425 protein-coding genes, 3 tRNA genes, 1 other RNA gene, 4 pseudogenes, 2 riboswitches and 2 other annotated features (1 of these 437 cut by a window edge) are annotated in these 461,373 nt (G+C 41.9%); of the genes and pseudogenes, 95 read left to right on the top strand and 338 right to left on the bottom strand.

The features are described from left to right. The 74 genes and pseudogenes from PV403_RS04740 to PV403_RS04375 all read right to left on the bottom strand — a co-directional run. Positions 1-164, bottom strand: the 5' portion of a protein-coding gene (locus tag PV403_RS04740; RefSeq protein ID WP_213532604.1) for a ribonuclease J. Its footprint begins 1,516 nt before the window's first position; 164 of the gene's 1,680 nt are visible here — the first part of the coding sequence; the start codon lies at positions 162-164; the stop codon falls past the left edge of the window. Between the two features lie 390 nt (positions 165-554). Further along, positions 555-1,439: a 4-hydroxy-tetrahydrodipicolinate synthase gene (gene dapA / locus PV403_RS04735; RefSeq protein ID WP_332083723.1), complete on the bottom strand. Its 885-nt coding sequence runs from the start codon at positions 1,437-1,439 to the stop codon at positions 555-557. 33 nt (positions 1,440-1,472) lie between these two features. Beyond that, complete coding sequence (dapG, locus tag PV403_RS04730) at positions 1,473-2,690, bottom strand: aspartate kinase (protein WP_332083722.1); 1,218 nt, start codon at positions 2,688-2,690, stop codon at positions 1,473-1,475. Positions 2,691-2,984: 294 nt separating this feature from the next. Continuing rightward, positions 2,985-3,563 (bottom strand): dipicolinate synthase subunit B, encoded by a 579-nt coding sequence (locus tag PV403_RS04725; RefSeq protein WP_213532601.1) that lies wholly within the window; start codon positions 3,561-3,563, stop codon positions 2,985-2,987. Then, the gene (gene dpsA, locus PV403_RS04720) at positions 3,560-4,465 is read right to left on the bottom strand and encodes a dipicolinate synthase subunit DpsA (RefSeq protein WP_332083721.1); all 906 of its coding nucleotides are present in this window, start codon (positions 4,463-4,465) and stop codon (positions 3,560-3,562) included. Before dpsA ends, PV403_RS04725 begins: the two co-directional genes overlap by 4 nt. Positions 4,466-4,592: 127 nt before the next feature. After that, positions 4,593-5,039, bottom strand: coding sequence for a dUTP diphosphatase (gene dut, locus PV403_RS04715; RefSeq protein WP_332083720.1), 447 nt, complete (start codon positions 5,037-5,039; stop codon positions 4,593-4,595). After that, positions 5,017-6,276 (bottom strand): M16 family metallopeptidase, encoded by a 1,260-nt coding sequence (locus tag PV403_RS04710; RefSeq protein ID WP_374705806.1) that lies wholly within the window; start codon positions 6,274-6,276, stop codon positions 5,017-5,019. The genes dut and PV403_RS04710 overlap by 23 nt, the downstream gene beginning before the upstream one ends. A gap of 116 nt (positions 6,277-6,392) precedes the next feature. After that, on the bottom strand, positions 6,393-7,382 hold the full coding sequence (locus PV403_RS04705; RefSeq protein ID WP_332083719.1) for a polysaccharide deacetylase family protein: 990 nt from the start codon (positions 7,380-7,382) through the stop codon (positions 6,393-6,395). A gap of 113 nt (positions 7,383-7,495) precedes the next feature. Continuing rightward, positions 7,496-9,592, bottom strand: coding sequence for a polyribonucleotide nucleotidyltransferase (gene pnp / locus PV403_RS04700; protein WP_213532596.1), 2,097 nt, complete (start codon positions 9,590-9,592; stop codon positions 7,496-7,498). A 207-nt stretch (positions 9,593-9,799) separates the two neighbouring features. Beyond that, positions 9,800-10,069, bottom strand: coding sequence for a 30S ribosomal protein S15 (gene rpsO, locus PV403_RS04695; protein WP_213532595.1), 270 nt, complete (start codon positions 10,067-10,069; stop codon positions 9,800-9,802). A 155-nt stretch (positions 10,070-10,224) separates the two neighbouring features. Next, complete coding sequence (locus tag PV403_RS04690) at positions 10,225-11,172, bottom strand: bifunctional riboflavin kinase/FAD synthetase (protein ID WP_332083718.1); 948 nt, start codon at positions 11,170-11,172, stop codon at positions 10,225-10,227. Between the two features lie 59 nt (positions 11,173-11,231). Next, a complete protein-coding gene (gene truB / locus PV403_RS04685) occupies positions 11,232-12,155 on the bottom strand; it encodes a tRNA pseudouridine(55) synthase TruB (RefSeq protein WP_213532593.1) in 924 nt (307 codons plus the stop codon). Beyond that, positions 12,152-13,129 (bottom strand): DHH family phosphoesterase, encoded by a 978-nt coding sequence (locus PV403_RS04680; RefSeq protein WP_332083716.1) that lies wholly within the window; start codon positions 13,127-13,129, stop codon positions 12,152-12,154. Before PV403_RS04680 ends, truB begins: the two co-directional genes overlap by 4 nt. Positions 13,130-13,149: 20 nt before the next feature. Then, positions 13,150-13,503: a 30S ribosome-binding factor RbfA gene (rbfA, locus tag PV403_RS04675; protein ID WP_213532591.1), complete on the bottom strand. Its 354-nt coding sequence runs from the start codon at positions 13,501-13,503 to the stop codon at positions 13,150-13,152. Positions 13,504-13,529: 26 nt separating this feature from the next. After that, on the bottom strand, positions 13,530-16,199 hold the full coding sequence (gene infB / locus PV403_RS04670) for a translation initiation factor IF-2 (RefSeq protein ID WP_213532590.1): 2,670 nt from the start codon (positions 16,197-16,199) through the stop codon (positions 13,530-13,532). Beyond that, complete coding sequence (locus PV403_RS04665) at positions 16,192-16,515, bottom strand: L7Ae/L30e/S12e/Gadd45 family ribosomal protein (protein ID WP_191798454.1); 324 nt, start codon at positions 16,513-16,515, stop codon at positions 16,192-16,194. Before PV403_RS04665 ends, infB begins: the two co-directional genes overlap by 8 nt. Next, the gene (gene rnpM, locus PV403_RS04660) at positions 16,508-16,816 is read right to left on the bottom strand and encodes an RNase P modulator RnpM (protein ID WP_213532589.1); all 309 of its coding nucleotides are present in this window, start codon (positions 16,814-16,816) and stop codon (positions 16,508-16,510) included. The genes PV403_RS04665 and rnpM overlap by 8 nt, the downstream gene beginning before the upstream one ends. Positions 16,817-16,841: 25 nt before the next feature. Further along, positions 16,842-17,939, bottom strand: coding sequence for a transcription termination factor NusA (nusA, locus tag PV403_RS04655; RefSeq protein ID WP_213532588.1), 1,098 nt, complete (start codon positions 17,937-17,939; stop codon positions 16,842-16,844). Between the two features lie 126 nt (positions 17,940-18,065). Further along, positions 18,066-18,527 (bottom strand): ribosome maturation factor RimP, encoded by a 462-nt coding sequence (gene rimP, locus PV403_RS04650; protein ID WP_332083715.1) that lies wholly within the window; start codon positions 18,525-18,527, stop codon positions 18,066-18,068. A gap of 232 nt (positions 18,528-18,759) precedes the next feature. Next, the gene (locus PV403_RS04645) at positions 18,760-23,076 is read right to left on the bottom strand and encodes a PolC-type DNA polymerase III (protein WP_332083714.1); all 4,317 of its coding nucleotides are present in this window, start codon (positions 23,074-23,076) and stop codon (positions 18,760-18,762) included. Between the two features lie 138 nt (positions 23,077-23,214). Continuing rightward, positions 23,215-24,663, bottom strand: a complete 1,449-nt coding sequence (gene proS / locus PV403_RS04640) for a proline--tRNA ligase (protein WP_332083713.1) — start codon at positions 24,661-24,663, stop codon at positions 23,215-23,217. Positions 24,664-24,735: 72 nt separating this feature from the next. Next, complete coding sequence (rseP, locus tag PV403_RS04635; protein WP_332083712.1) at positions 24,736-26,007, bottom strand: RIP metalloprotease RseP; 1,272 nt, start codon at positions 26,005-26,007, stop codon at positions 24,736-24,738. 134 nt (positions 26,008-26,141) lie between these two features. After that, positions 26,142-27,281, bottom strand: a complete 1,140-nt coding sequence (locus tag PV403_RS04630; RefSeq protein ID WP_332083711.1) for a 1-deoxy-D-xylulose-5-phosphate reductoisomerase — start codon at positions 27,279-27,281, stop codon at positions 26,142-26,144. A gap of 42 nt (positions 27,282-27,323) precedes the next feature. Continuing rightward, positions 27,324-28,118, bottom strand: a complete 795-nt coding sequence (locus tag PV403_RS04625; RefSeq protein ID WP_213532582.1) for a phosphatidate cytidylyltransferase — start codon at positions 28,116-28,118, stop codon at positions 27,324-27,326. Positions 28,119-28,134: 16 nt separating this feature from the next. Continuing rightward, on the bottom strand, positions 28,135-28,899 hold the full coding sequence (locus PV403_RS04620; RefSeq protein ID WP_213532581.1) for an isoprenyl transferase: 765 nt from the start codon (positions 28,897-28,899) through the stop codon (positions 28,135-28,137). A gap of 91 nt (positions 28,900-28,990) precedes the next feature. Then, positions 28,991-29,545, bottom strand: a complete 555-nt coding sequence (gene frr, locus PV403_RS04615) for a ribosome recycling factor (RefSeq protein ID WP_213532580.1) — start codon at positions 29,543-29,545, stop codon at positions 28,991-28,993. Beyond that, positions 29,545-30,273 carry a UMP kinase gene (gene pyrH, locus PV403_RS04610; RefSeq protein WP_191798657.1) on the bottom strand — a complete coding sequence of 243 codons (729 nt, stop codon included), beginning with the start codon at positions 30,271-30,273 and terminating at the stop codon, positions 29,545-29,547. Before pyrH ends, frr begins: the two co-directional genes overlap by 1 nt. 249 nt (positions 30,274-30,522) lie before the next feature. Beyond that, complete coding sequence (tsf, locus tag PV403_RS04605; protein WP_213532579.1) at positions 30,523-31,173, bottom strand: translation elongation factor Ts; 651 nt, start codon at positions 31,171-31,173, stop codon at positions 30,523-30,525. 121 nt (positions 31,174-31,294) lie between these two features. Continuing rightward, positions 31,295-31,993, bottom strand: coding sequence for a 30S ribosomal protein S2 (gene rpsB, locus PV403_RS04600; RefSeq protein ID WP_332083709.1), 699 nt, complete (start codon positions 31,991-31,993; stop codon positions 31,295-31,297). Between the two features lie 198 nt (positions 31,994-32,191). Continuing rightward, the gene (locus PV403_RS04595; protein WP_332083708.1) at positions 32,192-32,749 is read right to left on the bottom strand and encodes a hypothetical protein; all 558 of its coding nucleotides are present in this window, start codon (positions 32,747-32,749) and stop codon (positions 32,192-32,194) included. Then, positions 32,746-33,276 carry a DUF6115 domain-containing protein gene (locus PV403_RS04590; protein WP_332083707.1) on the bottom strand — a complete coding sequence of 177 codons (531 nt, stop codon included), beginning with the start codon at positions 33,274-33,276 and terminating at the stop codon, positions 32,746-32,748. The genes PV403_RS04595 and PV403_RS04590 overlap by 4 nt, the downstream gene beginning before the upstream one ends. Positions 33,277-33,306: 30 nt before the next feature. Next, complete coding sequence (locus PV403_RS04585) at positions 33,307-33,627, bottom strand: hypothetical protein (RefSeq protein ID WP_213532575.1); 321 nt, start codon at positions 33,625-33,627, stop codon at positions 33,307-33,309. Between the two features lie 38 nt (positions 33,628-33,665). After that, complete coding sequence (locus PV403_RS04580; RefSeq protein WP_332083706.1) at positions 33,666-35,081, bottom strand: DUF342 domain-containing protein; 1,416 nt, start codon at positions 35,079-35,081, stop codon at positions 33,666-33,668. 41 nt (positions 35,082-35,122) lie between these two features. Further along, entirely contained in the window at positions 35,123-35,911 is a 789-nt protein-coding gene (locus PV403_RS04575) for a FliA/WhiG family RNA polymerase sigma factor (protein WP_213532573.1), read from the bottom strand. Between the two features lie 14 nt (positions 35,912-35,925). Then, on the bottom strand, positions 35,926-36,375 hold the full coding sequence (locus PV403_RS04570) for a hypothetical protein (RefSeq protein WP_332083705.1): 450 nt from the start codon (positions 36,373-36,375) through the stop codon (positions 35,926-35,928). Then, positions 36,372-36,869 (bottom strand): chemotaxis protein CheD, encoded by a 498-nt coding sequence (locus tag PV403_RS04565; protein WP_332083704.1) that lies wholly within the window; start codon positions 36,867-36,869, stop codon positions 36,372-36,374. Before PV403_RS04565 ends, PV403_RS04570 begins: the two co-directional genes overlap by 4 nt. Next, positions 36,862-37,485, bottom strand: a complete 624-nt coding sequence (locus PV403_RS04560; RefSeq protein WP_332083703.1) for a chemotaxis protein CheC — start codon at positions 37,483-37,485, stop codon at positions 36,862-36,864. The genes PV403_RS04565 and PV403_RS04560 overlap by 8 nt, the downstream gene beginning before the upstream one ends. 3 nt (positions 37,486-37,488) lie before the next feature. Beyond that, positions 37,489-37,950: a chemotaxis protein CheW gene (locus PV403_RS04555; protein ID WP_191798417.1), complete on the bottom strand. Its 462-nt coding sequence runs from the start codon at positions 37,948-37,950 to the stop codon at positions 37,489-37,491. Positions 37,951-38,001: 51 nt separating this feature from the next. After that, positions 38,002-40,098 (bottom strand): chemotaxis protein CheA, encoded by a 2,097-nt coding sequence (locus tag PV403_RS04550; RefSeq protein ID WP_332083702.1) that lies wholly within the window; start codon positions 40,096-40,098, stop codon positions 38,002-38,004. Positions 40,099-40,120: 22 nt separating this feature from the next. Then, the gene (gene cheB / locus PV403_RS04545; protein WP_213532571.1) at positions 40,121-41,497 is read right to left on the bottom strand and encodes a chemotaxis-specific protein-glutamate methyltransferase CheB; all 1,377 of its coding nucleotides are present in this window, start codon (positions 41,495-41,497) and stop codon (positions 40,121-40,123) included. Positions 41,498-41,530: 33 nt separating this feature from the next. Next, complete coding sequence (locus PV403_RS04540) at positions 41,531-42,436, bottom strand: MinD/ParA family protein (protein WP_213532570.1); 906 nt, start codon at positions 42,434-42,436, stop codon at positions 41,531-41,533. Then, positions 42,433-43,764 carry a flagellar biosynthesis protein FlhF gene (flhF, locus tag PV403_RS04535; RefSeq protein ID WP_332083701.1) on the bottom strand — a complete coding sequence of 444 codons (1,332 nt, stop codon included), beginning with the start codon at positions 43,762-43,764 and terminating at the stop codon, positions 42,433-42,435. Before flhF ends, PV403_RS04540 begins: the two co-directional genes overlap by 4 nt. After that, on the bottom strand, positions 43,761-45,794 hold the full coding sequence (gene flhA, locus PV403_RS04530) for a flagellar biosynthesis protein FlhA (protein ID WP_213532568.1): 2,034 nt from the start codon (positions 45,792-45,794) through the stop codon (positions 43,761-43,763). Before flhA ends, flhF begins: the two co-directional genes overlap by 4 nt. Beyond that, a complete protein-coding gene (gene flhB / locus PV403_RS04525) occupies positions 45,791-46,903 on the bottom strand; it encodes a flagellar biosynthesis protein FlhB (RefSeq protein WP_332083700.1) in 1,113 nt (370 codons plus the stop codon). Before flhB ends, flhA begins: the two co-directional genes overlap by 4 nt. Before the next feature lie 27 nt (positions 46,904-46,930). Continuing rightward, positions 46,931-47,719 carry a flagellar biosynthetic protein FliR gene (gene fliR / locus PV403_RS04520; protein ID WP_213532566.1) on the bottom strand — a complete coding sequence of 263 codons (789 nt, stop codon included), beginning with the start codon at positions 47,717-47,719 and terminating at the stop codon, positions 46,931-46,933. A gap of 11 nt (positions 47,720-47,730) precedes the next feature. Beyond that, the gene (fliQ, locus tag PV403_RS04515) at positions 47,731-48,000 is read right to left on the bottom strand and encodes a flagellar biosynthesis protein FliQ (RefSeq protein ID WP_213532565.1); all 270 of its coding nucleotides are present in this window, start codon (positions 47,998-48,000) and stop codon (positions 47,731-47,733) included. Positions 48,001-48,035: 35 nt separating this feature from the next. Next, complete coding sequence (gene fliP / locus PV403_RS04510) at positions 48,036-48,791, bottom strand: flagellar type III secretion system pore protein FliP (RefSeq protein WP_191798399.1); 756 nt, start codon at positions 48,789-48,791, stop codon at positions 48,036-48,038. Then, complete coding sequence (locus PV403_RS04505; protein ID WP_213532564.1) at positions 48,788-49,309, bottom strand: flagellar biosynthetic protein FliO; 522 nt, start codon at positions 49,307-49,309, stop codon at positions 48,788-48,790. The genes fliP and PV403_RS04505 overlap by 4 nt, the downstream gene beginning before the upstream one ends. A gap of 5 nt (positions 49,310-49,314) precedes the next feature. Continuing rightward, a complete protein-coding gene (locus tag PV403_RS04500) occupies positions 49,315-49,680 on the bottom strand; it encodes a response regulator (protein WP_191798395.1) in 366 nt (121 codons plus the stop codon). 30 nt (positions 49,681-49,710) lie between these two features. Beyond that, positions 49,711-50,993 (bottom strand): annotated as a pseudogene (fliY, locus tag PV403_RS04495) (flagellar motor switch phosphatase FliY). After that, a complete protein-coding gene (gene fliM, locus PV403_RS04490) occupies positions 50,983-51,981 on the bottom strand; it encodes a flagellar motor switch protein FliM (RefSeq protein ID WP_213532562.1) in 999 nt (332 codons plus the stop codon). Before fliM ends, fliY begins: the two are co-directional and overlap by 11 nt. Before the next feature lie 43 nt (positions 51,982-52,024). Then, a complete protein-coding gene (locus PV403_RS04485; RefSeq protein ID WP_213532561.1) occupies positions 52,025-52,489 on the bottom strand; it encodes a flagellar basal body-associated FliL family protein in 465 nt (154 codons plus the stop codon). Continuing rightward, positions 52,490-52,714: a flagellar FlbD family protein gene (locus PV403_RS04480; protein WP_213532560.1), complete on the bottom strand. Its 225-nt coding sequence runs from the start codon at positions 52,712-52,714 to the stop codon at positions 52,490-52,492. It lies immediately after the preceding gene. A 65-nt stretch (positions 52,715-52,779) separates the two neighbouring features. Next, positions 52,780-53,595 carry a flagellar basal body rod protein FlgG gene (gene flgG / locus PV403_RS04475; RefSeq protein ID WP_213532559.1) on the bottom strand — a complete coding sequence of 272 codons (816 nt, stop codon included), beginning with the start codon at positions 53,593-53,595 and terminating at the stop codon, positions 52,780-52,782. Positions 53,596-53,684: 89 nt separating this feature from the next. After that, positions 53,685-54,062 (bottom strand): TIGR02530 family flagellar biosynthesis protein, encoded by a 378-nt coding sequence (locus PV403_RS04470; protein WP_213532558.1) that lies wholly within the window; start codon positions 54,060-54,062, stop codon positions 53,685-53,687. Then, complete coding sequence (locus PV403_RS04465; protein WP_213532557.1) at positions 54,059-54,583, bottom strand: flagellar hook capping FlgD N-terminal domain-containing protein; 525 nt, start codon at positions 54,581-54,583, stop codon at positions 54,059-54,061. Before PV403_RS04465 ends, PV403_RS04470 begins: the two co-directional genes overlap by 4 nt. A 21-nt stretch (positions 54,584-54,604) precedes the next feature. Beyond that, complete coding sequence (locus PV403_RS04460; RefSeq protein ID WP_213532556.1) at positions 54,605-56,065, bottom strand: flagellar hook-length control protein FliK; 1,461 nt, start codon at positions 56,063-56,065, stop codon at positions 54,605-54,607. A 38-nt stretch (positions 56,066-56,103) separates the two neighbouring features. After that, on the bottom strand, positions 56,104-57,054 hold the full coding sequence (locus tag PV403_RS04455) for a MotE family protein (RefSeq protein ID WP_213532555.1): 951 nt from the start codon (positions 57,052-57,054) through the stop codon (positions 56,104-56,106). A 40-nt stretch (positions 57,055-57,094) separates the two neighbouring features. Then, a complete protein-coding gene (fliJ, locus tag PV403_RS04450; RefSeq protein ID WP_213532554.1) occupies positions 57,095-57,538 on the bottom strand; it encodes a flagellar export protein FliJ in 444 nt (147 codons plus the stop codon). An 11-nt stretch (positions 57,539-57,549) separates the two neighbouring features. Further along, a complete protein-coding gene (gene fliI, locus PV403_RS04445; protein WP_213532553.1) occupies positions 57,550-58,869 on the bottom strand; it encodes a flagellar protein export ATPase FliI in 1,320 nt (439 codons plus the stop codon). Further along, the gene (locus PV403_RS04440) at positions 58,856-59,713 is read right to left on the bottom strand and encodes a FliH/SctL family protein (protein ID WP_213532552.1); all 858 of its coding nucleotides are present in this window, start codon (positions 59,711-59,713) and stop codon (positions 58,856-58,858) included. Before PV403_RS04440 ends, fliI begins: the two co-directional genes overlap by 14 nt. After that, entirely contained in the window at positions 59,706-60,722 is a 1,017-nt protein-coding gene (gene fliG / locus PV403_RS04435) for a flagellar motor switch protein FliG (protein ID WP_213532551.1), read from the bottom strand. The genes PV403_RS04440 and fliG overlap by 8 nt, the downstream gene beginning before the upstream one ends. Before the next feature lie 11 nt (positions 60,723-60,733). Continuing rightward, the gene (gene fliF / locus PV403_RS04430; RefSeq protein ID WP_213532550.1) at positions 60,734-62,311 is read right to left on the bottom strand and encodes a flagellar basal-body MS-ring/collar protein FliF; all 1,578 of its coding nucleotides are present in this window, start codon (positions 62,309-62,311) and stop codon (positions 60,734-60,736) included. A gap of 39 nt (positions 62,312-62,350) precedes the next feature. Beyond that, the gene (fliE, locus tag PV403_RS04425; RefSeq protein ID WP_213532549.1) at positions 62,351-62,656 is read right to left on the bottom strand and encodes a flagellar hook-basal body complex protein FliE; all 306 of its coding nucleotides are present in this window, start codon (positions 62,654-62,656) and stop codon (positions 62,351-62,353) included. A 44-nt stretch (positions 62,657-62,700) separates the two neighbouring features. Continuing rightward, positions 62,701-63,150: a flagellar basal body rod protein FlgC gene (flgC, locus tag PV403_RS04420; protein WP_213532548.1), complete on the bottom strand. Its 450-nt coding sequence runs from the start codon at positions 63,148-63,150 to the stop codon at positions 62,701-62,703. After that, positions 63,150-63,560: a flagellar basal body rod protein FlgB gene (gene flgB / locus PV403_RS04415; RefSeq protein ID WP_213532722.1), complete on the bottom strand. Its 411-nt coding sequence runs from the start codon at positions 63,558-63,560 to the stop codon at positions 63,150-63,152. The genes flgC and flgB overlap by 1 nt, the downstream gene beginning before the upstream one ends. A 497-nt stretch (positions 63,561-64,057) precedes the next feature. Beyond that, complete coding sequence (hslU, locus tag PV403_RS04410; protein WP_213532547.1) at positions 64,058-65,455, bottom strand: ATP-dependent protease ATPase subunit HslU; 1,398 nt, start codon at positions 65,453-65,455, stop codon at positions 64,058-64,060. A gap of 84 nt (positions 65,456-65,539) precedes the next feature. Further along, positions 65,540-66,082, bottom strand: a complete 543-nt coding sequence (hslV, locus tag PV403_RS04405; RefSeq protein WP_213532546.1) for an ATP-dependent protease subunit HslV — start codon at positions 66,080-66,082, stop codon at positions 65,540-65,542. Between the two features lie 82 nt (positions 66,083-66,164). Further along, positions 66,165-67,499, bottom strand: coding sequence for an FADH(2)-oxidizing methylenetetrahydrofolate--tRNA-(uracil(54)-C(5))-methyltransferase TrmFO (gene trmFO, locus PV403_RS04400; RefSeq protein ID WP_213532545.1), 1,335 nt, complete (start codon positions 67,497-67,499; stop codon positions 66,165-66,167). Positions 67,500-67,599: 100 nt separating this feature from the next. Then, entirely contained in the window at positions 67,600-69,702 is a 2,103-nt protein-coding gene (gene topA, locus PV403_RS04395; protein WP_213532544.1) for a type I DNA topoisomerase, read from the bottom strand. 75 nt (positions 69,703-69,777) lie between these two features. Next, positions 69,778-70,908: a DNA-processing protein DprA gene (dprA, locus tag PV403_RS04390; RefSeq protein ID WP_213532721.1), complete on the bottom strand. Its 1,131-nt coding sequence runs from the start codon at positions 70,906-70,908 to the stop codon at positions 69,778-69,780. Positions 70,909-71,102: 194 nt separating this feature from the next. After that, complete coding sequence (gene sucD / locus PV403_RS04385) at positions 71,103-72,032, bottom strand: succinate--CoA ligase subunit alpha (RefSeq protein WP_191798352.1); 930 nt, start codon at positions 72,030-72,032, stop codon at positions 71,103-71,105. 60 nt (positions 72,033-72,092) lie between these two features. Beyond that, positions 72,093-73,253 (bottom strand): ADP-forming succinate--CoA ligase subunit beta, encoded by a 1,161-nt coding sequence (sucC, locus tag PV403_RS04380; protein ID WP_213532543.1) that lies wholly within the window; start codon positions 73,251-73,253, stop codon positions 72,093-72,095. 256 nt (positions 73,254-73,509) lie between these two features. Further along, complete coding sequence (locus tag PV403_RS04375) at positions 73,510-73,974, bottom strand: MarR family winged helix-turn-helix transcriptional regulator (protein WP_213532542.1); 465 nt, start codon at positions 73,972-73,974, stop codon at positions 73,510-73,512. A 459-nt stretch (positions 73,975-74,433) separates the two neighbouring features. Between PV403_RS04375 and PV403_RS04370 the strand changes: the two genes are divergently transcribed. Together PV403_RS04370 and PV403_RS04365 are read left to right on the top strand one after the other, a co-directional pair. Further along, positions 74,434-75,078, top strand: coding sequence for a hypothetical protein (locus PV403_RS04370; RefSeq protein ID WP_249717190.1), 645 nt, complete (start codon positions 74,434-74,436; stop codon positions 75,076-75,078). 569 nt (positions 75,079-75,647) lie between these two features. Then, positions 75,648-77,255 (top strand): YifB family Mg chelatase-like AAA ATPase, encoded by a 1,608-nt coding sequence (locus tag PV403_RS04365; RefSeq protein WP_332083698.1) that lies wholly within the window; start codon positions 75,648-75,650, stop codon positions 77,253-77,255. Positions 77,256-77,491: 236 nt separating this feature from the next. Here PV403_RS04365 and PV403_RS04360 read toward each other — a convergent pair whose 3' ends face one another. The 11 genes from PV403_RS04360 to rplS all read right to left on the bottom strand — a co-directional run bounded on the left by PV403_RS04360 (position 77,492) and on the right by rplS (position 87,026). Further along, positions 77,492-78,091: an acetylglutamate kinase gene (locus PV403_RS04360; RefSeq protein WP_249717188.1), complete on the bottom strand. Its 600-nt coding sequence runs from the start codon at positions 78,089-78,091 to the stop codon at positions 77,492-77,494. 475 nt (positions 78,092-78,566) lie between these two features. Then, a complete protein-coding gene (locus tag PV403_RS04355) occupies positions 78,567-78,818 on the bottom strand; it encodes a YolD-like family protein (RefSeq protein ID WP_160036445.1) in 252 nt (83 codons plus the stop codon). A 179-nt stretch (positions 78,819-78,997) separates the two neighbouring features. Beyond that, positions 78,998-79,885 carry a hypothetical protein gene (locus PV403_RS04350; RefSeq protein ID WP_213532540.1) on the bottom strand — a complete coding sequence of 296 codons (888 nt, stop codon included), beginning with the start codon at positions 79,883-79,885 and terminating at the stop codon, positions 78,998-79,000. Between the two features lie 292 nt (positions 79,886-80,177). Continuing rightward, the gene (locus PV403_RS04345) at positions 80,178-80,741 is read right to left on the bottom strand and encodes a nitroreductase family protein (protein WP_332083697.1); all 564 of its coding nucleotides are present in this window, start codon (positions 80,739-80,741) and stop codon (positions 80,178-80,180) included. A gap of 297 nt (positions 80,742-81,038) precedes the next feature. Further along, positions 81,039-81,461 (bottom strand): YraN family protein, encoded by a 423-nt coding sequence (locus PV403_RS04340; RefSeq protein WP_332083696.1) that lies wholly within the window; start codon positions 81,459-81,461, stop codon positions 81,039-81,041. 12 nt (positions 81,462-81,473) lie between these two features. Beyond that, positions 81,474-81,776 carry an EscU/YscU/HrcU family type III secretion system export apparatus switch protein gene (locus PV403_RS04335; protein ID WP_213532538.1) on the bottom strand — a complete coding sequence of 101 codons (303 nt, stop codon included), beginning with the start codon at positions 81,774-81,776 and terminating at the stop codon, positions 81,474-81,476. Next, positions 81,773-83,878 (bottom strand): hypothetical protein, encoded by a 2,106-nt coding sequence (locus PV403_RS04330; protein WP_332083695.1) that lies wholly within the window; start codon positions 83,876-83,878, stop codon positions 81,773-81,775. Before PV403_RS04330 ends, PV403_RS04335 begins: the two co-directional genes overlap by 4 nt. Positions 83,879-84,047: 169 nt before the next feature. Beyond that, positions 84,048-84,704: a ribonuclease HII gene (locus PV403_RS04325; protein ID WP_332083801.1), complete on the bottom strand. Its 657-nt coding sequence runs from the start codon at positions 84,702-84,704 to the stop codon at positions 84,048-84,050. Positions 84,705-84,903: 199 nt separating this feature from the next. Next, positions 84,904-85,770 (bottom strand): ribosome biogenesis GTPase YlqF, encoded by an 867-nt coding sequence (ylqF, locus tag PV403_RS04320; RefSeq protein WP_213532536.1) that lies wholly within the window; start codon positions 85,768-85,770, stop codon positions 84,904-84,906. A gap of 61 nt (positions 85,771-85,831) precedes the next feature. Further along, complete coding sequence (gene lepB / locus PV403_RS04315; protein ID WP_213532535.1) at positions 85,832-86,452, bottom strand: signal peptidase I; 621 nt, start codon at positions 86,450-86,452, stop codon at positions 85,832-85,834. A 232-nt stretch (positions 86,453-86,684) separates the two neighbouring features. Beyond that, complete coding sequence (gene rplS, locus PV403_RS04310) at positions 86,685-87,026, bottom strand: 50S ribosomal protein L19 (protein ID WP_211745967.1); 342 nt, start codon at positions 87,024-87,026, stop codon at positions 86,685-86,687. Between the two features lie 278 nt (positions 87,027-87,304). Here rplS and PV403_RS04305 point away from each other — a divergent pair, with 278 nt between their 5' ends. Further along, the gene (locus PV403_RS04305) at positions 87,305-88,249 is read left to right on the top strand and encodes a polysaccharide deacetylase family protein (protein WP_332083694.1); all 945 of its coding nucleotides are present in this window, start codon (positions 87,305-87,307) and stop codon (positions 88,247-88,249) included. A 145-nt stretch (positions 88,250-88,394) separates the two neighbouring features. On the opposite strand, the gene trmD is transcribed toward PV403_RS04305, so the two are convergent. From trmD to wecB, 8 genes are all read right to left on the bottom strand, one after another. Continuing rightward, entirely contained in the window at positions 88,395-89,177 is a 783-nt protein-coding gene (gene trmD / locus PV403_RS04300) for a tRNA (guanosine(37)-N1)-methyltransferase TrmD (RefSeq protein WP_332083693.1), read from the bottom strand. After that, the gene (rimM, locus tag PV403_RS04295) at positions 89,177-89,686 is read right to left on the bottom strand and encodes a ribosome maturation factor RimM (protein ID WP_332083692.1); all 510 of its coding nucleotides are present in this window, start codon (positions 89,684-89,686) and stop codon (positions 89,177-89,179) included. Before rimM ends, trmD begins: the two co-directional genes overlap by 1 nt. 87 nt (positions 89,687-89,773) lie before the next feature. Beyond that, entirely contained in the window at positions 89,774-90,004 is a 231-nt protein-coding gene (locus PV403_RS04290) for a KH domain-containing protein (RefSeq protein ID WP_047909748.1), read from the bottom strand. A 23-nt stretch (positions 90,005-90,027) separates the two neighbouring features. Further along, complete coding sequence (gene rpsP, locus PV403_RS04285) at positions 90,028-90,300, bottom strand: 30S ribosomal protein S16 (RefSeq protein WP_160036457.1); 273 nt, start codon at positions 90,298-90,300, stop codon at positions 90,028-90,030. Positions 90,301-90,346: 46 nt separating this feature from the next. After that, the gene (ffh, locus tag PV403_RS04280; RefSeq protein ID WP_213532531.1) at positions 90,347-91,726 is read right to left on the bottom strand and encodes a signal recognition particle protein; all 1,380 of its coding nucleotides are present in this window, start codon (positions 91,724-91,726) and stop codon (positions 90,347-90,349) included. A gap of 41 nt (positions 91,727-91,767) precedes the next feature. Then, on the bottom strand, positions 91,768-92,124 hold the full coding sequence (locus tag PV403_RS04275; protein ID WP_213532530.1) for a putative DNA-binding protein: 357 nt from the start codon (positions 92,122-92,124) through the stop codon (positions 91,768-91,770). Positions 92,125-92,325: 201 nt separating this feature from the next. After that, positions 92,326-92,973 carry a PAQR family membrane homeostasis protein TrhA gene (gene trhA / locus PV403_RS04270; protein ID WP_213532529.1) on the bottom strand — a complete coding sequence of 216 codons (648 nt, stop codon included), beginning with the start codon at positions 92,971-92,973 and terminating at the stop codon, positions 92,326-92,328. 77 nt (positions 92,974-93,050) lie between these two features. Further along, a complete protein-coding gene (gene wecB / locus PV403_RS04265; RefSeq protein ID WP_213532528.1) occupies positions 93,051-94,166 on the bottom strand; it encodes a non-hydrolyzing UDP-N-acetylglucosamine 2-epimerase in 1,116 nt (371 codons plus the stop codon). Positions 94,167-94,399: 233 nt separating this feature from the next. Here wecB and PV403_RS04260 point away from each other — a divergent pair, with 233 nt between their 5' ends. From PV403_RS04260 to PV403_RS04240, 5 genes are all read left to right on the top strand, one after another. Next, the gene (locus PV403_RS04260; protein ID WP_332083691.1) at positions 94,400-95,425 is read left to right on the top strand and encodes a glycosyltransferase; all 1,026 of its coding nucleotides are present in this window, start codon (positions 94,400-94,402) and stop codon (positions 95,423-95,425) included. Further along, on the top strand, positions 95,418-96,677 hold the full coding sequence (locus PV403_RS04255; protein WP_332083800.1) for a glycosyltransferase family 2 protein: 1,260 nt from the start codon (positions 95,418-95,420) through the stop codon (positions 96,675-96,677). Before PV403_RS04260 ends, PV403_RS04255 begins: the two co-directional genes overlap by 8 nt. Continuing rightward, the gene (locus PV403_RS04250) at positions 96,674-97,684 is read left to right on the top strand and encodes a polysaccharide pyruvyl transferase family protein (protein ID WP_332083690.1); all 1,011 of its coding nucleotides are present in this window, start codon (positions 96,674-96,676) and stop codon (positions 97,682-97,684) included. Before PV403_RS04255 ends, PV403_RS04250 begins: the two co-directional genes overlap by 4 nt. Positions 97,685-97,709: 25 nt before the next feature. Further along, positions 97,710-98,033 carry a bZIP transcription factor gene (locus PV403_RS04245; RefSeq protein ID WP_332083689.1) on the top strand — a complete coding sequence of 108 codons (324 nt, stop codon included), beginning with the start codon at positions 97,710-97,712 and terminating at the stop codon, positions 98,031-98,033. A 65-nt stretch (positions 98,034-98,098) separates the two neighbouring features. Then, the gene (locus tag PV403_RS04240; protein ID WP_160036466.1) at positions 98,099-98,302 is read left to right on the top strand and encodes a hypothetical protein; all 204 of its coding nucleotides are present in this window, start codon (positions 98,099-98,101) and stop codon (positions 98,300-98,302) included. Positions 98,303-98,431: 129 nt separating this feature from the next. Here PV403_RS04240 and ftsY read toward each other — a convergent pair whose 3' ends face one another. From ftsY to PV403_RS04180, 12 genes are all read right to left on the bottom strand, one after another. Beyond that, positions 98,432-99,430, bottom strand: coding sequence for a signal recognition particle-docking protein FtsY (gene ftsY, locus PV403_RS04235; RefSeq protein WP_213532524.1), 999 nt, complete (start codon positions 99,428-99,430; stop codon positions 98,432-98,434). Between the two features lie 33 nt (positions 99,431-99,463). Beyond that, entirely contained in the window at positions 99,464-103,033 is a 3,570-nt protein-coding gene (gene smc, locus PV403_RS04230) for a chromosome segregation protein SMC (protein WP_332083688.1), read from the bottom strand. Between the two features lie 279 nt (positions 103,034-103,312). After that, positions 103,313-104,005 carry a ribonuclease III gene (gene rnc / locus PV403_RS04225; protein ID WP_249717184.1) on the bottom strand — a complete coding sequence of 231 codons (693 nt, stop codon included), beginning with the start codon at positions 104,003-104,005 and terminating at the stop codon, positions 103,313-103,315. A gap of 13 nt (positions 104,006-104,018) precedes the next feature. After that, positions 104,019-105,257: a beta-ketoacyl-ACP synthase II gene (gene fabF / locus PV403_RS04220; protein ID WP_332083687.1), complete on the bottom strand. Its 1,239-nt coding sequence runs from the start codon at positions 105,255-105,257 to the stop codon at positions 104,019-104,021. 204 nt (positions 105,258-105,461) lie between these two features. After that, positions 105,462-105,695 (bottom strand): acyl carrier protein, encoded by a 234-nt coding sequence (gene acpP, locus PV403_RS04215; protein WP_160036471.1) that lies wholly within the window; start codon positions 105,693-105,695, stop codon positions 105,462-105,464. Between the two features lie 120 nt (positions 105,696-105,815). Beyond that, positions 105,816-106,565: a 3-oxoacyl-[acyl-carrier-protein] reductase gene (fabG, locus tag PV403_RS04210; protein ID WP_332083686.1), complete on the bottom strand. Its 750-nt coding sequence runs from the start codon at positions 106,563-106,565 to the stop codon at positions 105,816-105,818. 44 nt (positions 106,566-106,609) lie between these two features. After that, on the bottom strand, positions 106,610-107,551 hold the full coding sequence (gene fabD / locus PV403_RS04205) for an ACP S-malonyltransferase (RefSeq protein ID WP_332083685.1): 942 nt from the start codon (positions 107,549-107,551) through the stop codon (positions 106,610-106,612). Between the two features lie 83 nt (positions 107,552-107,634). Next, entirely contained in the window at positions 107,635-108,630 is a 996-nt protein-coding gene (locus tag PV403_RS04200) for a beta-ketoacyl-ACP synthase III (protein WP_374705803.1), read from the bottom strand. Positions 108,631-108,635: 5 nt separating this feature from the next. After that, positions 108,636-109,625, bottom strand: coding sequence for a phosphate acyltransferase PlsX (gene plsX / locus PV403_RS04195; RefSeq protein ID WP_213532518.1), 990 nt, complete (start codon positions 109,623-109,625; stop codon positions 108,636-108,638). Continuing rightward, the gene (gene fapR, locus PV403_RS04190) at positions 109,609-110,205 is read right to left on the bottom strand and encodes a transcription factor FapR (RefSeq protein WP_201450751.1); all 597 of its coding nucleotides are present in this window, start codon (positions 110,203-110,205) and stop codon (positions 109,609-109,611) included. The genes plsX and fapR overlap by 17 nt, the downstream gene beginning before the upstream one ends. Positions 110,206-110,549: 344 nt before the next feature. Further along, positions 110,550-110,723 (bottom strand): 50S ribosomal protein L32, encoded by a 174-nt coding sequence (rpmF, locus tag PV403_RS04185; protein ID WP_160036476.1) that lies wholly within the window; start codon positions 110,721-110,723, stop codon positions 110,550-110,552. A gap of 314 nt (positions 110,724-111,037) precedes the next feature. Further along, positions 111,038-111,544: a YceD family protein gene (locus tag PV403_RS04180; RefSeq protein WP_332083684.1), complete on the bottom strand. Its 507-nt coding sequence runs from the start codon at positions 111,542-111,544 to the stop codon at positions 111,038-111,040. A 450-nt stretch (positions 111,545-111,994) separates the two neighbouring features. Here PV403_RS04180 and PV403_RS04175 point away from each other — a divergent pair, with 450 nt between their 5' ends. Continuing rightward, positions 111,995-113,200 carry a nucleotidyltransferase gene (locus tag PV403_RS04175; RefSeq protein ID WP_332083799.1) on the top strand — a complete coding sequence of 402 codons (1,206 nt, stop codon included), beginning with the start codon at positions 111,995-111,997 and terminating at the stop codon, positions 113,198-113,200. A gap of 153 nt (positions 113,201-113,353) precedes the next feature. Here the strand turns inward: PV403_RS04175 and PV403_RS04170 are convergent, their stop codons facing one another. Continuing rightward, a complete protein-coding gene (locus PV403_RS04170; protein ID WP_332083683.1) occupies positions 113,354-114,391 on the bottom strand; it encodes a SepM family pheromone-processing serine protease in 1,038 nt (345 codons plus the stop codon). A gap of 208 nt (positions 114,392-114,599) precedes the next feature. On the opposite strand from PV403_RS04170, the gene PV403_RS04165 reads away from it, so the two are divergent. Then, entirely contained in the window at positions 114,600-115,850 is a 1,251-nt protein-coding gene (locus PV403_RS04165; RefSeq protein WP_332083682.1) for a nucleoside recognition domain-containing protein, read from the top strand. On the opposite strand, the gene coaD is transcribed toward PV403_RS04165, so the two are convergent. Together coaD and rsmD are read right to left on the bottom strand one after the other, a co-directional pair. Continuing rightward, positions 115,825-116,343, bottom strand: a complete 519-nt coding sequence (gene coaD / locus PV403_RS04160) for a pantetheine-phosphate adenylyltransferase (protein ID WP_213532514.1) — start codon at positions 116,341-116,343, stop codon at positions 115,825-115,827. The genes PV403_RS04165 and coaD overlap by 26 nt on opposite strands. Next, positions 116,336-116,956: a 16S rRNA (guanine(966)-N(2))-methyltransferase RsmD gene (gene rsmD / locus PV403_RS04155; RefSeq protein WP_213532513.1), complete on the bottom strand. Its 621-nt coding sequence runs from the start codon at positions 116,954-116,956 to the stop codon at positions 116,336-116,338. Before rsmD ends, coaD begins: the two co-directional genes overlap by 8 nt. A gap of 795 nt (positions 116,957-117,751) precedes the next feature. On the opposite strand from rsmD, the gene ahpC reads away from it, so the two are divergent. Beyond that, positions 117,752-118,315, top strand: coding sequence for an alkyl hydroperoxide reductase subunit C (gene ahpC, locus PV403_RS04150; protein ID WP_213532512.1), 564 nt, complete (start codon positions 117,752-117,754; stop codon positions 118,313-118,315). 13 nt (positions 118,316-118,328) lie between these two features. Beyond that, entirely contained in the window at positions 118,329-119,858 is a 1,530-nt protein-coding gene (gene ahpF / locus PV403_RS04145; RefSeq protein WP_213532511.1) for an alkyl hydroperoxide reductase subunit F, read from the top strand. Between the two features lie 98 nt (positions 119,859-119,956). Here the strand turns inward: ahpF and PV403_RS04140 are convergent, their stop codons facing one another. From PV403_RS04140 to PV403_RS04125, 4 genes are all read right to left on the bottom strand, one after another. After that, positions 119,957-120,151: a hypothetical protein gene (locus PV403_RS04140; protein WP_213532510.1), complete on the bottom strand. Its 195-nt coding sequence runs from the start codon at positions 120,149-120,151 to the stop codon at positions 119,957-119,959. 220 nt (positions 120,152-120,371) lie between these two features. Beyond that, positions 120,372-121,247 carry an SMP-30/gluconolactonase/LRE family protein gene (locus PV403_RS04135; protein ID WP_332083680.1) on the bottom strand — a complete coding sequence of 292 codons (876 nt, stop codon included), beginning with the start codon at positions 121,245-121,247 and terminating at the stop codon, positions 120,372-120,374. A 235-nt stretch (positions 121,248-121,482) separates the two neighbouring features. Beyond that, a complete protein-coding gene (locus PV403_RS04130; RefSeq protein ID WP_213532714.1) occupies positions 121,483-122,271 on the bottom strand; it encodes an alpha/beta hydrolase in 789 nt (262 codons plus the stop codon). A gap of 154 nt (positions 122,272-122,425) precedes the next feature. Continuing rightward, positions 122,426-123,265, bottom strand: a complete 840-nt coding sequence (locus PV403_RS04125) for an AraC family transcriptional regulator (RefSeq protein WP_213532508.1) — start codon at positions 123,263-123,265, stop codon at positions 122,426-122,428. A gap of 114 nt (positions 123,266-123,379) precedes the next feature. Between PV403_RS04125 and PV403_RS04120 the strand changes: the two genes are divergently transcribed. Next, the gene (locus PV403_RS04120) at positions 123,380-125,407 is read left to right on the top strand and encodes a beta-galactosidase (protein ID WP_213532507.1); all 2,028 of its coding nucleotides are present in this window, start codon (positions 123,380-123,382) and stop codon (positions 125,405-125,407) included. Between the two features lie 169 nt (positions 125,408-125,576). Next, positions 125,577-126,485 (top strand): hypothetical protein, encoded by a 909-nt coding sequence (locus PV403_RS04115; RefSeq protein WP_332083679.1) that lies wholly within the window; start codon positions 125,577-125,579, stop codon positions 126,483-126,485. A 78-nt stretch (positions 126,486-126,563) separates the two neighbouring features. Here the strand turns inward: PV403_RS04115 and PV403_RS04110 are convergent, their stop codons facing one another. Further along, positions 126,564-128,081: a UxaA family hydrolase gene (locus PV403_RS04110; RefSeq protein WP_213532505.1), complete on the bottom strand. Its 1,518-nt coding sequence runs from the start codon at positions 128,079-128,081 to the stop codon at positions 126,564-126,566. After that, complete coding sequence (locus PV403_RS04105; RefSeq protein ID WP_213532504.1) at positions 128,068-129,582, bottom strand: tagaturonate reductase; 1,515 nt, start codon at positions 129,580-129,582, stop codon at positions 128,068-128,070. Before PV403_RS04105 ends, PV403_RS04110 begins: the two co-directional genes overlap by 14 nt. Positions 129,583-129,714: 132 nt before the next feature. Between PV403_RS04105 and PV403_RS04100 the strand changes: the two genes are divergently transcribed. Further along, positions 129,715-130,584 (top strand): AraC family transcriptional regulator, encoded by an 870-nt coding sequence (locus PV403_RS04100; RefSeq protein ID WP_213532503.1) that lies wholly within the window; start codon positions 129,715-129,717, stop codon positions 130,582-130,584. Between the two features lie 97 nt (positions 130,585-130,681). On the opposite strand, the gene PV403_RS04095 is transcribed toward PV403_RS04100, so the two are convergent. After that, complete coding sequence (locus tag PV403_RS04095; RefSeq protein ID WP_213532502.1) at positions 130,682-131,269, bottom strand: HD domain-containing protein; 588 nt, start codon at positions 131,267-131,269, stop codon at positions 130,682-130,684. Between the two features lie 235 nt (positions 131,270-131,504). Here PV403_RS04095 and PV403_RS04090 point away from each other — a divergent pair, with 235 nt between their 5' ends. Then, the gene (locus PV403_RS04090) at positions 131,505-132,176 is read left to right on the top strand and encodes a tetratricopeptide repeat protein (protein WP_332083678.1); all 672 of its coding nucleotides are present in this window, start codon (positions 131,505-131,507) and stop codon (positions 132,174-132,176) included. Between the two features lie 53 nt (positions 132,177-132,229). Here PV403_RS04090 and PV403_RS04085 read toward each other — a convergent pair whose 3' ends face one another. From PV403_RS04085 to PV403_RS04015, 15 genes are all read right to left on the bottom strand, one after another. After that, positions 132,230-133,306, bottom strand: a complete 1,077-nt coding sequence (locus PV403_RS04085; RefSeq protein ID WP_213532500.1) for a phosphotransferase enzyme family protein — start codon at positions 133,304-133,306, stop codon at positions 132,230-132,232. Between the two features lie 89 nt (positions 133,307-133,395). Beyond that, entirely contained in the window at positions 133,396-134,061 is a 666-nt protein-coding gene (locus tag PV403_RS04080) for a GDSL-type esterase/lipase family protein (protein WP_213532499.1), read from the bottom strand. Positions 134,062-134,263: 202 nt separating this feature from the next. Beyond that, positions 134,264-134,464 carry a hypothetical protein gene (locus PV403_RS04075; RefSeq protein WP_213535722.1) on the bottom strand — a complete coding sequence of 67 codons (201 nt, stop codon included), beginning with the start codon at positions 134,462-134,464 and terminating at the stop codon, positions 134,264-134,266. Positions 134,465-134,535: 71 nt separating this feature from the next. Beyond that, positions 134,536-134,961, bottom strand: coding sequence for a GNAT family N-acetyltransferase (locus PV403_RS04070; RefSeq protein ID WP_213535720.1), 426 nt, complete (start codon positions 134,959-134,961; stop codon positions 134,536-134,538). Between the two features lie 99 nt (positions 134,962-135,060). After that, complete coding sequence (locus tag PV403_RS04065) at positions 135,061-135,768, bottom strand: hypothetical protein (protein ID WP_213535718.1); 708 nt, start codon at positions 135,766-135,768, stop codon at positions 135,061-135,063. A 109-nt stretch (positions 135,769-135,877) separates the two neighbouring features. Then, complete coding sequence (locus tag PV403_RS04060; protein ID WP_213535743.1) at positions 135,878-136,393, bottom strand: nucleotidyltransferase family protein; 516 nt, start codon at positions 136,391-136,393, stop codon at positions 135,878-135,880. A 193-nt stretch (positions 136,394-136,586) separates the two neighbouring features. Next, complete coding sequence (locus tag PV403_RS04055) at positions 136,587-137,306, bottom strand: class I SAM-dependent methyltransferase (RefSeq protein WP_332083676.1); 720 nt, start codon at positions 137,304-137,306, stop codon at positions 136,587-136,589. Positions 137,307-137,366: 60 nt separating this feature from the next. Further along, positions 137,367-138,329 carry an alpha/beta hydrolase gene (locus PV403_RS04050; protein ID WP_332083674.1) on the bottom strand — a complete coding sequence of 321 codons (963 nt, stop codon included), beginning with the start codon at positions 138,327-138,329 and terminating at the stop codon, positions 137,367-137,369. 133 nt (positions 138,330-138,462) lie between these two features. After that, positions 138,463-140,211, bottom strand: coding sequence for an ATP-binding protein (locus PV403_RS04045; RefSeq protein ID WP_332083672.1), 1,749 nt, complete (start codon positions 140,209-140,211; stop codon positions 138,463-138,465). Positions 140,212-140,268: 57 nt separating this feature from the next. Further along, the gene (locus PV403_RS04040) at positions 140,269-141,330 is read right to left on the bottom strand and encodes a cobalamin B12-binding domain-containing protein (protein WP_332083671.1); all 1,062 of its coding nucleotides are present in this window, start codon (positions 141,328-141,330) and stop codon (positions 140,269-140,271) included. Between the two features lie 206 nt (positions 141,331-141,536). Next, complete coding sequence (locus tag PV403_RS04035; protein ID WP_213535708.1) at positions 141,537-141,995, bottom strand: MarR family winged helix-turn-helix transcriptional regulator; 459 nt, start codon at positions 141,993-141,995, stop codon at positions 141,537-141,539. Between the two features lie 76 nt (positions 141,996-142,071). Beyond that, entirely contained in the window at positions 142,072-142,599 is a 528-nt protein-coding gene (locus tag PV403_RS04030) for a GNAT family N-acetyltransferase (protein ID WP_306433111.1), read from the bottom strand. Positions 142,600-142,661: 62 nt separating this feature from the next. Continuing rightward, positions 142,662-143,333, bottom strand: coding sequence for a ribose-5-phosphate isomerase RpiA (gene rpiA, locus PV403_RS04025; protein WP_213535707.1), 672 nt, complete (start codon positions 143,331-143,333; stop codon positions 142,662-142,664). A gap of 181 nt (positions 143,334-143,514) precedes the next feature. Continuing rightward, positions 143,515-144,129 carry a TraX family protein gene (locus PV403_RS04020; RefSeq protein ID WP_332083670.1) on the bottom strand — a complete coding sequence of 205 codons (615 nt, stop codon included), beginning with the start codon at positions 144,127-144,129 and terminating at the stop codon, positions 143,515-143,517. A gap of 75 nt (positions 144,130-144,204) precedes the next feature. Continuing rightward, entirely contained in the window at positions 144,205-144,681 is a 477-nt protein-coding gene (locus tag PV403_RS04015; RefSeq protein ID WP_213535706.1) for a GNAT family N-acetyltransferase, read from the bottom strand. A 201-nt stretch (positions 144,682-144,882) separates the two neighbouring features. Between PV403_RS04015 and PV403_RS04010 the strand changes: the two genes are divergently transcribed. Both PV403_RS04010 and PV403_RS04005 read left to right on the top strand, forming a co-directional pair. Beyond that, entirely contained in the window at positions 144,883-145,350 is a 468-nt protein-coding gene (locus PV403_RS04010; RefSeq protein ID WP_332083669.1) for a MarR family winged helix-turn-helix transcriptional regulator, read from the top strand. A gap of 70 nt (positions 145,351-145,420) precedes the next feature. Next, the gene (locus tag PV403_RS04005; protein WP_332083668.1) at positions 145,421-146,617 is read left to right on the top strand and encodes an MFS transporter; all 1,197 of its coding nucleotides are present in this window, start codon (positions 145,421-145,423) and stop codon (positions 146,615-146,617) included. 59 nt (positions 146,618-146,676) lie between these two features. On the opposite strand, the gene PV403_RS04000 is transcribed toward PV403_RS04005, so the two are convergent. Continuing rightward, complete coding sequence (locus tag PV403_RS04000) at positions 146,677-147,957, bottom strand: MFS transporter (RefSeq protein ID WP_332083667.1); 1,281 nt, start codon at positions 147,955-147,957, stop codon at positions 146,677-146,679. A gap of 187 nt (positions 147,958-148,144) precedes the next feature. Further along, positions 148,145-150,463, bottom strand: a complete 2,319-nt coding sequence (gene yicI, locus PV403_RS03995; protein WP_332083666.1) for an alpha-xylosidase — start codon at positions 150,461-150,463, stop codon at positions 148,145-148,147. A gap of 201 nt (positions 150,464-150,664) precedes the next feature. Between yicI and PV403_RS03990 the strand changes: the two genes are divergently transcribed. Next, positions 150,665-151,588, top strand: a complete 924-nt coding sequence (locus PV403_RS03990) for a helix-turn-helix transcriptional regulator (protein ID WP_213535701.1) — start codon at positions 150,665-150,667, stop codon at positions 151,586-151,588. 52 nt (positions 151,589-151,640) lie between these two features. Here the strand turns inward: PV403_RS03990 and PV403_RS03985 are convergent, their stop codons facing one another. From PV403_RS03985 to PV403_RS03965, 5 genes are all read right to left on the bottom strand, one after another. Further along, positions 151,641-152,573, bottom strand: coding sequence for a hypothetical protein (locus PV403_RS03985; RefSeq protein WP_332083665.1), 933 nt, complete (start codon positions 152,571-152,573; stop codon positions 151,641-151,643). A gap of 28 nt (positions 152,574-152,601) precedes the next feature. After that, positions 152,602-152,694: riboswitch (cyclic di-GMP riboswitch) on the bottom strand. 266 nt (positions 152,695-152,960) lie between these two features. Then, on the bottom strand, positions 152,961-154,778 hold the full coding sequence (gene ade, locus PV403_RS03980; protein ID WP_332083664.1) for an adenine deaminase: 1,818 nt from the start codon (positions 154,776-154,778) through the stop codon (positions 152,961-152,963). Positions 154,779-155,042: 264 nt separating this feature from the next. Further along, positions 155,043-157,412 carry an RNA polymerase recycling motor HelD gene (gene helD, locus PV403_RS03975; protein WP_332083663.1) on the bottom strand — a complete coding sequence of 790 codons (2,370 nt, stop codon included), beginning with the start codon at positions 157,410-157,412 and terminating at the stop codon, positions 155,043-155,045. Positions 157,413-157,442: 30 nt separating this feature from the next. Continuing rightward, positions 157,443-157,913, bottom strand: a complete 471-nt coding sequence (locus PV403_RS03970) for a pyridoxamine 5'-phosphate oxidase family protein (RefSeq protein ID WP_332083662.1) — start codon at positions 157,911-157,913, stop codon at positions 157,443-157,445. A gap of 108 nt (positions 157,914-158,021) precedes the next feature. Beyond that, positions 158,022-159,086, bottom strand: a complete 1,065-nt coding sequence (locus PV403_RS03965) for an FUSC family protein (RefSeq protein WP_213535696.1) — start codon at positions 159,084-159,086, stop codon at positions 158,022-158,024. Positions 159,087-159,458: 372 nt separating this feature from the next. Here PV403_RS03965 and PV403_RS03960 point away from each other — a divergent pair, with 372 nt between their 5' ends. Further along, the gene (locus PV403_RS03960) at positions 159,459-160,679 is read left to right on the top strand and encodes a stalk domain-containing protein (protein ID WP_332083661.1); all 1,221 of its coding nucleotides are present in this window, start codon (positions 159,459-159,461) and stop codon (positions 160,677-160,679) included. A gap of 74 nt (positions 160,680-160,753) precedes the next feature. On the opposite strand, the gene PV403_RS03955 is transcribed toward PV403_RS03960, so the two are convergent. From PV403_RS03955 to PV403_RS25285, 9 genes are all read right to left on the bottom strand, one after another. Further along, the gene (locus PV403_RS03955) at positions 160,754-162,187 is read right to left on the bottom strand and encodes an NAD-dependent malic enzyme (protein ID WP_213535692.1); all 1,434 of its coding nucleotides are present in this window, start codon (positions 162,185-162,187) and stop codon (positions 160,754-160,756) included. Between the two features lie 175 nt (positions 162,188-162,362). Beyond that, entirely contained in the window at positions 162,363-164,453 is a 2,091-nt protein-coding gene (locus PV403_RS03950; protein WP_332083660.1) for a beta-galactosidase, read from the bottom strand. A gap of 69 nt (positions 164,454-164,522) precedes the next feature. After that, on the bottom strand, positions 164,523-165,401 hold the full coding sequence (locus PV403_RS03945; protein ID WP_213535689.1) for a carbohydrate ABC transporter permease: 879 nt from the start codon (positions 165,399-165,401) through the stop codon (positions 164,523-164,525). A 28-nt stretch (positions 165,402-165,429) separates the two neighbouring features. After that, positions 165,430-166,320: an ABC transporter permease gene (locus PV403_RS03940; protein ID WP_332083659.1), complete on the bottom strand. Its 891-nt coding sequence runs from the start codon at positions 166,318-166,320 to the stop codon at positions 165,430-165,432. A gap of 122 nt (positions 166,321-166,442) precedes the next feature. After that, entirely contained in the window at positions 166,443-168,125 is a 1,683-nt protein-coding gene (locus tag PV403_RS03935; protein WP_213535687.1) for a sugar ABC transporter, read from the bottom strand. A 101-nt stretch (positions 168,126-168,226) separates the two neighbouring features. Beyond that, entirely contained in the window at positions 168,227-169,861 is a 1,635-nt protein-coding gene (locus tag PV403_RS03930; RefSeq protein WP_332083658.1) for a response regulator, read from the bottom strand. Positions 169,862-169,867: 6 nt separating this feature from the next. Continuing rightward, complete coding sequence (locus tag PV403_RS03925) at positions 169,868-171,601, bottom strand: sensor histidine kinase (RefSeq protein ID WP_332083657.1); 1,734 nt, start codon at positions 171,599-171,601, stop codon at positions 169,868-169,870. A 337-nt stretch (positions 171,602-171,938) separates the two neighbouring features. Next, positions 171,939-173,129 carry an ornithine--oxo-acid transaminase gene (locus PV403_RS03920; RefSeq protein ID WP_332083656.1) on the bottom strand — a complete coding sequence of 397 codons (1,191 nt, stop codon included), beginning with the start codon at positions 173,127-173,129 and terminating at the stop codon, positions 171,939-171,941. A gap of 66 nt (positions 173,130-173,195) precedes the next feature. Then, positions 173,196-173,372: a hypothetical protein gene (locus PV403_RS25285; RefSeq protein WP_442951734.1), complete on the bottom strand. Its 177-nt coding sequence runs from the start codon at positions 173,370-173,372 to the stop codon at positions 173,196-173,198. On the opposite strand from PV403_RS25285, the pseudogene PV403_RS03915 reads away from it, so the two are divergent. Continuing rightward, positions 173,314-173,439 (top strand): annotated as a pseudogene (locus PV403_RS03915) (MFS transporter); the annotation flags it as partial. The gene PV403_RS25285 and the pseudogene PV403_RS03915 sit on opposite strands and share 59 nt — an antisense overlap. 154 nt (positions 173,440-173,593) lie before the next feature. Here the strand turns inward: PV403_RS03915 and PV403_RS03910 are convergent. The 9 genes from PV403_RS03910 to PV403_RS03870 all read right to left on the bottom strand — a co-directional run bounded on the left by PV403_RS03910 (position 173,594) and on the right by PV403_RS03870 (position 188,032). Beyond that, positions 173,594-175,234 carry an extracellular solute-binding protein gene (locus tag PV403_RS03910; protein WP_332083655.1) on the bottom strand — a complete coding sequence of 547 codons (1,641 nt, stop codon included), beginning with the start codon at positions 175,232-175,234 and terminating at the stop codon, positions 173,594-173,596. A 119-nt stretch (positions 175,235-175,353) separates the two neighbouring features. Then, complete coding sequence (locus tag PV403_RS03905) at positions 175,354-177,012, bottom strand: response regulator (protein WP_332083654.1); 1,659 nt, start codon at positions 177,010-177,012, stop codon at positions 175,354-175,356. Further along, complete coding sequence (locus tag PV403_RS03900) at positions 177,013-178,764, bottom strand: sensor histidine kinase (protein ID WP_332083653.1); 1,752 nt, start codon at positions 178,762-178,764, stop codon at positions 177,013-177,015. It abuts the gene before it with no gap. Between the two features lie 77 nt (positions 178,765-178,841). Then, entirely contained in the window at positions 178,842-179,732 is an 891-nt protein-coding gene (locus tag PV403_RS03895) for a carbohydrate ABC transporter permease (protein ID WP_213535678.1), read from the bottom strand. Positions 179,733-179,747: 15 nt separating this feature from the next. Further along, positions 179,748-180,653: an ABC transporter permease gene (locus PV403_RS03890; protein WP_332083651.1), complete on the bottom strand. Its 906-nt coding sequence runs from the start codon at positions 180,651-180,653 to the stop codon at positions 179,748-179,750. A 201-nt stretch (positions 180,654-180,854) separates the two neighbouring features. Then, a complete protein-coding gene (locus PV403_RS03885; RefSeq protein ID WP_332083650.1) occupies positions 180,855-184,607 on the bottom strand; it encodes an alpha-L-arabinofuranosidase C-terminal domain-containing protein in 3,753 nt (1,250 codons plus the stop codon). A gap of 242 nt (positions 184,608-184,849) precedes the next feature. Further along, entirely contained in the window at positions 184,850-185,044 is a 195-nt protein-coding gene (locus PV403_RS03880) for a YwbE family protein (RefSeq protein ID WP_332083648.1), read from the bottom strand. Between the two features lie 39 nt (positions 185,045-185,083). After that, positions 185,084-185,842 (bottom strand): polysaccharide deacetylase family protein, encoded by a 759-nt coding sequence (locus tag PV403_RS03875; protein ID WP_332083647.1) that lies wholly within the window; start codon positions 185,840-185,842, stop codon positions 185,084-185,086. 183 nt (positions 185,843-186,025) lie between these two features. After that, positions 186,026-188,032, bottom strand: a complete 2,007-nt coding sequence (locus PV403_RS03870; protein ID WP_332083645.1) for a Na+/H+ antiporter — start codon at positions 188,030-188,032, stop codon at positions 186,026-186,028. A 156-nt stretch (positions 188,033-188,188) separates the two neighbouring features. Between PV403_RS03870 and PV403_RS03865 the strand changes: the two genes are divergently transcribed. Then, positions 188,189-188,488, top strand: a complete 300-nt coding sequence (locus PV403_RS03865; RefSeq protein WP_332083798.1) for a hypothetical protein — start codon at positions 188,189-188,191, stop codon at positions 188,486-188,488. A 46-nt stretch (positions 188,489-188,534) separates the two neighbouring features. On the opposite strand, the gene PV403_RS03860 is transcribed toward PV403_RS03865, so the two are convergent. Then, a complete protein-coding gene (locus PV403_RS03860; protein WP_332083644.1) occupies positions 188,535-188,801 on the bottom strand; it encodes a MarR family winged helix-turn-helix transcriptional regulator in 267 nt (88 codons plus the stop codon). Positions 188,802-189,097: 296 nt separating this feature from the next. After that, entirely contained in the window at positions 189,098-190,114 is a 1,017-nt protein-coding gene (gene murB, locus PV403_RS03855) for a UDP-N-acetylmuramate dehydrogenase (RefSeq protein WP_213532224.1), read from the bottom strand. A gap of 229 nt (positions 190,115-190,343) precedes the next feature. Between murB and PV403_RS03850 the strand changes: the two genes are divergently transcribed. The 3 genes from PV403_RS03850 (at position 190,344) to PV403_RS03840 (ending at position 194,240) form a co-directional block, all read left to right on the top strand. Continuing rightward, entirely contained in the window at positions 190,344-192,170 is a 1,827-nt protein-coding gene (locus PV403_RS03850) for a DEAD/DEAH box helicase (protein ID WP_249717067.1), read from the top strand. Then, positions 192,167-193,126: a YqhG family protein gene (locus PV403_RS03845; RefSeq protein ID WP_332083642.1), complete on the top strand. Its 960-nt coding sequence runs from the start codon at positions 192,167-192,169 to the stop codon at positions 193,124-193,126. Before PV403_RS03850 ends, PV403_RS03845 begins: the two co-directional genes overlap by 4 nt. Positions 193,127-193,313: 187 nt before the next feature. Beyond that, positions 193,314-194,240 (top strand): hypothetical protein, encoded by a 927-nt coding sequence (locus PV403_RS03840; protein ID WP_332083641.1) that lies wholly within the window; start codon positions 193,314-193,316, stop codon positions 194,238-194,240. 38 nt (positions 194,241-194,278) lie between these two features. Here the strand turns inward: PV403_RS03840 and PV403_RS03835 are convergent, their stop codons facing one another. Beyond that, positions 194,279-194,494 (bottom strand): YqzE family protein, encoded by a 216-nt coding sequence (locus tag PV403_RS03835; RefSeq protein WP_213532220.1) that lies wholly within the window; start codon positions 194,492-194,494, stop codon positions 194,279-194,281. A gap of 166 nt (positions 194,495-194,660) precedes the next feature. Between PV403_RS03835 and PV403_RS03830 the strand changes: the two genes are divergently transcribed. Continuing rightward, on the top strand, positions 194,661-195,371 hold the full coding sequence (locus PV403_RS03830) for an N-acetylmuramoyl-L-alanine amidase family protein (protein ID WP_332083640.1): 711 nt from the start codon (positions 194,661-194,663) through the stop codon (positions 195,369-195,371). Here PV403_RS03830 and PV403_RS03825 read toward each other — a convergent pair. Next, positions 195,346-196,212 (bottom strand): divergent polysaccharide deacetylase family protein, encoded by an 867-nt coding sequence (locus PV403_RS03825; protein WP_213532218.1) that lies wholly within the window; start codon positions 196,210-196,212, stop codon positions 195,346-195,348. The genes PV403_RS03830 and PV403_RS03825 overlap by 26 nt on opposite strands. A gap of 193 nt (positions 196,213-196,405) precedes the next feature. Here PV403_RS03825 and PV403_RS03820 point away from each other — a divergent pair, with 193 nt between their 5' ends. Further along, on the top strand, positions 196,406-196,777 hold the full coding sequence (locus PV403_RS03820; protein WP_332083639.1) for a hypothetical protein: 372 nt from the start codon (positions 196,406-196,408) through the stop codon (positions 196,775-196,777). Positions 196,778-196,849: 72 nt separating this feature from the next. On the opposite strand, the gene PV403_RS03815 is transcribed toward PV403_RS03820, so the two are convergent. From PV403_RS03815 to PV403_RS03805, 3 genes are all read right to left on the bottom strand, one after another. Further along, complete coding sequence (locus PV403_RS03815) at positions 196,850-197,068, bottom strand: hypothetical protein (protein WP_213532216.1); 219 nt, start codon at positions 197,066-197,068, stop codon at positions 196,850-196,852. Between the two features lie 106 nt (positions 197,069-197,174). After that, a complete protein-coding gene (locus PV403_RS03810; protein ID WP_160033066.1) occupies positions 197,175-197,501 on the bottom strand; it encodes a hypothetical protein in 327 nt (108 codons plus the stop codon). A 122-nt stretch (positions 197,502-197,623) separates the two neighbouring features. Continuing rightward, positions 197,624-198,193: a xanthine phosphoribosyltransferase gene (locus tag PV403_RS03805; protein ID WP_213532215.1), complete on the bottom strand. Its 570-nt coding sequence runs from the start codon at positions 198,191-198,193 to the stop codon at positions 197,624-197,626. A gap of 227 nt (positions 198,194-198,420) precedes the next feature. Here PV403_RS03805 and PV403_RS03800 point away from each other — a divergent pair, with 227 nt between their 5' ends. Continuing rightward, a complete protein-coding gene (locus PV403_RS03800) occupies positions 198,421-199,470 on the top strand; it encodes a YkvI family membrane protein (protein WP_213532214.1) in 1,050 nt (349 codons plus the stop codon). Positions 199,471-199,479: 9 nt separating this feature from the next. On the opposite strand, the gene PV403_RS03795 is transcribed toward PV403_RS03800, so the two are convergent. The 4 genes from PV403_RS03795 to PV403_RS03780 all read right to left on the bottom strand — a co-directional run bounded on the left by PV403_RS03795 (position 199,480) and on the right by PV403_RS03780 (position 203,550). Beyond that, positions 199,480-200,610, bottom strand: coding sequence for a glycosyltransferase family 4 protein (locus tag PV403_RS03795; protein WP_332083638.1), 1,131 nt, complete (start codon positions 200,608-200,610; stop codon positions 199,480-199,482). 197 nt (positions 200,611-200,807) lie between these two features. Next, a complete protein-coding gene (locus PV403_RS03790; RefSeq protein ID WP_332083637.1) occupies positions 200,808-201,857 on the bottom strand; it encodes a hypothetical protein in 1,050 nt (349 codons plus the stop codon). Positions 201,858-201,941: 84 nt separating this feature from the next. Beyond that, positions 201,942-202,748 carry a Cof-type HAD-IIB family hydrolase gene (locus PV403_RS03785; protein WP_213532260.1) on the bottom strand — a complete coding sequence of 269 codons (807 nt, stop codon included), beginning with the start codon at positions 202,746-202,748 and terminating at the stop codon, positions 201,942-201,944. Positions 202,749-202,773: 25 nt separating this feature from the next. Further along, positions 202,774-203,550, bottom strand: coding sequence for a pseudouridine synthase (locus tag PV403_RS03780; RefSeq protein ID WP_332083635.1), 777 nt, complete (start codon positions 203,548-203,550; stop codon positions 202,774-202,776). 288 nt (positions 203,551-203,838) lie between these two features. On the opposite strand from PV403_RS03780, the gene PV403_RS03775 reads away from it, so the two are divergent. Beyond that, the gene (locus PV403_RS03775) at positions 203,839-204,408 is read left to right on the top strand and encodes a thioredoxin family protein (RefSeq protein WP_332083634.1); all 570 of its coding nucleotides are present in this window, start codon (positions 203,839-203,841) and stop codon (positions 204,406-204,408) included. Beyond that, positions 204,405-204,893 (top strand): PCYCGC motif-containing (lipo)protein, encoded by a 489-nt coding sequence (locus PV403_RS03770; protein ID WP_332083633.1) that lies wholly within the window; start codon positions 204,405-204,407, stop codon positions 204,891-204,893. The genes PV403_RS03775 and PV403_RS03770 overlap by 4 nt, the downstream gene beginning before the upstream one ends. Positions 204,894-204,974: 81 nt before the next feature. Here PV403_RS03770 and PV403_RS03765 read toward each other — a convergent pair whose 3' ends face one another. Genes PV403_RS03765 through PV403_RS03755 form a run of 3 tightly spaced genes read right to left on the bottom strand, consistent with a single transcriptional unit; the run spans position 204,975 to position 207,422 of the window. After that, positions 204,975-205,466 carry a DUF309 domain-containing protein gene (locus tag PV403_RS03765; RefSeq protein WP_332083632.1) on the bottom strand — a complete coding sequence of 164 codons (492 nt, stop codon included), beginning with the start codon at positions 205,464-205,466 and terminating at the stop codon, positions 204,975-204,977. Further along, positions 205,456-206,268 carry a GTP pyrophosphokinase gene (locus tag PV403_RS03760; RefSeq protein WP_332083631.1) on the bottom strand — a complete coding sequence of 271 codons (813 nt, stop codon included), beginning with the start codon at positions 206,266-206,268 and terminating at the stop codon, positions 205,456-205,458. The genes PV403_RS03765 and PV403_RS03760 overlap by 11 nt, the downstream gene beginning before the upstream one ends. A gap of 59 nt (positions 206,269-206,327) precedes the next feature. After that, positions 206,328-207,422 (bottom strand): quinone-dependent dihydroorotate dehydrogenase, encoded by a 1,095-nt coding sequence (locus PV403_RS03755; RefSeq protein ID WP_332083630.1) that lies wholly within the window; start codon positions 207,420-207,422, stop codon positions 206,328-206,330. A 315-nt stretch (positions 207,423-207,737) separates the two neighbouring features. Between PV403_RS03755 and PV403_RS03750 the strand changes: the two genes are divergently transcribed. Continuing rightward, the gene (locus PV403_RS03750) at positions 207,738-207,884 is read left to right on the top strand and encodes a hypothetical protein (RefSeq protein WP_191798136.1); all 147 of its coding nucleotides are present in this window, start codon (positions 207,738-207,740) and stop codon (positions 207,882-207,884) included. A 168-nt stretch (positions 207,885-208,052) separates the two neighbouring features. Here PV403_RS03750 and PV403_RS03745 read toward each other — a convergent pair whose 3' ends face one another. Both PV403_RS03745 and PV403_RS03740 read right to left on the bottom strand, forming a co-directional pair. After that, the gene (locus PV403_RS03745; RefSeq protein WP_160033042.1) at positions 208,053-208,295 is read right to left on the bottom strand and encodes a ferredoxin; all 243 of its coding nucleotides are present in this window, start codon (positions 208,293-208,295) and stop codon (positions 208,053-208,055) included. 126 nt (positions 208,296-208,421) lie between these two features. Continuing rightward, on the bottom strand, positions 208,422-209,702 hold the full coding sequence (locus tag PV403_RS03740; RefSeq protein WP_332083629.1) for a DNA polymerase IV: 1,281 nt from the start codon (positions 209,700-209,702) through the stop codon (positions 208,422-208,424). A gap of 224 nt (positions 209,703-209,926) precedes the next feature. Between PV403_RS03740 and cimA the strand changes: the two genes are divergently transcribed. Continuing rightward, entirely contained in the window at positions 209,927-211,546 is a 1,620-nt protein-coding gene (gene cimA, locus PV403_RS03735) for a citramalate synthase (RefSeq protein ID WP_332083628.1), read from the top strand. Positions 211,547-211,602: 56 nt separating this feature from the next. Here the strand turns inward: cimA and PV403_RS03730 are convergent, their stop codons facing one another. Beyond that, on the bottom strand, positions 211,603-212,169 hold the full coding sequence (locus PV403_RS03730) for a TlpA family protein disulfide reductase (RefSeq protein WP_332083627.1): 567 nt from the start codon (positions 212,167-212,169) through the stop codon (positions 211,603-211,605). Between the two features lie 175 nt (positions 212,170-212,344). Between PV403_RS03730 and PV403_RS03725 the strand changes: the two genes are divergently transcribed. Beyond that, a complete protein-coding gene (locus tag PV403_RS03725) occupies positions 212,345-212,776 on the top strand; it encodes a Mov34/MPN/PAD-1 family protein (RefSeq protein ID WP_332083626.1) in 432 nt (143 codons plus the stop codon). Here PV403_RS03725 and PV403_RS03720 read toward each other — a convergent pair. Both PV403_RS03720 and PV403_RS03715 read right to left on the bottom strand, forming a co-directional pair. Further along, positions 212,762-213,499: an exonuclease domain-containing protein gene (locus PV403_RS03720; protein ID WP_332083625.1), complete on the bottom strand. Its 738-nt coding sequence runs from the start codon at positions 213,497-213,499 to the stop codon at positions 212,762-212,764. The genes PV403_RS03725 and PV403_RS03720 overlap by 15 nt on opposite strands. Further along, a complete protein-coding gene (locus PV403_RS03715) occupies positions 213,496-214,542 on the bottom strand; it encodes a DUF294 nucleotidyltransferase-like domain-containing protein (protein ID WP_332083624.1) in 1,047 nt (348 codons plus the stop codon). Before PV403_RS03715 ends, PV403_RS03720 begins: the two co-directional genes overlap by 4 nt. A gap of 297 nt (positions 214,543-214,839) precedes the next feature. Here PV403_RS03715 and PV403_RS03710 point away from each other — a divergent pair, with 297 nt between their 5' ends. Continuing rightward, positions 214,840-215,268 (top strand): MerR family transcriptional regulator, encoded by a 429-nt coding sequence (locus tag PV403_RS03710; RefSeq protein ID WP_213532258.1) that lies wholly within the window; start codon positions 214,840-214,842, stop codon positions 215,266-215,268. A 28-nt stretch (positions 215,269-215,296) separates the two neighbouring features. Further along, a complete protein-coding gene (locus PV403_RS03705) occupies positions 215,297-215,971 on the top strand; it encodes a zinc metallopeptidase (RefSeq protein WP_332083623.1) in 675 nt (224 codons plus the stop codon). A gap of 22 nt (positions 215,972-215,993) precedes the next feature. On the opposite strand, the gene PV403_RS03700 is transcribed toward PV403_RS03705, so the two are convergent. Together PV403_RS03700 and PV403_RS03695 are read right to left on the bottom strand one after the other, a co-directional pair. Next, on the bottom strand, positions 215,994-216,905 hold the full coding sequence (locus tag PV403_RS03700) for a LysR family transcriptional regulator (RefSeq protein WP_160033024.1): 912 nt from the start codon (positions 216,903-216,905) through the stop codon (positions 215,994-215,996). A gap of 88 nt (positions 216,906-216,993) precedes the next feature. Beyond that, on the bottom strand, positions 216,994-217,614 hold the full coding sequence (locus PV403_RS03695; RefSeq protein ID WP_332083622.1) for a rhomboid family intramembrane serine protease: 621 nt from the start codon (positions 217,612-217,614) through the stop codon (positions 216,994-216,996). A 101-nt stretch (positions 217,615-217,715) separates the two neighbouring features. Here PV403_RS03695 and tpx point away from each other — a divergent pair, with 101 nt between their 5' ends. After that, positions 217,716-218,234 (top strand): thiol peroxidase, encoded by a 519-nt coding sequence (gene tpx, locus PV403_RS03690; RefSeq protein ID WP_332083621.1) that lies wholly within the window; start codon positions 217,716-217,718, stop codon positions 218,232-218,234. A gap of 53 nt (positions 218,235-218,287) precedes the next feature. On the opposite strand, the gene PV403_RS03685 is transcribed toward tpx, so the two are convergent. The 3 genes from PV403_RS03685 to PV403_RS03675 form a co-directional block, all read right to left on the bottom strand. Next, positions 218,288-218,683: a DUF1499 domain-containing protein gene (locus PV403_RS03685; protein WP_213532196.1), complete on the bottom strand. Its 396-nt coding sequence runs from the start codon at positions 218,681-218,683 to the stop codon at positions 218,288-218,290. Positions 218,684-218,915: 232 nt separating this feature from the next. Continuing rightward, positions 218,916-219,106: non-coding RNA, 6S RNA (ssrS, locus tag PV403_RS03680), on the bottom strand. A 71-nt stretch (positions 219,107-219,177) separates the two neighbouring features. Continuing rightward, on the bottom strand, positions 219,178-219,954 hold the full coding sequence (locus PV403_RS03675) for a YesL family protein (RefSeq protein WP_213532195.1): 777 nt from the start codon (positions 219,952-219,954) through the stop codon (positions 219,178-219,180). 422 nt (positions 219,955-220,376) lie between these two features. Between PV403_RS03675 and PV403_RS03670 the strand changes: the two genes are divergently transcribed. Then, entirely contained in the window at positions 220,377-220,502 is a 126-nt protein-coding gene (locus tag PV403_RS03670) for a hypothetical protein (protein WP_283771257.1), read from the top strand. 50 nt (positions 220,503-220,552) lie between these two features. Here PV403_RS03670 and PV403_RS03665 read toward each other — a convergent pair whose 3' ends face one another. Further along, positions 220,553-222,151, bottom strand: a complete 1,599-nt coding sequence (locus tag PV403_RS03665; RefSeq protein ID WP_332083620.1) for a DEAD/DEAH box helicase — start codon at positions 222,149-222,151, stop codon at positions 220,553-220,555. A 324-nt stretch (positions 222,152-222,475) separates the two neighbouring features. Here PV403_RS03665 and PV403_RS03660 point away from each other — a divergent pair, with 324 nt between their 5' ends. The 3 genes from PV403_RS03660 (at position 222,476) to PV403_RS03650 (ending at position 225,217) form a co-directional block, all read left to right on the top strand. Continuing rightward, positions 222,476-223,297 (top strand): YitT family protein, encoded by an 822-nt coding sequence (locus PV403_RS03660; protein ID WP_213532193.1) that lies wholly within the window; start codon positions 222,476-222,478, stop codon positions 223,295-223,297. Between the two features lie 186 nt (positions 223,298-223,483). Beyond that, on the top strand, positions 223,484-223,672 hold the full coding sequence (locus tag PV403_RS03655; protein WP_201450707.1) for a hypothetical protein: 189 nt from the start codon (positions 223,484-223,486) through the stop codon (positions 223,670-223,672). 183 nt (positions 223,673-223,855) lie between these two features. After that, on the top strand, positions 223,856-225,217 hold the full coding sequence (locus tag PV403_RS03650) for an MATE family efflux transporter (protein WP_332083619.1): 1,362 nt from the start codon (positions 223,856-223,858) through the stop codon (positions 225,215-225,217). Between the two features lie 63 nt (positions 225,218-225,280). On the opposite strand, the gene pfkA is transcribed toward PV403_RS03650, so the two are convergent. The 3 genes from pfkA to PV403_RS03635 form a co-directional block, all read right to left on the bottom strand. Continuing rightward, positions 225,281-226,252: a 6-phosphofructokinase gene (gene pfkA / locus PV403_RS03645; protein WP_213532191.1), complete on the bottom strand. Its 972-nt coding sequence runs from the start codon at positions 226,250-226,252 to the stop codon at positions 225,281-225,283. A gap of 15 nt (positions 226,253-226,267) precedes the next feature. Further along, on the bottom strand, positions 226,268-227,302 hold the full coding sequence (locus PV403_RS03640; protein WP_332083797.1) for a tetraprenyl-beta-curcumene synthase family protein: 1,035 nt from the start codon (positions 227,300-227,302) through the stop codon (positions 226,268-226,270). Between the two features lie 335 nt (positions 227,303-227,637). After that, positions 227,638-227,835, bottom strand: coding sequence for a cold shock domain-containing protein (locus PV403_RS03635; RefSeq protein ID WP_160033010.1), 198 nt, complete (start codon positions 227,833-227,835; stop codon positions 227,638-227,640). Positions 227,836-227,998: 163 nt separating this feature from the next. Here PV403_RS03635 and PV403_RS03630 point away from each other — a divergent pair, with 163 nt between their 5' ends. The 4 genes from PV403_RS03630 to PV403_RS03615 all read left to right on the top strand — a co-directional run bounded on the left by PV403_RS03630 (position 227,999) and on the right by PV403_RS03615 (position 231,580). Next, a complete protein-coding gene (locus tag PV403_RS03630) occupies positions 227,999-228,232 on the top strand; it encodes a hypothetical protein (protein ID WP_160033009.1) in 234 nt (77 codons plus the stop codon). A gap of 5 nt (positions 228,233-228,237) precedes the next feature. Next, positions 228,238-228,420 (top strand): hypothetical protein, encoded by a 183-nt coding sequence (locus PV403_RS03625; protein WP_191798084.1) that lies wholly within the window; start codon positions 228,238-228,240, stop codon positions 228,418-228,420. 225 nt (positions 228,421-228,645) lie between these two features. Then, positions 228,646-230,436, top strand: coding sequence for an oligoendopeptidase F (pepF, locus tag PV403_RS03620; RefSeq protein ID WP_332083796.1), 1,791 nt, complete (start codon positions 228,646-228,648; stop codon positions 230,434-230,436). Positions 230,437-230,542: 106 nt separating this feature from the next. Next, positions 230,543-231,580 (top strand): M42 family metallopeptidase, encoded by a 1,038-nt coding sequence (locus tag PV403_RS03615; protein WP_213532190.1) that lies wholly within the window; start codon positions 230,543-230,545, stop codon positions 231,578-231,580. Between the two features lie 270 nt (positions 231,581-231,850). Here PV403_RS03615 and PV403_RS03610 read toward each other — a convergent pair whose 3' ends face one another. From PV403_RS03610 to hemE, 9 genes are all read right to left on the bottom strand, one after another. Beyond that, positions 231,851-232,792, bottom strand: coding sequence for a hypothetical protein (locus PV403_RS03610; protein ID WP_213532189.1), 942 nt, complete (start codon positions 232,790-232,792; stop codon positions 231,851-231,853). A 45-nt stretch (positions 232,793-232,837) separates the two neighbouring features. Next, complete coding sequence (locus tag PV403_RS03605; RefSeq protein WP_332083618.1) at positions 232,838-234,775, bottom strand: ABC-F family ATP-binding cassette domain-containing protein; 1,938 nt, start codon at positions 234,773-234,775, stop codon at positions 232,838-232,840. Between the two features lie 54 nt (positions 234,776-234,829). Further along, positions 234,830-235,417, bottom strand: a complete 588-nt coding sequence (locus PV403_RS03600) for a TetR/AcrR family transcriptional regulator (RefSeq protein ID WP_332083617.1) — start codon at positions 235,415-235,417, stop codon at positions 234,830-234,832. A gap of 29 nt (positions 235,418-235,446) precedes the next feature. Continuing rightward, positions 235,447-236,256: a DUF92 domain-containing protein gene (locus PV403_RS03595; protein ID WP_332083616.1), complete on the bottom strand. Its 810-nt coding sequence runs from the start codon at positions 236,254-236,256 to the stop codon at positions 235,447-235,449. 175 nt (positions 236,257-236,431) lie between these two features. Next, positions 236,432-237,055: a fumarylacetoacetate hydrolase family protein gene (locus PV403_RS03590; protein ID WP_332083615.1), complete on the bottom strand. Its 624-nt coding sequence runs from the start codon at positions 237,053-237,055 to the stop codon at positions 236,432-236,434. 24 nt (positions 237,056-237,079) lie between these two features. Continuing rightward, positions 237,080-237,844, bottom strand: a complete 765-nt coding sequence (locus PV403_RS03585) for a glycerophosphodiester phosphodiesterase (protein ID WP_332083614.1) — start codon at positions 237,842-237,844, stop codon at positions 237,080-237,082. 28 nt (positions 237,845-237,872) lie between these two features. Continuing rightward, on the bottom strand, positions 237,873-239,321 hold the full coding sequence (locus tag PV403_RS03580; protein WP_332083613.1) for a CapA family protein: 1,449 nt from the start codon (positions 239,319-239,321) through the stop codon (positions 237,873-237,875). Between the two features lie 218 nt (positions 239,322-239,539). Beyond that, a complete protein-coding gene (gene hemH, locus PV403_RS03575) occupies positions 239,540-240,487 on the bottom strand; it encodes a ferrochelatase (RefSeq protein WP_442951729.1) in 948 nt (315 codons plus the stop codon). Between the two features lie 27 nt (positions 240,488-240,514). Further along, positions 240,515-241,576, bottom strand: coding sequence for a uroporphyrinogen decarboxylase (gene hemE / locus PV403_RS03570; RefSeq protein WP_332083612.1), 1,062 nt, complete (start codon positions 241,574-241,576; stop codon positions 240,515-240,517). 251 nt (positions 241,577-241,827) lie between these two features. On the opposite strand from hemE, the gene PV403_RS03565 reads away from it, so the two are divergent. Next, positions 241,828-243,036, top strand: a complete 1,209-nt coding sequence (locus PV403_RS03565; RefSeq protein WP_332083611.1) for an MFS transporter — start codon at positions 241,828-241,830, stop codon at positions 243,034-243,036. Positions 243,037-243,282: 246 nt separating this feature from the next. Beyond that, positions 243,283-244,197, top strand: a complete 915-nt coding sequence (locus PV403_RS03560; RefSeq protein WP_332083610.1) for an ArsR/SmtB family transcription factor — start codon at positions 243,283-243,285, stop codon at positions 244,195-244,197. Between the two features lie 97 nt (positions 244,198-244,294). On the opposite strand, the gene PV403_RS03555 is transcribed toward PV403_RS03560, so the two are convergent. From PV403_RS03555 to PV403_RS03510, 10 genes are all read right to left on the bottom strand, one after another. Next, positions 244,295-245,287, bottom strand: a complete 993-nt coding sequence (locus tag PV403_RS03555) for a carbohydrate ABC transporter permease (RefSeq protein WP_213532179.1) — start codon at positions 245,285-245,287, stop codon at positions 244,295-244,297. Position 245,288: 1 nt separating this feature from the next. Then, entirely contained in the window at positions 245,289-246,164 is an 876-nt protein-coding gene (locus PV403_RS03550) for a carbohydrate ABC transporter permease (protein WP_332083609.1), read from the bottom strand. A 3-nt stretch (positions 246,165-246,167) separates the two neighbouring features. Further along, complete coding sequence (locus tag PV403_RS03545; protein ID WP_332083608.1) at positions 246,168-248,582, bottom strand: DUF5696 domain-containing protein; 2,415 nt, start codon at positions 248,580-248,582, stop codon at positions 246,168-246,170. A 15-nt stretch (positions 248,583-248,597) separates the two neighbouring features. Continuing rightward, complete coding sequence (locus PV403_RS03540) at positions 248,598-249,215, bottom strand: Yip1 family protein (RefSeq protein ID WP_213532176.1); 618 nt, start codon at positions 249,213-249,215, stop codon at positions 248,598-248,600. Continuing rightward, entirely contained in the window at positions 249,212-250,711 is a 1,500-nt protein-coding gene (locus PV403_RS03535; protein WP_332083607.1) for a hypothetical protein, read from the bottom strand. The genes PV403_RS03540 and PV403_RS03535 overlap by 4 nt, the downstream gene beginning before the upstream one ends. Positions 250,712-250,721: 10 nt before the next feature. Next, entirely contained in the window at positions 250,722-251,585 is an 864-nt protein-coding gene (locus PV403_RS03530; protein WP_332083606.1) for a carbohydrate ABC transporter permease, read from the bottom strand. A gap of 6 nt (positions 251,586-251,591) precedes the next feature. Further along, the gene (locus PV403_RS03525; RefSeq protein ID WP_213532173.1) at positions 251,592-252,500 is read right to left on the bottom strand and encodes a carbohydrate ABC transporter permease; all 909 of its coding nucleotides are present in this window, start codon (positions 252,498-252,500) and stop codon (positions 251,592-251,594) included. Further along, positions 252,487-255,441: an extracellular solute-binding protein gene (locus PV403_RS03520; protein ID WP_332083605.1), complete on the bottom strand. Its 2,955-nt coding sequence runs from the start codon at positions 255,439-255,441 to the stop codon at positions 252,487-252,489. Before PV403_RS03520 ends, PV403_RS03525 begins: the two co-directional genes overlap by 14 nt. A gap of 80 nt (positions 255,442-255,521) precedes the next feature. Then, entirely contained in the window at positions 255,522-256,934 is a 1,413-nt protein-coding gene (locus PV403_RS03515; protein WP_332083604.1) for an ABC transporter substrate-binding protein, read from the bottom strand. Positions 256,935-257,403: 469 nt separating this feature from the next. Continuing rightward, on the bottom strand, positions 257,404-258,057 hold the full coding sequence (locus PV403_RS03510; RefSeq protein ID WP_213532170.1) for an O-methyltransferase: 654 nt from the start codon (positions 258,055-258,057) through the stop codon (positions 257,404-257,406). Positions 258,058-258,279: 222 nt separating this feature from the next. On the opposite strand from PV403_RS03510, the gene PV403_RS03505 reads away from it, so the two are divergent. Together PV403_RS03505 and PV403_RS03500 are read left to right on the top strand one after the other, a co-directional pair. Further along, complete coding sequence (locus PV403_RS03505) at positions 258,280-259,425, top strand: THUMP domain-containing class I SAM-dependent RNA methyltransferase (protein WP_213532169.1); 1,146 nt, start codon at positions 258,280-258,282, stop codon at positions 259,423-259,425. 185 nt (positions 259,426-259,610) lie between these two features. Next, a complete protein-coding gene (locus PV403_RS03500; protein WP_332083603.1) occupies positions 259,611-261,608 on the top strand; it encodes an LTA synthase family protein in 1,998 nt (665 codons plus the stop codon). Positions 261,609-261,697: 89 nt separating this feature from the next. Here the strand turns inward: PV403_RS03500 and PV403_RS03495 are convergent, their stop codons facing one another. The 13 genes from PV403_RS03495 to PV403_RS03435 all read right to left on the bottom strand — a co-directional run bounded on the left by PV403_RS03495 (position 261,698) and on the right by PV403_RS03435 (position 268,729). Beyond that, the gene (locus PV403_RS03495) at positions 261,698-261,964 is read right to left on the bottom strand and encodes a hypothetical protein (RefSeq protein WP_213532168.1); all 267 of its coding nucleotides are present in this window, start codon (positions 261,962-261,964) and stop codon (positions 261,698-261,700) included. Positions 261,965-262,045: 81 nt separating this feature from the next. After that, positions 262,046-262,270 carry a DUF1450 domain-containing protein gene (locus tag PV403_RS03490; protein ID WP_191798050.1) on the bottom strand — a complete coding sequence of 75 codons (225 nt, stop codon included), beginning with the start codon at positions 262,268-262,270 and terminating at the stop codon, positions 262,046-262,048. Between the two features lie 28 nt (positions 262,271-262,298). Continuing rightward, positions 262,299-262,601 (bottom strand): iron-sulfur cluster assembly accessory protein, encoded by a 303-nt coding sequence (locus PV403_RS03485; RefSeq protein ID WP_160032985.1) that lies wholly within the window; start codon positions 262,599-262,601, stop codon positions 262,299-262,301. A 137-nt stretch (positions 262,602-262,738) separates the two neighbouring features. Next, the gene (locus tag PV403_RS03480; protein WP_213532167.1) at positions 262,739-263,002 is read right to left on the bottom strand and encodes a hypothetical protein; all 264 of its coding nucleotides are present in this window, start codon (positions 263,000-263,002) and stop codon (positions 262,739-262,741) included. Between the two features lie 97 nt (positions 263,003-263,099). Continuing rightward, complete coding sequence (locus PV403_RS03475) at positions 263,100-263,999, bottom strand: M14 family metallopeptidase (protein WP_213532166.1); 900 nt, start codon at positions 263,997-263,999, stop codon at positions 263,100-263,102. Between the two features lie 179 nt (positions 264,000-264,178). Continuing rightward, positions 264,179-264,988, bottom strand: coding sequence for a glutamate racemase (racE, locus tag PV403_RS03470; protein ID WP_283771258.1), 810 nt, complete (start codon positions 264,986-264,988; stop codon positions 264,179-264,181). Positions 264,989-265,217: 229 nt separating this feature from the next. Further along, complete coding sequence (locus PV403_RS03465) at positions 265,218-265,571, bottom strand: YtxH domain-containing protein (RefSeq protein WP_213532165.1); 354 nt, start codon at positions 265,569-265,571, stop codon at positions 265,218-265,220. Between the two features lie 7 nt (positions 265,572-265,578). Beyond that, the gene (locus PV403_RS03460; RefSeq protein WP_213532164.1) at positions 265,579-266,040 is read right to left on the bottom strand and encodes a DUF948 domain-containing protein; all 462 of its coding nucleotides are present in this window, start codon (positions 266,038-266,040) and stop codon (positions 265,579-265,581) included. Positions 266,041-266,147: 107 nt separating this feature from the next. Next, positions 266,148-267,071, bottom strand: a complete 924-nt coding sequence (locus tag PV403_RS03455; RefSeq protein ID WP_213532163.1) for a DUF4261 domain-containing protein — start codon at positions 267,069-267,071, stop codon at positions 266,148-266,150. Positions 267,072-267,136: 65 nt separating this feature from the next. Beyond that, the gene (locus PV403_RS03450; protein WP_213532162.1) at positions 267,137-267,580 is read right to left on the bottom strand and encodes a DUF86 domain-containing protein; all 444 of its coding nucleotides are present in this window, start codon (positions 267,578-267,580) and stop codon (positions 267,137-267,139) included. A 5-nt stretch (positions 267,581-267,585) separates the two neighbouring features. Beyond that, complete coding sequence (locus tag PV403_RS03445; RefSeq protein ID WP_263621304.1) at positions 267,586-267,714, bottom strand: hypothetical protein; 129 nt, start codon at positions 267,712-267,714, stop codon at positions 267,586-267,588. 37 nt (positions 267,715-267,751) lie between these two features. Continuing rightward, positions 267,752-268,039, bottom strand: a complete 288-nt coding sequence (locus PV403_RS03440) for a Dabb family protein (RefSeq protein WP_191798037.1) — start codon at positions 268,037-268,039, stop codon at positions 267,752-267,754. A 174-nt stretch (positions 268,040-268,213) separates the two neighbouring features. Beyond that, positions 268,214-268,729, bottom strand: coding sequence for a phage holin family protein (locus PV403_RS03435; protein WP_249717047.1), 516 nt, complete (start codon positions 268,727-268,729; stop codon positions 268,214-268,216). A 337-nt stretch (positions 268,730-269,066) separates the two neighbouring features. Between PV403_RS03435 and PV403_RS03430 the strand changes: the two genes are divergently transcribed. Then, a complete protein-coding gene (locus PV403_RS03430) occupies positions 269,067-269,657 on the top strand; it encodes a helix-turn-helix domain-containing protein (protein WP_160032977.1) in 591 nt (196 codons plus the stop codon). Between the two features lie 136 nt (positions 269,658-269,793). On the opposite strand, the gene PV403_RS03425 is transcribed toward PV403_RS03430, so the two are convergent. Next, positions 269,794-270,945, bottom strand: coding sequence for a sn-glycerol-1-phosphate dehydrogenase (locus PV403_RS03425; RefSeq protein WP_213532161.1), 1,152 nt, complete (start codon positions 270,943-270,945; stop codon positions 269,794-269,796). A 148-nt stretch (positions 270,946-271,093) separates the two neighbouring features. Next, a complete protein-coding gene (locus PV403_RS03420) occupies positions 271,094-272,392 on the bottom strand; it encodes an alpha-glucosidase/alpha-galactosidase (RefSeq protein WP_213532160.1) in 1,299 nt (432 codons plus the stop codon). A gap of 252 nt (positions 272,393-272,644) precedes the next feature. On the opposite strand from PV403_RS03420, the gene PV403_RS03415 reads away from it, so the two are divergent. After that, positions 272,645-273,526, top strand: a complete 882-nt coding sequence (locus PV403_RS03415) for an AraC family transcriptional regulator (protein WP_213532159.1) — start codon at positions 272,645-272,647, stop codon at positions 273,524-273,526. A 56-nt stretch (positions 273,527-273,582) separates the two neighbouring features. Here the strand turns inward: PV403_RS03415 and PV403_RS03410 are convergent. The 3 genes from PV403_RS03410 to PV403_RS03400 form a co-directional block, all read right to left on the bottom strand. Next, a tRNA-Leu gene (locus PV403_RS03410) sits at positions 273,583-273,666 on the bottom strand. Positions 273,667-273,810: 144 nt separating this feature from the next. Beyond that, positions 273,811-274,953 carry a 5-methyltetrahydropteroyltriglutamate--homocysteine S-methyltransferase gene (locus PV403_RS03405; protein WP_213532158.1) on the bottom strand — a complete coding sequence of 381 codons (1,143 nt, stop codon included), beginning with the start codon at positions 274,951-274,953 and terminating at the stop codon, positions 273,811-273,813. 103 nt (positions 274,954-275,056) lie between these two features. Further along, positions 275,057-275,974 carry a LysR family transcriptional regulator gene (locus PV403_RS03400; RefSeq protein WP_213532157.1) on the bottom strand — a complete coding sequence of 306 codons (918 nt, stop codon included), beginning with the start codon at positions 275,972-275,974 and terminating at the stop codon, positions 275,057-275,059. Positions 275,975-276,126: 152 nt separating this feature from the next. Between PV403_RS03400 and PV403_RS03395 the strand changes: the two genes are divergently transcribed. Both PV403_RS03395 and PV403_RS03390 read left to right on the top strand, forming a co-directional pair. Continuing rightward, positions 276,127-277,050, top strand: coding sequence for a S66 peptidase family protein (locus tag PV403_RS03395; RefSeq protein ID WP_213532156.1), 924 nt, complete (start codon positions 276,127-276,129; stop codon positions 277,048-277,050). Positions 277,051-277,147: 97 nt separating this feature from the next. Beyond that, positions 277,148-277,507 (top strand): hypothetical protein, encoded by a 360-nt coding sequence (locus tag PV403_RS03390; protein WP_213532155.1) that lies wholly within the window; start codon positions 277,148-277,150, stop codon positions 277,505-277,507. 21 nt (positions 277,508-277,528) lie between these two features. Here the strand turns inward: PV403_RS03390 and PV403_RS03385 are convergent, their stop codons facing one another. The 3 genes from PV403_RS03385 to tyrS form a co-directional block, all read right to left on the bottom strand. Then, a complete protein-coding gene (locus PV403_RS03385) occupies positions 277,529-278,758 on the bottom strand; it encodes an AGE family epimerase/isomerase (RefSeq protein ID WP_332083601.1) in 1,230 nt (409 codons plus the stop codon). 235 nt (positions 278,759-278,993) lie between these two features. Then, positions 278,994-279,066, bottom strand: a tRNA-Lys gene (locus tag PV403_RS03380). 236 nt (positions 279,067-279,302) lie between these two features. Further along, a complete protein-coding gene (gene tyrS / locus PV403_RS03375) occupies positions 279,303-280,562 on the bottom strand; it encodes a tyrosine--tRNA ligase (RefSeq protein WP_213532153.1) in 1,260 nt (419 codons plus the stop codon). A gap of 97 nt (positions 280,563-280,659) precedes the next feature. Continuing rightward, positions 280,660-280,892, bottom strand: a binding site (T-box leader). A gap of 180 nt (positions 280,893-281,072) precedes the next feature. Between tyrS and PV403_RS03370 the strand changes: the two genes are divergently transcribed. Continuing rightward, positions 281,073-282,533 (top strand): MFS transporter, encoded by a 1,461-nt coding sequence (locus PV403_RS03370; protein ID WP_213532152.1) that lies wholly within the window; start codon positions 281,073-281,075, stop codon positions 282,531-282,533. 127 nt (positions 282,534-282,660) lie between these two features. On the opposite strand, the gene PV403_RS03365 is transcribed toward PV403_RS03370, so the two are convergent. Then, positions 282,661-283,761, bottom strand: a complete 1,101-nt coding sequence (locus PV403_RS03365; protein WP_213532151.1) for a glycoside hydrolase family 88/105 protein — start codon at positions 283,759-283,761, stop codon at positions 282,661-282,663. A gap of 12 nt (positions 283,762-283,773) precedes the next feature. Then, positions 283,774-284,688, bottom strand: a complete 915-nt coding sequence (locus tag PV403_RS03360; protein WP_213532150.1) for a pectinesterase family protein — start codon at positions 284,686-284,688, stop codon at positions 283,774-283,776. Between the two features lie 125 nt (positions 284,689-284,813). On the opposite strand from PV403_RS03360, the gene PV403_RS03355 reads away from it, so the two are divergent. Beyond that, positions 284,814-285,665, top strand: a complete 852-nt coding sequence (locus PV403_RS03355; protein ID WP_332083794.1) for a helix-turn-helix transcriptional regulator — start codon at positions 284,814-284,816, stop codon at positions 285,663-285,665. A gap of 5 nt (positions 285,666-285,670) precedes the next feature. Here PV403_RS03355 and PV403_RS03350 read toward each other — a convergent pair whose 3' ends face one another. The 14 genes from PV403_RS03350 to PV403_RS03285 all read right to left on the bottom strand — a co-directional run bounded on the left by PV403_RS03350 (position 285,671) and on the right by PV403_RS03285 (position 306,390). Beyond that, positions 285,671-287,260, bottom strand: coding sequence for a glycoside hydrolase family 28 protein (locus PV403_RS03350; protein WP_332083600.1), 1,590 nt, complete (start codon positions 287,258-287,260; stop codon positions 285,671-285,673). A 51-nt stretch (positions 287,261-287,311) separates the two neighbouring features. After that, complete coding sequence (locus tag PV403_RS03345) at positions 287,312-288,877, bottom strand: glycoside hydrolase family 43 protein (RefSeq protein WP_332083599.1); 1,566 nt, start codon at positions 288,875-288,877, stop codon at positions 287,312-287,314. A 182-nt stretch (positions 288,878-289,059) separates the two neighbouring features. Then, on the bottom strand, positions 289,060-290,655 hold the full coding sequence (locus PV403_RS03340; RefSeq protein ID WP_332083598.1) for a pectate lyase family protein: 1,596 nt from the start codon (positions 290,653-290,655) through the stop codon (positions 289,060-289,062). A 131-nt stretch (positions 290,656-290,786) separates the two neighbouring features. Beyond that, positions 290,787-291,755, bottom strand: a complete 969-nt coding sequence (locus PV403_RS03335) for a carbohydrate ABC transporter permease (RefSeq protein ID WP_332083597.1) — start codon at positions 291,753-291,755, stop codon at positions 290,787-290,789. Positions 291,756-291,828: 73 nt separating this feature from the next. Further along, the gene (locus PV403_RS03330; protein WP_213532146.1) at positions 291,829-292,695 is read right to left on the bottom strand and encodes a carbohydrate ABC transporter permease; all 867 of its coding nucleotides are present in this window, start codon (positions 292,693-292,695) and stop codon (positions 291,829-291,831) included. Beyond that, positions 292,692-294,953 (bottom strand): DUF5696 domain-containing protein, encoded by a 2,262-nt coding sequence (locus tag PV403_RS03325; protein ID WP_332083596.1) that lies wholly within the window; start codon positions 294,951-294,953, stop codon positions 292,692-292,694. The genes PV403_RS03330 and PV403_RS03325 overlap by 4 nt, the downstream gene beginning before the upstream one ends. Further along, positions 294,950-297,082 carry a YIP1 family protein gene (locus tag PV403_RS03320; protein ID WP_332083594.1) on the bottom strand — a complete coding sequence of 711 codons (2,133 nt, stop codon included), beginning with the start codon at positions 297,080-297,082 and terminating at the stop codon, positions 294,950-294,952. The genes PV403_RS03325 and PV403_RS03320 overlap by 4 nt, the downstream gene beginning before the upstream one ends. 30 nt (positions 297,083-297,112) lie before the next feature. Continuing rightward, positions 297,113-297,985 (bottom strand): carbohydrate ABC transporter permease, encoded by an 873-nt coding sequence (locus PV403_RS03315; RefSeq protein WP_332083593.1) that lies wholly within the window; start codon positions 297,983-297,985, stop codon positions 297,113-297,115. Continuing rightward, the gene (locus PV403_RS03310) at positions 297,985-298,959 is read right to left on the bottom strand and encodes a carbohydrate ABC transporter permease (RefSeq protein WP_332083592.1); all 975 of its coding nucleotides are present in this window, start codon (positions 298,957-298,959) and stop codon (positions 297,985-297,987) included. Before PV403_RS03310 ends, PV403_RS03315 begins: the two co-directional genes overlap by 1 nt. Continuing rightward, positions 298,946-301,918, bottom strand: coding sequence for an extracellular solute-binding protein (locus tag PV403_RS03305; protein ID WP_332083591.1), 2,973 nt, complete (start codon positions 301,916-301,918; stop codon positions 298,946-298,948). Before PV403_RS03305 ends, PV403_RS03310 begins: the two co-directional genes overlap by 14 nt. Before the next feature lie 27 nt (positions 301,919-301,945). Next, complete coding sequence (locus PV403_RS03300; protein ID WP_332083590.1) at positions 301,946-303,067, bottom strand: ABC transporter ATP-binding protein; 1,122 nt, start codon at positions 303,065-303,067, stop codon at positions 301,946-301,948. Positions 303,068-303,161: 94 nt separating this feature from the next. Further along, the gene (locus PV403_RS03295) at positions 303,162-304,505 is read right to left on the bottom strand and encodes an ABC transporter substrate-binding protein (protein ID WP_332083589.1); all 1,344 of its coding nucleotides are present in this window, start codon (positions 304,503-304,505) and stop codon (positions 303,162-303,164) included. Positions 304,506-304,946: 441 nt separating this feature from the next. Continuing rightward, positions 304,947-305,999: an alpha/beta hydrolase family protein gene (locus PV403_RS03290; RefSeq protein ID WP_332083588.1), complete on the bottom strand. Its 1,053-nt coding sequence runs from the start codon at positions 305,997-305,999 to the stop codon at positions 304,947-304,949. Positions 306,000-306,024: 25 nt separating this feature from the next. Continuing rightward, positions 306,025-306,390 carry a DUF4180 domain-containing protein gene (locus PV403_RS03285; RefSeq protein ID WP_213532138.1) on the bottom strand — a complete coding sequence of 122 codons (366 nt, stop codon included), beginning with the start codon at positions 306,388-306,390 and terminating at the stop codon, positions 306,025-306,027. Between the two features lie 540 nt (positions 306,391-306,930). On the opposite strand from PV403_RS03285, the gene PV403_RS03280 reads away from it, so the two are divergent. After that, positions 306,931-307,239 carry a hypothetical protein gene (locus PV403_RS03280; RefSeq protein ID WP_213532137.1) on the top strand — a complete coding sequence of 103 codons (309 nt, stop codon included), beginning with the start codon at positions 306,931-306,933 and terminating at the stop codon, positions 307,237-307,239. Between the two features lie 62 nt (positions 307,240-307,301). On the opposite strand, the gene PV403_RS03275 is transcribed toward PV403_RS03280, so the two are convergent. From PV403_RS03275 to nrdR, 9 genes are all read right to left on the bottom strand, one after another. Further along, positions 307,302-307,766: a GNAT family N-acetyltransferase gene (locus PV403_RS03275; protein ID WP_213532136.1), complete on the bottom strand. Its 465-nt coding sequence runs from the start codon at positions 307,764-307,766 to the stop codon at positions 307,302-307,304. Between the two features lie 2 nt (positions 307,767-307,768). Next, on the bottom strand, positions 307,769-312,304 hold the full coding sequence (locus tag PV403_RS03270) for an Ig-like domain-containing protein (RefSeq protein WP_332083587.1): 4,536 nt from the start codon (positions 312,302-312,304) through the stop codon (positions 307,769-307,771). A gap of 66 nt (positions 312,305-312,370) precedes the next feature. Next, a complete protein-coding gene (locus PV403_RS03265; protein WP_213532134.1) occupies positions 312,371-312,901 on the bottom strand; it encodes a phage tail protein in 531 nt (176 codons plus the stop codon). Between the two features lie 15 nt (positions 312,902-312,916). After that, positions 312,917-313,420, bottom strand: a complete 504-nt coding sequence (locus PV403_RS03260) for a phage tail protein (RefSeq protein WP_213532133.1) — start codon at positions 313,418-313,420, stop codon at positions 312,917-312,919. A gap of 29 nt (positions 313,421-313,449) precedes the next feature. Then, on the bottom strand, positions 313,450-313,968 hold the full coding sequence (locus tag PV403_RS03255; RefSeq protein WP_213532132.1) for a phage tail protein: 519 nt from the start codon (positions 313,966-313,968) through the stop codon (positions 313,450-313,452). Between the two features lie 28 nt (positions 313,969-313,996). Next, a complete protein-coding gene (locus PV403_RS03250; protein WP_213532131.1) occupies positions 313,997-317,170 on the bottom strand; it encodes a hypothetical protein in 3,174 nt (1,057 codons plus the stop codon). 316 nt (positions 317,171-317,486) lie between these two features. After that, positions 317,487-317,559, bottom strand: a tRNA-Ala gene (locus tag PV403_RS03245). A 495-nt stretch (positions 317,560-318,054) separates the two neighbouring features. After that, the gene (locus tag PV403_RS03240; protein ID WP_332083586.1) at positions 318,055-319,191 is read right to left on the bottom strand and encodes a DUF2264 domain-containing protein; all 1,137 of its coding nucleotides are present in this window, start codon (positions 319,189-319,191) and stop codon (positions 318,055-318,057) included. A gap of 33 nt (positions 319,192-319,224) precedes the next feature. Next, positions 319,225-319,692: a transcriptional regulator NrdR gene (gene nrdR, locus PV403_RS03235; protein ID WP_213532129.1), complete on the bottom strand. Its 468-nt coding sequence runs from the start codon at positions 319,690-319,692 to the stop codon at positions 319,225-319,227. Between the two features lie 116 nt (positions 319,693-319,808). On the opposite strand from nrdR, the gene PV403_RS03230 reads away from it, so the two are divergent. Next, the gene (locus tag PV403_RS03230; protein ID WP_191797975.1) at positions 319,809-320,033 is read left to right on the top strand and encodes an alpha/beta-type small acid-soluble spore protein; all 225 of its coding nucleotides are present in this window, start codon (positions 319,809-319,811) and stop codon (positions 320,031-320,033) included. Positions 320,034-320,120: 87 nt separating this feature from the next. Here PV403_RS03230 and PV403_RS03225 read toward each other — a convergent pair whose 3' ends face one another. From PV403_RS03225 to PV403_RS03100, 26 genes are all read right to left on the bottom strand, one after another. Next, a complete protein-coding gene (locus tag PV403_RS03225) occupies positions 320,121-320,684 on the bottom strand; it encodes a lytic transglycosylase domain-containing protein (RefSeq protein ID WP_191797974.1) in 564 nt (187 codons plus the stop codon). After that, complete coding sequence (gene coaE, locus PV403_RS03220) at positions 320,681-321,277, bottom strand: dephospho-CoA kinase (RefSeq protein ID WP_332083585.1); 597 nt, start codon at positions 321,275-321,277, stop codon at positions 320,681-320,683. Before coaE ends, PV403_RS03225 begins: the two co-directional genes overlap by 4 nt. Before the next feature lie 14 nt (positions 321,278-321,291). Continuing rightward, positions 321,292-322,029, bottom strand: coding sequence for a manganese efflux pump (locus PV403_RS03215; RefSeq protein ID WP_249717036.1), 738 nt, complete (start codon positions 322,027-322,029; stop codon positions 321,292-321,294). 157 nt (positions 322,030-322,186) lie between these two features. Next, complete coding sequence (mutM, locus tag PV403_RS03210) at positions 322,187-323,017, bottom strand: DNA-formamidopyrimidine glycosylase (protein WP_213532127.1); 831 nt, start codon at positions 323,015-323,017, stop codon at positions 322,187-322,189. Between the two features lie 65 nt (positions 323,018-323,082). Continuing rightward, positions 323,083-325,740 carry a DNA polymerase I gene (polA, locus tag PV403_RS03205; protein ID WP_332083584.1) on the bottom strand — a complete coding sequence of 886 codons (2,658 nt, stop codon included), beginning with the start codon at positions 325,738-325,740 and terminating at the stop codon, positions 323,083-323,085. Positions 325,741-325,888: 148 nt separating this feature from the next. Then, on the bottom strand, positions 325,889-327,487 hold the full coding sequence (locus tag PV403_RS03200) for a glycine betaine ABC transporter substrate-binding protein (RefSeq protein ID WP_332083583.1): 1,599 nt from the start codon (positions 327,485-327,487) through the stop codon (positions 325,889-325,891). 83 nt (positions 327,488-327,570) lie between these two features. After that, positions 327,571-328,239: an ABC transporter permease gene (locus PV403_RS03195; protein WP_225229008.1), complete on the bottom strand. Its 669-nt coding sequence runs from the start codon at positions 328,237-328,239 to the stop codon at positions 327,571-327,573. Continuing rightward, a complete protein-coding gene (locus PV403_RS03190) occupies positions 328,226-329,383 on the bottom strand; it encodes an ABC transporter ATP-binding protein (protein ID WP_213532125.1) in 1,158 nt (385 codons plus the stop codon). Before PV403_RS03190 ends, PV403_RS03195 begins: the two co-directional genes overlap by 14 nt. Before the next feature lie 274 nt (positions 329,384-329,657). Further along, positions 329,658-330,317, bottom strand: a complete 660-nt coding sequence (gene phoU, locus PV403_RS03185) for a phosphate signaling complex protein PhoU (RefSeq protein WP_332083582.1) — start codon at positions 330,315-330,317, stop codon at positions 329,658-329,660. Between the two features lie 55 nt (positions 330,318-330,372). Beyond that, positions 330,373-331,131, bottom strand: coding sequence for a phosphate ABC transporter ATP-binding protein PstB (pstB, locus tag PV403_RS03180; RefSeq protein ID WP_285747605.1), 759 nt, complete (start codon positions 331,129-331,131; stop codon positions 330,373-330,375). Positions 331,132-331,322: 191 nt separating this feature from the next. Next, a complete protein-coding gene (locus PV403_RS03175) occupies positions 331,323-332,054 on the bottom strand; it encodes a response regulator transcription factor (protein WP_213532122.1) in 732 nt (243 codons plus the stop codon). 106 nt (positions 332,055-332,160) lie between these two features. Continuing rightward, complete coding sequence (gene pnpS, locus PV403_RS03170; protein ID WP_213532121.1) at positions 332,161-333,978, bottom strand: two-component system histidine kinase PnpS; 1,818 nt, start codon at positions 333,976-333,978, stop codon at positions 332,161-332,163. A gap of 47 nt (positions 333,979-334,025) precedes the next feature. Beyond that, complete coding sequence (locus tag PV403_RS03165; protein ID WP_213532120.1) at positions 334,026-334,991, bottom strand: bile acid:sodium symporter family protein; 966 nt, start codon at positions 334,989-334,991, stop codon at positions 334,026-334,028. A 158-nt stretch (positions 334,992-335,149) separates the two neighbouring features. After that, the gene (locus PV403_RS03160) at positions 335,150-336,013 is read right to left on the bottom strand and encodes an SDR family oxidoreductase (RefSeq protein ID WP_213532119.1); all 864 of its coding nucleotides are present in this window, start codon (positions 336,011-336,013) and stop codon (positions 335,150-335,152) included. A gap of 326 nt (positions 336,014-336,339) precedes the next feature. Continuing rightward, positions 336,340-336,759: a hypothetical protein gene (locus PV403_RS03155; RefSeq protein ID WP_213532118.1), complete on the bottom strand. Its 420-nt coding sequence runs from the start codon at positions 336,757-336,759 to the stop codon at positions 336,340-336,342. 210 nt (positions 336,760-336,969) lie between these two features. Beyond that, entirely contained in the window at positions 336,970-337,911 is a 942-nt protein-coding gene (gene mdh, locus PV403_RS03150) for a malate dehydrogenase (protein ID WP_213532117.1), read from the bottom strand. A 12-nt stretch (positions 337,912-337,923) separates the two neighbouring features. Beyond that, on the bottom strand, positions 337,924-339,219 hold the full coding sequence (gene icd / locus PV403_RS03145) for an NADP-dependent isocitrate dehydrogenase (protein ID WP_213532116.1): 1,296 nt from the start codon (positions 339,217-339,219) through the stop codon (positions 337,924-337,926). Positions 339,220-339,345: 126 nt separating this feature from the next. Continuing rightward, positions 339,346-340,458: a citrate synthase gene (gene citZ / locus PV403_RS03140; protein WP_160032941.1), complete on the bottom strand. Its 1,113-nt coding sequence runs from the start codon at positions 340,456-340,458 to the stop codon at positions 339,346-339,348. 305 nt (positions 340,459-340,763) lie between these two features. After that, positions 340,764-341,159 (bottom strand): FxsA family protein, encoded by a 396-nt coding sequence (locus tag PV403_RS03135; protein ID WP_213532115.1) that lies wholly within the window; start codon positions 341,157-341,159, stop codon positions 340,764-340,766. A 6-nt stretch (positions 341,160-341,165) separates the two neighbouring features. Continuing rightward, entirely contained in the window at positions 341,166-341,684 is a 519-nt protein-coding gene (locus PV403_RS03130) for an acyl-CoA thioesterase (RefSeq protein WP_374705798.1), read from the bottom strand. 108 nt (positions 341,685-341,792) lie between these two features. Continuing rightward, entirely contained in the window at positions 341,793-343,208 is a 1,416-nt protein-coding gene (gene pyk, locus PV403_RS03125) for a pyruvate kinase (protein WP_213532113.1), read from the bottom strand. Positions 343,209-343,348: 140 nt separating this feature from the next. After that, complete coding sequence (locus PV403_RS03120) at positions 343,349-344,314, bottom strand: acetyl-CoA carboxylase carboxyltransferase subunit alpha (RefSeq protein WP_213532112.1); 966 nt, start codon at positions 344,312-344,314, stop codon at positions 343,349-343,351. A gap of 1 nt (position 344,315) precedes the next feature. Then, positions 344,316-345,206 (bottom strand): acetyl-CoA carboxylase, carboxyltransferase subunit beta, encoded by an 891-nt coding sequence (gene accD, locus PV403_RS03115; RefSeq protein ID WP_332083581.1) that lies wholly within the window; start codon positions 345,204-345,206, stop codon positions 344,316-344,318. Positions 345,207-345,417: 211 nt separating this feature from the next. After that, entirely contained in the window at positions 345,418-345,606 is a 189-nt protein-coding gene (locus tag PV403_RS03110) for a glutamate decarboxylase (protein WP_191797943.1), read from the bottom strand. 168 nt (positions 345,607-345,774) lie between these two features. After that, entirely contained in the window at positions 345,775-346,266 is a 492-nt protein-coding gene (locus PV403_RS03105; RefSeq protein ID WP_213532248.1) for a phosphatidylglycerophosphatase A family protein, read from the bottom strand. Positions 346,267-346,465: 199 nt separating this feature from the next. Beyond that, positions 346,466-350,173 (bottom strand): DNA polymerase III subunit alpha, encoded by a 3,708-nt coding sequence (locus PV403_RS03100; protein WP_332083580.1) that lies wholly within the window; start codon positions 350,171-350,173, stop codon positions 346,466-346,468. A gap of 155 nt (positions 350,174-350,328) precedes the next feature. Between PV403_RS03100 and PV403_RS03095 the strand changes: the two genes are divergently transcribed. From PV403_RS03095 to PV403_RS03085, 3 genes are all read left to right on the top strand, one after another. After that, a complete protein-coding gene (locus tag PV403_RS03095; protein ID WP_191798628.1) occupies positions 350,329-350,655 on the top strand; it encodes a YtrH family sporulation protein in 327 nt (108 codons plus the stop codon). Positions 350,656-350,673: 18 nt separating this feature from the next. After that, positions 350,674-351,159: a hypothetical protein gene (locus PV403_RS03090; RefSeq protein ID WP_213532109.1), complete on the top strand. Its 486-nt coding sequence runs from the start codon at positions 350,674-350,676 to the stop codon at positions 351,157-351,159. A gap of 105 nt (positions 351,160-351,264) precedes the next feature. Further along, positions 351,265-351,576 carry a YtpI family protein gene (locus PV403_RS03085; RefSeq protein WP_332083579.1) on the top strand — a complete coding sequence of 104 codons (312 nt, stop codon included), beginning with the start codon at positions 351,265-351,267 and terminating at the stop codon, positions 351,574-351,576. A gap of 20 nt (positions 351,577-351,596) precedes the next feature. Here PV403_RS03085 and PV403_RS03080 read toward each other — a convergent pair whose 3' ends face one another. From PV403_RS03080 to PV403_RS03070, 3 genes are all read right to left on the bottom strand, one after another. Then, entirely contained in the window at positions 351,597-352,934 is a 1,338-nt protein-coding gene (locus PV403_RS03080) for a DRTGG domain-containing protein (protein ID WP_332083578.1), read from the bottom strand. A gap of 156 nt (positions 352,935-353,090) precedes the next feature. Continuing rightward, entirely contained in the window at positions 353,091-353,360 is a 270-nt protein-coding gene (locus PV403_RS03075; protein WP_332083793.1) for a hypothetical protein, read from the bottom strand. A gap of 148 nt (positions 353,361-353,508) precedes the next feature. After that, a complete protein-coding gene (locus PV403_RS03070; protein WP_285747566.1) occupies positions 353,509-353,859 on the bottom strand; it encodes a YlbF family regulator in 351 nt (116 codons plus the stop codon). Positions 353,860-354,053: 194 nt separating this feature from the next. Between PV403_RS03070 and PV403_RS03065 the strand changes: the two genes are divergently transcribed. The 5 genes from PV403_RS03065 (at position 354,054) to PV403_RS03045 (ending at position 360,279) form a co-directional block, all read left to right on the top strand. Further along, positions 354,054-355,421 carry a YheC/YheD family endospore coat-associated protein gene (locus tag PV403_RS03065; RefSeq protein ID WP_213532105.1) on the top strand — a complete coding sequence of 456 codons (1,368 nt, stop codon included), beginning with the start codon at positions 354,054-354,056 and terminating at the stop codon, positions 355,419-355,421. Positions 355,422-355,452: 31 nt separating this feature from the next. Continuing rightward, complete coding sequence (locus tag PV403_RS03060) at positions 355,453-356,568, top strand: YheC/YheD family endospore coat-associated protein (RefSeq protein WP_332083577.1); 1,116 nt, start codon at positions 355,453-355,455, stop codon at positions 356,566-356,568. 108 nt (positions 356,569-356,676) lie between these two features. Beyond that, complete coding sequence (locus PV403_RS03055) at positions 356,677-358,050, top strand: YheC/YheD family endospore coat-associated protein (protein ID WP_213532103.1); 1,374 nt, start codon at positions 356,677-356,679, stop codon at positions 358,048-358,050. After that, positions 358,047-359,159, top strand: a complete 1,113-nt coding sequence (locus tag PV403_RS03050) for a YheC/YheD family endospore coat-associated protein (protein ID WP_332083576.1) — start codon at positions 358,047-358,049, stop codon at positions 359,157-359,159. The genes PV403_RS03055 and PV403_RS03050 overlap by 4 nt, the downstream gene beginning before the upstream one ends. 16 nt (positions 359,160-359,175) lie before the next feature. Beyond that, on the top strand, positions 359,176-360,279 hold the full coding sequence (locus PV403_RS03045) for a YheC/YheD family endospore coat-associated protein (protein ID WP_332083575.1): 1,104 nt from the start codon (positions 359,176-359,178) through the stop codon (positions 360,277-360,279). Between the two features lie 145 nt (positions 360,280-360,424). On the opposite strand, the gene PV403_RS03040 is transcribed toward PV403_RS03045, so the two are convergent. After that, positions 360,425-361,111, bottom strand: a complete 687-nt coding sequence (locus PV403_RS03040; RefSeq protein WP_332083573.1) for an HAD family hydrolase — start codon at positions 361,109-361,111, stop codon at positions 360,425-360,427. 380 nt (positions 361,112-361,491) lie between these two features. On the opposite strand from PV403_RS03040, the gene PV403_RS03035 reads away from it, so the two are divergent. Further along, complete coding sequence (locus PV403_RS03035; protein ID WP_213532100.1) at positions 361,492-364,152, top strand: cation-translocating P-type ATPase; 2,661 nt, start codon at positions 361,492-361,494, stop codon at positions 364,150-364,152. Positions 364,153-364,258: 106 nt separating this feature from the next. Here the strand turns inward: PV403_RS03035 and yfkAB are convergent, their stop codons facing one another. From yfkAB to PV403_RS03020, 3 genes are all read right to left on the bottom strand, one after another. Further along, positions 364,259-365,401, bottom strand: a complete 1,143-nt coding sequence (yfkAB, locus tag PV403_RS03030; RefSeq protein WP_213532099.1) for a radical SAM/CxCxxxxC motif protein YfkAB — start codon at positions 365,399-365,401, stop codon at positions 364,259-364,261. 101 nt (positions 365,402-365,502) lie between these two features. Further along, positions 365,503-366,618, bottom strand: coding sequence for an HD-GYP domain-containing protein (locus PV403_RS03025; RefSeq protein WP_332083572.1), 1,116 nt, complete (start codon positions 366,616-366,618; stop codon positions 365,503-365,505). 45 nt (positions 366,619-366,663) lie between these two features. After that, the gene (locus tag PV403_RS03020) at positions 366,664-368,112 is read right to left on the bottom strand and encodes a bifunctional metallophosphatase/5'-nucleotidase (RefSeq protein ID WP_332083570.1); all 1,449 of its coding nucleotides are present in this window, start codon (positions 368,110-368,112) and stop codon (positions 366,664-366,666) included. Positions 368,113-368,245: 133 nt separating this feature from the next. Between PV403_RS03020 and moaD the strand changes: the two genes are divergently transcribed. The 4 genes from moaD (at position 368,246) to PV403_RS03000 (ending at position 371,322) form a co-directional block, all read left to right on the top strand. Beyond that, positions 368,246-368,977 carry a molybdopterin converting factor subunit 1 gene (moaD, locus tag PV403_RS03015; protein ID WP_332083568.1) on the top strand — a complete coding sequence of 244 codons (732 nt, stop codon included), beginning with the start codon at positions 368,246-368,248 and terminating at the stop codon, positions 368,975-368,977. Positions 368,978-369,062: 85 nt separating this feature from the next. Next, positions 369,063-370,118, top strand: a complete 1,056-nt coding sequence (locus tag PV403_RS03010) for an HD-GYP domain-containing protein (RefSeq protein WP_332083567.1) — start codon at positions 369,063-369,065, stop codon at positions 370,116-370,118. Between the two features lie 266 nt (positions 370,119-370,384). Further along, positions 370,385-370,642, top strand: a complete 258-nt coding sequence (locus PV403_RS03005) for an autorepressor SdpR family transcription factor (RefSeq protein WP_332083566.1) — start codon at positions 370,385-370,387, stop codon at positions 370,640-370,642. Positions 370,643-370,689: 47 nt separating this feature from the next. Then, positions 370,690-371,322, top strand: coding sequence for a DUF1648 domain-containing protein (locus PV403_RS03000; RefSeq protein WP_332083565.1), 633 nt, complete (start codon positions 370,690-370,692; stop codon positions 371,320-371,322). Between the two features lie 241 nt (positions 371,323-371,563). On the opposite strand, the gene sufB is transcribed toward PV403_RS03000, so the two are convergent. From sufB to PV403_RS02970, 6 genes are all read right to left on the bottom strand, one after another. Next, positions 371,564-372,961, bottom strand: coding sequence for a Fe-S cluster assembly protein SufB (gene sufB / locus PV403_RS02995; RefSeq protein WP_213532095.1), 1,398 nt, complete (start codon positions 372,959-372,961; stop codon positions 371,564-371,566). Between the two features lie 20 nt (positions 372,962-372,981). Next, complete coding sequence (sufU, locus tag PV403_RS02990) at positions 372,982-373,413, bottom strand: Fe-S cluster assembly sulfur transfer protein SufU (protein ID WP_213532094.1); 432 nt, start codon at positions 373,411-373,413, stop codon at positions 372,982-372,984. Continuing rightward, positions 373,403-374,626: a cysteine desulfurase gene (locus tag PV403_RS02985; protein ID WP_285747533.1), complete on the bottom strand. Its 1,224-nt coding sequence runs from the start codon at positions 374,624-374,626 to the stop codon at positions 373,403-373,405. Before PV403_RS02985 ends, sufU begins: the two co-directional genes overlap by 11 nt. Further along, a complete protein-coding gene (gene sufD, locus PV403_RS02980; RefSeq protein ID WP_332083564.1) occupies positions 374,623-375,924 on the bottom strand; it encodes a Fe-S cluster assembly protein SufD in 1,302 nt (433 codons plus the stop codon). Before sufD ends, PV403_RS02985 begins: the two co-directional genes overlap by 4 nt. A gap of 26 nt (positions 375,925-375,950) precedes the next feature. After that, on the bottom strand, positions 375,951-376,733 hold the full coding sequence (gene sufC / locus PV403_RS02975; protein WP_332083563.1) for a Fe-S cluster assembly ATPase SufC: 783 nt from the start codon (positions 376,731-376,733) through the stop codon (positions 375,951-375,953). A 384-nt stretch (positions 376,734-377,117) separates the two neighbouring features. Next, the gene (locus tag PV403_RS02970; RefSeq protein ID WP_160032912.1) at positions 377,118-377,582 is read right to left on the bottom strand and encodes a Dps family protein; all 465 of its coding nucleotides are present in this window, start codon (positions 377,580-377,582) and stop codon (positions 377,118-377,120) included. Between the two features lie 300 nt (positions 377,583-377,882). On the opposite strand from PV403_RS02970, the gene mtnK reads away from it, so the two are divergent. Together mtnK and mtnA are read left to right on the top strand one after the other, a co-directional pair. After that, positions 377,883-379,106, top strand: a complete 1,224-nt coding sequence (gene mtnK / locus PV403_RS02965; RefSeq protein ID WP_332083561.1) for an S-methyl-5-thioribose kinase — start codon at positions 377,883-377,885, stop codon at positions 379,104-379,106. Then, complete coding sequence (mtnA, locus tag PV403_RS02960; RefSeq protein ID WP_332083559.1) at positions 379,103-380,188, top strand: S-methyl-5-thioribose-1-phosphate isomerase; 1,086 nt, start codon at positions 379,103-379,105, stop codon at positions 380,186-380,188. Before mtnK ends, mtnA begins: the two co-directional genes overlap by 4 nt. A gap of 137 nt (positions 380,189-380,325) precedes the next feature. Here the strand turns inward: mtnA and PV403_RS02955 are convergent, their stop codons facing one another. Beyond that, positions 380,326-380,628 carry a YunC family protein gene (locus PV403_RS02955; protein WP_213532088.1) on the bottom strand — a complete coding sequence of 101 codons (303 nt, stop codon included), beginning with the start codon at positions 380,626-380,628 and terminating at the stop codon, positions 380,326-380,328. A 263-nt stretch (positions 380,629-380,891) separates the two neighbouring features. Here PV403_RS02955 and PV403_RS02950 point away from each other — a divergent pair, with 263 nt between their 5' ends. After that, positions 380,892-381,452: a hypothetical protein gene (locus tag PV403_RS02950; RefSeq protein WP_332083557.1), complete on the top strand. Its 561-nt coding sequence runs from the start codon at positions 380,892-380,894 to the stop codon at positions 381,450-381,452. 41 nt (positions 381,453-381,493) lie between these two features. On the opposite strand, the gene PV403_RS02945 is transcribed toward PV403_RS02950, so the two are convergent. Then, the gene (locus PV403_RS02945) at positions 381,494-381,868 is read right to left on the bottom strand and encodes a DUF423 domain-containing protein (protein ID WP_332083556.1); all 375 of its coding nucleotides are present in this window, start codon (positions 381,866-381,868) and stop codon (positions 381,494-381,496) included. 189 nt (positions 381,869-382,057) lie between these two features. Here PV403_RS02945 and PV403_RS02940 point away from each other — a divergent pair, with 189 nt between their 5' ends. Further along, positions 382,058-382,486: a hypothetical protein gene (locus PV403_RS02940; protein ID WP_332083555.1), complete on the top strand. Its 429-nt coding sequence runs from the start codon at positions 382,058-382,060 to the stop codon at positions 382,484-382,486. Positions 382,487-382,578: 92 nt separating this feature from the next. Further along, the gene (locus PV403_RS02935; protein ID WP_332083554.1) at positions 382,579-383,427 is read left to right on the top strand and encodes a DegV family protein; all 849 of its coding nucleotides are present in this window, start codon (positions 382,579-382,581) and stop codon (positions 383,425-383,427) included. Between the two features lie 86 nt (positions 383,428-383,513). On the opposite strand, the gene pdaA is transcribed toward PV403_RS02935, so the two are convergent. Together pdaA and PV403_RS02925 are read right to left on the bottom strand one after the other, a co-directional pair. Further along, positions 383,514-384,254, bottom strand: a complete 741-nt coding sequence (gene pdaA / locus PV403_RS02930; protein WP_249717097.1) for a delta-lactam-biosynthetic de-N-acetylase — start codon at positions 384,252-384,254, stop codon at positions 383,514-383,516. Between the two features lie 136 nt (positions 384,255-384,390). Beyond that, positions 384,391-384,807, bottom strand: coding sequence for a hypothetical protein (locus PV403_RS02925; protein WP_332083553.1), 417 nt, complete (start codon positions 384,805-384,807; stop codon positions 384,391-384,393). A gap of 164 nt (positions 384,808-384,971) precedes the next feature. On the opposite strand from PV403_RS02925, the gene cysC reads away from it, so the two are divergent. Beyond that, positions 384,972-385,517: an adenylyl-sulfate kinase gene (gene cysC, locus PV403_RS02920; protein WP_249717031.1), complete on the top strand. Its 546-nt coding sequence runs from the start codon at positions 384,972-384,974 to the stop codon at positions 385,515-385,517. A 42-nt stretch (positions 385,518-385,559) separates the two neighbouring features. Here the strand turns inward: cysC and PV403_RS02915 are convergent, their stop codons facing one another. The 9 genes from PV403_RS02915 to thrC form a co-directional block, all read right to left on the bottom strand. After that, complete coding sequence (locus PV403_RS02915) at positions 385,560-387,371, bottom strand: ABC transporter ATP-binding protein (protein WP_213532081.1); 1,812 nt, start codon at positions 387,369-387,371, stop codon at positions 385,560-385,562. Positions 387,372-387,387: 16 nt separating this feature from the next. Then, on the bottom strand, positions 387,388-388,536 hold the full coding sequence (locus PV403_RS02910; RefSeq protein WP_332083552.1) for a nucleotidyltransferase domain-containing protein: 1,149 nt from the start codon (positions 388,534-388,536) through the stop codon (positions 387,388-387,390). 28 nt (positions 388,537-388,564) lie between these two features. Beyond that, positions 388,565-389,011 carry a lasso peptide biosynthesis B2 protein gene (locus PV403_RS02905; RefSeq protein WP_332083550.1) on the bottom strand — a complete coding sequence of 149 codons (447 nt, stop codon included), beginning with the start codon at positions 389,009-389,011 and terminating at the stop codon, positions 388,565-388,567. A gap of 10 nt (positions 389,012-389,021) precedes the next feature. Further along, positions 389,022-389,315 carry a lasso peptide biosynthesis PqqD family chaperone gene (locus PV403_RS02900; RefSeq protein WP_332083549.1) on the bottom strand — a complete coding sequence of 98 codons (294 nt, stop codon included), beginning with the start codon at positions 389,313-389,315 and terminating at the stop codon, positions 389,022-389,024. After that, positions 389,312-390,253, bottom strand: coding sequence for an aldolase (locus PV403_RS02895; RefSeq protein WP_332083548.1), 942 nt, complete (start codon positions 390,251-390,253; stop codon positions 389,312-389,314). Before PV403_RS02895 ends, PV403_RS02900 begins: the two co-directional genes overlap by 4 nt. Before the next feature lie 165 nt (positions 390,254-390,418). Next, positions 390,419-390,553: a paeninodin family lasso peptide gene (locus tag PV403_RS02890; protein ID WP_332083547.1), complete on the bottom strand. Its 135-nt coding sequence runs from the start codon at positions 390,551-390,553 to the stop codon at positions 390,419-390,421. A gap of 59 nt (positions 390,554-390,612) precedes the next feature. Continuing rightward, positions 390,613-392,544 (bottom strand): asparagine synthase-related protein, encoded by a 1,932-nt coding sequence (locus PV403_RS02885; RefSeq protein WP_332083546.1) that lies wholly within the window; start codon positions 392,542-392,544, stop codon positions 390,613-390,615. Further along, entirely contained in the window at positions 392,541-393,809 is a 1,269-nt protein-coding gene (locus PV403_RS02880; protein WP_332083545.1) for a sulfotransferase family protein, read from the bottom strand. The genes PV403_RS02885 and PV403_RS02880 overlap by 4 nt, the downstream gene beginning before the upstream one ends. A 308-nt stretch (positions 393,810-394,117) precedes the next feature. Beyond that, positions 394,118-395,533 (bottom strand): threonine synthase, encoded by a 1,416-nt coding sequence (gene thrC, locus PV403_RS02875; protein ID WP_332083544.1) that lies wholly within the window; start codon positions 395,531-395,533, stop codon positions 394,118-394,120. Positions 395,534-395,785: 252 nt separating this feature from the next. Here thrC and yhbH point away from each other — a divergent pair, with 252 nt between their 5' ends. Together yhbH and PV403_RS02865 are read left to right on the top strand one after the other, a co-directional pair. Next, positions 395,786-396,952, top strand: a complete 1,167-nt coding sequence (yhbH, locus tag PV403_RS02870; protein ID WP_213532073.1) for a sporulation protein YhbH — start codon at positions 395,786-395,788, stop codon at positions 396,950-396,952. Further along, positions 396,949-397,776, top strand: a pseudogene (locus PV403_RS02865) (SpoVR family protein); the annotation flags it as partial. The gene yhbH and the pseudogene PV403_RS02865, both read left to right, overlap by 4 nt. 62 nt (positions 397,777-397,838) lie before the next feature. Here PV403_RS02865 and PV403_RS02860 read toward each other — a convergent pair. From PV403_RS02860 to PV403_RS02850, 3 genes are all read right to left on the bottom strand, one after another. After that, on the bottom strand, positions 397,839-398,117 hold the full coding sequence (locus PV403_RS02860) for a type II toxin-antitoxin system RelE/ParE family toxin (RefSeq protein ID WP_332083543.1): 279 nt from the start codon (positions 398,115-398,117) through the stop codon (positions 397,839-397,841). Continuing rightward, complete coding sequence (locus tag PV403_RS02855) at positions 398,118-398,351, bottom strand: hypothetical protein (protein WP_332083542.1); 234 nt, start codon at positions 398,349-398,351, stop codon at positions 398,118-398,120. A 63-nt stretch (positions 398,352-398,414) separates the two neighbouring features. Beyond that, a complete protein-coding gene (locus PV403_RS02850) occupies positions 398,415-398,999 on the bottom strand; it encodes a restriction endonuclease (RefSeq protein ID WP_332083541.1) in 585 nt (194 codons plus the stop codon). Positions 399,000-399,103: 104 nt separating this feature from the next. Here PV403_RS02850 and PV403_RS02845 point away from each other — a divergent pair, with 104 nt between their 5' ends. After that, a complete protein-coding gene (locus tag PV403_RS02845; RefSeq protein WP_332083792.1) occupies positions 399,104-400,537 on the top strand; it encodes a SpoVR family protein in 1,434 nt (477 codons plus the stop codon). Between the two features lie 108 nt (positions 400,538-400,645). Beyond that, positions 400,646-401,371: a M48 family metallopeptidase gene (locus PV403_RS02840; RefSeq protein WP_332083540.1), complete on the top strand. Its 726-nt coding sequence runs from the start codon at positions 400,646-400,648 to the stop codon at positions 401,369-401,371. A 34-nt stretch (positions 401,372-401,405) separates the two neighbouring features. On the opposite strand, the gene PV403_RS02835 is transcribed toward PV403_RS02840, so the two are convergent. From PV403_RS02835 to PV403_RS02825, 3 genes are read right to left on the bottom strand one after another with little or no spacing between them, the layout of a single operon-like run. Continuing rightward, the gene (locus PV403_RS02835) at positions 401,406-404,333 is read right to left on the bottom strand and encodes a type I restriction endonuclease subunit R (RefSeq protein WP_332083539.1); all 2,928 of its coding nucleotides are present in this window, start codon (positions 404,331-404,333) and stop codon (positions 401,406-401,408) included. A 29-nt stretch (positions 404,334-404,362) separates the two neighbouring features. After that, positions 404,363-405,703, bottom strand: coding sequence for a restriction endonuclease subunit S (locus PV403_RS02830; RefSeq protein WP_332083538.1), 1,341 nt, complete (start codon positions 405,701-405,703; stop codon positions 404,363-404,365). Beyond that, positions 405,703-407,196, bottom strand: a complete 1,494-nt coding sequence (locus PV403_RS02825; protein ID WP_332083537.1) for a type I restriction-modification system subunit M — start codon at positions 407,194-407,196, stop codon at positions 405,703-405,705. Before PV403_RS02825 ends, PV403_RS02830 begins: the two co-directional genes overlap by 1 nt. Positions 407,197-407,561: 365 nt before the next feature. Here PV403_RS02825 and PV403_RS02820 point away from each other — a divergent pair, with 365 nt between their 5' ends. Next, positions 407,562-408,470 carry a hypothetical protein gene (locus PV403_RS02820; RefSeq protein ID WP_332083536.1) on the top strand — a complete coding sequence of 303 codons (909 nt, stop codon included), beginning with the start codon at positions 407,562-407,564 and terminating at the stop codon, positions 408,468-408,470. A gap of 51 nt (positions 408,471-408,521) precedes the next feature. Here PV403_RS02820 and PV403_RS02815 read toward each other — a convergent pair whose 3' ends face one another. Further along, positions 408,522-410,000: a recombinase family protein gene (locus PV403_RS02815; RefSeq protein ID WP_332083535.1), complete on the bottom strand. Its 1,479-nt coding sequence runs from the start codon at positions 409,998-410,000 to the stop codon at positions 408,522-408,524. A gap of 103 nt (positions 410,001-410,103) precedes the next feature. Between PV403_RS02815 and PV403_RS02810 the strand changes: the two genes are divergently transcribed. Continuing rightward, positions 410,104-410,364, top strand: a complete 261-nt coding sequence (locus tag PV403_RS02810) for a hypothetical protein (RefSeq protein WP_332083534.1) — start codon at positions 410,104-410,106, stop codon at positions 410,362-410,364. A gap of 147 nt (positions 410,365-410,511) precedes the next feature. On the opposite strand, the gene PV403_RS02805 is transcribed toward PV403_RS02810, so the two are convergent. After that, positions 410,512-411,204, bottom strand: a complete 693-nt coding sequence (locus tag PV403_RS02805) for a hypothetical protein (protein ID WP_332083533.1) — start codon at positions 411,202-411,204, stop codon at positions 410,512-410,514. A 133-nt stretch (positions 411,205-411,337) separates the two neighbouring features. Here PV403_RS02805 and PV403_RS02800 point away from each other — a divergent pair, with 133 nt between their 5' ends. Further along, positions 411,338-411,973, top strand: coding sequence for a hypothetical protein (locus tag PV403_RS02800; RefSeq protein ID WP_332083532.1), 636 nt, complete (start codon positions 411,338-411,340; stop codon positions 411,971-411,973). A gap of 235 nt (positions 411,974-412,208) precedes the next feature. Here PV403_RS02800 and PV403_RS02795 read toward each other — a convergent pair whose 3' ends face one another. Beyond that, positions 412,209-412,601, bottom strand: coding sequence for a helix-turn-helix domain-containing protein (locus PV403_RS02795; protein WP_332083531.1), 393 nt, complete (start codon positions 412,599-412,601; stop codon positions 412,209-412,211). A gap of 178 nt (positions 412,602-412,779) precedes the next feature. Here PV403_RS02795 and PV403_RS02790 point away from each other — a divergent pair, with 178 nt between their 5' ends. The 3 genes from PV403_RS02790 to PV403_RS02780 all read left to right on the top strand — a co-directional run bounded on the left by PV403_RS02790 (position 412,780) and on the right by PV403_RS02780 (position 418,151). Next, positions 412,780-414,363 (top strand): recombinase family protein, encoded by a 1,584-nt coding sequence (locus tag PV403_RS02790; RefSeq protein WP_332083530.1) that lies wholly within the window; start codon positions 412,780-412,782, stop codon positions 414,361-414,363. Next, entirely contained in the window at positions 414,329-415,885 is a 1,557-nt protein-coding gene (locus tag PV403_RS02785; RefSeq protein WP_332083529.1) for a recombinase family protein, read from the top strand. The genes PV403_RS02790 and PV403_RS02785 overlap by 35 nt, the downstream gene beginning before the upstream one ends. 436 nt (positions 415,886-416,321) lie before the next feature. Continuing rightward, positions 416,322-418,151: an ATP-dependent nuclease gene (locus PV403_RS02780; protein WP_332083528.1), complete on the top strand. Its 1,830-nt coding sequence runs from the start codon at positions 416,322-416,324 to the stop codon at positions 418,149-418,151. A 410-nt stretch (positions 418,152-418,561) separates the two neighbouring features. On the opposite strand, the gene PV403_RS02775 is transcribed toward PV403_RS02780, so the two are convergent. Beyond that, the gene (locus tag PV403_RS02775) at positions 418,562-420,301 is read right to left on the bottom strand and encodes an ORC-CDC6 family AAA ATPase (RefSeq protein WP_332083527.1); all 1,740 of its coding nucleotides are present in this window, start codon (positions 420,299-420,301) and stop codon (positions 418,562-418,564) included. Between the two features lie 5 nt (positions 420,302-420,306). After that, positions 420,307-421,011 carry a hypothetical protein gene (locus PV403_RS02770; RefSeq protein ID WP_332083526.1) on the bottom strand — a complete coding sequence of 235 codons (705 nt, stop codon included), beginning with the start codon at positions 421,009-421,011 and terminating at the stop codon, positions 420,307-420,309. A gap of 117 nt (positions 421,012-421,128) precedes the next feature. On the opposite strand from PV403_RS02770, the pseudogene PV403_RS02765 reads away from it, so the two are divergent. Next, positions 421,129-421,773 (top strand): annotated as a pseudogene (locus PV403_RS02765) (SpoVR family protein); the annotation flags it as partial. Between the two features lie 249 nt (positions 421,774-422,022). Next, complete coding sequence (locus PV403_RS02760) at positions 422,023-422,577, top strand: SEC-C metal-binding domain-containing protein (RefSeq protein WP_213532052.1); 555 nt, start codon at positions 422,023-422,025, stop codon at positions 422,575-422,577. A 62-nt stretch (positions 422,578-422,639) separates the two neighbouring features. On the opposite strand, the gene PV403_RS02755 is transcribed toward PV403_RS02760, so the two are convergent. From PV403_RS02755 to PV403_RS02740, 4 genes are all read right to left on the bottom strand, one after another. Next, positions 422,640-423,335, bottom strand: a complete 696-nt coding sequence (locus tag PV403_RS02755; protein ID WP_332083525.1) for a hypothetical protein — start codon at positions 423,333-423,335, stop codon at positions 422,640-422,642. Positions 423,336-423,598: 263 nt separating this feature from the next. Continuing rightward, the gene (locus tag PV403_RS02750) at positions 423,599-424,609 is read right to left on the bottom strand and encodes a LacI family DNA-binding transcriptional regulator (protein ID WP_213532050.1); all 1,011 of its coding nucleotides are present in this window, start codon (positions 424,607-424,609) and stop codon (positions 423,599-423,601) included. 135 nt (positions 424,610-424,744) lie between these two features. Beyond that, complete coding sequence (locus PV403_RS02745; protein ID WP_332083791.1) at positions 424,745-425,755, bottom strand: globin-coupled sensor protein; 1,011 nt, start codon at positions 425,753-425,755, stop codon at positions 424,745-424,747. Positions 425,756-426,010: 255 nt separating this feature from the next. Next, complete coding sequence (locus tag PV403_RS02740) at positions 426,011-427,906, bottom strand: PrkA family serine protein kinase (protein WP_213532049.1); 1,896 nt, start codon at positions 427,904-427,906, stop codon at positions 426,011-426,013. Positions 427,907-428,293: 387 nt separating this feature from the next. On the opposite strand from PV403_RS02740, the gene PV403_RS02735 reads away from it, so the two are divergent. Further along, the gene (locus PV403_RS02735; RefSeq protein ID WP_213532048.1) at positions 428,294-429,055 is read left to right on the top strand and encodes a DUF2161 domain-containing phosphodiesterase; all 762 of its coding nucleotides are present in this window, start codon (positions 428,294-428,296) and stop codon (positions 429,053-429,055) included. A gap of 77 nt (positions 429,056-429,132) precedes the next feature. On the opposite strand, the gene PV403_RS02730 is transcribed toward PV403_RS02735, so the two are convergent. From PV403_RS02730 to PV403_RS02720, 3 genes are all read right to left on the bottom strand, one after another. Continuing rightward, the gene (locus PV403_RS02730) at positions 429,133-429,759 is read right to left on the bottom strand and encodes an FMN-dependent NADH-azoreductase (protein ID WP_160032888.1); all 627 of its coding nucleotides are present in this window, start codon (positions 429,757-429,759) and stop codon (positions 429,133-429,135) included. A gap of 232 nt (positions 429,760-429,991) precedes the next feature. Continuing rightward, positions 429,992-431,218 (bottom strand): aminotransferase-like domain-containing protein, encoded by a 1,227-nt coding sequence (locus PV403_RS02725; protein WP_213532047.1) that lies wholly within the window; start codon positions 431,216-431,218, stop codon positions 429,992-429,994. Between the two features lie 116 nt (positions 431,219-431,334). After that, positions 431,335-431,988 (bottom strand): response regulator transcription factor, encoded by a 654-nt coding sequence (locus PV403_RS02720; protein ID WP_213532046.1) that lies wholly within the window; start codon positions 431,986-431,988, stop codon positions 431,335-431,337. Positions 431,989-432,329: 341 nt separating this feature from the next. Here PV403_RS02720 and PV403_RS02715 point away from each other — a divergent pair, with 341 nt between their 5' ends. Both PV403_RS02715 and PV403_RS02710 read left to right on the top strand, forming a co-directional pair. Further along, entirely contained in the window at positions 432,330-432,740 is a 411-nt protein-coding gene (locus PV403_RS02715) for a hypothetical protein (protein ID WP_213532045.1), read from the top strand. After that, the gene (locus PV403_RS02710) at positions 432,737-433,804 is read left to right on the top strand and encodes a phosphodiester glycosidase family protein (protein ID WP_213532044.1); all 1,068 of its coding nucleotides are present in this window, start codon (positions 432,737-432,739) and stop codon (positions 433,802-433,804) included. Before PV403_RS02715 ends, PV403_RS02710 begins: the two co-directional genes overlap by 4 nt. 306 nt (positions 433,805-434,110) lie before the next feature. On the opposite strand, the gene PV403_RS02705 is transcribed toward PV403_RS02710, so the two are convergent. The 16 genes from PV403_RS02705 to PV403_RS02630 all read right to left on the bottom strand — a co-directional run bounded on the left by PV403_RS02705 (position 434,111) and on the right by PV403_RS02630 (position 451,638). Continuing rightward, positions 434,111-434,365 carry an AbrB/MazE/SpoVT family DNA-binding domain-containing protein gene (locus tag PV403_RS02705; protein WP_160032883.1) on the bottom strand — a complete coding sequence of 85 codons (255 nt, stop codon included), beginning with the start codon at positions 434,363-434,365 and terminating at the stop codon, positions 434,111-434,113. 157 nt (positions 434,366-434,522) lie between these two features. Next, complete coding sequence (gene trmL, locus PV403_RS02700; protein WP_332083524.1) at positions 434,523-434,987, bottom strand: tRNA (uridine(34)/cytosine(34)/5-carboxymethylaminomethyluridine(34)-2'-O)-methyltransferase TrmL; 465 nt, start codon at positions 434,985-434,987, stop codon at positions 434,523-434,525. A 113-nt stretch (positions 434,988-435,100) separates the two neighbouring features. Continuing rightward, positions 435,101-436,189, bottom strand: coding sequence for a 3-phosphoserine/phosphohydroxythreonine transaminase (serC, locus tag PV403_RS02695; protein ID WP_332083790.1), 1,089 nt, complete (start codon positions 436,187-436,189; stop codon positions 435,101-435,103). A gap of 200 nt (positions 436,190-436,389) precedes the next feature. Then, on the bottom strand, positions 436,390-437,814 hold the full coding sequence (gene glnA, locus PV403_RS02690; RefSeq protein WP_213532042.1) for a type I glutamate--ammonia ligase: 1,425 nt from the start codon (positions 437,812-437,814) through the stop codon (positions 436,390-436,392). A 247-nt stretch (positions 437,815-438,061) separates the two neighbouring features. Next, complete coding sequence (gene aroF / locus PV403_RS02685) at positions 438,062-439,111, bottom strand: 3-deoxy-7-phosphoheptulonate synthase (protein WP_213532041.1); 1,050 nt, start codon at positions 439,109-439,111, stop codon at positions 438,062-438,064. A gap of 270 nt (positions 439,112-439,381) precedes the next feature. Beyond that, positions 439,382-440,329 carry a 4-hydroxy-3-methylbut-2-enyl diphosphate reductase gene (locus PV403_RS02680; RefSeq protein WP_332083523.1) on the bottom strand — a complete coding sequence of 316 codons (948 nt, stop codon included), beginning with the start codon at positions 440,327-440,329 and terminating at the stop codon, positions 439,382-439,384. A gap of 40 nt (positions 440,330-440,369) precedes the next feature. Continuing rightward, positions 440,370-441,854, bottom strand: coding sequence for a sensor histidine kinase (locus PV403_RS02675; protein WP_332083522.1), 1,485 nt, complete (start codon positions 441,852-441,854; stop codon positions 440,370-440,372). 1 nt (position 441,855) lies between these two features. Continuing rightward, complete coding sequence (locus PV403_RS02670; RefSeq protein WP_213532038.1) at positions 441,856-442,545, bottom strand: response regulator transcription factor; 690 nt, start codon at positions 442,543-442,545, stop codon at positions 441,856-441,858. Between the two features lie 191 nt (positions 442,546-442,736). Next, entirely contained in the window at positions 442,737-444,371 is a 1,635-nt protein-coding gene (locus PV403_RS02665; RefSeq protein WP_332083521.1) for a S1C family serine protease, read from the bottom strand. 142 nt (positions 444,372-444,513) lie between these two features. Further along, a complete protein-coding gene (locus PV403_RS02660) occupies positions 444,514-445,149 on the bottom strand; it encodes a response regulator (RefSeq protein ID WP_442951731.1) in 636 nt (211 codons plus the stop codon). Positions 445,150-445,214: 65 nt separating this feature from the next. Continuing rightward, positions 445,215-446,240, bottom strand: a complete 1,026-nt coding sequence (locus PV403_RS02655) for a sensor histidine kinase (RefSeq protein WP_213532036.1) — start codon at positions 446,238-446,240, stop codon at positions 445,215-445,217. Between the two features lie 4 nt (positions 446,241-446,244). Further along, a complete protein-coding gene (liaF, locus tag PV403_RS02650) occupies positions 446,245-447,159 on the bottom strand; it encodes a cell wall-active antibiotics response protein LiaF (protein ID WP_332083520.1) in 915 nt (304 codons plus the stop codon). A gap of 194 nt (positions 447,160-447,353) precedes the next feature. Beyond that, on the bottom strand, positions 447,354-447,596 hold the full coding sequence (locus PV403_RS02645) for a hypothetical protein (protein ID WP_332083519.1): 243 nt from the start codon (positions 447,594-447,596) through the stop codon (positions 447,354-447,356). Positions 447,597-447,754: 158 nt separating this feature from the next. Then, entirely contained in the window at positions 447,755-448,327 is a 573-nt protein-coding gene (locus tag PV403_RS02640) for a 3D domain-containing protein (RefSeq protein ID WP_213532034.1), read from the bottom strand. Positions 448,328-448,407: 80 nt separating this feature from the next. Then, positions 448,408-450,345 carry a threonine--tRNA ligase gene (gene thrS / locus PV403_RS02635; protein WP_332083518.1) on the bottom strand — a complete coding sequence of 646 codons (1,938 nt, stop codon included), beginning with the start codon at positions 450,343-450,345 and terminating at the stop codon, positions 448,408-448,410. A 79-nt stretch (positions 450,346-450,424) separates the two neighbouring features. Continuing rightward, positions 450,425-450,693 (bottom strand) — a binding site (T-box leader). 9 nt (positions 450,694-450,702) lie between these two features. Next, positions 450,703-451,638: a putative sporulation protein YtxC gene (locus PV403_RS02630; RefSeq protein WP_332083517.1), complete on the bottom strand. Its 936-nt coding sequence runs from the start codon at positions 451,636-451,638 to the stop codon at positions 450,703-450,705. Positions 451,639-451,812: 174 nt separating this feature from the next. Here PV403_RS02630 and PV403_RS02625 point away from each other — a divergent pair, with 174 nt between their 5' ends. The 4 genes from PV403_RS02625 (at position 451,813) to PV403_RS02610 (ending at position 454,931) form a co-directional block, all read left to right on the top strand. Next, positions 451,813-452,181: a hypothetical protein gene (locus tag PV403_RS02625; protein WP_213532031.1), complete on the top strand. Its 369-nt coding sequence runs from the start codon at positions 451,813-451,815 to the stop codon at positions 452,179-452,181. Between the two features lie 82 nt (positions 452,182-452,263). Further along, positions 452,264-452,761: a cation:proton antiporter regulatory subunit gene (locus PV403_RS02620; protein WP_332083516.1), complete on the top strand. Its 498-nt coding sequence runs from the start codon at positions 452,264-452,266 to the stop codon at positions 452,759-452,761. 4 nt (positions 452,762-452,765) lie between these two features. After that, positions 452,766-454,013 carry a cation:proton antiporter gene (locus tag PV403_RS02615; protein WP_213532238.1) on the top strand — a complete coding sequence of 416 codons (1,248 nt, stop codon included), beginning with the start codon at positions 452,766-452,768 and terminating at the stop codon, positions 454,011-454,013. Between the two features lie 36 nt (positions 454,014-454,049). Further along, entirely contained in the window at positions 454,050-454,931 is an 882-nt protein-coding gene (locus PV403_RS02610) for a YitT family protein (RefSeq protein WP_332083515.1), read from the top strand. A 91-nt stretch (positions 454,932-455,022) separates the two neighbouring features. On the opposite strand, the gene mqnC is transcribed toward PV403_RS02610, so the two are convergent. The 4 genes from mqnC to metA form a co-directional block, all read right to left on the bottom strand. Next, on the bottom strand, positions 455,023-456,162 hold the full coding sequence (mqnC, locus tag PV403_RS02605; RefSeq protein WP_213532028.1) for a cyclic dehypoxanthinyl futalosine synthase: 1,140 nt from the start codon (positions 456,160-456,162) through the stop codon (positions 455,023-455,025). A 130-nt stretch (positions 456,163-456,292) separates the two neighbouring features. Continuing rightward, positions 456,293-457,465, bottom strand: a complete 1,173-nt coding sequence (locus PV403_RS02600) for an aminotransferase class I/II-fold pyridoxal phosphate-dependent enzyme (RefSeq protein ID WP_332083514.1) — start codon at positions 457,463-457,465, stop codon at positions 456,293-456,295. Further along, the gene (locus PV403_RS02595) at positions 457,458-458,642 is read right to left on the bottom strand and encodes an aminotransferase class I/II-fold pyridoxal phosphate-dependent enzyme (RefSeq protein ID WP_332083513.1); all 1,185 of its coding nucleotides are present in this window, start codon (positions 458,640-458,642) and stop codon (positions 457,458-457,460) included. The genes PV403_RS02600 and PV403_RS02595 overlap by 8 nt, the downstream gene beginning before the upstream one ends. 28 nt (positions 458,643-458,670) lie before the next feature. Beyond that, positions 458,671-459,588, bottom strand: a complete 918-nt coding sequence (gene metA, locus PV403_RS02590; protein ID WP_332083512.1) for a homoserine O-acetyltransferase MetA — start codon at positions 459,586-459,588, stop codon at positions 458,671-458,673. Positions 459,589-459,736: 148 nt separating this feature from the next. After that, positions 459,737-459,867: riboswitch (SAM riboswitch) on the bottom strand. Positions 459,868-460,297: 430 nt separating this feature from the next. Between metA and corA the strand changes: the two genes are divergently transcribed. Then, on the top strand, positions 460,298-461,233 hold the full coding sequence (corA, locus tag PV403_RS02585; RefSeq protein WP_213532024.1) for a magnesium/cobalt transporter CorA: 936 nt from the start codon (positions 460,298-460,300) through the stop codon (positions 461,231-461,233). Positions 461,234-461,373: the final 140 nt, after the last annotated feature.

Raw genomic sequence — 461,373 nt, 5'->3', positions numbered from 1 at the left:
ATGACAATATCAATGCCGAGCATATCCTCTTCTGGGAATTTAAGACCCGCATCAACGACTACAATGTCATTACCGTACTGAACAACATACATGTTTTTTCCGATTTCACCGACGCCGCCCAAAGCGAAAATCATCAATTTATCGTTATTATTTTTCTTAGACAAATGAATCTGAACCTCCTATGGTAGTTGGACGTCGTACCTTATAATAGTTAATATTTGTAATTATTGTTTAAGAAACTTGCAGCTTCTCAGCCGAAGTTCCTGCACACTTATCATTAATTAAACATATTTCAAAAATATACCGCACCCAGTCACTTGACATCATTATACATGATTAAAAAGCGAAAAAACAAGTCGAGCATGCTTTGTAAGGTGTAGTTTTCCCGTTTTCTCTAAAAACAATCAAAATAAAATGCAGAAAACAACCTTATTCCACTTATACTTATAGGTTTTTATTCCGCAAAACAACGTAGAAATTAAACTCTAAATATAAAGAAAATCCCCGAAGCTCTAACGAAGAGTTCGAGGATGCTCTATTTTTTATCAAATATGTCAGTCAATCTTAGCAATCAGTTCTGAAATGAACTTAGTTTCTTGTTCAGTAGGTGCAACGAGCGGAAGACGCACGGAACCCACCTCATAGCCTTTACGTGTTAATGCATATTTAACAGCTACAGGATTCGGCAGCGGATGCGGCGCGTCAAACAACCCCTTAAATACAGGGAATAACTTCTGATGCAAGGAAGCTGCCTTTTGTACATCACCGTTCAAGTAAGATTCGATCATTTCTTTCATGGAAGAACCTATGATATGACTCGCAACACTCACGATGCCGTAAGCTCCCACAGAAAGGGCAGGCAAAGTTGATGAGTCATCGCCAGAATAAACAGCAAATCCTTCAGGAGCACCCGCAGCAATCAGCGTCACTTGTTCTAAGGATGCACATTCTTTTGTAGCGACAATGTTCTTGATCTGTGCAAGTCGAAGTGTTGTTTCTACAGAAAGGCTGGCTGCTGTTCTTCCCGGCACATTATACAGCATCACAGGTAAAGAAGTAGACTTCGCAATCGCTTCGAAGTGTCTAAACATTCCCTCTTGATTTGGTCTATTGTAATACGGAACAACCAAAAGAACCCCGTCTACACCCGCTTTTTCAGCCTCTTGCGTAAGCGCAATGGAATGGTGTGTACTGTTGCTGCCAGTACCTGCTATAATTTTGGCTCTTCCAGCAGCATGTTTTACTGCAAAAGAAAACAATTCCACTTTTTCTTGATCTGAAAGAGTAGGTGATTCTCCTGTTGTACCTGATACGACCAGTGCGTCTGATTTTTGTACGTCTATTAAATAATCAATGAGCCTGGAGGTTTCTTCCCAATGAATCTCGCCTTGTTCGTTGAAAGGCGTGACCATGGCCGTTATTAGTCTTCCAAATTCCACGTTTTTATCCTCCTTGAACTATTACAAATTAGATTATAAGTGGAGCTCAAATTTTGTATGAAGAGCGCGAACTGCGCCTACCATATCTTCTTTTTTCACCAATACCCATATTGTTGTGTTCGAGTCGGCTGACTGCAAGATATCAATATTCACCTCTGCAAGCGATTCGACAATACGGGCCATGATTCCTGGGACACCGTTAATCCCTCCGCCAATAACCGAAACCTTCGCACAACCGGACAAACTTTTCGGCTTCAGTCCAAGTTCTTGAAGGACTCGGATCGCTTTTTCGGAATCATAATCAAATACCGTATATACGGCACCCGATGGTGAAACATTAATAAAATCAACACTGATGCCATTCTCTGCCATCGCTTTGAATACCTGGAGCTGCAGTTTACCTACATTCTCTTCGGCTTCAACCGTGATTTGCGTTACGTTACTTACATGTGCAATACCGGTTACATGACGATCTACAACGCCGGATTGAATATCTCGAACTCCTTCTGGGTGAGTAATAAGCGTTCCTTCCCCATCCCCAAAAGTAGAGCGAACACGCACCGGAATATGTGACTGCATCGCGATCTCTACCGCACGCGGATGTATCACCTTTGCACCTTGGTGGGCCATATTACTAATCTCTGCATAACTGACATATAAAAGAGGCTTCGCATCTTCTACAATTCTTGGATCTGCTGTAAGTACTCCCTCGACATCGGTATAGATATCAACCATATCCGCTCCGAGTGCTGCCCCAAGAGCTGTTGCTGATGTGTCGCTGCCTCCGCGTCCTAAAGTAGTAATATCACCTATATCATTAATGCCTTGGAAGCCGGCAACAATAACCACTTGATGAGATTTCAGTTCTTCTAAGATCCGATCTGGCTTCACCTCAACGATTCTAGCATTGCCATATTGACGATCGGTAATAATTCCGGCTTGCCCGCCTGTTAAAACGGTTGCTGTGATTCCTTCACTATGTGCCAAACTGGTTAATGTGGTTGCAGAGATAAACTCGCCACAAGAAAGCAGCAGATCCTTCTCTCTTGCAGGCAGAGCATCTCCGTTACTGCTAATCCAGTCTAAAAGGGTATCTGTTGCATAAGGTTCGCCTCTGCGTCCCATTGCAGATACAACAACAACTAGTGAATGCCCTGCTTTAATTTCACGCTTCATATGCTGAAGAACACGTTCTCTAGCTGCGGGGGTTGAAAGAGAAGTCCCCCCAAATTTTTGCACTAAAATGCCCATGCACGAATTCCTCCATTTGTGTATCAAGAAGACCTAAGCATAAAGGATGTAGAACAAATGGAATGTAAACCTTCTGCGTTGCTTAAGCGTTCAGATGCGATGATTTGATTAACTGCATACTTTGCAGTGCTTGTTAGTAATCTGTTCTACGTTCTACATCATTCATTTTTCAAGAAGAAATATAATATAAAAAAATATGAAGGATCATATACCTAAAATTGCTTAGTATACTCACCTCGAAAAAAGGCATCTTGCGATACCTTTCATTCGTAAAGTTACATGCCATTTGCCGCTTTACATAAGTATAGGTTGCATTTGTCTTCCTTCGAGAGCAGCATAAGCTGCTTCGGGAATCAGATGCATTTTAGCGACAAGTGAATTCGGTTTATTCTCTGGATTATCCTGGCCGAACGGAACGAAATAGATATACTTCGCTACAAGTAACTTCGCAATATTCGCTGCGTTTAGTCCTAGCCCGTCATTCGTCGAAATCGCAAGAACAACAGGTCGTTGATTCCGCATTTGCGATTTTGCAGCCATCAGAACGGGACTATCCGTCATTGCATTTGCTAGTTTACTGGTCGTGTTACCTGTGCAAGGTGCAATAACCAGTACGTCGAGCCTCTTCGATGGTCCGAGTGGTTCAGCCTCTACAATCGAAGAAATAATATCATTCCCCGTTATATCTTTCAACTGTTGCTGCCAACTTTGAGACGTTCCAAACCGAGTATCTGTAGTGAGTACAGTCTGAGATATGATAGGTACAACTTCTGCCCCTTCATCCTTAAACCTTTGCACTACCGGCATCACTTCTTCAAAAGTACAATGAGATCCTGTTATTGCATAACCAACCGTTTTCCCCTGCCAATTCATTGCTTATTCCCCCGATCATTTTGTTCACCTAAAAGCAGCTTAACAATGGAGTTGGCAATAATAACACCCGCTGTTTTGGGAGCAACAATGCCAGGGAGCCCAGGGGCGAGCATCGCTTGAATACCGCGCTTCTCTGCATACCGAAAATCGGTTCCACCAGGTGCTGAGGCAAGATCAATAATAAACGATTTTGACTTCATTTTGGACAGGATTTGTGCTGTGATTATCATAGACGGTATCGTATTAAAAATCAAGTCAGCTTGCCCTGCATGCTTCTCTAAATCCCTCGTCAGGAAAGGCTTTAAGCCCATCACTGATGCTCTAGCAATGTCCTCTTCGCGCCTAACAGCCACCCTCACATCTGCACCCAAACCTTGAAGTGTTTTTGCCATTGTAAAACCAGTACGACCGAGTCCCAGTACGAACGCGACCGAGTTATGAATCGTAAAGTCTGTTTTCTGAATAGCCAGCATGATTGCGCCTTCTGCTGTCGGAATTGAATTATGAATAGCTACATCATCCCGATCAAGAAGTTCAATAAGACGAACTTTATTTTGCTTGCAGATTTCTTTTAGATAAGGTTTTGCCATACCTGTGAATATCGTACAGTGTTTTGGTAGTTCAGCTGCAAGTTTTGCAGTTAAAGTTAACGTTGTGTCGCCATTAGCATATTTAGCTTGGATGTTTCCGCTGTCGTCACATCCCACCACCGGCAGTATTAAAACGTCAGCTGAAGATAGAAGCTTCTCAGACAAGGTTTCTTTGACAGCTCCTTCAGGAAAATGCTCCAAAGTATCAAATCCTACTATACTTACAGATGCATCAAGCTCTACGCAGCGATGGATGACCTCAAGCTGACGTGCATCTCCTCCTAAAACGACGATCCGAACTCCGGTCAACATCAGGATGTCACTCCTTTCAAAAGCTGTATGATATCATCCTATGCCTAACAGATAGCCCTGGTGATTGATAAGCATAAAAAAGCTGCCCTCCCATTTCGGAAGAGCAGCTTCATCGTTAATTTTCCTTTTATTTCCCTGTGTGACCAAAACCACCGGTACCCCGAACCGTTTCAGATAGTTCTTCTACTTCGATCAAGGTAACCGCAGGTACGACTTGAATCACCATTTGTGCGATGCGTTCATTTCGGCTGATTGTGAAAGGTTCTTGTCCTAAATTCACAAGCAGCACCTTCACTTCACCGCGATAATCTGCATCAATGGTTCCCGGCGTATTAAGACAGGTAATTCCGTGTTTATAAGCTAAGCCGCTTCTTGGGCGAATTTGAGCTTCATAACCAGCCGGTAAAGCCATAGCAAATCCCGTAGGAATCAAACTACGTTCCCCTGGATTTAATGTCTTATCAGCCTCTACAGCGGCATACAGGTCAAAACCTGCTGCAAGTTCAGACATTTGAGCTGGAAGTGAAATATCTTCATTACCAGCTAATCTTTTAATTTGTACGGATACTGACAAACTCGTTCCTCCTCATAGATGCAATTGCTTTATCCGAAGCGCCTACCATAGCTAGTGCATAAGGTACAGCGAACATCCGGTCTAAAACAACATTGATGTCGTCCATTGTTACATTTTCGATTTTTTCAATCATTTGGTCAAGGGTTTGGTGTTTCCCTACCATCAGCTCATTTTTACCATTACGGTTCATTCGGCTGCCTGTACCTTCAAGACTCAAGATGAGGCTGCCTTTGAGCTGTTCTTTTCCTTTACGGAGTTCCTCTTCAGACAAACCATTAACAGCAAGATCTTTTAGAAGTGCAATCGTGAGCTCCATTACCTCTTTTGTCTGTTTAGGGGCTGTTCCTGCATAGATCGTAAACAAGCCGCTATCTGCATGTGCGCTATGATAGGAATAGACAGAATAAGCGAGACCGCGTTTTTCTCTTATTTCCTGGAACAGTCTCGAACTCATTCCGCCGCCAATCGCATTATTAATGAGTGCCATTGCATACTGCTTGTTGTCGTGAATAGAGCATCCTGGAAAAGCTAAACATATGTGATTTTGCTCTGTTTTCTTTTTATGAAACAATTGTTCCCCTTTAAATACAGGCTCAGAAACTTCCTGGATTTCTCCATGAAGATCAAAAGAGCCAAAATATTGTTCGAGCAGTTCCATAATATGCTCAGCATCAATATTCCCAGCAAGACTGATCACCGTATTTTCAATCGTATAACGTTCCTTCATAAAATCACGAAGTGTTGTCTGATCCATTGCATTTAGTTTCTCTTCTGTACCGAGAATCGGATAAGCTAATGGATGATCTCCGTAAGCTGCGAGCGAAATTAAATCGTGAACCATATCATCCGGCGTATCTTCATACATTGAGATTTCCTCTAAAATTACATTCTTCTCTTTCGCGAGTTCCTCGCTGTCAAACTTGGAATGAAAGAACATGTCCGACAAGACATCTACCGCAATCGGCAAATGTTCATCAAGAACTTTCGCATAATAACAAGTGTATTCTTTTGAGGTAAAGGCATTCACATTACCGCCAATGGCATCGAATTGTTCTGCTATCGCTTTTGCGTCAAAACGATCGGTGCCTTTAAACAGCATATGCTCTATAAAATGAGATACTCCGTTATTCAGATCATCTTCATTACGTGAACCATTCTTAACCCATATCCCAAAGGAAACCGATCGGCTTGTTGGAATTTCTTCCATGACCACTCTAAGGCCATTTTTCAGTTTCATTTTTTTCACATGCTGGCCTCCCCAAATTTGATAACTAACTTTTAAGAATCATATCTTAAAATGGCTTTGACTTAAGTTCACAACCAAATATCATAATCCTACCAAAAAAAATGGCCTTACTCAACTTTCGTTTGAAGTCTAGCGGGCGACAACGTCTCACTTACCGTCCCAAGCGTGATTCCTTTTTGGGTAATTCCTTGGATCATTCCTTCAAGAGCACCTTCAGAAGCAGCCGTTGGATGCATTAAAATAAGAGATCCTGCCTCCGTACCTTTAGTGATTTTAGCTACCACACTTTCAGAACTAGGTTTCTTCCAATCTACCGTATCAATCGTCCAAAGCACCGTCTTTAGACCTTGCTCAGCAGCGAGATTCACTGTTTCCTGATCATAGTCACCGGAAGGGGGAGCAAACCACTTATTGTCTACACCAAGTGACTCCTTAAGCAGCTGTTTTGTCTTGCTAATCTCAAGAATGGCTCGTTCTGTGCTGAGCTTACTCATATTAGGATGAGAATACGCATGGTTCTCCAGTTCATGTCCGCGTTTTTTAATCTCCAGGGCAAGCTCTTTATTCTTACTCAGCCAGCTGCCATCAAGAAAAAAAGTCGCTTTTACTTTATATTTATCGAGTGTATCGAGCATAGGAGTAAGGTATTCATTGCCCCAAGCCACATTGATCATAAAAGAAGCCATCTTTTTCTCCGGGTTGCCTCGGTAAATCGGATGTGGGCCGATGTCGTCGAGTGAGATTTTGGGCGGGATCTCTTTCATTACATAGGAGATAGACTCTGACTTTGGAGAAGATATCGCTTTTTGATAAGTTGCTTCTATATCTACTTCTAACCCATTATATCCCGGAATTGCTTTCCAGACGCGATCTAGCTTCGCATCAATAGGTTCTATTTTCAGTTCTGTTGCTTTGTGTGTAATCTGTTTTTTTAGTTCATCTTCTGGCGCAGCATCAACATACATATCAAAAGCATCTTCTGTATGAACCACTCTTTGATGTGTAATAAAACTGCTTACATCCGTTACTTGTCCGATCAAAACGACGGCTGCCGCACTAACAAGCACGGCAGCCCATTTTTTTGAGTTTGTTTTCACTGCTTCAGCCCCCCGGTCACGTTTGTCCCATCTTATGTGTACAAGAGGCTGAATATGTATGAAAAAAAGAGCCAGAATAAACTTCTGTCTCTTTTGAAAGTTCTATATTAGAATTAAGCTTTTGTTTCTGCAGTCAAAGTTGCTTTGCGGGAAAGATTGATGCGTCCTTGTTGGTCGATTTCCGTTACTTTTACTGTAATGGAATCTCCAATAGCGACCACGTCTTCCACTTTAGCTACACGTTCTGTAGAAAGCTGGGAGATATGAACAAGTCCTTCTTTATTAGGAAGTACTTCTACAAAGCAGCCAAACTTCTCAATACGTTTTACTTTACCTACATAAATTTCACCTACAGCCACTTCACGAACGATGCCTTCAATAATTTCACGAGCTTTATCATTCATGGATTGATCAGCAGAAGAGATGAACACACGGCCATCTTGTTCGATATCAATCTTAACGCCCGTTTCTTCAATAATCTTGTTAATGATTTTACCGCCTGCTCCAATAACATCACGGATCTTATCCGGGTTAATGTGCATGGTAAGAATTTTAGGTGCATATTGAGATAAGGTTTCTCTTGGTTTTTGGATAGCTTCCATCATTTTACCAAGAATATGCATACGTCCTTCTTTCGCTTGGCTCAGAGCTTCAGAAAGAATATTACGATCAATACCATCGATCTTAATATCCATTTGAATCGCTGTAACCCCTTCAGAAGTACCGGCTACTTTAAAGTCCATATCTCCAAGATGATCTTCCATACCTTGAATATCAGTCAGGATCGATACCTGATCTCCATCTTTAATCAGACCCATTGCCACACCAGCTACAGGTGCTTTAATTGGTACCCCAGCATCCATCATAGCAAGTGTAGAAGCACAGATACTAGCCTGAGATGTGGAACCGTTTGATTCAATAACTTCAGAAACAAGACGGATTGTATAAGGGAATTCAGTCTCAGACGGAATTACTTTAGACAATGCTTTTTCACCGAGTGCACCATGACCGATTTCACGACGACCTGGAGGACGAAGCGGTCTTGCTTCACCGACACTGAACGGCGGGAAGTTGTAATGGTGCATGAAGCGTTTAGTTTCTTCCAGATCAATACCATCTAGAATCTGAACATCACCTAGTGCTCCTAGTGTACATACGCTGAGCGCCTGAGTTTGTCCACGAGTAAACAAGCCAGATCCATGCGTACGCGGCAAGAGATTTGTATCACAATCGATCGGACGAATTTCAGACAATGCTCGTCCATCTGGACGCACTTTATCATGCGTGATCAATCTGCGAACTTCTTCTTTAACGATGTCATGAAGAACTTCCTTCACGTCTTTTAACAATTCAGGAGTTTCTATGTATTTATCACCAAAGAAAGCAACCGTTTCATCGTTAATTACATCAATCGCATCTTGTCTTGCATGCTTTTCTTCAATACGAACTGCTTCAACGAGACGAGCTGCTGCATACTCGCGAACTTCAGCGTTAACGTCCGCATTAACTGCATGCAATTTGACAGCCATTTTCTCTTTACCAGCAACTTGTACCAATTGTTCGATTACAGCAACGATGTTTCTAATCTCTTCATGACCAAACATAATCGCTTCGAGCATTACTTCTTCTGGTACTTCATTCGCTTCTGCTTCTACCATCATGATCGCATCTTTCGTTCCTGCAACCACAACATAGATATCACTCGCTTCTTGAGCGGCAATATCCGGGTTAATTACAAATTCACCATTAACACGGCCAACGGCTACTCCGCCGATAGGTCCATTAAAAGGAACATCTGAAATACTTAGTGCCGCAGAAGTACCGATCATTGCTGCAATTTCTGGTTCGCAGTCTTGATCTACGCTCATTACGATATTTTGGATCTGAACATCATTACGGAAACCTTCCGGGAATAAAGGACGAATCGGTCGATCTGTCAGGCGGCTGGCAAGAATCGCTTTCTCGCTCGGTCTACCTTCTCTTTTAATGAATCCACCCGGAATTTTACCTACTGCATATAGTCTTTCCTCATAGTTAACCGTAAGCGGGAAAAAATCCAAATCTTTAGGTTCAGTTGACGCTGTTACGGTACATAAAATAACGGTATCTCCATAGCGTACAGTTACAGCAGCGTTTGCTTGTTTAGCAAGACGTCCTGTTTCTAGAATTAGTGTTCTGCCGCCAAGTTGCATCTCAACACGTTGTTCCATGAAACCCCTCCTTCTTTTTACATCATTTATTGTTTTTTATTTACTAGTATGACCTAGTATTGACATATTCGCAAAATTTTAGATGGGACTATTCCAGTCCACAAAAAAAAAGAAGCCTAAATCTACAAAACAACCCGGCTGCGAGCCCGTCCCTCTATAATAGAGAGACGGGGACAACCAGGCTGTCGTTGTTAGGATATACGAAGATTAACGGCGCAATCCAAGCTTCTCAATCAAAGCACTATAACGTCTAACATCTTTGTTTTTCAAGTAAGCCAAGAGCTTACGACGTTGACCTACCATTTTCAAAAGCCCGCGACGGGAATGGTGATCTTTCTTGTGCGTACGCAAGTGATCCGTCAAACTCTTGATGTTTTCCGTAAGGATAGCAATTTGCACCTCTGGAGATCCAGTATCGGATTCATGAGTTTTGTGCTCTTCGATCAATTGTTGTTTACGTTCTTGAGTCAAAGCCATCCTGTTCACCTCCTTCATTATAATCGCCTGTAGCCTCGTCGGGGCCGGTGAGAGCCTTCAACTAAAGCTAAGGTTATGGTTGCCTTCCAGCAACGTATCTTAGTATATCATACTTGCCTATTTCATGTAAATCTAAACTTCAATATTTAAGTATTCTAAGATCGATTCTCTAAAATTTGCTTCGCCGTCTCCGAGTCTCTCTGAATCTGGGCAATGAGTTCGTCGATGGACGGAAACCGTTGTTCAGGTCGTAGAAACTCCACCAACTCCACAGTAAGCTCCTGTCCATATAAATCTCCGCTGTAATCGAGCAAATGAACTTCAAAAGAAGGTTTAATCCGATCTTTATGGAAAGTAGGTTTAACGCCAATGTTCATGACACCAGGAAACTTCTGATTACGATGCATTACCCAAACGGCATATACACCTTTCCGTGGTACAACATAGCTTTCTGATGGCTCTACATTTGCTGTAGGAAAACCAATCGTACGTCCTCGTTTTTCACCGTCGATCACAGTCCCTCTTAGAGAATAACGTCTGCCCAGCATGCGCTGAGCTTCCTTTACATCTCCTTCGTGTAAGACAGAACGAATCGAGGTACTGCTCACTTTTTTACCATCCAGCGTAAGCGGAGGAATGGTCACCACGTTCATATGAGGCATTCCGAGTTCACGAAGTTTGTTTTCGTCTCCGGCTCCTTTATGACCAAACCGAAAGTCAAAACCAACCACAGCTACTTTTACTTCGGATTGAATCAAAAACTCAGTTACAAACTGTTCTGGCAGAAGACTAGAAAAAGACTCGTTGAATTCGATAACATATAGGACATCTATACCCATTTTTTCAAGGATTTCTTCTTTATCACGAAGCGGCGTCAGATAACCCTGATAATCACCTTTACGCATTACTTCTTTTGGATGAGGATGAAAAGTCAAGACAGCAGCTTGTATTCCCTGTTCTCTGGATAATTTTACAGCGGATTCAATTACACTTACATGTCCTAAATGCAGTCCATCAAACTGCCCCATCGCAAGTACCTGGGGAACGGCAATCTCTTTACGCACTTCTTCTGTCAGAGGAAATGATAAATTTATTGTTTTCAATCTAATTCACCTGCAATTCCCATGATAATCCTGTTGCCATATCTGTTATTGATTACACTTCAACTAGGTTCCGGTAAAAAAACCTTTTTAGGGGTAATTGTATCTGATTCCGCATCCCACTGATAAATCCCTAAAAATTGTTCTTCTTTAGAGTAAAGGCGGAACAATCCCTCCTCTTTCAAAGCAGGCTGGACATAAGATGCAGACACTTTTTTACCTTGTAGTACAGAGCGCTCTTGTTCCGACTCAATCGTGTGGGAAGGGAAATTCCAAATCGATTGATCTGTAGGGATTAGATATTTAGACAACGTGTCATTCTCAACACATTGCTGTATCTCTTCGATCGTCAAACAGCGCCCTGCCGGAATACCAGCAGACATCGTTCTTTCAAGTTTCACCATTGTAGAGGGATATCCTAGCGCCTCTCCAATATCTACACATAAAGTTCGAATATAAGTCCCTTTGGAACACAGTACACGAAAAGAAATTTCAGGTAATCCGTCCACATCTTCCATTCGTATAAGTTCAAGTTCATGTATGGTTACTTCTCTGCTTTTGCGTTCCACTGTCTTTCCTTCACGCGCAATTTCATAAAGCCTTTTCCCGTTAATTTTTACAGCAGAATACATAGGAGGAACCTGAGAGATAACCCCATTGAACTGCTGCAGCGCTGCCTCTACCTGTTCATACGTTACTTGAACATCATCTACTTGCGCTGTTACTTCACCCGTCATGTCTTCCGTATCTGTCGCAATCCCAAGCCGAAGCGTAGCATGATATTCTTTGGGAAGCTCTTGCAAGTACTCTACAACTCTTGTAGCTTTTCCTAAGCAAAGAGGCAGGACTCCTGTAACCTGAGGATCCAGTGTTCCTGTATGCCCAATTCTTTTCATTTTCAGAATACCTCTGAGTTTAGCAACTACATCATGGGAGGTAAAGCCTGCCGGTTTCAGTACAGGAAGTACTCCTTCGTAACCACTCATAGCTCTTTTTTCACCCGTTCTACAACTTGTTTTACTGTTTCCATCCATGGACCTTCCACTCTAGCACCCGCAGCGCGAATATGCCCGCCGCCTCCAAAATCTTTAGCAAGAGCCGCAACATCGATTCTTCCACTAGATCGGAAGCTAGCTTTTATAACATCATCAGAGATGACCTTGAAGAGAATACCTACTTCTACCCCTTGAATATTACGCGGGTAGTTAACGATGCCTTCTAAATCATCATTTGCTGCACCGCAGTCTTCCATATCCTGAGGCGTTACTATGACCCAAGCTATCTTTCTATCCTCCGTTAATTGAAGAGTAGCCAGCGCTTTAGTAAGTACTTGCAGCTGAGGAAATGTCATTTGTTCCAGTAAAAGTTCAGCTAATTCAGGGCCATTAACTCCGTGTTTTAACAGGGCGGAAGCCATTTCCATTATTTTAGGACTGGTGTTTGAATAACGAAACCCTCCGGTATCTGTAAGAATCCCCGTATAGGCTGCTGTAGCCACATCTTTGTCCCATGTTAAGCCCATTACTTCAATTAAATCGTATAAAATTTCTGCCGTAGCAGCCGCATCATCTTTAATAATATTCACTTTGCCATAACCATTATTTGTTGGATGATGATCTATGTTCAGAATCTGTTTCTCTTCCGCGAACCAATGTTTCACACGCCCCACCCGTTCGTAATCGGCACAGTCTACACAGATAACATGTTGATATGTTTTCGGTGGTTCACTCAGAGTTCCGTTTAAAATTTGAGAAGTTCCCCACATATAATGCATCCGTGGCGGAATGGGTCCTTCATTAATCATTGTGAATTTCTTCCCCAGACATGAGAGAAGCCAGCCCACCATTACGGTGGAGCTGACTGCGTCTCCGTCCGGCTGTACATGCGACACGATCAGGAAGTCATCATGCTCCAAAAGAAATTCCTTCCCTTGTTGAAGCGCCTGTTCATAGGTCTGCATTGCCGTCTCCTCTATTCATCTCATTTGGAATCCTTGGTATCAATCTCGGTAAGCAATTTCTCAATACGACTACCGTACTCAATAGATTCATCAATTTTAAATATCAATTCAGGCACATGACGAAGCTTAATTCTTTTTCCCAATTCGCTGCGCAAAAAGCCGTTTGCTTTATCGAGAGCTTTCAAAGAATTATTTTTCTGTTCATCGTCTCCGAATACACTGAGGTATATTTTAGCTTGGGACAGATCGTTAGTCAGATCGACACCCGTCACTGTAACAAAACCGATTCTAGGATCTTTAAGTTCGGTTTGGATCAGTATGCTAATCTCTTTCTTTATCTGTTCGCTTACACGTCCAGTTCTAATTTTAGCCACTCATGTCACCTCTCTTGCAGTTGACGCTATTTACGTTCCACTGTTTCCATAACGAACGCTTCGATTACGTCGCCTTCTCTAATGTCATTGAAGTTCTCAATAGTGATACCACACTCATAACCTTGAGCAACTTCTTTCACTTCATCCTTAAAGCGTTTCAAGGTATCAAGTTTACCTTCGAAGATAACAATGCCATCACGGATGATACGAGTTTGTGATGCACGAGTAATCTTACCGGAAGTTACCATACAACCTGCGATGGTTCCCACTTTGCTGATTTTGAACGTATTTCTAATCTCAGCATGCCCAATAATTTTCTCTTTAAATTCAGGATCAAGCATACCTTTCATCGCTTGTTCAATCTCTTCAATTACGTTGTAAATAACATTGTAGAGTCGAACATCGACTTTTTCAGCATCTGCTGTTGATTTCGCCTGAACTTCAGGACGAACGTTAAATCCAATGACGATCGCATTAGAAGCTGCTGCGAGAATGATATCCGATTCGGTAATCGCACCTGCACCGCTATGAATAATTTTCACGCGCACGCCTTCTACTTCAATCTTAGCGAGGGAGCCTTTAAGCGCCTCAACGGTACCTTGAACGTCACCTTTGATAATTACGTTCAGAGCCTTCATCTCGCCATCCTTAATGTGCTGGAACAGATCATCAAGGGTAACTCGAGTTTGTGTACCTAGATCTGATTCACGTTGTGTTATCGCACGTTTGTCTGCGATGGAACGAGCTTTACGCTCATCTTCAAACACCATGAACGGATCGCCTGCAAGAGGTACTTCTTGCAAACCAGTGATTTCAACTGGTGTAGAAGGACCGGCTTCTTTAATCTTGCGGCCTTTGTCATTAACCATTGCACGGACACGACCGAAACAGTTACCTGCAACAAAAGCGTCTCCGACTTTCAAAGTACCATTTTGAACCAGCAAACGCATTACAGGTCCACGGCCTTTATCGAGTTCAGCTTCAATTACTGTACCACGTGCACGTTTGGCAGGATTTGCTTTATATTCATTCACTTCTGCTACAAGCAGAATCATTTCAAGAAGTTCTTCGATACCCATTTTTTGTTTCGCAGAAACGTTAACGAAAATGGTATCTCCGCCCCATTCTTCTGGAACAAGTTCATAGTTCGTAAGTTCTTGTTTCACACGATCCGGATCAACGCCCGGTTTATCGATTTTGTTAACTGCTACGATAATTGGAAGATTCGCTGCTTTAGCATGGTTAATTGCTTCAACGGTTTGAGGCATAACACCATCATCAGCTGCAACGACAATAATCGTCATATCCGTTACTTCCGCACCACGAGCACGCATTGCTGTAAATGCTTCGTGACCTGGAGTATCAAGGAATGTGATTTTTTTGTTGTTGATTTCTACTTGGTACGCACCGATATGCTGTGTAATACCGCCAGCTTCACCGCTTGTTACGCTAGTAGAACGAATCGTATCAAGAAGCGTCGTTTTACCATGGTCAACGTGACCCATAATGGTTACAACGGGAGGACGAGCTTGAAGATCTGCTGGATCATCATTTTCTTCCATTGTCTCAAAACGATCATCTTCTACCGGAATCTTCACTTCAACTTCAACACCAAACTCGCCTGCGAGAAGCAAGATGGTATCCAGATCAAGTTCCTGGTTGATGGTTGCCATAACACCCATCGAGATGAGTTTTTTGATAACTTCAGAAGCATCCTTATGAAGCAGTTTTGCTGCGTCACCCACCGTCATATTACCGCGAACGATAATTTTCTTCGGTGTATTGTCGATTTTCTCACGAGGAGGTTGGTTTTGGTTGCGTCCACGGTTGTTCTTACCGCCGCGGTTGTTCCCACGATAGTTACCTCTGCCGTTACCGTCTTCAAAACGGCGGCCAGCGCCTGGACGGTTGCTGCTGTTGCCACGGTTTTGATTACTGTTTCCACCGCGGTTGTTGTTAGAACCTTGCGTGTTACCGCCAGTATTATTCGTGCGGCCTTGACCTGATGATTGTGCTGGGCGACCTGCAGTGCTACCTTGTTGCGGTCTATTCGTGCTTTGGCCAGAAGGTCTGTTCGTATTATTACCTTGGCTAGAAGGTCTATTACTGCTTGAACTGTTACCTTGTCCAGTTGGTCTGCTACCGTTGCTGCCTTGGCCAGCTGGTCTATTGCTTCCTGCATTGCTTGGACGATTACTTTGTCCGCTGCTTGATTGACCTACGCTGCCATTAGTTCTGCGAGAATCTTGCCCGCCTTGTCTTTGTGTTCCGTTGTTAGTGTTTTGATTTGGTCTATTATTCATACCTACCTGCTTTTCCTGTTGTTTTTTTGGTTGAGAGTCACTTGAAGCATTCTGTACATTGCCTGACTCTTGATTTGTTTTGATTTCGTTCTTCAAATTCGAATTGGCACCTCCTTGAAGAGACGGGTTCGAGCGATTAAGCTTATCATCTTTAACCGCTGACGTTGAAACCGCCTGAGCCGAATTCTGTTCGCGTTTGGAAGCAGCATCTGATTTTATGCTATTGAAAAATTGCTCCACTTTTGCGACAGATCCGTTCTCCATTACGCTCATATGATTATTCACGGGAATTTCTAATTTTTTAAGAATGGTAATGATTTCCTTGCTACTCATGTTGATTGATTTTGCATATTCATAAACTCGCAGTTTGTCTTTGCTTTCCTGTTTACTCAATATACTCCACCTCCGACATTGTCAAGGCTTGTTTCGAGATCATACTTACAAATCCGGGATCCGTCACCGCCAGCACAATGCGTTCAGGTTTACCCATGGCACTGCCTAGGGAGTCTCGATCAAAACCAATCACGAGAGGAACGTTGTACGATTTGCACTTATCGCGAAATTTTTTACGTGTATTTTCCGAAGCATTACCCGCAACGATAACCAATTTCGCTTCAGATGACCGAATGGCTTTGAGTACGATCTCATCACCAGAAACAAGCTTGCCTGCTCGCATTGCAAGCCCGATATAAGATAGTGCCTTATTCATTGTCCACTCTTTTCTGTGCTTCTAGAAATTCATCCTCAGCACTAAGAAAATCTTGTGCTAGTTGCTCATATATCCCAGGGACTACCTGAGCTTTAAGTGCCCGATCCAAGGAACGGTTCTTCTGAGCTAACCGAAAACAAGCTTCTTTGCCGCATAGATAAGCTCCGCGGCCTGATTTTTTACCTGACAAGTCGATCTGCACTTCTTCTTCGGGAGTTCTTACAACCCGGATTAGCTGTTTCTTTGGCATCATTTCCTGACACGCTACACACTTTCGCAGCGGCACTTTACGTTGTTTCATCTTGTAGGCCCCCGATCATTCGCCGTTAGTCAACGGTGATGGAATCCTGATGCATTTCTTCAGAAGAATCTTTCTCTCTTCCGTATTCCTGTTCGGCCTGGCTTTCACTCTTGATATCAATTTTCCAACCTGTCAGCTTCGCAGCAAGACGCGCATTTTGCCCTTTGATACCGATCGCAAGAGAAAGTTGATAGTCAGGTACGATAACCCGAGCCATTTTCTCATTCTCGAAAACCTGTACCTCGAGTACCTTGGAAGGACTTAGTGCATTGGCAACGTATTCCTCTACAACATCGGAATATTTCACGATATCAATTTTCTCACCGCGCAGTTCACCCACAATGGTCTGCACGCGTATTCCTCTTGGTCCAACACAGGAACCAACGGGATCTACTTCTTCGTTGCGAGAATGCACCGCAATTTTGGAACGGAATCCCGCTTCACGAGCTACCGAGCGAATTTCAACAACACCATCGAAAATCTCGGGAACTTCTAGTTCAAATAAGCGTTTTAGCAATCCTGGATGCGTACGGGAAAGAATAATTTGAGGACCCTTTGTTGTGTTCTCCACTTTCGTGATATACGCTTTAATACGCTCACCATGCACAAACTTTTCATTTGGCATCAGCTCTGTAAGAGGCAGAACAGCTTCCACTTTGCCAAGGTCGATATAAATGTTGCGAAGATCTTGACGTTGAACCACTCCAGTTACAATGTCTTCTTCTTTGTCTACAAACTTGTTATAAATCAGGCCGCGTTCTGCTTCGCGAATACGCTGGGTAACCACTTGTTTTGCTGTTTGAGCAGCAATACGACCGAAGTCTCTTGGCGTTACTTCAATCTCTGCAATATCTTCGAGCTGGAAGTGCGGATTAATCTCACGTGCAGCAGTCAAAGAAATTTCAGTTCGCGGATCGAGGACCTCTTCCACCACCATTTTCCGGGCATATACTCTTATAACACCGGAATTACGGTTCATATCAACACGAACATTTTGTGCAGCATTAAAATTGCGTTTGTAGCTAGAAATAAGAGCAGCTTCAATCGCTTCAAACAAAACGTCCTTGCTGATCCCCTTATCTCTTTCTAATTCATTCATTGCTTCAATAAAATCCATACTCATGAATGTAAATCCCCCTTTCAAACATCTCATCCATAGCGTAAAACGACGAAATTCTCTTCACTTAGGAAGAGAACCTTGCCGTTACACGCGGAATGAATTTAATTCATAATAGAGTGTAGTTAAACACTATAAAACAATAGCCAATCGTGCACTCGCCACTTTTGAATAAGGAACGGTATGCTGCTTCTTTTTACCAGAAGCTATTACCATTTCCTCATTTTCAAAAGATAACAACTCACCTTCAAATTCCTTCAGTCCGTCAATCGGCTCATATGTAGTCACATATACGTTTTTCCCTACCGCTTTGACGACGTCAGCAGATTTCTTCAGGGGGCGTTCCGCACCGGGAGATGAAACTTCCAGAAAATAAGCGTCAGGAATTGGATCATTCTTATCGAGCTCAGTGCTTACAAATTCACTGATCTGTCCACAATCATCCAAATCGATGCCGCCTTCTTTATCCACGTAAATACGCAGGAAATAGTTATTGCCTTCCTTTACGTATTCTACATCCACGAGCTCAAAAGCGTGCTCTTCCAGATAAGGCTTAATCATTTCTTCCACGGTAGTTTTGATCTTTGTGCTCAAATACAATAACCTCCAAATTAGGTTAGTGCCGAAGGTAATCGGCGAATTTTCTATATACCAAAGAGTAAAGAGTGGGTTTCCCCACTCTTTAAACAACGGTTTTATCAACATGATTACCATTAAAATTATAACATAGACAGTCACTAGTGACAAGTATAGTCACTTGACTAGACTTTTACTCAGGTAATCTGAAAAGTGAGGGATGGAAATTAAATCTACCCTCTTCAAATAGCTAAAAGAGAGATAGTTGGTTACTTTCGGGCAGTCCGCGGAAGCAACCCATTTGCGTGAGTAACTCCACTGCCGTTTTACTTGCTTTCGATTTCTGCTGGAAATCCTCAATGGATAAAAATTCCCCATGATCTCTGGCTGCAGCAATATTACGTGCCGCATTGTCCCCAATTCCTTGCAAAGCAGAGAATGGAGGAATCAAAGAATCTTGGTCTACGATAAAGCGCGTTGCATCAGAACGATACAAATCAATGGATTTGAAGCTAAAACCGCGCGCAGTCATTTCCAGTGCCATCTCTAGAACAGAGAGCATTGATTTTTCCTTCGTAGAAGCCTGAAAACCAAGCTGTTCAATCTCAATAATCTTGCGGCAGATTGCATCATATCCCTGACAAGCCAGTTCAATATCGAAATCCTCAGCACGGACAGAGAAGTACGTCGCATAATATTCAATTGGATAATACAATTTGAAATACGCGGTTCTTACCGCAGAGATTACATAAGCCGACGCGTGGGCTTTCGGGAACATGTACTGAATTTTGAGACAAGAATCGATATACCACTGCGGCACTTTACATTTCTTCATTTCGTCAATCCATTCCTGACTAAGACCCCGACCTTTACGTACACTCTCTGTAATCTTAAACGCAAGAGCAGCATCCATTCCGTGTTTATAAATCAGGAACAACATGATATCATCACGACAACCTATAACGGTCTTAATGTCACATGTTCCATTCTTGATCAGTTCCTGTGCGTTTCCTAGCCATACGCCTGTACCATGAGACAATCCCGATATCTGCAGTAAATCGGCAAAACTCGAAGGCTGTGATTCAATTAGCATCTGACGTACAAATTTAGTCCCCATCTCAGGAACACCATAAGTAGCTACAGGAGTCCGTAACTTCTCAGGTGAAACGCCGAGTGCTTCGGTGGAATTAAACATACTCATTACCTTAGGGTCGTTCATCGGAATGGTGGTCGGATCTACTCCGGTCAAATCCTGAAGCATTCTCATCATCGTAGGATCATCATGTCCTAGAATATCCAGCTTAAGCAGATTATCTTCAAAAGCATGATAGTCAAAATGCGTTGTTTTCCACTCAGCACTTGTATCATCAGCAGGGTACTGCACAGGTGTAACGTCTTCTACTTCAATATAGTCAGGTACAACAACAATCCCCCCGGGATGCTGTCCTGTACTTCTCTTAACCCCTGTACAACCCGATGCCAAGCGATTAAGCTCTGCACCACGCCACGATTTTTGATGCGATTCTTCATATTTTTTAGCAAATCCAAAAGCTGTCTTCTCTGCTACCGTACCAATGGTTCCTGCTCTAAATACACTTTTTTCACCAAATAAATCTTTGGTATATAGATGGGCTTTAGGTTGGTATTCCCCAGAGAAGTTAAGGTCAATATCCGGTACTTTATCCCCTTTAAATCCAAGGAAGGTTTCAAAAGGAATATCTTGGCCTTCCCCTTTTAGCAAGGTTCCGCACTTCGGACATTCTTTAACAGGAAGGTCAAAACCGCTTCGAATGCTTCCATCAAGGAACCACTCGCTATACTTACATTCGTTATTTTCACAGATATAGTGCGGTGGCAGCGGGTTTACTTCCGATATGCCCAAAAATGTTGCTACAACGGACGATCCTACGGAACCCCGTGAGCCAACCAAATAACCATCTTCATTTGATTTTTTTACAAGTTTTTCTGAAATCAGATAGTTGGCCGAAAATCCATATTTAATGATAGGTTCAAGTTCTTTTTCCAGTCGTTTCACTACCACATCGGGCACTTCTTCACCGTAAATACTCTTTGCCGTATCATAACATTTACTGCGGATTTCTTCTTCAGCGCCTTCTAGGATCGGAGTGAACAATTCTTTAGGGAATAACTGAATTTCTTCAAAACGATCAGCAAGATCGCTTGTGTTCGTTACAACCACTTCAAATGCTTTTTCCTTACCAAGAAATTCGAACTCTTCGAGCATTTCATTGGTAGTCCGGAAATGAGCATCTGGTTTCCGAATATCTTTGAGCGGACTATAACCTGTAATCCCGTGAATCGTAATATCTCGATAAATTTTGTCACGCGGCTCCAAGTAATGTACATTCCCTGTTGCTACAACCGGTTTACCCAGTTTCTCTCCGATCTCAACAACTTTCCGAATCGCTGTTTTAATCTCTTCCGGCGTAGCTACAAGCCCTTTATCCACTAGATGCATATACATTGTAATCGGCTGGATTTCTAATACATCATAAAAATGCGCAATTTCCTCGGCTTCTTCCACTGATTTGTTAAGAACCGCCTCGAAAAACTCACCTTTCTCACAACCCGACATAATGAGCAGTCCTTCTCTATGCTGCACCAGCTTAGACTTTGGAATCGTAGCTACTCGTTTGAAATGTTCAGTATGCGAAAGAGAAACCAGCTTGTACAAGTTTTTCTTTCCTACCGCATTGAGCGCATATATACCGCTGTGAAACGGTCTTGAATTGGATAGATCCATTCCTACATAATCATTCAACCGATCCAGCTGCGTAATTCCTTTAATCTGCAGGGCATCATTTAAGAGGCCTGTCAAAATGCCAGCAAGTGCAATCGTATCATCGATCGCACGGTGATGATTCTCAAGCGATATTTTATACTTATCTGCTAGTGTATTCAGCCTGTGATTCTTCATCGATGGATGAAGCATCCGAGCGAGTTCAAGTGTATCAAGTACCGGATTATCAAGCGGAGTCATTCCGAGAGTCTTCAAGTTAGCTTGAATAAAGCCCATGTCAAATCTTGCGTTATGAGCGACTAGAATCCCATCGCCAACAAAATCCACAAAATCTTTTAAGACAGGTTCTAACTCGGGTGCATCTTTTACCATGTCATCATTAATATTTGTCAATTGCTGAATATTATAAGGAATACGCTCATGAGGATTTACAAAAGTTGCAAATCGATCCACTTCCTTATCTTCAACCATTTTAACCGCTGCAATTTCAATGATTTTGTTCTGTGTTACGGATAGACCCGTAGTCTCTATGTCAAAGACGATGTACGTCGATGTTTTCAAATCAAGCGGCTTCGGTTCCAGCACAACAGCTACAGCATCATTTACAATATTTGCTTCTAAGCCATACATCATTTTGACACCATGTTTTTTGGCTGCCTTTGCAGCTTCCGGATAGACCTGCACACCCGCATGATCTGTGACAGCAATTGCCTTATGTCCCCAACTTGCAGCTGTTTTTACGTAGCTGTCGATAGAAGTTACTGCATCCATCGTACTCATCTTCGTGTGAAGATGAAACTCTACCCGTTTTTGTTCAGCATTGTCCTTACGAGAAGGCGGGGCCTGTACTTCTACGAGATCAGATGGGATCATTGCGAGTTCTGGAATTTGCATGAAGCGATCGTACTCTACACGCCCTCTAACTTTGACCCATTTTCCGTTAGCGAGCAGGTTCAGAATTCGCACATCTTCCTTCGACTTAGCAAATACTTTCATCTGCATGGAATCCGTAAAGTCGGTAAGGTAAAAAGTATAAAGCGTATTTCCGTTACGCAACTCTTTTTTATCGAGACCAAATACCGTTCCCTGTAAAGTAACTTTCTTCTCTTCATCCTGGATGTCCTTGATAGGTACCGGTTGTTCTTTGATTTCATAACCCATCTGAAGCCTTACGTCCCCTTCTTCTTCCTCAACAGGGGCCATTTCCGCTTCGATCATGGTCATCATATTCTGAATAACTTCCCGCTCTTCTTCTCGCTTCTTCTGTTCGAACTGCACCATTGCTTCGCGGTTACTCTCACCCACAAGCATTTTCACCTTGAGCGGCAGTTTGAAGAAACGTTCATAATAATTCACGATCGCTTGATCAATCTGTTTCTTTCGAGCAAGTTCCAGCGCCATTCCATCGCTGAGTGTTAACGTGAGCAAGCCGGATTCAACAATTTGGGAAGCGCGATTCATCCAACCGTTTACCGATGGAATCTGCTGATGAACCCACTCGAGAAATAAATTCCAATATTCCGTTACAATATCAGCCTCTGTAACCCCGGATTGATAGTGAAAAGTAAAACTAATTTTGGCAATATGACTCATCTTTTCACGGATATGCAAACAAAAAGCTCGAAAAACTGGCGCAGGAACCAGAGTTTCTTTGGCTATTGTAATATGCCAGTCACGGTTACTACGGCTGATTTCCACATGATCAATATATCCATCAACAAAATGAGGTTCTGCTATACCTGCAGGCAGATCCGCCTGTTTCATTAACAATTCGAACCTTCTTCTTTGTTCCGTTGTATCATTCAAACGATTCTTCCCCCCCGTTCCAAACAAAAAAACATGAAAAGCTTCTGCGCACAAAAATGGGAACCGATCCGTAAAGGGGCACCGTCTCATTTCGGACAGAAGCTTATCATTTGTGTTACTCTGTAAAACTAATCAATATTAATACGCTCTAGCAAATACTACAGTATGTTCCGCTTTCTGTCCACAAACGAGGCAAGTATGTTTTTCCTCGGATGGTTCAAAAGGAATATTCCGGCTTGTTGCTCCCGTTACCTCTTTCACCTTATCTTCGCAAACTTCTGAACCACACCAGCCCGCTAGTGAGAAACCGCGTTTTTCTTCCATTAATGCCTTCATTTCTTCCAGCGTATCTACGGAATAAAAATGTTCCTGCAAGAAAGCTTTCGCACGATCAAACATATCTTTTTGGACCTGTTCAAGCATGGCTTGAATTTCTTCCGTTAGATTATCCTGTTGCACGACTTTCTTTTCTCCCGTAATACGGGAAACGAGAACACATACTCCATTTTCCATATCTCGTGGACCAATTTCAAGACGAACTGGTACACCACGCATTTCGTATTCATTGAATTTCCAACCCGGACGAACATCACTGCGATCATCCATTTTCACTCGGATTCCCGCTTTTTTCAGTTCTGCGAACAATTCATCCGCACGTCCAACCACTTGATCACGTGTTTTTGGTGGTCCAATTGGAATAATAACAACTTGAGTTGGAGCTACTTTCGGTGGCAAAGCAAGACCGCGATCATCACCATGAACCATAATCATGGCACCGATGAGGCGAGTGCTTGTTCCCCAAGAAGTCGTATGAGCGTATTCCAGCACGTTTTCACGGTTCAAATACTGGATTTCAAATGCTTTAGCGAAGTTAGTTCCCATGTAGTGAGAAGTACCTGCTTGCACAGCCCGGCCGTCTTTCATCATTGCTTCAATGGAGAATGTATCAACTGCACCTGCGAATTTCTCGGATTTTGTCTTTTGTCCAGTGATAACTGGAATCGCAAGAATATCCTCTACTACTTCACGGTACACTTCAAGCATCTGCATCGTTTCTTGACGAGCTTCTTCTTCATTCTCGTGAGCAGTATGACCTTCTTGCCATAAAAATTCACTTGTACGCAAGAAAGGCATTGTCCGTTTTTCCCAGCGAACAACGTTAGCCCATTGGTTAATCATCACCGGAAGATCACGATAGGATTGAATCCACTTGGAGTACATATGACCAAAAATCGTTTCGGAAGTTGGACGAATCGCTAAGCGTTCTTCCAGCTTCTCTCCGCCCGCTTCTGTAACCCATGGCAGTTCTGGATTAAAGCCTTCTACGTGTTCTTTTTCTTTTTGGAAAAAGCTTTCTGGAATAAACATAGGAAAATATGCATTACGATGCCCAGTTTCTTTGAAACGGCGATCCATATTTTCTTTGATGTGTTCCCAAATTTCATAACCATCTGGTTTAAACACGATACAGCCCCGAACTGGGGAGTAATCCATTAAATCCGCTTTTTTAATCGTATCAATATACCAGCGAGAAAAATCCTCGGACTGGGGTGTAATTTCAGTAACAAACTGTTTATCGTTTGACATAAGACTTGATTCCGTCCTCCCGTAGTTCCTACAGGGAGCTTCACTAAAAGTGATCACTCCGAGGGAACACCATTATCCTTTAATTAATCGTAAAATATCATTATAAGTTACTGCGATCATAAGAATGAACAACATCGCAAACCCGATGAAATGCACCATACCTTCACGAGCGGGGTCAATGGGCTTGCCACGCAATCCTTCAATCCCGAGGAAAATAAGGCGACTGCCATCTAATGCTGGAATCGGTAGTAAGTTAAAAATACCGAGGTAAAGGCTAAGTATAGCGGTCCACTGGGTTAGCTGCAGTATTCCTTGCTTCGCAATTTGACCCGTTACTTCAAACGTACGTACAGGTCCACCGAGATCATCTATACTAAACTTAGCGATCAGTTGTCTGAAACCTTCAAAAATATTTTGTGTGGTGGTCACCATGTTTTTTCCAGCAACAGCAAAGGATTCAACAAATCCAACTTCTTCACGAGGGAATTCAGCAGTAATCCCGACTTTCCCTCCCACTTGACCTTCCATCGCACGCGGAGTAATCGTTAGATCAAACACTTCGTCTCCTCGCCGCACAGTCCATTCCATTGGTTTATCCTGCGAATCAGCAATGAGGTTAATCATCTTCGTGTAATCTCCACCAATGGTCTCACCATTGATTGTCTCCACAATATCCCCTTTTTGAAGATCCGCTTCAGCTGCAGGCATGCCTTCCGATATCGTACCAATCTTGACATAGGTTGGATTCTCTACAGGAGTCCCTGCAGCCATCGCATAAATCGCAAACAAGATAAAAGCCAGTAAAAAGTTCATAAACGGTCCGGCAAAAATGGCAAGCGCTCTTTGACCGACCGTTTTACTGTTAAACTGACGATCTTTGGGTGCAATCTGTGTTTCTTGGTTTCTTGCAACAAGCATTGCTGCTGGATGAACAGGGAACTTTTGTTGTTCACCATCAACATCAAGTTCAACCATCAATCGTCTTTCCAGGTCTATGGAAATAACTTCTCCTCGAATCACATTTTTTCTGTTATCAAGTTGATCCAAGTAGATCGTTTTGACCTGTCCATCGGCTGTTTTAACCGCAATCGTCTGACCGGGCTGAATTTCTATTAATTCAGGATCTTCTCCAGCCATCCTCGCATAACCGCCAAATGGTAGCAATCGCAGTGTAAACGTGGTCTCTTGGTACTTATAAGAAAACAGCTTCGGACCAAAGCCGATGGCAAATTCTCTTACAAGAATGCCAGCTCGTTTGGCAAAATAATAATGGCCCCATTCATGTACCGTCACAATGACGAAAAACATGAGCACCGTTAAAATTACAATTTGCAAGGTTTCCAATTACTTCTTTCCTCCTTTTGCTTAAGAAGAGCTGATCTTGTCCTACTACATTATCATTATTCAAAGGTACGATACAAGAGAAGCAAATTCGTAAAAACCACTCTCTCTTGCTGCAGGCAGGAAGAAACCTTGTCTTATAAAGAGGTTGCAATATTTCTTACTTGCTGATCAACCTGTTCAATCTGCTCTAGATCAGGACTCGGAATGCTTTGATGATTATCTAGTACTCTTGCAATGATCTCCTCGATCTTCAGAAAAGAAATATCCCCTTTAAGAAAACGAGCAACGGCCACTTCATTCGCAGCATTAAATGCCGTTGTTGCGGTTCCCCCTATTTTACCACATTCATAAGCAAGCTTTAAGCAAGGAAAACGCTCCATGTCCATTTCTCTAAAATGCAGCGCTCCGATCTCAGAAAGTGATAAAGATGAAGCTGGGGAAGGTAATCGCTTAGGATAAGTTAATGCATACTGAATGGGAACACGCATGTCCGGGTTACCCATTTGTGCAATCATACTTGTATCTTGAAACTCTACGAACGAATGAATAATGCTTTCTGGATGAAGAAGAACGTTGATCTTTTCATAAGGAAGATCAAACAACCATCTTGCTTCTATTACCTCTAGTCCTTTATTCACCATCGTTGCCGAGTCTATTGTAATCTTGGAGCCCATCGACCAATTCGGATGTTTGAGTGCATCTGCCACCGTTACGTGCTGAAGCTGCTGTCTGGTTAAATCTCGAAACGACCCACCTGAGGCAGTGAGTGTAATCTGTTTAACCTCACGTAGTTGTTCCCCATTCAGACACTGAAAAATAGCCGAATGTTCGCTGTCTACCGGGATAATCTGTACTTGTTTTTCCTGAGCTAGTGCAGTAACCAGATGACCGGCTGTTACAAGAGTCTCCTTGTTGGCCAGGCCAATCTGTTTTCCTTCTCTAATCGCAGCGAGTGTAGACGATAGTCCCACACTACCCATCACTGCTGTAATGACGGTATCCGCATCTGTTCCAGCAGCAACCTCGATCAGACCTTCGTTGCCATAATAAACCTCTGTGCCTTCAGGCACGTGCATACGTACATGATCTACATCTTCTTTACGACTGACGGACACTTTACGAGGACGATATGCCCTGGCTTGCTCGATGAGCAGCTCCACATTGGTACCCGCTGACAAGCCCTCTACCTGGAACTCTTCCGGATGCATTCGAACGACATCTAGGGTTTGAGTTCCAATGGAACCTGTTGAACCTAAAATTGAAATTTTCTTCACAAATGACACCTCTTGTATTGACATAAAATCGTTTGTCTTTCCTTAGTAAGGGAGGAGCATGAGGATATGTACGAACGGAAACACAAAGATCCAACTATCACATCGATCCAGAATACCACCATGCCCTGGAAGCAGATTCCCCGAATCTTTAATTCCATATACACGTTTATAGGCAGACTGCGCTAAATCTCCTAATTGACCAATAACGGAAGCAGACAAACCGATGAGTACAGCTCTTCCGAAACCTAGGAGGCCCTGAGAGAACCCAGCAAATAAGAGCGCAATTATAATGGCTATAATAATTCCGCCAATAGCACCTTCTATGGTCTTGTTAGGACTAATCATCGGCCAAAGTTTATTTTTACCGAACGACTTGCCTACAAAATAAGCTCCTGCATCACTACCCCAAATACTTGCCAAAAGAAGAAAAGTCCAAAACAATCCTGCCGGTAATTGACGTGTTACTGCAATATAATAAAAACCGATTCCAACATATACGACACCAATAAAAATCAAAGCCGCAGTCTGAACGGTAATCTTGTTTTTTGTCGTTACGGTTGCGATAAGCAGCAGTATCATCAAAATCCACAATATCTGATTTAATGTCAACGTTAACCCCAGCTCTGCAAGCAAATCAGGAAAAATGAGGAAAAGAATGCCGGCATATCCAATGATTGCTGTACCCGAAAAAGCAGAAACACCAATCATCCGTATGAACTCGTATAATCCAATAAGTGCCATTAGAAAAATGAAGAAGTTATACCAGAGTCCACCCAGCATTGCAAACCCCAAAAATAAAGCACCGGCAACAATTCCAGTTATTACTCGCTGTTTCAACTTGGTCCATCCTCCATTACTTCAGACCGCCATACCTTCTTGTTCTGCGTTGGTATTCGGCTACTGCTTCATATAAGTGTTCTCTATTAAAATCCGGCCAGTAAATATCTGTAAACCACATTTCGCTATAAGCAAGCTGCCACAGCATAAAATTACTTATTCTAAGTTCTCCGCTTGTTCGAATTAATAAATCGGGATCAGGCAGGTCTTTAGACAACAAGTGTTTCTCAATCAGGTCAGGCGTAATATCATCAGTTGTCAGGTCACCCGATTCAATTTGCTGAGCAATTGCTTTCATCGCATCTGTGATTTCACTTCTACTGCCATAATTCAAAGCAAAAGTAAGAACCAGTCCGGTATTATCTTTTGTTTTTCGAATTGCTTCTCGAAGTGCTTTTACCGTATGATCAGGTAAATTCTCTTCATACCCCATCATTCGTACACATACGTTTTTTTCGATTAATTCATCTAGCTCCTGTGCAAGAAAATCAACAGGCAGACGCATCAAAAAATCCACTTCATCTTTCGGTCTCGTCCAGTTTTCTGTCGAGAAGGCATACATTGTCAGATACTTGATTCCCAAGTCATCTGCAGCAATCGTTGCCCGTTTAAGAGCTTTCATACCGCTTTGATGTCCAACGATGCGAGGCATACCTTGTTGTTTGGCCCATCTACCATTGCCATCCATAATAATAGCCACGTGTTGCGGAATATTAGCTTTTGACAGTTCAGGCGTCTCTTTGCCGTTCTTATTCCACCACGACCGAGCGCGTTTCATCATTCGACTTCCTCCATAATTCCATGAAGTTTCTTTTCCTTGCTGTGAAAAGAGCAAACCCCACCGAAGGCGGAGGGGCCGTAAGCATATTATATTACACTTCCATGATTTCTTTTTCTTTTGCAGCGAGAACTTTATCTACTTCTGCAACAAATTTATCAGTAGACTTTTGAATATCGTCTTGATGTCTGCGAGATTCATCCTCAGAAATATCGGATTTCTCCAACTTTTTGATATCATCATTTGCATCACGACGGATGTTACGAACCGCTACTTTTGCTTCTTCCCCAAATTTCTTGGTGAATTTCACAAGTTCAATTCTGCGTTCTTCAGTAAGTGCCGGAATGCTCAGACGGATCATAGCACCATCATTTTGCGGTGTAAGACCAAGATCTGACTTCATAATAGCACGTTCGATATCAGCCAAGGAAGATTTATCCCATGGTTGGATCATCAAAGTACGAGAATCCGGAGTCGTAATATTTGCAAGTTGGTTAACCGGCGTAGGTGCGCCATAATATTCAACTTGAATTCGATCAAGTAAAGAAGGGGTTGCACGACCTGCACGAAGTGTTGACAAATCACGTTTAAGTGCGAGGATCGCTTTTTCCATGCGTTCTTCTGCGTTCTTTTTAATTGATTGCGGCATTAATCTACACTTCCTTTCACAATTGTCCCGATTTTTTCACCGAGAAGAACTCGTTTGATATTACCTTGCTCAGTAATAGCAAATACAATGAGAGGAATATTGTTATCCATACAGAGTGAGGAAGCAGTGGAGTCCATAACTCCTAAATTCTTGTTCAACACATCAAGATAAGTCAATTGTTCAAATTTCACAGCCGTTTCATCTTTAAACGGATCTGCAGAATATACACCGTCCACTTTATTCTTCGCCATCAGAATAACTTCAGCCTCAATCTCAGCTGCACGAAGAGCAGCCGTTGTATCTGTTGAGAAGAACGGATTACCTGTTCCTGCTGCAAAGATCACAACTCTACCCTTTTCGAGGTGTCTAATCGCTCTACGGCGGATATATGGTTCAGCAATCTGCTGCATCGCTATTGAAGTTTGAACACGTGTTGGCACTTCAATCTGTTCTAATGCATCTTGCAGCGCAAGCGAGTTCATAACGGTTGCAAGCATACCCATGTAGTCTGCTGTTGCACGGTCAATACCATTCTCGCTACCTGCAATTCCGCGCCAAATATTACCGCCACCGCATACGATCGCAACTTCGACTCCAAGTTCTACTACTTCTTTAACTTGCTGTGCAATGGATGAGATTGTTTCTGCATCAATCCCGTAACCATTTTGCCCAGAAAGGGATTCTCCACTCACTTTAAGCACAACTCTTTTAAATACCGGCTGTTCCAAATGTTCACCCTCCACTTCGAAATGACGCTTCCCCACGTCAATTAAGCACATGTTAACCTTATATTAGTTAAAAAGAAAGGAACACGGATTGTGTTCCACTCTTAGTTAAAGAAAACCTTTTGAGCCGAATCTCGGACAATCCAGTTGTTCTTTCCATATAAAGCTGTCTGTGTAATCTCTAAGATGTAAATCATTACATTATCTTCAAGAATAACATGGGCCGTCTTTTGATTCGATCATTTTCTTTGTTTATTTATTTACTTGGGACATAACTTCTTCAACGAAGTTGTCTTGTTTTTTCTCAAGACCTTCACCAAGCTCGTAACGAGTAAAGCGACGGATTGAGATGTTTTCGCCAATTGTGCTGATTTTTTCGTTCAGCAATTGTTCAATTGTTTTGTCTGGGTCTTTTACGAAAGATTGCTCAAGCAAGCAGAACTCTTCGTAATATTTACCAATACGACCTTCAACCATTTTCTCAACGATTTTTTCTGGTTTACCTTCATTCAGAGCTTGAGCTTTCAAAATTTCTTTTTCTTTCTCAATTTCTTCTTGAGGAACTTCTTCACGGCTCACGTAACGTGGGTTAGAAGCAGCGATTTGCATAGCGATGTCGCGAGCAAATTCCTTGAATTGATCTGTCATAGCAACGAAGTCAGTCTCACAGTTAACTTCAACGAGTACACCAATACGTCCACCAGCGTGGATGTAAGATTGTACTACGCCTTCTGTTGCAGCGCGGCCAGCTTTGTTCGCTGCTGCGGACAAGCCTTTTTCACGAAGAATTTCAATCGCTTTGTTTACATCGTTGTTTCCTTCTTCTAGTGCTTTTTTGCAATCGAGCATACCTGCGCCCGTTTTTTCACGAAGTTCTTTCACCAATTTTGCATCTACTGCCATTGTTAATTCCCTCCAGAGGATAAATTTGCGTATGACCCTAAAAAAAGGGTAGTGAGAGGTTATCCACCTGCCAACCACCCTTTTTCATTTAATTCATATACTTAGGCCTTTGAAAGCAATCTTAAGCGGAAGTTTCTTCGCCTTGATGTGCTTCAATAACAGCATCAGCCATTTTTCCAGTAAGCAATTTAACCGCGCGAATCGCGTCATCGTTACCAGGAATAACATAATCGATTTCGTCCGGATCGCAGTTAGTATCAACGATACCTACGATTGGGATACCCAATTTACGAGCTTCTGCTACTGCAATACGCTCTTTACGAGGGTCGATTATGAACAGGGCACTTGGAAGACCCTTCATGTTCTTGATACCGCCGAGGAATTTCTCAAGACGATCTTTCTCTTTACGGAGAATGATAACTTCTTTTTTAGGAAGAACTTCAAATGTGCCGTCCTCTTCCCATGATTCCAACTTTTTCAAACGATCGATACGTTTTTGAATAGTTTGGAAGTTAGTAAGAGTACCACCCAGCCAACGTTGGTTAATGTAAAATTGACCAGCGCGTTCTGCTTCTTCTTTTACGGAATCTTGAGCTTGTTTTTTAGTACCTACGAAAAGAACAGTACCGTTCTCTCCTGCAATACTTTTAACGAAGTTGTAAGCTTCCTCAACTTTTTTCACTGTCTTTTGCAAGTCAATGATGTAAATACCGTTTCTTTCAGTGAAGATATAACGATCCATCTTTGGATTCCAACGACGAGTCTGATGACCGAAGTGAACCCCAGCTTCGAGAAGCTGTTTCATGGAGATAACTGCCATCTCCACACACCTCCTAATATTTTGGTTTTTGTGTCCTCCGCTAGCATCATTTCCCGACAAGACTTCCCTTAAAGGAAGCACCCTCGACAGAATTAGCGTAGCGTGTGTTTTAACACCGTCAATTAATATATCATAAGTGAAACTGAGATGCAACAATGTTTAGTTCTAAATAACTAACATCATTATAAGAATCCGAAATTAAGGAGCTGCGGTGATTTTCTTAATAATAGAATTGGTAGATTCATTCTGCTTAAATTCATAGGTGCCTGTTTGAATTTTCCTGTTGATTTTTTGACGATTCGCTTCTTTTAAGAAAGCTTCGGGGTCCTGAATCACATGTAAGGAAGTTAAATGATCCGCAACATCATTTAAGGTTGCACCTTGAATCACCTTATATCTCACTACCTCTGTAGAAGGCTCTGCCTTTTTCTCCGAAGTCGGCTGTTTTGGCTCATCAGGCGTTTCGTTCTGCGGAACCTTTGGCTTATCAGGAGATTCTGTAACCGCACCCGATTCCGTTTCTTCTAATCGTGCTCCTTTTTGCTCCGCCCATTCTTCTTCAGTCATTACCTTATCTTTCACATCGTATACCTTAAGATTCATTATTGCGGCCTGTTCTTCCAGTTCCGTACGTGATAAGACATTCTTTGCGTTTTCTTCTGCCGCACCCTGCCCTATAAGTGCAAGCTTTAGAATGAGTGCGCAGGCTGCAATGCCTATTCCAAGTCCCATAAGAAAGAAACGATTTTTCATCATACCATTCTCTCCCGTTCACCGAGCTGTAGAATCAATTGCACTTCTCCCCTGGGCATATCTAGCTTTCTAGCTATATAGTCAGTAGATTTTCCTTCTGACTCTAATTGAAAGACCTCACTATAACGCTTATGAATGGTCGGCTCTTCCTGTATAGCGATTTCTTCTATTGCTGTATCGTCAGTTACTGCATGGTCGGCTTTTTCTACAGCCGCTTCTACATTTGTGCCAGAAAAAGCATTTGCATTCATCAATGCTGAAACTTGCTGCTCGAGATTTAGAATTTGTTGTTTCATATCTTGAATTTCTTTTTCTCTTAGGTTGTTTGTATGTGAAAAGTCCTGCTTCCATTTTTGAATACTCTCTATAACCTTTTCATTCTCCAGTTCAATCTCAGCCAAATATTGCTCTAACGTTGCTTCTACATCTTTAATCACTTTTCCCCCTGTTTGAGGTCTTGCTCTCGGCATAAACCAGGCAAATAGGGTGATACCAACACCCAACACAACGAGGGTACTCCAAGGTTCCATGAGATTATTCTCCTATTCATGTATGCCTACTTATAAACTGTAGTCAATGTGTTTCCCTTTAAAAGGGTGTTCCGCTGGCGTAGCTGCCAGTGTCTCTTCTGAAGTTTCTTCAAGCTCATTCGAATTCTTTATCTCCAAAGTCCCGGACGATGCTGAACGATCTCTGATCCCTGTCTGTTCTGATTCTGATGTTTTTGGACTTTGTTTACTTTCTTTTTTCGTCTTTTTATTCTCGTTTGTTGCTAGTAGGGACTGTTCTGATGATCTCCTGTGGTCGTATTCGCTTTGATACCGTCCCGCCTCCGTCGTACGAGGTATAGCAATTTGAAGTTCAACGTTTTTCAAGCTCACCCTCTTCACTCCTTCACTGCTAACAAGAATAAATACGCTTAACCATTCTTTAGAGGAACCATAGAAATATCACCGTTTTGATAAAAAAATGAAATTTGTGTTGCTGTATCTTTAATAAATTTGGTGTATCTGCCGATAACTATTTTAGAGCCTCCGTAAATCATCTTAGTTATATCGACTCTTGCTTTCGAGGTATCTTCCAACACTTTTTCGATATCCAATATTTGCTCCCTGTTCTCTTTCATTTGTTGCATGCTAGATTCACGAGTCACTTGAAGTTTCATCCGCATATGCATCTTATCATCTGATATATGTCCAGTAGCAGCCATTTGATCTAAAAGATGAAGAGCTTTGGCCGTTTTATCTATACTTTCGCTCAACAACTTTTGCTGCTGGCGAAGGTTCGTAAGTTCATTACGCAGTCTTGGCATTACACCAACTTCAATTGTGGTTACGGTAGACATCGGGTTGCCAACTACTCTAGCGGCTACTCTTTCACCTGCTTGAATGAGACCACCTACAATAAGTCCCTTGGTTCCTGCACAAATACATTCTTTTCCTGCTCTAATCGATGAATGCATGATACTTTGCGAGACATATATACATTGACCTGCTTCAACATTCGCATCTTGGATAAATGAGCTCTTTACATCAACACCTGCTTGAATAAGCCCTTTATTGTACCCTATAATTCCCCCTGTTACTTCAATAGAGCCTTCTGCAAAGACTTCCGCTCCCTCTACACCGCCGATTACACGAATATCTCCAGCCGCTTTCACTTTAAATCCAGAGAGTACATTCCCGCGAATAACAACGGTGCCGACAAAATCAATATTTCCTGTTCGGTAATCCACATCTCCATTCACTTCAAATACAGGAAAGACATTGATTTGATGATTCTCCGTTGTCGTGATCAGTCCATCGATCGAGGCATACATGGCATTTCCTTCGGTGCTAACTACCACATTCTTTCCTATCTTGAATCTCGCTTCTTTACCTGGAGAGAAAGGAATAAGGTCTCCCTTCACACTTTTTCCAGGCTTGCCTGGGCTTGGATCTATTTTTTTAGCAATGACCTGCCCTTTTTTCACATTGTTCAGGCGCGTAATTTCCTTATAATCTACTCTCCCGTTTCCTGTCTCGAGCGGTCTTCGTTCTCCTGTTAAATCCGTGCTCGTAAGGAACTGAATGATTCCATCCTTACCCGCTTCAGGAACATCCCCCTCAGCTATTAATATCTTTTGGCCATAAAAATTCAGGGGACTTGCGGCGATTGCACGAATTGTATCCGTTTTAATTCCATACGCAATACCTTCTGTTAGAAGAAATGTGTTTAGTTCCTGTTCGGTAAAATCCAACTCGGATGTAAGATTTGATAAATCGATCCATGCGCTGCTTTGATCATCCGATAACAGTACTTTCACATGTTGTTTGAGCTCTATTTTTTGGGTCATATACAACTTCCTTCTTTCTCAGGTCATCATCCTACCTTTTATTAGTCCCGATTCATTAACAGTTCACGCTGCTTCTCCAGAGTCCCTCGAAGGCGTAAAATCGCTTTAGAATGCAACTGAGAAATTCGAGATGGTGATAGAGACATCACTTCTGCAATTTCACTAAGAGATAAGTCTTCATAATATAGAAGAGATACGACGATACGTTCTTTTTCCGTGAGTTTATCTAATCCTGTGATCAGTGCTTGTTTGAGATGAATATCACGAACCGTTTGATCAGGAGGATAAGCTCTCTCATCGACCAATAGTGACATTCTTGTCTCGGCGTCTTCTTCTCTCAGCGGATCTTCGAGAGAATATAACGACATTACCGCTACCTCTTGTACCATATGTTGAAAATCTTTGGCCGATAAATCTAAATATTGTCCCATCTCTTCATCACTAACGGTACGGGAATATTTTTGTTCTAAATGTTGATAAGCCTCTTCAATTCGTTTTGCTTTCTCACGAACCGAACGCGGAACCCAGTCTCCTTGGCGAAGACCATCCAGTATCGCTCCTCTTACTCTCCAAGAGGCATAGGTTTCAAATTGGAGTCCTCTTTTATAATCAAATTTATCAAGTGCATCAATTAACCCTAGCGCGCCATTGCTCTCAAGGTCATCTTTCGACACATTTTTAGGCAGCCCTACTGCTAACCGACTGGATACATAATGAACGATATGGAGATGCTTCTCGATCAAGGTTTTTCTAGCATCTAAATCCCCGTGCTCCTTCCACTTTTCCCACAGGTCCATGTCGGCCAGATGGGATGAATTAGGTTCTTTCATATCGTTTCCCTCCTCTATTTGCCTGACAGGTGACGAACGGCTTGTGCTAATTCTTCAGCATCTTTTGTCCGAACAATTTTCGGAGGATTAAGTGGTTCAAAGCCGCTCTCCACTGCAGATTGTGATGGTTTATTTTGATCTTCATTTGGTTCTGCTTGAGCATAATTCAGAATATCCTTCAGCACTTCATCATCATTCGGTGCAATCACATCAAGCTGAGCCCCCTTCGTCTCTTGTCCAACTTCCAGGCTCTCAGTCCCTCCTTTATCAGGTGGAGAAGCAAGTACACTGCCTAATACGTACCTTAGAAGAAAGGCTAGTAAGAACCAGATGATAAAAGCCGCTCCTGCCCGAAAAAGACTTGTAGAAAGTAAGTTACTGCTAAATGAAACGAAAAACGTGATGATCAGTCCGATAATTCCGGCTAAAAAATTAATTCGAACATTCCCAAACATTCTATTCATAGTTCCTTCACACCCATCTGTACACTTCGAATCGTGAGTATTCCAGTGTCCCGATCTATTTCAATGGTTCTTCCATGACTCCCGCCGCAATCTTCCGCCAAAAGAGGAATGCGAAGCTCTTTAATCATTTGTTTACAAACCTCTGTATTACGAGGTCCAATACGTAACGTATCCCCTGCTCCAGCAAATTGAAACATCTGGGATCCCCCGGCTATTTTGGCAATGAGTCTCGTGCTTGATGCACCCGCTCCTACCATTCTTTCTACCAATTCTACGATAGCCGTATCCGCATATTTCGCCTTATTAAGGGTACCTTCTCTCGCAATAGAAGAGGAAGGCAGCATGACATGCGCCATCCCTGCAATTCTAACCAGCGGATCATATAGAGTTACACCCACACAGGATCCGAGCCCTGTTGTACGAATGATACCCGGTTCTGTAATGATGTTTAGATCCGCCATTCCTACCTTTACCATGTTTCTTTGTTCAATCATGATAGAGCGCTCCTAAAGCCTCAAAAATGACATGAAAAGACTCAGGATCAGGTATTAGAAAAAATTGGCCTTGTACTTGGTTTTGGCCTTCCAGAAATTGAGTATCAATTAACAGTGCTTCATCAGCGGTGTGACTCATGTGAAGTAATCCGTAACTTAAAATAGCTCCTGCCATATCTAGTGCAAATCCAGGCACAGTAGGGAACATTTTCAAACGAGTAAAATCAGCAAGAGATGATAAATATGAACCGGCCAGAATATTTCCAATCTCAGAGATTGTCGAACATTCCATTTCCGTAAATTCAAGATGTTCACAGCTTACTTCCGAGTTGAAATGATATAAAAGCTGTTTGGCTGCTTCCGGGGTCATCATAAAAAACATGTTCCCGGGAGCCTCTCCTTCTACCCGAAAATAAACGGCAGCTACAATACTCTCATCACCGCCAACACTTTCCGCTATGGCTTCGAAAGGAACCCTTTGGACAGTCGGCACACCCATATCAACAGGTTTATCGAGCAGGGTAGCAAGCGCTGTAGCCGCATTCCCTGCTCCGATATTTCCGATCTCTTTCAAGATATCCATCTCAAACTCCTGAAATTGATTGAATGTAGCCATCATTTATCCTTCCATACTCTCAAGACTTATAATTTCACTTTTATTCAATACTTCATGGAGATTCAGCATAATGAGAAGTCTTTCTTCTTCTAGTTTCGCTACTCCTCTTAAATATTTGGCTTTAATGCCTCCTACAATTTCAGGAGGAGTTTCAATATCATCTTCATTAAGATCTACAACGTCATTGGCCGAATCAACAATAAAACCAACCTGCATATCCGAAACGGTAACGATAATAATTCGTGTTTGATCGGTATACTCTGCTTCTGGAAGGGAGAAACGTCCTCCTAAATCAATAACCGGAATGACAACTCCGCGAAGGTTAACAACACCTTTTACAAATGAATACGTCTTGGGAACACGGGTAACTGGCAGCATTCTCTCAATCGTCTGAACACGCTCTACTTCAATTCCATATTCTTCTGTCCCAAGCTTAAAAACGATTACTTTCATGTCTTCTGCCATGATTAATGCCTCCTAAGTAAGTAGGTAATAAGTACTTCTGCTTGCAAAGAATTATTTAATTAAACCGTTAGGATCAATGATTAGTGCGACTTGTCCATCTCCGAGAATGGTTGCCCCTGAAATCCCTTGAATATTCGGTAGATATTTGCCCAGTGTTTTAATAACAATTTCGTTCTGTCCGATAAAATCATCGATCGCCAAAGCTGCAAGCTGATCTCCTTTACGAATAACAACAATCTCGATTTCATCCTCTGCTTCATCACTGTAATCTTCCACATTAAAAAATTCAGCAAGTGACACGAAAGGAACTAACGCTTCTCTAAATGAAATCATTTTGGTTCCATGAACAATACGGATTTTTTCTTTTTTCACGATGCCTGTTTCTACGATCGAAGAAAGCGGAATAGCGTATTTCTCACTTCCAAGCTTAATGAGCATTGCTGAGATAATAGAAAGAGTCAGCGGCAGTTGAACCGAAAAGTTTGTTCCTTTTCCCGGGACGGAATGAATGGTCACATTCCCGCCAAGTGAAGTAATTTTTGCCTTTACTACATCAAGGCCCACGCCTCTGCCTGAGATGTCTGAGATGGTTTCTGCTGTACTGAAACCAGGCGCAAACAATAACTGAAAGACTTGCTGATCTGTCATCGCAGCGGATTCAGCTTCCGTTACCACACCGCGTGATATAGCAACTTTAAGCAATTTATCTCGGTATATCCCGGCACCATCGTCTTCAATCTCAATAAATACATGGTTGCCGCTATGGAATGCCCTTAATTGAATGGTACCCGTTTCGGATTTCCCCGACTCCATTCGGGAAGAAATTGATTCCACCCCGTGATCTACTGCGTTACGTAGTAAATGAACGAGCGGGTCCCCAATCTCATCAATAACTGTACGATCCAGCTCTGTATCCGCACCTGTAATAACAAGATCCACTTTTTTATTTAGTGATTTGGCCAAATCACGAATCATTCTTGGGAACCGATTGAATACGGTATCTACGGGAACCATTCGAAGTTTAAGCACGATATTTTGGAGGTCCGAACTAACTCTGCTCATATGAGCAACCGTTTCGATTAAGTCGGTATGCTCCAGTTCATTAGAGAGCTGTTCTAAACGAGAACGATCAATTAATAATTCACTGAATAGATTCATAAGAACGTCTAACCGTTCAATATCTACGCGAATGGTTTTAGAAGCTGCAGGTGCCGTATTTGTTTTGGAAGCAGCTCGAACTGTTTTCTCTTTTTCATCGCTGGGTACTGCTTTAGAAGTCTCAATGTTCTTACTATTTGGATCTGCTTCGGATCTTACTTCGGGTGTTGCTTCAGGCTTTTCCATCACTTCTGTAGCTGCTGCTGCTTCATTAGCCCCAAGTCCAAGCATTTCTTCAGTTAATGGAATAACGTTCACTTCTTCGATCTCTGAAATATTAAGGATTGCTTTCTTTAACTCTTCTGATTGCATCTGTGTTATGTAATATAAAGAAAACTCATATTCAAATTGGTCTTGTTCGATCTGCTCCACGGATGGCTCTGTTTTGATCACATCACCTGAACGTTCCAGCAAATCAAATACCATATAAGCACGAACTGATTTTAACTGGCTTGTTCTATTAATGATCACTCTTATAAACATAACTCCTTGTCCATCGTGGATGGACTGTAAGAGTACCGAGTTTTGAAATTCATCAAGTGCAGGCATTGAAGATGCAGTACCCGTACTTGAAACATTAGATTCTTCTATGGAAGAAGGTGAACTTTCTTCCCCTTTTTCAATGGCTTGTAAAGAAGAAACGATATGAGAAACATCCAGTTTCCCCTCTCCACCTGCCATGATATCCTGTACCATGGACTCGAGTGCATCAAGACTTTGGAACAAAACATCAAAAATTGATTCCTTCATTTGCAACTTTTCATTCCGAACGAGATCGAGCACATTTTCCATTTTATGAGTTAGAGAAGCAAGATCCTCAAACCCCATCGTTGCTGCCATCCCTTTTAAAGTATGTGCAGATCTAAAAATCACCTGAACGATCGATAAATCTTCGGGACTTTGTTCAAGCTCAAGCATTTTTTCGTTCAAAGATTGCAGATGATCGTTAGACTCATCAATAAACATGGACAAATATTGATTCATATCCACTTTGAAATACCCCCTTCGTGAATTAGGTTTGGTTCATAACCGCTTGAATCAGCTTCGAGGTTAATTCTTCTAGAGGCAATACCTGCTGAACACAGGCGAGTTCAACTGCTGCACGCGGCATTCCATACACAACACAGCTTTCTTCATTCTCCGCAAACGTGGAACGAACACCTGTATCGTAAAGACGCTTCATCATCCTAGCTCCATCACTGCCCATCCCTGTAAGAAGAACAATATGTCTCTGCAGTTTAGAATAGGGGATAATCGATTCGAAAAGTGTATCTACGGAAGGACGATGTCCATTTACTATTTCTTCCTGGCTTAAACGAAGTTCATATTTCCCATTTGTCCCTTCGTTCACCCTCATGTGATATCCACCTGGAGCGATATACGCTACTCCTGCTTCCAGCTGCATTCCTTGCTCTGCTTCAACTACCCGAATCTGGCTAAACGAATCAATGCGATTCGCAAGCGATCTAGTAAAGTCAGGCGGCATATGCTGCACAATGACGATAGGAGCAGGAAAATCTTTAGGAATTTGAGATAACAACGATTTAAGCGCCCGCGGTCCACCGGTAGAACATCCAATGGCTACAAGTTGCTGGATCATCGTATTGGTCTTTTGTTGTTCGCTTTGTAGATCTTCCGGCGTACTCGTTACATTTCTGCGGCGAAACCCCTTGGACATATCATGAGTTTCCAAAGACACAGGAAGTTCAGGTGAAGAAACTATTGTTTTTTTCTGAGTGCTATTTTTGACTTTTTTATCGTTCTTATTATTCTTAGTACTCTTATTATTCTTATTTGTGACCGGCTTCGGCGAAAAAATCGGCTTCGATTCTTTCGTTTGTGTCTCTTTTGCAGGACGAGACTTGTACAGATGAGGATGATTCAATTTCTGATTGTTGAGAGATGGAACTTCATGTTGCACTTGTGTTTGCAAGTCTACTTTTTCTGTCAGCGACTCTTCACTCAATTTTCTTTCTGCACGCCTTGCCTTCATTAGCATGGCTTCTTTCATCTGATTCCGAAGCTCTTTCCCCACTTCTTCGATGTCTTGTCCATGGTTGATTGACGGTTTTCGTATAAAATCAAATGCTCCCGCTTCCAGTGACATAATCGTCTCTCGTAAACCCATTTCATTGATACCTGAGAGCATAATAATGGGGATCTCGTCCTCTGCCACGATCACTTTAAGAGCATCAAGACCGTTAAGTACAGGCATCTCTACATCCATTGTTATGAGATCAGGATGGTGTGCTCTTGCTTTTTCTATCGCTTCTTTTCCTGTAGCCGCGGTTTCCATTACTTTAAAAGCTGGATCTTGTTCAATTAAATCGGTAATGATTTTCCTCATAAAAGCTGAATCATCTACAACAAGTACTTGATAGACTGACATGTTTGCCACCTCTGAATTTAAGTGAAACCTGCATTAAATGGTTTTCTTTAACCATTTGTTTATAAATCCTTTGAACCCTTGTGTATTCTGTGTCAAAGGTAAGGCAAGATCCATATATCCCGATGCTATTCTTTCCATGTCTCGGGAAGCAGTACACTGCGGATACATCACCGTAAATGGTGTTTGTTTCTTCACAGCTCGCATCACATGCGGATCGTCTGAAATATGCCCTAGTAAAGGAATGGCAGCATTTAAAAATCGTTTCGCAACAAGTCCAATTTTAGCGCTGACTTGTTCCGCTTCCCTTCTGTTCTCAGCCCGATTCACCACAATGCTAAAAGGTACAGGATCACTAAGATGTCTGTGCATCACTTTTATTAATGCGTATGCATCCGTAATTGAAGTGGGTTCCGGCGTCGTAACTACGATACACTCATCAGCGGCGGCAATAAAACGCCTGTTCTCCAGAGAAAGACCGGCTCCGGTATCAAACAAAATATAATCGTATTCGTCAGAAAGACGATCTAGGTCAGATGTAAAACCATGAATGTCCTCTTCCGTTAGAGTCAAAAGTTCAATGAGCCCTGATCCACCTGCTACAAAAGGCAGTCCATGTGGACCAAATTGAATAATATCTTGAATTCTTTTTTCTCCCTTGAGGACATGATATAGACTGAATCTAGAAGATACGCCCATTAATACATCGATATTGGCCATCCCCAAATCCGCATCAAACACCAGTACCTTTATACCAGCTGCATGAAGTTTTAGAGCCAGATTAAGTGTGAAGTTTGATTTACCTACGCCTCCTTTTCCGCTCGATATCGCAATGAGTCTGGCTTGATTCATTTTCTTACCCTGAACCAAGTTCTCCTCATTCAGCTTCGGGAGGGAATTGTTTAACATCATATCTCTTAGAGTAGCCGCTTGATCTATCATGACGGCTCACTCCCGAGAATAAAATCGGCCAGTTTCTTCGGATCTGGAAGCATGATATCTTCCGGTACGTTTTGCCCCGTTGTAATGTAAGCTAGCTTGCTTGGATACTGTTTTAGGACGTTGAAGAGAGCTCCAAGTGTGTCTGTTTCATCGATTTTTGTAAAAATCAATTTTGGTGTTCCATATTTATGAAAATGATCCAGTATCGTCAGCATGTCTTCTGTTTTGGCTGTCAGGCTGAGTACCACAATAAGTTCGCTATCCGCTTCATCCGGCAGTAAGCTTTTGAGTTCAGAAACAGTAATCTCATTACGATAATTACGGCCCGCTGTGTCCATCAGAATCAAATCACAATCAGAGAGATGATCCAGTGCTCTTATGGTATCCGCAGGTGACTGCACGACTTCAAGTGGGATACCGAGAATTGCAGCATACGTCCGTAACTGTTCAACAGCAGAAATACGATACGTATCGGCAGTAATGAGCCCCACCTTTCGTTTATGCTTGAACATTTGCTCGGCAGCTAGTTTTGCTATCGTTGTTGTTTTGCCGACGCCTGTCGGACCTGCCACGTATACAATTCGAGTGGACTCATTAATCCCATCCGTGATTCGTTCTGATAAAAAACCCTCAATCAGAGGTCTAACGATGCTTTCCCCAGCTTCTTCCTCGGATTCCTGAAGTGTTCCTTTTGCAAATTCCATCCAGTTGCTCCAAATGTCCGTGGCAATTCCCTGATCTTTCAGCTTCGTGCGGATCTCATTCAAATCTCCAGGTAAGCTTGCTTCATTAGATTGACTCTCGGCGATTGTAGCCATAAACGTTTTCATCTGACTGATTTCTTGGAGAAGTTTCTCCGTCAGACTTCCTGCTTCCATTTCGCCTTTCTGCTTCTCCTGTCTTGAAGAAACGGAAAAATCCGCCCCTTCCGGGTGCGGCTGTAACTCTGCAGGAAGACTCGGAGCTTCTTCTGATTCTTGTGTTTTGTATTGCAGAGTCGCCTTTGGCTTTATATCATTCTTTTTTGATAAAGGCTGGGCAGCTGTTTCATTTACATGTAAACTCCCTGCTTTTCGGTATGCTTCAGGAACAGCAGCCCTTGGCATCGTAGGAATAGCAGCAGGAGGAACCTGGGCAGGCTCCTTTTGCTGTTCTTTATCATCTTCAACTGCAGCGATGACTTCGATCTTATGTTTGCGAAGTATCCCTGCTAAACCACTTGCTCGAACGGTTTTGGTAGATAAGATCACCGCATCTTGTCCCAGTTCATTCCGAATGAGTTTCATGGCCTCGGGCATGGTATCCACGATGTATTTTTTCATTTTCATAAGTTCACCACCCCAACGCTTTGAATTTCAACATTTGGTTCTAGCTCACTGTACGACAACACAGGTATATCTTGCATCGTTCTTTCGATAATCTGCCGGAGGTACATCCGGATGGTAGGTGAGGTAAGAACAATAGGTTGTTGACCCGACTGAATCAGACGATTGACTTGTTCAGTCAATTTTTGATACAGTGTTTGACTTGATACAGGATCTAGTGCTAAATAGCTCCCTTGCTCCGACTGCTGGACACTCTCGGCAATTTTTTTCTCAAGATTAGGTCCTACTGTAATCACCCGCATCGTCTCCCCTTTCAGGGTATACTGCTGAGTTATTTGTCTTGATAGAGCTTGTCTTACATATTCCGTGAGAACATCTGGGTCTTTTGTATATGTACCATAGTCGGCTAATGTCTCTACGATCGTCACCATGTCACGTATTGAGATCTTCTCTCTAAGCAGCTTGGCTAGAACTTTCTGAACATCTCCGATCGAAAGTACAGTAGGAATCAGTTCATCTACTAGTGCTGGATAACTTTCTCTTAAATTATCTATAATTGCTTTGGTTTCTTGACGTCCTAACAGTTCATGTGCATGTCTCTTAATCAGTTCTGTCAGATGTGTTGCCACAACGGATGGAGGATCAACAACGGTGTACCCTGATAACTCTGCACGGTCTTTCGTCAACTCATCTATCCATAATGCCGGAAGCCCAAAAGCCGGTTCCATGGTCTCAATACCGCTGATCGAATCGTCATCATACCCTGGGCTCATTGCTAAGTAATGGTTAAGTAACAATTCTCCCCCGCCCACGGTGTTGCCTTTGATCTTGATTACATATTCACTAGGTCTAAGCTGTATATTGTCGCGGATCCGAATCACAGGAACGACTAGACCGAGCTCAAGCGCACACTGTCTGCGGATCATAATGATCCGATCGAGTAGATCTCCACCTTGTCCGGTATCTGCAAGAGGAATGAGTCCATAACCAAACTCAAATTCGATAGGATCCACCTGAAGCAGGTTAATTACACTCTCCGGACTCCGAACTTCCTCAATCTGTTGCTCTTCCTCCATCTGTTCCTCGGAAATCTGCTTACTATTGAGATTCTTCTGCATTTTCCAACCTCCGAAAAATAGCAGACCTGCCAGAGGCAAGGTTGTAATTGGACCGATTGGCGTGAAGATTCCCAGGAAAGTTACCGTAGCTGCAACGATATATATAAGCTTTGGATATGAAAATAACTGACCTGTAATATCATCCGCAAATGAACCATCTGATGCTGCTCTAGTTACAATCAGTCCGGAAGCTGTAGAAATAAGGAGTGCGGGAATCTGGCTTACCAGCCCATCCCCAATAGTTAACAGGGAATACGTAGATATAGAATCGCCAAAGCTCATTCCTAACATTACCATCCCAATAATGAATCCACCTACGAGATTGATCAGCAAGATAACAATACTTGCAATCGCATCTCCTTTAACAAACTTACTTGCACCATCCATCGCCCCGTAAAAGTCAGCTTCTCGTTCAATTTTACTGCGTCTCTCTTTTGCCTGTTGTTCGTTAATAAGACCTGCATTGAGATCTGCATCAATACTCATTTGTTTACCAGGCATCGCATCAAGCGTAAATCTTGCTCCTACCTCAGCGACACGTTCAGACCCCTTCGTTATAACAATAAACTGGACAACAACCAGGATCAGGAAAACGATAAAACCAACAATGGGTTGTCCGCTGGATATCCAGCTTCCGAAAGTCGCAACCACTTTACCGGCATAGGCTTCAGCAAGAATATGTTTGGTCGTTGATATGTTCAAAGATAGTCGAAATAATGTCGTTACAAGCAGTATAGAAGGAAAAATAGAGAAATCCAAAGCTTCCTTCGTATTCATCGCTACCAGTAAGATCATGAGTGCAATTGCAATATTGATGACCAAAAGGACATCCAGTAATCCAACGGGTATAGGTAGAATCATCATGAGCACAACGCCGATAATTCCAACTAGGACTGATAATTCTTTTATTTTCACTGGTTTCTGTGCCTCCGATTCCCCGATGGTTTATTTCTGCCTTTTAAGTTGTACACATATGCTAATACTTCAGCGACCGCTTGAAAAAGATCCGCAGGAATGGAATCGCCAATCTCCGCACGTTGAAACAATGCTCTAGCCAGCGGCTTATTTTCCATAAGCATAATTCCATTATCCTTAGCAATCTCCCTTATTCGAAACGCTACATGATCCGCTCCTTTTGCAATCACCTTTGGAGCATCCATTTCATTTCCATCGTACTTCAGCGCTACAGCAAAATGGGTTGGATTCGTAATGATGACATCCGCATTTGGAATCTCCTGCATCATTCGCTGCATCGCCATACGTCGTTGGCGTTCACGAATCTTCCCTTTAATGAGGGGGTCACCCTCCATCTTTTTATACTCATCTTTAATGTCCTGCTTGGACATTCGGATGTTCTTCTCATATTCATATTTCTGGTACATATAGTCGAGTATAGCAAGGACAAATAATGCGATTCCTATATTAAGACCCAGCTTCTTGGTCATCTCTGCAGCAAAGGTCAGAATCCCCTCTGATGATAAGTGGCTGAGCCTAGCAAACTGATCTTTTGCCCCCCACAAAATGTTATACACAAGAAAACCGATAATGAGCATTTTCAAAACGGATTTGAGAAGCTCTACAATGGATCTCATAGATAGAATATTTTTAAACCCTTTTATAGGATCAAGCTTGTTAAATTTGGGAGTAACCCCTTCTCCTGTGAGCAAAAAGCCGACTTGTAAATAATTCACAAGGATTCCGACAATAACGCCAGCCGCAAAAACAGGAGCAAGAATAATAAGAATCTGCATGCCGAGCTGTCCGAACATAGACATCACATTAGGGATCGTAACATCCATGCTAAGCCTGTTCATAAAGATATCTGTAAAAGCATAGGTTATTCGTTCTTTATAAAAACCCCCAAAAATAACGAAACACATAAAGCAGGTGAGCAAAATGGCCGCTCCGGAAACTTCCATACTTTTTGCAACTTGCCCTTTTTTTCTTGTTTCCTGGCGTTTCTTGGGCGTCGCTTTTTCTGTCTTCTCTCCGGAAAACATCTGCAGGTCCAGTTTAAATCTCATCCTACTCTCCTCCCGCATTTGCCTTACTTAAGGTCTCTGACCAACCACCTCTAAAACTCCTTGCATTGCTTCAAATAATACACCAAACAAATTTTCGAAAATGTATAGAAATCCGGGTACAACGAGCAGCATCATGGCGAGACCTACAATGATTTTCAGTGGAACCCCTATAACAAAGACATTAAACTGCGGTGCCGTTCTCGCAAGAAAACCAAGCCCTACGTCTGTCATAAATAAAGCAACCACTAGCGGTGCAGCCATCTGGAACGCAAGCATAAAAGCTTGTGCAAATGCACGGATCAGAAGTTCTGCCACACTACCGTCTGAAAATGCCTGAAAGATATCGTTTCCAGCAAGAGGAACCCATCTATAACTATATACGATGGCATCCAGCATCCTGTGATGTCCATTCATGGTCAGAAACAACAGGATTGCAAAAGCGTACTTTAGGTTCCCTGTGAGAGGTACTGAGGTACCTGTCATTGGATCAAACACGTTTGCCATACTAAAACCAATCTGGATATCGATGAACGCTCCTGCGGTTTGGATGGCCGTAATCATGAGAAGTGCAACATAACCTAGCAACAGTCCCATTAAGACTTCCTTAAATATAAGCAGTACGTATGCTGCATCCATCGCAATAACCTGGTCCGTACCAAAAGTTAAATAAACAATAATTGTAATAAAAACAGATAATCCTATTTTGAATATTTGAGGTACCCCTGGTGTAGAAAACACGGGCGCTACTACAAAAAAAGCTGTTATTCGACAAAAAATTAGCAAAGCTACAGAAAATCCTTGAAGTATCATCTCCATGATTGATCAACCTACCCGATATAATTGTGAAGATTGTCCAAGATGTTATAAGTGAAATCAACCATCGTTGCGAGAATCCAAGGGCCAAATAACAGTAGTGCCAGAAGAACAGCTACAATCTTGGGAACAAAAGCTAACGTTTGTTCTTGAATCTGCGTTGTTGCTTGAAAAATACTAATGATCAGCCCTACAACAAGTCCAAGGACCAGCATGGGGGCACTTATTTCCAAAGCGACAAAGATCGCTTGCCCTGCTAGCTCAATGATAAAATCCCCTGTCAAGGCGCCACCTCCCAATGTCTAGATGATCCTTGCACTTACGGACTGAAGCTAAGGAGTAAAGATTTAACTACGAGATACCAGCCATCTACCAGTACAAAAAGAAGAATTTTGAAAGGAAGAGATATCATGACCGGCGGCAACATCATCATCCCCATTGCCATAAGGGTACTTGACACAACAATATCAACGACCAAAAATGGAATAAAAATCATAAATCCCATCTGAAAAGCGGTTTTCAGTTCACTGATTGCATACGCGGGAACCATGACAGTGAGCGGAATATCCTCATAAGTTTCCGGCTTCTCCATCCCGTTATAATCCATGAACAGAAGTAAGTCTTTTTCCCTTGTATGTGAAAACATAAATTTCTTCATGGGTTCCGTAGCTTCACTCAGTGCCTCCATTTGTGTTATTTCACCTTTTAAGTAAGGCTGGAGCGCAACATCATTAATAGTAGATATCGTTGGAGACATAATAAATAAGGTAAGGAAAAGGGCTAGTCCAACGAGCACCTGATTGGGCGGCATTTGATTGGTACCCAGTGATGTTCGTACAAAACTTAAAACGATGACGATTCTAGTAAAACTTGTCATCAGTACTAGAATGGCGGGTGCAATACTGATAATGGTTACAAAAAGTATGATGGATAAAGAGCTTGTACTGGGCTCTCCACTATCCCCATTCCCAATTTCAATATTGATATCCGGAATTGGCTGCGCATACGCTTCCGTCCCCATCATGAGATGAAGCACCGCCCAGAGTAAACAGACTATTACCATCTTTTTATTCATGAATCTCTCGACCGCTCTCTTGTTTCTTCTTCTTCAAGCAAGCGTTCCATTTGATCCTTACGATCAGGCATCTCTCGAAGCTTTTTCTCGAATAACGCACTAAATGAAGCTTCTTCCATCTCAAAGGATTCCGCTTTATTTTTACTGAGCTTATTCTTTACATTTGTAATGAGTTTGGCGAAGGAAGGTTCTGATGTCCCTTCCCTTTCAAACTGAGCTACTAGTGCTCTGATTTCCTCAGGGTCAGACAACGTGTCAATCATATGCACATCGTCTCCAATCCCGAGAATATAAAGCTTGCTGCCAACTTCGACGATTTGAAGTGACTTGCTAGGTCCAAGTCCCACTCCACCGATAACTCTCATCGTCCGTTTCTGAAAAAAAGATTGATTTTTTCTTCCCAAAAAGCGAATCAAAAGAACAATACAAATGACTATGATAATAAGTACGAATACGACAGAGAGGATCGAACCAAAGTAACTTGATCTCAAAGAATCCGTTTGACCTGAATCTGTCATTTACATTAAATGCCTAGTGTCTTATTAATTGCTTCGATTACACGATCCGATTGGAAAGGCTTCACAATAAAGTCTTTTGCTCCTGCTTGAATCGCATCAATCACCATTGCTTGTTGTCCCATTGCTGAACACATAATCACTTTAGCGTTAGGATCCACTTTCTTAATTTCTTTAAGTGCAGCAATACCATCCATCTCTGGCATCGTAATATCCATCGTAATCAAGTCAGGGCGAAGTTCTTTAAACTTTTCGATTGCCTGTGCTCCGTCTTGAGCTTCTCCAACAACCTCAAACCCGTTCTTGCTCAAAATATCACGTATCATCATTCTCATAAATGCTGCGTCGTCCACGATTAAAATTCGATTTGCCATGTTAATTAAAATCCTCCTTGAATATGTTGCTTATTGTATTTTCTGCAGTCGGTCCCACTCGCTTACGATATCGGTTACTCGTACTCCAAAATTCTCATCAATGACAACCACTTCGCCCTTAGCAATCAGCTTCTGATTGACAAGTATATCCACCGGTTCACCAGCCAGCTTATCGAGTTCAATGATGGAACCCTGAGAGAATTCCAGAATATCCTTAATTTGCTTTTGGGTCCTTCCTAATTCTACGGTTACTTTTAGTGGTATGTCCATCAATAAATTCAAATTATTGTCGCTTGATTGCCCAAAAGCGCCATTTTGGAAATTTGCGAACTGCACTGGTTGCACATTCACACCACGCGCGTGCATGTTTCCGTAATGTTGCGGCTCTGGATTCGACATTTGCGCAGGCTGCTGCATACCTTGGTTAGGGTAATTTTGATATGGGTTCTGCTGCTGCGGTATAGGTGCTTGCCAAGGACCTGATAAGGAACACTCTCCCCTGCTTGATGCATTGGCTGCTCATAAGCAGGAGATTCATATACTGCGGGTTCTGGCGGCGCACTTACTGCCTCTTCCACTCGTGCAGATGGTTCGGTCACATTACCTGTAGATACTTCGTCCATCTCTTCCGTGCCATGAATCAGCATTCTCACCATATCTTTAGAAAAATCAACTCTCAGCAATTGCATAATTGTAGAATCTATTAAATCTCCAATAAGAAGACGGAATGAAACTTTGATCATCGTTTCATCTACAGGGAAATTATTCAACCCTTCCCCACTAGTTGTGTTTAGAATATCTATACTTGGCGGAGATATATTTACGAATCGATTAAATAGAGTAGACATCGATGTAGCTGATGAACCCATCATTTGATTCATTGCTTCTTGAACGGCACTAATATGAATTTCATTCAGTTCTTCGTCTTTAGGATTTCCTTCACCGCCAAGCATGAGATCAGCGATGACCTGAGCATCTCTTTTCTTGATTACAAGTGAATTAATCCCTTCAAAACCGTCTACATATGTGACATGAACGGTCACATGAGGTTTAGGAAATTCGTGTTCAAACTCTGATCTTTTAATAATAGAAATTTTCGGTGTTGTTATTTCTACCTTATTACCTAACAAGGTAGAAAGTGCCGTAGCCGCGCTGCCAAATGTGATGTTCCCAATCTCACCGAGGGCATCCTGTTCGAGCGGGGTCAAATAATCATCCACTGTTTGCACTACGGGCTCACCGCTGGAAATAGATTCGGTTTGCTTTAATAAAGCATCGATCTCTTCCTGGGACAAAAAGTCTTTACTCGTCAAGTTCTTCAACTCCTTCAATGAGGATCTCATCTATCTGTACTGCTACTCGGTCTCTGAGACTGCCTGGACTTCCTATAAATTTGGCCTTTTCGCCTACTTTAATGGTTAATCCTTCGTTTACCGGCTTACCTAGTGCGATCACATCGCCGACGCCAAGCGATAAAAACTCAGCAATCGATATCTGGGATTCACCGAGCTCGGCGATAATCGGAAGTTTGGCTTTCTTCACTCTTTCTTTCAAAGCTACCATTTCTTCAGGAGCCCGCGATTTTTTCTCCGATATAAACCATTGATGGGTTGAAAGTTTGGACATGATCGGCTCTACAACTACATGTGGAATGCAAAGGTTGATCATGCCTGTCGTATCCCCAATCTTTGTGCTAAGCGAGATCAAAGCAATCGTCTCATTCGGCGATACAATTTGCATAAACTGTGGATTCGTCTCTAATGCCTCCATACGGGGGTTGATATCAAGAACCGTTTTCCATGCTTCTTGCAAACTGTCGAATGCTTTGCTGAAAATGCGCTCCATAATGGTGATTTCAATCTCAGTCATGGTGTTTACTTTCGCAGTAGATGTGCCAGGGCCCCCAAGCAGACGATCGAGCATTGCATAAGCAACATTCGGATTCACCTCAAGAACCATTCTCCCTTGAAGCGGTTCTGCCTCAAATATATTCAAAATGGTCATTTTAGGAATAGAGCGAATAAACTCGTCATAAGGCAATTGTTCTACTTGAACAACATTAATCTGAACAAACGTTCGCAGCTGAGCGGAAAAATAGGTCGTCAGATACCGAGCAAAGTTTTCATGGATTCGGGTTAAACTTCGAATATGATCTTTAGAAAATCGGACTGCTCTTTTAAAGTCGTATGACCTTATTTTCCTCTGACTATCTTCCTTTTTCAGCTCTTCAGCATCCATTTCTCCAGAGGAAAGAGCTGCGAGGAGGGCATCAATTTCATTTTGTGATAATACATCAACCATTTCATTCACCCCCTTGCAGGTTTAAAATTGAGGTAAGGACACATTACATCATTGGCGTCGAAAGAAACTTCGTAATTCGAATATCTTGTAATTGGCCTTCTGTCAGTTCTTTGTTAATTAAAACTTTCAACTCGCTATTGAATTTCTTTCTTCCTGACGTTATATTCAGCGTTTCAGGGCTTGTATCTGCCAGCTTTTGAATAATAATCGGAGTCACAACTAGATCTTTAATTTTCTCAAAATCTTCCTTCGCCTTTACGCTATTCAATTGGAAGGCAAAGTTCATTTGCACAAGATAATTAGGATCAGCCAAATTTGTTTTGATATCGATAATTTCTGAACTTACCTCAACAATTTCATCTGCTGATAAATGTGGTTTGCTTTCGCTCACTTTCGAAGTTGGCTGTTCGTTTCCTGCATTCATCTGCCCCTTCATGATGATAACCACCAGCACGATCAGTGTAACGGCAAGCATAATGGTAGAGATCCAGGGTAACATTTTCTTCATTTACATATCCTCCGTTTGCTGCTGCAATTTAATTGTCGCCGCATGGATACCAATTCCCCGGTTATATTCCTTGATCTTACGAATTACTTCCTCTGCTTTCTCAAGTACAATTAAACGTTTGCCTGTGATCAGGGTGATATATGTATCCGGTGTTTCTTCCACAGTCTCAATGAGCAACGCATTTAAAAACAGGCTTTCTCCGTTTAGCTTTGTAACTGCTATCATCTCTATACCTCCTGCAGTAACCTGCCTCAGGGAGCATCCTTCGCTCCCTGTGCAGATACTAATCATTAACGTTTAAGATTGACGACTTCTTGAAGTATTTCATCAGAAGTGGTAATTATGCGGGAATTGGCCTGAAAACCACGCTGCGCAACGATCATCTCTGTAAACTCTCCGGTTAGGTCAACGTTTGACATCTCAAGCTGACCAGCCACGATTGAACCCGTACCTGCTTCCGCATCATTTGCCGTTACAATTTCAAACTCACCATCGAGATTTGCATTCATCGTCATTCGGTACAAATTGCCTCCGATTTTATCAAGACCGCTTGGATTAGATACTTTACCGATCCCCAGTTGTACACCAGCTTCCATCGTTCCATCCGCCATTTGTTGGTTAATGGTTCCATCCTGACCGATTGAAAAAGCGACTACCTCATCATCAAGCGTAATGGGAGCGCCGCCTGAATCAAGCACGAACAGTCCATCCGAGGTAACCAGTCTGCGATTGGCATCCACATGAAAATCTCCAGCCCGTGTCAGGTAAGGAACTTCCTGATCTTCCGAAAGGCTGACCAGGAAAAATCCGTCTCCTTCCAGACGAAGATCCGTTGGATTATTCGTCGTCTGTGCACTGCCTGCTAAATGCATCGTATCGATCGATCCTACACTAACTCCAAGTCCAACCTGTTTAGAGTTCACACCGCCGGTATCATCTGTAGGAGCGGTTACCCCGGCTGTAGTTTGACTCATGATATCCTTAAACATGACTCGACTTGATTTAAATCCTGTTGTATTCACGTTTGCGATATTATTACCGATGACATCCAGCTTCGTTTGGAACCCTCTCATGCCGGATACTCCGGAGTACATGGATTTAAGCATAATTAATTTTACCTCCGATTGGTTGATTGGCTGCTTCTGTCGATCCGCAACCCTTAGGCTTTCCGTTAGGTCCAGCCTCATATAGATAATTAAGGAATGATAATAGCACTATCAATCTGCGTAAATACGCCTTCTGTTAACGAGGGTCCATTCACCGCAGTTACGATCGTTCGGTTCTTTACATTTACAATAAAAGCGGTATCTTCCATCAGCACAAGTGTTTCTTTAGAACCTTTGGCTGCAGCTTTATCTACAGCCTCAGCAATCTTCTCTAAATGATTTTTACCGAGCTCTATACCTCGCTGCTCTAACCTTTTTGAAGCATGATAACTAAGCTTTATGCACTCATTGTTAAATAACTTGTTAAAAGAAACGGTCTCTTCTGATCCTGACTTATTGGTATCACGGGTGTTGGGAGATTTCACTGTACTTGTATAGAGCTGACCTACTCTTACAACGCCACTCATCCCTCAGCTCCATCGGCTTCTTCGCTTACATCCACTTTCTCTTCAGAAGAGGCACTGGCTTCCAAGACTATTTCTTCTGTTTTTACATCACTGATCTGAGTAATGTCTTTTAGCGCAATTTCCTTATCATTAATAACCGCATACTGCATTTGATCCCGAATAATAATGGATTCCACGACACCGCTTTGAACAGCACCTTCATTTGAACCCTCGCTTGTACCAATCCAGCTTACTTGTTTACCGATCAGTCCAGAAACCGCACCTAAAGATTGCGATAAATTTTGAAGTTGACCCGATATATTCGACAATTGTTCTACAGAAGTAAACTGAGCCATTTGAGCGATAAATTCTTTATCTTCCATCGGCTGCATTGGATTCTGGTTCTGTAACTGAGTAATCAGTATTTTCAAAAATTGATCCTTACCCATCGCATCTGAGGATTCTTTACTCGCTGCTGTAGTTACATTGGAAGCTGAGTAGTTAGGCCAAATATTCGTCGTAGAAATGATATCCGCTGACATTTTCACACCCCGCTTCGCTCATTATATTTTCGCAGTGAATCCGCTTGTCTGATCGCCTTCCGTATATAACTCCAATTCTTGCTGCTCCTGCATCCAAGTACGAAGCTCGTCTTGAATCTCTGCTGTAGTTAGTAGATCTTCATTGTTCCGTTCTCGTTCTTTAGATCTGCGCTGGTTACCAGGCTGTCCGTTTGAACTGCCTCCATCCTGATACATATGTGACGATAATGAGGTGTTCTGAGTCACTTCAAGTCGTTCGACCTGAATCCCTTGAGCCTGAAGTACAGCTCTTAACTGTGTCATTTGCTGTTCGAGCAAATCCTTCGCTCCTGCATGTTCTGTCATAAACTTTGCAACCAAATGACCATTTTGCATCGATAACTGCACGTCCAGTTGACCTAAATGCTGAGGTCTTAAAGAAATAACCGCTTCTGTCATTCCCTGTTGCTTCACAATTTCAAATTTACTGACAACAAATTCGGACATCTCTTTAGAAAATTGTTGAACCGGTATGACCGTTTCTGATCTAGTTAGTGGTGCTGTCCCATTCTTTATAGCTAACTGCCCTGCAGTGATAAGGTTTGTCGCTTGATTATCCTGCGTTTCCTCCGGATTCACTTCCTGAGAAGATTCGGGATCTACCTTCTGCTGTATTGACTCATCAAGAGTCGTTACTTTGATCATTTCTTTTGTTGCTAGCTTGTTACTACCGTTTTGTTCACCGACGTTTTCCAGAATCTCGGCATCCCCCGTAAGGAGTGAAGGTTCTATAGAAAACGTTGTTTTTTCTGCTGAAGCGAATGTGCTTTTTGCCATCAGGCTAAGTTCGGTCATCAGTGAATTTAATTTCGTAACAGAATCTGTTTTTACATCTGATTTTCCTAAAATCTCTTTCAGATTTACGATTAGCTGCTCCTGAGTATGTATAAGATCTTCTAATGGTGCAGCTGTTTCTGAATTTGTTTTACTTGCTTCTATTAATTGATGCAGTACTTCTTGCAGTGCATACTTTACGGTATCCGACTGCTCTGTGAGTGCATTCATGGCTTGAAAAGATACGTTTTGCTCTGCTGATTCTTCATTGTTTGCAGGATAGAGATAATATAAAGCTTGCTGCAGCCACCCCTTCAGATCGGCAATCATTTCTTCATGCTTTTCACTACGATCCAAATCTTTCTCTTGCTCAAGTGTTGTAATGAGTTCATCAATAATCGCTTCTGCTTCCATAAGGAGAGTCGCTTCGTCCAAAGTACTTGTATTCACTTCCGGAGTAACACTTTCATCTGGATTTACCGTAAGAAAAGTAAACATGGCCGGCGTTTCCTTGTTTCCCGCTTGATTCATTCCCTCACTCGTTGTCTGCATGTTCACTTGCAAAGCCACAAGAAACCCAGTTGATTCGTTTCCAGTAGTCTTACTTGCCTCAGATCCAGAATCCATCAAACTAACTGCTTTTCCTACTTGTGAAAAAGAAGATATCATTCGTTTTTCACCTCCTCTCACTTGATATAAAATATCAATTAATTTTTACTCCCCATTAAACGATTTAATATTTTTGCAGAGACAGCAGCATCGGCAGAAGACATTTGGTCTAGTAATTTTGCTCTCGTTGCATCATCTACCGTTTTTAAAATCGTGATCGCTTGGTCTGGACTTAGTTTATAGGTCTCAAGAATTAAGTTTGCACCACTGTCTGCTGACATCGATGAAAAGGTTTGTGTCAGCTCATTTTTATCCAAGTTCCGATTGTTAGATGTAGTCGTTGATGAAGCTTGTTTGTTGTTCATTTTGGATTGTAATGCGGCAATGGCGCGACTTTCAGAAGTCGTTGTATTTTTTAGTGCCTCTGTAACTTCAGCAGCTGCCTGAGGTGTCATTTTTTCAAGAATGCTGCGTTGTGCATCTGATTTCATCTCTGCAAGAAGCTGAACCTGCTCTTCGAGCGTCATACTTTGAATAATAGGAGCTGCCTTACTCGGCTTCATTTGACCGTACATTTTAGCAAGATCTTTCACTTGCTTTAGGTAAGGATCTATGGTTTCTGTTTCATTTGACGCTGTTGCATCACCACTTGAACTCGTTGTTACCTGTAACTCTTTTATTTCATCTTCTAATTTCTGTACATTGCTATCCTGTTTAGCTTTCTCCTGTTGCACCTGCTCAAGCTCCGTTTTTGAATCAGCAAGCTGTGTCTTTAATTTATCGATGACTGCCTTATTACTTTCTATTTGTTTCTCGGCTTGTCTTTCTTTTTGGGTTGCTGGATCTAACGCTTCCTCCGGTATCCATTCTTTCACTACCGGAATTTTGCTTGCAATTTCGATCGCATTTTTTCTGAAATCAACATTCAGAACGACGAGCAGTACAACAACCAGTACGAGACAAAAGACAACAGGGATTCCAATAATCATAAATTTCTCCCAAGCCCCTCCGGACTCTCGCTCCAGTTCCTCTCGATCCTTGTCTACCAACCATCATTCCTCCTTCGGTGCATCACGCCCGCACATTCTTTTAACGTGCTCTTACAGCAAAGCGCACCGTTGCCATTTCATCCAGTTCATTTTGTTCCCTAAGGAGCATCTCCTGTTGATAATGCATTTTTTCTTTTTCTCGCGCCTGGTTCCATACTTTTTCATCCAGCATTTTATCGTTCAAAAAAGCTTGGTTTTGTTTGACGTTCACTTCAGCATGAGCCACATCATTATTTTTGCGGCTGATGCATTCATCTAGATAGTGAACGTAACGATTCATCTCCTGTAAACTAGAAGCCGAAGCGCTTTGCAGTGAGAAAGAAGAAATGCCTTCCATGAGATTTTCTCGATCTCTCACAAGTTCCAGCAAATGATTTTCTTCGGCTTGCAGTTTACCAATAGCAGAAGAAAGAAGCCACTCTGCCTGTGTTTTCTCCTTCGCCTTGAGATCCACAACTTTTTGAAAATGATAAGTAAACCCCATAATGTACTAAGTCATCTCCTTGCAAACTCGGTAATTAGTCTTTGTCTTACTTCATCCAATACTACTTTTTCATCTACCTTCTGCCGTGTGAACCGCCATATATCCTGTATTCGGTCTATCGACTCATCAATCTCTATATTCGATCCTTTTTGATAAGCACCAATATTAATTAGATCTTCTGAGTTCTTATAGACCGACATGAGACGTTTTATATTTTCAGCTGCATCAATCTGTTCCGCAGGAGCAATATCTTTCATCACCCGGCTTATGCTCGCGAGCACATCTATAGCTGGAAAATGTCCTTTATTCGCAATTCCCCGGTTCAGCACAATATGTCCATCGAGAATACCACGGACAGCATCCGCAATCGGCTCATTCATGTCGTCCCCATCCACAAGGACCGTGTAAAAGGCAGTAATCGATCCGACAGGCCCCGTTCCCGCTCGCTCCAATAGTTTAGGTAAACTAGCAAATACGGAAGGAGTGTAACCTCTCATTGCTGGCGGCTCCCCAACCGCAAGACCAACTTCACGCTGTGCCATCGCATACCTTGTCACCGAATCCATCATCAGCATGACATTCATGCCGCGATCTCGGAAATACTCTGCAATGGTAGTTGCAATCAGCGCTCCTTTGATACGCACTAGTGCGGGCTGATCCGATGTAGCCACGATAACAACAGAACGTTCGAGCCCCTCAGGCCCAAGATCTCGTTCAATAAAATCTAATACTTCCCGTCCCCGTTCCCCGATAAGAGCAATCACATTGACATCTGCTGATGTATTACGGGCAATCATCCCCATCAAGGTACTTTTACCAACCCCTGACCCGGCAAAGATCCCCACCCGCTGTCCTTTACCAATCGTAAGCAGTCCGTCGATTGCACGAACACCAATGCTGATAGGCTCAAGTACCCTGGGTCTATTCAGTGGATTAATGGGTGCACTTGAAGTTGAATAGCGCTGCATTCGGGCGGGAATAAGTGAACCATCCAGGGGCTGCCCTAGACCATCAAGTACTTTACCGAGAAGTTCAGATCCGACTTGAATATTCAAAGGTTTCCCCGTTCCCACCACATCACAGCCAGGACCAATCGACTGTAGATCACCAAGCGGCATCAGAAGTACTTTGTTATCTCGAAATCCGACCACTTCTGCTTTCAGCGGAAGGGCCGAATTCGTCGGATAAATGTAACAAACATCTCCTATGCTTGCATCCGGACCTTCTGATTCCACCATCAGTCCGATCACCTGAGTAACTTTTCCATTAATACGGACCGGGTCCAGTTGTTTCAGTTGATCCATATATCGCTGTGAACTAAGAACCTTCATATGAATTCGTCCGCTCCTCGCTATCCAGCGCTACCCGGATCAATTCTTTCTTGATTTCGGTGAGCTGCGTATCTACTCTGGCATCGACACTTCCGAAAGAAGAACGAATAACACATCCTTTATCTCGAACGGAAGCATCCGGCAATATTTTCAGTTCAGCTTGAGAGTCGATCGCGTAAGTCAATTCCTCTCTAGCAGCTTGGACATATGAAAATTCCTTAGGAGATACACATAATGTGATAACACCTTGTTCTCTTTTTCTTGCCAAGTTCTTACGAATCAGTTCAATCATAAGACTCGGTTCTGTTGAAAGCTGATGATCGATTACTTTCTCAGCAATTGCCGTGCTCAGTTCAACTAGAAAAGGTTCTGCTTCCTGTATAATCTGTTCTTTGGCTTCGTAAACTTCACTCAGCACCAGCTGTGCTTCTGCCATTTTTTCTTCCATATAAGTTTGAAGCTCTTCTTTTGCCTTGTCTGCACCCTCATGATAACCCTGTTGATATCCTTCTGAGCGAAGAGCATCCATCAGATGCTCATCTTGAAGTCTTTTTTCTTCCCACCAAGAAGCAATTTGTTCCTTGGCTTCCTGAAGTAATCGCTCTGCTTCTTCTGCTGCTTCACGCACTTGCCTTTCTGCAAAGTCCTTCGCATTCTCGAGCATTTCCTGCTTCATTCGAATCGATTCTTCATCGACCGTTGGCTTTTGTTCTTCTACCACTATTCTTTCATTATGATCAGAATTCGCTTCAACACCTGATTTTTCACCATACTCATGAACCGATTTCACCTGCTTATGGGTATCAACGGGTACATACTCAAAGGATTTAATCAGATTAGACAACGATATCATCTCCTCCGCCGCGAGCAATAATAATCTCACCAGCTTCTTCCAGTCTTCTAATCGTTGCAACGATACGGGTTTGTGCTTCTTCTACATCACGCAGTCTGACAGGTCCCATGAATTCCATTTCTTCTTTAAAAGTCTCTGCCATGCGTTTAGACATATTGTTGAAGATAGAATTCCGAACTTCTTCGCTCGCCACCTTGAGCGCAAGCTGTAGGTCAGCATTATCAATATCTCGAATAATTCGCTGAATCGACCGGTCATCGACATTAACGATATCCTCGAAGACAAACATCCGTTTCTTGATTTCTTCTGCCAGTTCAGGATCCTGTATTTCCAGAGAATCCAGTATCGTTCTCTCGGTTCCGCGGTCAACTCCATTTAGGATTTGAACGATCGATTCAATTCCGCCTGCATTCGTGTAATCATGCGTAACCGTGGCAGATAGTTTCTGTTCAAGTACTCTTTCTACTTGGGCGATTACTTCTGGTGAAGTGCTGTCCATTACTGCAACCCGCCTTGCAACATCCGCTTGTTTCTCTTGCGGAAGAGAGGAAAGGATGACGGCTGCTTGTTCAAATTGCAAGTAAGATAAGACAAGCGCAATCGTCTGCGGGCTTTCATTTTGTATAAAGTTAAGAATCTGATTCGGATCCGCCTTCCGAGCAAAGTCAAAGGGTCTGACCTGAAGGTTAGCGGTTAGTCTATTAATCACTTCCAGTGCTTTTTGAGATCCGAGTGCTTTTTCTAAAATTTCTCGTGCGTAATTAATACCGCCTTGTGAAATGTATTCTTGTGCCAAACAAATTTGGTGGAACTCAGACATAATGAGTTCTTTTTCTCCACCTTCTACTTTTCTTACGTTGGCAATTTCTAAAGTTAGCTGCTCTATTTCTTCATCTCGTAGATGCTTGAAAATTTGGGCTGATACCTCTGGTCCTAACGTTATGAGCAGGATTGCTGCCTTTTGCCTTCCGGTTAATCCGTTTCCTGGTGCCTTAACCAAGTTTCTCACCCCTATTCATCAGCAAGCCACGTTCGAAGCAAATCAACAAATTCATCCGGTTTCTTCTTCGCGAGTGACTCGAGTTGTTTACGTACCTGACTTTCATTTGTGACCGTTTCTAAAGTTACGGAAGGAAATTCGGTTGGAATCTGAAGCGGAAGATCATCTTCCTCATACTCCTCTTCCTTCTTACGGCGATTTCGATAAATCAAGTATCCTCCGCCTGCTAGCAGTAATACAGCACCCGCTACTAAGCCCCCTATCATACCAGAAGACAACTGAATTCCTGTCTGTGTATCTGTGGCCGTTTGCGCTGGTTTAGCTAGTACAGAGACTTTCTTTTCTAGATCTGCGTCGTTATATGTACTTCCTGAATTTGCAAGTGACGCTCTCACAATGTTCACTAAAACTGTTTCTATTGCATCTCTTGTTGGCTCATCTAAAATTTCTTGTCCTTGGGGTGGTTCAACTGCTACATTAATGGTTAAGTCTTTTACAGTGTATGGACTTTGGACAATTTCCTTTGCGATTTGGTTAACCTCGTAATTGATTGTCGTGGAACTCTCTTCTCCGCTTGAAGTCTCAGAACCAGCAGCCGGGTAGTTTACAACATCTCCCTCTCCTGTTCCTGCTACACCGCCATCTTCTGCAGTACCGCCTGTGTAACTGCTCTGAATGTCTTGAACACTGATCTCAATACCTTTCATGTTCTCTTCATCTACCGGAGTAACCAGATTTTGAGTTTCGTTTACTTTGTCAAAATTCAGATTTGATGTCACAAGCACATTAATATCTGTGTTACCGATAATACCCGTTAGAAATTCTTTTACACTCTTTTGAACATCGCTCTCATATTTTTTCTGCAGCGCCATGTTCTCTTGTATTTCACCCAGTCCACTTCCTCCGCCACGCTCGGTTGGTTGAAGTTCTTCACCCTGATTCGTAGAAATGGTGATGTTTTCCAGTGGTAAGTTTGGTACCGCAGTTTTCATTAAGTTAAAATATCCGTCTACTGCCTTCTGTGACATTTGATACCCGGGCTGAAAAGTCAGTACTGCGGAAGCAGAGGCAGTTTCTTGATCCGAGCCGGCAAATAAACTTTTTTCAGGAAGATTAACTAATACTTTTGCATCTTGCACGCCCTGCATAGTCCGGAGCATTTGTTCAATCTCGCCATTAAAAGCGTTAGCGTATTTGACTTCGAATTCTTTATCTGTCGAACCCATCATTGAACCATTTTGCTCAAAGATGTCATAACCGATCGATCCGTTCTGAACTAATCCTTGGGATCCAACATCTACTTTCACCCTTGCCGCTTGCGTACTAGGTACTGAAATGCTTGTCCCATCTTTATTTAACTCAAAAGGAATATTTCCACTCTCAAGATAGCTCATGACCCCAGCTGAATCCTCTGCACTAAGATCAGTAAACGCTACTTCATACTCCGTTTTAGAGAACTGAATTGTAAGTGCAGCGGCGGCAATGATGAGAAACACCACCGTAGAAATCAGTAATACCCTTTGTTTTTTGGTAAATTTGTTCCAATACTGAGATATCTTCTCTCTATACTGGGCGATTCTCTCGTTCACTCCGTCACCTCATCCGAACTTTTGCTAATCATACCTCTATTACATTTGAATCCGCATAATTTCCTGATAGGCTTCGACCACTTTATTTCGAATTTGATTCGTTAACTGCAAACTTAGCAGTGCTTGTTCCGAAGCAATCATCACTTGATCTACATTCACATTACCTTTAACAAATTCTGTTGACATGACATGAGACGTTTTCTCTTGCTCTGCCACTTGCGTAATTGCCTGATCTAAATAGGATGAGAATTGTTTGATCGTATCTGAGGGGGTTGATTTATTTTGTGTTCCGCTCATTGAAGGAGATTGTAAAGCAGATGTTTGCAACATCGTATTTTGTATCATCTTTGGTCCCTCCTAAATTCTAAAATATGTAGTGTCTAATAACTCTATCTGCCGATCTCAAGTGCTTTAGACACCATTGCTTTTGAAGCATTTAGTGCAGTTACATTTGCCTCATAAGATCTTGATGCACTAATTAAATCTACCATTTCTTTCGTTATATCAACGTTAGGCATATATACGTACCCTTCGGCGTTTGCATCCGGATGTGTTGGGTTATATACCGATTTGAGCGGCGCTGTGTCTTCCTTAATAGAAGTTGCGATGACGCCTTGCTGAATGTCTTTGCCTTCCATCTGTGTCTGGAGCATATTCTTAAAGCTTGGCTTGCTAGTTTCTAGTACAACCATTTTTCGTTTATAAGGTACTGCTTCACCGTTCTCCATCTTCGCTCTTGTTGTTTCAGCATTTGCAATGTTTGAGGAAATTACATCCATCCGAAGACGCTGAGCGGTTAATGCAGAAGAACTAATGTCAAAGCTATTACTAATATTCATCAGCTGCTCCCTCCCGTTGCAATACGCATCATCTTAATTTGTTCTGTGACCTGCTGGATGTAGGCATTGTAACGAAGTTGATTCTCTGCCAAAAGGGTCATTTCCTTATCAACATCAACATTGTTTTCGTTATTATTCATTACCGTATTATGATCTGTCGAAATTCGCGCAGCAGGGATTTTACTGCTAAGACCTATAGGAATATGTTTCTCATTTGTTGTTTTCCCACTTAATGTACTTACATTCCCTTTCATTTCATCTTGCAAAAACTCTTCGAATTTGACTTCAGACCGTTTGAAATAAGGGGTGTCACTATTGGCTATATTGTTAGCAATCGCACGTTGCCTGAGGTTTGCAGCATCAATTCCCGCTTGAAGTGTTTTAAAACTACTGTCGTTCAATAAATTAATAACACTTACCTCCCTTATTAATTCCTAAAAATGACTTCTATATAAAATAAGACCTCGGTTGTCTCATTTTCGACAAATATGGCATTGATTATTTCTTTTCATAGGTCTTTAGTAGAATTACGAAGTTATTTGTCATATAACATAAGTTTCTTTCACTTGGGCATTTATTACAATAAGAAAAAAGCCCTATCTTTTATCATTAATAAGGACTTTTTGGGTATAAAGTACAAAATAACTTCATTCTAATGAAAAAAGAGTCCTATAAAGTATAGGTTTTTTCAACCTAATTTCTCATTTCTAAGATATTCAAAGTCAAGCATACAAAGGTAAAATGAAGATATTGAACCAGTCTATCATATAGTTAAACTCATTTATTGTCATTTAAACGTCTTAATTTCCTTTATTTATTTAATTTCCAACAAAGAGTTTGCATTAACACGAAAATTAATCAATAAAAAAAGCCCTCTAAAGGACTTATCCTTTAAAGAGCTTCTATTTTATAAAATGTATTGACTAAGATCACGATCTTTCGCAATCTCACCTAATTTCTCTCTTACGTATTCCGGCGTGATCACCATCTTATCGAGCGTGAGTTCGGGTGCTTCAAAAGAAAGGTCCTCCAATAGTTTTTCTAAAATGGTATGGAGCCTTCTCGCACCGATATTCTCTGTGCTTTGATTTACTGCTTCTGCAATATTGGCGATCTCACGAATCGCTTCTGGTGAAAATTCAATTTCAATATCTTCTGTTCGCAGAAGATCGGTATACTGTTTGGTCAGTGCATTTTTGGGTTCTGTCAAAATAGAAACAAAATCATCCAGTGTGAGGCTATTCAATTCCACGCGAATTGGGAAACGCCCCTGGAGCTCTGGAATGAGATCTGACGGTTTAGATACATGGAACGCACCCGCAGCGATAAACAAAATATAATCCGTCTTCACAGGGCCATATTTGGTCATTACGGTCGATCCTTCCACGATAGGGAGAATATCCCTTTGGACACCCTCACGAGAGACGTCAGGGCCTGATCCGCGTCCCTGGCTGGCTACTTTATCAATCTCATCAATAAAGATGATACCTGATTGCTCAGCGCGTCTGATCGACTCTTGGGTTACATCGTCCATATCAATCAGTTTGCTGGCTTCTTCTTGAATGAGAACTTTACGTGCCTCTTTTATACTTAGCTTGCGTTTTTTCGTGCGTTTTGGCAGGAAGTTACCAAACATCTCCTGCATATTCATACCCATCTGGTCATTTCCTTGACCAGCGAACATGTCAAACATGTTCGGGGCTGCATCTTCTACGTCAATCTCAATTACATCATTCTCAAGCTGACCGGACAGCAGTTCAAATTTCACTTTGCGTCTGCGCTCAGAAACGCTGGCTTCTTGCGCAGGATCTGCTTCCTCTGTCTGTTGATTATGATTACCAAAAATCATCTCGAACGGATTCTTCTGATTTTTAGATTTATTTGCGGAAGGAACAAGGATCTGTACAATGCGTTCATTCGCATTTTCTTCGGCTTTGTCCTTGACCTTTTCTGTTTTTTCAAGCTTGACGATCCGAATGGCTGTCTCAATTAAATCTCTAACCATAGATTCTACATCACGGCCAACATAACCCACTTCGGTAAATTTCGTTGCCTCTACTTTTACAAAGGGAGCACCCACAAGTTTAGCTAACCGTCTAGCAATTTCTGTTTTACCTACACCGGTAGGTCCGATCATAAGTATATTTTTTGGTACAATTTCATCTTGAGCATGCTCAGGAAGTCTACTTCGGCGGTATCTATTTCGCAGGGCTACAGCAACCGATTTCTTGGCTTGCTTTTGTCCCACAATATATTTGTCTAGTTCACTTACGATTTGTCTAGGGGTTAACGCTTCGTTTAACATCTTCTTCCCTCCCGGTAAATTTATCTTTTATTAAAATAGCTTGAATCAATTTCATAACTCATTAATATATGAAATTAATTCAGTTTACAGTTCTTCCACAATAATATTACTGTTTGTATAGACACAGATCTCGGAAGCCACAAGAAGTGCTTCACGAGCCATATCCTTGGCTTCCAGGTGTGTTGCATTTCGTTTCATAGCTCTTGCGGCAGACAAAGCATAGTTCCCGCCTGAACCAATCGCAAGCAGATCATCATCAGGTTCAATAATTTCTCCACCGCCTGAAATCAGCAGCATACCGGTTTTATCCATTACAATCATCAGCGCTTCTAACTTGCGAAGCACACGATCCTGGCGCCAATCTTTAGCAAGTTCCACTGCTGCACGCTGAAGATTCCCATGATGTTCCTCAAGCTTACCTTCAAATTTCTCAAATAGTGTAATTGCATCAGCAACGGAGCCTGCAAAACCAGCCACAACTTGTCCTCGGTATAACCTGCGAACTTTCTTCGCTGTATTTTTCATTACTACCGATTCTCCCATTGTTACTTGCCCATCACCCGCAATCGCTGCTTTGCCGTTATGACGTACAGCACATATCGTCGTTGCATGAAATGTCGTTTGCATCATGAAACCTCCTCTTCCATTCGTTTAAAAAAAGCCCGGCATGTCAGAAAAAGACTTGCCGGGCTTTCGTGCTAGCCTATCCTTACTTCCCCGTGGATAGTCCTTTTTCTTCTTTAAAATGTTGAATGCTTTCTAAAGCACGATTCGCAAGTGCTTCATTCTTCTCTTTCTTGTTGCGTATCTTACGTTCAAGACTCGGAAGCAATCCAAAGTTTGCATTCATCGGTTGGAAATGTTTGAAATCGGCAGTGGTAATATAGTGCGCCATACTTCCTAGTGTACTCTCTTTTGGAAGCACAAACAAATCTTGACCTAGTGCAAGATTCGCAGCATTCATACCAGCGATCAGCCCGGAAGCCGCAGACTCTACATAACCTTCAACCCCTGTCATTTGTCCAGCAAAGAACAGATTAGGGCGAGATTTGAATTGATACGTTGGTTCAAGCAATTTTGGAGAATTAATGAATGTATTACGATGCATCACACCATAACGGACAAATTCGGCATTCTCAAGACCAGGAATCATCTGGAATACTCGTTTTTGTTCTCCCCATTTCAGATGTGTCTGGAATCCTACTAGATTATATAAAGTCCCCGCTGCATTATCCTGACGCAATTGAACGACCGCATAAGGAAGTTCACCTGTGTGAGGATTCACGAGACCTACGGGTTTCATAGGACCAAACAATGCCGTTTGTTTACCACGCTTCATCATCACTTCAATCGGCATACAGCCTTCAAAGTAGATTTCTTTTTCGAATTCTTTAAGTTCAGCAACTTCTGCTGAAATGAGCGCGTCATAAAAGCGATTGAATTCTTCTTCATTCATTGGACAATTGAGATAAGCAGCTTCACCTTTATCATATCTTGAAGCCAAATATACTTTGCTCATATCAATAGAGTCTTTTTCTACGATCGGTGCAGCAGCATCGTAGAAGTAAAAATACTCCTCGCCCATAAGCTCTTTAATCTGTGCAGATAGAGCCGGAGAAGTTAATGGTCCTGTCGCAATAACGACGATTCCTTCTGTAGGAATTTCCTGAATCTCCTCATTTACCACTTCTACTAGAGGATGTTCATGAAGCATACGTGTAATTTCACCGGAGAAACCATCTCGATCCACAGCCAGTGCACCGCCCGCAGGTACCGCATTACGGTCAGCGGAACCGATTACGAGCGAATCCATCATTCTCATTTCTTCTTTTAATACACCTACCGCGTTCGTAAGTCCATTAGCCCGCAGCGAATTACTGCATACAAGTTCAGCAAATTGATTCGTATGGTGTGCCGGCGTTTTAACAACAGGGCGCATCTCATACAGCTTAACAGGCACGCCTCTTTGGGCGATTTGCCATGCTGCTTCACTTCCTGCGAGACCTGCTCCAATAACGGTTACTTGTTGTACTCTATCACTCATTATATATATTTCCTCCCTGCTGCTGTCAGCAACTCTTCATTATTTCGACATGCTGACAGCAGTCCGGTCTATCCGGTTTCACTATATCATTGTTAGTATTTTATATTTCAACAGACTCATCATCTGGTTCTTCCATGATTTCAGTATGATCGCATACCGTACATTTCAGCTTCGTTCCTTGCTTATTCCGTTTCTCTACCATGAGAGATGAACAGCTCGGACAAGGTTTGACGGACGGCTTATCCCAAGACACGAAATCACATTCTGGATAACGGTCACATCCAAAGAATATACGACCTTTCTTACTTCTGCGCTCAACGACATGTCCTTCCTTACAGGTTGGACAAACAATGCCGGTGTCTTTAATGATTGGCTTCGTATTACGACAGTCAGGAAAACCGGAGCAAGCTAAGAATTTCCCGAAACGACCAAGTTTATATACAAGCGGCTTCCCGCATTTTTCGCAAATTTCATCGGAAACCTCATCTTCGATCTCGATTTCCTTCATTTCTTCTTCCGCCACTTCAAGACGTTTCTCAAAGGAACCATAAAACTGTGCGAGTACTTTCACCCAATCCTCTGACCCTTCTTCCACGTGGTCAAGATCCTCTTCCATATGTGCGGTAAACTCCACATCCAGAATTTCGGGGAAGAACTGTTCCATTTGCTCTATTATCAGTTCACCAAGTTCTGTAGGCATGAATTTCTTCTCTTCAATGGCTACATAACCCCGTTTTTGAATCGTTTCAAGTGTAGGTGCATACGTACTTGGACGTCCTATCCCAAGTTCTTCAAGCGTTTTAACCAGACGAGCCTCTGTATATCGCGGTGGAGGCTGAGTAAAATGCTGTTTTGGTTCAATCTCCTGTTTAACTAATGCATCCCCCGATTGAAGCGGAGGCAAAAGCTTATCTTCTTCCGTGGTACCATCATCATTTCCTTCTACATACACTTTCATGAATCCAGGGAAACGAACTTTTGATCCTGTAGCACGGAACGTTGCATCCCCTGCAGTAATATCAACAGATAAAGTATCAAGAATAGCAGAAGACATTTGACTCGCTACGAAACGTTCCCAAATGAGTTTATACAAACGAAATTGATCTCTGCTTGTATATGCTTTCACGGAATCTGGATCTCTTAGTACCGAGGTAGGGCGAATCGCTTCGTGCGCCTCTTGAGCATTTGCTGCTTTTTTGGAATACTGACGGAACGTTTCCGGTACGAAAGTTTCTCCATATTTTTGAGTAATGAACTCTTTCGCTTCTTCCTGAGCCGATGTCGCAATACGAGTGGAGTCGGTACGCATATAGGTGATTAAACCTACGGTTCCTTCTTTACCAAGATCTACACCCTCATATAACTGCTGTGCGACTGACATCGTCTTGGCAGCACGGAAGTTAAGTTTACGAGCCGCTTCCTGCTGTAACGAACTTGTTGTAAAAGGAGCCGACGGATTACGTGTCCGTTCCTTCTCTTTTACTTCTTTTACCGTGAAATCTTCATTCTCAATTTGCCCCAGTATCGAATTCACTTGTTCTTCGTTTGTCAGTTCCGTTTTGGTTCCGTTCCACTTATGAAACTTCGCTTCCATCGGGCTGCCGTCTGCACTTAGTTTTGCAGTAATGCTCCAGTATTCTTCCGGAATGAAATCATCGATTTCGTTCTCACGGTCAAGAATAATCTTAACTGCAACGGATTGTACACGCCCAGCAGATAATCCTTTTTTCACTTTTTTCCAGAGTATAGGACTGATCTTATAACCTACCAGTCGATCTAGAATCCGTCTTGCTTGTTGTGCATTCACGAGGTCCATATTTATTTTACGCGGTGTTTTAAAAGCATCTTTTACCGCTTGTTTCGTAATTTCATTAAAAACAACCCGGCAGCTTTCTGTCTGATCCAGATCAAGTGCATGAGCCAAATGCCAGGCAATCGCTTCCCCCTCACGATCGGGGTCAGCCGCCAGATAAACTTTTTTCACTTTTTTCGAAGCATCCTTTAGTTCTTTCAGTACAGAACCTTTTCCGCGGATGGTAATATATTTAGGGTTAAAATCATTTTCCACTTCTACGCCAATCTGACTTTTTGGCAAATCGCGGATATGCCCCATCGAAGCCTTAACGATATACTTACTTCCGAGATACTTCCCTATCGTTTTGGCTTTCGAAGGAGACTCCACGATGACGAGTGAATCCGCCATAGGTTCATCCTCCTCTCAAAATATAGCCTGCATGCCCCTATGACGAAATCACACATCAAATCACGCCAAAGGGATCTATATTAACTTATATATAGCTCCAGGTAATTGTATAATCTGCTTTTTTATGATTAAAGATAACAGAACTGAATGCAAATGTCCAAAATCAAGATGAAGCCTGTCTACAAAATCATCTAATGTCATAGGGCCTGCTTCTAGTAAATCAACTACTTTTCTTTCTTCTTCCGTAAGTTCTGGGATCAGCTCCTGCTGTGATGCAGATAAAAGCGCTTCAGGATGAACTCCGGTTTGTTCTGGCTTGTCTTCTCTAGCGAAATTCATTACATGTTTATATTCATCTGTAATATCTTCTACTTTAGTTACTAACGCAGCCCCTTGTTTAATTAAATTAAGCGTGCCATGACTTTTAGGAGATGTAATGGGCCCAGGAATTGCAAATACATCGCGACCTGCTTCTAGTGCAGCGTCAGCCGTAATTAATGATCCGCTGCGTAAATCAGCTTCCACCACAAGTGTACCTAAACTCAGTCCCGCAATAATCCTGTTTCTCTCAGGAAAAAGACCAGGTCTTGGTTTTTGGTGTATTGGATACTCAGATACTAACAATCCACTAGAAGCAATCCGGCTCGCTAAAGCATGGTTTTCGGCGGGATAAATATGTGACAGCCCTGCACCAAGGACAGCAATCGTTAAACCATCTGCGCGAATAGCAGCTTCGTGACATACACTATCTATTCCGCGTGCAAGACCGCTTACAATCGTATATCCTGCCTTGCATAGCTGTGAAGCGAACACCTCACCTACTTTTTTTCCGTAACCTGTAGGAACTCGGGTTCCAACCATCGCTATAGACGGCTTATGAAGCAAACTAGCATTCCCTTTTATGTATAGAACCCAAGGCGGGTCCGCCGTTTCCTTCAATAATATAGGATACTCTTTATCGTAATAGGTTACAATTTCGATACGTTCCTTATGAAGCAGTTCAAGTTTCTCATAAATAAATGATTCATGGAAGCATTCTTTCATCACAGCAGCTTTTGCTGCCGAGAGTCCTGACTGAATCCAGTCCTGAGTTTCGTATTTTAGCATGTCCGATAATAAATTTCCACTCGTCATCCATCTTCTAATGGTTTTACGACCGATCCCATCCATCTCTTGAAGTCCAAATAAAATATGTCTATCTTCCATACTCTCCACCCTTTCTTTGACTAACGAAAAGAAACCTGTAATAAAATACAAAAAGCAACCCTTCTGTCGATATATTCGACAAAAAGGTTGCTTACCTTTTAGGATGAAATCAGATTCGGGTTTGCCCCTATTATATAGAAGAAAAAAATTTTAACAAGTCTTCCTAACGAGGCTTGTTAGATTGCTGCATGATATTAATGAGTCGTACAAAGATTAAGAATTCCGCGATCTTCCAGTACACTTACGAGCGTAGAGCCCATTTCAGATGGAGTTGGAGATACGCGAATGCCGCAAGATTCGAGTTTTGCAATCTTCTCTTTCGCTGTACCTTTACCACCGGAGATAATAGCGCCCGCATGTCCCATCCGTTTTCCTGGAGGTGCTGTAACCCCGCCGATGAAACCGACGACAGGTTTTGTCATATTATCACGAATCCATTCTGCTGCTTCTTCCTCAGCAGTACCCCCAATTTCACCAATCATAATAACTGCATGTGTATCAGGGTCATCATTAAAGCGAGATAAAATATCAATGAATTCGGAACCTTTAACAGGGTCTCCACCAATTCCTACGGCAGATGATTGACCGATACCACGTGTTGTAAGCTGATGAACCGCTTCGTACGTCAGCGTACCGCTGCGGGATACAACTCCTACATGACCTGGCATATGAATGTAGCCCGGCATAATACCGATCTTACATTCGCCTGGAGTAATAACGCCTGGGCAGTTCGGACCGATCAGAACCGTATCTTTGCCTTCCATATAACGTTTTACTTTGATCATGTCGAGTACCGGGATTCCTTCGGTAATACAGATCACAAGATCAAGTTCAGCATCTACAGCTTCCATAATAGAATCTGCAGCAAAAGCAGGCGGTACATAAATAACACTTGCTGTTGCGCCTGTTGCTTCTTTGGCTTCATTTACGGTGTTGTACACGGGAAGCTTAACTACACTGCCATTTTCGAGTTCAATGTCGACAGTCGTGCCGCCTTTACCCGGGGTCACTCCGCCTACCATTTGCGTGCCATAGTCCAGCGCACCTTTCGCATGAAACTTCGCAGTCGCACCCGTGATACCTTGTGTAATCACTTTTGTATCTTTATTTACCAAAATACTCACGATCGTTCACATCCCCTACGGTTATTTTCAAGTGTTCGGGTATCCCCGAAAAGGAATGAATTATTTCACGAGGGCAACGATTTTTTGTGCACCGTCTGCCATCGAATCCGCTGCTACGATGTTAAGGCCGGATTCTGACAAAATCTTTTTGCCAAGATCAACATTCGTACCTTCTAATCTTACAACGAGCGGTTTCGTAAGACCGAGCTGTTTAGCAGCTTCCACTACCCCGTCCGCAATTACGTCACAACGCATAATACCGCCGAAGATATTAACAAAAATACCTTCTACTTTTGCATCAGACAAAATGATTTTAAAAGCTTCTGTTACTTTTTCGGTTGTAGCACCGCCCCCTACATCAAGGAAGTTAGCGGGGTCTCCACCGTAATATTTAATAATGTCCATCGTTGCCATAGCAAGGCCTGCTCCGTTAACCATACAGCCGATGTTCCCATCAAGTGCTATGTAGCTCAGATCAAACTTGGAAGCTTCGATTTCTTTCTCATCTTCTTCATCAAGATCTCGAAGTGCCTGAATATCTTTATGACGATAAAGAGCATTGGAATCAAAGTTCAGCTTCGCATCCAGTGCCATCACATTACCATCACCTGTTACTACAAGCGGGTTGATCTCTGCAATAGAACAATCTTTCTCCACAAAAGCTTCGTACAGTGCAAGCATAAATTTCGTTGCTTTGTTTACGAGCTCATTAGGAATGTTAATTGCATACGCTAGTCTCCGGGCTTGGAATACCTGAAGTCCAACAGCCGGATCAACAATTTCTTTAAAAATCTTCTCTGGTGTAGCTTCTGCTACTTCTTCGATCTCAGTACCGCCTTCTTCGGAAGCCATCAAAACTACTCGTCCTGTTGCACGATCCACGACAACTCCCACATAATACTCTTTACGAATATCGCAACCTTCTTCAATAAGAAGTCTTTTCACTTCTTTGCCTTCTGGTCCTGTTTGGTGCGTTACAAGCACTTTCCCAAGAATTTCAGAGGCATATTCACGTACTTCATCCATAGTTTTGGCTACTTTTACGCCGCCTGCTTTACCACGTCCACCTGCGTGGATTTGTGCTTTCACTACAGTCACCGGGCTTCCCAGCGACGCAGCGGCTTCAACCGCTTCTTCAACTGTGTAAGCTACTTTTCCGTTAGGAACGGCAACGCCGTACTGTTTAAGTACTTCTTTTCCTTGATATTCATGGATATTCATTCTCGAATCCTCCTATCAACATGACTGCAACAAGGCGGGCTAGTTAGTCATATGTCCTTATAAACCCACATCATTGTAACACGTTTTTAAAACGCTTACCTTAAAAATTGATATCAAACTGAGTGTATTTTGATATCGATATCATTCCAAATAAAGAATGTTTGGGTAAAAATGGAAAAACCTTCTATACTCAAATCTTATGAGTAGTAGAAGGTTCTTCCGTTTCTAGACTAGTCAAAGCTCATTAATTATAGTCCTAGTTCTTCTTTTGTTTGTCTTCGACATTATTTTCGTGAACCTGTGTTAATAGACCTGTGAATTGATTTAATAAAGATGTAAACTGATCATCATCAAGACAAGCTTGATTCCGCATCGCATTCGGGATATGAACCGCTTCGTCCTGTAGCATCTTCCCTTTTTCAGTCAAGGAAACAAGTACCTTTCTTTCATCATGGACAGAACGTTCTCTGTTGATCAGTCCTGCGGTCTGCATACGTTTAAGCAGCGGAGTAAGGGTACCGGAGTCCAAATAAAGGGCTTCTCCAATCTCCTTCACTGTACATTCCTCTCGCTCCCATAACACCATAAGCACCAAATACTGGGAATAGGTGACCCCAATTTTGTCTAGGTGCGGCTGGTAAAGCTTTGTTATCTCTCTTGAACAAGCATATATAGCAAAACAAAGCTGGTTCTCCAGCTTTAACTCTTCATGAATTTTCATTAATCATTTCACCTGCTCCCTGGCATTCAAATCATGTTGGATTCTGATGCAAAATACATATACAACCCAATCTTTGTATCTTATTTTATCATAGCAAATCTAAAATACCATATTTAATTTCCAATCATTTAGTCGCACCCTTAGTTTATTACGGAAAATTATATTGCAGGAAACCTATATGTAACACAAAGTACCTTCTCTCACCCTTCCAATTGCAGCAGGGCATGAAATACCAAATGTAGAAATTAGTAAAATAGAATAAATCTTGCCCTAGATTACTTCAAACAACACATGCAGAAAAACAATATCATCAGTAGTGCTTTTGGGAATTACATATAAAGATCAGTTATTACAGCTGCATTCAGCATAAGGTTTATGTATTTTACATGGGTTATCTTTTTAATGAAAATAAATAAGGCGAATATCTAAAGAAGGGCGGATTAGAAAATTAGAACAATAATGAAAAGTTGGTCACCAAAAAAGGTTGTCCTTATCTTTTTTATGGTGACAACGATTTCGATATATGGATTACATCTTCTAGCAGAAAATGTTGAATACCCCGTTGTAGATGTAGATATCAAAGCTGATTTTCTAAGCGAGGCATATTTTTCCGAACTCTCTGTCCAGTATACTCAAATTCGCTCAGGGTATCGCAGATGGTACATATTCGATCATTCCAAAGCGTTTGCGGCACACGCGATTCTCACTCGCATGATGTATGATTTAGAGAAACATCCTGAGTTACTAATTGGACATATGCATTTTGATTTGTTTTTTGAGACGTTTGATCGGCATGTCAGAAAGCTCCCTTATATCACTGAGGAGGTCCATTATTTTCGGAATATACTAAATGGGTATGGAGAGGCACCTGAGCGATTAGATGAGATGAGTGAACTTGCTGCATGCGGCAAGTGGCGGCTATTTAGCGCCAGATATCATAGGTATGAAGCAACTGAACTTGATGCTGCCTATCATGTAAAGTTTATATCGGCAGATGGTCGCTTTGAAGCTGTCTACCATACGGAGAATGGACTGATCGTAACCGATCCCGCAAACATGGGCACTTATAATTATGCACCTGGGAGCATCCTTCCTTGGAAGTAATACCAGCACCACCAGTATGATAAAGTCCCTTGGATAAAATGGGGTAACACTGATCAGATTTCATACGAGGAAATTACGCAGTTGCCAACGAGACATGGCTCTATGGAGCAAAAGAATAGCACAGCAGAGCTCAAACAGTTGATCAAAGACAAAATGTCAGTATCACCTACGACATGTGAATATTAGTTGGCGACTACGATCCATCGAGATGATTATTCGAATAAATTTAAAAAATCAAAATGCGTGTCTGAAACATTCTTTTAACATTCGAGTAGATTCTTTTATAATTGAGATTGACATAGAAAAGTATCATTGTTTACAATGAACTTGCTAGTAAATGATTCCATCTGAATATATTAAACTCCTAATGTCATTTAAGTGGAACCCTAAATTTATTTTTGAAGTTAAGTTATTTATCATAGAAATACAGACTAAAAGTTCACACATACGTTCTATTGCAAACAATTGAAATATTCATATTCATTTTGAAAATAAGGAAGCACCTTTTTTCATGTTTAAATACCCACTTATCTGAAGTGGGATAAACTGAAAACGAGGTGTTTTTTCATATGTACGGAAAATTATTTGGAGCTTGCTTATACGGGATCGACGGGGTACTCATTGAAGTGGAAACGGATTTGTCTAACGGATTACCTCAAACTTCGATTATCGGACTTCCTGACTCTGCTATACGTGAAGCAGTAGAACGTGTCCGAGCTGCGATCAAAAACTGTGGTTTTCAGTATCCCTTGCAGCGGATTACCATTAACCTCGCACCTGCCGACCTCCGTAAAGAAGGGTCTTCTTTTGACCTCGCCATTGCTCTGGCCGTATTAACAACTAGTGAGCAGCTTATCCTTCCTGCAAATAAGAAGACTTTATTTTTAGGCGAATTAGCACTCGATGGAAGTCTTAGACCTGTACCCGGTATCCTCAGTATGGTAGACCTTGCTCGCCGGCAAGGCTTTGATTCTGTTGTTGTTCCCATAGAGAATGTAACCGAAGGTTCTGTTATCCAAGGAATTGAAGTCTATGGTCTTCGTCATTTAAAAGATTTGGTCCCCTCAGTATCGGGAGACGCGGATTCATCTGTAACCAAGGGAACAATACAGCAAGGAAGAATACAGCTCAAAGACTACACTCATCTTTCTACGGATACATATTCATCACGTAAAGAATCTTCTGAAGAAGGTTCTTATCTTATGGAAGACTATATTGACGTTCTAGGACAGCAGCATGTGAAAAGAGCACTCACGATTGCTGCTGCCGGAATGCATAATATCATGCTTGTTGGTCCACCGGGCACGGGAAAAACGATGCTCATTAAACGTCTGCCGACCATACTTCCTCCCCTTACCGATCAAGAAGCACTTGAAGTCACCAAAATTCTAAGCGCTTCTGGCAAATTAAAAGATGGACTGAGTAGACTTGCAACGGTTCGGCCGTTCCGTTCCCCACATCATACGATTTCAGCCGCCGGTCTGATCGGAGGAGGGACGATACCAAAACCAGGAGAAGTCAGTCTTGCTCACCGAGGAATTTTGTTCCTGGATGAACTTCCTGAGTTTAACCGCCAAGTTCTTGAAGTACTGAGACAACCGCTAGAAGATCGTCAAGTAACACTTAGCCGGGCCCGGGCAGCTTTTACATTCCCTGCTCATTTTATGCTTGCTGCCTCCATGAATCCTTGTCCGTGCGGATATGCTGGAAATGATCCTAAGCAGCAGCGATGTACTTGTACGCCTCATAAAATAGCCGCCTATCGTGCCAAAATATCTGGCCCGCTGCTGGACCGGATTGATTTACAAGTCGAAGTCCCCCGGCCGAAGGAAGTACTAGAAGTGAAGATTACTTCCTCTTCAGCTGAGCTCCAAGCACAAGTGCTCGCTGCACAGAAAATTCAGGAGCATCGGTATAAGGGACTGCCGATCTCTTGGAATAGTGAACTGTCGGGTAGTTTGCTTCGGCGGACCGCTGTTCTTGATAAGCCTGCCGAGGAGATGCTACATCAGACCATTGATGCACTCGGGCTCAGCATGAGATCTTATGATCGGATTCTTAAGATGGCTCGTACGATTGCAGATCTAGCAGAAGAAGAGCAAATTACAACACTCCATGTGGCAGAAGCCATTCAGTATCGGAATTTAGATGTAAGATCTGTGGCGATGCAGGAGTAAGTATGAAATCCCCTATAGTTCTATTTATTAAGATAAATCATGTTATAACAATTCATCTTAAACAATTCCTGTTTTTGAGTATTACCCTCTGCTTCACTCTTCCTAGTGTTCGGGCGTATTTCATATATTAACCCATCTAGTTAGAAATAGGATATCAGTAACAATGTCCTTCTGCCTGGTTTCTCACTTCCCCACAAAAAAAGGATAAGTTCCATAAGAACTTATCCTTTTCGATATTAACTTAGGAAGTTTGACGGGAACTGTTGAACGATCCCACTCGTCATCATATCTGCCATTCCTAGCGCTTGTGTCTCGATCTGATCATTTAGCGCAACGTTCTTCACGTAGTCTTTCGCTATACGGGTGGAAACCTCATCACTGAGAAGGCGAAGATGCTCATACATCATGTGCTGCCATTCCACTTTAGACCAATAAGGATTTATTCTGCCAAGAAAATCGGCAATGGAGTCTGCATTTGCATACCATCTCCTCTGGGCGTCAGCCGCTGCCTCGGAGTTACCCGACTTCAAATCACCAACTAACTCAGCTGCAATTGTGAGATGCTCTCTAAGCAATCTTGCAAACTCATTAGCAATAGCTGTACCGTATACGGTGGCCAATACTTCCGCAAAATCATCAGGATTTCGCAGCAGTCTTTCCGTTGTTGCATTCACATCAGGCAGGCCGTCTACAATACTGTTCACAGTTAATCTTGTCCAATACACATGTTGCTCCCATAGTGCTCTCAGCTTCCTGTTTAACTCTACGCTTGATGATGTCCACGTGGGATAACTTCGAGCAACAGGATAGTAATAAATCGGATAACGGCTATACACACTGGCCAGCTCCTTTTTAACAGTATATGGGCAAATGGCTTATATGTGATTAACTCTCCAACGAAATTGTTACTCAAATAGCTCTTTAATTTTAAAATCAGTCATGGGCAGCAGCAATCCGATTTTTTCGATGCACCTATCTTGAAAGCCTTTACCATCTAGCAATTACTGCTTTAACTATTTACCAGTATGGCTTTTTCAACTCCAGCATTCCTTCTATAACTTCGATATCCTGCTGTGTGATGAAGCACTCCTGTCAAAAATGGCATGCAAAAGCCCGCAAATTTTTCTGCGGGCATATTATTATTCAACATGAAGTTACGGCATCTGCCGCCAGTCTTCAAGTAACAGGGACAATCAACTCAGTATCTGAATTTAGATAGGTTGGTTAGTAGAGTATAATATTCGATTGTCTCATCAACTTGTTCCAGCAGGCTTGTCCTACAGTTCTGAATGGTGCCATAATAGACTATCTTTAATCTCTAGGGTAATCCATTCTCATAATATCCATGAAGGGGACTTTATACAGCCCTTCTTCAGACTGAATATGTACCTTGCCTGTACGTGAATCCATCGTTACGATCTGCCCTCGTACTTTTTCTTCCCATGCCCATACCGTCACTTCAATTGTGGATTCTTCTTGATAGGCTTCTGACAACTGGTTCCCTAATTCTTCTAATACAAATTCATCTCTTGTTGGCCGCTTTGGTACTTTCGATTTTGCCATGATGATGTCCTCCTATCAATTCATGCTATATTTTGAGTTATTATTTAATTCAGTTATTTTGCAAAATGCTCATTTAAGATATTGTCTTTGAAAGGTTCATTATATCGTATATCCGATCTGCAGGATAACTTTTTAATCAAATCCCCACAGTTTCATCATATCCTTGTACGTTCTAAAGCCTATTTCCATCTTCGTTGAAATTTACTTAGATCATTCAAAGCTTCTTCCATATCATACTTTCTCAATAAATCGCCGATTTCCACATACTCTATAACTCCAAATCTTGCTTTGTAAAAAGCGAGTTTTTGTATTTTATAAGGCTCCCCTTCTAATCGATTCAGTAAATAATAAGTCACTAGTTCTGCAGCTTCTTTCCAGTTATATCCGTGTTTTTTAGTCGTTTTGATATCATACAGCGTATCTCCAATCATAAAATCAGCCGAAGCTCCGCCCACTCGTCTTCGCTTCTCATCAAAGGAAGGAAAATACTTAATTTCTGTCCTTTGCTCATAAGGAAAACGTTCTTCAAAGATCTGCCATAGAAGCTTTAGGTCGCTCTCTACATCAGGCATAGGAGGATGGATAAACTGCTGAACAAATTCAGTTGGACTGGTAAAAGTCGCATGTACACCAAGCCGGTAGATCGTATCGAGCTTACTGCACATAAAGGCTCCGTGGATGAATTCTCCTTCCGAAACCGCTTCTCCTCTTATAAATGAATCCCAAACCCCAGTGAAACTCTCAAAAAGATGAGTCAGTTCATCGATCGCAGGTACATCGGAAAAGAATTCATGAATCACTTCGTACCCTTTTCTTGCAAGCGGATTGAGGGCTTTATCAGGAGAATCTTGATTTTTCCTAGCTAAAATAGCACTGATCATATATTGAAAAGACACCCGAACGAGTCCAGATACATAGCTCGTAAAATTAGAATCTGCGAGTATCGATTTTTTCTTAAAGGGAGGAACTTCCGTAGAATAAGATTTAAAATCTGCTGCTTTCGGTGTAACTTTACGGATGATTTCTTGAAAGTCCTTATTTGTATGAATAAGCGAAGTTAAGCTCAAAGTATGCCACCTCGTATCAGAGTATCGATCTAAAGAACGAAGATTATATCTATAAAATGAATTCCACCACTCTTAACCAATCTCAATTATAGCACAAATGTTCGCATTTTTCTTGTATAAAACCAATTTTTAAAAGACAATAAAAATAAATAAACAAACCAAAAAGAAGTCCCCTATGACATGTCACTGTCAAGAGAACTTCCTCTTCGTTAAATAGCTGAATCCTACGATTAACTACTAGCCTGAATCAATTTCATAACTCATTACACTTGATTCAGGCTTCATTTGTAATTTATTTAAATAAAGTTAATTTCTCAGATGCTGGTGTGCGTTCTTGTGGTTTAGGCACGACATCAGGATAGCCGATATAGAGCATACCTACAATTTTCTCACCTGGAACAATGCCAAGTGTTTCTCTAAACTTAGGCCCGTACAAGAACGGCTTTGTTACCCAGAAAGTTCCAACCTCTTCGGCCCAAGCTGCTAACATAAAGTTCTGCACAAGCGCACTTGTTGCTGCAAAATCTTCATCAAAGATCGCTTGCCTTGGATCTTCCTTCATAACCACAAGCATAATCGTCGGTACATTAAGGACCGTAGTCACAAACTTGTTGTCTTCACCCATCTCAGCTGCGATGGCCTCCGATAACTTTTGACGTCCCTCTTCTCGAAATAGTAAAAATCTCCACGGCTCACGAAGCTTATGATTTGGCGCCCATACAGCTGTGTCCAAAAACTCCGTAATCTTTTCTACAGGTACGGGTTGTTCCTGAAATTTCTTAATCGTACGGCGTCCACGGATAACTTCCTTTATGTCCAAGTTCTTTGCTGCTGCTTGTACAGGTATATCACTCATTCGTATTTCCTCCTCAAGTAAAACTCAAAGTTATTTTTCACAAGTTACATAGATAATGAGAATGATTATCAATTAAATCACTGTCCCTAGCATACCTTGGTAATGCTTGTAAAGTCAATTCCTCACAATAGAAAAAAGTCCAGTACCCACTCGGTTGTTTCCCCCAAGGGTCTGGACGTCCACAGCTAACTCTATGATACCTGCTCTTTACTTTACATTACATTACTTCACTTTACGTTACTTCACTTTACGTTACTTCCCTCTACATTACTTCACTTTAAAAATGAATCTAATTTATTAGAAAGCATTCTCAATATGTTTAATCTCCACCGGCCCCTCGGACCAATTCACGGGAGGAAGTAAAACCCCCATCACATCAAACCTTATCTGCTTGTTACCAAGACGACGATCTTGAAGATACACCGCGGCAGTCTGCCGCACCTGATTTATTTTACGATGATTGACAGACTCAAGAGCCGTGCCATACTGATGCGAACCGGTTCGACTTCGAACTTCTACAAAAATATACATATCATCAAGTACAGCGATAATATCAATCTCACCGCTTCGGCATCTCCAGTTGGTTTCCATGATTCGGTATCCTGCCTCTATTAAAAACCTAGCTGCGGCTTCTTCTCCTGCTTTTCCTTTGGCTTTCCGCGTATCTTTGGGCATTTCACTACGAAAGTTTGCTCCATTAGGAACTTGTCCGTTATCCATCGCAATTCCTCTCTACTCGGGAAGAGTATAAACTTTTGCTTTTTGTTCTGCCTGATAGACAAATGTCAGTACTTCGGCAACGAGTTGATATAGTTCGGGAGGTATTTGGGTATCCAAATCGAGCTTGGAGAGAACTTCGACCAAAGCTGCATCTTCCTGAATGGGCACACCATGTTCTCTTGCTTTTTCTAATATTGAATCTGCCAAAGTGCCATTGCCTTTTGCCACGACGACCGGTGCTTCTGCTTCTCCCGGTGTATATTTTAAAGCTACTGCCTTTTTCTGCTCTTGTTTTTGCGAGGTGTCCTCTTTCATATTCGCATATCCACCCCTTTATATGAGTCAGGTACATATGTATCTAGCAGCTGTTTTGGCCCGAGTCCTGATTCGGGACCGCTCGAAGAGGATTCTCTTGTTACTACTTCTGAACGAAATACGGACAGCTGGTACCCTGTGTTCTCGAGGAGTGATCCAATCTGATCATGTCCTTCTTCAAAAATACGAGCGGAAAGCTCATTATCTGTACGAATATGCAGGCTTATCACTTTACCAACCACCTGCATGTCTATTAATGTTGGGCCAAGCTGCTTCATATTCAGATCAAACCAAATCCGGCAATGGGATGCATCCAGCTCACCTCTTGGTCCGCGCCGAGACTCGATTTGCACATTTGCCGTCACTTGTCCGTCTGCTCCGTTTAACGGGATGAACCAATTCATCTGGGCAAAGGGAGCAGTCCGGTCTGTATTCATTAGCAGCTGATGCCCTGTAAGCAAGTGTACAAGCTGCCCAGCCGTCTCTTTCACAGCCGGCGGAAGTTCTGCACTTGCCTCTGCTTGCAGCAGCAGGCCCTTCAGTGTGTCCGCTTGCTCTGCTGCGGCCATCCCACTCTGCGCGGGAGAAGGCAATGTCCCGCGCAGGGTCTGCTGCTCGTGCTCCGCACCGAGCAGCTTCAGCACACGCCCCACCCACGAGTCATCACTCGTGGCGGCTGGCGTGTGCCCGGGTGCTGGCTGTGCATCAGCACCCTGTCCCTGCTGCAGCGTGCCTGGCACCGCAGCAGCTTTGCTGGCCGAGTTCTCGCCGGCCAGCTGGATTTGCGGCGCTGCCTGCAGTTCCTGCAGCAGGTTTGCCACGCGCCGCGCAAGTTCAGGCCCAGGCGGCACAGCTGCTGAGCGAGCAGGAATCAGCTCCGCCTCTCCCTGATCTGCAGTTCCTGCGTTTGCAGACCTGTTGATGAACTGCTCTTTTTCACTCGATGCGGATACAGATAGGGATACAAACTTCGTATCTTTCACCATAGAATCTCCGCCTAAATTTTTCTTGCTTGCATTTTCGCCGCCATGAACCTGATCATTTCCCTCACTAGCAGCTGCATTCTTAGGAGCCTGATGCTGTTCCTCGCTACCATCTGTTTTGATACCCATACTCTGTATATTTCCGCTACCCTTTAATCCGCTGTCTTGTGTATTTACTTTAGAACTCGTCATTCCTTCCGATTCACTTACAGCCTGTTCCCCTGTAGCAACAGAGCTTAGATCACTCGTATTCTTTGCACCCATTCCTGCAGCTTTAGAACCAAGATCTCCATTCGTTAGCGGTGTTGCCGCGCTACCTGCAGCACTTTCAGCACGAAGACTCGTAACACCATACTCGGCAGAGGTCACCATTCCTCGTTTACCTTCCGTCATACTAACATTCCCACTACGATTCTCTGCTTTCGTTTCAGGACGAAACGGCATCTCAGAACCTGGGAATGGGGTTCGATTCCCGTCTACGATCCCCGCGGTTTTGGCGGAATTCCCCTTCCACGTAGCGTCAGCCGTAATGATTTTTTGCAGCATACCATCAAGTTCACCCATAAGTTGATCCAGCGAAGGACCATACAAAGCCATATGGAGACTTTGAACACTCGTTCCGGTAACGGGAAGTCCTCGCTGCATAGCAAGACTTACTGAGTTCACCCATTCCCCTAATTTTATATTTTCGGGCTTCGCCGCCATCGTGCTTTGCACGTTTGTCACATTTTCTTTCGTAAGCTGAATACCGCTTTGCTGCATCGCAATCAGCAGCTGCCTGTTTTCTTTTGTGTCAGTCAGCTTAAGCGAACTTAAAAGATCGGTCATTGTGCCGGGTGAAGCAGATGCAAGTGTTCCTTCATATGGCTTCATCACGAGCATGCCGTCTTTATTCGGGGAACCTACCTGAAGTATGGCGGTATCTCCGGCTTTCATAGGTGTATCTAGTGCAGCTCGTATTTGAACTCCTTTAATCTGGAGGACTGCTTCTTTTTGATCTGAGGATACCTGCACAACGCTCGCCCGAACCACCTGTCCTTCTTTTAATTCGAGCGACTTTGCACCTCCCGCTGTTTTTGAATCACCTAACAGTCCTCGTAAGGTTTGTCCTATATTCATGGGAATAATTCCCCTTTCATTGCATTCTGCCCTGTCTCACCGTGGTACTTTATCATTATTATCGGTTATCCCTTGGTCACACTGAAGTTAAGTACTATTAAAAAAAGATAACCCCGGTATAAACCAAAGTTACCTTCTACTACAGACAGAAACAAAACTTGAGTTAATATTAGAATAACGTTGGCTGTTCCTGTTCACCCAAAATTTTGCCAAGAAAGCTTCGCCGATGCATAGGGGTAGCCCCTAAAGCCAGCAGCTGTTCTCTATGAAATTTCGTTGCATATCCCTTATGTACGGCAATCCCGTATTCCGGATACATCTCATCCCATACTTCCTTGCACATCCGGTCTCTTGTCACTTTAGCGATAATCGAAGCTGCACCAATGGATTGACTATTGGCATCCCCTTTAATGATGGATAATTGAGGAATTGGAAGATCCACTGTTTCAGCATCAACCAGTAAGTGATCTGGCGCAACGGCGAGTTGTTCAACTGCTTTTTTCATAGCCAGTCTGGAAGCTTGTCTGATGTTAATCTGATCAATCGTCTCGACATCACAGATCCCTACGCCAACGGCCAGCGCTTCTTTCATAATGATGTCATAAAGCAAGTCGCGTTTTTTGTCCGATAGTTTCTTAGAGTCATTCACTCCATCAAGAACAAGCCCTTTGGGTAGAATGACCGCAGCAGCAACCACATCTCCAAACAAACAGCCTCTTCCTACTTCATCAATTCCTGCAATATATTCGGCTCCGCTTTCCCATGCTTCTCGTTCATAGCGCAGCATATCTATCGTTTTATTCTCTTCTTCCTCATAATCTAACATGCCAATTTCCTGATTCTTCAATGCATATCTTCCCCTTCGCGGTATTACTCGGTATTCATTATCATAGCATATGTAACCTTATACGAGAACCTTCTTCATTGTAGCGATATGTTATGAAAATTTGGCATAAAAAAAGTCCCTGCATAAAAGCAGAGACCTTTCCTACCTACTATATTCACAGCTGATTTCGTAAAATGGCTTAGTATGGAGCTTCCAGACTGAAACGTCCAAGCTTGCCCGCTCTCAGTTCTCTTAATAAGATAGAGGAAGCTTTCTCAAGATCTACTCGTCCACCGCTGATGATCGCACCGCGTTTACGTCCGATTGCTTCCATAATGGCAACAATCTCGTCCGGGTTATCGATATCCTTAGGCGGTTCTTCTAGTCCGTAACGTTCCTTCATTGCCGGCCAGTAGAACTGAACGAGATATTTGATTGCAAAAAATGCGATATCTTCAATATTCAGAATTTCTTCTTTAATTGCTCCCGTTACGGCGAGACGATATCCAACATTTTGATCCTCAAATTTAGGCCACAGAATACCTGGGGTATCCAACAGCTCAATCTCCCTGTTCGCAACCTTAATCCATTGCTGCGCCTTCGTCACACCAGGTTTGTCTCCGGTTGCTGCAATGTTACGGCCTGCCATGCGGTTAATCAGCGTCGATTTTCCGACGTTAGGAATACCTACAATTAAAGCCCTGATAGGCCGAGGATTGATTCCTTTTGCAATCTGTCTGTCGATCTTATCTTTGAACAGAAGCTTGGCAGTTGCGGGAATGTCTTTTACGCCCGTCCCTGTATTCGCATCAATCGCAAGGGTAGTATGCCCTTCTTCTTTGAAATGCTTAATCCACTCTTCTGTTACTTCCGGATCGGCTAGATCTGCTTTATTCAGCAATATCATCCGAGGTTTGCCTTGCAAAATCTCATCGATCATGGGATTTCGGCTGGAAATCGGCAACCGCGCATCAATCAGCTCGATTACTACGTCGATCAGTTTCAGTTTATCCTGAATTTGACGACGTGCTCTTGTCATATGTCCGGGAAACCATTGTATAGTCAAGTTCATTCACCTTCTTTTACACAGCATTTCTGATAAACCTATACATCAATCAGAATCATTCTTAGTGGTTAATCCACTCAATATCTTTAATTGGCCAAAAGATTACATCTGCTCTACCTACAACATCTTCGAGCGGAACATAACCAATCATTCGGCTATCCGTACTATTACTACGGTTGTCACCCATCGCGAAAATCATGCCTTCAGGCACTTTTCCATCCGGGAAAAATTCATTTGGGAAGTTATACGTATTATACTGACCGCCATCTGCCTGAGCTTCTTCAATGGCTTCCTTTAAATAAGGCTCATCGATAACTTGCCCATTTACTTTTACCTCATCTCCGTTAACTTCAACCGTATCGCCGCCTACCGCAATAACCCGTTTAATAAAATCTCGGTTTTCGGAAGGAACGTGAAATACAACAACTTCTCCACGTTTCGGCTCCCTAATATCATACAAGATCTGATTCACAATGACTCTCTCTCCCGTATGAAAATTAGGTTTCATTGAAGGACCATCCACAATAAATGGTTTAAACAAGAAGAAGCGAATAATGAAAACCAGTACTAAAGCAATCGCAATCGCTTTGGTCCATTCCCAAACTTCATTTTTTACTTTCTTTGATTTAGAATCTCCATCTTGTGGTGGATTCACTCGTTCATTTTGTACATCCTGCTCCATAGCTCGTTCTCATCCTTCCATGTCATCAAATGACGCATTTAACGAATTTATGTATGATTCCTTTTCCTTATCAATAGGTTGCCTGTTTTGACCAAGGAAACATCATCTACTTAAGAGTCCCTCAAGCTATTGTAAGAGAAATAAGTACAGGTTACAACTTTCTATTTCAACAAAGATAAAGTAAAAAAAGCAAAAAGGGCTTGTTTCCAAGCCCTTTCCGTTATTCGTTATATTAACGAATTTCTTTAATTCTCGCTGCTTTACCGCGAAGTTCACGAAGATAATAAAGCTTCGCACGACGCACTTTACCACGGCGAGCCACTTCGAGTTTATCGATTTTTGGGGAATGAAGCGGGAAAGTTCTTTCCACACCTACACCGTAAGAAATTTTACGAACTGTAAAAGTCTCACTGATTCCACCACCACGGCGTTTGATTACTACACCTTCAAACAACTGGATACGTTCGCGTGTTCCCTCGATAACCTTAACGTGCACTTTTACAGTGTCACCAGGACGAAAGTTTGGCAAATCAGTACGAAGTTGTTCTTGTGTAATCGCTTGGACGATATTCATCTATGACTCCCTCCTTCCGTACAGGTGTTCATGTATCTTCCGGATACTCTCAACGTCATCCATCATCATCCACAGAGGACCACCGTATTCCACACAACAGAATAATTATAACATGCAGTACTATTATATTGCAAGTATCCTGCTCTATTATTTTGCAAAGATTATATTGTAAGAACCTTGTAACTTTCTAGCGTTCCTTCTCGTTTAGGATAGAGAAAAGATAATAAGATATCAATAAGGAATCTTCGTTCCTTTGATGATTTTAAAAGGAGAACTGTATGAATCGCAAGTTTTTGAAAAAATGGAGCCCCCGGCTCGCTATTGTCCTGGTCGCCATGATTGTATTGTATGCAACACTTGTTGCAAATCCAACGAATGCTTTTAATCACAAGGTTTGTACTTCGTGGCAAATGGTTAAGAACAAATCATTTATATTGTCTCATCGTCAGTTTTCTGAGAACATCATAGACACTGCCTATGCAGACAATGTAACTGAGCAGCAAGCTAAACAGGTTCCTGTACTTATGTATCATTATCTTGTTCCTAAATCGTTAAATAAAGAACCAGGCAACAAATCGGTTATGAATGCAGAAGATTTTGAAGAAGGTATGGATTATCTCCACCAAGAAGGATACTATACTCCTACTCTGCAAGAGCTAGAACAATACGTTAATGGCGAAATTACACTGCCTAAAAAATCAGTTGTCATTACTTTTGATGATGGATATGAGAATAATCTAGTTTATGCCTATCCTATTTTGAAAAAATATAATTTCAAAGCAGCGGTGTTTATCATCGGAAGTAAAACACAAGAAAATAATGAACCGTTTGATCCTGCTCGTAAAAGTTTTTTAACAAAAGCACAAATGGAAGAAAGCAAAGATGTATTTGAGTTCCACAGCCACACCTATAATCTCCACTATAAAGGTTTTGAAAAATGCGGTTCCACGTACGCAGCAGGTCTCGACGCAAAACTACTGAAGCAAGATATGAAGCAAATGAAAGAATTCGGTATTGATACCCCTTATTTTGCATATCCCTACGGGAATAAAAGTACACAAATGATGTATTATTTGCGTGAAGAAGGTTACCGTATGGCATTCTCGGTAAGGCAAGGTTTTGTTAAACCCGGTGATAATCCAATGAAGTTGAATCGATTAACTGTAACAACAGGTACCGATTTATCTATCCTTCTCCATCCGCCGGATGAAAGTTTGGAGTAAAATGAAAAAGGCTGCACCCAATAGATATACATGGGTGCAGCCTTTCTTTTCTGTGTTAGAAGATTATGCTCGAACTTAGGATAGATCTCTATCCATAAAGCGATATTTTAGTTTATCGTAATCATAGTTATCCACAGTGACCTGCTTATTCAGCTTCGTTGTTTTGTTCATGCTCACGAATCTGCTGCTCGAGCCATATCTTTTCCTTCTTCGTCATTTCGATATGTTCAAGCAGGTCAGGACGGCGTGTATATGTCCGCCAAAGCGACTGCTGTCTACGCCATAGATCAATATTACGATGATGACCAGATAACAGGACGTCCGGCACTTTATGACCTCTGTACTCGGCTGGTCTCGTGTAGTGAGGGTATTCTAAGAGGCCTGTGCTAAATGAGTCCGTGATCGCACTCGTTTCGTTACCCAGAACCCCAGGAAGGAGTCTAACCACACTATCGATTACCACCATGGCAGGAAGTTCTCCGCCAGTAAGTACATAATCCCCAGTAGAGATCTCGTCAGTAACGAGATGCTCACGAATTCGTTCATCATAACCTTCATAATGACCGCAAATAAAGATCAGGTGATCTTCTTTGGAGAGTTCCTCTGCTTTTTTCTGAGTGAATGTCTCGCCTTGCGGGCACATCAGAATAATGCGAGGAGGTTTCTTAGAAGGATCTACCGCGCCATTCTCTAAATCTATACCTGTGATACTTTCGACTGCGTTAAAAATAGGTTCTGGTTTAAGAACCATTCCCCCACCGCCGCCATAAGGCGTATCATCTACCTGTCCGTGTTTATTGCCTGAATACTCACGAAAATTGATCGCTTGTAAAGATACAATGCCTTTTTCTTGTGCTTTTCCGAGAATACTTGTCTCAAACACACCAGGAAACATCTCAGGGAACAGTGTTAATACATCTACCTTCATTAAATAAGCCCTTCCATCAAATGAACCGTAATCTTTTTGTTTGTGATATCTACATGAAGTACAACATCATCAATATAAGGAATTAGAATCTCTTTTCCGTTATTCATTTTGACAACCCATACATCATTGGCTCCCGGTGTAAGAATTTCTTTCACCGTTCCGAGTTCTTCACCTTCATCTGTAATTACAGTACAGCCGACAATTTGATGAAAATAAAATTCGTCATCCGAAAGTTCTGTTTGATATTCTTCAGAAACCTTGAGCATGGATCCTTTATATTGCTCAACTTCATTGATATTATTGAATCCTTCAAATTGAACGACATACATATTTTTATGGAATCTTGCTGATTCCACAACAACAGGAATGATCTGTTTCGTCGTATCTATAACAAGTTTGCTGCCTTTTGCAAAACGTTCCTCTGGAAAGTCTGTTAACGGCAATACTTTTAGTTCACCCTTAATTCCATGTGTGTTCACGATCTTACCTACATTAAAAAATTGTGCCATAATTCCTCCTGTATATCGATTATACGATTCTATAAGCATGTACGAAAAAGGGCTAGGAAATGCATCCTAACCCCCTTTCGTATATCTTTAAGATATGATATCAACGGTAACCCGTTTATCCATCTTAACTGCTGCCGATGTGACGACCGTACGGAGTGCTTTCGCAATCCTCCCCTGTTTACCAATCACTTTCCCTACATCTTCAGGATGTACGGTCAGTTCATAGACAACCAGGCGATCTTTTTCAAGCGTCCGGACCGACACATCTTCCGGATGATCTACCAAAGCCTTCGCAATAACGCCGACTAATTGTTCCATAGATACCCTCCGTTATCAGCACCTTATTTCTGTAGTTTAGACTCATGGAATTTCTTCATTACACCCGCTTTGCTAAGCAAGTTGCGAACTGTATCAGATGCTTGTGCACCGTTTTGAAGCCATGCCAAAGCTTTATCTTCATCGATTTTAACCACTGCTGGTTGTTCAATCGGATTGTAGTAACCGATTTCTTCGATAAAACGACCATCACGCGGGGAACGGGAATCCGATACCACGATACGGTAGAAAGGAGCTTTATGAGCACCCATGCGTTTCAGACGAATACGTACTGCCATGAAAATTCACCTCCTTCAATGAAATTTAATTTATCATCATGAGAACTTACCGGAAAGGAAATTTCATTCCTTTACCACCTGTAAGACTCTTGAGTTGCTTCATCGCTTTTTTGTTACCTTTAGGACCCATCATGTCACTAAACTGCTTCATTACACGGCGCATCTCATCAAATTGCTTAATGAGTCGGTTTACTTCGGCCACGGTTGTACCGCTGCCAGCTGCAATCCGCTTGCGTCTGCTTTGATTAATGATTTCAGGATTTTGTTTCTCTTCTTTGGTCATCGAGAACACAATGGCTTCAATTCTTCCCATTTGCTTGTCGTCGACTTTCAGATCTTTGGTCTGTTTCATCTTTCCCATCCCAGGAATCATATCCATGAGTTGATCAATCGGTCCCAGCTTCTTAATCTGATCCATCTGTTCCAAGAAATCTTCAAATGTGAAGGATGCGGTACGCATCTTTTGTTCCATTTCTTTTGCTTTCTCAGCATCAATGTTAGACTGTGCTTTCTCAATTAGAGAGAGCATGTCACCCATACCAAGAATTCGGGATGACATCCGTTCTGGATGGAACGGCTCCAAGGCATCGAGTTTCTCACCAAGCGTAATGAACTTGATCGGGCAACCTGTTACTGCTTTAACAGACAGCGCAGCACCACCACGAGTATCACCATCAAGCTTAGTCAGAACAACACCACTAAGTGAAAGCTGAGTATTAAAATGTTCCGCTACGTTTACTGCATCCTGACCTGTCATCGCATCGACAACGAGGAGCACCTCGTCTGGATTAACATGACTGTGGATCTGATGCAATTCTGCCATCAATTCTTCATCAACATGAAGACGACCGGCTGTATCAATAATGACATAGTCATGATTGTTATCTTTCGCATGCTGTAAACCTTGCTTCGCAATTTCAACCGGGCTTGTCTGATCGCCAAGTGTGAATACGGGAGCATTGATCTGTTCTCCAAGTACTTGTAACTGCTTAATGGCAGCAGGACGATAGATATCAGCGGCAACGAGCAAAGGTTTTGCATTCTGCTTCTGAAGCAGTTTGGCCAGTTTACCGGAAGTCGTTGTCTTACCGGCGCCCTGCAAACCCACCATCATAATAACAGTTGGTGGTTTATTTGCTTTGGCAAGCTTGGATTGGCTTCCGCCCATCAGCTCAGTCAGCTCTTTATTAACGATATCAATGATTACCATGCCGGGTGTGAAACTATCCATCACTTCTTTACCGACTGCTTTTTCTTTGACCTTCGTAATAAACTGCTTTACGACCTTAAAGTTAACGTCCGCTTCAAGCAACGCAAGGCGCACCTCGCGCATTGCATCATTCACATCTTCTTCGGATACCTTACCTTTTCCTCGAAGCTTGCCGAACACGTTCTGTAATCTCGCTGTTAATCCTTCAAATGCCATAAACACACCTCCTTCAAGTCCATTTCTTATGGGAAACTTCCCTATTCCAGAACCTCTAGGTGGTTCACAATTGTATTCATTCGTTCCTTTTGCTCACTGTCAAGATCACTTGAAGCAATAAGTCCTCTCAGCTCTACCAAATCAGATAGACGCCGTTCGTGCTTATCAAGTAAGCCAAGCTTGTTCTCATACGTTTCCAGTACTTGCTCTGCACGTTTAATATGCTCATATACTGCTTGCCTGCTAATCTCAAATTCCCCAGCAATCTCTCCTAATGAGAAATCATCGTGAAAATAATATTTGAGAAAAGTTTGTTGTTTCTCGGTAAGCAACGTTTCATAAAAAGCAAACAGCAAGTTGATTCGGTTCGTCTTCTCGAGCCGATTCTCCTGACTCATACGGGACACTCCCTTCGTCAAGGAAAAACACTTTACACTCATTAACGTTCTTTATCTTACATAAAAGAAAAGAAGATGTCAAGCAAAAATCCTTGTCATCTTCTAATAATTCATATTTCATGCAAATCGTCTGTACATAATCCTCATTTTCAACTGTTCATCTACGGAAAATCATGCTTTTATTCGTAATTTCAGAGCTGATTATCTAAGCGGTGTCAGATAGATGAAAATAGCGAAGAAATGAAGAACACTTCCTGCAAGAACAAACAAATGCCAAATCGCATGATGAAAAGGGAATCCTCTCCATACATAAAATAGTGTTCCGAGCGTGTACATAAGCCCGCCTGCAACCAGTAAAACAATTCCGCTATAAGGTACCGTTGCTACAAGCGGCCCCCAGGCAAGTACAATCAGCCACCCCATCGCGAGGTAAAATAAGGTGGACATAAAGAGAAATTTCTTTGTGAAAAATGCTTTAAATGCGACACCGAAAAGAGCAACTCCCCAGATAATCCCAAAGAGCGTCCATCCCAGCGTACCGCGTATCGCAACCAGCAAAAACGGAGTATATGTCCCGGCAATAAACAAATAAATAGAAGAATGGTCAAAAATCTCAAACAGATCTTTGGCTTTTCCCTCTTTTAATGCATGTACCATTGTTGAATTAAAATACAAAAGCAACATCGAAATCCCATAAATCGTAAAACTGACAACATGCCATGCTGTTCCGTTTATGCTTGCTGCCACAATAAGCAGCACGAGTGCTGCCACACTGAGTACAGCCCCAATTCCGTGTGTTACGGCATTTACTACCTCTTCCCGGCGGGTATAAGTGTAAGTGTTAGCCATTCCATCATTCCTTTCCAAAACCGTGTTACCTATCCATATAGTATACTACGATTTCCCTCGCCGTTCATCTTTCCCATTTATTGTTTCTTGAAATACTTTAAAATAATCTCCGCTATTCGGTCTGATGCATAACCATCGCCATATGGGTTTCTCGCAGATGCCATTTTCTTATATTTCTTTTCATTACTGAGCAAAATCTGAGTCTCTTTCTTTACTCCTTCATAATCCGTTCCAATACACCGCAGCGTCCCTGCTTTGACTCCCTCTGGTCTTTCCGTTTTCTCCCGCAGCACTAAAACTGGCTTTCCTAAAGTTGGAGCTTCTTCCTGAATCCCTCCTGAATCTGTAAGTATTAGATAAGAACGACTCATCAGATTATGCATATCTATTACATCCAAAGGGCTCGTGAGATGGATTCTCTCCTTCCCCCCTAACAGATCATAAGCCAGATTCTTAACAAGCGGGTTCGGATGGACTGGAAATACAAGCTCGATTGTTTTATCACTGCTTACCATTTCCCTAAGTGCACTAAATACTTGTTCCATCGGTAAGCCCCAGTTCTCGCGTCTGTGCATTGTCATGAATATCATTCGACTTCCCGGCTGAATTTGATCCAAAAGCGGGTGATGGTAATTTTTTTTAAGTGTCCATCTCAGCGCATCAATAGAAGTATTACCTGTTACATAGACATGCTGTTTTCGATTCTCGCGGGCAAGCTGCCGTGCAGACAAAGGAGTCGGGGCAAAATGAATATCTGCCATCCTTCCAATCCATTCCCGGTTCATCTCTTCAGGATAGGGCGCATATTTGTCATACGTACGCAGCCCTGCTTCCACATGACCAATCGGTATTTTTGCGTAATAAGCAGTTAGAGCTGCTGCAAAAGCGGTCGATGTATCGCCGTGAACAAGCACCAAATCATAAGCTTCCTGCATAACCGGTTCTAGGACTTGTACTAAATGCGCAGTGAGCGAGGGCAGCGTTTGAGCATTTCTCATCACGCTTAGTTCAATGTCTGGCTTGATATCAAAATCATTCATTACTTGACCCAGCATTTCCTGGTGTTGCCCGGTAACACAAACCACCGGATCAATCCCTGGTGTTCTTTGTAAGGTTTTAATGAGTGGTGCCATCTTAATCGCCTCAGGTCTAGTTCCAAAAATAATGAGAACCCGCACTGAATTCTGTTCCATGTAATCAAATCCCCCCTATAAAATAACGATCTGCTATACCCTTTGCAAAGGGAGAAAAAGTGTTCTTCATTTCTTCTATATGTAAGTCGACAATTTAGTGAAACGGACAGACCTCTAATATATTATTTTCTATATTAAATTATCCGCACATTGTAATAGGTCATCTGCCGTTTCTACTAATCTATCAGCGAATAAGATGATATAGAGTTTGCAAAAGGAGGTATTACGATTACATGGCGATTATCATTTATCCCAAAACGATGAACTGGACTTTCATGAAACAGCGTCCTCAACAGCTGATGACAGAACTTGGAGCAAGAGGACATCATGTGTTTTTTGAAAACTTGGCCCCGATGACAAGTAGGCTCGCCGAGATCGAACCCGGAGTTCATCTGTTTACGGATCATCATGCTTTTGTAAAAAGACACTTAGCCAAGCTACGAAAAGATCATCCTGTTGTCGTATGGACCACCTGGGCCAAACAAAGAACGAGACTGCTTGCTTTATATGATCCGGATGCGGTTATTTATGATTGCTGTGATGAATTTCCACACTGGGCGAGGTACGAGCATCGCATGGTAGAATCATCAGATCATTTAGTGGCCACCGCGGAGACCATCCGAACGCGCTTGTCACTGGCATACCCGGAAAAGCCAATTACCCTTATCCCGAATGGTGCTGATTCAAGCATGTTTGATGCAGACTCCGTCCCTAGACCACATGATCTTCCGAGCGGGCCTGTTGTAGCTTATATTGGAGCATGGGCTTATTGGGTGGATCATGAACTTTTTGCTAAGTCCGCAGAAAGGTATCCGAGTGTACAGTTTGTATCCATTGGTGCTCCTTATGGAGATATACCAGGATATAAGTCTCTCCCCAACGTACACATTTTAGGTGAAAAACCCCATCATGAATTAAAGTGGTATTTACAGCATATCGACGTTGCTGTTATCCCTTTCCTATATCATCCCATCACTCTGGCAACGAATCCTGTGAAAGCTTACGAATATATGGCAACTGGCGTAAAAGTGTTGTCCACCGCACTGCCGGAATGTATTCACATGGAACCACATGTCAAGGCCGCGACCACACATGAAGATTTCATCACTAAATTAGGAAAGATGCTGAATGAACCAGAAGACCCTTCTGCAAGATTGGCCCGAATTGCATACGCCAGAGAAAACCGCTGGACCCAAAGAGGGGAAGCAGCTGATTTTGTCATCCGTCAAACCCTCGCTGCCAAAGGAATCTATGAGTAAGCGTGCAAGATCTAGCTTTTTCTACAATATGGCGAGACTTCATTACTTTACACTCATGTCACAGTCCGAATACCGTGCTGACAAGTTATTCCTGGAGCTCAGTAAAGAACTTGAACAGCATCCCTGTGCAGAATGGCTGTTATGGTCTAATCAAGGAGCCCACCTCTCTACCACTCAAGAGATTAAGCTATGCCATATACTTATTCACCTGCCCAGCAAGGTTCAGTGCGTCGTTTATGCTGTGCCTGGCAGACCTAATTATTTCTTCTTTCGGAGAAGCCTGTTTATTCCGGCCTCTAATCTAACACTCGCCCCCCTGCCTTCTGCCCACTGGTTAGCCTGGGAACTGCAACAGTTATGTCAAGCAAGGTCCGCATGCAAATACCTATATCTGCAAAATCAAAATCATACGTTCACTGACACGCCTCTGACCCCTGCACTCAAAATAGACCCCTCTCACGACTCCATACTTCCGGTTATACAGCGGACTGTCCCATTCTCTGTTCAACAGCTTCATGTTCATAAGAGCCGTTTAGAATCCTCTTTTCCACTTGTGAGTATTCTGCTTAGTGTACACAATATGGAATCTACCATTGGCTGGTCCATTCGCTCCGTCTTAGCGCAGAGTTATCCTAACTTCGAATTACTGATCGGAGACGACGGTTCCACAGACAAAACCGCTGAGAAAGCATCTGCAATGGATCATGATCCTCGGATCCGGATACTTCGCTATGCTGCAAATCGAGGAAAAGCCTTTGTACTCAATGACTTGCTCCATGAAGCTGCTGGTACGTATGTTCTAGAACTAGATGCAGACGACTGGCTCCCTCCAGGCGCTCTTCATTCGCTCATCCGTCTGATGGAACAGAATCCCTGCGCTGCCCTTGGTACGGGAACAAGCCTTGTATGGAGAAGAAGCAGGGATGGTCATATTAGCTTGCGCGGTCAATCTACCTTTGAAGGGACACTCGAGACAGATACCCATGCCTACCCACCCGTACCTAGAATCTATCGTACTGAACACCTGAGATCCGTAAGGGGATGGACGGAATACGAGGGCCCCTATGGCAGAGTTTTTGAAGATATAGAAGTCTGTAGGAAGCTGCTTACTAAATATGAAATTGCTAAAACAGAAGAGATTGTCTACCACAGAGTTGTTCATACAAGAAGCGTCAGTCAGCAGCATCTACACCACTATAAAGCATGGAAGCAAAACCGGTTTCTTCATGAAAAAGGAGGTGAATCCTCATGAGAATCGCAGCGAGCGGTTACTACGGTATGGGTAATTTCGGAGATGATCTGTTTTTAAGAACGTTACAACAAGCCTTTTACAGACATCATCTATTTCCTTGGAACGGTTATATCGACCCTCGTGAGGTGGATGCTGTCATCATTGGCGGTGGAGACCTCATTACACCTTATAAATTCAGTAATTATTATTTTCCTAAAGTGTTGCAGCAACATCCGATGTGGTTATACGGAGTGGGCATTGTCGATACGTATCCGCCGGAAACATGGCCTCAGGAAGAGATCGATAGACACCGTGAATATATTCAACATGCAAAAAGAGCGGTTTTTCGAGACAAAACGTCAGCAGAGCTTGCCGGAATTGGGGGATTTCATGATCATCCTGAGGTAGCTCAGGATATCGTATTTGCTTACCAGGAGCATCCGTTTCCAATACAGCGTTTTTCATCTAAAAAAACGATCGGGGTTTGCCTCTTCTCTTACCCTGCATTCCCTTTCGAAGAAATGACCCGCCTGCTTCTTAGACTAAGTCGCCAAAATTATCATGTTGTTCTTATCCCTGTAGTCAACCATCCAAATAACCGTTTTTCTGATTACAGCACTTGTAAAAGACTTGAACAAACGATCAAAGAAACGGATCCTCAGGCATCCATCCAAACCATCTCTCTTCTGCTGGAAATCGACCTCACCTACAACATCATCCAGTCTATGGATTATTTAATAAGTTATAAACTTCACCCCGCATTAGTTGCCCTGCGGGCAGGTGTACCTGTTCTTTCTATGAGCAAAATGGGCAAGGTCAAACATTTGCTGAGCCGTTTTCATCTGGAACATTACTATTGTGACTATTCTGTGCCGTTTACTTCGCTAGATCCTTTGATCGAGCGTTTTCTTACAGATGGTCCGGCTGAAGTACAGGCCAATTTACCGCTTATACGCAGGGCAGAACAAGAGAGCACAGCAGAACTGAAGCAGCTTGTTCAAGACCTTGAACAAACCATAAAAATTTAATAATGAAATCAAGGAGGCTAAACCCATGTGGTTTCTATTTAGTCATCGCCGCCGGCTTGCGGCACAGATTCAGCGACTCAAAAAACGAGTAGAGGAACTAACAACTAAAGCCGATTTACTGCAGGACAGGTTATCTCAACTGGAATCTGAGGTTCGCTCCGGGCTTACCGTAAATCCAGAATTGCAAACCTTTTTCGAATCCCAGACAGGTCACAATATCAGTATTAGTACGACAAGCATTACGGTTATCGGTACCGTTCTTGCCGCGGGAGTCGATGCCGTCGAAATCCGTGAAAACACGGGGGATATCGTTATTATTCCTTATAACAATATATCGGTAGCCCAATAAGCATGAGCATCGAATGAAATAAAAAGAAGCAAGCTAAAAATTGAAATCGTAAAGGAGAATGATTGATGAATTTCAGAGATATGGTTCGCGGCTTCTTAGGGAGTGAAGTTGAAATCCTAACATCGAATGATTATTTAGATGGTATCTTGGTATCTGTCGATGAAACGACGCTGATCCTCCGCGTTCCTCCTATTATTTATGGACCTCCGGGAGATCTTGCGTTTGTACCCCTTTCATCTGTGGAACTCATCCGTATTCTTGCTGCCTAGCTTAATAAAATAAAAAAGACTGCAAGCAAACTAGTTTAAGCTAGTTTGCTTGCAGTCTCCAGATCGGCCCCTTCATTGGGGTCCGATCTCTTTTTGTATGCAAGAATAAAATTCTGCCTTATACAGATTCTACTCTTCTTTATCTTTTTCGGTTTCTTCTTGAATGAGTCCCGCAAATAGAGCGTGAACAAACTGATCAGAATCAAATGGCTGCAGATCATCCGCTTTCTCTCCAAGACCGACTAATTTCACAGGGATGTCCATCTCCTGACGAATGGCAATGACGATACCGCCTTTTGCTGTACCATCCAGCTTCGTTAGAACAAGTCCAGTTACCCCGCTCTTCTCACCAAACAATTTAGCCTGACTAAGGGCATTTTGCCCAGTTGTCGCATCAAGCACCATAAGTACTTCATGCGGAGCCCCTGGGATCTCGCGCTGAATCACACGGAAGATTTTGTTGAGTTCTTCCATCAGGTTGGATTTATTCTGTAGGCGTCCCGCAGTATCGCACAAGAGTACATCCACATTCCGCTGTTTTGCTGCTTTCACTGCGTCGTACATAACTGCAGCAGGGTCTGATCCGGCTTGTTGTTTGACAACCTCTACTCCGGCACGTTCTCCCCAAACTTCCAGTTGTTCAATCGCACCTGCTCTGAATGTATCCCCCGCAGCAAGCATTACTTTTTTACCTTCCTGTTTGAAGCGGTGTGCAAGTTTACCAATCGTCGTTGTTTTACCAACACCATTAACCCCTACGAAGAGAATAACGGTAATCCCATCTTTGTTCATGTTCAGCGCATTGTCTTGTTCGGACCGAAGCAGAGCTGTCAGTTTCTCGGAAAGTACAGGCTGAAGTTCCGCAGCATCTTCGATTTTGCGTTTCTTCACTTCTACTCTCAGATCATCGATCAGGTCCATCACGGTGTTAACTCCTACATCCGCACCGATTAGAATTTCTTCTAATTCTTCATAGAATTCCTCATCGATTTTTTTGCGACGGATCACAAGGTCTGATACCTTTTCAACAAAGCCTTTCCGTGTTTTCTCCAGGCCGTCTTTAAATTTATTTGTGACCGTTTCTGTTTTGGTTGAAATACTCTCTTTTAATTTTTTAAAGAAACTCATACGTTCCCTCCACCTCAAAAATACGTGCTGTAGTTATGCGATAACCGCTTCTTCATCTTCTAGTTTGACAGAGACAAGCTTGGACACTCCGCCTTCTTCCATCGTTACCCCGTACAGAACATCGGCTTCTTCCATCGTACCTTTACGGTGAGTTACAACGATAAACTGTGTCTGTTCAGAGAATTCGCGTAAATACTGGGCAAAACGAACCACGTTCGCTTCGTCAAGTGCAGCTTCTACTTCATCTAGTACACAGAAAGGAACGGGCCGCACATGCAAAATGGCAAACAATAAAGCCATCGCGGTCAGTGCGCGCTCCCCTCCAGATAGAAGCTGAAGATTTTGAAGTTTTTTACCCGGAGGCTGAGCAACAATGTCGATCCCTGTAGTCAGTAGTTTATCCGGATCAATCAAGACGAGATCTGCACGTCCCCCGCCAAACAGCTTGGAGAATACCGTACCAAATTCCCGTTTAATCGCATCAAACGTCGTTTTAAATCGTTTCGACATCTCATCATCCATCTCTTTGATGACTTGATAGAGTGTCGTCTTCGCCTGCGTTAGATCCTCTTTCTGTTCACTAAGGAAGGTATAACGCTCATTCACACGTTCATATTCCTCAATTGCACCAAGATTCACCTCACCAAGCGCTTGGATATTTCGTTTCAGCTGCTGTACATCAGCCTTGCTTCCCTCGATATCTTCAGGAATATCATAGTTCTGTTTAGCCAGCTCGTACGTTAGCTCGTACTCATCATTCAGCTTTTTCAAAATATTATCCAGCTCAACATCCAAACGATTCACGCTAATTTCGGTTGTTCTCAGCTCGTCTTCGCAAGTCTTGAGACTGAGGCGCTGTTCCCTTGTCTCATTCTCTTCCTGTTCAAGCTTTTTAATGAGCTGACTGCGAGAAGTACGTTTCAAATCAAGCTCTCTTGAAGCTTCCTCTTTTTTCAGTTTGTACTGATTGAGTGCTTCTGTCTGCTTAATACTTTCCTCTTCATTCGTTTTGAGGTCAGCTTCAACCGAAGCAAGAAGCGTACGATTGCGATATCGTTCTTTATCCACATTTTGATACTCACGTTCAAGCCGGCGTACCTGCTCTTCAAGGGAGAACCTTTCCTGATCCAGCTTACCTTCCTTCACTTTTAAAATAGTAAGCGAGTTTTGAAGCTCTTCCTTGGCAGACTCATTCGCCTTACGAGCGAATTCAGCTGCATGGATCGCCTGATGCGTTGCTTTCTCCTCATCCTCCAGCTTGGATAAGTTCTCAGCTGCTTTAGCACGTGTCTGTTCCAGTTCTTTTATTTCATCTGCAAATCCTGTTTTCTCTTGGCCCGCAGCTTCGACCTGAGTAAGAACATGACCCAGTTCATGCTCGAGCTGCTTTAACTCCAGAGATGCTTGTTGTTCCTCAGACCGTTTGTCATCTCCGTTTTGACGGAGGGTGTCCAGGCTAATCTGACATTGATCCGTTTGTACTTTGATCTCTTCCTGATCACGCAGAAGTTTGCTGATTTGATTTTCCGTTTCCTGAATATCTAGATCCAGCTGATCGAGCTGGCGTTTACGAGACAGCAGGCTGCTATTTTTACGGTGCTGACTTCCTCCCGTCATCGAACCTCCCGCATTAACCACATCGCCATCTAAAGTAACAACACGGTAACGATACTGGCATTTCGCCGCAATACGGTTCGCATCCTCCAGACGTTCTGCAATGATGACATTACCGAGTAAACTGCCTACAATGGCTTCATACTTGGAATGATATTCAACTAGACTCGCACCGATCCCGACAAACCCATCTAATGCCTGGGCGACTGCACGATCAGCCGCGCCAATCGTTCTCGGACGAATCACATCCAGCGGCAAGAAGGTAGCTCTACCAAGCTGACGCTGTTTTAGGAAAGAAATCGCTTGGCGTGACACAGCTTCATTTTCCATAACCACATGCTGTAGTGAAGCTCCCATCGCCGTTTCAACTGCCAGTTCGATTTTTTCAGGTACTTTGATGAGTTCTGCGACCGCACCGTGAACCCCTTGCAAGACGTTTTTACGAGAAGCTTTAAGCACCTCTTTGACACCGGTCATAAAGCCATCAAAATCATCCTGCATTTCCTTCATTGTATCGCGTCTTGAAACTTGGGCTTCTCGTTTCTGTTCCCATTTCCTTATGGTCGACTGACTTTCAGAATACTGTTTTTGAAGAGAATGATATCGTTCACTCTCTGAAATATATCCTGTACGTAATGAGGTGATTTCCTTCTGTAACTTTTGGATGTTCTGCTCAAGCAGGCTCTTCCGTTTTTGCAGTTCATCTCTTTTTTCTTCCCACTTATCCGATTCTTCATCAGCACGGTTTAAACGACGCTCAATCGCTTCTTTTTGCTGATCCGCATAACGAATCTCGTTACGCGCCTGCGCCATCTGATTCATCAGCTCGAGAAGATTACCTTTTAGGCTTTCTTCTTGTTCCTGGCTGATTCCGCCCGTTACACCAACAAGCTTCGCTTCCTCCGCAGATAAAGTCTCCCGCAGTTCAGCAAGTTCTTGCTCAAGCAGCGAAAGTTTGGCTCTGAAGTTGTCGAGCTCCTGTTCTCGTTCCACATAACGCTCTTCACTTCCACTCAGAGAGTTTAGCAACTGTTCTTTGTTAGTTAACAGGTTCTTTAATCTCTCTTTTAGAAGCTCACGATATCCTTCACTTTTCTCTGTTGCTTCACTATAGTGCAGCAGTTCTCCTTGAAGACGTTCCACAGCCGCTTCGACTTCACGAAGCTCTGTACGATCCTGTTCAAGAATTGCATCGTGATTCGATACGATCGCCGATAATTCGCGCTGTTTTTCTTTAAGTGAAACTAGACGTTCATTAGCCTCACTCCACGAGGAATGAATTTGCTCAATTTGATATACGTATAAGGAAAGTTCTTTTTCCTTAAGTTCATTTTTCAATTCTTTATAATGAAGCGCTTTTTGGGACTGTTCCCTGAGGGGACCAATCTGATCTTCAAGTTCTGTCACAAGATCGTGAATACGCAGTAAATTCTGCTCCGTATCATCCAGCTTGCGGACTGCATCTTTTTTACGAGACTTGTATTTCACAATACCAGAAGCCTCTTCAAAAATCCCACGACGGTCTTCAGAACGTGTACTCAGAATTTCTTCTATACGGCCCTGGCCGATAATGGAATAGGCTTCTTTTCCGATCCCTGTATCCATGAACAGCTCTGTAATATCTTTCAATCTGCATGGTTGTTTGTTTATAAAATACTCACTATCCCCACTTCGATGAACGCGGCGAGTTACCGTAACTTCACCAAAATCAAGTGCGAGTGCCTGATCTTGGTTATCCAATGTTAAAGAAACTTCAGCAAAATTAACTGCTTTTCGCGTATCACTTCCGGCAAAAATAATATCTTCCATCTTGCCCCCGCGGAGTGACTTAGCGCTCTGTTCACCCAGTACCCAGCGAATGCCGTCGGAAATATTACTTTTCCCACTCCCGTTGGGGCCAACTACTGAGGTTATACCCTGAACAAACTCCATCTCCGTACGATCAGCAAACGATTTAAAGCCGGACAGCTCTATACGTTTTAAATACATCTATCTTGACACCTCCATGCCTTACCACGGTCCATAAACGGGTATGTACATCCGTTCTTTATTTTAGGTGAAACATCCTATGAAGTCCATGCCTTCCCTAAGGAAGAACACAGATCTAGCTGCGTTCATCCCTAGGGAAGCTGATCTAAACTTCATTCAACAAAAAGAAGAGCAAAAAGCAGTCCATCCCCCATGTTCAGCAAGATACTTCATACTTAAGCGGGCTGCTCTTTGCTCTTCGTTTGTCAAAATTCAGGTTCACGTATAAGCAAACCATCTTTAAGGAAGTTTCAATGTGTTCAAAGCAAGCTGAGCTGCTTTTTGCTCTGCTTCCTTTTTCGATCGACCCGTACCTCGGCCGAGTCTCTGGCTACCCATATATACCTCTGAGACAAACTCCCGCTCATGAGCAGGTCCTCTCTCTTCCACAATCCGATACTCAAGTACACCCATATTATGATGTTGCGTAAGTTCTTGAAGTTCTGTCTTGAAATCGGTAAGAGCGAGTTCTCCTTCAATCACAAGACCGGCAAATATATGTTTATCTAAAAACTTCTTGACCGTATCTAAACCCTGATCAAGATACAGGGCACCAATAAACGATTCAAAAACATCGGCTAAAAGTGCAGGACGGGTTCTTCCCCCTGTAAGTTCTTCTCCTTTACCCAAAAAAACGTACTTGCCAAAATCCAATGCTTCAGCAAATTTGACGAGTGAGGGCTCTCGTACAAGAGCTGCCCTCATCTTTGTCAATTCGCCTTCTGGACGGTTCGGATGTTCATTATACAAAAACTCCGATACCGTGAGTTCCAGTACAGCATCTCCCAGGAATTCAAGTCTTTCATTATCCTGACTGTGACTGAATCTATGTTCATTCACATACGAAGCATGGGTAAAGGCCTGTTTTAACAACGGACGGTTGTTAAACTCGATTTGAAGTTTGCGCTCTAATTGTTTCAGATCTGCATTCAATCGAACTGACCCCTTATGATTCATATTTTTTGAGAATTACAGTTGCGTTGTGACCGCCAAATCCAAAGGAATTGGAAAGCACATAATTAAGTTTCGCTTCACGCGGATGATTTGGTACATAATCAAGATCACATTCCGGATCTGGGTTGTCCAAGTTAATCGTTGGAGGAATCGTTTGGTTCTTCAGGGCTAGTGCACAAATGATCGCTTCTACACCACCAGCAGCACCAAGCATATGACCTGTCATTGATTTTGTAGAACTCACTGCGACTTTATAGGCATGATCGCCGAGTGCCATCTTGATTCCCTTTGTCTCGGATTTATCACCAACCGGTGTTGATGTTCCGTGTGCATTAATGTAATCGATTTGATTAGGCTGAATTCCGGCATCCTTCATCGCCATCTTCATGCTGCGTGCACCGCCGTCTGGATCTGGATCTGTCATATGTTTTGCGTCAGCTGACAAACCGTATCCTACCACTTCACCATAAATGCGAGCACCGCGAGCAAGAGCATGATCCAGTGATTCCAAAATGAGAATTCCGGCTCCTTCACCCATTACAAAACCATCACGGTCGATATCAAATGGACGGCTTGCTTTTTCCGGCTCATCATTGCGTGTAGACATCGCACGCATCGAGTTAAACCCTGCCATCCCTGTTGGACGAATGGTTGCTTCCGCTCCGCCGCAGATCATTGCTTCTGCGTCACCACGCTGAATCATGCGCATAGAATCGCCAATGGAATGACTTCCTGTTGCACATGCCGTTACTTGTGTTGTATTCGGACCTTTTGCACCAAGTGAGATAGACAATTGTCCAGAAGCCATATTTGCGATCATCATCGGAATGAAGAAAGGACTCACTCGTTTGGGTCCTTTTTCAAGAAGAATGTTATGCTGATCTTCCCAAGTTCCAAGACCGCCAATACCGGAGCCTACAGAAACTCCAATATCCTCAGCATCAATATTCTCACCAATTTGAAGTCCGCTATCATTCAAAGCCATCGAGCCAGCAGCAACTGCGAACTGGACAAAACGGTCCATTTTACGAGCATCTTTCCGCTCCATATAATCTTCAGGATTAAAATCTTTAATGGATGCAGCAATCTTGGTGTTATAGTCGGTTACGTCAAAAGCTTCCACCAGGGAAACTCCAGATTTGCCTTCCATCAAGCTGTTCCATAATTCATCTAGATTTTTCCCGATTGGGGTCATGACACCCATACCTGTCACTACAACTCTACGACTCAAATCAAATTCACCTCTATATCGACTGCATAACGCCGAGCGTTACGCTAGTTAACAGATTTTAATGTAATGAAACCCATTTTATACATGTGTCAGATAACAAACACCTATAAAATGGGCTTCTTGTTGGCCTTAAGCCTTATGGTGCAATTAGGAGAAGAAGTCCCGCCTATGCGATAGGCGCAAGCGCGGGACTTCCAGGGTGACTTAGGTATGTGATTGTATGTAGTTTACAACTTCACCTACGGTCGTAATTTTCTCTGCATCTTCATCAGAGATCTCCATATCAAACTCATCTTCGAGTTCCATAACCAATTCAACAACGTCTAGAGAGTCAGCACCCAAATCATCTTTGAATGATGCTTCTAACGTTACTTCAGCTTCATCAGCGCCTAAACGATCAATTACGATGCGTTTTACGCGTTCCAATACGTCGGACATTTCCGGTTCACCTCCTCTTTCGTATTATACGAGAATAACTAGTAAAATGCCATAGACCCTACATGTCTCTCTTCATAGCGTCTTATAGAAAGGTTTCTACGACTAGAAGAATTAGGCAGGTTACATATACATTCCGCCATCAACATGCAGTGTTTGTCCTGTCATATAGGAAGCCGCCTCGGATGCAAGGAAAGTAACAACCCCAGCAATTTCCTCTGGCTGACCCAATCTACCAAGCGGAATATTTGTCATCATGCCCTCTACAATATCAGAAGATAACTCCTGTGTCATTTCTGTTTGGATAAAACCGGGTGCAACACAGTTTACCGTAATTCCACGAGAAGCCAGTTCTCTGCTTGAAGATTTGGTAAGACCAATAACTCCTGCTTTCGCAGCCACATAATTGGCCTGCCCTGCATTCCCTAACACGCCGACAACAGAAGATATATTAATAATACGGCCATAGCGTTGTTTCATCATCGGGCGAGTTACTGCTTTTAGACAATTGAACACGCCTTTTAGATTCGTCTCAATAACTTGGTCGAATTCTTCCTCTTTCATTCGCATAATGAGGTTATCCCTTGTTATTCCAGCATTGTTCACCAGAATATCGATTTTTCCCCATTGTTCGATGACTTGCTTCACCATTTGGTCAGCTTCTGCGGTAATCCCGACATTCGCTTTCACCGCGATCGCCTGAACCCCTTTTGCTTCAATCAGCTTCACCACTTCCGCAGCAGCAGCCTCGTTACCTGCATAATTCACAGCAACATGACAGCCCGCATCAGCTAAGGCAAGGGCGATACTGCGTCCAATCCCTCTAGACGCACCTGTAACAAGAGCAATTTGACCTTTGAGTGATATAGACATCTCTTGTGTACCTCCTTTCCTCAAGTATCATCAAACTTAGATGTTTAAGAAAGTTCAGCAGCCAATAAATTCAGGCTTTCCAAATTGTTTACATTATAAAGCTTCAAGGACTTGTCTACTTTCTTAATTAGACCTGTTAACACATTACCAGGGCCAATCTCGATAAAAGTATCCACCCCTTGTTTTACAAGATATACGACTGTATCTTCCCATTTAACAGAGGAATAAACTTGTTCGACTAGAAGATTCTTAATCTTCTCTGCGTCTGTCACCGGTTCTGCAGTTACATTAGCAATAACAGGAACAGCTGCATCATGCAGTGTAACTTGAGCTAAGCGTTCTTGCAGCTTCTCTGCCGCACCTTTCATCAGAGAGGTGTGGAAAGGCCCGCTGACAACAAGAGGGATCGCTCTTTTTCCTCCTGCTTCTTTTACACGCTGAACAACTTCATTTACACCATCCTGTAAGCCGGAGACAACAATTTGTCCTGGTGAATTAAGATTCGCCAGTTCAACCAAGTAGTCCTCCCCTTGCGAAGAAATCTTAGCACAGAGTTCAGCCAGCGCTTCTCTTTCTGCACCAAGGACCGCTGCCATGGCACCGCGGCCGCCAGGTACTGCTTCCTCCATAAATGTTCCTCTTGCACGAACAATGGATACTGCATCTTGAAACGAAATAACGCCTGATGCAACAAGCGCGCTATATTCACCAAGGCTGTGACCTGCCATATAATCGGCGGTAATGCCTTTTTCCCGCAATGCTTCATAAAGTGCAATACTCGCTGTCAATAGTGCAGGCTGGGTGTTTTTTGTTTGTTTCAAATCCGTATCTGGACCTTCAAACACTAACGTGCTGAGCGAAAATCCAAGTGCTTCATCTGCTTGTTTAAAAATAGCTTGGGATGCGTCTACCTGATCATATGCATCTTTTGCCATTCCTACAGACTGGGAACCTTGTCCAGGAAATACAAAAGCAATTTTGCCCATACTAGATTCAAAACTCCTTTCGTCCAATTACTAGAGTTAAAGAAAAATATAAATAAATTATAATAACTGAATCATTTCATTGATTACCAAACGAGAACCGAAGCTCCCCAAGTCAATCCGCCGCCAAAACCAACCATCAGTACTTTATCGCCCGGTTTCATTCGGCCTTCTTCCGCTGCTTCAACGAGTGCGAGAGGAATGGATGCTGCAGAAGTATTCGCATACTTGTCCACATTAATAACTACCTTCTCCTCTGGAAGCTCAAGACGCTGCATGGCAGATTGGATAATACGAATATTAGCCTGATGAGGAATGAAAAGATCTACATCTTCTTTTCCGAGTCCAGCTTTCGCTAGTACATCTATCGTAGCTGTTCCCATAACGCGAACCGCAAATTTAAAGACTTCTCTTCCGTTCATGTAGATATAATGCTGTTTATTCGCAATCGTCTCTTCTGAAGCTGGCAATCTAGAACCACCTGCTTGCAAGTTCAGAAGCGAACCACCTGCTCCTTCAGCTCCAAGGTCAAACGACTTGAATCCGCGACCTTCAGGTACTTCGCCCAGGATTACAGCTCCAGCGCCGTCTCCAAAAAGGACACTTGTGTTACGGTCTGTATAATCTGTAATTCTAGAGAGACAATCCGCACCTATTACGAGTGCATTGTTGTACATCCCCGTTTGGATAAGACTTGTTGCCGTTGCCAGGCCATATACAAATCCGGAACACGCTGCGGACAGATCAAATGCAGCCGCTCCTTTTGCACCAAGTTTATCTTGCAAAATACAAGCTGTAGATGGAAAAGCACTGTCTGGTGTTACCGTTGCAACAATAATCAGTTCAATGTCTTCATGCTTAATGCCTGCAGATGCAGCCGCTGCTTTTGCGGCTTCAAAAGCTAGATCAGACGTAGCTTGCTCAGGTGCTGCAATATGACGTTCCCGAATCCCTGTACGAGAAACGATCCATTCGTCATTCGTATCCATCATTTTTTCCATATCCTGATTCGTCAAAATACGTTCAGGTACATATTTACCTGTACCGATGACACCGACTGGACGCAAATGTGTATTCATCATGTCACTCACTTCCCTGTAATTTCCTTAGATATACTTTCAACCAGCTGATTCTCAATCGCTATTCTAGCCTGCCGAACGGCATTCTTAATTGCGTTTGCATCTGCTGAACCATGACTCTTAACAACAAGACGGCTAAGTCCAAGCAAAGGTGCACCGCCATGTTCTTTGTAATCCAGTTTTCCTTTTAGACTGCGCAGTTCCGGCATAAGCATTGCTGCTGCCAGTTTTGTCTTCAGTGAAGAAGAAAACTGTTCTTTCAAGAGAGCAAAAATAGCACCCGCTGCGCCTTCTACCGATTTCAGCAGTATATTACCTGCAAAACCGTCACAGACGAGTACATCACATGTTCCCATAAGAATATCTCTTGCTTCTACATTTCCAATAAAATGAATCGGCAGTTTCTCCAAAAGAGGGTAGGCAACTTTCGTCAGTTCATTCCCTTTTCCCGGTTCTGTACCCACATTCAGAAGTCCCACTCTCGGGCGCTCAATACCTTGGACTTTCTGACGGTATATACTTCCCATAAGTGCATACTGCGCAAGATGCTCTGGTTTCGCATCCATATTCGCACCAAGATCAAGCGCAAGCATTCCCTTATCATCAATGGTTGGAATCATAGGAGCAAGGGCAGGTCTCTCAATCCCATGCATTCTGCCTACTACGAGCAGCCCTGTTGTCATCAGCGCACCTGTATTGCCAGCTGAGATCATCGCATCTGCACTGCCTTCACGAAGCATTCGTCCTGCAACGACCATCGAAGCGTCTTTCTTGCGGCGAACAGCTCTGACAGGTTCGTCATCAGACGTAATCACTTCAGATGCATGCTGAACAGTCAAATTCACTGGCCGTTCATTCCCAAGATAAGGCGCAATTGCTGTTTCGTCTCCGACAAGTACAATCTCTGTATCTTTCCATTCCTTAGCAGCAAGAAGGGCACCTTCTACACTTGCAGCTGGTGCATTGTCGCCTCCCATTGCATCAATGACGATCCTCATGATGATTACCTCCCTCTTCGCTATCTTGTCTTGCAGATCGGTAAATGACGAAGTTTCCTTGAAACACCATTTCCTCTCCAACATAAGCGAACACTTCTACTTTTGCCTTTCCCTTCTGTTCCGGCATCGAACGAACATATGCCTTAGCAATACACTTCTCTCCTAAATGAACCGGTCTTACAAACCGAATATCTGCGGAGGCAGTGAGTGCGATCTCATCGTTAATTACCGCAACAGCAAGTGAATTGGCCTGCGCAAACACATAGTGTCCACGCGCAATACCCGTTCTAGAAAATACATGTTCATCTTTAATTTCAAAAATGGAAATACCACTTTTATCAAGCTGAAGATCAACAATATCTCCGATCACTTCATGTAACGGAAGGGAGCGAACTTGATCATATGACCTTTCAGCCATCAGCTTCATCCGCTCACGCAGTTCAGGAATGCCAAGTTCCATACGATCAAGACGAATGGTTTGAATACTTACCTTCAGCAGTCTGGTTAACTCTTGATCCGTGATAAAAGGATTGTCCTCAATCATCTGTGCAAGTTGCTGTTGCCTCTGTCTTTTCGGTATGCGTTCTATGACCAAGCTCCCCCTTACTTCCGAAATTATACAATCTCAAGTTAAAATCATTACGTTGTATATGTGAGACTAATCCGCGTTAGTCTATGTAAAGCATAGTCAAACCATCTATATATTCAGAACATTATATTCTTTATTATTCATTCATCAATCAGGTATCTGATACCTAAAGGCAATGATGATAAACCATTTTCAGATAACAAACTAACCAAGGTTAGAACCTGGTACTAAAGCTTAGTATAAAGGAAGCTGACGCAAAAAGAAAGTACTGCTTTATTACTCACAAAAAAATAGTACTCTATCCTAGGATAGAGTACTATTTCGCAGCAAAGCTATTATTGAGAGATGATCTCTCTAGATTTGTACGTTCCGCACACTTTGCATACGTGATGAGCAAGCTTCATTTCTCCGCATTGTTCACATTTCACCATACCTGGCACTGCCAATTTAAAGTGAGTACGACGTTTGTCACGACGAGTTTTGGATGTTCTCCGTTGAGGTACTGCCACAATTCCCACCTCCTTATCAAAATCAACTGTTGCATAATAGCACAGATGTCATGTATTCAGCAAAAACTTTCAATAATCCATGCATACCTATTGTGATGCAACTAGTTATTGATATCAACCATTAATTATTTATGCACACTAAGTGATGCACCAAATAATTAATATCTACTATCAATCATTCATGCACGCTAAACGGCGCACCGAATGATTAATATCTACTATCAATTACTCATGCACACTAAGTGATGCACCAAGTAATTAATATCTACTATTAATCATTCATGCACGCTAAGTGATGCACCGAATGATTAATATCATTTAAAGAAATCCTTAAGCCCAGCAAGCCGCGGATCCACAACAGTATTGTCGCAGTCACAACTGCTTTGGTTCAAGTCGGTACCGCATGTAGGACACAGCCCTTTACAATCAGGCTTACACAGCGGCGCAAACGGTAGATGCAGCAAGAAATATTCTTCCATAAATGGATCAAGATTCACGGTATCCTCGTCCACATACAAGGTATCATCCTCTTCATCCACATCTTCCGGCTCTGTTCCTTGTTTGAACTGTTCGGCGAATTTCATATCTAAATGTTCATGTACGTTACCAAGACAACGAGAGCAGAGCATATCCACTTCGGCCGTTAACGGACCTTGAACATCCACAACGTCTCCCGGTAATGCAGTTAGTGTTAGTTCTGCCTGCAAAGGGGACACGGCTGTGATTTCCTTGTTGTTTCGAATAAGATGACTAATATCAAGCGATTCCGATACCTTTAGAGGCTCAGTACTTGCTGCCATCTTGCGAAATGACATTTGCATTATAATCACTCCAGACGATAAACCATTTTTTCAATCAGCCCTATTACTGTATACTATCTTAGTGTGTTGCAATACAGACATAAGTATGTTGAGAAAAGGGTCTAACAAACAAAAATCATTATAACGATTTTCAAAGAGGTTTGTCAACACTTTAAACTTTACACCCTGTATTGGAGGATAAGCTGTTCCTGTAAAAACAGTTACCGTAACGGCTAATTCAAAATAATATCCTACTATAATCAATTTCATAACTCATTAAAACGATAAAAATCGTAACTATGTATAGACAAATTGAACCATTCTGATCTATATATACTCCTGATTAAAGCAGCTAAAGGTATTATGAAATTGATTTAACTAAGATAACAAATAAAGCAGGTCTTAAGCAAATCCGGGAGGTTGAACAATATCGTGAATTCCGCGGTAGGACTGATTGTAGAATATAATCCCATGCATAACGGTCACGTATATCATCTAGAAGAATCGAAAAGGCTCACGCAATCGAGCGCAGTCGTTGCCGTCATGAGCGGGCATTTTTTGCAGCGCGGTGAACCTGCGATCGTCAGCAAATGGGCACGCACGGAGATGGCGCTTACGATGGGCGTCGATCTCGTGCTTGAACTGCCGGCTGCCTATGCAGTACAGCCGGCGGAATGGTTTGCCTATGGTGCGGTGGCCACCTTGCACCATACAGGCGTTGTTGATTCGCTCTGCTTTGGCAGCGAATCGGGAGAGCTTTCACCGCTGATGGAGCTGGCGGACCTCTTAGCCAGTGAGCCGCAGGCTCTGGCTTCCCTCCTCCAGCAGCAGCTTGCCAGCGGTGCAAGCTATCCCGCAGCCTATGCAGCGGCTGCGGCTGCTCTTGCCCCCGGCCGTGATCCTGCGGGGGCACTGGCCTTGCTGAAGCAGCCCAATAATACACTTGGGCTGCACTATCTTATCGCGCTGCGCCGTTTAGGCAGTGCGATCAGGCCCTTCACGGCGCAGCGTACCGGCGCCGGATACCATGATGCGATGCCTGGCACAGGCAGCATCGCAAGTGCAACGGCCGTGCGCCGGCTTCTGCTCGGCGAGGATGGCCTTGCCGCCGCGGCGCCGTATGTGCCGGCGGAGGTACTTGCCATTCTGCAACGCGAATGGCAAGATGGACGCGCTCCTGTGGATCTGGAGCGCTACCGAGACGCGCTTTTTACACAGCTCGTGACAAAGAGCCCGGAGGAACTTGCACGCTTTGGCGAGGTCACTGAGGGCCTGGAGTATCGTTTACTTAAACTGCTCCCTCAGCTTCCAGAGCTCTCCATCCATGCTCTCCTAGAAGCGGTAAAAACCAAAAGGTATACAAAAACAAAACTTCAGCGCATGCTGACTCATATTCTTCTTCATCATGAGAAGGAAAAAATGACACCGGACATTCTGCGTCAAGGCCCTCATTATATTCGGGTTCTTGGATTCACAGATAGAGGACAAGCCTTGTTAAAAGAAATGCGCAAAAAAGCAACACTGCCGATCGTCATTAAAACGTCTGCCTTCGAGCATGATCAATTAACATGGGATCAGCAGGCAACAGCAGTCTATGGAATGGGGATGCCTAAGCCGAATCCTAGGCTATTATATCGTGATTTTTACGAACCCCCTGTACGGATTGTAGAAAAATGACATGAAATATATATAGCTAAATCATAATGATCATCCATATTGATGATCCAATAAAAATAAGGCATATAACGTGAAGTCTCTGACCTCAAGTTATATGCCCTATTTTTTTCACTTCTAATTTTCATTACCAACGGAGATGTAATGAAAAAAGATTTATTTTTCGGAGAGAGTATCGATATATTCAAGGGCATCCTCTACCGTGTCCACAGGAACGAGTTTCATTTCTGTTTTGATGGAATCTGCCTTTTTCTTTGCATCCTCATAATTATCTCTAGGCACAAAGAAAATTTCAGCATTTTTCCGGTCCGCAGCTACAATTTTATGCACTACACCGCCGATCGGTCCAACGATGCCCTCTTTCGTAATCGTCCCTGTTCCGGCAATAATATGGCCTTTTGTCAAATCCCCTGGAGTAAGCTGATTATAAATCTCCAGTGTAAACATAAGTCCTGCAGAAGGGCCGCCTACCCGGGTATCCTTAAATTCGATCTGATGAGCTGGATCTTCCGGCTTCACCTTCTGAATCGTTCCGATCATCACGCCAAGACCTGCTCTTGTCTTCCCTGTATTCGTATCTTTAATCGGAACAAGCGTAACTTCTCTCGTGATGGTCTCTCCATTCCGATTTAACTGCATTTCAATGGTGTCTCCCACTTCTTTATCCTGCAGTTCCTTAGACAGAACCGTATGATCGGGAGTAGGCACACCATTTACAGACAATATTTTATCTCCGGCTTGAATATCCCCTTGAGGCGCAGGATCTTTGGACAAACCAAACACAAATATATGCTCAGGTACAATACTATAATTAATGCCAGCCTGCTCATATGCAGCTTCCATAGCAGAAGATTGAGAATCACTCATATAGAAAACCTGTTCTGCCGAATATTCATCTTTCGATTTACCTTGAAGACGCTCTGCTTTCTTTCCAATCTCCGCATGATCATTAAATACAGATAAAAAGAGGAGTGACAAATTCGCGTAACTCGCCGATACGGTGGTCATGAGAAATTCGCCCTCTTCTTTTTCATCCCCATTTTTCACTTGTACCATGGGTTTTACTGCCTCTGCCGAACCCGGCTGAGTAATGATATATGGCGTAGGCATGTACACCAAAACATAAACCATAATGGCAAGTACGGCGATATATAGCGTCGTTCGCATTCCGCTTTTTCTACGCATATCACTCATGATCGTCCACCTCCTCCTTACTTACAGACAGCTTGTTCTTGTTCTTTGTATTCTACATATACATGTATAGGACAACATATTCATCCACAGAACTTGAAGTAGAAACTAACAAGAACATGTTGCACCACTATCACTTAACCTTAAAAAAAAACCGCGCCCCTATTTTTACAGGGTCGGTCTTTATCTTACCTATAGAGGTGATTGTTCATTGAACTCTAATAATAAAACAAGTGCAGGTATGCGGAGGCTGGTTCCTCCCTATCTCATCACAATGCTGCTGGGCATAGGTGCTCTTTTCCTTGTAGTCGCCATTATTTCATCACCCGAAGAGGCGTTCGAGGCCTCCATGCAGGGACTAAATATCTGGTGGAAAATGGTGTTTCCTGCATTACTGCCATTTCTGATGTTGTCACAGATGCTGACTGCTTACGGTTTTACCCACGGACTGGGTGTACTCATCGAACCCTTAATGAAAAAAGGATTTCGAATGCCAGGAGCAAGCGGTATTGGACTTGCCGTGGGCATGAGTGCTGGTTTCCCTTCCGGAGCCGATACCGCAGTACAGCTGTATGAGCAAAAGTTAATCACGTCAAAAGAAGCCTCACGGCTTGCTTCTCTCACCCATTTTACCAATCCTATGACATTGCTCGTTGTCATTGGAGCGGCTTTTTATCAAAATCCCGTTGTCGGTTACGTCCTCATCCTGGTTCACTGGGCAGCTGGTATCCTTTCCGGATTCATTCTCGCGAGGTTTGCTAACAAAAATGATGCAGTATCGGTAAGTAATACGAACCCACATGTACATGAACCAACCGTTCCAAAAAAAGGTCTGCTCTACTCCATGTATCAAGCCGCTGCCTTGACTAGAAAAAAAGACGGCCGAAGTTTTGGGAAACTGCTCGGAGATACAGTAAGTCATGCCGTTCAAGTACTAATGATGACAGGTGGCTCTATGATCGTATTTTCTGTCCTTATCAAGTTGATTGGAAAATACGTCACTCCATTTTTCCCAGATTACCTCTGGTCTTCTTTTTTTGAAATACACCTTGGTGCTTATGCTCTTCGTTCCACAGATATCATCTCGCAGCCACTCCAGTTCGGGTTGCTTGCAGCGGCGATCGGCTGGGGAGGACTGAGTTCACACTGGCAAGTCTCAGCCCTTTTGAAACCGTACGGAATCAGCACTTCTATCTTTACTTTCGGACGAATATTACATGCATGTATTTCTTATATTCTTGTCCTGATCTTGTGGACACCGATTAAAATGTGGCTTCTCTCCACTAGAACCGTGTTCAATGACGCTTCCCCCGGAATAAACGGAATCTCAGAACCTGTAATAAACGGTTTCCAGTATGCGGGATGGCTCGGTATGCTTCTCATTTTGCTGTTAACAACGTTCATTTTGTTATCCAAATGGATTGCCGGATGGAAGTCTACTCGAGGGCCTTTTTCTCATTAACTTTACGTCTAAGCGCTTCTTCCACTTCTTTGGACACCAGATCTGTCACATCACCATTAAAGCTTGCAATTTCCTTAACCACACTGGAACTAAGATAGGAATAAATCGGATCGGTCATCATAAAAATAGTCTCGGCGTCCTTATTTAATTTCTTATTTAAGGACGCGAGCTGCAATTCGTATTCAAAATCCGTTACCGACCGAATTCCGCGCACAATGACATCGGCCCCTTTAACTCGTACATAGCTCGCAGTAAGATCACGAAAACTGTCCACTTCTACATTGGGCAGATCCTTCGTAACCATCTCCAGTAATTCAACACGTTCTTCTACGGAAAATAGAGGATTTTTGCTTTTATTGTTCAGAACAGCTACCACCAGACGATCAAACTGTTTGGAAGCTCTTGTAATGATATCGAGATGCCCCATCGTTACGGGATCAAAACTACCCGGATAGACGGCCACTCTCTCGCCTGAATATACTTCTTTATTCATCAACTTGTATCTCCTGACTCGTTTCATTATGACTTATATCTTCCTCCACTGATTCAGTGATGGGGGAATAATGGTAAACCGATATAGCCGTATCTCCATAGGTTGTTTTTCGAGTTTGGTCAAAATGTCCAAAGTGCTCCTCATACTCATGACCCGCATCATATTCAACGACTACGATGGCGTCTTCAGATAACATATCGTTCTCCTGCATCGCCAGCATGAGTTCATCTGCATTCTTCATCCGGTAAGGCGGATCTAGAAAAACAACATCAAACTTGTAAGCACGTTTTGCCAGCAGTTTCAAAGCTCTGCCTGCCTCATTGCGATATACTTCTGCCTTATTCTCAAGCTTTGTAGCCTTCAAGTTAGCTCGAATGACTTCGATACTTTTGGGTTCAAGGTCAATAAATATCCCCTTGTCCATCCCTCTGCTAAGTGCCTCTATGCCAAGTCCGCCGCTGCCAGCGAAAAGATCGAGCACATTTCCACCTTCAAAATAAGGTCCAATCATACTAAAGACCGCTTCCTTCACCTTGTCGGTTGTCGGACGTGTCCCTGTTCCGGGAACTGCTTTAAGCGGTCTTCCTTTAGCTGTGCCTGATATCACTCTCACCTTTTTATGTCACCCTGTTTCTGTCTTAATATGTGCCTTTATTATATCGATATCGTACCACAATCTATAATAGATGTGAAAATGCCCAAATGAATTCGGCAAAAAGAAATTAGCCCGGTCATGTATAAACTTACCTGTGAGCGGTCATGATGTAATTATCGGCATCACAAGTGCCGTAGACAACCGCGGAGAAGACTTACGTTTCCCCATAAGCTCTTCATCCGGTTTCTCCTCTCCCATGATTTGGGCGTCTCGAAAAAGGCGCCCTAAATTATTTTGTAAAGGAAAATAATCACTTTAAATATACTTTTCTCACCTCTATAATAGAAGAAGGAAAATTACCAAGTTGTTCTCTTACATTCTCTGCTCCTACAAATAGATTCTATTCACTTCTCATTTCCACTCTAAACTTATCAATTGAATTGCAAGTATTAACCTGACTTCAAAGTAATTCCCCATATAAAAACTGTAAACAACAAAGCACTGCATTTGAATATTGATTCTATTCTCTGTAAGCTTATAGATGAAGATACTAAAAATACTCCTCTTCTCTTCGCAGATGTCCCTTTAATGAAAGAACACATAACTGGGCAGAGTATAGTTTATTAAAAAAAACATCTACGAGATAAAAAATTAAATCTAATTGAGAATTATTCTTGACAGAATGATAAGCTTATATGATAATAATTATCAGATTAGAATTATTATTATTTAATTAGTTTTGAATTTTATTTCAATACTAGTTAAGTATAAATTCTGTAATAACATACACAACACTTTAGGAGGAACATGAATATGTCTCTAATCGGAAAAGAAGTACAAGAATTTAAAGCTAATGCTTTTCAAAAAGGTGAATTTATCGAAGTTTCTGAACAAAACTTTAAAGGTCAATGGAGCGTAGTATGCTTCTACCCAGCAGACTTCACTTTCGTATGCCCAACTGAACTGGAAGATCTTCAAAATCAATATGCTGCACTTAAAGAACTTGGCGTAGAAGTATACTCTGTATCTACAGATACTCACTTTACACATAAAGCTTGGCACGATCATTCCGAAGCTATCGGTAAAATCGAATACATTATGATCGGTGACCCTTCCCAAAAAATTTCCCGTATCTTTGATGTACTGGACGAAGAAGCTGGTCTTGCTGATCGCGGTACTTTCATCATCGATCCAGATGGTGTTATCCAAACAGTAGAAATCAATGCTGGCGGTATCGGCCGTGACGCAAGTACACTTGTTAACAAAATCAAAGCAGCACAATATGTACGTAACAACCCAGGTGAAGTTTGCCCGGCTAAATGGCAAGAAGGAAGTGCAACACTGAAACCAAGCCTTGATCTTGTAGGCAAAATCTAAGGAGTGCGTCAATATGATACTAGAAGCAGATATTAAAGCTCAATTAGAACAATATCTTCAGCTTCTGGAAGGCGACGTAGTACTTAAAGTGTGTGCGGGGGACGATGAAGTCTCCCGTGACATGCTCTCCCTAGTGGACGAGCTGGCTACAATGTCCTCCAGAATTAAAGTTGAACATGCAAAATTGGAAAGAACACCAAGCTTCAGCGTAAACCGTGTCTCTGAAGACACAGGTGTTGTTTTTGCTGGTATTCCTTTAGGACATGAATTTACTTCCCTGGTACTTGCTTTGCTTCAAGTAAGCGGCAGACCTCCAAAAGTAGATCAAAAGGTAATTGATCAAGTGAAAAGCATTCAAGATGAACTCCATTTTGAATCTTACATCAGCTTGTCTTGCCATAACTGTCCTGATGTCGTTCAAGCGTTAAACGTAATGAGCGTACTGAATCCAAACATCACACATACCATGATTGATGGTGCTGCATTTAAGGAAGAAGTGGAAAGCAAAGATATCATGGCTGTTCCTACTGTTTTCTTGAATGGAGAATCATTTGGAAGCGGCCGTATGTCTTTGGAAGAAATTCTTGCAAAAGTAGGAAGCACTCCAGATGCATCCGAGTTCAGCAATAAAGAACCATTTGATGTACTCGTTGTCGGCGGTGGACCAGCAGGTGCAAGTGCTGCTATTTATGCTGCTCGTAAAGGGATTCGTACAGGTATTATTGCAGAACGTTTCGGTGGACAAATTATGGATACACTTGGTATCGAAAACTTTATCAGTGTTAAACATACAGAAGGTCCTAAACTGGCTGCAAGCCTCGAAGAACACGTAAAAGAGTACAATATTGATCTAATGAACCTGCAGCGTGCAAAACGTTTGGAGAAAAAAGATCTTATCGAAATCGAGCTGGAAAACGGTGCTGTTGTTAAGAGTAAGACGGTTATTCTTTCCACAGGTGCTAGATGGCGCAATGTTGGCGTACCGGGCGAAGCCGAGTTCAAAAACAAAGGTGTAGCTTATTGCCCTCACTGCGACGGCCCATTGTTTGAAGGCAAACATGTAGCTGTTATCGGCGGAGGTAACTCTGGTATTGAAGCTGCCATTGACCTTGCTGGTATCGTAAAACATGTAACGGTACTTGAGTTTATGCCTGAGCTTAAAGCAGACTCTGTTCTTCAAGAGCGTCTTTACAGCTTGCCAAACGTTACCGTTCTTAAAAATGTTCAAACGAAGGAAATTACAGGTACGGATAAAGTAAATGGTATTTCCTATATTGAACGCGATACAGGAACTGTTCAACATATCGAACTTCAAGGCGTATTTGTTCAAATCGGTCTGGTTCCAAATACAGATTGGTTAGGCGATACAATCGAACGTACGAGAATGGGTGAAATTATTGTAGATAAGCATGGCGCAACAAGCCTTCCTGGCGTATTTGCTGCCGGCGACTGCACAGACAGTGCCTACAAACAAATCATTATCTCCATGGGATCAGGTGCAACGGCTTCACTAGGAGCATTTGATTATCTTATCCGCAATTAATATATATCATATAAAAGCCACAGAATGGATAGCCATTATCCACCTGTGGTTTTTGTGTTTTTAAAATTCCGTTTCTTGTTATTAGTTACTAATTATTACTAGAAGATTCGAGACAATAAAACTACGCCTGCAATAATTCCGACAATAATCAGCAAATTAGAAACTTCACGCCATAATGATGGAACACCATATTTATGTAGCTCCTCTTCCTTCACATCAAAATTTGCTTTAGCACTATATGGATCAATGGGTTTAGAAAATTGGTTCTGATCTTGGAAATGATCGTCATTCATCGCACTATCCCCTTTGCTAAATTATAGTCCTCCCTATCCCTTATTCTCATTGTATTTATTACTCTATAAACACTTTGGCAGAGAAAAAGTTACGTATATCTCGATAACTAAATCAATTATCCAAAATAAAAAGACGCAGAAAGGATCGTTTATACGATCTTTACCATGTCTTTTTAGGGTTACTCAGTAAAATATGATGATTTAGATATTTCGGAACAACTTATTTTTGCTTATAACGGAAAGTCGGCATTCCTTTTACACCCGGTTTGATTCGAAACAGTCCTCCCGCGTGCGGCGTTTTTTTGAGTTGTTCGGCGCTTAGTCCGTTCCGCGCTGTAGTAATATACAGCTCGTTCAGATCTTGACCTCCAAAGCAGCAACAAGTCACTTGCTCGGCAGGAATCTCTATGTGTGACAGCATCTTTCCTGTTTCCGGATTCCAGCGGCTGACTTGTGATCCTCCCCAATGTGCGATCCAGATCATCCCTTCTGCATCTACGGTCATGCCATCAGGGAAACCAACATTCTCAGGAAAATCCACCGCTGTTCTGCGATTAGACAACTCGCCTGTCTTCTCATCATAATCAAGCCTATCTACCTTACCTGTAGGTGTATCAATGTAATACATGGTTTTATGATCAGGACTCCAGCATAGACCATTAGAGGTGGAAACTTCGGTAAATATGGTGCTGACTTCTCCGTCTTCTAGACAATAAAAGGCACCTTGCTTGTCTTTTCCTTCAAGACTCATCGTGCCGGCCCAAAAACGACCTGCTGGGTCACATTTGCCATCGTTAAATCGGTTATCCTTACGGCCCGCTTCCGGGTCATGAATAAGCTCAAGCTCTCCCGTATGGAGGTTGTACTCATGATACCCCTCTCGCAGCGCAACGATAACGCGTTCTTTCTCGTATGGTACAACAGCTCCAATATGTTGTCCGATATCATAAACGGTATCCTCGCCCGTCTGCGGATCATAAGCATGCAGCTTAAACCCTTCAATATCTACCCAAAATAAACGGCCCGCTTCCGCATCCCAGCTGGGACCTTCTCCAAGCTTCGCTTTTGCATCAAGTACAAGTTCAAGTTCTGCCATGTTAAACACTCCTTCGCTAATCGCTATAACACTCTGGCTGGTGTATCTACCCATGTTAATACACGAGATTCACTCTACTTAAACGCAAGACTACCATCTAACCATCACCAAGACCCATACCGCATACAAAAATCCAGGCCTGCTCTTCCGTATCAGTGACTATCTCTGGTAATTATAAACCTGTCCTCAGCTTATAGCTTTATATCCCCAGGCCTTCTCATCTTCTTAGCCCTCTCTACCATCCCTGTTTCCGAAGCCAGGTAATACATAGTTCCTTCCACTTTCCTGTTGTTTCTTCAAACTCCTCAGCCAGTCCGATTCCATGCCGTCCTTCTTCAAATACATGAAGCTCATGAGGAACTCTTGATTCACTTAACGCCATAGACATAGCAAGGCTGTTCTGTAAAGGGACTGCCTCATCTTCATACGTGTGCCAAATAAAAGCAGGCGGTGTTTCCTTGCATACTTGCTTTTCGTTACTATATTTTTGAATGAGATCGCTCGAAGCGGCTTTACCAAGTAATGCTTCTCTTGAACCAAAATGACCGTAATCCTCCATCGTAATCACAGGATAACAGAGAATCATTGCATTCAGCTTAGAACTCTCCGAAGCTACAGGATCTTTCGGATCTTCTTCACCAGGAACCCACGAAGTCCCCGCATTCGCAGTCAAATGTCCTCCAGCCGAGAATCCCAGCATAGCAATCCGATTTTTATCAATCCCATACTCCTGTGCATGGGATCTTACATATTGTATCGCCCGTCTAGCATCAGCGAGAGGTGCAGGTTCTCTGTGCGGAAAGATCCGATATTTTAATACAAATGCCGAAATGCCCGCTTCATTCAGCCACTTTGCTACGGGCTCTCCTTCATGATCGGCTAGATGACAGTATCCGCCGCCTGGGCAGACAATAACAGCGCTTTTGGCTCCTTCCGCTGGGTATGCTCTCAGTGTTGGTCGATCTGCTTCATATCCTTCTGCTGCATAAGGAGGCTGACCAGGCCAAATGAATAGTTCAGACATTCTTTCCCCTTCTTTCTTCATCTCAAGTGATGTTTCTCGTCTATCTAACCCATCATCCTACATAAAACCGTTTTCATCAATCCTAAAGAATCATTTTGATCTATATATAGTCCCGATTAAAGCAACTAAAAGTATTAAGAGACTGTTTCACTCATTAGTACAATTTACGAAAATGTTCTGGTGTTACACCTTCGGTCTTACGAAAGGTAGCTACAAAATGGCTTGCATCCCGGAAACCGACAGCTTCTGCCGTTTCCTTAACCGTCATATCCGGACGTGATGTGAGAATTTCTTTCGCTCTGCGGATTCGTTTCAGGATAAAATATCCATAAGCGGTCTCTCCAAAAGATTGCTTGAAGAGAGTATTGACATATCGGGGACTCACCGAAAGTACAGCTGCCATTTCCGATAAACCGACACTCGGATCACTCAATTTTTCTTCCATAAACTGCAGCAGTGGAGCAAGCCTTTCAAGAGAGTGAGACAACGAAGGTGAATTTCCTGTCGTTCCATATTTTTTAAGCAGTAATAGAAAACGATACAGATCACCTGATGCTTCAAGACCGGTTAAATCCCGATCACTGCCGATTGAGCCAAGAACTTGTTCTCCAAAGAACTGGAGCTCTGAAGAAGGGTCCCACAGGTAACATGCCGATGGTTCAAGTTCCAGCGTTGCTAGAATAGCACTCGACTGCGGACCGCTAAACGTAATGTATAGAGTAGACCATAGCCTATCTGCTCCTTTTCTTTTGTACTCATGCGGTTCACCTGGGGCCACAAGTACACCGGTTCCCGGGAGAAGTCGATACGTTTTTCCGGCGAAAGTAAACTCTCCCTCTCCTTCCATGGTCTGCAGCCAGTGGTAGCAAGGATATCCTGCGGAACGCACGATCGATTCTTGATTCAAATTCGCTCCAATACTTTCAATATATAGTGGCAGCGGTTGTTCTCTGCTCGTCATAAAAAAACGCTGATGTTCTGGAGTAAGCAGCATAACTTCACCTCAAGTATAGTTCCATATTATTATATACATCTCTACAATTCTTATATTTTAAAAATATATCTCATGATATATCATGGACTTATTCTTATACAAGAGGTGAATCCATTGATTAGTTCCAAACTTCCTAAAATATTCTACGGCGGCGACTATAATCCAGAGCAATGGGACGAGGCAACACATCAAGAAGATCTTCGTATGTTCAAAATAGCAGGTATCGATATCGCAACGATTAATGTATTCTCATGGGCTAAAAACCAGCCTGATGAAGTCACCTATCATTTTGAGTGGCTCGATGAACTGATCGACAGCCTATATGAAAGCGGTGTCTATGTCTGTCTAGCAACAAGTACCGGCGCTCATCCGGCATGGATGGCTACTAAATATCCCGATGTACTCCGTGTAGATCGAGATGGCCGAAAACGGAAGTTTGGCGGGCGACACAACTCCTGTCCAAATAGCCCGACCTATCGTTTGTACTCCGAACGGATTGCTAGCAAGCTTGCGGAACGTTATCAAGATCATCCTGCAGTACTTGTATGGCATGTTTCCAATGAATATGGCGGTGAGTGTTACTGTGACAACTGCGAACGTGCTTTTCGTGTATGGTTAAAACAACGTTATCAGAACCTGGATACCCTGAATAAAGCCTGGAACACTGCTTTTTGGGGACATACATTCTATGACTGGGATGAGATCGTACTCCCAAGTAATCTCAGTGAAGAATGGGGTGAGCGCAGAACTAATTTCCAAGGGATCTCCCTTGACTACTCTCGTTTTAATTCGGATAGTATGCTCGCTTGCTACAAGATGGAGTATGATGCAATTAAAAAATATATACCGGATTCTGTGGTAACGACGAACTTGATGGGATTCTTCAAACAACTTGATTATTTTAAATGGGCGAAACATATGGACATCGTATCTTGGGACAGCTACCCGAGTCTCACCACTCCTCCTAGTGAGACAGCGATGGCAAATGACCTAATGAGAGGTCTAAAAGACGGTATGCCGTTCATGCTGATGGAGCAGACTCCAAGCCAGCAAAACTGGCAGCCTTACAACTCTTTAAAACGTCCAGGCGTAATGCGTCTCCAGAGTTACCAGACGGTTGCCCATGGAGCAGATACGGTGATGTTCTTCCAGCTTCGCAGATCCATTGGGGCTTGTGAGAAATACCATGGTGCGGTCATTGAACATGTAGGCCATGAAAATACCCGGGTATTCCGTGAAGTAACTCTGCTAGGCCAAGAACTCGCGAAACTCGGAGATCGAATAATTGACTCTCGTGTAGAATCTAAAGTAGCCATTCTGTTTGATTGGGAGAACTGGTGGGCCATTGAGAAATCAAGCGGTCCTTCGGTAGCACTGAATTATGTAGAACAAATTCATAAGTACTATGCTGCCTTCTATCGCCAGAATATCCAGGTTGATATGATCAGCGTCGATACTGATCTTTCTTCCTATGAGGTTGTAGTAGCACCTGTGCTCTACATGGTGAAACCCGGATTCGCTAATAAACTGGAGACTTTCACAAAAAACGGCGGCACTTTTGTTACTACGTTCTTCAGCGGAGTAGTTAATGAGAATGACCTAGTCACGGTAGGAGGATACCCTGGTGAACTTCGAGATCTTCTCGGTATCTGGGTAGAAGAAATCGATGCACTATTCCCGGACCAGAAGAACAAAATGATTGTTAAAAACGCATATGGCAAACTTTCGGGCGAGTATGAATGCGGTCTGCTCTGTGATCTGCTCCATACGGAAGGTGCAGAAGTGATTGCTGAGTATGGTGAAGATTTCTATCAAGGCATGCCATCCTTGACCCGTAATGTATTTGGCCTTGGTGAAGCATACTATGTCGCTTCTGATCCAGAAATTAGCTTCCTAGAGGGCCTGGTTGATAAAATAGCAGCCGATAAAGGTATTGAACAGACGCTGGTTACACCTGATGGCGTTGAAGTCAGCCGCCGTGTAAAAGACGGAATCTCTTATCTATTTGTGCTCAACTTCAATAAGGAAGCTTGTTCCTATGATTTAGGTGATGTTCAGGTCGAGGATCTTCTGACAGGTACTGCTCTTCAGGGAACAATCCAAATTGAAGGACGCGGAGTACAAATTTTGCAAGTTAAATAGTTCTCTACAAGTGCTATCACAACTAGTTTCTAGATACTTATTCCCGTACGATCTGCAGTAGCAGAGAGTGCGGGAATTTTCTATTTCCCTTACCGTTTTGCAGGGAAATAGAGGAACACGAGGAATACAGAAGAGGATACGATCACGCACTGAAGGAGTGATTCAAACTATGACAACATATCCATTACTAGATGTGTCTCATCCGGTTGTGAAAAAAGCTCATCATTTCATGTACACCCATGCTCGCTTGCTGGATCGTTACCGTTTTGAATATGCGACAGGACAAAGATCTGCAGAATCCGTAGTCCAAGCGCTGGCCGCTTATCAAAATCAGGATGGCGGTTTTGGGCATGCACTAGAACCCGATATTCGCAGTCCTTACAGTCAGCCTCAAGGTGCTGAGTTTGCGCTTCATTTACTGGATGAAGTTCACTTTTATCCTGAACGTATCCTTACAGGACTTGGGTTTTTCCTGCAGAAACATGCGAATCCTACAACTGGCGGCTGGCCCTATTCTTTTAAGAACGTAAACGATTATCCCCATGCACCCTGGTGGACAACGGAAAAAGATGACACAGCTTCTCTTAATCCATCAGGTTCTATTATTGGACTACTATATAAATGTAAGGATTGGCATCCATTCCTTCGGGAAAACTGGTTTAAAAAGGCTGCAGATTTTGTTTGGTCTTCCCTTGAAAACACTGAACTAGAAGGATATCACAATCTTATTCAAACGATACATTTTCTGGAAAATCAGGATGAGAGCGAGCGATCCATTCGACTTAAACAAAAACTCGATCATTTGCTAGAGCAGCCTGGTGTCATCGAGCTGAATCCAAAAGCAACCGGTTATGTACAAAAAGTGCTGGACTGGGCGCCTCGTTCAGACAGCTATGCAGCTCGCTTTGTACCCAAGGAGATTACGGAGCAGCATTTGGAGCATCTTCTATCCTCTCAACAAGAAGACGGAGGCTGGCCAATCTCTTGGCCTGCGCTAAGTGTAGCAGCCGAAGCAGAATGGCGGGGACATCTCACGATGGAGCGTCTTAAGACACTCGCTAGCTACGGAATCATCTAAAAGAACACGCTAAAAAAGGCCAGTAGAGAAATGCACTATCTCTGCCGGCCTTTCGCATTTTTCAGAATGATTTTACATCTATAAGATGACTCCATCTTTAAAAATCGCGATCTCACGGAAACCATAACGTTCGCTGTTCGTCACTTTATTCCCCGACGCAATATCAATCAGTTCTGCCAGAAATTCATTCGCAAGATCGTCCATCGCTTTTCCTTCGAGCAGCTGACCTGCATTAAAATCAATCCAGTGCTTTTTGCGATTAGCAAGATCCGAATTGGTTGCAATTTTAACAGTAGGAACCGGTCCGCCAAAAGGAGTTCCTCGTCCGGTCGTAAATAAAACAATATGTGCACCTGCAGCCGACAGGGCGGTTACGGATACCAGATCATTACCGGGAGCCTCCACAATGTTGAGCCCTTTTTGCGTTACCTTCTTCCCATAAGCAACTACATCTACTACCTCTGAATGTCCGCCTTTTTGTGTACAGCCCAGTGATTTTTCTTCCAAGGTGGTGATTCCTCCCTCCTTATTACCCGGAGAAGGATTCTCATAAATATTCTGTCCATGGTTCACATAGTATTGTTTGAAATTGTTGATTAAGTTCACAAGCTCTTCATAAACTTCTTCACTGCGAGCTCTGTTCATTAGAATCGTTTCCGCTCCAAACATTTCCGGTACTTCGGTAAGAATTGCTGTACCGCCAGCTGCAACGAGCTTATCGGATACAGCCCCAACTAGAGGGTTAGCCGTGATACCCGAGAAACCATCTGAGCCGCCGCATTTCAGACCAATGGTAAGTTCAGATATAGGAACAGGTTCACGCTCCTGCTTCTCCGCAAGCTCCGTCAGTTCTTCTAATAAGCGCAGCCCTTCGGCCATCTCATCATCAATTTCCTGTGCTTTTAGGAATCGTACTCTCTCCCCATCCTCAGCTGGAATAAACGTCTTAAATTCTTCGATCTGATTATTCTCACAGCCAAGCCCAATGACTAATACGCCGCCGGCATTGGGGTGGGATACAAGGGACGCAAGGAGCTGCTGAGTATACTTAAGATCATCACCAAGCTGTGAACAACCGAACGGATGAGCAAAATGATAGACCCCGTCCACACGGCCCTGAAAAGCTGTATTCCCCATTTTCGCCAGTGCCTCACATACCTTGTTAATACATCCAACCGTATTAATAATCCAGATTTCGTTACGAATTCCTACCTTGCCGTTACTTCGTCTGTACCCCTGAAAAGTATGAAGATTCGCAGGAACAACCGCCGGTTTTTCGAGAGGGGTCTTTATATATTCGTAGTCAATAAGTCCGCTTAGTCCTGTGCTGACATTGTGTGTATGAAGCCATCTTCCTGTCTCGATCTGTTCCTTAGCGATACCTATGGAATAACCGTATTTCATAATATGTTCGCCTGCTTGAAGCTCCCTTACGGCAAACTTGTGCCCTTTTGGGACATCCTCTTTCAAAATGATATGTTGTCCGCTGGCTACCTCAATCTGTTCACCTGCGTTTAGATTACGGAGTGCAATGAGCACATCATCATTCGGATGAAGCCGTGTCCAATCCGTTACAGAAGATTCATACGTATTCATTATGCTCCTCCTCTTCCCACTTGTTCAGATGCTCTGCCACTTGATCCCGCAGCCCAGAGATCAGATCAAGGTTCTGTCCCCATATTTGTTCATCTGCCAATATATACGAAACGACCTCATTCATATTAGCTCCGCTGTACTGGGACCAATGCTGAGTCAAGGATGCAAGCAGCTGTTCCTCATCCCGCAGGATTACTATCTGCCCGCTAAAAGTGCTTGACACATATCCTTTATCCGTATGTTCCGCCCTATATAAACGAAGCAGTGCACTAAAAGAAGTGACGATTCGCTCAGGCAGAACCCCGTTTTTGTTGATACTTTCAAGCAGGGTCGGAAGCAGCCTTACTTTAAACTTAGAGATAGAGCCAAGCATAATATCTGTCAGTTTATGATTGATATAAGGATTCAGGAAACGATCCCACACTTCTTTGACATAACATTGCATTTCCTCCTCAGGCAGATCAAGGGCAGGAATGATTTCTTTTTCCGCTGCTTCTCTTACAAATACTCCAAGCTCGCTGTCTTCCATCGTCTCACGCACATATGTCTGACCTTTGAGTATAGCAATCGGGGTCATTAGGGTATGAGAACCATTTAGGAGACGTACCTTCCGAAGCTGAAACGGCTTTAGATCTGAGGTCCAGTGGATATTCAGTCCTGCTTGCGCAAGCGGAAGCCTGTCATCAAGGTCCGGTTCCCCTTCAATCGCCCACAGATGGTAAGGCTCAGCTAAGGTCATTAACTTATCTTCATATCCGAAACGCTCTGTGAGTACAGCCGCCTCTTCCTCTGAAGGGGCACCCGTGACGATCCGATCTACCAAATTATTCAGAAACCGATTGTCCTGCTGAACCCATTCCCGAAACGAATCCGAAAAGCCAAAATCAATACTATGCTGCAGCACGTATTTTTTGAGAACATCTCCATTTCGATCGACAAGTTCGCAAGGCAGAATAAGTACCCCGCTCTCTTTGCTTCCGGAATAGTGAGTATATCGTTCATGTAAAAACACCGTAAGTTTACCAGGAAAAGAATCGATCGGTACACCCTCTTCATATCTCGTCTCCAGGTAGGTTAAACCTGCTTCTGTCGTATTTGAGATGATAATATCCAGTTCAGGGCTTATCGCAAGCTGTAAAAAATCTTGCCATTCTTCATAAGGGTCGATTGTACGAGACAAAATAGGAATGATGGATGCCTTCTCAACGGCCGTCCCATTAACAATGCCTCTTGTCAGCAGCGTATACAGACCGTCTTGTTCCCGTATATTCAGCAGTTTCCCTCTACCTTTCCGTCTAGGCTGGGTTACAGCTACCGTTCCTTTAAACGCACCTTTAATAGCGCTTTCATAAATCATCCAATCTGCAAACCCCCGCAAAAAATTCCCTTCGCCGATCTGAAGAACTTTCACAGGGAGCTGTTTGATCTCGGAATGAACTGAATTTAGGTGACTGTTACTGTTCTGTATACTTAGTCTTGGATAATCCTTTTTTACCGTCACACTCTTCACCTCTATTATTAGTGGTTGTATCCTTATGTTGTTCATTGTATCATCATCTGAAAGAACATAAATTGCTATTTTTGCTTAAAATATACTCTCAGATGATATTGTATGTAGAAGGAGAGAGCAGCTATGAAATATGAGCTCGAGGCACCCGTGGATGGGCGTCTAAAAGCAGCAATCGATCTTCCTTTTCGCATGTTATATCATGAAACCAAACTTCCTGAACATGAACTTCCTGACCATTTTCATGACTGGCATGAACTGATTTGTGTACATCAAGGAGAAGGAAAAATGTTAATTGATCACTCGATCGTCGATATTAAGGCTAGAAGTCTTATCATTATTCCTGGCAATACACTTCATCGCACCTTTCAAGATGCAGAGAATCCGCTGACGTCTTCGGCTTTTTATATCAGCCCTGCTGTCTTTCAAGGTATGGGAGGAGAAGCAGCATCCATTCAGCAGTTTTTCGAAAGGTCTCGAAAGTCGCGAAATTATATCCAAGTACTGAACCACAAACAAATGGATGAATTCGAACGATGGATTGAACAGATTTATACAGAAACAGTAAGTCAGGAGCATTTGAGGACTTATGCCACCCTCTTGTTGTTACAGCTGATGCTGATTTCCCTGATGCGGATGACGGATGCTGTAAAACCTGAAAAAACAACGTTATCGGGGCCGATCTGGATGGCGCAAGCCCTTAAAAGGTTAGACGAGCACCTTCATCAGCCTGTGTCTCTTTCTGAACTTGCTCAGGATGCTTCCATCTCTACTGCTCACTTTAGCCGAGCTTTTAAACAGCATACGGGGATGACGCTCACCGAATATGTTGCGGCGAGACGCATCATTCTCTCGAAAGAAAAACTGCTGCGTACCGATGATACAATGGTAGCCATTGCGGAAGCCAGCGGGTTTGAGAGTCTTCCGCATTTTTACCGATTATTTAAGAAACATACCGGGATGACTCCTTCCTCCTATCGAAGACTAATGCGCTAAACGTTCTATTTGTTTCCTTAAAGTTAATATCTAATAAATAAAGGGAGGACTCCTCTTATTTTAAGAGAATCCTCCCTTCTCGCTTACTGAATTCGTCTTACGGTAACAGGTAACCCTTCTCTACCGCTTCGTCAATCAATTCATTAGCAAATGTATCTAGGGCAGGGCAAACCTCTTTTAGTACCGCCAGCCTTTTTCTAACAGACACAGCAGATACCTGATTGGCTCTCCAAGCTTTGCCTTCCGTATAAAAATTGTGAAGGACCGGCTGCAGACGATCCATCGCCGCTGCATACTGTGCCTCTTTTGTCAGGCCTTCTTCAAATTCAAGCCACAGATTCATCCATTCCTCTTTTTGTTCCGCTGGAAGCAGCCCATATATTCGTTTTGCCGCCGCAAGTTCTCTTTCCCATTTGTCTTCATATCCTTTGACATCGTAAGCGAACGTATCTCCCGCATCGATTTCTACCAGATCATGAATGAGAAGCAGGTGCAGCACTTTTGTCATATCTAAATCCTCATGACTATGTTCTTTCAGCAACAAGGCCATAACAGCAATATGCCAACTATGTTCCGCATCATTCTCGTGTCTTTCTTGATTCATTAGATAAGACTGCCGAAATACGTGCTTCAATTTATCAATTTCGCGTATAAACTCGATTTGCTGTCTGATTTTCTCTGTCATGATTGTACTCCTTTTTCCACATTATTTACTTCCATCTTACTAGACTTATAGAAACTCTGTCACGAGCGTATATGGTATAATATTGAAATGTTCGCTTCAGCGCGAGATACAATCATCTGCTGGAGAAGGATCAGACTAAAGTGACTCGGCGTGTATCGGAAGCAAACTCGGCAAGGTTCGTAATGCCATAAGTTCGACATGAGGAGATTACTAATTATTTATCAGGGGGAAGGTTATGAGTAAGTTTTTACTATTTGGTTTGCTTTTCTATATCATTGGTAATCCGTTTATTGCTATTATTGTACTGTTTCTTATTTTTTATCTTCTGGATCGGCGTTTTGTCGGTGTATTTCCAAGCATTACAAAACCTTTTAAACGGATGCGAAGCATCTCCAAAAATCGTCAGCAAATTGCGCTGAATCCAAATGACGTTACTTCCAAATTTGACTTAGCGAGACTCCTGATTGAACGCAAAAAGTACAGAGAAGCTCAGCAGTTACTACTATCGATTGAGTCGTCTTATGATCACTCAGCAGAATATTGGGATATGGTCGGAACGACAGAAATTCATCAAGGGCAGCTTGAACAAGGGGAACAACATACGCTGCACGCTACTAAACTGAATCCAAAAGTAAAATACGGCCAACCTTACCTCCGTCTTGCTTCTGCATACAAGGATACGGATCAGGCTAAGGCACTTCAATATGTAGAGAAATTTCAAGACATCCAGTCTTCCTCCAGTGAATCTTTCTATTACCTCGGACTTGTCTACGGAAAGCTCGGCCAAAAGAATGAGGCAAAAGAAGCCTACCGTCAGTCGATTGACGTATACCGCTCTCTGCCTAAATATAAAAAACGGCAAGAGCGTCGCTGGGCTGTCCGCAGTTTCTTTCGGAAATTATTATAAACAGATTAAAAAGCTTTCTTTTTCTATTCAACTGAAGAAGAACGCTTTTTTTTCTATAACAATTGTCTCACTCTAGCCTGATGTAACGCAAGCCACCTTACGCAGCTTATCAACTTCTGCAGCTGATCGCTAACTATATCTGCTGGATCAATTCCTTTATGATACCGAGTCAAAAAATGCATGACGACATCTACTCTGCGCAGAAGAACAAGAGACGGTATCATGTCCTTCTCTTCGGGTAGTAGGGTAACTTCGGAAGTATAGCCGCTGATCAGCGCATTAAGATTGTTCCACATCTTCTCTTCTGCTTTTGCGGTATAGTTCTCATTCAAAATCATGCCAGTGATGAGATCTGAAAGAGGAACAGCCAGTTCCATCACACGAAGGTCCCAAGTAGCAAACTCAAAATCAAGAATCGTGGTTATATCCCCTTCTTCATTTACTAAGATATTAGAAGCATTCAGATCTCCATGTACGAGTTGGTGAGGAAGATCTTCGAGTCCCCCGCGAGTCTTGATGAACAGCTCTTCAATTACTTCTGCTATTTCCTTGGTTTCTTGACGCAGGGTTAGAAAAGACGAGTCGGGTTGCTGTAGAAAGCGAATGAACTTTGCTTGCGAAATTTCCGGATAAGCTAGATCCAATCTGTAGTAAGGTGGATATACAGGCGCTAAAGGAACCGTTATTCGAGACAATGCGAGTGTAACCTGGCCCGCTTTTTGTCCCAATTGCAAGTATTGACTCGGCCCCATTCGTACCGCATTACTCCCTTCTTGATAATGAAATAAGGCTCCGATTTTCCCTTCGTGATGAGTAAATGTCGTATTTTCCAATGTCTGTACCAGCTGCGGATATACAAACGCTTGCTTATGTATTGTAAGGCTATTCAGAATAGCATGTTCATACTTAACCTTGTCTTTATCCTGGTGACTATTGTACATACGTAGTACATATCGCTTCCCTTTCAGATGAATCAAGTACGTAGAGTTGTTCATCCCTCCTGTTAACCGCCAAATCATACAATTCTCAAGTTCTGTTCCTGATAAGGAAGGCTCGAAGTAATTTATAAGCATACGGCGAACCTGTAATTCTTCTTCTTTTGTGATGGAGGATCTGTTTGCTATTTGCATATATGGTTGCTCCTTCTTCTATATCGAAATATTCCTCTAACCGAAACGTAGAGGATACAAGCTGGCTTTTGCTTGCACCCTTCCTATTCTTATTTCTTCTTTTTGCGTAATATGTGAGGCTTCTCTAGCTTCAACAGCGGAGCATAGCCTACACGATCCAGCTGCGATTCGATAACCCGATATCCTTTACTGCTTGGATGGACCTTATCAAAAAATAATAATTCCCTTTCCCTTCCCTGAAAAGCATACAGAAGCTGGGCCGTTGCTATTTTAGGACTATCTAGACTTGTAAGAAAGTCATTATATTGTTTCACCCAATGATAGGCAGCCTCATTCTTAGGCAGCGGATTATACAGTCCGACGAGCCGAATAAAGTAAGGTGAATCCTTTTTTAAGGATTGGATCTGTGAAAGCATCTCTCTCATATGATACTCACATACGTCCAAAGTCTGGGTGAATAATGGAGAACTCAAATTCCACCTCGTTGAACGAGCTGCCTGAATCAAATCATTCCCGCCAATGGAGATCGTAATAATGTCAGCATGTACAATGAGATTCCGCAAGTATTGATTGTATCTTACCATGGATAGAAGTCTTTGGGACGTGAGTCCATTGATTCCTTGGTTACTTACAAGAACAGGACTGCGTAAATGATACTCCAGTCTTTTTTGATAGAGTGGAACAAACCCGCTTCCAAATAAAGCACCGATACCTACCGTCAGTGAATCGCCAAGTGCCAGATAACGGTACACCATTTCTACTCCTCCTTTCTCTATGACTTCATCGATTTCAGAAGAATATGGCAAGGGTAGTGATCATACAACATATGTAAAAATGGAAGCAGGCGGCACGGCAAGTTATCTTTCCTCTCCTTTTTTATAAAAAAACGCAAAGAAAAAGACATATATTTCTGATAAGGTGAACCCACCTGTTTCAGAGTCATATATGTCTCTTTTATTAAGTAACAAAAGTAATAATACTCCCGATCAACATTCCTGCGATAAAGTAAGTTCCGCTCAGCGGAACTTTAACTTTGCGATGCTCCGCATAAACGAGGAGCAAAAACAACAATAGGAAGCTAATTTTCAGCCAAAGAAAAACAAAGGGAACTGCAAGTCCAAGAAGTAAACCGATAATTCGATACACTGTGGTAGGCAAATGCATATACTCCTTCTCTTAGTACCGTAATGGATGATACGTAAGTCTTGCTGTTCTCATCTTAGGATGGATTATTCCTCTTCTTCTATTTCAAACACACAGCGGAAACGTTCAACCCCAGGGTATTTTTCACCCAGACTATAGACAATAAAGCCAATATTCCGGTAAAAATCCACAGCTTCTTCGTCTGTTTCTGCGGTTACAACTTCAGGCTTTACACTACTAATCATTTCAGAGATAATGCCGCGTCCATAACCCTTCAGCCGATTCTCAGGCAGCACAGCGAGATGCTTGATTTGCACTTCTTGATTTTGTTTCTCGATTCCGATGAGAGCTACTAACTGCTCTTCATCCTCGAAACCGTACAACGTCATAGCGTCTTGTTCTTTATATTCCTTCAGGGCTGCAAGTACGTATTCCTGCTCTGGAAGGGTAGCGTATTCAATGAGTTCCTGTACTATAGGATCTTCTAAACGATCTTGTAAAGAAATAAACAATGTATATCCTCCTATTCATGCGCATTTACTATACGTACTTTAGGGCTTTTACAAGAATATTTCAAGTCTCTTATAGAATCACACACGAACATTTCATTTTCAACCATGATATGGATTATTGCTGTAAACCTCTTCAACAGGATCGGTTGATGAACTAAACGCTGACCAGGAAGGTAACAAGAAACGTAATTCTTCCGCTGTTTCTTGAATAAATTGTTCTATCCGTTCAATATCCATGAGCCGTAGTGAGCGAGGTTTAATCGGTTCTTCTAATTTACGAAGGATATCATACCGATAATCATCTACTTCTTGAAGTGAGACGAGTCTGCCCATGGCTGCAGCAGGTGCGGATTCAAGTAATTCGAGTAATTGCTTTGTTTCTGGATGCGTATCCATGAGTATGTATTCCAGTTGTGTGACGTCCCGGTTATATAGTGATTGAAATGAGCGAAACTGCGTATACCATCGGTACAGAAAAATGTTTTGTGCTAGATTTTCCATCCCTTTATATACGGTTTCAGCCCATCTCAAATCGACGTATATATGCGCAGCATACCCCATAAGAAACTGTCTGTAATCTTCACCAAGATGAATATTCGTATGTGATACATGAAACTGCTGAATTTCTCTTACCCGCGGCAGAATCCCTTCCACCTTACAGAGATGAGTATTCCACTTCATTTGATCATTCATATTCCGTCTTGTAAGAACAGCATTAGGTGCAATGTTGCCCAGAACAAAAGATGGTGATGGACGTCCTTGTTGAACCAGATGGGCAACCGTTAAATGTACCATTGGCCAAGGCATACTTTATTTCCCCCGCTTTTTCCCTTATAAAATGAGTAGCATAATAGATATTCTCTATTATTGTATCTTATTTCTCTCTATCTCATATTTCTCTACAATCTATGAGCTATCAGTCCATCATCAACAATAAAGGCCAATGATCAAGCCATTTCTTTTCAAATACTCTTTGTCTATACAGCCCAACATTCCGGAAATATGGACTTTTTTTCACATTCATCTCGAACAGATCAGATAAACCAAATGGAGCTATGATCTCCAGCTCATCTTGATCATTCAGACGAATCGCAACCGCAGTCGCTGTCTCAGTCCAGTACCTCATCGCATCTTCTACGGATTGGTAGGGAGGATCCATATTATATTCATGCATTCTTGCTTGGTTCTTAACTTGCCATTTTCGTCCAATCTGCCCTGACTGTAATTGTTTCTCATACTGGATATCAATCCATTCATCTAACTGCTTAGGATCATAATAAATGACATCAATATCATTCAGCGGAGTTGCGTCTTTATATTCGTGCAGTACATCCCACACTCGGTTCCTTACATAACCAGCAGCTATACATCCCTCTGGTAAGCCAAGTTCGCGAACCCGTTTAAGGTCATCGATAATTTGCGGCTGATTCATTATATCTCGCAAACGTTCTTCATATGTCAAATGTGATCGTCCTCCTTTTCTTCTATACTATTTAATCTAGAATGACACTTCATAGATTCACATACTTAATTATAGAGCGAACTTACTACAGCGACAATCAAATGTTTGCACTTTTATCCATAATGTAAAAAACAACAGACTTCATGAGCCTGTTGTTTTTTTATTATTTTCTTTTTCTTGCAGCAAATCGAAGTAACTGACAGCGGAATTCAGTAGGCTCATCATACTTTTCTTCAGGAATCGCCTGTGTGACTCGCTCTGTGAATAAAATATCCCAATCGTCCTGATAACGATGAGTTAATAAATCTTCAGCATATTGCGTAGGTAAATTTAGTTCGATCAGTGGTTTGATTGGTTCAAGATTCGAAAGTTTTACTTCCTCTACTCCGGTACTCATCGTAATGAGGTGTATACCGCCTATTTTTGTACCTGCCTGCATTCGGTCAAGCACCTGATGGAGCGCTTCTTCAGAGGATACATGTTCTAGACAAGAACAGGCTGCGATATAATCATACCGCTTTGGCTCAATCTCGTAATGTTCAATGTCCGCCTGTTCCGCCGTTATAAAGTGATCGACTTGATATTTTTTTGCGTGCTCATGTAAACTATCAATCGCTTCCTCTAGTAAATCTACCGCTACGACTCTGCTGTTCGTTCCGCGCAATTTATCTGCTATCGCAATCGTGTTTCTGCCTGCACCTGCTCCAAGATCCAACACGGTAAGATGATCTTTAAAAGCTCTTAACCGGTCAAGGGTTTCCATGACAATCGGCATGGGTCCGGCCATCCAAGTCCCTTCTTCATAGAGATCGTGTTCTTTATAAAAATTACGATGATACGTTTCCTCCATTTTGCGCGCTTCTTTAAATTGTTGTTCAGACATATGGGCCCATCCCCTTTCTAAAATTGTTGTTTGAACTACCATTACCCATAATGAAACCTTTTATAGCCACTTTTCCGTTCTTATTTCCGTATTTTGTCCTAAATAGCGGGCTACAAAATCTTTTATATGACGTTTATATCCCTCCGAATCTACTAGAAAAGAAGTACCATGTGCAGCTTCAGGAACGATATACAAATATTTGTCACCAGCACTTTCTCGGTACAGCTCATGAGCCATAGAAGTAGGAACGAAGGTATCTTCACCCCCGTGGATATATAAAATAGGCAGCTGTGTTTGTTTAACTTGCTTTAAGGCAGAAGCTTCCCAAAAACGATAGCCGGCTTTCCACCTCGTATATAGACTGACTAGCGGAAGGAACGGAAAGGAAGGAAGTTTGAACATCTGCTTCATTTGGTAAGACAATTCATCTTTGACTGAGGTGTACGCGCAATCCGCTACAATTCCTTTCACTTGGGAGGGCAGTTTCTCACCGCTTGCCATGAGAACGGAAGCAGCCCCCATCGAGATACCATGCAGCAGGATTTCACTGTCCTCTCCCCACTTTTCAATCACAAAATCGATCCATCTCACATGATCAAGCCGGTCATGCCAACCAAATCCAATATAGTCGCCTTCACTGGCCCCATGACCTCGGTGATCTGGCATTAATACACGAAATCCAAGCTCTTCTATATAAAAACGAGCGAACCCCGCCATCTCATATCCGCGGCCTGTATACCCGTGAGATAAAATAACGATCTTATTCTCTTTTCCTTTTCCCGGTATCCAGGTGCCGCAAAGTTTTAATCCGTCAAAAGAAGTGATCTCCACCTGCTCAGGTGATTGAGCTCTAATCCAGGAATAATCAGGACTCGTTGAAACCACTTTATCTCCTGCCATCTGTTCTGTATTCTTGATGATCATTGGTTTAGGTGTTCTTTTTATCGCCACTTTATAGAAATAGGAGACTGACGCCCACAGCAAGGCTGCAATCATAAGAAGTATTAGCAGTAAAATCCACATCCAATTTCTCTCCTCTATCTATTGATATATTGTACTTAAACCGTCTATGATTTCCTAACCTGCAAACCTGTTTTTCAGCACACAAAAAAAGGTATCCTCATTACGAAGCGGATACCTTTTCATAAACGTTGTATTATTGATGTATAGATGAAAGAAGCTTCTTAATCTCCCTGCAAGCCTTCTCGTAAGCAGGTACCAACAGTTCTTTCATTCGCTTAGGTTCTTCAAGACAACCCATTGTTGCAGATGTTTCTATCTTTCCTAACAGCAAAGAGAGATGTTCAATTCCCAAACTAAGACTGCTCGATTTCAAGTCGTGTGCGGTCTTGATTACTTCACTACATTGATTAGTATTAATATAATGAATCAATTGATCTATTTTACTCGGCGTATCCGCTTGATACATGTCAAGCAAGGTTTCTAATAATTCCCCCTTCTTCTCCTCACTAAGGTTCAATAACTCCATGATCACTTCCTCATTTAGAATAGAATCATCATGCATTTCAGGAAGCCATCTCTGCATCATTTCTCGAAGTGTTTCTAGAGTGATTGGCTTAGGTAAGTAATCGTCCATACCTGCCTCGAGACATTCTCTACGCTGTCTCTCTGTAACATTCCCAGTGAGTGCGATAATAGGAGTATGTGGACGCATTTCATCCTCTTCAATCTGTCGGATTTTTTTTGTTGCTTCTATTCCATCAAGCTTCGGCATCATATGATCCATCAGTATAAGGCAGTATGGTTTACTGAGATAAGCGGCAACCGCTTCTTCTCCATTCTCCACCGTATCTATATTTGTAATTCCAAGCTTCTCTAACTGAACAAGGACAACCTTACGGTTAATGCTGTTATCTTCTGCGATAAGAATTGGATGTTCAAGAGGAGTGCACTGGATGCAGTCTGTAGTCTCAAGTGTCACCGCTGTTAAACGGTTCATTTCGGCTTCATTCGTAGTAGGAGTCATCGCCTCGACGTTAGACTTAACTTCAAAAGAAACTTCAATCCAAAAAGTAGATCCTTTTCCATACTCACTTATGACACCAATCTGTCCATTCATCAGATTTACAAAGTATTTGCTAATGGAGAGTCCAAGACCGGTTCCACCATACTTAGACTGTTGTCCATCAGATGTTTGGGAATAAGGTCTAAACAATTTAGACTGATCTTCCTTCGTAATGCCAATCCCCGTATCTGTAACTTCAATACGAATCATTTGCTTATGATCCTTTTCAGATAAAACCTGAATACGAGTATAGATTGAACCGTTCTGCGTAAATTTGATGGCATTACCAACAAGATTCATTAGTATTTGAGTTACCCTGGTACTATCACCAATTAACGTGTCAGATAATGAATCATCAATCTCTGTGTATAGTTGATTACCGGATTTATCAGCTTTTGCAGAAAGAAGCATATTGACATGTTTCGAAATGCTTCGTAAATCCATCTCGGACGGATTTAATTTCATTTCTCCCTCTTCAAGCTTTGATAGATCTAATATATCATTTATTAAATAGAGCAAAAGTTGAGACGAATCCTGAATTACAGTAACCGATTGCCGCTGTTCCTCTGTAAGCGATGACATTAATAAGATTTCAGTCATCCCCATAATTCCATTCAAAGGAGTTCGAAACTCGTGACTCAGCAAGGCCAGAAATTCACTTTTTGCTTCACTCGCTTGAACTGCCTGATTTTTCGCTTCATTAAGTCTGGAATTGTTCTTGGCAAGTTCCCTTTGTAACGTAACTAGATCGTTATTCATACTTGAAAATTCACTGAGTACGGTCTGCTCATGCTCTTTACTCTTAATTATTTCCCTGTTAAGTTCAGCAATGATACTTCTCAGTTTTGTCATCTCGTGTTCATTAAATTTTGAGGGCATATCATCCCTCCTCTCTAATAGATCACCTATAATGAAACACGAAGCAGGATTTATTCTTCACTTGGAAGAAAGCAGGGAATAAGCTACTTCAATGGCACTACCGGCATCATGAGCATACCCGTCTGCCCCAACTTCTCTCCAAAGTTCTGGGTCAATATTAAAAGGAAGTCCTCCAACAATAATAGACACATGTTTCGTCGCAGGATTACTTCGCACCTCTGAAATTAACCGTTTTGCTAAATGAACATGAAAAGTCATCGTTACAGACAATGCAAGTACGTCCACATTATATTTTTGAATCGATTCCGTAATACCTTCTTTAGGAACATTGGCACCTAAATAATAGGTGTCCCAACCTTCCATCTCAAAGTGATCCGTCAGCATCCTAAGCCCAATTTCATGCAGTTCACTGCCTACACATGCAGCGAGCAATTTATAACCATTGTTCTCTTTGGTCAGCCAGTAAGGATAAAGCTTGGACATATTCGCCTGCGTTGCAGCCGTACATAAGTGCTCTTGAGCCACGGTAATGCTGCCCATATGCCATAACCTGCCGATTTCCAGCTGTGATTTTTGAAAAATAAAAAGATAGATATCTTGGATAGAAGTTCCTGCCGCGAGTAATTGCTCTATAACAGACCAAGCTCCCTTACGATCGGCAGACAATAGGGACCGAAGATACAACTCTGTATTTTCACGGTATGGCTGATTTTCCGCGATATACGTAGGTATAGGCTGGGCAGTTGCAATTTCCTGAATACCTTTTTCTAAATAATCAAGTAAGAGTTCTCGGTCTGTCTCTTTATATGTTTGTTCTAAGATTTCTTGGATTAAAGTGAAGTTAATACGCAAGTCTTCCTCTGTTACTTGATACCTCGCAACTAATATTTTTAGCCACGATACATATTGTGTAAAAAGAGAGGGACTTTTCAGCATAACACTCTCAGCCAAAAAACTTAGGCTATATTTTGTATCTTGTGTTGTTTTGATTTTGCCTGACGGGCCATATTTCAGTTCTAATTCAGGTTGTATTTCGTACTGCCTTTCTGTAATTTGTTCGGCGAGACGATCCACCTGTCGCAAGAGGACTTCCCCAGCTGCATTATTGGTATCATTCATCAGAATGCAGCTCCCTTCTTGTGAAAACCGATGTAATATTTACGCCCTAAAATTAAAATATAATATGAAACCAATATCCATTTTTCTCAAAGTGTATATCGATTTCAACTATTTAATTGTCCCACACTATAAAACAACATGCAAGCAATTGGAAATTTCAATCAAAAGAAAACCGACCTTATTGAGGTCGGTTTAACATACGAATTTCATCTTTCTATTTCTCGTCCACTAGCCGATAATCCAAGCTTTTTCAGCAGACGAATCGCTTCTATTTTCTCATCATCGGTTAGTCCTTGCTCTGCTTCTTTAATGACTTCATGATGCCCTGGAAAAATACGCTCAAAAAAAGCAGTTCCCTCATCCGTCAGTTCTGCAAAGATTACCCTTCTATCTTCCAAGGAAGCTCTGCGTAGTAGCAAATTTTTGCTTTGCAGCTTGTCCACTACATAAGTAATATTACCGCTTGACATAAGTACCTTTTCCCCAATCTTTTGCAGCGGTTGAGGTCCCTTATGATATAACAAATCAAGCACTCCGAATTCCGTCGTATTCAGCCCATGACTCTGAATGTCTCGATTAGATCTTGCAGTTACAGAGTTGTAGGCTCTGGCTAGAACCACAAACAACTGAAGCGATAGATCTCTCTCATCGCGTAAATTAGACATAACCTTGCCTCCAATAGCCTCTATCAATAAAAATATCCATTGTTTCCACTTTACACTTGGATCATGGAGTGAATCATTAGGATGAATGGCGTGCTTCCCATTCCTCCCGCAACATCCCCATTCGGATCGAATCATAATAGATTCCGTCTACAATTCTGCACTTCCGCATACGGCCTTCTACTTGCATCCCTAGCTTTGTACCCACACTCATCATTCTTACATTTCCAGACCATGTAGTAAGACCTATACGAACAATAGGGAGAACTTGAAACAAATAAGTAATCCAGCATTTCATGGCTTTTGTACCGCATCCTTTATTCCAGTCCGCTGCTTGGTACATAACGATCCCAGTCTCGATCCACATCGACTGAGGATCTTCAATATAATAGGATAAACTCCCTATAATCTGACCACTTACTTCCATAATGACCCAAGAAGGTACTTCCTTTGAAGATGCCTTTTCGACTGTTTTACGAAAACCTTCCCGGCTCTCATGCACTAAGGGATAATAGGGTGCATCCCACTTTTTCCATTCCGGATTCGTTTCACCATATATGAATTGATATAAATCATCGATATCTTGTTCTTCTATGGTGCGTAGAATTACATCATCTAGCTTCAGGAGAATTTGTCCGATGACTTATCTTCCTCTCTTTGAAAAAGAAGTTACCTTTTTTTGAGCTCAATTGACCCGTCACTGTGTGACACTACCACGGTATCCGCCAGATCGACGAACAGACCATTATCAACGACACCTGGAATCATATTTAATTTTTGATTAAGAGCCTCTGCATTAGAGATGCGTCCAAGCAGACAGTCTGCAATATAGTTTCCGTTATCCGTCACATATTTCTCTTCACCGTTCATGCGCCACTGTGGACGGCAGCCAAGCTGATCAAGGGCCTGAAATGTCCATTCATGTGCAAACGGAACAATCTCAACAGGCAATGGGAATTTACCAAGCGTATGAACAACTTTGCTCTCATCCACTACAATGATGAGTCGTCTGCTGTTCGTGGCAACAATTTTCTCGCGCAGAAGCGCACCGCCGCCACCTTTAATCAGATTTAATCTGCCATCGACTTCATCAGCACCATCAATCGTAAGGTCAAGTCTACCCATCTCAGCAAAAGGAATGAGGGGAATTCCCAATTCCCGCGCCTGATCCTCAGAAGCTTTGGATGTAGCTACTGTCTGAATATTCAGTCCTTCTTCCTTAATTCTTTCGCCTAGTCGTTTAATAGCCCAATAGGCCGTAGATCCTGTACCTAGTCCTACCTTCATTCCATCTTTAACGAAATCCACTGCTCTTTCTGCTGCTGCTTTTTTTAGTTCCACTAAATTCTCAACTCCCAATCTATGTTTAGCAAAACAAATCATCATACCACTTCGTGGAATAGATCCAACTTATGTTCTATTGTAACCGATTCATATTCATGAAGGAATATCACCATAAAAAAAACAGCACAAGATATGTACTCTATATTGCCTATTATAATAGGCAGCTTTCGTTTCCGTGTTAAACGATTCGAATGACCGCAAGTACAGCAAGATGTAACGGATAGAAACTTACCCATAGCCAGCGCGGAACAGTAGAGCGAAATGAAGCTCCCTTATCCATTAAGAAAGCAATATATACCGTCGCTAGCGTGCTCCAGATTTGAAGTTCAGATACCACCATATCCGCAATATTAAGTAGCAAATGAGCACCCACCATGACCATACCTTCCGTGTATCTAAAGATTAGAACCAGGAAGAGACCATAGATCCCATAGTCCATCGTGGATAATTCCATGAGAATACCAGAGATCATAACAATCAGAACTTTACTGATTCCACTTTGGGACTTATCCAGCAGCTGAAGAACAAGCAGCGAGGACAACAGTGTCCAGATTACATTCAAATTAGAATGCTGAAAAGCAAGCATAAATGGGATCTGCGAAATGATAGCCAGAAGAAGTAAACGGTAAGTATAGCGTTTCATATTACTTGTGTATTTATAACCAAGATATGTCGAAAACGCATAAATCGGAAAGGCGAGCCTTCCAATGATCCGAAATATGCCTTGATCCTGATAAAAAATAGCACCTATATGATCAATCAACATGGTAAGCATTGCAATCCAGTGCAGCATAAATCCCTCCTTATGTTCCGTAGCTGTATTATGCCATAAGGATTCTTCGGATTACAACGAACCCTGGGTATACAATCAAGATTTTGTAATTGTAAGAAGATTATAATGCCAAAATTCATTGTCTCGTATGTATCCTTCAGACTCATATAACTTCTGGGCTGCACTATTATGTGCTGAAGTGGATAAAGTCAGTCCTTTTGCTCCTGTAAGGCGGGCCAAATGTTCTGCTTCTTGAAGCAGAGCTCTTCCAGCTCCCAATCTTCTAGCTTCTTTTCTTACATAGAGATCATTTAAGATCCACAGAGACTGAAGGGAAATGGACGAAAAGGAGGGATATAGTTGTACAAAACCAACGGGCTCATCTGTTCCTTTTATCTCAGCGTAAAAAATGACAGATTGCTCATTTTCCATTCTCTCCATCAAAAAAACTTCAGCACCCTTTGGATCAGACTCCTGTTCATAGAATACACGGTACTCATCAAATAAAATTGCAAGTGCAGATATATCCTTTTTTTCGGCGCGTTTTATAGTCAGCTTGTCCCTGTTAGTCATGGGAATCCCTCTTCTCTCATTTTAGTTCACTCCTAGATTATAAGAAACATTCATGCTTTGTTATATATAGTTTACACCAAAAAGTTTGCATAATATGGAAAAAATTCGTATAGCTAGTTTTATAAAATTCTTTGACACGAATAAAAACATTTAATAATATTAGTGTGACAAGTATTTTATAGAGGAGGGTTAACTAACACATTGAATAAGTTTACACTTGAACATTCGCTTGGGTTTATGCTTGGCGTTGCTCATAGACGCTCTATTCATTTAATGAATCAACTTTTGAAAGAATACGAAATTACAACAGAGCAATGGTCTGTTCTATTTCACATCTACTCCCACGAAGGTTTGAATCAACGCGAAATTGCCTCAAGAGCTTATAAGGATCAACCAACGACTACACGGATTATTGACATGCTGGAAAAGAAAAGTTTAGTCGTTCGTAAACCGAATCCTGCCGATCGCAGAGCGTATGAATTATTTCTTACAGATGAAGGTGCTCATCTATGCCGTTTAATTCTTCCTCTTGAAGAAAAATTAAATGCAGATTTTGCTGAGATCATTCCCGAAGAAGACATGAAAGTTTTTCTCCGAGTATTAAATGACTACCACAACCATGTGCAAAAACAACAAGAAGTACACGAACAGAAGAACAGCTCAAAGTAACAGGATGTGAGGGCGAAAGCTCCCCTCCTGTTTAGAGCCGCTCTAGAAATGAAGGAGATTAAACTTAATTATGCAGCTAGGGAAAAACCGATTATGGACCAAAGAGTTCATTATACTAACTTTATGTAACTTTTTACTATTCTTACAACTTCACATGATTATCTCTACCTTACCCACTTACGTGCAGGGAGAATTTAAAGCCAGTTCATTTCAAGTGAGTTTATTCACGACCCTCTTTGCACTAAGTGCGATTGCAGCACGTATTTATTCAGCCAAACAGCTGGAAAAAGGAAATCGAAATAAAATGATATATTTAGGTATTGTTATTATCTTGCTTGTTACCCTGGGTTATTATTTCGCTGCTGTAATGGGTGTACTCCTTGTCATGCGGATGATATTCGGCATTGGTTTTGGGTTAAGCAGCACAGCCTTTCCTACAATGGCCACGGATGTCATCCCCGTTAAGAGAATGGGTGAAGGAATGGGATATTTCGGACTATCCACCAGTTTAGCCATGTCCATTGGTCCTGTTATTGGGCTTGCCATACTGAACTCATCAGGATTTACTGTGCTTACGTGGGCTACTGCACTTGTTATCCTCATTATCGCTCCGCTAAGTTATATACTGACTTCGAAAAGTCCGAAACCAAAAGCACCTTTTGAATCTCCTTTTACTAATGAAAAGAAAACAGGATTTAACAAAGCTCTCATTATACCTTCTGTCCTTAATATGCTTCTCGCTGTTACTTATGGTGGTATTGTCAGCTTTATTGCCCTGTTCGGCAAAGAAAATGGGATCGATAACGCTGCTTTATTTTTCTTATTTAACGCTTTGGCTATTCTTATTGTCCGTCCTTTTGCAGGACGCATCTATGATACAAAAGGTCACCTTGCTCTTGTAATCCCTGGATCTATACTTGTCATTACAGGGCTTGTACTCCTTTCTAATATTAGTTCGACTATCGGATTATTTGTTTCTGCTTTCCTGTTTGGACTTGGATATGGTGCACTGCAGCCATCTTTTCAGACCTGGATGATTCAAGTCGTATCCCCAGCGCAAAGAGGTCTCGCGAATGGCATGTTTTTAAATACGCTTGATTTCGGGATCGCTCTTGGTTCATTGGTACTTGGAGTCATTGCCACTTTTACAGGATACAATCTGATGTTTCGTTACTCAGCTCTCTTCGTCCTTCTCTTACTCATTATTTATCTCGTCCACATGAGCAAGGCTAGAAGAACAAAAATGAATGAAACTACATCTATGTAAATCACATTACATATGCAGCAAAGCCCATTCTTTCGACCGAAGGAATGGGCTTTGTTATGTTATGCTTTACGCTTAATTCGAATAAAGCTTTTCCCACCTAACCGATAATGCTTACTGCCTGTATTCTTTCCAGAACCGGTTCCTTCATTTTGTTTCGGTTTTATTGCAAACAATGTGAGTAACGCTCCTACAGCTGCAACACCTGCTAATATGGAGAACAGCACGAAATGTGAGGTGTTTAACAGCAGCGAAATGATAGGCGGCCCAAGAGATACCCCAATAAAACGCATACTGCTGAATAAAGAGGTAATTGTTCCTCTATGTTCCTTCTCTACACCTTCTGTTATCAATGTATCCAGACATGGCAAAGTTGCGCCAATACCGATTCCTCCCACTGTAAAAACGCCCACTACATAATAAATGGATTTTGAAAAACCCATAGTAAATAAAGCTGCTGTCAAAATGACAAGTCCAATAAACCCGATCCACTTCATTCGTGATTTATGACTGCCAATGATTTTACCGCTCACAAAAGAGGATAAACAAAGCATTGCCAAGGGGATTGCCAGTACAAATCCTTTTGTTATGCCATCTATACCGTACTTGCTCTCAAGAATTTCAGATAAGTAAAAAAGTACACCAAAAATAACAAACATGCAAATACATCCCACCGCAAAAATAGCGTATAACCAGCGCCCTTTTTCTACCATGACTTCTTTAAGGGAGCGAAGAAATTGCCGCAAAGGTGGTACTTCTTTATGTTTTTTGGGTGTTCTCACTAAAAAAATGACAAGTAATAAAGAAATGATACAGAGTGCGGGAATCATTAAAAATGGTGAATACCATAACCAGGCTCCAAGCGCTGCCCCAATGATCGGGCTGAGCACTTTTCCAAAAGTGTTGGATGTTTCAACAATCCCCAAACTTGCGCTTACTTCTTTTTCGTCATCAAACATATCCCCTACGAGTGGAATAACAATGGGAAAAGCTCCAGCTGCACCGATACCTTGCAATAATCTTCCGCCTATAATTGTCCAGTAAGCGGCTCCGTCTGTCATGAACCAGGCAGCGAATCCTGAAATAGCTCCACCTATAGCAGCAATCGCAAGAGAGGGAATGATGATCGCTTTTCTTCCAAAACGATCCGATAAGTACCCAGCTATGGGAATTAAAATAATGGCCACTACAGCATAAACTGTAATCAGCATGCTCACTTGAAATGTAGAAACCCCCAGTTTTTTGCCGATCTGCGGTAAGATAGGGATTAGAGCTGAATTGCCTAAAGTCATAATAAGCGGAATAGAGGCCAGAGCAGCTAGATCCCATTTCTTATCTTTCATTACATACCCACCTCAGCTGCTTTCGGTTATTCATTTGACCCTAATTATGATTAGGATACGAAACCATATTAAGATCAAACGACGTTCTTAATATGGTTGTATCTCTTTGAAATTATGCAATTATCATTGTTATAAAACACAAAAAAGAAGGCGCTGCGTTTATGCATCGCCTTCTTTACCAATTATTTTAGAGCTCTATCGTAAACGTCCCGTTGTTCTTCTCAGGTGTAAATACCAGACCATGATCTCCTTTGGACATAGACCCGCCGTTTACTCCCGCTACTTCATGAATATCACGTAATACCAGAGACCACGCTTTTCCTTCTCCGGCTGCGGACACTTTAAGCTCGGAACCTGTGCGATTGACCGTTACTGCCAGTTCTTCTTTAGCTTTCGTACTGAACACTTTTGCTTCCGCAGTAGCTTGATCTGCCAGTTCAAACAAATGCAAAGCGACTCCATCTGCGTAATCATATTCGATAACGTCATTAACCGCACCGACTGCAATTAGACTATTTGGTTTTATCATCATCGGCAGTGTACGGAAACTGTGGTTTTCTTGAATGAATCTTCCACCTGCCACTTTATCGCCCGTGAGGAAGTTCGTCCATGTTCCTTCAGGTAGATAATAGCTTACGTCTCCTTCGATATTAAAGACAGGAGCAACAAGAATCGAATCCCCCAGCATATACTGTGTATCCAGCCCAAATGTTGCAGGATCGTTCGGGAACTCCAGCATCATAGCGCGCATCATTGGGATACCTTGTACGGTTGAGTCTTTAGCTGCATGGAACAAGTAAGGCATTAGGCTGATTTTAAGTTTCGTGAAATCACGAACTACATCAACGGACTCATCATCAAACAACCAAGGTACACGGTATGAAGTGCTGCCATGCAGGCGGCTGTGCGAAGATAACAATCCAAATTGAACCCAGCGTTTATATACATCTGCCGGTGCCGTGTTTTCGAAGCCGCTGATATCATGACTCCAGAATCCAAATCCAGACAATCCTAGAGACAGACCCCCTCGAAGAGACTCCGCCATGGATTCATATGTAGCTGAGCAATCTCCGCCCCAGTGTACAGGGAATTGCTGACCACCTGCTGTTGCGGAACGCGCAAAGAGTGCTGCCTCATTTTTACCGAGTTTCTCTTCAAGCAATTCAAAAACCGCTTTATTGTAAAGTTGAGTATAATAATTGTGCATTTTCACCGGATCTGATCCGTCATAATACACCACATCTGTAGGAATTCTTTCACCAAAGTCCGTTTTAAAAGAATCTACGCCTTGGTCAATGAGTACAGACAGTTTGCTCTTATACCATTCCACTGCATCTGGATTTGTGAAATCAACAAGTCCCATGCCTGCTTGCCACAGATCCCATTGCCATACACTGCCGTCAGCTGTTTTCACTAGGTATCCATTTTCCATACCTTCATCAAAGAGATAGGATTTTTCGGCAATATAAGGATTAATCCAAGCACAAATTTTGAGACCTTTATCTTTCAGTCTGCGAATCATCCCTTCTGGATCTGGGAACATTTCTTCATCCCATACAAAATCAGACCACTGATATTCTTTCATCCAGAAACAATCAAAATGGAATACGGATAACGGCAAGTCTCTCTCTGCCATACCATCAACAAAATGATTTACTGTCGCTTCATCATAATCGGTAGTAAAGGAAGTCGTCAGCCACAGACCAAATGTCCAAGCCGGCGGCAACGCTGGTTTACCTGTTAAAGCAGTGTAGTTATTCAGCACGTCTTTTGGATTATCGCCGCCGATGATGAAGTACTCTAGCGTTTCACCTTCAACACTGAATTGTACTTTGGACACATTCTCGGATGCCACCTCGTAAGAGACACGCTCAGGATGGTTAACAAATACACCATATCCTTTATTAGATAGGTAGAAAGGAATGTTTTTATAGGCTTGTTCACTGCTTGTACCGCCGTCTTCATTCCAAATATCTACCACTTGGCCATTTTTCACAAAGGGTGTGAAACGTTCGCCAAGTCCATATATATACTCGCCTACACCCAGATCGAGTTGTTCACGGAAATACGCTTCTTTATTAGGACCTGTAATGTATCCGGCTGCTCTGCTTCCGCTGCCCGTGATGCGCTTGCCATCGTATTGAAACTGTATATCCCATCCGTTCGTTTTGTCCACATGAACACTTAACTTGCCGCTTTGAAGTACTGCACCTTGCTCATCTTTATGAATAGATACATCTGTATCTTGATTATAAATTTCAAAAGCAGGACCATGGTCTACTTTCCCTTTATGATGGTTCAAAGTTACCTTAATTACGTTTGGCGTCGGTGAACTATAAGTCGCTTTAAGCAGCGTACCATTTAATGTATCCCCTTTTACCAAAATACGCTTTGTAGCTGCATGTACCGTAATTGAATCTCCCTTTTGAACAATGTCGCGAATATCAGTGGGGTTCTGAATTTGATACCCTTCGCGTACTAGCCAGAATCCGTCTGTAAATTTCATTGTTTCTTACCCCCTTCAGTTATACTATAATGATATTGATATAATTTGGTTTTTTCTTACGATATTTTGATGAATAGTATCACTATTCTGATATTTTCAGCTATTCTTACCCGTTTATTTGTCTACCTGGGCCTATTAATGGAAGCGATTGCAATTTTATAAAGATTTATATGTGAAAAAAGAGAGGCGTGAACCGTTTATATGAACAAAGAATTGCTTCGTGAAAATCGAGTCCATGGACATTCTTTATTTCCTGTCAGTGTATATCCAAAAGTAAATCAGCTGAATGGGGACAGTATCCTGGATTGCCACTGGCATGATGAAATGGAGATTATACTCATGGAACAAGGTACTGCTGTATTTCATGTAGATATGAATGTATATGAGGTTAGTGCAGGGGACGCTATCTTTGTGGGAAGCGGAGAAATACATGCCGGTTATCTGTTAGGTGACGAACGCTGTATTTTTTCAGCCATTGTATTTGATTCAAGATGGCTGGCCGGACCTTCCTATGATGCTTTGCAGGAGAATTTATTCGATCCGTTACTGACAAAGAGACTCCTTCCTCCGCGCCATATTAAGAAAAGCACAGCATGGGGATCTTCAATTCTTCATTACATCCACCAGATTTTGCATGATCACGAGGTAAAGAGTCGAACGCTCGAAATTTCTACAAAAGCTCATTTGTATCTGATCTTCGCTGACATGTTTGAACAAATGCAGCTGGATGATAAAGCGTCGGGGGTTACAGGCAGCCCAGATAAAATTGATCGGATTAAAGTTGCCCTGGGTTATGTACACGAGCATTACAGTGAAAACATGAAGCTGAAAGATTTAGCCTCTCACCTTAATATGAGCGAAGGACATTTCTGTCGTTTTTTTAAACAGATGGTACAGAAGAGCCCTATTGACTATATTAATCACTATCGAATTCAGAAAGCCTGCAAGCTGCTCGAAAATACAAACTATAAAGTAGTTGATATTGCTCTCGAAGTCGGGTTCGATAATCTCAGTTATTTCATTACTCTTTTCAAAAAACAAAAACAATTGACTCCTTCGCAGTATCGCAAACTTTTCTATGAACAAATCGCAATCGAAGCTTTACAATATAATGAGACCACATAGAGAAAAAGGTGCCAAAGAGTATCCATTGAGGATCTCTTAGCACCTTTTTTTATTAACGTCTTGCGAGCTTTAACCAGCTGGCATATTCATGAATTGATATTCCGGAATACGAGCTATGAATGCTAGCTTTTTGTTCAACTAATGTAAGCTGCTGGGCCATATACTCAGGTCCTTCTTCATAAAACGTAATGAAATCTCCTTCATTACTTTGATTCGTTTCCACAGCTATGGATACTTTCTTGCCAAGAGCAGAAGCTTCAGCCAGTTCATCAGAAGCCACATCATAGATCGCACTTGCTTTATCACGATAAGCCATAACGGTAACCGAATCATACTGACGAATCATCCAGCTGCTTATTTTCATATCTTTATCAGGAGTTGTATAGTTATCAAGCCAAAACGGAATATCTGCTCCGATCTCCATGTCTAGACGCTTGGCTTCACCAGTCAAATAATTCACATTCGATTGCCACTGTTTCACTACCTCATCAAGATCCTCTTTCCATTCAGGAAGAACGTGAGGCTCAATATCCACATGAATCCCGGAGAATTTTTCAGTCTCACTTGCTTCATTCTGGTAGTTCTCAATCCAATCTATAAAATCGACCAAACCTTGTCTGGATTTGGTAAGTCCCCATGAAGGACGACCATCTAAAATCTCCACTTTAATTCCTGCAAGCGTTGCATTATGTATAAAAGATTGATAATAACGATTCCGCACATCACGATTGATTTGTAAATAAATAACGTTTAGGTTATTCTCCTTAGCAAAGGTTAGAACAGAATCGGGTGCTGTTTTAATCTGCGTTGTATCCCACAGCCAAGTGGCAGTTTGACTCGCCGGAACTGAAGTAGATTGGGTAACCTTCGTAGCTTTCATTGCTCCAGTAGCTTCCACTTCTCCGATCGTTCCTGCCCATGGTACGAATGCGATAACGGTTGCCAAGATCATGGCGCTTAATTTCCTGCTGTTTTTTCTCCACATATGTCTGCACACTCCTTCGATTTTTCACGTCGGCAACCGGCTATCATCGTAAGTCCTAAGACTCACTTTAGACCCTATGGCTTTGCGTCTTTACCTTTCGGTAAATTTGCCCTCAGTGTATACACAACTATCCAATAGTCACAGCCTTTTTCTCTTTAATCAATAATTTGAACTAGTCTTAACCATTTCAGAAATACGAAAGTCTCATTTTCTCCTTTTGAGAGAAGGTCAAAAGCCTTACATTATATATTTCGTAATTAATACGCAGTCTGATTATAGGTCTTAAGACTCATTTAGGTATATTACACTATAATTTCATAAAATAAAACAAAAAATAGGTGAGCAGACATGCGTCTGCTCACCTATTCAGGAGGATAACTACTTATATTATTCAAATAAGGAAACAATCTTAATTCCATCTGCGGAGATCTGAACAAGCCCTTTATCAGATAAGCGAAGTTCTGGAATAACCACTAACGCAAGTAAAGATAAGGTCATAAATGCATTATTAAGATTACATCCTGCACTTTGTAATGCAGTACTGATTCCTGCTGATTGCGATGCGACCACTTCAAATGGTTCGGTAGACATCAGACCCGCAATTTGCAGTGGAAATTCTGTTGTCCCTTCTTCCGTTATAACTACAACTCCGCCCTGCATTGCCGCTACCCGATTAGCTGCTTCAGCCATTAGCTCATCATTTGTGCCAATGACCATCAAATTGTGGCTGTCATGGGCTACCGTCATCGCGATAGCTGCTGGGCTATGGAATCCCACCCCTGAAACAAGGGCAACGGATTTATCACCCGTCATATGATGTCTTTCGATGACAGCAATTTTGCAAATATCCTTTGCAGTACTCAGTTTTACTAACCCAGACTCAACTTCTACGTGTTCCCATATTTCTTTTGTTTCTACATGATTCTCTGTCACTTGAATGATTCTTGCTTTGATCTCTCCCTCCGAGATCGGAGCCATAATACGAAAATCTTCTGGTCGCACGGATTCTGAAAGGTGAACTGTACCCAGCGCGTCCTCAGGATATACATAGGTTTCCCATTCTGCAACCATTTTTCCTGAGCGTGCCACCACTTGCCCGGCAGCAATCGTCGTATCTACGTTTACATCGGCAAGACGTCCCTTTAATAGAATAATATCTGCAATGGAACCAGGAGTAATCGAACCTACATCCCGTTGAACTCCAAACCGTTCCGCTGTATTAATGGTTGCCATCTGGAAAGCTGTGATCGGTTTTAGCCCCTGAGAAATCGCATGTCTAACAACAAAATTCATATGCCCTTCCTCCAGCAAGGACTCTGAACTTCGATCATCAGTGACGAGCATCATCCGCCGAGTATCAAGACCAAGCTCTGTTGCAGCTTTTACCGTTTCTGCAACATCATGCCACGCAGATCCTTGTCGTAGTTTTGCATACATCCCAAGCCGAATTCGCTCTAGAACGTCTTCCTTTGTTACGCATTCATGATCTCCGGTAACGCCTGCAGCAGCGTAAACAGGAAGTCTCCAATCATCAGACGCCCAAGTAAAATGACCGTCCACTGCCTTTCCGGCTCTGAGTGTTGCTTCAATTTCGCCAATCATTTTATCTTCACCATAGACTACACCCGGAAAGTTCATCACTTCACCAAGTCCAATCATATCGTCTCCCCAAGATAAAGCCTCTGCTACTTCCTCTGGACCAATCCAGGCACCTGTCGTTTCAAGCTCAGGACTTGTAGAAGGCACACAGGAAGGAGCCTGCATATATGCTGCCATCGGAGTTATTCTTGCTTCCTCCAGCATGTACTTAAGCCCTTTTAAACCTAATACATTTGAGATCTCATGCGCATCAAAGAACCCCCCTGTTGTTCCAAGTGGCAGAACTGCTCTCGCAAACTCGGATACTTTCAGCTGCGTACTTTCAATATGGCAATGACCATCAAGCAACCCTGGTGCAATATACATTCCTGTTGCATCTATAATTTCAGTATCTGGCCCAATCGTATGTGAGACATCTTTACCAACATAAGCAATTCTTGCTCCTTGTACTGCTACCGACATCTGTTCGATAATTTCACCAGAAATTACATTAACAAGAGATCCACCTTGAATAACCATTGTAGCTTTCAAATCGCCTCTTGCAGTTGCTACTAGATCCTTTACACACTCCGCTAATCCAGGTCTTTCGAAACGTTTTGTTTTCAAGTATGATCTCCCCCATTCATTTACTCCAAAAAAATATATTGTTAACGATTATAGTGGTCTACGTCTCGCATGTAAATAAATTTAACTCAAAAAATCAATATTCCGTTGAAATGACTGGATAATATTACATTTATATATCAATATATAACATAGGATAAATAATATCCCTTTCATCATATGTAAAATAATTGAAAAATGTACTTCTCACTCCCAATTATCTAATAAAAAAAGCACTCCAGATTTTCATCTGAAATGCTTTCTCTTTTATTGGCTACGTAACTCCTTGCTTCGTTTGTACTTCTCAGAAGGCACATCCGCAATAAACGGACTAACCGGACCGAGAGAGTAAATATCCAGCAAATGCATAGCTCTTGTACAAGCGGTATAGAACAGCTTCCGTTCACTTTCTGCTGCATACATTTCTTTTGATCCATCATAAATAATGACAGCATCAAATTCGACGCCTTTTGCAAGATATGCCGGGATGATCTGCACACCTTTGTCGAAACCGAGTGTTGTTTTCTTGACAAGTTTCGATGGCATACTGAGTTTATTAGACATTCTCTCATATACATCTTTACTTTGGTCTGCTGTTTTACATATGACAGCTATCGATTCATAACCTTCCGAAATTAATTGTTCCAATTGATGATGGATGGCTTCTTCCATTTTGAGGGACTGATTATACTCGTGAACTGTCGGCAGTTCTCCTTCCCGATTAAATGGAACAATCTCTTCCCCATTCGGCAGCATTGCTTTTGTAAATTCCACAATTTCTTTCGTCGAGCGATAGCTTCGTGTCAAACGAATTACTTCGGTCGATTCCGTTCCAAATATCTCACCTAGCGGACTTGTCGCCTGTAGTACAGACGAGTGCGCATAGATCGCTTGATTAAAGTCACCAAGTGCCGTGATTTTGGCCCGAGGAAAGATTCGTTTGAAGAACGCTAACTGAAATGGAGAATAATCCTGTGCTTCATCAATAATGACATGGCGAATGCCTGCAAAAATCCGGAATCCAAGCAGAGAATCCTTTAAATATAAAAATGGTGTTGTATCTTCATATGCCAGTTCCTGAGCTTGCAAATGATCGGTAGTAAACCGGCTAATCTCCTCCCATGCAGAAGGTAAGTTCACCCCTGATGAAATGAAAGACAGTACCTCAGGATCATTAAAAATAGCGCGATACAACTTTTTCATATCCACAAAACGGATAGCTTTCACCCATTTTCTCAGCGGCTTCAGCCGATCCGATACAACCATTTTCGCTAAAATCTCTCGCTCTAAATCATAATCATCAAAGGTTTCCTTCTTGCCTTGCTGTTTCCGTTTCAGTCTCTGATATGCCCGGTGATAATCTTCCTTACTGAGAAGCTGAATCTGTTCATCTACCCAAGGTGCATCCAGTTCACTTTTTCCAAATAGAGACAATTCTTTTAAGAGCCAATCTTTTAACAGCTCTAAACGGTTAGCAATACGAATGCTTTGATCATACTCATAAAACTTTATACGGATTTGTTCTGCTGATACGACTTCTCTGCCCAGAAAACGCAGCGGCCTAAACATCATGCCCCGCTGAGCCAGCATTTCTCTATATTTCGTAATCATGGTCAGGAACGACGGAGATGATTTGAATTCAATCCCTTGAATTCTAGCCTCATAGGAAGGATCAGTTTTCTGCGACAATACATACTCTAATTGCACAAATGGATCTTCCAGCTGATATTCTCTGCCGATTCTGCGCTCTAAATATTCTTGGAATGTAGTTTGAAGCATGTTTTCCTCACCGAGCTCAGGCAGTACGGTAGACACATAGCTGTTAAACATAGGGTTCGGTGAAAATAAGATCATCTGATCTGCTTTCAGGTGTTCTCTATCTTTATATAATAAATAAGCCACACGCTGGAGAGCTGCTGATGTTTTTCCACTTCCCGCCGCTCCTTGTACGATTAGAAATTTGCTCTTATCATTTCGAATAATTTGATTTTGTTCTTTCTGAATCGTTGCCACAATGCTCTTCATTGTCGCGTCAGAACTCCGGCTTAATACCGCCTGCAGTAATTGATCACCAATCGTGACCCCGGTATCGAACATGAACTTAATATCCGCATCTCGAATGGTGAACTGGCGTTTCAGTGTAATGTCACCTTCAATTAATCCGGAGGGCGTGTCATATGAAGAATGACCGGGAGCCCCATCGTAGTATAAATTAGAGATCGGTGCCCGCCAGTCATACACTAGAAAATCCTGTTCTTTTTCTGATAAGAAAGAGGCAATTCCGAGATAGATAGACTCCTTCTCCTCAGAACCTTCTTCTATAAAATCAATTCTCCCGAAGTAAGGACTCGAGACAAGCTTATTCATTTTACTAAGTGCTTGAAACGTATTTTTGTGACTGCGTTCGCGTTCAGAAAGCACTTCCGACTGCTGTCTTAAATTCGTTGAGGTTTCCCCAACATCATCCGCTTCACTGAAGTTAATCGTCACTTCATCCCAGAAGTCTTTTCTCATCTCAACGACTTCGCCGCGGACTGAACCGACTTCCTTTTCGAGTTTGGTAATCGCTTGTCGTATTTGTGTTGTTACTTCATCTACTCGTTCTTGTTCAAATTGCCACTCTTTGTCCGTGCTCAAGACGTTCTCTCCTTTGTACTCCACTTTATGTCAATATGGATTATGTTTTAGTATTTCAACTTGTGCCTGCCATCGATCAATTACACGATCGGGATTATGAAGTCTGACCTGTACTCCAGTCTCAATCTTGGCATACTTTGCTTGGTCTATTTTTAACGCATGAATATGCGCACTGAATCGCTCTCCTATATGTACATCAGAATGAACAGCAGAATGATGCTTCATCTGAAGTTTTATATAATATACAAGACCTTCATAAATAATAACGAGTTGCGCTTTTTTACTCCGCATGAGGTTTATGGTGGTCATCGTGTTTGGCCATAACATCAGGCGAAATGTATACGGATCAGCTGCAATCACTTCACCTACACTAATCATTGCAGAGTGAGGCCAGCCATCCTCGTTCACCGTCTGTAATAGGAAAGCCTCTCGCTGCTTATCTTTTAAATTTTCACCGCTCAGCAGTGTCATCAGTGCTTCTGGAATGGCGGTTTTCATCATCCTGATCGTCCCCCAAGCTCTACAAAAAGAATAAACCCGGACAATGTAGTCGGTGTCCGGGCTGTTTTATTATTGTATCCAATCCACAGAATGGATGCAAATAAACCACTATTTTTTCAACCAAGCAGAAAGGCCGTCTGAATTGTCTTTCGACTCTTCTGAATCGAGTATGTGATCAGCAAGCCTGTTTAGACGTTCTAACTGATATCCATAATCATACATTGCAGCAGCAACAATCGATAACCTTAACATTCCTTCTCTGTCGAATTCAATTCGCTCTATAGCTGATTCCATAAATTCCACATTCGTCCTAACGATCTCTTCCCCTTCATGATCGTTCGGTTTCAGCTTATCTTCAAATTTAAGCAGTACATGTTCATGAAATTTAATCAATTTTTCCAAGTGGTTGTCAAAATATTCATCCGTTTTCTCTGTTCTCTCTGACTGAAAATAATGTCTGTCTACTGCATCAAGTACAGCGTACCCTTTTTGGAGACTAGATAACATGAGTTTGTACACGACCATCTGTCTTGTTGTACTAAACTTCGCTCTTCTCAGCTTTTGGGTCTCTTCCTCAAATAAGCGATATTTATCTACAAGAGATTTGATCTGGCCCTCTAGGTCATTCTTTTCGTCGCGGAACACGGATTCCTTAATTTCATCGGATATCGAAGTTCGCAATAATAGCGACATCCGGTCAAATACACTGCGAATCTGCATAACAAACTGAATTTTAGGCTTTGGGGGTGATACAGTTACGTTAATAACCGATGCGCAAATAATTCCCACTAAGGTGAGTAAAAATCGATTAAGTGCATAATTCCAATCCCCTGAAGCTTCCATAATGGATACAACGGTCACCAGTGTGAGTCCAATGGTATCCCCCATGTTCAGTTTAAGACAAATACTTATAACGAGGATGCAAGCGGCACCCACCGCAATCGGTTCATTGGAGAATATCATTCCTCCAACTAGTGCAACAATGGCTCCAAGCGTAGTAGATTGAAGTTGGTCCAAAAAATACCGCCACGAACGGTATATGGAAGGCTGCATGGCAAAAATTGCGGCGATCGCTGCACCAACGGGTGACTGATCAATACCTAGCAGCATACTTACATAGAGGGCAAGTGTTACTGCTATACCGGTTTTCAATACACGAGCGCCAAATGACATGACTCTCCCCCCTCCTTATTTCTTTATGTTAATGGATGATTTCATTCTTTACTGTTTTATGTGTAGTTTAGCATTGTACTAGATGAATTTCCTAAAAAGCATAACGATTTATTGTAACATATCTTAGTATGACTTACGAGTATGTTTCTAACATATTTTTTTCAAAAAAAGTGTATTTGGTGTATCCTCCTCTAATAAAATAATGCTTATTCACTTGAATTATTTTTTATTAGAAAATAGTCCCAACTTTCTTGCATTAAATTTCCTCCAAAGGTAAACTAAATGTTTGCATTGTCTTATACTAGATTTAACCATACATCTTGTATTTGAGTTAGACAGTGCACTTACCCACAACCTAGAGGAGTTGACATCATGCTAAAAAAACAATGGGGGCTTATCACCCTCGCACTAGTAATGGTATGGTCCATCATGGGCAGCACTGTAAGTGCAGCTGCAGCACAGAACCAAATCCGAGTATATCTGGACCAGGTTGAAATGAAATTTGATGTTCCGCCAACAATTAAAAATGGAGTGACTTTTGTACAATTCCGTCCCCTTTTTGAAGGACTTGACTACACAGTAAAATGGAATAATGCAGATAAACGAATCAACGCGGACAATGGTGAGACCAAACTGCAATTAATTGTAGGCAAAAAATCTGCACACATTAATGGACAAAGAACAAAATTACCTGCTGCGCCTTACATAAGTAAAGGAAGCACGTTAGTTCCGCTTCGCTTTGTTGCAGAAGCTACCGGTTATAACGTAATCTGGGATCAAAAAAAGAAAACGATTCATATCGAAACAGGTAAAGTCGATGACAAAACAAAAACACAAGTCAATGCCTTCCTAAACAAACTGAGTCGTGCGGAAAATGAGCGCAGTATTGAGAAAGTGTCCGCATTAATCGATAACTATGCCCCTTTCTATGAAGAAATGATTCATGATTACAGTGAATACTTCAAATCACAGGGTCAAGTCACCTATACAAACATTAATCCTGTTAACATGTACGATTACGGAGCCACTGTGTTTGTAACAAAAACAAATACATGGAAGAGCGGACCTTTTTATTTTGATGTCAAACAGGAACTGATCCTGAAACTCACCAAGGCTTCAAATGGTAACCTGCAGTTATTCTATGAAGGTGTCATTTCAGAATCGTACGCAGCGGAACAACTCATCGGTAAGAAACCAGTTGTGCCGGTTAAAGCAACATCAGCTATTGAGGAAACATTAAATACACAGTACAAAGGATACAACACAGAGAATAAACAGCTCTTATTATCTGCATTTGATCCTACGACTTGGATTTATCGTGATCTAACCTCTGTTCTTGAGGACGGTTGGTTCGAAGAATTGGATTACAACTTATCAGCTGCTGAAATTAACATCGTACAATATGATGGCGAAACAGCTATCGTTCATGCAGAAGAAACAGATCTCGAAGGGGATCAAACAAGTATGTACTATATGAAACAAAACCTAGCAGGAAAATGGCTCATTGCTGACACTTTCGTTAAACTACATGATGAAGATGACGACAGCAGATCCTCTCTTAGTGATTCAAGAGAAGCGAAGTCCATACACTAAAATAAACCCGGAAACGCAATGCGTTTGCCGGGTTTTTCTTACTCTTAGCTCCTTCATGTGAGTATTGCGTTTCATCATGATTTGGTTTCATTGTTTTTTCTGGGGAACCTTCTGGCAACACCCGTCTGAATCGCAGCTTCAATGACTCGCTCTCGAATACTTTTCACAACACGATCATTAAATACGCTTGGAATAATGTAGTGTTTCGTGCGTTCTTCATCTGAAATGGATGAGGCAATGGCAGTGGCTGCTGCGAGTTTCATCTCTTCATTAATTACAGAAGCGCGGCAGTCGAGTGCGGCTCGAAAAATACCAGGAAAACACAAAACATTATTGATCTGATTCGGATAATCCGATCGTCCGGTGGCTGCGACTGCCACAATATCTTCGATTACACTCGGCATGATTTCAGGAACTGGATTTGCCATCGCAAATACGATCGGATCTTTTGCCATCGTAAGTATATGTTCCCTTGTAAGCAAGTTCCCTTTGGATACACCAATGAACACATCTGCACCTTTCAGAACTTCATGAAGCGTGCCTTCCTCGAGTTCCGGATTTGTCCGCTCTGCGTAACTCTGCCATACGGGATTATCATAGACTGCAGTGCGCACGAGTGCACCTTCACGATCGACGCCAATGAGTCGTTTTGCTCCGGCGGATAACAATATGTTACTGCAAGCTACTCCTGCAGCTCCAATTCCACAAATGACGATTTTACTATTTTCCAGCGTTTTTCCTGCGAGTTTAAGTGCATTAATCAGACCTGCATACAGGACTACGGCTGTACCATGCTGATCATCATGAAAAACAGGAATATCAAGTTCCTTGTTTAATCTTTCTTCGATTTCGAAACAACGCGGAGAGGAAATATCTTCTAGATTGATTCCTCCAAATGCAGGCGAGATCGCTTTTATCGTGCGAATAATTTCTTCTGTATCTTGAGTCTGCAGACATAGCGGAAAAGCATCAACGCCAGCAAACTGTTTGAATAACATTGCTTTACCTTCCATAACAGGCATCGCGGCTTCAGGACCGATATTGCCAAGCCCAAGTACAGCACTGCCGTCGGATACGACAGCTACCGTATTTCTTTTAATCGTTAATGAATAAGCTTTATGCGGTTCCTCTGCAATGGCAGTACAGATCCTTGCCACATCAGGAGTGTAGACCCTTGATAAATCTTCTCGGTTATTAATCGGCGTTTTGGGAGTGATTTCGATTTTTCCGCCCAAATGCAGGAGGAATGTACGGTCAGATACATTAATAATCGTAACGCCATCTAATTTACGAACTTGATCAATGATTCGTTTGTTCTGTTCACTATCCGTAATCGCTACCGTTAAATCACGGACCGTTACATCTTGATTGGTTGAAATGACGTCAATGGCAACAATGTCTCCACCAGCAATGGAGATGGCAGAAGCAACTTCTCCAAAATTAATTGTCTTTGTTTTCATTTCAAGGCGGATAATGATACTGTTTCCATCCAGATTACGCTGAATCATGATGTTCCCTCCCGCAAATAATATTCCAATCGTATTCTTTTACCATTTCGTGATGGGGCTTCCCTTTTCCTTCCTGCCTCAGGATTTAACAAGAAGGCGGCATCCCTTCTGCTGATAAGTACTTATCAGAGATGAGTGCCGCCTTCTGTTTTATTATTTTATTATTATTTCATTATTATTTGATAATATGCTTTCTTTTTATAACACGAACACTGTATGGCTCTAATACAATCTGTTCTTGCAATGACTGACGATGATCAGAAGATGGAAGCCCAATTTCGGTGTAGTCCGCATCGTCCAAAGGAAGAACTTGTTCTTCTCCCGTATAGTTCTGTACAAATACATAATCATGCTCTCCATCTGTACGAACTGATACCGTTACCCCGCTTGGCAATTCACTCTCCATGGATTTCTTAATTCCTGCTTCTTTAATAATTCCTTGATAGAATGTTTTGTGAAATGATTCAGAGTTACGGGAAGCGATGTAATATGATTTTCCTTCTCCAAAGGAGTGTACGGTTGCTGCCGGTCTGCCTTTATAAAAATCACTTCCATAAACCGCTAGTGCAGTCGCACCTTCCAGATGAATCAAGTCACATAGTTCAATCGCTTCATATTCGCCGGTGAGTCCTAAAGAATTATCAGCTAGAGCTTCAATTCGGTTGACTTGTCCGTCATGAAGTCCATCAATTTCTTCTGACCAGATCCCAAGTGTTTTACGAAGCGGTCCTGGGAATCCTCCTAAATGACACAAGTCGTTCTCATTAACGATACCTGACCAATAAGTAGAGACAAACGTGCCTCCATTCTCCACATACTTCTCAATTCTCTCCCCAACCCCTGTTTTCACCATGTACAGCATCGGTGCAATAACAAGTTTGTATTTGGACAGATCTGCATCCATATTGATGATATCCACAGGAATCCCTTGATCCCAGAATACTTTATAGTGTGATTGAATCGTTTCATCATATTTAATTCCGATATTTCTTGGTCCTTGTGAATCCGTTATTGCCCAGCGATTCTCCCAATCAAAGACAATAGCAACCTCCGCTGGTACTACGGTTCCTACCACATCACGAAGTTCCTGTAGACAGCTTCCCACCTCGGTTACTTCACTAAATACGCGAGTGTGTTCATTCCCTACATGGTCTACTACTGCGCCATGCAGTTTTTCACTTGAACCTCGGCTCTTACGCCACTGGAAGTACTGTACAGTATCCGAACCATGTGCCACTGCTTGAAGAGAAGAAAGCAGATGCATACCTGGTTTTTTCAGTTTGCTGACATCCTGCCAGTTCGTCATGCTAGGTGTGCTCTCCATCAGCATGAATGGTTTGCCGCCTTTAATTGTACGAACGATATCATGCATTAATGCAACAGAAGCTGCCTGCTTGCTATCATCTTGCTCTGTATCATGCCATGTCGGATAACTATCCCAGGATAGAACATCAAGAACATCAGCAAATTTCCAATAATCCAGCCCGTCAAAATAACTCATAAAATTAGTCGTTACCGGTAAATCTGGGTTCACCTGTCTAAGCGGAGCGATCTCATGCTTCAAGAAATCGACTGTTTGATCTGTAACAAACCGTTTCCAGTCTAAATTCATCGCATGAACCTGAGTTTCACCGTGAGGCGCCGGAGACTCAATCTGGCTATAATCCGTATAGGTATGACTCCAGAAAGTCGTCCACCAGGCATGGTTCAGTTCATCAAGCGTTTCATATCGATCTTTAACCCATTTTCTAAACGCATCCTGACAGTAATCACAGTGACAATCTCCACCAAGTTCGTTCGAGATATGCCAGCCAATAACAGCTGGGTGATTTGCGTATCGCTCGGCAAGTTTAGTATTGATGATATTCACTTTCTCCCGATATACAGGAGACGAATAACAGTGATTATGACGGAAACCATGCAGGTTGCGAACCCGGTTACTGCTTACTCGCAGTACTTCTGGGTATTTTTGTGACATCCATGCGGGTCTCGCTCCGCTTGGTGTCGCAAGCAGTGCATAGATTCCATTCTCAGCGAAAGAATCCAATATGCGATCAAGCCACTCAAACGTAAATACCCCTTCCTCGGGTTCCAAAGAAACCCAAGAGAAAATACCAACGGACATTACATTGGAATGCGATTTTTTCATCAGTCTAATATCTTCTTCCAGTACTTCTGGATATTTCAGCCATTGTTCTGGATTATAGTCAGCGCCATGCAGCATAACAGGCGCTTTATCAAATAGAGGTGGATATTTCTGTATCATGATTTTGTATTCTCTCCTTTATTTGCATCGCTTTTTATATTTCATATGTTCATTCGAAAGTGTCTTCTATTAACCTTTAACAGAACCCACCGTCATCCCTTTTACAAAATACTTTTGCAGGAATGGGTACACAATAAGAATCGGAGCTGCTCCAATAAAGATTTGTGCTGCTTTCACCGTCGTTTGGCTGATGAGTTCCATCTCTTGTGGATTCATACTCATTGAGCTCATATCACGCTGAATGATGATCGTTTGCAGAAATGTAGCAAGCGGGAAATCTTTTGCATTATTGATATACAATAGTCCATCAAACCAGGAGTTCCAGTGAAATACCATACTAAACAAACTAATCGTTGCGATCGAAGGCAGTGAAATGGGAAGGTATACCGAGAACAAAGTTCGGAAATGTCCTGCTCCATCCATAAGAGATGCCTCTTCGAGTTCTTTCGGGATGCCTCTAAAGAAGTTCAGCATCAGAATTACGAGAAATGTATTTACAGCTGACGGCAGAACCAGTACCCAGAATGTATTCATCAAATGAAGGGATTGAATAACTTCGTAAAACGGTACAAGTCCTCCATTAAACACCATACTGAATACGAAGATCCAGGAATAAACCGTACGGCTTCTAAAAGCGCTGTTCTCTTTAGATAGCGGATAAGCCGCTAAAAACGTAATCACGAGTGTAATGAGCGTACCAACGATGGTACGTGCTACCGAAATCATGATTGATCTAAGAAACGCAGGATTATTTATTGTCTTTTTATAAGCTTCTAAAGAAAAATCAATCGGAATCAGTGATACAATATTGGCATCGGCCGCTGCTTTACTACTAAACGAAATGGCAAGTACGTGTATAAGCGGAACGATACATAGTACAGATAAAATAATAAGGAAAATCGTATTAACAACGTTAAAGACACGGTATGATTTTGATTTATGATACACAGTTTTTCCTTCCTCTCTTATCCTTTATTTAGAAGATACGGTACCCTGCCCACTTGTAGGCAAGTCTATAGGAGATTAAGATAAGGACCATACTAATCACGGATTTAAACAATCCAATGGCTGTACCAAAGCCCATCTCTCCGTTTAGAATCGCAGTACGGTAAACAAAGGTATCAATAATATCTCCTGTTTCATATACAAGCGGATTATAGAGGTTAAAGATTTGGTCAAATCCGGCATTAAGCACATTCCCTAAGGCAAGCGTTCCTACCACAATCGTGATTGGAATTAAGGAAGGGATCGTAATATGAAGAGTTTGTTTGAAACGAGTTGCTCCATCCATCTCAGCAGCTTCATATAAAGAAGGATTAATTGTAGCAAGAGCCGCTAAGAATATAATGGTGTTGTATCCAAATTCTTTCCAGACATCCGATAAAATTACTGTGATACGGAACCAATTGTTATCCCCTAAAAATAGGATGGGGTTAATCCCGAACTCTCCAAGTACTCGGTTTACCAAGCCCCCTGGAGCAAGCAAGTCCACCAGAATTCCTCCAAGAATTACCCAAGATAGAAAGTGAGGCAGATATACAAGAGTTTGTATAGAGCGCTGAAGTCCAACTTGTCTAATCTCGTTCAGCAGGATGGCAAACACAAAGGGAACAAGAAGATTGAAGATCATCTTCGCTACAGCAATGACAAGTGTGTTCCAGATAACCTGAACACTGTCATCTCTCTCGAATAAATAGCGGAAGTTATCAAGTCCTACCCATGCAGAACCTGAGATCCCTTCCCAAGGTTTATAATCTTGAAAAGCCATGACGATCCCGCCCATTGGCAGATAACTAAATAAAAATAAGAAGATCATGGCAGGCAGCAGCATTACATGGAAAGGCCATGTTTTTTTCAACATTTTCATCCACTTTTCCTCCTAATTTTCGTCTCCCAGCTCATTTTGAGTGAAGAAAAGCAGCATGCATGAATGAATGCATGCTGCTTTTCGGGAGTTTATCGTGGTAGTCTTACAATCGAATTGCAATCTTATTTGACACTGTCATACCATGTGTTCACTTCTTCTGTAATCTTGTCGCCGCCTCCAGCTTTCCAGGTCTGAACAAAAGTATCAAAAGAGTCTACTGGTTTGTTACCGTAAATAATTTCATTGAATGTTTGATTCTCGATTTTATTAAGATAGTCAAGTTTTGATTTCATTGTTTCTGTAGGTGGACCTGTGAACATATCTTTGAATGAAATATCTTCTTGCGACATAAGAACCTTCGCAGCATTAGGAGTTTCAAGGCCATAGTTCGCTTGCACTTCACGTTCTAGTCTTGTAGTTGCTTCCTTACCATCTGCGAGACTGAGCAGAGCTTTCATCTGTGCATCTGGTATCCGCGCACCATCACGAACAAGTAGATAACGAAGCACGTTTACATAGCCGCCTTCAATCTCGTCGTATCTCTTCTGGTTACCATTTGCATCGAGCTCATAGTCATATCCTTCAAATAAACCGAAATCATGTTTACTTCCTGCAGCCGGATCTGCAAACTGGTCATACATGTAGTTTTGGTAAGTAAAGAATGCTTCCGGATGTTCCATATCTTTCTTAATAAGAGTCACTGCACTAGCATAGTTTGTTCCATGACGCATTGCTGTACCATCTGCTCCCGTTGGGATTGCATAAGGTTTCCACACTGCTTTCGGATCATTTTTCACTGTATCCGTCAGCGGCCAGCCGCTCATCCAGTAAGGTCCAGGGATAATACCAGCCGTACCGGCCACAGCAGGCTCAGCTGTTTTATTTTCATCCCATAGAGCTACTTCTTGTGGAATGTACCCTTTTTCAAACCAATTTCTTAATCTTTCAAGACCTGCTTTCATCTCTGGCTGTACAGATCCATATTCAAGTTTTCCATTTTCGTCTAAATTCCATTGCTGAGGAAGCGTACCTGCTGCGCCAAAGACCCAGGAAGGATCGCCCATCCAAGTGTTCATTGAATTTTTAAACCCAATACTCAGTGGAATTACTTTACTCGGAGCAAGTCCGCTTGGGTTATTGTTCTTAAAGGCATCCATTACTTGTTCAAGTTCATCAAGCGTTGTCGGTGCTTTGAGATTTAGTGCATCGAGCCAATCTTGACGAATCCATAGGATGTAATCATTGTTGTATGCATAATCTAGAACAGGAATCCCCATTTTCTTACCATCACGCGTTACTGAATTCCATACCGTAGGGTCAATTTCCATCGCTTTTTTCCAAGTGTCTGAAGCATATTTATCAAAGAGCTCGTCCACTTCTCCGTAAATACCCGATTCAATTAGATCTTGTATTAGTTGTGTTTCATTAGATCCGATTGTGATGATATCCGGCATATTCTGTCTTGATGACATCGACAGTCTTACTTTCGTTGCAAAAGCCCCATTCGTATCTGTTACAGACCATAGAGAGTTGATATTAATTCCCAGCTCTTCTTTTGCCCATTTCGTTGCGACACTATTTTCAATCGTTTCCCCATTTTTAAATGTGACTGTCGGATCGATTCCCCATGCAGTGGAGATCGTGACTTCCGGATCGTATTTTTCTTTGTATACGTTTTCAGTATTTGCCGGTGCAGACGTATTACTATCACCTGAGTCTTTACCTGAACATCCCATAAGGCCTGCACTGATGACCATCGTTAATGCAAGGACAGCAAGTGAAGAAGTTTTCCACGTTCGTGCCATTTTGTTTCCCCCTAAATTTCTTTATCTTCATATTTTCATTATGGATGATATCTCTATTTTTTCCTATGACACTAATTTAAGGTTTCTGCACCTTTTACAACTTATTGCTCTCTAAACTCATTTGGGGTTATTCCATAATGCTTCTTAAACAGTTTGCTGAAATATTGTGGATTTTGATAGCCAAGCTCAGCTGTAATCTCATATATTTTTTTATTCGTATGTTTAAGCAGATATAAAGCTCGCTCAAGCCTTGTACGAATCAAATATTCACTTAGGCCCTCTCCTGTCTCGGCTTTGAAAATCTTGGATAAGTACACGGGATGAAGAAATACACGATCAGCTATCATTTTGACCGTTAATTCGATTCCTTCTTCTTGCAAAATCATATCTTTTACCTGGCTTACAATATGGCTTTTCGGTTCTGCAGGAGCAGATACTGCCTGTTGAAACTTCATAAGTATTTGCTCTGTGTAATCTTTTAACAGCGGCGGGTAGTGAATCATTCGTTCCACCAAATGAGGTTCAAGTCCTTTTGCATCCAATTCACTGATCCGAAGTCCCGTTTGATGGGTGATATACAAAAAAGAATTGATGATTGCCAGATAAATCTCATACATGTGCTCACGTGAGACCGGATTTTTTTCGATAATCGCAAATACTTCATCTAATCGCTGTGAAGCAGCTTCCCAGGATTTTCGTTCTAAAAGTTGCTGCAGCATCGGTGGTCTGTACAATACTTCAAAAGCAGCTTTTGAAGATGGAGATTCTATACTTACATTGTCTCCTTCAATAAATACCACACCCGACTCCATCTGACGGTCCGCTAAATAAACAGAGTTCAAACCGCGTCTGTAGGTTTCACTGATATCCTGCGGAAACATACATGGACGACTTACGATGACATGCACCTCTCCTCGCAAATACGTCAATACACTAGACCGAAAGTTCTCGATAAAAGGCCGAAGATTTTTAGGTTTTAGAAACTCCGATTCCCCACTTTCTATATCATGTTGATCTTTCGACTGTAACAATATCAATAAACAATGATGCGGTGTTCTCCCTTGCCAGACATCGTATGTTTCTCCAAAAATCTCTTCCGCCATATTACCTATTGCATACTCCATAAGCACTCTCGTTTTTTCATCATGTTCCATGAAACCTTCATGTAAACGAACAAGAATCATTGTTGTCATAGATGAGTACGAAAGCTTAATCTCATAATCATGTAGAAGTTGGATCATTCTCTCCGTCTGAATCTGATCGCCCATGAGAAGTTGACGCAATAAATTTTCTCTAAGGAGCGTATAGTCCGATTTACGTTGATATAACAACTGTTGATACTTCGTAGCTTGTTTTCCTTCTTCGTCAATGGACTGAACGGCCTGCTTAATGCTTTTTATAAAATCATCATCATCTACAGGTTTAATGATATAATCCGATGCACCTAATTGAATCGCTTTTTTCGCGTACTCAAACTCACCGTATCCCGTTAGCAGAATCGAACGTAGACTCGGGTACAATACACTTGCTTTTTCGATCAGTTCAAGTCCGTTCATACCGGGCATTCGAATATCCGTTATCAAAATATCGACGGGGTGAGCAGCAAGCAGCTCGAGTGCATCTCCTGCTGAATCGCTTCTATATACTTCACTGATTCCTAGTTCACTCCAAGGGATTGTTGCTTCCAAACTTTCTGTCACATAGGTCTCATCATCTACAAGCAGTACATTAATCATAAATGTTCATCCCTTCTTTATATTATCTATATAAATCGTTGCTTTCAGGCCACCCATAGGAGATCTTCCAAAAGTTAAGTAACTTCTCTCTCCATACCGCAGTTGCACTCTTTGATTCACATTCCATAGTCCGCAACCGCTGTGTTCGTCCATAGGTCTTGTTAGCTGGTCTTGTAATAACCTCATTGCCTCCTCGTTCATTCCAAGTCCATCATCTTCGACCTGAAGGCACAGACGACCCTCATCTTCAAAACCCGATACGCGAATAAAAGACGCATCTGCTGACCTCTCAATTCCATGAATAACTGCATTTTCGATCAGCGGCTGAAGGACAAGCGGAGGAACCAGTAGTTCCATCATTTCTTCTGGTATTTCCATCACATAATCCAAACGGCTCATTCTCATCTTTTGAATTTTTAAATAGGAAATGACAAAAGCAATCTCTTCTTTCATAGGAACGAGATCCTTTTCTTGACGTGTCGTGTAACGATAATAACGGGAAAGGTTATGAGACATCGCCACCACTGCATCCGTTTTTCCAAGCTTCGCCATACTCGTAATATAAGAAAAACAATTATAGAAAAAATGAGGATTAATTTGAGACTGCAGCTGTTTCAGCCTTGCTTCACGCACTTGAATCTGCTCTAGGTAAACGTGTTCGAATAGCTCCTGGATCTGTATAACCATGGAGTTAAATCGCTCCGATAAAAAGCTGAATTCATTCCGCCCTTTTGGCTCAAGCCGGACAGAGTAGTCTCCAATCTTTAAACGCTGAAAGCCGTGCATTAAATCTCTGACCGGAACCTGCACTTGTACATATAACAAGTAAGCTGCCAAGAAACTCATAAATAAAAGGCAGGCAACCGCTCCGTAAAACAACCGATTCGAGTTTTTAATGGGAGCGAGCACATCGGTCAGTGGAATATAATCAATTAAATACCAGCCTGTTATAGGCGACATCACGGTGTGAACACTATAGACTTCCTTCCCAAGCTCAATCGTGCGGTAATCCACATCTTTTATTTCGGTAAAATCCAATTGTTTCAATAGTTCCGTACTCCGGTCTATATCCGCTGTTCGGTTATAAATCGTGCCTGTCCCAGGTATATAATAAAAAGGATCTCTTCTTCCGTTACTTTTGAACTTGTCCAACATATCCTGGATATTAGTACTGTCGAATTCAAGCTTGATAATACTTCTCGCATTTTCCACTACATCTCTAGCTGAATATGGAGATGCTGTATACCAGGAGAAGAGGTAACGCTCCTCATTTCCTGTTGTCACTTTTTTTACCTGCCAGCCAGGTAAATTGGCGTTATCCAGTTCCTTATTATCGTATGTTCTCGAATCATTTTCGGTAATCATACGTTTCATAGAAGCTGAATATAAACTCAAACTGCTTCTCCAATTAGAAGAACTCTCCTGAATACTTAGCTTATTCTGGATTCTTTTCACATGATTAATAAGATCCAAATTTAGATATTCACTCTCCAAATCCTGTTGTTCAAAACTCTCAATATCCGGATCATGGATTAATATAATAGGCCAGGAGGATAATTCCTCGATGCTTGTATTCACCTGACTTTGAAAAAAAGCAAGTTGATTACTACTAGATCGATTGAGTTCACTCACAACGACGTTTGTTGTCATTTTGTTCGAGTAACTGTATAAAAGCACAACAGGAATTAGCATAATTACAATGAGAAGTACCATTTTAGTAAACAAGTGATATCGAACCATAGCCTTGTAAGCCACCCCAAACCTAAAGATATGTAACGTAAATAATGACGAATGACTGAAATAATAATCGAAAAATGTCGGACGAACTTATTGTAAGCGTTTGATATGGAAAAAGTAAAACTATTTTTGTTTCTCATGCAAAAAAAAGGCAGACTCTCTCGTCTACCCAAAAATATTACTAAAAAATTCGAACTATATTCTGACATCATTCGAGAACGAATGGATCCGGCCTCCTCGACATTAACCGCACTGATCGATGACATTCTTTTATGCATTTCGTTATATTGCGCAAAGGGCTAACAAAATGACGATTTCTGTTAGTTTACCATTGTCTGTATTACGTAAACACCTGCTCCAATTGTGTGATGGCCCACTCCAGTTCCTGAACGGATATGACAAGCGGCGGAGCCAATCGAATCACATTTTCATGTGTTTCTTTACATAACAGTCCTAACTGCATTAATTTCTCGCAGTACGGCCGTGCTGAACCCTTGGTTTCTATGCCGATAAATAAACCGCGCCCGCGAATGGTTACTATATCTTTAGTAGGGATGGCTTGTAACCTCTTCAGCATTTTCTTGCCGAGGTCAAGAGAGCGATCTGCAAGCTTTTCATCTTCAATCACAGCTAGTGCAGCTATGGCTACACTGCTTGCCAGTGGATTCCCTCCAAAAGTAGAACCATGGGATCCTGGTTCAAACAGTCCAAGAATATCGTTATCAGCGGCAACCGCAGATACGGGCAGAACCCCTCCCCCGAGTGCTTTTCCCATAATGTAGATATCCGGAACTACCTGTTCCCAATCACATGCAAACCGCTTACCTGTTCTGCCGAACCCAGTCTGTATTTCATCGGCTAAGAGTAGTACATTCTCTTGATCGCAAATCTCTCTTACTTCCCGTAGGTAACCTTCCCTTGGTATGACAATTCCAGCCTCACCCTGAATAGGCTCTACTAAAAAAGCTGCCGTACTCCGTGTGATTGCAGCCTTTAACGCATCAATGTCTCCATAAGGAATAATGGTGAACCCTGGAGTAAAAGGACCAAACTCTCTTTTATAGTCCGGTTCTGATGAGAAGGATGTAATTGTTGTTGTTCTTCCATGAAAATTCCCTTCGCAAACGATGATTTCTGCTTGATCAGAACTCACTCCCTTAACACGGTAGGCCCATCGCCTTGCCGCTTTCACCGCCGTCTCTACTGCTTCTGCGCCTGTATTCATAGGCAGAATTTTATTTTTCCCTGTCAGCTTCGTAAGTACTTCCATCAGTTCTGCAAGAGGCGCATTATAAAAGGCCCTTGAAGTAAGCGTCACCTCGTCTGCCTGTCGTTTGAGCGCTTCAATAATACGAGGATGACGATGCCCTTGATTCAAAGCAGAGTAGCCGCTGAGCATATCCATATAACGACGTCCCTCTTGGTCTTCAACCCACACCCCCTCCGCCTTATGAATAACAATCGGAAGTGGATGATAATTATGGGCGCCAAGCCTCTCGGTCTGTGACATGATATCTGCTGAAGATTTCATTTATTTCGCCTCCCTCTGTGCTGTTACAATCCGGGTTCTCTATTTAATGTATGCAGAGCAAAGGAATCATGATGTTTTCACAATTGCACTAAGAATGAGGAATGTAACACCGACTACCCAGCCTTCTGTTCCTTTTGATATAACAGGATTATATCCATTTCCAAACTCTTGGATATCTGCACTTGAGTGGGCCCTTATTCCAGCCGCAGCCATTTGTAACGTGAGTCCATTTGAACTTGCCAAATGAAATCTTATTCCTGTCCTAACATGGCTTACTGTAACGACGATCGTAGCCATTTTATTGATGTAGGACAAAAATAAAAAAGGACCGTAGGCAAACTAGTCTAGGCTAATTTGTCTACAGTCCGAAGGGCTCCTATACGAAATCCCTTTCACATTGATATAGTTCTTACCCAATGATTCATCTCTTATGGATCGTTTGAATCTAGTTCATAGCAGGGAACTTACTTGCTTGCATTGATTACTTCATTTACTTCCTGCGTAATTTGATCACCGCCGAGTTTTTTCCAATTTGCAACAAAGTTATCAAACTCGTCAATGGACAGGTTGCCATAAATAATTTTCAGAAACGTCTCTGCTCTCAGTTTGTCCAGTGTTGCCTGCTTCGTGTTCATGGTCTTTGTCGGTGCATAGATGAACTCATTCATCATAATTAAATCATGATCCCGATAATATTTAATGACACCCTGTGAGCTTTCTGGTCCGAAAATACGTTCCATATGCCATTTATCGAGGTTCCCATTACGGTAATCCATAATATCTTCATAGAAAAGCTTCGCTTCGAGCCCTAGTCCTGACGTGTCTCCCGTTTTTATCGCCTGCTCTACTTCATCTTGTGCTTTTACGTTTTTGTTGGCAGGAAGGTTTGACACTGTGGCATTTTGAAAACCAAGTCCTGTTAACCCGTTCAAGTAGTCAGCTCGTTCTGTTTCTGCAGACTCACCAAACATTTTCTCGGCTTGGAAATTGAGCAATTTGATTAATGCTTCAGGATGCTCATAGCCTTTACGAACCGCAAAGATTCCCCCTAAACTCAAATGATTTTGGGTCTTCGCTGGCTCAGCATCAATGGACTGAACAGGATATGGCATCCAGTCTACATTTTGATCCTTCTTGATCATACTACTAACTTGAAAAGGTGCCCATTGCGGCAGGAAGAACATGCCTGATTTGCCTGCATTCACATCCTCCATCATCTTGGCAAAATCTTTAACACCAAACTCCGGATCAATTACACCTTTTTTATACAGGTTCTGCAGTTCTTGCAATCCTTCTTTCACTTCAGGTTGAACGGTGCCATTAACAACCTGACCTGATTCATCCTTAATCCATGTCTCAAGATATCCGTGATAACCAAGCAAGAAACCGTTAATCGGCAAATCCTTGTTCAGTGCAATACCAAACGTATCATTTTTACCATTTCCATCTGGATCTTCAAAAGTGAAGGCTTCCGCGATCTTGATCACGTCCTGCATAGATTTTGGAGCTTCCAGTCCCACTTTTTTGAGCCAATCTTGGCGAATCCAGATCATATCAGAAGAGTCTAGTGAACCTGGGAAACTAACCATAGCGTATATTTTTCCATCTTTGGTTACCGGTTTCAGACCTGCTCCATCTTCTGCGGACATAAATTCTTTTACAAGATCGGATGCGTATTTGTCATATATTTCTGTCAAATCTTCGAGCATCCCGGCTTCATGCAACTGTTCAAATTGAACCGCACTCACTTTCAGCACATCCGGCAAATCTCCACTTGCGAGCGTAACGTTCATTTTATCATTGTAGTTGGTATCCGGAACAATCCAATCATAGGTTACTTCAATACCGAGTTCATCCTTATAGCCCCTAGTCCAAATATTGCTCGCTTGAGTATCTCCTTCAGCTAGGGTTTCTTTTCCGGTTTCAGCCATAGTAGACGTAAGCTTAATGGGTGGATCATACTTCGTGAGCGGTCCCCCAGCATCTTGCTGTGTACTTGAGCTCGCTACCTCTTCACTTCCCGCACCTGACGAACAGGCAGTAATCGTTGCTGCTAAAACCATGGATAATGTAAGTAATGAGAACTTCTTAAGTGATATATTCATGTGAATCCCCCTTTTTAATCCTCACTGAGATATGTATTCATTGTATGAAGAAAGCGCTATCACTTCGAGTGGACGAAGTTGACATCTGGTATCTTTGATTTACCAATTCTCATTCTTTGCTAATTTTTTTGCTCACGGTACTCTTGGGGGGTACAACCGATCGCTTTCTTGAAAAACCGATAAAAATAATGTTGGTCGCTAAATCCGACCTTAGCGGATATTTCATGCATTTTACAATTTGAACCCAGTAATAATTCTTTGCTACGCTCAATCCGCCTGTCATGAATGTAATCGGATATTCCCTTTCCTGTAATCCGTTTATACCAACGGGACAAATAGGAAGGATTCAAGGAAACCTCCTGTGCAATGCGGGTTAAAGAAAGATCGTCTTCTAAGTGATGTTTGATGTAATGATGAATAGCAATCAGAATCTGGGACTGGTCATTCAGGCGAGTATCGCTCCTTTTGGAAATAATCCATTCATAAGCTGTTTGATAGAAAACGACCAACTCTGGCCAAGGTGTATGTATATTAAAGTGAAGCATACGGGAGAGCGTTATTTCCTCCATGGCAGACTCATACAAACCGAGTTCATGAAGTATTTCTATTAGTCCATTTCCTGCTCCTGTGATGATCTTCATTCGAAAGAAGGGATCTTGAAGTCCCGCCTGCGCTGCTTCCGTCCATTTGTGAAATGAATCGAGCCACTCCCTTTCACCCGCGGTGATCCGCTCTTTAACCTGATCCATATGAAGAGTAGCGACCGCCTGCTGACTCAACAGGTTTGGTGTATAGTCTGAATCAGAATGCAGTTGTACACGAAGCAGCTTTTCCATCCCAAGCCCAGGCCCATCATGGATAGACAGTCGCAACCTTGCAATCGTTGAATTAAGATCTGCCCATTCCACAGCCTGATCACTCACCATAATCGATACGGACAGTTTCAAACAATCTGCACAAGATTGTTGCACAGACTCAAGCGTTCCATAGACAAAACGATAGGTCTGTTCCCATCTCTCCTGCTGATTTGATGGAAAGCGTGAGTGTTCTACCAAAGGTTGTATTAAACAGGAAATCACCTGATAATCCAGATCAATAGCCTTAACCGTAGTTTTATCTTGAAGTAACTCCTCTGCGACATTAGCAACCGCATAGCGAATCAGACTTCGGTCTGAATGAGATTGATATTCGCTCCATTCCTCTACTCGGATGATGACCGGAATTACGGGTTCCCCTGACCGGAGAGGAAGCTGTACGGCATCCAGTTCTTCTTGAAGTGAAGCAATACCTTCCTTTTCCGTTCGTTTCATTACATCGAGCAGCAATTGCCGCTGCAATTGAGGAAGTGCCCTTGGCAGCTTACTCTTGAACCAGGCATTCTGATAATGGAAGTCATTCTCTTCCGAGATTTGCTTAAGCGCTCGCTCTACTGCAGCACGAATATGAGCCATGCCCTCTGTCTTTAACAGGTAATCTACAACACAAGGATTTCGTATCGCTTGATGCGCGTAGTCGAATTCGTTATGCCCTGTCAGTAGCAGAACCTTGCACCTTGGCCATCGATCCATAATCTTCTCGATTAGCTCCATTCCATCCATACCAGGCATACAGATATCGCTGAGTACAATATCAATTTTGACCGTATTCAACCACTCAATCGCTTCAAAAGCAGAGTAAGCCTTAATAATCTCCATATCCTGAAAATCCGCTTTTTGAAAGAACGCATGTAATCCATCCAAAATAACGGGTTCGTCATCTACAATTAGCATCCGCTGCATCTAAGATTCTCCTCTCCCTGGAACATTTACTATGATACATAGGCCGCCCAGTTCACTGCGCTGTGCGGTAAGACCATATTCTGCTCCGAACTTGATCTGCAGTCTTTGATGGACGTTGATAAGACCTGTAATCTCTTTACTTTCATGCCGATGTACTGACTCTTGAAAAGCAAATTCAAGATCATTCAGAATTTCATCGGTTAACTGATTCCCATCATCCTCTATTCTTATAGACAACTTGCCATGGTCTGCCTTGTAAGAAATCTTAAGCACACCCCCGCAGCTGCGCTTGGATAGTGCATGCTCAAAAACATTTTCAACAATAGGCTGCATAATGACTCGGGGAACGGTTATAGCTCTGTAGTCTGAATTCATCTCTTCGATTTGAAGGTTTATCCTTGATCCAAACCTTATTTTTTGTATAGCTGCGTAGACCAGTGCATGGTCCATCTCTTCTCCAAGAGAAACCTCTGCTTGCGAGTCTCTAGACATATATCTAAAATATTGACCGAGATAATCGGTGAATTTCTGTATTAATTCCACATTTTCAACTTCAGCCATTTGTTTAATACTGAATAGACTATTGTATAAAAAATGAGGCTGTATCTGTGACTGTAGATGCTTAAGCTCGGCCTCACTGGTTCGGATCCGAGCGATGTAATTTTCCTCAATCAAAATATGTAAGCGCTCTATCATATGGTTAAAACGAGAGTATAAATATCCGAATTCATCCCGTCTTGAATGTGGAATATAAATGCTGGTATGACCTTGCTCTGCCATACGAAAACCTTTAACTAGCGCAGATAACGGCTTGTGAATGGATCTGTAGATTGAAAACGAAAAAATCAGAATAATAACGATGGACATCACAGTTAAAATCCATAGCCATAGCTTGTACTGCTCTAAAGGTGCCTCAAGTACATCATCAGCAATGCTGGAAGTAAGCAGGAATGAATGCTCTTGATCATAGAGTGAATAATGCAAGTAATGGTCGGACTGATATCTTGTCATCTGCGGTGAATCCTGGGACCTTGGTGTCTGCGCATCCAGTAGCGAAATAGAAGCAACCTGATCTGATGAAGAAATTACGACTTGCTGCTTATCACCGAAACTGAGGGTAATGTCGCTTCCCCCTTTTTCTGAGAGCTGTTGTAATCTCTGCTTGAGCTCTTCAGCACTTAAACGTATACCTAGTATAAAATTGGGCGGTTCTTCGTAATTCATATTATAGGGATTGCTTTTAAGAAAATAGAGATCGTTATTTAAATAAGATAATTCGCCATTCAGGTTTCCCATCGTTGCCAGCAGGTTTCTCCATTCATCATCTTCCACACTACGGATACCATCGGTTGCACTGACTCTTTTGTGAAGAGCGGGTACATAGTATACAACATCACTAATGTACGGACTTGCTGCCATGATCTGACTCAGTTTGTTATGTATGTTATTCAGACTTGAAGTTACATCATACCTGCTCATAATAGCTGCTCGTGTACTTAAGGTAGACATCGGTTCATCAAAAGAATATTCATTTACGAGTCCGCTCATTCGTTCCAGTTCGAATTGCAGATGGTTATGGTAGAAATCCAGTTTAGATTCGTGAGCTCGTTCTACTTCGATCTGCATCTGTGTGGAGCTGTAATGCGTAATCATAATACTTATCCCGTACAATGGCAGAATAACAAGGACAAAGGCAATCATTAGTTTGAAGACAATCGAATTCGTTTTCCAGCTTCCCCTGACATATTTCATTATCCCCGTAGCTCCCTTCTCATAGGAAAAAAGGAGCCGGAAATCGGCTCCTCCATTTGGTTTTCCTACTCATGATCTTATCCCTTAACACTCCCGACAACAAGACCATGAACAAAATATCTCTGCAGGAATGGATACACAAGCAGGATCGGAATAACTGACAAAAAGATTTGTGATGCCTGCGTTGTTCTGTCCGATATTTGACTGAGTAATGTTGCATCTTCAAGCGTCATCATCTCACTCTGAATCATGGTAACCTGCTGCAACATGGACTGAAGGTAGGTAGCAAGCGGGTAGTGATCCGGACTTTTCATATAAATCATGCCGTCAAACCACGCATTCCAGTGACCCACCATAGAAAATAGTGTAATCGTTGCGATACTTGGAAGTGAGATCGGCAGATAAATGCTCCATAACGTTCGAAAGTGCCCCGCCCCGTCCATCCATGATGCTTCTTCCAGCTCTTTGGGTAAGCCTCGAAAGAAATTAAGCATGAGCAGCACATTAAAAATAGGCACCGCTCCCGGTAAAATGAGCGCCCATATCGAATCGAGAAGACCCGTTTCCTTCACCACAAGGTAACCCGGGATAAGCCCCCCGCTAAACAACATCGTAAATACGAACAGCCAAGCATAGATGGTTCTTGAACGGAATTTGGATGCCTCTTTAGAGAGAGGGTAGGCAACAAGAATCGTAAAGATCAGGTTAGTCGAGACTCCAAGTACAACACGAAGGAGACTCGTTCCAAACGAATTCAGAAATTGTTTATTTTCCAAAATATATTGATATGACGATAAAGTGAAATCTACAGGCCAGAATGTGACGCTTCCCGCTTTGACTGCATCACTTGAACTAAAAGAGATGGCCAAAATATTAACGATCGGAAACAGACAAAGCAAGGCAAGAACGGTAAGAATAACGTAATTAAACCCTAAAAACCATCGATAGGCTCTCGAAGTGTGGTGCATGGTCTTGCCTCCTTTCTAGAAAATCCGATAATTGGCAAAGCGATAAGCTAAATAATAACCGAGTCCTATGAAAACGAAGGATACCACGGATTTAATAAGACCCAGTGCTGTGGATACCGAATATTGTGCATCCTGTAGACCAATCCGGTAGATCATCGTATCTAAAATATCTCCTGATTCATAAACAAGTGGATTGTAGAGGTTAAATACCTGATCAAATCCACCATTAAGCACATTTCCAAGACTAAGCGTAACCATCAAAATGACGATTGGGCGTATCCCTGGAAGGGTAATGTGCCATGTCTGCTTCCATCTTCCCGCGCCATCCATGACGGATGCCTCATAAAGAGACTTATCAATACTTGTAAGTGCTGCCAAATAAATAATTGTACCAAAGCCAAATTCTTTCCATTGGTCCGTAATGACAAGTATGTAGGGAAACCATTCATTACTAGCGAGAAATTGAATAGGTTCAATACCTATTGCCTTAAGAAACATGTTAACGAGCCCGCTACTTGGGGATAACACGTCCACAATAATACCGGCAAGGATAACCCATGAAAAAAAATGCGGCATATAAATAATCGTTTGAATGGTTCGCTTGAAACCTGTTCTTCCTACCTCATTCAGCAATAAGGCAACGAGCACAGGAATCACTAGACCCGAAACAATTTTCATGACAGAGATGAATACCGTATTCCATACCACCTGTCTAAAACCAGGCAGATCAAACAGGTATCTAAAATTGTCAAGTCCCACCCAGTTCACATTTTTAAACCCGCCAATGGGAGAAAAATTTTGAAAAGCAATGGAGAGCCCGGCCATAGGAATGTAACCGAATACAATAATGATGAGCAGACCAGGCAAAATCATAAGATGAAGCGGAACATTTCGAATAAATTGTCTGTAGTTGGAACGCATAAGCTGTCTCCTCCTTCAAATTCAATTATAGGAGCAGGCCAGACTGTGTAAAAGTGTAGGGTATTTACTTTAGGTATCTTCTGTTGACTCCGAATCTCAGTTAAATATTGAAGATTCATTGTTTTGAATGCAAAAATCCTCCATCCTGTCAGGAGCGACAATGCGCCCTACAAGATGAAGGATTTTATAGATAATATTAGATTAGATCGACATCACCAGCAAGCTCACAGAATTCGCAGGGAGCTTAAGAACAACGCTATCTCCTTGCAGTTCGATGTTTTGCTCCTGCGGTGTAATTTTCTCATCGTTTTTCTTGTTTACATTCGGAACATGCAGCAGATTTTCATCCCCGCTTAGCGTAACCAGTGTTGCATTAGGCTGGACAGTCAGATCCTGCAAGTTAATCTGTGTAGCCTTATCCACACCATCCGCATTCACCAATTTCACATATACATGCTGTGCATCTCTCGTAACGGAATGGAATACCTCCCGGTTATATGCTTCGAGCTTGTAATCCAGCGTTTTACTAGTGAAGTCTCCGTCTGTATAAGAGCAGATTAGATTCTTTCCATTCTCTCCGCCGTAATTCACGGTAATCAAATAATCCTTCTCATTCTCCAGTGGCTCATAGTTAGCTGCTCTAAGGTTTCCGGCTGCTGTACTGGACGAATAATCACCCAATGTATAACCTTCGATTCCTTGTTTGTACACTTTCACACCTGTTGCTTGACCGCCATAAGCGATCGCATACTCGATTACATCCTTATTCTCAGGAGTAATGTCAGTCAGTCCCACACCAATATAGAATCCATCCTCACCCTTAATCCGGCTTGCTTCTACCTGCACCTTGTAGTTTGTCCATTCATCATTCATCAGGTACAACCCGTTCAGGCCGCTCTCCTGCGCCTTCAGCAGCAATCCTTTGCCAGGAATTGATGTATAGCCTTCTGATCCAGGGATAAGACTCCATGCTTCACTTGGTCCCTCTTGTTCCCGGAAATCTTCTTCAAAAAGAACACTGCCATCCTTGTTCGAAGTGACAACCACTTTCTTCACAAGAATATCGGCATTGCCTGCCGCAATTTCGATCCCGCCATGCGGAATAAGTTCCACGGGTTTACCTTTGCTGTACGTCTCGAACGATGTACGAAGTACTTCTTCACCAACACTTTTAGCAAACATTTGCTGTACATAATAGTTCGGTGTAAACCACACCGTCTCATCATCAAACCAGATGCAGTCCGGTGTCCAGCGGTACGTACCATCTGTCAGCACCTTATTAAACAGCGGCGCATAGGCCGCCATGCGAACAACATCTGCATTATTTTCAAAACTGGTCATAATCGCAGCTTCAGCAATAGCCCCTGCCAAAGTATTCTTATCCGTGGATGCATATTCACCGACAAATACCTTGGATGTCTCTTTAAAGTCAATGCTTCCATCTGCGTGGTAGGCCCGGTCATAATAGTTATAACGATCCGCATTGTTCAACAGATACTCATTAGATCTGTAGTAATGCTCATCTGCAATGGTATCCATATAGTTCTTCTGATTCTCATACCAAGTCACCGTCTCTTCGATTACCTCTTTGCCATCCGCAAAAGCAACTTGAGCTGAACCGGTGAGATTACCGCTAAGGAATTTCCATCCTTGCTGATATGCATCATCATCCGCCTGTGCACCAACGGTAGAGATAATATGCAGTTCATGATCTGGATAGTTCCGTTTCATATATTCATCAATTGAAGCTTTAAACACTTCAAAGTTAGCGAAAAATTCATTTCCCCAGTTCTCATTTCCCACACCAAGATAACGAAGATCAAAAGGCTCCGGATGTCCCATACTGCTGCGTACCTGTGCCCATTCGTTATGCTCCATATCCGTGCTGAGTGCAAAGTCGATCAGATCCGTAAAGTTCTTGATATAGTACTCCCGTAAAGCTCCGCCTGCCGGATGTGCATAATCAGAACGTGCCTGACACAGAACGCCGCAAGCCATAACCGGAACTGGAAGAGCATTCAAATCCTCAGCCAACTGGAAGTATTCCATATAGCCAAGTCCCATCGTCATCATGTAACCCCACACGTTGTAGTTCTCTTTTCTCAGTTCTATAGGGCCTACGGAGTCCTTCCAGTCATAGACATTCTCCCAGATGAAAGACCCTTCTGAGATACAGCCGCCAGGAAAACGTAAAAACGTAGGATGCAGGTCAGCAAGCGCTTGAATTAGATCTTTTCTCAGTCGATAATTTGGATTTCCTGTATAGTTCGCGTGTGCTGAAGCGGATATCCCTTTCTCCTCAGGGTCTGCTCCCCACACATTTTGCGGAGTAAGTGACACCATATCGATAGAAATATCACCTTCAAAGGTAAGAACCAGCTGACCAAGCGCCGTATCTGTGCCAGTAAGAATAAGGTTTTGCTCCGTTTGCTCACCATATTTTTTCCACGAGCCCCCGCCTTCTACATGCAGCGTAAGCGGCTCACTAATCGGCTCATTATTGCCATCTTGTAATTGAACGGTTATTGCACCTGCAGCATCCGCTTTCGCCCAAACGGTAAAGTGATAATCTTCTCCCTGCTTAATCGACATTGCACAATGGTGGTTGGAATCCGAGAACCCGCGATTGCGAATCGTTGCCCCATTCTGAACCGTTACATAATAAGCGTTCACTTCTGGGTCACTGGCTCCAAAGTGTTCATTTAATCCATCTTTATTATGCGGGTTCATCAGATGGGTGTCTCCAGACCACGCAAACAAAGGATCACGATTTCGGCCAGTGGAACAACCACATTCTCCCGATTCAGGTGAGTAGGTATCAAAGGCAAAGGATTCAAACGAGCGATTCTGTACAAGCTCAGCGTAAATTCCGCCATCCGCTGCATTATTGATATCCTCGTAAAAGAGTCCATACATCACTTCACTGATATCAGCAACTTTTTGATCTCCGTGAATCGTTACTGTATAGGGCGGAAGGTGTTCCGGTACAACCGAAATCTCAAAATGTTTGCTCAGCGTACTTTCCCCTTTACTTAATACCGCATGGAGTGTGATTTCCTCAGCAGATGTAATGGACTGAACTTTACCCGTATGAGATAGAGATTCCGGACGACTTGAGTTCCAGCTCACTTGTACTTTACCGCCTAGTAAACTAGCAGGCAATGAAACGTCTTTTGTGACAATTTTCGTTGGAAAAGATAAATATTTATCTCCTGCAAGTTTTACAATCTCTTCATCCGTTAATGATTCGCACATCACTTCAATCACTTCATCGATCGTCAGACCATCCCGATAAATCCGGAAATCAGATAGCGAACCCGTAAAGTCCACATCGGCTGCATACTGAGAACGTCCAATATAATTTTGGCTGTAATTCGAAGCTTCAGTAAACGTATCAAACCACCTGCGCAGCTTAGCATAAGTTCCACTGGAAGTTTGACTGATGGAACCATCTGCTACTTTTTCTCCATTCACATAGACAACCGGACCAGCACTGCTCAGTTTACCACCCTCAGTACCTGTCACCGAAAATGCGATATGCATCCACTCACCGGCAGCAAATCCCCGGCCCGGGTCTACAACCAGATCGTCTCCAGCATACAGAGTCCCTCTTAGCTGACGCGTCAAAAACGCATAAGGCCCTTGTTCCCCTTTACCAAAGTCAAAAATGCGTTCCCACACGTTTGAACCTTTACCAAAATTGACCCATGCCGTCACGGTCAGTCCCGTGTTATCGCTTACATCTGCTAGCAAATTAGATGGAAGCTGTATATAAGAAGTTCCGTTAGCTCCTCCTGGAAATTGAGCTGCGGATCTGCCAGCGATACGTGAAATTTTAGGTTTCAGCGTTCCCATAGCTTCTCCATCATGTCCATTTCCTGAGCTGTCTTCACCAAGGTGTGCTGCATTATCGAACTTATAGTGTGCAATTAGATTTTCATTAAAATTGCTCATTCTTCTGCCTCCTATGTAAATCATCGTTTGATTTGAATAAATGTAAATCGATTTATAAATATATAAATGAATTACTTACAGGTTATAGTACTCATTTTCCGATTAATTTTCAACAAAAAAGTAAAAAGAATCAAACTTCTGAAAGAAATTGTGTGGCGAAGCGATTCATAAAAACCAAAAAAAGACTCCTGCATGCGGAGTCCTTCTCATCTTTTTGATTTCAATGCTGCACTATATATTTACTATTGTAAAATATGTTTTACTCTGCCTACCTGACCGTTTTCAAGTCGAACCTTGATGCCGTGCGGATGCGACGGAGAATTGGTTAAAATATCTTTGACAATTCCCCTCGTTAATTTCCCTGTTCTTTGATCCTGTTTAAGTACAATATCAACTTCAATCCCTGCGCGAATATCGGCCCTGCTGTTTCCATTCATCTCTTTATTTCTCTCCTTCTCTTACATACATCCCATGATTTAAGGTAATTCCATGACTTCCTTTTCCTTCGTCTTGAGTAACTGCGATACCGTCACAAATTGATACCCTTGCTTTTTCAGTTCGGGCAATATTCGCTCTAGTGCTTTTATCGTTTGACTCTGTCCATGTACATTATCATGAAAAAGAACAATATCTCCATTACGAGCGTTACGAAGTACTTTATTTATAATACGCTGTTTTCCTGGTCTGCTCCAGTCCCCTGTATCCTGATGCCAAGACCACAGCACAATCGTATATCCCCTTTTTTTGGCACTATCCAATACGATTTCGTTATATACACCGCCTGGAGGGCGAAAAAGGGTTGGTTTGGGTCCACCCGCTTCTTCAATTAAACGATCTGTGTCTTCAAGTTCTTTCATATAATCTTCTTTATTCTTGATTTTATCTGCAAAAGTATGAAAATAGGTGTGATTTCCCACTTCATGACCTTCTTCAATCTCCTTACGAATAAGGTGAGCTTTCTTTTTTGATTGCTGGCCCACCACAAAAAAGGTAGCTTTCGCGTCATATTTTTTAAGCAGATCTAAAATTTGTACCGTTTCCAGCTCATCTGGTCCATCATCAAAGGTAAGAGCGATCTGTTTTTTGGAAATAGGAGCTTCCCATACAATATCCCCTCTTTTTTCATAATATGTCCGGTCCTTTAAGATGGGCTGACTAGCTTTTGCCTCGGAGGCAATCATCGCACATACAAGTATAACGGATGCTAGTGCAATGAACCATTTTCTTATTGTCATATCATCCTCACCTTACATTTGTCTTGTGTACATAACTGCTCCGTAGTATCCCACAAGCGCTCAGGAAATATATAATTTTTTGTTTTGTAAAAAAATACTTCCATAAATGAGTTTCAACTCAAAAAGAGTTATCCCATCACCAGTGCGGCAACAGAACAACTCTTTTATAAAGGTTATTTTTCTTTATTCTTCACTCAGAAGATTTGATTCCAAATTGTTTATATAATGGCGCAAAGAAGCAGCTGTATTTCGGTGGATATCGCCCGTTTCAAATAACTCTTGAACGGTATTCCTTTGTTCCTGAATCGCTTTAATTTGCAGCTCCAGTTTCTTTTCATTAAAAGCATTATCATCAAGTTCGGTATCACCTGCACGAAGCATGAATATGATCCGCTCATAATGAGAAATAATCGTCAGTGATGCAGCTCTGTTTTCATCGTTCATTTGACTTCGGATCGCTGTGATCGCACTCTCACAGGTCTGAATACGAAGATTACGAGATGCATTTACTCTTTCTCTCATTGGATTACTCGGATCCATCTGTTTCTTCATAAAGACTCTTCCGATCGTTCGCCCAATACTGCGTAAGGAAGACCAAATCTGCGATTTCATTCGGCTGGACATGACAATTTCACGTCGATCCAGAACTTTTAGATAGAACATCCCAAGCTCTTCATTTACTTCCCCTGTTTTCAGGAGATGCTCAATTTCTTTTCGCTCTGCATGAATGGCTTTTGTACGAATGGACATCTCTTGTTTTTGAAAATGGCTTCCCCATTTTTTCTTATCGTCTTGGGTCGAATAACGATTCAAATATTTGTTGAGATCGGCGATAACTGACAATACGGCCGCTTTGTTGTCATCATTCATTTCGGCTTTAACCACTTGGATGGAACGATCAAATATTTTGGTTAACGCACGTACTTGGGCTACATCTGCGCCAGCTTTCTCTTCTTTATCTGCAATAAGCGGAAGTGCGATACTCGCAGTAATCAGTGTCAGCAGAATCACCCCAGCAGATATAAAGAGGATAAGATCTCGTTCGGGAAAAGGGGATCCATCCATCAGAACAAAGGGGATGGAAAAGGCACCGGCTAACGTCACAGCTCCGCGTACACCAGATAACGTAGTTAAAATAATATGTTTCATGAACGGTTTTTCTTGCTTATTCATTTTCCACGCTGTCGTCTCAAATGCATAAATCCACAGAAAACGAAGAACAAACAGCATCAGCGTAATGATGAAAATATAGGTCATAATCTGCACATGATTAAAGGCGTCATTTTCCCAAATCTTACTGATTACATTCGGCAGCTGTAAGCCGAGAATAACAAAGACAAGCCCATTTAGTATATATACAATTACTGTCCAGGTACTTTCTGCAACAATTTGCATTTTGGGCTGAATCGTATCTGCTCGGTCCCGGTCAATTGCATGGATAATCCCACCTGCTACCACCGCTAAAATTCCTGATAAACCGAGTTCTTCAGATACGAGGTAAATAATAAACGGAGTAATAATTTGAATAAGCATATGAACGGTTACGTCTTCCATGCCAAGTCTTCGAAGCAGCACTCCAATTTTACGAATCAGAAAAGACATTACTGCACCAAGGAGCAGTCCGCCGACAGCGATAACCACAAAACTAATAGAGGCATCTGCTAAAGAAAATACACCCGTTACCGTTGCGGCAAGCGCAAATTTAAAAGCAACTAGACCGGAAGCGTCGTTCATAAGTGCTTCACCTTCAAGCGTCCGCAAAATACTTTTGGGCAGATGAACACGTTCAGCCATAGCACCTACGGCTACAGCATCCGTTGGAGATAGAATTGCAGCAAGCGCAAACGCCGCTGGCAGCGGTATACTTGGAATGAGCATATGAATACCATAACCTGCGACAAGTACGGTTAGAAAAACGAGTCCTAGTGCAAGCAGCAAGATTGGAGTACGAAGGCTCCATAGTTCATCCCGTGGTGTTTTGCGCCCATCATTATAGAGCAGCGGAGCGATGAACAGTACAAAAAACAGTTCTGGATTTAAATCGAGATGGATCCCGAAAGGAACAACTTCAAAGACCACTCCAAGCGCAATTTGGATAAGCGGCACCGGAATCAATGGAACAAACCGATTAATTACGTTGGATAAACCGATAATTATGAGCATAATGAGTATTGTAATAAAAAGCTCCATATATCTTCATCAATTCCTCTCTTGCTTCTTTCCTATGGGCTTTATTTTCTGATGAATACGGCACGTTTTTTCCGTATCCTGTTCGCTTCTATCCCATTTATGAGGTAAAATATGAGAATAGATGGACTAAACGTAATGAAGCAAAGGATGAATAACATGGCTTTTGGCATTACACGAAGTGAACTCGAAGAGTGGAAAGAAAAAGTGAGAGAAGGTCAAATTGCTTATTTGACTCATTACTGGATTGACCCCCGTTTCCCTGGTATAACCAGCGTAACGAAGGTAGGTTGCTCTGATCTTAAGCGATTACAGCACTGGTGCAAAGAGCACGAACTTAATCCCAAATATATTCATCAACGAGAACCATTTCCGCACTTTGATCTTCTAGGAGCAAGACAAAAAGAAATTCTATTACAAGAAAAGCGATATGACCATATTCAAAGATTCAAGTTATAAAAAAAGACCACACTCAAGCAGCCTAGGCTTCAAGAGTCTGGTTCTTTTATGTAAGAGCAGCAAGGATTCGTTCTTCGATTCTTTTAACGATGTCCAGAAATTGTACTCTTTCCTCTTTTGATAGAAGCCCTAGAATCTCTTTATTCATACGTTCGCGATCTTCACGCAGCTTATCTGCAACGTGCTGCCCTTCCTCCGTTAGGAATAGCCACACGATTCGTCTGTCTTCCTCACTTCGAGCACGGATAATGTACCCTTCTGCTTCCAATTGATTAAGTATGACCGTGGTTGCACCCGAAGAAAGCTGAAGCACCTTTCTGAAAATAGAAAATAGATAATTTAATCACAGTCTATACTTTCAGATATTGAAATTCATATCATCACATTCAGCACATAACGAACAAAATCAGCTTTTTTTGCCCGAAAATAGCTATTTATTATGTTAACTTTATCATAAACTTATGAATCATAACAAGTTTTGCGCACTGTAACCCCGCCTCTACTGATCAAAGAAAAGGAAAGAAAATGTCAAAAAACCATGTCAAGCTTCCTAATAAAAGGATCCAGACATGGTTTTTTATTTTATAATGGATTAATTTGTGTACAATCTTATTTCTTTTCTACAATAATGAGTTCTTCTTCCGGGATAAAATCAAATGCTTCATTCACTGATTTTTTCACTTGTTCAACCAAATATACGATATCTTCTGCTTTTGCATTTCCTTGATTCACAATCATATTTCCATGCCAAGATGAAATAGATGCACCCCCGTGCACCGTTCCTCTCATGTTCAGCCGATCGACCACTTTACCCATGGGTTCACCAAAATTGTAGTTATTTTTGAACACCGATCCGCAAGAAGGATAATCAAAATGAAACTTGCTTCCGCGATCCTGAATTACGCTTTTGAAAGATTCAGGAACCTCTGCCTCATGATCCTGTGCCCAAGTCTCGGCCATTGTAGTGTAGTATTTATAGAAATTAGGCAAGACAGATGGATTTTGATATTCTACGACTTGCTCTAGTCTTTCCACTTCACGTATTCCTTGCTCAAGCGCGCTAAAGTCAGGATGGTTTAAGTATGCCCCCACAATAATCCAATCATTGTTCATAAAGATCGAATTTTTGTAACTATACCCGCATCCATCTACATGAATGGTCTGCACTTTGAATTCTGGGTCTTTTAAATCAATATAAAAGGCAGTATCAAGAATGTCACAAATTTGTCTGTTATAATATTTCGCGTTCATATAGATTCCTGCGCCAACCGTTCCCGGAAGGAGAAAGCAAAAATCAAAGTCAGCTGTTCCTGAAGCAAGGCCAATAAGCGACAGATGCGACATCGGCATACCGGCAGAAACAAACCAGCCCTTCTCATCAATATAAGTTTCTTTCAGTTCTTTAAGACTGATAAAGATCATATCTTCTTTTGGTTCGTCCGGAAATAGGATGTTCGATCCCATGCCAAACCAAAATGGTTTTAATTCTTTTTCTTTTGCAAATTCTAGTACAGAAGTTAATTCCTCTATTGTGGCAGGCGCAGCTAGATATTTAGCTTTGCCTCCGATCTCATAAGTAGAATAAGCTGATAAATCTGCATTACTTTGTATGAATTGTTTATTCACCCTGTGTCCCTCCTACTGCTGTACAAAACAAAATCGCTTCATGATGTCTAACCATTATATACAATTATATTGTATGTAGCCATTATGTATACGCGCCTATGGTAAGTCAAATAATTTCATGATCTTTATCCTATCGCTTCTATCGTAAAATGCTGATTTAGTTATGAATCTCTTCGCTTTCGTCCATACTATGAAGACTTATGAGACGACAGGGGAGGCAATAACACCAGTGAATAGAAAAATATCACCCGCTCGCGCGATCTTTCAGCCCGAACCGCTGCCCGTTCCAATTCACTTTGATCAAAATTGGCTTGATGAACTTACAAATAGACTAGACAAAGGCGGACCATGGGGCGACTATCGTCTTTTTCAGCTTGCCGTTGAGGCTGAAGAAAGAGGACTCATACCAAGTTTTGATGATATGCAGTGCTTAAAACATATCCCTGAGCTTACACCCTTGCCGCATCAGATTGACACTGCTCGCAGAGTGCTGTTTGAAATGTCGGGGCGTGCCATTCTTGCAGACGAAGTAGGTCTTGGGAAAACGATTGAAGCGGGCCTTATTTTAAAAGAATATTTAATTCGCGGTCTCGTATCTAAAGTCCTTATTCTTGTCCCTGCATCACTTGTACTGCAATGGGTAAGGGAACTCAATTCAAAGTTTGGAATACCGGCTGTCGCACAGAAAAAAGCGTACTCTTGGCAAAATGATATTGTTGTCGCTTCCATGGATACAGCCAAACGCGACCCCCATCAAGAGATCCTCATGAGTACCGACTACGATATGATTATCGTTGATGAAGCTCATAAATTAAAAAATAAAAAAACATCGAATTATCAATTTATGCTGAAACTTCGTAAAAAGTATTGTCTTTTGTTAACCGCAACGCCGGTCCAAAATGATTTAAGTGAGTTATTCAATCTCATTACTCTTTTAAAACCAGGACAACTAGGACGTCAAGGCGACTTTGCCGCTAATTTTGTGGTTGATAAACGAATGGCGAAAAATGAGGATCAGCTGAAGGATGAGCTGGCTAAAGTCATGATCCGTAATCGCAGAGGCGAAGGGCCTGTTCAATTTACGAAACGTAAAGTTACAAATATTAATCTCACCCTCTCACCGGAAGAGCAAGCTCTTTATGATGGAGTTACCGCTTTCGTAAAAGACCAGTTCCATTCAGCGGGAGGTAATATGACTAGTATGTTCTCGATGGTAACTTTACAACGTGAGGTATGCAGCAGTCGTGATGCTGTTTTCGTGACTCTTGTAAATCTATCTAAGAAATTGGCTCCAGACTCCCCGTGGCGTGACCGAATCTGGGATCTTGTTGCTAATATCAAAGCAATAAAAGCGAACACCAAAGCAGAGAAAACGATGGAGCTTATTCGTGAAATGAACGAGAAAGTGATTGTTTTCACCGAATACCGAGCTACTCAGGAGTATTTGCTTAACTATTTCCGCGACCGCGGTCTAACAGCAGTACCTTACCGCGGTGGTATGAACCGGGGTAAAAAAGACTGGATGATGGATCTATTCCGCGGAAGGGTTCAAGTCATGATCGCAACAGAAGCCGGCGGTGAAGGAATTAATCTGCAGTTTTGTCATAACATGATTAACTTTGATCTGCCTTGGAATCCGATGCGAGTCGAACAGCGGATTGGGCGGGTTCACCGACTTGGTCAGCAAAATGACGTAAATATATATAATTTAGCAACGCGCGGCACCATTGAGGAGCATATTTTGCACCTATTGCATGAAAAAATTAATATGTTCGAAATGGTTATCGGCGGACTTGACGTTATCCTCGAACGTCTTGAGAAACAAGAATCTATTGAGAAAAGTCTCACTAAAATCATACTTGAATCCTCAAGTGAAGACGAAATCAATGAAAAAATGAATGCCCTGTCTCATAACATTCATTCGCTCAAAGAAGAGGTCAAACAGCATCCTGACGCTTCACTTGTTAAAGATGCGGTAGGCAGCGTTCTGGATCCAATGAAAATGCAGCAAGCTGGTTCTTCCACCAAAAGCCGCAAAAGGGGGAGCTCCTTATGACGATGTCTAAAGATGAGGTTCAGTCTTATGTTATGACATTTCTTGAAGCAATGGATTGCCAAGTGATTGAGAAATCTCCTGCTCATGTTACGGTGAAATTATCAGTAGAAGCGGATAAAGCACTCACCAATCGTCCTTATTACTGGGGATTCGTAGACCGGACGGGCACTCCTGCTGAGACGATGTCTTTTACGTTTGTTTTTGACCAAGAAGCGCATGAAAAGGCTGAACAAATACAAAAACAGCAAGCCAGTTTAGAATCGGCTGCGGAACTCGGAACAACCGGAACCAATCAAGACGCAGAGCTGGGGCGCTACTTTGGAAACGTTCCTTCCCTCCCCGTTCTTGGCCCGGGGCGTGTACTTCGTGAACCTATAGTCTATGGCTGTCCTCGACTCAAACAAATTTTCACGGCTTCTCGTGAAGGTGGAGCTTACGTTAACTTGTTTGAGCTCCCATCTAAAAGGCAGATCAGCGGTTCCATTCCAAAAGCCTACGAGCCATGGCTTAGTGTCTGCTTTAAAGTAGAACTATCTTGCGACCTTAAACGAGAGGAACTTCATTTTCTAGGAATTTCACTGCTGACGGGCAGAATTGCAGAAGACTTTGGACTCGTGCTAGATAAAAGAGAACTCAGTCCAAGACTCCCGGATAATATGCATGTTCAAGGGGGACGAATTCCGCTCAAGCAAGCAGCTGAGTCACTAGAAAAACATATCCAAGGCAAACTTCGATTACTTGACTATAGCTGGGCAGATGCTGCCAAAAAACGCTTAGAAGAAGAACTCGTTGTTCTGGATACTTACTATGAAGATTTACTGAAAGAACAGCCAGAGGAAGAACAAAAATTACCTATCCAGGAACAATATAACCGCAGACGCAGCGAAATGAAATGGCAGTATGAACCTAAAATTAACGTAAGTACGGTTAGCTGTGGAATTATGCATCTAAGGTAAAGGGCGAAGTTGTTTCCTCAATCTTCGGCACAGGAAAAGGAAACACCACTTTTTTCGTCAAAACTAGTGCATGTCTTTCTTAAGGTCTATTCCAGTAAACAGCACCTTTCTCGTTCTTTCATCGGTAAAATGTAGATAAGAACAGCAGGTGCCTTTTTATGCTTGCAGAAAAGAAGGTGTGATTCCCTTGAAACGAACAAAACTCATGCTGAGCATGTTGTGTACCTTAATTTTTTCTTTCGCCAGCCATTCACCATCCTATGCAGGTCAAGGCTCTACTTATAATCATAATACCGCTCCTGCCCCCGTCTTTCAGGTTGCAGAGCATACCATAAAAGAGCTTTCACAAAACAGCGAATTTGCTGATTTTATTAACTCCCGTCTTCATATTATGCCGCTTGGTCCCGGGACGCACAGTTATCTTGTGCATGTTTATCAAGGAAAAGAGATCGCCGGTTACCTCATCATTACAGCAGAACAATCATCCATAGAAGAAACGAAAGCATCTCAGATCAAGTATCTGGTTACTGAATATGGGGTAGGTACTTCCTCCGTTTTTGATCCCGAATTGTTATACTCACTGGGCCATCTTTCTCGCCAAGAACAGAGTGCGGTAAATTCTAATCTTTATGAAATGCAGTATACAGGAAAATTATCATATTGGGTGATTGAAAAAGAAGAGAAAACAATATATGTGGATGCTGGGAGTGGAGATGTACTTCCTGATAACCCAGAAAAGCTTGCTGAACCACTTACTGTAGATGGCCGTTCCGATTGGATTGGCACAAGCCATACAATTCAAACGATACAACAGACCTCTCCCCTTTTTGATTCTTCCGAGAATCTCAAGTGGCGGGTTTCGACTCCGGTACCTATCGTGTCTGAACTTATGCTTCTGAGAAAACTTTATACTTCAAACCAGCTCATCTTTAGTTCTTCTGATCACAATATGTGGTACAGCGGACCGCTTTCCATCTCAGGATATGCAACATGGGCTGGCCCTGGTACAACTACCGTCTCTTACGTTCGTGTTGGCACGGATCCATCCCTGATTAGGTATATCCCCATGAAAAGACTGATTGAAAACGGGGAATTTTATGAAAACATAAAATAAGCCTATCCCTTCATGTAATGGAATAAGGCTTTTTGAATTCAAGAATCAGACGCTGTATTCTGGTTCTTTTTTTTATTGCGAACTTTTTTCTTATCCTTTGCCCACATGGATACCCCAAGCGGAAGCATTCCAAACCATTTTGTCTGCCAAGGTTCTTTTCTCTTTTTTTGGGATTTTCGTTCTTCTTTCGGCTTTTCCATATAATCAACCACTTGCTCGGTTATATATCTAATTAAATCATTTCCTTTAGCCATGTCCATTCACTCCCTTTGACCAGCAGCTATTTTTCTTAGTGTGCACGAGAACCTATTTAAATAAACATTTTTAATATTTCAGCTGAATGAAACATTAAAATTTGCACAGTCTATGGTAAGGAGTTTGAAATGATAAGTAACACACGGGAAGGAAGGTTTAATTTAGATGCCAAGACGAATTTGGATGTGTTTTTCTGTACTATTTCTTTTTCTTTTCCTTATCGGATCTGCGAACGCAACAGCAGCGCCAACCGCTCCACAAAAGGAAGATGATCACGTATCGCATGCTGCATTTCGCCATCCAGTTATCATTATTGATGCAGGACACGGGGGGATTGACGGAGGAACATCGGCCAATGATTTACTTGAAAAAAACATTAATCTTTCCATCTCCCAAAAAGTGTACATGATGCTAAAATCTAAAGGTTATGCTGTCGTGCTGAATCGAAATGGAGATTACGCTCTCAGCGATGACAACACTTGGCTTAAAAGCCGTTCCAGGCATTTAAAAGACTTGGCACAGCGAAAAGGACTTAGTGATGAACTTCCCTCTGAAATTATTGTCAGTGTTCATGTTAATTGGAGCAAAAAAGAAAAATTACATGGTCCTGTCGTCCTTCATCAGCGGGAAGGAAGAAGTTATATGCTGGCTGAATCGATTCAAAGCTCACTTAATACGATGTATCAAACGGATCGCCAGGTAGAATGGGGGAAACCTTTTTATTTACTCAATTATATAAAGAAACCAGCCGTCATCGTTGAGGCCGGTTTCATCAGTAACTTACAAGATCGGGAGATGCTTAGCTCAAGCCGTGGACAAAAGAAAATAGCCGAAGCTATCAGTGCAGGCATTATTTATTATTTGTCGGTATTGTAAGATCTGGATTCCAGTTCCATACTTGTTTCACCATATCACTGATGCTGATTAATTCGACCTTCCCCGTTAATCGGGGAATGGCATCTCTGATGATGCCTGCCGTCATAAGCCCTGGCACTCCGACATGTCCAATCGTTACACAAATATCTTGTTGCTTCAATTTTTCTTCAGCAAGTCTCATCTGCCTTGATATATGGCTAATGGAGTACTGATCATCCAGAAAGATATCATTTTCCACGGGCGGCATTCCTTTTTCTGCGGCGAGTTCAGCCACAACCGAATGCTGATCGGTTTTACTATCCACAAAAAAGAGTCCTCTTTCTTTACATACATCCAGCACAATGGACATGATGCGCCGATCTGAAGTGACTTTAGATCCCATGTGATTGTTCATTGCAACTGCATAGGGAACCTCATCGATTGCTGCATTGACTCTCTTGCGAATCTCCTCATCGGACAAATCCGTCGTAATTGCGCCCGGACCTAACCAATCTCTTTTTCCTTTACGAGGTTCCATCGGCATGTGAACAAGCACATCAATCCCCTTTTGATGAGCAAGTTCTGCATCTCTTTTCGTTGTCGGTAAGAAAGGCATGATCGCCACATTTAATGTGGTCGGCATATTCAGCATTTCATCCGTACCTTTCATCCCATTACCAAGGTCATCAATGATGATAACCATTTTCTTCACAGGCTCAGCATGAACCGGAACCGCTCCTATTGTTGCAGCTATTATTATACTTAGCGTTGTCATCCATACAATTAAGCTAAGACTCCCCGGCCTAAAAGAAGTCAGCACTTTTTTCTTAAGTTGTCTTCGTTTTTGTTTGCGAGTTGCCATGTGCACCCCCTCCTTCCATATGAAATTTTTCTTATTATTGGAGATATATACATTATTGGTTTAGATCCAAAAAATTATGTGAGATTTTATAGAAACCTAATTTCTTATATTTAGTAAACGATTCATTGATTAATTTGCTGAATACAGCATAAAATAAGAACATAAGTTCTTATTTTAGAAAGGGGAGATTCACTTGAATGCAAACACATCATATGAAGAACAAAACCTGATTTGCAGCTATTTGCAGTTATTGCTCGTTGACCGCATTTTTCACCGTGATCTGCAGGTATTAACAAACCATCCGCTCCTTCGAACTCCGGTTCTTTATATAGAAGTGCTGTCCAGTGGAATGGAGCGTGTAACTTTACTATTGTCAGAAATACAAATGGAGTTTGCTCGAAAGGATATACGGATTACGAATATTAAATCAAATAAGGAAGGATTATGGGCAGATGCCAAAATAAGAGGACAAGAGATGCGCGTTGTTTTTCCATTATCTCAGTATAAAAATGAATTATACTCTAGAATGAGAGTTTACCTTGGTGGAATGAATCACGAAATATAATAAAAAACCGTTCTCTCTCTTATGCCCTTTCTATGAAAGAGGATAAGAATAAGAACGGCGGTATAGTGCAAGTTATATGTCTGTAGGACTCCGTCTTGGCTCGCTTTCCAGCTGAATTAAATAATTCCGATCTAATTTTACAATACGCCGATTGCGTTTGCGAACCATAATTTGTTCATCACTCCAAGCCACGACGATACCAACCACATCGTTAACTTCCAGATTGTCTCTGACGACACGAACACGTTCACCCGACTCACGGAGTTCATTTAATCGTTCATCTGTTATCATTTATAATCCCCCTTCTTACGTCTGCGATCTTCGCAGCTTGTCTCTTCTAACATGCAAAAAAAGACCTAAATGCATGCATTTAGGTCTTTAGGCTAATCACTAGAAATTAACGTGAAGCATGCTCTTTACTGTCGTTCTTTTCGAACCAGAAATCAAGCACCTTCGCCGACATCACACGCTGTTCAACATATTCGACCTGGTGAGGTGTAAATTCGTCTTTCCATGAGAAGGACAATTCTTCACACAGGTTTACAATAGTGAGAAGTTCAGACCAAGCAACATACCTTTTATACCAGAAGAACTGTGGATGTTCAAGCATATAGGGATAAAGGTCATCAAACTCCGTATGCTTACAATCAAGGGCACGTTCAAAATGAACTTTGGACTGCGCTAACTTATCAAGGAAATACTGTTCGTTTGGTTCTTTCCCCATGGGTGTTGCCTCCTCTCCCTAACCTACCTTTATTATAATCCATAAAAAACGTGATGCAAAGGCATTAAACAAAATTAGGCAACCAGAATATAAATTAAAAAGAAAAATGTGGTTTAAAAAAATTAAGCAAAGTGGACCTTGCCATCGGACAGAGACTTGATCTTCGCAAGTGATTCTACTCTAATCCCTTGTTCACGAAGGGTGCTCGCACCGGATTGGAAACACTTTTCAACCACAACTCCAAATCCGACGAGTTCTGCTCCAGAACGTTGAATAATCTTAATGACACCTTTGGCTGCATCCCCGTTCGCGATAATATCATCGATAAATAGAATCCGATCCTCTGGACCAATAAACTCACGCGATACCATAATATCCGTTACAATTCCCTTCGTAAACGAAGGTACACGTTCGCAATATGCATCCGGATCGGCCAGCAATGTTTTCTTTCTTCGAGCAAAAACAAGAGGTACTCCCATTTCTGCAGCAGTAGCAAAAGCGACTGGAATTCCTGAAGATTCAACGGTAACGATACGTGTGACTCCATCTTCACTAAATTTTGCCGCAAATTCGCGACCCATCTGCATGGTAAGTGCAGGGTCTATCTGGTGATTCAGTAATGCATCAAGCTTCAGAACCTGATCTGAAATAACAACGCCCTGTTCCCTGATTTTTTGTTTTAGTACTTCCAATGTTATGACCTCCCAGCCCATCCTATGACGTAAAAGTATCATAAAATATGGGTGGCTTTCAATATGAAAGTTTATTTCTTCCATTGGTATGTAACTATATCTACCTTACACTTTCCTCTTCTTACTCTTTGTCATGTCCAGATGGACAAGAGCATACCTTGTACGAGTAGTTATTTTTTAGGACGACTATAAGCTGTTGTTATACAGATCGGACAAGGAGGAAACGCATGAGACAGGGTTTCAAGGTCTTACAGGTTGCATTCACTTATATTGGCACGATTGTCGGGGCTGGCTTTGCCACAGGCCAAGAAATCTTACAATTTTTTACGGAGTATGGAAAATGGGCCACACTCACCATCGTCTTGTCGAGCCTGCTATTCGTATGGCTGGGTACTAAAATGATGCTGATCGCACATGATACCGGAGCGAATTCATATGAGGACTTGAACGGGGAGCTTTTTGGAAAAAAAGCAGGGAAATGGATTAGTTTTTTCACTTTATTTGTTCTGATTGGGGTTAATAGTGTAATACTTGCAGGTGCAGGTTCTGTCTTCGTAGAAAATCTTCATCTATCCTTTCAAACAGGAGTTCTCATTACCCTCATCGGCACCTATTTACTGCTTGGACGAGGAATCAAAGCTATTTTGCAATTGAACAGTATCATTGTGCCTTTCATGCTTTTGTTATCGCTCATGATTCTCATCAGCACGGTTCACCATCCCTCAGCTTCTAATTTTATCCGCCTTGAGCCGGACCGCAGCATGTTTGCCACTTGGCTGTCTCCGCTTTTGTATACGTCCTTCAACCTAGCTATGGCTCAAGCTATACTTGTACCTCTTGGCAGCCAATTAAAAGATAGAAACGTAATCAAGTATGGAGGAATGATTGGGGGGATCGGGATTGGCTGCATGTTAATGACGGCCCACTTCGCTATGTCCGCCTATATGCCTGGAATTCAGCAGTTTGAGATTCCAATGGGGAGTATTGCCTTCGCTTTGGGGGCCGCCATACAGATCATCTATGTTATTCTTATCTTCATGGAAATTTTCAGTACGTTTGTTGCCGATATTTATGGAATTACACTACAAGTGCGTCAGCATCTTCAAGTATCTCCTAAACTTATCACCTTGTTTATCATGTTAACTTGTTATTTAGTAAGCCAGTTTGGATTCAGTTCATTATTATCGATTCTATATCCCATTTATGGGATGCTTGCGGTAATTTGGGTCTTTCATCTAATCAAAAGCCCACTTGGTTCCTTTCACAGCAAGCAGTAACCCTTCTTCTTAACTGGATACTTGATACTGCAAATACAGCTTCTTAAGTAAATTAACAGAACGGCTTAGAGAGTATTCTGATTTAGCCTTCTCACTTGCCGTACGGGCCAGTTCATATCGGTACGATGGATCAAGAATGACTTTCTCCAGTGCCTCAGCGAGAGCAACAGGATCATTCTCAGGAACAAGCAGACCATTCACTCCATCTTCAATCTGTTCCGCTATTCCTCCAATATCCGTACCAACAAGTGCAAGTGAACTGAGGGCTGCTTCTGCAAATACCGAACCGAACGCTTCTGCTCTCGAGGGAAGAACAAAGATATCGAAGAACGGCATAAACTCCTCGGGATGAAGCGTGTACCCATAAAATATAGTTTCGTTATATATGCCAAGATCCTGTGCCAACTTCTCAAGCTCGGAACGGATCGGACCATCCCCAATAATATGAAGGACATAGTCATGCCCTTTCTTTTTGAGCTCATAACAAGCTCTCAGCAGTATATCAATTCCTTTTGCAGGGACAAGGCGGCATACAGTGACAAGCTGTGGCACTTCATTTTCGTGAGGGACAGGCTTAAACCGTTTCTCATCAAATCCATTAGGAATAATATCAATCTTCTCAGGATGCTGTATATAAGGTCTCAAGTAGTCTTTAAATGATTCAGAAACGGTAAGGAGACAATCCGCTTTAGCTTCCATTTCTTTATAGAGCGAAGTCAGGAACTCATGTTCCAATCCCCCCTCTTTGATTCTACCGTTGAGAATGAGTTCTCTCTCGTAACTAGAGTGAATGGTTTGAATGAGGGGAACCTCAGGAAATGCTTCTTTCATAGCAAGTCCGGCAATCGGATGATGTGCATGAATAAGATCATAAGATTTATGTAGCCGGAGCTTCACCCACCATAAGTAATCACGGTATGTTTGAATATATTTGGTGACCACAGGACTGTCCTGATAAAGAGTCCAATCAAACGTATCAAATACAACTTCTTCACTGCCTTTATTCCGAATCCGTTTTGGCAAGGAGAACAATTCCATTTCCCATCTTGGGCTGCTAAAACGTTCTTGCATATAAGGAATCATGGAGGATACCCCGCCCGGCTGTTCAGGAGGGAAAAATAATGCTTGGAGCAATCGCATGTATTAGAGCCCCTTTCTCGTAGTCATCTTATCAAGTAATTCTTTCATCATGATATCTTAGCTTATGTAAATTAGTAAAGAAGGTACCCCATTCTTTTCATAAAAACGGAGGATGGCTAAGCGTCTTTTTCCTTTTATACACATGAGAAAAAGGCACCCCTAAAAGGATGCCTTTTGTTTTATAACGTTATTTATTTTTAGTCTTCATCCGAAGTCAGCAGCATTTCATCAATAACGACATTTCGGTATAACATGGTAATGTGCAGCTGTTTTAAATCGATTTCTTTTTCAACTTCTTTGGAAAGGACCAAGACAAGATCATGTCGCTGTTCCTCCGAGGGTTCTATATAGAAATCAATGTATCCTGAAACTGCTGCTTCACTTATATCTACAGTAGCGGAAGCGACAGGTAATCCTCCGTGTTCCTGAAGAAATAGATCGTAGGATACAATCTCATGATCGTGACGAATCATCCTCACATAACAGGATTCTTCAGCTTCCTCTTCACCTTGATCCAAGATAGACTGCAGTTCTACTCCATCCTCATCCCAATCAGGACCATCTGCCTCATCTGATGCTGTGTAAGAGGCATGATCTTGTCTAACGAGTTCGAGGATTGTAATCATATTATCTTTATATTTCATCTCAATGGTAATGGTATCTATCTCCCCATCATCCACCTCGGCCACTAAAAGTTCTTCCGCAGACTCAAGCTCCTCTTCTAGCGGTTCCTTCAGCCAGTCTACTTCTCCCTGGATATCTGTACCATACTGCTTAAGAACCGCATGAGCTATTGTCTGTCCCTTCCCATTTTGCAGTTCAAACGAAGACACGAATCGTCCGGCAGATATTAGCTCAATCTGCATTTCACCGCTCTCATCTTCATATAGAAAAAGAGGCGTTGGCTCAGGAATAATAGACTCTGAGGCGGGCGGCAGTGTATCTTCCTCGTAACCATCCTCATCTTCGAGGAAACTTTCCACCTCGCCCCAGGTTAACAAAATATCAATATGTTCGGCATCTACCGCATCACGATATTGCAGCAGATATTGCTTTACATAAGTAAGAATCTCTGCTTTGGCCTTCGGCGGAACACTTTTGGCATCCAGCTGAACACTACCTGCAAGCCGATGGCCTTCCCGGAAGACAAGAATAAGCGTGCCGGCATACCTGTCTTCAATTAAAATATCTTGAACTTCTCCATTTGCCGTTCGCAAATCGGGCCGCAGCCGAATATGATAGCTCATCTTTGTTAACCTCCTGTAGACCATTTCACTCTTGCTTTAAGAGTATCTGATATCCATAGTAGTACCCTGGGACAAGGAAGAATATTACTTAACGCCGATTACAAATTTTTCGAGCGCATGATGAACTCCATCTTCATTATTAGACAGAGTAACTTCGTCAGCAGCTGCCTTTACATCAATAGGAGAATTATCCATCGCGATGCCCTTACCTGCAAATGTAAGCATCGTAATATCATTATAGTAGTTTCCCATAGCCAGAACGTTCTCCCGAGCAATTCCCTTGCTCGCTGCAAGACGTCTCAGCGCTTCTCCTTTTGAAGCATCCTTATGCATAAGATCCAGGAAGAAATCTCCACTGCGGACCATATAAAACGGGCTGTTCCAAGTGTTCCATTCTTTTTCAAGTTCATTCATCGTATCGAGATCTCCAAAAGCCGAGAATTTCACAACCGGTTCACTTAATTCTGACCAGTGGGGCAAATTCATTGGTTCTAGAAAAACTTCATCATACATACCACGCACTTTCGGGGACATTTGATCTGCTTTATCAATATATAAACCAAACGCCGTATTCACATCAAAATGAATCCCATGCTCTCGGCAATAATCTACATAAGGCTGTAGTCCCTCCGCATCCATAGGGAACTGGTATATCACTTCCTGCGTTTTTGTGTCAACGGTAACGGCTCCGTTATGTGTGATCACATAACCGCTGAGCCCCATTTTCTTCATAAGCGGTATCGTACTAACCGGGCCTCTGCCGGTGCAAAGCACCAACTCTGCCCCGCGGCTAGCCGCTGCCTTGATACTATCTTTATTCTCTTCAGATAATTCATGATTATCATGTAGAAGAGTTCCATCTACATCTAGTGCAATCAGTTTATAATTCATATTTGATCCATCCTTTATTTCTTTATTATTTTGCAAGATCCGTCCCGGTGAGAATATTCAGTTCTTCCTCCGTCAGTTCACGATAAGATCCAATGGGAAGCAGTGGATCTAACTGCAAAGCACCCATAGAGATGCGCTTCAGATATAAGACTTTCGACTGAACTGCTTCAAACATCCGCTTAACCTGATGGAATTTCCCTTCATGAATCGTAACCAGCACGCGCGAAGTATCTCCCTCTTCGCCAGAATCGACAGAGATGATCTCTAGAACGGCCGGTTTCGTTGTGTATCCATCATCGAGGGTTACGCCCTGCTGAAAAGCATGGATTTCTTTCTCTCCGATCTTCCCTAAGACAATTGCTTCATATGTTTTGGGTACATGCTTCTTCGGAGACAATAAATTATGTGAGAGTTGTCCGTCATTCGTGAGAATCAGCAGCCCTTCGGTATCCTTGTCTAAACGTCCGACCGGAAAAGGCTGGAACAATGCGTATTCCGGATCGAGAAGATCAATTACTGTCTCTTCCCTTACATCCTCTGTAGCCGATATCACTCCTGGCGGCTTATGAAGCATCAGATAAATGAACTCTCTGTACTTCACCGTTTCACCGTCAATCTCAATCAAATCCTCATAAGGATCGACTTGCATCCCGCTGTCCTTGATCAGCTTTCCATTCACCATAACATATCCATTCTTTACTGCTTTCTTAATTTCCGAACGAGTGCCATATCCCATATGACTTAAAATTTTGTCTATGCGCAACTTTTTCACCGTTTTCTTTTGATTTATTTGCTGACTCATACTAAAGTCCACCTCCATCCTTCTGGTTATTAATTCATTCAAATAAGACTTCACAAATTGTTCATATTACTAAAAAAGCAAAGATTACATACGCTCTGTAGAGCGTAAAGGCAGTTATAACGCTATAAGATTACGATCATGCGGTTCTGTTATTAGAATATCTGTCGCAGTCTGTACTTTATCTAACAAATCTATCCCTGTATTTCTGTTCCACTACAATGCGTAATGTTGTATAATGAAGGGCATTAAACGAGTTCCATAATTTATCATATTGACGGGGGATGAACAATGAGTTCTAAAACACAAACCAAATCGAAGACTGGCTATACCGGTAGGAAAAACAAAAAATCGAACACTGCTATTATTGCCTTTATTGCTGCATTTGTCATACTGATTGGCGCACTTATCACCATGAATATGATCAATAACAAAAATATTAATGAAGTATACGGGCTTCCTCAGTCGAAGCTGAGTGCATCCACAATCGAAATATTAGATGATCCGAATTACCAGAATATCATCCTGCCGGAAGAACTCAAAGGAAAAATTGATAACAAAGAAGACTTTTTCGTATATTTCTTTGCTTCTGATTGTCCTCACTGCCGTGCAACGACACCGAAACTGATGCCGATTGCCGGTGATTTAGGCGTCGATCTTCCCCAGTTTAATTTAAGAGAATTTGACAGCGGCTGGAGAGAATACAATATTGAATTTACACCAACCCTTGTTTATTTTGAGAAAGGTGTAGAGAAAGAGCGTCTTGTTGGCGGTATTCAAGAAGAAGGCACGAATACCGGCTATACGGAAGAAGATATCAAAGCATTCTTTACGAAATATAAAGGAGATGCTGTGAATTGAAAACCAAATGGTATGGAACCCTCTTCGCCGGTCTCATCTTCGGTAGCCTTGCACTAAGTGCCTGTGGGCAAAAAGAAGCAGGACACGACCACACCATGCATGGCAAAGAAAGCGAACAGTATGAGGCAAGTGCCTCTCTCACTGAAATGCCTGAGTTCCTCACAAAATATACGGATAACACACAAGCAACCTACGCTCTTGTCGGACAAGTTAAAGAGGAGCTGAAAATGCTCAACTGTTACTGTGGATGTATGGATTATGAATCAGCTCATGATTCCCTTTACCGCTGCTTCATCGCTCTAGAAGAGGACGGTGAAGTGACCTGGACCGATCACGGTGCACAGTGCGGTATTTGTCTAGAAGAACTACGCGATACCGTAGAACTCAATGCAGCAGGTAAATCGATTGAGGAAATCCAAACCTTTATTGATGATAAATATGCTCCCGAAGGTGCTCCTTCTTCTAGCGAAGTACATCCCGGTTAATCCTGCCAAAAGCTAAATATATAATCATATAAACCCCCGATTTCTTTCACTTTCTCAGTGAAGAGTCGGGGGTTTATATGATTAGGATGTGAATCCGTTTTTACCCATTGCTTTCATTCGTTCCTCGTACACTTTCCCGCGTGTCGGACTTCTCCGCTGAGGTATACTCGGTTTTAATTCCTTCGACCTTTGGTATACCGCTTCTTCGAGTTCATCATCCCAAATCACGATTGTATAATCCTGATAAGGTACAGGATTTTGGCCCGAATGCTGCAGTTTCACGAGAGCACTACGGCAAGATGAGAGAAGAAGTCCAAGTTCTATCCCCAGGATCTGCTCCGGATACGGTTCAAGAATCTGGATCGCGCTGGTAAGCATTAACCGTGCCCCGCGCAGATTCTGATTCCGATAATGATACATCCCTACTGCGACTTGCAACAATCCTTTATATACAGGCTCACGATCCTCAGCAAGCCACAATTCCTCGAGTACTTCATGACACTCAAAGTAATCCTGATCCCGGTTAAAATAGACCAGGTAATCGACATAGAGCGGATCGTATTTAGAACTCATCGGTTTCACTGCTTTTTCTTGCGTTATTAAGCAGCTCCTTTACTTCTCCGGATAAATGCTTAATCGCCTCGATATCGTGTGCTTGCCAGTACGTATTAAATTTCTCTTGCGCATCAATCGCCTCATCCACAAGGTGATAAAAATATAACTGATGAATGATGGCGAGTGTCTTGGAAATGATACTGGATTCATCTTCAAACGTTTTTTGCGCTTCCAGAATCTCTAGCCGTATTGCAGACATCTCATTGTCCAGAATAAAGGCGGCTTCAGACGTTTTCTTCAGTCGTTCTCTTACCATATCAGGCAGGTTGTCTCTAAATTTGTAGTTCAAGGAATGCTCAATGGTAGCCCAGAAATTCATCGCCAGGGTTCGAATTTGAATCTCAGCAAGTACATGCTTTTGACCAAGTGCTGTCTGGACAGGATATTCAACAATCATATGGAAACTACGATAACCGCTTTCCTTGAAATTGGTAATGTAGTCCTTCTCATAAAGAACTTTTAAGTCCTTTCGTTCCCGAATATACTCGGCCACTCTGCGAATATCCTCTACAAATTGACACATGATCCGAATACCTGCGATATCCTCGATCCCCGTTTCAATTTCATTCATGGGCACGGAAAGCCGTTTGGCTTTATCCAAGATACTTGAAATTTTCTTGACGCGACCGGTTACGAATTCGATAGGTGCATACTCTTCACGTTTTTTTAGTTCTGCCCGCATTGTTTTAAACTTAACCTTAAGTTCCTCTACGGCCTGTTCGTAAGGAAGCAAAAATGTCCCCCAGTCTCTTCCGTCCATTGCCTCTGCCTCCTGTCTTATGCTCATACCTAAATCTTAATCATTATAGTACCCGCCACTTATCTATGGTCAGCTCCAACCGCTTCGGAAATGTGACGATAACCATCCTTACGAAGCAGTTCCCGAAGTCCTTCATGAAGACGTTGATTAATTTCAGGACCTTCATAAATAAGTGCGGTATAAATCTCAACCAGACTAGCTCCTGCTTTAATTTTGTCGTAAGCATCTTTAGCTGTAAAAATGCCTCCCGATCCGATAATAGGGAGCTTCCCATTCGTTTGACGATAAACCTGGCTGATGATTTCAGTTGAACGATCACGAAGCGGCTTACCGCTCAGTCCACCTGTTTCTTTCGCATTCTCATGAGTCAATCCTTCGCGGCTTATTGTTGTATTCGTAGCTATGATACCCGAAACACCGCTTTTTGAAATCGTATCCACCATATATTTCAGTTCAACCTCAGTTACATCCGGTGCAATCTTAACCAGAACAGGCTTCTTTACACCTGATTTCTGAGATTCTTTCTTCATCTGATCCATAACGGCTGCAAGCAAATCACTAAGTTCACTTCCGTGCTGCAAGCTGCGCAGATCCGGTGTATTTGGAGAACTGATATTTACAACAAAAAAGTCAGCATGCGAATACAACATCTCGATACACTTGCGATAATCTAATGGCGCATTCTCATTCGCAGTGATCTTGTTTTTTCCAATATTAATTCCAACCGGTATCGGTCGTTCCTTTAATCCGGATAAAACCGTAGCCATGGCTGCTGCACCTTGGTTATTAAATCCCATTCGGTTAACAAGTGCTTCATCTTGAGGAAGTCTGAACAGTCTAGGCTGTTCATTTCCTGGTTGTGGTTCTGGCGTTACGGTTCCCACTTCCATGAATCCAAATCCAATGGAAGAGAATCCAGGAACAGCTTCCCCATTCTTATCCAGTCCTGCAGCAAGACCTATAGGCGATGGAAAATGGAGACCGAATAAATCGGTAGCTAGATCCGCTGTTTCACGTACACGATACATGGAACGAAGTAAGCTCACTCCTCCTGGTATTCGGCCTGCTTTATTCAGACTGCCTATAACAAGATGGTGTGCTTTTTCAGCGTCCATTGCGAAGAAAAAAGGTTTTCCGAAATTACGATACAGCAAATCATCCACTCCGTTTACTAGATCTATTTATGGGAGCTTACAAATGTATCAAAACACTATTGCTATATCTAGCTATATCGTATGTAAACTTACAACATATAGTATGAATACAGCTTGCTTTTTGATATCACCAGCTTCCCCTCTACTCTCCAGTTTAGCGTTTTTTGTTGCAAAAGAAAAGGGATAGAGACCCAACTCCCTACCCTTTTACGAAGATCCAGATAGATATAATACTTTGATAATTTATCCCAGTTTGAATACAATAGAGAAAGCTTATGATAAAACCTAACTTTTGCCGTGAAAGGAGCATCTGACATGTCTCAAAAGAGGAAGAAACCAAGCTTGCAGCAAAAGAAAGAGGAAGTAAACCGGAAAGCCTTGTTCTGGACTGCACTAAGCGTTTTGCTCCTAATTATCTTAATTGCTGTCTTCGTCATTATCGGCGAATCAACAAACCCTTAATGCAGCCAGAAATACCGTTGATCCGGATTCGTTCGGCCGTGGACAAGCCTCGCTCGATTTCTGTCCTCGGCCTATGCCGGAGAGCATAGATCTAACTGCTTTATTTTCACAAAAAAAACGCCCGGCACCGAAACTCGGCACCAAGGCGATCATCTGAAATGGATAGGATTAACCTTCCATGTTAAATGGTGTATCTGCTACTTTGATGGAATCTGTAGGGCATCCATCACAAGCATCTTGCATATCTTCATGAAGATCTTCTGGGATTTCAACGTTACCGTGGTTCGCATCCCCGCTATAAATCACTTCTGCAAGACCTTCATCATCGTAATCATAAATATCAGGTGCTGTTGCACCACAAGCACCGCAAGCGATACATGTATCTTTTTCTACCCAAGTATACTTAGCCATTTCTTCTCTGCCTCCTATATTTAAACACAACAAACAGTAGGTTTTACCTATACTAACAAATAGTTTAATACAAACTGATAGCAAACACAAATCATTTTGACCTGTACTTAGGACATTGTCAAGTCCCTATTCTGGGAGAGAAAGATTATCTTTTTGTAATGATGTTCCACGTGATTTATAGTTACGGATCAGCGTCGATGGATCGTCTCCAATCATCCCCGCAGTTACCACCGCATTTTCTCCAAATTTATCTCTTAGCGTGTCCATTACCTTTATAAGGGATTCTTTCTTTGGCTGTTCTTGATAATCGAATAGATCCAGCTGCACTACTGATTCACTCTTCGGAATTAGATTTTGCAGCGTAATCCCAAGCAGCCTAATCGGTTTCCCTGCACCAAACTGCCGGTAAAATAAATTCACAGCTTCTTTATAAATATCTTTGTCGTAATCAGTTGGTACCTGCAGCGCATGGGACCGAGTAATGGTTTTCATATCAGGTGTGCGAATGGTAATCTGAATCCCGCCTGCCATCATTCCTTGTCTTCTCAAACGGCGCCCCACTTGGTCACTGATATTCAGCAGTACCCGGTTAATGTCGCTTTCATTCGAAATATCTTCAGGAAGTGTTGTGGTATGCCCGATCGACTTATTTGGTTCACGATCAGCGAGTACCGGTGAATGACTGATTCCATTAGCCGCTTGCTTCATCCATGTTCCAAGTACGCCAAAATAATCTTTTAGCATTTGTTCATTTGCCTTCGCAAGCTGTCCAATTGTCATAATGTTAAGTTTTCGCAATTTCTCTGCTGTTTTTTGACCAATCCCAAACAATTCCGCGCATGGCTTACTCCATAGTATTTTTTCAACATCCCGCAACCTAAGAACGGTAATGCCGTTCGGCTTTTTCATATCTGAGCCCATTTTCGCCAGCAGTTTATTAGGAGCAATCCCTATAGAACAAGGAATCCCCAGTTCTTCATTAATTCTTCTTTGAATTTCTTCTGCAATCTGGATCGGCGTGCCGAATTGTTTTGAACCCGTAATATCCAAATAACATTCATCGATTGAGGTGGCCTCAAGTTCCGGCGTATATTCATAGGCAATCTTCATAAATGCCTTTGAGTATTTACGATATAGGTGAAAGTCTGGTGTAATAACGATAAGTTCTGGGCATTTTCGAAGTCCCTGATTTACGACCATTCCTGTACTGATTCCGAGTTTACGCGCTTCGTAAGAACAGGTGACGATAACTCCTTTACGCTTTTCACTGCTGCCCGCAACGGCTGTTGGTTTCCCTGCATATAGATCAGGCCTTTCCGCAGCATGAACTGAGCAATAAAAAGCATTCATATCTACATGTAAAATGACGCGGCCCTTCACAGGATAATAATCCTTTACGTTCTCCATGCGGATACCTTCCTTACTCTTTTACTCGTTAAATAGATATAAAAATCAATTAATCAAAACTTTATTTTACCGTTAATATCTCCTTAAGTATACCGGATTACGTCCAAAATAAATGAATTCATCTACAATAATTACAAAATAACATCTTACTTTCCAGGTAAGAACTGATATAATAGTAAAATTATAAAGTTAAGGGTGACTTCTTAAAAGGGGGATAACATATCATGTCTAAGTCCATCTCTATCTTCGATACTACACTTCGCGATGGCACACAAGGTGAAGGAATCAGTTTATCTGTAGACGACAAATTACATATTGCTAAGAAGCTTGATTTTCTTGGAGTACAGTATATTGAAGGCGGCATTCCAGGTAGTAACACGAAAGACATTGAATTTTTCAAGCGAGTTCAGGAGCTCGGACTTTCTGCAAAAATCGTAGCCTTTGGCAGTACACGCCGTAAGGGCAGTGTTGCTGCAGAAGATGCGAATCTAAATCGTATTATTGAATCAGGTGCAGATGCAGCTACGCTCGTGGGCAAGTCTTGGGATTTCCATGTGCATACTGCACTCCAAACGACACTAGAAGAAAACTTAGAAATGATTTATGACTCCATCCACTATCTGAAACAAAGCGGACTAGAGGTCATTTTTGATGCGGAACATTTTTTTGACGGTTATAAAAATAATCCGGCGTATGCCGTTTCTGTAATGAAAAAAGCATATGAAGCCGGCGCTGACTGGCTTGTGATGTGTGATACGAACGGGGGAACGATGCCGCATGAAGTACATGAGGTAGTCTCGTCCCTGACAGAGCAACTGCCAAATGCAAAATTCGGCATCCATACCCATAACGACTGTGAGCTGGCTGTAGCCAATACACTGGCAGCCATCAATGCTGGGGCAAGACAAGTCCAAGGGACGATCAATGGCTACGGAGAACGTTGTGGTAACGCGAATCTGTGCTCCGTCATTCCAAATTTGCAGCTGAAATTCGGCTATGAATGCGTAAAAGAAGAAAAACTTGCACAGTTAACCAATGTCGCTAGATATATCAGCGAGATTGCAAATGTCAATATGCCGGTAAATCAGCCGTATGTAGGTAACGCAGCTTTTGCTCATAAAGGCGGCATTCATGTATCGGCCATCATGCGTGATTCTCGTACTTATGAACATATTGTTCCCGAACAAGTCGGTAACAAACAAAGAATACTCGTATCTGAGCTTGCAGGACAAAGCAACATTATTTCCAAGGCCAAAGACATGGGAATTGAATTTGATCCAACCAGTGAACAGACAAAAAACGTAATTAATAAAATTAAAGATCTCGAACATCAGGGCTATCAGTTTGAAGGAGCAGATGCTTCTCTTGAACTTCTCATTCGGGAAGCAAACGGTGATATGCAAGAACTATTCACTTTTGAGTCTTTTAAGATGTTGGTTGAGAAAAATGTCGGCAAACCGGTTGTTTCCGAAGCTTTTGTCAAAATAAACGTTGGTGGACGCAGTCACTATACTGCTGCTGAAGGTAACGGTCCGCTGAATGCACTGGATAATGCACTTCGTAAAGCACTCATTACTTACTATCCATCTTTAAAAAATATGCATTTATCCGACTATAAAGTTAGAGTCCTTGACGATAAAGATACGACAGCTGCCAAAGTTAGGGTTCTCATCGAATCCAAAAACTTCACTGATTCCTGGAACACCGTAGGCGTTTCTGAGAATATTATTGAAGCCAGCTGGGAGGCACTCGTGCACAGTTTCCGGTATGCACTTCTCGAGGAAGATCCTTCCGAGTTCATTGAACCGGATGCTTTGCCGCAGCAAGGATTAGTAAACCATTAAGCTCTGGTCTTATATATGCAAAAGAGGCTGCAGATCTCATCATCTGCAGCCTCTTTTTATTTTTTCACAAGTGCCTTGACTTTCTTCTCTAGTTCTTCCTCTGTCAGAATACCCAGAATAATTTCTTGGATCACGCCGTTTTTATCAATCAGAACGTTCGTCGGAAATGCCATTCCTTTATATAAATCATAAACTGCTCCATCTTCATCCGTTAGGATTGGAAATTGAAGTTTAAATGTGTCAACAAATTGTTTGGCGTCTTTTACAGTATCATATTTCGTTACATTAACTCCGTATATATCAAGCCCATCTTTGTAGTTTTTCGCAAGCAGATTTAACGATCCAGCTTCCATCTTACAAGGATCACACCAAGAAGCCCAAAAATTAAGCAGGAGCGCTTTTTCTCTTGTCCCGCCTACTCTATAAGTTTCTTTATTCTCAAGTCCCTTTAACTCAAAAGGTGGAGCAAGCAGTCCTGCTTTCGCACCCGTTTCTGTAGGAATAGGGTTGTCCGTTTGGAATACATTTTGAATAGACAGACCCCCTTCTTTATTACTCGTTTGCCAAAAAGCAAAACCGATCAGCAGTAGAATCCCAGCCCATATATACAAGTTACGTTTCATTTGCCCATCCTTTTTCATTGTTATAGACTACATATGCTTTCATAATTGATTTCCTATTGATTTCCTATTGATCTCATTTTACCCCTAATTTTGGTTAATTATATCACAAAAAACTCCTTTTCTAAAAAGGAGCCGCATGTTTCTTATCTATAAAAAGAAGAAGGAGCTTCTTAACATGATCATCCGAATAACGGCTGCAGCTAACGAACAAATAAAAAATCACTTCCATACATCCTGGCCTTCTGAAGGGTGCGGTTTACTGCTAGGAACTTCGTCAATTGCCGATTCTGTTGACATCCATTCCATTATACCTGTCAAAAACGTGGCAGCAGAACCCAATCATCACTTTGAGCTCGAACCTGAAGTGTGGGTCCATCATTTACTGACTTCTCCTCATTTAATAGGTCTATATCACACGCATCCTATTTCCGCTCCGTTTCCCTCAGCTGAGGATCTTCAGAACTTGCAGTCTTACGGACAATTAATGGAGGTGTATCTCATTGCGGGAATCAATCCCCAAGCGCAGCGATTAGAAGTTAAAGCTTATGAGGTGGTACAACAAGATCATGGGTACAGCCTTAGGCATGCCGCACTATGCGTGACTTAGATGATGATATAAATCAGACAAGGTTACCACATTCATTTTCGAGATATCATCGAGATAGGCTCCCCATAAACGCGCTGTCATCATCGCATCTTCTAATGCATGATGTCTCCCCTTAATTTCAATATTTCTTGATTGAAGCAATTCATCAAGTCCATAACCAGATCGCTGCGGTTCAAGCCATCTCGCTAGCATCATGGTATCAATGACGCGGTGGCTTAGTCTCACTTTTGAGGTTTTCCATAAGGCAGCATTCAGAAAAGATTTGTCATGTGCACTCGCATGAGCTACAAGAACCCGCCCGCCTACAAAAGACATAAAATCATGCAGTCCATTCAAAAGCTGAGGAGCATCCTGTGTCATTTCGGTTGTGATTCCAGTAAGCTCGGCTATGTGCTCCGGGATCCTGTTCCTCGTTTTAACAAGAGTATAAAACTGTTCTTCTTCTATTATTTTCCCTCCCATAATTCGCACAGCACCAAAAGACAAAATCTCATCTCCATGCTGGGGAGCAAAACCTGTCGTCTCTAAATCAAATACAACGGCATCCAGTTCATTAAGCGGCGTCCGTAGGGTCTCCGGCCGTCGATTTTCTCTCATGAGAGATCGTAAAAAAGCCATTTGCTGTGCCGTAGGAGTCCCCATCATAGAAGCAATCGCAGATGGTACTCCGCCTTGTCTAAACGAGTTCCAAAAACCGTTATTCCCCCTGCTCGGCTCTTTCATAGACGGCCCCTCTCGACAAACCGAAGTTGTCTTTGCAGATTCCGGTGGATTTTCTTGATAGCAGACAGCCCTAGTCTCAGTTTATATAAAGTGTCCCTCTCTTTTAACTGATCCTGATCAATATATCCGCTGCTTGATAATATCCCATGATCTTCCTTCATCTGAGCGCTTCTTCTTAAATGCAGTGCAATTAAGAATGCTTTTTCACAGGATTCAATGAGATTAGACGGAGCTGCTTCGAGAGTCGAAAGTTTCTTTAGGCGCTGAAGTGTATTTGTCTCTTTTAGACCGTGCTGTAAAGCGAAATAGCGCCCGCTGTTCACAAGCGGAATATACATACCGTATTTCACATCAAATCCCCCAGCATGTTCCCCAAAACGTTCCTTCACTACTTGACCAAGGATATTTAAGGTAGCCTTATGCCTTACCGTGTTACGTAATACAGCCGCAGCCAGATCAGGCGTGGATTCAAATAGGAAAGAAAAATATTCCTGAAACTGATGGGATAAAGTGAGATCTCCCGCAACATGCCTCATATCAGCAGCAATAATATAGTAGCGTACCGGTTCCCATTGTAAGTCATTCGACCATTCACTAAGCTGCTCCCTCCAGGAAGAGAGCGTTCTTGCCCATAATGCTTCAGAACACATTACTTTTCCTTCACATTTAGCATAACCTGCTGACTCCAGCATATTGCTTAGTCTTATACCAAACTCTTTGAAAAAACGTTCTTTGTCTGGATGCCTTTCATCACTGATAATAAGTCCGTTATCCTGATCGCTCCACAGCGTAGCTTCCCTTCTTCCAGAGCTGCCAAATACAACGAAAGCATAAGGAACGGGTGCCTGACCATAACCCTCTTCCCGCATTTCTTTTTCTGTAAGTTCTATCGCTTTCTCCGCAATGGCATCATGCAAATCATTAACGCGTTGATACCAGTCCAGTATATTTATTTGATCTATATCATTTTGTAATTCCTCTTGTCTCTTCATTCGAGCTTGCTTCAATGTAAAGGCGGAATCCACATTTTCCAGGCTATCCATATTTCATGCCTCCTGTCCTTTTTGCATAGAGCCCTCATTTAAAAGTTGGTATATATATGTCATACAAATTAACATCAAACAAGAAATTATTTATCATTAAGATTATAATCATTACTACACAATACTTACAATGAATATCTCTACATGAAATCGTTTCCATTTCCGTATATTTTTTTTACTAATTATGAGAGCAAGTGTATATAATGACCTAAAAAGTGTAACGTTTGACTGTACGGTTCTTCATCATGTATCATATTGTTTATTGAATAGGGAAAGGTGAGTGTTCTCGATGGGGATATGAAGCTGTATCGAATCGGTGAATTGTCGAAAGCTGCCGGTGTCAGTGAACGTACGATTGACTATTACACGAAGCTTGGGCTGATTACGCCAGAGCAACGTACACAAAAAAACTATAGATTATACAATCATGAAACCTTGTCTCGTCTAGAACGTATTATCCAGATGAAACTAGAGAAGTATAGTCTCGATGAGATTAAACAGTCTTTAGAAAAATGGAGCTCTGTTTCCTCGAATGAGCAGGTTACAAGCAAACTTAACAGTCTGGAAATTCATGTACAGCAGCTTGAACGAGAAATGAATGAACTAAAACCTCTCCTTCAAGACATGAAACCTACCCATCAGCGCAAAGTCGTTGCAGGGTTATTAACGAAAAGTGCCGCTTGTATGGAAGCACTGAAGATTTTGCTTGAAAGCTCCATGATGTAGTTATTCATAATAGTATGGAGGTAAATTTATGGGATTTCTGTATGTTCTAATTATCGTTGCATTTATATTGTCACTTTGGGCCCAATTCCGAGTTAAAGGTACCTTTAACAAATGGGCTAAAGTGGAAAACACAACAGGAATGACGGGCTATGATGTTGCAAGACGCATGCTCGATCTCAATGGACTTCATGATGTACCGATTGAGCCTGTGCGTGGAGCTCTTTCTGACCACTATGATCCGATTCACCGTGTGGTTCGTCTGTCAGAGCCAGTGTACTACGAAAGATCGATTTCAGCCATCTCTGTTGCATCTCACGAGGTAGGTCACGCGATTCAGCATAAAGAACATTATCCAATGCTCGTATTGCGTCACAAAATTTTCCCTGTCGTGAACTTCGCATCCGGTATTGCACCATTTCTTATTTTGGGTGGATTTCTCTTTAATGCACTTAACTTAATTGGTATTGGTATCATTTTCTTCTCGGTAACGGTAGCTTTTCAATTGATTACCCTTCCCGTTGAATTTAATGCCAGCAACCGTGCTCGCGACATTATTGTACAAGAAGGATATATCCAGAGAGAAGAAGAACGTGGCGTTGGTAAAGTTCTTAATGCCGCAGCCCTGACTTATGTTGCAGCTGCTCTTATCTCACTGCTTGAGCTTATTAGATATATTGCGATCTTCACAAGCAACCGTGAATAGCGAATATATAAGAACCCCAGTCTTAATTGACTGGGGTTTTGTTATTTTCTAAGCCAAAGTAATCAAGTAAAAATGACCGGAAAGACTGCGCAACGAGCGGTAACTTCTCATCATTTCGATGAATAAGTCCGATGGAACGAGTTACTCTCGGGCTTGATAATCTTACTCTAGCAGGTTGGAGCGGATTGGTTTGAAATAAGGCCATTTCCGGAAGAACACTCACTCCCATCCCAGCTGCTACAAGACCGCGTATTGCATCCGTCTCTTCGCCTTCAAATGCAATCCTCGGAGTAAATCCTGCTTCTAAACAAGCATGCCATACGATCGGCCTTAGAGAATAACCTTTGCTAAATAAGATAAACTTATCTTCCTTTAATTGTTCCAATCGAATTGTTTCTTCTCCAGCAAGCGGGTGGTTTTGTGGTAAAATGGCATACAACTCTTCTGTAAGAACTACATCCCCGCCGATCTGCTCATGTTTCTCAGGAAAAGGAGAAATAAACGCTAGATCTACTTCTGAAGATAATACATCTCTAATCAATGTTGGGTACATACCTTGTTTAAACTTAAATTTCACATTAGGATAGCGCTTTCTAAACTCCGAAACGACAGAAGGAATAAGGTGGATACCAAGACTATGCGGGAAACCAATACGAATTTCCCCTTTTTCAGGGTCTGAAAATTCATGCACCTCACCAACAGCCCGATCCAAGTCCTTAAGAATTCCCTCTACTCTTTTACAGAATAATTGTCCCACAGGAGTAAGTTGCAAATTTCTTCCCTTGTGCATAAACAAGTCGACTCCGAGTTCCTCTTCAAGATGATGAATCTGGCGACTTACTGCGGATTGAGCTACATGAAGCTCTTCCGCAGCTTGAGTCACGTGTTCTTTCTGTGCAACCTTTAAAAAGTACTGCAACTGTCGTAGTTCCACTCGTTTAATCGCTCCAATCTACTAAAACCATCCAAGTATTCCAAGGATGCTCTTCTTGACTCTACTGTATCATGCAAGCACGAATGAATCAACGATGCTTCTGTTTAAATAATCTAATTAGTAACCCGTATATGAAAAAGCCAGCAATCAGCCCGCCAAAATGAGCAACTAAATTAATATTCGCTACACCCAAAGAAAAAATAATACCGAATCCTAAAATGGTATACATCACCTTCCTTGAGGCTTCATCCATCTTGTTGCGCTGGAAAATAGCTATATATAAAAATGCACCATAGACACCATAGATTGCACCTGATGCTCCCACCGCATACGATGTTGACGATAGGTTATTATAATAACCCTGTGTGATCAAATTACCAATAAAACCACTTGCTACGTATAAAAAAGCATATTTCCACCAACCGAGTAATCTTTCCAGCGGCGGTGCAAATACCAGCAAGGCAAAACAATTAAAGAACAAATGATCAAATCCAGAATGAAGGAACATCGAAGCGAACAAGCGCCATACTTCCTCATTCAAAGGAGGGATATTAGCTAAAGCTCCAAACTTTAATAAGGTGTATGGATTCTCCGATCCGCCATTAAAGACTAATACCATAAACATAATGACGTTAGCTGCAAGCAGTACCGTGGTTATCGGATAATACTTTATGTACCCTTTCCAGTTTTCATAACGCAAAAAAATCATAACTACACCCTTTCTTAAATGCCCTGCATTGGACATAAACTTGCTAATACGATTATAATAGATAAGTATGAAGATAACCAATTTTAAGGAGGTAGACATAGATGTCCCAAGAACGTAGTGGCGTAGCCACATTTAAAGGTAGTCCCCTCACACTGATCGGACCCGAACTGAAAGCGGGAGATCAAGCTCCCGACTTTACACTAAACAAAGACTTGCTTACTGAAGTAAATCTTTCGGACTATGCTGGAAAAGTCAAACTGATCAGCGTCGTTCCTTCCCTTGATACGGGTGTGTGCGATGCACAAACTCGCCGCTTCAATGAAGAGGCTGCTTCTCTTGGAGAGAATGTAGTCATTTTAACAGTAAGCGCAGATCTACCTTTTGCTCAAGCTCGTTGGTGCGGTGCAGCAGGCGTGGATAAAGTAGTAACCCTTTCGGATTACAAAACGAACTCCTTTGGCAAAGCATATGGTGTTCTCATTAAAGAATTCGCACTTGATATGCGTTCTATTTTTGTTATTGATGCAAACGACAAAATTACATATGTAGAGTATCTGGCAGAAATGACAGAGCCACCTAACTATGAAACCGCAATTCAAGCGGTGAAAGAACTTTTGTAATTCCTGTCACACAAAAAAAGCGAACGAGGACTTGTCCTTGCTCGCTTTTTATTTTATTCTCCGGTCACTTTATACCTAGAGAGCTTCTTATCAATAATATCAAAAATTTGAAGTATAATTCGATAATTCGCTCCAAGATCCCCTAATGAACCTTTTGAAGCAGAATAAATATCAACCGCCGTACGGACAGGTGTCACTTGAATTAAAGTCACCGTAATATCTAATGTACGACCAAATGTAGTGCGTTTCTCCATCGTAATTTCACCCACAGAAGGAACCTCGTGAAGTACTTTGTAGCCAGGTATCTTCTTCATTAGAGAGGAAATTTCATCCCATGCTTTGTCTCTAGACAAGTTATAGTAACGCGTTTTCATTTTGGGATCCTTAGCTCGATCGCTTGTTCCTTCCATACTGCGGATAATACCGACAAGTGTTCTTTTGAGTGACAAGACTCTTCCCCCTTTATATATAGCCGCTCCCTTTTTTCTTTAGTCTAGTGTAACATTCTCTATCGCAGAACAAAAGTGAGCAGAAACAACCTATGTAATTATAATAAAATCGATTCGTAATTAGAACGGGAAGACTGATGAGCTGCTGTCTATTCACCATTTCTAATAAAACTAAAAAAACATCTCAAAGCACCCTTACAGAGTACGTGGAGATGTTTCTTAAATCCTGAAAAGGATTCCCGCAAATGCCGTCCGATTATATTGTCTTCTGAACCTGCGATAGCAGGTGGGTGATCTCAGAGCTGGTTATGAAGTCCCCATGTCATATAGACAGGGCGTTTCAGCCGCACCTCGTTTGATCTCCCGAGACATAGTCATTGGTTCAAAAACAACGAATAACCGATACGAACATCGCAGGATGTAGAAACAATTATAGCGCTATTCCATGTAAAAGTAAATAAGAAAACAGAATATGCTAATCATCACGACTCTTCTTATTTCAATTCTGTGCGTGACTCAGAGGATGATTCTTCTTGAATTCCCTCTTCATCTGCCTGATCTGCTTGCATTTTCTCTATTTGTTCCTGCATTTTGGTGAAAGTAGCGTAGAAATTAAAGAAAGCAAACCATGCAATTACGCTGCCAATAAAGAAAAAGAATAATGCTGGATACTGTGCACCAATATAACTTACTAATCCCGCTCCAAGCAGAGTTGAGAATACGCGGAAGGGACGGATTAACGTAATGAGCACAGCATTCTTAATGATGAGTCCAATCGACATGTGATAATGAACCACCATCGAAAAGAAGTTAAACATAGAAACACCAAGTAATAGTAATAGAATCAGCATAATAATACCAATTAACTGCAAATTCTTAAATTGTGTCATGTATACGGTATAATCCAAATACATCACAACAAATAGAATGGTATAGAAAATACCGCCTATCATACTTTGCTTAAAGTTATCTTTGTAACCAGCAAAAAAGGTTTTGAATACAGGGACATCAGCATCCCCCATGACCCATTTACGAACTACATTGAATAAGGCTGCTGTCGCGGGAAAGAATGTAAACGGTGCCACGATTGCGATGGCCCAGTTCATTTGTATCGATTCATTCGCCATCCCTTGCCCCAAAACGAGAATCTTCACAATCGTAAAGAAAAAGAATGGTGAAGCACAGAGTACCCATAACAGGTTAGCCCCTGCAAATCTAGTGATCCATTCCGTAAGGCGATATATGCCTCCCATTGCTCCCTTAAACTCCAAATTTTTCTCCTCCTTACACACAGGAAAAATTCCAATTATACCGAAATTCAGCCCCATGTATCATCTTAGATGCGGATTCTCGAATCCGAGTAGTGCTTTATATTATGTATGAATACAAGGCAAACGCAGCTCTGTTAGCAAAGAATATCCATTCATAATGTAAATTGACCGCTCAAGAAAATCCAGAGTTATTCGTGATCTCTACTAGTAACTATACCGCATAACTATAATGAAAAGCTAGCATCTCAGGCAAATACGAGGCTTCCCATTTATAAAAAAATGTATATTTTGCTGAAATATAAAGGTATAAGCCTATTTATTAGACCTTTAGGCATATATCTAGTCATTTTTCTTAATTCGTCCATAGGATAAAGTGTAGTAGAAGAGCAAAGCAAGCTTCTGATCGTAAGGAGGTGAACGCGATGTCTTACGGCTGTGGTCCTGTTGTTGGTGGTTGTGGTACAGGTGGTTTTGAATGGTTCTCCACAGGTACGATTCTCGTTTTATTCATTCTGCTTGTCATTATTTCTAAAACATTCTTCTGTTAAATAACAGAAAAGACGAAGCATCATATGCTTCGTCTTCTTCTTTTTGTATCTTATTCAAATGAAGAATCTTCACGACGAGGTCTACGCTCACCGCTGTTGTTATTGCTGTTGTTGCCAGCGCTGTTATTACTGCTATATGAACGCGGTTTGCGATCACGATCACGGTCGCGATTATATCCGCCTTCTTTACGTCCACCACTGTTGTATCCGCCTCTGTTGCTGCTTCCACTACCGCTACCACTGCGATTGTATCCGCCGCTGCGATTACCACCGTAACCGCCAGAAGGCTTACGTCCACTAGAACGAACATCTGGTTTACGACGTTTAGCACGAATCGGATCCTCAGGTGTAAGTTCGATCGCTGCATCTTTTTTATCTCCTGTAAGGAGTTTAAGAGCTGCAGACAAAAGTTGTACAGAGTCGTACTGCTCAAGCATTTGAATCGCAATTCCTTTGTACTCGTTCAATTCACCATCTTGTACAATTTCAAGTAGACGTTCTGCCGTTACGCGTTGTTTACCTTCAATTGCTTCTGCAAGTGTAGGAAGCGGTTTACGCGGAATACGGTGACGAGTTACACGCTCGATGAAGTGCAAATGATCAATCTCACGCGGAGTCACGAAAGAGTAAGCTGCACCTTCTTTACCTGCACGGCCTGTACGACCAATACGGTGAACATAGCTCTCAGGGTCTTGCGGAAGGTCAAAGTTTACTACATGTGTTACACCAGAAACGTCAAGTCCACGAGCTGCTACGTCTGTAGCTACGAGTACATCAATGCTTCCATCACGGAATTTACGCATTACAGCGTCACGTTGATTCTGAGAAAGGTCACCATGCAGACCATCTGCAGAGTATCCACGTTTTTGCAAAGCTTCTGCAAGCTCATCTACACGACGTTTTGTACGACCGAATACGATAGCAAGCTCAGGAGATTCCATGTCAAGCAAACGGCTCAGCGCGTCAAATTTTTGACGTTCAGGTACTTCGATATAAGATTGATCGATAAGCGGTGCGCTTACTTGTTTAGGAATAACGGATACGTGCTCTGGGTTTTTCAAGAATTGTTGTGCAAGTTTTTGAATGTTAGGAGGCATTGTAGCCGAGAACAACATCGTTTGACGCTCGTCTGGAACTTGTTTCAGGATCGATTGGATATCTTCCATGAAACCCATATCCAGCATTTCATCAGCTTCGTCCAGTACAACAGTTTGTACATCTTCAAGTTTGATTGTTTTACGGTTGATATGGTCAAGCAAACGACCTGGTGTACCGATAATCACTTGTGGTTTCTTTTTCAAAGCGCGAATTTGGCGAACGATATCTTGACCGCCGTAGATTGGAAGAGTGCGGATCCCTTTAAAACGAGAAAGTTTCTCGATTTCTTCTGCTACTTGAATAGCAAGTTCACGGGTAGGTGCCATAATCAGTGCACGGATTTTTTCGTCAGTTTTGTCGATTTTGCTGATGAGTGGAATACCAAAAGCAGCTGTTTTTCCTGTACCTGTTTGTGCTTGTCCAATCAAATCACTTCCGCCAAGTGCTAATGGGATTGATTTAGATTGAATGGGTGTTGCTTCTTCGAATCCTAGTTCTGTAATAGCTTGTAGAACCTTAGGTTCCAAATTAAATTCTGAGAAAGTTGTCAAATTTTTTCAAACTCCTTTTATATGGTGGACATGTGGACAAATCCACTTCGTTATCTGTATTCTTAAGTAGCGTTACATTTATTGGCTGTTGGATCATGCGAAGTTTTCTGCACGATTTCACCTTTTTTCAATAATGAAGAGAATACTTTCCCTCTATTATTGACTAAACTACATATGATGTTTTTAATTGAAACTTGCTGAAAACAAAACATGCTTTTTCCGAAAAAAGCGACCTACTCAAGAACATCTAAACAATATTATATCACAAAACGATTTACAATTACCAGCTAGCATTATAATATGAATTATTGTTGAGGTGAGAAAGTGTTTAAATTACTAACAAAATCCGCACTTGTTTTTATAGGCGGTGCCATTATTGCAGCAGGCTTCAATCTTTTCTTAATCCCTCATGAGCTTCTTAGTGGGGGTATTTCTGGTGTATCCATGCTTATCGGATATTTCACCAGTCTGGATTTTAACTTCATGTACTTCGCTCTTAACATCCCACTCCTTATTGCCGGTTGGTTTATGCTCGGCAGGAGGTTTATCACTTTTAGCATATTGAATGTTATAGCAACGACATGGATGTTAAATTTAGTACCTGTAACTGCCGTTGTAGAAGACCCCCTCCTCTCTTCTGTATTTGGCGGGGTACTGATTGGGGTAGGAACTGGTTTGGCATACCGGGCAGGAGGATCATCTGGAGGGCTAGATATCGTTGCTTCCATTATTACCCGGTACCGAGATTTTCCTATCGGAACGATTATGGCGTGTATGAACGGGATTATTATTATGCTTGCCGGATATTTGAATAATGACTGGAATATTGCCTTAATCTCTGTATTATCCATTTACATTACAGGCAAGATTATAGACCTTATTCATATCGGGCATGTGAAAGTGACTTTATTTATCGTTACCAACGAGACAGAGATCATGCTAAAAAAATTGCTACCAAGACAGCGAGGGGTCACCAAAATCAAAACACAAGGTGCCTTCACTGAGCATGAAAAAGATATGCTGATGACGGTAACGACGAAATATGAACTCGACGAAATAAAACAAATTATCAAGGACACCGATCCGAAGGCGTTTGTTAACATTGTAGAAACCGTCGGGATCATGGGTTCTTTTAGGAAGAATTAGGGTGTTTGTCAAGTGTAATATTTAAGGTCCTTGTGGTATACTATGAATGCATACTCGTTATTGCAATGATGTTCTCAAGAGCTTATCTTGTCTATCCGTAATTTCACCAAGCACAAGGCTTTTCCAGGCAATGAATGATTCTTTGCTGAATGATTCTAAGTGAGGAAAGGGTGATTATTTGTGGAAATGGAAAGGGTAAAACTGTCTGATATCGTCTCTAAATGGTTTCCAGAAATGCTCCCCACTTTAAGGCAACATGAACTCAATTCGTTAATTGTGCTTCGGGATGGATTCGGGATTTTGGAACCAGAGGATGCTATGGAAATCATTCAGTACAGTATTTGTGAACAGCAAGACAATATGTATTTACAATAAAACCGCACGCCGCCGCTATCGCCGTTTCTCGGCATAGCGGTTTTTTTATTTTATTTTGAATTCTCTTCTCTTTTTTCACTCGTATAGAAAGAAATTACTCTGTTCATTCTCCGGTACTTCTATTAAAATATTTCTTTGTGTGCATTCACAAATCTTATACAAAGAAATAAATGGAGAATAGACATGAATCAGACATTTACTACTTCCCAAAAATGGAAGCAATTTCTTATCATTTTGCTCCCCATCCTCATTACGCAGATTTCGTTATCGGCAATCACTTTTTTCGACACCAATATGTCAGGCCACTATAGCCCACAAGATTTAGCAGGTGTAGCGATTGGAGCTAGTCTCTGGATTCCCATCCAAACCGGACTCAGCGGTATTCTCATGGGAATTACACCGATTGTATCTCAGTTGATCGGCAGCGGTCGCAAAAGTGATGTGCGTTTCAATGTAATACAGGCACTCTATTTTGCTGTTACAATCGCGATTCTCATTCTTCTTGTGGGAAGTTTCGTCATTGGCCCTGTTTTGGAATTTATGAGCCTTGAAGATCGGGTTCAATCCGTTGCTTATTATTTTCTTAGTGCCATTTCATTTGGGGTTATCCCGCTCTTTGGATATACCGTACTTCGTAACTTTATGGATTCTCTTGGCCAAACAAGAATAACGATGATCATTACGCTCATTTCCTTGCCAATCAATATCTTACTGAATTATTTACTGATATTCGGTCATTTTGGCTTCCCTCGTCTTGGCGGGGTTGGTGCGGGTGTTGCTTCCGCATGTACTTACTGGATTATTTTCTTCATTTCCATCGTTGTAGTGCATCGTATACGCCCTTTTGCCGAGTATGGCGTATTCCGGAAGTGGCATGGTCCTTCTATTCGTAAATGGAAAGAGCTTTTGACAATTGGTATACCCATTGGATTTGCGATATTTTTTGAGACCTCTGTATTCTCAGCGGTTACCTTATTTATGAGTAGATTTGATACAGCAACGATTGCAGCGCACCAAGCAGCGCTGAACTTTGCATCTACCCTATATATGATTCCGCTTAGTATCAGTATGTCACTCACGATTCTGGTCGGTTTTGAAGTCGGAGCAAGACGTTTACAGGATGCCAAGAAATACAGCATCATCGGAATCGGCAGTGCTGTAACGTTATCATTACTGACTGCTGTGGTGCTTATTGTATTCGGCAAGCAGGTTGCTGGTATTTATTCTACCGACCCTATTGTCATTGATCTGATTCAGCATTTTTTAGTGTATGCCATCTTCTTCCAAATTTCAGATGCGGTAGCCACACCGGTACAAGGTTCATTACGAGGATACAAGGATGTTTCTCCTGCTTTTATCATTACTTTTATTGCTTTTTGGGTAATTGGACTGCCAGTCGGGTTTATAACAGCTACTTATACAACTCTCGGACCTTACGGGTACTGGATTGGTTTAATCGTCGGGCTTGGATGCGGTGCATTCGCTCTGTTATGGCGCCTTGTAAGAATACAACGTAAATACAATCAAAAATTAACGAGTAAGTAAAAAAAGCTGCTCAGTGTACCTAAAAGGTATTCACTGAGCAGCTTTTTGGTTAATTTATATAGGTTATTGGGAAAGGCGAAGTGCAAGATCATACAATTCCATATTAATTGGTTTTTTCGTATTAACTACAAGGTCGATGTCTGTAAGTGTCAACTGATTATTAATAATTCCGCAAGCTTTATCGGATTCACCTTCAATCAGTTTACGAACAGCAAAATCACCTAGACGGCTGGCTAAGTTACGATCAAAAGGAGTTGGCGTACCACCACGTTGAATGTGACCTAGAACCGTTACTCGCGGCTCATACGCTGGGCAGCGCTCCATAATTTCTTTAGCTACGTCTTCTCCCTTGCCAACACCTTCTGCCACAACAATGATACTATGACGTTTTCCGTGTTCAAAGTTTGATCTCATCCGATTTGCAACTTCATCCATATCAAATGGAACTTCTGGAACAAGAATAGTCTCAGCACCAGATGCTAGTCCTGCATGAAGTGCGATATCACCGCAATGACGACCCATAACCTCTACGATGGATGAACGTTCATGAGAAGACATGGTGTCACGAAGTTTGTTAATGGCATCTACTACAATACTTGTAGCTGTATCGAAACCGATCGTGTAATCCGTATAAGAAATATCATTATCAATTGTACCAGGAAGAGCCATCGTATTAATTCCGAGTTTACTCAGCTTGTTAGCCCCTTGATAAGATCCGTCCCCGCCAATAACGACAAGACCGTCGATGCCGTGCTCTCTCAGGATGTCTGCACCTTTTTGCTGACCTTCTGGTGTCATAAACTCCTTACAACGTGCAGATTGAAGCACGGTTCCACCGCGCTGAATAATATCTCCAACACTACGAAGGTCCATTTGGCGAATATCATTATTTAAGAGACCTTGATACCCACGTTGAATACCAAATACTTCAAGCCCATAGTAAAGCCCACTGCGTACCACGGCACGAACAGCGGCGTTCATCCCCTGAGAGTCTCCTCCACTAGTTAACACTGCAATTTTTTTGACTGCTGACATTATGATTTCCTCCTCTTATTTCTCATACATATGTTTACGAATCCATTTGGTATTGACCAAGAAAAAGCGTCTAGTTAGCGGGCTATTTCTTAGTAACCTTTTGGAGACGGAACGAACCTCCTGCTGCTCGCTGACCTTAGGATCAGTCAAGTATAGTGCAAGCAGTCCTTCAATAATCATCCGGTGAAAAGAACTAGCAGGCATGTGCGAAACGTCGTTACGAGCCTCATCAACAATATAGGCGAACCGTTCGATCATTTCATTCTCGCTTTCGTAATAGTTACAAAAGTTAAGATCTCCACCCTGTTTGTCTTCTTCCTGATCGATTAAGTAATCGAGCATGATGTGTAGTCCTGTCACATGCGGGAAATAGGATGCATGAATAGAGGAAGCTTCAACATCATCTAGATGTGGGTCTGTAGCAGCAAGGAAAAGCATGAATACCCCTAGTGTTGAACCCGTAGCTGCTGCAAACTCATTCCATTGTAATGCCGGCGTGCGCTGCTTATGAAGTTCCCACCAATCGAGTAAAGCTTGTTCACGAAGTTCAGGCTTAATATGCTTGTACACTTGTAAGTCAACATAGAGTCCTACCAAATCCTGAACATGAGATTTAACAGCCGAATATCCGGGCAACCTCTTTAAGCAGGATTGACAAGTAGATACAAGACTATGCAAATATCCATCATCTTCTTGTTCTTTACGAAGTGCATAATAATTTACTAATTTCGCGTCAGGATTAACCGCGTCAAGCATCGATTTATGTAGCAGCCTAAAATCATCGGCATCCATGGAAGTGCTTCGATCGCATAAATTATCCAAATAATCACTGATCGTTTGGTACGATACGATGAGTGGAATAAGGACTTCCTTCATCGACAAATTGGCGGCTGCATAAACAGCGCCTCCTTCACAGTGAAACTGTTTGCTTGCAATACTGGCAAGTGCCTGTGTTCTAAGCTCCGGGTCTGGAATCTCTTCTGCTCTCATTTTAATACGACTAAGTTCTTGTCTTACACCAGGGAAAATATGTCTGTATACCCGGTTCATTAGTCCAATGGGCCCCCGTGGAACATTACGATAACTTTGTTTTTGGTTAATCAAATGACGGTGCCTCCACTTTGTTCTTTACATATTCATACCTGTTCAAACCAATACCCATTATAATATGACATGCCATTTTGTACAAATAATCTAAGTCACTTATTTATATTATCAAACATTAGACCTCTATCCATTTTTTATCATATTTACATTATAGCATGTGTGAATATAATCACAGAAACAATCAAAAAAAGCGCAGCTCCCCTAATCGGGAAAACTGCGCTTTCAATACACGATTCAAACAAACTTGTATAAGAAATCCGATAAGTACGGAAAAATTCTTACAGTTTGATTACGTTAGCTGCTTGAGGACCACGGTTTCCATCAGTAATTTCGAATTCTACCGCTTGACCTTCTTCTAGAGTTTTGAATCCGTCTCCTTGAATAGCGGAGAAGTGAACGAATACATCGTCGCCGCCTTCAACTTGAAGAAAACCATAACCTTTTTCTGCATTAAACCATTTAACTGTACCTTTCAAATGAACAACCTCCTAAAAATACCGCCATCTATGGCGAATGTCTATATTATACTGCATAAGTTTTTACAATGCAATTACTGTTTTGATCAAAGCTATAAAATAATTTGCTTCTGGAACTCGGGTAAGGTATCATTTTACCAAAACCGCAAATGGAGAAATGCACATGATTAAAAAACATCAAATATATAAAAAAGACAAATGGAATATGATGACTGTAGAAGTACAAGGTCGTTATATAGTGCTTCGTGAAATCTCTGATCAATGGGGAGAAGATACTCACACATTTATGAGCAGACCAGCTCTTATGCAGTGGGCAAAAAATCGATTCCCTAAAGAAGACTTTGTAGACAGAGAAGAAGAATGGGCTGAAATTATGGCTGCTTTCAAAGAGGTATAAAATATATGGATGTTAGCAGTAACATACTTATTTTTATTGTTTCTGCCTTCCTGCTCGGCGTTGTCGTTATTGTGAAAAAAGACTCGCTTCCACAAAGACTTCGCAGGCCGCTTGCTATTATTTCTATTCTAATGATTGCGTTCGCCTTCTTCCTTATTATGTACAGCTTGTTGACAATGGGCAGCTAACCGCTCACCTGGTACCCTGGCGGTTACTTCCTTTCAAATATTTCATTACCGGAACGGTCATACTATGCATTAGTGCCTTACATTAAGGAGGAACCGCTATTGTATGCCCGAAAGACATTGCTCTTTGTGCTTGCAGTTAGTCTGATGTTTACAAATGGTGCCGCTCATGCACAAGCTGACCGTTCCGGCCCGTCTTTATTTAATGATCATCAAAGGAGGATGAATATGAGTAAAGTAGTGAAACGAAGTGAAGTACCTTTAGAAGATCAGTGGAACCTGCAGGATTTATTTGAGAATCAAGCTGCATGGGATAAAGAGTATGAAGAGGTCAAAACCTTGACCAAAAAAGCAGCAGAATTCCAAGGCAAACTGAGTCAAGCGGAAGCTGTAAAATCCTGTTTTGAACTCGAAGATGATATTTCCCTCAAAACAGAACGTTTATATGTTTACGCTCATATGCACCATGATGAAGATACGGCAAATCCTACATATCAAGCACTTTCTCAAAAGGCGAAAAAGTTGAGTGTGCAGGTTAGTGAATCTTTATCTTTTGTGACTCCGGAAATTCTCGCTTTACCGGATCAGGAACTCGATGCTTTTATTGAAAATCCTATTCTTAAGCCTTACCAATTCACGTTAGTAGAGATGAAACGCGAAAAAGCACATGTTCTATCAAAAGCGGAAGAAGCATTACTTGCTCAAGTTGGTAACTTGTCTCAAGCTCCGCAGACGATTTTTGGCATGCTGAATAATGCCGATCTCAAATTCCCGAAAATCAAGGATGAGCATGGAAACGAAGTTGAACTGACTCACGGCAGCTATATTCAGTTCCTGGAGAATCCAAATCGTGAAGTGCGCGAGAGAGCGTTCAAAGCAGTCTACAGCACTTACGCGAAAAATAAAAATACGATCGCTGCTACGCTCAGCGCGAGTGTAAATAAAAACATTTTTTATTCAACTGTTCGTAAATACCCTTCTGTTATGGAAATGTCCCTCTATGGTGATAACATTCCAACCGAAGTGTATACGAACCTCGTTGATACCATCCATGAAAGCTTGCCGCTGCTTCAGCGTTATATGAAACTGCGCAAAAAGCTGCTCGGAGTAGATGAACTGCATATGTATGACCTCTTCGCTCCTCTCGTTGATGAGTACAAAATGGATATCTCCTACGATGAAGCGAAAAAGACCGTTAAAGAAAGCTTAAAACCTCTTGGTGAGAAGTATCTGGATGCTCTTCAGGAAGGTTTCAACGACCGATGGATCGATGTATACGAAAATGAAAATAAACGCACAGGAGCGTATAGCTGGGGCGCTTACGGCACACATCCTTATGTACTCCTGAATCATAAAGATAACTTGAACAGTATGTTCACGTTAACTCATGAGATGGGTCACGCTCTTCACTCTTATTTCTCAGACCATGCACAGAAATATAGAGACGCGCAATACACCATTTTCTTGGCAGAAGTTGCGTCTACTACGAATGAAGCTCTGCTGATGGATTATATGCTTAAAAAATCAACAGATCCAAAAGAGAAATTGTATCTACTCACCTATTATGCAGATCAATTCCGTACAACCGTATTCCGCCAAACGATGTTTGCTGAGTTTGAGAAAATCATTCACGAACGTGCAGAACAAGGAGAATCCTTAACACCTCAGCTTCTCTCCGAAATCTACTATGAACTGAACAAAAAGTATCATGGAGATGATATGGTAGTTGATCAGGATATCGAAATGGAATGGGCACGTATCCCTCATTTCTACAACAGCTTCTACGTTTACAAATATGCAACAGGGTTCTCTGCAGCAACCAGCTTCTCCAAACAGATTCTGGAAGAAGGTCAACCTGCCGTAGATCGTTACCTTGGCTTCCTGCAAAGCGGTGGAAGTGACTACTCTATCAATATCCTGAAAAAAGCAGGTGTCGATATGTCTTCCCCAGAACCGATTCGCGAGGCGATGGCCGTATTCGAAGAGGTAATCACCCAAATGGAACAACTTACGAAATAAAATATTATACCTAGAATCCCTTGCCAATAGCCGGCAAGGGATTCTCCATGATTTACAGCAGTTTCAAGCGGGGTCAGATAAAACACATGACAAGGGAGATTGAACGATGAGCATTCAAATCAACGAGGAATATACTTTACAATTACTAGATAAATTACTTAACACTCCGAGCCCTAGTGGGTTTACTCATCACATTATGGAAATCATCGAAGCAGAAGTGTCAAGACTTGGCTTTACGTATGAACGCAATGCAAAAGGCGGCACCATTATCACGCTTCCAGGTGAGGACAATAGTAGAACGATCGCGTTAAGTGCTCATGTCGATACACTAGGTGCCATGGTTCGTTCTATTACCTCCAGCGGAACGCTAAAACTAACATCCATCGGTGGATTCATGATGAATTCGATCGAAAATGAATACTGCATCATCCATACTCGCAGTGGCAAGTCCTATACAGGTACCATTATGTCAACGGCTCCATCGGTACACGTCTATGCAGGTGCCAGAGAATTCAAACGAGAAGAAAGTCATATGGAAATTCGAATTGATGAGATGGTAGAAACAAAACAAGATGTTTTGGATCTAGGAATCGGAGTAGGCGATTTTATTTCTTTTAACCCACGTGCCGAGTTTACAGCCAGCGGGTATATCAAATCTCGCCATCTGGATGACAAAGCAAGTGTCTCTGCTCTCTTTGCTTTACTAGAATCTGCTAAAAGTAATCAATGGAAGCCTAAACATCAAGTGAAACTGTTAATCAGCAATTATGAGGAAGTTGGTCACGGTACGGCTTATATTCCAAGTGATATTGATGAAATGATTGCTGTGGATATGGGCTGTATTGGTGATGATCTATCTTGTAAAGAAACCGACGTATCCATCTGCGCAAAAGATTCTTCAGGACCTTATGATTATGAAATGACATCAAGGCTGATTGAGCTAGCAAAAGCATCTGACATCGACTACGCTGTCGATATCTACCCTTTCTATGGTTCGGATGCTACAGCTGCACTACGCGGCGGTAATAATATTCGTGCGGCTTTGATCGGACCGGGTGTACATGCTTCTCATGCTATGGAACGTACGCATAAAAAAGCTGTAATCAATACAGCTAGACTGTTAGCTGCTTACATCACTGCGTAAATCTCTTTTGATTGAAAAAGCATTACTTACATCACGAAATCACATCATAAACGAATCCTGACAGAAAAAAATGATCGAACTTAATATTCTTCTTAAACAATAAAGACCCCTCTCGGGGTCTTTATTTTCTTATCATATAGATTTCGTCCTTACATTTAAAAAACAGCCCTAGAATAGGGTTTAGAAGTCCCTACGGTAAAACCAATAACCTTCCCCGAATTACACTTCATAAGCTGGGGTTTTACAACCTCAATAGTAACGACAAAAAAGTTAAGCTTCTTCTACTGCTCTCTTTCGCTTGTTCTCCCAATTCATAAGTTCACCGAGTAGTTTCTGCTTTGTGGAATCAAGTTTTATTAAAACTCTACCCACCTCTCCCATACCTTTGCTAACACGGTCCTGGGCGTCATGGATTTTATTTTGTACCAACCAGTCACTAAAAAATCCATCAAGGAAATAATCCGCAAAAGTAAGCATACCTTGAATTTCAAAATCACTATCCAGGATTACATTGACATCACGAAGCTCTTCCTGAAATTTACGAAGATGGAACTGAGCTTCATGGACATGATCTTCTGCATCTCCAATTCGGCTATGTTTAATATGTGTGGAGATCATTCCTCCACCAAGCATATCGTAGGTTCCCCAATTTCCCACTGATTTTAGAGATTCGGCAGCCTCATCGAGACTATCGAGCACTCGATTGCCTGCGCCCATCGCTTCATCGATCTCTTTCAGTTGTCCTTTGATCTTGACCTCATTTTCCAAACACTTCTGAATAAAATCATCTGAGTCTGCCAAGCTTTTCTGTTTGTCAGCCATAAGTTCATCGTATTCTTGTCTCCAGTGTTGCCATTCATACAAAGCTGCAATCTCGCTTCTCACCTCAGAAAGCTGTTTGCGAATATCCTCAAGAGCACGGGATGCTTCGTCATACAACGCTTTGCTCTCTAAAAGTTCTTTCTCCTCTTTCTCCAGCTTCTCTTCTTTTCTCCCCACCACACTGTAAAATAAAGAAGACAAAGAAGTCTTAAGAAGCTGATCTACATCCTTTTGTTCTGCACGCAGATGTTCTTTTCGAACATAAAGGAGTTCTTCTCCCCTTTTTTCAAGTTCCTGTAGGTTTTCTTCTCGGGAAGTCCATTTGTGAAGCAATCTGCCTTTTTCCTTCAGTAGTGCAAGGCGTTCATTCATTTCCTCATACACAGACATTCTCTCCCTTCTCGTCCTTCCAAGACTTACGAAGATAAATGTTATTTACTTCTTGTTCTGTTCGATCTGCTCTGCTAGTTCATTTAAATAAGTCCATCTTTCCATTAAATGTTCCAGCTCTAACTCCGCCTCTGTCTGTTGCTTCATTAATTCTTGGAGTCTTGATGCATCCGCAAAAGCTTCTTCCATTTGAGAAGTAAGATCTGCTATCTTCTGCTCTGCAGCTTCAATCATTGTATCAATCTGCTCATATTCCCGCTGCTCTTTAAAACTAAATTTCAGTTTCGTTTTAGGCGTATCTTCAGACTTTACAGAGGCAACTGGAGAATCTTTTTTCTCCACACTTGATTCTTTCTTATTCATTTCTTTCCCGGGCTCTTGCCCATTCTTAACAAGCCACTCTGCGTACTCTGAGTAGTCCCCTACATGTACTCTCACCTGACCCTCGCCTTCAAAGGCAAGCACTTTATCAATCGTACGATCAAGGAAATACCGATCATGCGATACGACAAAAACAACGCCAGGGAAATCCTCCAAGTAGGTTTCGAGAACACTAAGGGTACTGATATCCAGATCATTCGTAGGCTCATCTAGGAGAAGTACATTAGGTGCAGACATAAGGACTCTTAACAAATACAGACGGCGCTTTTCTCCCCCAGACAAGCGGGAAATATACGTCCACTGCGCTGCAGGAGGAAATAAGAATCGTTCGAGCATCTGAGCCGCAGTAATGGTTTCTCCATCTCCTGTGCGAATCACTTCTGCTTCTTCTTTGATATATTCGATGACCCTTAGGTTCTCGTCCATTTCTTGATGTTCTTGTGTAAAATAACCCAGTTTAACGGTAGGTCCTACTACAATCTCACCGGAATCTGGCTGAATTCGACCTGCAATCATATTGAGCAGTGTTGATTTACCGCTGCCGTTTGGCCCTACAATACCTACACGGTCACCAGGAACCGCAATATAACTTAGATCATCTACCAAGGTGCGATCTTCGATTTTTTTTGACAGATGTTCTATTTCTAAAATCTTCTTGCCGAGTCTAGCAGAAGCCACTGACATTTCCAGATCTCCAGACCGATGAAGATTGTCCTGATCTCTCAATTTTTCAAAGCGGTCAATTCTCGCTTTTTGTTTTGTCGTCCGTGCTTTCGCGCCTCGGCGAATCCAGGCAAGTTCGCTGCGCAATAAATTTTGCCGTTTTTGCTCTGAGGACGCTTCTCTCTCTTCACGTTCTGCTTTCAGTTCTAGAAACTTAGTGTAGTTTGCTTCATACCGGAAAAGACGTCCATGATCAAGTTCAATCATCACATTCGCTACTCGGTCCAAAAAATAACGATCATGCGTGATCATAAGAAGCGCACCGCGGCGTTTTTGTAAATATTGTTCCAGCCAAACGACAGAATCGTTATCGATATGGTTTGTAGGCTCATCCAGTATAAGAAGATCCGATGGATGAATGAGTGCAGCGGCAAGCGCAACCCTTTTTCGCTGTCCACCCGATAAACTGCCCATTTTTGCTTCGAACTGCTGAATGCCTAGTTTAGAGAGAATTGTTTTTGCTTCACTCTCTAGCTGCCATACATCATGCGCTTCCATCTTTTCACTAATTGAAGTTAGCTTTTGCAGCAGCATTTCATCACTTGGCTTTAGTTCTAGCAGTTCCATAATTTCCATATAGCTGCGAACGGTCTGCATTTCGGGTGAGTCGCCTTGAAATACTTGCTGTAGTACCGTGATATCAGGGTCATAATCCGGATTCTGATCTAACATCTCGATCCGTACATGGTTACCGATTGCCACGTTACCTTCGTCTGCTTGTTCCTTACCTGCAATCACGCGAAGAAATGTGGATTTGCCTGTTCCGTTTACACCCACAATACCGATTTTATCTTGATCGTTCATACCAAACGACGCATCTTTGAAAAGAATCTTTTCTCCATAGCTTTTGGAAATATGTTCAACTGTCATTATATTCATTATGAAATTTCCCTACTTTACTTCAGTTTAGATACATCTTATATGTGTTTTTTATTAGGTGAAGTACGAACTTGCAAGTTCTTTACCACAACCATTGATGAATAAGTTGCTTGCAAACTTCACTCTGTTCTCCAGTTCCTCTGCCCCAAAATTTGGTTTGACCATGATATCCATTTTATGCCGGTCTAAAATACCAATATAAGATACAGCATAAAGTTCCGGCTCTGGTAATCCGCCTTCCGAGAGCATTTCTTGCACGATATACATATACTCTTGTAAAAAACGCTTCATATACTCTATGAGCTCTGGATCATTATTCGGCGTCATAAAGAACAGTTTTGTGTGCTGACGCCGCTCATAATAGTATGTTAAGTGATTCCGCGCGAAAACGATTAATTTATCTTGCATATTCATAGAAGAGTCTTTTAAAATAGCTCTAGCTGACTGAAGAAAACGTTCACAATCTCTGCGGGTAACTGCTGTGAAAAGGGCTTCTTTATTTTTAAAATATAAATAAATAGTTCCTTTGGCGATGCCAGCCTCTTCCGCAATTTCGGACATTTTAGTTTCATAAAAACCTTTCATCCCGAATAGATGATAACCCGCGTCCAAGATCGCTTCCTGTTTGTCTATTGGATCCATACTTATCACCACCCTACAAATCTAGTCATTCAAAATATAAAGTGCCCCAGAATACCTGCTAGAGCTCCGCCGAACAAGGAACTTAGTAAATTCACAAGATCATTGCTCATCCAGCCTAAACCACGGCTTTTTATCGTTCTAACGCCGCAGTGCTCATGCACTTCCATTTCTGTACCGCATACCCTGCAGCAATACATTCGCTGCGCCGTCGCCCCTAACAGAGAATCAAGATAAGCCCCAGCGAATCCAGAGATAAGCCCAATTAGTGCATATGCTAATAAGGAAGCCTGCATCTCTTGCCCTGTTACTTGTAAGAAAAGGTAAGCTCCCACACCAATAAGAAGCGCCCCTGACATGGATGCAATATTACCCGTCAATGTCACTCCCCCAGAAGCCCCAGGAGCTACAGGTTGCAGTGTAATGACTGATCTCGGTCTTCTACGGCTAAGACTTCCAATTTCAGTAGCCCACGTATCAGCAGTAACCGTTGCCATGATTCCAATGAAAACATACATCCACACGGGATGCGGAAAAAGAGCATATAGAATGACTAATATCATCCCAAGTCCGCCATTTGCAAACACTTGAGCAGCATCCCGGTTTCCAGTCTTAGCATAGGATTTTTCTAATTCACGCTTCTCACGTTTCTTATATTTCGAGAGCAGGGTCGAAGTAATAAAAAATAGCAGCAAGGTGCCGAACCAGAATAAATTACCTGCTCCATAGTATACTGCACCCATCACAACAGCTGCAGCAAAACCCGAACCTGTGAGTGATTTCTTCCTATAGGCAGCACCAGCCACGAGGAGTGCAAATAAAGTGCCCCATATATAGTCCATAAGTGTCAGTTCTCCTGTACATCTATTTTATATTTCAATAGTATAACACGCGGATCCATGCCGAGTCAGTCCAGCTATTGAATCAAACAATATAAAAAACACGCAATCGCAACTAGCTGATTCAGGATAGTCGCAAAAGCGTGTCCTTATTTAGTTCCTTTTGTCTTTCATCAGGTTATTTGATCGTAATACTGCCTATATCTTCACCGGCAAAGCTTAGTTTTAGCATATCCCCAGACTGGACTGGTCCAACGCCTGCAGGCGTTCCTGTAAATATAATATCTCCCTCACCAAGTCCATAATGCAGTGCTATATAATCTACGATGTCCTGGAGGCTAAAGATCATGTCCTGAATATTGCCCCGCTGCACTTCCTCATCATTCTTATTCAGCGTAAAATCAGATGCCATAAGAGCGTCTATTCCTTCAAAAGGCTTAAACTCACTGATGGGAGCAGAACCAAGGAAACCTTTTGCTGCTGTCCAAGGGTGTCCCTTGCTTTTTAGCTTAGACTGTACATCACGCAGGGTAAAATCAATGCCGAAAGCGTAGGAGTCCACTACTTGATTTATAACCTCTCCAGGACAAACCTCTTTTCCAATTTTGATGACAAGTTCTGCTTCATAATGGATTTCTCCGCGTCCTTCGGGTAGTGCAAGAGTCTGTCCATTCATCATTACAAGTGCATGAGATGGTTTCATAAAAATCATCGGTTCTTCCGGAACGGCATTCCCTAGTTCTTCCGCATGAAGCCGGTAATTTCGCCCCACACAATATACATTTCGAATTGTTCTCTGCATATCTCTTCTCTCCTCTTGTCCTGTCTACTTGGATGAATTAGGTTTGAATAATTTCGATAATTTCCTGGAGTTCGCTTTGTTCCACAATTCAGGCCGATTCGTGCACAGCATAATACTTGGGTCAAGCGCCGCAATATTACGCATGATACGCGATGAATCAATCGTCCATGCCATGACTCTAATATTTTTACTATTCATCTCCTTTATAAGCGACTTCGTGACATAAGGATATCCAATGGATAGAAAATGACATCCTAGTTCTTCTAGTTGCCTTGCAAGGTCTGCAGGAGATGCATTAATAATCAGCCCTGTCGGAATATCGGGATGAATTTGTTTTACCTGCCGTAATGCCTTCTTCTCAAAAGAGGTAATAACATAATCACGAGGTTTCCATACGCCATACAGTTTTCCAATAACAGAAGCTGCCAAATCAGGATACATATTACCGACCGTTTTCAGCTCAATATTAAGCTTTACTTTCCCCTTGGTAAGTTCAAGCACTTCTGCCAGTGTAGGAATACGTTCCCCCGCATACTTTTTCGATTTCCAGCTTCCAGCATCCAGTTTCTTTAGTTCAGCAAGGGTATGATCTCTTACATTGCCACTGCCATTTGTTGTTCGTTCCAGACGAAAATCATGGATTACCACAGGAACTCCATCACGAGAGAGCTGCACATCAAGCTCAATCCAGGAAACCTGCTCTTGCTCCATAGCCAGTTTGAATGCAGCGATTGTATTCTCGGGAGCAAGGGAAGAATACCCGCGATGTGCTACGCATGGATTGTCCATCTAACTTCACCCTCTTTGCAGGAACGATTTATTTTATGGATGAGACCGTCCCGTCTTCGCTTATTTTAGCTCCAAATGATCTATTCTGAACCTCACGCAGCAATGCTGCTCCCTCTTTCTTGTTCATCGGAACGGGCTGTGCAAGCTCCGCATGATAAGGTAATAATTTGATACCGCATTTCCCATCTTTTTGACATGTTGCCTCAAAGATAGCCGTTTTCCACGTTTCCGCTGTAGCTGATCTTGAAAAAATAAAATTACCCGTGCTATAGGCGATCCATTTCCCTTTATAAGACTCTAATCCTTGAAGTACATGGGGATGACCGCCAATCACAAGATCTGCGCCTGCATCAATAAATTCATAACCTAGTTTTTTTTGATTCTCATCCGGTGTTGTATGCCGCTCTTGTCCCCAATGAGCCATCACAATCACGAGATCCGCCTTTTTATGAGCTTGCTTTATGGCTTTTACCGCTTCCGTGCTATTATATGCGTCCGCCACACCAGGTTTCCCTGCTTCTGCCCGCCAACTCGCTTCAGGAATAACTCTTGTAAAACCTAATAATGCAATTTTGATTCCATTTTTCTCGTAATAAACAGGGCTATAAGCTTCCTTTCGATTCAGGCCAGCACCCACATAGCTAAGTTTATTGTTTTTCAGATGCGTAAGTGTATCCGTTAGACCCTTTACTCCTTGGTCCAATATATGATTATTGGCCAGGTTTACGACATCCACACCCGCAGCAGCTAGTGATTTGAGAGCTTTTGGAGAGGATTTATATACAAAGCTTTTATTTTGAGCTGCTTCTCCACCTGTAGTGACAGGTGTCTCCAAATTAATAAAGGTAAGATCGTCATTTGTAAACAAAGAGCCCAAATGTTGATACGGATAGTCGAACCCTTTTTTTAATAATAAATCCTCTACTTTACCTGAGAACTGAACATCCCCTGCAAAGTGCATAGTAATTGACTCTTTAGCAGCCGTATTTATTAATTCTTCTTCCTTTGCTGCTTCTTTGGCCTCATCTGATTTATTCGACTCATCATCAAGTTTCTGATCAGGTTCGTTTATCAAGTCTTGCCCTTCTTGTGAGTTAGACTCCGATTCCAGCTTCTGTTCCTCGCCTTGGGACCGATCGGGAGCTTGTTCTTCACTGCCTTGCTGTTTATCACCTGCATCTTGTTCTTTATCATCAGTTGCCTCTTGTTCCTTATCATCAGCTATATCCTGCTCGGTATCATCAGTAAGTTGCTCGTTACTCTCTGAAGCTGAATTTGATACATCAGAATTATCCACCATATCGGCTTGATCCTGGTTATTACTTACGATCAACGGTATGTTTCCTGTCCTAATCGCAATCATAAAACCTGCAACCAGTAAAACCAACACCATATTAATGGTTATCCATTTCTGGGTTCTCTTCCGTTGCTTTTTCTTTTTGGCTGCTTTACTTCTTTCTGTTCTTGAGGGTAGCATAAAATCTCCTTCTTACTATAATTGACTAGTAAAGTAATCTTACGAGTCTATGAAACGAATCTATTATACCATTTAAAGGATATTTGGTGTGAATTCATAGAGAGGAAGAGAAATTATAAATAAACAAAAATAACCGCAAAGCTTACTCGTATAGAGAGCAGCTTGCGGTTATTTTAATGAGAATGTAACGCAAATCACACGTTATATAAGATTACTAATTAAGCGTTCCACTTTTCATCAGCACGTCTAATAATAACATCACTGAGTGCTTCCATATAAAGCGGGTCACTATTAAGTGAATCGATGCGCATGAGTCGCATATCCAGTTCTTTAGCGACCGCTTTTGCTTCAATATCAAGATCATACAGTACTTCTAGATGATCGGATACAAAACCAATAGGTGCTACCAGTACATCCTCAACCTCTTCTTTGCTAAGTTCCTGCAGTGTATCAAGAATATCCGGTCCAAGCCATGGCGTTGCTGTACGCCCTGCACTTTGCCAAGTGAACTGCCAACGATCTACTCCAGCTTGTTTTGCTACAACCTTGGAAGTTTCAAGCAGCTGCTCCGGATATGGGTCACCCATCTCTACGATTTTTGCCGGCAGACTATGGGCACTGAACAATACCCGAACATCTTTGCGGATCGCTCCCGCCTCTTCAAAATCATTCAGCTTAGCGACCACTCGCATGGTAAGTGCCTCTATGAGCTTCGGATGTAAATGATAGGATTCAATAAAGCTCATGTCTATCCCGTGTTCCTCTGCCTTTGCCTGTGCTCTCTTAATGTAAGATCCAACACTCATTGTAGAATAATGAGGAGCAAGTACGATTCCAATTGCTTTTTTAATACCGTCTGCCGCCATCGCATCTACTCCATCTTCGATAAATGGGCTCGCATGCTTCAAACCTTGATAACAACGATATTCAGTACCTGCGGTTCTAGTATCCTGTTTCAAAGTTTGCTCTAATGATTCCACTTGCTTGTTCGTATTCTCGCGAAGCGGAAAAACTCCGCCAACGATCGCTTCATATCGTTCGGTAAGTTCAGCGAGTTGCTCTTCCGTTGGCTTATTCCCGCGTCTAATATGTGTATAATATGCTTCAATATCCTCCATACTTTGAGGAGTGCCGTACGACATGACGAGTACACCTATTTGATTCATTATCTCATCCATCCTTGTTCGTCTTATTTAAAATACAGTTGACTTCTTTGCACGAATGGCTTGCTCTGAATATTCATGAACATAATCCGTAAGTTCTTTCAATTTATCAATCGAAGCCTCTGGAAATAAACCATGCCCCAGATTGAATATATAGCCAGGAGACTGAATGCCTTGATCAATAATATCTTTGGCATATTTCTTAATCGTGTCCATTGGGGCAGTCAGCACATAAGGATCCAGATTCCCTTGTACGGCAAACTTCTCACCGAGTCGCAAGCGACCTTCGGTAATAGAGACTCTCCAGTCAAGACCAATAATATCTGCTTTGACCTCATGCAGTGTAGGAAGCAGTTCACCTGAACTCACGCCTGGGAAGTAAATTTTAGGTACTTTTAGATCCGACAGCTCATCAAAGATACGAGTAATGGTAGGCAGTACATAGTATTTGAAGTCTTGCGGGGCAAGAGCTCCTACCCAGCTGTCAAACACCTGAAAAGCTTTTCCTCCATTTTCAATTTGATGACGAACATAAGTAATTACCATATCTCCAAGTTTGTCCATTAATGTAAACCAAAGAGCAGGCTCGCTGTACATCATTTCTTTCGTTCGTATGTAACTTTTCGATGGACGGCCTTCGATTAAATAGCTTGCTATTGTAAAAGGCGCCCCTGCAAAAGTAATAAGCGGAACCTGAAGTTCATGATCTAATATTTGGATCGTCTCCATGATGTGGGATAGATCCTTATCAACATCAATGGGTTTAAGACGATCAATATCAGCCGCTGAGCGAATTGGATTATCGATGACAGGTCCAATATCTTTGACGATATCAAAGTCAATACCAAGCGAAGCTACCGGATTCATAATGTCGGAATAAAGAATAGCTGCATCCACACCCAGCTTGCGTACGGGCAACATCGTCACCTCAGCTGCAAGTTCCGGCTGTTTACAAATCTCCAAAAGTGTGTATTTTTCTTTTATCTTCCGATATTCAGGGTCATAGCGCCCCGCTTGTCTCATGTACCATACAGGCAACCGATCTACTTGTCTTTTGAAGCTGGCTTCTATAAACGTATTATTGTATGCCATTTTGGGGCCTCCCCTATTGTAAAGTCTTTACTTCATTATGCCCTTTTTATGAGTAGGTAACAAGGATAGGAAACCGAACATCCCTTGACAATTAGATGAAGCTTTTCTGCCTAACATGAAAGACTTCTGAAGAAGTTGTAAAGAATTTCTGTCATTAAACTGCTTAACCGATAACAAAAATTCAGTGTGCTATACTGAAGGAATGGAAACACTCAACTTAAGAAACGGCAGAAAGGAAGTGAACTGGCGCCTTGAAATCATGGAAAGTCAATCTCATTGTGCTCTGGTTCGGACAGTTTCTCGTTAACGCAGGCATGACGATGGTAACTCCGTTTCTGTCCCTTTATCTCGCTCAAGACCTTGGTGTAACAGGTGAACGAGAAATCGGACTATGGGCAGGTTTTATTTTTGCTGCTAACTTTCTGACATCCTTTATCTTTCAACCTCTATGGGGAAAACTCGCAGATAAATATGGCAGAAAAATCATGTTGCTTCGCTCCGGATTCGGGATGGCGATTGTAATTGCCCTTATGGGACTTGCTACGAGCCCCTGGCATCTGTTGTTCCTTCGCTTATTAAACGGTACAATATCTGGCTTTAACCCCGCCGCTGTAGCACTTATTTCTGGAACGACACCGAAAAAACAAATGGGTTTTGCAATGGGCACGGTTCAATCAGGACAAGTTGCAGGTACGATTCTTGGACCCCTCATTGGCGGAATTCTAGCTGATCTGGTAGGATTTAGACCTATCTTTTACATTACAGGATCACTTATTTTTATTGCGTCCATGCTGGCACTCTTTTTGGTTAGAGAAAAATTCGATCGGGAAGAAGCTTCGCATCTGCCCCAGCAATCGGTTATGGAAGGTTTACGTGAGCTGACAAAAGCACCTCAATTACCTGCGTTATTTGCCGTCACTTTTCTCCTTCAATTTGCAATGGTGAGCCCAATGTCACTCTTGCCGCTTTATGTACATAAGCTCCATGGTACAGCAGAGAATCTTGCTTTCTTTGCCGGAGTGGTCAGTGCAGTGGCGGGAATTTCAAATATGATTACTTCTCCACTACTCGGTAAACTGAGTGATAAGGTTGGATCCCATCGAATCTTGACTTTCGCACTGATTGGAGCAGCCTTAACCCTGATTCCTCAAGCTTTCGTCCATAGTGTATGGCAGCTTGTCGCGATCCGGTTCCTCATGGGCGTATTTATGGGAGGACTGCTTCCGAGCGTCAACTCTCTAATTCGCAAGTATACCCCCGACGGAATGGAAAGCCGGGCCTTTGGATTCAACAGCAGTACACTGGCTTTAGGAAATATGATTGGCGCAGTAGTCGGAGGGTTCTTATCCGGTTTTATTGGGATTGAAGGTCTCTTTATTATTTCAGGTGTGCTTCTTCTCATTAATGTGGTTTGGGTACGGACAAAACTCTATTCACGAAAATCTATTAGATCACAATAACCATAGTTATATCGATCTCGTTGATTCTGTTTGTAAAAAGGATTTTCTTCAAGCGGATAAGTGAAGCTTGATAAGAAAATCCTTTTTTATTTTATGCATCCACTTAGCTCATTCTATTAAGAATAAATATGATCAAATATTATAGAAACCTTAGCATAGTATCCTAGAACTATTTATAATATAATTAATCCATCAATTCCAAATATATACTGGAATAACCAATTGACCGAAGGAGACTTCACTCTCATGATCATTAGTACAAATGAATTATATCTGCCTGTGTATGAGGCACTTGCAAGTGATGTCAGGCTGCGAATGATTGAGCTGCTGTCACATCAAGATATGAACGTAAAAGAACTAGCACAAGCTCTAAACTTAAGCAGTGCGATCATGACGATGCATGTTAAGAAACTAGAGAAAGCAGGAATTATTACATCCAGTCTTGTTTCGGGTCAAAATGGGACTAAGAAAATGTGTAAGCTGACTACGGAAGGTATTGAAATTGTCTTTCCTCAAAAAGAAAGAACACGTCGTAGGTTCCACGAATACATCGTATCCATAGGTCATTATAGTGATTTCGTTGTTGAGCCAACCTGCGGCCTTGCAACAACCACAAAAGTAATCGGTATGTTTGACGAACCCAGATATTTTCTTGATGCAGAAAGAGTAAACGCAAAAATTTTATGGTTTACAAAAGGTTATGTAGAGTATCGAACTGCGAATTTTATTCTAAAAAGCGAAGAACCTACGGAACTTGAGATTTCCTTTGAGATTTCTTCCGAAGCTCCTTCGGCTAATGATAATTGGCCTTCCGATATCTCTTTCTTCTTCAATGGGATACGGCTTGGTATTTGGACGAGCCCTGGAGATTTTGGCGGATCGCGCGGCAAATTCACACCCGAATGGTGGTGGGATGAGATTAACCAATATGGACTGTATAAGGTGCTACGTGTAAACAAAGACGGCACCTTTATCGATGGACATAAAATCTCAGATATAACACTAGAGGATGTGGATATTCGCTCAAAACAGTGGACGTTTCGAATTGCCGTGGAAGAAGATGCCGAGCATATCGGAGGAGCTACTTTATTTGGAACAGGGTTCGGCAACTATAATCAGGACTTGGTATTCAAACTTTACTATGAAAAAGCAGACGTATAAACAGCAGCACCCCCGGGCTCATGTAATAGCGGGAGTGCTGCCGTTTTTAATTTAATATGATAAATCCGTATGAGAAATGCATAGTATAACCGTCGCCCTATTCCCCTGCGATACCGCTTCGTTCCACACTTTCTACAAAATATCGTTGTGTAAACATATAAAGAATAAGCACAGGAAGTAGTGTAAGTACAGCTGCCGCCATAATTTGATTTTGGAGTGTCGGAGCTAGACCAATTGCACTGCTGGCAGAAATACTTTGAGTTGCCTGTTGAAATTCAAGATTTGCGTTTCCATTAAATAAAGCCATATTTTGAGCAAGGTTAAAATATTCCGGTACCAACAAATACATATTCGGCTGAAATAAGTCATTCCAATGCCATACGACTGAAAATAGAAATACAACAAGCATCGCAGGTTTGGCTAAAGGAAACATGATCGTCCAGTAAGTTCGAAACGCCCCTGCCCCGTCAATACGTGCTGCCTCCTCAAATACCGTAGGAAGCCTGCGGTAGAATTGAACAAAGATTAAGACAAACAATGCTCCCTTCAGTCCATGACCAAGTGCAGAAGGTACGATAAAGGGTAGATGAGTGTTCACCCATCCTAAATCAAGAAAAAACGTAAACAATGGGACTACAATCGTTTGCGGAGGTACCAAAAACGTAAATACGACAAGAGCCATCCATAAAGCTTGCCCTGGAAACCGATAACGTGCAAAGCCATAACCCACTAATGAACAACTTAATACTTGAAGTACAGCACTGCCAAACGAAATAATGGAGCTGTTGAGAAGTCCTCTCCAAAAATTAATCTCGTTCATGGCAATACTGTAATTGACTAAGCTGAACTCTTTAGGAATCCATCTTATGGTTGCATCTGCAATATCTTGCGGTCGCATTAGTGATTTGGATACCATGTATAGCAGTGGGTACATGAAAACAAAAGATAAGCTTAAAATGGTGAGATAAAAAAGGATGCCTTTAATGGTTTGTCCCGATTTTCGTACTGCTCTAATTTGCCAACCCAACTCTTGCTTATCAGATAAAACAGTAGAAGGCATTGTCCATCTTCTAATAACGGATTTCAACATATCAAGCCCTCCCCTCTGTCTGCAGCAAGCTTTTTCTGAATAAGAAGAAGATTACAGCCAGTACAATCGAAATCACGATAAAGTAAATCCAACCCATTGCAGAACCATAGGCATAATTATTTGTTTTAAATACATTATTCATAATGTGGTTCATGATATGGTTATCCGTTTTCGTGAACGAGTTCACTACACTGTATAGTGTATTTACAAAGATCATCGGCATAATCATCGGAAAAGTAATTTTCCAAAAAGCCTCCCATTTGGTCGCTCCGTCACACTTTGCTGCCTCGTATAAAGAAGGAGAAATCGTCTGTAGTCCAGCAATAAAGATGAGGATCTGTACACCGGCATCCCACATGACCAGGGTAAGAGAGTCTGCATATTTTAATAAGGGACCAAGAACAGCACCGGGAATAAAATCATTCAGCATCCCAAAGAGTCCATATTGATAAAAAATAGGAAGCTGGGCCGCTCCTTGCTCGAGTAGTTCTCTTAAAATGGCACCCGAAGCAATAATCACGGGCAAAAAGAAGATTCCGCGAAAGATCACTCTGCCTTTAAAATTTCTATTCAGCAGTAGTGCACTAAACATGGCAAAGATAAGAATAAGTGGTACTTGTGTAAGCATGGTGGTCATTGTTTTTTGGAGTAACGGTAAAAAATCAACATCTGTCGTAAAGGCAGCTCGGTAATTTGTAAGTCCAGCAAACTCTGCAACGAGCCCCTTTTCAGTGACCGTAAGATGATTTAGGGAATAATATAAGGACTGACCCAAGGGGTACGCCATAAACAGCATGAAACCTATGATCCATATCGAAATAAACCCATACCCCTCTAGAATGTGTCTGCCTCGCATGGAGATCTTTGATTTTCTCATCTCTTATGCTCCCCCTCCTTCTTGCACGATGTATCCAAGCGCAGGTACAGTCAATCCTTCTATCACAGCTGCTTCTGTACGATAATTTACATATACAGAGATTTCATTACTGTAGGTAGTAACATAGACCTCGCTTTCAATCTGCTTATGATCTTCAATGACTGCTCCCTCAAGCTGCTTATATAACTCCTGTAATTGACCAAATTCTTCAGCAGCCACGGAAGACCAGTACGTGTATTCGGAGCTCCACAGTTCATCTTCCATTGTTCGCTGCAACAGGTTCGTTGGCTGAAAAGTCAGTCGCATACTTGGCAGCGCACCATATTCAATCATACGAAGTTTCTCATTAATCGCATCATCTCGCAGATTGGTTGGACTAGCACTGTACGGTATGAGGCCACGGAGTACAATCTGGTAGAAAGGAACGGTTTCATCTGTATAAATAAAATGGCTGGAATCAAGCGGTACATTATCAATGGTATCAATATGACCGTAAGTATACGCATTCCCGTAACTAACTCCTGATTTTAAATCGGAGCTTCGCACGGTATCCATTGCTTTTATCCATTTTTCTGCAATGCTTTGTCTTGTAGAGATACTTTTCGGATCCAGATCAGACATGAGTGTCTCTCCCCAATAGGAAAACTGAATACCCGAAGCACCTATTTTTTTGAATTTTTCTTGTTCTTTGCTTACGAATTTTTCAATGATTCGATCGGGTTTGAGCCAGTAAAATACTTCACTGTCATCATTCCATCCACTGGAGACTTCGTATTCCGAGCTTACGGCAAGTTCCCGATCCATTCCTCTAATGCCGTCTCTACTTTTCCGTATTCCGCTGCTATCCTCATAAGCACGAGCATAGTTCGCTTCTACATATAAACTAATACCGCGGTTTTTTGCGTAAGCAGCAAGTTCTCGTAATTCCTTTTCTCCTCCAAGCTTTTTGGAAATTGGGAAATGCTTAGGCTGATCTCCATATAAACCGTTCTTGCCATAGCCTTCCAGTGTAATCCTTATATTTGTCATGCCTTCTTCAGCAAAACGATCAATGATCTCCTGAGCTTCACGGAAAGTAGTCATCTCAATAAATGTACTCCCTATGATCTCATCCCTCATGATTCCTCCGACCAAACGAATCGACATGGAAGAAGCATTTTCCGTAATTGGGGTAACTCCTTTACTTGTCGTCAGATACTCACGATAGGCTTTTGCCATCCCTACATAATCGGCTTCATCGCCTTGGAGTAATATGAACTGAGCCCGTCTCTCTCCCGGAATCCGTTCTCCTTGATAAAAAGGGATTTGACCGGATGACCCGATAAAAATTACATCGTTTTTGCGGTAAACAAATTCAGAAGAAACGCGGTACAGCGGTATATTCCGTATACCGGAAGGAGTCGCATTAATCTTGGCATCATAATCCCCTGCTGTAACGATTCCTAAAAACCCAACATCACCGCGGTAATTTCCAAATACGGGCATTGCAATTTTTTCTTTGGGTGGATTGGCTTTACGGAAATTCGCCTCGATATTCGTATGCTCCGCGCTTACATAGATCGGGTCTGAACCATATACATATTCTGAATACCCTGAGTAAAACATCGGATGTTCCTTTTTATAATGAATCAGCGCTCCAGAGCCGTCAGGAATAAAGATAGCTCCTTTCTCTTCTCCCGCAGCTGCATTAAAAAAAGGCAACGGTTCTAAACTTACAATTCGAGCTGTACCCGTTTCTTTAATAGATTCTTCAGGTATAAGAACTTCGAGACCATTACTAAGAAGTTTATATTCCATAGTAATTTCGAGCTTTTCTATAGGAAGCAGGAAGCTTAACCTGGCCCCTAGTTCGGTATACTCGATCGACAGTTCATTCTCTTTTTCTTTTAGGGTGTGCGTCTGAACCGTATCCGTCCCTTCGGTGTATTTAATATGAAGCGGAGAATCCATATATTTTTTATTATTTGGCATCGTAGTCCGGTCTACTTGGGGTGCGCCAAGCCATTCTTTTTTTGTTAATTTATCAACCAGCCTAATATTCCCGTTCTTCTCATCGATAAAAAGTTCGAGTTTATCATTCTCTGTCACTTTTTTTGTGGCCGTAATCGGGTAAGGACCAAGAGATAATACTGGGTTTACGGTGTCCGTTCCCTCAGAAACTTCTCCTTCAGCAGCTACTTCCTGTTCTTCCTCGTTCTTAGCCGATTCCTCTGCTTGATCCACTTCCTGCTCCTGAGTATCCTCAATAGGCTCATTTCCAGTCTCCTCCAAAGACAGATCCGTCTCTTCTAAGGCAATTTGAATGGAATTACCCATATCTGCACTTAATCGATTAGACTGGCCTGATGCTGAACCGAAGTAGGGATTAGAGCTGAATCCGAGCACCAAAGCGAGAACAAATATCCATTTGCTTTTCATCCGCATAATTAACACCTACTTTCGGAAGTTCATTTCTCTAAACAGTTCAATAATGAACTGAATAAGCTGATTGATCAGACCAAACATAAGTATGCCGATAAACCATAAAATTGCGATTCCGATCATACTAAGCAGTGTAATAAACACTAACTTTCCAAATTCAAAATCATGAATTTTTTTCACTTTGAGGAGCAGGAGCCATGCAGTCCATATGAACACGACTTTGACTAGGACCGAATACGTAGAATATTCTTGTAAAGAAAACACAAAGGTAAGCAGTGTTATAGGAACGATGAAGACGATATAGGGAACAAGTGCAAAAGCGCTGCCTACAACCACTTCTTTAAATTTTCCTTCTCCATCAAGGATAGCGCTGACTCCCCAGTTCGATACACACCAGGTAAACCAGGGAACCACAATCCAGACAAACTCATGAAGGTATGATATTTCGTACGGCTCTCTTGTTTCAAATGCATATCCAGTTAGTACAAGTGACAACATACGTGCTATATATGCCAAAAGCACAACAATGACAGCATCACGCCATCGAATGCGATTTGTTTTTTGAATCTCCTCATAAAAATCAAAAGGATGCCTTAACACACCAAACATCATTTGTGCTGTTGTTCTCATTTAGCCTGGCCTCCTTTCATTGTGCGATCGCTATGAGGTTGTGGCAGCGGATGCTTTTCTTTGTTACTGTAAGCACGAAAGCCCCGCAGCATTTTTCTCATCATTCGAGGCAGCAGATAGCGCAGGAAGAGAAATAGAACAATGATTCCACCGCTAATCCAGGCAAAGTACTCTCTTATCCATTCTTTTCGATACTCGTAAAAGGCATCAGAATACTCACCGCGAGCACCTGCTAATTTAAAGTAACTCATTGCTTCCTGATAACGTTGTGCTTTATAAAGAGACTTGCCAATCGCAAAATAAGCTAAATCGAAGTTTCCATTTTGCTGCAACACTTGCTGCCACAGCCCTTCTGCCTCTTCATATCTTCCATCGACGTACAACTTAGAAGCTTCATGGACCGTATCCGCAAATGGAGTGGTACGGAACAGATCGACCCGATTTCGGCCTTTATCCACGACATAAATCGTACCTTTACTAGACTGAGCAATGCTGGAAGGTGTCACAAAAAGCCCATTCTGCTCTCCTAGTCCTCCAAAAACAAAAAGCAAAGTGCCTAATTTGTCATACTGATAAACTTTGCTATTCATTAAATCCAGCGCCGTCATTACCCCGTTCTCATCTACCGTAATATCAATAAAAGCAGGGATAGAATCGAATGATTGATCTCCATATACCTTTACTCCCGGATTCAGTGTATCTACCCCGACAGGAGACAATCGTTTTACCTGATTTGTTTCCGTACCAAGGGTCGTTGTATAGATAAATCCTTCCTTATCCTGAACTGCATTTGAAAACTCAAGCGGCTTTGTTGTCGCAAGTTTTGCTTTTTGTTCATCCGTCGCAAGCATTCTTACAAACAATCGACTCCAGCTAAATCCGATATGATTGGCTCCATAAAATCCTCTAAACTGCCCATTCGGATCAATCTGAATCAGCCCCTGTGTATTCCCATCACTTACAACAAACATATAGCCCCGCTTATCAACAAGCAGCTTCGAAGGTGAGTAGGAAAAACTGGCACCGAGCAATGGACTTTCAGGTTTTGCGAATTCTTTTTGATACGTACCATCCGCACTGTAAATGACAATCCGCTGATTTTTGGTATCCGCTGCATAAACGGTGCCATCACCGGTTACAAATACCCCTTTCGGTTCGTTTAGTTTTCCTTTTCCTTCTTCTGCACCCATTACTTTTATCAGCTTACCGTCTTCTGTCAGATGTAAAATTCGGCTGTTACCGGAATCTACAATGTATAAGGAATCATCCGAACCTACAAAGATATCTTCTGGGGCATTCAGTGGACCAGATTCCAGTTCCACTCCTTCAATAGAACGTTCATAAAAATACCCGTTAATGGAGTGAACACGATCTCCATGCGTATTTTCGGTATATCCGTGATAAGGTGCGTCTGCATAAGAGAAAGCAGGTTCAACAGTAACACTCGCAAAAAGTACAGCAATTAGTAGCGATCCATATCGAAGCCAACGTTTCATATGCTCCTCCCTATTCCTTCAGCCCCGAATGGGCCATCGTCTGCAGCACCATTCGCTGTGTAATGATAAATACGAGGATCGTTGGAATAATCATAAGCAAAGATGCAGCTGCAAGCGTACCTACCCTGGCTACAACGCCTGCCCCTCCGCCGATCGTCTGAATTGCCAGGGGCAGCGACTTCATATCTTCTTCCGTTGTATAGACCATAGCTGGATAAGGATCATTCCAAGCGGAAATAAAACTGAATAAGGCAAACGTAGAAATCGCCGGTTTTAACATGGGAAGAACAACACTGACAAAAACTTTCCATTCCGATGCCCCGTCCATACGAGCTGCTTCAAGAAGAGCATCCGGCAGTTGACGAAGAAACTGTGTCATAAGAAATATTCCCATCGGTGCTGCCAAATATGGAAGAATTAAAGCCCAGTACGTATTAATGAGCCCCAGCTTGCTAACGAGCAAATACTGCGGAATCTGCACAACAAGCGGTGAAAACATAAGGGCAAGTACCACCATATTGAAGATCGCCCCTCTGAAGGGCATATTGTGCTTAGCAAGCGGATATGCCGCCATAGCGGAAATCATGACTCCAAAAAACACAATACAAATACTGATAAATAAACTGTTGAAGATATAGCGTGAAAAAGGAACCGATGTCGTACCTGTAACTAAGAGCAAATCCCTGAAATTCAGCAGGGTTGGATTATTTACAAAAAATCGGGGTGGAAATAAAAATAGTTCACTAACTGGTTTGAACGCTGTAGAGATCATATAAACTAGAGGAGCCAGCATAAGCAGCCCGAGCAGCGTCAGAAAGATATATAGGACAATACCTCCAACATCCCTTTTCTTGCCTTGGTATGTGCCAAACATTACGAATCAGTCCTTTCCCAGCCAGTTAAAAATCAGTCGGTTCAGACCGATCATCATGAAGAAGAGTACAACAGCAATGGCTGCGGCATATCCCATTTCAAACTTAATAAATGCATAGTCAAACAAATGCGCAAGAATCGTATGTCCTGCATACAACGGGCTTGGTAAACCCACGAGCTGCACACTGATATCAAATACGGTCAAGGAACTGACAACCTGCAAAACAGCACCGAATAAAAGCTGAGGTTTGACAGAAGGAAGCGTAATGTACCAAAGCTGTTGCCACCTGAACCTGATGCCGTCAATAGAACCTGCTTCATATAAATCTTTGGGAACATTCTGCAGACCGGCAAGGAATGCTAGGAAGCCAACACCCATTGACATCCATAAAGAAACAATAATAATAACGGGAACAATTGAATTTACATTTTGTAAAAATAAATAAGGCTCGTTGATGATCCCAAGTTTACTTGCGTAGTAATTAAGTAGACCTCTTCGATCCCCAGCGAATAAATAGAGCCATACGACGGACATTGCTGTCGCACTCGTTATCGATGGAGTATAGAAACAAAGAGTATAGAAAAAACGGTATTTTTGCGGAACTTGACTAATCAGCCAGGCCAGGAGGAAAGCCATAATGTACCCAACCGGGCCCGTAATAAATGCGAATTTTAATGTAATGCCAATGGCTTTAAGAAAAATATCATCATCAACAAACAACAATCGATAATTAGATAACCCAATGAACTTGGGCGGCTCTAGAATATTGTAATAAGTGAAACTTAGACCGATGGAAGTAGCAACAGGAACGATGGTAAAAAGTGTGAACAGGATCAGAAACGGGGCCAGGAAGTAGTAGGACACCCGATTCTTTTTTATTTCCCGCCAGAGCGTGGAACGATTATGAGTCATCATCTAGACCAAACTCCTCCCTTTTCTTCCGTAGTTCCTTGTCAATTTCGCGTACTCCCTCTTCCACAGCCTCACGGGTAATTTTGCCGTTTAGCACGATTTCGTTCCATATGTTAGCGATATGTCTTGTGGTGTAATATCCACCAATGACGACTTCACGTTCTTTAAACCATTCCCATTGCTCCAAAATAGCGTTAATATCATTTTCTTGCCACGGCAGACGTTTAAGCGCTTCCACATTGGCCGTGTTCCATCTTGCCTCTACTCCAAGCAGCGCTTCCAGTTCAGATCCGAACCGTTCCTGTGCATCTGCTGAAGTCCACCATTTTAAAAATTCCCATGATTCTTCTTTCATTTCTGTATCTTTAAAAATCATTCCCGTCTGTGCGAGTCCGCCAGTAGATCGATTGATTTGACCATCTGCTTCTTCCATACCTGGCATTGGCTTCATTCCCCACCAACCAGTAAGCTCAGGAGCAGCCGTAGATAACAGGACATAAGTCGAGTAATCAGCTACGCCAATCGGCATTTCACCAGAACGGAATCGGTTATAAAAATCAGCCTGCTTCTGTATTTTGTAATTCGTAAATAGTCCCGTCCACATCTTGAAAGCTTCCATCGCTTCTGGTGAATCGAGATTGGATATCTTACCGTCTTCACGATAAAACTCTCCACCATGTTGGAACAAGAACGGAGCAAATTCATTAATCGCAAGAGCAGGATTGTTAGGTGCATGAGGGTAAAAGAAATCCATTCCGTTTTGCTGCAAAATAGGAATAAGATCCATAACCTCTTCCCAAGTATCCGGCATCTCTTCTTCCGAATATCCAAGTTCCTCCATAATGTCTTTACGATAAAAAAGCATATTAAAGTTTTGATTTTCCGGCAGGGCGAAACTTCCTCCATTATATTCATACGGTATGAGTGCACCCGGTCTAAACCGAGCTGCAATCTCACCATAATCAGAGAACTCCTCCAGATTGATAAGACCATTTCTGACCGCATAATCGATCGGTACTTCTCCATCTACGCCTAATGCTACGTCAGGAGCAATTCCCGAAGTGCTCGCTAGAAGCAATACCTGCATTTGCTGGGCTGGTATCACATTCACATTGACCTTAATTCCGGTTTCTGGTGTGAAATCTTCATCAATCATTTGCTTGATGATATCTACCCAATCGCGTCCTCTGGCTACCCAAACTTCAAGTACCTCTTCCCCTTCATATACATTGCCTATCCCGCCGTAGTCTTTAGTAAACGACTGTACAAAATCATAGACCATCGTCCCTGTTCTTTTCACCCAACCTGCACTTGGCTCAGGCCACTCCTGATCCGGGGACTTCACAATTAAATAATCCAGCAGAAGACTTTGCTTACTGAGTGAGTTAACCCATGTACCTAGAGAAGCCTGAAGATCATTAAATTGTTGTATTCTTCCTGGTATGGTCCGGGTCTCCTCTGCCATACTAAGCAGTACGTCTCGCGCTTCATACAGTGTACTTACTTCAGAACTTCCTTCGGTAACCCCAAGTTCGTAAAGCGCTTTGATCGTATCATCAAACGTGCGAGCCATAAGCTGAAGTCTAGGCACAAGATTCTCAATATTCTGTTCAAGCTCCCAGTCTCCGTTCGGATCAGGATTCGTCCCTGTAACCTGAATTACTTCACGGCCGATTAAGGACATTTTGCGCGTCGTACTCGTAATGTCTTCAAGAATACTTCCCAGCGCTCCTACTTGAACTTCCATTCGCAAATGATGTTTGCCTTTCTCCAGATAGAGTTGATAAGGCTTCTCCTCGGTACCAAATTTTGCGATCTGGAATTCTTGTTTATAAGGAAAAGCAAATCCATTCATTTCACGAAATGGCAGTTCCCCATCAATAGTCACTTTCCGTTCCACCGGGATTCCGTTCAAAAACCATTGTCCGTACCGTGCTCCGATCTCATAAAGACCACTCTCCGGGACCTCAATCTCCCATTCAGCCCATTGCCCTCCATTTCGCCAGCTAGCTCCTCCGAATGTATTGAGGGTGATTGCATCTTTGTTAAAAGGTTCGGTCGCAGGTTCCCGGTCTTCTATTCTTTTTAAAGTTGGATCAGATCGTAAACTAGATTCTTCTGCCTGTACCTTAATGAGCACACCTTTCGTCTGACTGTACTCTTTTGCTGTATATTCTTGACTTACTTCTTCATAAGTAGGAATCTCCTTTGGGGAGTGAATATAAATCTGTCCTATGGCCGCTGGTTCTCTCACACTTGTCATTCGCAAAGTATGCAACCCTTTTGTTAGATAAAAACGCAGCGGTTCATATGTTTTCGCTTCTGGATCCTGAAAATCTCGGTACTGCCAACCGCTGACTTCTTTTCGAGCAGGATTAAATTCATTTCCTTGATTATCATGCCAGGGTTCTCCAGATTCAGACCACATTCTTTGGAATTCCAGTTTACGAGCCTGATAAAAAGGGAATTTGCCATCAATTTGTATACTTCTCACAATAGAAGACCGTTTTCCTGGCAGCGCATAATAGTCCATACCGATTTGGTAGAAACCATCTTCCGGTACTTCAAATTGATATTCACTCCAGCTATTCTCGTCTGTCAGCGCAAGAAAGGGACCTGTTTGTTCCCCAAGATTGCCTACCCATTCCGTACCTTGATCACTCGTCTTTACTGCACCCGTCATAAGCAATTTGATTTTTTCGCTCTGTGCATCTGCTGCCCCATGATTGCTATGCTCTTTTATGTAATCCAAATACGAGGATTCTAGTTTGCTTCCGGCATCTTCCTGCTCCAAAATGGAAGTCTGCTCTACACCTGTTAAGACAGGAATATGAGCCATTGCATCATCGTCATACCCTCTCGAATCATTCCACCATATCAAGAAAATAGCGGCAGCTAGAATAGAAATGAGGGTTATTTTATATCGAAGCAGCCAGCGAACCACGTATGAAATACCTCCTTTTGCAAGTTCGTTCGGTATCCGTTACAGGCAAGGAGGATTCCTCCTCGCCCATGACTTACTTCTTACGGTTGAATCTGCTTAAGTAATTTCTCTTTATCCGCTTTCAGCTTCTTTTCTATGTTTTCTGCTGTTTGCTGAATAGCTGTCTTGGAATCTATATTTTTGTCAATTGCATTCAGCACGCCTTCAACCCAAAGCGGCCATGCTAAACCATCAAGAGGAGTGTATCTGCGAACAGGAATTTTATCCGTTAGAGAGGTATAGAATTTTTGATCTTCCTGGCCACCTAAATATTCACTTACGTGTGAACTGTACCATTCTGTACTCGTAATATTTTTCCAATCGGGTTGAACCGATTGTTCCATCCATACTTTCCATGCTTCTTCAGAAGTGGTCACCCACTCTATGAAAGCCCAGGCAGCATCCTTATTCTGACTCTGTGCAGGAAGAACAAAAGTAGAACCACCCATACCGACATTTAAGCCAAACGGCATATTCGTTGCTCTCCACTTTCCTTTTTGTTCTGGAAAGTTAATACTGAGATCCCTAGCTCCATAAGTACCGGTAACGTACATTGGGGACTCCCCTTTTTTAACACGCTGCTTTCCTTTATCGCTTAGAATGCCATCATGCGGAGCAATCTTAAGCTGATTTACACGCTTACTGATATCGAGATATTGAATAAAGTCTTCTGTGTTTCGAATATAGTTCAATTCTGTATCATAATAACCGAGAGAATCACCGTACCAGTGAACTGGAGAATCTCTCCATTCCATAGCGTACTTACCATTTGCTTTTAGAATCTGAGCCAGTGTGAAGAAATTTTCAGGGTCCTGAATGTACTCCCCGAGTTCTTCCGGATCAGACGGAAGACCAAGTTCTTCAAAAATATCAGCTCGATAATAAGTTACTGCCGGCGTTATATCCCATGGCATGCCAAGTAACTTCGTACCATCAATAGAAGACCAGCGATTCCAGTTGTACTCCGATACAAGGTCTTTATATTTGCCCGCATCATAAGGCTGCTTAAGCAAATCAACAAGTACATTTGTTGTGCTGTATCTTGGGAACTGACCTTGTTCTACGAGTGCAACATCAGGCGCCCCTTTCCCTGCTGCTAGCGTTGTTTGGAGCTTGTCATGTAGATCGCCAAAAGGAACATAAACGGTTTTCAGCTTGATATTAGGATAGACCTTGTTAAAATCCTCTTGAAGCTTTGCGGACTTCTCTTTATCATCAAGAAATGTCCAGAACGTAATTTCCCCTGACATGTTTGGATCAAGGGTAGACGTGGGAAGCATGTCTTCCTTTTCTTCTGTCTCTTTTTCTGTGCCTGTATCTCCTCCGCCTTGGTCAACCGGAGTGACAGTTTCTGTTGTTCCTGAGCCTGCTTCCGGTGTGGCACCACCAGAACATGCTGTAATCATGGCAATAACGAGTACACATAAAACCAATAGAGTAAATCTTTTACGCATGACAATCCCTCCTTAGAATGGCTTAATATATAAGACGGAAGTGGAAGTCAGCCAGCTGCAAGCAACAGACTGAAAACCCCGTTCATCTTAAAAAGGAAAATATATACATATCTTATAATATAAGCGCTTACATTATTGAATAGGAATAGATATGGTTTCTGTTACTTATGTTAGAAGGTTGTTTCTCATGTAGGAAGGAACCAAGTAATTTACAAAGAATGTATAGTAGTAGATAGATGGTTAGAAAGCAGATGAACTCATGGCGGGAAAAGCAGAATTCGTACGAATGTTTAGCTATTGAAAAGAAACACTATCACTAAGATAAATGTTAATTGAATAACCAAATTATTACGGATTAATGATCTATTTGTCAAGAAAAATAAAAATAATAAAAAAACATGCTCTAATCATTCATTCTAGAGCATGTTAAAGGTTTAACTTATTACTTTTCTATAGTACACATGACACTCTATTTCACGATCGCCAGCGCAAGACCATCATATGCAGGAAGCATGGTACTCATCAGGCGTTCATCGGTAGCAATGCTTTCATTAAATTTACGAACGGCTTGAACGGAAGGCCCATTTTTCTCTGTGTTCAGTGTTCTGCCGCGCAAGAAACAATTATCCCCCGCAATAATAGCTCCCGGATTTGCTAGCTGTATCGCGTATTCAAGATATACGGGATAATTTTCTTTATCTGCATCTATAAAAAAGAAATCAAATTTCTTACCTTCTTTTTTAAGCTCCTCCAGACTGTCTGCCGCAGGTCCAATTTTGTATTCCACTTTCTCCCCGTACCCTGCCTTTGTCAGATGGGCATGTGCAAGTGCTGCATATTCTTCTTTAAGTTCCAGGGAGGTAAGTCTTCCTTCTTCAGACATTCCTCGAGATAAACAGATGCCGCTGTAACCACCTAGAGCCCCGATTTCGAGCACTTTTTTGGCTCCCGATGTTTGTACGAGAAACGTTAATAATCGGCCATAGGCAGGGGCAACAGATACTTCTGGCATCCCTTTTTCCTTAATCGTCTGGATGACTTCAGCCAAGAGCGGATCTTCCTCATATAAATCATTTACATAATCGTCTGGATGAATATTCACTTCACTCAATTCCTCCTTCATTCTACTTTCCTTATGGACATAATTGTTCTATAATAAATGTTTGTTTTATATACCCTTGTTTTTGTCTACTCTAGACGAAAGACGAAAGGTGCGTATATCATTGTACTGGTCCTGATTCAATCAGGCAAGAACACACTCAAATATAAGAAAATATAAGAAAGGTAATCCTGCCGCTTCATTCATAAGCAGCAGTGATGACCAAGATGGAGTTGACGTTTCTTTATGCAACCTTTGCAATTAATTGCAACGACCCCAATGGGGACAGAAGCCGTCGTTTCAAGAGAATTGAAACTGCTTGGCTATACCGATGTAACCACCCAAAATGGGCGGGTAATGTTCTCCGGTGATTTTATTGATATTGCCAGATGTAATCTTTGGCTGCGCAGTGCCGACCGGATCCTGATTAAAATGGGTGAATTCAAAGCTACTACGTTTGATGAACTATTTGAAGGAACAAAAGCTCTGCCTTGGCAAGACTGGATACCTGCGGATGGTGAATTCCCAGTCCAAGGACGTTCCCATAAATCGCAATTATCCAGTGTTCCCGCTTGCCAAGGGATTGTCAAAAAAGCCATTGTAGAAAAACTAAAGCAGACTTATCATACGGAATGGTTTCCGGAAGATGGCCCACGTCTCGTCATCGAAGTCCATTTGCTCAATGATATAGCTATGCTGACGATCGATACCAGCGGAACTGGCCTTCATAAACGTGGTTACCGTAAACTCGTAACCGAGGCTCCACTGAAAGAAACACTGGCAGCTGCTCTTATTCAACTGAGCAGATGGGGCCCGCATCGCCCGTTTTATGACCCGTTCTGCGGTTCTGGAACCCTGCTGGTTGAAGCTGCAATGATTGGTTGGAACATTGCTCCTGGTCTGCGCCGCTCGTTCAGTGCTGAGCATTGGCCGATTGTTCCTACTGAAGTGTGGAACCAAGCACGAGAAGAAGCCTTCGATCTCGTGAAAGACGATGTACCGCTTCAAATCGCTGGCAGTGATATTGACCCGCAAGCTATTGAAGTCGCAGAAGCTGCCGTCAGAAGCGCCGGTTTTGCGAAGGAGATTAAACTTGATGTTCTTCCTGTTTCCCGTGTACGCCTAAAAGGCGATTATGGATGTCTGATTACAAACCCACCTTACGGGGAACGGATCGGTGAGCAAACGGAAATTGAAAGACTGATCTACTCCTTAGGGAGAGTTGCTGCAGAAGTACCAACATGGTCTTTCTTTGCCATCACCTCCACTACATCATTCGAAAAACATTTCAATCAAAAAGCAGACAAACGCAGAAAATTGTACAATGGACGTATTGAAACTCAGTTTTATCAATTTTTGGGACCATTGCCACCAAGACCCGATCGGTCGTAATACACAAAGAGGGAGTAAACGTATTGTTTACCCCTCTTTTTTATTTTCCCCTTAGTAAATCGTTATTACAAAGCGATATCTTTTCTTTTGCAAACCTTGACGTTTATTACTCTGGCTTAAGGCGATATAATAAGACAGGAAAATCAATTTCTCAATCTGAAAAAGGCTCACTTGGAGGTTACCTATTGCCTAACATCTCAAACCCCATACTCGTTTCACATCGCAAAAAGTTCACCTGGCTCAGAAGTTATCTTCCTTATCTTCTATTTCTGATCATCATGATTCTAAAGCTCGGATATTTTCATGATGAACTGAACGCAAGAAATATAGATATGAGCCGGATTGATTATGTCATCGCTGGTGGTTCCTTACTCATCGTTTCATTTTGGGTATTGCTACTGCCCGTACGAATCCGGATCATCACTTTGTCGTTATTAAATCTCCTTCTAACGGGAGTCATCTATGCAGATCTTGTCTATTATCGTTATTTCGGCGATTTTATAACCGTTCCGGTATTGCTTCAGACAGGACAAGTCGGTTCACTCGGAGATAGTATTCGTTCTCTAATTTACAGTAGTGATCTATGGTTCTTTGTAGATCTTATCTTGTTAGCTATATTTGGGCTGCTTTATGTAATACATTTATATCGAAAAAGCAGGAGAAACCGCAGTTCTCTCCATTCTGTACAAAAACAAAGAGCAGATCAGCAAGCTTCTTTGCGAAGCAGACTCGTAAGCGGAGTGCTCGCTTTCGTTCTTGGCACCATACTCACAGTTGGTCCTATTCAGCATTCCAGCAAAACTTGGGCTGCAGGACTTTTTGAAGGAAACTGGTGGAATATGACTCTTTATAATGTCACGGGTCTGCTTGCTTTCCACGGCTATGATGTTTATCGCTATAACAAAGAACGTATGAACAGTCGGGCAGCGATCTCTGACGAGGACCTCGAAGAAACCGTTGCTTATTTTTCTGAAAAACAAGAAGAAGCAAGAAAAGCCGCCCAGGCCGAGACTTTTGGGAAATATAAAGGGAAAAATGTAATCATTGTTCAAGTGGAGGCTTTCATGAACTTTGTGATTGGCAAAGAAATCGGCGGAGAAGAAATCACACCTCACTTTAACAAATTAATGAAGGAGAGCCTTTACTTCGAAAATTTCTATCATCAAACTGGCCAGGGAAGAACTTCAGATGCCGATTTTCTGACGAATATATCGCTGCATCCTCTCCCTACGGGTTCTGTTTTTGTTAGATACCCGGATCACGAATATGACTCTCTCTCATCGATCCTGGGCAGCGAAGGATACCATACAGCCGCTTTCCATGCCTATGAGAGCAGTTTTTGGAACCGGTATACGATGTATAAAAACATGGGGTATGATCAATTCATTAACCGAAATAACTATATTATGGACGAAGCCGTAGGCTGGTCGCTGGGTGACAAATCCTTTTTTAAACAATCTGTCAATTATATAACGGAAGAACAAGCGAAAAATCCGGCTCCGTTCTATTCTTTTATGATTACACTCACCAGTCACCATCCTTATGTCATGCCAGCTTCTCTACAAGAACTAAACACCGGCTCTCTTGGTAAAACAATGTTGGCTGATTACTTACAATCCATTCATTATGCAGATGCAGCGCTCGGAGAACTTGTGGAACAATTAAAAAAAGAAGGACTATGGGATGACACCCTGCTTCTCGTCTATGGAGACCATGACAGTTCCATCAAGGAAAAAGCAGATTATGAAACGTTTCTCGGTACATCACTCAGCGATCTTGAGATGCATCAAATTATGAATCAGGTTCCCTTACTCATGCACCTTCCGGATGGAGACAAGGCGGGAATATATCTTGAACCTGCCGGACAAATTGATATAGCCCCTACTGTTCTGCATCTGCTCGGCATCTCTACCGAAGATAATTACCTTATGGGATCGGATTTACTGAGTACCTTCAAGCGGATGACTGTACTTCGTACTGGCGCTTTCGCAAACAGTGATCTTGTATATATTCCTTCGGAAGACCGTCTGTTCGAAAATGGATCATGTTATGAAATGCCCGCAGGTGAACAAACCGATATCCATGCGTGCAAACCGTCTTACGAAAAAAGCAAATTAGAATTATCCATTTCCGATCGGCTTATTACACACAACTTAATCCATAAGCTTCGTGCTAAAGAGTGATGTTTCTACACACAAAAAAACCTGTTCGCACTTCGTGCGGACAGGTTTTTTGGGTGTGCAGGGTGATAAAGCCGTTGCTCACTGAATATTTACTTTTTGCTCACATTCAGGGATGAAAGACGTTCTTTCTCTTCTGAGAGAATCTCCTGTGCAAATTCTACTCCGCTATATGTGGTTTGCTGCTCAGCCGCTCTGACAGCATTCTCGGTACGAACCAATCGATTCTGTGCCTGCTGTATGAGCTCTTCTGTAGGCTGAGATACCGCCGCAGTTACTGCATGGTGCAGTTTCTTAACGGAACTCGAAGCCTGGGCAACCAAAGTGGAAGATTGCAAACTGGAATGATCGTGCTTCATTTTTGAAAACCACTCTCCTTCTCTCAAAATCCTGCTACAATCTTAGCATGGTTTGAAATTAGGGAGGTTATGCAGTGGTCTTTATTTTTTTATAAATGGAGCTGCTTTCGCAAGTACTTCATCTTCGGTAGGGGCACTGATATATCGTCCATTGATATATACAAATGCACGTTTACCGCATGGGCCACAGTAAGATTTACATCCGATCTTAATTTCGGCATCAGGAGCCATCTTCTGTAGTTTCGAAACCATACTTTTTAGTTTGATGTGCTTACATTTTTCACATACTCTAATATCGTTAGCCATTTATTCCCCTTCTTCTTTCACCAAAGGCTTAATGATTAATATTGTTCCCTTGTGAAGGGTCTGTAATTACAAAACCTTCTCTTGGAAAGTAAAGGTAGTCCACTTTAATATTTTCAAGCATTGGTTTTCCTTTTTCAAGCAAAACATCAATTTCTTTATCTGTGGAAACCAATTCATCATTTTCTTTTTGTGTATCAAAATCAATACCATAATGCACGTGATCGCCATGATCCAGCGTAATCAGAACGCGTACCAATTTCCCTTCATTCTCAGGCAAGTCCAGTTCGCGCTTCAATACTTTCGCTGCGTTACGAGTGATCTTTACTTTCATGTATATTCATCTCCTAGAATCTATAAATAGTGATCAGTGCTTCAGGCATTTATTGTGAAGATTATAAGCCTGTCCATTGACAATACATTATATTTTAATCAAGAACAGCTTAAATCGCAAGGAATAACCTCTCATTTTTACCGATTACTTAGATCACTAGGAGCATTAATTGAATATTTACGCTCCGCTCTTGTCACGAACCAGTTCATTAGCAGCATCGTCACTCCGATATCATCAATGGGCATGAACGGTAGCACATCTGGTAGAATCCAGTATAAAAGAGCAGGAACAAGAAATAACATTTTATCAAACATCGACACCTTAGAAGAAGTGAGCAATGCAGGTAAACGTCTAATAATATGGGACCATCTGTTTAATGAAAATAACCTTCTCCATTTCATTGTCATGTACTCCTTCCTAAGTTCAGAATATGATTATCATACCATAATGAAGGCATACGGAGGGCATGTATCATTTCCCTCCTGCGCCTTCTTCATCCTATTCACCGTTTTGTTTTGCACTCACCAGCATCATTGCCGTCACCATGATCCGCTCCACTTCCTGAGCAATTGTATCGTACTGTGATACGGGCAGCGGATTCACACCAAGTCCTGTTTCCACCGTAAATCCTGGTCTTCTAAACTCAAGAATAAACCAGTCTTTATATCCTGCGTCACTTCCGAAAAGTTTCACCGCTTTGTACCCGGCAGCATCAGCCAGTTGTACAGCCCAGTTCTCACTATATGCAGGTTCCGCATTACGATAATTCCAGTATACTTCTTGACCCTGGCTGTGAAGAGCAATGACCGCATCAAACTTTCTTTCTTTCGTGAAGCTTGCCAAAGCAATAGATTCAGGTTCGGACAAGGGGCTCTCCCCCCCAAAATCTCTTGGACCCGGCCCGGTTTTCTCTCGCCGGCTTGCCTCCTCCTGCCAGAAGGCGGGAAACTGGTCGTTTAAATCTACACCGCGAATGTTGGCTTTCCAGTTTGAAAAATTGGTGTCTCCCCCATTTAACTCCAGTAATTCCTTCTTCCAAGGATGATCTTCCTGAGGTCCACTCAGTACGAGCTCAATCCCATCTGGGTTTAACATAGGTAGTACCCACAATGTAATTTCTTCAAACCAAAGTTCGGGCGGATGGCCATGAAATGTTGTTCTTTCATTCAATGCTTTGATATAGTTTTTCACAAAAAACATCAGACACGGAACATTCAGCCATTCATTTGCATGCATCCCTGCATTGACATGAAGGTGGGTTTCCCCCCTCCCTATGGCAATATAGGGGATATCTTTCCCCATCACGCTTTTTCCGATTACACCGTATCTTATCCCAGGATTGCCCGAGCAGATTTCATCCAGGTCATGTAATAATTCCCGATATCCATACCGTTCCATCCTTATCCCTCCTATGAGAAAACGAAAACGTATGTTACCGCAGTATATGCATATGACTTTGTCCGCCGTGATAATCATCTATATCAAAGTCATGACCACAAACCACAAAAAAGCAACCTAAGCCCGAATGAAAATCAGACTAGAGGTTGCTTTTTTATACGAATGGAATGAAGTTATAGTTACAGCATTTTGGATACTTGCCATACAACAGGAGTATTCTTAATCTGTTCCCCTAGCCAAGAACGGGCTATGCTTTGGAACATCTCTGGATCTCCGCTGCAGAAAAACTGGTGAACCGGTGTATCCTCTATCGTAGCAAGCTTGCGTTTATCATATAAAATAGTGCTGGTTTCTCTCGCAGTTTCATCTGCTGAGCTAATCAGCTTCACGCTCGGCCCCATAACTTCTTTAATACAATCCGTCAAAAATGGATAATGCGTACATCCCAGAATGAGTGTATCTATAGGGAATTCCTTCATTCGTGATAGTGAAGTTTCTACCGTGTTTTTTGCATGTTCCGAGCGAAAATCCCCTTGTTCCACAAGTGGAACAAGGGCAGGACAAGCTAAGCTTTCCACATGAACATAAGGAGATAACTGTTTCAATGCTTCGGTGTAAGCCCCGCTGTTAATCGTACCTACCGTGCCAATTACACCAATGTTCGCTGTCTTTGTAGCGCTAATCGCTGCACGAGCCCCAGGATGAATGACACCAATAACCGGAATATCTACTTTTCTCTTAATATGCTCAAGGGCAGCAGCTGTAGCTGTATTACATGCAATCACAATCACTTTTGGGTCAAACTGAACCAAAAAATCAACAATCTGTTCTGTAAAATGTATTACTTCTTCGGACGAACGGGGTCCGTATGGTGTACGGGCAGTGTCTCCAAAATAAATCACTTTTTCCCGAGGGAGTTGACGCATAATTTCTTTGGCAACGGTCAATCCTCCAACACCAGAGTCTAATATAGCAATAGCTTGTTGCACGAACACACCGCTTCCTTCTTCAATAATTTCCCTTCTTTTCACCTTTACATTATGATTGATTCGGCAAAAAGGTACCTACATCTTACTCCATTTCACACAAGCCTTCAACAATTCCACAGTACAAAAAGGCCTGACTTCAACTGCTGTAAGGAACAGCAGGAAGAAGTCACAGACCTTTTTTCAGCTACGCAGCTGAATCATAGATTCTGATGGAACCCTAAATTATTAATTACTTGCTCTCATTAATTTTCTTGATTTCGGCTAGAATAGATTCCTCTATATTTGCCTCTTCTTCCGTGCTGAAGGATGATACCGTTACGAACACTGGTTTTGTTTTACCGATCGAACGGAATTCTTGAATGATTCCTTCCGTCTTTTCCACGACTTTAGCAGAAAGCTGAGAACTTTGATCCGTAATTTTAGTGGCCAAATCTTGACTTTTCTCTGTAACCAGCTTTGCACCATCTGAAATATCTTGACGTAGTTCTGCTCCTGCTTTAGGCGCGAAGAGCAGCGCAGTAATCGAACCTGCAATACTTCCAATTAATGTTCCCCATAGCAAACCTTTGTTTTTCTCATTCATGTCAAGCTCACTCCTTCTCACCCTGGGTCGGTTCACCGGACGCTTTGGAGAAACGCTGCCAGGTAGACCATAAGGTCAGCCCGGCATCAAGAGAACGAAACAATGGACTCATGCGCTGCTGATTCTCTTCATGAGCATGCTGTACATGCTGCATAACAGAACGGGAGATCGCAGAGCTGATGTTATCAACCTGCTGCGTCGTCGATCTGATCACCGTTCCCGCCGCTTCCATTGATTCCATGAAAGAAGCTGACTTCCGGATATGCTCTTGTAACATGAGCACCGTTTGATCCGTTCTTTGAAGCAACTGAATCGTATCCACGGTCAATAGACGCGCTCGTTCTTCCATCTGTAAGGTGGTGCCTTGTAACTGCTTAATAAGTCTTCGCAGATTCATAAGCACCGCAATCATGAAAGCAGAGAGGATAACAAACGCTCCCGCTGCAACAGCCACACTCCATTCCATCATGTTCCTTCCTCCTGCTATCCGGGCGAATGCCCATCTCTTGTTACCGCATTATAAGCAGGAGGAGCTTGACTTGACACACTTACGGAGAATTATTTATTTAAAACCACTTACGGTTCGATTTGACCAGCGTAATAGGGAGCCCCTGGATCGAGATCAATAACATACCTTCTAGGAGATACAATCGATTCCTGATGCTCACAGCGCCAGCGTTGGGAATCCGCTGTACCCAGCAGCTGACCATCGAGAATGACATCCCCTTGATCAAATAGATAATAAGCTGCACCAAACAGCGTTTGTGCTACTTTGTCGGGATCAAGACCCGCGAAGTGACACTGAAAATCTGGAACACCAAGTGAAGAAAGCCCTACCGTATCCATCACGAGTTCTCGGCGTGCCTCCGTTCCGCCCGCTTGATACAAACGAACATTCATCGCGCCGTAGAGGTGATCTCCGTTCTGCAGAGCCTGCGTATAGGCAGCAGGTTCAACAATCTTGTCACTGCCATAGAAGTAAAGCGCATCACAAGGGACAACCTCAAGCACAGCACGGAGTACCTCCTGAAAAAGCTGTAACCGTTCTTTGTGAGGCAATGCTGCTGTAAACAAGTCATGAATGCGAAGCTGATACTCGCAATCGCAGGTAACCCCCGCAGCTTCTTTCCAGTGCCATGACTGCTCTAATGATCCTTTAAATCGTTTTTTGTCTGTGATTTCCTGGACCGGTAAAATGCAAGTCTGTGCAGGAACCGTGCCATCCTCAAATGGTACCATGAATTCTGTATGCATAATGACCAGAGGTTCCTGCTCTTCTGTCTCGGAAGCTGCGCCTGACGAAGATGAAGTTCCTACAGAAACTGCCGCTCCATCTTTTAAACGTTTCTTAAGCACGCGGGCGTTCCCTGTTATTCGCCGCATCACTTCCATTAATTTTTCCTCACGAAATACAGGACGTTCTTTAAACAAAAGTTCGGCCATATATACCGGATGAAACCCTGAGTTCTGTTTTTGATCTGTATTTTGTGAAACTGACATGACGATTCCTCCTGAAGAAAGGTACTGCTTTTACTAGCATTAATAATTCTGGAATACCTTTTTTATTAGCTTCTGGCTTTCTGAAACGGTCCGAGTTCAAGCTCAAGATATGCACGAACCTGTTCTCCAAAACGGTCCAATACAGCAGGCAGCTGTACTGTCATCTCATGAAGACTTGTCCGATCCCAGGCATAATAATCCTGAACGAGCGGTTTACGAAGGGACACAAGATTCATAAATAAACGGTAACTCTCTTCGTCAAAAGCTCCTGCTTCATGAACAATTTCAACAATATCTTCATAACTGCTCGCATCACGAAGAATAAAACCATCAATGAGGTAACTTCCAACGTCTGTCACTGTCTCTATAGCCAGATGAAGTGCTCTTTCCTGAACCATGCCGTACAGCAGGCTTCCATCCCAATTCGAAGAAACTTCCCTAAGTGCAGCTGTAATTTCAGGAACACTGTTAAGGCGTAAATTAATTTGATCTATATTTACGTAGTACATTGAAGTCACATCCGTTTCGTATGTTGTCGGTTACGTTTGTTTTTCCGCTTTAACCAGATGAGCATGACAGGACATGCGATTAAAATGACGATCAGTATAAACATGGTTTCCATTACATCTTTTAAATCGCCCACTTGTAAGTTCCCTCTCTCTACTTGTTAAGATATGGTCTTACACTTCGTAATCGACTGCAACAGCAGAGTCTTTGACTTCGCTCATATGTTTGATAATTTCTTGGTGAACAGGATGAACTTGATAAGCCTCTAGATCCTCCAGGGAATCAACTACTGCCGTAAGGGAGATGTCAAAAGAACGCTCTGTTTTTAGGACATCTACGCCAATCTCCAGCGATCTTACAAATTCCATCTTTCCATCCATACTGCGAAGAATTTCAGCCGTACGCTGAATCGCTTCCTCTGAACGATCTTTTAGTTTGAAGAATACAATGTGTTTAATCATATATATCGGCTCCTTTGTCTATAAGTAGTTCTTATTTATCAGTTGTTTAGATACGTTACAAAAAATATATCATAAACACGCGAACATTGGAAAATTATCAGCCTCGTTTCTCTTAAGTAAATAAAAAAAAGGCTCCATCTACGAAAAGATAGTCCTTCACCAAGTCTTCGATCTTTACTTTTTGGAGTCTTCTTCCGATGCTGCTTCTATATCTTTATTTGTTACATCTTGCTCAGTGCTCGTCTTTCTCGTCATCTTTTCATTCGATTCTTTTTCATACGATTCTTTTTCTTTCTTTTCTTCTTCATCTGACTGCCATTTCAAAACATAAATCATTTTTTTCAAGATATTCGGGATAGGAAAACCAATACGAGAGTAATTTTCAGTGATCGAGATCAGTTCATTGGCCAAATAAAAATATATGGCTCCTCCTTTTATCATATCCGTATTCATCAACAGATCTAATTGATTGGCAATCAGAATGACAAGAAGTATGAGCCCTTTCCGGCTCAGTCCCCAAAATCCGATTTCACTGTTCAGTTTTTCTTTTGTTCTGATGGCAGCTGCTACACCTGTTATATAGTCTACAGCCATAGCAATACACAAGAAAATCAAGAGTTCAGACCAGCCCCCAAATGCATACGTAAACAACATTCCTACCAAACCTACATTAATCAGTGCTGGGTTCACTTTCAGCCCCCCTTCTTTCCTCCTTCCTATTAATCTATGAAAACAGATAAAATTTGACAGTACTTTCAACTACTTCGTATAGGAAAAGACAATAAATTTGATTTTCACGAAAGATAAAATTAGTATTTTAGACCTATTTTTTATGGGTAAAATAAAAAAAACGCATAAAAACATCCTATAAAATAGATATAATATACATTATATGGTTCTAAAAATAGTTCGATATTCATCTAACAAGGACTTAACGCATATAAAAAGGTTATTTATCCACTGTTAACTGTATACTTGAAAGTGAACATTACTTGTTGTAGTATTTGATTAAAAAATCGGAGGAAATATGCCTAAACAACAAGATCAACACTCAATCCAGGCCTGGTCTCTGATCAACCGCAAATATCTAGGAAAAGGCGTCCGCGTTAAGCGTTTCCGCAGACCGACTCGCTGTCAGGTCCGCAATCGAATTTTGCTTGCTGTCCTCATGGCTAATGACATTAAATTGTCTCAATTAGCAGAAGATTTATCTATATCTTCCCGCAGTGTAAGCGCATGGGTATATGAAGGTCGTATTCCTGGAAATACCAATCTCGAAAAGGTATGTCAGTTGCTTGGTTATCCGCGCCACATTTTGTTCAATGAAGAAGTAATTCGTACAAGTCCTGTCATTTGTCAGCCTGAAGCCTCTCGTTTTATGAAACGGACGGTGACCCGTTCTCCTGTGAGCAATCGCATTCTTACGGGACTCTGTATGGTACATGATTTGTCCGTAACGGACGTAAGTCACTGGATCGGCGTACATCCAGGAACCTTCCGCAAATGGCTTCATCAAGGAACTTTGCCTTCACCGGCATTTCAAGAGCAGGCAGAGCAATTTTTTAAAATTCCAAAATCCATTTTATTTGCGGATGCCATATTAAAACAAAATTCATAGACTGAATACATAAGGATGTTCCAAAGCAGATGATGCAACACTCTGCCTGGAACATCCTTTTTTAATCATTTGTACGTACAATATGACAATACTCCTTACAGAATTAGCGTATGTGTTACAGATGTTCATTCATTGATTACATGTTAGGAACAACTTTCTCATTTCTATACGTCAACCCCGTATAACGGGGTCTAAGGGTATGAGCGATAGCCATTGCATCTTTAAACTCAGATTCTGATACATTCATGTCTGCAAGTGTTGCAGGTCCGCCCACTTTGCTAAGCCAATCCTGCATCTGCTCTCTTTGTGGCAAATCTTTATATGCTTCAAAAGCAGAGACATTCTCTGCGTGATACAAATCGCGGTAGATGTCAGTTAGAAGCGCAGAAGCTACTCCTACCTTAGCTCCATGAAGAATAGCATGTCTTCCCTGCTCCATAAATCTCATCTCGAGACGATGAGAAATATGATGTTCTCCTCCTGATGCTGGGCGAGAATGATCGATCAGAAGCATCGAAATCCCGGAAACAATGAGCGCATCCATCAAGATAGATACACCTTTCTCGCTCCCTTCTGCAATATCATCCACATGAAGAACACACCTATTCAGTGCTTCCTCTGTCATTTGATAAGCGAGCGGGCAAAATGGTTCTTTCCCGAGATCACGCGACACTTTCCAATCTGCAAGTGATGTAAATTTACCCAGCATATCACCAAAACCAGCTGCCGTCAGTACCTGCGGAGCTGCAGACAGAACTTCTAGATCGGCAAAAATAGCATGGGGTGCCGTCGCCTGAAACGTTTGTTTCACCCCGCGGATAACCAGGGGCGCTCCTGCAGAAGTAAATCCATCGACGGAAGCTGCGGTCGGAACAGAAATGAACGGAATGTTCATTTTAAAACATACGATTCTTACCAGATCATGAATAGTTCCTGATCCTACGGCAAGAACCGCCTCACTGCTATGGGAAAGGGCCAGAAGCAGCTCTACAATAAATGCTTCGTCAGCAATTACATCTCCTGCTTTGTTAGCGTTAAGGAGTACTTCACTTACCGTAATGCCGGCATCTCCGAGAAGACCTGCGACTTTTCTTCCCGCAGCCTCTCCTGTATTTTCATCGTAAACGACGCTAACCTGTTTATAACCTTGACTCACCACATAGGGTGCAATCTTTTGCAGTGCCCCTTTTTCCATAGAAATCTGAATATTCACTTTATAATGTGCTGATCCACATTCACAATGACTCGCCTCTTCATTCCATCTTTCTATACGTTCATTCATATCCATGACTAAAACGCCTCCTGTAAGATGAATTCACTCTCCAGTGTCTAATATGTACGTACAAATTGTCAACTAAAAAGACTGCTCTAACACGGTTAAAGTGTCTGAACAGTCTTTTATCACCTTAATATGTTCCAAACTAGCTAAGGATCACTTATTTATATTCGGGAAGCCAATCTCTATGGGCCTCTATTAATTCATCGCACATATGGATGATATCATCCATAGAAAGTTCTGCTGCTGTATGTGGGTCAAGCATTGCTGCATGATAAATATGTTCTTTCTTGCCTGTCATCGCTGCTTCAATGGTAAGTAGCTGTGTATTAATATTCGTCCGATTAAGCGCTGCACACTGCGGAGGCAGATCGCCAACGAATGTCGGGCTTATTCCACTGCGATCCACGAGACAGGGTACTTCTACACAAGCTTCTTTGGGAAGATTGGTAATAAGACCTTGATTCATTACATTACCGCCGATTTTATAAGGAATACCGGTTTCAATCGCTTCTAAAATGTAGGAGGCATATTCGTGAGTACGCTGATGTCTCAGTTCCGTATTATTCACAATCTCATCCCGCATACGTTCCCAGCCTGCGATTTGTTCCACACACCGCCGCGGGTACTCGTCAAGCGGGATTTGGAATCTTTCAATGAGTTCCGGATAATTCTTTTTAATAAAGTAAGGGTGATATTCCGCATTATGCTCAGATGACTCTGTGATGTAATAACCAAACTTCAGCATCATCTCGTATCGAACCATGTCTCCATGAGATTCCTTTTGCTTCTCCGCTGCTCTTCGCTTAATCTCTGGATATAAGTCCTCCCCATCCCGCGTTACTTCCAGGAGCCATGCCATATGGTTAATTCCCGCGATCTTCGCCTGTACTCCCGTTTGATCTATGCCAAGGTGTTCAAACATATGAGGTACACATACCTGCACACTATGACATAATCCTACGGTTTTGATTCCTCCGTATGTATTCATTACATTCGTGAGCACAGCCATAGGATTCGTGTAATTCAAAAATAGTGCATCAGGACATACTTCCCGCATATCAGCAGCGATGTCCATCATAACTGGAATCGTACGCAGATTACGGAATATGCCGCCGATGCCAACGGTATCGGCAATCGTTTGACGAAGACCATACTTCTTCGGAATTTCAAAGTCGGTAATCGTACAAGGATCATATCCGCCAACTTGAATCGCATTAATCACATATTTAGCTCCGCTCAGCGCTTCCTTACGATCGGTGTAAGCTGTAACCCTGCATGTGCTGCCCACGCTCTTTTTCAAATTATTCAACATTTTCTCTGAATCGGTCAGTCGCTCTAGATTTATATCAAATAAAGCTAATTCAAAACCTTGCAAAGCAGGGGTCATCATACAGTCACCTAACACATTTTTAGCAAACACGGTACTTCCTGCCCCGATAAATGTAATCTTGTCCATCTTTCATTCCTCCTTAGCTGCAATTAAAAATATTCACTTGTTACGATGCAACTCATGACTCACTGTCGTTAAAAATCTAGTTTCACCCTGTATTACGGTGTTTTTATTGTATTCTTTGTTTTTTTGTTACGCTTTCAATATAAAACAATAAGAGAGAAATAAATATGGAGAAACACAAGACATATATGGACGTTTGTTGCATTATTAAAAAGAGAGATTCTAGATCATTGAACTAGAACGGGAGGAACTTATATGTACCAAGAGCATACTCATTTCGAAGTAGCTATCAACCCCAATCCGGATCTGAATGAACCCGCTGTTTTATTTTCAGGTGAAGGAAGACCTGAACCCTCTCATGGAATTGGTCCATCTGTACATGAATATTATCTCGTACATACCGTCCTTGATGGAAAAGGTATCTTTGAGTGTAATGGAGTATCCTACCCTTGCAAAAAAGGGGATACTTTTTTTATCTTCCCGGGTATTTTATTTCGTTATCAGGCCGACTCCTCTGACCCTTGGCACTATACTTGGGTGGCAATACAAGGGGTTACCGTATCCTCCTATTTAAGAAAAATAGGTGTAACGAAAGAGCGACCTGTTCTGCATACCACAGATGTGTCTACTGCTCATGAGTTATTCAGACGAATCCGTCTTTCTTTTCGGCAATCTGCTTATTCGGAGATGGAAAATTTAGAGGCGTCTGGCTGGATGCGACTGCTTCTTCATCATTTTGGTCTAGCTAATGCTGACTCGATCCAGTCCCCTGAGCGAGATCTCCCCACTATGATTGACCGCCAGGTTGAGCATGCCATACGCTGGATTTCCCTCCAATATCCTCAGCAGATCAGTATTCAGCATATTGCTTCAACACTTGGGTACCATAGAGCGCATTTATCTAAGGCTTTCAGAGCAAAGACGGGATACTCGCCTAAACAATATTTGATGAACGTCAGGCTAAAGAAAGCTCAAGAATTGCTATTAGGAAATCTGACCATTGACCAAGTATCCTCATCTGTTGGTTTTAATGATGCTTTATATTTCTCCAAGCAGTTCCGCAAAGAATTTGGTATGTCACCGACTGACTACCGGAATGCAGCAACAAGAACGCACGAAAAGAAAAATGGACAATAAAAAAGGCTCGTCACTATAGCTGCAAGAGCAAAGTGACGAACCTTTCTTAAGTAAGATGCGGCCGAGAGGACTCGAACCTCCACGGGGGTGAACCCACACGGACCTGAACCGTGCGCGTCTGCCAATTCCGCCACGGCCGCATAATCTATCATATTCCTGTATTATAATGGTAATTTTTGAGATTAGCAAGTATAAGTGAGAATCAAAAAAATCCCTCTGAAATGCTAATGGCTTTCTAAGAAAGCTCATTTCCGAGTAGCATCAGAGGGATGATTACATGTGGCTTATTGCCAGATTTGCTCTGCGATTTCTTTAATAAAAGCAAGTTTGTTCCATTGTTGTTCTTCTGTCAAAATATTTCCTTCTTCTGTCGAAGCAAATCCGCACTGAGGACTAAGGCAAATCCGGTTAATATCAACATACTCCGTTGCTTCTTCAATACGTTTGAAAATTTCTTCCTTGCTCTCCAGCTCCCCAATCTTAGATGAGAATAGACCAAGTACCACCTGTTGATCTTCTTTCAAGAAACGAAGAGGTTTGAAATCTCCCGCACGGTCCGTGTCGAACTCAAGATAGTAACCTGAAATGTTATCAATTCCAAGCAAAGTTTCAGCGATCGGTTCATATCCGCCTGAAGATGCCCATGTGGAATGATAATTACCACGGCATACATGTGTTGTAACGATAAGATCAGATGGCAAAGAGGAAACCGCCAGCTCATTAAGCCTTGCATACAGCTTAGCCGTGTCAGCAACGTTCACGCCTGCTTGCTGTTTTGCTTCCAGATAGTTTTTATCACACAGCATTCCCCATGTGCAGTCATCAAGCTGAATACTGCGGCAACCTGCTTCATAAAAGGCAAGAATGGCATCATGATAAGCTTTAGCAATGTCTTTTACAAGTTCTTCTTCACTGCTGTAGAACTTATCTATAGCAGCTTTATTCTCTGGACGATAAAGCTCAGAGAGGAACTGTGCCGGTGCAGGAATCGTTTGACGAGCTACCACATCATCGCCTGCTGCTTCTTTCAAAAATTGATAATGTGCAACAAATGGATGAGAAGAAGAAAATCCGATTTTACCCACAAGGCGTGCTGTTTCTCCTCTTGTGGTTTCCCCTTGGAATGGGTAGCCTTTGACATCACTTGCTTTCTCTACTCCATCGAGTCCCCACATAAAATCGAGATGCCACCAAGAACGACGGAATTCTCCGTCGGTAACAGCCTTTAGGCCCACTTCTTTTTGCTTTTCAACGAGACGAATAATCTCCTGATCTTCCACTTTTGTTAATTCTGCCTCAGAAATTTCCCCTGCCTGAAATTTAGCTCTGGCTTGTTTTAACGCTTCTGGGCGTAAGAAGCTTCCAACCACATCATAACGATAGGGAGTAACACTCCTCACTGTACCTGCTTTAGTAATTTGGCTCATATCATCGATCTCCTTTAATTGGTAATCCATAAGTTCATAATTGAAAGATACCATGATCGATCAGTTATAGTATAACTCCTATAAACTATAGCTGGTTATAACTTTAGACTATATCAAATTTTTGCGTTGCTTCCTGCAAGGCTTCTACATAGGCTAGTGCTAGCTTTGAAAGCATCGCATTTTTATGAGAGATCCAGCCTACATTTATAGTCTCATGATAATCCAGCGGTACAGGGATAATATCATGGCCATTTAAATCCGCACTCAAAACTCCAGTTGAAATCGTATAGCCGTTCAAACCAATCAAAAGATTAAATAATGTTGCTCTGTCATTTACTCGAATGCTTTTTTTATGTGATAACGTACTTAAAATTTCCTCTGAGAAATGAAACGAATTATATTCACCCTGTTCAAATGACAGATAAGGATACTCTTCTAAATCCTCAATGGTAACCTTCGATTGCCTTGCAAGCGGATTCTGCACACTAATAAAAATGTGGGGCTTCGCTGTGAACAAACTATGAAAATGCAGGTTCGCTGCATCGAGCAATTTACTCATCACCTTACTATTAAATTCATTTAAATAAAGAATTCCAATTTCACTGCGCAGCGTTTTTACATCTTCAATGATTTCATGTGTCTTGGTTTCTCTGAGTGCAAGTTCATATTCCTCCTGCCCATACTGCTGAACCAGCTTAACAAAAGCATTTACAGCAAAAGCGTAGTGCTGCGTGGATACGGCAAAATGTTGCGGCGAAGGTTTAGCGTTCATATACCGACTCTCAAGAAGTTCTGCTTGTTCAGCAACCTGTCTTGCATATCCCATAAATTCAACGCCTTCCATGGAAAGCGAGATTCCTTTATTGGTACGTTCGAAAATAGTAATGCCGATATCTTCTTCCAGATCACGAATTGCCTTGGATAAACTCGGCTGTGATATAAAAAGTCGTTTAGCTGCTTCGTTCATCGAACCTCGATTGGCTACCTCAATAACATATTTAAGTTGGGTAAGTGTGGCCATACCATCCCTCTTTCTCAGGTGAAAATTTCTATTCTCATTATACCAGTAGTAAGATTTGTTTTATCGCTAAAATTTCGGTATGTTTCACTATGTATCTACATAATCAATAAGTATTTAGATTTGTAACTATCTGAAAATGGGGTGAAGAATCTATGGCTATTGCACCGCCGATTCTGCGTAGAGGAGATACCGTTGGAATTGTCACCCTTGGGAGTCCGCTGAACCGTGCAACGATTGATGCGCGAATTGCGGTTTTGAGATCTACAGGGCTAAACACGATCGTGGGTGAACATGTATATGAGCAAGATGGTTTTCTAGCGGGTACAGATGAAGACCGAGCGGCAGATCTAATGGCAATGTTTCAAAATGATGAGGTCAGGTTAATTCTTCCCACTCGGGGAGGAACGGGGGTAGCAGGGATCCTTCCTTATCTTGATTTTGATATCATACGTAACAACCCGAAACTGATATCAGGATACAGCGACATTACCATTCTGCTTAACGCCCTTTATCAATATGCCGATCTGATTACACTTCAAAGCTTGATGTTAATTGACTTTACTCTCCAGACCCCTGCTTATAACTTTGAACAGTTTTTCACCGCCACTTCCATTCCCACTCCTACTCGCCGTATCTCTAACCCTCCAAGTATTCCGATGATAAGCCGCATCCCGGGAAATGTGACAGGTCCGCTTGTCGGAGGAAACCTCACTTCTTTTGTTGATACCTTGGGTACCCCTTATGAGATTGATATCAGGAACAAAATTCTCGTACTGGAAGAGACGCATGAGCCTACGAATACCGTCTACCGCTATTTAAATCATCTTCAGCTCGCTGGTAAACTAGAAGAGTGCGCGGGGATCATTATGGGCGAATGTACAGGTTGTCTGGAAGCTTACGGTGTATCCTATCAGGAACTCATTGAAGACGTTATTGTACCCTTAGGTAAACCTTTAATGACTAATGTAACGACAGCTCACGGTATTTATAAGGCTGCCCTTCCCATTGGAGCCGTTGTGAATCTGAATACAGAGGTCAATCAGCTGACTGTGGTCGAGCCCACTGTTCTTCCCTGATGCACATCTAACGGCTATGTTATACTGTCATAAAAAGGAATCTCCTTCGATTCACTATCTAGTAGTCATCGTATAAAAGAAAGGAAGAATTCTCAAGATGGAACCTGCCGAACTCATTGCCACACTTGCGGTTTTTTTATCATGTATCCTGCTGCTTATCGTAATGAAAGTAAAACGCCAAATCAAAGAAATTCAGCTTGAACTTGATCTTATCAGAAATCAAACAGGTCGAGCAGATTTTACTCCCTACTCACCTGTTTCTGATCCGAATCAAGGTCAAGCTGTCTCTTTTAACACGTCATCTGAGAAAATAAAAGTAACAGCATTTGATGAACAGCTCCTACTCATGGTCCAACAAGGTCAAAAAATTGCTGCTATCAAAAAGCTCAGAGAAGTAAAAGATATGGATCTGAAATCTGCTAAATTGTACGTAGACAAACTAGAAGAACAAATGTAGCTTAGATGATTTACGTTAAGATCACATTTTTAGTCTTGATTTCATCGCTGCGCCTCCAAATGCGAGCATAGCAGTCATGGCATTCGTAATCGGGTGGTAATCCGCCTTAGGAGACGGACTTTTCAAGGTACTATACAAGGCATTCCGGCGATCAAGCTGCTCATACCATCCTCCATGTTTATGATCGACAAAATGCGTAAAGCAGTAGTCAAATAAAGAAATATAGAACTCTTTATATTCCTCTGAGTCTGTTCTCGCTGCAAATAAGGCGGCAGCTCCTAGAGCCTCTGTCTGTACCCAATATACTTTATCATTATCGATAACGGACTTGTTATCGGGAGAGATCGCGAATACGATACCTCCATATTTTCGATCCACTCCCTTATTTGTCGCATGTCGGAAAAGAGCTTCTGCCCTTGGAAACAGCCACTCCTCCGGCTGATGTCGATCTAGCAGTTGCAACAGCTTACTCCACTCAATCGAGTGTCCAACCACAAATCCATAGGGACGGAATTCATTTTTTGTATTCCCTTTTTCATAATCCCAGTCAATCTTCCAGTTCTCATCGTAGTGCTCCCATAACATTTCTGTACCGGACTGAGGAAGTAACTTGAACATCACCGAATGTGCAATTGTTCTAGCTCGTTCATCATATTTACCGTCCCCTGTAGCTTCAAAAGCTGCCATCATTGCTTCACACAGATGCATGTTTGCATTCTGTCCGCGATAAGGAGACGTTAGCGACCAATCTGCCGTTATTTCATCCACATATAATCCGTCTTCCTCACGCCAGAAGTGCTGGTCAAGTATTTCGTATATATGCTCTATAATCGGTTTTGCTTCGGCAATATCGGCCTTATAAGCTGAAGCAGCAGCTAAAAGAGCAAAAGCATGTCCATATGCCATTTTTCTGTTGTCCTCTACTCTCCGCCCTTTGACTTTCCAATAATATCCGCCATATTCTTTATCACGGTGTATTTCTTCTAAGTAGGTTAAACCACGCTTCGCCAAATCACGGTATTTATCTGCACCCGTTAAAATAGCCGCAGAACTATAAATGTAAATCAAACGAGTTGTTCCTACGAGCGGTCTAATCTCAGCATCAGATACCGTTCCATCATCCAAATAAGTGTTAAAATAACCTCCGTTGATTTCGTCTTCTACATGCTCAGCATAAAAATCAACGGTATCTAAAATATGTTTCTCAAGGAAGGAAAGTTCCATAAATTGATTCCCATTAATGACTGCCATGACAAAACACCACCTATCCGTATTTATTGTAAAGCAGATAAATTCGTTCTCTATCTCCTTTACCCTAAATTTAACTAGATCCTTCACCTTATCACCTAGGAATAAGAAGGAATATTCGCAAGTATAAAATGAGCGATAAATACATAAAAACAAAAAAAAGACTGTAGATGAACTAGTAATTCAAACTAGTTATCTACAGTCTGAGACGGCGAATACTCGCCATCTTTAGATAGGATGGGTTCTGAGGGACTCGAACCCTCGACCAATTGATTAAGAGTCAACTGCTCTACCAACTGAGCTAAGAACCCATGTCGTTTTCATGTAAAAATCAATCAATGTGTCTATATTAACATATGAAATTCATTTTTGCAATATAAATCTATTATTTTCTTGCCTAGATCATAGATCGAACCTGCGGCGGATATATCTAGTTAGATGATATAAAACCGCGGAACACGTAAAAGTGTCCCGCAGTTTACGATTGTATTGAACTTAGTTACCTTGTGAAGAAACGTTGCAGGCCTTACTGTGGACTAACTGTCTACTAAGACATTTTTACCAAGCTGTAGTTTTTCTTACCTTTACGGATAATGATAAACCGACCGCCAATGGCTTCACTTGCTGTCACTTCAAAGTTCACATCCGTAACTCGCTCACCATTCATCGAAATTGCACCTTTTGTAATATCTTCACGTGCTTGACGCTTAGATGGCTCGATACCGAGATCAACAAGCCAGTCTACGATATTTTTCGATTCATTGGTTGCTTCAAAAGTCGGCATTTCTTTAAACCCTTGCTCAATCTCATCTGCCGTAAGGGATTTAATATCTCCGCTAAAGAGTGCAGCTGTAATACGAAGCGCTTGCTCAAGCATTTCCTCGCCGTGTACAAATCTTGTCATTTCTTCAGCAAGCTTCTTCTGAGCTTCCCGTTTATGCGGTTCTGTCTGTACTTTTTCAGCCAGCTCGTCAATTTCCTCTTTGGAGAGGAATGTAAAGTACTTCAGGTATTTCACTACATCACGATCATCTGTGTTAGCCCAGAATTGGTAGAACTCAAATGGAGTTGTTTTCTTCGGATCAAGCCAGATCGAACCACCCGCTGATTTACCGAATTTCGTACCATCAGCTTTCAGCATCAGCGGAATCGTCAGACCGAACGCTTTTGCTTCTGCTCCTTCTTTTTTCCGAATCAAATCTAGACCGCTTGTAATGTTACCCCATTGGTCAGAACCGCCGATCTGCAGCTGAACATCTTCATTCTGATACAGATGCAAGAAGTCAAGAGACTGCAGGATTTGGTAAGAAAATTCAGTAAAGGAAATACCACTTTCGAGTCTGCTTGCTACAACATCCTTAGCAAGCATGGAATTGAGGCTGAAGTTTTTACCATAGTCGCGCAAGAATTCGATGACATTGATCTTATGGGTCCAGTCATAGTTGTTAACCATGCGAATTTGGTTATCGCCTTCTGTAATGAACAGTTTTTTCATTTGGTTCGTGAGCGCATCCACGTTCGCTTGTACTTCTTCGAGTGTTTGCAGTGAACGTTCTGATTGACGCCCACTTGGATCTCCAATGGTTCCCGTAGCCCCACCGATCAGAATAACCGGACGATGCCCAGCTAGTTGGAATCGTTTGAGTACCATGAAGGGAATCAAGTGACCAATATGCATACTATCGCCCGTTGGATCTACCCCGCAGTACAGAGATATTGATTTTTGATTCGTTAATTCTCTAAGACCTTCCGCATCCGTTTGTTGATTAATGGCGTCACGCCATTCGAGTTCATCAATAATATTCACAGTCATAACACTCCTTCAGGTTCATAAGTTTTCTTATAATTAGAGATAGACCAACACGGCAAACATAAAAAAAAATCGTCCCTATGTCTATTGTAGACATAGGGACGATTGAACAACCGTGGTACCACCCAGATTGCATAAATGAACACCACACATCAGGTGTGCCATTTATGCCGCTTTTATCGCGAGGTATCGTTCGCCACTTCCGCTCGGCATTACCCGAGATACTCCAGAGTGTAATTCGCGATCTTAGTGTGTACCGGGTTCCATCAACCCCCGGCTTTCTAGAACAGGGACTAAGCTGCTACTGGGCTCTTTCAACGTATATCATATATAAGATTATTGACAGTATAGAGAAATAATTTTTTGATGTCAACCTTTGAAGTTGAGGTGTAAAATCGATAGTTTTCACAATAACGTTATAATTTACTCTGTCATCCCATTTTTTATCGTCCATGAGAATGTTAGAATGAATTTATATGTTCAAAATTTGCATTAGGAGTAAAAGAATTGCGTACACATCCAATTAATTATTTGCGTATTACAGGCCTATTAGATGGTTTTTCATTTTTATTTTTGTTATGTATCGCCATGCCAATGAAGTATATCGGCGGCATCGATGCAGCAGTCTCAATCATGGGTAGTATTCACGGTGCAATCTTCTGCTTATATGCTCTTGCGATCCTTTATGCTGCTATTCGGGTCGATTGGAGCATATGGTGGTCTGCTGTAGCATTTATTGTCGCTTTTATCCCGTTCGGTAATTTTGTATTTGATTTTAAGCTGAAGAAAGCTCAAACCAAATATAAGATGAAGCCTTTTAATCCTGCCCTGATTGTTTATAGTATTGTCTTCTTTTCTTTTATCGATTTATTTGCACAACTGCCCGTTATGAGTACATTTGCGGCTTCCGTCGGGGCAAGCACATTTATTGTAGGCTTTGTGGTAGGACTGTATTCATTAACCAATACGGTGGGCAATGTTTTATCTGGTATTCTGACGGATAAGATCGGACCTTTCAAATTACTTATGGCCGGTTTGCTATTAACCAGCAGTACGTTGCTGCTATATTATTTCGTCGAATCACCTACATTTTTGATTATAGTACGTATTTTTCATGGTTTTGTAGCTGGGCTAATTGTTCCTGCTGCGTTCACCTTCTCAGCAAATACAACGCTCAATAATGAACAAGGAAAAAAAGTAGCATTCACCGGTACCTTTGTAGGTCTAGCCGCCATTATCGGACCTGCTTTCAGCGGAATTATGGCAAACAAAACCTCGGTACCTTTCGTTTTCACTTGCATAGCCGTACTAGGGTTTATCCTAGCCGTACTATCTGCTATCTTTCTTCGTAAATATAAAGTGTCTAAGAAAGAGAAAGAGGTTACCGTCCACACTTCAGCTGGATCGTTCTTTAATATAGGGGTCATAAAAGCATATTGCGGGGCATTTTTCTTAATGTTCTCTCAAGGCGTAATCGCTTATTTACTACCCCTGCATGTGCAGACGCTTGGATATGATTCAAGATTAAGCGGCACGTTATTGAGTACGTTCGGGATCATTGCTGTTCTAATGTTTGTACTTCCTACGAATCGTATTTTCGATCGTGTTGCTCCTTCGGTAACGATGGCCATTGGAATGGGCCTGCTTGGAGTTAGTCAGCTGCTGATTAGCCAATCAACAACGACACTCGCTCTTTACATCGTACTCGGTTTATATGGAATCGGCTTTGCGCTCTTGTTCCCATCTATTAATACAATGCTCATTAGAGCGACCACGGCGGAACTGCGAGGCAAAGCTTACGGATACTTCTATGCCTTCTTCTCTCTAGGTGTAGTTGCTGGATCTTCTGTATTAGGATGGCTGTCTCTCAGTATTATCGGAGGGTTCTTATTTACGGGAGTAATCCTATTGCTTACTTCGGTAACCATTGCCTTTCACAAGAAAAAAGATCAGGTGCTGAATCATTAAGGAAATACAAATTTTCTTTACCCTTGATTACAAAAGTAGACAGGATCACAGGAACTTTACCTCAGGTAAACTCCATGATCCTGTCTTTTTTTTCACAAATAACATGATTCTTCACACGATGCACGGCCTACAGATACTCAACCGCACTAAGAGCCATGATGCAGGCACCCAGCGACTTAAGATCATCTTCAACAATAGGCTCTGAAACATAATAGGTATACGACCCATCACGGTAAGGCTGCCCTCCAAGCCCTGCGACTTTACAGTTCTGTTTAACAGACAGCATCCCTTTACGGTCCTTGTACAAGAACTTCGTTATCATCCCCTGGTAAGCACGCTTAGCAGCCTCAGCCATCTCCGGACCCAATATTCCAAGTACATTTCCTTTCTTTAGAGTATAGGTAAACATAGAAGAAGCTGAAGCTTCAAGGTAATTCCCTTGCCGAGTGCCCTGATCCATCACTTGATACCATAACCCAGTCTGAGTATCTTGTACGTTAAGAACTGCCTCGGAACAACGTTGAAGCATAGCCGCTACCTCTTCTCTCCCTTCATGTCTCTCAAGAAAAGGCAATATATCCACAAGAGCCATAGCAAACCAGCCCATTCCCCTCCCCCAAACCTGCGGTGATTGCCCAGTAACAGGGTTTGACCACCTCTGACCTCGACTCTCATCCCATCCATGATACAAAAGTCCGGTCTGTGAATCGCGTGCTTTGTCCTCCATCAATATCAATTGCTGCACTGCTTCATCAATATAACGCCTCTCTCCAAACATAGTTCCATACTCGGCTAGAAAGGGCATCGCCATGTAATGACCATCAAGCCACATTTGATGTGGATAGATTTTTTTGTGCCAGAATCCACCGGATTTTGTACGCGGCTGATTGTCCATTTGTACGATTAGCTTGTTTGCAGCCAGCGCATATTTTTCTTTTCCTGTGTACCGATAGAGCTGAAGCAGCATCTTTCCGTTATTGATTTGATCCAAATTATAATCCTGCTCCCGATAAGTACGGATATTCCCATCGTTGTCTACATAACGGTCCATATTCGTCCGGATATATTCCATAAGATAGTTCTCTCCCGTATACCTGTAAACATCATGGATTCCTTTCAACAAGCAACCTTGTTCATAGTGCCAACGATCGGAAACCCGGGTACAATGAATCAACATCGGATAGTTCTTGATCCAATGTGTTACCAGCTGCATCGCGAAATTATCCATTCACCTGCCCTCCTACACCCTTGCGGAACGCTTTGCTGGCTGCCACTGATCCAGGCCCCCCAAGACAAAATCAGGTGTGAGTTCGCTTGCTTCTTCCTTGCTCATGAGCTGTGCCCAGGTCACTCGCTCCATATCATTTGCGCCAGGTCCATACGATCCATATTCTGAATATCTAGATGTTTTTTCCTTCTCTAGATCACTCCAATTATGCCAACCTGAAGAATGAACGGACGCATCCATTTTTGTTCGGACCCACACGACCTTCGCATAAGGTCTCCATGGTCTTCCCAGATACACATTCTCTACCCCAGCGCCTCCTGTAACCACGCAATCAAGAAAAATGTATCCGTGTTTCTCGTTCTCCGGTGTGGATGCAGCCGTAATGTAACCGCCTTTGCGTTTACAGTGGATATGACAATGATCAAATACTGCTGTTGCTGGCCCAAAAATAAAATCGACGTCTCCCTCAATATAACAATGGTCATAATATTGCCTTCCCGGACCCGTGTACAGGGTATCTTGATCCCCCAAAAACCGCACCTTCCTAAACAAAGCCCGATCCGCATCTACAAATGCAGCAACCGCCTGACCCGTTCCTGGACCAGAACTGTTTGCAATCGTCATATTCTCCATCATGAAGTCAGGAGCATAAATAAACAGACTCGCACTTCGGAAAGTACCGAGCGGACTTCCATCATCCCCTAGGGTATGTGCATTATCATCGTAAGTGAGAATGGTGTTTTTCTGATCTTTTCCTAGAAAAGTAATAGCCGGCAAATGTTTATGGATCCTAATTTTTTCTTTATAGATTCCTGGCTCTACTTGAATTACCACAGGTTCTTTTCCCACCGAATCCACAGCCTCTTGTACCGTCATAAAGTCTCCTGTGCCTTGCTTAGAAACAACGATGATCTGTTTATTATCCATGAATTGATCAACCTCTCCTCTCTATTGTTAACGTTTACATTATTGTGTATAATCGTTCTAATTTACGATTGAATATGCGTGTTATTTATCATTCTTCTATTTATTCTCCTAGGGAGGGATATACTCTGAGTGATCGTATTGAACCAAAACATATGATCGGCGAACACGCCTTTTCGATTCAATTGATGAAAAAAAGTGGGATTTCCGCGATGAAACGACCTCATAGCCATCCTTATTATGAGCTCTACTATTTACTAGATGGAGAAAGAGTATATTTTATGAACGGTTCGGTCTATACTGCCCGAAAGGGTGATATGATGGTCGTCAATCCAGATGATTTTCATTCCACAGCAAGTTCGGATGTTCCGGAATTCGAGCGGGTACTTGTCAGTTTCTCTCATCAATTCTTTACGGAGGGTAACCCTCGTACTGGGGTGGAGCTTCCCTTTCGTGAATCCCTTCTTCTAAGATTCACCTTGAAGGAACAACCTTACATTGAACACCTTCTGCGCCAAATGCTAAAGGAATGCAGGGAGCAGCCCCTTCACTATGTAGCTTATGTTCGTTCATTACTTACGGAGCTGCTGATCCACCTCGATCGCCATCTTCATAGTGACCCGTCTAAGAAAGTCATGATCGAAGACAGAAATCCCATGCATGCCAAGGTATCCGAAATTGCAAACTATATCAATGAACATTATGCACAGCCGCTGACACTCGAGCAGCTCGCACGGCAATTTTATATTAGTCCTTCTTATCTAAGCCGAATCTTTTCCAAGTTAACGGGATTCCATTTCAAAGAATATTTACAAGTCGTTCGCATCCGCGAGGCTCAGAAAAGACTTGCTGAAACACGTGATAAAGTACAGTCGATTGCGGAGCAAACGGGTTTTGAACATATCAATCATTTTAATAAGACATTCAAAAAACTGACGGGCACCTCTCCCCTGCGTTACCGAAAACAACACAGCAAGTAGAAAGTTTAATAGGAGAGTCTTTTGATTTCTTCTTTTAACACACCTTGCCCCGTTATAATCTCCATGGATTCAGCAGCGGAACGCCGGACGGTAATGTCTGCAGTTTTGGCTCCAAAAACAGCGATTTGGCGTTCTTCTTCCTCACGAGACTCTCCCTTCACTCCCGCCGCTGACACAGAACGGCATTGATGAAGTTCAATCAAAGGTCCATGATCGGTGTACAATTGTACATCACTAATCTGAAAATGCTGCGCGTGGGCAAGCTTTATTCCTCTGCGGCATTGGAAAATAGAACTCGATATGTCCATATTTGAAAGCGGCATTTCTGAAAGGCCCCCCGCATAAACAGCCGACTCGGCACCAAGACAAACAATGCCCTCCATTCGAATATTTCGGAAAATAGGCGTTTCATCGGAAATAGGATATTTATCATCTGCCCAGATGCCGGAGCCTTCATTTCCGTTGTAGAACATATTCATAGATATGGCATCTCCGGCGATCTCTCTCATCCGAATATTCTGGATAATGATATCCTCGACAATGCCTCCTCTACCACGTGCGCTTTTAAATCGAATTCCTATATCCGTACCGATAAATGTGCAGTCTGTGATATGAACGCGGCGGACACCGCCGGACATTTCACTGCCAATCACAACGCCTCCATGACCATGATAGACAACACAGCCTCGAACAATGATATCCTCGCAAGGAATTCCCAAGTCTCTGCCAGGTTTATCTTTACCGGACTTAAAACAAATCGCATCATCACCTACATCAAACATACAATTCTCGACTAAAGCCAAAGAACAGGAATCAAGATCCAGTCCATCTCCATTCTGAGCATACCAAGGATTACGAACCGTAATGGAGCGAATGGTCAGATGCTTGGAAGCCCATGGATGAAGACACCAGGCTGCCGAATTCTGAAACGTAGCTGCTTCGAGCAGGATACGATTACATTTCCGCAGACTTAGGAGCGCCGGACGCAAGTAGTCTCTAGCAACCTCATACGACTGCTTATCTTTACAACCTTCCTGATCCAGCCGATCTACCAGGGTTCTGCCGTTCATGGCACCTACGGAAGGCCACCAAACCTCCTCTTCACTATCTACAACTCCTCCGTTACTTATGAGCTGTTCCCATTCCCGTGCATTCAGCTTCATCTTTTTGACTGGTCGCCAAACCTCTCCGCCGCCATCAAATATCCCTTGTCCGGTAATCGCTATATCTTCCAGTCCTTCCCCATCCAGTGGTGATTGACATCGATAAGTCGCCAGTCCCTCAAACGTTGAATAAATAAGCGGGTAGTCATCTCTGCACTGACTAAAGCTAATTAGTGCTCCTGCCTCAGCATGCAGATTTATTCTGCTCTTCAGTACGATAGGTCCTGTACTCCATACCCCTGGAGGAATAACCACTTTTCCACCGCCGGCCTGATGACATGCTTCAATCGTTAAACGAAATGCTTCCGTATTGTCTGTCACACCATCACCTGCAGCTCCGAAATCTGTAATCACAAATGTCCGATCCGGTATAGCAGGCAGTTCAATATTTTGGTTCACACTTGACCAAGCTTCAGGTATCATTTTTTCCATAAGTTCTTCCGCTCCTTTTTTCGCTCGATTTCAATCGTGAGTCTTTGTTTCTTATTCCGTCAGCGCAATATATTCAAACCAGTCAAAATCCGCTGCATTGTCGCTGTTCTTTCCCTCACTGCTTGCATACATACCTATATAAGCTCCTGTAAAACCGCCTGCCATATCTGTGCTGAGTATCGTACCAAGTACATTCTCACAGAGTGTAACCCATGGACCTTCTTGTTCCCGGTAGAAAAAGCTGTAATTCTGCTGGTATGCTTCAACTTTCAAATACAGCTTGGAAGCATCGAGAACGTGAGCGGCTAAGGTCGTCTCTTCCCCGCCGCATCTGCGAACAAGGCGAATTTCCTTATTACCTTCCCGAATCCCATATACAAATCGGAACTGATAATCCATATTTTGCAGCAGCACGAGCCCTGCAGACTCCTGTTCTGAATGCGGGGTAAACTCCATCACTGTACTTGAGGCAAAGCTGATATGTTGCTGCCTGCGTCCTACAAAGGATGGATTTTCAGGTTTTGTAATCGACTCTGGCTTCAAACGAAGCCGTAAATACCCCGGACGTTCTTTTAAACTCCAAAATTCTTCCCGCGGTGTACGAATGAAATTCCAATGATTTTCGAGCTCTAACGCATCAAAATGATCGCAAGCCGGAAGGGAGGGCCATTTATGTTCAGGAAGATCGGGACGGTTCATGACTAGCTCAATCTTACCGATTCCCGGTGCCACTACTGGCCAGCCGCTTTCCCAGCGGACAGGGACAAGAAACGTCTCTCTTCCTAAGTTGCGGTAATTTCCGCCGTAAGGGCGTGAAGCTAGACATACCATCCACCAATCCCCATTTTGCGTTTCAATGAGTTCCGCATGTCCAACGTTAACGATTTCGGCGTCTCTTCCTAGATGCCGGTGCGTCAGAATCGGATTAGACCTGCATCCCTCATATGGACCTGTCACAGACTCACTGCGTGCTATGGTTACGGCATGCGTTCTTCCTGTTCCACCTTCTGCGATGAGCAGGTAATAATAATTTCCGATTTTGTACAAATGCGGTCCTTCCTGCGCATGAGCTACTTTCAGTGCTCCCTGCCACAGACTGTGCTTTTCTCCAATCAGCTTGCCTGACGCAAGATCAAGTTCCTGAAGCCAAATGTCCATATTTTTAGCATGAATCTGTCCTTCTGGCGGAACCCTGTTCCCTGTGTAATAGACCTTGCCATCCTCATCAAAAAATAAAGATGGGTCAATACCTGGTGCATCTTCAAGCCATACGGGTTCTGACCATTCACCTTCGGGATCAGATGCAGTTACATAAAAGTTGTGCTGACTTTTATCATTTCCCACCATCGTGGTGATGACATAGAAAGTGCCCTCGTGATAACGAATCGTAGGAGCCCATATTCCTTTAGATGGCAGCAGCCCATCCAAATCCAGCTGCGAAGGTCTGCTCAGTACATGACCAAGCTGTCTCCAATTCACGAGATCCTTACTATGAAAAATTGGGACCCCAGGAAAATACTCAAATGTAGACGTGACCATATAATAATCTTCATCAACTCTGCAGACCGATGGATCCGGATAAAATCCCGGTAGAATCGGATTTCTGAATGTATTCAATAGATACACCTCCATTTGGAATCGATTTCATTATAAAGTAAGAAAATTACCAATTCTCTCTGTTCGCTTGTTCAAATCGTTTAAATTTATCTTTATTTGTCCTCTTTTGTTTTTTATTATCAATCTTCCTCTAAAAAAGGGACCAGCATAGCCGATCCCACAGTAAAATAACTTCCTTTTTGCTAATTCAAATAAGCACTTAGTTCTGGATAATGAATGTATTTTATTCCCCCAGCAAATGAAGACGCACCAGAGTATGCGTTCACAAAACCTTTTACATCCATTCCGTTTGCATTGTATGCATTAAGCGTTTGGAAGTTATAATTCGTGATTGGATTCCATGGGGATGAATTTCCGTTTGGTGCAGGAAGCGGGTAAGGAACCGGAAATGGCGGCGTCTCCGCTTTATCCGTATAGGAACCCATATCAGTGAAGAATCCGGCTGTGTCTACTGAAACTTCATTATCCCAATAGCCGCTGCTTTCTTTTCGATAGCCCTCAAATCGGTTCGCATTAGAATAGACTTGACCCCCGGCACCCACATTCAAGCTGGAATAACCGTCATTATTCGTTCCTGCATGTGTCCGTACCATAAAGTTGTTAAGGGCGTGCAGTTTACCGTTACCGAGCTGCGGTGTCCGGTGAATGACCGAATCAAATTTGTTGTATGCGGCAGTTGCTCTATCCTTATCTACAAATCCTGCTCCAAAGGCAACTCCCCAATAGCGATGATAGAAGTTGTTATACGATAGCGTGACAAAATCAGGATCCTGGGCTGCATAAATGGAACGATTCACCCATATAAACTTCCCAACTTCATCCTTATCCAGTGGCAGCGTTGTAGAGAATGATGAATGATCAATCCAGATATTGCGTGATCCATATACAGCGATGGCCACTACATCTTCGCGGTTTTCCACACTAATGTTCACATTTTTAATAATGATATTGTTGCTTACCGGTTGAACTTTGAAATAATCATCAGTCCGTAAACGGGGATCTACAAGTGTATTCGCTCCGTAAGAACCGATAATTGTTTTGTTCGAAGCGATTCGCAGATCATACACTTCATTTAAGGAATTGATGTTTGCCGCAATGACAATCGTCAGCGGATCAGGATTCAGAAGAGCATCCTTAAAGGAAGCGAGATCCGATACAAACACTGTTTTTCCGAGCAGACCACCAATTGTCCCGGTTTTCTCTCCCCCATCCGCATTAACATGACCGGCAAAGCCGATGAGACCATCACTCTCGAGCTTGAATTTTTGCTTAACATCTCCGGTAAAAGACGCGAGGATCACGCTCTGATTGGAAGTATCCAGCGTTAATGCCAACGATTCATCTTTTTTGCTTACAATTTTATAGCGTAAGGCATCTCCGTTAACGTCCGTTTCTACACTGATGAATTTCCAGAGCTGCCCATCCTCACCTGCATCACTACGTAGAACTGCAGTCGTATTCGCAACAGTCCCGCTCGCTAAAGTCGATAATAGCTTTTCAGTCCGCATATTAATAATTTTAAAGTTAATACCATCCATTGTACTTAGCCTCCAGCGTTCATTGCTCTCTCCATTAGAAGGCCAAAAATTAATCGGATCATTCTCTTTAAATCCTGTGATATTTATGTTTTCATGATTTGAGCCAACGATCTTAATCTCCTGATAAGGGTAAGCTGGATCTGCGAAAGCTTTGTAGTCCTGACCTACAGAAGGAAAAAATATTGCCATCATTACCATAACCGCCAGCATCATAGATACCAATTTCTTCTGATTCGCCATATACATCCTCCAGTTCATATCATTCGAGATTGATCTAACGTACCAACCTTCGTCATTCTCCAACCGTAAGAAAACCTTCACCTCCTTTCGGCCAATAACTTCATAGTTAACCGTAAAAATGACAACTTTAGCTATTCCACGAGACCCGTACGTTCCACGCCTTCCACAAACCAACGCTGAGCAAACATATAAAGAATGAGCGGCGGAAGAATGGACAAAAAGGAAGAAGCCATTTTTAATGGTTCGTCAAAAATCGAAGGTCCTTCCATTGCAAATCTCTGCTGAATTGCAGAATTAGCAGTTGAAATACTTAGGGAGAGCGGCACATTCTCCGATCCTGTTAAATACATACTGGGCAGATAAAAATCATTCCATGTCCATACAAAAGAAAATAAAAAGACGACCAAAATTGCGGGTTTAGCGAGCGGCAGCATCACCCGGTAAAAGATACGGAAGACACTCGCACCATCGATCTTCGCAGCTTCCTCCAGCTCCTTCGGCTGGTTTGCAAAGAACTGACGATAAATGATAACAAACACAGCACCTTTAAATCCGTGGCCAAACAAAGCCGGAAGCATGATAGGGATATAGGTTCGGATCAAATCCAGCTTTCCCGCAAAAATCAAATTCGGCAAAATCGTTACTTGAGGAGGAACAATAAATGATAATAACAGAAGAAAAAACAACGTCTTTTTAAAAGGAATCCTCAGTCTCGCAAAAGCGTACCCAGCAACTGCGCAAGAACAGGTCTGTAAACAAGCGACCGAGAGCGAGACCATGAGACTAAGAGAAAATGCTTTGGGAAAGTGAAGGATGTCCCATGCATCTTGTAAGATGCCGAAGTAAACCGTTCGCGGAACCCAATTAACTGCCGGATCGATCAAATCCGCCTCATTTTTAAGCATCGAAGAGACCATGTAAAATACAGGTTTCAAGTAGATATATGTCACGGTAATGAGAATGAAATAGATAAAAAGCCGGTACAGAAGGCCTTTGTCGGCCTCTTTTCCCACCATGATATGTTTGATTCTACGAAGCCGCAGCCCCTTACGCCGGGCAGGATGATGATTTGGATTGACCGTGATGTCCGTTCTCTCCATGATGGACACTTCCTCCCGTTTTTTTATAAATCAGTGAAAGGATAAGCTGTGAGGACTCAAATAGATTTTGTAATTATGCAGATGTTTTACGCGATGAAGTAACCCTTTTGAACAGAAGAAAGATGAGCCCGAGAAGAAGAAAAATGATGGTGAAATAGATCCAAGCCAGTGCACTGGATTGTCCGTAATTTGACGTATTCACCTTCGTAAGAATCGGGTTCGTCGGAAAAGTAAACAAATCCACCACCGTATAGATGAGATTAAGCATAATAAAAGGTGTCATTGCAGGCAGTGTAATTTTCCAAAAAACTTCCCAAGGATTTGCTCCATCGATTCGTGCAGCTTCATATACAGAACCTGAGATCGTTTGACGTCCTGCAAGAAAAATTAAAATCTGTACACCCGAATACCAGAGTACGAGTACAAACGAATCCATAATGGCAACAATCGGTGTAGCCAGTGTTTTTGGAAGATTCTCTGCGATAATTCCAGATATATTGTATTGGTCAAGAAAATTAAGTTTTCCTTCGCCTTGGCTAAGAAACTCCTGAACCAGCTGCCCCGATGCGAAGATCACCGGCAAGAAGAAAACTCCACGGAAAAATCCTCTCCCCACAAAGCGCTGGTTCAAAACAATGGCAATCATAAGCGAGAAAACAATAATTACAGGGAGCATCATCAGTGATTGAATAAGAAACGGGATAAGATCGTTGTATAAGATACCCCCGCTAGTAAACAAAATGAATTTGTAGTGATTCCAGCCCTCAAAACTGGTTTTAATTCCCGTAGCCAAAATTTCAACATTATGAAAACTCATGTACAGAGAGTAACCCAGCGGAAAAGCCATAAAGACCATGAACCCGATGAGCCAGGGAGAAATGAATAGCAGGCCTTCTAAGTACTGAATAGTCGTGCCGGATAGTCTGCGTCGTCGCTTCATGAGGCTTCCCCTCCTTTCACGAGCGTATAACCAAGCGCAGGAACAGATATCTCCTCTTCATAATAGACTTCATCTCCATAATTCACTAGAATGCGAGTTCCATTCTCGTAAACGGTCTCCTTCACCCTGTTCGTAATAGATCGGTGAGAGACAATGAACTGGTCCTGTACCGCAGAGAATAGTTCATTAAATATCTGGTATTCTTTTACTGCTTCCGATTCCCATTCCGAGAACTGGGTGCTGAAGTACCGGAAGGCATATGCGTCTGTCATTGCTGACGCAGGTACGTCTGTAAAAATATAAGCAGGATACGATCCATACTCGATGTCTCTTAGCATATCTCGCTCATGCTCTTCACGGTTGTTAGCGTATCCAGAGGAATAACTGATAAGACCATGAAGCGCCATTTGAGCGAAAGGTATAGGAGTATCTGTTAACAAATCGTGAGAGTAATCATCATCCAGATCCTGAATCCGATTCAGATAAGGCAGAGAATAAAAACCTGATCCATTCCCTTGCACATGTTCAAGCTGATCCTTAGCTTCTTTTAAAATAGACTGCTGCAGGATTTTCGCTTCACTACGAGTTGCCTTATGTTTGGTATTATAATCACTAAACAAATCACGCCCGATGGTGTTGACACTTATCCCATCTATGTCTAAAGCTTCGTAATCATCCCACTTACCTCTCATATGGGCCTCTACAAATCGGTTGCTGACAAGGGGTGCTTCCTCACTTTTTCCAAAAAGTTGACTGAGCTTTCGTCCCGCTAGGTTAACAATTCCATCAAAATTGCGTTTAAATCCTCCCGCTCCGGTGTTATTTAAGCCATACTCGGTATCCAAATACACCGAAGCACCTAACTCATGTGCCAGCTCCACAAAGCGTTCCATACCGCGATTCCCGCCGATCCTATTATCCACGGGGAGTCCTTTACCGTAAGCACTGACTCCGTTTTTTTGCCAGCCCACATAGGTGACTTCCATACTTTTAACTCCTTGATCAGATAGCTGGCGCAGCATTTTTTCGGCTTGATTCGTTGTCGTTGCTTTAATGTAGCGATCAGTCAGGATTCCTTTCTCCTGGTCACCACCAAGAAAGGTAAGATAAAGCGGAATGAATGGTGCAGACTCCATTCGCTGTATTCCTTTATCCTCCATTAGATAATCCCGATAACGTCCTGCCATTCCTGAATAATTCGCTTCATCCTCTGGAAGCAGATAGTAACGTGTCGTTCGATCACTTCCGAATAGTTCCTTCTCGTTATAAGCGGTGTACCCTTGATTTTGTTTACGATTGGTTGTCTGGTAGAACATGGACCGGTAGTTCATCTGAGAAGTTACCCAATTGAAGCTGGTATATACCCCAGCAGGTGCAGCCACGATATCCGCATATTCTTCGCCTTCCTGAAGTACTGCAATAAATCCGGTGCTTCCGGACTTCATACCGTACACTGGCATCACAATGCGACTTCTAGTTTCCAAATTACTCTCATTAAGCCGGAAGGCTTTATCATGGCCGTATACGCTAGCCTGATAAATAGATGTTTGGATCGCGGACGAGATCTGCTCTTTAAATGTAATCAATGCCCCGCCACCATCAGGAACGAACATATACCCATCTTGCCCTGCAGACTCTACGGCTTCAAAAAAAGGAAACAGCCTTATCCAAATGAGCCCGTTTATACTTTCTTTAATTCCTTCACGAAGCACTGTCGTCTCTATATAATCATCTTTAATCGTGACCTGTACTGGAATTTCTAGTCCGGTGTTTGGAAGATCATAGGTTAATCTGTACCCGTTCTCTATTTTTTCAAAGTCTTTGACAGTGCCATCGTCCTTCAGTAAATCCGATTCTTTCGGCTGGGCTTTACTATCATTAAAATTCAAGGTCTGGAACATGATAGGTGAAGCAGTATGCTGCTTCCAAAGCCCTTTAATTCCTGCTTTCTTCCACTGCTCAGGATCCGGAAATGATGTATACTCATGGCCGTTTCGTTTATCCTTCGCGATAAAATGTCCGGTGACTTGATCGACACTCAGCTGAATAATCTCCGTCTCAGCAACTGCTTTGAATATAGCTGATTCAGGCAGTGCTGCTTCCTTGCCATCGCTTTGTGCAGTTGATACCTTAGCTGCTTCAGGAGATTCGGCTAAGCGTAGCTCGAACTTTATATTCATGCCTACAGCTACGATGAGAATAAACACAAGTATCGCTGTAATTCCTATCATGACTGCTTTTTTACTAAACCTTCTCATCGCAGGCTCACCTCCAGATAAATCTCCCTGATGAACGATAGCAGATCTCCGCCAAGCCCACCGATGACATAAACCATGACCGCGATCATGATTAGCGTAAAGGCTGATAATAAGATATTGATTGATGTCTCGCCTACGCTATAGTTATGAATAGATTGAATCTGCCAAAAAAACAGCAGCCCGATCCATAAAAACATCCCTTTATCAAAAAAACCATAAATAGAAGCTTCCGACATGGTCATTCCATTCGATAGAATGGCTAGTGGAAGTCCAATCAAAATAATAGGAAGTAAACAGTAACTGCTTCCAATAAAAACGTCCCGGAACCGACCTTCCCCCCGGTAAATGGAGCTGATTAAATAATTAGCCAGTACCCAACCGAACCAAATGAGCAAAAAGCGCAGCATAATAGAGATTACATCAATCTCACGAACAACGATTTTATTAAAGGAAAAACTAGTCATATATTCATTTGCAATCAAAGATACAATGGCACATGCTAAAACGATTCCCGCTCCCAAGTAGCTCGCCTTCGATTCATATCTGATCGCTGTAAAACCATCAATAGGATGGCGCAATAAATAAAAAGCATGCTTCAGCTCTGTAAGGAACGTTCTCTTCTCCGCATGTAATGGCTTAGAAGACTTTCTCTTCTTCCCTCGCGCCGCCCATTTCGTGACTCCCACATACAAAGCGGTCACAATCAAAAACAACATAACCAATCTAGAGAAGTTTTTCTGAAACCAAACCAGGCGGATTTGCCAAAATGAGTCTGAATAGCCCTCTTGTGAACCGGCTTGCCGGAACAGCTCTTTGGCCTCCTCATATTGACCTTTCTTGTAAGCAGCTTTCGCTAGTCCAAACACGGCGGGAGTAAACCCTGCATTCTGACGTAGTACTTCCCGCCATGGTTTCTCACTTTCCTCATAACGCCCATTTAGAGTTAACTGATTCGCTGCACTGACCAGACTTCCAAACTCCGTAAGACGAAAACCTTGAATCAGGTTCATTTGATCATCAAGCACAAACAACTCGCCGCGAGAATTGAAATCAAGTGCTCTTGGACTTTGCAGCAGCCCTAACTGATTAGAGGACGTAGGGGCTGGGCCTCCCCAAAAGTAGAGTAAATTCCCGGTAGAATCATAGTGACTGATATATTTAAACTGTTGATCAATCACTGCCATATTGCCACTACGATCCACAGCAGTGTCGATAAGCTGTACTTTCTGTTCAGCCTTCTTCACTTCTGAAATCAGGTACTCTCCGTAAGAGCCATCCGATGTTTTCCCAAATTCACTCTCCGCGGTAAGCAGGTTATCGCCCCGTGTATTCAGCTTCCGCAATTGATTCTTCTCAATATCTCCACCACTAACTGTATAGATGAATCCTTCCTCATCGGTAGTGACGCTATTGATCGATCCAGGAAGTTTGCTAATTTCGTTAGCATACATCTCTTTGCTGTACAAGGCTCTCTTAATACCATCCATTACAGTAAATCTTGCATCATTAGCCCCGTAAAAAGATTGAAATTCACCGTCAGGATCTAGTTGTAGAAGTCCTTGATACCCACCGTTGGTAGCAATATACAAAAATCCTCGTTTATCCACGATCAGCTTCACCGGATCATACTTGAGTGACTCTGGAATATACCTTGACTCAGGACGTCCGTATTCCTTTACTAACTGTCCATTCGCATCTAGTTTTATAACTCTCTGATTTCCTGTATCTGCAACGTAAATATCTCCGGTATCCGTAACGAATACACCTTCTGGATTATTTAGCGGACTGTCCGGAATGGTAATATAACGAGCCAACTCTCCACCAGCATTCAACTGAATAATACGGTTGTTGCCTGTATCCGCAATATAGATATCATCCTTTTTGTCAATGAAAATATCCTTTGGCCCCTGCAGTTTCGAGGGCAGTGTCTTGTCCGGGTGGTCTGGATCCTGAACGGTCAGATCATTCCCATAGACACTGTCCGGATAATAAACAGGCTGCATATATACCAGATCCGAATAACTGTTCAGGGTATAGGTGGGATATTTCACATCAGCCATTACTTTTGCCGGTGCCGCCGCAAGGATAATGAGCGAAAGAAAAAGCAGGAATCCGGCTTTTCTATTCATATCTGACCCCTCCTATTTTAGGCGCTGTTATTACTTGATCCCGGAATGGGCCATTGTTTGAATGACTTTCCGTTGAAAGAAAAGGAAGAATAAAAAATTGGGCAAAAACAAGATTAAGGCTGCTACAGCGGCCGCCCCTTGACGCGCCACATTATTAGCCAAATTACTTGTGAGTGTATTTAGAAAAAACGGGAACGTCTTCATTGCTTCGTCCTGCATAAAGAGGGTTGAAGTCTGGGTGTCCCCCCAAACTCCCTGAAATGTGATGATCGCCACCGTTGCAATCGCAGGACCCACCATAGGAAGTACTATGCGGGCAAATAACACATGCTCATTTGCACCATCCACCTTGGCTGCTTCGAAAAGTTCCTTAGGAATCTGATCAATAAATTGCTTGAGCAGGAAAACCCCGACGGGAGCAGCCAAATGCGGTAAAATGTGTCCGAAGTATTGATTATTAAGTCCAAGATTAACGGCAACGAGATACCTTGGAATTGCTACTGTTTCAGGTGCAAACATTAAGGACAATAGAATGGTCCCGAAAAACAGCTTATGTCCCGGAAACTGATGCTTTGAAATTGGATAGGCACACAGTGCGCTAATGATGGTTACAAGAACAACGGTAGCGGCTGATACCACAATACTGTTGAATAAATATCGACTGATTGGAACAATGGAATTCTTCGTGATATTGAGCAGTTCCTGTAAATTCTGTAGTGTAGGCTGTCTAACAAAAATCGTAGGCGGATAGAGAAACAGCTCATGATAAGGCTTTAACGCATGATTAAAAATATAAAAGATAGGCAGCAACATAAAGATTGCACCCGCTGTCATCACAACAAGTAGCATCTTTTGAAAAGGGTCCATCGCTTTCAGCTTTGAGGCTTTGCGGAACAGCAGCATTATTCTTCCTCCTTTGTTCCGAACAGCTTGATGCTAAACCGATTAGCGGCGAACATGATGAGAAGCAGAAATACTGAGATGGCTGAGGCGTAGCCTAGTTCATAGCGCACACCGCTGTAATCGTCAATGGAGCTGATAATAACGTGTGCCGAGTATTCAGGCGTCGGGAATGAACCAGATAAAGTCGTACCAATTTCGCCTGATTTTAGTGTCCCTACAATAGCCATTACCGCACCAAACAGCATCTGAGGTTTCATTGATGGTATGGTGATATACCAAATTTCCTGAAGCCGACTCTTGATTCCGTCAAGACGCCCTGCTTCATATAACTCCTGATTAACATTGAGAACACCGGCTAACATAGCGAGAAAACCAATCCCCATACTTGACCATAGGGTTACACCGATCATCGACCCCATTAGATAGGCTTTGTCTTGCACCCATAAAATTGGAGAATCTATAAACCCAAACTTCATTAGGAAGCTGTTTAAGTAACCGATTCGGTCACCTGCTAGTAACGGAAGCCATACAATGCCCATCGCGATGGTCCCTGTTAGTGAAGGGGTATAAAAAGCAAGTGCATACCATGTTCGCGCCTTGTTTGGTAGTTGGGCAATAAGCCAAGCGAGTAAAAAAGAAAGAATATATCCGCCTGGCCCAACGAAAAGAGCAAATTTGAACGTATTAGGTAGCGAATGCTGAAGAAAAATCAAATCTTGAGATAATAGATATTGAAAGTTCTTCCACCCAATGAAGCGTGGAGGTTCGATGGCATTGTAGTAGGTAAAACTAAGACCAAATGCCATCACAATCGGAATGAATATAAACGCCAGAAAACAGAAGGTAAACGGCGCGATATATAGGTACGAAATCCGGTGTTTATAGATCGTCTTGAGAAGCTCCTGCAACCTCGAGTTTCCTTTGACATGCCGCTGGATGTTTTGTGGATTCACCACCAGCTCATTTTTCGGCAATTCCTTCCACTCCTTCCCATGGTTCGTCGATTTGCGGCAGATCCAAGGTCTTCAGCAGATGTCCTTCTTTATCAACAAGCCCGAACTCCTGCTGCTTCCGAAGCAGCTCTCTGTTGATTTCCATGACAGCCTGCTCCAGCGAAGAACGATAATTCATCCCATCCAGAACAGTGCGATACCAGGCATTATTCAGTTCTCGCGTCACAAAATAAGAGCCAGGTACTTGAGGTACTCCCTTATACCACTTCCACTGTTCTAGAATGACTTTCAGTTCCTCCTTCGACCAAGGCAGTCTAGCAAATGCCTCAACATTAGAAGTATTCCAGCGGAATTGAACGCCGTTTAACGCCTCCAGATCGGAGCCATATTTCTCTTGAATATCTGCAGATAACCACCACTTCATAAATTCCCAAGCTTCCTGCTGTTTATCTGATTTTTTAAAAATAACAGCTGACTGTTCGCCTCCCTGTGCCCATCTCTCCACGGTGCCATCTTCACTTTTTTTCCCTGGAAGCGGAGCGATTCCCCACCTTCCGGTAAGCTCAGGAGCAGCAACACTCATCGTGACATACATGTTGTAGTCAGCTACCCCAACCGGCATAGAACCGTCTCTAAAATGTTGATAAAAACTGGGTACGCTTTTCTCGATGCTGTAGATCGTATAAAGATTAGTCCAATCCTTAAAGCCCTGAAAGGCTTCTGGACTGTCAAGACCGCTCTTCATCCCATCTTCCGTAAAGAAATCCGCACCACTTTGATATATAAAGGTAGAAAAATCATTCGCCGGGAAATAAAAATCCATATTATCTTGCTGAAGAGTTGGCAGCATACTGATCACATCATCCCATGTATCCGGAACGGTAAGATTCAGTCGCTCCAAAATATCTTTACGATAAAAAAGCACTTTAAAAGATTGGGTCTCCGGCAAACCGTAGATCCCTTTATCGTAATAATAGGGAAGAAGTGCACCGGGAGCGAAAGCGCCTGCAGTCTCTTCATAATCATGAAATTGAGATAAATCGACAGCCGCATTACGAATCGCAAAGTCAATTGGTTTATCTTCTGACAAACCCAAAGCAATATCGGGTACGATATTAGCGGCGTTTGCGAGAACAAGCATATTCGGGTCATTCAGCAAGTTCACTTTTACTTTCACACCATTCTCTGGCGTGTAGTATTCATCCGCATATTGCTGTAGCAAGTTGACATAATCTCTGCCCCTTGCAACCCACACATTCAGTACATTTTCATCCATATCATTTAATTGATTTTCTTTCACAAAAGAATAGCTAAATTCGTCAAATCTATTTTTGGCCTTTGACCACAAGCTCGCTTCCATCTTCGGAAAAGAAGACTCATCTGGAACCCAATAGATTTGATCAAGCTGCAGTGGAGAAGCACTGAGCCCTGACTGAATATTTCCAAGCTTTCCAAGCAGGTTTGTAATATCGTCGTAATGATAAGGGATTTCATCTCGATTCTTGCTGATGCTTCGCAGATCTTGAACTGCTGATTGAATCGTTTGAACATAGGTATCTCGCTTGCCATTGATTTTTGTAATTTCCTTAGCAATCTCAGTAAGCTCGTTTTGAATGATTTCAAGACGCTCAATAATGTCGGGATAATCTTTCTCTGCATTCCAAGTCCGATTGCGGTCAATCTTACTGCCCGTCATCGCCTTCACATCATAGTCAACCTCACGCAGTACACTCAGCACATCAAGTAGTCGTTCTATGGAAGGGGAAAACGGGGCATAGGTTGCTTCCATCTGGATCGTATGGCTGCCCTTTTCTAAATAAAAGCGGTATGGCTCACCTTCTTCGCTAGAGATGACACTACCCTTCCACTTGGATGCATAAGGAAACCGGTAAGCAAGGAGTTCGTTAAAAGGTACCTTACCATCAATATAAATGGTTCGAAATACGGCCTTGTTGGAAGTAAAACCCTGATAGGTCCGCATAGCAAGCTTATAGATCCCGTTTTCGGGTACATCAAAGGTCCAAGTCAATGCCTGATTGCCTGAAGACCACCTTTCTCCGCCAACTGAATTATAAACAATATGATTATTAGCTTTAGGCGTCATTGCCGGGTCTTGTTCGGAGACAAGTGGAATTGCTACATCATTTTTCATGTCAAATTGTTCCGCCTGAATAACGATCGTTTCTGTAGAAGCATTTTTTTGCTGCACCGGGGGCTCGTAAGCTTCGGTTTGTACTGGTGGTACAAGTGCTATGGACTCAATAGCTAGGGATTCCGGACTTATGAGCCGGATCGTGTGAGTTCCTTTGCTAAAATGCCATAACAGCGGTTCTGTATAACGCCCATCGGAATCACGCAAAGCTTGCGTCTGCCACTCTTCGATCGGCTCGGGTTTTGGCCTCACTTCATCTCCTTGATCGTCTTTACGTACCTGCTTTTCATCCGCAAAATATCGAAATAATGGTAGAGCTCTCGCTTCCATGAATGGATAGATCCCGTCAACGGTCATCGAAAGCACAATCGGCTGATAAGAGATTCGTGCATTCTCGGATGTATCTGAAATAACATGATACGTGATATGTAATTCATACAAGCCTTCATCTGGTATATCCGTTTGAAACTCAATCCAAGAAGAATCCATATTGCTATTCCAGACCAGCACATTCTCCTTTCCCTTATAACTCGCTGCTTGGACACTTGCCTCTGAGTCATGATGTACCAGCCGATCTGCTGTGATCTGAACCTGTTCTTGTCCAGTAATGATCTCCTTGTTCTTCCATTCCTGCCTCATTTCAGCTTGTCTAGGTTCCATGGTTTGTGTAAGCTCATCCGAATTCCCCTCTACAAGCGACTTCAAATCCGTAACCGGGCTTGCTTCGGCTGAACTGAGATTCGGCCTGGCAGCTTGAAGCGGATACATTAGGCCAATACAGATGAGAAGCATGAGCATGCGGCGAAGCTTGAATATAACAACATTCATGATTCATCTCTCTCCTTCTGTACATGCTTAATCGATGAGCCGTTCACCGGTATCCTTATGAAAATAAAGCGCCTTGCTCATATCTACCGTGACATGAAGCTGTTCATCCCTCGCATACTGATTTCGTGGATTCACTCTAGCAATGAGCCATGACTTAAAACCGATATCAAGGTATATATATCGATCTGCCCCCATAAGTTCAGTCAGTTGAATGGAACCTGGAATCTGACTGCTCGGAGAAGTGTCATCCATCAACGGCCCTATACCCACATTTTCCGGGCGAATCCCGAGTGTCACCGTCTTATTCAGCATTCCGCGCTCCCTAAGTGCCTTCGCCTGATCCCTCGGAATATCCAGATCAAACCGCCGAGTACGAAAAAAAAGATTACCGTCTTCTGCTTCCTGCAGCTTTCCCTCAATAAAATTAATAGGAGGCGAACCCACAAAACTGGCAACAAAAGTATTAATCGGTTTGTTGTAAATTTCTTCCGGTGTATCCACCTGCTGAATGATTCCATCTTTCATGACCACAATCCGGTCTCCCATTGTCATCGCTTCTGTCTGGTCATGAGTTACGTAAATTGTCGTGACCTCCAGTTTTTTCACAAGTCGAATAATCTCTGATCGCATCTGGACCCGAAGCTTTGCATCCAGATTGGAAAGCGGCTCATCCATAAGAAAAACTTTAGGATTACGAACTATGGCTCTTCCAAGTGCAACCCGCTGTCGCTGTCCGCCGGAAAGCTCTTTGGGCTTGCGTTCAAGGAAAGGTTCGATTTCAAGAACTCTTGCCGCTCTTTTTACCGCTTGATCAATTTCATGTTTAGGGAGCTTTCGCAGCCGGAGTCCAAATGCAATATTTTCATAAACAGACATGTTCGGATACAAGGCATAATTCTGGAATACCATTGCGATATCCCGATCCTTTGGAGGCAGGTCATTGACTAGTACATCATCAATGTAAACTTCACCATCTGAAATATCCTCAAGCCCTGCAATCATTCGCAGCGTCGTTGATTTACCGCAGCCGGAAGGGCCGACGAATACGATGAATTCCTTATCACAGATTTCCAAATTGAATTGGTCAACAACCGCCTCTTTATCTTTTCCGTACCTTTTGCTTACCTGTTGAAAATGAATTTCAGCCATCTTTCCTTCCTCCTCTCTAAGGTGCGGATATCCGCTCGTAAATAAAGGAACCGCCGATCCCTTTACTGTAAGCCAGGAATCGGCGGCATCTACTTTACTTAGCCTTTTTCTCAGCCAGCAGTGCATTTACTTTTTCATTCGCTTCACGCAGTGTCGTGTTAATGTCTTTTCCTGCGTAATATTCTTTAAATGCATCCCACACAACGCCGCGGGCATCATTCTCATAGCTGGAGAAATAAGGAGCTTGAAGCGGCTCATAGATCATCTCACCGATATTTTTATCTTTTAGATGCTCAAGATCAGCTCCGAACTGTTTATTTAGTTCCGGGTCGTTAAGTGGGCTAAGCCGCGCCTGGTTACGCACCATTTCCTGCTGATTTTCTTTGGATGTAATAACAGAAAGTGCCTGAACAACTTGCTCCTTATGCTTGCTTGTTTTTGTCAATCCAAGAATACCGGCTTCTGTATATCCATGATTATCAGGAAGATCCGTATACACCGGGTAAGAGACAACACCCCAGTTAAAATCTACATCAGCTAATCTTCCTAGTACGTAAGAAGCGGAAGGAAGGATAGCTATATTTTTCTCAGTCGCGAAGTTATTAGGAGCGTCAAATGTCATCATTTTAGGAGGTTCATTACCCGGAATAGACCAAACTTTTTTAGCTGTCTCATAAATACGCTTCCATTTTTCATTATCAACGGATGCCTCTTCTGTTTTTCCATCGATATGCGAAGCTGCCAGCTGACTGGTCATTCGGCCCAAGTTATCAGAGTCAAGCCCACGATACTGGATACCATTCTCGTTTCGGGTCAAGCTTTTAGATAGTTCAATCATTTGATCCCATGTCATGTCATTCGTCGGATAATCCACGCCAAACTTATCAAAAATATCTTTATTATAAAATGTAATATTGAAACTCATGTTAAATGGTAGCGCATACAATTCGTTGTTAGATGAAAATTGACGAATGGTATCTAAAGTAGATGGCTGAAAAGCATTCAGATCAATTCCATGTTTCTCTGCTAATGGAGTAATATCTTCAAACAAGTCCAGGTTCGAATACTTTCCAAGATCTCCATTCCAGGTGAAAATGATATCCGGTACATCATTTGCTGCAATTAGTTCTTCGATCTTTTTACCTTCATCAGGTCTAACGGGTTCGATTGTAATATTGGGATATTTCGCCTTGACCGGATCTACAATGATCGAGCTAAGTTCCTCATCGCTGATTCCTGTACCAATGTAGAGCTTCAGCGTAACAGGATCATTATTCTCCTCAGATTTCGGTTCGACCGTCTCACTGCCGGGTTTTTGTTCCTCTGTTCCCTTCGCAGAATCTCCCCCGGAACTCGTACCTCCCCCAGAGCATGCGGACACAACAAGCATGAATACCAGAATCATAGCCGTAAGGAACGGCTTCATTTTTATACTCATTACATAGACCTCCATCCATTAATTAAGCTGTCTTTCTTAACGCTCTTCTGTAAACCCGCTTACACAGATAACAAAAAAAGAAAACTTATGAATTTACAGCCCCCTCTACAACCTCCTTGCCAATTTGATAACGCTTTAATTCTATCGCAGATAAAAACCAAACTCTCCCCCTTTTCATGCTCTATTTCGCGAAAACTAATTATTATTTGCTGTCTAGGCAATTAAATGTGATTCATTAATGAGGTGAAATAAATATACTTCTTGTGCTTCTGCAGAGAGAACTGGTACTATTTTGTTCGCTATATAAAAAATCTATCTTCCTGCTGACTGATACTTTTCTGATGAGTAAAAACGCAAAAAACCAGTGAAATCTGCAAGATTCCACCGGTGAATAGCAATCATTTTATACATTCATTGCCTGTGGTAATAATGTTCTGTACATCAAACTCTGTGTTCGTTCCCCATCCCAAACTGTTCTGCCATCCAGTCGTAGGCAATGTGTCCGCTGATTTCATGACCGCCAGTAAAAAAGTCGGCTGCGAGCTTCTCCTTTACCCCGGCTGCTTCATAAATTTGTTCGAGAATGGTGTATGCCTGTTTAGCCCCTGTTATAGGAAATACCTGATCCTCGCTCCCAGCTTCGATCAGCAATGGTCTAGGAGCAATTAAACCAATCAGATCCGCCATCCTTGCCTCTCGTAAGACACCAGGAATGTAATTATCGAGACAATGACTTCTTGATAGAATGCTGTCTTCAAATGTATTGGCATATCCGCTGATGACAGCTGCGCCAATACGTTCATCGAGCGCGGATACCAAAGAAGCAATCATGCCACCCCCGGAAATTCCCATACATCCTATACGCTTCACATCTGCCTCTTCTCTGAGCTCTATATAATCGAGCGCACGTATCGTTTCATAGACGCGGTAACCAGCTAGTGTCTCTCCTGCCATCAGCAGAGCCAAGGCAAGACGCTGACAGGAACTTTTTTTCGGATCATCTATAAGGTCTTCCGTGAGCCTGCGGTCTCCAAAGCCAAGCAGCTCAGGGGCAATAACAATAAATCCACGTCTAACCCATTCAAGCGCAAAGTCTTTGTGTAACCCGGGGGATTCGGTTCGTTCCGCACCATCCGCCTCCAGACCAACAATCTCACGACTTCCATATCCATGTCCATGTAAAGCGAGCACTACAGGCCGAGGTTCGTGCCTAGGCTCAAGTGGGGACAAAATATACATTGGCATGCGGAGCCCTTCATAGGTAGTGATCTCCACCCGTTCGCGGATATGGTCAGGACGTTCTGTTCGTTCCAACAACACGGGAGCAAGTGCTGCGGGAGATTCGGGGAACTTACCCAAAAGCGGTATTAATCGCCCTGTAAGTTCTTTTCTCCATTGTCCCCACTCTTTTTCTGATGTAAAAGCGCTCTTCGGCTGTATATTCTGACTATGCTGTGCAAAATAAAGATCGGGATTCCACCTTTCTGTTTCCATGACTTTCCTCCTATTTAATCATTTTTTATAATATACTTAATTTCTCAATCGCTTGTTGTTCCGTTGGCAAGAAAAAGATATCTTTTCCACTATTACATTCATGGATAAAATCCTTAAGGTTCTGGCTTGGATACATCGAAAAATCCCCGATAATAGCAACCTTCACCCGGTAATTAGTAAACTTTTGAAGAATTTCACCTGCAAGACGGGTTTTCAAATCAAAAAATTGTTCGCTCAGTAACGATTTATGTATTCCGATCCGGTCGCATCCTGCTTCATACTGTACAGTTGCCATCAAATCAAGTGCTGTCTGGACATCCTTGATTACCACCTCATCACTATTTAAGATCGCTATATTTATCCCATTCACTTCCGTCTTCATTATATCCATCAATTTACCTCCCATTATTAACTGCAAGTCCGAGCTCAACTATTACACCCTACCCATTTTATCCCTCTGATTTCAGCTCATATCCCTTTGTTTATAAAGCAATTAACTCTACTATAAATAATCACCATCTCTGCACGAGTAATAGCTGAATTAGTTAGAACATTCCCTCTTATTTATACCTAAGTGTATCTATTGAAAATGTGTACTATTACATCTTATATTCCCTGCTTATTCGTATAACACCTCCTATACACATCTCCAATTTCTACACATTCAACTAATCTTCAACTTTGTAATATACAATTGGCCACTAATAAAAATCGTGACTTCACTTTGAAATATGACTGTTAATCAAGTGTGTTTAAATCACACAATGTAACTAACACTCACTTTAGACCCTTTATTTATATGTGGAATATATGCATCCACAAAATATGAATGTACAAGGAGGCAGATATGATCGAAGAAGTTATGCTTAACCGACTGCGGCAAATTTCAGTTTAAGATCGGGTATTTGTAGAGAAATCAGAAGACCAGAAATTGTTGCAACAATGGAACGTGTCAGGTGTGAAATTTGCGGCTTCTGCCGAAAATCTGGAAGATACCTATTATTCAGCACTGCAGAAACTACTCGCTTGTATCAAATCTATGGGAGAAGACAAGCTTATTTTACTCGAAGGAGGTAGCTATCTGGGATGCTGGCTGGAGAGCACCGGTACGATCAACGATGAGCTGTTATCGCGTCTTAATCCATCTGTATCGGAAACGACCTTTCTTATTCGTTGTCATTATTGCAAGCCATCCTATGTCAAGCTTGTCCTTCATATAAAAAAAGCTGACGCAGTTTGAATACTGACGTCAGCTTGCAAGATTGGGCTTATTTGTTTATGTCTTTTCAGATAGTAGCGGCTCTAAGGAATCCACTCCATTGTTAAATAAAGAGGGGTATCACCCTTTAATACAAAACCTAATCTTTCATACAACTTGTACGCAGGGTTAACACTCAGTACATGAAGCTCGATCGAAATCCCCTTGTCCATTGCATATTTCTGATAACGAGAAATCAGTTCTGTCCCGAATCCCCTGTTGCGAAAGTCGCTAAGAAGGGCAATATCAACAATCATTAGCATCTCGTCCATTTCTCGGGTTAACATCCGGCCGATCCGTTCGCCCTTGTAGAAAATGATTTCTTCTTTCAGCGAGCCGGGATGCGAGGAATAAGAACGTGTCTGAGCATCGAACTGCATTCGCATAAACATTTCAACTTGATCCTCATTCCATCCCCACGAAGCTACCTCTGACTTTCGAGTATCGATATACAATTGAAAGAGAAACGGCCTATCCTCTAGGTTTGCCAAGCAGGTATTCAGTTGCATGCTTAGATCAACCCAGATTTTTGCAAAAGTCTTTGCATGATAACAGCTATTTCAGATCGGGTTAAGTCATCCTTTGGAGCAAGCATTTTCATATATTTACCGTTTATAATCCCCGCTTGCAAGGCCGCTGCCGTATGTTCTTTTGCCCAGATAGAAACCTTAGAAGCATCGGCAAACGAAGTTAGAATCTCATTGGTATTTTGCTGAGGTGAATTCTCCTTTAGGCCCGTAAGGGTCATAGCTTTGGACAGAATGACCATCGCTTGTTCACGAGTAATCTTATCTTCTGGACGGAATGTACCATCCTTAAAGCCGTTGATCAACTTATAATCGTAAGCGGTTTGAATAGAACCTGCATACCAAGATGATGCACTAACATCAGCGAATGGTGAAGAACCGTTTTCCAATTTTAGCCCCAAAGCTCGGACAATAATCGAGGCGAATTCTGCTCGAGTAATTTCCTGATTAGGACTGTATAAACCATTCCCCGTGCCCTCAACAATCATTCTGGACCCCATATCGTTAACTGCAGCTTTGGCCCAGTGATTAGCAACATCCTTGAACTCAAGTGGATGCCAGACTATCGAATATGTACTATTCGTCAAGCTGTTAATGACTGCAGAATAGACTCCATTCATTTCTACCACTTTAGTGGGTACATGCCGAACACTACCGTCTGGTTCAACGACAATACCCGTTGTGATCTTGTTAGGGTCAATCCCTTCAGGCAAAGTTACGGTTCGTTCTACATAAGCATTAAACTGGGTAATATCGACTTTCGTGTTCCCGTAAGAACCTTGAATGGAAAAATCAAGCGGCGGAATGACGATGCTAAAGCCTCCATCGTCCGCTGCATTTTGAGCTACCTGCTCCATTCCCGATTCAGGTACCGAGATCTGAATTTGAATCTTGATATCTGCGAGGGCAATCGATTGTCCCATTTGATTAGAAAGGGCATCAATATTTATTTGCTGTGCAGGTAAAGTATAAGTAGCGTTATTCGTTTGAATTTTCACTACTGCTTGCTTCTGCTCCATATTTTTGACCATTTGACCATTCAATTCCCCAATTATGATGTCAGCACCGCTAGTGACAGGAATGGTTACGATGGCATGATCGCCTTCAGCAGCCAGCTTTTCATTAAGCTTAACCGGATCAACAACAATGGTCGAGACCTTGTGATTATTCAAAGTCGAATTTACCAATGTTCCCGCCTTTTCAACCTTCCCATTCACCAGGACTTCCACTGCATTATCCTCAGATTGCGCTGGAGTCGCAGGTATTGATGGCACTGGATTTATTGGCGCCGGTATTGCTGGTTCCGGCGTTGTTGACTCCGGTATTGTCGGCTTCGGCGTTGTTGGTTCCGGTGTCGTTGGCTCCGGCGTTGTCGGCTCCGGTGTCGTTGGTTCCGGTGTCGTTGGCTCCGGTATCGTTGGCTCCGGTGTCGTTGGCTCCGGTATCGTTGGCTCCGGTGTCGTTGGTTCCGGTGTTGTTGGTTCCGGCGCTACTGGTGGTAAAGGATTGGTAGTAACACTTTGGGGTTCTACGACTTGGATAACCTGAAATGAAACGGCAGACAGGTGATCTGCCGTTAAGCTAACAGTTGCCCTATAGGTTCCAGTTGCTAAACCATCTTTCGCTCTTACAGTAAAAGTGTCCTCTTCTCCACTATCTATTTCCCCAGCGACTGGAGTCACCTCAAATGCGTCAACATCCCCTGCGGTCAATTCAGCTCGCAAGTTAGTTAAATTTCCCGTTCCTGTATTTGATACGGTAATGGACTTTGTTTCCTGTGTCCCTGATTCGTATGCTTCGGTCAGTGGAGTCATTGTTTGATCGGAAATTGTCCCTATGATGTATGTCGGTTCTATCGGTGCTGATGTAACTGTTATAACCGACAATGCGAACTTGCTAGTATCCTCGGTTGAGGTTGCTTTTATTTTATATTCGCCTAGCATAGCGTCTGAAGCCACTGTCACTTTGCCGGTTTCGTCAACGGCAACCTTTGAAGCATCACTACTTGTCCAGGTCACCGTCTGTTCTGCTCCGCCTACCACTTCGATGTTAGCCGTCAGCTGCTTACTTTCTCCCTGCATTACATTCGCACTGCTTGGAGTTACGGTTACACTTTTAACAGCAGGTGCTGGAATAACTGTAATCGTTGATGTACTCAATTTGCTGGGATCTACAGTTGAAGTCGCCGTTATTGTGTATTTCTCCGGTTTAGCGTCTGAAGCTACCGTTACTTTTCCGGTTTTGCCTACTGAAACCTTTTCAGAAGCATCGCTGCTGCTCCAGGTCACCGTTTGTTCTGCCCCGCCTACCACTTCTACATTAACCGTCAGTTGCTTACTTTCTCCCTGCATTACTTCTGCACTGCTTGGAGTTACGTTTACACTCTTAACCGCTGGTGTTGGAGTGACTGTAATCGTTGATGTACTCAATTTGCTGGGATCTACCGTTGAAGTCGCCTTTATCGTGTATCTCCCCGGTTTAGCGTCTGATGCTACCGTTACATTTCCGTTATCGTTTACTGCAACCTTCAAGGCATCGTTGCTGCTCCAGTTCACTGTTTTGGCTGCTCCTCCTACCACTTCTACAGCAGCAGTTAGCTGCTTACTTTCTCCCTGCATTACATTCGCACTGCTTGGAGTTACGGTCACACTCTTAACTGCCGGTGCTGGAGTGACTGTTATCTTAGATGTACTTGTTTTGTTGGGATCTACAGTTGAGGTGGCCGTTATGATATATTCGTCCGGATCAACATCCGAAGCTACCGTTACGTTCCCGTTCTCATTTACTATGACTTTTCCAGTATCATCGCTGCTACTCCAGATCACCGTCTGGTCTGCTCCGCCTACCACATCGACGTTAGCAATCAGCTGCTTACTTTCTCCCTGCATTACATTCGCACTACTTGGAGTTACGGTTACACTTTTAACCGCTGGTTCAACAGGTGCTTGCGTTACCTTAATCGTGGACGTGCTCGATTTGCTGGAATCTTCGGTTGAAGTTGCCGTTATCGTGTATTCCCTCGGCTCCGCGTCCGAAGCTACCTCCACGTTTCCGTTCTCATCTACCGTCACTTTTCCTTTATCATCGCTGCTACTCCAGGTCACCGTCCGGGCTGCTCCGCCTGACACATCGACGTTAGCAGTCAGCTGCTTACTTTCTCCCTGCATTACATTCGCACTGCTAGGAGTTACGGTCACAATCTTAACTGCCGGTGCTGGAGTGACTGTTATCTTAGATGTATTCATTTTGCTAGGATCTACAGTTGAAGTCGCCGTAATGGTATATTCCCTCGGATCAGCACCCGAAGCTACCGTCACGAATCCGTTCTCATTAACTATGACTTTTCCAGTAGCATCGCTGCTTGTCCAGGTCACCGTCTGCTCTGCTCCGCCTACCACTTCTACAGCAGCCGATAGCTGTTGAGTTCCTCCCTGCACTACATTCGCACTGCTCGGGCTTAATTCAACGCTAGTAACTGCTGGTTCAACAGGTTTTTTTGTTACCTTAATCGTAGACGTACTCGATTTGCTGGAATCTTCGGTTGAAGTTGCCGTTACTGTGTAATCCCCTAGCTTAGCGTCCTTGGCTACCGTCACTTTTCCAGTTTCGTCTACTGCAAGTGTTGTAGCATCACTACTACCCCAAGTCACCGTCTGTGCTGCTCCACCCACAACTTTTACTTCGGCTGTCAACTGTTGACTTCCACCCTGCTCTACATTCACACTGTCAGGGGTTACGGTCACACTCGTGACTGCAGGAACAACCGGGGCATCAGTATCATCGGGATCATTAATACTTCCAGGACCAGTTACTTCAAAAGAAACGTTGCCTTCAGCTCCGTTCCAAAATCCGGTCATAACCATATAATAGGTTACACCGGCCTTTAGATGAATATTGCTGATTCGAGACAAATTATTATCAACGTGTGAAATATCATCATTACCCGCTATTAAATTATGCAGTGGATGATCGGGATAAAATCTATCTTTATACACATATAGAACCGTATCCTTTAAAGCATTTTGATCTTCTTTATCTGGGGGAGTTACCAAAAAGTTATAATCACCGTCAATAGATGGAGTAATGGTTCTATAAAAATAATTTCGAAGGTAGGATTCTCCCTCGGGTTCATCATCTCTTACCGTCACTTGAAACGGATATCCTTTACCTGTGAAGTCCTGACTAACAAACCATGTTCCACAATAATTATCTTTTCCAGCTCCGCATTCTAAGCTATTACTTCCTTCTTGAAAATACCATGTCGGCTCCAGCAAATAAGGATCGTATATATCTTCATCATTCTTCTCATTAGAAACATCTAACGAAACATCACCCGGCATCTGCAGTCTTACAAAAGTAGAGTTCGTATCCAAGCTACCACTAAACTGGGTAGTTATCATATCAGCATTTCTAGTATCAGCATTAGCTGTAAGAGGTCCAGAGAACAATGACCCACTAATTAAAACAAAGGAAAGAAAAATATGCCCGAGGACCTTACTTTTAGAAGAGATTTTGTACATAAATCTGTCCTTTCATATAAATTTCTCAAAGAGAATTGAAGATATAACGTTCAAAATTCGTAATCCTTAGGATGTTTTTTCAGGAAAAACACCTTGCAAGGCTATAATAAAATTAAGCTCTGTATAAGGCTGCATATTATTGTGCGGCTGCGATTCACCCGTCGTACCAATCGCGAGCGGATTCATGGATACGGACGGCGTATTGGAATAATACTTTGGTGCTGCATTCTTCCCGATTTTCGAAGTTGGAGTCCATACCGCTCCTTCAGGACTCAATTCACTGCCCTTGAGCTGAGTTTGCGGAGTATGGCTGTGACTCGGTATTTCCGCTTCAAGAAGTGTAACCTGAGCTTCTCCATCCGGTTTTCCAAATGCTCGAGGGGTTAAACCGATGCCTTGACCCGAATGCATGGGTGCTCTTCCGCGAAGATCGGGAAGTTGAAAGGTTGTCTCTCCGTCTCCTCCAAACTGGTTTCCTATCACACTAAACAATACTGAATTTTCTTGAATTTGCAGGGTCTGTCCATTACAAAACTCCCAGTCCCTCGGTGCATAAGTGCCTGCAAATAATCGAATTTCTCCTACATACGGATCCATTTAATTCCCTCCTAATTAACTTCTCGGCGGAAAGATACCTATGGTAGCAATACAATAGTTCACTACAAGGTAGGGCTGCATATTCGAGTGAGCCTCACTATTTCCTGCTGTTGTTAAAGCTTCACTGGACATTGTTTTATCAGTCTGATCTGCATAAGGGGTTATACCCGAGGTTGTCCCCCAAGTAGCATTGTTCGAATTAGCAGTTACGCCGTCAGAACCGGCGGAAGCATCGTGTGTATGCTGCGGCATTTCATTTGTCGTTAAGGTATGCGTTTCTTCTCCGCCATAAGGGTTTGGAGTATATGGATTAATCGCCCCAAGAGGAACGCGGCCCTGAAGATCGGGAAGTGCAAACGTCTTAGGGGCTTCCCCACCGAAACGATCACCTAATAAAGCAGACAAAGCTTGATTTTGTGAAGTTTGAAGTATTTGTCCGTTACATTCCGCCCAGCCTTGTGGAGGGTTTCCATACGCAAAAGCGAATAGGCGAATTTCACCTATAAAGGGTTCTGCCATCTTTTTAATCTCCTACTCTTTATTAATTATCATTGTGACGGATATAGGCCTTGAAGCGCAATAATAAAGGAAACGGGTAAATAAGGCATCAAATTGTTATGCGGGCTGCTTCCACCGGTTGATGAAACGGATGCTGTATTCATAAGTCCAGTAGGATTCTTATCTGCCGAATACTGTTTTGACGCGCTAGCTGCCCAAAATGCATTTTTCGGATCGCCTATAATTCCTGCAGTAGATTCAGCATTAACAATGTGGGTATGCGCTGGTAACTGCGCTAAAGTTAAAGCGACCGTCTCCGTCCCTCCTGTTTGACCCATTGCATATTCGGTACCACTTTTACTATTTGTTCCTTTATGAAGCGGCAATCTCCCTCTCAAATCAGGCAATTTAAAGTTAGTTCTTCCATCCCCGCCATACGTTACTCCAATGATTGAGTAAAGACTCTCATTATCTGTAATCGGGAGAATCGCACCATCGCAAAACGCCCATCCTTTAGGAGGATAATTGCCTGCAAACATACGAATTTCGCCTACATATTGATCACTCATCCGAAATCTCCTTTTTCTATTCTGAGGCTTATAGTTCTATAACAATCGAATCAGATAATTTCTCCTGAACAGTGACAGCATCTGGTTCTTTTCCTGGCAGGCTAAACATTTCATTATCAGCAAAAATATCATTACTATTCATAGGCTTCGGCACAGCAAAAGCACTCATTTTGCCGGATGGAGTCTTAGGCGCATAAGCTTCCGCTTTTCCAGCCAAGGTCATTACGATTTTCTTAACATCACTTAGATTAACGCCTTCGTTCAGCTTGCAGCCACTTCGATCCTCAAGCGGTACCTCAATAGACCAGAGGGATAATAAACCTGGCATGATCCGGGTAGTCCCATCTCCTACTGCTCCGCCGGATTGATTGATTATTTTTTCAGCAGATTCGCCTGTAATTCCCTTTCCTTCTTCGGGTGTTACTTCATATTCATAGAAACCATGGCTTTTATTATGAACAAAATCAAACCGCTCACCATATAAATTCAGGAACGTTGAATGACCATAGTGGGTATATTCCGTATGAATACTCCCCGCCGTATGCCGGGCTCCGGGCAATTGAACATGACAATCACTAACCATCATGTGCGCTTTACCTGCAATTTTCTCCCGTATGAGTTGATTATCTATAGACAAAGGGAAAAAGGCCGGCTTGTGTTCACGTAACGCTACGAATTGTTCTGGGAAAGATTCTTCAGTGAAAATAATAGTTACATTTTTGAATGGCTGTACTGGATTTTCTGAAGCATTCAACGCATCTTTTAATTTCACTGTGATTTCAGCATGGATGCGACTGAGCTCAGCTACATGACTATCCCGAATCAATGGGAAAAGGTCCTTGCTAAGAACCAAATATCGATAAGCCTGATATTCTTGATATAGGAAATCAGTTAAAGCTAGCTTCAATCCGTTATAAAGATCTAGTATATATGTATGAAATAACGGCAGACTGGCATCCAGGTCATCACCAATCGCCTGTTTAATATGATCCTCGTCTGCTCGCCGTTGCTCCATTTCGGCAAACAGTCTTGCTTCCTCTAAATGTTTTGCTTTAATGGATTGGGTTTTACTTTGATAGTCTTCGACAACATTAAGATACTGATTAAAAGCTTTGCGGTATCCATCGACTTTATCCCCAGGCATCTTCCCATAGACCGGCTTTAGCATATCGTCAAACTGTTCACGCGACATTGCAAGCATCGATGAATTATAGCCAAATGAATCACGCGCCTCTTCGATCTGCCCTAGCAGATCAACCAGTTCGGCACCACTCTTTAATACACCGAGGCCGGAAGAGAAAACAGTGCTTACATTCTTCAGTGATTTAGAAAGTTCCTCTTCTTTTTCTTTTTTCTCTTTTGCTACGGTCTTGTCGCTTTTGAAAGTATCATCAATCACAATTGTTTTTCCGGTGTTCCAATAGTTGCTCACAGCGGAAGCGATGGCCCCGCCTGTTTTAAGTGCGGTTAGAGCAGGTGTAACGTTGGTTACCAGCGCAACTCCGTTAACGACCAGATCAAAGGTAGCCTTAAGGGAATCCATCGCAAGCTTTGATCTTAACTCTTCTACAAATTCTTCTGCTACGTTCTGTAGATTCTTTTCATTGGATAATATGCTTTCATATAGCTCGCTCGCTTCAGATACCAATCGTTCTCCATCAACAATCGATTTTTGCCTTTGATCTTCCAAGTCATTAATCCGTTTCTCTGCAACGCTCATAGCATCCCTTAGTATCTTCACTCGGCCTCTTTGATCATTGTCAGCCTTTAGATAATCAAGATATAGAGTTTCAGCTTGCTGAGCAGCATTAATGAGGTTGCTGCCTAGATCCTGATATTTGTCCAGCGGCATTAGTGGTACCCAGTTCCAAGGATGTCCAAAGTAGTCTAGCCCTTGTCCCAACTGTGATAGCAAGATGATCGCCTTATTACGCAAAGAGAGCCACTGAATGGAAGTATCCAGCATACTCTTTTGAAAAGAGGAATAGGAGTCCAAAGCTCGAACTGCATCAAACCAAGAATCATTAGGTGTTGTTTCATGCAACCAATTTAGAAGAATAGCTGACTCTTCGAGTTTTTCCTCACTGCCTGTAAGATAAGCGAGCCCTGCTTTATTGAGGGTTAACATCTGGCGTTCGAGAGAAGCACTTAAAGCTGACTCTAGATCGAGCGTCGAAAAATCCGTGTAAATCTCTGTTCTGTCTACTTTTATTCCATAAAATTGCCCATACTGTATTTGGAAAACTCCAGTGTTAGCGGGCTGACCGTCAACAGGATTAGCGGCGTAAATCCCCGGATCCCCATCTCTGCCATTTGAACCGCTTGGCTCCCTCTCTTGGCTTACTATTTTGACCGCTGTTGTTCTTCCAGTGACAACTTTAAATTTACGGCCACCTATTCCGCCCTTAGCTCCGGCACCAAATTTTCCTGGACGGGTAGGAGCTCCGGCAACTCCGGGTTGACTTTCCATTGTGATCTTTTGTTCTGCACAATCAATCACATACCCGACAAAAATATGCCCAGCGTCTCCTCCATTTCCTGAGTGCCCAGCATTACCGGCTTTGCCTCCATTACCTCCATCTTTACCGGGTTCTGAGGAATCATCCGATGAAAACCAATGGGTTTCCGCGTCTCTTCCATTCTCTCCATCACGGCCGTTCATGCCGTCTCCTCCGTCTTGTCCACGTCCCCCATTGCTGCCATTTGCCGAAAGCTTTAATTGACCTTGCAAGTCGAAATGCTCTGCTACAAGTACAATATGGCCGCCGGACATCCCGTCTCCCCCGTCAAAACCATTATCGCCATCGCCACCATTGTCTCCGTTTCTGACAGGCATATCTCCTGGATTAGCCTTAGGCTGGCTAACAAAGTTCTTTTCTTTAGGGACAGGGGTTCCTGATGTACTGATCGAAACGTCTCCATCCGAAGAGATCACTCTAGCATTCAGGGTCAGATTACGCCCTGGTAAATTCAATGATCCGGCAAAATGAATCGTATCCGCCTGAATCAAGTAGTGAGCTGTTACATCGGAAAAATAATCTTGATTTAAAGTTAAATCTGCAGCCGTTAAATAAATCCATTCTTCTTTTTTGCCTCGCTGCACACCGGAATACAAAGACTGTCCGGTAATTTCCATAACACCCATCTGCGGCTCTTCCTCCATATTATAAAATTGTGACATGGCCGCTCTTATGTAATCCAAAATTGCTGTCCTACTAAATTATGATCATTGTCACATTGCCATCTTATTGTAATGGTATTTTCTTCATAAAAAAAGACATTTTTTTCTCTTTTTCGACATTTTTTTATTTACTGTTTTATTTCTTATTTTTATACAATTTGTAATAGAGTTTTGGGAGAATAAAATCGAAATTTTATTATTGCAGAATGAAAAAATTAAAAATCCTAGAGAGAGAAAGGTGTTAAGTTAATGGGGAGTTTTACATGGAGGAAAACTAACTAAAATACAATGATAAAAAAGAAAAAACCCGCTAAAATAGCGAGTTTTTTACCTGAAATGGAGCCTAGGGGGATCGAACCCCTGACCTCATCGCTGCCAGCGATGCGCTCTCCCAGCTGAGCTAAGGCCCCTTAATTATGTAGTTGGCTATTAATCAACATTTGTGTCTGCAGTAACTTTCCGACTTAGTTATTATACACTCAGAAACGTATCGTTGCAAGTATTTTTCATTGAAATTTAGACTCACAAATAGAATAGATTGGAACTTGATTTCATGCCATAGCGTATTTACTTAAAAGGGGCTGATCTGATGTTCATTTTTTATTTTCTAATGGGTGTTTGTGTAATAGCACTTGGGATCCTCGCTATTAAGCGTCCTGATTCTTGGTTATTCAAAAGAATAGGCTACGATAGAGAGCCCAGTGATATGTGGCTTTCCTATGTTAAGTTCGCTGGGGTAATCAGTATAATCATGGGGGTGATAATCATTATATTAGGCATGCAACATCTTTTCCAATGACATTCAACTTACCGCTCGATGATGACTAGGATTCATTCGCTCAAATGATAATGCAGTCACATACAACAATCGAGATAACACTACTCACCTCTCCTCCAATGATTAGTTAGAATACTGAATGATCCAACGAAAAGGATTGCCCGCTCCATGCTCTTTTCTGTGTCCAGGGTTCATCCGGCATTGCCCAAAATGGTTGATCACTTGATAGTCCTAGCGGCAGAAAAAAGGTACTGCACAGATATAAACTTCCTGTAGAAATATAACCTTCCGCTATATCGGGTTGATTGCCGTAAAACCCAATCTGAAGCCATCCGTTCTCATCGAATGTACCTTCGCCAGCAATGGTTCTCTGCAATACTGCGGTAAGCGCACAGCGTACACTTGCACAACCCAACTTCTCAGGAAGCGTTTCCATCAGTGCAAGCTGAGATAACAACTGAAAAGCACCAAAACGGTATGCAAGCGAACGACCTACTGGAGGGAATGTTCCTTCTGGTGAGATCATACGTTCAAGCACTGCGCCATATCTTTGTGCTCGGGACAGTACGAACTCGTAAGCCGAGTCCCAATCAGGGTACATCCCTTTAAATGTAAGGTGGATATCAATAAGCATAGGCTGAATGACAAAGCTGTTATAGTAGTCCCAGTGAAAATGAGGGCCATCTCCGTAGGTTCCATCCCCTAGATACCAATGCTCATGCTGTTTGAGAGCGTAATCGACTCTCATCACATCAAAGTCCTCTTCTCCCATCATATACAAGGCCGCCTCAACCATAGCAGAGAATAAGAGCCAGTTCGAGGGAACGGCTTTTATACGACGAGTCTTCTTTAAGCACTCAATAAGCTGCTGCTTCACTCTCGGTTTCAGCTGTCCGTAAAGTTCCTGAGGAGCTCTCACAATCGCGTGGGATAAAAAAGCTGCATCTACCAGCGGCTGACCGCCTTCTGTAAAATTCATAAAATCTGGTGAATTCCGATCCGTTCCAGCATCAATCGCTTGTCTAGCCATTGCTGCATACTTATTTCTTAGAACTTCTTCTTCTCCATCCTGCTTACGTTCTAGCCATGGAGCTATTCCGGCAAGTAATCTGCCAAGTGCTTCGAGATGAGTATAGGTTTCCCTACCCACTAAGGGAGAATCCACAGGCATGAGTTCCTTTAACTTCCGGTTCGATAAAGCTTCCAATACAGGATCTGCTATTCGAAGCATTGATTCAAGCCATAATTTACGACTATGTATCATGAAAGTGAATTCTCCTTTATGATAAAGGTATGTTTACTCTTCGTAGGGTTCCTTGGATAATAACGTTTTTAGTTCTTTCATAAACATATTAATATCTTTGAACTGCCTATATACAGAAGCAAAACGTACATAAGCAACTTCATCTACGGGATACAGCTGTTCCATAACAAGCTCTCCGATGTCTCTGCTCTCTACTTCAGCAACAGCAGTATTTCGTAAAGAAGACTCTACGGCAGAAGCAATATGATCAAGCTGTTCAACAGATACAGGACGTTTCTCACAGGCCCTTATCAATCCTCTCAGCAGCTTTTCTCTGCTAAACTCTTCTCTGCTTCCATCTTTTTTAATGACGATCAGCGGTGTCTCCTCAATCGTCTCAAAAGTGGTAAACCTGCGGTTACATTGTTCACATTCGCGGCGTCTGCGAATGGACTTGTTCTCATTAGCAGGTCGAGAATCCAGTACTTTCGTACCTTCGTACGCGCAATACGGACACTTCACGGACATCACTCCTCTTATTGTATATACTTTCCAACTATTTTTCTTTTCAAAAGTGTAATGAAAATCACATATCCGAGACATAATACTTTTACCAACTCGCAAGGAGGTGAAAGGCAATGGCACAAGGTAACAACGGAAATTCAAACCAACTAGTTGTAGCAAACGCATCTGGTGCTCTTGAGCAAATGAAGTATGAGATCGCTCAAGAACTAGGTATCAGCATCCCACAAGATGGATACCAAGGTAACATGACTTCCTACGAGAACGGTTCTATCGGGGGTTACATTACAAAACGTCTTGTAACGATCGGTGAACAACAACTCGCTGGTCAATTTCAATAATAAGTAATTATAAAGTGCTGGACAGGTTAGCCATTAGGCTGGCCTGTCCAGCACTTATTCGTATTTTAATCTAAAAGATAATAAGAATCAAAACTCCTTATAGATATCTTTATACTGATTATAATAATAAATAACCCGCTGTACATAATGCCGGGTCTCTCCTACCGGAATTTCATTAATGGTATCGAGTTTCCCATCCCATAAGCCCTTCTTAATCCAACTGCCTACATTCCCTTGTCCTGCGTTATAAGCGGCGATCGCTGCTATTGGATTGCCATCAAAATGATCGGATAAGTAATCAAGATACCATGTACCAATTTCTATATTCGCCTCAGGTTCATGTTTCAGTTCATCCATCGTTACGTTCTTTTTCTGTTTTTTCTCCAACACCCAGTTCGCTGTGTCAGGCATCAGTTGCATTAAACCGATAGCGCCTTTTTTCGATTCGCGGCTCAGTTTATAATTGGACTCCACTCGAATAATAGAGGCTACGAGGAATGGGTCCACATCATAAGCTTCTGCTTGTGTACGAATCTCATCTTTATAATGAATCGGATAAAACCAAGACATCCAATTGGTATTAAAAAATAGAAGAAATAAAAAGGAAACAAGTATAACAAGCAGTACTCTTTTTTTACGAAGCCATCTCATGATAGACCCGTGTCACGCCAAAAGGCCAAAATTTGCTTCTTCGTTTCTTCAAAATTCCCACTGTTATCTATAATAATATCTGCTTTTTGTTTCTTCTCTTCTATATCCATCTGTGCTTTCAGGCGAAGGATCGCCTGATCCTTGTCCAATCCATCTCTCTTCATTAACCGCTCTAATTGAACTTCCCTCGGTACATATACCAACATGATCTGTTCATACCCATCTTCAAGTCCTGACTCATAGAGAAGAGGGATATCAGCAACAACAAGACGGTCTGGGAACTGTTCTTCGAATTTATGCTTACGGTCTCTCATCTCCTGACGAATGGCAGGATGGGTAATTTGATTTAATGCTTGAAGCTGATCTGGATGATTAAAAACAAGCTCACCGAGCTTCTTACGGTTCAGTGATCCATCTTCTAGCAGAACAACTTGTCCGAAATGTTTTGCGACAGCAGCAAGCACAGGGTGCCCGGGAAGCATGACTTCCCGAGCGATCTGATCTGCATCAATTAAAATCGCTCCAAGGCTTACAAGAAGCTTGGAAACACTGCTTTTACCTGACGCAATTCCGCCTGTTAATCCAATATTCATGTATTCACCTCAAATTAAATCAGCTTCAATATTCCCATAATAATTAACATAATGGCAGGTAGGGCTGTCAGAGACTGTACAAAACTTGAGTTTGCAAAACGAAAACCTGCCTTTAAACCAAAGACGAGAAACATACCGCTGAAAAAAGCGATCATTACTGAGGTTAATAAAGGTGGTAAACCAAGCAGTGCAGCACCCAGCCCAGCGCCAAAGGCATCTAAAGATAATGCAATCCCAAGCCACATCGCTTCATATCCCGAAATACTTCCTGAATCGTCCATATCTGCAGCAGACGGTTTCTTTAATATTTGGATCACAAGACCAAACTTTTGAATCTCCAATAAAAAAACGGTTGTTTTTGATTCCGATTCGGACGATTCTCCCTCAGCAGTACTATGCTTTCCCGTTTCCCGAGATAAAAGCGTAGTATCTGAAGATAAGTTCGCTTTTTCCTTCCAAGGATCCGTCTCTGAATCCGCAGATTTAGACCTGAATGACTGAATGAGTGACCAGGTTCCCATAGCAATGAGAATCCCTGCTCCGATCCACGATGCTACATCGGGAGATACGAAAGCAGATAATAAAACTCCAAGCTGCATCGAAACTCCAATCACAAGACCAGAGCAGATAGAGATAATTACGATCGACAGCCAAGGAATTTTCATTTTGCGAAGGCCGTATGTAATGCCTATACCAAAGCCATCCAGACTAAGCGCAAAAGCAAGCAAAAATAACGTCAATGAATGAGGCACCCTTCATTCCTCCCAAAACTAGGCCACAAAGCTGCTTCATTAGCAGAAAGCAGGCTAATGCCTAAGACTGCGTTGCCCTAGCAGTATATGGGAACCGGGTTAAAAGGGTGCCTATTCATAAAGGCTCGCTTACCTAAAGGTTGTTTATTTAAATTCGTTACACCAACACCTGACATCTTGGGCAGGTATGGGTACCGCGTCCACCTACCACGGTCTTGACAATCATTGTTCCACAATGTTCACAAGGCTGATTTTGACGGCCATATATTTTGAACTGATGCTGAAACATGCCCACTTCACCTTGGCCATTGACATAAGATTTAATGGTAGATCCGCCGGCTTGTACCGCTTCAAGGAGTGTATCAATGATAGACTGATGAAGCAGTTCAAACTGCTCGTCAGTGAGCGTATTCGCGGGTTGTTCTGGATGAATCCCTGCCTTAAAAAGCGACTCATCAACATAAATATTCCCAATCCCTACGACATATTCCTGATTAAGAAGCGCAACCTTGATTTTGGTTGATCGTTTCCCAATTGCTTTACGAAAAGCTTCCAGTGTAAAAGATTCGTCTAGCGGCTCAAGCCCAAGCTTCATCAGCGGTTTGTTCGTAAGGTCTTCCCCCGTGCGGAACAGATGCATGGTTCCAAACTGTCTTACGTCCTTGTAACGAAGCTCTGTTCCATCAGAGAAATGAAATACAACATGAGTGTGTTTCTCCAAAGGCTCATCTTCAGGATATAAACCATAACGTCCTTCCATCCGGAGATGGGAGACAAGTACAAGTCCATCCAGTATAATTCTCAAAAATTTACCTCTTCGCTCTACACCTTGAATGGTGTGTCCGACAAGCTCCATAGCAAATGCATCAATATCATCTGGCCGCTGAATGATTCGCGGTAAATGAACGGTAACACGATCTATATATTTTCCTACGATTAATGAATTTAATGTTCTTTTGACTGTTTCTACTTCCGGAAGTTCCGGCATGATGTCTTCACCTCATCCTCCATTATAGCGGATTTTGAGGCAATCTTATACCCTTTGACTCGGATTTACTTGGCCTCATACCAGTTTCTGCCGAAGCTGACTTCTGCTTTCAGCGGAACGGCTAATTCCAAAGCTTTCCCCATCACTTCAGGTACTAATTCCTTCATTGTTTCTAATTCCTCTTCCGGTACTTCAAATACCAATTCATCGTGTACCTGCAACAGCATACGGCTTTTCAGTTTTTTCTCCGTAAGTGCTGCATCCATGTGCACCATAGCCAGCTTGATAATGTCAGCAGCGGTTCCTTGAATCGGTGTATTCATCGCTGTACGTTCTGCAAAAGAACGAAGATTAAAGTTGCTTGCATTAATTTCTGGTAAATAACGGCGGCGTCCAAGAAGTGTAGTTACATACCCATCTTGTTTGGCCTGTTTCACGATATCGTCCATGAATTTACGAACACCTTTGAACACTTCAAAATACTGCTCAATAAACTGTGATGCTTCTTTTCTTGTAATGTTCAAGTTCTGAGACAGACCGTAATCGCTAATTCCATAGACGATTCCGAAGTTAACAGCTTTTGCTGATCTCCGCATATTGCTGTCTACCGCTGATTCCTCCACTCCAAATACATCCATTGCCGTTTTTGTATGAATATCCATATCATGTACAAAAGCTTCTTTTAGATTATCGTCATCCGAGATGTGAGCAAGCACACGAAGTTCGATCTGTGAATAATCGGCAGCGAGAATGTACCAATTCTCTTCGGAAGGAACAAACACTTTACGGATCTTACGTCCTTCTTCGAGACGAATCGGAATGTTCTGCAGGTTCGGAAACTGACTGCTGAGTCTGCCAGTCGCAGCTATCGTTTGACGATAGTACGTATGCACTTTTCCTGTTTTATCCGAAATTTCTTTCAGTAATCCTTCTACATACGTCGATTGCAGCTTCGCAATCGAGCGGTACTCTAAGATGTGCTGAACAATTTCATGATACGGAGCGAGCTTCTCCAGTACTTCTGCATCTGTTGAATAACCTGTCTTTGTTTTCTTAATAACTGGCAATCCCAATCTATCAAAAAGAATTTCGCCTAGTTGTTTTGGAGAGTTCAGATTAAATTCAGTTCCGGCAATCTCATAAATTTTCGCAACTAACGAAGATATCGTCTGTTCAAATTCAGATCCAAGCGCTTTAAGTTCGTCTACATTCGCTTTGATTCCTTGCTTCTCCATGTCAGCAAGTATGCGTGACAAAGGCATTTCAAGATCATAGAAAAGTTCATGCATTCCTGTCTCTTCTAAATCCTTCTGCTGTAAAGAAATCAGACGGGAGATCGTTTCTGCTTTGCGGCATAAATATTCACAAACAATCTTCTCTTCTGGAAGTTTATATTTAGCCCCTTTACCGAACACTTCATCATCTGACTGTAGACGAGCCAGACCATACTTCGATGCAACTCCCCATAACGTCTGGTTTGAATCTGTTGGATCAAGCAGATAACCTGCAAGATGCACATCAAAATCAGCACCCGCAAATGGCAACCCGTTCGCATGCAGTACAAGGTCTACCCTGTGCAAATCATACCCCTGTTTCGGATAATCTGGATTGCTTAACCACTCTCTTACCCCTGCGCATGCTTCCGTAGAGAGCATCTCTGGAGAAATAAAATAATATTTTTCGCGATCCGTCAGTACAATCCCAATCAAAACAGCATGATGAGGGTTATCCCCTCGTGATTCAACATGAACGATCTTGATACAAGGAAGTAACGGCAGCAAGTCTGTTATGTTCTCTTCCGTTACAATAACGGTCTCAATCTCTTCTTCTTCCGGTGTATTCTCATCCGCATCTGCCTGTTTAACAGTAAAGGCAAGTCGCTCTAACAATGATTTAAATTCCAGCTTCGCGAGTGCGGGAGCAGCAGACTCTTCCTGAATACCGCCGAATACCATGTCATCCCAAGTTTTCTCAAGCGGTACTTCTCGGTAAATAGTAGCCAGCCGCTTACTGAGCCGTGCATCTTCTGCATGAGTCTCTATTTTCTCTTTCATCTTCCCTTTTAGTTCCGAGGTATTGCTTAATACCTCTTCAACTGATCCAAACTGATGAAGCAACTTCAGTGCTGTTTTTTCTCCCACTCCAGGAACACCAGGGATATTATCAGAAGGATCGCCCATCAGTCCTTTAAGATCAATAATTTGCAGCGGAGAAAGACCGTAACGTTCTTCAATTTCTTTTGGACCGTAATTTTCAATTTCAGATACGCCTTTACGAGTCAATGCAATATTTACGTTCTCAGATGCCAGCTGTAACATATCCTTGTCACCCGTAACCACAAGGATTTCGCGGCCCGCTTCATCGGCACGTTTTGTGAGTGTTCCAATGATATCGTCGGCTTCATATCCAGATAGTTCAAACTGAGCAATACCGAATGCGGTAAGCAATTCTTTCAGTACAGGGAATTGTTCCGATAATTCAGGCGGTGTTTTTTGGCGTCCGCCCTTATATTCTTCATAACCTTCATGGCGGAACGTTACTTTCCCTGCATCAAAAGCCACCATCATATGTGTCGGCTTATGTTCTTCCAGCAACCGAAGAAGCATGGTCGTAAATCCGTACACCGCGTTTGTATGTAATCCGCTCGAATTCGTCAGCGGGGGCATGGCAAAAAAGGCTCGATAAATAATACTATTTCCATCAATCAAAATAAACTTTTCCATAGATACACCTCTCTTGTTTCACTTCTTCCTATATGATAACACATGGGAACTCTGCTTCAAAAAACAAAACAAAATAACTAGTCACTCTCCTGCATTATCGGCCAAATGGAAGAAAAACAGTCCGAACCGAAGTTCAGACTGTTTCCTTTTACCGTTTTGCTATTTTAAATCGTTCTGCCAGTCTTCCAAGGAAGATATCAGCCAGAATGGCAAGTAAAGCAGCAGGGATGGCCCCGGCTAATATTTTAATATTATGCCGCTGATTCAGACCCGCATAGATTTCACGGCCAAGTCCATCGCCCCCGATAATCGGTGCGAGTGCAGCCACACCAATTGCAATGACCGCAGCAACACGTAAACCTGCCATGAGGAAGGGAATGGATAACGGCATTTCCACTTTCCACAGCAGTTGGAACCTGCTCATTCCCATCCCTTTTCCTGCATCCTGAAGTCCAGGACTTACTTCCTTCAAGCCAACATAAGTATTACGCACGACAGGATTTAAAGAGTAAAGGAATAAGCCAATAACGACACTTTTGAATCCGAGACCGAACATAACCATGAGTAGAACGAGCAGAGCCATACTTGGAAGTACTTGAATAATGTTTGTAAAGAACATGATGACTCTGCCTGTTTTTTCATAACGAGCACTAAGAATACCAAGCGGAATCCCAATAACTAAAGCAAGTCCCAACCCGCAAAGCACCATTAAAATATGTACCCATGTTAAATGTAATAAGTAAGATGCATTTTCAGTAACGTAATAATAAAATTTCATGAATGAATTCGCATCTGGATGCATCGCTGATGCAGGAAGTTTTGATTCATCAAGTAATCCAAGCTCGACCAAATACTTCATCGCGACGGTCCGCGGTTCCATTTTTTCTACATCGACTTGATAACTTAGCTCTGTCATCGTATCTGCATCAATCGTTCCCACAAGAGAAGAAAGCACTTCATCCAGTTCAGGATGCTCTTCAATCAGCTCTTTACGAACCACCGTTGAAGCATCAAATGGAGGGAAGAATTGTTTATCATCCTCAAGGGTCACAAGGTTAAATTCTTTAAGTCCTGGATCTGTAGTATACGCTAGAACAACATCTACAATGTTGTCAGCAACTGCTGAATATACGAGTGAGATTTCCATAGGAGAAGTCTGAGCAAAAGTAAAACCGTACTCTTTTGTGAATGCCGGATATCCATCCGTCGGACGTTCAAGCCAAGTCGTATCCACTCCAATTCTCATATCTCCTGCATGTTCTTTTAAATCAGACATCTTGCTAAGACCGTACTTATCTGCAACTTCTTGTTTTACCGCCAATGTATACGTATTCTCGAAGCCAAGCGAATCATACCATTTCAGATCCCATAGCTTATCAAAACCTTCCTGAGCCTGACGGAGTACTTCATCTCGATCCCTTGTATCCTCAACTTCAAAATAACCGTTAAAAATTTCTCCTGAATATAAACTTCCCATATCCATTTCGCCTTTGCTAAGTGACCTTAGCAGCAGACTGGAAGAAGCTAGATCTGTCGTTACATCAACACTTAAATCCGTACGATCTTCAATTAATGCCTTATATATCTCAGCAAGCACTTTGGTTTCTGTAAAGGTTTGTGTACCTATTCTCACCCGGTCAGCAGCTTCTGCCTTACCAGGCAAGCTTACTGAAAAAATGGACAGAATGAGCATAAATAGAACCAGTGTGCGCGTGACTTTCAACGATTTTTGTTTAGTAACTCTCATTTGTACGATCTCCCTCTTTCCTTAGTAGCTTATGAGACTTGATCTTTTATATCTCATATGATTTCTTCAGACAATTAGGAAACCTACGCCTTTGCACTATTTTGGTTCGGTCTAATTGCTTTCTCAAGTGCTCCAAGTAACAAGTCAGCAAGCAGTGCAAAAAGAATAGCTGAAAGTGCGCCTGCTACAATAAGTTCGGTCTTGTTTACCCCAAGTCCCGACATAATTAACTGTCCGAGTCCACCAGCTCCAATAAGTCCAGCGAGAGTAGTCCAACTAATGATATAGACTGTCGTTATTCTAATACCTGACATAATGTACGGAACCGCCAAAGGCAGCTCGATCTGAAATAAACTTTGAAGTCTGCTATAGCCCATTCCCTTCGATGCATCTCTCAGTGCAGGGTCAACTGCCTGTAATCCAGCATATGTATTTCGCAAAAGCGGCAACAAAGAGTATAGAAATAATGCAACGATTGCTGGTGTCATTCCAATACCAAATAAAGGAATCATCAGAGCAAGAAGAGCTAAACTTGGGATGGTTTGAAATAGATTCGCCACACTGAATACCAGGGAATTCACCCATTTAATCTCTGAACTTGAGATCATGATCGCTACGGGTATAGCAACAACGATACCTAGAATGGTAGCAATCGCTGCGATTAAAGCATGCTGACCTGCGGCACTAAGAATATCTGGGTAACGTTCACCTATGAAAACAAAGAAACTTTTTATCGATTCAAATACCTGCATTCACTTCTGCCTCCTCTGGTTCTGGAGTATAGACGTCTGCAAGCAGTCTTACCACACTACCTCTCGTGATGAGACCAAGGAAAAGTCCATCTTCATCAACTACAGGCAAATTAGAAAGCTGGTTCTCATTCAGTATAGTAAGCGCAGTGGTAACCGAATCTCCTCTATAAAGTACGTGCTCTACAGGGTTCATAACATCGACTATTTTCTTATCTTCTTCACGATAATGTTTGATTAACTGATAGATCGTCACATTACCAAGCAAACGTTTATTTTTATCCACAACCAGCAATGAGTCTACTTTACGTCTTTGTAAAATGGTAATTGCTTCTGCAATCCCTCTAGATGGGAACGCAGTAGCAGGATTGTTAATCATGACTTCTTCGACATTCGGGAATTCGGTGATGTCTTCTGACAGCAAGCGATCTTTACCAATAAAGCTTTCTACGAATTCACTTGCCGGGTGACGTAAAATCTGATCCGGCGTTCCTACTTGTTCTATTTGTCCACCTTTCATAAGTACAATGGTATCGGCGAGTTTGATCGCCTCATCCATATCATGCGTAACAAAAACGATGGTTTTTTTCACTTCTGTTTGAAGTCGAATTAACTCATCTTGCAGTTCTTCTCTGCTAATCGGGTCAAGTGCACTAAAAGGTTCATCCAGCAAAATAATATCAGGGTCTGCTGCTAGTGCTCGAATGACACCGATCCGCTGTTGTTGCCCACCACTTAGTTCGGAAGGATAACGATTCCCAAATGTCTCGGGTGCAAGTCTGACTTGATTAAGGAGTTCATCTACACGTGCATCGATTTTTGCTTTATCCCATTTCAGCAGACGCGGTACGACACCTACGTTCTTAGCGATTGTCATATTGGGGAACAAACCCACACTTTGAATGACATAACCTATGCTTCTTCTGAGATCTACTGCATCTGTTTTCGATATATCTTTCCCGTTAATCAAAATTTGTCCATGGGATGGAACATTCAAACGGTTGATCATTCGCATTGTTGTTGTTTTACCACAACCAGAAGGACCAATAAACACGGTAATTTCACCTTTTTTAATCGTAAGATCAATGCCTTTTAACGCTTCAAATCCATCATCATACACTTTCTTAACACCTTTAAATTCAATCATGAATCGTTTCCCCCTGTCATATTTCGTCCCTACGCCTAAAAAACTCCCAGCATATAGAAAAAGAGCCGATGTCAACAGCGGCTCATTTCACTATCTTTACGAAATTTGCTAGGTGAGTTGCTTAACTGACAGAGTATAATTACCCACTACTGAACAAAAAGAAACAGAATTACCCGAAAATTCCTAAAAAAATAGAAATTTAAAGATAATTCTGCCATTTTGAGGGGTCTAAAAACCCATATTTTACTACGCATTCCTATGCTTTTCGTCCTCTTTATTGATTCAGGTCAGGACGTTTACCTGTAACTAAATATACAGCACTCTCACCAATGTTGGTTGCATGGTCACCAATTCGCTCGATATAGCGACCCACCAGCATAAGAAGCATAGCCTGGGAAGCATCTTGCGGATGATCCACCATGAGCGCATATAAGTCTGTTATCATATGGCTGTACAGTTCATCCACTTCATCATCCGTTTTTGCCATTTTGTAAGCCAAATCTGCATTTTCATCAAGATAAGAGGTAATGGAATCATCAATCATAAGCTTTACAATCTCCCCCATCCGCGGGATATCGACAAGAGGCTTGATTAGTTTCTGACCCTCCATACGCAGTGTCACTTTGGCTACATCCAGTGCAAGATCACCCATTCGTTCTAGGTCACTTGAGATTTTGAAAGCTACGATAATTCTTCTTAGATCTTTAGCGACAGGCTGTTGTGTGATAATTAGCTTCGTTCCAAGTTCCATAATCTCTTCTTCCATTGCATTCAGCCGGATATCTTCCGATACTACCTTCTGCGCAAGTTTGAGATCACCTGACTTTAAGCTGCTAATGGCATCTACTAATGCTGTGTTTACGTGTTCCGCCATCTTAAGCAATAAATCTCGAAGCTGATTTAATTCCCGGTCAAATCCTTTTCTACGAATCATCCTTGCTGTTCCTCCTCATGTAAATGAAGTGTAGCTATTTTATTCGTACAATCCGTTAACCAAAACGTCCAGATACATAGTCTTCTGTTCTAGGGTCTTGTGGATTGGAGAAAATTTCGTTTGTTTCTGCCGCTTCGATCACTTCCCCATTCAGGAAGAAGACCGTTTTTCCAGATACGCGAGCAGCTTGATGCATATTATGTGTAACCATGACAATCGTGTAGTGATCTCTTAACTCTTGTACAAGTTCCTCAATTTTGAGGGTAGAGATCGGATCGAGAGCTGATGTTGCTTCATCCATAAGCAGCACTTCAGGTTGAACTGCCAAAGCACGGGCAATACATAAACGCTGTTGTTGTCCTCCCGACAGACTCATTGCCGAGCGTTTCAAGTAATCTTTCACTTCATCCCACAGTGCAGAACGGCGCAAACTTTGTTCAACAATTTCATCAAGAACTTTTTTATCCGTTGTTCCGTGAAGACGTGGACCATAAGCGATGTTATCATAGATCGTCTTAGGAAAAGGATTGGGTTGTTGAAACACCATACCTACCCGTTTACGAAGGGTTTCAATCGGCAGGTTCTCACCATAAATATCTTGTCCATCGATCTCTACTTTCCCTTCAATTCGTGTACCCGTAATCATGTCATTCATACGATTGAGTGTACGAAGGAGTGTAGATTTACCACAGCCGGAAGGCCCGATAAAAGCAGTTACTGTATTTTTAGGAATCTCAAGATTTACATTTTTTAGCGCATGAAAAGATTCATAATATAGATTCAGGTTTTTAATATTTATCATCGTGCTGTTCATCCCTGGTTTATCTCCTTTACTGCATAGTGAGGATCATCTTGTCCTGCAAATAACAAACCTCACAAAATAAAAGCTTAACATCATTGTAACGCCCCATTGTAAAGGCTATATAAACAATTGTTAACGCTATGTAAAATGTAAATCAGAAAATTCCGCTAATCCGCTTCTTTTCAGCTTCAAAAAGCAGACTTTCATCGAAGCTGTGAAACCGTCTTTCGTTTCCCTGCTACAAGCTTATATCCCACCCCACGTATGGAGTCGATATGAACCGTTTCGGGATCCAGCTCCAGCTTTTTCCGCAAAGAACTTACATGAACATCTACGGTTCGCTGCCCTCCAATATAATCAAATCCCCAAACCGCATTCATCAAATCATCCCTTGTTAACACAACACCAGGCTTTTTAGCTAAATACAAAAGCACTTCAAACTCTTTCGGACGAAGCTGTATAGGTTGTCCACTCAGCGTCACTTCATACTTCTTCGGATAAATCTCAAGTTCTCCCAACACAATTCTTGATCCGTCCTCTTCATCAGGTATCGGCTGTTCCTCAATTCCAGATACCCTGCGCAGTACAGCATCCACCCTGGCCAGCAGTTCCGATACCCCAAATGGTTTTGTTATATAATCATCTGCACCCAGTTTTAGTCCTTGAACGACTTCATTTTCCCCATTTTTAGCAGTGAGAATAATGATAGGGGTTTTCACCCCCGTACTTCTAAGTTTACTTAGAATCTCGAGTCCATTCATTCCAGGGAGCATAATATCGAGCAGGATCAGATCAAACTCCTGAGAAGAAGCTCGTTCGTAACCGGATGTACCGTGATCTTCTACTGTTACATCATAACCTTCTTGGGTCAAGTTATAGGAGAGTAATCTTGCTAGTGTAGGCTCATCTTCAATAACTAATAATCGCTGTGCCATGGTATCCCCTGCTTTCTTTTCATGTTCATTCAGTTCATAATATCATTACTTTGTTATCGTGGTGTAAAATATGACCGTCTATATTATCTGCTATTCATTTGATAATCTATTCCTCATCCGCATGTTCCTGAAGAAGCGGTAAGACAACGGTAAATGTCGTTCCCGTACCCAGCTCACTCTCCACCATTAACGTTCCATGATGCAGTTCAACCAAATGTTTCACAATGGATAATCCTAGACCTGTCCCGCCAGAATTACGAGATCTTCCTTTATCTACCCGATAAAACCGCTCAAATACTCTAGGCAAGTCGGCTTTTGGTATACCGATTCCCGTATCGCTGATTTGGAAAGCTACTTTCTCTTCTCCATCATTTTTGTCAATGGATGCCTGAATTTTCACTTGTCCACCCTCAAGAGTATAGTTAATCCCATTACTAATTAGATTCAAAAAGATCTGTTTCAGTTTATCCTCATCGGCTTCCATAAATAATTCATTAGGCACGTCTACAAGAAGACGGATCTGTTTTTTCTCTGCTTCATTGCTTAACGTTCCGATCACCATATCAAAGAACGAATGAAGATGAACCGGAGAGCAATCAAGGTTAGATCTTTTAGATTCTATTTTCGATAATTCCAATATGTCACCAATCAAGCGGTTCAATCGGTCACCTTCATCATATATAATTTGCAAAAAGGATCGTACGGTCTCCTCGTCCTTTACTCCTCCGCTAAGAAGGGTCTCTGCAAAACCTTTCACCGCTGCTACAGGTGTCTTCAATTCATGGGATACATTAGCTACAAATTCACTCCGTATATTTTCTAGACGCCGAATGGCTGTGATATCTTGAAGTAAAAATAGCATCCCTCGATAACTTCCATCATTCTCGAACATCGGAACCCCGTCTAAACCAACAATTAATTCTTCAGGTGTATATAAACGTACCTCTTCATGTATACGATCTCTATGATCAATAGAAGATTCAATGAGTTTCGTTAACTCATAATGTCGTTTTTTGAGTTCATGATAGGGTCTGCCCATCACACGATGCTGTTCAACACCAAGCATACGCTCACTTTCTTTATTGAGCACAGCAATATTTTGCGTGGCATCAATCATAATAATACCGCCTGTCATATTACTCATTACACTCTGAACCAAATCCTCACTATCACGGATCATTTTCAGCTGAGTCTGCAGGCTGTCAGCCATACCGTTGATCGCTTTGCCCAGTTGACCGATCTCATCATCACGATTAAATTTAACTCTTGCATCATAATCCAGTTTAGATATTTGATTCGCTACCTTCGTAATGTGTTCAATAGGACTCGTAAGACTTTTCCCCACCCGATAGCAGACAAATGCCACTAATACAAACAAAATAATAAGAGTGATAAACATAAGAAACCAGCCTCGGCCTAGTCCTTCGTCTACTGCTTTCAAACTCATAGAAAGCCTGATATATCCATCAAAGTTCCCATCTGATGAAGTTACAGGAAGCGCGATATATAACATCTTATCGCCAAGTGTTTCGCTCGTCCGAATCGAATGTCCGTATGAAGTAGACCCTTCGGTAATGGATGTAATTTCCTCACGGTTTAAATGGTTATCCATTTTTGATGCGCTATGCTCCGAATCACCAATAACCGTACCATCTCTAAGAATGAACGTCGTTCTAGAATCGGTGAGTTCCTCAAGTTCTATGGCTTTTTCTGTATAATATTTGGTTACCGTTTCGGAATCCCCTTGCGTCTTCATAAAAGGAAAATGGGTTTGCAGTAGTTTAATCTCACGCACCATATTTTCTTCAAGGGCATTAATATGTACTTCTTTGAATACTTGACCCAGAGCCACACCTGCCGCTAAGACAGAAATAAAGATCAGCGTCATCATAATGGCGGTAAGCCGAAAACGAAAAGTCTTCATATGCGTTATTTACTCATCCTTTATATAGTTATTCTAAACATTGTATTTTACATTTCTTCTTTTTGAACGGGGAAAAAACGTTGCAGCAGCGCATGATGCAGTGTTGCAAGCGGCTGCTGAATCATAATTCCAAGAACAACAGGGATCGCTGCTTGCGGCGAAAAATAACCCATCGCAAGAACAAGTCCGAGTGAGATATTACGCATTCCAGCTGCATAAGACATCGTCACCCTTATTTCCCGGGAAACATTTCTCATAAGATAAGAGCCTGCAAATCCAATACAATAGCATAACGCAACTAACAATACGACAGCAATAGATGCGAGAATAACACTTGTTTCCAATGTTCTCATATGAGGAGCGATGGCTGCCGCATTTAGAAGCACGACTGCAGCGAAGAATATTTTTGAAATAGGCAATGTAACGGGAGCAGACCACGCTTTGAATTTTCCTTTTGAAATTTCGTAGATGGTTACGCCAAGTACAGTAGGAACTACAATAATTAACAAGAGATCCTTCATCAGTGAAACGGTATCAAATTTGATAGCAGCTCCAAAAAAAAGTTCAATGAGCCCTGGTACAATAAGCGGGCTAAGTGCTGAATCTACAACTACCATGGCAAGCATTAAGGGTACACTTCCATAAGACATGCCGACCCATAATACCGAAGAAACACCTAAAGGAATAATCGAGAATAAGACCAATCCCACCGTATAGTCAGAATCTGGACCAAACAGAGCTGCTCCAAGCGCAAAAGCAATAAGTGGTGTCAGTACATGAGCTAGAAGCAGCGTAATAAATACAGGCATCGGTTTGTACACTACATTCTTCAAATGAGTAAGACCACATCCCAAAGCCATGACAAACGTAACAAAGCCAAATAGATAGGGAACCCAAGAAACAAATGGTAAAAAGAGTTCAGAAAAAACAATCCCTACAATGAGGGTGAATGGAATAATAGCAAACATATACTTCTCAAACCAGGCTGCAAATCGAAGTGACCAAGATCCCATATATTATCCGATTCCTTTCCATAATTCTATCAAATTGATCATACCACACATTAAACGGTGTACTTCGATCGTTATGTAAATTTTATCAAGTTAATGTAAAAAGGTCTCATACGGACGTAAGACCGCACAAGACCTAATTAGTTAAGTTATAGCTAATATTAACCGTTCACTACTTCTCCGCCATTTACATGGATAACTTGTCCACTCACGTAAGAAGAATCACTAGATGCCAGATATACGTAAGCTGGTGCGAGTTCTTCCGGTTCACCTGGACGTTTCATCGGCTGTGTTGCTCCGAATTCACTTACTTTCTTTTCATCAAAAGTAGAAGGAATGAGCGGAGTCCAGATCGGACCCGGTGCTACCGCGTTTACTCTGATTCCTTTATCGGCCAAATGCATGGACAAGGAACGTGTGAAAGCAGTAATGGCTCCTTTCGTAGCAGAGTAATCAATTAAATTTTCACTGCCTCGGTAAGCGGTGATGGAAGTCGTATTAATGACAGCACTACCGCTTGTTAAATGAGGCATTGCTGCTCTTGTCATATAGAACATACTGAATATGTTCGTACGGAACGTTTTTTCCAGCTGTTCATCTGTAATATCTTCAAAGTTTTGCTGTGGATGCTGTTCAGCTGCGTTGTTCACTAGAATGTCCAGCCCGCCTAATTCATCTACTGTTTGTTTGATCGCTTCGCTACAGAATGCGGAATCCCGAATATCACCTGGGATCAGAACACACTTCACACCCTCTTGCTCTACGCATTTCTTCGTCTCCTCTGCATCGCTGTGCTCATCTAAGTAGACGATCGATACGTTTGCACCTTCTTTTGCGTAGGCTACGGCCACAGCACGTCCGATTCCGCTGTCACCGCCCGTAATTAGAGCAGATTTCCCTTTCAATTTCCCTGCAGCTTTGTAGGATTCTCCCTTGTACTTCGGTCTTGGGGTCATTTCCGATTCAATCCCTGGCTGTTTGCTTTGTTGTTGTGGAGGTAACGTTTTGTTTTGATTCTCTGACATGATCTCGTTCTCCCTTCCTTTTCTAGAATGTTCTATCACGTATTTTCATAATCAAGTTATAGGATGGCTAATCTTGCTGTCCTTATACGTCAATCTTTGAAACCTAACAGTAGACTATCAACCATCCTCTTCGTTATGATTTTACCCGTCCTCTGCTTAATGAAACTTACTTGCCCCATTCTATGAAAAGAAAACTCAACCTTTTACTATGGAAAAACGCAAAAAAAAGACAGAACATTTCGCAAATACTTGCGAATAATTCTGCCTTACTTAAAAATATATAGGTTGATGAATACTTTATATCGATATGTATTCTTACCTGGTTTCTACCAAGGGTAGACCATGATTCCAAGCATCACGAGCAACAATACAGCTAAAATAATACTGAACATACGCAGTTTATTTTTCTCTGCACTGATATCTCGTTTTTCTTGAATACCTGCAATCCCAAGACGAAGTGATTTACCCATGATTCCACCAATCGCGAGCATTGCGAGAAAGATCACAACAACTACGATCATCCAGGAAACAGCATAATCACCTTTGCTCATGATGTATCCGCCTGTAATCAGCTGAATGATCAAACCGTATTGAGCAATACGATTAAATGTTCTGACAGCAGCGATACTTCCCTCTTGTGCTGGTGCTGCTAGTTTCATAAGCGCACTAACCACGAAAGGAAGTAATAGATAATAACCTACCGATACCGCCCCGAGTATGTGTACAAAATAAAAAATTGAACCCATCTTTTCCATTCACTCCTTTCCTACTATTCTATTATAATCTTAACCGTAGAAATAAAGCTGGAATCAATCCATGGACAATTAATGAATGACTTTATTCCTATCTATCAAATTATACTGATTATGAAGCATAAAGAAAAGGAAACCCTGCTCATCTACAGGATTTCCTTATCATTCATTCACTATTTATTCATTTTTTTATTAGAATAAGTCCTATACCGATACGACTGACATGACATTTCGCACAGATTCAGCCGATTGATCAAGAGCTGCTTTTTCCTCTGTTGTAAGATCAAGTTCAAATATTCTCTCGATACCATTACCACCGAGGATCGTAGGAACACCAAGAAATAAATCATGGTAACCATATTCTCCCTCCAGATAAGCAATGACGGGAATAATCCGTTTTTTATCCTTGAGAATAGCTTCCGTCATCTGTACAAGGGAGGCAGCAGGCGCATAATAGGCACTTCCGTTACCAAGCAAGTTCACGATTTCTCCACCGCCAACACGAGTTCGCTGTACGATGGATTCAATCCGCTCTTCTGAGATCAGTGAGTCGATAGGAATACCGCCCACGCTGGAGTAACGGACGAGAGGAACCATATCATCCCCATGACCCCCAAGTACGAAGCCGCGAACATCTTCGACAGAAACATTCAGTTCTTGAGCGATAAAAGTGCAATACCGAGCCGTATCCAGTACACCAGATTGCCCAATAACACGGTTCTTAGGAAAACCAAGTGCATGATAGGCAGCATAAGTCATCGCATCCACTGGATTACTTAATATAATAACGATGGAATCAGGACAATATCTCTTAATATTTTCACAAACCGATTTGACAATCCCTGCATTGGTGTTCACCAGATCATCACGACTCATGCCTGGTTTCCGAGCAATTCCAGCAGTGATAATGACAATATCCGAATCAGCTGCATCTTCGTAGTCTGAAGTACCAACGATGTTACTATCAAAACCTTGAATTGGGCTTGCTTCGAGCATATCAAGCGCTTTTCCCTTCGTTGGGTTCTCAAGTTGAGGAATGTCAACAAGAACAACGTCACCAAGTTCTTTTTGAGCTATCATAAGTGCGGTAGTAGCTCCGGTAAACCCAGCTCCAACGACAGTAATTTTTTTACGCTGAATTGTCAATAGATTCGCTCCTTACAGGTTTTTTATAATCTCATTAGCAAATTCGGAACATTTTACTTCTGTTGCTCCGTCCATCAAACGTGCAAAATCGTAAGTTACGGTTTTGTTATTGATGGAAGTTTCCATACCTTTGTAGATCAGGTCAGCCGCTTCCTGCCATCCCAAGTGTTCAAGAAGCATTACACCGGACAAAATTACGGAACCTGGATTAACCACGTCTTTGTCTGCATATTTAGGAGCAGTACCGTGGGTTGCTTCAAAAATAGCATGTCCTGTTACATAGTTGATGTTCGCTCCAGGCGCAATACCGATACCGCCTACTTGTGCAGCAAGAGCATCAGACAGGTAGTCACCGTTCAAGTTGAGGGTTGCAATCACATCAAATTCAGCTGGACGAGTCAGTACTTGTTGAAGAGCGATATCCGCAATCGCATCTTTAATAATGATTTTACCTGCATCTTCTGCTGCTTTTTGAGCGGCATTCGCTGCATCCGTACCTTCTTTTTCTTTGATTTCATCATACTGAGCCCAAGTGAATACTTTATCGCCGAATTCAGCTTCAGCCACTTCATAACCCCAATTTTTGAAAGCACCCTCTGTAAATTTCATGATATTACCTTTGTGTACAAGTGTAACGCTCTTACGTCCATGAGTAATCGCATACTCAACAGCAGCACGTACAAGACGTTTGGATCCTTCGGAGGAAACAGGTTTGATGCCAATACCAGAAGTTTCAGGGAAGCGAATTTTGTTAGCGCCCATTTCCTGTTGCAAGAACTGGATTACTTTTTTCACTTCTTCAGAACCTTCTTGGTATTCAATACCTGCATAAATGTCTTCTGTATTTTCACGGAAAATGACCATATCAACAAGTTCAGGACGTTTTACCGGAGAAGGTACACCATCAAAATAACGTACAGGACGCAAGCACACATACAGATCAAGTTCTTGACGAAGTGCTACGTTCAGTGAACGGATTCCGCCACCGATTGGTGTAGTAAGTGGTCCTTTAATTGCTACAATATACTCACGGATTGCTTCAAGTGTATCTGCAGGAAGCCACTCACCGTATGTATTAAATGCTTTTTCACCAGCAAAAACTTCATACCAAGCAATTTTCTTTTCGCCGTTATATGCTTTCTCAACAGCCGCATCTAGTACGCGTTTGGATGCTTTCCAAATATCGCGGCCTGTTCCGTCCCCTTCAATGAAAGGAATAATTGGGTTATTAGGAACTTGAAGCTGTCCATTATCAATCGTAATTTGCTCGCCTTCTGTAGGGAGTACGAATTTTTCAAAGTTTGGCATAATATATTTCCTCCTTGTTTTGTAAATCTACAGCATCACATGGGCATAGAAGAGCCCTGCAACAAATTTCCTCCACGGAAACTATTGCCAAGGGCGCTTTCTTTTATTATACATGTTTCTTAGTAACTAGCGACGTTCAATCGGGATATACTTCTGATTCGTCGGACCGGTATACTCTGCACGAGGACGAATAATCCGGTTATCAGAAAGTTGTTCAAGGATATGAGCAGTCCATCCAGACACACGACTAATCGCAAAAATCGGTGTGAACAATTCTCTATCAATACCAAGCTGTGTGTACACAGAGGCTGAATAGAAATCTACATTCGGTTTCAGACCTTTTTGAGAGGTGATCAACTCTTCAATCTGAACTGACATCTCATATAGATCGGTATTTCCTTTTTGCTCTCCAAGTTCAAGAGACATTCTTTGCAGATGTTTCGCACGCGGGTCGCCATTTTTATATACCCGATGACCAAAACCCATAATCTTCTGGCGGTTATCCAGTTTGTCTTGAATGTAGGATTCGAGTTTTTCTACTGAACCGATCTCACTAAGCATCTTCATTACCGCTTCATTGGCTCCACCGTGAAGAGGACCTTTGAGCGCTCCGATAGCTGAAGTCACCCCTGAATAAATATCAGATAGCGTAGCTACCGTCACTCGGGCAGCAAATGTTGAGGCATTAAGTTCGTGGTCTGCGTGAAGCACGAGTGCTTGATCAAGCGCTTTTACAGATGTTTCGGACGGTTCTTCACCCGTCAGCATATACAGGAAATTCTCGGCGATGGATACACCCTGTTTAGGCGCTACGGGTTCATTTCCTTCACGAATTCGGGCAATCGCTGCAACGATAGTTGGAAGCTGAGCCTGCAATTTCACTGCTTTAATCTCATTTGCTTCCTGTGAATCATCTTCAGCATTCTCATCATAAAGTGCCAAAGCTGAAATGGCAGAACGAAGAGCCGCCATGGTGTTTAGTTTTTTTGGATATAATTTAATTTGAGAAATAAGTGCATCAGGAATAGGTGCATATTCACTTAGCTTCTGTTTTAGGTTATCAAGTTCAATTCTGTTCGGCAGTTTGCCAAACCAGAGCAGATAAGCAACTTCTTCAAAGCAAGCATTGGATGCTAAATCATCAATATCATACCCACGATAAGTGAGGACGCCGTCAACAATAGAACTGATTGAGGAAGTTGTCGCCACAATGCCTTCAAGTCCTTTGGTAGCTGTCATTTTACACCTCTCCTTTTGTACAAAATAGAGTTTTAATCAAAATGAAAACAGTTACATTATTAAATATTCGTAAGAAATTCTAGGCTCTGCAGACATCATGTGTAAAAGTATCACTTCCATCATCATACTGGATTTTGTCGATGATGTGAACAATTTGAAGGTTTCAAAGGATATCAAAGATTTCTTTCACAGGCATAAGTATTTTTTTGTAACCACTTTCATTGACAAATAAGGATTGCTATGTATATATTTACCTACCATAAAAAGGAGCAGGAAGAAATTATTCTCCCTGCTCCTATAAATAATCAGAATCGCCGATGAATTCTAATTTTTCCTTCTTTCAATTTCTTCTCCAGCCATTTTAATAAAAAGATTCGATATAATGGTCTTGTCAGCGGAAAGAGAAGAGTAAAGCCAATAATATCAGTTACAAACCCTGGAATGACAAGTAGCATGCCCCCTACAAAAACACAGAGGCCATCCAGCATCTTACGGCCAGGCACCTGGCCATTTTGCATTTCTCTTCGGGTGTCCTGCATTACTTTACGGCCTTCAAATTGCATCATCGCGATCCCGATCAGCGATGTTAAAACAATCAACAAAATCGTGGATCCAGCGCCGATTCTTTCACTTACCCATATAAATCCAAACAATTCCACACCGGGAATGATTAAAAGCGCAGCCCACATCCAATTTCGCATGTACGGTTACTCCCTTCCAAGCCTTAAAGCCTTACTTAATGCATCGTACAGGTTCGGAAAACTTTTATCAAGTCTAACAGGCCGAAAATCACCGTTTACCCATGCATGCTGCGTAGTGCCGGTAACAAGAAGTTCACCTGGAAGCTCCGCAGATGAGGTGATAGGGCCTAAGGAGATCGGGCTTTGCCCTTGTAATGACAAACTCTCATCTCTCCGCACTTCATACTCATAAGTAAGCCGAACACTGCTCATTTGATTGATTCGAGTCCAAACGGTGACACAATCATCATATTTGGCAGGTTTTTTGTATTTGAGATCGAGACCGATTACAGGTAACATCACCCCTGCTTCTTCCATACTGCGATACGTCAGCCCAAGACTGCGGATCATCTCGGTTCTGCCAATCTCAAACCAATTCACATAATTGGCATGATACACAACGCCCATTTGGTCACTTTCCTGATAACGCACACGAAAACAAGTACCGAACCACGCACTTTTCTCTTGCCCGTCCCTATCCTTTATTGGACTCATAGGTTTTCACATCCTTTACAGAGGTTCATTACTGTGAAAAAAGCAATGGGACCCATTGGCCCCATTGCTTTTTGTCGTCTTTTATTTTAATTATATCGATTAGATATGATCAATTTTGATGAGGTTAGTAGAACCAGAGCGTCCAAGTGGAATACCTGCTGTAATAACAACAAGATCGCCTTCTTCTACAATACCGGATTTTCTGCCGCCTTCTACTGCATTTGCAAACAATCCGTCCGTAGTATCACAAGGTTTACCTTTAACAGGAGTTACACCCCAAGTCAAAGCTAGCTTACGCATCGTACGGTCTTCATTTGTTACGGCTACGATTGGAGCTTCAGGACGGTATTTGGAAACCATACGAGCAGTATGACCAGATTCCGTTGAAGTAAGAATTGCTTTTGCATGTAGTTCATATGCACTAATTGCAACAGATTGGCTGATCGCCTCAGTTACAGTGATTTCTTGAGCACTACGTTGCTTTTTATAAAGTTCTTTGTAATTTAAAGCAGATTCTGCTTTTTCTGCAATACGAGCCATTGTTAGAACAGACTCAACTGGGTATTTCCCTGCTGCTGTCTCACCAGACAACATGATTGCATCTGTACCGTCAAAGATTGCGTTCGCAACGTCACTCGCTTCAGCACGAGTTGGACGAGGGTTACGCTGCATAGAATCCAACATTTGAGTTGCAGTAATTACTGGTTTACCAGCAATGTTACACTTCTCAATCATGCGTTTTTGCACAAGAGGTACCTCTTCTGCAGGAATTTCTACACCAAGATCACCACGAGCAACCATTAAACCATCGGAAGCTTCAAGAATTTCATCAAGGTTATCTACACCTTGTTGGTTTTCAATTTTGGAGATAATGTGGATATGGCCAGCGTTATGCTTTTCAAGCAATTCGCGAATTTCAAGTACGTCACTTGCTTTACGTACGAAGGAAGCCGCAACAAAATCGATACCTTGTTCAATTCCGAAAATGATATCGTTAGCATCTTTCTCGGTAATACCTGGCAGGGAAATGTTAACTCCTGGTACGTTAACGCCTTTTTTGCTCTTAATCGTACCGCCGTTAACGATGCGGCATTTAATTTCTGTGCCATTTACTTCCACTACTGTTAAACCGATCAAACCGTCATCAATCAAAATTGTTGATCCTGGAGATACATCTCCTGGCAGATCTTCATAAGTAACAGAAATACGATCTTTAGTACCGAGGATTTCTTCGGTTGTAAGGGTAACAAACTCATCTTGAACTAGTTCAATCGGTTCTACTTCAAGTTTACCTGTACGAATCTCAGGACCTTTCGTGTCAAGCAAGATTGCAACAGTCTTGTTCAACTCTTCAGAAGCCTGACGAATCGTTTTGATACGTGCTCCGTGCTCTTCATAATCACCGTGGGAGAAGTTTAGACGTGCTACATTCATACCAGCCATGATCAACTTTTTTGTGTTCTCCAACGATTCACTGGAAGGACCAATGGTACATACAATTTTTGTTTTGCGCATTTTTGTAGTTTCCTCCGTTTTCAAGACTCTCTTTATATATCCTTTTCCAACAATTAAATCTACTACAAATTTCGTCATTTGTATAGGAACTTTGTCATATTAATCTTTGCCGAAAGAAGAATCTTCTAAAAGAGGGTCTTTTATTTTTCTAAATTTTCTTGAAACTTTCCGATTTTGCGGAATTTGTTGTATCGATCTTGACGAAGTTCTTCCCCTGTCATACTTATTAACTCGGAAAGATGCTGCTCAATCATTAGTTTAATTGATTTGGCTGTCGCTTCGTAGTCAAGATGAGCTCCGCCTTTAGGTTCAGGAACAATGTCTTCAATAACTTCCATCTCTATTAGATCCTGTGCTGTAATCTTCATAGCTTCTGCTGCTTGGTCTGCCTTCGCGGCATCTTTCCACAGAATAGAAGCTGCACCGTTAGGCGAAATTACAGAATAAATGGCATGCTCCAGCATAAGTACCCGGTTTCCAACGGCCATCGCTAATGCTCCGCCGCTTCCACCTTCTCCAATTACAACACAAATGACAGGTACAGACAGCTTCGCCATTTCAATTAAATTGCGAGCAATTGCTTCTGACTGTCCTCTTTCTTCCGCTGTTTTACCAGGATAAGCACCTTTAGTGTCAATAAACGTAATGATTGGACGACCAAACTTGTCCGCTTGGCGCATCAAACGAAGTGCTTTTCGAAACCCTTCCGGATGAGCGCTCCCGAAAAATCGTGCAATGTTATCTTTGGTATCTTTACCTCGCTGCTGACCAATAACCGTCACCGGTCTGCCTCCAAGTTTAGCAAGACCTCCTACTACTGCGAGATCATCACCAAACAGGCGATCGCCATGAAGTTCCATGAAATCGGTAAAAACAAGCGTTATAAGATCTAGTGAGGTTGGACGCTGATGGTGCCTTGCAATATGCATTTTCTGAGGAGCCGTGATGGAAGAATATACTTCTTCCTCAAGTTTGGCATATCGCTCTTCCAATCGGTTTACCTCATCTGTAAAGTCAATTCCTTTTTCAAGACCGAACTGCTGAAGCTCTTCAATCTTCTTGCGCATCTCCGTAAGGGGCGCTTCATGTGGCAACTCTCCCGCCAACTTACACCTCTCCCTTCACTTCATGCATATCTAGTAATTTGGCTAGAGTAGTCCGTAAATCTTTACGATGTACTACCATATCGAGCTGTCCATGCTGCAAGTTAAATTCAGCAGTTTGAAAATCATCCGGTAACTTTTGACGAATAGTTTGCTCAATTACAATTCGGCCGGCAAATCCAAAAATAGCTCCTGGCTCCGCAATGTTAATGTCGCCAAGCATAGTAAAGCTGGCAGACACACCGCCTGTTGTTGGATCAGTGATGACAGAGATATACAGTCCCCCCTGCTCGTCCAATCTTGCAAGAGCACTGCTTGTCTTAGCCATCTGCATTAAACTTAAGATACTCTCCTGCATTCTAGCTCCTCCGGATGTGGAGAAGATAATCAGAGGCAACTTTTTCTGGGTCGCTTTCTCTATAGCCCTTGTGATTTTTTCGCCAACCACCGAACCCATACTTCCCGAAAAGAAGTCAAAACTCATAACACAGACCACTACAGGATGACCATCTATGCTGCCTTCACCAGTAACTACAGCATCCTTCAGACCTGATTTCATGGTTTGTTGTTCAAGCTTTGATTTGTAACCTGGGAACTCTAATGGATCCACTGAGACCATATCCGAGTCATATTCGATAAAGCCTTCATCAAGTGTCATCTTGACACGTTCCATTGCATTTAAACGCATATGATAGCCGCACGAAGGACAGACTTTCAGATTCTTCTCAAGCTCTTTACTATATTGAATCGTGCCACATTTACTGCACTTGTTCATGAGCCCTTCCGGGACCTCACGTCTTGGGCGGTCCACTCCTTCAGGAGCATCATTCTGCCCTGTTCGCTCTGAAGGTATGGTCGCGTATTTCCGCTTTTTCTGGAATATATCTTTGAACACAACTACACCTCTTCAGCCGTAAATTTGATGGCTTGCTAGTCTAGATATGACCAGCCATTAACAACATAGCATGGGCAAACATAAAAAGTGCCTATACGCAAAAAAAAGAGGAGACAGACACACACAGACAAGGGAGTCGTTCGCTCTTTCCTTTAAATTCCCTGCCGCATAAAATAGGTCCGCAAACAAGAATAGAACTCCATTGCTTCATTTAGGAATGCAAGATGGAATTCAGTACTTCCTGAACCTCTTCTAACTCACCGGAGGGAACGAGAATTTCATACTGTTGCTTGGATAAACTGATGGGACGGGTCTGTACTAGAAATCCTTCATCCGCAAGCCGAGTTTTTAGTCTGTCAGCAATTTTCGCTGTCGGTGCAATATATATCACCGTCCACATGCCATTTCCGCCCCCTAAGCCCTATGATCAAAGCTCGCATAATGGCTTAATGATAACATAACTCTCTTTTTTTTCGCAAGAAAGGCTTGGAGGCAGAATGATTCATGTATTTTTACCTATTCATGTAACTATTGTTTTCGCCTATTTTTACTTAAGATAAACCTTTATTTATGGATTAAAAGGATAATTTTTGGCGCTGATGTTCTTATGAGCAATTCTTGCAGATGCGGCAGCGGCAAGACCTGCAACTAAATCATCCAAAAAAACATGAACTCCTGAATTTTTGTCATTCAGTGTTTCAATGATCCCCATTTTCTCTTTATCTAAGTAACCAAAACTCGTCAGACCAATCATCCCATATACACTAGTAATACCAAGTGCTAGAGTCTCGTCCACACCATAAAGGGGCTCATCAGCTTCGAGCAGTGCCTGAAGCGGCTGTGGTAACAGTTTTTTCTCTGCGAGCTCATCCAGTGCAATTCCTGTGTAAAGTGTATACTGGACCTCCCGTTTACATAAAACCGCACGAACACTCTCTACACATTCTTCTTCTTTCAGTTCCGGGTGAAACTTCTTCTGAAGGGTGAACACGATCTCTGCAATCGATTCAATCGTCACACCTCGTCGTTTCAGCATCGCTTCCACAATTTCATATGACATCCGCTGATTCCCCCATCCCTGTAGCCATGATTGTCTCATTTTGAAAAGGTCTATACCAAAGTGAGAGCAAACCATCTACTTAAAAATGCACCAAATGTTTGGTGTTCCTAAGTGTATGCAGCCGGGATGGAAATTGTTCGTAAAAAGTACGTTAAATGAATCATTTTCACAAGACCTTACTCTTGCTTAATCACAAGTATTACTTCACTACGACGGTTCCCTTACCCAGAATTTCTTCAAGCCCGGCAATCAGTTCAGGAGAAGGTTTGATACTATAAGCCTCACTTAATGCTCTATAAGACCTGTGCTCTTCATAGAATAAAACAGTTGTTACAGGTCCGGGATGTTGCTGTAATACAGCCTTCAGTTTTGTAAGGACACCTGACTTTTCTGCTGCTGATGTTATCTTCATATACACCCGCTGTTTTACACGCACGTTAAGTTTAGGTGTTGACTCGTTTCCTGCCCCCGTCTTAGTTGTCCCTTTCGCTTTGTGAGAAGCAATAGAAGTCCCCCTAGGCGATGTATTCACTGTAGCACGGTTCGCTGCTTCGGGAGTTCGCTGCGACAGAGGAGACGTAGCTGTCTTCGTCTGAACAGAGGAACCATATTTTTTATCCTGCCGCCCTGTACTTCGCTGCTTTTGTAAGGCAAGACGATGTAGGTTCTCACTGGATAAAGGAGCTATTTCGTCAGCAAGGAGCTTAAATCCTTCATCCTGAAGCTGTACTTTAGCTCGAATCGCAAGTAACGCACCTTTGTCAATCAGTTGTGCGCTTTTTCGCCATACTTCTGGAAAAAGAACCACTTCTGTCCGCTCGATCTGATCCTCAAGCTCCATAAAGGCCATCGATTTTCCTTGTTTGGTCGTAATCTGTTTGACCGATACAACCATGCCTGCGGTTACAACCACTGACTCATCTTCGGCATCTGCAAGTTCCATCAGTTTGTTTGCTTCTTCTGCCTCCAAAACTTCACTATAATTGTCAAGCGGGTGTCCAGAGAGGTAAAGACCAAGCAGTTCACGTTCGAGTTCAAGTTGTTGTGACATGCTATGTTCAGGGATATTCGGATACTCAATCTCCCAGTTTGGCGTTTCTACAAAATCAAAAAGTTGAATCTGTAAGTCTTCTCGCTCTTTCCGCCATTTCAGTGCCGCTTCCACCACCTCATCCAGCATGGCAAGCAGTTGTGCCCGGTGGCCTGGAAGCTTGTCAAAAGCACCTGCCTGAATCAGAGATTCAATCACACGTTTATTGCAGACTCTAAGGTCAACTCTTCTGCAAAAATCAAGCAAACTTACAAATGGACCGTCTTTGCTGCGAACAGCAAGAATACTCTCCATGGCTTGAGTTCCGACATTTTTAATGGCAGCCAGCCCAAATCGGATACATCCCTGCGGCTTCTCTTCTGTAGCCGGGTCATCTCCAAGAGAGTCTCCATTATGTCCTACGATTGGAGTGAATAAAATCCCGCTCTCATTCACATCAGGCGGAAGAATCGGGATGCCCATTCGTCTGCATTCGACGACATATTCCGCTACTTTCCGGTGATTTCCCATGACCGCAGTTAACATGGAAGCCATAAATGGTGCAGGATAATGTGCTTTCAGATAAGCGGTTTGAAATGCCAAAATCCCATAGGCTGCGGCATGCGCACGCGGGAACCCGTAGTTGGCAAAACGAACAATCATGTCATAGACTTGATCCGCTTCTTCCTTGCTATATCCTTGCGCTGCGCTTCCTTTAACAAAGTGTTCTCGTTCACGATCAAGCACTTCTCTTTTTTTCTTGGACACAGCTCTGCGCAGCAAATCTGCTTCTCCAAGTGAAAATCCAGCCATGCTTGAAGCAATCTGCATGATCTGTTCCTGATATACGATAATACCGTACGTATCTTCTAGAACAGGGATGAGATCTTTATGCGGATACTCCACTTCAATGAGTCCATGCTTACCCTGAATATACTTAGGAATAAATTCCATTGGACCCGGACGATATAAAGCAAGTACCGAGATGATATCTTCAAAAACAGAAGGTTTAAGATCCTTCAGCACCTTCCGAATTCCTGCAGATTCCAATTGAAAAATGCCTGTCGTATCCCCATTTCCCAGCATTTCGTAGGTCTTAGGATCATCATCAGAAATATACCGAAAATCTGGAGCTTCGCCTTCCTGTTCACTAACCCAGCGCAAGCAGCGTTCGATGATAGACAGAGTTCTTAGTCCCAAAAAGTCCATCTTGAGCAAACCAATGGACTCCAGGTTTTCCATAGAGTACTGCGTCAGCGCTGCTCCTTCGCTGCCTTCCTGAAGAGGAACCACATCTGTCAGCGGATCTCTCGATATGACAACACCAGCCGCATGTGTCGAAGCATGTCTTGGCATGCCTTCTACTTTTTTCGCCATATCCAGCAGTGCTCTTGTTTTGGGCTTGGTTTCATAGAGTGCTTTGAGCTCAGGAGTGAGTTCGAGCGCCTTGGCAATATTCATGCCAATCTGACCTGGAATCAGTTTTGCTGCTTTATCAACTTCTGCATACGGAATGCTGAGTACTCTTCCCACATCCCTTACTGCTGCCCTCGCAGCCAGTGTTCCAAAGGTAATAATCTGTGCGACATGCTCGCGGCCATATTTTCTGGATACATAGTCAATAACTTCATCTCTTCGCTCATCACTGAAGTCAATATCGATATCAGGCATCGTAATCCGCTCGGGATTTAGGAATCTTTCAAAAAGAAGCCGATATTTTATCGGATCGACATTCGTAATGCGTAGAACATAAGCGACAAGGCTTCCCGCTGAGGAACCCCGTCCTGGTCCGGTTACAATGCCCTCCTGATGGGCATAGGCAATAAAATCCCAAACAATTAAGAAATAATCAGAAAAACCCATTTCTTCAATTACACCAAGCTCATAATACAGCCGGTCAAATAGTTCCTTTTTCCCTTCTTCACTGCTAAAGTGGCTTGTATCCTCATATCGTGATCTAAGCCCTTCTTCACACAGCTGTTTAAGATACTCGCCTGGTGTGAGTCCTTCTGGTATCGGTCTATAGGCCGGCAGAATATAGTTTCCAAACTCAAGTTGCAAGTTGGTGCGCTCCGCGATCCGTACTGTATTTTCAATCGCTTCTGGTACATGCGGAAACAGACTTTGCATCTGCTCACTGCTCTTTAAATAGAGCTGGCTTGAGGGGATACGAAGCCGGTCTTCATCATCCACGGTTTTACCCGTGCCAATGCAGATGAGTACGTCCTGAACTTCCGCATCCTCTTCAGACAGATAATGAGCATCGTTCGTTGCAACGAGCGGAATATCCAGCTCTTTTGATAGACGAATAAGTTCAGGATTCACTCGTTTCTGTTCAGCGAGACCGTGATCTTGCAATTCAAGATAGAAGCGGTCTCCAAATATCGTTTTATAACGAATAGCAGCCTCTCTAGCTTCATCTATACGTCCCATGAGTACATGCTGCGGAATCTCTCCTCCAAGACACGCACTTAAACAGATGATTCCTTCATTGTATTGCGCGAGGCTCTCCATATCGATTCGAGGCTTATAATGAAATCCTTCCAAATGACCTATCGAACAAAGTTTCATTAGGTTTTGGTAACCAATATGATTCTGAGCAAGCAATATCAAGTGATAAATGGGTTGATCTTTGCGGTTTCCCCGTTCATGACGAGAACCTGCTGTTATATAAGCTTCACAGCCGATAATTGGCTTGATTCCTTTTGCTACACATGCTTTATAAAAAGGGATTGCTCCGTACATGACCCCGTGGTCTGTTAAAGCAAGAGCCTTCATCCCGTCGTTCGCTGCCTTGTCCACGAGCTCTACAATCCGTGCAGCACCGTCAAGCAGGCTGTATTCGCTATGAACATGTAAATGCACAAATGAACTCATGACCGTTACATCCTTCCCTTAATCATATTTCACGTATTTTATCTTTTCTATTTTATCATAACAAGGCAGGCTCCGCCCATAGAATAGAGTACAAGCAAGCTGTGTCCTTCCTTTCTAGTATTCAAACGAAGGAGGACAGAAAGGAGCCGGACCACATTATGAGTTTCATGTCTAAGATTATCCTTGATTTCTTTATTGCGTTTGGCATTGTACTCGGCGGGGCAATGCTCGGCGGAGTCGGTGCGGTCGTTTCCCTTCAGCCTCCTACTCAGACAATGCTGGATGTTGCAGGCAGAATAAAAATTTGGGCCCTGGCCGCTGCTGTCGGTGGAACGATTGATCCCATGCGTGTCATAGAAAGTAATATGCTGGATGGAAACTTATCTCCTGCGATTAAACAAATCTTGTATCTGATTTTTGCTTTTTTAGGTGCTCATATGGGGACAGAGCTAGTCAAATGGATATGTACAACACGAAACTAGGAAGGAGGTAAACGTCTCATGCGTGTACCGCCAACCTATCTTATACGTCCTTTTATACAATTATCCGGTGTCTTTGTGCTGGGTATGATTATCGGATGCGTCGTCTACAATGCGGTGTTTCATGCAAGTTACAATGAGCTGTGGCTTGAAAACAAAGATTTAAAGATTCAAGAAGAACAGTATATTGAAGATATAAAAACCTTAAAAAAATACAGTAAACGACAAACCGTAATCAAAGAAATTAATATTCGTGCAGAAGAATCAGACAAGATCCCCGACTCGGTTTCTGTGAAGGAGATTATCCAACTGTTAGGCGATGAACTTGAGGTGCTGCGGGGCAGAGATGTATATAACATCGATGAGTATAGTAAAATGACCCGAATTATGATGGATAAAAAAACATACACCGTGAGAGAGAAGCCCTACTCTGTCAAAATTACAACCATGCTTGTTATGGAAGGTGTGCTTCAAGTATGGGTCGAAATCACGCCATCCTTTCGTTAAGGAAGCCTAAAGCCTATGGGAATTTTTTCAATATACTAGAGGAAATTCATGATACAATGAGGACAACATGTATATTTTTCCTAAAAAGGAGCTGTCCTACCAACTATGCTAGATATCATTAGATATGTTTTATTCGCACTGCTGCTCATCTCTACGATCACCGCGGGTATCTCTAGTGTTCGCAGCAGACGGTCACGTGATCAGCAGCAAAGAGGCCTTTTACAAGCGCTCAGCAATATTTGGATGGGCATTATGCTGATTGTACTGGCATGTATCCAGATGTTCATGTTTCAAGGGTCTACGGTTGCCGTCATCATCGAAGCTATCTTTCTTGTTCTTGGCGCATTCCATGTATTTTCCGGTATTCGTAACCACAGTTACTATGCGAATCAAAAAAGCGAAAAGTCCCCTGTATAAGGCGGACTTTTCGCTATAGTTTATACCCGGTCAATCGCTTGAAGGGTCATGATTGCTTTACAGATTAACTTATTATCTTCATGGATAATATCAATATCCAATTTACAGTTAAGTCTGCTGACTTCAAGAATTCTCGGCACAATACTAATCTTGTCTTCAATCTGTACAGGCCGGACAAAATAAGTTGTGATATTCTCCAGTACATGATCACTGCCTGTCTTCTCCTGAGCAGCTTTATAACCCGCCTGCGTCATTAAGTTGACAAGCACACCTTCCGAGATCGTTCCTAAATCCGTAGCCATCTGCGGAATGATAATCCCATTATATCTAGTGTCTCCTTCGGGACCTCGCTCTTCTACAAAACCATTCCATATCAAATGATCGAACGTTTCACCAAGCTGCGGTTGTTTCTGCGCTTCTCGCATAGCATCCAGCACTTCTCTGCGCTTGACGGAGGTAATGAGCTTCCGATTCCGATCCACAATAGGTAAATAATCAATCCCCTCCGAAGCCATTAACTGAGCCGCAGAAGCAAGAGAAGTTTTGAGGGTTGCTGTAACTGGCTTGCGAACCACACATTTCTCTATCGCCTCGTTCTGATCGAGTTCGATGACATCTTTGCGAGTAATAATCCCGATGACCCGATTCCATTCATCTATAACAGGAAAACGGAGTTCTCCTGTTTCCAGAACCAGCCTGCTGAAATCGGAAACCGTACTGCTAAGTTTAAGATAATATGATCTGGGCTTGTCTCCTACGATATCTTCGACAAGCATAATTTTTTTCTTAATCAGCCGATCAAAAATAGCCCTGTTGATCATAGATGCTACTGTAAAGGTATCATGTCGGGATGAAATAATAGGAAGGCTCAGCTCATTCGCAAGCTGGATTACTTCTGAACTCGTCTCGAATCCTCCGGTAATCAGCACCCCGGCCCCCTGATTCAAAGCCAGCAAATGGGCATTGTCCCGATTTCCTACGATGAGCAAGCTGTCAGCATCAATGTATTTGGCCATTGCTTCTTCCTTCATTGCACCGATAACATACTTATGGAGTGGCTTAGAAAGCCCCTCTCTGCCTCCCAGAACATACCCTTCTACAATCTCTACTACATCTCCAAACGTCAACTGTTCTGAAGCACCGCGCAATCTTTTCTCTACTCTTATCGTTCCTACTCTTTCTCTCGTAACAACAAGTCCCGCATTTTCTGCTTCTTTTACAGCCCGGTATGCCGTTCCCTCACTTACACCAAGTTCTTTTGCCAATCCACGAACTGATATTTTTGTCCCGATTTTTAGATGCCTTATGTATTCAAGAAGCTGCACATGCTTCGTAACGTTTTCTTCGTTCCCTTCCAATCTGTTACACCCCTTTATTTCGGAACTGTACTAGTCTGTACTCATTATATCACGAACTACATAAAATAACCAAAATTAGGTTTTTAATAGAAACAAAAAAAGGGTTGTCCTGAAGCCATTTCCAGCTTACAGAACAAACCCTTGCGCGTGAAAAATTCACTGTGAACGCTCCTTAGCAGGAACAATTTTCACCGTTTTCCCACTCTCCTTATCTTCCATCCACTTCAGTTCCCACTGACGAAGTTTAGATTTGCGTACCCGGTCAAGTGCTTTTCTCTTCTCCTCGTCTACACCCAGAATAAAGTGTAGATTTGCACCAATAACGAGAAGGGCAAAAGCTAACCAAGTAGCACTGAATGCAGCACTCCATCCGGTAAACGAAAGATTAGGCAAGGCATAAAGCGTCATTCCACCGGCGATAAGCATGTAGAAAATATGTTTTGCCTTCGATAATTTTAATTTTCCTACCACATTTCTCACTCCTCTTTCTCATGAATCTATATATCTACTCTATGAATGAGAAGTGGTAAATATGTGGACAAATTAGGAAGCGTGAGAAATCAGAGAATTGATCCTACTGATTTGCAGGTCCGCCATATAGATGTTGCAGACTTTCCATAATAATTTTGTTCACGTCTTCAATGATCACACTCAAGCGGCGTTCAGCTTCAAATAGTCTGCGGATATTAAGATTCAGACTAAGAACTTCAAATGATTTTTCCATTTGTTCCATCTCTTCTTGAGCCGGCATATCACCTGACATCATGCGCTGCTGAATTTCGTTTTGGCGTCTGCGGAAGTCTTCGAGCATACGTTTGCTGTCTGGATCTGCATCCACCAATTTCATAGCTGCTGTAATTTCCTGTACTTCTTCGCTTTCTTTCAGTGCTTTTGCAAGTTCGTTAGCTTTGTCATGAACATTCATTAATAATTCCTCCCAGCTGATTTTAAATAATACTTCATTTCTAGGTTAGGTTTCAGGCAAGTTAAAAACAATTTTAAAAAGTAGGTCAATCACCAAGGGATATATGTCCTCATATGATGAATCACATGCATTGTTCTATTACCCATTCCACCCTAAAACAGACATCTTGTTTGCCCCCTGGAAGGAGATCCACGATGTCAAAGAAAAAAGTAGCGATCCAAATAAGCGGATCTGGCCTTCTGCAGGATGACGTCGTGATGCTCGGGGATAAATTTCTCAAGCAATGGAAAATCCCCACTGGACGTCCGTTAATCCTCGCATTCGGAAGTTTCAATCAGGAAGTAACCGTTCTTTCCGTCCCGAAATACGAAGGGATGCGGATGAGTCCCTCCTTAGCTAAGAAACTGGGTCTCATTAACCGTTCTGTCCTTCAAATTCGTTATCATGCCGACAGCCGTACACTACGTATTGGTCCGCTCATTAGTGTTCTAATCAGCAGAGACTACCCGGAACAGCTTGAAAAACCTTTTGGTTCAATCACCATGTTCTGTAGAGAACTGGTCGGTGCGTGTCAAAAACAGGGTGCGTATGTGTATTTCATTACTCCAAGTCACGTCGAAACGGTAACTGGGCAAATCGATGGCTGGATTTACGACGATGGCTGGAAAAAAACAGTCATGCCAGTAGCCGACGTCATCAATAATCGGCTTACTTCACGCAAACTTGAGAATAAACCTAGCGTACAGCATTTTGTGAAGGAAGTAAAATCCCTGTACGGAACACAGATGTATAATGAGAAATTTCTCGATAAGCATGAAGTATTCGAAGCGCTGAAAACAAATGCTGGACTTAAACGATATTTGCCTGAATCCCACTTACTTAAGTCCTTCTCTAGATTTAAAAGTATGTGTTTGGCTCATCCCGTTGTATTTCTAAAACCTGTACGGGGCAGTCTTGGCAAAGGTATTATTCGGATTTCACGACAAACGGACGGCTCCTACCTGACTCATGCCACCTTAGTAGGCGGGGTACAGAAACAAACTTATCCTACTCTAGCCAAACTTTTCACAGGATTATCAGGAAAGATGAAAACAACAAAATTTCAGATCCAGCAAGGTATTCCGCTTATTGATATTGGAAAAAAGCCGGTAGACTTCAGGGCCTTGGTCCAGAAGAATAACACAGGAAAATGGAAGGTTACCTCTATTGTGGCGCGGATCGCCGGAGGAAGCCATTTTGTGTCGAATCTGGCTAGAGGCGGCTCACTTAGTACGTTAAAAGAAGCGGTCAATAAAACGCCACTTCCTCCGGAAGTCAAAAAAAATGCCCTTGCGCAAATGCGCCGAGCGGCTCTTGATATTGCTGCAGCCATTGAAGAAACCATCCCGGCTCATTTTGGAGAACTCGGTATTGATCTTGCTATGGACACGTCAGGAAACATTTGGCTTATTGAGGTGAATTCCAAACCTTCCAAAAATGATAATACACCGCTTTCGGATAACAAGATACGTCCTTCTGTAAAAGCTATGCTTGAATATTCTGCCTATTTGGCAGGCTTCTGAATCCATACACCAGAAAGGAGGAACATGAGATATGCAAGGAACACTCGGTACTCTCGGAGTTCTCGTTAATGAACGAGAAGGTTCACCTCCTTTTGCGGATGAAGTCTTTTGCCAAAGGTTATGTCAGGAAAGTGATAAATTTGATATGGACGTCGTGGTTATTACTCCTAAAGGGTCTGCACCCAATGGAAAATATCAAGCATATCGCTATGTAAATGAGAACTGGACTCAGGAAACGATCGACTTGCCTGATCTGATTTACGACCGTTGTCTCACTCCAGTTCCTGGAGTATTTCGGCGCAGATTACGCCAGGCAAGCAAATCTGCTTCCCGCAAAATCCGGTTTCTCTCAAGAGCACTGCCAGGCAAATGGCATGTATATCAGACACTAAAATCATATGAAATACTGCATAAACATTTACCCGAGACTGAACTTTACACCTCTAAAGACCAGCTGAAAACATGGTTGAAAATACATCCGGATGGCGTTTTTCTGAAACCGCAAGCAGGATCCCATGGCAAAAGCACCGTGAGGGCACAGTGGATTTCAGCAGAGCAAACTCTATATATTCAGGGACGAAACCGGTACAACCGGAGCTTCGAGAAACGATTCTCCCATCTTTCTTCCGGCCTTGCACAGCTGCATCGTATTCTCATCGCCAAACCTTACATTATCCAGCCATTTTTGCCGCTCATGAATAAAGATACGAAACCATTCGACCTTAGAGCTTTGGTACAAAAAAATGGTATTGGACAATGGGACCTTAGCGGGCTGGTTATTCGGGAAGGCACGGCGGGCAGTCTTACCTCCAACCTTCACGGCGGCGGAACAGCAAAGATTGCCCACACTTTTCTTGAACAAGAATACGGAAAAGAAATTACCTCACTTCTTTTCGCACAAGCAGCAACACTATCTGCTCTCATTCCGAGTATTCTAGAAAGCCGCTATGGAAGACTCAGCGAGCTTGGCATTGATTACGGAATCGACCGAAACGGTCATCTATGGATTCTTGAAGTGAACTCTAAACCAGGGCGTGCTGCCTTCCTTCTCTCCGGTGATTCCGAGAGTATAAATAAAGCTTGTAATCGACCGCTAGAGTACGCTCGTTATCTGCTGCTCCGTTCACAAGGATCACCTATTCATTAGAGTAATCACAAATAAGAATGGAATAAATCCCTCCAAAGCAAACTGCCAGTTCTGTAAATATACACATCAATAATCCTTTGCGTTTTTGGGATAGGAGGATAAAAATAAATGAGCCTGACATTGTGCAATCTGCATTTTACGAAGCGGCCGGAGAAAATCATCTATCTATCTAATGCCCTCATTAAAAATTTTCAATTATCCGGTAAAAAAAATGTTCATATCCGGCTGGGGAAAAATCGGATTCAAGTAAATCTAAAGCCAATGAAGAAAAGCGGAAAACATATCTATCTTTCAAGTGGTGTTCGCAGTGCGATTAAGGTACCAACAACCGGCGGCATCCTTGTAAAAAATGTCGAAGGAGACGAAGTGCATCTCGGACCACTAATTGGGATTTTATCGGATGGCCCCCCCTCTGCTACCAAACCCTTTGGTTCAAGAACCGGCTTTGTGAAACAGTTACTCAGAGAAGGAAATCAGAAATCGTACACATTTGGTTTTACACCTCGAGATATTGACTGGAGCAGTGAAACGGTAAACGGGTATTTCCTTAACAGCTCTGGCGGATTTGTCAGAAGGCGTGTACCGCTTCCTGATGTGATTTATAATCGTCTGCCGAGCAGACGATCTGATTTCTCGTATTCTACTAACCAGCTCCGAGATCGTTTTGAACGTAAAAACATCCCTTTCTTTAACTGGAGTTTCTTTAATAAATCAGATATATACAAACTCCTCGAAGATGATCAAACCGTCAATGGTTATGTACCCGAGTCCCATCTGAATCCAAGCATGGAGCTTATCAATGAAATGTTAGAAAAACATCAAATTGTGTATTATAAACCTTCTTCCGGAAGCCTGGGTCAAGGTATCTATCGATTGACCTATTTGCCGAGCCGCGGATATTTTTGCCGTTATCGTAAAGCAGGCGGTAATGTACTTTTGCGCTTTAAGACGTTTAAAAGCCTTGCCCGAATGTTAAAAACAAAAATTGGCTCGGAGTCTCATGACTATGTTGCACAGCAAGGAATTAGACTCATAGAAATTGACCGTTGCCCTATCGATTTTCGATTTCACATGCACAAGAATGGAAACAACAAATGGGTTGTCGTGGGGATCGGGGCTAAAAAAGCCGGAAAAGGATCCATTACCACCCACATAAAAAACGGCGGTTCTTTAATGACACCAGAACAAGCGCTCAGCAAAACATTTGGCAGCAGATCATCTGAAGTTTTGCAGAAAACAAAAGATGTCGCTATAAAACTTGCAGAGGCCATTGAATTTCATCATAAGCACGTTCTTGGTGAAATCGGATTTGACCTTGGCATTGATCAGGAGGAACACGTATGGATGTTCGAAGCGAACGCAAAACCAGGGCGATCGATCTTCCGTCACCCTCAGCTCAGAACAGAGGGGAAAGCATCGGTGGAACACATAGTAGACCACTGTTTATATCTAAGTCAGTTCCATCAGAGGGAAGATTTGTGATTGGCGAGATCCGGGACACGAAGCCTACTATTGCGATTCTGACCATGCATGATAAGAAGCTTCTCTTTCGAGGAAATCGCAACAATTTTCGTGACATTATCAACACCGGTGAAGAGCTTGGTTGTTCCGTATACATCGTAACCGTTCGCGACCTGAAGCTGTCTTCTCGAGAAATTAAAGGATATCGTTATGATGAACACGTAAAGGAATGGGTCCAAGACCTGTTCCCCCTTCCTCAGGTGATCTATAATCGTATTCCTCAGCGGGAAGATGAACAAGATCCATTGGTAAAGAAAAAAATACAGGAGTGTCTGGATCATCCAGGCATCACTCTGTTCAATCCTTATTTTTTTAATAAATGGGATCTGTTTGAATGGCTTAGTAAAGGAAAGTCTACCCGTGATTTTATCCCTTATACCAAAAGACTTCGAACCCGGCGAGGATTAGGAAAAGTACTGGAGCAATATCCTTATGTTTATTTAAAGCCAGAAAATGGGAAAGCAGGCAAAGGAATTATGCGGCTTACTTTTCAGCAGAAAGAGAAACTGCCTTATATACTTCGGATACAAGATAACAAAAAAAGTGTGACTTACAAGGCAGCTACTCTACAGAAACTTTGGAACAGAGTCCAATTAGAAACGGAAGATTGCAAATATATCATTCAGCAAGGAATCAAACTCGCCACCTATAAAGGCCGGCCTTTTGATCTTCGCGTACTGGTCCAAAAGAACAACAAAGGCGTATGGAGCCTCTCGGGAATTGGGGCTAGACTTGCTGGACTGAAAAGTATTACAACACATGTTCCCCGCGGCGGCAGCGTGGAGGATCCGCATGAACTGTTGTCCGAAGTATTCGGTTCAGAAAGAGCAAGCCAAATTATGAATCATGTGAAAGAGACCGCTATCACCATTGCAAAACAAGTGGAAAAGGCAGCAGGTCATAGACTTGGCGAGATGTCCATGGATCTCGGTGTTAACCCAAGCGGAGGCATCTGTTTCTTTGAAGCCAATGCAAAACCGATGAAATTCGATGAGCCTTTGATACGCAAGCGATCACTCGAGCGAATCATTCATTACTGCACCTATTTAGCGAGACAAATAGAAAATTAGAGAAGGTGATCCTTTTATGCCGTCACCTGTCCTAGGCATACTCACGCTGTACCTTAACGATAAAAAGCATCTTGAAGAGAAAAAAGTCTATGAGAAGATGATTGAAGAAGGCCAAAAGCTGGGCATTGACGTGTATGTATTCACTCCTTCCGATGTAAATTCCAGCAAAGAACTGATTCATGCCCTGATGTATTTACCTGAGCAGAACCGCTGGATCCGTAGATGGCGTTCTTTTCCGGACCTTATCTTTGATCGCTGCCGGATTCAGCGGGGAGAACGATTCCAGGAACTGCTTCGTTTTCGCAAAAAATATGCACATCTTCTATTTCTAAATCGTCCGCTTCGTAATAAGTGGACCTTGCATCAAGCATTGAATAAAAAAGCACTCTTTCGTCCTTTTTTACTTGATACTAAACTGTATGGAAGCACGGCCGATGTCAAATTAATGCTAAAAAAACACAAACTTCTTTACCTGAAACCGATTAATGGTACGGGCGGCCGTGGAATTTTACGTATCGAGCGCAGCTCAAAAAACGATAACATCTTACTTGTACAAGGACGGGATCAACAGAGACGTATCCTATCACCTAAAAAGATCGAAATAGAGAATATATCCACGTTCCTTCCTTCCGCAGATACGGAAACTCGTTATATCATCCAAGAAGGCGTTCAACTAAAACTTCCCAATGGTCGGGTTCACGATTACCGTATGCTCGTACAGAAGAATAAACATGGGCAGTGGGAGTGTACCGGCTGTGCAGGACGAATTGGTGCAGAGCGAAGCGTAACTTCTAATCTGCATGGCGGTGGCAGAGCTGCAGAGATGAACGAACTTTTATCGAGATGGATCTCCCTTCCCGAAAAACGAAACGAGGTTCGAGAAACAGCAGAAGAATTCGGTATTGAGGTTGCTAAGTACCTGGAGAAAACCTACGGTGATTTATGTGAACTGGCTCTCGATCTGGCTATCGATAAGAAGGGCCATATTTATCTTATTGAGGTCAATCCTAAACCTGCACGTGAAGTATTTATTGAGATTGGTCAAGATAAGATATACCGTCAGGCCATTATTAAACCTCTTGAATACTCGCTGTGGCTCTATAAACAAAAAAACAGATAATCCTTATAAAAATATGCCAAAAACAAGCCGCATATGTTATATCTGTCCACTGGAGGGGCGTTCCCTCCTTCATGTAGGAAAGTATATAACAACTAGCGGCTTGTTTTATTTTTTATGCATACTTTAATAGGTATTCCTAATTTATCTACTCGGCTTTGTTGTACAGCTCGAGCAACTCCGTGAAGTCATTTATATATGCACTTGAACCCTTCAGTTCGTCTTCGTTACCAAACCCAGCATAGGCGCAGCCAATAACGGTCTGACCATTCTCGGCCCCCGCTTCCACATCGGAAGAACGATCTCCTACCATCCACGCATTTCTAATTTGGTGCTTATCTAGAAGCAGCTTCACCAGATCTACTTTTGAAGCAGTACTGAATTCACCTGCACTGTAAAGATCGTCAAACCATTCGGCGATTCCGTGGATTTCTGCTATAGCTTTTACATAATGTTCTAGTCCATTACTTGCCACAAAAAGTTTGACACCCCTGTTATGAAGCTCTTGAAGTGTTTCTTTTACTCCTGGATAAAGGACTCCAGATCCTGCTTTTAGATCTTCTAGTTCAAGCTGCAGAAGAAGCTCATCTGCACGAGCCTTCGCCTCATCTGTCGCATTCGGAATTACTTTATTCCATATATCCGGCAGCAACATCCCGAGACATCCCAGCATAAGTTCATCAGGCGGAGTCGGACCCTCATGATGCCCTTCCTCCCTCAAGATATCAAACAGGCGGTGATATACGGGGATAAGAAGTGATTCTGTTTGAAAAAGAGTACCATCCATATCAAAGATCATGGCCTCCGGCTTTTTGAGGGTAACCATTTGATTCATTATTGCAGCATCCTTTCCGTAACAACATATTTCGAAGTATATAACGATCTATATATATGATACGCATTTTTTAACAGCCATGTAAACCGGAGTTATGTAAAATATAAATCGATTGAATCCATTCCATCACTCATTTGAAATGGATTCGATTCACAAAAGATATATATTTAACTGAAAAAATGGGGTGTCTCCGCTTATTTAAGCGGGTAATGAACAGAGTATTTATGATTCAAGCATAACAAGAGGAGGGTGTGGAGAAATTACACGGAGAGAGATCATTACTTTCTTTTGCTGATGCTTGAAATATACATAAGGCAAAAGAGAATGCAGGCCTAATTGAAATCTTTGGCAGCCAGAATAACAAGGGAGGGAAATTCGAATTGAATTACTATCAACAAAGTAAAGAAGAGGTTCTCAGCAAAGTAAAAAGTTCAGAACAAGGAATTTCCAGTACAGAAGCACAAAAACGACTGGATTCAGAAGGCTATAATGAACTGAAAGCAAAAGACAGAGATCCCATATGGAAACTTTTTTTAGAAAACTTTAAAGACCCCATGGTCATTGTACTTCTTATCGCAGCTGCTGTTCAGCTTTTCCTCGGGCAATATATTGAATCTTTAATTATTTTTCTTGTCCTTGTTCTTAACGCCATCGTTAGTGTGGTGCAAACAAGAAAAGCAGAAAGTTCACTTGATGCCCTGCGTAACCTCTCTGCTCCCGAAGCGAAAGTCATTCGAGACGGTGCACGTATAACGATACCTGCCAGAGAACTTGTACCCGGCGACATTGTGCTGCTTGAGGCAGGAGACAATGTGCCTGCAGACGGACGTATCATTGAATCCGGCAGCCTAAAGGTAAACGAAGGTATGCTGACCGGTGAATCGGAAGCTGTTGAGAAGCATACCGATCCTATAGAAGGTGAAGCTGCTATTGGTGATCGCCTTAATATGGTATTTAGCGGTGCTCTTACGGTTTACGGCCGAGGAACGATTGTCGTTACGGCTACCGGAGAACAAACAGAGATTGGAAAAATTGCAGGTCTGATTGAAAGTGCAGAATCTAAGCAAACACCGCTCCAGCGTAAATTAGATAAATTCAGTAAAAAACTAGGGATATTCATTCTCATCCTGTCCGTTATTATTTTCGGCGTAGAAGCAGCGCGTATTTACTTTAACAATAATTCAGTTGATATGACTGCATCGATCCTGAATGCTCTTATGTTCGCTGTTGCTGTTGCCGTTGCCGCCATCCCGGAAGCTTTATCATCCATTGTGACGATTGTTCTTTCCGTGGGAACGAATAAAATGGCAAAACAGCATGCGATTATTCGTAAGCTGCCTGCGGTTGAGTCTCTAGGTTCAACAAGTGTAATTTGTACAGATAAAACCGGTACACTGACTCAAAACCGAATGACCGTGGTCGATTATTATCTGCCTGAAGGAACCAAAGAAGAATTTCCAGATGATCCAGATACGTTAACCGCTGCAGAACGAAGACTCTTGCACATTGCTGTACTTTGTAACGATTCTCATATCAATGAAGAAGGAAAAGAACTCGGTGATCCAACGGAGATTGCGCTTATTGCGTTTAGTAATACTAAAAACAAACATTACCGAGAAATTCGGGACCAGTTCCCACGAGAAGCTGAAATTCCTTTCGACTCAGATCGAAAACTGATGTCTACCATCCATACCTTTGATGGACAGAAAACAATTTTGACAAAAGGCGGACCTGACGTACTCTTCAGTCGTTGTAATCGTGTCTTCATCCACGGCGAAGAACAACCGCTCACAGATGAAATGATCGAACAGTTCCGTCATCAAAATGAAGAGTTCTCTAAACGAGCGCTTCGTGTTCTTGCCTATGCTTATAAAAACATTCCAAATGAAACAACGGAGATCAATGTAAGTGACGAATACGACCTTGTCCTTGTCGGTCTTACCGCAATGATCGATCCTCCGCGTGAAGAGGTCTTTGACTCAATTGTGGAATCCAAAAAAGCAGGAATCCGTACGGTCATGATTACAGGCGACCATAAAACAACAGCTCAGGCTATTGGACGAGATATTGGACTCATGAGTGAGGGAGATATTGCGGTAACAGGTCAAGAACTTGATGCCATGTCTGAACAAGAACTTGATCAGAAGTTAGAACAAATCTCCGTCTACGCTCGTGTATCACCAGAGAATAAAATCCGAATTGTTCGTGCTTGGCAGAAAAAAGGCCAAATCACCGCTATGACGGGTGACGGAGTTAATGATGCTCCTGCATTGAAACAAGCGGATATTGGGGTTGCAATGGGCAGTGGTACGGACGTAGCTAAAGATGCGTCGGCCATGATTCTGACGGATGATAATTTCGTTTCCATTGTTAATGCCGTTGAAGTAGGTCGTACTGTATTTGATAACATTAAGAAAGCGATCGCTTATCTGTTTGCGGGAAATTTAGGTGCAATTATAGCGATTCTCTTCGCCTTGATTGTGGACTGGATTAATCCATTTACAGCGATTCAGCTCTTGTTCATCAATTTAGCGAATGACTCGCTTCCTGCCATCGCACTGGGGATGGAAAAAGCAGAACCGAATGTGATGTCGCGGAAGCCGCGTGATATTAACGAAGGTATCTTTGCCGGTGGAACGCTCACAGCAGTGATTACCAGAGGTCTCCTTATCGGGATCGCTGTTATTATCTCCCAATATATTGGCCTTCAACATTCGCCGGAGATGAGTGTGGCCATGGCCTTTACAACGCTGATTCTGGCACGTACCCTGCAGACCTTTGCAGCACGTTCCAGCCAGCAAACGATTTTCCAGGTTGGCTTCTTGTCCAATAAGTATGTTATTGGAGCCGTCCTGCTATGTTTCGTTCTTTACGGAATTACGTTGCTTCCTGGCGTGCGCGGTATCTTCTCCATTCCAGCAACGTTTGGATGGAATGAGTTCCTTATTGCCGGTGGACTTGCCCTCGGCTCCGTACTGCTGATGGAAGTAATTAAATTTATACGAGTAAGCATGCGTAAAGATGATCAGGCTACTTCCTAACGAATAAATCTAAAAAGAGGCAGTTACGTATATGACGTGACTGCCTCTCCTTTATGAAAATTCTTCTTGCCTGACGATAACCTTATATTTACTTAAGTTCATTAGGTTACACGATATCAGAGAATGCTTTTCTCGTTTTGAAATCTACATCCTTATAATACATATCTGCTACAAGCAGGTTAGGTCCACAGCACTGAGCAGCATCACAAAAACAGTTTACGGTCTGATTAAGTGGATGATTTGTCGTCCATTCTTCAAAAATATCATCAAGCTTCTTATTTTTAATGTTGCCGAAAGCAGGGATATCTGCAAAATCCGTCACATACACATTACCGGTAAACATGTTCACATTAACCCGATTGCGACCATCCGGATCATTACGAACCGTTACATTTGGCTCTTTATGCAGTCTTGAGATAAGCTTACGATCTTCCTCTCCCCCATTACAAGCGTAAAATGGAAGGGTTCCGAACAACATCCACATGTCTTTGTCTCTGGCATCCAGCAGTCCATGGATACTTGCACGCATGTCATCTAATGAAAGTACCGGCAGAGAAGCCGCAAAATTAGACGCATACATCGGGTGCACTTCATGACGTTTTGCCCCCATTTGTCCAATTAAACGATGGATACCAGCTAATTTATCATGCGTGCGATAATTGATCATGGATTCGGCTGATATAAACATTCCTTGCTCACTGAGTTTCAAAGAATTCTCCATCATTTTATCGTACATTCTTGCTGCTACTTCATAACTCACCGGCCGCGGACTGTTTGTAAATCCGACCTCATGCAAATCCTTTGCACTTAGATAATTAAAAGAAATATGCATAACATCAAGATAAGGCAGCATTTTCTCATAACGACTTAGGTCAAGTGTCAGGTTAGAGTTAATCTGGGATCTTATCCCCCGTTCTCTTGCGTATTTCAGCAGCGGTACAATCATTTCATCTACCGTTTTTTCGAGAAAACTTGGTTCTCCGCCTGTCAAACTAATCGTTTCAAGATGCTCCACCTGATCCAGTGCCTTGATCATCTCAGAAACAGGCAGTGCAGGCGCCTCTTTCATGACAAGCATGTCTCCTACGGCACAATGTTCGCAGCGCATATTACACAAGTGAGTCACTGTCATCTCTACACTTGTCAGCTTATGCTGCCCATATTTTCGCAGTGACATAATAGGGTCCCAAGGATCATAAGACGGAGAAATAATTTGTAAAGAATTCGATTCATGATTTAATAAACTCATTTTAATTCACCTTACTTCCTAAAATAAACGGATCGCATAAAGCAATCCTTAACATTATTCATTTCGTATATCACATCTGTTTACCGAACAAAAATACCTCGTTATGTAAACTGAGGCTCTACCGAAGTCATCATAACTGCCTCCCCGCCCACACCCGCAATCATAACGGATAAATGTTCCATTAAGTCGAGATCATAAGGAGTATGCAGCTGCCTGCCTTCCGAATCTTTAATAACTCGAACAACGGGACGATGCGGTGCTTCGGGATGGATACGAACAACAACTGCCGTGTCCCCCGTGATAAGCTGTACGGTAAGACCGACCGGATAAATAGCTACATAATCCCTAAAAACCTCCAAGATATGCTGATCATAGAGTGTTCCTGTACCCGTGAACAGCATTTCTACTGCTTGATGAGGCAGCAGAGCATTCTGATATACACGATTCGTGGTCATGGCATCATAAGAGTCTGTAAGTGCAAGCAGTTTGCCGTATTCGTGAATATCCGATCCCTTTAGCCCTTGAGGATAACCTTGACCATCCATTCGTTCATGGTGCTGAAGTGCACAATGTGCCGATAATAAAGGGATGCCAGGTTCATCTTTTAAAAGTTTGAATCCATATAACGTATGATTCTTTACGATTTCATATTCCTCATGAGTCAGCTTTCCTGGCTTTTGCAAAATATGAGGAGGGATTTGAGTCTTGCCTATATCATGCAGCATCGCACCAAGACCGATCTCCATCAGTTTATTTTTGTCATAACCGAGTCCCTTACCAAGAATCAAAGAATGAATACATACATTAAGCGAATGATCATACAAAGTGTGATCCATGGTATGCATTCCCGTCATCATAATCATGACACCTGGCTGAGAACAAATATCCTCAAGAATCAGCTCCATCACACCGGTGAATTTTTTCCCTAAATAAGGATATTTATGTTTCATTTTACCGCCTGCTAGACTGGTGAACTGCTCTTTAATCTCCTTCATCGCTCGGATCCTAGTTTCTTCTCGTAACATAATAGGAAACTCGATATCTTCCATTTGAGGATCCTGAATATATACATAACTAATACCCAACTGAGAGATTCGCTTGATCAGATGGGTTGTCAGTTCAATTTGTTCACTGAGTAAAACAATACCCTCATCATTATATATTCGCTTGCCGAGTTTCATCCCGGGCTCAAGCATAGCAATGGGTACAAGACGCAAGGTCACCCTCTCCTGCCTACATTAAAATGCTCTCTAACAGTTCCTTTACCTCGATATGATCGGATGCCAACGGGCTAACGAACTTTCTTCTAGCGACTCCGGTCTTTGCAGTTCCATACCGAGCAAATCTCTAATAAACTCGGGTAATCGATAGGATAGGTCGGTACCTAAAGCAAGACTTTCATAACCAATATTAAATGTAAACATATCAAGCGTTCCTACTTGATAAAGCTGCTCATCGCTTAGAACGGTTCCCTGAACACGAATCTCCGTAATCTTATGATAAGGCGGCAGCGAATCATCATAATATACTTCAGCACCATCGAGACACAAATTCCCCATTTGATATCCTCGGAAGCCAAATCCTTTGAATTCTAGCTCTCTATATTCAGGAAGCAGACTTTGTTCCAGCGCTCTGCGCAAATCTGACCCTTTTAACTGAATTGTACACGCATTTATGGGAGATGGACATAAAGAATGTAACATACCCTCCGTAATATTTCCTGCTGGGAGCGCCCCTAAGAGCTGACCTGCATTCACAACAGAGAGTTCTGCCCCTGTGAATTGTCTTACTGCCTGAGCTAATATATTACCAAAGGGGGACTCCTCATCCCAAGAAATAGGAAGTTCTTTGTCTGTAATCGCTACGGTCCGGCTCAGTCTAATCTCAGCCTGCTCACGATGAGCGAGAATGGCCGCAGTTACATTTTCATCTAAGAGCATCTCATTCACCGGATAACATCCGCCAGAAACCAAAGAAAAACGCTCCTGTCCAGGATGACGTTCGAGGGTTACTTTTCCCAAATACTTACCGTATTTTCCCGCGCCGCAAACCACAGTACGATTTATGAGCAGCGGTTCTTTAAGCACATGGTGTGTATGTCCCCCTAGAATCACATCAATCCCTTCTATTATTTCGGCTATTCTCTCATCCATCATAAGACCTAAGTGAGACAATACAATCACAATATCAACCTGATCCCTTATCTCGGTAACCTGACTTCGTAATGTCTCCATCGGATCAAGTGCTTCGAGTCCAAGCAGTTCATAAAAAGAGTTAAACGGAGCAGTCGCTCCGAGGAGTCCAATCCGAATCCCGCCTTTATTTATGATATGATAAGGTTCCATCCATAAGGGAGGTTTCCCTGTGCTTTTTAATAGGAGGTTCCCACATACAACGGGGCATAAAATCCCTGCATAGGCTTGATCAAGAATATCTGCTGTAAACGTTAGACCTTCATTATTTCCGATTGTAATCGCATCATAGCCTGTCATATTAATGATATCAATATTTGCGCCGCCCATCGTGCCCTCTGTCTCTACGGCCATCCGATCCATATGATCTCCTATATCAAGGACGAGCACTTCTTCTCCGGATGAAGATTGTTCTTTAGCTTCATGAATCATCGCTGCAAGCGAGCCCATTTGTTCAAAATGACTATGGATATCATTCGTGTGAAGAATGGTGAGTATTTGTTTGTGTAAAACGTTCATCTTCGTTCCCTCCTCCGGAAAAATGATACAGCCTGGTCCTTTTTTTCCGTTTCCTCTAATAGATAAGCATAACATTTCTATGTAAGATATGATATATTAAAAGGGTTTCCCAAGCAAAAATGAGGTGAAAAAAATGAAAATAACCGTTTTATTATTTGCAGGAATAGCTGAGAGAATTGGCAAATCCAGAGTCGAACTTACATTAGCAGAATCTACAACAGCAGGGCAAGTAAAAGAAGAACTCATTCATCAATATCCCGATGCTGCAGGGCTGATAGAGAGTGCGATTATTGCCATAAACCAAGAATACGCACCCTCACACTCGCTACTAAATACAGACGTTGAAGTCGCCCTCATCCCGCCTGTTTCTGGTGGAGACGGAGCCACTTCGGGTTCCGCTGACAATGAAGAGATCCACACCACGTCAGATGGGCTATATACAATTGGGTACTCTCCACTGTCTGTGGAACAAGTAACGGATAAAGTCATTACTCCTAATCATGGAGCTGCCCTATCCTTTGTTGGTACCACACGAGAAATGACGGGAGATCAGCGGACTATTCTTCTTGAATATGAGGCTTATATTCCTATGGCTTTATCTATGATGCAAACGATAGGACAAGAAATAGATCAACGCTGGCCTGGAACGCGGTGTGCCATCTCCCATCGACTGGGTAAAGTAGGAATTGCAGAGGTTAGTGTAGTCATCGCGGTTTCTTCTCCTCACCGAGCCGATTGCTATGATGCCAGCAGATATGCTATTGAACGTCTGAAAGAAATTGTGCCTATATGGAAAAAAGAAATATGGGCAGATGGATCCGAGTGGAAGGGCCATCAGACCGGACCGTGGAATCCCAAAACATGACCGTTTCCTTTAACAGGTCATTGTCATACCATTTTTTTCTTGTTATGATATTTTTAAATTCAATGCTTAAAGGTGGTTTATTTGTTTGAGATTACATGTCACCGATCTTAAGCCCGGTCAGTTACTGGAAAGTGATGCATTTAATCATTCCGGTGTGCAGCTGATGCCAGCAGGCTCTCTCCTTAACGATTCCGATATTAATAGACTTAAATTACATGGTATTGATTATGTAGACATCGCAGATAGTGTACAGTTGCCCGATTTTCCTACCCCTGTTGTCACTTCGTCCCCCGGGGAGTCACTTATGAAGCTGGTTCCGTTGTTTGATACAACGATGGCAGGAACAGCTACTATTTTCAAGCAAGCGATGAACTCTGGAACCATTGCCATGAACGAGGTTGATGAACTGCTTCAACCGATGACAGAGCAACTTGTTGAACAGAAGGATGTTGTCTCACTGCTCCTGCTTTTAGACCGGGATGATGAGTATACATATAACCATTCAGTCCAAGTAGGCATTCTCACGTATTATATGGCCTCTTGGCTCGGTTATTCAGCAGAGGACTGTTATAACATCTCTAAAGCAGGATATCTCATTGATATCGGGAAATCAGTAGTCCCACAAGAACTATTGCATAAGCCCGGGAAACTCAGTACCGAAGAATTTCGAATCATGAAAAAACACGCAAAGCAAGGACATGACATTATTCTTGCATCTACAGGAAATGAACTGCTTGCCCTCCCTGCACTTCAGCATCATGAACGTGAAGATGGAAGCGGATACCCCTATGGGCTGCGAAAGGATGACATCCATCCTTATTCGCGTATAGCGGCTGTGGCAGACGTCTACAGTGCCATGACTACCACTCGCGTGTATCAATCCAAACAAGAGTATATCTCTGTCCTATGCGAGCTGTACGGTCTTAGCTTTGGTCAATTGAATGCAGAAGTAACCCAAAGTTTTATCAAACATTTGCTGCCGAATTTTATTGGTAAAAAGGTCCTGCTCACTACCGGTGATACTGGCATTATTGTACTGAATAATCCAAATGATTATTTCAGGCCTCTTGTAAAAAGCCCTCATGGGTTTATTGATCTTGCGAAGCATCGTTATATCGCAATTGTAGAAATTTATATTTAACAGTACGAACTAGAACCTATACATAAAAACCCTATCAAGTTACCTATGACTGATGTGGTGTCCCCTTTAGATCCATTACATGCGTTGTCTATAATCAAGCAGGTAAAGATAACAAACAGGCTGAGGAATCTTTCCTCGGCCTTTTCTTATTCTTTAAATCAGATAAATTAGTAACTAAATATATTGGATAACAGTTCCTTTTATTGAAATTAACTGTTATTCTATATTTAGAAAATTATCTAAATATAGATATGTTGGTGAAATCGATGTTTAACACATTTAAAGCTTTATCGGATCCCACGCGAATGAAGATTCTTGAATTATTAAGAAAAGGAAATATGACCGCGGGAGAAATTGCAGACCATTTCCATATGACAAAGCCAAGCATTTCACATCATTTAAGCATTTTAAATCAAGCAGATTTAGTTTTCGCAGAGAAAAAGGGGCAATTCATTCACTATTCTCTCAACACAACGATGATTCAAGAGATTATGTACTGGGCACTCAAATTTAACAAGGAATAAAACGAAATGTACGGTGTTTATTTTTCAATGAGAGGAGTTTGAATCTTATGATAAAAAAGAATCTTTTTTCACTCGTATTGATCGGTATAACGATTATCCTCGGTTTATTTGCTTATCCATTCTTGCCTGAGACATTAGTTATTCAATTTGGAGCAGACAATACACCTACGAACACCGCACCTAAGCTTGTTGCCTTGGCCATCGTTCCTGGTACCATGCTTCTGCTTCTACTCACTCGTGAAAACTCTAAGCGTCTTGTTCACCGTGCAAATCTTCTAGAAGTCACACTGATTTATAAAATATCAATTTTTATTCTACTCGGAATCCAAATTGCGATGATTTTATACGGACTAGGTTACCGGTTTGATTTCTACATGCTTGGAAATATGACAGTCAGCATCATCTTTATCATTGTTGGTAACTATTTATATCGAGCTAGAAAAGGATATCGTTTTGGTTTTGCCAACCGTTGGACCTTATCGAATGAAACCGTGTGGAAGAAAACGCATCAACTGGCTTCTGCCGTTTTTATTCTGGCTGGAATTCTTACCTTTGTATTGAATATCATGGGTGGTTCTATGCTAGGGTATAACATTAGTATATTTGCTAGCGGAGTCGTCATTTGTTATATCGGGTCTTACCTCTTTTATCTTACTAATAAAAACAGTAGCGTATCGTAATCTCTGCATCTAAAAGAATAGGTGTGAAAAAATATCCAACCATTCTAATTGCGGATGACCAAAAAGTGGTGTTGGAAACTCATGATATCAAGGAAGTGAAACCATTATTTCAATAAACTAATAAAAAAAGAAGAAGACGAACTTTAAAAAGTTCGTCTTCTTTATTTGATAATGCTTTTTGAATCGTCCACAAATGTGGCACATTAATTCAAAAATTCTCTAAAGTTCTTCTATGACTGGTTTAACCGATAGAACCTTCCATCTCGAACTTGATGAGACGGTTCATCTCTACCGCATATTCCATTGGAAGTTCTTTCGTAAACGGCTCGATAAAGCCCATTACGATCATTTGTGTAGCTTCTGCTTCTGACAAACCACGGCTCATCAGATAGAACAGCTGCTCTTCCGATACTTTGGATACTGTTGCTTCGTGTTCCAAAGTAATGTTATCGTTCATGATCTCATTATAAGGAATCGTATCCGAAGTGGACTCATTATCCAGAATCAATGTATCACATTTGATATTGGATTTCGCCCCTTCTGCGTTACGTCCAAATGATGCCAATCCACGATACGTTACTTTACCACCATGTTTACTGATGGATTTGGATACGATCGTAGAAGTTGTGTCTGGTGCAAGGTGGATCATTTTAGCCCCTGCATCCTGATGCTGTTCTTTACCAGCAACCGCAATGGAAAGTACAGATCCTTTAGCACCGCGGCCTTTTAGAATAACTGCTGGATATTTCATCGTCAGTTTGGAACCGATGTTACCATCGACCCATTCCATCGTTGCATTCTCTTCAGCAACCGCACGTTTTGTAACCAGGTTATAAATGTTTGGTGCCCAGTTTTGGATGGTTGTATAACGAACACGAGCGTTCTTCTTGGCAATGATCTCAACAACCGCACTATGCAGGGAATTTGTGCTGTATACAGGAGCTGTACAGCCTTCTACATAGTGAACGAAGCTATCTTCGTCAGCAATAATCAAAGTACGCTCAAATTGTCCCATATTTTCGGAGTTAATCCGGAAGTAGGCTTGAAGCGGCACTTCACATTTTACGCCTTTTGGTACATAGATAAAGCTTCCGCCTGACCATACCGCACTATTCAGTGCAGCAAATTTGTTATCCGCTGGAGGAATAACCGTAGCGAAATACTCTTTCAAAATTTCTGGATGTTCTCTGAGTGCAGTATCCGTGTCCATGAAGATTACACCTTGATCTTCCAGTTCTTTCTGCATGTTGTGATATACAACCTCAGATTCATACTGAGCAGATACACCAGCAAGGAACTTTTGCTCTGCTTCAGGAATACCGAGTTTATCGAATGTTTCTTTAATTTCTGTTGGTACTTCTTCCCAAGTTTTACCTTGTTTCTCAGAAGGTCTTACATAGTACTGGATATCGTTGAAGTCGAGACCGTCAAGGTCTCCACCCCATTTTGGCATATCCATTTTGTAAAATTGTTTCAAAGACTTCAGACGGAAGTCAAGCATCCATTCTGGTTCTTCTTTAATACGGGAAATTTCTCTTACTACTTCTTCAGTCAGACCTTTACCCGTTTTAAAAATGGATTGGTGTTCGTCACGAAAACCATATTTATATTCTTCCATTTCAGGAGCTTTTTTAGCCATCGGGGTCTACCTCCCTATCGTTATTGTGATTTGTGATCCTCATCAATCCCTTTACGCAGTGCATTCCATGCAAGGGTTGCACATTTGATACGTGCGGGGAATTTATTTACACCGGATAGGGCTTCAATATCTTCATATTCGTCAAATTCTTGTTCCTCTCCTTGCATCAAGGACGAGAAACGTTCTGCCAAGTTCAAAGCTTCTTCCATCGATTTGCCTTTAATAGCCTCAGTCATCATGGAAGCAGAAGACATACTGATCGAACAGCCATCTCCTGAATACTTTGCATCCTCGACAATTCCGTCTTTAACTTTCAGCTGCAATGAAATCCGGTCACCGCATGTCGGATTGTTTAAATTTACTGTGACTGCGTCATCAGCAAAAGTACCCCGATTTCGCGGATTTTTATAGTGGTCCATAATTACGCGCCGATACAGATCATCAAGTTGCATCACTAAAATACTCCTTTGTCTGGATTAAGGCGCTGACAAGACGATCAACGTCTTGCTCCGTATTATATAGATAAAAGCTAGCTCGTGCAGTAGAACCTACTTCAAGCCACCGCATAAGCGGCTGACAGCAGTGATGTCCTGCACGAATTGCTACTCCGCTTGCATCAAGTACAGTCGCTACATCATGAGGATGAACACCCTCTAAGTTAAACGTTGCAAGGCCGACATGACGTTTCTTAGGACCATAAATGGTGATTCCTTCAATCTCAGATAAACGATCCATAGCATAATTGGCTAAAACACTCTCATGTCTTGCAATCTCGTCCATGCCAATTTCCTCAAGGAAATCAATAGCCGCACCGAGACCTACTGCACCAGCGATAATCGGAGTTCCTCCTTCGAATTTCCAAGGGAGTTCTTTCCATGTGGACTCGTATAGTCCAACATCATCAATCATTTCGCCGCCAAATTCGACCGGCTCCATGGACTCAAGCAGCGCCTTCTTGCCATAAAGTGCACCAATACCGGTCGGACCGCACATTTTGTGTCCAGACAAAGTATAGAAATCACAGTCCAAATCCTGTACATCAACTTTCATATGAGGAGTACTCTGAGCTCCATCGATGACCATAACAGCGCCATGACGATGAGCAATCTCAGCAATCTCTTTCACAGGGTTGATTACACCAAGGACATTAGATACATATGCCATCGATACGATTTTGGTTTTTGACGTAATGGTTGATTCTGCATCAGCCAATGACACACTGCCATCTGGCTGAAGCGGAATATATTTCAGAACAGCACCTGTGCGTAACGCAAGTTGCTGCCAAGGAATCAGATTACTATGATGTTCCATAGGAGTGATTACAATTTCATCACCTTCAGAAAGTACAGAAGGACCATATGAGGATGCAACAAGGTTTAGTGCCGTAGTTGTACCTCTCGTAAAAATAATCTCTTGTGTACGTCTTGCATTGATGAATTTGGCCACTTTTTGACGAGCACCTTCATAAGCATCTGTGGCACGGCTGCCTAGCGTATGAACTCCGCGATGCACGTTTGAGTTTTCCCACTCATAATAATGTTTTACGGCTTCTATTACAGCAATCGGCTTTTGAGAAGTCGCTGCATTATCTAAATATACTAACGGATGCCCATTGATCTCTTGATCCAGGATGGGAAACTGTTTCCGAATCTCTTCGGCGTTCATTGTCCTAATTTCCTTTCAACGAGAGATTGCAATTGAACTTGCAATTCTTTCATTGGAATATCAGAAATAACAGGAGCCAAAAATCCGTAAATGATCAATCTTTCCGCATCCGTACGGGAAATACCGCGTGACATCAAATAGAAAATTTGTTCTTGATTCACTTGACCTACAGAGGCAGCGTGGCCCGCTGTAACATCATCTTCATCAATGAGGAGAATTGGGTTCGCATCTCCCCGGGCTTTCGGGCTAAGCATAAGAACACGTTCTGTCTGCTGACCATCTGCTTTGGTTGCACCCTTTTCAATTTTGGTAATACCATTGATGATTGCTGTTGCTTCTTCTCTCATAACAGCGCGAGTAATCATCTGACTTGAAGAGCTCTTACCAAAGTGTTTCGCTTGTGTGGTGTAATTCAGTTTTTGAGAACCAGCACCTACAGCAATTGTTTTTTGATCGGATGTTGAACCATTGCCTTTTAGCACAGAAAGCGTATCACTTGCCGTATTGCCAATGTTCATCTCTCCCACGATCCACTCAATGGAACCATCGTTCTCTACAACGGCGCGGCGGAAGGATACATCCGTCACTTGGTCTCCAAACTGGTGAACCGTTGCAAAACGAACTTTTGCACCTGCTTTTACAAATACTTCAGCTACCCCGATATGAGACACTTCGGCATCCAGTTGTCCAGATACATAATTATCTACATAGGTCACTTCGCTGTTCGTATCGGCAATAATCAGAATATGTGGTGCAAATGCTGCAGTACCATCATCAGACAACAGAATTGCCTGAACCGGTTTGTCGAGAACCACATTACGAGGAACATAGAGGAATACTCCTCCGTTCCAGATTGCAGAATGAAGCGCAGCAAGCTGGTGTTCATCTGATTTCACTGCTGTATGAAGGTGTTTCTTAACAAGATCTTCATGTTCACGTACTGCTGTTTCCAGATCCATGAAGATAACACCTTGATCTGCTAGCTCTTTGGAAAGATTACTATACACAACACCGGAATTACGCTGAATCAGCAAAGTTCCGTCTTCTTCTTCTCTGATCAAAGAATGAATGGTTTCAGGAGCCTCTTCCAAAGAGATTGCGTTAGCTGCTTTATATTGACCGTATGCTGAAATATTCCAACGTTCGATTTTTGTTTTTTCCAGTTTCGGAAGCTCAAGGCTACCAGCAAGTTCAAGCGCTGCTTGGCGCTGATCTGCGAGCCAAGCCGGCTCATTTTTGCTTTCGGATAACGCACGAAGCGCTACGGAATCAACCGGAAGAATGGTTTGTGTTGTCATTTACTTTTGTCCTCCTCCGTTAATCTTTACGCTTCTTGTCCTACAGTTTCATCTTCAATACCAAGTTCTTCTTTAATCCAGTCATAACCTTCTGCTTCCAAACGTTCAGCAAGTTCAGGACCTCCGGATTTTACGATTCGACCTTGCATCATAACGTGAACATAATCAGGTTTGATGTAGTTAAGCAAACGTTGGTAGTGAGTGATGATGAGGAATCCGCGATCTTCGCTCTTCATTGCATTTACACCATTGGCTACAATGCGAAGTGCATCGATATCAAGACCCGAGTCAATTTCATCAAGAATGACAAGTGATGGATCAAGCAGCATCATTTGCAAAATTTCATTACGTTTCTTCTCACCGCCGGAGAAGCCTTCATTCAGGTAACGATGAGCAAACTCAGGATTCATTTCGAGTTCTTTCATTTTACCTTCCATTTGACGAATGAATTTGATAAGAGAGATTTCGCTGCCTTCTTCACGGCGTGCATTAATCGCACTACGCAAGAAGTCGGAGTTTGTTACACCGGCAATTTCACTTGGATACTGCATAGCCAGGAACATACCTGCACGAGCACGCTCGTCAACTTCCATTTCTAGTACATCTTCACCGTTTAATGTTACCGAACCGCCAGTAACTTCATATTTCGGGTGGCCCATGAGTGCGGAAGCTAAAGTACTTTTACCTGTACCGTTAGGACCCATAATTGCGTGGATTTCTCCACCTTTCATGCTAAGGTTAATTCCTTTCAGAATTTCCTTACCTTCTATTTCTGCTTTAAGTCCTTCAATGACGAAATTTGTAGCCATATGTGCCTTAACCTCCAATAAAATAATTTCATAGTCGAAATCATATTGTTTATCTAAATAGGGTCGCCCCTTGATTTCCAGTTTCGCTTTATAAAGCATCACTTTATAATAATTCTAAACTGATTCTCAATGATTCTCAAGTCATTTATGTTAAAAAGTTTACAGACTGCAGAAAGAAAATCCCCTTCTCTCCCTAAAACTCTCCACAACTTGACAGCAACACTGCACTGTAACCACTGATACATATGAATTCTATATGAAATAGGGTACCGAATCAAATGAGATTCGCCTTTTTCATAAATTCATTATGATTCCTTCATCGTTAACCAAAAAGGCTGACCTTATAAGGTCAGCCTTTTTGTAATCTTTATCTTTCCTTTATAATTAAGCAAGGTAAGAACGAAGCATCCACATATGTTTCTCAAGATCAGCTTGGAATCCAGTTAGCATATCTGCTGTAGGCTGATCGCCTGCTTCGTCAGCTGCTTCAATACCTTCAGCATACTCCTCGGACAAGGTAGCAAAGTCTTCAATAATATTTTGCACCATTGTTTTCGTATCTTCGCCGCCAGCTGCTTCTTGAATAGAAGCAAGCTCAAGATATTCTTTCATTGTTGCGGCAGGGCTACCTTTAATAGTAAGGAGACGTTCCGCAATTTCATCCATTTGAAGAGTAACTGCATTATACAATTCTTCGAATTTTACATGAAGTGAGAAGAAGTTTGGACCCGTAACATACCAGTGATAGTTATGGATTTTCACATACATTACATTCAGGTTCGCAACCTGACGGTTTAGAATTTGTTCTACCCCTGTTTTTGTCTGTGTTTTATTGGTTGATTTAGCCATTGATATCCCATCCTTTTTTTTAATTTAATGTAATTTTCCAATCTTTATGTAGATCAGAAATCCTTCTATTTGGTGAAGATCAGATGCTGCTGTTCTTCTCTTCGCTGCTATTTTAAATTTACCCGTTAGCCTAGTTAATGAAACAAATCTATCAACTGACCTCTAACATGAATAGTTTTCCTATTCGGATAATTGTTCCAAAAAAATGCTATAAAATTGAAGAGTAATCCGATATACTGATATACCAAGTAAAGAAGTTGGTTTTATTCTTTATCATATACTTTAGCGGAGGTGCCTACCTTGTCTTCATATCATCCTTTAACTCTTGATGAAGCAATGCAACTGTCTCAGAATGTACTGGATCTATTTGATGCAAACAGTAAACTGACCTGCCAGGAAATTGGTGATGGTAATTTGAATCTCGTCTTTCATATTACAGATACGAATTCCCGCAACAGTGTGATCGTTAAACAGGCATTGCCTTATGCCAAAATTGTTGGTGAATCATGGCCCCTATCGCTAGACCGCGCAAGAATTGAACGTGAGGTACTACAGGAAGAGTATAGAATCTGCCCTGGCTCTGTTCCGCAAGTATATTATTATGATGATGAACTTGCTTTAACGATCATGGAAGATCTCAGTGATCATGTCATCATGAGAAAAGGATTAATTGAAGGAAACCACTATCCTCTGTTTTCCAAACATATCGGAGAATTTATGGCTCGGACACTTTTTTATACGTCCGATTTAGCTATGGATCAATCTCTTAAGAAAGAAAAAGTTAAGAAATTCGTAAACCCAGACCAATGTAAGATTACAGAAGATCTTATTTTTGAAGAGCCTTATCGTATATCTGAACGAAACAATTACTCTCCTTCTATTGAGGATGAAGCAGAGGCGCTTCGTACGGATAGCAAGTTGCATTTGGAAATTGCGATTTTAAGAGAAAAGTTTCTTACTGAGGCGCAAGCTTTGCTTCATGGTGATCTTCATACAGGCAGTATTTTTGTTACATCAGAATCTACAAAAGTAATCGACCCGGAATTCGCTTATTATGGACCCATGGGATTTGATATCGGTGCCGTTCTTGCCAATCTGCTTCTGCACTATGTATCTATACCAGGATGGATCACAGACGAAGCTGCCGCCTCCGCACGTGCAGAAGAACTGCTTCTAATGGTTCAGAATGTATGGACCGAATTTGAAATCAGTTTCTGCGATCTATGGAATCAAGATGTCCAGGACTACATGGCTCGTACCAATGGCTATCAAGCGTTCTATATAACTAAACTCCTTCAAGACAGCGCCGGATTCGCTGGAAGCAAAATGATTCGCCGGATCGTCGGACTTGCGCATGTAGCCGATATCGATACGATTAACAATGAAACAATTAGAGAACAAGCTGAACGAAAAGCACTCTCCATTGGCAAAAACCTGGTGAAAAATCACCGCCGGATTACATCCATTAACGACTTTATGAATCTCGTTACAGACGCTAGCAAAGGAAAGGTAGGACAACGATGAGCAATTTCAGCACGAATACGGAGTTTAATCCATTAATTTCACTTAACTGGAGAGGAGATCACCTTGAACTTCTCGATCAGAGACTACTGCCTGAATCCATTGTTATGCTTGACCTCTATACTCCGGAAGAGATATGGGATTCCATTCATTCCATGAAAGTGCGAGGTGCTCCGGCAATCGGTATCGCGGCAGCTTTTGGCGTGGTACTTGGTGCAGGCCAGTATCAGAAGGATGATATTGCAGGCTGGCTTGAAAAAGTGAAGGAAGTATGCGATTATCTCGCGACATCAAGACCTACCGCAGTAAATCTATTCTGGGCGCTGGACCGTATGTATGCAGCCGCTGTACAACTTAGCGAGGACCCTAATTACCTCTCTATCTCTGCATTAAATGAAGGTCTAGCACAAGAAGCCATTGCAATCCGTGCGGAGGATGAAGAAGTATGCAGAATGATTGGTGAAAATGCCTTGCCTTTATTCCAAGACGGAATGGGCGTACTGACTCACTGTAACGCAGGAGGATTAGCAACAGCAAAATACGGTACCGCTACAGCTCCAATGTATCTTGCCAAAGAACAAGGAATTCATCTCAAAATTTTCGCAGATGAGACGCGTCCCGTTCTCCAAGGTGCTCGTTTAACGGCTTTTGAACTGCAGCAAGCTGGAATTGATGTAACACTCATTACCGACAACATGGCTGGAATGGTGATGTCTAAGGGCTGGATTCAAGCTGTTATTGTAGGTACCGATCGTGTAGCTGCTAATGGGGATGTTGCGAATAAGATTGGTACTTATAGTGTTGCTGTTCTTGCTAAAGCACATGGGATTCCATTTTACGTAGCTTGTCCGATGTCAACCATTGACCTGAATACACCGACAGGTGCACATATTCCCATTGAAGAACGCGCACCGGAAGAAGTGACTGAAGGGTTCGGTAAGCGTACTGCTCCCCAAGGAATCAAAGTATTTAATCCCGCATTTGATGTGACACCAAACGAATACGTAACCGCTATTATTACGGAAAAAGGAATCGTCCGCGCTCCTTTCGACCAAAACTTAAAAGCGTTGTACTCTAAAATTTAATTCATAACGTTATTATGAGATATGAAATGGATTCACTCTGTTAGCGAGTATGATTTAATCTCATTTATATTGTTAAGCAGCCCCCATTTAGAAAGGGCTGCTTTGTTTTTGAAGAGCTAAGAACCCAGCTGCTTTATTCACATCATTTTAATCAGGGCTTCTACTCCGGTCATACCAGGTACGATCCCTAGTTTTTCGGCTTCATGTGTTACAGATTCCATTGGTGCTGCCAGCAGTTCCGCAATGGTTTTAACCCCTACTGCTCTAGCTGCAATAATCTGTCGCTGCCCCAAACGCTCATTAAGTAAACCTACATCGAGCGCTCCGCACATAATATATCCCTTTGATGTCGAAACAGTAATGAGCGTCGTTTTAGGTAACTTCACTTCCACGGCAGTAAGGGTATATTCTCCAACTTGAACCGGTTCTAATGTTACCATTTGCGTAAAACACCCCCTTCGCTTTTACGTCTCGACATCATATTCCTAGGTCTTACAAACGGTGTGGACAGTAGCGGAGCACCGAATTATTGATAAAACATGTCCTATAACCTATGAAACTACCGAATTTGATATCTTACTATTCGTTCTTTTGTAATTTTATATGTCTATTGTACTATTCATCCTTGCATTTTAATGATATAGTTATGAAATACATATCCAAAAATTGTAACAGAAATCTGCAGCGTGGGGTAATTAAAAACATGAACAAGTCCATATCATCAAACATAAATCATGAACAAGCTTTTTTATTTAATGTAGATATCATGATTCATAGCCGTACCAATGCCCTTGCCTTGCAAGCTTTGCTTGAAATTCTTAATGAACCGGAAGGAATCAGTGACTTTCGAATACAGTCCGGCATCGAGCTGGGTACAAAAATCAAAGAAGCTTTACACGAGTACCCTTCTACTGAACAGAATGCAGCTTTACCGAACAAACTATCTCCTAAAGAAGCAGTTGAACCTAACAAGCAAAACAACTATCCAAAAACAACGAAACTGGCCGAAAGACAGCAATCCTTAGCTGTAAATCAACAACACTCCATACCTGCATTCATGTGTCCTTCTGACGATTGGATTAATTCTGCGATGCAAGCAGGCAGACTCATCCGAATCCATATTCGAGACAACAAGGGACAGCAAAAAAGCATCCCCTGTCGTATATTAAATTATGATCAAGGAACCAAGTTAGTAAGCATTTATCACGTTGACGAGAAACAGGTGTACTCTATTCATACCTCCGAAATCGAAAAATACGTATAAAAGAAACGGCTTCTCTCAGCAATAGAGAGAAGCCGTTTCTTTTATACTTTCTTCAAAGCGGTAACCGCTAGACATATCCAACCAGCAATAAAACTTACACCGCCGAGAGGAGTTATAGCTCCTAATGGACCAAGACCACTTATACTTAGCGCATATAAACTTCCAGAGAATAATATAATACCAATGAATAATAGCCTAGCTGACCAGACAAGTAACTTAGCTTCACCGAAAACTTTTGCAATAACTCCAATTAAAATGATGCCGAGTGCATGGATCATGTGATACTGAACACCTGTTTCATATACTGAAATCTTGTCCTCACCAATGATAGGTTCTAACATATGTGCACCAAATGCACCAATCATAACAGAAAGCATGACTAGAATTGAACCGATGCCTATCCACTTTTTTGCCACTTCCATTTCACTCCTTGTTCCTGTTGTCTTTCTATTATCTTACCTCAATTGGTTTCCCCTAAGCTATCTAAAGTGAGGTTTGTCACTAAACTGCAACATTCAGAGCTGTACTCATTTTCTCCTTTCTCTTGCTTTTTTGAAAGATTTATGAAACATTAAATGGTAAAACAGAAAATAAGGAGTATACGGATGGATAAATTCGAGCAGGTTCATGAAAGGGATAACACAAAACAAGAAGAGGTAACAGAAGTGAATAATCCTTACGGAACATTTCAGCCGCCAGTAACTCCGCTGAAACACTCAGGTCCTGGAATTGCTTCTCTTGTATTGGGTATCCTATCTCTTATCACCTACATTACTATTCTTGCTTTATCACCGGCAGCAGCAAGAGATATTTTACAGAGTAATTCTCCTGAGGCAATGCTTGAGAGTATTTATGTAATCATAATTGGCGTTCTGGTCCTTGTTGGATTACTTCTTAATCTAACAGGTATGATTTTGGCGATTGTTGGCCTATCCCTTAAGAATCGAAAAAAAATAATTCCTATTACCGGGATGATTTTTCATGGGATCATATTACTCATTACTGTAGGCTTCTTTATTCTAGGTATGATCTGATCATGACCTCAGATCTTTTTGCTACAAATGTCTATATGCATTATAATAGAACTGTATGTTATAAATGAATTTTTTCTAAAAAGGGGATTAAGATGTCGCGAATTAAAATTTTTGCGGACAGCACCAGTGATTTACCTAAGACTTGGGTCCAGCAACATGAGGTTGGTATTGTTCCACTTTATGCCGTGTTTGGCGATGAATCGTTAAAAGATGGTGTTGAAATTAGCCCCGAACAGCTGTATGCAAGGGTAGATCGTGAAGGCCGTCTTCCAAAAACGGCAGCACCTTCTCCTGCTGATTTTATGGCTTCTTTTGGTCCTTACATAGATCAGGGCTATCAAGTTTTATTTATTAGCCTTTCATCTGAGCTTTCTTCTACGTATCAAAATGCACTCATCGCTTCAGGCGAATTTCCAGATGGCAGTGTTACTGTGTTTGATTCACTTAACTTAACATCCGGAATTGGTGTACTCGTAATGAAAGCAGTTCAAGCTGCTGAACAAGGAAAAACCATCACTGAAATTGTTGACCTGTTGACTGAGATGAGACCAAAAGTAGAAACCGAGTTTGTCATTGATACACTTGATTATCTATACATGGGTGGCCGCTGTTCAGGAATGCAAAATTTAATCGGCAGTCTTCTCAAAATCAGGCCTGTAATCAAGGTGGTTGATGGAAAGATGACGCCCGCATATAAAGTTAGAGGCAAACGCGAAAAAGCCATTGACCAAATGCTGAATAATGCACTTAGTAATGTCAATGTAATGAATAACGATACCATTTTCGTTGTACATTCGATGTGCGAGGAAGATGCACTTCTGATTCAGAAGACATTAAAGGAAAAAACCAAAGCAAAACATATTGAAATGGCTACAGCAGGTTGTGTTATTTCGAGTCATTGCGGACCTAAAACGATTGGACTTGTTTACGTAAGAGCTTAAGTCTAAAAGAAGAAGACCGTTCCTATATGGAATCGGTCTTCTTCTTTTTGTATTTTGAGATAACCTGAAAAAATCATGAATTAACATTAATATGTTTTTGTTTTGAGTTCATCCAAGCTTTTGAATGTATAACCCTGTGCTCTAGCCGCATCAATGATCTGTCCTAAGGCCTCTGTGTTATCCTTAGACACCGAATGAAGTAAAATCACCGCACCTGGATGAAGCTGTTTCATCACTTGATCGTAGGCATACTGAGCACCATGCTGTACCTTCGTATCCCAATCTTTATAAGCAATAGACCAGAACACATTAATATAACCTTCATTCTTACTGACAGTAAGAGAACGTTCGCTGAAAATCCCGCGTGGCGGACGAAGATAAGGAATTTCCTTGCCCGTTAGAGCAAACACTTCCTGTTTGACTTTATCCAGTTCTTCTTTAATTTTGGCATCTGGTGTTACGCTCAGATCGGGATGACTCCAGGAGTGATTCCCTACAATATGGCCTTCCAGACTCATTCTTTTGACCAGATCAGGCTGATCTTTTAAATAATGCCCTGTTACAAAAAATGACGCTGGCACTTTCTTGGCTTTAAGCACATCTAGAATAGCAGGTGTATATCCGTTCTCATAACCATTATCAAACGTTAGATACAACTCTTTTTGTGAGGTATCCCCAAGGAATATCGCTTCATTTTTTTCGAGAATTCCTTTAAATCCTTCCTCATTGATGGATGCAAGCCCGCCATCTTTACTTTTTTTGAAACCAAAGTGATATGCATCTTTCACAGGGGAAGCCTGTATATAGTGGACACCGGCGCCAGTCATGATCAAGATGATCATGATGCTGACCATAAACCACTTTTTCATCATGAATCCGCTCCTATCATCTACACAGTTATGTTACTTAAGATAATATGAGCAAGAATCCATTTTTTTATGTCAAACATTCAGATTTATACTGTTATAATCGGTACCCCTTCTTCCCTTCTTGCTCAGAAATGATATGTAAAAGTTCATGGACAACATTCGATTTATCGGTATGAGACAACCAGCTTCGTGCTGCTTCAATGGCCTGAATTTGACCGCGCCCTTCATCCTTCCATGTCAGCAGTTCCACAATTTTGATCAGTAGAGCCATCATCTCTGTGTTATCCTGTTCTTTTTTTTCGGCACGCATTTTATGAAACAATGCCTCTTGTTCCCAGTCTAACAAGATTTCCTGACCAATCGTTGGTCTCATTAGTGTATATCCTTGTCGGCAACTCTCACAGCGAACGGTGAGCACCTGTTCTTCTACAAAATGTACTTTTACTTCTTGAGTACACGTTGGACATTTAAACTGTACATCTATATGTAATGGTTCTTTTTTCTCTTTCATGGTGGTGCCTCCTATATTTTTCTTTTAAACATTTTGACTTAACTGATCATGTTTACCCCGAAATAAAACGTTTAAATCGGATGATCCTCTTTCTTCATGATATAATTAAAAATAAATGAAGTTTGTGTTACGTTCCGTCATTTTATTTTAGGAGGATTACTGATTTGGAATCAATAAAAAAAATCAATTTCACTAATCCAAAAGTGATTTGGCTTACCGGCCTATCAGGCTCAGGTAAAACTACTCTTGCCACTCACCTGAAGGAAGTATTAATGGAGCACGATTATCCGTGTTATATTCTTGATGGAGATCAGGTACGAAAAGGCCTTAATCAAGATCTTGGTTTTAGCCCGGCAGACCGCAAAGAAAATTTACGCCGCATAGGCGAGGTTTCCAAACTTTTTCTCGACGCAGGTCTTTTCGTAATTGCTGCTTTTATCTCTCCTCATGAAGAAGATCGCCAGATGGTAAAAAAAATGTTTGAACCTGGGCAATTTGTTGAGGTTTATGTAAATTGTTCACTTGAGGAATGTGAAGCAAGAGACCCAAAAGGCCTATACCTCAAGGCAAGAAAAGGAGAAATTCTCCATTTTACAGGTGTCTCGGCACCTTATGAAATACCAAATAAGCCCGATATCATCATTGATACCGAGCTTCTGGATATTAAAAATTCCGTTGCTAAGTTACTGCAAGAATTGGACAAGCTATAAAAACTAAAATTTCAATCTACTAACGAAGGGTGATCGTTTGAATTATAAAGACACCCTCGTCTGGTAGGATAACAACTGTCCGAATACACCTTCCTCATCGCTTGCAAGTCCCTCATACTCTCCTTGCTGCATAACCTTGCCATCCTCAAGAACAATCACTTGATCTGCGTTACGAATGGTCGATAACCGATGAGCGATTACGATAATCGTCATTGATCCTTTCAGTCTGTCCAAAGCCTCCTGAATTTGCAATTCGTTTTGGCTATCCAGGGCGCTTGTAGCCTCATCCAAAACCAGAATAGAAGGATTTCGTAAAATTGCTCTTGCCAGTACAATCCGCTGCCGTTCTCCCCCAGATAAACGTAACCCGCGGTCTCCAATCACTGTATCTAGCCCTTGTGGCAGCTTTTTAACAAACCCAGCAGCTGCAAACTCTAACGATTCCCATAACTCTTCTTCTGTGGCATAAGGCCTAACTAGAAGCAGATTATCACGTATACTCGAATGGAACAAAAAAGGATCTTGTGAAACATAACTGAGAGACTGCCTCCAGTGCCCCCGCTGTTCTTGTTGCAGAGGAAGCTGATCAAGCATAATTCGTCCTGCTGTCGGCTCTATAAGTCCCATTAGAAGATCAATGAACGTACTTTTCCCTGCTCCTGATCGTCCTACCACAGCGGTCATTCCATTAACAGGGATAAAAGCATTAATTCCGTGAAGGGCATCCTTTTTTTGCCCAGGATAACGATAAGAGAGCTGTTCATACCGAATACCTTGATTTAGAAGGATCGGCATTTCATCAGAATGAAGTGGTTGGTTTACTACGTGCAAATCAATGTTTTCTTTCGATTGTTCGCATTCGCTCTGCAGCTGCATCAGGCTTCGAAAGGCAGGAATCATTGATACAATATATTCGATACTTGTTTGTATCATCGAGAATCTCGGCCATAACCTTGAGAAAATGACGATCAATAGCAGCATTGACTCTCCTTGAGACGCGAACAAATGCAAAGAAGAGTATACAAATAAGGCAATAATAACGACCGCACTAATCTGATAGATGAGCTGGGTAGCGGAATTTAGTTTAATGAAATCAACCATGTTTTTTTCCATCCGTAAACACAGTGCCCGAAATCCCTGAATATGCTGTTCTTCAAGGCCATTGCTTTTTATATCTTTCATCCCATTAAAATGTTCTACGATTTCCGTCATATACTGCTGTGACAAATCCGAGGTATGATCTCCAAGTTTTTTTGCCTTATGCACAAAAGGCCGAAGAAGAAAGAATAGCACGGTAGCACTACCAAGCACCATCAACGTTAGCAGTGGAGACAACCAAAATGCAAAAGCGATTTGAATGATAGTAAAAATGGAGGCTGAAGTCAGCCGTAAAAGAAGTGTTGTGCCCTGACTAACACGCGCGAGTTCTGAGGTTAAGATATGACTAAAATCAGATTTACGCTTACTCATAAATAGCTCCCACTTCGAATGAAGAAGAAGCTGATAGGTTTCATAACGAAGCGTATGTACAAAATGCTGTTGAATTTGTGAACTGAGTATCGTCTGGTTTCGTTGTAAAAATGCTTGAAAAGCTACAATGCTGATAAACACAACCAAAACCACTGCAAGCTTAGAGTCTGCGGGTATATGCTGCATTATAGATTGTAACCATTCTAGTGGTAGTGATCCACCGAAACTAGTGTCAACAATACCAATAGCAGCGAGCATCGGGATGAGCATGTAAATACCTGCTCCCTCTAGAATGCTGATTAAGACCATACAGATAACGTTTACAAGCAGTTTACCGCCCGTAATGGCGTAGAGTTTCTTCATGTAGAGCTTTAATTCTTTCATATTCTATCTCCCTGCTTCACGGTTTGGCACGACGCCAGATCCATAAGAACGGGCGTAAAGGTACATATAAAAAATGCAATACACGAGGCAATGGCAACAAAGCCGCGTCCTGAGGACCCGGATACAAACGCCCCAGCAGCATATATAATCGTCGTTTAGGGGATTTAATATGATGTAAATATGATTTTAGCTTTTCTTTATGCGGAATTTTCCCGTCATTGATAAGTTCAAAAGCATAAGCTGCCCATTTAACTGATATTTTCTCTTCTGCCACCAGCTTCATATCACTCCGCAGCGGTGTATTCAGGAGTTCAGAACATAGATAAAAAGTTTGCCCTGCATAATGTTTGGCTTCATGTTCATCCATAAAAAAGGTTAGATCATCATTTAACTGCTGATTACGAATAATACGGTCAATGTCAGTCAGCCAGCGTAGGCGAAACCATCCGTGCCTAGCTCCATGGCTGATTAAATATACAAATAGATCTTCTTGCCCTAGATAAGAAACCTCACGATTGACAATTGTCGTCGTGCGTCTTCTTTCCCATAATTTCGTAAAGGGTACATTCTTCGCTCCCGATGGATTCAGACTCCAATGAATTTCAACTTGTATTTTTAGCGCAGGATGAATCAAAGGAATATGGTGGTCCTTCCATTTCCAGCTTCCAAGGATATGCGGTTGTTCATACTCTTTAATATAACCCAGTCCTTCAAGCAGGGAAAGCGTGGCCTCTACATCATTATAGTTCACAAGCAAGTCCAGATCTTTGGATGTCCGATGAGCCAGATCCCCATATAATTCTTGCGAAAGAATAGGTCCTTTTAAGGTCAAAACCTTGACGCCAGCCCCCTCTAACGAGGAGAGTAAACGCTCTAATTCAGCAGTGAGCTTCATCATAAATAGGGTATTCGTCATGACACCGTGTGCTAATTGCTTCATCACATCAGCAGGAACCTTGCTGCTGATGTGATGTAACTTTGGAAAAATCAGCGGATATACTCGGTGGTGTATGATAAGTTCAATAAACTTTTCCCAATTAACTTGAGTAAAGTGCTCTTCTAATGGATTTGACTCACCGTGATCTTCTCTCTGCAACAACTCACACATGAATTGAAATTCAACGATGGAAGCTTGTTTTAGCAGACCATTTTGCTCATTCTTCATTTTCTATAAACCACCCTTTTGTTACATGCTAGGATTGTTTGGCAAACTTGTTTACAACGGTGAATTTCTCTATACCTTCCGCACCTGTTACGTATAAAGTCCCACTCCGAAGCCAAGCGTGTGCAATTAACTGCTGATCATCATTCTTTGCAATACCAAAATACAGTGTGCTGGCAATCCTCCGCCTCTGGAGCATCTTCATTGCCGCAATGCCAGTGACCATACATTCGCTTTTCCACGGGGTATGTTTGCCAACCTTGTATATCACTTTAGCAATATGAAGTGCAGTTTGTTCTTTAACTGGATGTCTTTCAAAAGTGGTTTCCTGCTGTTCAGTGCCTAACAATGGAGCAATCCTAGCGAATGGTAAAAAGCTCATCACTCTCGCATAGGCCAGATATAACCATGCTTCTACGATCATTCGCTTTAAAGCAGGTTTTTGCCTGAGAAAAGACCGAAAAAGAGCAGTTCTCATGATTCTCATCCTAGCTTTTCTGTATTTTGATGAGTCCTTCCTTGTATAGTTGCTGCATAAACGTATAGACGTGTTTCTCACATTGATCTATCGATACCGTGAATTCTGTTGTGAGCGTGTGTACTAGATTTGGAATCGTGTTTCCTTCTGATAAGAGCTCCCAGATTCGTCCACCCGTTTTGCCGAGATTGTAGTATTTTCCAGACTGAATAGACATCATAACTTTATCTCCGTTCATATCACTAACCACATAGCCTTCTTCTTGAATGTAAGTTTCAGTTAACATAACTACATTTTCTGTCATATGGATTGACTCACTCCTTTATTTACCGTTTGTAACACGGTGTCCACTACATTATGTACTGTTCTTCCATCAAGAGGACGTGATATCCGGTTCATCGGAAGTACTCCTGCCAGCTGGGTAACACTTGAAAAATGCCACTGAAGCATACTCATTCTTTTAATAAAAGCTAGCCGGTAGGTGTGCGCTTGGAGCAGATGGATTCCTGACAAGGCATAGATCGGTTCAACGGTAATGTTATTCTCTGTTGTTGGTAGAAGTTCGAATACACCTGCAAGAGGAACATCATCTACATAAAATTTGTCTCTTCTAGGTACGGCATACTTGAATTCATCCATGATGATTTCGTACCCCGCTGACTCCATTTGTAACATGTCCATGCTGTATGCGTTTAGTTTTTGCTGTGGATATGCTGGAGAAACAATAGGCTCAGCAGATCCTTTCGTATAATGCACGGCAACTACATCATCACTAAGCAAGGGATATCCCTGATTTGCTAGCGCTGCTGAGAGTGTTGATTTCCCTGCTCCTGAATCTCCTAAAAATGCATAAGCAGATTGGCCGATCATAACCGCACTCCCATGAAGCGGCAGTGTCCTGCGCTGCATAAGAATGGCTCCCATACAAGTTCCAAGGAGATATAACCTTATCCGCGCCATGTTTACTCCATATTTAGGTGAAATAGTAATTTGTCTCCCATAAGACACTTCAAAAAGAGCAAGATCAGGGATCTCAAATAGTAATGCTTCATCCCGATATTGAAAATTTTGTCCAGCAATGTTCCATTCCTCTGCAATATGCTCTAATTTGCCAAATTCAATATAAACATCAACTTCGCCTATAGAAGTGATCTCCACTTCTGTTAATTCAGGCAGAGGAATCTCGCTCCACATCTTAAGACCAAATGCTTGATAAAGATATTTCTTATTTCCACTATCCACCACACCAACCTCCTTACTCCTAACGTGATCACTCTCCGCTTCGGGTAAAGCCTCTCTTTTATATTGTCTACGCTGTTAAACCCTAAGTTAGTTACCAGTAGAGAAATGTGATTCATCTCTCTACTGATAACAGAAGGTATTACTTGTAAATACGTTTAAGCTGAGTTAGCTAGGATTATACAGGTCACCATCATGTTCAGTTACCCAATCGATTTGTCTATGTCCTATTCCTGCTTTTGTGCTGCTTATATCTAGCACTTCCAAACTAGGAACCTGCCATTCTTTTTTCTCTGTCAACATACATTCACCTCCCTTCCTAGCAGGAGGAACAACCTGCCGCGCTTTAAGTAACTAGTTATCTAGAACTGATTTAAGAATCGGTATACGATCAGGCTGTGCATTAATAATCGAACCTCGGGATCCCAAGCCATTTCCGGCCGCGGTTCCTTGATTTTTGCCAATCCTTTCTCAATCTGAGGAATGTTCAAATAGCTTGATACACTGCTATCCTTACTCAATTTCACAATCTCGGATGTAAACTCATCCCACTGTGGACGAATACGATGAATCCAATCAGCTGGTTGAATACCGCGTACACTCTGGTTTAACCTTACATTATCAGGCAGACGTGTATTCATAGCTCTGCGTAATAATGCCCGATCTCTACCCTTTTGGACATACTGATCAAGAGGAACTGACAAACAAAAACGAACCACTCTTGGATCACTTGTAGGGTCCCTCTCAAGCAGGCCGTAACGAAGAGACAGTTTCGTTGAGGTGGCGCCATTTTTGTTTGCTATCGATAAATTACTGAATTTTTCCTGTCTTGCTTGAACTGCATCAATCATGTTTGTATTTGAACTTGTTATGTACTGCTGGCTGCCGCTGTATATCCCCATTTTTTCAGCAAAATCCGGATGGATCAGCTCAGGTACCGCGTCTCTTTCTTTCTTTTTATGAAAAAAAGTATGAATTGAGGGAAATGCTTTACTTCCAATCATAGGAAGTAATCTTGATCTTGGAACTTTGGCTTGGCGGCTGTATAATTGCAATTCTCTTGCCAAGTGAAATAGTCTTCCTTTTCGTAGAAGCTGAGTGTAATACTCTAGAGCCGGCCCCCAGGAGATTGTAAAGTTGCCTCTTCCTCCCGTAAGCAGAACACCTACATTCTCCTTTTGAGCTTGTTCATAAAATCCACGTATCCAAAAAGAATTATCAAAAAATTTATAGGGCATCTCCATAAGGCTGAGCCACTCATTCACTTCAGACAGTGGATTTTTGTTAACAAAATCCATATAATGTTCTTGGATATTCCCGATATGCTCCACCGTAGATCGTATAAAGGGAGTTTCATCTGCAATGAGCCTGCTTGATGTCCAGTCTACAAAATCAGAGATCGGAATATAGCTGTAAGCTTGAAGTGTTTTCCCCTGTCTCTCCAGTAAAGGAGAAGCAAAACTTGCTATTGTTCCGGAATCAAGTCCTCCGCTAAGTGCTGCTCCTACCTGTTTGAATGTTCGTAGACGGCTGGACACTGCTTCCTCTACTACCTCACGAAAAGCTTCTTCGTATTCCCCATCCGATTTTAGATATAATGTCTCCACTTGATCGATTTGCTCATATCTGTGGAGACTCACCATTCCGCCAGAATGAACGGTAATGCTATGGGCTGGAGGAATCTGTTTTATATTTTGATAGGCGGTAGCATGAATGTCGTTCGATTCATACATCCCATTAATCGCTAAAAAATCAGCCATCCAATGTTCATTCAACTGTTTACGGAAAAAAGGTAACTTAAAGAGTGGAGTAATCCGGCTGCAAAAAGCAAATCGCTCCGAATCTGAAGTATAATAGAAGGTTCGATGACCTGATACATCCCTTGCTCCAAAGAGCTGTCTCTTTTTTTCATCCCAGATCATGAAGACGAAATCTCCAATAAGCTGTTTAGGGGCAAGCTTCCCCCATTTCTTATAAGCTATAAGTATCAATTGACTGTCCGTTACTCTTTTTCTTGCTTCGCGGGGAACTCCCAGCCTTTCAAACAACTCTGATCTATTATCCAAAATCGCATCTGCTGTAATAGCCAGACCTGTTTCTTCCTCATAATAGGGAAGCTGCTCATGAATCGACTCAGGCGTAACCCACTGTGCATGACAACTCATAAAAATATGTCCATCACACCAGGAATCAATACGATCCCATGGATAGGAATCAAATGAACGCATGACAGGTTCCATCTCATCCAGCAGAATACTCTGGCTATGGTATCTACATCCTGTTATTGCACTCATGATTTCTCTCTCCTTCCGCCTAGGTATCCCTGTACGAGAGACGCTACCTTGTTCCCAAACGGGAGTAAAGATTTCAGCTGATTTATTTTCTTTCTGATCTCCTGCAACTGGTATTCCAACCGTTGTTTATCCCTGTAAGCCTTAGTGAGTCGATTCTCCAGAAGTCTGACTCTTGTTTCCAACTGAGAGATTTGGGTGAGAGCAATCTCGTAATCTTCATTTTCTATCTTGATAACTGACCCATAATCTATAGAAGGAGCTGTAGGGCTAACAGCTAACGACTTGTTGTATAACATTTCATATTCAGGCTGCCAGCGATATCCGCTTATTTTTGCAAAATGGTTTTCTATCTGCTGAAGAAGAGTAACATCAGGCTCTACCGAGTATTTTTCACCTGTGATGCGTTCAGCTTCGGCAAGTTCTTCTTCGTAACCTAATGCTGTGAAGATCCCCGATCCAAGCACCCTGCAGTAGGCATCAATCTCTTCACTTGTGAGCTGTTCTTTCCAAATATCAATCGAATCTGCATGTGCTTCCTTATGTTGCAGTAAAAAAGGATCGCCTACCCCCATGCTGTAGAACAAATCGGCTTTCGCCTCACTTACTGGGGAACCATATTTCTCCATACCGTCTTGATAAGGAATTCCCGTAAACTGACATATTTTACGTAATTCATCGGCTGGATTCCTTGCCATATCTTCATATTTTAAAATATAAGTATTAACGTTTTTTGACTTAAAATAATGGTAATTACGGAAAAGGCCAACGGTAAGATCAACGATCTTCATACTGGGCTCTGACTTATTTAAATCATGAACTAACGAAAAAGGTTCACCCGTATGCTGGTTTACTTTTTTGTAGGAAGCCGCGACTGCAAGAGGATTACGAAATAAACCTATGCGTTTTGATCCGGGGAAAAGCACATCCAGAAATTCAAGGCATATATAATATCTTGGGGATTTATCGATAACATAGTGTGCTCTATTTTGTTCTAGAAGGCTACCATAGACTTCCGTTGCAAATGCTCTGGCTGCTTTATTATAAACACCTGTCGGTAAAATTCCATGAACGAATTGTCTGACAATGGCGCTACCGCCATAGGGTCGAGATGGAACAATGTTCAGATCAGCTAGACTGAGTAAATACCACATTTCTTGAGCAGCATATACTTCGGGATGATTCTGGATCATAGCTGTGGCTAAAGAACTACCGCTTCTTGGGGTACATAACAGAAATATAAGCTGATCGTCCTTGAAGTCTTTCAAAAAAGTGCATCTCCTTTCTGACAGAAGACTTACAAAAATCCTGAAGATGCGAACAGAGTTAAAAACATTGTCGATACATTATGTATGTTTAACAATACTTTAAGATACAATTTGTATCATGTCAATGACTGTTTTCATTCTCTTTCATAAAATAACGGAGCTGGATTTTCCAAATTTCCTTTAGCAAATGATAAAGATAGTCTATTCTTCACTCGAAAGAAACAGTACCCTAAATAAAAACACAAAAAACCCTCTAAGATGTAGACCAGCTCTTCATCCTAGACGGTTTTTTGTATTAAATTTCGCTTTTATTTCACTTGGAGACGATGGTAAAAAGGAAGGAGTTCCGCGACCACTTGATCCATCGTTCCTTCTACCTCCGTTTTACGAACAGGCATATCATACAGTGCTGAGATTTGCGGCGGGAATTCCTGCTCAATCTCACAAAGTTCAATGGATTCATTGAATTTTGCAGGATGCGCTGTAGCTAATGAAACAACAACTTCACCTGCAGGAAGCGTACGTTCTGCTGCGGCAACTCCGCAGGCGGAATGAGGATCGAGCAAATATGCTTTTTCATCGTTATATTTTTGAATCGTTGCGAGGCACTCTGCCCCGATCACACCGTAAGCTGCAAATTCGGATTGGACTTTGCTTAACAGCTCTTGTGGAATTCGAATTTCACCGCTCTCCTGGAAACTCTTCATATAGCTTTCGGTTTGCTCTGCATTCTCATCCAAAACGTAATAAAGATATCTCTCAAAGTTGCTGGCAACCTGAATATCCATAGAAGGGCTGTACGTCGTATGGAATCCATCAGGTTTATAGACCCCTTCTTTCACAAAACGCTCTAATATATTATTCTCGTTCGTTGCAAGTACCAGCTTACCAACAGGTAAACCCATACGAGAAGCCAGATATCCTGCAAAAATATCTCCAAAATTACCTGTAGGTACGCTGAAATGCAGCGGTACTCCTGTTAGTTCAGGGCGCTGATCTGTGACCCGGAAATAAGCGTAGAAATAATAAACCGTTTGAGCAAGGATGCGAACAATATTAATCGAATTAATTGCGCACAGATGATGCTCATTTTTGAAATTCACATCCGCAAAAAGTTCCTTAATCATCCGCTGACAGTCATCAAAATTGCCTTCCACTGATAAATTCAGCACGTTCTCATCTTGTACTGTAGTCATTTGAAGTTCTTGCACCTTACTTACTTTTCCGTTCGGATGCAAGATACAAATATTAATTCCTTCTTTACCTCGAACACCTTGAATAGCAGATGCCCCTGTATCGCCAGAAGTAGCACCCAGAATATTAATCGGGCGTTTATACTGTTTAGCTACATAACTATACAATTGCCCCATGAGCTGAAGCGCAATATCCTTGAAAGCAAATGTTGGACCATGGAACAATTCAAGTAAATATATATCATCCGTAAGTTGATGAACGGGAGTAATGTCTTCATGCCGGAAGGTACTGTAACTGGCATAGACCATCTCCTTCAGCTCATCACTCGGAATTTCTTCATTCAAGTAATAAGAAAAAATTTCAAGCATTAAATCCTGAAAGGAAAGAGTTCTCCACTCTTCCAACTTGTCGCTAGATATGACAGGAATGGTACTTGGTACGAGCAAACCTCCATCTGTAGCTAGCCCCATCAGAAATGCATCAATAAATCCTACTTCACTAACCTGTCCTCGAGTACTTTGATATTGCATGCGCTATATTCCCTCCTGCACTTTTGACCATGCACGAAAACGATGGTCCTATCTTCTTCTCTTTTAAACCATCATACACTGAACCGCAGCAAAAGCGAATCATTTTCTGTAAGTTAACGACAATAATAGGAAGATAAATGTTCCACTTCTCTATTTTATATCGATGTCATCACATATCATCCCTGCCCGTGAATATACTTAATTTACAGCAGGTCAAACTGTGCCGCACAATTTACAGGGGAGGTGCCTAAAATGCCGGATTCTCGCCAGCCTTACTCATTTGTCGTTTCGAAAGAAGATTGGTCTCTTCACCGTAAAGGTTACCAAGATCAGCAGCGCCATCAGCAGAAGGTGAAGGAAATCATTAAGCAGAACCTGCCCGACCTTATTACAGAAGAAAATATCATTATGTCCGATGGTAAACAGATCATTAAAGTTCCGATTCGGAGCCTGGATGAATATCGATTTGTCTATAATTATCAAAAACAAAAGCATGTCGGCCAAGGAGATGGAGATAGTCAGGTCGGCGATGTCATTGGACGTGATCCTGCGAGTCAAAAACCAGGTAAAGGCGAAAAAGCAGGCGATCAGCCAGGTCAAGACGTTGTAGAGGCAGAGATCAACATGGAAGACCTTGAAAATATGCTGTTTTCCGAACTTTCCTTACCTCACCTCAAACAAAAAGACAAAGAAGAAATTGAGACACAGAGTATTAAATTTAACGATATCCGTAAAAAAGGGATGCAATCCAACATCGACAAGAAGCGGACCATCTTAGAAAATTTACGCCGGAATGCAACTACCGGGAACCCAGGAATCCATCATATCAGCCCTGATGACCTCCGCTACAAAACATGGGACGATACCGTCATCCCTCACTCCAATGCCGTCATTATTGCCATGATGGATACATCCGGGTCCATGGGCTCTTTTGAAAAATATTGCGCAAGAAGCTTCTTTTTCTGGATGACCCGGTTCTTACGTAAACAATACGAAAAAGTAGAGATTGTCTTCCTCGCTCATCATACGGAAGCAAAAGAAGTGAGCGAAGAAGAATTTTTCACTCGTGGTGAAAGCGGCGGTACGATCTGTTCATCTGCCTATATTAAAGCGCTTGAGATTATAGATCAGCGTTATCCACCTTCAAGTTACAATATCTACCCTTTTCACTTCTCTGACGGCGATAACCTAACCAGTGATAATGAACGCTGTGTTAAATTAATCGGCGAACTGCTGAAAAGAAGCAATATGTTCGGTTATGGTGAGGTCAATCAGTATAATCGAAGCAGTACGCTGATGTCTGCCTACCGAAATATCAAGATGGATCAATTCATGTACTATGTCATCAAAGAAAAGGGCGAAGTATACAAGGCCCTGCGCACCTTTTTTCATAACAAAGAAGGAGGCAGCGTTTCATGAGCAGTTCAAGTGAATTAAAGGACCTGGAATATGCTATTGACGAGATTATGGAGATCGCAAATGGCTTCGGACTCGATTATTATCCAATGCGATATGAAATCTGTCCTTCTGATATTATTTACACTTTTGGTGCGTATGGCATGCCGACTAGATTCAGTCACTGGAGCTTTGGGAAGACCTTTCAGAAAATGAAGATGCAATATGATTTCGGACTCAGCAAAATTTACGAATTGGTTATTAACTCTGATCCATGTTATGCCTTCTTGCTGGACGGCAACTCTCTTATTCAAAATAAGCTGATTGTAGCCCATGTCCTTGCTCACTGTGATTTCTTTAAAAATAACGCCCGCTTCTCGAAGTCTAACCGAAATATGGTCGAAAGTATGGCAGCAACGGCAGACCGGATTAAGCAGTATGAACTGGAGTACGGCACAGAAGCCGTCGAATCTTTCATTGATGCTGTCCTCGCCATTCAGGAGCATGTCGATCCGCAGCTTATTAAACCGCAGCATCTCGATAAACAGCGCTATATGGAGCTGAAAATAAAAGAACAAAAAAATCCAGACCCCGCTGTTCGTCCTCCTGGGCGATATGACGACCTATGGGATATCGGAGTTAAAGCTCCTGAGGGTCCTGATCTAAATACACACCAAGTCTTTCGCTTCCCTCCTGAACCGGAAAAAGACATCATGTGGTTCGTTCAGGAGTTCTCTGAAGTTCTGACTGACTGGCAAAGAGACATCATGAGCATGCTCCGTGAAGAAATGCTGTACTTCTGGCCGCAAATGGAGACCAAGATTATGAACGAAGGCTGGGCTTCGTATCCCCAAGGTGCTTAAATTCATACAGCAAAAAACCGATTCCTAATCGAATCGGTTTCATTTATCTAATACAGTTTACGCTTCATCGCACCATGTTTGAATGAAGTAATAATATAACGCTCACCATTCTCCATTACTTTGTAAGATACGATATAACGATCAACGATACAGTAATACGTGCCCAGATATTCACGAGATGGCATCGCTGTACCCATATGGACCACCTTAGCTTCAATACGCCGAATAAGATCAATCTTATACTCCATTGTTTCCTGCTCTGTATAGTGCTCACTCTTGATCTGGTGAAGCCGCGTTACAGCTGTGTTGGTCCATTCTACAATCAATTACCAGTCACCACGCTTTATCGCTTCAACCAGATCATCTGTGGAGTATACTTTTCCTTGCTGAATATCTTGTTCAGAAGCTTCTATCATCTCTTTAATCTCGGGATCCGCATCCAATTCTTCAACAGGATTATAGATCTCGTATTCAAGCCCTGCTATTCGAATATACTCCCTGTGATCTTTATGATACGACTCAATTACCGTTCCATCGGGAGCTTTGAGACTAAAATTCATATCCTCACCCTCCTTTGTTCGAGTATATCATACCGTATATTGCTTCACATTAGCTAAATTATTTCATGTCGCAGGTACAGCTTTGAATTCGGAGACACTCTCACGTTTTGAATCCAAATGCTCAAGCCATAACTCGACAAGCTGATTTCCATCGATCAAATCAATATCAAGCCCATTTGCATAGTTACACGCATTTGAGGTGAATTTACTTGTCGTTATTACGTATCCTCCAACGGCTCCTTGTTTGATCATTTGTGAGTGAATGATTGCTATGGGTTTAAAATCAACTGATTTCAGATCATTATAACACTTGACTTGTCCAAGGTATAAACCTGCATCTGTCTCTTCTTCTATATCAACGCCGTAATCATTAGAACCTTTCGTTACATAAGTGCTTCCTCCCCGGACAGAAGTCATAATTTCAGCAACAAAATGTTCGAACAACAGCGGGTTCTCCGCTTTCTCTTCTTCAGGATCTCTTTTAAACCGATGGTAAAGACCAATACGTAACGTTTCTTTCATATCTTCATCTGTAGTTATCGCTTCAAGTGCATTGTCCCGGTAATTTTCAATGATCTTTTTTTGATTGGAATACATTTGAAAGAAAATAAAATTCAGAACCAATAACAGGCTGACAATCAGAATCATATTAACACTCCTTTTGACTTCATCCTGTCCAGTTCAGAACAAATTTAATACTCAAGAGCAGTGCAATCGTTTAGAAAAAATTTGAGATGGAGGGCTTCAATATGATGTCTCAAGAAGATATAAAAGATCTTGAATACACAATTGATGAAATTACTGAAATCGCTACGGGATTCGGACTCGATTTCTATTCCATGCGCTATGAAATATGCCCTTCCGATATTATCTATACTTTCGGAGCATACGGTATGCCTACACGTTTCAGCCACTGGAGCTTCGGTAAGACGTTTAACAAAATGAAAATGCAATATGATATGGGACTAAGCAAAATCTATGAACTTGTTATCAATTCTGACCCTTGTTATGCATTCCTACTAGATAGCAATTCTCCCGTACAAAATAAGCTGATCGTTGCGCATGTCCTAGCCCACTGTGATTTCTTCAAAAATAACGCGTATTTCTCCAAGACTAATCGTCAAATGGTCGAAAGCATGACCGCTACGGCAGAAAGAATACGAGAATATGAAATCATTCATGGTGCTCTTCAAGTGGAGAAGTTTATTGATGCGGTACTTTCCATACAAGAACATATCGATCCTAATAAAGTAAAGCCTTATCAAATGGGAAAAGATTCCTACGTCAACTCATTAGCTAATAAAAAGCCTGTGATTGATCCTGCAGCTCAAAAAACACCATATGATGATATTTGGTCACTTGAGCCCTCAGAAGCTCCAGAAACAGCTCCTGAGGAGCCTGTTCGCTTTCCTCCTCAGCCTGAGAAAGACATCTTATGGTTTATCGAGGAATACTCTCCTGTTTTGCAGCCATGGCAGCGAGACATTCTGACTATGCTCCGGGATGAGATGATCTACTTTTGGGCACAAATGGAGACAAAAATAATGAATGAAGGCTGGGCAACCTTTTTCCATCAGCGGATCATGAGAGAACTCGATCTGACAGAAGAAGAAACCATCGAATATGCCAAGTTAAATTCTTCTGTTGTACAGCCTTCAACGAAATCATTAAATCCGTATTATCTAGGACTTAAAATGTTTGAGCATATTGAGAAACGTTGGGATAATCCTACACCTGAAGAAAGAGAACGTTTCGGGAGAATGCCTGGACGCGGCAGAGAAAAGATTTTTGAAGTGCGCGAAGCTGATCATGATATTTCCTTTATTCGCAACTACCTTACAAAGGACTTGGTCAATGAACTCGATTTATATGTATTTGAAAAGAAAGGTCCTGACTGGAAAATTACAGATAAGTCATGGGAAAATATACGGGATCAGCTAGCCTACTCCAGGGTAAATGGAGGATTTCCTTATCTGGTCGTTAAAGATGGGGATTATATGCATAGAGGGGAGCTTTACTTGCTGCATCAATTTGAGGGTGTAGAGCTGGATGTAAAGTATGTGGAACGGACACTCCCTTATGTTTATCAATTATGGGGGAAAGCTGTGTATTTGGAGACGGTTGTCGATAATAAACAGATACAGTTTGCTTATGATGGGAATAAGGTTAGTCGGAAAAGTATATAAAGATGAATGCTTAAAGGAGAGCTGATCAGCTCTCCTTTTATTTCCATACAGACTGCTTGTCCATAAACTTCAAATTCTTGTTATAATACATGAACAGGAGGAATCATCATGCCATTATTTCAATTTGGAACCAAGACCATTGAATACGAATTAACGAGAAGCAACCGCCGTAAGACGGTATCCATCTCTGTTAATCAACAGGGTGTACAGGTGGTCGCTCCTAATACTGCTGAAGAACAAACCATTGAAAATATCTTGCACCGTAAAGGGACATGGATACGCACTCAATTGTTAAACTTTGAAGAGATGAAGCAGAGCTGTCTTCAGCGAAAGTTCATCTCTGGTGAAAAACTGCCCTATCTAGGCAGACAATATCGATTAAAGGTGATTAAAACCAATGAATCTATAAAACCAGAAATCAGCTTCTATCAAGGTCAATTTCGAGCATACGTTCATACCGAAATACCAGAACACCAGTATAGAGAACTCCTTATGCCGCTGTATGTGGAATGGGTTAAACATCGAGGAATGATCTTTACGAAAGACCGAATGAATAAATTCTCAGATAAATTTCAACATTATCCTAATAGTATCGTCATCAAAGATCAAGAACATCGATGGGGAAGCTGTACCCCTGCTCGCAATATCCTATTGAACTGGCGAATTTTTCTAGCTCCTGCGTCTATTGTTGACTATGTACTTGTTCACGAACTGGCACATCTGAAATACATGAATCATTCCAATGAATATTGGGATACTGTACGAATGCTGCTCCCTGATTATGAACAGAAGAAGGAATGGCTGCGTGTAAACGGATCTACGTTAAATATATGAAAATGACCAGCAAACAAGTTGCTGGTCATTTTCATTATTTTTTGCCATATTGCGTTTCTGCGAGTGCAGTAAAATATCCTGTCAGCATAGAGGCATCGCTCATGTCCATTTTCTGCTTGAGCAGTTTCACCTTCAGATCACCAGTCAATTGACGCTTGAAATCGGTTTTCGTCGTCCAGTCGCTGATGGGTGTGACACGCTCCTCAATAAACTGCTGTACATCAACGGCAATTTCTTTCAATTCATATTCTGCCCGCTGCTCACATACTTCATGGAGCTTATTGTAATAAGGCTCTTGCATATAAGTAAGACCGCTGTTCGTCTTACCGTTTACTTTCTCTATCATCTCATCACGAACCGCGTCCAGTTTCTCTAATAGCTCAAAGATCGTCATCTGGCGCTCTTTATACCGTGTCAACAACTCCTCAACCTTCTGCTTCAGAGAAGTATAGTAGACCTCATCCTCACCAAGACGAACAGAGATTTCTTTCTTAATCGCATGCTCCATCTGAGCTGCTTTCGTTTCTGGGAGCGTATTTTTCTCAATCTCCTCTTTAAAGGAAACATCCAAAATTGATACAGGATCTCTAGCATCAATGCCTGCAGAATGTAAATAGTCATGTACCATCTGCCTTACCTTCTCCCCGCAATCAGAGATATCCATGCCATCATCAATAGAAAAACGGGATTTAACTAACTGGCGAATGACACCAAGACGTTTTAAATCCGGTAGGAATCTCTCCACCTTAGGACTTGGCATCACCTTATCCATACTTTCCGCAAATCGCTTATAAGCAATATCAAAGTCTGCACGTACATCCTCATCCACGAGTCGCAGAATGCTTTCCTCTAGCTGATTCGGCTTCAGTCCATCAAAGAACCGAACTGCAGAGCGATGACGCTGTTCTAGTCTTGGCAATTCATCATCGATTGATTGCAAGGCTCCCTGAACATCATTCGCGCTAAAGATCTCAAGAGCTTGATCTAAGAAACGTGACACTCCAAAATAATCTACAATCAGTCCATATGATTTATTCGCGTCATATTTCCGGTTGGTTCTAGCAATCGCCTGCAGTAAGTTATGTTCTTTAAGAGGCTTATCCAAATACATAACTTGCTCAATTGGTGCATCAAAACCAGTCAATAGCTTATCACAGACGATTAACAGCGCTAACTTATCCTCGGAAAATGGCTTTTTAAACCGCTCAATCAGCTGTTTCTCTTTATCTTTCGAGATGTGATAATTTCGTAATTCATCCTTATCATTCTGTCCAGCTGAGAAAATCACTGCTGTCTCAAACTGACCCATCGCATATTGATCAATCAGCTTCTTATATTTAACTGCAGCTGTACGGGAGACAGCTACTACTTGACCTTTATAGCCATTAATCAAAATACGGGATTCAAAATGACGAACGATATCCAATGCAATTTCCTTCATTCGCTCTGGTGCAGTTAAGAGTAGCTGATCATTCACATATTTCTTCTGAATCTTCTCTCTGGCATCATCGTCATACTCGAAGAAAGTGCGGGCGAATAACTCGTCCAAAGTATCGCCTTTCATATGTAAGTTCGGTAGTCGAGATTCATAATGAATCGGAACCGTAGCCCCATCTTCAACCGCTTGCTCAATCGTATATTTATCGATATAGGAACCGAACTTACCTGTCGTCGAACGCGTCTTCTTATCAATTGGCGTTCCGGTAAAACCGACAAAGGTTGCATTCGGCAATGCCTTACGCATGTTGAGAGCAAGTCCCTTATACTGTGAACGGTGGGACTCATCTGTCATGACGATAATTTGCTCCGATTCCGATATGACAGAAAACGACTTCTCATCATCACCTTGGAACTTTTGAATCAGCGTCATCACTGTTGTACCTGGACCTTTGGCAAGCTGGCGTTTTAGATCAGCAACTGAACTAGCTTGCGTAGGATTTGGAAATCCTGATTGCTGGAATGTCTTCGTGATCTGATCATCCAAATCCTGACGATCTGTAACAATGACGAGCATCGGATTCTCTAACTCTGTCTGCCGACGCAGTTTCATTGCTAGATACACCATTGTTAAGGATTTACCAGAGCCTTGTGTATGCCACACCACACCACCTCGACGGGAAGGCTTCTTCTCACTCATAATTCGTTCTATCGTTTTATTTACCGCACGATACTGCTGATAACGGGCTAGCTTCTTCACTTTACCATCAAATACGATGAAGTTCCTCATGAGATCCAAAACAGTATCCTTACGAAGCATCCCAGATACCAGCACATCCTGTGCCCGGTGGCTTCCGATCTCTTCAAAAGTATACGGATAAGGATCTTTCCATAGACCATAGTGCTGCGGCTTAGCAAAAATAGTACCCACACGAGCACGATCACGACTCGTCACAATCAGCATCTGGTTGTACCAGAATAACTTCTCATTCGTGTCCATATATCGTTCAAATTGCCGCACACCTTCCGGCAGTTGCTTGTCTACCTGTAGTTTGGGACTCTTACACTCAATAAGTACAAGCGGTAAACCATTAATGTATAGGATAAGATCAGGGCGGATGGTTCCTGCTGCATTTTCAAAAACGATTTGATTGACCACGAGATAATCGTTGTTATTTACGTTCTCATGGTCAAAGAGTTGAACCGTCTGATTTTTCTTACCTGCCCCAACATCCTGCATCACCGATATTCCTTGTCCGAATAACCAATCGAATATCGTCTTATTTGCATGCCATACATCTTCTGCTTGTAAGGAAATAAATTGCTTCACGACTCGATCTACATTGGTATCATCAATCCATGGATTGAGCTTGCGGATCGCATTTGCAAATCTTCGTTCTAGTACAACACTAGCTCTAGAAGAGCGGTCGTTCTCCAATTTAGAACCTTCCATATAGGTATAACCATAACTCACTAACTGTTCAATAAAGGGTTGTTCAACCTCGGTATATTCCAAAGGATTCATTTACGTTCACCTCCAAGTAGGAGTAGCGGCTAAACCGTCACTCGTATTTGTCCTGTTAGTAGCTGCTGCATTAAACCTTTTTTCAGTTCGAGGTATTTTTCTTTTTCCTGTTCGTAGCTTTTGATCTGTTCGTCTACGGACGAAAGGATTGAGGCGATTTTTTGTTGTTCTTCAAGAGTAGGCATAGTAATCAACTGTTTTTTTTGTTCACTTATACCAATATAATTTCTTGTGCTTTGTGCAGACAATTTGATTATGTTTTCTTGATACCTATCACTTTGCATAAAGCATTTCAGATATTCTCTGTGAAGTATGGAATTTTCACCAATTCTGTATAGTGTAACTTGAGGAGTTAACATTAGATAACAGTATTCATCTGACACCAATGCTACTTTTCCCACTGAGCCTTTATGTGAGAATAAAATATCATTAGGAAAGCAGTGCCCGACACGTAATTGTTTTGCTTGCTCTAGACTTATGAAGTTACACGAATTATAGTCAAGACTTCCATTTTTTAAATCACTAGCCATAATAAATGGAACCGCATCACCTTTATTTTCACTTATATAATCTGATGATCTAGGATGTCTTTCACCATGATTCCCATCTTGGATACTAATAATAGTTTTATTATCAAGCAATTCTTGAAAGCTCTTTATATCCCACTCAACCGGTATCTCCCCAAGTTCCGTCTGCTTAAATTCGGTATGTCCAATGCCTTTTGTCAGTAATTGCTGCATTAAACCTTTTTTAAGAGCTTTTGTTTTTTCTATCAGTTGTTCTGTATTCTCAATCTGCTCATCAACTGTCGAAAGAATCTCGGCAATTTTTTGTTGTTCTTTTAATGAAGGTAATCCAATCTTTAATCCTTTAATTTCAGATACTGCTACCATATTTTTTATTGTTGATCCATGTGTCATATCCAACATTCTTGATTGAACATCCTCTGAAATCAATAAAAAATATAAAAAAGTATGGTCAGCTAGGTTTTTCTCTAGTCGAAATCTTAAAAGTGCTTGATTCATTACACCACGTTTTATTCTTTTAGGTACAATTGATACTTTCCCTACTGTCCCTGAACAACTTATAAGGATGTCTTCAGGTAAAACTTCAAAGCCACTAAGTTCATCAAATTTCTCACTTGTAATAAAGTATCTAATATTATTAAATTGATTGTAGATAACGTGTTGCTGTTCGTACACTGCGAATCCATCTGCAACAAAATTTTCTTTTTTCAATGCTCCACCAAATGGACCTCGTTTAACCCCAGATCCACCTTTTTGCATAACATCTTGTAACTCCATTAATTCCCACTCGACCGGTATCTCCCCAAGCTCCGTCATTTTATATCCATCACGAGCCTGCTTCATCACACTTCACCCAACCCTAGTTCACGAAGATAACCATTTAATTTCATTTTTATATCCGCTCTTTTACTTTCCAACTCAGAAATACTCATAATTACCGATTCTAGATCCACTTTTTCTTCTTCTTCAGACTTATCAATGTAACGAGTAATATTTAGGTTATAGTCATTGTTCTTAATCTCGTCCAAAGAAACCACTCGTGTATACTTTTCTACATCTTCATAAGCATCAAAAGCTGCCACGATGTTCTTGATATCATCATCTCGAAGCGTGTTCTGATTCTTACCTTCTTGATATGCATCCTCTGCTGCGATAAACAGTACATTACCTTTACGTTCAGCAGATTTGTTACGACTGAAGATCAACACACAAGCAGGAATACCTGTCCCGTAGAAAAGGTTAGACGGTAATCCAACAACAGCTTCTAATAGATCAGACTCAAGCAATCCTTGACGAATCTTACCTTCAGCTCCTCCGCGGAATAGAACACCATGCGGCATCACAACCCCGCACTTTCCATCGGCTTTAAGAGAAGCAACCATATGCTGGATGAAGGCATAATCACCCGCATTTTTGGGTGGTATTCCATACTGGAAGCGACCGTACGCATCATGCTCGGCTTCCTCACGTCCCCATTCTTTTAGGGAAAATGGAGGATTTGCAATAACACGATCGAACAGCATAATTTCACCGTCTTCCACAAGCTTTGGCTCTCGAATCGTATCACCTTTTTCAATGCGATGGTCCGGTAAATTATGCAGAAGTAAATTCATCTTCGCGATCGCCCATGTTCCCAAGTTCTTCTCTTGCCCGAACAGAGATAAAGATTGCGGGTTACCATTATGCTCCTTCACATAATCAACTGATTGAATCAGCATTCCGCCTGAACCGCAAGTCGGATCGTATACACGCATACCTTCTTCAGGCTTGATGAGCTTTACGATCAATTCAACGACTTTAGATGGCGTATAGAACTCTCCACCCTTCTTGCCTGCATCATCAGCGAACATTTTAATCAAGTATTCGTATGCTCGACCAAGCATATCAGGTTCTGATAGGTTAGCATTGCTGAGATCTAATAAAGAAAAATGCTGTAGCAAGCGGAGTAAGACACTATCTGTTAGCACTTCTTTACGGTTAAAGTCAATTGGTGTAAGGACACCTTCGAGTGTTTGATTTTCATTTTCAAGCGCTTCAAAAGCTACGTTAATTGCTGAACCAATATCGCTTGCATGTTTACGAATTTCTTCCCAACGTGCAGATGTAGGAACGAAGAATTGGTATTGATCGGGATCATCTGCCAGGAGTTGTCCAATTTCTTCTCCATGTTCTTGGACCAGCCTTTGTTTCTGCTCCTCAAATACATCACTCAAACGCTTTAAGAATAACAATCCAAATATGTAATTCTTATAATCACTTGAGTCTACAGACCCACGCAGAATGTCTGCAGACTTCCATAAGTGTGATTCTAATTCTCGCAATGTTAACTGACTCATTATTATGTCGTTCCCCCTGTGTCATCTATAAAAACCTATTATAAATTCAATATAACCGGACTTATTACCTTAATTTTTTTAATAGCATAGCCTAGTGCTATCGTAGCATAAAAAAAATGATAATTCGACATAAGCTTCATTCATACGAACAGACAAGTTCTGCACTTTACCTTACTCTCTTCGTATTACAGTCTTCTTTTATGTTCGTTCTCTTTTATATGCTCTCGAAGCCTATGAATATTTGTGAGTTCCAAGCATATACATATGACGAGAAAATTGACTTCACAGTTAACTTCAAAAACCGGTTAACCTCAGTATATTCATGGGTTATCCAGTTAACCAATCCAAGGAGATGTGAACGTAATATGTCAGATGTAACCTTCGGAGTAAAAGTCACACCTGAACTGAAAGGGAAAATCGAACAACTCATCAAGGATTCAGACTTTGATACAAATAAGGAATGGTTCCAGCATCTGCTCTCGATCTATGACTTATACCATCTAAAACATGAGGACGGGACGAAACGCTATGCCAGCGATCTCGAATATATTGAGCAGAACCTAACACGCATCCAAGAAACAATCGTTCAGATGATGAAAAAAATGGCGGATGAAGCAACACATCAAGAAGCCGAATGGACGAAAACATCAGACGAGATACAGCAGCAACTCCAGCAAAGCGAGCAACTACGTAAGGAGCTGGAAACCGAACTCACTGAAACTAAAAAGCAGACAAATCAGTATAAGATCAATCTCACGGAGTTACAGAAACAAAGCAACGTTCTAGAAGATCTATGTACTACGCTAAAAAAATCACTGCAAGAAAAAGAAGCAGAGATCGAGAAGTTGAACCAAGAACGCGTTCAGTGGCAATCTTCAGATTATCCCGCCACAATCCAGCGATTAACCGAAGATAATCAAGCCCTCAAGCAACAATGCCAGATGCAACAGCATCAGATCGATCTATTGCGAATGGAATATGAGAAGAAATTAGAAGTTGAACAATTGAAAACGGATTTTGCTAGAAAAGAAACCGAGTTACTTCTAATAGCACAACGCAAACCAAGTAAAGAAGACCCTGATGCACCACCTCGTAAAAGAGGACGCCCTAGAAAAGATGAAGCCGCACTGTCTGTCAGTGGACAACAACAATTATTCACTGATGTTTATGATGACGCAGAAGACGAGCAGGAACAGGATAATGACCTACCTGAAGATCCCGATGATTTGCATGAAATGCTCGGCGATGAACCTTCTCAGAATCAAAAGGAATAAGCATAACCCCCGACCATTCGGCGGGGGCATTTCTCATGATGTTGTATAGATTCACAGAGGTTGTAGTTTTATTTCGATATCCTCGTCCCCGTGAACGACTACATATTTTATTAATGTTTGAATAATTCCTTTTGCTTGCTCGACGGGAAGCACCTCAATTGCACTAATGATATTATTCACTTTTTCGTTTAACTCTGTCTGAATCTGCTCCATGTCTATCGCTTCGACTTCCTTATGATCCATCTTCTCGAGCCCAGCTAGTATCTGATCAAGCCTATCTTTCTCTTCATTTAAATCACTCAGTTCAATTAAACCTGAGGCATAGGCTTCAATTTTCCGCTTATATCTGGCTTTAGCAGTGTTTGCCTTTTGTTCAAGCTGATCCTTCTGCGACTTTACAACTGCTTCCTTCGCCATTATTAATAGCATACCAGAAGTATTTCCAACCATCTGCTGCAACCCATTTTTAAACCATTTTTCTACCAGATCGGCACGATATTGCTTACTTGTACAAGTTCCTTTATTTTTATTCGCTGAACAACGATATACACGATAGCGTTTATTAGGAGAACCTGAAAAACCTATACTCATGCCCGACCCGCAATTTCCGCACCTTAGCATACCACCTAACAGGTGAGGACTTGTCTGAGCTCTTGGAGCCATAGTTGTCTGTCCCATTCGCCTTTGCACACTTTCCCATATGGGCTTCTCAATAATAACTGGGAGACAGTCTTCCACTTTAACCCACTCCGATTCATCTTTGTCTTTACGCTTTGATTTGCTCGAATCTTTCCGATTCCAGACCAATGTACCTTTATAAACGGGATTCGTTAACATCAACTTAATTGCTCGAATGGACCATTCCTTCCGATGTCTGGATGGAATACCCTCCTCATTTAATCGTTTCGCAATGGAATAAAAACCAAGCCCTTCATTCAGATACAAGTCGTATACCCGCTTTACTATATCTGCTTCCTTATCATTAATAACCAAGGACTTGTCCAATAGGTCATATCCGTATGGGCTTTGCGTTAGCCATTTTCCATTAGTAGCGGCGTGAAGCATATTTTCAAACACACGTTCACGAATACGCTCTCGCTCAAACTCTGCAACTGCTCCCAGAACCTGCAAAGTAAGTCGACCTGAGGGTGTATTGGTATCAAAAGATTCACTAATAGATACAAAAGAAACCTCATAGTTTTGAAACATGTCAATTAGATTCAGTAAATCTAGCAGTCGTCTGCTCATTCGATCGAGCTTGGTAACCATGATACGAGATACGTTCCCGTTCTTTACTGCCTGCAACAGCCGCTTTAACTCCGGTCGATCCAAATTTTTAGCTGAATAACCATCATCGATAAACAGCTGAATTTGCTCCGTCCAACCCATCGCCCGGCAATACGCTTTTAACCGTTCCTGCTGTTCATCCAGAGAGACACCATCTCTTGCCTGCTCATCGGTAGAAACCCGGCAATACAAAGCCACAGAACGGATATTATAGGTTTCGTTTTTTCGTTGTTTCCCGCTCATGACTTCCCCCCTTGTCCATACCTATGCCTGTCCTCTTATATATATGATAATTCACAGGGTTGTCCCTTCGACCTTGCCGCATAGATTAGATCGAGGTGATGTTATGGGACAACTCAAAGTACGTTTTACAATGGAACATCAAGAGGAACAGAGCAGCTTCACGTCATTATCTAGCTTGCAACAACACTCATTCTCAGAACTTCTAGTGAATCGCCTCAATGATTTTGAAATTCGTCTAAAGCGTGCAGCGGCAGAGATATGGCTCCAGCAGAGACTCGGTAAAGATAATTATTTAAACTATCAAATAATGGTGGCGCAAAATCATACAACCTCAGACATAACTGATGAAACGCCAAAAGCCTAACTCCATCTGCAGGAGTTAGGCTTTCCTTATCGTCATCTGCTTATTCATTATAATAAACAGTCATTTATGTTGGTGAATACTTTTCCAATGATTAGGACAATTTAATTGGTGTCGCGCGATCCAGCTATGAATGCTGTTGAATAGACGTCAGATTTTATTGCAATAACCCGACGTTTGTAACACCGTCTTTAACTTTACAATTGCCTTCTCCTTCAATTCTTTCTCAGTCCGCCACCTGCGTGGGTGTGAAAAACGCCCTTTATCATCCATAGCGCATACTATACCTTTAATATCTTTAGACCACGATATGACCTGTTGCATCTTATCCTCAAAGGTTTCATGTACAAACCCCATGATTACAAATTTCGCTTGATGACATTCATCTATAAACTTCTCTCGGTCATGTGTTACCGGATCTTCAAGGTATGAGACAAGTGCTCCAGGTAAAGCTAATTTAGCTCGTTCATGATACAATTCTGCTTGTTTACCGTCGGGCTGCCGAATATTTGAAAGGTTATATATCCGCAATACCCCACTTGGCTCTAATAGTCCAAGCTCTTGATAACTCCGTCGAATAACCTCAATTACATTTTGCATGGTCATATCCGGATAATCAATTCCTTCGAGTATATCCACTGACCCTCCGCCGGCTTTGAAATTATCCCATCCATGTGTCCTTTTTAGCTCAAACTTACCAGGATTGGTCATCACAATGACTCCAAGTAAATCTGTGGAGTCCCCAAAATGAACTTCTGTAGCATATCTCATTAATAAAACTTCATCGTTATGTATAACGCGAACCATTAAAGCCGTAACTTTTTCAGGATACTTCCTATTCATAAGCGCCTCCTGCTATGTTCTATTCAAATCGAACATACACAAATCATACCTTACGAACATTTAAATGAGCAATCGTTAAATACAAAGTCAATGCATATGATTGTACTAATAAAAGTACAAGGGAGTGGTACGTTTGTCTAAATCTTCGGAACTACTTGAACAATTGCTAAAGCATAGCGAAATTGATACGGATACATTAGTGGAAGCAGCATTATCACTGCATGTAAATGGTCGTAAAAACTCGGGGATTCATAAATTTGCACATGAGTTACGATTAATGGATGATCTTACTTCACAGATAAATCATGTATTTAGAAATCTCATAATAAGAACAATTAGTGAGAATCAAAAAACTCTTCCAAATGCTCCTTCTTTTAATTCCCAGATCAATTCAACACACGAGTCAGATAGCGAAATCGAAAGAAAGTATAATAGTTTGCAACAAAGCTATCAGGATCTCTTGAGCGAAGTATCTAAGAACAACAATTTAGTTTCCGAATTAACACAAATAGTAAAACAAAATAGTTCGCTTATGGAGCAACATACGAACGCTATAGCAAAATTAGAAGAGGGTGTCCAAAAATCACTAACTAAACGTTCGTATACCAAAAAAGATAAAGATGTGCCCCAAAACTCCATAGCTAATAAGAATAAAGTTGCGCTGGTATCTTCCACTCCCAACATAGATCGTCAAGACCACGCAGAAACATCAGAAAGTATTTCATCTTCTGAGACATCTGTAAATAACGATACTGAACCAGTTCCTTAATTTGAACTGAGTTCCCTTTCGGCAATATCACTCCAATCTATTGCTGCAAGCCTTAGAGCAGAAATGATTACAACTCAAGAATACATACAAGGTATCAACAAACAAAACGGCATACTAGATAACGACTTACCAAGGAGATATGGACCTACTATTGATATAGAAAAATTTAATATCATTAAAATTGTTAATCATGAAAACACATGAATTTTTATTTATAAATGTAAACAATTATTCACTATGGTGAATAACGTTCATCTTGCTGGGACAATATAACACTAACATCTGAGCCGAAAAATTGATAACCGACATCAATTCCCTTTTCAGTTGTTTCCAACAAATAAGTTGCGAAGGTAGGTTGAAGCTTTTCCAGCTGTATTAAGTTTCGAGTAATTCGGTTTAATCGATAATGGAATTCTGTTTCAGTTTCAGTATGTTCTAGTCCTAACACTTGAAGGCGATTCTGGAGCTTCCACAGAACCTCAAGCTTAATGGAATCGGTCTTTCCATTTTCTAAATTACTTAGATACGCTGGTGAAACCTCAAGCTCCTTCGCAAATTTGTTTAAACTTATGTTCCTCTGTTCTCTTAAAACTCGAATTTGTTGTCCGAAATTTTTCAATACAAACACCACCTTAGAAGGGAAATTGAAGAATGGCTAAGAAAAAACCAACGCAAGAGCTCTCATTAAAATCTGTTCAATATGTTCATGATCCACATGCAGCCAAGCTTTGGATCGAAACATATTCTGAGTTGCTACTTAATCATTTAAAATCCAAGCTTCGGGATCTATAAAGGAGATGACCATCATGTATTCTGTGAAAATGACTGTCGCTTATGTGCGAAATTCTGCAGATGTTTATCAGGACAACTCCATACAATTGCAGAAAGATCAGGCTTATATTTGTGCGACAAAGCATTCACTAACTATTGATGACATCTATAATGATTCTGATACATCTGCTGTGAAACATTCGATTGAGGGTAGAAAAGATTTATCTAGACTTCTTAATGACATCAGGAAAGGGCTGATAGGAACCTTAATTGTTTATAAAAGAGACCGATTGGCAAGAAAGACTGATGAATATATGGAGATTTACGAAATTTTAAAGCAACACCAAGTTACTGTTTACTTTAGCGCCTCCAATGAGTTTCCAATGCTTTATACACCTCAGGCTTTTACAATTGAATATTTGTTAGCTTCCTTTGCTGAACATGAAGAAATTCAAATGAAGCAAAGAATTGCCGATGGGAACGCTTCTAAGTTTAGTGAAGGAAAGCTTATACCTCCAAAAATTCCTTTTGGGTATATAAGATGTACCAAGGAAACTTCAGAGTACGACAAATACGGTAATGTCAAAAAAGTTGCATGGATAATAATAGATCCACCTGCTGCCGAGATTGTAAAACAGATATTCAACGAATTATTAACAAACTCTTTTGAAACCATGACCGAATTTAGATACCACTTGTCATCACTGAAGCTCACAAGAAATAAGAAAGGTAAACCTCTGCAAACTGAAGATATTAAGCAAATTATTCGACAACCCCTTTACAAAGGACTTCATCAAATGCAGTTCCAATTTCAGGAGCGACCCTCAACAAAGTTTTATCATGAACTGATAATCGTTTCAGAGGATAACTGGACACGTGCGCAAATTGCATTAAGCCAGCTGACTCAGGAGAAGAGGATTCCTCGAAAGAATAACTTATCAAAGAAAGACTTTTTTCTTTCCAACATAATAAAGTGCCAACAATGCATAGATGATTCTAATGAGAATCACACACTTAAATCTCATATCCAAATGGACGGTATCAATGGTGGTTATTACGTATGTAAGAAGCACAAAATTAAGCTCGAGAAACAGAAACTTGAACATTACGTTGTTAGCAGTTGCATTTCTTTTTTCACTCAATTAATACAGCACAAGCCTAAATTAAAGAGTATACAGAAGTCGCATATCCAGGCTGGAGAGATGTATAGCAAGAAGCTCAATGAAAGACTAGAAAAACTCACACTTGTTTTTTCGAATTTGACGAAAGAATACATTAATGAACCGGAACCTGTTCAAAAAAGTAGACTCCTCAAAAGTTGCAATGAAACTCGTGACGCAATGAACCGCATTCGAGATAAAATTAATGAATTGAACTCTAAAATAGGGGATGAGAGCAAACTTATTCACTTCATGGAATCTGATAAAGAACTGCACCGCAAGTTTACAGATATTGATTCTGAATCCAAGTCACGTCTCATAGAAGATATTCTAGACACAATTCTTGTAGATCATGATGGAAATCTAATTCCGATTTTTAAGATCCCACACATACTTACTAATACTTTTATAGGAGGAATTATTAATGATATCGAGTCTTCAAGAGCAGCTACAGAATAAAAAAGGAGTATTCTATGGAAGGGTCTCCTCAGAGGAACAAGACCTACAAATGCAAATTGATTCTTGTAAGGCATTTAGGGAGCGTCATCATTGTGATGTTATAATCGATCGTGATCAATATGTAGAGAAAAGATCCGCAACTCGTATTCCATTAACCAAACGTGACGCCTTAATGAGAGTTATTAAAGCTGTTACAGACAAAGAGTTTGATTTTATCGTTGTCTATAATCATGACCGACTCGCTCGTGATCCGCTTGAGCATCTTCGCTTACGTAAGTGGTTTACAGAATTACAGGTACCTGTCTATTTAAGCAGTTCAAATCAAGTTTATAGCAACAAGGATATTCTAAGTAATGCAATACGAGATAACTACAGTAAAATTGAAGCCGATAATATACGCGTCCGAATGAAAGACAGTATATATTCGCGTGTTGTTTTTCAACGAAAATGGACAGGAGGTAAAACACCCTATGGTGTTAAGTATAACTTCGATGCTCTATTAGATAAGAAGGTACTGCAATTTGAGCCTGATAAGATTCCGGTCATTAAAGAAATATTTGAATTGTATAGGAATGGGGTAGGCTTTAGTTCTATTGCTGTTTACTTGTCAGAGCAAAAATTAGACCCTGGACAAACATGGAGCAAAGATCGTGTAAAATCTATAATTACTAATCCAATCTATTGTGGTTACCTCAGTTTGCATAAACGTAAAAAGAAATCAAGAAATTCTACGAACAATCGGGAAGACTGGATTATGGAGCAATATCATGAATTAGATCCCATTATCTCACTCGTGGAATGGGAGTATTGCTATGATTTATATCAGCAAAAAAAGACACGTGAGATTGCTGATCCAATGCATTTCTCAACTTCATATTTATTTAAAGGTATTATCAGATGTAAATCTTGTGGGGAACTCCTCAAAACCAAAAACCAATCAAGTGGTCAATATGGAGATCAAATTTATTATTGCGGTAACTCCTCTAGCTGCAAAATCAGAATTGTATCCAATGTTCTGGATAAGTATCTTTTAAAATATGTCAAGGACTCCAAAATCCTGAATATAGAAAACCCTGTACAGCGAGAATTATTAATAGTAAAGATTCAAAATTACTACAAAGAGAAAAAGCACATGCTAGAGATTGATAATAAAAGTTTGCAACACAAGTTAAATGAGCTTCGTCACGATTATGACACCACACAAGATGAAATAAAGCCCCTGCTCCTAACTCAAAGTGATAATGTAGCAATAAATGTTTTGCAAACATTCTTGGCTCTAATAACGAGTAATATTACGGAAACTCAGCTAAAGTTAAAAAGAAATATTGAGGAATGTAAAAGCCTAGATACTTTAGAACTTAATTCTGAACACTGGGTTCAATTTTTTAAAGATACATTACCGATTCAAAAAGATTATATTCAACCGTTACGTAAATTGCTGCTCCTAATATTTGAAAAAATCGAGATTGACAGTGATGGTGGAATATTTATAACAAATAGAATTGACTTAAATAATCGCTGACTCTTCAAGAACTTGAAGAGTTTTTATTTTATTAATATCTCGGTAATTAGGTGGACAACCTTTTTTAAGCTCGGCGAATAGGTAGGAACGGTATGCCGTTCTCACCTATAAACCGAGGTTCGAACGACAAAAAAGTGCTTGTCCCATATGGGATACGGGTTTTTATATTTATTAGTATAGACATTTATTCTCGTCGATAAACGTATCTCGGCGATTAGGTGCGTTACAATTTATTATCTCGGTGAGTAGGTGTATAAGATCCAATTCGATTTGTCATATATAATGCTTGCTTGATTTAAATCATTATATTTTTAATAGCCTAACCTTAAATTAGTTTAAGGTTAGGCTATTCATTAATAAAACTAATGTGAATGGCAGGTTAATTGCTTCTTAAAATAGAATTGTTGTAACACACGATTAGAAGGGGCTGGAAGCAATGTTTATTCGTTATCTAAGAATTTGTAACTTCAGAGGAATAGACCATTTCGAAGGTATTATGAAAAAAAACATACTCTCAATTGTAGGACAAAACGATGTTGGAAAATCATCTGTGTTACGCGCAATATGTGTCTTTCTAGATAAGGAAAAAATGTTATTTGAGGATTTTCCAAAGTTCGATGTATCTATGCAATGCGAGATTGAGATTCATTTTGAAATTACGATGGGTGACACCATCCAAATGAAACGAACTTTTGATTATTCAGACGGGAAGATAATCAGTAAACAATATATTTATAAAGAACTATCCTCACCGACTGAAGAAGAACTAGAAGATTACAAATCACTTAAAGGATTCGCTAAAACCCTAGGAATTGATGCCCCTACTAAAAAACCAAGTCATGCGGACATTATTAAATTAAGAACAGCTGTATTAAGTAGTGTAACTGAGCAACCTTCATTTAATTGGTACGAAGATGATTGGAAAGATTTTAGTGAACTGTTACCAGAAATAATTTATATTCCTGCAGCACAGGATCATCTATCAGAACAGAAAATGACAAGTGACTCGTCTTTATTTGGAAAGCTATTTCGTGTAGGAATGCGAAAATGGTTAAATGCTGATCCAGAAAGTAAAGATGCGCTCAATGTTGTAAATAAAAGAATCGAACATATTAACAAATTATTCATTAACAAAGTTGAAGATAAACTAAAAGAGCAATTACCATTAGCTGAAAATTTGAATCAAAAAATAGATCCTCTTGATGTAAGTAAGGGCTTTTCATTTACCATGACCGTTAGTGATGCTCAAGGTGTTGAGACTGCGCTAAACAGCCGTGGAAGTGGATTACAACGTTCAGTATTAGTTGCAGTAATTAGGGCACAATCTGAAGTTAATAAGATGATTGAGGAACTTGAAAGTGACAACAATAATCGCTCTTACACAAGACCAATTTTATATATTTTTGAAGAACCAGAAGCATTTCTTCATTTATCGGCGCAAAAAGATCTATTCTATTCACTGATAGATCTTGCCGATTCTGGCAGCCAAGTTATTATTACAACACATTCAACACTTTTTATTGATGAATCTAATCGTGATGATATTGTACTTTTGACGCGCACTAATGGTCAAACTAATTCACTACAACATATTCCTGATGAAGAGATTAGAGATCATCTTGGTGAACGTATAAAAATAAGTGAATTATTAACTGGAAAGGTTTGTTGTTTAGTTGAAGGTAAATCGGACAAGTTTGCTTTTGAAAACTGGGCTGATAAACTCGGACTTAACCATAGACGTGATGGTGTTCATTTCATATCAATGGATGGTGGTAGACAATTAGATTATTTCGCTAACGTAAAAATTCTTCTTGATTTCAACATTCCTTTCAGGATTATATTAGATAAGGATTCTCACGGAGAAACTACTCCAGAGGCTAGGAAACTAGAATTTGAACAGAAATATCCTAAGCTTAAACATGGTTACATTAAAATTCTAACTAAAGGCGAGTTAGAAAATTATTTTTGTTTGGATACCGTTTCTTCTGTCCTTAAAATTGAAAGATCTTTTATTAATGAGAAAGACTATTCCTTTGATCCTAAAAAAGCATTAAGTGATGCAACTCAACTCGCTATTAGAAATGGGATATACGCTCGAAAATATCGCGAAGGTGAACATAGTCGAGAAATTTGCAGCAAAATGCCAACGGAAAGTATTGATGAGGAGATTAGAGCGATAATTCATGAATTAGCCGAGATTTCTGGGCGAAATGATGAGTCCATACAACAACTGAGACAAGCATTTGCTGAGGCTGCAGTTCAATAAATTCTAATCGTAATTTAAAGTATTCTTAAATTAAATGGCTTTGTAAAGATAGACGGTCATTATCCTCATGGTTTTTACGCGAGGACTAATGATCGTTTATCTCATGTGTTTCAAACCACATCAGATTCGTGGTGAGGGTTAAAATACACAACGGATAATTACTTCATTGTTTAATATACTAAATGTTTAAAAAATCTAAAGCCAGACTATCAGGTAATATCTATAAATTCTTTAGGTAATGCTCAGAATCCTCAAACAAAGAATTCGTCTAAGTCTTTATTATTTATCTCGGTTAATCTCGGTTTATAATGCACCTAAGTATATAGATCCATCTTACAAAAAATAATCGTCTGCACATTCGCAGACGATTATTTTTAAGATCGATTTTTTAAGAAATGAGTATATGATTTTTATCCTGATACAAACTCATCAGCAGCATTTTTAACTATCCTCGACCGAACATCCTTTATCCATTTAATCTCCATTAATTCTTCTCTTGATGCTTGAATAATATCTCCAACTCTAGGATAAACCGGATTCACTAACCTCTTCAAAAAATTGTCAATCGGTAAATTTGTCATTGGTTCATCTAACAAACTGCTAATTATAGACGTTGTCTCTACTTTTTTTCCGCATTCTGAACAAAATTTTGCATTTGGTGGCAGATCTATATTACAGCCTGTACACTTTTCAGATAACTCTCTTAGTCGTAATAAATAGCTATCAATTGCAGGATCGTTTGAGTTAAACTCTCGATAATCAGTTAAACTTATGCTTCCAAGGGCTTCACTAATATTTGTTGATGAAAATGCTTTTTCAGTTGTAAGTAAAGCTAAATGAACCATATACCTTAGTCCAGTCTTTCGATCTGCAATCTTTATTGTACCTTTATTTGTCAACACGCCTGAATAGCATAAAATATCTAATGCAAGTTTTAAATTCGGTGATATATCTCTGGGAAAAGTAAAGAATGCAGATTGATAATTATTCTTCTTCTCACGCAAGTTTTTCTCTCTTATCTCTTGAATAATGTATGATCTCAATAATTCAATTCCAATTTTTATGTGGTTTGAGTATTTTGGTAATCTATTCGTTAAACTATTATGATACGGAAGTAATTCTTGATCTATAAACTCTTGTGTTGATAATAATAATGCACGATTTGTAAATCCTTTATCTAACGTCCTAATAAGAAGGTGTAAAAAAGCTCTTGGATTACCAGTCGATAAATCTATACAATGATCTAATATTTCTCCTCTTTGGAATATCTTTTTTCGAAGTTGACTCTGTTGGGGTAGTCTCTTTTCTAATAAGTTCCTAAATAATTGCCGATTATTCCTGCGCCCTAGCTCGCCTGTTTCATATCGATCCATGTGTAGAACGATTGCGTCATGACCAACCTCGAAGTTTCTTCCATAAGTAGTGACACTTGGATAAACCGCGGCTTTTACGGCAATTTTCCCACCGTGTAAAAGTTTGAATATCTCAAAAAAGATCTCTTGCTGTGATGGAATAAACGTATGAGCAGCCTCATCAAACAAAAATATTAACTTCTCAATATTGAATTCACCTAATACATCTCGAATAATCTCATTTATAAAACTAACATCATTTACTCTATCTAAAAAATCGCTACCAATGTCATTAATAACTTTCTCTTTATCTACTGCAACAGAAAGCTTTTGCAATTGATGAATTTTTTCTTGCAACATAGTTTTTGTGCCATATGCTGATTCAATGCCAAATATCCTATAATAAGGATCCGTACTGCCTTCATGACCAATTAGGTTTAATTGAGTCAGTTTGTCGTGTAAAGCTTGTAGTATCTTTGCTCCAACCCACACCTGAAAAGCATCTCTTTCTTCTGCTTTCACTCCTTCAAGTAAGGTACTTGTTTTAAAAGTAACATATACTGCAAGCTTTCTTGTCTCTTGGAAATTATTATCGAGCTCAATCTCTGCTTGTCTAAGAAGCATCGATTTTCCTACACCTCGGGCACCCATCAGTAAGTGTGCCCCACTTTGCTTAAGTGTATCGATCATTTTCCTTTCAAAATCTCCGAGAACAGTTAGTTGACTAATCTGGTCATAGACCAGATCTTCACATCGTGCTGCCTGAAGTAAATCTGAATCTGGTATATTAGTTGTCAATTACTTCACCTTCTGTGTAATAGAGTTGAGAGTGCTGGTACCTGTTTAATTAACTCAGGTGTGTATTTCACAAGTCTTTTATTCCAAAGATCGAATAATATATCTTCAACTTCTTCAGCCATTTCCAAAAACCTTTTCCAATCTTCATCTTGATAAGAATACCTTTTAGGTAGATTAGATTCAAATGTTGTTATCTTACCATGAACAGTATTACTTAATATTCTATATAATTTTCTTGCTTGCTTGAATTGTAAAACATCTTCATCTTTATAACTTGAATTGACTGTACGTACATATGTTTTGTAACCATCTTTAGAAAAGTGTTCTAACATATCATTAAAATTAAGATCAAAGTCATGTTGTTTCCACCCCCAGAACACGTGAGGCAAATCCCAGAGATATGTAACAGCTATGCCAAGTTCCAGGACACGTCTAAGTTGAATTTTTGCAGGGTTCTCTAATGAAGATGCTGCAAAATAAATGCCTATTGAAATATCAGAAAAAAGCTCGTCGAAGATAGGAATTATCTCTTTTTGATGCTGCTCCAGAGTATGCTCTTGACTAATTATCTGACCCAATATTGCAAATGATCTTGATTTTATTTCTACACGTGCTAATAATTCAGCCTCATTCTCTAATGACTTAGTGAAATTGACTTTAAACTTTTTATGTAACTCATTGTATATATTAACACTTTTTTTTGTATCCAAAAGAGTTCACCCCACTCCAGTTATAATATCAGATTATACCAAATTGTTCCCGTTTATGCTTACCAGTTAATTTCATCAGTGTTCGTGCTGAAAAAATCAATTTAAAAAGCACCTTAGCTGAACGAAGGCTGGGCTTCGTATTGGCATCAGCGCATCATTCGTGAACTGGATCTGACGAGTGATGAAGCTGTAGAGTATGCGATGCTGAATGCCTCGGTTGTACAGCCGTCAAAACAGAGTCTGAACCCTTATTATCTCGGTCTTAAAATCTTCGAAGACATTGAAAAAAGATGGGATCATCCAACTTCACATGAAGAAGAACGACTCGGACGGACTCCCGGCGGGGGCCGGGCCAAAATGTTTGAAGTACGTGAATATGATTCCGATACCTCATTCATCCGTAACTACATGACGAAGCAGCTGGTCGAAGACCTTGATTTATATGTGTTCGAGAAAAAAGGACCCGACTGGAAAATCACTGATAAGTCATGGGAAAATATTCGGGATCAGCTCGTCTTTGCTAGGGTTAACGGCGGATCTCCCTATCTTGTTGTTAAGGATGCTGATCACCTTCGCACGGGTGAAATCGTATTAAAACACCAGTATGAAGGCATTGAGCTTGATCTAAAATACATGGAGCGTACGCTCCCTTACGTATATAAGTTATGGGGCCGCGCCGTTCATCTTGAGACAATGATTGATGATAAACCTGTCTTGTTTACATTTGACGGCAAAAAAATGAACAGAAAATTACTAACTTGAATCCATTTTATAATTCTGTGAGATTGAATCAGTTTGTACTTTTTCCAGCTAAAAGCCTGTTTTCACTCAAATTTGGGTTGAAACAGGCTTTTTCATGGGGTAAATTGAATAATAGATGTACTGGTCATCTAATGCCCGTATACATACAAAGCCGATAAATATGTTATAATCTACTTTTGTCAGCGCTTATTACAATCGTAAGCACTCATCATTAGAATTATCTGCAATTGAATAAAGGAGCGAACAAAATTGTCCAACATCGGTAGAAACGAACCGTGCCACTGCGGCAGTGGAAAAAAATATAAAAAATGTTGCCTCGAGAAAGACAGAGAAAAGCAACGTAATGTACGAGTAGCCACTTCGGTTGAAGTGATTACAGGTTCCAGACGAGCTGTTTCCACATCAGCTCCAGCACCAACAGCACAGTCCGTTGAAGCTACAATCGTCTCAACTACAGACAAAGCACTTGACCTCTCTGAATTTTCCTGGGAAAGCGATACGCACCGCGAGTTAGCAGCTTCGGTTATCCCAGAAATTGCAAAAGAATACTCGCTGTCGTATGAACAGCAATCTCAATTGGCAAAGCTATGGAGCGACTACAGCCAAAGCGAAGCCCCTCGCTATCGTAAGCCGGGCGGTTACGCTGGAGCTCTAGAATACTTGACGGCAACAAAGCTTGGTAAAACGGTAAGTCATTCGGAACTTGCTGCAAAACATGATGTTTCGGCCAGCACGCTCTCCAAATGTGTACACCAGCTTTCTGAGTTCTCTGATCAAGAGTCTTTTGCACTGCAAACCGTTTAATTTCTTTAATTTATAAAATATATGGGCAGATTCCCGAAGGAGATCATCTTCTTCGGGCTTTTTTATTCAAAAGCAGTATATGAAATGGAATCGATCATCAACATCTCTTTCTCATCGTTATATACATAAGTCAAAGCGAGCTCTCCAATATATTCTAAGGGGGATGTCGCTACTCCAATCAAAGCGGTAAGCTGCTCATTCTCGTTCATCTGGTAGTCAATGTGATTTAGCAGAAGCTCTTCCTGGCTAATTAACTCCGTACTTGAAACTACCCACTTTTTCGCAGCATCTGCTGCATCTTCTACGTGCTTTTCCCGCAGTGTTTTTCCATCCACGACATGAATATCCTCCAAATACACGCCTGTTCCATACCCTGCTGGCAGTGTAATGATAGCATCTTTTGTCCCATCACCCGTTACATCAGCTGAGAATAACTCAGCGGGTGCGGCTGGCGATGCAATGCTTTTCCAATCAAAATCAGCGGTTTTGTTTTCCCAATTGAGTATAAACCCTTCATAAAACCCTTCTGATTCTTGTACGATATACAAACGATTTTCCGTATTTGTCACTTCCGCGATAGCTTGTAGTGTCGATTTCTCCCGCTGATCCACTTGCCCTGATTCTTGCTTGTTATCTATATTTTCTTCCATTAGTTCTCTATTTGAATGGGATGATCCCTTAAATTCTGCATAAACAACAACACTGCCGATCAGCATAATTGCAGTCAGCAACATAAGTGATTTTAGTAATTTATTCAATGAATTGTACTCCTTTATATTCATAGCCATAAGTAATTGATTGTTGAACATTCATCTTATCTTCACTTTACCTTTACCATTATATAGTGCGAGTACCCGTCATGATAGACATTCAGGAAAATTTGATCAAATTTCTTAAAAATAAGTGTTTCGGGTGAAAATAAACCTCCCCTAACAGAAAAAGCATCTCTAGAATAAACAGCCTTTTTCGACCATTCTGGTCAAAGTCAAAGGCTGCCTTCTGGAGATGCTTTTTAAATAAATTATATCAAAACACTTGGGCTTGCTGTCGTCTGTCTTACAATTAATTCAGACGGCTCTGTAATGACAGGAGGTGAAAAATCAGGATTTTCGATTAAGCCAATCAGGCACTCAATAGATTTGATTCCAATAGAATAAATATTTTGGTTAACCGTCGTCAAATTGGGTTTAAACACTTGTGCATGATAGGTATTATCAAAACCAACCACTGAAACATCCTCTGGGACACGAAGCCCATGTCTTTCTATTTCATAGATCGCGCCAAAGGCCGCCAGATCCGATGTACAGACAACACCTGTGGGAGGTTCTTTCAACTGGAGCAGACGTCGCATCGCTGCGGCCCCTTCGTCAAAAGAATAATCGCAAACCTCAAGATATGATGTCAAATAAGGCAAATTACAGTTTTTCAGTCCTTGTCTGTAACCTTCAAGCCGCATGTTCGCAATGGACTGTCCTAGGGTACCTGAAATGTAAGCAATCTTATGATGACCAAGTTCGTATAAATGCTTTACACTCATCTGGATTGCATTCTGATTATCCGTTGTAATGTATCCCGCACGTTTACCTACAATATCTGTATCCACAAACATCGTAGGTATGTCCGAATGAACGAGTTCATCTATACTCGGGTTATCACGCTCCACACCAAACACGACAACTCCTTCTACGTTCCGGCTGCGACAATGTTTGATAAAAGAATAATTGGGATCATCAAAACGGGTGGATAGCCGAACCAGATCATATCCGCTGTTTTCAAGCGCTGTTTTGATACCTTCCAGCAGTTCCGCAACAAATGGATTGGTAAACGGGACGGTCAGGAGAACGCCCACGGTCCAGGATCTTCTTTTCACGAGTCCCCGAGCGACAACATTAGGTTGATAATGTAGTTGTTCAATCACCATATTCACTTTTTTACGAGTCTTGTCACTTACATCTGGATAATCATTCAGCACCTTAGAAACGGTAGCAACTGAGACCCCAGCTTCTTTAGCCACATCATGTATCGATGCCATTTGATCACCTCTATATCAATCATAGTCTAACCGTTACATTATCAGCTGGGTAATATATAGGCCCGCATAATCATTATTATAACGGAAAACTAGAAAACCTCATAGATTAAATGAATGCGCTTTCTATTATTCTTCCTAGACATGTTTTTTCTGCAGCTCTTTCAAATCTTTAGAGACGCCTTCCATCATAGAAACAAAAGCGATTAATTCTTTGGAACTGTGAACTTGTCTTTCCGTATTTCCGGTTGTATTGTCTGATTCCTTACTCACTTGCACAAGCTTTGTCATAATACTATCTACTACTCCTTGGATTTGGTCCATTGCTTTCTTAGACCCGGTTGCAAGTTTGCGGATTTCGCCTGCTACAATTTCAAAACCTCTTCCGCTCTCTCCAGCATGAGCTGCTTCTATTGCCGCATTCAAGCCAAGAAGATGACTTTGGTCTGATATATCTCGAATAAGCGTGCCCATCTTCTGTATATGCTGTACTTCCTGATTCAGTTCATTAACTAAACCATGAGCCAATTCTTGTGATGCTGCTGTCTCTTTCGCAGTCTTAGAAATCACTTGTGTATTTCTATGTAGCTCGTCGATCATTCCTGTAAGCTTTTGAGATACTTCTGTAATTGCTTTTAACATAAGTTCCTGTTCTTGTACGACCTCATTAATCGTATCCTTTTCTTTCGATTCATAGGCTTCTAGCACAAGCTGTGAATCAAAATTAAACATCTTAGTTAGTGCATGTATAACAGGATACCAATTGTCTGGAAGAAACTCCTGCATGTACTGAGTAGCTAAATCCAGATAAACCATATAGGTTCCAAGGTAATAATCGGCATTTAATCCAATGTGAGAATGTACTAACCCAATCTTAATTCTCTTCTCAATAAAAGGCTCATCAATGACTCCATCTGTTAAGGACAGAAAGTACCAACGTTGTGTTTCTTTAAGTCGTTCAATGGTAGAATGTCTCTCAATTATTGTTCTAAGTTCTTCGATCCGGCCTATATGTTCATACATACGATCTACAACTTTGTCCACAATTTGCTCAAAAACAGGACGATGACGATTAAGAAGTTTCAATTCACTATCTGTTAGTCCTATAAAATCGAGCTGTTTTTTTCTTTCTTGTGAAACATCGATCATCACATTTAATTCCTCTTTCTTTCTGTATTCTTGTGCAATTTTCTAATCCTACTTTGATCATTATAGAACGAAAACCCTAGTTAGACATAGATCCAAAGTCCTGTTTCATCAAATTTTTTCCTTTTTATCATAATAAAAGCGTTAACCAGGCAACTGTTAAGTCACCTAAAGTTAACGCTGTTATCAATCTAAATCAAAGTGGATGGATGGGAAAACACGTACTACAATCGAGCAACTTTACAGTCAATTTAAAAGTTAACGATTCAACAAGCTGCCGACATAACGCAAAAGTTCATTTGCGCATACAGGGCAGTATCCGTGCCCGTCAATAAGTCTCGAGCTGACTTCGTTAATCCGCTTTAATTGAATCGCATCTGGTGTCTTCGTCGATGTCGTAATCTTCACGATATCCTTAAGATCTGCAAACAATTTCTTCTCGATGGCCTCTCTTAAGCGATCATGACTGTTATAATCAAACTTCTTCTCTTTACGCGAGTATGCTGAAATCCGAATTAGAATTTCTTCACGGAATGCTTTTTTTGCATTCTCAGATACCCCGATCTGCTCTTCTATAGAGCGCATAAGGCGCTCATCTGGATCCATCGTTTCATCCGTTAACGGATCACGTATTTTCGTCCAATTGCAGAACGCTTCGATGTTATCAAGATAATTTTCAAACAAAGTCTTAGCGGACTCTTCAAAAGAATAGACAAATGCTTTTTGCACTTCTTTTTTCGCTAACTCATCATATTCTTTACGTGCAATCGAGATGAAGTTGAGATATTTCTCACGTTCTTCTTTCGTAATAGAAGCATGCTGGTCTAGACCATCCTTAATGGCCCTAAGGATATCAAGCGCATTAATGCACTCTAGATTTTGTTTAATAAGCGCGCTGGAGATTCGGTTAATGACATAACGAGGATCAATCCCTGTCATTCCTTCTTCAAGATACTCATTTTGCATTTCCTTCAGATCTGCTTCTTTATATCCTTCCACTTCTTGACCATCATACATCCGCATTTTTTTAACAAGGTCCATTCCTTGTTTTTTTGATTCTTTTAAACGAGTAAGTATGGAGAAAATGGCAGCCGTCTTAAGGGCATGCGGGGCAATGTGCACATGACGCATGTCACTTTGCTCAATCAGCTTTTTATAAATTTTCTCCTCTTCCGAAACTTTTAAGTTATACGGAACCGGCATAACAATCATCCGGGATTGTAATGCTTCATTCTTTTTATTCGATATAAAAGATTTGTACTCTGATTCGTTGGTGTGAGCAACGATAAGCTCATCTGCACTTATGAGTGCAAAACGCCCCGCCTTAAAGTTCCCCTCTTGGGTGAGTGACAGCAAATTCCACAAAAACTTTTCATCGCATTTCAGCATTTCCTGGAACTCCATGAGTCCGCGATTCGCTTTATTGAGTTCTCCATCAAACCGATAGGCCCGCGGATCTGATTCAGAACCATATTCTGTAATGGTTGAAAAGTCAATGCTGCCGGTGAGATCAGCGATATCCTGCGACTTCGGATCTGAAGGGCTGAAGGTTCCAATTCCAACACGACTGTCCTCTGATATAAAGACGCGTTCTACTCGGACTTTTTCAATATCTCCATCGTACTCCGTACGAAGGCGCATCTGGCAAGAAGGGCATAGGTTCCCTTCGATACGTACTCCAAGCTCTTTCTCTACTTCGGGCCTTAGTTCAAGCGGAATCAAATGCAGCGGATCTTCATGCATAGGGCAGCCTTCTATTGCGTAAACCGCTCCTTTATCTGTACGTGAGAATTGCTCCAACCCGCGTTTTAACAACGTGACAAGTGTGGACTTTCCGCCGCTGACCGGACCCATTAAGAGCAAAATTCGTTTTCGGACATCCAGCCTTCTCGCTGCGGAGTGAAAATACTCCTCAACCAATCTTTCTACACTGCGGTCTAGTCCAAAAATTTGTTGTTCAAAAAACTTATACCGTTTATGGCCATTTTTTTCTTCCACACCATACGATTTGATCATTTCATACACTCTGGCATGAGCCGTCATTGCAGGCGTAGGATCCTTTTGCAAAATCTGAATATAGTCTTTAAATGTCCCCGTCCATGACAATCGATCGGTTTCCGCTCGAAATTCAGCTACGCGTTCAAAAATATTCATGCTCTTTCGTACCTCCCATGGCTCCATAGTGATTCAGCATCCACTCCGAATAGGTCCATTCCATGAACTGCTAACCCATCTTTTTCCTAACTGTCTAAGCTCCTCTGCCTTCAGTTCCTGATCACTTTAGTGAGAGAAGTCCGACACTTTGATCTAAAAAAAGTGTATTACATACCTATGCGTTAATTCGGATAAGTTGCCTCTTTTTTTGTGACAGGTCTCCCTTTTTTACGCAAAAAACGAGAAAAACCAGGGAAAGAAAATGTTTTGGAATCCTAGCGCAAGGTATGTTAGGGTGAAAAAAGAAGAGCAATGTTATACTTGTACGTATATGAGAAAACAAGCGCTATTAGAAGCAGTAAATTCATAAAGGAGTTTGATAAAGGGATGGCTGTGGGGTACGAAACCGAATTATATGAACCCGTTAAATCCTTTTTTGAAAAGCAAGGGTATCATATTAAATCCGAGATCCGGTATTGTGATCTTGTTGGAGTCAAAGAAGGATCGGCTGATCCGCTGATTGTGGAAATTAAAAAATCATTCAATCTATCCCTGCTCCTTCAGGGGATGCAGCGATTAAAAATAAGTAACAATGTCTATCTTGCTGTAGAACGTAACCGTGCTAAACGCGGAGCTGTGAACCAGCGGTTTAGTGAAATTACGGAGCTTTGTCAAAAGCTTGGACTTGGACTTATTACCGTGACTATTTATAAGACAAAGCCTGCACTTGTAGATATCTTATGTCAACCGCAATGTCAGCTAAAATCAAAAAAATCCATACGCAAACAAAAACTACTGCGTGAGTTTGAGGGTCGCAGCGGCGATTATAACCTAGGCGGTAGCCACAAAACAAAATTGGTCACTGCTTACCGCGAAAGAGCTCTAAAAGTAGCCTACGCCCTTGAGCCTCTGCCCTCTGCTTCTCCTGCACAGCTCGCAAGAACTACGGGAATCAGTACAGCTGCTTCCATTCTTCAAAACAATTATTATGGATGGTTTGAGCGTATTAAGCGAGGCAGCTACAGATTAACACCCGCTGGCAAGGAAGCTTTAACAACCTATGAGAATGTCTTACAACAAACCACGCTTGCTCAAAATGACTTTCTTATTGCTGAAAAAGTACTTGCTGATGATGAGTTCAAAAAATAGACTTGTCTTATAAAAGAAAAGGCTGAGTCCCTTCCTCATTCGAGGTAGGAACTCAGCCTTTTGCTCATCATTACTTATTAGAAACGTGCAGCTGCTTCTGCAACATTTTTCAAACCGTCTTGAACGATTTGTGCAGCACGATCAGGGAACGCGTTATGTCCTTCAATAATGTAAACTTCAGGATTTTGAATACCCCAGAATCCGAAAGCGGAAGATACATATTTCACAGCAAGTTCACTTGCTGCTGCAGGACCTTCAGAATAAACGCCACCACGTGCGTTCAGAAGTGCAACTTTTTTGTCACCTGCAAGTCCTACTGGACCTTCAGCTGTATATTTAAATGTTACGCCAGCTTGGCTCAGGTAAGATATGTAGTTTACAAGCGGTGCAGGTACAGTGAAGTTCCAAAGCGGGAATGCAACAACCACTTTATCTGCTTCAAAGAATTGTTTTTGGTAGAAAGCAGCCAGGTCTGCAGCTTCTTGCTCTGCAGGAGTTGTTTCAATACCTTTCGCTACTTTGAATGTTCCTGTTGCAGCATCGTTACCGTAAGCTGGCAGGTTAGCAGCATACAGATCTAGTTCCACAATTTCATCTGCTGGGTTTGCTTCTTTATATGCATTGTAGAATGCATCGTACATTTGAACACTTACTGCTTGATCCGCTGGGCGGTCGTTTGCTTTAATAAATAGAACTTTAGACATATTGTTCGTTCCCCCATATTATAAATAGTTCACTGTAACAAATGATCACCAATTGATCGATATAAATGAATAGAAAATGTTGCTACAGCTCTTATCGTCACAACAACTAAAAAAGTTAATGCAACTGACTAATTAATATTATATATAAAAATGTTAGTTAGTGCAACTATTTATTTTAATATGGAATTATACACCTTAAAAAAAAGAACACCCCCTCCAATATGGGGCGTCCTTACCTCCTAGCAGTGAACTCCTGTATCGCTTCACTGATTAGATTCATCCCTAACAGCAACTCTTCTCTACCCGGCCTGCTGAAGTTGATTCGGATGTACTCATCTGCCTGTCTTCCAGGAGAACATCTGCTTCCTGGTAAGAAAGCGACGCCAAGTCGCATGGATGCCCTCAGTAGCGCTTCACTGCGCAGCCCTTGTGGAAGCTGAATCCACAAATACATACCTCCAGATGGCGGGTGGTACTTCACTTCCTTAAACCCCGGTCTCTTTAATAATTCAAGGACCAGCTTGAGTCTAACCTCATACTCCCTGTTCAATAGCGCCAAATGTTCTTTCCACCGAAAAGAAGATTCATGAAGTAAAAAATATAAAATTTGTTGATTCATCGAACTTGATTGCCAATCGGCCATTTGTTTTAAAGTAGACATTCCTCTAATAAGTCTTTGGTCGCCAACAGCCCATCCAGTTCGCATCGCAGGTGCTATGGTCTTGCTGAATGAACCTATATAAAGCACTTGATTCCCGCCATCCATGGCATCGAGCGCATACAGCGTTGGATAAGATACTGAAAACCGAGAAGCCGCCTCCTCTGATCCAAAATGCAGTTCGCCGTAGGAATCATCCTCCACAATCAGAACTTCATACTTGCGGCATAATTCCAGCACGGCTTTACGCCGCTCCAAACTCCATAGTATTCCGGTTGGGTTTGAGAAGCTGGGTGCAGCAAAAAGCAGTTTCGGTTTCACACTTTGAAACTGCTCTTCTAGGCGATCTGGCAACAGACCTTCCAGGTCATTCTCTACAGCTATAATATTAGCACCTTGCATCTCCAGCACCTGAAGACATCCAGGGGAGGTCGGATTTTCTACGACGACAGAATCACCTATATCCACAAGCAGCCTTGTAATAAGATCTATAGCCTGCTGTGTTCCAGCCGTCAGCAAAATCTGATCTGCTGTCGTATGCATACCTCTTCTCTGCTTCCAATCCTCACTGATCCAGCTTCGAAGGGGAGCGTAGCCCTGCGGCTCTCCATATTGTAAAACCGCAGGATCTGAAGATAATACCATACGAGCTGCTTCTCCTAGTCGCTTAATCGGAAAAAACTCCTCTGCCGGCAATTCCTCTGCAAGAGATATAAAAGAATTCTGTCTTTCTTCTTTATTCACCTTATGTAGATGAGAAGACAATAACTTTGAGGCACGGGAAGCAAATGAAAATTCCATGTCAGTCCTCCCTATTTTTTATTCGAAACATGACCCTTGCTTAATTATAACAAGAACCCAGACGTATAAAAGCTATTCGCTGCCATGAAGCAATATGCCTTCTCTACCTGCTCAGGTTATATATGTGGTTTTTTGGATTTGGTGTATAGCGTAAACTGCTCAATAGCTTGTGCTCTGCTTGATACACCTAATTTCGTATATATTTTCCGCAAATAATTATCAACCGATCTGCGACTTACATTAATCTCTTTAGCGATCTTATCGTACGTTATCCCTTGAACAATTCTTTCCATAATGAACTTCTCCATGTCAGTGAGCTGGATATCCACATCAAGTTCTGGCTCTCCTAGTTGACCCCAATCTTCATTCTGCAGCCATGTCAGAGGAATAGAGGCTAGTCCTTCACGCAATCCTGTGATGAGATGAATCAATTTCAGCGGTGAAGATTGCTTAGAAATAACTCCGCTCGCGCCGATCCCGATATATTTTCTGAATATTTTCAAATCGTCTTCATCTGTCATTACGATGATATGTGTGTCTGCTGATAATTGCTTCATCTGTTCAATGAAATGATCAGCTTCTCCATCCGGCAATTTATAATCCATTAGCACTAGATCAGGATGAAGTCTATCAACTTCTATAAGTCCCTCTCTACCTGTTGAAACCATTGCTTTTACACTCAAATCTTGATGTTCTTCTAAAATCAGCTTTGTACCTAGCATACTCGTCGGATGTATATCAATTAAGACCACCTGCCAGTCCTTTCTCATAAAAACTCCCCCTAGTAAATTAGTATATATATTTAAAAGATCGTTAGATCGATGTTATCGCCTATTTTATGACTTACATTCCATATGTTGCGGCAATCGTTGTTTAGAGGAAGCCTCATACATAAATGGTTAAACAGATCACATATTGTCGAAAATTGCATCCCTCTTAAGTCCTTAATTTGGTCTATATATGAAATTGTATCCTAGGACTTCCTTCCGATGCAATCTCTTTTTGTTTAAATTGGCCCAGAAGGCGTTTTTTGCGGAAATGATAGGGCCGTGATAGAATGAGGTCTGGAAAATCATAGAATATAGTCGATTAATGCGAGGAGTGGTGAAAATTGGATCGATCTACAGAGCAGTCACCAAGCCATCCTACCAGGCAAACTGCAAGTAAGAACAAACGCTCTGTCCGCATGTTCCTGATCCTATGGATCATTATTATTGCTATTGGCATCTTTGCAGCTTATTCCTATAGCAATTATCTGAAACAGCAAATGGTAGTAGAGATGAAAACCTATACGAATGAACAGCTCACTGCTGTCAAACAAGAATATCAACTTCAAATGGAAGATATCGGTTCTGAAATCGCTGCAATCCAGGAACAAGTTAAGACTTTTAATGAACTGCTGACTTTTACAAAAGACAATGCAGGTAACACATCCGATAACAGCAATCAGTTGTACACAGAGCTTAGAGAAGTCAAAAAACAGCTGGACACGCTCCAGAAGAAAATGGATTTACTTAAATGATCACTGTTAAAAGATTGAACCGTTTCCTGATGCTTTCGACAGCACCGTTCGTCGGAATCATTCTTTGTCTTTTGTTACTTCAGCAGCCCCTTGTTATCGAAGTTACAGAACCGGTGGAACATTATGTTCCCTCAAGTGATATTCGTTCTACAACCGAAGGAATTAAAAGTGACCTGGATACGGCAAAGGCACTCGCCGAGAGTACATCCTCGTCCATTCAAAGAACAACCGAACTTTATAACAGTACAAGTAAAACCATGCAAAGTATTGCGAATATGACGGCAGCCCAAGCTAAGAAACCCGAAGCGGTCTATAATCGGCGGATTCAGACAAAATTAGGTGTGCCTTACGAAGTCGTTGATAGTGACCGTATCCGCATCGAACTTTTTAAAGTGAATCCTGGTACTTACCATGGGTTTGCGATGAAAATAAAACTCAAAGATCCTTCCGCCATGCAAATGGCTCTTGACGATAAGCTTGGATCTTCTCAGACAACCCTGCAAGCTGTTCTTCGCGGCGGAGCTGTGGCCGGAATCAATGCGGGGGGATATGCAGAAAGCGGGGGAAAAAGATATCCGCTCAGCACAACAGTACAAGATGGAAAATACGTAACAGGTTTTCATCCGAGTATCAAAGATCTCGCTTTTGTGGGAATGAATAAAGAGGGGAAACTCATAGGCGGGAAGTATTTCAGTAAATATGCCCTAGATCAGCAAGAGCCTGTATTTGGTGCTACGTTTGTCCCTATGCTGATGAAGAATGGCAAAAAGACGGTTATCCCTTCCAAATGGAAAAACACACCGCGCCGTGCTCCTCGTACCGTCATTGGCAATTATAAAGATGATCAACTGCTTATTCTCGTAATCGACGGTTATAACGAAAAAGGAAGCTCTGGTGCCACTTTAGAAGAACTGCAGCATAAATTGTATACCCTTGGAGTTCAAGATGCCTATAACCTTGATGGAGGCGGCTCATCCTCTCTTGTTCTGAATGGAAAGGTTGTAAATGATCCATCCGATGGAAATCTTAGAAAAGTACCTACTCATTTTTTGTTTTATGAATAAATCGATGTAATGATTCGTGATTCGCTCTAACAGGGAAAAGATTCCTTTTTTATAGAAAAATAGGTATAATAAGGGCTGCGAGATTAACAGGAGGTGGATGACATGTCATTCTCGTTGACTTTCTGGATCATCACCATAGTCCTTGTCCTTTACACAGTAGGAATCTTGACGTCCTCCTATAATGATGACAAGACAAAAGGTCTTTAGAAACAACAAAAAAAAGCTCGCCTCTATGAGGTGAGCTTTTTTTGTTAGAACTAGACGTAAGTTATCTATCACGCCTGCGATCTGTCTCCACCAGGGTGATTAGGCGTTTTCTTGAAGCCCCGTCATTTCTGTGAGGCAAGAAGCACAAATATAACGATCTTTAAAATCATTTACTTCTTCCATCGATCCACAGAAAATACATTTAGGACGATAGCGCTCAAGGATGATGTGATCACCTTGAACTAGGATCTCTACAGGATCTCCCTCATTCATTTGATATCTCTTACGTAAAGATTTAGGAAGCACAATTCTTCCAAGTTGGTCTACTTTTCGTACTACTCCAGCAGGTTTCATTAACAGTACACACTCCTGTTCAAAATATTTCTAGGTACAATAGAACTATAGTTTATACATTCGCTACGTTTTTGTCGAATCCTGCAATAATTAATAAAATTATTAACTTTATTTTAGTTACCATAATTAGGAAAGACAGTTACTAAAATGAACTAAATTATTCGATTCCAGGAAAATCTAGTTGTTTTAGCGCCTCATATACGATTATTGCCGCAGAATTGGACAAATTGAGAGATCTGACTGCATCTGACATTGGCATACGCATACAGGTTTCCTGATTTTTGGCGATCAATTCCGGAGGAAGCCCTTTTGTCTCTTTTCCAAAAACTAGGAAGTCACCATCCTGAAATTGGAAGTCAGAATACCTATTTTTTGCTTTTGTAGTTGCATAAAAAAACCGACTGCCGGCATATTTCTGCTGTACTTCTTCAAAGGAATCATGATATTCAATATTCACGGCATGCCAGTAGTCCAGCCCTGCACGTTTCAACGTTCGGTCATCTGTGTTAAAACCAAGCGGGTGGACAAGATGAAGATGGGTTCCTGTTGCAGCACAAGTTCTTGCTATATTGCCGGTATTCGCCGGAATCTCGGGTTCCACTAATACGATGTGTAATGCCATCTGACTCATTTCTCCTCTTGTATGAACTGTATAAGAATTAAATTATAATATAAAAGAAAGCCTCCCACAAATTTTTGTGGGAGGTAAATAGAATTTTTTTAATAATTCATGTATTAACCATTTATTTTCTGAAATTCTTTCATAAAATCTGTAAGTGCTTTTACGCTTTCAGAAGGAACGGCATTATAAATAGAAGCGCGAAGCCCACCTACACTCCGATGTCCCTTAATTCCGATAAATCCTTCTTTTTCCGATTGTTTAATAAATTCCTTCTCCAGTGCTTCATCAGCCAATCGGAAAGTTACGTTCATTCTAGAACGATCCTCAGCATCTACACAGCCGAGGTAAAAACCTTGGCTTTCATCAATCACTTGGTAGATTGATCCCGCTTTCTTCTCATTTGCTTTCTCCACTTGCGCGAGACCGCCTTGTTCTTCAATCCATTTCAGCACTTCATTTACTAAATAGATTCCAAAGGATGGAGGCGTATTATATAGTGAATTGTTCCCTAAGAAAGTATCATAACGAAGCATAGATGGAATTGTTTTTGGTGAATCTGTCAACATTTCTTCTTTAGCGATGACTACGGTAACCCCTGACGGCCCCAAATTTTTCTGAGCTCCAGCATAAATCATATCAAACTTGCTCATATCTAGCGGTCTGCTCAAAATATCACTGGACATATCTACGATAAGCGGTGTATTACCCGTATCTGGGAAATCCTTGAACTGGGTTCCCTCAATCGTTTCATTAGAAGTCATATGCAGATAAGCTGCGTTCTCCGCAATCTCTATTCCTGATAGATCTGGCAGCTTCATAAACTTACTGCTTTCACCAGAAGCAGCAATATGGGTTTCACCAATGATTTTCGCTTCTGAGATAGCTTTCTTAGCCCAGCTGCCTGTGTTAACATAACTACCCGTTACGCCCGCAGAGAGAAAATTCATAGGGATCATAGCGAACTGTGTACTCGCTCCACCTTGGAGAAATAACACTTTATAACCTTTAGGATTGCCAAGAAGAGATAACAAACGCTCCTGAGCCTCATTATGTACTGATTCATATACCGCTCCACGATGAGACATTTCCATTATAGACATGCCAGTACCCTTATAATCTACAAGTTCTGCCTGTGCCCGTTCGAGCACCTCTAATGGTAATGCTGCTGGTCCTGCATTGAAATTGAACGCTCTTTTATTCATCATTGAAACCGCCCTTCTCTCCCTGTTATCTTTATATGACATCTAATGATACGTATGATAATGGCTATGATAGCAATAAACGTTCGTGATATCAAGTGTATTTATACCTCATATCCGTTACATATATTACAATATTATGAAACCCCCGGGAAATATCATTCCCGAGGGTTCTTAAAGATATAAATTAATATTATTGCTACTTAGCAGTCATAATACAGACTATATTCGTGTGGATGAACACGAATTGCAACAGCTTTTGCTTCACTGCGTTTGATTTTAATGTAATTTTCGATGAAATCTTTTGTAAATACGCCGCCTTCAGTCAAGAATTCACAATCCGCAGCCAGTGCATCCAGTGCTTCTTCTAAAGAAGTCGGAACACTGCGAATGTTCGCTTTATCGTCTTCAGGCAATTCATAGATATTTTTGTCTACTGGTCCGTAACCAAGCTCTGTAGGATTGATTTTACGTTTGATTCCATCAAGACCTGCCATCAGCATTGCTGCAAATGCAAGGTATGGATTCGCTGTAGAGTCCGGAGTACGGAATTCGATACGACATCCTTTAGGTGTTACTGCTGCGACTGGTATACGTACTGCTGCAGAGCGGTTCCCTTTGGAATATACAAGGTTTACTGGAGCTTCATAACCAGGTACAAGACGTTTAAATGAGTTCGTGCTTGGGTTAGTTAATGCAATCAATGCTGGAGCATGGTATAGAATACCACCGATGTAATGGAGTGCCATTTCACTAAGGTTAGCGTATCCGCCTTTTTCATAGAATAGTGGAGTGTCGCCGTCAAAGATAGATTGGTGAACGTGCATTCCGCTACCGTTATCACCAAACAGAGGTTTTGGCATAAACGTTGCCGTTTTACCGTATTGACGGGCTGTGTTATGTACAATGTATTTATATGCGAGGAGATTATCTGCTGTTTTCGTAAGAGTGTCAAAACGGAAATTGATCTCGGCTTGACCTGCTGTAGCTACTTCATGGTGATGACGTTCTACGCGCATGCCTGCTTCTTCAAGCAAACGAGACATTTCACTACGGATATCTTGTTGTGTATCTACTGGAGCTACAGGAACATATCCACCTTTTACGCGGACTTTAAATCCAAGGTTTCCGCCTTCTTCTTTACGATTGGTGTTCCATCCAGCTTCTTCGGAATCAACGAAGAAAGAAGCGCTGTTTGTTCCACTTTCATAACGTACATCATCAAAAATAAAGAATTCTGATTCTGGAGCGAAATTAGCACGCGTACCGATCCCTGTTTTTTGTAGATATTCTTCCGCTTTCGCTGCGATACTGCGCGGGTCACGTTCATAACGCTCACCATCTGGAGTATATATGTCACACATAATATTAATAGTTGGATGTTGAGTAAATGGATCAATAAAAGTGGATGCTGGATCTGGCATCATAACCATGTCAGATTCTTCGATACCACGGAAGCCTGGAATGGAAGATCCATCAAATGCTACTCCATTAACGAACGTTTCTGCATCTACTTCGGTAGACGGCAAACTAATGTGATGCGCACGACCAGATAAATCTACAAAACGAAAATCGACCCACTCAATGTTGTTTTCTTGGATTGTTTTCAATACATTTTCAACAGACATGTGTACTTCCTCCCAATTTATCCGAACATTAAACACCCATAACCTTGTGAATGTTCATCAATCTAATTTTCAACTGAGGTAAGTATAAATCCCAAATCTTACATCGTCAATAGTTATGTCAGGTATTTTTTATACTAGTGTGAGAATTGCTGACACTAGCAGGAACGATAGGATTATAGACTAATAGCCTATAACCTCGTTCTATAGAACGAGATTATAGGCTATTCATAAAATATCAAACCTTACATCAACTTTGATGAATCAAAGGTGCTTTTTTTGTGCTAAATGATTTACCAACGATTGGTGCCAGCTTCTCTAGATCTTGAAGGAGTCCAGCGAATTGATCTGGGAATAAGGATTGAACTCCATCGCCTGTCATTGAGTTGTCTGGATCTGTATGCATTTCAATAATAAGTCCATCTGCTCCTGCAGCCACAGAAGCCTTTGTCATCGGTTCTACAAGCTCTCTGCGCCCTGTACCATGACTAGGGTCAGAGATAACAGGTAAATGGCTAAGGTCTTTCAGAACAGGTATAGCTGACAAATCCAGAGTATTTCGAGTGTACGTCTCAAACGTACGGATTCCTCGTTCACATAGCATAACGTTCGGATTTCCTCCTGCAAGGATATATTCCGCTGCATTCAGAAGTTCATCATAAGTTGCACTAAATCCACGTTTTAGCAGAACCGGTTTACCACATGTACCGAGTTTCCGCAGCAAATCAAAGTTTTGCATGTTCCGAGTACCCACTTGAAGAATGTCTGCATATTCCGCACAAATATCAACATATTCAGGTGTCATGACTTCTGTAATAGTCAGAAGGTCATGTTTTTTCCCGGCTTCTGCCATCATAATAAGACCTTCTACTCCCACTCCTTGAAAGCTATAAGGTCCTGTGCGAGGTTTAAATGCTCCGCCGCGCAGCACTTGACCGCCCGCTGCTTTTACAAGACCCGCAATCTCATCGATCTGCTCTGCCGATTCCACAGCACAAGGTCCGCCCATTACGACAAGCTCACCGCCGCCTATATTAACCCCTTTTATAGAAATAACGGTATCTTCAGGATGAAAGTCACGACTTGCTAGTTTGTAAGACTTCGAAATTTTCACTACGTTCTCTACACCTTTCATTTGCCGTAAGTGTTCAGCCAGTTTAGGTTCAACAGTTCCGATTAGTCCAATAACGGTACGATCATTACCGCGGGAAAGGTGAACTTGAAGTCCTTCCTTTTCAATCGCTGAAATAATATCTTGAATCTGTTCTTCCGGTGTGGTGTTTCCTGTTATAACGATCATGGTATTATTCTCCACCTTTCGAATGTGAAATCATACTCTATGAGAGACCTCAGTTGTTATTCACACTATTACACTTAAACGCTTGTTCGCTTTTAAGCTTTTATACGTTAAAGCAACTATACATGTTTTGTAACTTCGCGTCAAGCTCTCCTTACTTTATGCGCTCTATATTAAATTGATACCAATATATCTGCTGATTTTTTTACATTCTTAAAAAAAAGAAGAAGACCGGGTTCAATTCACCCGGTCTTCTTCTCTATATAAAATAAATTACGATTTTACTTTTTTCACTGGCGGGAGTAACTTTTTCATATTCACTGTACGCTGAATCTCCCACGTCTCAGGATCATTCGCATCGTATTGTTCCAGATAATTAATGACTTCTTTGGTAATCGGCGTAGGTGTCGAAGCACCGGAAGTAACAGCGACCTTATTGACGCCTTTGAGCCATTCCTGTTTGATTTCGGTAACATCCGAAATCCGGTAAGCTGTTACTCCAGCAATCTCCTCAGATACCTGTGCAAGACGATTAGAGTTATTACTGCGAGGATCGCCTACCACAATGACAAGGTCAGCTTGCCCTGCTTGTTCTGCAACCGCCTCTTGACGCACCTGAGTAGCAAGACAGATTTCATTATGAACTTCAGCTCCTGGGAACTTCTGGAGTAACTTTTTCATAATGTTTTTAATATCCCACTGACTCATCGTAGTCTGATTTGTAATAATGATTTTCCCTTTCGGGATATCAAGAGCCTCGATCTCTTCTTCTTTCTCAATGAGATGTACCGAATCTGGAGCAATACCGATGGCTCCTTCCGGTTCGGGATGCCCTTTTTTACCGATATAAATAATCTGATAACCCTCAGCAGACTTTTCTCTAATGAGGTCATGCGTTTTGGTTACATCAGGACAAGTCGCATCCACCGTAGTGAGTCCTTTCTCCCGCGCAATCTTACGCACCTCAGGAGAAACACCGTGTGCAGTGAAAATAACAGTACCTTTGTCTACCTGTTTCAATATTTCAAGACGGTTTGGCCCATCAAGTGTAATGATGCCTTCATCTTCAAAAGAATGCGTTACATGACTGTTGTGCACAATCATACCGAGTATATAAATGGGTCTTGGCAGATCCAAGTTGCTTGCTGCTTGTCGTGCCAGCACCATAGCGTCTACCACACCATAACAATATCCACGTGGTGAAATTCGTAGTACTTCCATGTTGCCACCTGCTTTCTTCTAAACGTAGTCTTAGTATACCTTATTCGAGGGGGGGAGCCAACACCAACGGAAGCCATATAATAAAAGTCGTACCTTCATTCAGCTTGGTCAGGACTTCTACAGAACCGCCATGCTCCTCAATAATCCATTTGGCAATCGATAGGCCAAGGCCTGTTCCTTTTGTAACCCCGCGGGACTCATCTGCCCTATAGAAACGATCAAAAATATAAGGAACCTCATCTTTATCCATCCCTATCCCCGTATCACTGATCTTAAGGCCTACCTGACCATTATAAATAATTGCATCAAGTGTTACGGTTCCCTCTGGTGTATATTTAAAGGCATTTTCAATAAAGATAAATAACATTTGCTGCAAATAGTCTTTATTTCCAAGCACATATACTCCGTTCAGCACTTCGAGATCACCATAATTCCATTCCGCTGTCCGTTCGAGATGATGCGCCCTGCGTGCTACTTCCTTCACGAGAATAGATAATGGGATCGGATGAAGCTCAATGGTCTGGCCAGTGTCAGCTCTCGCTAGTGACAACATATCATTCACAAGACGACTCATTCGTTTTCCTTCATCTGAGATGTCATCAATGGCTTCTAAGGTGATTTCTTTTCTCATCTCATCACTCATTTGTTTACTGCCATCCGCCTCGAGATCCCATAGCTTCTTCAGAAAATCGGTATTCCCACGAATCGTGGTAAGCGGTGTTCTCAGCTCGTGAGATGCGTCGGAAACAAAGCGTCTTTGCGCGGCATAAGCATCCTCAAGTTCTTTGAAGAACCCTTCCGTACGAGCAAGCATCTTATTTACCGTTCCTATAAGCTTACCTATTTCATCTTCCGGTCCATCGTACTCAATCCGTACACTAAGATCGTTCCCGGACTGAATGCCATTGGCTGCATTAATAATATGAACCAGCGGCCGCATCGACTTACGGGCCAGAAACAACCCTACACTCATGGCAAGCATAATCGTAATAATGGATACATACACCAAAATAAAAAGCAGACGATCCATTAATTTATCTTCTGATGCCGTAATCGAACCTACCTGCAGCAGACCGCTAACCTGCTCTGTCGTTCCTTGAATCGTATAGGTGAATGGGAATTGATAGACAAGGAAAGGAGTCTTATCCACGAGCATCCGTTTCCATCCTTCATTTTCCATTGCCTCATTTATGGTTGCAGGAACCTCAAAATTAAAGTTATTCAGGTTTTTTGAAGTCACCACTTTATTATTCTCATAATTATATAGCTGAACATAGATTTGCAGATCTGCGAGTTGATTCGCCTCTTCCGGTAACAACAAATTAAGCTCTTCCGTAAAATCGGAGTTAGGCACCACCACAACGGCCATCTTCTTGCTAAGACTTCTGGTTTGTCTCAAAATTTCATTTTCGACATCCTGGTAAGCATAATGATACACAAGTGCATAAATGATGGACCCAAAAAGCAACAGTACGGCAGCGAGCAAGCCTGAATACCATAAAGTTAGCCGTAACCGGATGGACATACTAGGAGTCTCCTCTCAAAATGTAACCTGCACCGCGAATGGTCTGAATTACACGTTTTCCTCCATGTTCTTCTGTTTTTTGACGCAACATCGCGATATAAACCTCAAGTACATTCGATTCTCCGCTATAATCGAATCCCCATATTTTATCCATAATCAAGTCTCTTGATAACACACGTTTCGGGTTTTGCATAAACAGATATAGGAGTTCAAATTCTTTTGCTGTTAGATCAAGCCGTACTCCAGCACGGTGTACTTCGCGAGAATCATAATCGAGCAAGATGTCTTCAAAACTGAGCCGGTTACTGCTCTCTCCACTTGTCTCGGTTTTACGACGAAGCAAAGCCCGTACACGTGCAAGCAATTCTTCAAGCGCAAATGGCTTCACTAAATAGTCGTCTGCCCCAAGATCCAGTCCCTTGACTCGTTGTTCAATCTCATCTTTAGCCGTAAGCATTAGAATCGGGACATTGCTTCCTCCTTCACGAACCCTTCTGCATACTTCAAAACCATCCACTTTAGGCATCATAACATCAAGAACAACAACGTCAGGATCGGCCTCCAGCATTTTTTGAAGCCCTTCCGCTCCGTTTGCCGCAGTTAGTACATCGTAACCTTCAAATGCTAAACCTCTTCTTAGCATAGAAATGATTTTTTCGTCATCATCAATAACCAATATTGTTGAGCGCACTCCAGCATCTCCTTTTTTTCTATACACTTGAATCCATTTCATAACTCATTCAAACGAGATATGAAATGGATTCATTTTTTACTTATATTGTATCAGGCAATGTACAAGCATGCATCCATTCTAGCAGCAAAAAGCGAAGGGGGCTAATTCCCTTCGCTTCTGTGCTACAGTCCATCGATCTGCTGCTCGAATTAAGGTTGCACGCTTTGTGAACTGCTCTCCGTGTTGTAATCATTTTTGTTACCAATGGTTACTTTAATTTCAATATCTTTTCCATCACGATTTACATTGAGTGTAATAACATCGCCCACTTTTTTTGTTTGAATTTGTTCAATCAAATCTTGTGCAGTCGCATATTTCGTACCATCAATACCTGTAATAATATCGTAAGGACGAAGGTCTGCAGAATACGCTGGAGATTGATAGATTAAATTGGTCACCACGGAACCTTCTGTGAGTTCTGTTCCCATTTGTTTTGCAACTTCTGGAGTCAAGTTCATCAGAGATGCACCAATAAATGGTTCTGGCTCTTTCGGGATTTCTTCATTGTTTTTCAGTTTATCTACGACTTCCTGAATAACAGAAGATGGGATCGCAAATCCAATTCCTTGTGCATCTGCACTTACTGCCACATTCATACCGATGACTTCGCCCTTTAAGTTAAGCAAAGGTCCACCGGAGTTACCTGGGTTAATTGACGCATCGGTTTGGAGCAAATTTTTATATTCATTAGGTTGGCCAGTATCTTCATCATTGATCGTAATTGTACGATCTTTCGCACTTAGCACACCTGCTGTTACCGTATGTTCAAACCCTTCTGGGTTTCCGATCGCAACCAGCCACTCACCTACTTTTATACTATCCGAGTCGCCTAGGGTTGCTACTGGGAAATCGTTATCACCTTCAATTTTCAGAACGGCAAGGTCGAGGTCTTTGCTGCTGCCTAGAAGCGTTGCTTCGTAAGGTTTCGTATTATCTTCAAGCGTAACTTGAATTACGTCTGCACCGGAGATCACATGCTCATTCGTAAGAATATAGCCTTCTTTTTCAAAGATAAATCCGGAACCAATCCCAAGTGGTACAAGTTGATCCTCAGATGAACCATTATTGCTGTTATTATTGCTGCTTCCATTATTGCCATTACCACCAAAGAAATATTGATAAAGAGGGTCGTTGTAATAAGAATTGTTTTGTCTTGAACTGTTGGAACTTGATTTAGACAAAGTTTCAATTTTTACAACAGCAGGACTTACTTTACTTACCACGCTCGAAATGTCTGTAGATCCCACGGGAAGTGAAGTGGTTACCCCAGAATTACCTGTGTTTGTCGAACCGTTATTGTCATCAGAAGCCCCATTTTGAGTTGTTCCATTATTCGATAATGCAGTGTCCGGAGTAAACAAGTTCATACGGTCTGCGGTGAACATCAGCAGTGATACAACAATCATGCCGGCGAAAAAAGAAGTAACCCCTGTCTTAAAATTGGATTTCTTCGGTTTTTGGTTGTAATTCCAGTTGCGATTTCCGCCATTTCCATTGTTTTCACTTTGGCCTGTTCCTGTGTTCGCATGACCGGACCGAGCAAAGCCACTTGAATTCCGTTCGAGCATCGTCGGAACCGGTTTAATTGGATCTGGTGGTGTTACTTCTACCTCATCTACATTATTCGAACTATGTTCTTTTCCGTCGGAGTTAATCGATTGAAATGGTCCATATGAGTAGTAGTAAGATTCACCGGTGTTCTCAGGAGAACGTTGCTCGTCGCTTCTACTATATTCACGTTCGTCCTCTTCACGGTTATAACGATTATTGTTATTCTCGCTCATTTTATTTATCCTCCTAAACCCCTTGCTTCCAAGGGATATTGTTTAACTGTCTTTATTTTGTACTTTAAACCTTAAATACACATTAAAAACAATTAAAAAGGAGATAAAACATGTAAAATTGTTGAAATTAAAAAAAATCTTATTATGTATTCACCCAGCCTTTACGGTGAGCATAGATCGCCAGCTGTGTCCGGTCATCCATCTCACATTTCATTAACAGATTACTTACATGAGTTTTGACGGTTTTGATGCTGATATGTAGTTCTTCCGATATATCCTTATTATTTTTCCCTTCAGCAATGAGCAACAGAACTTCTCGCTCCCTTTCCGTCATTCCCGAGTCGTCATCCTGAACCGTTTTTTGTCTAAGTCCCCGAGTAAGCGCTTGAGAGATATCATTTGTCATTACGGGCATACCTCGTTTTGCTCCCTGCAAAGCATAAACAAGCTCCTCAGCTGAAATCGTTTTAAGCACATAACTGACTGCTCCAGATTCAATCGCTTCGAGTACCAAATGATCCTCAAGAAAACTAGTTAATATAATGATTTTCATGTCCGGGTATTCAGATAGTATGGCTCTTGTTGCTTCCACTCCATTCATTACAGGCATCATTAAATCCATAAGAATCAGTTCGGGTAATTGTTCGGGGGCAGAGGTCTGTAGCGTATGTAAGGCATGTTGTCCATCTTTACCTTCCGATACGACTTCAAAAGAAGGATCCAAACTTATGTATGTTTTTAGTCCCATTCTGACCATATCATGATCATCTACAATCATAATTTTCGTTTTTTCCAGTTCCAATTAAATCTCCCCTTCCATATATGCCGCCGACTAAGTTCCTCTTATGAATCAGCTTTAAACTTAGGTATATGCACTCTTATCGTCGTTCCTGCTCCCGGGTGTGCAATTATGTCTACATTTCCTCCTAATTTCTCAGCTCGTTCTTTCATTGTCATAAGCCCATAAGAACCTTGCCTTCCTGCTTCTTCCGGACGAAAACCTTTGCCGTTATCACTCACACTGAATACAATTCGTCTTTCTTCTTCTCGTATCGACAAACTGACGAGACTTGCCCCGGCATGCTTCACAATATTAGCCATTGCTTCTTGAATAATAAGAAACATTTGATGTTCGATGGCTTCAGAGATCCCGCCAATAAACTCTTGTTCTTTTACTCCCTTTAGTCCATTTTGTCTGCAATAATCCGGAAACCAGGCGTCAAGAGCTTCTTCGAGACTACGATTCTCCAGTTCTACAGGTCTTAGCTGAGCAATAAGCGCTCTCATCTGCTTTTGAGCAGTTTGTGACATCGTGATCAGTTGTTCAAGTACTATACTGCCTTGTTCATGATGCTGTTTAAGTAAAGACGGGAGAGCAGAAGCAGACATGTGCATCGCGAATAATTGCTGGCTTACGGTGTCATGTAAATCTCGGGCCATTCTTCTCCGCTCTTCCAGCACAGCCGCTTCTGCCGCTTTTTCCTTCTCAATTACCTCTTGTTCTCCCAGTCTCTGTACCCATTTCATCCGTTCCTCGATGGCATCCATCATCCTATTAAATTGTGGGAATATCCCTGAAAAAGAAGCATCCTCATCAGCAGCAATTCGAGAAGAAAGATTCCCTTTCGTTACTTGCAGCATATTTAGATTCAGCACATCTATTCTCCGCTGGACACGCAGTCCAGCAATATAGCCAATAATCAGCGTTGTAATTACAATGAGCGCTAGATAGTAGAGCCAGGTCTGGGGCATAGCTAACCCTGCATACCCTGTTCGAGAAGCGCTATAGAGAATTCCCACTGTAACTACACTATTCATTAAGAAAAATAACAATAGCTCCCATTTAACCGTTCGAAATATCATCTTCATCGCGTTAACCTACCGAATTCACTTTAACATCGCCGATAAAAACGCTAATAATAATACGCACTTTCTTTCCAGCTTCTCTATAACCGGGAGTTTCTGCGACCGCATTGCTCATAAAACCTTGTTTTGAATTGCTGAGAACATCCATGTCACCGATGAACGAATTGGAATTCACCATGATCCCAATCTCCATATCTCTAGGAGCAAAGACTTTAATGTCCCCTATAAAGCTAGAGATATGAATTCGTGTCTCTCCATACGGAATTTGTGCTTTCGTTAAATCAATTACGGTATCTCCGATAAACTGAGATATATTGGTTGGTTTCAATTCGTAATAATCATCTCCGAGGCGAATATCACCAATGAAAGTCGATTTGTTTATTTTTGCATCATGAAAATTCACATCTTTATAGTTATTATTTCCATAATGATTCTGCTGTCTCGCTTGTTCATACTTCTTGTTATCATCGTCTTTAACGGTTGAGCCAAACTTTTGCTCAAACTGTTTATCGAAATCGGAGTAAAGCGGACTTGGTTCAACGGGTGGTGCAGGAGGAACCTTATATTCTTCATCTTCTTTTGTTCTCTGATCATGTTTACGATCCCTTCTTCTCGGACTTAAGAGTACATAAAGACCGCCCCCAATTAGCGCCATAGGTACGGCGTAACGGAAAAGATCTCGGAACGAGAAATAAGAATACCCTAGATTATTACTTAAGAAATGTGCGCCAAGAACCAGCAGTATTAAACCGCCAATATAACTTTTGTCTTTCAAGGAACTGAATCCAAGATACAAAAAAATGACTGGCCAAAATGTGGAGATGAGGTAGCCAAGACTAAAATCTCCCCCGTTCAATATGTGAAATAACACCACTAAACCTATTCCGATGAGCAGTACAGCTCCGATAAAACGGTTTGCCATATTTCGTGCACCTCTCTTTTTTTCATTTTTCTTTAGTTTGTCTAATTATGTACTTATTGTAAACGAAATTGCCTGATAAGAAGAGCGGCGCAGGAATGAAATTCTACTCGGTCTTGAGACTGAGCAGAAAAGCGGAAGAGATAAACAAACAGACCCTGAAGAATATTCTTCAGGGTCTGTTTGTTTATCTTACATTATTTTTGTTGGCCTTGTTGACCTTGTTGTTTTTGTTGTTTATTTCCCGTGTTTTCAACTGCAAACTCAGCGTTAAACTTTTCATCCGGAGTTTGGAAGTTTTCTTGTACTTTAGAAGCTGAAGATTGTTTTGCTTTTTCAGCTACTGAGCTTGCTTCTTGTCCAAACTCAGCGTCAAATTTCTCATTCGGAGTTTGAAAACCCTGAGAACTTTGCGTACCTTGAGAATTCGCTTTTTTCATGTCAGATTCACCTCCCTCTCCTGCAAGTGTAGGTCACTTGCTTGACCCGAGGTTCACACCTCAGTCCGTATTATGTGAGGGTTTGCTCTTTCTTATTCAAAAAAAGAAAAGAGCTTGCCTGGGTAGGATAACTACCCAAGCAAGCTCTTTAATCATAATTATATTTCTTCATTCAGCAAGGCATCCGGAATGCTCTGATTGACCATGATCGCATCTCCGAGCTGCTCTAGCATTTGTTCCGTACATTTCCCTTTCCCTAGCTTGATTACTTGAACCTGCACATCTTTTTTGCCCCACTCGCTGTATACCGCCTTAATCGTTGGAAAATACAGATCAATCTTGGAGCCCTTAATAGCAGATCCTGTATCAGCTACAATTCCATATCCGTACCCAGGTATATAAAGTACCGTTCCAAGTGGAAATAAGGAAGGGTCTGCGGCAATGGTCGAAACCCCTTGTTTATTCCGGTGTACTTTTACACCCGAATAAGTGATGCCATATAGTGGATGATTCGGACCTTTTCCTGTTGATTCATATCCCGCAGTATAACCCGTTGCCGTCACATTTACTGTCCCGACCACCTGTTCCGTTGGCGGAGCGAGCACTTCTCTTGCTTCATCCGGCTCACTTCGTTGTACATGAAAGGCAATAGCTAAGTCATTACTAGAAAAACAAATCAGCATCATCAGCAAAACAGCTGAAGAACATCGCCGAATCACTCGGTGTATCATAGGTTTAATTCCTCCCTTTCTCTAGCAGAGAGTCCCCATAAAACACACGATATATTCATCCGTGTCTATTTAAATCCTTTTTAGACTTGGTGTGTACGAATTTCTTCTTGCAACATTTGTACTACCTCAGCCAATGGTTTAGCTCCTAAATCTCCTTCTCCGCGTTTACGGATGGAGACACTGCCGTCATTCATTTCATTTTCCCCAACGATGAACATATAAGGAATTTTCTCTAGCTGAGCTTCACGAATTTTATAGCCGAGTTTCTCATTACGTAGATCTGCTTCTACTGTGATACCGCCGCGTCTAAGCTGTTCTTCCACTTCACGAGCGTACTTCTCAAAATGAACCGATACAGGAATTACTTTTGCTTGAACTGGAGACAGCCAAAGCGGCAAATTACCTGCATAATTTTCGAGCAAGAATGCAGTGAAACGTTCCATAGTTCCCAAAATACCGCGGTGGATAACAACCGGACGGTGTTTTTGTCCATCGTCTCCTACATACTCCAGTTCAAAACGCTCTGGAAGCAAGAAGTCGAGCTGAACAGTTGATAGTGTCTCTTCTTTACCCAGTGCAGTTTTTACCTGAACATCAAGTTTAGGACCATAGAAAGCAGCTTCCCCTTCAGCTTCATAGAACGGCATATCCAGACTTTCTACTACTTCCTTCAACATGCGCTGAGACATTTCCCACATCTCATCATTCGGGAAGTATTTCTCAGTATCCTGAGGATCGCGATAAGACAGACGGAAGCGGTAGTCGTGAATGCCAAAATCTTTATAAGCAATCATGATCAGCTCAATAACACGAGCAAACTCTTCTTTGATCTGATCCGGACGGCAGAAAATATGGGAATCATTAAGAGTCATCGCACGAACACGATGTAAACCTGTCAGTGCTCCTGACATTTCATAACGGTGCTGCATTCCAAGCTCTGCAATACGAACCGGCAAATCACGATAGCTGTGCATTTCACTCTTATATACCATCATATGGTGAGGACAGTTCATTGGACGAAGTACAAGTTCCTCGTTATCGAGTACCATTCTTGGGAACATATCTTCTTCATAGTGCTCTAAATGTCCAGAAGTTTTGTACAACTCTACATTTCCTAGAACAGGAGTATATACATGTTTGTAACCAAGACTTTCTTCGAGGTCTACAATATAGCGTTCTAGAGTACGGCGCAGTTTTGCTCCATTTGGAAGCCAAATAGGAAGCCCTTGACCCACCAGCTGAGAAAAAGTAAACATGTTAAGTTCTTTACCAAGTTTACGGTGATCACGTTTTTTTGCTTCTTCCAAGTAGTGAAGATGTTCTTCCAGCTGTGCTTTCTTGGCAAATGCAGTTCCGTATACCCGTTGAAGCATTTTATTTTTGCTGTCTCCGCGCCAGTATGCGCCGGCTACGTTCATCAGCTTAAATACTTTAATTTTTCCAGTGGATGGGACATGCGGTCCACGGCAAAGGTCAAAGAATTCGCCTTGCTCATAGATAGAAATAATGCTGTCTTCTGGCAAGTCACGAATGAGTTCCAGCTTATAAGGGTCTTGAACTTCTTCAAAAATACGAATGGCTTCTTCTCTGCTCACTTCTTTACGAACGATAGGCAGATTTTCATTTACAATCCGTTCCATTTCTTTCTCGATCTTTTGCAGATCTTCTGGATTCAGTGCATGTTCGAGATCCATATCATAATAGAATCCGTCCTCAATCACAGGTCCTACACCCAAGAAGACTTCTTTGTTGCCAAACAGGCGTTTTACGGCTTGCGCCAGCAAATGCGCTGTACTATGGCGAAGCACCTCAAGCCCTTCAGGTGAATCATAAGTTACAATTTCAACAAGTGCACCTTCACGAAGTGGAGTAGAAAGATCTACAACAATCCCATCCATTTTACCTGCAAGTGCATTTTTTTTGAGTCCACTGCTAATCGAAGCAGCCACATCAAGGATACTAGCTCCGTTCTCATATTCGCGAACAGAACCATCTGGTAATTTAATACTTACTGACATTGTTATTTCCTCCTTTATCCTTTTGGATGCCGGGGAACGATGCTATGTTTATTGCAGACGCAAAAAACACCCGTCCCGGCAAAGGGACGAGTGTAATACTCGTGGTTCCACCCTAATTCAGTTGTCTCTTATCATGCACTACTGTACATCACAGGACAACCCTCATTGAAGCATGCAAGATAACGGGCATGAATCCGGCGGTTCTTACTTGTCTGCATAAATGCAAGCGTTCTAAACCACAGCTACAAAGGGGTAAGTCGCAGTTGGTATCCGGAAGAAATTACAGCCAGGTTTCTTCTCTCTGTACGGCCCAGTCTCTACGGCTCATGTCTTTGTCATTGCTTTTAATACCAGTTATTATAATTCCAAAGATTCCTCTTCGTCAAGCGCCAGCTGCCCCGTTTCTTTCACCTTACGGCAATGTCTGCAATTATGGCAAATTTCCACTCGATCTTCAAAAATCTGTGTAATGGATCGAATGACTGGAAAATCTTGGGTCTGTGTATGCAGTTTCATTTTCTTAGGTGAAATGGAGATCAGCCTGCTGATAATCATATCTTCAACTTCCATTTCAAGTTCTATACCTGGCATTTCCATAATGACACTTTCATCTGGAGGCAATACCATTGGCCGCATGTACTCATCATACAATACAAATTCGTGTTGATCTTTATGCACGACATGCACGAGAGGCACCTTCGTCTCCTGGAAATAAACAAAATATTTCAAAAGACTCATAAACTCCTCATATTGCCGATCCATATAAAATTCATCCAATGCATATTCCACAATTTCATGAAGTTCTTTCTTATAACTCTGCATCCGAAATCGCAGTACTCCATCAAGATGAATTATAGGTATTTCTTTCATCCCTTGTATAAGCCCTTCAGTTAGCTTGGCATGCCTTCGTTCTCTCGTCCCCTGCTCCGTTTCGAATCTTGATCTCAGCAGCGGTTCACATATGATTTTGACCCGCGAAAGTTCCTCAGAATCCATATTTACACATTCACGCTTCAGGATCTGGTCGAGCTGCTCCTCTTCTTTTTGATCAAGAATGTAATCAGCTATACCTGCAGCCATAATCTGATACATCCGAGGTAATCCTTCCTTAAAACCGGGGTGACTTTCCGTTCCTTTACATATCCATGCTGCCTTGCCTTCATATTTCCTAAAGGAAAATCGAAAGCCTTGTTTGCTTATATGTAGACCTTTTGTTTTATTTTTAATAAATCGATAAAAGCAATCTTCTGCTGATTGGCTGTTTACTTCTGTCCATATCGCGAACAATTCCACAAAACCCACTCCCTTCTCTAAATATTATATGGTCCGGTCGAAGGGGATATACGAAGCGGCTTAATGGAAAGAATGACATGTATTCTCAGGATAGTAAGAAGAAAAACGAATTTGGAGTCCGAACAAATTTATGTTATTATTTTAGTAACAGTATCTTGCAGAGAGGGGGATGGGATGAAAAAAGAGAATTGGATTCAGCGTTTCTTACTGATTTTTCTATGTTTATTTGTGATTTTTTCCTATCAAATCCCCACCCTCGGTAACACGACTGCAGGGTCACATTCTATTTTCGCCCACGAATCAACCATGGAACCCATGGATTTCTCGGGGAATCATCACCCCAAAGCAATGATTCGAAAATCGATGTTGCCTCTGAAGTTAACTGCCGTTAACCCTTTGCAATACCTCTTTACGATACTGTCCATTCTGATGATCTTTCGGGTTCCCATGATCGAGCCGCCTTTCAAGGTGTTTTATGACAATTTAAGGCGCCGGCTTTATCTTAAACCCGTTAAATTCACCTCTACGTTTGTAAGTGCATAGAGAAAACGAATTGCAAACACTTTATGTACGCTGCTATGAAAGCTTCATGGCTATAAACAAACTTTAGGAGGATTTAATCTATATGGAAATTCGTGAAACAGACCTGCCTGGAATCGGACGTAAATTTCAAGCGACGACAAGCAGTGGTGACAAAGTTATTATTGTGATTCATGACGACGGAAGACGTGAAATGTATCACTTTGAATATAATGACCCGGAACAAAGCATTTCAATGATTACGTTAGAAGACTACGAAGCAAGACAACTTGCAGCGATCGTGGGTGGGATGACTTACAAACCAAAACAACTGGAGCGTATGGAGATGACGCTCGATGATCTTATTATCGAATGGTACAAAATTGATGCAAATTACAGTTGTGTCGGTAAATCCATTGGTGAACTGGATATCCGTCAGAACTCAGGAGCAACGATTATTGCCGTAGTCGATAAAAATAACAAAAACAAACATGTAAGCCCTGGTCCTGATGTGAAGATTACAGCTGACTCGACAGTCGTTGCGGTCGGAGAAAGACATCAGCAGCAAAAATTAAAACAAATCTTAAAGGATGGAAGTTGGTGAACCGATGGATCATTTAGTACTTGAAGTCGGTTTGGCAATTGCACTCATCGCGGCAGCCGGACTGATTTCTTCAAAATTGCGTTTTTCTGTCATCCCTTTCTATATTTTGATTGGTATGGCAGTAGGACCGCATGCCGCACAGATATGGCATCTTGATTTTCGTTTTATTGAGAGCGAGCCTTTTATTTCATTTCTTGGTCGTATAGGCGTGCTCTTCTTGCTCTTCTATCTAGGACTTGAATTCTCAGTCGGACGATTGATTAAATCAGGAAAATCGATTGTAGTTGGTGGAAGTATATATTTAGGCATTAACTTTACGCTTGGACTTTTGCTAGGATTTATGTCAGGATTTCCGATCGCAGAAGTACTGGTTATTGCAGGGATTACGACGATTTCGTCTAGTGCCATTGTAGCGAAAGTACTAGTTGATCTGAAAAGAACCGCTAATCCTGAAACAGAAATGATTCTTGGAATTATTATGTTTGAAGATGTATTCCTTGCTGTATACATTTCCATTCTTTCAGGCCTTGTTCTCAGTGATTCTTCTTCGGTCGGCGGTGTCATTTTAAGTGCACTGATTGCACTTGGTTACATGCTTATCGTAATTATTGTAGGACGCAAACTCGTTCCTTTGCTTAATAAATTGCTTAATATTCGTAATAATGAGTTGTTTGGTCTTGTTATCTTCGGTTCTTTATTCCTCGTAGCAGGGTTCTCTGAAACGATTCACGTTGCTGAAGCAATCGGTGCTCTTCTCGTGGGACTGGTTCTTGCAGAAACAACTCACGCGAAGCGTATCGAACATTTAATTATGCCATTCAAAGATTTCTTTGGTGCCATATTCTTCTTCAGCTTCGGATTATCAATTGATCCTTTGTCGCTCGGTGGAGAAGCCGTTTGGCTGGCTCTGATTGCGGTCGTTGTTACTCTAATTGGTAACTTCGTAGCCGGAATGCTTGCGGGACGAAGTGCAGGACTTTCGACGAAAGCCTCCTCGAATATCGGTCTTACCATCGTATCGCGCGGTGAATTTTCTATTATTCTCGCGAACATGGCTCAAGCTGGCGGACTCATGCTGATTATCCAGCCTTTCGCTGCTATATACGTTTTGATTCTGGCGATCTTAGGACCACTGCTTACGAAAGAATCGAAACATATCTACCGTGGACTTAATAAACTATTTAAATTTGAAGACAACAAGAAGAAACCAAAACCTAAAGTGTTAAAAGAAAAACCTATAGATAATAAATAAAGGATCCGCAAATATGTAGGAAAAGGAGGAACAAAGATGAATCAATCTCCACACTCCGTTCTTTCCTCATCAGCCAAACTATCCTATCGAACATGGATAAAGAAATTACTATTTGTTATTCTTGGGGGAATTCTTGCTTCTATTGGGCTTGAGCTATTTTTACATCCGAATCAACTCATCATCGGCGGTGTAACAGGAATTTCAGCCATGTTCGCCTATCAAACCGAGATGCGATTAGGACTTTTCTTATTTTTGTTCAACTTGCCATTTATACTTCTTTCTTACCGAAGAGTTCAGAGGCAATATGCAATCCTAACGGTTCTTGGACTCGTTGTTCTTTCACTTAGCTCTCTCATGCTTCATTCCTTTCCTGCTCTTATTGAACATCCACTGCTTGCCGCGGCTTGCGGTGGGTTGTTCCTCGGAATTGGAATTGGGATGGTGTTATATGAAGGTGGTACGCTCGATACACTAGCGATCCGGCCGATGGATCACTCCTATAATAATCGATCTAAATATCGATTAGAACGGGTCATTATGCTGGTGAACTTGGTTGTGCTTACCGCTGCGGGAGTTACACTTGGGATGCAGCAAGCGATGTATTCCATCATCGCCTATCTAATTGCATTTGAAGGTGTTCACTTTTCTTTAAGAGGATATACCTTTAATCGAAAGATCTGTATCGTAAGTGCTGAGAAAGCGCGAATTGAACAATCCATTAAGACTCGGTTACACCGTGATCCCGAAGCATCTGTTGACAGAATAGAAGAGACAACACTTGGCTCCGAGCCATGGGCAACACTACCTGTACTATATTACAAAATACATCTATTTGAATCCCGCCGAATCAAATATATCGTTCGTTCTATCGATCCGCATGCTAGCATTCTATTCGATAGGGATATGAATCGATTATAAAAAAACCCTTTGACTTCAAAGTCAAAGGGTTTTTCCTATTTACATCAAGCATAGCAGCTATGCTTGTACGCTTTATTTTATATAAGAAAAATTAGTTCTGCATAACAAAATCATTCACAACCGCACGATCCGATTCATCAAAAACACGAAGAATTTCGTATTTCGTATTTCGCTGAGCAGGAATATTGCCTGTTTCACGAATCAAATCCAGAATGGAATGAATATTAACTTTATGGGTTGCACCCGCAGCAGACACTACATTCTCTTCAATCATCGTACTGCCAAAGTCATTACATCCATATCGAAGCGAAAGTTTACCTACCTCAGGCCCCATCGTTACCCATGAAGACTGAATATTCTTGATATTATCGAGGAACAAACGACTAATTGCTACTGTTTTTAGGTACGCTTCTGGTGTTTGACGCTCTTTTTTGAGGTTTGTGTTGTCAGGCTGGAAAGTCCATGGAATAAACGCAAGGAATCCTTCCGAATCATATCCGTTCTGAATACATTCATCTTGAGCATCACGTACACGTTGTAAATGTAAAGCTCTCTCTTCCATCGTTTCACCAAAACCGATAACCATCGTAGCCGTTGTATTCATACCAATACGGTGCGCGGTTTGCATCACGTCCATCCAGTCACGCCATGAGCCTTTTTGACGACTGATTTTGCGGCGTGTCCGATCATCGAGGATCTCAGCGCCCCCACCTGGAAGCGAATCAAGTCCAGCTTCATGAATTTGACGCACCACTTCTTCTAGAGAAAGTCCGTCCGATACTTCTTTCATCTTCATAATCTCGGCTGGTGAGAAAGAATGCATCGTAATATTAGGGAATCGTTCCTTAATACCGCGAAGCAAATCAGTGTAGTAGCTGAATGGTAAATTCGGATTGGTACCACCCTGCATCAGGATTTCAGTTCCGCCTACATCTTCTGTTTCCTTGATCTTTTGGAAAATGAGCTCATCGGGTAATACATAACCTTCATCAGAGCCTGGTCTGCGATAGAACGCACAAAAACGACAGTATACGTCACACACATTCGTGTAGTTAATATTTCTGCCAATAACAAAAGTGGTAATTGGTTCGGGATGCATCCGCTTCATAATCACATTAGCTGCTTCACCGATTTTTTCAACTTCATCAGATTCAAACAAAGCAATAGCGTCTTCTACATTCAGACGCTCTCCGTTCAACGCTTTATTTAAGATATGGTTCACCGCACTCATACGGCAGCCTCCCTTATCATTAGAAATGTAACAATAATATCAAATATTGTCTTGTCTATCGTAACATAGGATACATGTGAAAAGAAGCACCTTATGCTAGCATGCTTCTTTTGAGAATAAAAATCTTATGTTATGTGTTAGATAATGCCTGATCTAAATCGGCAATTAAATCATCAATATCTTCAAGTCCAACGGAGAAACGAAGCAAACCATCTGTTATTCCTCGCTCTAGTCTAAAGTCTTTCGGCATCGCTGCATGAGACATCATTGCAGGATAGGACAAGATACTCTCAACTGAACCCAGACTTACGGCAACAAGAGGCAAGCGAACTTTATTGAGGACGGCTTTCGCTCGGTCTCCTGAACCTACATCAAATGATACCACTGCACCGTAGCCAGTAGACTGTTTCTCATGTACTTCTCGCCCAGGATGATGAAGTAGTCCCGGATAGTATACAGCAGGAATGTCAGAACGGTTAGTAAGCCAAGCTGCAAGTTTCGTCGCACTGATCTCGGAATGAGCCATACGAGCGCCAAGCGTCTTCATTCCTCTCATGAGCAGCCAGGATTCTTGCGCGCCAAGTACAGTGCCAAGTCCATTTTGAAGCTGCTTCAGCTGCGCGCCAATCGCTTCTGTTCTTGCTACAGCAAGCCCCGCAAGTACATCGCTGTGTCCACCAAGGAATTTAGTGGCACTATGGAGTACAATATCTACTCCTTGCTCAATCGGCTTTTGGTAATAAGGTGTCATGAACGTATTATCAAGCAGCGTCAGAAGACCCTTTTCCTTCGCCCATTCGGTAATGCCTGCTACATCTGTAATACGCAGTGTCGGATTTGATGGTGTTTCCATATATACAGCTTTTGTATTTGGACGGTAAGCGGCTTTTACATTTGCTAGATCCGTCATATCTACGAACGTAGTCTCAATATTCATCCGAGTAAGAATGCTGCTTAGCAAGCGGTATGTTCCGCCGTACACATCTTCCGTGGCGATAATATGATCGCCTGCAGACAGAATCATAAGAGAACTTGAAATGGCAGCCATCCCCGAAGAATAAGCAAAACCACGTACTCCTCCCTCTAGAAGAGCGATATAATCTTCGAGCGCCTGCCGTGTTGGATTGCCAGAACGGCTGTAATCATGAGTTGGCGGCGAAAAAATATCATGATGGTGGAACGTGGATGCTTGGTATATAGGCACACTGGATGCGCCGGTTGTCTCATCGATCTCTGCTCCAAAATGCAGCAATTTTGTATCGAATTTATAATCGTTTTGCTGGTCTTCTTTTTTGTTAGCCACGAACAACACTTCCTTCCAGCTCTAAAGCTGCCTCGTGAAATGCAGCATGTAAGTCCTGAATAATATCATCAATATGTTCAATTCCAACGGAGAAACGCAGCAGCCGATCATCGAGACCTACTGCATTACGAATCTCGACTGGAATATCCGCATGAGTCTGCACCACAGGGTACGTCATTAGTGACTCTACCCCGCCCAAACTTTCTGCAAAGGCAATGAGTTTGATATGTCTTAGAATAGGATCCACATAACGAGCGTCTTTCACTTTAAAAGACAGGATGCCTGTATTTCCACTAGACTGTCTTTTTTGGACTTCATAAGACGGGTGATCCGGCAAGGCAGGGTAATAAACATCTGTAATCAGTTCATGGGACAGCAAAAATTCAGCTACCTTTGTTGCATTATATTCGTGGCGTTCCATACGCAGCGCAAGCGTCTTCATTCCCCGCATTAACTGGTAACTATCGCTCGGAGATAACACGGCCCCTATCGAATTATGGAGAAAAGCGATCTCTTCCGAGATTTCTTTGCCTTTCGTGACAATAAGACCAGCCAGTACATCGTTATGTCCACCAAGATATTTCGTAGCACTGTGCATTACGATATCCGCACCAAGTTCAAGCGGACGCTGGAAAAATGGTGTAAGCAGTGTATTATCTACAATGGACAAAATTTCGTGTTTTCTAGCCCATGTACAGACTTCTTTAATATCCGTGATCATCATCAGCGGGTTCGTCGGAGTTTCAATGAAAATCGCTTTTGTATTTTCCTGGCGCACCTTCTCGAGGGCCTCTAAATCGTTCGTATCTACATAGCTTGCTGTAATTCCATTCTTAGCAAGGATCCGCTCCACAAGACGATATGTTCCCCCATATAGATCAAGTGAAATGATCAGGTGATCCCCTTGCCCAAACTTAGCGAAAATCGTCATGATGGCTGCCATACCAGAACTGCATGCAAAACCTGCATCCCCTGATTCTAGTTCAGCTGCAGCTTCTTCCAGTACTTTTCGAGTTGGGTTTGTCGTACGTATGTAATCAAATCCCGTGCTTTTTCCAAGTTCGGGATGTCTAAATGCAGTCGATTGATAGATTGGAAAATTAACCGCTCCAGTTACAGGTTCTTTAACTGATCCTATTTGTGCGAGCTTACTTTCTAATTTCAGCTTGTTTTCCATAATGTGATGTCCCCCTTATATACATAGACTAGTTTTGTGTTTCAAGGTCATAGGGTGTTGCTTGGTAAACATAGTAGTTAAGCCAGTTCGAGAACAATAAGTTTGCATGTGCTCTCCAGCTGGACAACGGTACCTTGCTTGGGTCATCATTCGGAAAATAGTTATTAGGCAGTTTCACATCTAATCCTCTCTCCTTATCGCGGTCATATTCCCACTTTAAGGATAACGGATCATATTCGGAATGCCCTGTAACAAAAATTTGTTTGCCATCCTCGCTAGCCACAATATATACTCCGGCTTCTTCCGACTCTGCTAAAATATCAAGCCCAGCCACTTTCTCTATATCTTCTCGGCGTACTTCGGTATGACGAGAATGCGGAGCAAGGAATAACTCATCAAATCCTCGAAGGAGTTTTACATGTGATTTACTTAACGTGTGTGGAAACACACCGAAACATTTTTCAGGAAGTGCCACTTTGGGTACATTAAAATGGTGATAAAGCCCTGCTTGTGAAGCCCAACAGATATGCATCGTAGAAGTCACATTCGCTTTGGACCAGTTAAAAATCTGCTGAATTTCTTCCCAATATGTTACTTCTTCAAATTCCATCTGTTCTACCGGGGCCCCCGTAATGATCAGTCCATCGAAGCGCAGATCCTTTACTTCATCAAACGTTTTGTAAAACATATCGAGATATTCTTGAGACGTGTTTTTTGAAACATGCGATTTTGGATGAATTAGAATTACATCCACTTGAAGAGGTGTATTGCCAATGAGCCGGAGTAACTGGGTCTCCGTTGTCTCTTTCGTAGGCATCAAATTGAGAATACCAATACGTAAAGGGCGAATGTCCTGTTTGAAAGCATGCGTTTCATCCATAACAAAAATATTCTCACTTGCGAGGATTTCTTTAGCTGGTAAAGTATCAGGGATTTTAATGGGCAAGGGTAATTCCTCCTTAAAAACGTTTTGTTGGTTAATAGAGTGAGAGGTTCGTAAGGAAGCGAATTTATTTCCACGGAAGATACAAAAAAAACGACCTATCCCATTACACTTGAGAAAAGGCCGCCCATCCGTATACGGTAATGCTCCTCTCTCATCTCTCAATTCAAGTTATAGTCCACAATCGGCATATAACTTAAATAGCAAGAATTAGCACCGTGCGATCGCTCGCCGGTTGCTGTGGCTTCTAAGGGCCAGTCCCTCCACCACTCTTGATAAGATTTCGCTGTATTCAATTTTACAATAAAGAACAATTCACTAATTGTTACCATTACTCTATAGCAAGAGGTATGTTTCCGTCAAGAACTGGATTTATAACGTTACTTAAAAAACAAGTCACCACTATGAAAATCCGGACATAAGATATGTCATAAACATTTTATCTTGATTGCTGAAATATAGCACGTTATACTAAGAATCAGTGTCAATTTAAACATAATGGGGTGACAAAAATGGACGGCGACCCGAGGCCTGACTGGCAGCCGAATGATTATAACAGCATAGGATGTACCATCAGCTTGCCGGCTAACGGGACGCGTAATTTCTGATGTTTGCCCTCTTTGTACCTTTTGTCGGCACTGATGTTCACATTCCTTAGTTATTCAGCTTGTCCCGCTTAAATTCCGGGAGTTTACTTAAGGAGTGGTTCAAAATGAAGATTAGATATGTTAACCAAGGAGTTTTCACTTCGCTTGATCATATTGAAGATACACTGACTCCACCTGAAGAAGGCTTTTATTGGATCGATGCGGATGTAGACGATCTCGCCATTCTTCAACCTATATTTCACATGCATGATCTTGCTGTAGAAGACTGTCTGAGTGATGAAGAGCAGCGTCCGAAGCTTGAAATCTATGAAAGTCATTATTTTATCGTTGTGAATAGTATCCGTTTTGATGACGAGGAAATATTTTTACGTGCGGTCAACGTTTTCCTCGGTAGACATTATATTATTACGGTAACGAAGCAGAAAGTAAATGAACTGCGAACACTGAAACCGATCCTCTGGGAGCAGGAAGTAAATTCGCCCGATCGTTTCTTATACCTGCTTATTGATTCCATTGTAGATAACTATTTCACAGTAGGTGACCGGCTCGAAGCAAGAATTGAAAAACTCGAAGAAGATATTTTAATGCATACCAAGAAAAGTCATCTGAATGAAATTATAGGTCTCAGAAGTGAGATTTTATGGCTCAAGAAGGGGCTTGGTCCTCAAAAAGAAGTCATTAATACACTTAATAAAAAGGATCTGCGTCTCATTGATGATCAATTGCAAAAATACTTTAGTGATATCTATGAGAATGCGGTAAAAATATCAGAAACATTTGATACTTATCGGGATTTGATGGGTAACTTACGAGAAGCTTATCAGTCCAGTATTTCCAACCGGGCCAATGAGATCATGCGTGTGTTTACGGCCATAACTACCGTATTTATGCCACTGACACTGATTACCGGGATCTATGGAATGAATTTCAAGAATATGCCTGAGCTAGATTATAAATATTCATATTTTATAGTCATTGGGATTATAGCAGCGCTTGGGATCACGATGTACCTTATTTTCCGTAAAAAAGATTGGATTTAGAGATTTTTAGTGAGTGTATTTTCACTAGATCTTCATTTAATCTTCATGGAAATATCATATATAACAAGGTTCCTTCATTTATATGGAGGAACCTTTGCTATATAATCCACCCTGCTTATTCATATCATAGACTGAGTTAT

The sequence above is a fragment of the Paenibacillus sp. GYB006 genome (genome assembly GCF_036577645.1).
Lineage (GTDB): Bacteria > Bacillota > Bacilli > Paenibacillales > Paenibacillaceae > Paenibacillus.
The sequence above is the reverse complement of the archived record's forward strand: the minus strand, read 5'-3'. Positions and strand labels throughout refer to the sequence as shown.

Coding starts and splice junctions, on each gene's coding strand:
- dapG (WP_332083722.1), bottom strand. CDS start 2,690: ATGGGCATTTTAGTGCAAAAATTTGGGGGGACTTCTCTTTCAACCCCC.
- PV403_RS04725 (WP_213532601.1), bottom strand. CDS start 3,563: ATGAATTGGCAGGGGAAAACGGTTGGTTATGCAATAACAGGATCTCAT.
- dpsA (WP_332083721.1), bottom strand. CDS start 4,465: ATGTTGACCGGAGTTCGGATCGTCGTTTTAGGAGGAGATGCACGTCAG.
- PV403_RS04710 (WP_374705806.1), bottom strand. CDS start 6,276: ATGAAACTGAAAAATGGCCTTAGAGTGGTCATGGAAGAAATTCCAACA.
- pnp (WP_213532596.1), bottom strand. CDS start 9,592: ATGGAACAACGTGTTGAGATGCAACTTGGCGGCAGAACACTAATTCTA.
- rpsO (WP_213532595.1), bottom strand. CDS start 10,069: ATGGCTTTGACTCAAGAACGTAAACAACAATTGATCGAAGAGCACAAA.
- truB (WP_213532593.1), bottom strand. CDS start 12,155: ATGAGTGGTTACGAAGGAGTACTTCCTGTACTGAAACCGGCAGGCTTT.
- PV403_RS04680 (WP_332083716.1), bottom strand. CDS start 13,129: ATGCAGACCTATGAACAGGCGCTTCAACAAGGGAAGGAATTTCTTTTG.
- PV403_RS04665 (WP_191798454.1), bottom strand. CDS start 16,515: ATGAATAAGGCACTATCTTATATCGGGCTTGCAATGCGAGCAGGCAAG.
- rnpM (WP_213532589.1), bottom strand. CDS start 16,816: ATGAAACAACGTAAAGTGCCGCTGCGAAAGTGTGTAGCGTGTCAGGAA.
- nusA (WP_213532588.1), bottom strand. CDS start 17,939: ATGAGTATGGATTTTATTGAAGCAATGAATGAATTAGAAAGAGATAAG.
- proS (WP_332083713.1), bottom strand. CDS start 24,663: ATGTCAAACGATAAACAGTTTGTTACTGAAATTACACCCCAGTCCGAG.
- PV403_RS04620 (WP_213532581.1), bottom strand. CDS start 28,899: ATGATGAAACGCGCTCGGTCGTGGTGGAATAAGAACGGCAAAGAGACG.
- frr (WP_213532580.1), bottom strand. CDS start 29,545: ATGCCGCAATCAATTAAAAAGAACGCAGAAGAACGCATGGAAAAAGCG.
- tsf (WP_213532579.1), bottom strand. CDS start 31,173: ATGGCAGTAGATGCAAAATTGGTGAAAGAACTTCGTGAAAAAACGGGC.
- rpsB (WP_332083709.1), bottom strand. CDS start 31,993: ATGGCAGTTATCTCCATGAAACAGCTTCTCGAAGCTGGGGTTCACTTC.
- PV403_RS04595 (WP_332083708.1), bottom strand. CDS start 32,749: ATGATGAAAAATCGTTTCTTTCTTATGGGACTTGGAATAGGCATTGCA.
- PV403_RS04590 (WP_332083707.1), bottom strand. CDS start 33,276: ATGGAACCTTGGAGTACCCTCGTTGTGTTGGGTGTTGGTATCACCCTA.
- PV403_RS04580 (WP_332083706.1), bottom strand. CDS start 35,081: ATGACCCAAAAAATAGAGCTCAAACAACATGTGAAAGTACTGTTATCG.
- PV403_RS04575 (WP_213532573.1), bottom strand. CDS start 35,911: ATGAAAGAACCTAATTCATCCCATCTGGCCGACATGGACCTGTGGGAA.
- PV403_RS04570 (WP_332083705.1), bottom strand. CDS start 36,375: ATGAATAGAATGTTTGGGAATGTTCGAATTAATTTTTTAGCCGGAATT.
- PV403_RS04565 (WP_332083704.1), bottom strand. CDS start 36,869: ATGATTGAACAAAGAAACATGGTAAAGGTAGGAATGGCGGATCTAAAC.
- PV403_RS04560 (WP_332083703.1), bottom strand. CDS start 37,485: ATGGCTACATTCAATCAATTTCAGGAGTTTGAGATGGATATCTTGAAA.
- PV403_RS04555 (WP_191798417.1), bottom strand. CDS start 37,950: ATGGCAGAAGACATGAAAGTAATCGTTTTTAAGCTTGGGACAGAAGAA.
- cheB (WP_213532571.1), bottom strand. CDS start 41,497: ATGTCAGTCTATCAAGTACTTGTTGTAGATGATTCAGCTTTTATGAGG.
- PV403_RS04540 (WP_213532570.1), bottom strand. CDS start 42,436: ATGATAGATCAAGCGGCTACTCTAAGAGATATGATGTTAAACAATTCC.
- flhF (WP_332083701.1), bottom strand. CDS start 43,764: ATGAAAATGAAAAAATACATCGTGGATACCATGCCCGAGGCCATGAAA.
- flhB (WP_332083700.1), bottom strand. CDS start 46,903: ATGAGATTTAAACTGGACCTGCAGATGTTTTCCGGAGAGAAGACAGAA.
- fliR (WP_213532566.1), bottom strand. CDS start 47,719: ATGGAGATGATACTTCAAGGATTTTCTGTAGCTTTGCTAATTTTTTGT.
- fliP (WP_191798399.1), bottom strand. CDS start 48,791: ATGAATAAAAAGATGGTAATAGTCTGTTTACTCTGGGCGGTGCTTCAT.
- PV403_RS04505 (WP_213532564.1), bottom strand. CDS start 49,309: ATGACAGATTCAGGTCAAACGGATTCTTTGAGATCAAGTTACTTTGGT.
- PV403_RS04500 (WP_191798395.1), bottom strand. CDS start 49,680: ATGGCAAATCGAATTTTAATCGTGGACGACGCAGCATTTATGAGAATG.
- fliM (WP_213532562.1), bottom strand. CDS start 51,981: ATGGTTGATGTATTATCACAAAATGAAATTGATGCCCTCCTCGCAGCT.
- PV403_RS04485 (WP_213532561.1), bottom strand. CDS start 52,489: ATGAAGAAAATGTTACCCTGGATCTCTACCATTATGCTTGCCGTTACA.
- PV403_RS04480 (WP_213532560.1), bottom strand. CDS start 52,714: ATGATAGCAGTTACAAAGCTAAACGGAGAAAGCCTGTTTTTAAATGCG.
- flgG (WP_213532559.1), bottom strand. CDS start 53,595: ATGCTTAAATCCATGTACTCCGGAGTATCCGGCATGAGAGGGTTCCAA.
- PV403_RS04470 (WP_213532558.1), bottom strand. CDS start 54,062: ATGAGTGGCGTTGTAAGAGTAGGTCAGCTCTATACAAGTACAGTGAAA.
- PV403_RS04465 (WP_213532557.1), bottom strand. CDS start 54,583: ATGTCAGCGGATATCATTTCTACGACGAATATTTGGCCTAACTACTCA.
- PV403_RS04460 (WP_213532556.1), bottom strand. CDS start 56,065: ATGATATCTTCTTTTTCACAAGTAGGAAAAGCAGTTAGTTTGATGGAT.
- fliJ (WP_213532554.1), bottom strand. CDS start 57,538: ATGGGGTTTACTTATCATTTTCAAAAAGTTGTGGATCTCAAGGCGAAG.
- fliI (WP_213532553.1), bottom strand. CDS start 58,869: ATGAAGGTTCTTAGTTCACAGCGATATATGGATCAACTGAAACAACTG.
- fliE (WP_213532549.1), bottom strand. CDS start 62,656: ATGATACAAAATACGATGTTGCAAACATCTGCTTTACAATCTCCTTCA.
- flgC (WP_213532548.1), bottom strand. CDS start 63,150: ATGAATATTAGTAATAGCTTTGACATTAGTTCTTCTGCATTAACCGCT.
- hslU (WP_213532547.1), bottom strand. CDS start 65,455: ATGTTAAACGAAGCGTTAACCCCTAGACAAATCGTAAGTGAACTAGAC.
- hslV (WP_213532546.1), bottom strand. CDS start 66,082: ATGCAAACGACATTTCATGCAACGACGATATGTGCTGTACGTCATAAC.
- trmFO (WP_213532545.1), bottom strand. CDS start 67,499: ATGAGTGATAGAGTACAACAAGTAACCGTTATTGGAGCAGGTCTCGCA.
- topA (WP_213532544.1), bottom strand. CDS start 69,702: ATGGCGGATTCACTCGTCATCGTGGAGTCTCCTTCGAAAGCCAAAACG.
- dprA (WP_213532721.1), bottom strand. CDS start 70,908: ATGGAAGATAGACATATTTTATTTGGACTTCAAGAGATGGATGGGATC.
- sucC (WP_213532543.1), bottom strand. CDS start 73,253: ATGAATATCCATGAATATCAAGGAAAAGAAGTACTTAAACAGTACGGC.
- PV403_RS04375 (WP_213532542.1), bottom strand. CDS start 73,974: ATGAAAATTCATGAAGAGTTAAAGCTGGAGAACCAGCTTTGTTTTGCT.
- PV403_RS04370 (WP_249717190.1), top strand. CDS start 74,434: ATGAAAAGTTGGTCACCAAAAAAGGTTGTCCTTATCTTTTTTATGGTG.
- PV403_RS04365 (WP_332083698.1), top strand. CDS start 75,648: ATGTACGGAAAATTATTTGGAGCTTGCTTATACGGGATCGACGGGGTA.
- PV403_RS04355 (WP_160036445.1), bottom strand. CDS start 78,818: ATGGCAAAATCGAAAGTACCAAAGCGGCCAACAAGAGATGAATTTGTA.
- PV403_RS04345 (WP_332083697.1), bottom strand. CDS start 80,741: ATGAGTGATATACCTGTACAAGCAGCAGCAAAGAACTTGGACATAAAG.
- PV403_RS04340 (WP_332083696.1), bottom strand. CDS start 81,461: ATGGATAACGGACAAGTTCCTAATGGAGCAAACTTTCGTAGTGAAATG.
- PV403_RS04335 (WP_213532538.1), bottom strand. CDS start 81,776: ATGAAAGAGGACACCTCGCAAAAACAAGAGCAGAAAAAGGCAGTAGCT.
- PV403_RS04330 (WP_332083695.1), bottom strand. CDS start 83,878: ATGAATATAGGACAAACCTTACGAGGACTGTTAGGTGATTCAAAAACA.
- PV403_RS04325 (WP_332083801.1), bottom strand. CDS start 84,704: ATGTTAGATTATGAGGAAGAAGAGAATAAAACGATAGATATGCTGCGC.
- lepB (WP_213532535.1), bottom strand. CDS start 86,452: ATGGAGCAGGATGTACAAAATGAACGAGTGAATCCACCACAAGATGGA.
- rplS (WP_211745967.1), bottom strand. CDS start 87,026: ATGAATATCGTCCAAGCGATTACACAAGAACAACTTCGTACTGATTTG.
- PV403_RS04305 (WP_332083694.1), top strand. CDS start 87,305: ATGAATCGCAAGTTTTTGAAAAAATGGAGCCCCCGGCTCGCTATTGTC.
- trmD (WP_332083693.1), bottom strand. CDS start 89,177: ATGAAGGTAGATGTATTAACACTGTTCCCTGAGATGTTTCCTGGTGTG.
- rimM (WP_332083692.1), bottom strand. CDS start 89,686: ATGGCACAATTTTTTAATGTAGGTAAGATCGTGAACACACATGGAATT.
- PV403_RS04290 (WP_047909748.1), bottom strand. CDS start 90,004: ATGGAACAATTAGTCGGCGTTATTGCGAAGGCTTTGGTAGATCATCCG.
- rpsP (WP_160036457.1), bottom strand. CDS start 90,300: ATGGCAGTACGTATTCGTCTGAAACGCATGGGTGCTCATAAAGCTCCT.
- ffh (WP_213532531.1), bottom strand. CDS start 91,726: ATGGCATTTGAAGGATTAACAGCGAGATTACAGAACGTGTTCGGCAAG.
- PV403_RS04275 (WP_213532530.1), bottom strand. CDS start 92,124: ATGAGTCAGGAGAATCGGCTCGAGAAGACGAACCGAATCAACTTGCTG.
- trhA (WP_213532529.1), bottom strand. CDS start 92,973: ATGGCTAACACTTACACTTATACCCGCCGGGAAGAGGTAGTAAATGCC.
- wecB (WP_213532528.1), bottom strand. CDS start 94,166: ATGGAACAGAATTCAGTGCGGGTTCTCATTATTTTTGGAACTAGACCT.
- PV403_RS04260 (WP_332083691.1), top strand. CDS start 94,400: ATGGCGATTATCATTTATCCCAAAACGATGAACTGGACTTTCATGAAA.
- PV403_RS04255 (WP_332083800.1), top strand. CDS start 95,418: ATGAGTAAGCGTGCAAGATCTAGCTTTTTCTACAATATGGCGAGACTT.
- PV403_RS04250 (WP_332083690.1), top strand. CDS start 96,674: ATGAGAATCGCAGCGAGCGGTTACTACGGTATGGGTAATTTCGGAGAT.
- PV403_RS04245 (WP_332083689.1), top strand. CDS start 97,710: ATGTGGTTTCTATTTAGTCATCGCCGCCGGCTTGCGGCACAGATTCAG.
- PV403_RS04240 (WP_160036466.1), top strand. CDS start 98,099: ATGAATTTCAGAGATATGGTTCGCGGCTTCTTAGGGAGTGAAGTTGAA.
- ftsY (WP_213532524.1), bottom strand. CDS start 99,430: ATGAGTTTCTTTAAAAAATTAAAAGAGAGTATTTCAACCAAAACAGAA.
- smc (WP_332083688.1), bottom strand. CDS start 103,033: ATGTATTTAAAACGTATAGAGCTGTCCGGCTTTAAATCGTTTGCTGAT.
- acpP (WP_160036471.1), bottom strand. CDS start 105,695: ATGTCCGACGTATTGGAACGCGTAAAACGCATCGTAATTGATCGTTTA.
- fabG (WP_332083686.1), bottom strand. CDS start 106,565: ATGTCTATATCACTCAAAGGTCAAATTGCTCTTGTTACAGGTGCGTCT.
- fabD (WP_332083685.1), bottom strand. CDS start 107,551: ATGGGCAAAATTGCTTTTGTATTTCCTGGACAAGGTTCCCAGTCTGTA.
- PV403_RS04200 (WP_374705803.1), bottom strand. CDS start 108,630: ATGATGAATACACATTTGCGTCCAGTCGGTGTCATCGGTACAGGTAAA.
- plsX (WP_213532518.1), bottom strand. CDS start 109,625: ATGAGGATCGTCATTGATGCAATGGGAGGCGACAATGCACCAGCTGCA.
- PV403_RS04180 (WP_332083684.1), bottom strand. CDS start 111,544: ATGCAAATGTCATTTCGCAAGATGGCAGCAAGTACTGAGCCTCTAAAG.
- PV403_RS04175 (WP_332083799.1), top strand. CDS start 111,995: ATGCATAACGGTCACGTATATCATCTAGAAGAATCGAAAAGGCTCACG.
- PV403_RS04170 (WP_332083683.1), bottom strand. CDS start 114,391: ATGAGTGATATGCGTAGAAAAAGCGGAATGCGAACGACGCTATATATC.
- coaD (WP_213532514.1), bottom strand. CDS start 116,343: ATGAATAAAGAAGTATATTCAGGCGAGAGAGTGGCCGTCTATCCGGGT.
- ahpC (WP_213532512.1), top strand. CDS start 117,752: ATGTCTCTAATCGGAAAAGAAGTACAAGAATTTAAAGCTAATGCTTTT.
- ahpF (WP_213532511.1), top strand. CDS start 118,329: ATGATACTAGAAGCAGATATTAAAGCTCAATTAGAACAATATCTTCAG.
- PV403_RS04140 (WP_213532510.1), bottom strand. CDS start 120,151: ATGAATGACGATCATTTCCAAGATCAGAACCAATTTTCTAAACCCATT.
- PV403_RS04135 (WP_332083680.1), bottom strand. CDS start 121,247: ATGGCAGAACTTGAACTTGTACTTGATGCAAAAGCGAAGCTTGGAGAA.
- PV403_RS04130 (WP_213532714.1), bottom strand. CDS start 122,271: ATGTCTGAACTATTCATTTGGCCTGGTCAGCCTCCTTATGCAGCAGAA.
- PV403_RS04125 (WP_213532508.1), bottom strand. CDS start 123,265: ATGCTGCTTACTCCAGAACATCAGCGTTTTTTTATGACGAGCAGAGAA.
- PV403_RS04115 (WP_332083679.1), top strand. CDS start 125,577: ATGACAACATATCCATTACTAGATGTGTCTCATCCGGTTGTGAAAAAA.
- PV403_RS04110 (WP_213532505.1), bottom strand. CDS start 128,081: ATGAATACGTATGAATCTTCTGTAACGGATTGGACACGGCTTCATCCG.
- PV403_RS04100 (WP_213532503.1), top strand. CDS start 129,715: ATGAAATATGAGCTCGAGGCACCCGTGGATGGGCGTCTAAAAGCAGCA.
- PV403_RS04095 (WP_213532502.1), bottom strand. CDS start 131,269: ATGACAGAGAAAATCAGACAGCAAATCGAGTTTATACGCGAAATTGAT.
- PV403_RS04090 (WP_332083678.1), top strand. CDS start 131,505: ATGAGTAAGTTTTTACTATTTGGTTTGCTTTTCTATATCATTGGTAAT.
- PV403_RS04085 (WP_213532500.1), bottom strand. CDS start 133,306: ATGCAAATAGCAAACAGATCCTCCATCACAAAAGAAGAAGAATTACAG.
- PV403_RS04080 (WP_213532499.1), bottom strand. CDS start 134,061: ATGGTGTACCGTTATCTGGCACTTGGCGATTCACTGACGGTAGGTATC.
- PV403_RS04065 (WP_213535718.1), bottom strand. CDS start 135,768: ATGCCTTGGCCAATGGTACATTTAACGGTTGCCCATCTGGTTCAACAA.
- PV403_RS04060 (WP_213535743.1), bottom strand. CDS start 136,393: ATGAATCAGCCGCAAATTATCGATGACCTTAAACGGGTTCGCGAACTT.
- PV403_RS04055 (WP_332083676.1), bottom strand. CDS start 137,306: ATGTCTGAACAACAATTTAAAGAAGCGCGCAAAATGGAGGAAACGTAT.
- PV403_RS04050 (WP_332083674.1), bottom strand. CDS start 138,329: ATGTGGATTTTACTGCTAATACTTCTTATGATTGCAGCCTTGCTGTGG.
- PV403_RS04045 (WP_332083672.1), bottom strand. CDS start 140,211: ATGCCCTCAAAATTTAATGAACACGAGATGACAAAACTGAGAAGTATC.
- PV403_RS04040 (WP_332083671.1), bottom strand. CDS start 141,330: ATGAATGATACCAATAATGCAGCTGGGGAAGTCCTCTTGCGACAGGTG.
- PV403_RS04035 (WP_213535708.1), bottom strand. CDS start 141,995: ATGTCTAATTTACGCGATGAGAGAGATCTATCGCTTCAGTTGTTTGTG.
- PV403_RS04020 (WP_332083670.1), bottom strand. CDS start 144,129: ATGCTGCACTGGATTGCAATGCTTACCATGTTGATTGATCATATAGGT.
- PV403_RS04015 (WP_213535706.1), bottom strand. CDS start 144,681: ATGACTAACAGGGACAAGCTGACTATAAAACGCGCCGAAAAAAAGGAT.
- PV403_RS04005 (WP_332083668.1), top strand. CDS start 145,421: ATGCAGCTAGGGAAAAACCGATTATGGACCAAAGAGTTCATTATACTA.
- PV403_RS04000 (WP_332083667.1), bottom strand. CDS start 147,957: ATGAAAGATAAGAAATGGGATCTAGCTGCTCTGGCCTCTATTCCGCTT.
- yicI (WP_332083666.1), bottom strand. CDS start 150,463: ATGAAATTTACAGACGGATTCTGGCTAGTACGCGAAGGGTATCAAATT.
- PV403_RS03990 (WP_213535701.1), top strand. CDS start 150,665: ATGAACAAAGAATTGCTTCGTGAAAATCGAGTCCATGGACATTCTTTA.
- PV403_RS03985 (WP_332083665.1), bottom strand. CDS start 152,573: ATGTGGAGAAAAAACAGCAGGAAATTAAGCGCCATGATCTTGGCAACC.
- PV403_RS03970 (WP_332083662.1), bottom strand. CDS start 157,913: ATGATGAAAACCGCCATTCCAGAAGCACTGATGACACTGCTGAGCGGT.
- PV403_RS03965 (WP_213535696.1), bottom strand. CDS start 159,086: ATGTCATTTGGCGCTCGTGTATTGAAAACCGGTATAGCAGTAACACTT.
- PV403_RS03960 (WP_332083661.1), top strand. CDS start 159,459: ATGCTAAAAAAACAATGGGGGCTTATCACCCTCGCACTAGTAATGGTA.
- PV403_RS03955 (WP_213535692.1), bottom strand. CDS start 162,187: ATGATTCAGCGTAATCTGGATGGAAACAGTATCATTATCCGCCTTGAA.
- PV403_RS03950 (WP_332083660.1), bottom strand. CDS start 164,453: ATGATACAGAAATATCCACCTCTATTTGATAAAGCGCCTGTTATGCTG.
- PV403_RS03940 (WP_332083659.1), bottom strand. CDS start 166,320: ATGAAAATGTTGAAAAAAACATGGCCTTTCCATGTAATGCTGCTGCCT.
- PV403_RS03935 (WP_213535687.1), bottom strand. CDS start 168,125: ATGGCACGAACGTGGAAAACTTCTTCACTTGCTGTCCTTGCATTAACG.
- PV403_RS03930 (WP_332083658.1), bottom strand. CDS start 169,861: ATGATTAATGTACTGCTTGTAGATGATGAGACCTATGTGACAGAAAGT.
- PV403_RS03925 (WP_332083657.1), bottom strand. CDS start 171,601: ATGGTTCGATATCACTTGTTTACTAAAATGGTACTTCTCATTGTAATT.
- PV403_RS03920 (WP_332083656.1), bottom strand. CDS start 173,129: ATGAAATCTTCAGCAGATATCATGTCACAGACCGAGAGGCTTGGCGCC.
- PV403_RS03910 (WP_332083655.1), bottom strand. CDS start 175,234: ATGAATATATCACTTAAGAAGTTCTCATTACTTACATTATCCATGGTT.
- PV403_RS03905 (WP_332083654.1), bottom strand. CDS start 177,012: ATGCAGCGGATGCTAATTGTAGATGACGAACCCGTTATTTTGGATGGA.
- PV403_RS03900 (WP_332083653.1), bottom strand. CDS start 178,764: ATGAAATATGTCAGGGGAAGCTGGAAAACGAATTCGATTGTCTTCAAA.
- PV403_RS03895 (WP_213535678.1), bottom strand. CDS start 179,732: ATGCACCACACTTCGAGAGCCTATCGATGGTTTTTAGGGTTTAATTAC.
- PV403_RS03890 (WP_332083651.1), bottom strand. CDS start 180,653: ATGCGTTCCAACTACAGACAATTTATTCGAAATGTTCCGCTTCATCTT.
- PV403_RS03885 (WP_332083650.1), bottom strand. CDS start 184,607: ATGAGCAATTTTAATGAAAATCTAATTGCACACTATAAGTTCGATAAT.
- PV403_RS03880 (WP_332083648.1), bottom strand. CDS start 185,044: ATGAATGGAAACAGCAGGGCCGATATTCGCGCAGGGATTGAAGTTGAT.
- PV403_RS03875 (WP_332083647.1), bottom strand. CDS start 185,842: ATGACAATAAGAAAATGGTTCATTGCACTAGCATCCGTTATACTTGTA.
- PV403_RS03870 (WP_332083645.1), bottom strand. CDS start 188,032: ATGGAGCTTTTTATTACAATACTCATTATGCTCATAATTATCGGTTTA.
- PV403_RS03865 (WP_332083798.1), top strand. CDS start 188,189: ATGGCTTTTGGCATTACACGAAGTGAACTCGAAGAGTGGAAAGAAAAA.
- PV403_RS03845 (WP_332083642.1), top strand. CDS start 192,167: ATGACGATGTCTAAAGATGAGGTTCAGTCTTATGTTATGACATTTCTT.
- PV403_RS03835 (WP_213532220.1), bottom strand. CDS start 194,494: ATGGCTAAAGGAAATGATTTAATTAGATATATAACCGAGCAAGTGGTT.
- PV403_RS03830 (WP_332083640.1), top strand. CDS start 194,661: ATGCCAAGACGAATTTGGATGTGTTTTTCTGTACTATTTCTTTTTCTT.
- PV403_RS03825 (WP_213532218.1), bottom strand. CDS start 196,212: ATGGCAACTCGCAAACAAAAACGAAGACAACTTAAGAAAAAAGTGCTG.
- PV403_RS03815 (WP_213532216.1), bottom strand. CDS start 197,068: ATGATAACAGATGAACGATTAAATGAACTCCGTGAGTCGGGTGAACGT.
- PV403_RS03810 (WP_160033066.1), bottom strand. CDS start 197,501: ATGGGGAAAGAACCAAACGAACAGTATTTCCTTGATAAGTTAGCGCAG.
- PV403_RS03800 (WP_213532214.1), top strand. CDS start 198,421: ATGAGACAGGGTTTCAAGGTCTTACAGGTTGCATTCACTTATATTGGC.
- PV403_RS03795 (WP_332083638.1), bottom strand. CDS start 200,610: ATGCGATTGCTCCAAGCATTATTTTTCCCTCCTGAACAGCCGGGCGGG.
- PV403_RS03790 (WP_332083637.1), bottom strand. CDS start 201,857: ATGAGCTATCATATTCGGCTGCGGCCCGATTTGCGAACGGCAAATGGA.
- PV403_RS03785 (WP_213532260.1), bottom strand. CDS start 202,748: ATGAATTATAAACTGATTGCACTAGATGTAGATGGAACTCTTCTACAT.
- PV403_RS03780 (WP_332083635.1), bottom strand. CDS start 203,550: ATGAGTCAGCAAATAAATCAAAAGAAAACGGTGAAAAAGTTGCGCATA.
- PV403_RS03775 (WP_332083634.1), top strand. CDS start 203,839: ATGAGTTCTAAAACACAAACCAAATCGAAGACTGGCTATACCGGTAGG.
- PV403_RS03765 (WP_332083632.1), bottom strand. CDS start 205,466: ATGAGTTCTAAATACGATCCGCTCTATGTCGATTACCTGGTCTATTTT.
- PV403_RS03760 (WP_332083631.1), bottom strand. CDS start 206,268: ATGGACGGAAGAGACTGGGGGACATTTTTGCTTCCTTACGAACAGGCC.
- PV403_RS03750 (WP_191798136.1), top strand. CDS start 207,738: ATGTCTCAAAAGAGGAAGAAACCAAGCTTGCAGCAAAAGAAAGAGGAA.
- PV403_RS03745 (WP_160033042.1), bottom strand. CDS start 208,295: ATGGCTAAGTATACTTGGGTAGAAAAAGATACATGTATCGCTTGCGGT.
- PV403_RS03740 (WP_332083629.1), bottom strand. CDS start 209,702: ATGGAGAACGTAAAGGATTATTATCCTGTGAAGGGCCGCGTCATTTTA.
- cimA (WP_332083628.1), top strand. CDS start 209,927: ATGTCTAAGTCCATCTCTATCTTCGATACTACACTTCGCGATGGCACA.
- PV403_RS03730 (WP_332083627.1), bottom strand. CDS start 212,169: ATGAAACGTAACTTGTATATATGGGCTGGGATTCTACTGCTGATCGGT.
- PV403_RS03725 (WP_332083626.1), top strand. CDS start 212,345: ATGATCATCCGAATAACGGCTGCAGCTAACGAACAAATAAAAAATCAC.
- PV403_RS03720 (WP_332083625.1), bottom strand. CDS start 213,499: ATGAAAGAGCCGAGCAGGGGGAATAACGGTTTTTGGAACTCGTTTAGA.
- PV403_RS03715 (WP_332083624.1), bottom strand. CDS start 214,542: ATGGATAGCCTGGAAAATGTGGATTCCGCCTTTACATTGAAGCAAGCT.
- PV403_RS03710 (WP_213532258.1), top strand. CDS start 214,840: ATGAAGCTGTATCGAATCGGTGAATTGTCGAAAGCTGCCGGTGTCAGT.
- PV403_RS03705 (WP_332083623.1), top strand. CDS start 215,297: ATGGGATTTCTGTATGTTCTAATTATCGTTGCATTTATATTGTCACTT.
- PV403_RS03695 (WP_332083622.1), bottom strand. CDS start 217,614: ATGATTTTTTTGCGTTATGAAAACTGGAAAGGGTACATAAAGTATTAT.
- tpx (WP_332083621.1), top strand. CDS start 217,716: ATGTCCCAAGAACGTAGTGGCGTAGCCACATTTAAAGGTAGTCCCCTC.
- PV403_RS03670 (WP_283771257.1), top strand. CDS start 220,377: ATGTCTTACGGCTGTGGTCCTGTTGTTGGTGGTTGTGGTACAGGTGGT.
- PV403_RS03655 (WP_201450707.1), top strand. CDS start 223,484: ATGGAAAGGGTAAAACTGTCTGATATCGTCTCTAAATGGTTTCCAGAA.
- PV403_RS03650 (WP_332083619.1), top strand. CDS start 223,856: ATGAATCAGACATTTACTACTTCCCAAAAATGGAAGCAATTTCTTATC.
- pfkA (WP_213532191.1), bottom strand. CDS start 226,252: ATGTCAGCAGTCAAAAAAATTGCAGTGTTAACTAGTGGAGGAGACTCT.
- PV403_RS03640 (WP_332083797.1), bottom strand. CDS start 227,302: ATGAACCGGGTATACAGACATATTTTCCCTGGTGTAAGACAAGAACTT.
- PV403_RS03630 (WP_160033009.1), top strand. CDS start 227,999: ATGATTAAAAAACATCAAATATATAAAAAAGACAAATGGAATATGATG.
- PV403_RS03625 (WP_191798084.1), top strand. CDS start 228,238: ATGGATGTTAGCAGTAACATACTTATTTTTATTGTTTCTGCCTTCCTG.
- pepF (WP_332083796.1), top strand. CDS start 228,646: ATGAGTAAAGTAGTGAAACGAAGTGAAGTACCTTTAGAAGATCAGTGG.
- PV403_RS03615 (WP_213532190.1), top strand. CDS start 230,543: ATGAGCATTCAAATCAACGAGGAATATACTTTACAATTACTAGATAAA.
- PV403_RS03610 (WP_213532189.1), bottom strand. CDS start 232,792: ATGTCTGTGTATGAGGAAATGAATGAACGCCTTGCACTACTGAAGGAA.
- PV403_RS03605 (WP_332083618.1), bottom strand. CDS start 234,775: ATGAATATAATGACAGTTGAACATATTTCCAAAAGCTATGGAGAAAAG.
- PV403_RS03600 (WP_332083617.1), bottom strand. CDS start 235,417: ATGGATCCAATAGACAAACAGGAAGCGATCTTGGACGCGGGTTATCAT.
- PV403_RS03595 (WP_332083616.1), bottom strand. CDS start 236,256: ATGGACTATATATGGGGCACTTTATTTGCACTCCTCGTGGCTGGTGCT.
- PV403_RS03590 (WP_332083615.1), bottom strand. CDS start 237,055: ATGCAGAGAACAATTCGAAATGTATATTGTGTGGGGCGAAATTACCGG.
- PV403_RS03585 (WP_332083614.1), bottom strand. CDS start 237,844: ATGGACAATCCATGCGTAGCACATCGCGGGTATTCTTCCCTTGCTCCC.
- PV403_RS03580 (WP_332083613.1), bottom strand. CDS start 239,321: ATGCTACCCTCAAGAACAGAAAGAAGTAAAGCAGCCAAAAAGAAAAAG.
- hemH (WP_442951729.1), bottom strand. CDS start 240,487: ATGAATCAAATAGGTGTACTCGTCATGTCGTACGGCACTCCTCAAAGT.
- hemE (WP_332083612.1), bottom strand. CDS start 241,576: ATGGCATACAATAATACGTTTATAGAAGCCAGCTTCAAAAGACAAGTA.
- PV403_RS03560 (WP_332083610.1), top strand. CDS start 243,283: ATGATCATTAGTACAAATGAATTATATCTGCCTGTGTATGAGGCACTT.
- PV403_RS03555 (WP_213532179.1), bottom strand. CDS start 245,287: ATGTTGAAATCCGTTATTAGAAGATGGACAATGCCTTCTACTGTTTTA.
- PV403_RS03550 (WP_332083609.1), bottom strand. CDS start 246,164: ATGAGAAAATCAAAGATCTCCATGCGAGGCAGACACATTCTAGAGGGG.
- PV403_RS03545 (WP_332083608.1), bottom strand. CDS start 248,582: ATGAAAAGCAAATGGATATTTGTTCTCGCTTTGGTGCTCGGATTCAGC.
- PV403_RS03540 (WP_213532176.1), bottom strand. CDS start 249,215: ATGAGAACAACAGCACAAATGATGTTTGGTGTGTTAAGGCATCCTTTT.
- PV403_RS03535 (WP_332083607.1), bottom strand. CDS start 250,711: ATGAAACGTTGGCTTCGATATGGATCGCTACTAATTGCTGTACTTTTT.
- PV403_RS03530 (WP_332083606.1), bottom strand. CDS start 251,585: ATGTTTGGCACATACCAAGGCAAGAAAAGGGATGTTGGAGGTATTGTC.
- PV403_RS03525 (WP_213532173.1), bottom strand. CDS start 252,500: ATGATGACTCATAATCGTTCCACGCTCTGGCGGGAAATAAAAAAGAAT.
- PV403_RS03515 (WP_332083604.1), bottom strand. CDS start 256,934: ATGCGTAAAAGATTTACTCTATTGGTTTTATGTGTACTCGTTATTGCC.
- PV403_RS03510 (WP_213532170.1), bottom strand. CDS start 258,057: ATGAAGGAGGAATTGAGTGAAGTGAATATTCATCCAGACGATTATGTA.
- PV403_RS03505 (WP_213532169.1), top strand. CDS start 258,280: ATGCAACCTTTGCAATTAATTGCAACGACCCCAATGGGGACAGAAGCC.
- PV403_RS03495 (WP_213532168.1), bottom strand. CDS start 261,964: ATGAAGCACGATCATTCCAGTTTGCAATCTTCCACTTTGGTTGCCCAG.
- PV403_RS03490 (WP_191798050.1), bottom strand. CDS start 262,270: ATGGCTAACGATATTAGAGTATGTGAAAAATGTAAGCACATCAAACTA.
- PV403_RS03485 (WP_160032985.1), bottom strand. CDS start 262,601: ATGAAAGTAAAGATCACTCGTAACGCAGCGAAAGTATTGAAGCGCGAA.
- PV403_RS03480 (WP_213532167.1), bottom strand. CDS start 263,002: ATGAAATGGAGAAGGTTATTTTCATTAAACAGATGGTCCCATATTATT.
- PV403_RS03475 (WP_213532166.1), bottom strand. CDS start 263,999: ATGGAACGGTATGGATATCGGGAATTATTACATGACCTGGATGAAATC.
- PV403_RS03465 (WP_213532165.1), bottom strand. CDS start 265,571: ATGAATGAGAAAAACAAAGGTTTGCTATGGGGAACATTAATTGGAAGT.
- PV403_RS03460 (WP_213532164.1), bottom strand. CDS start 266,040: ATGATGGAATGGAGTGTGGCTGTTGCAGCGGGAGCGTTTGTTATCCTC.
- PV403_RS03455 (WP_213532163.1), bottom strand. CDS start 267,071: ATGTCAGTTTCACAAAATACAGATCAAAAACAGAACTCAGGGTTTCAT.
- PV403_RS03450 (WP_213532162.1), bottom strand. CDS start 267,580: ATGTACTACGTAAATATAGATCAAATTAATTTACGCCTTAACAGTGTT.
- PV403_RS03440 (WP_191798037.1), bottom strand. CDS start 268,039: ATGATTAAACACATTGTATTCTTCAAACTAAAAGATCGTTCAGAGGAA.
- PV403_RS03430 (WP_160032977.1), top strand. CDS start 269,067: ATGCCTAAACAACAAGATCAACACTCAATCCAGGCCTGGTCTCTGATC.
- PV403_RS03425 (WP_213532161.1), bottom strand. CDS start 270,945: ATGGATATGAATGAACGTATAGAAAGATGGAATGAAGAGGCGAGTCAT.
- PV403_RS03420 (WP_213532160.1), bottom strand. CDS start 272,392: ATGGACAAGATTACATTTATCGGGGCAGGAAGTACCGTGTTTGCTAAA.
- PV403_RS03415 (WP_213532159.1), top strand. CDS start 272,645: ATGTACCAAGAGCATACTCATTTCGAAGTAGCTATCAACCCCAATCCG.
- PV403_RS03405 (WP_213532158.1), bottom strand. CDS start 274,953: ATGAGCCAAATTACTAAAGCAGGTACAGTGAGGAGTGTTACTCCCTAT.
- PV403_RS03400 (WP_213532157.1), bottom strand. CDS start 275,974: ATGGCCACACTTACCCAACTTAAATATGTTATTGAGGTAGCCAATCGA.
- PV403_RS03395 (WP_213532156.1), top strand. CDS start 276,127: ATGGCTATTGCACCGCCGATTCTGCGTAGAGGAGATACCGTTGGAATT.
- PV403_RS03390 (WP_213532155.1), top strand. CDS start 277,148: ATGGAACCTGCCGAACTCATTGCCACACTTGCGGTTTTTTTATCATGT.
- PV403_RS03385 (WP_332083601.1), bottom strand. CDS start 278,758: ATGGCAGTCATTAATGGGAATCAATTTATGGAACTTTCCTTCCTTGAG.
- PV403_RS03365 (WP_213532151.1), bottom strand. CDS start 283,761: ATGGATAATTTCGCGATGCAGCTGGTAACACATTGGATCAAGAACTAT.
- PV403_RS03360 (WP_213532150.1), bottom strand. CDS start 284,688: ATGGATAATAAACAGATCATCGTTGTTTCTAAGCAAGGCACAGGAGAC.
- PV403_RS03350 (WP_332083600.1), bottom strand. CDS start 287,260: ATGGAAAAAATGATACCTGAAGCTTGGTCAAGTGTGAACCAAAATATT.
- PV403_RS03340 (WP_332083598.1), bottom strand. CDS start 290,655: ATGGCGAATCAGAAGAAATTGGTATCTATGATGCTGGCGGTTATGGTA.
- PV403_RS03335 (WP_332083597.1), bottom strand. CDS start 291,755: ATGGAGAGAACGGACATCACGGTCAATCCAAATCATCATCCTGCCCGG.
- PV403_RS03330 (WP_213532146.1), bottom strand. CDS start 292,695: ATGAAGCGACGACGCAGACTATCCGGCACGACTATTCAGTACTTAGAA.
- PV403_RS03325 (WP_332083596.1), bottom strand. CDS start 294,953: ATGAGAAGGTTTAGTAAAAAAGCAGTCATGATAGGAATTACAGCGATA.
- PV403_RS03320 (WP_332083594.1), bottom strand. CDS start 297,082: ATGAATAGAAAAGCCGGATTCCTGCTTTTTCTTTCGCTCATTATCCTT.
- PV403_RS03315 (WP_332083593.1), bottom strand. CDS start 297,985: ATGCTGCTGTTCCGCAAAGCCTCAAAGCTGAAAGCGATGGACCCTTTT.
- PV403_RS03305 (WP_332083591.1), bottom strand. CDS start 301,918: ATGAATGTTGTTATATTCAAGCTTCGCCGCATGCTCATGCTTCTCATC.
- PV403_RS03300 (WP_332083590.1), bottom strand. CDS start 303,067: ATGGCTGAAATTCATTTTCAACAGGTAAGCAAAAGGTACGGAAAAGAT.
- PV403_RS03295 (WP_332083589.1), bottom strand. CDS start 304,505: ATGAGTATAAAAATGAAGCCGTTCCTTACGGCTATGATTCTGGTATTC.
- PV403_RS03290 (WP_332083588.1), bottom strand. CDS start 305,999: ATGGAAACAGAAAGGTGGAATCCCGATCTTTATTTTGCACAGCATAGT.
- PV403_RS03285 (WP_213532138.1), bottom strand. CDS start 306,390: ATGGATATAATGAAGACGGAAGTGAATGGGATAAATATAGCGATCTTA.
- PV403_RS03275 (WP_213532136.1), bottom strand. CDS start 307,766: ATGCAACTGAATACCTGCTTGGCAAACCTAGAGGATAGGCCGTTTCTC.
- PV403_RS03270 (WP_332083587.1), bottom strand. CDS start 312,304: ATGTACAAAATCTCTTCTAAAAGTAAGGTCCTCGGGCATATTTTTCTT.
- PV403_RS03265 (WP_213532134.1), bottom strand. CDS start 312,901: ATGGATCCGTATGTAGGAGAAATTCGATTATTTGCAGGCACTTATGCA.
- PV403_RS03260 (WP_213532133.1), bottom strand. CDS start 313,420: ATGGCAGAACCCTTTATAGGTGAAATTCGCCTATTCGCTTTTGCGTAT.
- PV403_RS03255 (WP_213532132.1), bottom strand. CDS start 313,968: ATGAGTGATCAATATGTAGGCGAAATTCGTATGTTTGCAGGCAATTAT.
- PV403_RS03240 (WP_332083586.1), bottom strand. CDS start 319,191: ATGATACATAGTCGTAAATTATGGCTTGAATCAATGCTTCGAATAGCA.
- PV403_RS03230 (WP_191797975.1), top strand. CDS start 319,809: ATGGCACAAGGTAACAACGGAAATTCAAACCAACTAGTTGTAGCAAAC.
- PV403_RS03225 (WP_191797974.1), bottom strand. CDS start 320,684: ATGAGATGGCTTCGTAAAAAAAGAGTACTGCTTGTTATACTTGTTTCC.
- coaE (WP_332083585.1), bottom strand. CDS start 321,277: ATGAATATTGGATTAACAGGCGGAATTGCGTCAGGTAAAAGCAGTGTT.
- mutM (WP_213532127.1), bottom strand. CDS start 323,017: ATGCCGGAACTTCCGGAAGTAGAAACAGTCAAAAGAACATTAAATTCA.
- polA (WP_332083584.1), bottom strand. CDS start 325,740: ATGGAAAAGTTTATTTTGATTGATGGAAATAGTATTATTTATCGAGCC.
- PV403_RS03200 (WP_332083583.1), bottom strand. CDS start 327,487: ATGAGAGTTACTAAACAAAAATCGTTGAAAGTCACGCGCACACTGGTT.
- PV403_RS03195 (WP_225229008.1), bottom strand. CDS start 328,239: ATGCAGGTATTTGAATCGATAAAAAGTTTCTTTGTTTTCATAGGTGAA.
- PV403_RS03190 (WP_213532125.1), bottom strand. CDS start 329,383: ATGATTGAATTTAAAGGTGTTAAGAAAGTGTATGATGATGGATTTGAA.
- phoU (WP_332083582.1), bottom strand. CDS start 330,317: ATGATTCGTAGAAAAGGATTTGACCGGGAATTAAATCAGCTTCGAGAT.
- pstB (WP_285747605.1), bottom strand. CDS start 331,131: ATGAACAGCACGATGATAAATATTAAAAACCTGAATCTATATTATGAA.
- PV403_RS03175 (WP_213532122.1), bottom strand. CDS start 332,054: ATGGCACAGCGATTATTAGTTATTGAAGATGAGCCTACACTAGCAAGA.
- pnpS (WP_213532121.1), bottom strand. CDS start 333,978: ATGAAGACTTTTCGTTTTCGGCTTACCGCCATTATGATGACGCTGATC.
- PV403_RS03165 (WP_213532120.1), bottom strand. CDS start 334,991: ATGGGATCTTGGTCACTTCGATTTGCAGCCTGGTTTGAGAAGTATATG.
- PV403_RS03160 (WP_213532119.1), bottom strand. CDS start 336,013: ATGTCAGAGAATCAAAACAAAACGTTACCTCCACAACAACAAAGCAAA.
- PV403_RS03155 (WP_213532118.1), bottom strand. CDS start 336,759: ATGGGTTCAATTTTTTATTTTGTACACATACTCGGGGCGGTATCGGTA.
- icd (WP_213532116.1), bottom strand. CDS start 339,219: ATGCCAAACTTTGAAAAATTCGTACTCCCTACAGAAGGCGAGCAAATT.
- citZ (WP_160032941.1), bottom strand. CDS start 340,458: ATGACAGCTACCAAAGGACTTGAAGGCATTGTGGCGACAACTTCCTCA.
- PV403_RS03135 (WP_213532115.1), bottom strand. CDS start 341,159: ATGCGAAATTGGATGTGGGCTGCGCTTTTAATCATTCCCGGTGTGGAA.
- pyk (WP_213532113.1), bottom strand. CDS start 343,208: ATGCGCAAAACAAAAATTGTATGTACCATTGGTCCTTCCAGTGAATCG.
- PV403_RS03110 (WP_191797943.1), bottom strand. CDS start 345,606: ATGTGGACGGTGATATATATTGCACCGACAGCGAAAATTGCTGACAGA.
- PV403_RS03105 (WP_213532248.1), bottom strand. CDS start 346,266: ATGTCATATGAAATTGTGGAAGCGATGCTGAAACGACGAGGTGTGACG.
- PV403_RS03100 (WP_332083580.1), bottom strand. CDS start 350,173: ATGAGTTCATTTGTGCATTTACATGTTCATAGCGAATACAGCCTGCTT.
- PV403_RS03090 (WP_213532109.1), top strand. CDS start 350,674: ATGCGTGTACCGCCAACCTATCTTATACGTCCTTTTATACAATTATCC.
- PV403_RS03085 (WP_332083579.1), top strand. CDS start 351,265: ATGCTAGATATCATTAGATATGTTTTATTCGCACTGCTGCTCATCTCT.
- PV403_RS03075 (WP_332083793.1), bottom strand. CDS start 353,360: ATGCTTATCGCCGGTGGAATGACGCTTTATGCCTTGCCTAATCTTTCG.
- PV403_RS03070 (WP_285747566.1), bottom strand. CDS start 353,859: ATGAATGTTCATGACAAAGCTAACGAACTTGCAAAAGCACTGAAAGAA.
- PV403_RS03065 (WP_213532105.1), top strand. CDS start 354,054: ATGTCAAAGAAAAAAGTAGCGATCCAAATAAGCGGATCTGGCCTTCTG.
- PV403_RS03060 (WP_332083577.1), top strand. CDS start 355,453: ATGCAAGGAACACTCGGTACTCTCGGAGTTCTCGTTAATGAACGAGAA.
- PV403_RS03055 (WP_213532103.1), top strand. CDS start 356,677: ATGAGCCTGACATTGTGCAATCTGCATTTTACGAAGCGGCCGGAGAAA.
- PV403_RS03045 (WP_332083575.1), top strand. CDS start 359,176: ATGCCGTCACCTGTCCTAGGCATACTCACGCTGTACCTTAACGATAAA.
- PV403_RS03040 (WP_332083573.1), bottom strand. CDS start 361,111: ATGAATCAAATGGTTACCCTCAAAAAGCCGGAGGCCATGATCTTTGAT.
- yfkAB (WP_213532099.1), bottom strand. CDS start 365,401: ATGAGTTTATTAAATCATGAATCGAATTCTTTACAAATTATTTCTCCG.
- PV403_RS03020 (WP_332083570.1), bottom strand. CDS start 368,112: ATGAACGTTTTACACAAACAAATACTCACCATTCTTCACACGAATGAT.
- moaD (WP_332083568.1), top strand. CDS start 368,246: ATGAAAATAACCGTTTTATTATTTGCAGGAATAGCTGAGAGAATTGGC.
- PV403_RS03005 (WP_332083566.1), top strand. CDS start 370,385: ATGTTTAACACATTTAAAGCTTTATCGGATCCCACGCGAATGAAGATT.
- PV403_RS03000 (WP_332083565.1), top strand. CDS start 370,690: ATGATAAAAAAGAATCTTTTTTCACTCGTATTGATCGGTATAACGATT.
- sufB (WP_213532095.1), bottom strand. CDS start 372,961: ATGGCTAAAAAAGCTCCTGAAATGGAAGAATATAAATATGGTTTTCGT.
- sufU (WP_213532094.1), bottom strand. CDS start 373,413: ATGCAACTTGATGATCTGTATCGGCGCGTAATTATGGACCACTATAAA.
- PV403_RS02985 (WP_285747533.1), bottom strand. CDS start 374,626: ATGAACGCCGAAGAGATTCGGAAACAGTTTCCCATCCTGGATCAAGAG.
- sufD (WP_332083564.1), bottom strand. CDS start 375,924: ATGACAACACAAACCATTCTTCCGGTTGATTCCGTAGCGCTTCGTGCG.
- sufC (WP_332083563.1), bottom strand. CDS start 376,733: ATGGCTACAAATTTCGTCATTGAAGGACTTAAAGCAGAAATAGAAGGT.
- PV403_RS02970 (WP_160032912.1), bottom strand. CDS start 377,582: ATGGCTAAATCAACCAATAAAACACAGACAAAAACAGGGGTAGAACAA.
- mtnA (WP_332083559.1), top strand. CDS start 379,103: ATGAGCAATTTCAGCACGAATACGGAGTTTAATCCATTAATTTCACTT.
- PV403_RS02955 (WP_213532088.1), bottom strand. CDS start 380,628: ATGGTAACATTAGAACCGGTTCAAGTTGGAGAATATACCCTTACTGCC.
- PV403_RS02950 (WP_332083557.1), top strand. CDS start 380,892: ATGAACAAGTCCATATCATCAAACATAAATCATGAACAAGCTTTTTTA.
- PV403_RS02940 (WP_332083555.1), top strand. CDS start 382,058: ATGGATAAATTCGAGCAGGTTCATGAAAGGGATAACACAAAACAAGAA.
- PV403_RS02935 (WP_332083554.1), top strand. CDS start 382,579: ATGTCGCGAATTAAAATTTTTGCGGACAGCACCAGTGATTTACCTAAG.
- pdaA (WP_249717097.1), bottom strand. CDS start 384,254: ATGACTGGCGCCGGTGTCCACTATATACAGGCTTCCCCTGTGAAAGAT.
- PV403_RS02925 (WP_332083553.1), bottom strand. CDS start 384,807: ATGAAAGAGAAAAAAGAACCATTACATATAGATGTACAGTTTAAATGT.
- PV403_RS02915 (WP_213532081.1), bottom strand. CDS start 387,371: ATGAAAGAATTAAAGCTCTACATGAAGAAACTCTACGCCATTACGGGC.
- PV403_RS02910 (WP_332083552.1), bottom strand. CDS start 388,536: ATGAAGAATGAGCAAAATGGTCTGCTAAAACAAGCTTCCATCGTTGAA.
- PV403_RS02905 (WP_332083550.1), bottom strand. CDS start 389,011: ATGAGAACTGCTCTTTTTCGGTCTTTTCTCAGGCAAAAACCTGCTTTA.
- PV403_RS02900 (WP_332083549.1), bottom strand. CDS start 389,315: ATGACAGAAAATGTAGTTATGTTAACTGAAACTTACATTCAAGAAGAA.
- PV403_RS02890 (WP_332083547.1), bottom strand. CDS start 390,553: ATGTTGACAGAGAAAAAAGAATGGCAGGTTCCTAGTTTGGAAGTGCTA.
- PV403_RS02885 (WP_332083546.1), bottom strand. CDS start 392,544: ATGAGTGCAATAACAGGATGTAGATACCATAGCCAGAGTATTCTGCTG.
- thrC (WP_332083544.1), bottom strand. CDS start 395,533: ATGCAATATCAAAGTACTCGAGGACAGGTTAGTGAAGTAGGATTTATT.
- yhbH (WP_213532073.1), top strand. CDS start 395,786: ATGCCGGATTCTCGCCAGCCTTACTCATTTGTCGTTTCGAAAGAAGAT.
- PV403_RS02855 (WP_332083542.1), bottom strand. CDS start 398,351: ATGAATTTTAGTCTCAAAGCTCCCGATGGAACGGTAATTGAGTCGTAT.
- PV403_RS02850 (WP_332083541.1), bottom strand. CDS start 398,999: ATGATTCTGATTGTCAGCCTGTTATTGGTTCTGAATTTTATTTTCTTT.
- PV403_RS02845 (WP_332083792.1), top strand. CDS start 399,104: ATGTCTCAAGAAGATATAAAAGATCTTGAATACACAATTGATGAAATT.
- PV403_RS02840 (WP_332083540.1), top strand. CDS start 400,646: ATGCCATTATTTCAATTTGGAACCAAGACCATTGAATACGAATTAACG.
- PV403_RS02835 (WP_332083539.1), bottom strand. CDS start 404,333: ATGAATCCTTTGGAATATACCGAGGTTGAACAACCCTTTATTGAACAG.
- PV403_RS02830 (WP_332083538.1), bottom strand. CDS start 405,703: ATGAAGCAGGCTCGTGATGGATATAAAATGACGGAGCTTGGGGAGATA.
- PV403_RS02825 (WP_332083537.1), bottom strand. CDS start 407,196: ATGAGTCAGTTAACATTGCGAGAATTAGAATCACACTTATGGAAGTCT.
- PV403_RS02820 (WP_332083536.1), top strand. CDS start 407,562: ATGTCAGATGTAACCTTCGGAGTAAAAGTCACACCTGAACTGAAAGGG.
- PV403_RS02815 (WP_332083535.1), bottom strand. CDS start 410,000: ATGAGCGGGAAACAACGAAAAAACGAAACCTATAATATCCGTTCTGTG.
- PV403_RS02810 (WP_332083534.1), top strand. CDS start 410,104: ATGGGACAACTCAAAGTACGTTTTACAATGGAACATCAAGAGGAACAG.
- PV403_RS02805 (WP_332083533.1), bottom strand. CDS start 411,204: ATGAATAGGAAGTATCCTGAAAAAGTTACGGCTTTAATGGTTCGCGTT.
- PV403_RS02790 (WP_332083530.1), top strand. CDS start 412,780: ATGTATTCTGTGAAAATGACTGTCGCTTATGTGCGAAATTCTGCAGAT.
- PV403_RS02785 (WP_332083529.1), top strand. CDS start 414,329: ATGATATCGAGTCTTCAAGAGCAGCTACAGAATAAAAAAGGAGTATTC.
- PV403_RS02780 (WP_332083528.1), top strand. CDS start 416,322: ATGTTTATTCGTTATCTAAGAATTTGTAACTTCAGAGGAATAGACCAT.
- PV403_RS02750 (WP_213532050.1), bottom strand. CDS start 424,609: ATGGCATCGATACATGATGTGGCTAAAGAAGCTGGGGTCTCAGTTGCT.
- PV403_RS02745 (WP_332083791.1), bottom strand. CDS start 425,755: ATGATCGATGTTTCACAAGAAAGAAAAAAACAGCTCGATTTTATAGGA.
- PV403_RS02740 (WP_213532049.1), bottom strand. CDS start 427,906: ATGAATATTTTTGAACGCGTAGCTGAATTTCGAGCGGAAACCGATCGA.
- PV403_RS02735 (WP_213532048.1), top strand. CDS start 428,294: ATGGCTGTGGGGTACGAAACCGAATTATATGAACCCGTTAAATCCTTT.
- PV403_RS02730 (WP_160032888.1), bottom strand. CDS start 429,759: ATGTCTAAAGTTCTATTTATTAAAGCAAACGACCGCCCAGCGGATCAA.
- PV403_RS02725 (WP_213532047.1), bottom strand. CDS start 431,218: ATGGAATTTTCATTTGCTTCCCGTGCCTCAAAGTTATTGTCTTCTCAT.
- PV403_RS02720 (WP_213532046.1), bottom strand. CDS start 431,988: ATGAGAAAGGACTGGCAGGTGGTCTTAATTGATATACATCCGACGAGT.
- PV403_RS02710 (WP_213532044.1), top strand. CDS start 432,737: ATGATCACTGTTAAAAGATTGAACCGTTTCCTGATGCTTTCGACAGCA.
- PV403_RS02705 (WP_160032883.1), bottom strand. CDS start 434,365: ATGAAACCTGCTGGAGTAGTACGAAAAGTAGACCAACTTGGAAGAATT.
- trmL (WP_332083524.1), bottom strand. CDS start 434,987: ATGGCATTACACATCGTATTAGTGGAACCCGAGATTCCGGCGAATACC.
- serC (WP_332083790.1), bottom strand. CDS start 436,189: ATGAATAAAAGAGCGTTCAATTTCAATGCAGGACCAGCAGCATTACCA.
- glnA (WP_213532042.1), bottom strand. CDS start 437,814: ATGTCTGTTGAAAATGTATTGAAAACAATCCAAGAAAACAACATTGAG.
- aroF (WP_213532041.1), bottom strand. CDS start 439,111: ATGATCGTTATAACAGGAAACACCACACCGGAAGAACAGATTCAAGAT.
- PV403_RS02680 (WP_332083523.1), bottom strand. CDS start 440,329: ATGGAAGTACTACGAATTTCACCACGTGGATATTGTTATGGTGTGGTA.
- PV403_RS02675 (WP_332083522.1), bottom strand. CDS start 441,854: ATGTCCATCCGGTTACGGCTAACTTTATGGTATTCAGGCTTGCTCGCT.
- PV403_RS02665 (WP_332083521.1), bottom strand. CDS start 444,371: ATGAGCGAGAATAACAATAATCGTTATAACCGTGAAGAGGACGAACGT.
- PV403_RS02660 (WP_442951731.1), bottom strand. CDS start 445,149: ATGATTGTAGATGATCATGATATGGTCAGAATGGGACTAAAAACATAC.
- PV403_RS02655 (WP_213532036.1), bottom strand. CDS start 446,240: ATGAAGATGATATTTCGAACGGTTAAATGGGAGCTATTGTTATTTTTC.
- liaF (WP_332083520.1), bottom strand. CDS start 447,159: ATGGCAAACCGTTTTATCGGAGCTGTACTGCTCATCGGAATAGGTTTA.
- PV403_RS02645 (WP_332083519.1), bottom strand. CDS start 447,596: ATGAAAAAAGCGAATTCTCAAGGTACGCAAAGTTCTCAGGGTTTTCAA.
- PV403_RS02640 (WP_213532034.1), bottom strand. CDS start 448,327: ATGATACACCGAGTGATTCGGCGATGTTCTTCAGCTGTTTTGCTGATG.
- thrS (WP_332083518.1), bottom strand. CDS start 450,345: ATGTCAGTAAGTATTAAATTACCAGATGGTTCTGTTCGCGAATATGAG.
- PV403_RS02625 (WP_213532031.1), top strand. CDS start 451,813: ATGAAAAAAGAGAATTGGATTCAGCGTTTCTTACTGATTTTTCTATGT.
- PV403_RS02620 (WP_332083516.1), top strand. CDS start 452,264: ATGGAAATTCGTGAAACAGACCTGCCTGGAATCGGACGTAAATTTCAA.
- PV403_RS02615 (WP_213532238.1), top strand. CDS start 452,766: ATGGATCATTTAGTACTTGAAGTCGGTTTGGCAATTGCACTCATCGCG.
- PV403_RS02610 (WP_332083515.1), top strand. CDS start 454,050: ATGAATCAATCTCCACACTCCGTTCTTTCCTCATCAGCCAAACTATCC.
- mqnC (WP_213532028.1), bottom strand. CDS start 456,162: ATGAGTGCGGTGAACCATATCTTAAATAAAGCGTTGAACGGAGAGCGT.
- PV403_RS02595 (WP_332083513.1), bottom strand. CDS start 458,642: ATGGAAAACAAGCTGAAATTAGAAAGTAAGCTCGCACAAATAGGATCA.
- corA (WP_213532024.1), top strand. CDS start 460,298: ATGAAGATTAGATATGTTAACCAAGGAGTTTTCACTTCGCTTGATCAT.